The 454618-nt window shown below is 66.0% G+C and carries 408 protein-coding genes, 3 tRNA genes, 2 pseudogenes and 1 riboswitch (2 of these 414 only partly in view); of the genes and pseudogenes, 194 read left to right on the forward strand and 219 right to left on the reverse strand.

Annotation, left to right across the window (positions count from 1 at the left end):
- The 7 genes from DNK89_RS09775 to DNK89_RS09805 form a co-directional block, all read left to right on the forward strand.
- A protein-coding gene (locus tag DNK89_RS09775) for a DUF6622 family protein (RefSeq protein ID WP_060985379.1) crosses the window boundary here: on the forward strand, positions 1-365 show its 3' portion. Its footprint begins 205 nt before the window's first position; only the last 365 of its 570 coding nucleotides appear in the window; its start codon lies beyond the left edge, outside the window; the stop codon is at positions 363-365.
- A 35-nt stretch (positions 366-400) separates the two neighbouring features.
- Positions 401-694: a 2TM domain-containing protein gene (locus DNK89_RS09780; RefSeq protein WP_110959940.1), complete on the forward strand. Its 294-nt coding sequence runs from the start codon at positions 401-403 to the stop codon at positions 692-694.
- 37 nt (positions 695-731) lie between these two features.
- On the forward strand, positions 732-1820 hold the full coding sequence (locus DNK89_RS09785; protein ID WP_370220894.1) for an alpha/beta hydrolase family protein: 1089 nt from the start codon (positions 732-734) through the stop codon (positions 1818-1820).
- A 109-nt stretch (positions 1821-1929) separates the two neighbouring features.
- Positions 1930-2892: an alpha/beta hydrolase gene (locus DNK89_RS09790; protein WP_238990759.1), complete on the forward strand. Its 963-nt coding sequence runs from the start codon at positions 1930-1932 to the stop codon at positions 2890-2892.
- An 83-nt stretch (positions 2893-2975) separates the two neighbouring features.
- Positions 2976-3272, forward strand: a complete 297-nt coding sequence (locus tag DNK89_RS09795) for a 2TM domain-containing protein (RefSeq protein WP_110959943.1) — start codon at positions 2976-2978, stop codon at positions 3270-3272.
- The gene (locus DNK89_RS09800; protein WP_110959944.1) at positions 3269-4357 is read left to right on the forward strand and encodes a sensor histidine kinase; all 1089 of its coding nucleotides are present in this window, start codon (positions 3269-3271) and stop codon (positions 4355-4357) included. Before DNK89_RS09795 ends, DNK89_RS09800 begins: the two co-directional genes overlap by 4 nt.
- On the forward strand, positions 4354-5229 hold the full coding sequence (locus DNK89_RS09805; RefSeq protein WP_110959945.1) for a LytTR family DNA-binding domain-containing protein: 876 nt from the start codon (positions 4354-4356) through the stop codon (positions 5227-5229). The genes DNK89_RS09800 and DNK89_RS09805 overlap by 4 nt, the downstream gene beginning before the upstream one ends.
- A 13-nt stretch (positions 5230-5242) precedes the next feature.
- On the opposite strand, the gene DNK89_RS09810 is transcribed toward DNK89_RS09805, so the two are convergent.
- The 11 genes from DNK89_RS09810 to DNK89_RS09870 form a co-directional block, all read right to left on the reverse strand.
- Positions 5243-6706, reverse strand: a complete 1464-nt coding sequence (locus DNK89_RS09810; RefSeq protein WP_238990761.1) for an efflux transporter outer membrane subunit — start codon at positions 6704-6706, stop codon at positions 5243-5245.
- Complete coding sequence (locus tag DNK89_RS09815) at positions 6703-9876, reverse strand: efflux RND transporter permease subunit (protein WP_110959946.1); 3174 nt, start codon at positions 9874-9876, stop codon at positions 6703-6705. Before DNK89_RS09815 ends, DNK89_RS09810 begins: the two co-directional genes overlap by 4 nt.
- 828 nt (positions 9877-10704) lie before the next feature.
- Positions 10705-13818, reverse strand: coding sequence for an MdtB/MuxB family multidrug efflux RND transporter permease subunit (locus tag DNK89_RS09825; RefSeq protein WP_110959948.1), 3114 nt, complete (start codon positions 13816-13818; stop codon positions 10705-10707).
- Positions 13819-13872: 54 nt separating this feature from the next.
- Positions 13873-15657 (reverse strand): efflux RND transporter periplasmic adaptor subunit, encoded by a 1785-nt coding sequence (locus DNK89_RS09830; protein WP_110959949.1) that lies wholly within the window; start codon positions 15655-15657, stop codon positions 13873-13875.
- A gap of 150 nt (positions 15658-15807) precedes the next feature.
- Positions 15808-16449 (reverse strand): LysE family translocator, encoded by a 642-nt coding sequence (locus DNK89_RS09835; protein ID WP_110959950.1) that lies wholly within the window; start codon positions 16447-16449, stop codon positions 15808-15810.
- A 129-nt stretch (positions 16450-16578) separates the two neighbouring features.
- Positions 16579-17139 carry an ATP-binding cassette domain-containing protein gene (locus tag DNK89_RS09840; protein WP_238990767.1) on the reverse strand — a complete coding sequence of 187 codons (561 nt, stop codon included), beginning with the start codon at positions 17137-17139 and terminating at the stop codon, positions 16579-16581.
- Between the two features lie 90 nt (positions 17140-17229).
- Entirely contained in the window at positions 17230-18147 is a 918-nt protein-coding gene (locus DNK89_RS09845) for an EamA family transporter (RefSeq protein WP_110959952.1), read from the reverse strand.
- The gene (locus tag DNK89_RS09850) at positions 18144-19154 is read right to left on the reverse strand and encodes an SDR family oxidoreductase (protein ID WP_110959953.1); all 1011 of its coding nucleotides are present in this window, start codon (positions 19152-19154) and stop codon (positions 18144-18146) included. The genes DNK89_RS09845 and DNK89_RS09850 overlap by 4 nt, the downstream gene beginning before the upstream one ends.
- Positions 19151-20086: a bile acid:sodium symporter family protein gene (locus tag DNK89_RS09855; RefSeq protein ID WP_110959954.1), complete on the reverse strand. Its 936-nt coding sequence runs from the start codon at positions 20084-20086 to the stop codon at positions 19151-19153. Before DNK89_RS09855 ends, DNK89_RS09850 begins: the two co-directional genes overlap by 4 nt.
- A 181-nt stretch (positions 20087-20267) precedes the next feature.
- On the reverse strand, positions 20268-21626 hold the full coding sequence (locus DNK89_RS09865; RefSeq protein ID WP_238990769.1) for an NAD(P)/FAD-dependent oxidoreductase: 1359 nt from the start codon (positions 21624-21626) through the stop codon (positions 20268-20270).
- Between the two features lie 15 nt (positions 21627-21641).
- The gene (locus tag DNK89_RS09870; RefSeq protein ID WP_110959957.1) at positions 21642-22472 is read right to left on the reverse strand and encodes an SDR family oxidoreductase; all 831 of its coding nucleotides are present in this window, start codon (positions 22470-22472) and stop codon (positions 21642-21644) included.
- Positions 22473-22561: 89 nt separating this feature from the next.
- Here DNK89_RS09870 and DNK89_RS09875 point away from each other — a divergent pair, with 89 nt between their 5' ends.
- From DNK89_RS09875 to DNK89_RS24560, 5 genes are all read left to right on the forward strand, one after another.
- Positions 22562-23314 carry an IclR family transcriptional regulator gene (locus DNK89_RS09875; protein ID WP_110959958.1) on the forward strand — a complete coding sequence of 251 codons (753 nt, stop codon included), beginning with the start codon at positions 22562-22564 and terminating at the stop codon, positions 23312-23314.
- A 46-nt stretch (positions 23315-23360) separates the two neighbouring features.
- Positions 23361-23729, forward strand: a complete 369-nt coding sequence (locus tag DNK89_RS09880) for a hypothetical protein (RefSeq protein ID WP_110959959.1) — start codon at positions 23361-23363, stop codon at positions 23727-23729.
- Between the two features lie 330 nt (positions 23730-24059).
- Complete coding sequence (locus DNK89_RS09885) at positions 24060-25028, forward strand: MBL fold metallo-hydrolase (RefSeq protein WP_110959960.1); 969 nt, start codon at positions 24060-24062, stop codon at positions 25026-25028.
- Positions 25000-25728, forward strand: a complete 729-nt coding sequence (locus tag DNK89_RS09890; protein WP_370220895.1) for a histidine phosphatase family protein — start codon at positions 25000-25002, stop codon at positions 25726-25728. Before DNK89_RS09885 ends, DNK89_RS09890 begins: the two co-directional genes overlap by 29 nt.
- 104 nt (positions 25729-25832) lie before the next feature.
- Positions 25833-26003: a hypothetical protein gene (locus DNK89_RS24560; protein ID WP_015015224.1), complete on the forward strand. Its 171-nt coding sequence runs from the start codon at positions 25833-25835 to the stop codon at positions 26001-26003.
- Positions 26004-26100: 97 nt separating this feature from the next.
- Here DNK89_RS24560 and DNK89_RS09895 read toward each other — a convergent pair whose 3' ends face one another.
- The 4 genes from DNK89_RS09895 to DNK89_RS09910 all read right to left on the reverse strand — a co-directional run bounded on the left by DNK89_RS09895 (position 26101) and on the right by DNK89_RS09910 (position 30664).
- Positions 26101-28638 (reverse strand): ATP-binding protein, encoded by a 2538-nt coding sequence (locus DNK89_RS09895; RefSeq protein WP_110959962.1) that lies wholly within the window; start codon positions 28636-28638, stop codon positions 26101-26103.
- Position 28639: 1 nt separating this feature from the next.
- Positions 28640-29452 (reverse strand): ABC transporter substrate-binding protein, encoded by an 813-nt coding sequence (locus DNK89_RS09900; protein ID WP_110959963.1) that lies wholly within the window; start codon positions 29450-29452, stop codon positions 28640-28642.
- A 67-nt stretch (positions 29453-29519) separates the two neighbouring features.
- Entirely contained in the window at positions 29520-30215 is a 696-nt protein-coding gene (locus tag DNK89_RS09905; protein WP_238990800.1) for an HD-GYP domain-containing protein, read from the reverse strand.
- A 77-nt stretch (positions 30216-30292) separates the two neighbouring features.
- The gene (locus tag DNK89_RS09910) at positions 30293-30664 is read right to left on the reverse strand and encodes a response regulator transcription factor (RefSeq protein WP_015015228.1); all 372 of its coding nucleotides are present in this window, start codon (positions 30662-30664) and stop codon (positions 30293-30295) included.
- 182 nt (positions 30665-30846) lie between these two features.
- On the opposite strand from DNK89_RS09910, the gene DNK89_RS09915 reads away from it, so the two are divergent.
- From DNK89_RS09915 to DNK89_RS09935, 5 genes are all read left to right on the forward strand, one after another.
- On the forward strand, positions 30847-31488 hold the full coding sequence (locus tag DNK89_RS09915) for a helix-turn-helix domain-containing protein (protein ID WP_110959964.1): 642 nt from the start codon (positions 30847-30849) through the stop codon (positions 31486-31488).
- Positions 31485-32219 carry a response regulator gene (locus DNK89_RS09920; protein ID WP_110959965.1) on the forward strand — a complete coding sequence of 245 codons (735 nt, stop codon included), beginning with the start codon at positions 31485-31487 and terminating at the stop codon, positions 32217-32219. Before DNK89_RS09915 ends, DNK89_RS09920 begins: the two co-directional genes overlap by 4 nt.
- Positions 32220-32462: 243 nt before the next feature.
- A complete protein-coding gene (locus DNK89_RS09925; RefSeq protein ID WP_110959966.1) occupies positions 32463-33230 on the forward strand; it encodes an MHYT domain-containing protein in 768 nt (255 codons plus the stop codon).
- Between the two features lie 83 nt (positions 33231-33313).
- Complete coding sequence (locus DNK89_RS09930) at positions 33314-34003, forward strand: glutathione S-transferase family protein (protein WP_203422243.1); 690 nt, start codon at positions 33314-33316, stop codon at positions 34001-34003.
- Positions 34004-34021: 18 nt separating this feature from the next.
- Positions 34022-34525, forward strand: a complete 504-nt coding sequence (locus DNK89_RS09935) for a low molecular weight protein-tyrosine-phosphatase (protein WP_110959968.1) — start codon at positions 34022-34024, stop codon at positions 34523-34525.
- 18 nt (positions 34526-34543) lie between these two features.
- Here the strand turns inward: DNK89_RS09935 and DNK89_RS09940 are convergent, their stop codons facing one another.
- The 7 genes from DNK89_RS09940 to DNK89_RS09970 form a co-directional block, all read right to left on the reverse strand.
- Complete coding sequence (locus tag DNK89_RS09940; RefSeq protein ID WP_110959969.1) at positions 34544-35617, reverse strand: XdhC family protein; 1074 nt, start codon at positions 35615-35617, stop codon at positions 34544-34546.
- Between the two features lie 29 nt (positions 35618-35646).
- Entirely contained in the window at positions 35647-36279 is a 633-nt protein-coding gene (locus DNK89_RS09945) for a CoxG family protein (protein WP_110959970.1), read from the reverse strand.
- Between the two features lie 96 nt (positions 36280-36375).
- Complete coding sequence (locus DNK89_RS09950) at positions 36376-37590, reverse strand: VWA domain-containing protein (protein ID WP_110959971.1); 1215 nt, start codon at positions 37588-37590, stop codon at positions 36376-36378.
- 10 nt (positions 37591-37600) lie between these two features.
- Positions 37601-38527 (reverse strand): MoxR family ATPase, encoded by a 927-nt coding sequence (locus DNK89_RS09955; RefSeq protein ID WP_110959972.1) that lies wholly within the window; start codon positions 38525-38527, stop codon positions 37601-37603.
- Positions 38528-38636: 109 nt separating this feature from the next.
- Positions 38637-39428, reverse strand: a complete 792-nt coding sequence (locus DNK89_RS09960) for a xanthine dehydrogenase family protein subunit M (RefSeq protein WP_110959973.1) — start codon at positions 39426-39428, stop codon at positions 38637-38639.
- 11 nt (positions 39429-39439) lie between these two features.
- The gene (locus DNK89_RS09965) at positions 39440-41827 is read right to left on the reverse strand and encodes a xanthine dehydrogenase family protein molybdopterin-binding subunit (protein ID WP_110959974.1); all 2388 of its coding nucleotides are present in this window, start codon (positions 41825-41827) and stop codon (positions 39440-39442) included.
- 46 nt (positions 41828-41873) lie between these two features.
- Positions 41874-42344: a (2Fe-2S)-binding protein gene (locus DNK89_RS09970; RefSeq protein ID WP_110959975.1), complete on the reverse strand. Its 471-nt coding sequence runs from the start codon at positions 42342-42344 to the stop codon at positions 41874-41876.
- A 490-nt stretch (positions 42345-42834) separates the two neighbouring features.
- On the opposite strand from DNK89_RS09970, the gene DNK89_RS09975 reads away from it, so the two are divergent.
- Complete coding sequence (locus DNK89_RS09975; protein ID WP_110960363.1) at positions 42835-43983, forward strand: helix-turn-helix domain-containing protein; 1149 nt, start codon at positions 42835-42837, stop codon at positions 43981-43983.
- A gap of 150 nt (positions 43984-44133) precedes the next feature.
- Here DNK89_RS09975 and DNK89_RS09980 read toward each other — a convergent pair whose 3' ends face one another.
- Positions 44134-44580 (reverse strand): helix-turn-helix domain-containing protein, encoded by a 447-nt coding sequence (locus tag DNK89_RS09980; protein ID WP_110959976.1) that lies wholly within the window; start codon positions 44578-44580, stop codon positions 44134-44136.
- An 83-nt stretch (positions 44581-44663) separates the two neighbouring features.
- Here DNK89_RS09980 and DNK89_RS09985 point away from each other — a divergent pair, with 83 nt between their 5' ends.
- From DNK89_RS09985 to DNK89_RS09995, 3 genes are read left to right on the forward strand one after another with little or no spacing between them, the layout of a single operon-like run.
- Entirely contained in the window at positions 44664-45161 is a 498-nt protein-coding gene (locus DNK89_RS09985; protein WP_203422244.1) for a DUF2938 domain-containing protein, read from the forward strand.
- Positions 45162-45215: 54 nt separating this feature from the next.
- Positions 45216-45824 (forward strand): flavodoxin family protein, encoded by a 609-nt coding sequence (locus DNK89_RS09990; protein WP_110959977.1) that lies wholly within the window; start codon positions 45216-45218, stop codon positions 45822-45824.
- Positions 45821-46048: a DUF2798 domain-containing protein gene (locus DNK89_RS09995; RefSeq protein WP_110959978.1), complete on the forward strand. Its 228-nt coding sequence runs from the start codon at positions 45821-45823 to the stop codon at positions 46046-46048. Before DNK89_RS09990 ends, DNK89_RS09995 begins: the two co-directional genes overlap by 4 nt.
- A gap of 27 nt (positions 46049-46075) precedes the next feature.
- Here the strand turns inward: DNK89_RS09995 and arsB are convergent, their stop codons facing one another.
- The 4 genes from arsB to DNK89_RS10015 are packed head-to-tail and all read right to left on the reverse strand — an operon-like array spanning position 46076 to position 48523.
- Positions 46076-47140, reverse strand: coding sequence for an ACR3 family arsenite efflux transporter (arsB, locus tag DNK89_RS10000; RefSeq protein ID WP_110959979.1), 1065 nt, complete (start codon positions 47138-47140; stop codon positions 46076-46078).
- Positions 47137-47643 (reverse strand): arsenate reductase ArsC, encoded by a 507-nt coding sequence (locus DNK89_RS10005; RefSeq protein ID WP_110959980.1) that lies wholly within the window; start codon positions 47641-47643, stop codon positions 47137-47139. The genes arsB and DNK89_RS10005 overlap by 4 nt, the downstream gene beginning before the upstream one ends.
- Before the next feature lie 9 nt (positions 47644-47652).
- Complete coding sequence (locus tag DNK89_RS10010) at positions 47653-48153, reverse strand: ArsI/CadI family heavy metal resistance metalloenzyme (protein WP_110959981.1); 501 nt, start codon at positions 48151-48153, stop codon at positions 47653-47655.
- Positions 48154-48196: 43 nt separating this feature from the next.
- A complete protein-coding gene (locus DNK89_RS10015; protein ID WP_108499698.1) occupies positions 48197-48523 on the reverse strand; it encodes a helix-turn-helix transcriptional regulator in 327 nt (108 codons plus the stop codon).
- A 189-nt stretch (positions 48524-48712) separates the two neighbouring features.
- On the opposite strand from DNK89_RS10015, the gene DNK89_RS10020 reads away from it, so the two are divergent.
- The 6 genes from DNK89_RS10020 to DNK89_RS10045 are packed head-to-tail and all read left to right on the forward strand — an operon-like array spanning position 48713 to position 54668.
- Positions 48713-50410, forward strand: coding sequence for an EAL domain-containing protein (locus tag DNK89_RS10020; RefSeq protein ID WP_238990771.1), 1698 nt, complete (start codon positions 48713-48715; stop codon positions 50408-50410).
- A 5-nt stretch (positions 50411-50415) separates the two neighbouring features.
- A complete protein-coding gene (locus tag DNK89_RS10025) occupies positions 50416-51540 on the forward strand; it encodes a saccharopine dehydrogenase family protein (RefSeq protein ID WP_110959983.1) in 1125 nt (374 codons plus the stop codon).
- Positions 51541-51544: 4 nt separating this feature from the next.
- The gene (locus DNK89_RS10030) at positions 51545-52069 is read left to right on the forward strand and encodes a hypothetical protein (protein WP_110959984.1); all 525 of its coding nucleotides are present in this window, start codon (positions 51545-51547) and stop codon (positions 52067-52069) included.
- Entirely contained in the window at positions 52066-52464 is a 399-nt protein-coding gene (locus DNK89_RS10035) for a DoxX-like family protein (RefSeq protein ID WP_110959985.1), read from the forward strand. The genes DNK89_RS10030 and DNK89_RS10035 overlap by 4 nt, the downstream gene beginning before the upstream one ends.
- Entirely contained in the window at positions 52461-52955 is a 495-nt protein-coding gene (locus DNK89_RS10040; RefSeq protein ID WP_110959986.1) for a DUF2269 domain-containing protein, read from the forward strand. Before DNK89_RS10035 ends, DNK89_RS10040 begins: the two co-directional genes overlap by 4 nt.
- A gap of 15 nt (positions 52956-52970) precedes the next feature.
- Positions 52971-54668 (forward strand): AarF/ABC1/UbiB kinase family protein, encoded by a 1698-nt coding sequence (locus tag DNK89_RS10045; RefSeq protein WP_110959987.1) that lies wholly within the window; start codon positions 52971-52973, stop codon positions 54666-54668.
- A 376-nt stretch (positions 54669-55044) separates the two neighbouring features.
- Here the strand turns inward: DNK89_RS10045 and DNK89_RS10055 are convergent, their stop codons facing one another.
- From DNK89_RS10055 to DNK89_RS10070, 4 genes are read right to left on the reverse strand one after another with little or no spacing between them, the layout of a single operon-like run.
- Positions 55045-55878: a molybdate ABC transporter substrate-binding protein gene (locus DNK89_RS10055; protein WP_110959988.1), complete on the reverse strand. Its 834-nt coding sequence runs from the start codon at positions 55876-55878 to the stop codon at positions 55045-55047.
- A 9-nt stretch (positions 55879-55887) separates the two neighbouring features.
- Positions 55888-56715 carry an extracellular solute-binding protein gene (locus DNK89_RS10060; protein ID WP_110959989.1) on the reverse strand — a complete coding sequence of 276 codons (828 nt, stop codon included), beginning with the start codon at positions 56713-56715 and terminating at the stop codon, positions 55888-55890.
- A complete protein-coding gene (locus DNK89_RS10065) occupies positions 56712-57440 on the reverse strand; it encodes a phosphate ABC transporter ATP-binding protein (RefSeq protein ID WP_110959990.1) in 729 nt (242 codons plus the stop codon). Before DNK89_RS10065 ends, DNK89_RS10060 begins: the two co-directional genes overlap by 4 nt.
- Positions 57437-58174: an ABC transporter permease gene (locus DNK89_RS10070; protein ID WP_110959991.1), complete on the reverse strand. Its 738-nt coding sequence runs from the start codon at positions 58172-58174 to the stop codon at positions 57437-57439. Before DNK89_RS10070 ends, DNK89_RS10065 begins: the two co-directional genes overlap by 4 nt.
- A gap of 63 nt (positions 58175-58237) precedes the next feature.
- On the opposite strand from DNK89_RS10070, the gene DNK89_RS10075 reads away from it, so the two are divergent.
- The 3 genes from DNK89_RS10075 to DNK89_RS10085 all read left to right on the forward strand — a co-directional run bounded on the left by DNK89_RS10075 (position 58238) and on the right by DNK89_RS10085 (position 61970).
- Positions 58238-59365 carry a substrate-binding domain-containing protein gene (locus DNK89_RS10075; RefSeq protein ID WP_110959992.1) on the forward strand — a complete coding sequence of 376 codons (1128 nt, stop codon included), beginning with the start codon at positions 58238-58240 and terminating at the stop codon, positions 59363-59365.
- A gap of 182 nt (positions 59366-59547) precedes the next feature.
- Positions 59548-60168 (forward strand): TRAP transporter small permease subunit, encoded by a 621-nt coding sequence (locus DNK89_RS10080; RefSeq protein WP_110959993.1) that lies wholly within the window; start codon positions 59548-59550, stop codon positions 60166-60168.
- 14 nt (positions 60169-60182) lie between these two features.
- Entirely contained in the window at positions 60183-61970 is a 1788-nt protein-coding gene (locus DNK89_RS10085; protein ID WP_110959994.1) for a TRAP transporter large permease subunit, read from the forward strand.
- A 471-nt stretch (positions 61971-62441) separates the two neighbouring features.
- Here DNK89_RS10085 and DNK89_RS10090 read toward each other — a convergent pair whose 3' ends face one another.
- The 4 genes from DNK89_RS10090 to xseB form a co-directional block, all read right to left on the reverse strand.
- Positions 62442-63524: a TRAP transporter substrate-binding protein gene (locus DNK89_RS10090; protein WP_015015263.1), complete on the reverse strand. Its 1083-nt coding sequence runs from the start codon at positions 63522-63524 to the stop codon at positions 62442-62444.
- Between the two features lie 244 nt (positions 63525-63768).
- Positions 63769-65664: a 1-deoxy-D-xylulose-5-phosphate synthase gene (gene dxs, locus DNK89_RS10095; protein WP_110959995.1), complete on the reverse strand. Its 1896-nt coding sequence runs from the start codon at positions 65662-65664 to the stop codon at positions 63769-63771.
- Between the two features lie 91 nt (positions 65665-65755).
- On the reverse strand, positions 65756-66730 hold the full coding sequence (locus DNK89_RS10100) for a polyprenyl synthetase family protein (RefSeq protein WP_110959996.1): 975 nt from the start codon (positions 66728-66730) through the stop codon (positions 65756-65758).
- Positions 66727-66969 (reverse strand): exodeoxyribonuclease VII small subunit, encoded by a 243-nt coding sequence (gene xseB, locus DNK89_RS10105; RefSeq protein ID WP_015015266.1) that lies wholly within the window; start codon positions 66967-66969, stop codon positions 66727-66729. Before xseB ends, DNK89_RS10100 begins: the two co-directional genes overlap by 4 nt.
- A gap of 276 nt (positions 66970-67245) precedes the next feature.
- Here xseB and DNK89_RS10110 point away from each other — a divergent pair, with 276 nt between their 5' ends.
- From DNK89_RS10110 to flhC, 5 genes are all read left to right on the forward strand, one after another.
- Positions 67246-68400 (forward strand): aromatic ring-hydroxylating dioxygenase subunit alpha, encoded by a 1155-nt coding sequence (locus DNK89_RS10110; protein WP_110959997.1) that lies wholly within the window; start codon positions 67246-67248, stop codon positions 68398-68400.
- Between the two features lie 140 nt (positions 68401-68540).
- Entirely contained in the window at positions 68541-69452 is a 912-nt protein-coding gene (locus DNK89_RS10115; protein WP_015015268.1) for a DMT family transporter, read from the forward strand.
- Between the two features lie 101 nt (positions 69453-69553).
- On the forward strand, positions 69554-70459 hold the full coding sequence (locus DNK89_RS10120) for a sulfurtransferase (protein WP_015015269.1): 906 nt from the start codon (positions 69554-69556) through the stop codon (positions 70457-70459).
- Positions 70460-70785: 326 nt separating this feature from the next.
- Entirely contained in the window at positions 70786-71112 is a 327-nt protein-coding gene (gene flhD, locus DNK89_RS10125; protein ID WP_015015270.1) for a flagellar transcriptional regulator FlhD, read from the forward strand.
- 47 nt (positions 71113-71159) lie between these two features.
- The gene (flhC, locus tag DNK89_RS10130; RefSeq protein WP_110959998.1) at positions 71160-71720 is read left to right on the forward strand and encodes a flagellar transcriptional regulator FlhC; all 561 of its coding nucleotides are present in this window, start codon (positions 71160-71162) and stop codon (positions 71718-71720) included.
- A 166-nt stretch (positions 71721-71886) separates the two neighbouring features.
- Here flhC and DNK89_RS10135 read toward each other — a convergent pair whose 3' ends face one another.
- Positions 71887-72468: a FlgO family outer membrane protein gene (locus tag DNK89_RS10135; RefSeq protein WP_153064277.1), complete on the reverse strand. Its 582-nt coding sequence runs from the start codon at positions 72466-72468 to the stop codon at positions 71887-71889.
- Positions 72465-73199, reverse strand: coding sequence for a hypothetical protein (locus tag DNK89_RS10140; RefSeq protein ID WP_043565609.1), 735 nt, complete (start codon positions 73197-73199; stop codon positions 72465-72467). The genes DNK89_RS10135 and DNK89_RS10140 overlap by 4 nt, the downstream gene beginning before the upstream one ends.
- 374 nt (positions 73200-73573) lie before the next feature.
- Between DNK89_RS10140 and DNK89_RS10150 the strand changes: the two genes are divergently transcribed.
- Positions 73574-74671, forward strand: coding sequence for an AI-2E family transporter (locus DNK89_RS10150; RefSeq protein WP_110960001.1), 1098 nt, complete (start codon positions 73574-73576; stop codon positions 74669-74671).
- 351 nt (positions 74672-75022) lie between these two features.
- Complete coding sequence (locus DNK89_RS10155; protein WP_110960002.1) at positions 75023-75316, forward strand: DUF4148 domain-containing protein; 294 nt, start codon at positions 75023-75025, stop codon at positions 75314-75316.
- A gap of 223 nt (positions 75317-75539) precedes the next feature.
- On the opposite strand, the gene ppc is transcribed toward DNK89_RS10155, so the two are convergent.
- Positions 75540-78329 carry a phosphoenolpyruvate carboxylase gene (gene ppc, locus DNK89_RS10160; protein WP_015015327.1) on the reverse strand — a complete coding sequence of 930 codons (2790 nt, stop codon included), beginning with the start codon at positions 78327-78329 and terminating at the stop codon, positions 75540-75542.
- 128 nt (positions 78330-78457) lie between these two features.
- Between ppc and hemC the strand changes: the two genes are divergently transcribed.
- From hemC to DNK89_RS10195, 7 genes are all read left to right on the forward strand, one after another.
- Positions 78458-79390, forward strand: a complete 933-nt coding sequence (hemC, locus tag DNK89_RS10165; protein ID WP_110960003.1) for a hydroxymethylbilane synthase — start codon at positions 78458-78460, stop codon at positions 79388-79390.
- A 1-nt stretch (position 79391) separates the two neighbouring features.
- Positions 79392-80219, forward strand: a complete 828-nt coding sequence (locus DNK89_RS10170; RefSeq protein WP_110960365.1) for a uroporphyrinogen-III synthase — start codon at positions 79392-79394, stop codon at positions 80217-80219.
- On the forward strand, positions 80216-81346 hold the full coding sequence (locus DNK89_RS10175; protein WP_110960004.1) for a uroporphyrinogen-III C-methyltransferase: 1131 nt from the start codon (positions 80216-80218) through the stop codon (positions 81344-81346). Before DNK89_RS10170 ends, DNK89_RS10175 begins: the two co-directional genes overlap by 4 nt.
- A 4-nt stretch (positions 81347-81350) precedes the next feature.
- On the forward strand, positions 81351-82628 hold the full coding sequence (locus tag DNK89_RS10180) for a heme biosynthesis protein HemY (RefSeq protein ID WP_110960005.1): 1278 nt from the start codon (positions 81351-81353) through the stop codon (positions 82626-82628).
- A gap of 403 nt (positions 82629-83031) precedes the next feature.
- Positions 83032-83604 carry a cytochrome b gene (locus DNK89_RS10185; RefSeq protein ID WP_110960366.1) on the forward strand — a complete coding sequence of 191 codons (573 nt, stop codon included), beginning with the start codon at positions 83032-83034 and terminating at the stop codon, positions 83602-83604.
- A 125-nt stretch (positions 83605-83729) separates the two neighbouring features.
- Positions 83730-84305: a YceI family protein gene (locus DNK89_RS10190; protein ID WP_015015333.1), complete on the forward strand. Its 576-nt coding sequence runs from the start codon at positions 83730-83732 to the stop codon at positions 84303-84305.
- 87 nt (positions 84306-84392) lie between these two features.
- On the forward strand, positions 84393-84968 hold the full coding sequence (locus DNK89_RS10195; RefSeq protein ID WP_015015334.1) for a YceI family protein: 576 nt from the start codon (positions 84393-84395) through the stop codon (positions 84966-84968).
- A 93-nt stretch (positions 84969-85061) separates the two neighbouring features.
- On the opposite strand, the gene DNK89_RS10200 is transcribed toward DNK89_RS10195, so the two are convergent.
- Positions 85062-86729, reverse strand: coding sequence for an ABC-F family ATP-binding cassette domain-containing protein (locus DNK89_RS10200; protein ID WP_238990773.1), 1668 nt, complete (start codon positions 86727-86729; stop codon positions 85062-85064).
- A 310-nt stretch (positions 86730-87039) separates the two neighbouring features.
- Here DNK89_RS10200 and DNK89_RS10205 point away from each other — a divergent pair, with 310 nt between their 5' ends.
- Positions 87040-87663, forward strand: a complete 624-nt coding sequence (locus tag DNK89_RS10205) for a VOC family protein (RefSeq protein WP_110960007.1) — start codon at positions 87040-87042, stop codon at positions 87661-87663.
- Between the two features lie 366 nt (positions 87664-88029).
- On the opposite strand, the gene DNK89_RS10210 is transcribed toward DNK89_RS10205, so the two are convergent.
- A complete protein-coding gene (locus DNK89_RS10210) occupies positions 88030-89889 on the reverse strand; it encodes a M48 family metallopeptidase (RefSeq protein WP_110960008.1) in 1860 nt (619 codons plus the stop codon).
- Between the two features lie 635 nt (positions 89890-90524).
- Between DNK89_RS10210 and DNK89_RS10220 the strand changes: the two genes are divergently transcribed.
- Both DNK89_RS10220 and galU read left to right on the forward strand, forming a co-directional pair.
- Positions 90525-93422 carry a valine--tRNA ligase gene (locus DNK89_RS10220; RefSeq protein WP_110960009.1) on the forward strand — a complete coding sequence of 966 codons (2898 nt, stop codon included), beginning with the start codon at positions 90525-90527 and terminating at the stop codon, positions 93420-93422.
- A gap of 127 nt (positions 93423-93549) precedes the next feature.
- A complete protein-coding gene (galU, locus tag DNK89_RS10225; protein ID WP_110960010.1) occupies positions 93550-94437 on the forward strand; it encodes a UTP--glucose-1-phosphate uridylyltransferase GalU in 888 nt (295 codons plus the stop codon).
- A gap of 84 nt (positions 94438-94521) precedes the next feature.
- Here the strand turns inward: galU and DNK89_RS10230 are convergent, their stop codons facing one another.
- The 3 genes from DNK89_RS10230 to cysM all read right to left on the reverse strand — a co-directional run bounded on the left by DNK89_RS10230 (position 94522) and on the right by cysM (position 96366).
- Entirely contained in the window at positions 94522-94749 is a 228-nt protein-coding gene (locus tag DNK89_RS10230) for a sulfurtransferase TusA family protein (RefSeq protein WP_015015339.1), read from the reverse strand.
- A 5-nt stretch (positions 94750-94754) separates the two neighbouring features.
- A complete protein-coding gene (locus tag DNK89_RS10235; RefSeq protein WP_015015340.1) occupies positions 94755-95339 on the reverse strand; it encodes an NUDIX domain-containing protein in 585 nt (194 codons plus the stop codon).
- 124 nt (positions 95340-95463) lie between these two features.
- Positions 95464-96366: a cysteine synthase CysM gene (gene cysM, locus DNK89_RS10240; protein WP_110960011.1), complete on the reverse strand. Its 903-nt coding sequence runs from the start codon at positions 96364-96366 to the stop codon at positions 95464-95466.
- Positions 96367-96405: 39 nt separating this feature from the next.
- Between cysM and DNK89_RS10245 the strand changes: the two genes are divergently transcribed.
- Positions 96406-96490, forward strand: a tRNA-Leu gene (locus DNK89_RS10245).
- 280 nt (positions 96491-96770) lie between these two features.
- On the opposite strand, the gene DNK89_RS10250 is transcribed toward DNK89_RS10245, so the two are convergent.
- The 3 genes from DNK89_RS10250 to DNK89_RS10260 all read right to left on the reverse strand — a co-directional run bounded on the left by DNK89_RS10250 (position 96771) and on the right by DNK89_RS10260 (position 99079).
- On the reverse strand, positions 96771-97649 hold the full coding sequence (locus tag DNK89_RS10250; RefSeq protein ID WP_110960012.1) for a DUF6279 family lipoprotein: 879 nt from the start codon (positions 97647-97649) through the stop codon (positions 96771-96773).
- A 182-nt stretch (positions 97650-97831) separates the two neighbouring features.
- On the reverse strand, positions 97832-98047 hold the full coding sequence (locus DNK89_RS10255) for a hypothetical protein (protein ID WP_110960013.1): 216 nt from the start codon (positions 98045-98047) through the stop codon (positions 97832-97834).
- Between the two features lie 87 nt (positions 98048-98134).
- On the reverse strand, positions 98135-99079 hold the full coding sequence (locus tag DNK89_RS10260; protein ID WP_110960014.1) for a LysR family transcriptional regulator: 945 nt from the start codon (positions 99077-99079) through the stop codon (positions 98135-98137).
- A gap of 176 nt (positions 99080-99255) precedes the next feature.
- Here DNK89_RS10260 and DNK89_RS10265 point away from each other — a divergent pair, with 176 nt between their 5' ends.
- From DNK89_RS10265 to DNK89_RS10275, 3 genes are all read left to right on the forward strand, one after another.
- On the forward strand, positions 99256-100452 hold the full coding sequence (locus DNK89_RS10265; protein ID WP_015015345.1) for an acyl-CoA dehydrogenase: 1197 nt from the start codon (positions 99256-99258) through the stop codon (positions 100450-100452).
- 108 nt (positions 100453-100560) lie between these two features.
- Complete coding sequence (locus DNK89_RS10270) at positions 100561-101835, forward strand: CaiB/BaiF CoA-transferase family protein (RefSeq protein ID WP_110960015.1); 1275 nt, start codon at positions 100561-100563, stop codon at positions 101833-101835.
- 280 nt (positions 101836-102115) lie between these two features.
- Positions 102116-103717 (forward strand): methyl-accepting chemotaxis protein, encoded by a 1602-nt coding sequence (locus DNK89_RS10275; RefSeq protein WP_238990774.1) that lies wholly within the window; start codon positions 102116-102118, stop codon positions 103715-103717.
- Positions 103718-103806: 89 nt separating this feature from the next.
- On the opposite strand, the gene DNK89_RS10280 is transcribed toward DNK89_RS10275, so the two are convergent.
- From DNK89_RS10280 to DNK89_RS10290, 3 genes are all read right to left on the reverse strand, one after another.
- Entirely contained in the window at positions 103807-104358 is a 552-nt protein-coding gene (locus tag DNK89_RS10280; RefSeq protein WP_043565627.1) for a 6,7-dimethyl-8-ribityllumazine synthase, read from the reverse strand.
- A 150-nt stretch (positions 104359-104508) separates the two neighbouring features.
- Positions 104509-104679, reverse strand: a riboswitch (FMN riboswitch).
- A 137-nt stretch (positions 104680-104816) separates the two neighbouring features.
- Complete coding sequence (locus tag DNK89_RS10285) at positions 104817-105302, reverse strand: hypothetical protein (protein WP_110960367.1); 486 nt, start codon at positions 105300-105302, stop codon at positions 104817-104819.
- A 114-nt stretch (positions 105303-105416) separates the two neighbouring features.
- Positions 105417-106391 carry a LysR family transcriptional regulator gene (locus tag DNK89_RS10290; protein ID WP_110960016.1) on the reverse strand — a complete coding sequence of 325 codons (975 nt, stop codon included), beginning with the start codon at positions 106389-106391 and terminating at the stop codon, positions 105417-105419.
- A 155-nt stretch (positions 106392-106546) separates the two neighbouring features.
- Between DNK89_RS10290 and DNK89_RS10295 the strand changes: the two genes are divergently transcribed.
- The 6 genes from DNK89_RS10295 (at position 106547) to DNK89_RS24255 (ending at position 113484) form a co-directional block, all read left to right on the forward strand.
- Complete coding sequence (locus tag DNK89_RS10295) at positions 106547-107566, forward strand: TRAP transporter substrate-binding protein (protein WP_110960017.1); 1020 nt, start codon at positions 106547-106549, stop codon at positions 107564-107566.
- Between the two features lie 66 nt (positions 107567-107632).
- Positions 107633-109414 carry an IlvD/Edd family dehydratase gene (locus DNK89_RS10300; protein ID WP_110960018.1) on the forward strand — a complete coding sequence of 594 codons (1782 nt, stop codon included), beginning with the start codon at positions 107633-107635 and terminating at the stop codon, positions 109412-109414.
- A gap of 53 nt (positions 109415-109467) precedes the next feature.
- On the forward strand, positions 109468-110697 hold the full coding sequence (locus DNK89_RS10305) for a fumarylacetoacetate hydrolase family protein (protein WP_203422245.1): 1230 nt from the start codon (positions 109468-109470) through the stop codon (positions 110695-110697).
- Between the two features lie 25 nt (positions 110698-110722).
- Positions 110723-111292 carry a TRAP transporter small permease gene (locus tag DNK89_RS10310; RefSeq protein ID WP_110960019.1) on the forward strand — a complete coding sequence of 190 codons (570 nt, stop codon included), beginning with the start codon at positions 110723-110725 and terminating at the stop codon, positions 111290-111292.
- 33 nt (positions 111293-111325) lie between these two features.
- A complete protein-coding gene (locus DNK89_RS10315; RefSeq protein ID WP_110960020.1) occupies positions 111326-112606 on the forward strand; it encodes a TRAP transporter large permease subunit in 1281 nt (426 codons plus the stop codon).
- A 185-nt stretch (positions 112607-112791) separates the two neighbouring features.
- On the forward strand, positions 112792-113484 hold the full coding sequence (locus DNK89_RS24255) for a type II CAAX prenyl endopeptidase Rce1 family protein (RefSeq protein WP_153064278.1): 693 nt from the start codon (positions 112792-112794) through the stop codon (positions 113482-113484).
- A 60-nt stretch (positions 113485-113544) separates the two neighbouring features.
- Here the strand turns inward: DNK89_RS24255 and DNK89_RS10325 are convergent, their stop codons facing one another.
- The gene (locus DNK89_RS10325; RefSeq protein ID WP_110960022.1) at positions 113545-114186 is read right to left on the reverse strand and encodes an NAD(P)-dependent oxidoreductase; all 642 of its coding nucleotides are present in this window, start codon (positions 114184-114186) and stop codon (positions 113545-113547) included.
- 132 nt (positions 114187-114318) lie between these two features.
- Here DNK89_RS10325 and DNK89_RS10330 point away from each other — a divergent pair, with 132 nt between their 5' ends.
- The 5 genes from DNK89_RS10330 to DNK89_RS10350 all read left to right on the forward strand — a co-directional run bounded on the left by DNK89_RS10330 (position 114319) and on the right by DNK89_RS10350 (position 118473).
- A complete protein-coding gene (locus tag DNK89_RS10330) occupies positions 114319-115221 on the forward strand; it encodes a LysR family transcriptional regulator (RefSeq protein ID WP_110960023.1) in 903 nt (300 codons plus the stop codon).
- A gap of 121 nt (positions 115222-115342) precedes the next feature.
- A complete protein-coding gene (locus tag DNK89_RS10335) occupies positions 115343-115666 on the forward strand; it encodes an antibiotic biosynthesis monooxygenase (RefSeq protein WP_110960024.1) in 324 nt (107 codons plus the stop codon).
- 254 nt (positions 115667-115920) lie between these two features.
- On the forward strand, positions 115921-116880 hold the full coding sequence (locus tag DNK89_RS10340) for a chemotaxis protein (protein ID WP_015015359.1): 960 nt from the start codon (positions 115921-115923) through the stop codon (positions 116878-116880).
- Positions 116881-117218: 338 nt separating this feature from the next.
- Positions 117219-117764 carry a hypothetical protein gene (locus DNK89_RS10345; protein ID WP_015015360.1) on the forward strand — a complete coding sequence of 182 codons (546 nt, stop codon included), beginning with the start codon at positions 117219-117221 and terminating at the stop codon, positions 117762-117764.
- 46 nt (positions 117765-117810) lie between these two features.
- Entirely contained in the window at positions 117811-118473 is a 663-nt protein-coding gene (locus tag DNK89_RS10350) for a DUF4124 domain-containing protein (protein WP_110960025.1), read from the forward strand.
- 54 nt (positions 118474-118527) lie between these two features.
- Here the strand turns inward: DNK89_RS10350 and DNK89_RS10355 are convergent, their stop codons facing one another.
- Complete coding sequence (locus tag DNK89_RS10355; RefSeq protein WP_110960026.1) at positions 118528-119472, reverse strand: SDR family oxidoreductase; 945 nt, start codon at positions 119470-119472, stop codon at positions 118528-118530.
- A gap of 48 nt (positions 119473-119520) precedes the next feature.
- On the opposite strand from DNK89_RS10355, the gene DNK89_RS10360 reads away from it, so the two are divergent.
- From DNK89_RS10360 to DNK89_RS10375, 4 genes are all read left to right on the forward strand, one after another.
- Entirely contained in the window at positions 119521-120573 is a 1053-nt protein-coding gene (locus tag DNK89_RS10360; protein WP_110960027.1) for a CDP-6-deoxy-delta-3,4-glucoseen reductase, read from the forward strand.
- Positions 120574-120609: 36 nt separating this feature from the next.
- Positions 120610-122802, forward strand: coding sequence for an ATP-binding protein (locus tag DNK89_RS10365; protein WP_238990775.1), 2193 nt, complete (start codon positions 120610-120612; stop codon positions 122800-122802).
- A 15-nt stretch (positions 122803-122817) separates the two neighbouring features.
- Complete coding sequence (locus DNK89_RS10370; protein WP_110960028.1) at positions 122818-123504, forward strand: response regulator transcription factor; 687 nt, start codon at positions 122818-122820, stop codon at positions 123502-123504.
- 72 nt (positions 123505-123576) lie between these two features.
- Entirely contained in the window at positions 123577-124557 is a 981-nt protein-coding gene (locus DNK89_RS10375) for a tripartite tricarboxylate transporter substrate binding protein (protein ID WP_110960029.1), read from the forward strand.
- 191 nt (positions 124558-124748) lie between these two features.
- Here DNK89_RS10375 and folK read toward each other — a convergent pair whose 3' ends face one another.
- The 4 genes from folK to hda all read right to left on the reverse strand — a co-directional run bounded on the left by folK (position 124749) and on the right by hda (position 128514).
- Positions 124749-125276, reverse strand: coding sequence for a 2-amino-4-hydroxy-6-hydroxymethyldihydropteridine diphosphokinase (gene folK / locus DNK89_RS10380; RefSeq protein WP_110960030.1), 528 nt, complete (start codon positions 125274-125276; stop codon positions 124749-124751).
- Positions 125277-125284: 8 nt separating this feature from the next.
- The gene (pcnB, locus tag DNK89_RS10385) at positions 125285-126883 is read right to left on the reverse strand and encodes a polynucleotide adenylyltransferase PcnB (RefSeq protein ID WP_110960031.1); all 1599 of its coding nucleotides are present in this window, start codon (positions 126881-126883) and stop codon (positions 125285-125287) included.
- Positions 126884-126919: 36 nt separating this feature from the next.
- Complete coding sequence (locus DNK89_RS10390; protein WP_238990776.1) at positions 126920-127636, reverse strand: HAD family phosphatase; 717 nt, start codon at positions 127634-127636, stop codon at positions 126920-126922.
- Positions 127637-127815: 179 nt separating this feature from the next.
- Positions 127816-128514, reverse strand: coding sequence for a DnaA regulatory inactivator Hda (hda, locus tag DNK89_RS10395; RefSeq protein ID WP_015015370.1), 699 nt, complete (start codon positions 128512-128514; stop codon positions 127816-127818).
- A gap of 268 nt (positions 128515-128782) precedes the next feature.
- Between hda and DNK89_RS10400 the strand changes: the two genes are divergently transcribed.
- From DNK89_RS10400 to DNK89_RS10410, 3 genes are all read left to right on the forward strand, one after another.
- A complete protein-coding gene (locus DNK89_RS10400; RefSeq protein ID WP_110960033.1) occupies positions 128783-130000 on the forward strand; it encodes an MFS transporter in 1218 nt (405 codons plus the stop codon).
- Positions 130001-130077: 77 nt separating this feature from the next.
- Positions 130078-131127, forward strand: coding sequence for a phosphoribosylformylglycinamidine cyclo-ligase (gene purM, locus DNK89_RS10405; protein WP_110960034.1), 1050 nt, complete (start codon positions 130078-130080; stop codon positions 131125-131127).
- Positions 131128-131160: 33 nt separating this feature from the next.
- Positions 131161-132267 carry an AI-2E family transporter gene (locus DNK89_RS10410; RefSeq protein WP_238990777.1) on the forward strand — a complete coding sequence of 369 codons (1107 nt, stop codon included), beginning with the start codon at positions 131161-131163 and terminating at the stop codon, positions 132265-132267.
- Between the two features lie 105 nt (positions 132268-132372).
- Here the strand turns inward: DNK89_RS10410 and DNK89_RS10415 are convergent, their stop codons facing one another.
- Complete coding sequence (locus tag DNK89_RS10415; RefSeq protein ID WP_110960035.1) at positions 132373-133482, reverse strand: PHB depolymerase family esterase; 1110 nt, start codon at positions 133480-133482, stop codon at positions 132373-132375.
- Positions 133483-133804: 322 nt separating this feature from the next.
- Here DNK89_RS10415 and DNK89_RS10420 point away from each other — a divergent pair, with 322 nt between their 5' ends.
- From DNK89_RS10420 to DNK89_RS10440, 5 genes are all read left to right on the forward strand, one after another.
- Positions 133805-134365, forward strand: a complete 561-nt coding sequence (locus DNK89_RS10420) for an isochorismatase family protein (RefSeq protein WP_110960036.1) — start codon at positions 133805-133807, stop codon at positions 134363-134365.
- A complete protein-coding gene (locus DNK89_RS10425; RefSeq protein WP_110960037.1) occupies positions 134362-134976 on the forward strand; it encodes a DJ-1/PfpI family protein in 615 nt (204 codons plus the stop codon). The genes DNK89_RS10420 and DNK89_RS10425 overlap by 4 nt, the downstream gene beginning before the upstream one ends.
- Positions 134977-135003: 27 nt before the next feature.
- Complete coding sequence (locus tag DNK89_RS10430) at positions 135004-135999, forward strand: GlxA family transcriptional regulator (protein ID WP_110960038.1); 996 nt, start codon at positions 135004-135006, stop codon at positions 135997-135999.
- Between the two features lie 92 nt (positions 136000-136091).
- Positions 136092-136598: a GAF domain-containing protein gene (locus tag DNK89_RS10435; protein ID WP_110960039.1), complete on the forward strand. Its 507-nt coding sequence runs from the start codon at positions 136092-136094 to the stop codon at positions 136596-136598.
- Positions 136595-136984 (forward strand): histidine kinase, encoded by a 390-nt coding sequence (locus DNK89_RS10440; protein WP_110960040.1) that lies wholly within the window; start codon positions 136595-136597, stop codon positions 136982-136984. The genes DNK89_RS10435 and DNK89_RS10440 overlap by 4 nt, the downstream gene beginning before the upstream one ends.
- 38 nt (positions 136985-137022) lie before the next feature.
- On the opposite strand, the gene ppk2 is transcribed toward DNK89_RS10440, so the two are convergent.
- Complete coding sequence (gene ppk2 / locus DNK89_RS10445; RefSeq protein WP_110960372.1) at positions 137023-137937, reverse strand: polyphosphate kinase 2; 915 nt, start codon at positions 137935-137937, stop codon at positions 137023-137025.
- 149 nt (positions 137938-138086) lie between these two features.
- On the opposite strand from ppk2, the gene DNK89_RS10450 reads away from it, so the two are divergent.
- A complete protein-coding gene (locus DNK89_RS10450; protein WP_110960041.1) occupies positions 138087-139127 on the forward strand; it encodes a transporter in 1041 nt (346 codons plus the stop codon).
- A gap of 102 nt (positions 139128-139229) precedes the next feature.
- Positions 139230-140078: a plasmid replication/partition related protein gene (locus DNK89_RS10455; RefSeq protein ID WP_110960373.1), complete on the forward strand. Its 849-nt coding sequence runs from the start codon at positions 139230-139232 to the stop codon at positions 140076-140078.
- Positions 140079-140106: 28 nt separating this feature from the next.
- Here the strand turns inward: DNK89_RS10455 and DNK89_RS10460 are convergent, their stop codons facing one another.
- Entirely contained in the window at positions 140107-140958 is an 852-nt protein-coding gene (locus DNK89_RS10460; RefSeq protein WP_015015383.1) for a SirB1 family protein, read from the reverse strand.
- Between the two features lie 91 nt (positions 140959-141049).
- Positions 141050-142615 (reverse strand): murein biosynthesis integral membrane protein MurJ, encoded by a 1566-nt coding sequence (gene murJ / locus DNK89_RS10465; RefSeq protein ID WP_110960374.1) that lies wholly within the window; start codon positions 142613-142615, stop codon positions 141050-141052.
- Positions 142616-142858: 243 nt separating this feature from the next.
- On the opposite strand from murJ, the gene rpsT reads away from it, so the two are divergent.
- Positions 142859-143161 carry a 30S ribosomal protein S20 gene (gene rpsT / locus DNK89_RS10470; RefSeq protein ID WP_015015385.1) on the forward strand — a complete coding sequence of 101 codons (303 nt, stop codon included), beginning with the start codon at positions 142859-142861 and terminating at the stop codon, positions 143159-143161.
- Positions 143162-143341: 180 nt separating this feature from the next.
- Positions 143342-143878 carry a hypothetical protein gene (locus DNK89_RS10475; protein WP_110960042.1) on the forward strand — a complete coding sequence of 179 codons (537 nt, stop codon included), beginning with the start codon at positions 143342-143344 and terminating at the stop codon, positions 143876-143878.
- Between the two features lie 50 nt (positions 143879-143928).
- Here DNK89_RS10475 and DNK89_RS10480 read toward each other — a convergent pair whose 3' ends face one another.
- Positions 143929-144255 (reverse strand): DUF3579 domain-containing protein, encoded by a 327-nt coding sequence (locus tag DNK89_RS10480; RefSeq protein WP_110960043.1) that lies wholly within the window; start codon positions 144253-144255, stop codon positions 143929-143931.
- A gap of 241 nt (positions 144256-144496) precedes the next feature.
- Between DNK89_RS10480 and DNK89_RS10485 the strand changes: the two genes are divergently transcribed.
- Genes DNK89_RS10485 through DNK89_RS10495 form a run of 3 tightly spaced genes read left to right on the forward strand, consistent with a single transcriptional unit; the run spans position 144497 to position 147358 of the window.
- Positions 144497-145693 carry an aspartate aminotransferase family protein gene (locus DNK89_RS10485; protein WP_110960044.1) on the forward strand — a complete coding sequence of 399 codons (1197 nt, stop codon included), beginning with the start codon at positions 144497-144499 and terminating at the stop codon, positions 145691-145693.
- 17 nt (positions 145694-145710) lie between these two features.
- Positions 145711-146670: an ornithine carbamoyltransferase gene (gene argF / locus DNK89_RS10490; protein WP_110960045.1), complete on the forward strand. Its 960-nt coding sequence runs from the start codon at positions 145711-145713 to the stop codon at positions 146668-146670.
- Between the two features lie 7 nt (positions 146671-146677).
- A complete protein-coding gene (locus DNK89_RS10495) occupies positions 146678-147358 on the forward strand; it encodes a hypothetical protein (protein WP_110960046.1) in 681 nt (226 codons plus the stop codon).
- A 68-nt stretch (positions 147359-147426) separates the two neighbouring features.
- Here DNK89_RS10495 and DNK89_RS24500 read toward each other — a convergent pair whose 3' ends face one another.
- The 6 genes from DNK89_RS24500 to DNK89_RS10525 form a co-directional block, all read right to left on the reverse strand.
- Positions 147427-147669: a hypothetical protein gene (locus DNK89_RS24500; protein ID WP_110960047.1), complete on the reverse strand. Its 243-nt coding sequence runs from the start codon at positions 147667-147669 to the stop codon at positions 147427-147429.
- A 14-nt stretch (positions 147670-147683) separates the two neighbouring features.
- The gene (locus DNK89_RS10505) at positions 147684-149609 is read right to left on the reverse strand and encodes a ferrous iron transporter B (RefSeq protein ID WP_110960048.1); all 1926 of its coding nucleotides are present in this window, start codon (positions 149607-149609) and stop codon (positions 147684-147686) included.
- Positions 149606-149935, reverse strand: a complete 330-nt coding sequence (locus tag DNK89_RS10510) for a FeoA family protein (RefSeq protein ID WP_110960375.1) — start codon at positions 149933-149935, stop codon at positions 149606-149608. The genes DNK89_RS10505 and DNK89_RS10510 overlap by 4 nt, the downstream gene beginning before the upstream one ends.
- Before the next feature lie 137 nt (positions 149936-150072).
- Complete coding sequence (locus DNK89_RS10515; protein ID WP_238990778.1) at positions 150073-150471, reverse strand: copper-binding protein; 399 nt, start codon at positions 150469-150471, stop codon at positions 150073-150075.
- Positions 150472-150491: 20 nt separating this feature from the next.
- Complete coding sequence (locus DNK89_RS10520; protein ID WP_161958934.1) at positions 150492-152336, reverse strand: S9 family peptidase; 1845 nt, start codon at positions 152334-152336, stop codon at positions 150492-150494.
- A 240-nt stretch (positions 152337-152576) separates the two neighbouring features.
- A complete protein-coding gene (locus DNK89_RS10525) occupies positions 152577-153452 on the reverse strand; it encodes an NAD(P)-dependent oxidoreductase (RefSeq protein ID WP_110960051.1) in 876 nt (291 codons plus the stop codon).
- Between the two features lie 188 nt (positions 153453-153640).
- On the opposite strand from DNK89_RS10525, the gene DNK89_RS10530 reads away from it, so the two are divergent.
- The 6 genes from DNK89_RS10530 (at position 153641) to kynA (ending at position 159222) form a co-directional block, all read left to right on the forward strand.
- Positions 153641-154306, forward strand: coding sequence for a response regulator transcription factor (locus DNK89_RS10530; protein WP_015015397.1), 666 nt, complete (start codon positions 153641-153643; stop codon positions 154304-154306).
- The gene (locus tag DNK89_RS10535; RefSeq protein WP_238990779.1) at positions 154303-155727 is read left to right on the forward strand and encodes a HAMP domain-containing sensor histidine kinase; all 1425 of its coding nucleotides are present in this window, start codon (positions 154303-154305) and stop codon (positions 155725-155727) included. Before DNK89_RS10530 ends, DNK89_RS10535 begins: the two co-directional genes overlap by 4 nt.
- Positions 155728-155769: 42 nt before the next feature.
- On the forward strand, positions 155770-156120 hold the full coding sequence (locus DNK89_RS10540) for a YkgJ family cysteine cluster protein (protein ID WP_110960053.1): 351 nt from the start codon (positions 155770-155772) through the stop codon (positions 156118-156120).
- Positions 156121-156245: 125 nt separating this feature from the next.
- On the forward strand, positions 156246-156902 hold the full coding sequence (kynB, locus tag DNK89_RS10545) for an arylformamidase (RefSeq protein WP_110960054.1): 657 nt from the start codon (positions 156246-156248) through the stop codon (positions 156900-156902).
- A gap of 97 nt (positions 156903-156999) precedes the next feature.
- A complete protein-coding gene (gene kynU, locus DNK89_RS10550; RefSeq protein ID WP_110960376.1) occupies positions 157000-158310 on the forward strand; it encodes a kynureninase in 1311 nt (436 codons plus the stop codon).
- Between the two features lie 21 nt (positions 158311-158331).
- Positions 158332-159222: a tryptophan 2,3-dioxygenase gene (gene kynA, locus DNK89_RS10555; protein ID WP_110960055.1), complete on the forward strand. Its 891-nt coding sequence runs from the start codon at positions 158332-158334 to the stop codon at positions 159220-159222.
- A gap of 138 nt (positions 159223-159360) precedes the next feature.
- On the opposite strand, the gene DNK89_RS10560 is transcribed toward kynA, so the two are convergent.
- On the reverse strand, positions 159361-161394 hold the full coding sequence (locus DNK89_RS10560; protein WP_110960056.1) for a beta-propeller domain-containing protein: 2034 nt from the start codon (positions 161392-161394) through the stop codon (positions 159361-159363).
- A 162-nt stretch (positions 161395-161556) separates the two neighbouring features.
- Between DNK89_RS10560 and DNK89_RS10565 the strand changes: the two genes are divergently transcribed.
- Both DNK89_RS10565 and DNK89_RS10570 read left to right on the forward strand, forming a co-directional pair.
- Complete coding sequence (locus DNK89_RS10565) at positions 161557-162384, forward strand: DUF6502 family protein (RefSeq protein WP_110960057.1); 828 nt, start codon at positions 161557-161559, stop codon at positions 162382-162384.
- Positions 162368-162889: a hypothetical protein gene (locus DNK89_RS10570; RefSeq protein ID WP_153064279.1), complete on the forward strand. Its 522-nt coding sequence runs from the start codon at positions 162368-162370 to the stop codon at positions 162887-162889. The genes DNK89_RS10565 and DNK89_RS10570 overlap by 17 nt, the downstream gene beginning before the upstream one ends.
- A gap of 94 nt (positions 162890-162983) precedes the next feature.
- Here the strand turns inward: DNK89_RS10570 and DNK89_RS10575 are convergent, their stop codons facing one another.
- Positions 162984-163346: an MliC family protein gene (locus DNK89_RS10575; RefSeq protein WP_015015403.1), complete on the reverse strand. Its 363-nt coding sequence runs from the start codon at positions 163344-163346 to the stop codon at positions 162984-162986.
- A 660-nt stretch (positions 163347-164006) separates the two neighbouring features.
- On the opposite strand from DNK89_RS10575, the gene DNK89_RS10580 reads away from it, so the two are divergent.
- Positions 164007-165185, forward strand: coding sequence for a nitrate/nitrite transporter (locus tag DNK89_RS10580; RefSeq protein WP_110960059.1), 1179 nt, complete (start codon positions 164007-164009; stop codon positions 165183-165185).
- Here the strand turns inward: DNK89_RS10580 and DNK89_RS10585 are convergent.
- Positions 165157-165639 (reverse strand): hypothetical protein, encoded by a 483-nt coding sequence (locus tag DNK89_RS10585; protein WP_110960060.1) that lies wholly within the window; start codon positions 165637-165639, stop codon positions 165157-165159. The genes DNK89_RS10580 and DNK89_RS10585 overlap by 29 nt on opposite strands.
- Before the next feature lie 91 nt (positions 165640-165730).
- On the opposite strand from DNK89_RS10585, the gene DNK89_RS10590 reads away from it, so the two are divergent.
- Positions 165731-166117 carry a MerR family transcriptional regulator gene (locus DNK89_RS10590; protein WP_110960061.1) on the forward strand — a complete coding sequence of 129 codons (387 nt, stop codon included), beginning with the start codon at positions 165731-165733 and terminating at the stop codon, positions 166115-166117.
- Between the two features lie 98 nt (positions 166118-166215).
- Here the strand turns inward: DNK89_RS10590 and DNK89_RS10595 are convergent, their stop codons facing one another.
- The 11 genes from DNK89_RS10595 to DNK89_RS10645 form a co-directional block, all read right to left on the reverse strand.
- Entirely contained in the window at positions 166216-167847 is a 1632-nt protein-coding gene (locus tag DNK89_RS10595) for a SpoVR family protein (protein ID WP_110960062.1), read from the reverse strand.
- Positions 167844-169112 (reverse strand): YeaH/YhbH family protein, encoded by a 1269-nt coding sequence (locus DNK89_RS10600; RefSeq protein ID WP_110960063.1) that lies wholly within the window; start codon positions 169110-169112, stop codon positions 167844-167846. The genes DNK89_RS10595 and DNK89_RS10600 overlap by 4 nt, the downstream gene beginning before the upstream one ends.
- Before the next feature lie 47 nt (positions 169113-169159).
- Complete coding sequence (locus DNK89_RS10605) at positions 169160-171082, reverse strand: PrkA family serine protein kinase (protein WP_060984991.1); 1923 nt, start codon at positions 171080-171082, stop codon at positions 169160-169162.
- Positions 171083-171399: 317 nt separating this feature from the next.
- Positions 171400-172611 (reverse strand): FAD-dependent monooxygenase, encoded by a 1212-nt coding sequence (locus DNK89_RS10610; RefSeq protein ID WP_110960064.1) that lies wholly within the window; start codon positions 172609-172611, stop codon positions 171400-171402.
- A gap of 49 nt (positions 172612-172660) precedes the next feature.
- Positions 172661-175174 carry a bifunctional diguanylate cyclase/phosphodiesterase gene (locus tag DNK89_RS10615; protein ID WP_110960065.1) on the reverse strand — a complete coding sequence of 838 codons (2514 nt, stop codon included), beginning with the start codon at positions 175172-175174 and terminating at the stop codon, positions 172661-172663.
- Positions 175171-178503, reverse strand: coding sequence for an EAL domain-containing protein (locus tag DNK89_RS10620; RefSeq protein WP_238990780.1), 3333 nt, complete (start codon positions 178501-178503; stop codon positions 175171-175173). Before DNK89_RS10620 ends, DNK89_RS10615 begins: the two co-directional genes overlap by 4 nt.
- A gap of 157 nt (positions 178504-178660) precedes the next feature.
- Positions 178661-185641 carry a DUF4347 domain-containing protein gene (locus DNK89_RS10625; RefSeq protein ID WP_110960067.1) on the reverse strand — a complete coding sequence of 2327 codons (6981 nt, stop codon included), beginning with the start codon at positions 185639-185641 and terminating at the stop codon, positions 178661-178663.
- A complete protein-coding gene (locus tag DNK89_RS10630; protein WP_110960068.1) occupies positions 185638-186504 on the reverse strand; it encodes a sulfotransferase in 867 nt (288 codons plus the stop codon). The genes DNK89_RS10625 and DNK89_RS10630 overlap by 4 nt, the downstream gene beginning before the upstream one ends.
- Positions 186501-187043 (reverse strand): adenylyl-sulfate kinase, encoded by a 543-nt coding sequence (gene cysC, locus DNK89_RS10635; RefSeq protein ID WP_110960069.1) that lies wholly within the window; start codon positions 187041-187043, stop codon positions 186501-186503. Before cysC ends, DNK89_RS10630 begins: the two co-directional genes overlap by 4 nt.
- 365 nt (positions 187044-187408) lie before the next feature.
- Positions 187409-190324, reverse strand: coding sequence for an aconitate hydratase (locus DNK89_RS10640; RefSeq protein ID WP_110960070.1), 2916 nt, complete (start codon positions 190322-190324; stop codon positions 187409-187411).
- 200 nt (positions 190325-190524) lie between these two features.
- Positions 190525-190932, reverse strand: coding sequence for a hypothetical protein (locus DNK89_RS10645; RefSeq protein ID WP_110960071.1), 408 nt, complete (start codon positions 190930-190932; stop codon positions 190525-190527).
- A 111-nt stretch (positions 190933-191043) separates the two neighbouring features.
- Here DNK89_RS10645 and DNK89_RS10650 point away from each other — a divergent pair, with 111 nt between their 5' ends.
- A complete protein-coding gene (locus DNK89_RS10650; RefSeq protein ID WP_110960377.1) occupies positions 191044-191919 on the forward strand; it encodes a helix-turn-helix domain-containing protein in 876 nt (291 codons plus the stop codon).
- 249 nt (positions 191920-192168) lie between these two features.
- Here the strand turns inward: DNK89_RS10650 and DNK89_RS10655 are convergent, their stop codons facing one another.
- Positions 192169-192471, reverse strand: coding sequence for an H-NS histone family protein (locus DNK89_RS10655; protein ID WP_015015416.1), 303 nt, complete (start codon positions 192469-192471; stop codon positions 192169-192171).
- 521 nt (positions 192472-192992) lie between these two features.
- Between DNK89_RS10655 and DNK89_RS10660 the strand changes: the two genes are divergently transcribed.
- A complete protein-coding gene (locus tag DNK89_RS10660) occupies positions 192993-193835 on the forward strand; it encodes a symmetrical bis(5'-nucleosyl)-tetraphosphatase (RefSeq protein ID WP_110960072.1) in 843 nt (280 codons plus the stop codon).
- Between the two features lie 91 nt (positions 193836-193926).
- Here DNK89_RS10660 and DNK89_RS10665 read toward each other — a convergent pair whose 3' ends face one another.
- From DNK89_RS10665 to DNK89_RS10675, 3 genes are all read right to left on the reverse strand, one after another.
- Positions 193927-195399, reverse strand: coding sequence for a DEAD/DEAH box helicase (locus DNK89_RS10665; RefSeq protein WP_060986511.1), 1473 nt, complete (start codon positions 195397-195399; stop codon positions 193927-193929).
- 351 nt (positions 195400-195750) lie between these two features.
- Complete coding sequence (locus tag DNK89_RS10670; RefSeq protein WP_110960073.1) at positions 195751-198270, reverse strand: ABC transporter permease; 2520 nt, start codon at positions 198268-198270, stop codon at positions 195751-195753.
- 70 nt (positions 198271-198340) lie between these two features.
- Positions 198341-200041 (reverse strand): C13 family peptidase, encoded by a 1701-nt coding sequence (locus tag DNK89_RS10675; protein ID WP_110960074.1) that lies wholly within the window; start codon positions 200039-200041, stop codon positions 198341-198343.
- A gap of 399 nt (positions 200042-200440) precedes the next feature.
- Between DNK89_RS10675 and DNK89_RS10680 the strand changes: the two genes are divergently transcribed.
- A complete protein-coding gene (locus DNK89_RS10680; RefSeq protein WP_203422246.1) occupies positions 200441-200680 on the forward strand; it encodes a hypothetical protein in 240 nt (79 codons plus the stop codon).
- 135 nt (positions 200681-200815) lie between these two features.
- Complete coding sequence (locus tag DNK89_RS10685) at positions 200816-201166, forward strand: RNA-binding protein (RefSeq protein ID WP_110960076.1); 351 nt, start codon at positions 200816-200818, stop codon at positions 201164-201166.
- 94 nt (positions 201167-201260) lie between these two features.
- Here DNK89_RS10685 and DNK89_RS10690 read toward each other — a convergent pair whose 3' ends face one another.
- The 15 genes from DNK89_RS10690 to apbC form a co-directional block, all read right to left on the reverse strand.
- Positions 201261-202202 carry a formate dehydrogenase accessory sulfurtransferase FdhD gene (locus DNK89_RS10690; RefSeq protein WP_110960077.1) on the reverse strand — a complete coding sequence of 314 codons (942 nt, stop codon included), beginning with the start codon at positions 202200-202202 and terminating at the stop codon, positions 201261-201263.
- 177 nt (positions 202203-202379) lie between these two features.
- A complete protein-coding gene (locus DNK89_RS10695) occupies positions 202380-202769 on the reverse strand; it encodes a hypothetical protein (protein WP_203422256.1) in 390 nt (129 codons plus the stop codon).
- 17 nt (positions 202770-202786) lie between these two features.
- The gene (locus DNK89_RS10700; RefSeq protein WP_110960078.1) at positions 202787-203995 is read right to left on the reverse strand and encodes a formate dehydrogenase subunit gamma; all 1209 of its coding nucleotides are present in this window, start codon (positions 203993-203995) and stop codon (positions 202787-202789) included.
- An 8-nt stretch (positions 203996-204003) separates the two neighbouring features.
- Positions 204004-204246: a hypothetical protein gene (locus tag DNK89_RS10705; RefSeq protein WP_015015426.1), complete on the reverse strand. Its 243-nt coding sequence runs from the start codon at positions 204244-204246 to the stop codon at positions 204004-204006.
- Positions 204243-204860, reverse strand: a complete 618-nt coding sequence (fdh3B, locus tag DNK89_RS10710) for a formate dehydrogenase FDH3 subunit beta (protein WP_015015427.1) — start codon at positions 204858-204860, stop codon at positions 204243-204245. The genes DNK89_RS10705 and fdh3B overlap by 4 nt, the downstream gene beginning before the upstream one ends.
- 23 nt (positions 204861-204883) lie before the next feature.
- Positions 204884-207850 (reverse strand): formate dehydrogenase subunit alpha, encoded by a 2967-nt coding sequence (locus tag DNK89_RS10715; protein WP_110960079.1) that lies wholly within the window; start codon positions 207848-207850, stop codon positions 204884-204886.
- Between the two features lie 14 nt (positions 207851-207864).
- Positions 207865-208074 (reverse strand): hypothetical protein, encoded by a 210-nt coding sequence (locus DNK89_RS10720; RefSeq protein WP_015015429.1) that lies wholly within the window; start codon positions 208072-208074, stop codon positions 207865-207867.
- 148 nt (positions 208075-208222) lie between these two features.
- A complete protein-coding gene (locus DNK89_RS10725) occupies positions 208223-208855 on the reverse strand; it encodes a molecular chaperone (protein ID WP_110960080.1) in 633 nt (210 codons plus the stop codon).
- On the reverse strand, positions 208852-210921 hold the full coding sequence (locus tag DNK89_RS10730) for a 4Fe-4S binding protein (RefSeq protein ID WP_110960081.1): 2070 nt from the start codon (positions 210919-210921) through the stop codon (positions 208852-208854). The genes DNK89_RS10725 and DNK89_RS10730 overlap by 4 nt, the downstream gene beginning before the upstream one ends.
- On the reverse strand, positions 210881-211618 hold the full coding sequence (locus DNK89_RS10735) for a DUF3306 domain-containing protein (protein WP_110960379.1): 738 nt from the start codon (positions 211616-211618) through the stop codon (positions 210881-210883). Before DNK89_RS10735 ends, DNK89_RS10730 begins: the two co-directional genes overlap by 41 nt.
- Positions 211611-212168, reverse strand: a complete 558-nt coding sequence (locus tag DNK89_RS10740) for a DUF3305 domain-containing protein (protein WP_110960082.1) — start codon at positions 212166-212168, stop codon at positions 211611-211613. Before DNK89_RS10740 ends, DNK89_RS10735 begins: the two co-directional genes overlap by 8 nt.
- Positions 212169-212235: 67 nt before the next feature.
- Positions 212236-215133: a formate dehydrogenase subunit alpha gene (gene fdhF, locus DNK89_RS10745; protein ID WP_110960083.1), complete on the reverse strand. Its 2898-nt coding sequence runs from the start codon at positions 215131-215133 to the stop codon at positions 212236-212238.
- On the reverse strand, positions 215130-217028 hold the full coding sequence (locus DNK89_RS10750) for an NAD(P)H-dependent oxidoreductase subunit E (RefSeq protein ID WP_110960084.1): 1899 nt from the start codon (positions 217026-217028) through the stop codon (positions 215130-215132). Before DNK89_RS10750 ends, fdhF begins: the two co-directional genes overlap by 4 nt.
- Positions 217029-217221: 193 nt before the next feature.
- Complete coding sequence (locus DNK89_RS10755; RefSeq protein WP_110960085.1) at positions 217222-218178, reverse strand: LysR family transcriptional regulator; 957 nt, start codon at positions 218176-218178, stop codon at positions 217222-217224.
- A 34-nt stretch (positions 218179-218212) separates the two neighbouring features.
- The gene (apbC, locus tag DNK89_RS10760) at positions 218213-219304 is read right to left on the reverse strand and encodes an iron-sulfur cluster carrier protein ApbC (protein ID WP_015015437.1); all 1092 of its coding nucleotides are present in this window, start codon (positions 219302-219304) and stop codon (positions 218213-218215) included.
- A 122-nt stretch (positions 219305-219426) separates the two neighbouring features.
- Here apbC and DNK89_RS10765 point away from each other — a divergent pair, with 122 nt between their 5' ends.
- Entirely contained in the window at positions 219427-219999 is a 573-nt protein-coding gene (locus tag DNK89_RS10765) for a restriction endonuclease (RefSeq protein WP_110960380.1), read from the forward strand.
- A 220-nt stretch (positions 220000-220219) separates the two neighbouring features.
- Positions 220220-221491 carry a patatin-like phospholipase family protein gene (locus tag DNK89_RS10770; RefSeq protein ID WP_110960086.1) on the forward strand — a complete coding sequence of 424 codons (1272 nt, stop codon included), beginning with the start codon at positions 220220-220222 and terminating at the stop codon, positions 221489-221491.
- Positions 221492-221511: 20 nt separating this feature from the next.
- Here the strand turns inward: DNK89_RS10770 and DNK89_RS10775 are convergent, their stop codons facing one another.
- A complete protein-coding gene (locus DNK89_RS10775; protein ID WP_203422247.1) occupies positions 221512-222630 on the reverse strand; it encodes an SMP-30/gluconolactonase/LRE family protein in 1119 nt (372 codons plus the stop codon).
- Positions 222631-222804: 174 nt separating this feature from the next.
- Between DNK89_RS10775 and metG the strand changes: the two genes are divergently transcribed.
- Entirely contained in the window at positions 222805-224895 is a 2091-nt protein-coding gene (metG, locus tag DNK89_RS10780) for a methionine--tRNA ligase (protein WP_110960087.1), read from the forward strand.
- A gap of 113 nt (positions 224896-225008) precedes the next feature.
- Here the strand turns inward: metG and DNK89_RS10785 are convergent, their stop codons facing one another.
- The 3 genes from DNK89_RS10785 to DNK89_RS10795 all read right to left on the reverse strand — a co-directional run bounded on the left by DNK89_RS10785 (position 225009) and on the right by DNK89_RS10795 (position 228911).
- Positions 225009-227342: an integrin gene (locus tag DNK89_RS10785; RefSeq protein ID WP_110960088.1), complete on the reverse strand. Its 2334-nt coding sequence runs from the start codon at positions 227340-227342 to the stop codon at positions 225009-225011.
- Between the two features lie 250 nt (positions 227343-227592).
- The gene (locus DNK89_RS10790) at positions 227593-228234 is read right to left on the reverse strand and encodes a YitT family protein (protein ID WP_110960089.1); all 642 of its coding nucleotides are present in this window, start codon (positions 228232-228234) and stop codon (positions 227593-227595) included.
- Between the two features lie 164 nt (positions 228235-228398).
- On the reverse strand, positions 228399-228911 hold the full coding sequence (locus DNK89_RS10795) for an outer membrane protein assembly factor BamE (protein ID WP_110960090.1): 513 nt from the start codon (positions 228909-228911) through the stop codon (positions 228399-228401).
- 76 nt (positions 228912-228987) lie between these two features.
- On the opposite strand from DNK89_RS10795, the gene DNK89_RS10800 reads away from it, so the two are divergent.
- The 10 genes from DNK89_RS10800 (at position 228988) to DNK89_RS10845 (ending at position 237010) form a co-directional block, all read left to right on the forward strand.
- On the forward strand, positions 228988-229194 hold the full coding sequence (locus DNK89_RS10800; protein ID WP_015015445.1) for a DUF3460 family protein: 207 nt from the start codon (positions 228988-228990) through the stop codon (positions 229192-229194).
- Between the two features lie 64 nt (positions 229195-229258).
- Positions 229259-230122, forward strand: coding sequence for a ScpA family protein (locus DNK89_RS10805; protein WP_015015446.1), 864 nt, complete (start codon positions 229259-229261; stop codon positions 230120-230122).
- Positions 230123-230185: 63 nt separating this feature from the next.
- On the forward strand, positions 230186-231775 hold the full coding sequence (nadB, locus tag DNK89_RS10810) for an L-aspartate oxidase (RefSeq protein ID WP_110960091.1): 1590 nt from the start codon (positions 230186-230188) through the stop codon (positions 231773-231775).
- Positions 231772-232407 (forward strand): 7-carboxy-7-deazaguanine synthase, encoded by a 636-nt coding sequence (gene queE / locus DNK89_RS10815; protein WP_110960092.1) that lies wholly within the window; start codon positions 231772-231774, stop codon positions 232405-232407. The genes nadB and queE overlap by 4 nt, the downstream gene beginning before the upstream one ends.
- A 133-nt stretch (positions 232408-232540) precedes the next feature.
- Positions 232541-232915, forward strand: coding sequence for a 6-carboxytetrahydropterin synthase (locus tag DNK89_RS10820; RefSeq protein ID WP_015015449.1), 375 nt, complete (start codon positions 232541-232543; stop codon positions 232913-232915).
- Between the two features lie 62 nt (positions 232916-232977).
- Positions 232978-233358: an aspartate 1-decarboxylase gene (panD, locus tag DNK89_RS10825; RefSeq protein WP_110960093.1), complete on the forward strand. Its 381-nt coding sequence runs from the start codon at positions 232978-232980 to the stop codon at positions 233356-233358.
- A 2-nt stretch (positions 233359-233360) separates the two neighbouring features.
- Entirely contained in the window at positions 233361-234686 is a 1326-nt protein-coding gene (bioA, locus tag DNK89_RS10830) for an adenosylmethionine--8-amino-7-oxononanoate transaminase (protein ID WP_110960094.1), read from the forward strand.
- Positions 234686-235357: a dethiobiotin synthase gene (gene bioD, locus DNK89_RS10835; protein WP_110960095.1), complete on the forward strand. Its 672-nt coding sequence runs from the start codon at positions 234686-234688 to the stop codon at positions 235355-235357. The genes bioA and bioD overlap by 1 nt, the downstream gene beginning before the upstream one ends.
- Positions 235354-236574 carry an 8-amino-7-oxononanoate synthase gene (bioF, locus tag DNK89_RS10840; protein ID WP_110960096.1) on the forward strand — a complete coding sequence of 407 codons (1221 nt, stop codon included), beginning with the start codon at positions 235354-235356 and terminating at the stop codon, positions 236572-236574. The genes bioD and bioF overlap by 4 nt, the downstream gene beginning before the upstream one ends.
- Positions 236575-236650: 76 nt before the next feature.
- Entirely contained in the window at positions 236651-237010 is a 360-nt protein-coding gene (locus tag DNK89_RS10845) for a 5-carboxymethyl-2-hydroxymuconate Delta-isomerase (protein ID WP_110960097.1), read from the forward strand.
- A 21-nt stretch (positions 237011-237031) separates the two neighbouring features.
- On the opposite strand, the pseudogene DNK89_RS10850 reads toward DNK89_RS10845, so the two are convergent.
- From DNK89_RS10850 to nadC, 6 genes and pseudogenes are all read right to left on the reverse strand, one after another.
- A pseudogene (locus tag DNK89_RS10850) lies at positions 237032-237317 on the reverse strand (SDR family oxidoreductase); the annotation flags it as partial.
- Positions 237318-237511: 194 nt separating this feature from the next.
- Positions 237512-238261 carry a hypothetical protein gene (locus DNK89_RS10855; protein ID WP_110960098.1) on the reverse strand — a complete coding sequence of 250 codons (750 nt, stop codon included), beginning with the start codon at positions 238259-238261 and terminating at the stop codon, positions 237512-237514.
- Positions 238262-238357: 96 nt separating this feature from the next.
- Positions 238358-238558: a hypothetical protein gene (locus tag DNK89_RS10860; protein ID WP_110960099.1), complete on the reverse strand. Its 201-nt coding sequence runs from the start codon at positions 238556-238558 to the stop codon at positions 238358-238360.
- Positions 238559-238997: 439 nt separating this feature from the next.
- Positions 238998-240836, reverse strand: coding sequence for a chorismate-binding protein (locus DNK89_RS10865; protein ID WP_110960100.1), 1839 nt, complete (start codon positions 240834-240836; stop codon positions 238998-239000).
- A 75-nt stretch (positions 240837-240911) separates the two neighbouring features.
- A complete protein-coding gene (nadA, locus tag DNK89_RS10870; RefSeq protein WP_110960101.1) occupies positions 240912-242042 on the reverse strand; it encodes a quinolinate synthase NadA in 1131 nt (376 codons plus the stop codon).
- Positions 242039-242887, reverse strand: a complete 849-nt coding sequence (nadC, locus tag DNK89_RS10875; RefSeq protein ID WP_203422248.1) for a carboxylating nicotinate-nucleotide diphosphorylase — start codon at positions 242885-242887, stop codon at positions 242039-242041. The genes nadA and nadC overlap by 4 nt, the downstream gene beginning before the upstream one ends.
- Before the next feature lie 166 nt (positions 242888-243053).
- On the opposite strand from nadC, the gene panB reads away from it, so the two are divergent.
- Positions 243054-243935, forward strand: coding sequence for a 3-methyl-2-oxobutanoate hydroxymethyltransferase (gene panB, locus DNK89_RS10880; RefSeq protein ID WP_110960103.1), 882 nt, complete (start codon positions 243054-243056; stop codon positions 243933-243935).
- A gap of 49 nt (positions 243936-243984) precedes the next feature.
- Positions 243985-244824 carry a pantoate--beta-alanine ligase gene (panC, locus tag DNK89_RS10885; RefSeq protein WP_110960104.1) on the forward strand — a complete coding sequence of 280 codons (840 nt, stop codon included), beginning with the start codon at positions 243985-243987 and terminating at the stop codon, positions 244822-244824.
- Between the two features lie 61 nt (positions 244825-244885).
- Here the strand turns inward: panC and DNK89_RS10890 are convergent, their stop codons facing one another.
- Positions 244886-245617: an alpha/beta fold hydrolase gene (locus tag DNK89_RS10890; protein WP_110960105.1), complete on the reverse strand. Its 732-nt coding sequence runs from the start codon at positions 245615-245617 to the stop codon at positions 244886-244888.
- Positions 245618-245776: 159 nt separating this feature from the next.
- Between DNK89_RS10890 and DNK89_RS10895 the strand changes: the two genes are divergently transcribed.
- The 3 genes from DNK89_RS10895 to DNK89_RS10905 all read left to right on the forward strand — a co-directional run bounded on the left by DNK89_RS10895 (position 245777) and on the right by DNK89_RS10905 (position 253071).
- Positions 245777-249274 (forward strand): DUF2126 domain-containing protein, encoded by a 3498-nt coding sequence (locus DNK89_RS10895; RefSeq protein ID WP_110960106.1) that lies wholly within the window; start codon positions 245777-245779, stop codon positions 249272-249274.
- Between the two features lie 162 nt (positions 249275-249436).
- Positions 249437-252082, forward strand: coding sequence for a circularly permuted type 2 ATP-grasp protein (locus tag DNK89_RS10900; protein ID WP_110960107.1), 2646 nt, complete (start codon positions 249437-249439; stop codon positions 252080-252082).
- Between the two features lie 2 nt (positions 252083-252084).
- The gene (locus tag DNK89_RS10905; RefSeq protein ID WP_110960108.1) at positions 252085-253071 is read left to right on the forward strand and encodes a transglutaminase family protein; all 987 of its coding nucleotides are present in this window, start codon (positions 252085-252087) and stop codon (positions 253069-253071) included.
- Here the strand turns inward: DNK89_RS10905 and DNK89_RS10910 are convergent.
- The 8 genes from DNK89_RS10910 to DNK89_RS10945 all read right to left on the reverse strand — a co-directional run bounded on the left by DNK89_RS10910 (position 253037) and on the right by DNK89_RS10945 (position 259965).
- On the reverse strand, positions 253037-253996 hold the full coding sequence (locus tag DNK89_RS10910; RefSeq protein ID WP_110960109.1) for an alpha-E domain-containing protein: 960 nt from the start codon (positions 253994-253996) through the stop codon (positions 253037-253039). The genes DNK89_RS10905 and DNK89_RS10910 overlap by 35 nt on opposite strands.
- Complete coding sequence (locus DNK89_RS25020) at positions 253990-254151, reverse strand: alpha-E domain-containing protein (RefSeq protein ID WP_370220907.1); 162 nt, start codon at positions 254149-254151, stop codon at positions 253990-253992. Before DNK89_RS25020 ends, DNK89_RS10910 begins: the two co-directional genes overlap by 7 nt.
- The gene (locus DNK89_RS10920; RefSeq protein WP_110960110.1) at positions 254148-255680 is read right to left on the reverse strand and encodes a circularly permuted type 2 ATP-grasp protein; all 1533 of its coding nucleotides are present in this window, start codon (positions 255678-255680) and stop codon (positions 254148-254150) included. Before DNK89_RS10920 ends, DNK89_RS25020 begins: the two co-directional genes overlap by 4 nt.
- Before the next feature lie 93 nt (positions 255681-255773).
- Positions 255774-256955, reverse strand: a complete 1182-nt coding sequence (locus DNK89_RS10925) for a putative zinc-binding metallopeptidase (protein ID WP_110960111.1) — start codon at positions 256953-256955, stop codon at positions 255774-255776.
- A 185-nt stretch (positions 256956-257140) separates the two neighbouring features.
- Complete coding sequence (locus DNK89_RS10930; RefSeq protein WP_015015472.1) at positions 257141-257458, reverse strand: BON domain-containing protein; 318 nt, start codon at positions 257456-257458, stop codon at positions 257141-257143.
- A 165-nt stretch (positions 257459-257623) separates the two neighbouring features.
- Positions 257624-258016, reverse strand: a complete 393-nt coding sequence (locus DNK89_RS10935; RefSeq protein WP_110960112.1) for a hypothetical protein — start codon at positions 258014-258016, stop codon at positions 257624-257626.
- A 74-nt stretch (positions 258017-258090) separates the two neighbouring features.
- Positions 258091-258255, reverse strand: coding sequence for a DUF1328 domain-containing protein (locus DNK89_RS10940; protein ID WP_110960113.1), 165 nt, complete (start codon positions 258253-258255; stop codon positions 258091-258093).
- 303 nt (positions 258256-258558) lie between these two features.
- Positions 258559-259965, reverse strand: a complete 1407-nt coding sequence (locus DNK89_RS10945; protein WP_110960114.1) for a CHASE3 domain-containing protein — start codon at positions 259963-259965, stop codon at positions 258559-258561.
- 122 nt (positions 259966-260087) lie between these two features.
- Between DNK89_RS10945 and DNK89_RS10950 the strand changes: the two genes are divergently transcribed.
- Positions 260088-260720, forward strand: a complete 633-nt coding sequence (locus DNK89_RS10950) for a response regulator transcription factor (protein WP_015015475.1) — start codon at positions 260088-260090, stop codon at positions 260718-260720.
- 131 nt (positions 260721-260851) lie between these two features.
- On the opposite strand, the gene DNK89_RS10955 is transcribed toward DNK89_RS10950, so the two are convergent.
- The 4 genes from DNK89_RS10955 to gpmA all read right to left on the reverse strand — a co-directional run bounded on the left by DNK89_RS10955 (position 260852) and on the right by gpmA (position 264559).
- On the reverse strand, positions 260852-261289 hold the full coding sequence (locus tag DNK89_RS10955) for a response regulator (RefSeq protein ID WP_110960383.1): 438 nt from the start codon (positions 261287-261289) through the stop codon (positions 260852-260854).
- Positions 261290-261401: 112 nt separating this feature from the next.
- Positions 261402-262151 carry a HesA/MoeB/ThiF family protein gene (locus DNK89_RS10960; protein ID WP_056066553.1) on the reverse strand — a complete coding sequence of 250 codons (750 nt, stop codon included), beginning with the start codon at positions 262149-262151 and terminating at the stop codon, positions 261402-261404.
- Positions 262152-262256: 105 nt separating this feature from the next.
- Positions 262257-263693: a S41 family peptidase gene (locus DNK89_RS10965; protein WP_056065928.1), complete on the reverse strand. Its 1437-nt coding sequence runs from the start codon at positions 263691-263693 to the stop codon at positions 262257-262259.
- Positions 263694-263815: 122 nt separating this feature from the next.
- A complete protein-coding gene (gene gpmA, locus DNK89_RS10970; protein ID WP_110960115.1) occupies positions 263816-264559 on the reverse strand; it encodes a 2,3-diphosphoglycerate-dependent phosphoglycerate mutase in 744 nt (247 codons plus the stop codon).
- A gap of 87 nt (positions 264560-264646) precedes the next feature.
- Between gpmA and DNK89_RS10975 the strand changes: the two genes are divergently transcribed.
- From DNK89_RS10975 to DNK89_RS10990, 4 genes are all read left to right on the forward strand, one after another.
- Positions 264647-265054: a rhodanese-like domain-containing protein gene (locus DNK89_RS10975; protein WP_110960116.1), complete on the forward strand. Its 408-nt coding sequence runs from the start codon at positions 264647-264649 to the stop codon at positions 265052-265054.
- 78 nt (positions 265055-265132) lie between these two features.
- Positions 265133-265390, forward strand: a complete 258-nt coding sequence (gene grxC / locus DNK89_RS10980) for a glutaredoxin 3 (RefSeq protein ID WP_015015481.1) — start codon at positions 265133-265135, stop codon at positions 265388-265390.
- Positions 265391-265498: 108 nt separating this feature from the next.
- Positions 265499-265957, forward strand: a complete 459-nt coding sequence (secB, locus tag DNK89_RS10985; protein ID WP_060985051.1) for a protein-export chaperone SecB — start codon at positions 265499-265501, stop codon at positions 265955-265957.
- A 52-nt stretch (positions 265958-266009) separates the two neighbouring features.
- Positions 266010-267026, forward strand: coding sequence for an NAD(P)H-dependent glycerol-3-phosphate dehydrogenase (locus DNK89_RS10990; protein WP_110960117.1), 1017 nt, complete (start codon positions 266010-266012; stop codon positions 267024-267026).
- A gap of 331 nt (positions 267027-267357) precedes the next feature.
- Here DNK89_RS10990 and lysA read toward each other — a convergent pair whose 3' ends face one another.
- The gene (gene lysA, locus DNK89_RS10995; protein ID WP_110960118.1) at positions 267358-268602 is read right to left on the reverse strand and encodes a diaminopimelate decarboxylase; all 1245 of its coding nucleotides are present in this window, start codon (positions 268600-268602) and stop codon (positions 267358-267360) included.
- Positions 268603-268838: 236 nt separating this feature from the next.
- Here lysA and DNK89_RS11000 point away from each other — a divergent pair, with 236 nt between their 5' ends.
- On the forward strand, positions 268839-269777 hold the full coding sequence (locus DNK89_RS11000) for a LysR family transcriptional regulator (RefSeq protein WP_238990781.1): 939 nt from the start codon (positions 268839-268841) through the stop codon (positions 269775-269777).
- Between the two features lie 112 nt (positions 269778-269889).
- Here the strand turns inward: DNK89_RS11000 and coaD are convergent, their stop codons facing one another.
- Positions 269890-270396: a pantetheine-phosphate adenylyltransferase gene (gene coaD / locus DNK89_RS11005; RefSeq protein WP_110960120.1), complete on the reverse strand. Its 507-nt coding sequence runs from the start codon at positions 270394-270396 to the stop codon at positions 269890-269892.
- Positions 270397-270614: 218 nt separating this feature from the next.
- Here coaD and DNK89_RS11010 point away from each other — a divergent pair, with 218 nt between their 5' ends.
- The 6 genes from DNK89_RS11010 (at position 270615) to DNK89_RS11035 (ending at position 275883) form a co-directional block, all read left to right on the forward strand.
- Positions 270615-271415, forward strand: coding sequence for a DUF3667 domain-containing protein (locus tag DNK89_RS11010; protein ID WP_110960121.1), 801 nt, complete (start codon positions 270615-270617; stop codon positions 271413-271415).
- 74 nt (positions 271416-271489) lie between these two features.
- Positions 271490-272755, forward strand: a complete 1266-nt coding sequence (locus DNK89_RS11015) for a helix-turn-helix transcriptional regulator (RefSeq protein WP_110960122.1) — start codon at positions 271490-271492, stop codon at positions 272753-272755.
- A 71-nt stretch (positions 272756-272826) separates the two neighbouring features.
- Positions 272827-274557 carry a YgcG family protein gene (locus tag DNK89_RS11020; RefSeq protein WP_110960123.1) on the forward strand — a complete coding sequence of 577 codons (1731 nt, stop codon included), beginning with the start codon at positions 272827-272829 and terminating at the stop codon, positions 274555-274557.
- 15 nt (positions 274558-274572) lie between these two features.
- Positions 274573-274893: a hypothetical protein gene (locus DNK89_RS11025; protein WP_110960124.1), complete on the forward strand. Its 321-nt coding sequence runs from the start codon at positions 274573-274575 to the stop codon at positions 274891-274893.
- A 73-nt stretch (positions 274894-274966) separates the two neighbouring features.
- Positions 274967-275446 carry a lysozyme inhibitor LprI family protein gene (locus DNK89_RS11030; RefSeq protein WP_110960125.1) on the forward strand — a complete coding sequence of 160 codons (480 nt, stop codon included), beginning with the start codon at positions 274967-274969 and terminating at the stop codon, positions 275444-275446.
- Positions 275443-275883, forward strand: coding sequence for a hypothetical protein (locus DNK89_RS11035; protein ID WP_110960126.1), 441 nt, complete (start codon positions 275443-275445; stop codon positions 275881-275883). Before DNK89_RS11030 ends, DNK89_RS11035 begins: the two co-directional genes overlap by 4 nt.
- A gap of 112 nt (positions 275884-275995) precedes the next feature.
- Here the strand turns inward: DNK89_RS11035 and rsmD are convergent, their stop codons facing one another.
- From rsmD to DNK89_RS11050, 3 genes are read right to left on the reverse strand one after another with little or no spacing between them, the layout of a single operon-like run.
- Positions 275996-276688: a 16S rRNA (guanine(966)-N(2))-methyltransferase RsmD gene (gene rsmD / locus DNK89_RS11040; protein ID WP_110960127.1), complete on the reverse strand. Its 693-nt coding sequence runs from the start codon at positions 276686-276688 to the stop codon at positions 275996-275998.
- A complete protein-coding gene (locus tag DNK89_RS11045; RefSeq protein WP_110960128.1) occupies positions 276685-278043 on the reverse strand; it encodes a pitrilysin family protein in 1359 nt (452 codons plus the stop codon). Before DNK89_RS11045 ends, rsmD begins: the two co-directional genes overlap by 4 nt.
- A gap of 22 nt (positions 278044-278065) precedes the next feature.
- Positions 278066-279499: a pitrilysin family protein gene (locus DNK89_RS11050; protein ID WP_110960129.1), complete on the reverse strand. Its 1434-nt coding sequence runs from the start codon at positions 279497-279499 to the stop codon at positions 278066-278068.
- Between the two features lie 28 nt (positions 279500-279527).
- On the opposite strand from DNK89_RS11050, the gene ftsY reads away from it, so the two are divergent.
- The 4 genes from ftsY to DNK89_RS11070 all read left to right on the forward strand — a co-directional run bounded on the left by ftsY (position 279528) and on the right by DNK89_RS11070 (position 285999).
- Positions 279528-280910, forward strand: a complete 1383-nt coding sequence (gene ftsY, locus DNK89_RS11055; protein WP_110960130.1) for a signal recognition particle-docking protein FtsY — start codon at positions 279528-279530, stop codon at positions 280908-280910.
- A 118-nt stretch (positions 280911-281028) separates the two neighbouring features.
- Entirely contained in the window at positions 281029-283677 is a 2649-nt protein-coding gene (locus tag DNK89_RS11060) for an EAL domain-containing protein (protein WP_110960131.1), read from the forward strand.
- Between the two features lie 230 nt (positions 283678-283907).
- Positions 283908-284849, forward strand: coding sequence for an RNA polymerase sigma factor RpoH (gene rpoH, locus DNK89_RS11065; protein WP_110960132.1), 942 nt, complete (start codon positions 283908-283910; stop codon positions 284847-284849).
- Between the two features lie 115 nt (positions 284850-284964).
- Complete coding sequence (locus DNK89_RS11070) at positions 284965-285999, forward strand: tripartite tricarboxylate transporter substrate binding protein (RefSeq protein ID WP_110960133.1); 1035 nt, start codon at positions 284965-284967, stop codon at positions 285997-285999.
- Positions 286000-286088: 89 nt separating this feature from the next.
- On the opposite strand, the gene DNK89_RS11075 is transcribed toward DNK89_RS11070, so the two are convergent.
- From DNK89_RS11075 to DNK89_RS11095, 5 genes are read right to left on the reverse strand one after another with little or no spacing between them, the layout of a single operon-like run.
- Entirely contained in the window at positions 286089-286703 is a 615-nt protein-coding gene (locus DNK89_RS11075) for an SCO family protein (RefSeq protein WP_110960384.1), read from the reverse strand.
- An 8-nt stretch (positions 286704-286711) separates the two neighbouring features.
- The gene (gene cyoE, locus DNK89_RS11080; protein WP_110960134.1) at positions 286712-287614 is read right to left on the reverse strand and encodes a heme o synthase; all 903 of its coding nucleotides are present in this window, start codon (positions 287612-287614) and stop codon (positions 286712-286714) included.
- On the reverse strand, positions 287611-288795 hold the full coding sequence (locus tag DNK89_RS11085) for a heme A synthase (RefSeq protein ID WP_110960135.1): 1185 nt from the start codon (positions 288793-288795) through the stop codon (positions 287611-287613). The genes cyoE and DNK89_RS11085 overlap by 4 nt, the downstream gene beginning before the upstream one ends.
- Entirely contained in the window at positions 288792-289535 is a 744-nt protein-coding gene (locus DNK89_RS11090; RefSeq protein WP_110960136.1) for a hypothetical protein, read from the reverse strand. Before DNK89_RS11090 ends, DNK89_RS11085 begins: the two co-directional genes overlap by 4 nt.
- Positions 289477-290265: an SURF1 family protein gene (locus DNK89_RS11095; RefSeq protein WP_110960137.1), complete on the reverse strand. Its 789-nt coding sequence runs from the start codon at positions 290263-290265 to the stop codon at positions 289477-289479. The genes DNK89_RS11090 and DNK89_RS11095 overlap by 59 nt, the downstream gene beginning before the upstream one ends.
- A 15-nt stretch (positions 290266-290280) precedes the next feature.
- Here DNK89_RS11095 and DNK89_RS11100 point away from each other — a divergent pair, with 15 nt between their 5' ends.
- Positions 290281-290502, forward strand: a complete 222-nt coding sequence (locus tag DNK89_RS11100; protein WP_015015500.1) for a twin transmembrane helix small protein — start codon at positions 290281-290283, stop codon at positions 290500-290502.
- A gap of 126 nt (positions 290503-290628) precedes the next feature.
- Here DNK89_RS11100 and DNK89_RS11105 read toward each other — a convergent pair whose 3' ends face one another.
- The 8 genes from DNK89_RS11105 to DNK89_RS11135 form a co-directional block, all read right to left on the reverse strand.
- A complete protein-coding gene (locus DNK89_RS11105; RefSeq protein ID WP_015015501.1) occupies positions 290629-291510 on the reverse strand; it encodes a cytochrome c oxidase subunit 3 in 882 nt (293 codons plus the stop codon).
- A gap of 65 nt (positions 291511-291575) precedes the next feature.
- Entirely contained in the window at positions 291576-291803 is a 228-nt protein-coding gene (locus DNK89_RS11110) for a DUF2970 domain-containing protein (RefSeq protein ID WP_110960138.1), read from the reverse strand.
- Entirely contained in the window at positions 291800-292435 is a 636-nt protein-coding gene (locus DNK89_RS11115; protein WP_110960139.1) for a cytochrome c oxidase assembly protein, read from the reverse strand. The genes DNK89_RS11110 and DNK89_RS11115 overlap by 4 nt, the downstream gene beginning before the upstream one ends.
- 16 nt (positions 292436-292451) lie before the next feature.
- Complete coding sequence (locus tag DNK89_RS24740; RefSeq protein ID WP_209819187.1) at positions 292452-292562, reverse strand: cytochrome oxidase small assembly protein; 111 nt, start codon at positions 292560-292562, stop codon at positions 292452-292454.
- A gap of 11 nt (positions 292563-292573) precedes the next feature.
- Positions 292574-294205 carry a cytochrome c oxidase subunit I gene (ctaD, locus tag DNK89_RS11120; RefSeq protein WP_015015505.1) on the reverse strand — a complete coding sequence of 544 codons (1632 nt, stop codon included), beginning with the start codon at positions 294203-294205 and terminating at the stop codon, positions 292574-292576.
- A gap of 30 nt (positions 294206-294235) precedes the next feature.
- Complete coding sequence (gene coxB / locus DNK89_RS11125) at positions 294236-295405, reverse strand: cytochrome c oxidase subunit II (RefSeq protein WP_015015506.1); 1170 nt, start codon at positions 295403-295405, stop codon at positions 294236-294238.
- Between the two features lie 59 nt (positions 295406-295464).
- Positions 295465-295941, reverse strand: coding sequence for a DUF2244 domain-containing protein (locus DNK89_RS11130; protein WP_056066007.1), 477 nt, complete (start codon positions 295939-295941; stop codon positions 295465-295467).
- 152 nt (positions 295942-296093) lie between these two features.
- On the reverse strand, positions 296094-296996 hold the full coding sequence (locus tag DNK89_RS11135; RefSeq protein WP_110960140.1) for a methyltransferase domain-containing protein: 903 nt from the start codon (positions 296994-296996) through the stop codon (positions 296094-296096).
- A 35-nt stretch (positions 296997-297031) separates the two neighbouring features.
- Between DNK89_RS11135 and DNK89_RS11140 the strand changes: the two genes are divergently transcribed.
- Together DNK89_RS11140 and DNK89_RS11145 are read left to right on the forward strand one after the other, a co-directional pair.
- Positions 297032-297754, forward strand: a complete 723-nt coding sequence (locus DNK89_RS11140) for a ComF family protein (RefSeq protein ID WP_110960141.1) — start codon at positions 297032-297034, stop codon at positions 297752-297754.
- Between the two features lie 116 nt (positions 297755-297870).
- Entirely contained in the window at positions 297871-298398 is a 528-nt protein-coding gene (locus DNK89_RS11145; protein ID WP_015015510.1) for a tRNA (cytidine(34)-2'-O)-methyltransferase, read from the forward strand.
- On the opposite strand, the gene DNK89_RS11150 is transcribed toward DNK89_RS11145, so the two are convergent.
- From DNK89_RS11150 to DNK89_RS11165, 4 genes are all read right to left on the reverse strand, one after another.
- Positions 298391-299332: a LysR family transcriptional regulator gene (locus DNK89_RS11150; protein WP_110960142.1), complete on the reverse strand. Its 942-nt coding sequence runs from the start codon at positions 299330-299332 to the stop codon at positions 298391-298393. The two genes, DNK89_RS11145 and DNK89_RS11150, sit on opposite strands and share 8 nt — an antisense overlap.
- Before the next feature lie 32 nt (positions 299333-299364).
- A complete protein-coding gene (locus tag DNK89_RS11155) occupies positions 299365-299829 on the reverse strand; it encodes a MaoC family dehydratase (RefSeq protein ID WP_056637130.1) in 465 nt (154 codons plus the stop codon).
- A 96-nt stretch (positions 299830-299925) separates the two neighbouring features.
- Positions 299926-300543: a ParA family protein gene (locus tag DNK89_RS11160; protein WP_015015513.1), complete on the reverse strand. Its 618-nt coding sequence runs from the start codon at positions 300541-300543 to the stop codon at positions 299926-299928.
- Positions 300544-300672: 129 nt separating this feature from the next.
- Positions 300673-301311: a LysE family translocator gene (locus tag DNK89_RS11165; protein WP_110960143.1), complete on the reverse strand. Its 639-nt coding sequence runs from the start codon at positions 301309-301311 to the stop codon at positions 300673-300675.
- Positions 301312-301571: 260 nt separating this feature from the next.
- Between DNK89_RS11165 and kefC the strand changes: the two genes are divergently transcribed.
- Positions 301572-303482 (forward strand): glutathione-regulated potassium-efflux system protein KefC, encoded by a 1911-nt coding sequence (gene kefC / locus DNK89_RS11170; protein ID WP_110960144.1) that lies wholly within the window; start codon positions 301572-301574, stop codon positions 303480-303482.
- 129 nt (positions 303483-303611) lie between these two features.
- On the opposite strand, the gene DNK89_RS11175 is transcribed toward kefC, so the two are convergent.
- Positions 303612-304037: a hypothetical protein gene (locus DNK89_RS11175; RefSeq protein ID WP_110960145.1), complete on the reverse strand. Its 426-nt coding sequence runs from the start codon at positions 304035-304037 to the stop codon at positions 303612-303614.
- Positions 304038-304267: 230 nt separating this feature from the next.
- On the opposite strand from DNK89_RS11175, the gene DNK89_RS11180 reads away from it, so the two are divergent.
- The 7 genes from DNK89_RS11180 (at position 304268) to DNK89_RS11210 (ending at position 310972) form a co-directional block, all read left to right on the forward strand.
- Complete coding sequence (locus tag DNK89_RS11180) at positions 304268-306466, forward strand: TonB-dependent siderophore receptor (RefSeq protein ID WP_110960146.1); 2199 nt, start codon at positions 304268-304270, stop codon at positions 306464-306466.
- A 31-nt stretch (positions 306467-306497) separates the two neighbouring features.
- Positions 306498-307643: a PepSY domain-containing protein gene (locus DNK89_RS11185; RefSeq protein WP_110960147.1), complete on the forward strand. Its 1146-nt coding sequence runs from the start codon at positions 306498-306500 to the stop codon at positions 307641-307643.
- Between the two features lie 39 nt (positions 307644-307682).
- Positions 307683-308519: a hypothetical protein gene (locus DNK89_RS11190; protein WP_110960148.1), complete on the forward strand. Its 837-nt coding sequence runs from the start codon at positions 307683-307685 to the stop codon at positions 308517-308519.
- Complete coding sequence (locus DNK89_RS11195; protein ID WP_110960149.1) at positions 308516-308884, forward strand: hypothetical protein; 369 nt, start codon at positions 308516-308518, stop codon at positions 308882-308884. Before DNK89_RS11190 ends, DNK89_RS11195 begins: the two co-directional genes overlap by 4 nt.
- Positions 308885-309065: 181 nt before the next feature.
- Positions 309066-309713, forward strand: coding sequence for a trimeric intracellular cation channel family protein (locus DNK89_RS11200; RefSeq protein WP_056746822.1), 648 nt, complete (start codon positions 309066-309068; stop codon positions 309711-309713).
- 105 nt (positions 309714-309818) lie between these two features.
- Positions 309819-310511 (forward strand): transglutaminase family protein, encoded by a 693-nt coding sequence (locus DNK89_RS11205; protein ID WP_110960150.1) that lies wholly within the window; start codon positions 309819-309821, stop codon positions 310509-310511.
- Positions 310511-310972 carry a PaaI family thioesterase gene (locus tag DNK89_RS11210; RefSeq protein ID WP_110960151.1) on the forward strand — a complete coding sequence of 154 codons (462 nt, stop codon included), beginning with the start codon at positions 310511-310513 and terminating at the stop codon, positions 310970-310972. Before DNK89_RS11205 ends, DNK89_RS11210 begins: the two co-directional genes overlap by 1 nt.
- Before the next feature lie 75 nt (positions 310973-311047).
- On the opposite strand, the gene DNK89_RS11215 is transcribed toward DNK89_RS11210, so the two are convergent.
- A complete protein-coding gene (locus DNK89_RS11215; RefSeq protein WP_110960152.1) occupies positions 311048-311935 on the reverse strand; it encodes a LysR family transcriptional regulator in 888 nt (295 codons plus the stop codon).
- A gap of 132 nt (positions 311936-312067) precedes the next feature.
- Between DNK89_RS11215 and DNK89_RS11220 the strand changes: the two genes are divergently transcribed.
- The gene (locus DNK89_RS11220; RefSeq protein ID WP_110960385.1) at positions 312068-312670 is read left to right on the forward strand and encodes a short chain dehydrogenase; all 603 of its coding nucleotides are present in this window, start codon (positions 312068-312070) and stop codon (positions 312668-312670) included.
- A gap of 99 nt (positions 312671-312769) precedes the next feature.
- Here DNK89_RS11220 and DNK89_RS11225 read toward each other — a convergent pair whose 3' ends face one another.
- The 5 genes from DNK89_RS11225 to DNK89_RS11245 all read right to left on the reverse strand — a co-directional run bounded on the left by DNK89_RS11225 (position 312770) and on the right by DNK89_RS11245 (position 317306).
- Positions 312770-313774, reverse strand: coding sequence for a tripartite tricarboxylate transporter substrate binding protein (locus tag DNK89_RS11225; RefSeq protein ID WP_110960153.1), 1005 nt, complete (start codon positions 313772-313774; stop codon positions 312770-312772).
- Positions 313775-313936: 162 nt separating this feature from the next.
- A complete protein-coding gene (locus DNK89_RS11230; RefSeq protein ID WP_110960154.1) occupies positions 313937-314680 on the reverse strand; it encodes an SDR family NAD(P)-dependent oxidoreductase in 744 nt (247 codons plus the stop codon).
- On the reverse strand, positions 314677-315888 hold the full coding sequence (pcaF, locus tag DNK89_RS11235) for a 3-oxoadipyl-CoA thiolase (protein ID WP_110960155.1): 1212 nt from the start codon (positions 315886-315888) through the stop codon (positions 314677-314679). The genes DNK89_RS11230 and pcaF overlap by 4 nt, the downstream gene beginning before the upstream one ends.
- A gap of 36 nt (positions 315889-315924) precedes the next feature.
- Positions 315925-316575, reverse strand: a complete 651-nt coding sequence (locus DNK89_RS11240; RefSeq protein WP_110960156.1) for a 3-oxoacid CoA-transferase subunit B — start codon at positions 316573-316575, stop codon at positions 315925-315927.
- Between the two features lie 29 nt (positions 316576-316604).
- Positions 316605-317306 carry a 3-oxoacid CoA-transferase subunit A gene (locus DNK89_RS11245; protein WP_060985023.1) on the reverse strand — a complete coding sequence of 234 codons (702 nt, stop codon included), beginning with the start codon at positions 317304-317306 and terminating at the stop codon, positions 316605-316607.
- Positions 317307-317397: 91 nt separating this feature from the next.
- Here DNK89_RS11245 and DNK89_RS11250 point away from each other — a divergent pair, with 91 nt between their 5' ends.
- Positions 317398-318198, forward strand: a complete 801-nt coding sequence (locus DNK89_RS11250; protein WP_110960157.1) for an IclR family transcriptional regulator C-terminal domain-containing protein — start codon at positions 317398-317400, stop codon at positions 318196-318198.
- Between the two features lie 139 nt (positions 318199-318337).
- Here DNK89_RS11250 and DNK89_RS11255 read toward each other — a convergent pair whose 3' ends face one another.
- Positions 318338-318559, reverse strand: a complete 222-nt coding sequence (locus DNK89_RS11255) for a hypothetical protein (protein ID WP_199170782.1) — start codon at positions 318557-318559, stop codon at positions 318338-318340.
- Between the two features lie 207 nt (positions 318560-318766).
- Here DNK89_RS11255 and DNK89_RS11260 point away from each other — a divergent pair, with 207 nt between their 5' ends.
- Positions 318767-319201 (forward strand): DUF1841 family protein, encoded by a 435-nt coding sequence (locus tag DNK89_RS11260; protein ID WP_110960158.1) that lies wholly within the window; start codon positions 318767-318769, stop codon positions 319199-319201.
- A gap of 86 nt (positions 319202-319287) precedes the next feature.
- Here the strand turns inward: DNK89_RS11260 and DNK89_RS11265 are convergent, their stop codons facing one another.
- From DNK89_RS11265 to DNK89_RS11300, 8 genes are all read right to left on the reverse strand, one after another.
- Positions 319288-320163, reverse strand: a complete 876-nt coding sequence (locus tag DNK89_RS11265; RefSeq protein ID WP_110960159.1) for an oxaloacetate decarboxylase — start codon at positions 320161-320163, stop codon at positions 319288-319290.
- 11 nt (positions 320164-320174) lie between these two features.
- Positions 320175-321383 carry an ABC transporter substrate-binding protein gene (locus DNK89_RS11270; protein WP_110960160.1) on the reverse strand — a complete coding sequence of 403 codons (1209 nt, stop codon included), beginning with the start codon at positions 321381-321383 and terminating at the stop codon, positions 320175-320177.
- A gap of 69 nt (positions 321384-321452) precedes the next feature.
- On the reverse strand, positions 321453-322193 hold the full coding sequence (locus DNK89_RS11275) for an ABC transporter ATP-binding protein (protein ID WP_056746833.1): 741 nt from the start codon (positions 322191-322193) through the stop codon (positions 321453-321455).
- Positions 322177-323025: an ABC transporter ATP-binding protein gene (locus tag DNK89_RS11280; protein ID WP_110960161.1), complete on the reverse strand. Its 849-nt coding sequence runs from the start codon at positions 323023-323025 to the stop codon at positions 322177-322179. The genes DNK89_RS11275 and DNK89_RS11280 overlap by 17 nt, the downstream gene beginning before the upstream one ends.
- Positions 323026-323030: 5 nt before the next feature.
- Positions 323031-324002, reverse strand: a complete 972-nt coding sequence (locus tag DNK89_RS11285; protein WP_110960162.1) for a branched-chain amino acid ABC transporter permease — start codon at positions 324000-324002, stop codon at positions 323031-323033.
- 9 nt (positions 324003-324011) lie between these two features.
- Complete coding sequence (locus DNK89_RS11290; RefSeq protein ID WP_238990802.1) at positions 324012-324866, reverse strand: branched-chain amino acid ABC transporter permease; 855 nt, start codon at positions 324864-324866, stop codon at positions 324012-324014.
- 25 nt (positions 324867-324891) lie between these two features.
- Positions 324892-325425 carry a 3-isopropylmalate dehydratase gene (locus DNK89_RS11295; protein WP_110960163.1) on the reverse strand — a complete coding sequence of 178 codons (534 nt, stop codon included), beginning with the start codon at positions 325423-325425 and terminating at the stop codon, positions 324892-324894.
- Positions 325422-326702, reverse strand: a complete 1281-nt coding sequence (locus DNK89_RS11300; protein WP_110960164.1) for an aconitase family protein — start codon at positions 326700-326702, stop codon at positions 325422-325424. The genes DNK89_RS11295 and DNK89_RS11300 overlap by 4 nt, the downstream gene beginning before the upstream one ends.
- A gap of 135 nt (positions 326703-326837) precedes the next feature.
- Between DNK89_RS11300 and DNK89_RS24910 the strand changes: the two are divergent.
- Together DNK89_RS24910 and DNK89_RS11305 are read left to right on the forward strand one after the other, a co-directional pair.
- A pseudogene (locus tag DNK89_RS24910) lies at positions 326838-327059 on the forward strand (helix-turn-helix domain-containing protein); the annotation flags it as partial.
- A gap of 12 nt (positions 327060-327071) precedes the next feature.
- Entirely contained in the window at positions 327072-327671 is a 600-nt protein-coding gene (locus tag DNK89_RS11305) for an IclR family transcriptional regulator (RefSeq protein WP_238544127.1), read from the forward strand.
- An 11-nt stretch (positions 327672-327682) separates the two neighbouring features.
- Here DNK89_RS11305 and DNK89_RS11310 read toward each other — a convergent pair whose 3' ends face one another.
- A complete protein-coding gene (locus DNK89_RS11310; RefSeq protein ID WP_238990782.1) occupies positions 327683-328945 on the reverse strand; it encodes a putative Na+/H+ antiporter in 1263 nt (420 codons plus the stop codon).
- 221 nt (positions 328946-329166) lie between these two features.
- On the opposite strand from DNK89_RS11310, the gene DNK89_RS11315 reads away from it, so the two are divergent.
- Positions 329167-329655 (forward strand): DUF3429 domain-containing protein, encoded by a 489-nt coding sequence (locus DNK89_RS11315; protein WP_110960388.1) that lies wholly within the window; start codon positions 329167-329169, stop codon positions 329653-329655.
- Positions 329656-329721: 66 nt separating this feature from the next.
- Here the strand turns inward: DNK89_RS11315 and DNK89_RS11320 are convergent, their stop codons facing one another.
- Complete coding sequence (locus DNK89_RS11320) at positions 329722-330384, reverse strand: cytochrome c (protein ID WP_110960166.1); 663 nt, start codon at positions 330382-330384, stop codon at positions 329722-329724.
- A 106-nt stretch (positions 330385-330490) separates the two neighbouring features.
- On the opposite strand from DNK89_RS11320, the gene DNK89_RS11325 reads away from it, so the two are divergent.
- The 7 genes from DNK89_RS11325 (at position 330491) to DNK89_RS11355 (ending at position 340049) form a co-directional block, all read left to right on the forward strand.
- Positions 330491-331345, forward strand: a complete 855-nt coding sequence (locus tag DNK89_RS11325; RefSeq protein ID WP_015015541.1) for a MoxR family ATPase — start codon at positions 330491-330493, stop codon at positions 331343-331345.
- Positions 331346-331597 carry a hypothetical protein gene (locus DNK89_RS11330; protein ID WP_110960167.1) on the forward strand — a complete coding sequence of 84 codons (252 nt, stop codon included), beginning with the start codon at positions 331346-331348 and terminating at the stop codon, positions 331595-331597.
- Positions 331598-331617: 20 nt separating this feature from the next.
- Positions 331618-332214: a GNAT family N-acetyltransferase gene (locus tag DNK89_RS11335; RefSeq protein WP_110960168.1), complete on the forward strand. Its 597-nt coding sequence runs from the start codon at positions 331618-331620 to the stop codon at positions 332212-332214.
- A gap of 24 nt (positions 332215-332238) precedes the next feature.
- Positions 332239-333426 carry a VWA domain-containing protein gene (locus DNK89_RS11340; protein WP_015015544.1) on the forward strand — a complete coding sequence of 396 codons (1188 nt, stop codon included), beginning with the start codon at positions 332239-332241 and terminating at the stop codon, positions 333424-333426.
- A gap of 140 nt (positions 333427-333566) precedes the next feature.
- Complete coding sequence (locus DNK89_RS11345; RefSeq protein ID WP_238990783.1) at positions 333567-335504, forward strand: autotransporter assembly complex family protein; 1938 nt, start codon at positions 333567-333569, stop codon at positions 335502-335504.
- Positions 335504-339919, forward strand: a complete 4416-nt coding sequence (locus tag DNK89_RS11350; protein ID WP_110960170.1) for a translocation/assembly module TamB domain-containing protein — start codon at positions 335504-335506, stop codon at positions 339917-339919. The genes DNK89_RS11345 and DNK89_RS11350 overlap by 1 nt, the downstream gene beginning before the upstream one ends.
- Before the next feature lie 55 nt (positions 339920-339974).
- Positions 339975-340049: transfer RNA gene (locus tag DNK89_RS11355), tRNA-Arg, on the forward strand.
- Between the two features lie 119 nt (positions 340050-340168).
- Here DNK89_RS11355 and DNK89_RS11360 read toward each other — a convergent pair.
- Positions 340169-340564, reverse strand: a complete 396-nt coding sequence (locus tag DNK89_RS11360; protein ID WP_110960171.1) for a hypothetical protein — start codon at positions 340562-340564, stop codon at positions 340169-340171.
- A gap of 170 nt (positions 340565-340734) precedes the next feature.
- Positions 340735-341637, reverse strand: a complete 903-nt coding sequence (locus DNK89_RS11365) for an EamA family transporter (protein WP_110960172.1) — start codon at positions 341635-341637, stop codon at positions 340735-340737.
- Between the two features lie 100 nt (positions 341638-341737).
- Here DNK89_RS11365 and DNK89_RS11370 point away from each other — a divergent pair, with 100 nt between their 5' ends.
- Positions 341738-342229 carry an Lrp/AsnC family transcriptional regulator gene (locus tag DNK89_RS11370; protein ID WP_099729357.1) on the forward strand — a complete coding sequence of 164 codons (492 nt, stop codon included), beginning with the start codon at positions 341738-341740 and terminating at the stop codon, positions 342227-342229.
- A 40-nt stretch (positions 342230-342269) separates the two neighbouring features.
- Here DNK89_RS11370 and DNK89_RS11375 read toward each other — a convergent pair whose 3' ends face one another.
- The 3 genes from DNK89_RS11375 to DNK89_RS11385 all read right to left on the reverse strand — a co-directional run bounded on the left by DNK89_RS11375 (position 342270) and on the right by DNK89_RS11385 (position 345500).
- A complete protein-coding gene (locus DNK89_RS11375) occupies positions 342270-343262 on the reverse strand; it encodes a 2-dehydropantoate 2-reductase (protein WP_110960173.1) in 993 nt (330 codons plus the stop codon).
- A 228-nt stretch (positions 343263-343490) separates the two neighbouring features.
- Positions 343491-344840, reverse strand: coding sequence for an ATP-binding protein (locus DNK89_RS11380; RefSeq protein WP_110960174.1), 1350 nt, complete (start codon positions 344838-344840; stop codon positions 343491-343493).
- Positions 344841-345500, reverse strand: coding sequence for a response regulator transcription factor (locus DNK89_RS11385; protein ID WP_110960389.1), 660 nt, complete (start codon positions 345498-345500; stop codon positions 344841-344843).
- Between the two features lie 203 nt (positions 345501-345703).
- On the opposite strand from DNK89_RS11385, the gene DNK89_RS11390 reads away from it, so the two are divergent.
- Positions 345704-346735, forward strand: coding sequence for an ABC transporter substrate-binding protein (locus tag DNK89_RS11390; protein WP_110960175.1), 1032 nt, complete (start codon positions 345704-345706; stop codon positions 346733-346735).
- A gap of 51 nt (positions 346736-346786) precedes the next feature.
- On the opposite strand, the gene DNK89_RS11395 is transcribed toward DNK89_RS11390, so the two are convergent.
- From DNK89_RS11395 to DNK89_RS11440, 10 genes are all read right to left on the reverse strand, one after another.
- Positions 346787-348310 carry a DegQ family serine endoprotease gene (locus DNK89_RS11395; RefSeq protein WP_110960176.1) on the reverse strand — a complete coding sequence of 508 codons (1524 nt, stop codon included), beginning with the start codon at positions 348308-348310 and terminating at the stop codon, positions 346787-346789.
- Positions 348311-348462: 152 nt separating this feature from the next.
- A complete protein-coding gene (locus DNK89_RS11400; protein ID WP_238990784.1) occupies positions 348463-349446 on the reverse strand; it encodes a catalase in 984 nt (327 codons plus the stop codon).
- A gap of 79 nt (positions 349447-349525) precedes the next feature.
- Positions 349526-350638, reverse strand: coding sequence for an aldose epimerase family protein (locus tag DNK89_RS11405; protein ID WP_110960178.1), 1113 nt, complete (start codon positions 350636-350638; stop codon positions 349526-349528).
- Between the two features lie 9 nt (positions 350639-350647).
- On the reverse strand, positions 350648-351577 hold the full coding sequence (locus tag DNK89_RS11410; RefSeq protein ID WP_110960179.1) for a DMT family transporter: 930 nt from the start codon (positions 351575-351577) through the stop codon (positions 350648-350650).
- 83 nt (positions 351578-351660) lie between these two features.
- Positions 351661-353235, reverse strand: a complete 1575-nt coding sequence (gene garD, locus DNK89_RS11415; protein WP_110960180.1) for a galactarate dehydratase — start codon at positions 353233-353235, stop codon at positions 351661-351663.
- Positions 353236-353304: 69 nt separating this feature from the next.
- Positions 353305-354597, reverse strand: coding sequence for a TRAP transporter large permease (locus tag DNK89_RS11420; protein ID WP_056066169.1), 1293 nt, complete (start codon positions 354595-354597; stop codon positions 353305-353307).
- Between the two features lie 204 nt (positions 354598-354801).
- The gene (locus DNK89_RS11425; RefSeq protein ID WP_015015560.1) at positions 354802-355290 is read right to left on the reverse strand and encodes a TRAP transporter small permease; all 489 of its coding nucleotides are present in this window, start codon (positions 355288-355290) and stop codon (positions 354802-354804) included.
- 73 nt (positions 355291-355363) lie between these two features.
- Complete coding sequence (locus DNK89_RS11430) at positions 355364-356341, reverse strand: TRAP transporter substrate-binding protein (RefSeq protein ID WP_015015561.1); 978 nt, start codon at positions 356339-356341, stop codon at positions 355364-355366.
- Positions 356342-356383: 42 nt separating this feature from the next.
- Entirely contained in the window at positions 356384-357265 is an 882-nt protein-coding gene (locus DNK89_RS11435) for an SMP-30/gluconolactonase/LRE family protein (protein ID WP_110960181.1), read from the reverse strand.
- Positions 357266-357273: 8 nt separating this feature from the next.
- Positions 357274-358092, reverse strand: a complete 819-nt coding sequence (locus DNK89_RS11440) for an NAD(P)-dependent oxidoreductase (RefSeq protein WP_056637251.1) — start codon at positions 358090-358092, stop codon at positions 357274-357276.
- A gap of 122 nt (positions 358093-358214) precedes the next feature.
- On the opposite strand from DNK89_RS11440, the gene DNK89_RS11445 reads away from it, so the two are divergent.
- The 7 genes from DNK89_RS11445 to DNK89_RS24260 all read left to right on the forward strand — a co-directional run bounded on the left by DNK89_RS11445 (position 358215) and on the right by DNK89_RS24260 (position 367865).
- Positions 358215-358943: a FadR/GntR family transcriptional regulator gene (locus DNK89_RS11445; RefSeq protein WP_015015564.1), complete on the forward strand. Its 729-nt coding sequence runs from the start codon at positions 358215-358217 to the stop codon at positions 358941-358943.
- Between the two features lie 309 nt (positions 358944-359252).
- The gene (locus DNK89_RS11450; protein WP_110960182.1) at positions 359253-360692 is read left to right on the forward strand and encodes an aldehyde dehydrogenase family protein; all 1440 of its coding nucleotides are present in this window, start codon (positions 359253-359255) and stop codon (positions 360690-360692) included.
- Positions 360693-360857: 165 nt separating this feature from the next.
- A complete protein-coding gene (locus DNK89_RS11455; RefSeq protein ID WP_110960183.1) occupies positions 360858-361220 on the forward strand; it encodes a DUF2946 family protein in 363 nt (120 codons plus the stop codon).
- A 135-nt stretch (positions 361221-361355) separates the two neighbouring features.
- Positions 361356-363566 carry a TonB-dependent siderophore receptor gene (locus DNK89_RS11460; protein ID WP_238990785.1) on the forward strand — a complete coding sequence of 737 codons (2211 nt, stop codon included), beginning with the start codon at positions 361356-361358 and terminating at the stop codon, positions 363564-363566.
- 19 nt (positions 363567-363585) lie between these two features.
- Positions 363586-365127, forward strand: coding sequence for a PepSY-associated TM helix domain-containing protein (locus tag DNK89_RS11465; RefSeq protein WP_110960185.1), 1542 nt, complete (start codon positions 363586-363588; stop codon positions 365125-365127).
- A gap of 73 nt (positions 365128-365200) precedes the next feature.
- Positions 365201-366991, forward strand: coding sequence for an ATP-binding protein (locus tag DNK89_RS11470; protein ID WP_238990786.1), 1791 nt, complete (start codon positions 365201-365203; stop codon positions 366989-366991).
- 163 nt (positions 366992-367154) lie between these two features.
- Positions 367155-367865 carry a hypothetical protein gene (locus DNK89_RS24260; RefSeq protein ID WP_153064280.1) on the forward strand — a complete coding sequence of 237 codons (711 nt, stop codon included), beginning with the start codon at positions 367155-367157 and terminating at the stop codon, positions 367863-367865.
- A gap of 106 nt (positions 367866-367971) precedes the next feature.
- On the opposite strand, the gene DNK89_RS11480 is transcribed toward DNK89_RS24260, so the two are convergent.
- Positions 367972-369609, reverse strand: coding sequence for an iron ABC transporter permease (locus tag DNK89_RS11480; RefSeq protein WP_110960391.1), 1638 nt, complete (start codon positions 369607-369609; stop codon positions 367972-367974).
- 284 nt (positions 369610-369893) lie between these two features.
- Here DNK89_RS11480 and DNK89_RS11485 point away from each other — a divergent pair, with 284 nt between their 5' ends.
- On the forward strand, positions 369894-370958 hold the full coding sequence (locus DNK89_RS11485) for an ABC transporter ATP-binding protein (RefSeq protein WP_110960187.1): 1065 nt from the start codon (positions 369894-369896) through the stop codon (positions 370956-370958).
- Positions 370959-371042: 84 nt separating this feature from the next.
- Here DNK89_RS11485 and DNK89_RS11490 read toward each other — a convergent pair whose 3' ends face one another.
- The 7 genes from DNK89_RS11490 to DNK89_RS11520 form a co-directional block, all read right to left on the reverse strand.
- Entirely contained in the window at positions 371043-372275 is a 1233-nt protein-coding gene (locus DNK89_RS11490) for a Yip1 family protein (protein ID WP_110960188.1), read from the reverse strand.
- A 196-nt stretch (positions 372276-372471) separates the two neighbouring features.
- Positions 372472-373209: a 1-acyl-sn-glycerol-3-phosphate acyltransferase gene (locus DNK89_RS11495; RefSeq protein WP_110960189.1), complete on the reverse strand. Its 738-nt coding sequence runs from the start codon at positions 373207-373209 to the stop codon at positions 372472-372474.
- 27 nt (positions 373210-373236) lie between these two features.
- Positions 373237-374532, reverse strand: coding sequence for a dihydroorotase (locus tag DNK89_RS11500; protein ID WP_015015579.1), 1296 nt, complete (start codon positions 374530-374532; stop codon positions 373237-373239).
- 79 nt (positions 374533-374611) lie between these two features.
- Positions 374612-375574: an aspartate carbamoyltransferase catalytic subunit gene (locus tag DNK89_RS11505; RefSeq protein WP_015015580.1), complete on the reverse strand. Its 963-nt coding sequence runs from the start codon at positions 375572-375574 to the stop codon at positions 374612-374614.
- Between the two features lie 12 nt (positions 375575-375586).
- A complete protein-coding gene (gene pyrR, locus DNK89_RS11510) occupies positions 375587-376111 on the reverse strand; it encodes a bifunctional pyr operon transcriptional regulator/uracil phosphoribosyltransferase PyrR (RefSeq protein WP_110960190.1) in 525 nt (174 codons plus the stop codon).
- The gene (gene ruvX / locus DNK89_RS11515; RefSeq protein WP_110960191.1) at positions 376108-376539 is read right to left on the reverse strand and encodes a Holliday junction resolvase RuvX; all 432 of its coding nucleotides are present in this window, start codon (positions 376537-376539) and stop codon (positions 376108-376110) included. The genes pyrR and ruvX overlap by 4 nt, the downstream gene beginning before the upstream one ends.
- A complete protein-coding gene (locus tag DNK89_RS11520; protein ID WP_015015583.1) occupies positions 376536-377135 on the reverse strand; it encodes a YqgE/AlgH family protein in 600 nt (199 codons plus the stop codon). The genes ruvX and DNK89_RS11520 overlap by 4 nt, the downstream gene beginning before the upstream one ends.
- A gap of 21 nt (positions 377136-377156) precedes the next feature.
- On the opposite strand from DNK89_RS11520, the gene DNK89_RS11525 reads away from it, so the two are divergent.
- On the forward strand, positions 377157-378641 hold the full coding sequence (locus tag DNK89_RS11525) for a deoxyribodipyrimidine photo-lyase (RefSeq protein WP_203422249.1): 1485 nt from the start codon (positions 377157-377159) through the stop codon (positions 378639-378641).
- 35 nt (positions 378642-378676) lie between these two features.
- Here DNK89_RS11525 and DNK89_RS11530 read toward each other — a convergent pair whose 3' ends face one another.
- The 7 genes from DNK89_RS11530 to DNK89_RS11560 all read right to left on the reverse strand — a co-directional run bounded on the left by DNK89_RS11530 (position 378677) and on the right by DNK89_RS11560 (position 390128).
- The gene (locus DNK89_RS11530) at positions 378677-379849 is read right to left on the reverse strand and encodes a PilT/PilU family type 4a pilus ATPase (protein WP_110960193.1); all 1173 of its coding nucleotides are present in this window, start codon (positions 379847-379849) and stop codon (positions 378677-378679) included.
- 108 nt (positions 379850-379957) lie between these two features.
- The gene (locus DNK89_RS11535) at positions 379958-386227 is read right to left on the reverse strand and encodes an Hpt domain-containing protein (protein ID WP_110960194.1); all 6270 of its coding nucleotides are present in this window, start codon (positions 386225-386227) and stop codon (positions 379958-379960) included.
- A 51-nt stretch (positions 386228-386278) separates the two neighbouring features.
- The gene (locus tag DNK89_RS11540; protein WP_056746880.1) at positions 386279-388567 is read right to left on the reverse strand and encodes a methyl-accepting chemotaxis protein; all 2289 of its coding nucleotides are present in this window, start codon (positions 388565-388567) and stop codon (positions 386279-386281) included.
- Positions 388568-388588: 21 nt separating this feature from the next.
- A complete protein-coding gene (locus tag DNK89_RS11545) occupies positions 388589-389116 on the reverse strand; it encodes a chemotaxis protein CheW (protein WP_110960195.1) in 528 nt (175 codons plus the stop codon).
- 15 nt (positions 389117-389131) lie between these two features.
- Positions 389132-389497: a PleD family two-component system response regulator gene (locus DNK89_RS11550; protein WP_005796104.1), complete on the reverse strand. Its 366-nt coding sequence runs from the start codon at positions 389495-389497 to the stop codon at positions 389132-389134.
- Positions 389497-389895, reverse strand: coding sequence for a PleD family two-component system response regulator (locus DNK89_RS11555; RefSeq protein WP_060984016.1), 399 nt, complete (start codon positions 389893-389895; stop codon positions 389497-389499). The genes DNK89_RS11550 and DNK89_RS11555 overlap by 1 nt, the downstream gene beginning before the upstream one ends.
- 59 nt (positions 389896-389954) lie before the next feature.
- Positions 389955-390128: a rubredoxin gene (locus tag DNK89_RS11560; protein ID WP_082753119.1), complete on the reverse strand. Its 174-nt coding sequence runs from the start codon at positions 390126-390128 to the stop codon at positions 389955-389957.
- 94 nt (positions 390129-390222) lie between these two features.
- On the opposite strand from DNK89_RS11560, the gene DNK89_RS11565 reads away from it, so the two are divergent.
- Positions 390223-391182 carry a bifunctional hydroxymethylpyrimidine kinase/phosphomethylpyrimidine kinase gene (locus DNK89_RS11565; protein WP_110960196.1) on the forward strand — a complete coding sequence of 320 codons (960 nt, stop codon included), beginning with the start codon at positions 390223-390225 and terminating at the stop codon, positions 391180-391182.
- Complete coding sequence (gene hemL, locus DNK89_RS11570; protein ID WP_110960197.1) at positions 391166-392476, forward strand: glutamate-1-semialdehyde 2,1-aminomutase; 1311 nt, start codon at positions 391166-391168, stop codon at positions 392474-392476. Before DNK89_RS11565 ends, hemL begins: the two co-directional genes overlap by 17 nt.
- A 103-nt stretch (positions 392477-392579) precedes the next feature.
- Here the strand turns inward: hemL and DNK89_RS11575 are convergent, their stop codons facing one another.
- A complete protein-coding gene (locus tag DNK89_RS11575) occupies positions 392580-393359 on the reverse strand; it encodes an IclR family transcriptional regulator C-terminal domain-containing protein (protein WP_110960198.1) in 780 nt (259 codons plus the stop codon).
- A 261-nt stretch (positions 393360-393620) separates the two neighbouring features.
- Here DNK89_RS11575 and pobA point away from each other — a divergent pair, with 261 nt between their 5' ends.
- Complete coding sequence (pobA, locus tag DNK89_RS11580; RefSeq protein WP_056746883.1) at positions 393621-394805, forward strand: 4-hydroxybenzoate 3-monooxygenase; 1185 nt, start codon at positions 393621-393623, stop codon at positions 394803-394805.
- A 19-nt stretch (positions 394806-394824) separates the two neighbouring features.
- On the opposite strand, the gene DNK89_RS11585 is transcribed toward pobA, so the two are convergent.
- The 5 genes from DNK89_RS11585 to DNK89_RS11605 all read right to left on the reverse strand — a co-directional run bounded on the left by DNK89_RS11585 (position 394825) and on the right by DNK89_RS11605 (position 399264).
- Positions 394825-395304 (reverse strand): c-type cytochrome, encoded by a 480-nt coding sequence (locus DNK89_RS11585; protein WP_110960199.1) that lies wholly within the window; start codon positions 395302-395304, stop codon positions 394825-394827.
- A 41-nt stretch (positions 395305-395345) separates the two neighbouring features.
- On the reverse strand, positions 395346-396947 hold the full coding sequence (gene purH / locus DNK89_RS11590; protein ID WP_110960200.1) for a bifunctional phosphoribosylaminoimidazolecarboxamide formyltransferase/IMP cyclohydrolase: 1602 nt from the start codon (positions 396945-396947) through the stop codon (positions 395346-395348).
- A gap of 260 nt (positions 396948-397207) precedes the next feature.
- Positions 397208-397441: a Fis family transcriptional regulator gene (locus DNK89_RS11595; RefSeq protein WP_015015597.1), complete on the reverse strand. Its 234-nt coding sequence runs from the start codon at positions 397439-397441 to the stop codon at positions 397208-397210.
- A complete protein-coding gene (dusB, locus tag DNK89_RS11600) occupies positions 397438-398484 on the reverse strand; it encodes a tRNA dihydrouridine synthase DusB (protein WP_110960201.1) in 1047 nt (348 codons plus the stop codon). Before dusB ends, DNK89_RS11595 begins: the two co-directional genes overlap by 4 nt.
- Positions 398485-398679: 195 nt before the next feature.
- Positions 398680-399264, reverse strand: a complete 585-nt coding sequence (locus DNK89_RS11605) for a M15 family metallopeptidase (RefSeq protein WP_110960202.1) — start codon at positions 399262-399264, stop codon at positions 398680-398682.
- 151 nt (positions 399265-399415) lie between these two features.
- Between DNK89_RS11605 and DNK89_RS11610 the strand changes: the two genes are divergently transcribed.
- Positions 399416-399898 (forward strand): YqaA family protein, encoded by a 483-nt coding sequence (locus DNK89_RS11610; protein WP_043565663.1) that lies wholly within the window; start codon positions 399416-399418, stop codon positions 399896-399898.
- 110 nt (positions 399899-400008) lie between these two features.
- Here the strand turns inward: DNK89_RS11610 and DNK89_RS11615 are convergent, their stop codons facing one another.
- The 4 genes from DNK89_RS11615 to DNK89_RS11630 all read right to left on the reverse strand — a co-directional run bounded on the left by DNK89_RS11615 (position 400009) and on the right by DNK89_RS11630 (position 404477).
- Entirely contained in the window at positions 400009-401250 is a 1242-nt protein-coding gene (locus tag DNK89_RS11615) for a diguanylate cyclase (RefSeq protein ID WP_110960203.1), read from the reverse strand.
- 157 nt (positions 401251-401407) lie between these two features.
- Entirely contained in the window at positions 401408-402286 is an 879-nt protein-coding gene (gene rarD / locus DNK89_RS11620) for an EamA family transporter RarD (protein ID WP_015015602.1), read from the reverse strand.
- A 138-nt stretch (positions 402287-402424) separates the two neighbouring features.
- The gene (ychF, locus tag DNK89_RS11625; RefSeq protein ID WP_015015603.1) at positions 402425-403519 is read right to left on the reverse strand and encodes a redox-regulated ATPase YchF; all 1095 of its coding nucleotides are present in this window, start codon (positions 403517-403519) and stop codon (positions 402425-402427) included.
- Between the two features lie 85 nt (positions 403520-403604).
- Entirely contained in the window at positions 403605-404477 is an 873-nt protein-coding gene (locus DNK89_RS11630; RefSeq protein WP_110960204.1) for an MOSC domain-containing protein, read from the reverse strand.
- A gap of 83 nt (positions 404478-404560) precedes the next feature.
- On the opposite strand from DNK89_RS11630, the gene DNK89_RS11635 reads away from it, so the two are divergent.
- The 12 genes from DNK89_RS11635 (at position 404561) to mdoH (ending at position 418765) form a co-directional block, all read left to right on the forward strand.
- Complete coding sequence (locus DNK89_RS11635) at positions 404561-405700, forward strand: FAD-dependent monooxygenase (protein ID WP_110960205.1); 1140 nt, start codon at positions 404561-404563, stop codon at positions 405698-405700.
- Between the two features lie 28 nt (positions 405701-405728).
- Positions 405729-406457 (forward strand): DsbC family protein, encoded by a 729-nt coding sequence (locus DNK89_RS11640; protein WP_110960206.1) that lies wholly within the window; start codon positions 405729-405731, stop codon positions 406455-406457.
- Positions 406458-406514: 57 nt separating this feature from the next.
- Positions 406515-408326 carry a M61 family metallopeptidase gene (locus DNK89_RS11645; RefSeq protein WP_110960207.1) on the forward strand — a complete coding sequence of 604 codons (1812 nt, stop codon included), beginning with the start codon at positions 406515-406517 and terminating at the stop codon, positions 408324-408326.
- Positions 408327-408399: 73 nt separating this feature from the next.
- Complete coding sequence (locus DNK89_RS11650; protein WP_110960208.1) at positions 408400-409179, forward strand: enoyl-CoA hydratase; 780 nt, start codon at positions 408400-408402, stop codon at positions 409177-409179.
- Positions 409180-409204: 25 nt separating this feature from the next.
- Positions 409205-409281 (forward strand) — tRNA-Met (locus DNK89_RS11655).
- 252 nt (positions 409282-409533) lie between these two features.
- Positions 409534-409905, forward strand: coding sequence for a hypothetical protein (locus DNK89_RS11660; protein ID WP_110960392.1), 372 nt, complete (start codon positions 409534-409536; stop codon positions 409903-409905).
- 100 nt (positions 409906-410005) lie between these two features.
- Positions 410006-411352 carry a tRNA (N6-isopentenyl adenosine(37)-C2)-methylthiotransferase MiaB gene (gene miaB, locus DNK89_RS11665; protein ID WP_110960209.1) on the forward strand — a complete coding sequence of 449 codons (1347 nt, stop codon included), beginning with the start codon at positions 410006-410008 and terminating at the stop codon, positions 411350-411352.
- Positions 411353-411398: 46 nt separating this feature from the next.
- Entirely contained in the window at positions 411399-412862 is a 1464-nt protein-coding gene (locus DNK89_RS11670) for an ATP-binding protein (protein ID WP_110960210.1), read from the forward strand.
- Positions 412852-413523: a hypothetical protein gene (locus tag DNK89_RS11675; RefSeq protein WP_238990788.1), complete on the forward strand. Its 672-nt coding sequence runs from the start codon at positions 412852-412854 to the stop codon at positions 413521-413523. Before DNK89_RS11670 ends, DNK89_RS11675 begins: the two co-directional genes overlap by 11 nt.
- A 15-nt stretch (positions 413524-413538) precedes the next feature.
- Positions 413539-414951 (forward strand): sigma 54-interacting transcriptional regulator, encoded by a 1413-nt coding sequence (locus tag DNK89_RS11680; RefSeq protein ID WP_110960211.1) that lies wholly within the window; start codon positions 413539-413541, stop codon positions 414949-414951.
- Positions 414952-415190: 239 nt separating this feature from the next.
- Positions 415191-416705 carry a glucan biosynthesis protein G gene (locus DNK89_RS11685; RefSeq protein ID WP_110960212.1) on the forward strand — a complete coding sequence of 505 codons (1515 nt, stop codon included), beginning with the start codon at positions 415191-415193 and terminating at the stop codon, positions 416703-416705.
- A complete protein-coding gene (gene mdoH / locus DNK89_RS11690; protein WP_238990789.1) occupies positions 416678-418765 on the forward strand; it encodes a glucans biosynthesis glucosyltransferase MdoH in 2088 nt (695 codons plus the stop codon). The genes DNK89_RS11685 and mdoH overlap by 28 nt, the downstream gene beginning before the upstream one ends.
- Positions 418766-418905: 140 nt before the next feature.
- Here mdoH and ffh read toward each other — a convergent pair whose 3' ends face one another.
- Complete coding sequence (gene ffh, locus DNK89_RS11695) at positions 418906-420285, reverse strand: signal recognition particle protein (protein ID WP_015015616.1); 1380 nt, start codon at positions 420283-420285, stop codon at positions 418906-418908.
- Positions 420286-420383: 98 nt separating this feature from the next.
- On the opposite strand from ffh, the gene DNK89_RS11700 reads away from it, so the two are divergent.
- From DNK89_RS11700 to DNK89_RS11735, 8 genes are all read left to right on the forward strand, one after another.
- A complete protein-coding gene (locus tag DNK89_RS11700) occupies positions 420384-421181 on the forward strand; it encodes an inner membrane protein YpjD (RefSeq protein ID WP_110960214.1) in 798 nt (265 codons plus the stop codon).
- Complete coding sequence (locus tag DNK89_RS11705; RefSeq protein ID WP_056066315.1) at positions 421178-421405, forward strand: PP0621 family protein; 228 nt, start codon at positions 421178-421180, stop codon at positions 421403-421405. Before DNK89_RS11700 ends, DNK89_RS11705 begins: the two co-directional genes overlap by 4 nt.
- Positions 421406-421427: 22 nt before the next feature.
- Complete coding sequence (locus tag DNK89_RS11710) at positions 421428-423131, forward strand: nitrogen regulation protein NR(II) (protein WP_110960215.1); 1704 nt, start codon at positions 421428-421430, stop codon at positions 423129-423131.
- A gap of 11 nt (positions 423132-423142) precedes the next feature.
- Positions 423143-424681 (forward strand): sigma-54 dependent transcriptional regulator, encoded by a 1539-nt coding sequence (locus DNK89_RS11715; RefSeq protein WP_110960216.1) that lies wholly within the window; start codon positions 423143-423145, stop codon positions 424679-424681.
- The gene (gene ampD, locus DNK89_RS11720; protein WP_110960217.1) at positions 424665-425294 is read left to right on the forward strand and encodes a 1,6-anhydro-N-acetylmuramyl-L-alanine amidase AmpD; all 630 of its coding nucleotides are present in this window, start codon (positions 424665-424667) and stop codon (positions 425292-425294) included. Before DNK89_RS11715 ends, ampD begins: the two co-directional genes overlap by 17 nt.
- 376 nt (positions 425295-425670) lie before the next feature.
- Entirely contained in the window at positions 425671-428610 is a 2940-nt protein-coding gene (locus DNK89_RS11725; RefSeq protein WP_110960218.1) for a ribonucleoside-diphosphate reductase subunit alpha, read from the forward strand.
- 135 nt (positions 428611-428745) lie between these two features.
- Positions 428746-429942, forward strand: coding sequence for a ribonucleotide-diphosphate reductase subunit beta (locus DNK89_RS11730; RefSeq protein ID WP_060985124.1), 1197 nt, complete (start codon positions 428746-428748; stop codon positions 429940-429942).
- A gap of 184 nt (positions 429943-430126) precedes the next feature.
- A complete protein-coding gene (locus tag DNK89_RS11735; protein ID WP_370220908.1) occupies positions 430127-430591 on the forward strand; it encodes a histone in 465 nt (154 codons plus the stop codon).
- 159 nt (positions 430592-430750) lie between these two features.
- Here DNK89_RS11735 and DNK89_RS11740 read toward each other — a convergent pair whose 3' ends face one another.
- The 7 genes from DNK89_RS11740 to DNK89_RS11770 form a co-directional block, all read right to left on the reverse strand.
- Positions 430751-431650 (reverse strand): carbohydrate kinase family protein, encoded by a 900-nt coding sequence (locus DNK89_RS11740; protein WP_110960220.1) that lies wholly within the window; start codon positions 431648-431650, stop codon positions 430751-430753.
- A gap of 33 nt (positions 431651-431683) precedes the next feature.
- Positions 431684-433351 carry a zinc-ribbon and DUF3426 domain-containing protein gene (locus tag DNK89_RS11745; protein WP_110960221.1) on the reverse strand — a complete coding sequence of 556 codons (1668 nt, stop codon included), beginning with the start codon at positions 433349-433351 and terminating at the stop codon, positions 431684-431686.
- Positions 433352-433406: 55 nt separating this feature from the next.
- Positions 433407-434309 carry a 50S ribosomal protein L11 methyltransferase gene (gene prmA, locus DNK89_RS11750; RefSeq protein WP_110960222.1) on the reverse strand — a complete coding sequence of 301 codons (903 nt, stop codon included), beginning with the start codon at positions 434307-434309 and terminating at the stop codon, positions 433407-433409.
- A 76-nt stretch (positions 434310-434385) separates the two neighbouring features.
- Positions 434386-435735 (reverse strand): acetyl-CoA carboxylase biotin carboxylase subunit, encoded by a 1350-nt coding sequence (gene accC / locus DNK89_RS11755; RefSeq protein ID WP_056637364.1) that lies wholly within the window; start codon positions 435733-435735, stop codon positions 434386-434388.
- Between the two features lie 7 nt (positions 435736-435742).
- Complete coding sequence (accB, locus tag DNK89_RS11760) at positions 435743-436195, reverse strand: acetyl-CoA carboxylase biotin carboxyl carrier protein (RefSeq protein ID WP_060985129.1); 453 nt, start codon at positions 436193-436195, stop codon at positions 435743-435745.
- A gap of 170 nt (positions 436196-436365) precedes the next feature.
- Positions 436366-436944 carry a TlpA disulfide reductase family protein gene (locus DNK89_RS11765; RefSeq protein ID WP_110960223.1) on the reverse strand — a complete coding sequence of 193 codons (579 nt, stop codon included), beginning with the start codon at positions 436942-436944 and terminating at the stop codon, positions 436366-436368.
- Positions 436941-437540 carry a hypothetical protein gene (locus tag DNK89_RS11770; RefSeq protein WP_110960224.1) on the reverse strand — a complete coding sequence of 200 codons (600 nt, stop codon included), beginning with the start codon at positions 437538-437540 and terminating at the stop codon, positions 436941-436943. Before DNK89_RS11770 ends, DNK89_RS11765 begins: the two co-directional genes overlap by 4 nt.
- Before the next feature lie 205 nt (positions 437541-437745).
- On the opposite strand from DNK89_RS11770, the gene mpl reads away from it, so the two are divergent.
- Positions 437746-439167 carry a UDP-N-acetylmuramate:L-alanyl-gamma-D-glutamyl-meso-diaminopimelate ligase gene (gene mpl / locus DNK89_RS11775; protein WP_110960225.1) on the forward strand — a complete coding sequence of 474 codons (1422 nt, stop codon included), beginning with the start codon at positions 437746-437748 and terminating at the stop codon, positions 439165-439167.
- A 55-nt stretch (positions 439168-439222) separates the two neighbouring features.
- Here mpl and DNK89_RS11780 read toward each other — a convergent pair whose 3' ends face one another.
- From DNK89_RS11780 to DNK89_RS11810, 7 genes are all read right to left on the reverse strand, one after another.
- Positions 439223-439534 (reverse strand): hypothetical protein, encoded by a 312-nt coding sequence (locus tag DNK89_RS11780; RefSeq protein ID WP_015015633.1) that lies wholly within the window; start codon positions 439532-439534, stop codon positions 439223-439225.
- Positions 439535-439638: 104 nt separating this feature from the next.
- Complete coding sequence (locus DNK89_RS11785) at positions 439639-440760, reverse strand: 3-deoxy-7-phosphoheptulonate synthase (protein WP_110960226.1); 1122 nt, start codon at positions 440758-440760, stop codon at positions 439639-439641.
- Positions 440761-441041: 281 nt separating this feature from the next.
- A complete protein-coding gene (locus tag DNK89_RS11790) occupies positions 441042-441581 on the reverse strand; it encodes a hypothetical protein (RefSeq protein WP_110960394.1) in 540 nt (179 codons plus the stop codon).
- A 113-nt stretch (positions 441582-441694) separates the two neighbouring features.
- On the reverse strand, positions 441695-443179 hold the full coding sequence (tldD, locus tag DNK89_RS11795) for a metalloprotease TldD (protein ID WP_110960227.1): 1485 nt from the start codon (positions 443177-443179) through the stop codon (positions 441695-441697).
- A 92-nt stretch (positions 443180-443271) separates the two neighbouring features.
- Positions 443272-443610, reverse strand: a complete 339-nt coding sequence (locus tag DNK89_RS11800; RefSeq protein WP_110960228.1) for a YegP family protein — start codon at positions 443608-443610, stop codon at positions 443272-443274.
- Between the two features lie 93 nt (positions 443611-443703).
- Positions 443704-444879 carry a rod shape-determining protein RodA gene (gene rodA / locus DNK89_RS11805; protein ID WP_110960229.1) on the reverse strand — a complete coding sequence of 392 codons (1176 nt, stop codon included), beginning with the start codon at positions 444877-444879 and terminating at the stop codon, positions 443704-443706.
- Between the two features lie 72 nt (positions 444880-444951).
- Complete coding sequence (locus tag DNK89_RS11810) at positions 444952-447390, reverse strand: serine/threonine protein kinase (RefSeq protein WP_110960230.1); 2439 nt, start codon at positions 447388-447390, stop codon at positions 444952-444954.
- A gap of 114 nt (positions 447391-447504) precedes the next feature.
- On the opposite strand from DNK89_RS11810, the gene DNK89_RS11815 reads away from it, so the two are divergent.
- The gene (locus tag DNK89_RS11815) at positions 447505-448089 is read left to right on the forward strand and encodes a YqiA/YcfP family alpha/beta fold hydrolase (protein WP_110960231.1); all 585 of its coding nucleotides are present in this window, start codon (positions 447505-447507) and stop codon (positions 448087-448089) included.
- A gap of 35 nt (positions 448090-448124) precedes the next feature.
- On the opposite strand, the gene DNK89_RS11820 is transcribed toward DNK89_RS11815, so the two are convergent.
- Positions 448125-449720, reverse strand: a complete 1596-nt coding sequence (locus tag DNK89_RS11820; protein ID WP_110960232.1) for a Wzy polymerase domain-containing protein — start codon at positions 449718-449720, stop codon at positions 448125-448127.
- Positions 449721-449808: 88 nt separating this feature from the next.
- On the opposite strand from DNK89_RS11820, the gene DNK89_RS11825 reads away from it, so the two are divergent.
- The 4 genes from DNK89_RS11825 to mtgA all read left to right on the forward strand — a co-directional run bounded on the left by DNK89_RS11825 (position 449809) and on the right by mtgA (position 454504).
- On the forward strand, positions 449809-451884 hold the full coding sequence (locus DNK89_RS11825; RefSeq protein ID WP_110960233.1) for a ribonuclease catalytic domain-containing protein: 2076 nt from the start codon (positions 449809-449811) through the stop codon (positions 451882-451884).
- Positions 451885-451916: 32 nt separating this feature from the next.
- The gene (locus DNK89_RS11830; RefSeq protein WP_110960234.1) at positions 451917-452777 is read left to right on the forward strand and encodes an energy transducer TonB; all 861 of its coding nucleotides are present in this window, start codon (positions 451917-451919) and stop codon (positions 452775-452777) included.
- A gap of 120 nt (positions 452778-452897) precedes the next feature.
- A complete protein-coding gene (aroE, locus tag DNK89_RS11835) occupies positions 452898-453752 on the forward strand; it encodes a shikimate dehydrogenase (RefSeq protein ID WP_110960235.1) in 855 nt (284 codons plus the stop codon).
- A 17-nt stretch (positions 453753-453769) separates the two neighbouring features.
- A complete protein-coding gene (gene mtgA / locus DNK89_RS11840) occupies positions 453770-454504 on the forward strand; it encodes a monofunctional biosynthetic peptidoglycan transglycosylase (RefSeq protein WP_060986032.1) in 735 nt (244 codons plus the stop codon).
- A 27-nt stretch (positions 454505-454531) separates the two neighbouring features.
- Here the strand turns inward: mtgA and DNK89_RS11845 are convergent, their stop codons facing one another.
- Positions 454532-454618, reverse strand: the final stretch of a protein-coding gene (locus DNK89_RS11845) for a cytochrome P450 (protein ID WP_238990790.1). The gene runs 1365 nt beyond the window's last position; only the last 87 of its 1452 coding nucleotides appear in the window; its start codon lies beyond the right edge, outside the window — the gene reads right to left on this strand; its stop codon occupies positions 454532-454534.

The following is a 454618-nucleotide window of genomic DNA, read 5'->3' on the forward strand; positions in this document are numbered from 1 at the left end:
GCGCCGCAGGCCAGGCCCTGCTGCCGGTGGGCGCCTGGCTGGCCGCCGCCGTGCTGATTGCCGGCGTGGCGCTCTGGCTGCAACCTGCAGCGCCCCAGGGCACGCTGTACGAAAGCAAGTCACGTTGCTTCTACATTCCAGGCAGCGCCATGCCGCTGGCCCTGATCCTGGGCATCTTCCTCACCAAATATCTCGTGGGGGTGGAACTGGCACTGCAACCCGCGCTGGCCCGTGACAGCGGCTTTGCGCTGCAGATCGCCGCGCTGTATGGCGTGTTCAATGGCTTGTTTGCGGCCCGCGCGCTGCGGCTGTGGAAGCTGGTGCAACGCAGCGCCCCCCTGGCCACGTCACCCGCCACCGCCTGAGCCCCCATAACTATCCTTCTGCACAGGAGCATCCCATGCGCAACCACACACTCACGACCGACCCCATCGAACGCCTGGCCCGCCGCCGTGCCGGGGCCAAAATGGGCTGGTACATCCATGCCAGCGTGTATCTGCTCGTCAACCTGCTGCTGGTTGCCCTGTCGGTGGGCAGTGGGCGGCACTGGGCGGTGTTCCCTGCGCTGGGCTGGGGCATTGGCCTGGCCATTCACGGCGTGGTGGTGTTCTTTCTGGCAGGCGGCAGCGACCTGCACGAGCGCATGGTGCAGGCCGAACGCGATCGCCTGGCTGCTGCGCAAAACCCCCGCTGATCGGCCGGTGATGACTCCTAACTACAAAAACACGGCCATGACAAAAACCTGGATGGCCTGGTGCCTGGCCTTGCTGGCCGCAGCCGTCATCACGTCCAACCCAGCCCACGCAGGCGTGGGCCTCGCAGAGTTGCCCGGGCAGCAAGGCGACGGCCCCGTTACGGTGTTCTACCCCGCACAAGAGGCCGACCAGCCCGTGCAGCGCGGCCCCTTTGCGCTGCAGCTGGCCTGGCAGGGCACTCCCGTGCCTGGCAACGGCCGGCTGGTGGTGGTGTCGCACGGCTCGGGCGGCAACCCCTGGGTACACACCGATCTGGCCCGTGCGCTGGTGCAGGCCGGGTTTGTGGTGGCCTTGCCCGAGCATGCGGGCGACAACTACAAAGACCACTCCACCCCGGGCCCGGAGAGCTGGAAGCGCCGCCCCGCCGAAGTCTCCCGCGCCGTGGACGCCGTGGCGCAGGATGCGCGCCTGGCACCGCTGCTGGCGCTGGACAAGGTGGGCGTTTTCGGCGGTTCGGCCGGGGGCCACACCGCCCTGGTGTTTGCCGGGGGGCAATGGTCGCCCGCCCGCTTCAAGCAGCACTGCGAGGCCCATCTGGCGGAGGATTTTTCGTCCTGCGTCGGCTTCACCACCCGCCTGCACGGCAACTGGCTGGACGGCATCAAGAAGGCCGTGGCCATCACCATCATCCGCCACCGGTTTGGCGACGAGACGCTGTATGCACACACCGACCCGCGCGTGGCGGCCACGGTGGCCGTGGTGCCGTTTGCAGCCGACTTCGACATGGGCAGTCTGGCCACCCCCCGCATCGCGCTAGGGCTCATCACCGCAGGCAAGGACGTGAACCAGATCCCACACTTTCACAGCAGCGCCGTGCTGGCCGCGTGCCAGGACCGCTGCACCCACATTGCCGACCTGCAGGACGGCAGCCACGGCATCATGCTGTCGCCCATGCCGCCGCTAGACCGCATGAACGACCTGACCCGTGAGCTGCTGGGCGACCCGCCCGGCTTTGACCGCAGCGTGCTGCCGCAGGTGGATGCACGGATCGTTGCCTTTTTTATGCAGCACCAGCAACCGCAGCCAACACAGCATGCGCCGCAACTGGTGCCTGCAGCACCTTGAACCATGCCTTCGGGCAGGCATTCGCAAGCAGCTCATCTCCACCACTTCACCCAGACTGCCCGGCACAATGGTTCAGCCCGCTACCCTGCGACGTCGCCGCATCACACCCATGTTCCTGACCATCTTCCTGACCCTGCTCGTCGGCACTGCTGCTCTGGCCGCCGCCATTGCATGGGGCGGCCCACCGCACGTTTCACCGCTGGCCAGCATCAACGACCCTTTCAAGGGCGTGGACTCCCGCGACGTACCTCCCGCACAGCACTACACGGCGCGCGATGGCACTTCGCTGGCCTGGCACAGCTACCGCCCCGCCGGGACAGTGCTCGATGCCCCTCAGCGCCGGGTGGTGCTGGTGCATGGGTCGTCCGCGCGCGGGCAGTCGAACCATACGCTGGCGCAGGCTCTGGCCGCAGAAGGCTATGCCGTGGCCTCCCTGGACATGCGGGGGCACGGAGCCTCCGGCACCCGGGGCCAGGCCGCCTATATCGGGCAGATGGAAGACGACGTCGAGGACTTTTTGCGCGCTGTGCCCCACGCCGGTCCGCAAACGCTGATGGGCTTCTCCGCTGGCGGCGGGTTTGCGCTGCGTTTCGCGGGCAGCGCGCGACAGGGCCTGTTTGACCGCTATGTACTGCTAGCGCCCTTCCTGCACCACAACGCCCCCACATCACGACCGGACAGCGGCCGCTGGGCTTCGGTGGGACTGCCCCGCATCATTGCACTCACCCTGCTCAACCAGTTCGGCATCACCCGCTGGAACCACATGCCCGTGCTGCGCTTCGCGCTGAACGATGTGGCCCGTGAGATGCTCACGCCCCTCTACTCCTATACCGTGGCCACCAACTTCCGCCCTCACGACGACTACCAGGCCGACATCCGCAATGCCCGGGGCGCGGTCTGCATCGTGGCCGGGCAGGACGACGAGCTTTTCTATGCCGACCGCTTTGCCGACCTGTTTGCCAAGGCAGGCAAGCCCGTGCCTGTCACCCTGGTGCCGGGGGTGAACCACATCGGGCTGACGCTGGATGCGCAGGCCGTGGCCACCGTGGCCCGGCTGGCCTGCCCGGCATGACAAGCATGTCAGCCCACTAGCGCACCGCCCCTAGAATCTTGACGCTATCCGCCCTTCTCCCGCACCAACCACCACGCCGCCCCATGTCCACCCCTTTGAGCCCTGAAGAACTGGATGCGCTGGCCCGCCGCCGCGCCAACGCCAAACTGGGCTGGTACGTGCATGCACTGGCCTTCGTGCTGGTCAACGCCCTCATCTTTGCCATGTCGCGCTATGCGTTTGGCACGCGCCCGTGGTCGGTGTACCCGCTGCTGGGCTGGGGGCTGGGGCTGGTGCTGCATGGGGTGTCGGTGTTTTTGCTGGGCACTGGCAGCGGCCTGCGCGAGCGCATGGTGCAGCGCGAGCGCGAGGCCCTGCAGCGCCGCCAAGACCGGCCATGAAGCTGCACCGCGAGTTCAACGGGGTCAGCAAGCTGCGGCACTACCTGCAGGTGGTGGCCTTCACCCTGGTGGTGGCCACCATCCAGTGCACATTCATGCCCGACAAACCCTACGGGCCGCCGGTGGTGTATTCGGTGCTGATCGGCACCTTCACCTGGGCCATCATCGACCTGGGGCGCGAGCTGATACCGTCCGCCGCCGAAACCGGCTGGCCGCACGGCTGGCAGGGCATTGCGCTGGTCCTGGTAGGCATCGTCGTGGGCTACCTGGCCGGCACCTTGCTGGCGGACATGCTGTGCGTGTACTACTTTCACTTCTACCCGGCGGGCTCCTTGATCTCGGGCGCTGACCAACGCACGTCCATCCTGATCACGGCCATTGCCGGGCTGGTGGGCACGTTCTACTTCTACGCGGTCAACAAGTCGGCGTACCTGGAAGGCAAGATGGCCGAGGCGCGCATGCACGCCAGCGAGTCGCGCCTGAAGCTGCTGGAGACACAGCTGGAACCCCACATGCTGTTCAACACCCTGGCCAACCTGCGCGTGCTCATCGGCACCGACCCGGCCCGGGCGCAGCACATGCTGGACCGCATGATTGCCTACCTGCGCGCCACGCTCAGCGCATCGCGCAGCACCCAGCATCCGCTGGCCTTGGAGTTTGAGCGCCTGCGCGACTACCTGGAGCTGATGGCCGTGCGCATGGGGCCACGCATGGCCTACACCCTGGACCTGCCTGATGCCCTGCGCGATGTGCCGGTGCCGCCCCTGCTGCTGCAGCCGCTGGTGGAGAACGCCATCCGCCACGGGCTGGAGCCCCAGGTGGAAGGCGGCCACATCACCGTGCGTGCCACCACCCAGGAGAGCCCCCACGGCCCATTGCTGGTCATCGAGGTGCAAGACACCGGGGCGGGCCTGCCCGCCACCCTGCCCGCCCCAGGCCCCGGCCAGAGCTTTGGCCTGGCCCAGGTGCGCGAACGCCTGGCCACGCTGCACGGCGCCGCAGGCGCTCTTGAATTGATAGCTATTCAGCCAAACGGTACCAGCGCTACCGTCACTTTTCCCTTGAAATCTGCCGTCACACCATGACAGAGCCCGTCCCACGCGCCCTGATTGCCGAAGATGAACCGCTGCTGGCCGCCGCCCTGCAGCAGGACCTGGCCCGCGCGTGGCCGGAGCTGCAAGTGGTGGCCGTGGTGGGTGATGGCCGCTCGGCCGCGCAGCAGGCGCTGGCCTTGCGGCCGGACGTGCTGTTCTTCGACATCCGCATGCCCGGCCAGAGCGGCATCGAGGCGGCTGCAGAACTGGCCGACGCATGGCCGGATGACCAGCCCTTTCCAGCATTGGTGTTTGCTACGGCCTACGACCAGTACGCCGTGCAGGCGTTTGAAGCCCAAGCGGTGGACTACCTGCTCAAGCCCATCCAGGCCGACCGGCTGGCACGCACCGTGGCCAAGGTGCAGGGCCTGCTGGCCCAGCGTGTCTCAGCCGTTGCAGCAACCGGTGCACCGCCCGCTGCACCTTCGGCGGCGTTGCCCTCGCCCGAACTCGAAGCCACCATGGCCCAGCTGCGCGCGCTGCTGGGCGCGCCCGGCGTGGGCACTGCACCCGCCGCCGCGCCTCCCACCGCCGCAACGCGGCTGAACGTGATCCAGGCCAGCCACGGCACGCAGATCCACATGGTGCCGGTGGCGGACGTTGTGTACTTCGAGGCGGCCGACAAGTACGTGCGCGTGCTCACGGCCGAGCGTGAATACCTGATCCGCACTGCGCTCAAGGAGCTGATCGAGCAGCTCGACCCGCAGGAGTTCTGGCAGGTGCACCGCAGCACCCTGGTGCGCGCCACGGCCATTGCCACCGTCACGCGCGACGAGGCGGGCAAGCAGCACATCAGCCTGCGCGGGCGGCCCGAGCGGCTGCCGGTGAGCCGCCTCTACGCGCACCTGTTCAAGGCGATGTAGCTGCGCCCTCAGTTCAAGCGGGCGGCAGCGCCTCCCAGCGCCCCGCCACATTCTTCAGCAGCGCATTCACCGCCGTCAGGCGGCGGCTCTTCACGTCGATCAGGCTGCGCTGTGACGACAGCACGGTGGTCTGGGCCGCCAGCACATTCAGGTAACCCACGGTGCCCGCACGGTACTGGTTCTCCACCACGTCCAGCGCACGCTGCGCAGCGGCGGTGGCCTCGCGCTGCAGCTGCTCCTCCTGCGCCAGCGCAGCGGCGGCCGTGAGGTTGTCCTCCACCTCCTGCAGCGCGGTCAGCACCGTCTGGCGGTAGGCAGCCGTGACCTGCGCGTGGTTGGCGCGAGCGGTCTCTACCGCAGCACTGCGCGCGCCGCCATCAAAAATCGACGCCGCCAGCGCAGGCCCCAGCGACCAGAACAGGTTGGGCGCACTGAACAGGTCGGCCAGGGGCGATCCCCGGAAGCCCCCCGCTGCCGACAGCGTGAGCGTGGGGAAATACGCCGCGCGCGCTACGCCAATCTGCGCGTTGGCCGCGGCCACGCGGCGTTCTGCAGCGGCAATATCGGGGCGGCGCTGCAGCAGGTCGGACGGCAAGGCCTGGGGCACGTCAGCCGGTGCGGGCAACGTGGCGGTGGGCTCCAGCGCAAAGGCGGCAGGCGCCTGCCCCAGCAGCGCCGCCAGCGCGTGCTCCAGCTGGCTGCGCGTGGTTTGGGCCTCCAGCAGCTGGACCTGGGTGGACTTGTACTGCGCCTCGGCCTGCGCCACATCGGCGCTGGACGCCACACCGGCCGCCTGGCGGTTGCGCGTCAGCTCCCAGCTGCGGTCGTAGGCCTTGAGCGTCTCGCCCAGCAGCGCCGCCTGGGCCTCGGCCGCGCGCAATGAAAAATACGTCTGCGCCACGGCCGCCTGCAGCGACAGCCGCGCAGCGGCCAGGTCGTCGGCGCTGGCCTGTGCGCTGGCCTGCGCCGCACTCACGCCAGCGGAGACGCGCCCCCACAGGTCCAGCTCCCAGCTGGCGGTGAGGCCGAGCGAATGGCTGGTGCTGATGCGTGCGGTGCTGCTACCGTCGCCCTGGCTGGACAGCTGTGTGCCGCTGCGCGCACGGCTGCTGCTGGCATTGGCCCCTACGGTGGGCAAGGCCGCTGCGCCACTGCTGGTCACTGCCGCCTGGGCCGCGCGCAGGCGGGCGGCGCTTTGCGCCAGGGTGGGGCTATTGGCCTCGGCCTGCTGCTGCAGGCGGTCCAGCACGGCGTCGCCGTACACGGTCCACCAGGTCTCGGGCAAGGCGGTGGAGGCCTGCGGCTGCGCGGGCTTCCAGATGCCCTGGGCCTGGGCGGCGGCTTGCTCTTTGTAGGCGGCCGGAATGTCCATGGTGGGCCGCTCGTACGGCGGCGTCTGCGCGCAGCCCGCCAGCCACAGGCCGCTGGCCAGCAACGCGGGCCAGGCAGCTTGGCGTGAAAAAATGAAAGAGGTCATCCGTCGTTTCCTTGCAATACCACCGGGCCTGCAGGTACGGCGCCTGCTGGCTTGCGGCGCCGCTGCACGGCACGCAGCGCGCGCGCACGCAGCCGGTCGAGCGCCACATAGACCACCGGCGTGGTGTAGAGCGTGAGCCACTGGCTTACCAGCAGGCCGCCCACAATCGCAATGCCCAGCGGCTGGCGCAGCTCGGCACCATCGCCCCGCCCCAGTGCCAGTGGCAGGGCCCCAAAGATGGCGGCCACGGTGGTCATCAGAATGGGGCGCAGCCGCAGGTTGCATGCTCGGTAGATGGCCTGCGCTGCGGTGACGGGCGCCCGGCCCGGCTCGCCCTGCTGGCGTTGCCGCGTGAGGGCAAAGTCGATCATCATGATCGCGTTCTTCTTCACGATGCCGATCAGCAGGATCACGCCAATGAGCGCGATGAGCGAGAACTCCGTCTTGAACAGCATGAGCGCCAGCAACGCGCCCACACCCGCAGACGGCAGCGTGGACAGGATGGTGATGGGGTGCACCAGGCTCTCGTACAACATGCCCAGTACCAGGTAGATGGTGATGATGGCCGCCAGGATCAGCAGCGGCTGGCCCGCCAGCGCGTCCTGAAACGCCCCCGCCGTGCCGCTGAACGAACCGCGCACCGACACCGGCACGCCCAGCTCGGCCACCGCGTTGTTCACCGCCTCGGTGGCCTGCGACAGCGACACCCCCGGCGCCAGGCTGAAGCTGATGCTGCTGGCGGGCGTGCCCCGGTCGTGGTTGACCGACAGCGGCGTGTTGGTGGTGGTGATGCGCGCAAACGCCGTGAGCGGAATCTGCTGCCCCTGGCTGTTGACGAAGAAGAAGCCCCGCAGCGTCTCGGGGTTCTGCAGGTAGCGCGGCGCGGCCTCCATCACCACGCGGTACTGGTTGAGCGGGTTGTAGATCACTCCCACCTGGCGCTGGCCGAAGGCGTTGTTCAGCGTGGCGTCGATCTGTGCCATGGTCAGGCCCAGGCGCGTGACCGCATCCCGGTCGATGACCAGCGAGGTCTGCAGGCCAAAGTCCTGCACGTCGCTGTTCACGTCCTCCAGCTCGGGCAACTGGCTCAGCACCTGGCGGATGCGCGGCTCCCAGGTGCGCAGGTCCCCAATGTCGTCGGCCTGCAGGGTGTAGTCGAAGGATGCACCGCTCTGCCGCCCACCAATGCGGATGTCGCGCTGCGGCACCAGGAACAGGCGCGCGCCCGGCTCGTTCTTGAGCTGCTCGCGCAGCCGCGTTATCACGGTCTCCGAGCTCTCCTGCCCCGGCCCGCGCTTGAGGGTCATGAACATCTGCGCCGCATTGCGCTGCCAGCCCCCCGTGAAGCCGGTCACATGCTCCACGGCCGGGTCGGCCTGCACGATGGACAGGAAACGCTGCAGCCGCTGCTCCATGGCCTGGTAGGACGTGGCCTGGTCGGCGCGGATGAAGCCCGAGATGCGCCCGGTGTCCTGCTCGGGCATGAAGCCCTTGTCGATGGCGGTGTAGAGGTACACGTTGAGCCCCACCACACACACCAGCGCCAGCAAGGCCACGGGCTGGTGGCGCAGGCACCAGGCCAGGCTGCGGCGGTACAGGCGCATGCCCCGCACCTGGAGACGGTCCACCCAGCGACCGATCCGATGGCTGAGGGACGCCACCCAGCCCCTGCGCCGCGCCGGGGCCGGGATGTGGGGCTTGAGCAGCGCTGCACACATCATGGGCGTGGTGGTGAGCGACACCACCATCGACACCAGGATGGCCGAGGACATGACGATGGCGAACTCGCGGAAAAACCGCCCCACAATGCCGCCCATGAACAAGATGGGCACGAACACCGCAATCAGCGAGATGCTCATCGACACCACGGTGAAGCCGATCTCGCGCGCTCCGTCGAGAGACGCCCTCAGCGCGGTCTTGCCCCGTTCCATGTGGCGCATGATGTTCTCCAGCACCACGATGGCGTCGTCCACCACAAAGCCCGTGGCCACGGTGAGCGCCATGAGCGAGAGGTTGTCGAGCGTATAACCCGCCAGGTACATCACGCCAAACGTGCCGGCCAGCGACACCGGCACCGCCACGCTGGGGATGAGCGTGGCACGCCCGTTGCGCAAGAACAGGAACACCACCAGCACCACCAGCGCCACGGCAATCAGCAGTGCACGCTCCACCTCTTTGACCGAAGCGCGCAGCGTGGGCGTGCGGTCGGACACCACCTCGATGTCGATGGCCGCCGGGATGGAGGCCTGCAGCGCGGGCAGCAGCGAGCGCACGCGCTCCACGGCCTCCAGAATGTTGGCGCCAGGCTGCTTGTACACCTGCAGCAGCACCGCCGGCTTGCCGTTGGCCACACCGAAGTTGCGCACGTCCTGCACCGAGTCCACCACATCGGCCACGTCCTGCAGGCGCACGGCCTGCCCGTTCTTCCAGCGCAGCACCAGCGGGGCATAGTCGGCCGCCACGCGGGCCTGGTCGTTGGTGGCCACCTGCCAGTAGTGGTCTTCCCGCTCCACCGCGCCCAGGGGCCGGTTGGCGTTGGTGCTGACGATGGCGCTGCGCACCTGCTCCAGCGAGATGCCATTGGACGCGAGCCGCACCGGGTCCAGCTCGACCCGCACGGCGGGCAGCGCGCCGCCGCTCACCGTGGCCTGGCCCACGCCCTCGACCTGCGAGAGCTTTTGCGCGAGCACGGTAGAGGCCGCGTCGTACATCTGCCCGCGTGTGAGCAGGTCCGACGTGAGCGCCAGGATCATGATGGGCGAGTCGGCCGGGTTGACCTTGCGGTAGGTCGGGTTGCTGGGCATGCCTGTGGGCAGTAGCGTGCGTGCGGCGTTGATGGCGGCCTGCACATCGCGCGCGGCGCTGTCCACGTTGCGGTCCAGGTCGAACTGCAGCGTGATGGAGGTGCTGCCTAGGATGGAGCGCGAGGTGATCTCGGTGACGCCCGCAATCGCGCCCAGCGAGCGCTCCAACGGCGTGGCGACGGTGGCGGCCATGGTGTCGGGGCTGGCCCCGGGCAGGCTGGCGCTGACCGAGATGGTGGGGTAGTCCACCTGCGGCAGCGGGGCCACGGGCAGCAGGAAGAACGACACGGCACCCGCCAGGGCCAGGCCCAGGGTGAGGAGCATGGTGCCGATGGGGCGGTGGATGAAGGGGGTGGAGAGGCTCATGGGTGGGCTCTCCGGGTGGTTTGTGGGTGTTTTTGGCTGGATGCGCTAGTGGGATATGCGCTGGTAGCTATTGTTTTTGTAGTGTTGGTTTTTGTGCGTTGATTTGGCCGCGTGCTGGTTTCGAGGGCGGAGGCCGGGAGTCGCCCGGCATGCGAGGTACTTTTCTTTGCTTCGCCAAAGAAAAGTACCCAAAAGAAAGGCGACCCCACTGTCTGCGTCCCCTGCGCTTCGCTCCGGGGCAACCTGTGGTGCTCGCGGGCGGTGTGCGCTGCGGAACTCGCTGCGCGCTGGCGCGCTCCGCTCAAACAGCCGCAGCGAGTCAGTCCACGAAGCGCGTGTGTCCTGCGGCACACGCGCCACCCCGCCCGCTGCGCTCCTCGGCGCATCCAGAGGGGAGTGGGGAACCAAACATCCCCACGGGCCTTTGCTTCGCTCGGCCAAGCTTGCGCCCGCGAGACGAGGCCGAGCGCAGCAATGGCCCGAATGGATGTTGGCTGTTCGGCTGTTCGGATGTCCCACCCCTGCTGGCTGCGCCTGCGGCGGGGCGGTTGGGGGGTGGCATGGGCGTCGCAGCGCCCATGCTTCGTGCTCTGACTCGCCGTGGATGTCTGAACGAAGCTGCTACGCAGCGCAGTGAGTTCCACGGCGCACCACGCAACCGACACGACGCAGGTTTGCCCCTTCGCACCGCGAAGGGGTCGCAGACTGGGGGTCGCCTTTCTTTTGGGTACTTTTCTTTGGCGAAGCAAAGAAAAGTACCTCGCCCGCCGGGGCGACAACCCGGCTCCCGCGCTCAAACCAAGCACGCTATTCATAAGGGCCAACGCTTCAGGCATTCACGACCTCGGAACGCCCACGCCACCGCTGCGCCCACCCCTCAAACGTGAGGTAAATCACAGGCGTCGTGAACAGCGTGAGCAACTGACTCAGGATCAGCCCCCCCACCATCGTCACCCCCAACGGATGCCGCAGCTCACTGCCCACCCCCGTCCCCAACATCATCGGCAACGCCCCCAGCAAAGCCGCCAACGTCGTCATCAGGATGGGGCGAAACCGCAGCAAACACGCCTGATAAATCGCATCACGCGCGCTCAGACCCTCATCCCGCTGCGCCTCCAGCGCAAAGTCGATCATCATGATCGCGTTCTTCTTCACGATGCCGATCAGCAGCACGATGCCGATGATGGCAATGATGTCCAGGTCCAGCCGCGCCGCCATCAGCGCCAGCAACGCGCCCACCCCAGCCGAGGGCAGCGTGGACAAGATCGTGACCGGGTGCACCGTGCTCTCGTACAGCACGCCCAGTACGATGTACATGGTGACCACCGCCGCCAGGATCAGCAGCAGCGTGTTCGACAACGACGCCTGGAACGCCAGCGCCGCGCCCTGAAAGCTCGTCTCCACCGACAGCGGCAACTGCCCCTCGGCCTGCACGGCCACCTTCTCGCGCTCGATGGCCGCTACCGCATTGCCCAGCGACACGCCCGGAGCGGTGTTGAAGGAAATCGTGGCGGCGGGCAACTGGCCCACGTGGTTGACCACCAGCGGCATGTTGCGCTCCTCGATGCGCGCCACCGACGACAGCGGCACCGGCGCCCCCACGCTGGAGGGCACATAGATGCTCTGCAGCGCCTCGGGCCCCACCTTGAACTGCGGCGCCACCTCCAGCACCACGCGGTACTGGTTGGACTGGGTGAAGATGGTCGAGATCAGCCGCTGGCCAAAGGCGTTGTACAGCGCCGCGTCAATGCCCGCCACCGTCACACCCAGGCGGCTGGCCTGGGCGCGGTCGATCTGCACATAGGCCTGGCGGCCCTGGTCCTGCAGGTCGCTGGCCACATCGGTCAGCTCGGGCAAGGCGCGCAAGCGGCGCAGCAGCTCGGTGGTGCTGGTGGTCAGCTGCTGCATGTCGGGCGACGACAGCAGCCACTGGTACTGCGTACGCGCCACCCGGTCTTCAATGGTCAGGTCCTGCACGGGCTGGATGAACAGGCGGATGCCCGGCAGGTTCTGCACACGCTGGGCCAGGCGCTGCTGCACCACACCGGCCTTGTCGCGGTCTGCATGGGGTTGCAGGTCGATCAACAGACGGCCGGTGTTGAGCGTGGTGTTGGCGCCATCGACACCAATGAACGACGACACGCTGCGCACCGCCGGGTCTTGCAGCAGCCGCTCGGCCACAGCCTGCTGGCGCTCTGCCATGCCGGCAAACGAGATCGACTGGTCGGCCTCGGTGGTGGCCTGCAGCGTGCCGGTGTCCTGCACCGGAAAGAAGCCCTTGGGGATGAACAGGTACAGCACCACGGTGAGCGCCAGCGTGGCCGCAAACACCAGCCAGGTGGTGCCCCGGTGGTTCAGCACCCAGCCCAGCATGCGGCCATAGCCTGCAATGGTGCGGTCAAAGAAGTGGCCTGTGGCGCGGTACAGGCGGCCGTGGCTCTCCTCCGGCGTGTGGCGCAGCAGGCGCGCGCACAGCATGGGGGTGAGCGTGAGCGACACCACGGCCGAGATCAGGATGGACACGGCCAGCGTGATGGCGAACTCGTGGAACAACCGCCCCACCACATCGCCCATGAACAGCAGTGGGATCAGCACCGCGATCAGCGAGATGGTGAGCGAGATGATGGTGAAGCCGATCTGCTGCGAGCCCTTGAGCGCAGCCGCGAGCGGTGCCTCGCCCTCTTCCACATAGCGGGCAATGTTCTCGATCATCACGATGGCATCGTCCACCACAAAACCTGTGGAGATGGTCAGCGCCATCAGCGTGAGGTTGTTGATGGAGAACCCCGCGAGGTACATCACCCCACAGGTGCCGATGAGCGACAGCGGCACGGCCACGCTCGGGATCAGCGTGGCCGAGGGGCTGCGCAGGAAGACGAAGATCACCGCCACCACCAGCAGCACGGCCAGGCCCAGCTCCACCTGCATGTCGCGCACCGAGGCGCGCACCGTTACTGTGCGGTCGGTCAGCACCTGCACATCCAGCGACGCTGGCAAGGTGCTTTGCAGTTGCGGCAGCAGGGCCTTGATGCGGTCCACCGTGTCGATCACATTGGCACCGGGCTGGCGGCGGATGTTGAGAATCACGCCGGGCTTGGCGCCCGTGTCAGCCGTGCCCGCCCAGGCGGCGAGGCGGGTGTTCTCGGCGTCGTCCACCGTTTCGGCCACGTCCTTCAGGCGCACGGGGGCGCCATTCTTGAAGGCGATGATGAGGTCGCGGTATTCAGCCGCCGACTGCAGCTGGTCGTTGGCATCGATGGTGGATGCACGGGCCGGGCCGTCAAAGCCGCCCTTGGCCTGCTTGACGTTGGCCGCCGCGATGGAGGTGCGCACGTCTTCCAGCGTGAGGCCCAGCTGCGCCAGCGCCGTGGGGTTGGCCTGGATGCGCACGGCCGGGCGGCGCCCGCCCGCAATCGCCACCAGACCCACGCCCTGCACCTGCGACAGCTTGGGTGCCAGGCGGTTTTCCACCAGGTCGTTCACGCGGATCACGGGCAGCGAGGGCGAGGTGATGGCCAGTGTGAGGATGGGCGCATCGGCCGGGTTGACCTTGCTGTACAGCGGCGGCATGGGCAGGTCGCTGGGCAGCAGGTTGCTGCCTGCGTTAATGGCCGCCTGTACCTGTTGCTCGGCTACATCCAGCGCCATGTCGAGCGCAAAACGCAGTGTGATCACCGAAGCCCCGCCCGAGCTGGTGGACGACATTTGCGACAGCCCCGGCATCTGGCCGAACTGCCGCTCCAGCGGGGCCGTGACGTTGGAGGTCATCACGTCCGGGCTCGCGCCCGGGTACAGCGTGGTGACCTGGATGGTGGGGTAGTCCACCTCGGGCAGGGCCGAGGTGGACAGCAGCCGGTAGGCCATCAGCCCTGCGATCAGGATCGCCACCATCAGCAGCGCGGTGGCGATGGGGCGCAGGATGAAAAGGCGCGACAGGTTCATGGCGACGGGTGCGCTGGCAAAACAGGCAGGGGAGAAACCGGGGTACCGCTGCGCTCAGCGCGCCGGGCTGGCCACGCCACCGGGGGACGGCGGCTGCTGCTGCAACCGCTCGCGGATATAGGCACGACGCTCCTCCTGCGGCATTGCCATCACGCGGGCGCGCTCGTCGGCGGGCATCTGGTCCAGCAGCGCCTTCACCTGCGGAGGGATGCCCCGTGGAGGTTCCGCGGCGCGATCAGCAGGCGCTGGGGGGGCAGCAGACGGTGCAGGCGGCGCTGCGCCTGGGGATGCTTGCGGTGCGGCGGCGCGGGCTGTGGCTTCACTGCGCTGCGGTTGTGGTGCTGCAGAGGCCTGCGGGCCGGACGCCGGGGTAGCGGCGGGAGCACCCCCACCCGACGCCGAAGAGGCAGCAGCAGAGGCCGCCGACGCTGGAGCGGCTGCGCCGCCCGCACCCATCTGCGCGCGCCGCTCGCGCAGGAAGGCGCGGCGCTCTTCGGGGCTCATCTTCTGCAGCTTTTCACGCACATCGGGCGGCAGCGATGCAATGAAGGCACGGCGCTGCGCGGCCTGGTCCTGCGCCGCCTGGTCGGCGCGGGTGACGGCACCGGCATCGATCACAGCGACCTTGGCGCCTTCGCGCAGGCGGTCGATGCCGTCCGTGACCACCTGCTCGCCCTCGCGCAGCTCGCCTTCGACGCTCACCCGGTCGCCATCGGTCACGCCCACGCGGATGCGGCGCTGGGTCACGGTGCTGTCTTCCTGCACCAGGTAGACATAGTTGTTCTGCACGGCCGTGGCCGGCACGGTCAGCACGCCCTGGAGCAGGTTGACCTGCAGGCGTACGTTGACGAACTGGTTGGGGTACAGGGCGCCGTCTTCATTGGCAAAAGCGGCCTTGACCTTGATGGTGCCGGTGGTGCTGTCGATGGCGTTGTCCAGCGCCACCACACGGCCCTTGGCCAGCTGGCGGCGGCTGTCGCGGTCCCACAGCTCCACGGGCAGTTCCTCGCCAGCGGCCATGCGGCGGCGCATCTGGGGCAGGTGCGCCTCGGGCACGGAGAACGCGGCATCGATGGGCCGCACCTGGTTGATGGTGACGATGCCGTTGGCATCGCTCGGCCCCACCACGTTGCCTTTGTCGGCCTGGCGCAGGCCCAGCCGGCCGGCAAAGGGTGCGGTGACCTGGGTGTAGCTCAGTTGCAGGCGCGCGGCATCGACCTGCGCCTGGTCCGAGGCCACGGTGCCCTCCAGCTGACGTACCAGTGCGGCCTGGGTGTCCACCTGCTGGCTGGCGATGGAGTCGCGCGCCAGCAGGTCCTGATACCGCTTGAGGTCGAGCTGCGCATTCTTGAGCAGCGCCTGGTCGCGCTGCAGCGTGCCCTGGGCCTGCGACAGCGCAGCCTGGTAGCTGCGTGCATCGATCTCGGCCAGCACCTGGCCTGCACGCACCTCGTCGCCTTCCTTGAAGCGCACCGACGTCAGCTCACCGCTCACCTTGGCGCGCACCACGGCCGTGGCGCGGGCGCTCATGGTGCCGATGGCACTCACCACCACCCGTACATCGCCCCGCTGCACGGTGCCCACCGACACGGGCTGCACGTTGCCGCCGCCAAAGCGCCCGGGGCCACCGCCCGGCCTGCGCGCCGCGTTCGGGCCCGTGACGGCACCGCCAGCGGTGGCTGCAGCCGCTGCATCCTGGCGCTGCTTCCACCACCAGGCACCACCTCCCACCGCCGCCAGCGCAATGGCGGCCATCAACAACGCGGAGGTCCAACGCAGCTTGCCGGACTGCAATCTTGCGGGCCTCTGTGGACGGGCAAACGAACGGTTCAGGGGCATGGTGGGGCGCAACCAGGAATGAGCAAAGGGGTATGGTAGCCAGCGCATCCCCCGGGGCTGCCGTCCGGCAGGCCCCCTTTACCGGGGATTTACGCGCGCTTTGGGCGGGGTTTACCGATGTATCGGCTCAGCCCCGCCAGGGGGTCGAAATCAGCGGTTGGTGGCCAGCAGAAGGCCGCCAGCCCCCATGAAAAAACCGCCCGTGGCTTTGTTGAGTCGGGCCACGCCCCGCGAGGTGCGGATGAAGCGGCGAATCTGGCGTCCGAAGCTGGCGTACACGGCGGTCGACACGAATTCGCTGCCCAGATAGATGGAGCCCAGCACCAGAAACTGGCGCGCTGCAGGCTGCGCGGGGTCGATGAACTGCGGAAAGATCGCCGCGAACAGGATGATGGCTTTGGGGTTGGTGATGCCCAGCAGAAACTCCTGGGTGATGAGCGCACGCAGAGAGAACTGCGCTGGCTGGCCCGATGCCAGGGCACCGCCGGGCGCATCATCCAGTGCCAGGCCGCTGAACTCACGGCTGTGCCACGCCTTCCAGCCCAGCCAGAACAGGTAGGCGGCGCCCACCCATTTCACCGCCGTGAATGCGGCCTCGGACGCCAGCAGCATCGCGCCCAGCCCCACCGCAGACACCGTCAGAAAAATGGCAAACGCCGCTGCGCGGCCCACCGTGGCGATCAGCGCGGGGCCCACGCCTGCGCGAATGCCGTTGTTGAGGCCACAGAAGTTGTTGGGCCCGGGGGTGAGCGAAATGGCGATGGCAACTGGAACAAATAGCAGCGCATCCATGGGGCGGTCCTTGCAGGGTAAGGCGTGTGTGAGAAGAAACGGTCAGCACTGCAGTCTAAGGCAGACCTTGCCGACACAACCACCCCTAGGACACATGCCCCCAAGGCGCCGTCTACCACCTCTCAACCGCTACAGATCCAGCACCGAGCCCCAGGGCACCTCAGGCAATGCTTCGTAGTGCGCCACCACGGTCAGACGGTCTGATCGGGCCGCCTGGGACGCCAGTGCCTGCACGAGGTAGCGGGCGGAAGGTTTGTCCAGCCCACCCACCGGCTCGTCGATCAGGATCAGCGGTGCATTTGACGCCAAGGCCCCTGCCATGAGCACCTTGCGCTTGCTGCCGGTAGACAGGGCATAAAAAGGCTTGTCCAGATGCTCGTGCAGGCTGAACCCGTCGATGTGCTCCACCAGGGCTGCCGCATCCCACTGGGGGTAACGCGCAGGCAGGCTGTCGAGCCAACCCCGGGCCGTGAGCGGTTCCCACTCGCTGGATCGCGGGTCCGCCCAGAAGACGAGTGGTGCCGAGGCCTTGGCGGCTTGGTTCAAATCCACCCCTTGCAGCGTGATGCTGCCAGCCTGCGCTATCAGCTCACCAGCGAGCACGCGCAGCAGCGTGGTTTTGCCGGTGCTTTCATCACCACGCACCAAAGCCAGACCCGGCGGCCAGGCCAGCGACAGGTTGTCCAGCACCGCACACTCCGGGTACGCAAACCGCAACCCTTTCACCCACAAAAACGCGCTCTCAGCCACCCTGCCTCCTCGATGCGGAAAGCGGCCATTCTAGGAAGCTGCGGCACGGCGGGCCCACCACAAGCCCCCCACCTGGTTCACCACCAGCCCACAGAGCACTGCTACCGCGCCCACCCACTGCAGGGGCGCAGGGGTTTCACCAAGAAAGGCATAGGCCGCCCACAGCCCCACCACTGGCACCAACAGCGAAAACGGCGTGACCCGCCCAGCTGCATGGCGTTGCAGCAGCTGCGTCCATAGCGTATAGGCCAGCAGTGTGGCCAGAAAGGCCAGGTAGGCCACGGCCAGCAACCCCGTGCCATTCAAAGACTGCAGCTGTCCCCAGACGACGGCGGAGCCATCGCTCCACAACGCCAGCGCAAAAAACGGCCCAATGGGCACCACACTGCTCCACACGATGAACGGAAACGGCGCATACGCCCCGGCCTGCGCCGCGCGGCGTGCCACCAGGTTGGACACCGCCCACATAAATGCGGCGCCGAGGGTGAGCACAAACCCCGCCAGCGTCATCTGGCCCGGCCCCTCGCCATGCGCGAGGCCGATGGTCATCAAGCCGCCGAACGCCAGCAACAAGCCCCCCCACTGCCAGGGCTTGGCGCGCTCCCCCAGCAACGGCGCAGCCAGCAACAACGTGAAGAACGCCTGGGTCTGCATCACCACCGACGCCATGCCCGCCGTCATGCCCAGCTGCAGGCCCAGAAACAGAAAGCCGAACTGCCCCAGCCCCTGCGCCAGCCCGTAGCCCACCACAAAGCGCCAAGGCAAAGCCGGGCGCGGTACGAAGAGCAAAAAAGGCAGCGATGCCGCCGTAAAACGCAGCGCGCCCAGCAGCATGGGGCTCAGGCCCTGCAGGCCGAGCTTCATCACCACAAAGTTCAGCCCCCAGATGACCACCACCGCCAGGGCGCGCAACAGGTCGCCACGGCTCAAGGCCGCTGGCGCACTCATGCGGCCGCCACCGCAGCGCCCGCAGCCACCGGACGGCCCTGCCGCGCCCGGGCAGCCACAAAGGCGTCGAACGCCTGGGCGCTGGTTTTGCCCGGCACATAGCCCAGCACCTCCTTGAGGGCTGTGTTCAGCAGCACGGGCCGGTAGCGCAAAAAGTCGAGCTGCTCGGGGCCGTAGCGGCTCACGCCCAGCGCGGAGCCCACGGCCAGCGCGGTGCGCAGCAGCCCGGCGGGCAGCTCCAGCACGGGCTTGCCCAGGCGCCGGGCGATCTCGCGCAAGGGCAAGGCACCATCGCCCGCCAGGTTGAAGCAGCCCACCCGCTGCGTGCGCAGCGCATGCACGATGGCGCCGGTCACGTCTTCGTCCCAGATAAAGACAAACGGGCTCTCGCTGCCCCGGATGGCGAGCAGGCGCGGCTTTTCAAACAAGGCGGTGATCTGGTTGTCCACCCGCTCACCCAGGATGGTGCCGATGCGCAGCACCGTCTGCGCCAGCGCCGGGTGCTGCGTGCGGTATTGGGCCAGCATCTCCTCCACCAGCCGCTTGTGGTGTGAATAGGCAAACACCTCGTTGCCCCGCAGCGCATCCGTCTCGCGCAGCCACGCGGGGTTGTCGGCGTGGTAGCCGTACGCCGCGCCGCTGGAGCTGACGACCAGCTGCTTCACGCCGGTGGTTACACAGGCATCCAGCACGTTCTGGCTGCCCAGCACGTCCACCGAATATTCAAACTCGCGACTGGAGCCCTTGCCGGGCGTGACGATGGACGCCAGGTGCACCACGCTGTCGATGGCGTGGTCCGCCAGCGTCTGCGCCAATGCAGGGTCGCGCACGTCCTGCACCCGGTAGGTCACACCGGGCAGGCGACGCTCGGCAGGCACCTCACGCACATCGGCCGCCACGATGGTCCCTACCCCTTCACGCGCCAGTGCAGCTACCACGCTGCGGCCCAGAAAGCCGTCTGCGCCGGTGACCAGAATGCGGCGGCTTTCCCACCCCAGGCCGGTCATGTGCGCTGCTCCCCAAGCGCGTCGACCGGCGGTAGCTGCGCAGGCCTGCGCCCCCACCAGCCCGCCAGAGTCAGCCCCGCGATGATGTCCCAGAAGCCCCACACGCCCGCCACCACGGCCATGCCGCCCAGCCCGCCAAAGAAGCTGAAGATCAGCACCAGGCCCAGGCCTGCATTGCGAATGCCCACCTCAATGCTCACCGCACGCCGGTCGTAGTCGGGCAAGCCACTGAGCCGCGCGCAGGCGTAGCCGGTGCCGAAGGCCAGCGCATCGTGCAGTGCCACAGCCAGCAGCACCAGGCCCACGTAGTCGAGGAAGTAGCGCCAGTTGCCCGCCACCGCGCCCACGATGAAGCCAATGAGGCACAGAAAGCTGAGGATGCGCACGGGCTTGTTCACGCGCTGTGTGAGGCGCGGCAACTTTTCGGCACACAGGATGCCCAGCACAAAGGGCAGCCCAATGATCACCACGATGTGCCCTGCCATTTCCAGCGGGTCGAGCGCAATGCTGCGCAGCAGCGGCGCCGCCGTGGGGTGCATGCCACCCCAGAACGCAAAGTTGAGCGGCATGAGCACGATGGCCAGCGCGTTGGAGATGGCCGTCATCGACACCGACAGCGCCACATTGCCCCCCGCGCGGTGGGTGAGGATGTTGCTCACATTGCCGGGCGGACAGCAGGCGACCAGGATCATGCCCAGCGCAATGCTGGGCCCAGGCTTGAGCAGCAGCGTGAGCACAAAGGTCACGGCAGGCAGCACGATGAACTGCGCGGCAATGCCCACCGCCATGGCACCGGGCATGCGCAGCACGCGCTTGAAGTCCGCCACACGCGTATCCAGCGCAATGCCGAACATGAGAAAACCCAGCACCCCATTGAGCACCACCAGCGACGCGGGGTTGAAGTTGAGGCGTATTTCGTCCACAGGCAGCATAGATAACCTTTGAGTTCAGTTCTTCACCGCGTATTGCGAAACGCGCAACGCACGAAACTGTCGCAGCGACAGCGCGGGACGCCGAGCAAGGGCCGCCCCGCAGCGAGGGCGTCGTCCCCTTGCCCGCAGTGCGCAGCGCTGCGAGAGCGGGGGGAAGGCGCGCAGCGCCTCAGGGGGGCTTTCATTCCAGGGCTGCGGCGGCCGCGCGCACCGCGTTGCGATAGGTGTCCTTGTGCACGTAGTACGCCATGCGTTCGAGCTGGAGGTACTTGAAGCCACCCGACAGATCGGGCGGCGGCCCGGCCTTGGCCTGGCGCAGGGCCTCGGCGCGCGGCGAGCCCTCGGCCTGTGCCTTGAAGAAGCGCGCCACCAGCTCGGCCTGCTCATAGCGGCCCTGCCAGCCGATGCCGCTGGCTTCGATCATGCCCATCACGGCCAGGTTGTCGAACCGGGGTGACAGGATGTTGAGGTACAGCTTCGGCGCCATGCCCTGCCAGTTGAGCAGGCTGTGGTCAATGAAGGGGTAATGCAGCTTGTACCCGGTGGCGCAGAGCACCAGGTCGTAGTCCTGCGCGCTACCGTCCTTGAAGTGCACCGTGTGGCCTTCGAAACGCGCGATGTCGGGTTTGACGTGGATGTCGCCATGGCCCAGATGGTGAAGCACCAGCGAGTTGACCACCGGGTGCGACTCGTACATCTTGTAGTCGGGCTTGGGCAAGCCAAAGCGCGCAGGGTCGCCGGTGAACCATTGCAGCACCACGCTGTCCACCTTCTGCTTGAGCCAGGGCGGCATCTTGAACTTGCCGCCCAGCGTGTCTGCAGGCTTGCCGAACACATACTTGGGCACAAAGTAATAGCCGCGCCGCACCGAGATGTCCACGCTGCGCGCGTAGTGCACCGCGTCCACGGCAATGTCGCAGCCCGAGTTGCCCGCGCCCACCACCAGCACGCGCTTGCCCTTGAACAACTCGGCACTTTTGTAGGCGCTGGTGTGCAGCAGCTCCCCGTCAAAGTGCCCCTCAAAGCGGGGCATGCTGGGTTCGGCCAGCGTGCCGTTGGCAATCACCACGCCCTTGAACTCTGCGGTTTGCGCGGGGCCGCCGTGCTGCGTCCACATCACGCGCCACAGCGGTGCAGCGCCCTCGCCCACCGGCTCGACCCGGAGCACGCGCGTGCCAAACCAGTAGTGCTGGCGCAGGCCAAAGTGCTCTGCAAAGTCGAAGAAATACTGGCGCATGTCCCGGTGGCTTGGGTAGTCGGCCACCTCGGGGCGCATGGGGAACTCGGTGAACTCCGTGGTGTGTTTGCTGGAGATCAGGTGCGCCGATTCGTAGACCGTGCTGCGCGGGTTGTCGATGTTCCACAGCCCTCCCACATCGGTGTGCGCTTCAAAGCCCTGAAAAGGCACACCCAGCTTCTGCAGGTTGCGCGCCGCGGCCAGCCCGCTGGGGCCGGCGCCGATGAGGGCGATGTGGCCGCGCAGGTCCTGTGCGGCGGGCGTTGCAGGGCTTGTCTCCGGCATCGTTGTTGTTGTCGTCATTCGCTTTTTTCTCTCTCAGGTGTCGATGTTCTTGTCGGTGCGCACGGGCAGCCCCGGAATGGCGGTGGCCCCCGCCTCGCCCACGCGCGGCTTGCGTGGCTGGCCCAGCAGCAGCCGGTCGTGCAGGGCGTCGGGCAACAGGTTCAACAGGCGCGCCAGCCAGCCGATGCGCGCGGGCAGCACGATGTGGGTGCGCCCCCGGGCCACAGCGGCCAGCAAGGCTCGCGCCGCGTCCTCGGGCTCCAACAGGCCGGGCATGGCAAAACGGTTGCCTGCGGTGAGCGCGGTGCGCAGATAGCCGGGGCTGACCGTGCTCACCACGATGGAATCGCTGCGCAGCTCGGCACGCAGACTCTCCAGGTAACGGATCAGCCCACCCTTGCTGGCGCAGTACGCACCGTTGCCCGGCATGCCCCGCCAGCCCGCAATGCTGGCCACACCCACCAGCGCGCCGCGCCGCTGCGCCCGCATCGCCACCACAAACGGCTGGAAGGTGGTGGCAGCGCCCAGCAGGTTGATCTCCAGCATGCGCCGCATCACCGCCAGGTCGTCGGCCTGGGCGGAGTCAAAACCCCCGGCCACCCCGGCATTGGCGATGACGAGGTCCGGCGTCCCACGCCGGCCCATCCAGTCGGCGGCCATGGCCTGCATCGCGGTAGTGTCGGCCACATCGGGCGTATAGACGGTGCAGCGCTCTGGCGCCAGCGCGGCCAGGGTCTCCAGCACGGGCCGGTTCAGGCCCACCAGCGCCAGGGCAGCGCCCTGGCCGATCAGCTCGCGCGCCAGCGCCTGGCCCAGCCCGCCACAGGCGCCAGTGAGCACTACGTTCTGGAAAGAGGCGGTCATGAAGCTCCCGGTGAATTGGGTTTGCAGCTTAGCCACAATGCTGAATAATCCCGAAATGTTTTATGAATTCGTCTCGAATTCCGAGATTTATGACCAACACGCCGCCCAGTCTGCGCCTGTTTGAACTGCTGGAAACGATGTGCGCGCACGGCCAGCCCTTCAGCCTGGGCGATGCCATCGAGGCCACCGGCTGGCCCAAGCCCAGCGTGCATCGCATGCTGGGCCAGCTGGAATCAGGCGGCCTGCTGGCACGCGAGCCCGACGGGCGGCGCTACACCCCCGCGCCACGCCTGCTGCGCCTGGCCGAAAGCACGCTGAGCGCGGGCACCCAGCATGGGGTGCGCCACGCCGTGCTGCGGCAACTGGTGGCCGACATTGGCGAAAGCTGCAACCTCACGGCGTTGAGTGGCGCTGAAGTGATCTACCTAGACCGGGTGGAGTCAGCCTTTCCGCTGCGCATGGAATTGCGGCCCGGCACCCGCGTGCCCATCCACTGCTCGGCCAGCGGCAAGCTGTTTCTGGCGCACCTGTCGCCCGCACGCCGGGCCGCCATCCTCGACGGTCTGCCCCTCACCCGCCACACCGCCACCACCCTGACCGACCGCGCCGCACTGGAGTCCGAGCTGGAGCAGATCCTGCGGCAAGGCTATGCCACCGATGCCGAGGAGTTTGTGGACGGCCTCGTTTGTGTAGCTGTGCCCGTGATGGCGGGCGGGCGGCGGCAGGTGCGCAGCGCCGTGGCACTGCAGGCACCCTCTGCCCGCATGCCGCTGGGGCGGGCGCTGCAACTGGTACCTCGGCTGGGAGAAGCCGCACAGGCGCTGGGCCGGACCTGGGCTTGAGCCATCACGCAGCAACTCCCTGACGCATTCACCACCTGCTCTCACCATGCCACTGAACTACCTCGACTTTGACTACAGCGAAGACGCTGATGGCAACGGCACCCTGGATGCCATGGCCAGCGTCTTGCCCGCCCAACTGCCTGCTTTGCAGAGCGAGATCGCCGCCGTGCTGGCCTGGGCGCATGCACACTGGCCTGGTGCCTGCGCACCGCTGGAAGACGGCGGCGCCTGGCACTACGACCTGCATGGTGTGCAAGAGGTGCAGAGCCCACTGACTTTGTCCTTTGACGAAGCAACTGGGCAACTGCACACGGTCACAGGCAGTGCCGCGCCACCACGCACCACGCTGACCCTGACACTCAGCGGCAGCAGCGACTTCTGCACCGCGTTGCGCGAAGCCTTCGAGATGGAATGAGCCGCTTCTTCACGACCCGTCTCCCCAAGCCAGACCAAAGGGTTAAGGATGTCCTGCATCACCCTCGCGAGTCGGTGGTAGTGCGGATCGGGACAGGCCGCAAGGCGTCTTTTTGCAGCCAATAGCCGAGCTATTGGCAAAAAAAGCAACGCAGCGGATGACCCGAGGCCGCGCTATCACCGACCGCAGGGAGTGATGCAGGACATCCTTATCCCCAATTAGCGACAAAAAGCCCCACGTTGCAAACAGGTTAGCGCTCCAAGCCCCGCCTTTCTGATGTCCGGCGTTACAGTTGCGACTCATTAGTTCAACCCGAGACTGGAGAGTTTCATGCTGTCACGCCGTCATTTCCTGGGCGCAAGCCTGGCCACCACCGTTTACGCTGCAGGCTCGTTCGTGCCCGTCTGGGCTCAGAACGCCCCCAACTTTGGTATGCCCACCCTGCCCAGCCCGGGTTTCAGGCGCATGAAGGTGGGCGATGTGGAAGTGATTGCACTGAACGACGGCATCACGCGCCGCCCCCTGGGCGAAGAGTTCGTGAAGAACGCGCCGCTGGCCGAAGTGCGCGCGCTGCTCGCATCTCAGAATCTGCCCACCGACTACATCGATGTGCCCTACACCCCGTTCCTGGTGGTGGCAGGGGCGCGCAAGATACTCATCGACACCGGGCTTGGCGAGTTTGGCGGCCCCACCACCGGCAAGCTGCTGGACAGCCTGCGCGCTGCTGGCATGCAGGCCTCCGACATCGATACCGTGCTCGTCAGCCACTACCACGGCGACCACATCAATGGAATCCGCAACAAGGCGGGTGAGCTGGTGTTCCCGAAGGCCAAGGTGATGGTGCCTGCAGCCGAACATGCCTTCTGGATGGACGACGCGCGCATGGCCGCCGCCCCCGCAGGCATGAAGGGTGCGTTTGACAATGTGCGTCGCACCTTTGCCACCATGCCGGCCGATACGCTGGTGCGGTTTGAAGCGGGCACCGAGGTTGCGCCGGGCATCCAGTCGGTGGCCGCCTATGGTCACACGCCGGGCCACACGCTTTTTGAGCTGAAGTCGGCAGGCCAGAACTTCTTCTATGTGGCAGACCTGACCAACGTGCCCGCGCTGTTCGCGCGCAACCCCGACTGGGCCGTGACCTTTGACATGGATGCCGAGGCAGCCCGCAAGGTACGGCGCGAAGTGTTTGCCCGCATCACCGCCAGCAACGCAATGCTGGGTGGTTTCCACTTCCCGTTCCCCGCGTTTGGCCGCATGGCGGCATCGGGCAATGGCTATGCCTTCCAGCCTGCGGCCTGATACAGACACCGACGCTGCCGGGGGTACGGCGGGTACGGCGGGTACGGCGGGTACGGCGGGTACGGCGGGTACGGCGGGTACGGCGGGTACGGAAGGCACACGCCTCACGCGGCGCACCTTGCTAGGCAGGGGCGCGGCGGGCACTGTGGGTGGAGCCCTGGGTGTAGCAGCCTTGCAGAGCTGGGCCGCCCAGGAGGCGGGAGCAGAAGCCTTGCTGCGCCAGGGCGGCGTGGTCGCGCTGTTCCGCCATGCGCTGGCCCCTGGCACGTTCGATCCGCCGGGCTTCCGTCTGGGTGACTGCGGCACCCAGCGCAACCTGAACGACGAAGGCCGGGCCCAGGCAAGGCGCATTGGCGAATGGTTTCAGGCGCGGCAGTTGCAGCCAGCCAAGGTGTTATCCAGTCCCTGGTGCCGGTGCATCGATACGGCCACGCTGGCCTTTGGCGCACCCCAGGTCTGGGCGCCGCTGGGCTCGCCCCGGGGCTATCCCGAGACGACCGGAGCGGCGCATCTGCGCGCTCTGCGCGACGCGCTGGCCGCAGCCTCCGCACGCAGCGGCCAGTTTGAAGTGTGGGTGAGCCACATGTTTGTGCAGGCCGACCTCACACAAGACAGCACGAGCTCGGGCGAGGCACTTATCCTGCGCCAACAGGGTGGCACTGCCCCGCAGGTTCTGGCGCGATGGGCCCTGCCCAGCTGAACCTTCGCGCCTTTCCTTGCAGGGCGTGGTGCCACCCCTTTTAGGGCCCGCGCTGCACCTGTGGCCTAATATGGCCCTTTTCTCCACTTTCTCAGAGACCAATCATGGGCAACAAGATCGTCACCGAAGCAGACCGCAAGCGCACCCCCCAACCCAAGCCACTGCCCGGCGTGACGCTGAACACCCCCGGCCGCGGCCAGCGGGTGAGCCTGGAGCGTGGTGTCGCCACGCGCAGCAAGAAGAACCCTGGCAAGCGTTCGCGCAAGGGCGGCTGATCGGCCACCCGGGGCGCTACGGCGTCCCGCCAGCATCTACAAAAACGCCCTCCTCTGAGGGCTTTTTTGTGGGCGTTGCACTGCCTATTCCCCCTGCTTATTCCAGCGGTGCGGGCATGGTTTCCGCCTGGCCTCTGGCGGGGAGAATGATGTGGAACGCGGCGCCGCTGGCGGGAACGTTCTCGGCGAAGATCCGCCCACCCATGGCCTCGACGATCTTTCGGCAAATGGCCAGACCCAGGCCCGTGCCGCCCGAGCCATCCTTGGTTTTGCTCGACTGTACGAAGGCCTCAAAAATGCTTTGCAACTCTGACGGGGGAATGCCCGGGCCTTCGTCGCGCACCACCAGATGCGTCTGGCCCTGGGGGTCTGCGTAGCCTTCCAGCGTGATGGTGCTTCCAGGCGGGGAAAACTTGATGGCGTTGGCCACCACATTGCGGATCACCTGCTGAAAGCGCAGCGGGTCGGCCTTGGCCACCAGCGGAAGGTCGGGCATGCGCAAGTCCATCATCAGATGGCTGCGCTCCAGCAAGGGCTCCAGTTCACGGATCACGGGGCGCACCACACCGCGCAAGTCGATGCGCTCCATGTGAAAGGTCCCCACCGTGCTTTCCAGCTTGGAGACCTCCAGCAGGTCGTTCACCAAGGTGAGCATGCGCTGACCTGCAGAATGGATGTCTTCAAACATGCCCGCCAGCTTGGGCTGCGTGCGGCCACGCAACATGCCCAGCTCGGCAAAGCCCAGAATGGACTGTAGCGGCGTGCGCAGCTCATGGCTCATGTTGGCCACGAACTCCGACTTGGCGCGCGACGCCTCTTCGGCCGCGTCACGGGCCTCTTGAGTGGCGCGCTCAGCCTCACGGAACTCGCTCACATCCATCAGGATGGTGAGCACGCCGGTGACCTTGCCATGCTCGTCGGCAATCGCCGCCTTGGCCAGGCGCGTGTCGCGGCGCGATCCGTCCCCATGGCGCACTTGCGTTTCCACCAGCGTCCGTCCGCCCCAGCGCAACAACTGCTTGTTGGCCGACTCGTGCACCTTGACTTCGTCGGGAGGCAAGCGCTCGGCCAAGGCCATACCCAGCACGGTTGAGCGCTCACGACCCTTGTATTCCTCCCAGGCCTTGTTCACACGGACGATGCGGTTATCTGCATCGGTCACCGAGATGGGGAGCGGATTCGTCTCGAGCAGCAGGTCCTGGAATGCAATCTGAGCCTGCAGTTGCTGCTGGGCCATCCATCGCTCGGTCTCATCCACCGCGCTACCCGCGAAACCAATCACACGTCCAGCAGACACCAGGGGAACAACGGCCACTTGGACAATCATGTCCTTGCCTTCTGGAGAACGAGACAAAACTTGGCATGCTCGCACTCCATCAGGCGAGCGCGGGTCGATTGCGCGCTCCACGTCCATGCGGCTTTGCGGCTCCACGAGATCGTGAATGCGTTTGCCGATAGCGCGGTCGGGAGGCGTTCCCGTCATGACGGTCCAGTGTGCATTCACATAGGTGATTACTCCCTGGGCGTCGGTGCGAAAAATCAGCTCCTGCACGCTGCGCATGAGCACCGAAAGATCTCGCTCGTTGCGAGCGATGCGGGCCTGCGCCGCATCAATCGCCACCCGCGCACGCTCACGGGTGCGCAGGCCTCGCCACACCGCGAAGGTCAGGCCGAGCACCAAAGCGACCAGCGCCACACCAATGCCGATCAGAGCCCTGGCGTCTGCCAACCAGCTATGCACGGCCGCCCGGTACGAGGTTTCGACCACGACTACAAGCGGCAAAGCGGAGGAAGCTCTAAAACTGACGATCTGTCGCTCTCCCAGCACACCTGCCCCAAGGTAAGTGGCATGTTCCTGCCGAGGCAGATACTGGCTGAACACGGGGATGTGATTCACCCGGGTGCCAGCCAAGGCTGACGCTGCGCCCGATGTCGCCAGCACCTGCCCTTCGTACGAAGTCACCACCGAGTCAAAAATCTCGGACTCCAACGTCAGATGCTGAAAGTTGGACAGTGAGTCAGGGTTGACCAAAGCTACCAACACCAGCTTTTGCCTGGCCTCGTTTTGGTAGCCGTAGAGCACGGGTATGAAAGCCACACCGACGGGGACCGTCTGAGCTGCGGCCCCCAGGCGCACGCTTTGCAAGCTGCGGCCCGGGATGAGCCCCCCCTGTACAGTCCGCCCCACTTCCACCGGAGGCCCCAGCTTGGACAAGTCCACAAAACTCTCGGCATCTCCTTGAGACGTGCTGGCGATCACCCGACCGCCCGCATCCACAACGGCCAGCCCTCGGAGAAATGACAGCGCTGCCAGGGCTTGGCCCAGGGCTTCCTGCATGCGCCGAGGCTCAGATGTCACCGCCGTAAGAGCGGGGGAGGTGGCTAGTGACTCCATGGAAAGCTCGGCCGTCTGCATGGTGCGTGTCGCCTGATCCTCCAACACCCGGGCCAGCATGGCAGCATGGTTCTGGTGGCTGATGTGTTCTGAGCGAAAGTCGTTGACGGCCAGTGCACTGACAGCGACCAGTGCCGCGAGTGCGGAGAGCCCCCCGGTGATCAGAACGAGATGGCTGGTCTGCGACATCCAAGCGCGCAGTCTGGCCCAGGGGGACTGGCGCAGCTGACGGTCCGCCATGTCAGCGCACCACGATGGCGCTCAGGCCATTCTGGGATGCAGCGCGCTGCAGGCGACCATCCGACTTGATGCGTGCCACAAAGGCCTCAACCGTGGCCAGCCATGCAGCATCACCGCGCTTGACCGCATAACCGTAGGGCAGCACCGAAAAAGGTTCGGGCGACTCGATGAGCCGGGCCCAGTCGGCGTTGTCCATCAGGCGCCGGCTGTAGGGGTAGTCGGTCATGAACACGTCAATGCGCCCGGCCGTCAGCTCGCGCTCGCGAGTTGCGGGCAGCTGAATACGCACCAGCGTGGCGTGCTTAAGGCGCTGGGCCATGATGGGCTCCATGAACGTGCCCGCCTGCACCCCCACCAGCACGCCCGGCTTGTCGATGTCGGCCCACTGCTTGATGACCGTATTGGTCTTGGTCGTGATGCCGTAAATGTCACTGCGCATATAGGGCTGGGTGAAAGCCAGCTTCTCCATGCGCTGGGGCAGCATGCCGATGGCAAACATGGCCACGTCACAACGGTCCTGGTTCAGGTCATCAATGAGGGAGGGAAAGGAAGAGTCCACGTATTCAACCCGGGCCTTGAGATCGCGCGCCAGCTCGCCCGACAGGTCAATGTCGATGCCCGCGAGCTGCTGCGTGCGCGGGTGGCGATAGGTCACGCCGTAGTAGTCCGGCCAGACACACACTCGCAGCACCGACTGGCTCTGGACCCGATCGGCCACAGGCCCTGCCAGCGCGCTGGAGGCACACGCCGCCAGCAGCAGGCAGGTGATGGCACGTGCCCCCGGTTTCAGCCACTGCATCATCGTCATCATCATTAGAAATCCTTGGATCAATCCAACCACCGTACCCCCAGCGGTCTGCCGCTGATCGGCAAAAAAAGGGTCAGGGCGCGTCGATCAGTGCATCAAAAGAAGGGCATTCCTGCGTGATCTTGCGCCGCAGTGCGTCAATAGCCTCAGCATGCGCCAAAAACGTGTCCACGATCACCGGGTCAAACGCGCGCCCACGCTCGGCCGCAAGCATTTCCAGCGCCACCGGCACGGTGAAGGCGGGGCGATACACCCGGTCCATCGTCAGTGCGTCAAAAAAGTCCACCACCGCCGTGATCCGGCCTGACAGCGGAATGGCCTCGCCCGATAAGCCTGCAGGGTAGCCCTGACCGTCGTAGCGCTCATGGTGCGTGAGGGCCACCTCGGCCGCCATGCGAAAGACTGGAATCTGCGAACGCCCCAGGATCTCGGCGCCCATGGCGGCATGGCAGTTCATGGTCTGGCGCTCTTCCGGGGTGAGCTTACCGGGCTTCTTGAGCACGCTGTCGGGAGTGCCGATCTTGCCGATGTCATGCATGGGCGCCGCCTTGCGCAGCATGCGGGCGTAGCCCACCGTCTGTCCCAGCGCGAGGGCCATGGCCTCGGCCAGATAGCCGATGCGCACGATGTGCACGCCGGTGTCATCGTCTTTGAGGTCTGCGGCGGCCGACAGGTGCAGCAGTGCCGCGTGGTGTGCGCGGGTGACCTCGCGCAGGGCTTCGTTGCGCTCCCGGTACATGCGACCGAAGTCGCGCACAAAGCGCTCCATCTGCGCCGCTGCGGCCTCGTCAAAGCACCGCGTATCTGGCGGCGCCTGGAAGGCTGGCTCGAGCGCTGGCAGCAGGGTCACTGCGCCGCCTCCATGCGGTAGATGGTCTCCAGCACCTGCAGCGTGCTGAAGGGCTTCATCAGGTAGTCATCGGCGCCTGCCGCAAAACCTGCCGCCCTGTCGTCCGACTGCACGCGGGCCGTCAACATGATCACCTTGGTATGGCGCATGCCCGGGGCCGATTTGATGCGGCGGCACACATCCAGGCCGTTAAGGGTGCCCGGCATCATCACGTCAAGCAGCACGATGTCCGGCTGCAACTCCTGGGCCAGCACCCAGCCCGCATCGCCAGTGGCGGCTTCGTGGATCTCGAAGTCATCAAACTCCAGCGTCATCTTGAGCAGCTTGCGGATATCGATGTGGTCTTCGACGATGAGGATCTTTTTCATGGCGGTAGCCTTTAAAGGGCATGGGGTCGGCTTAGAAGTACAAAAAAACACAAATCGATGTGATTTTCTGCCGCTGAGTTAATCATATCAATCATTTTTATCAAATGCAAGCGGGGGAAAAGTAGAAATTGGGGGAAAATGCGCGATCTATGCAATCTGACAATTCCCTCGCGGAGCGCGCCATGGCAGACCACTACACAACGCTTGAAGTCGCCAAGATGCTAGGCATGGCCGTACGGTCGGTTCAACTGATGGTGGACCGCAACGAGCTGGAGGCCTGGAAAACGCCGGGCGGACATCGCCGTATCTCCCGCGCATCGGTGGAACGCTGGATGACCGCCCACGGCGCTGGGGGCGCTGCCCAGGCACCCGCAGCCGGCACGCCGGTGGCCAGCCGCCCCCCTCTGGCACCGCCCGTGGCCCCCGCCAAAGGGCGCGCGCCGCAGATCCTGCTGATTGAAGACTCGATCCATTTCCAGAACCTGGTTGGCCTCATCGTGCAGCAACACTTTCCGGGTGTGCAGTTGCAGGTGGCAAACGATGGCATCACCGGTCTGGCGCTGTATGGGCAGATACAGCCCGAGGTGCTGATCGTGGACATCCTGCTGCCGGGCATTGACGGCGCCACCCTGATCACCACGCTGCGTTCGCACCCTCAGTTTGCGCGCAGCCACCTTATCGTGGTCACCTCGCTCGACGAGCAGCAGCGCGAGCCCTACGCGTTCGCCCTGCAGAGCGTGAAGGTCATTCACAAACCCCGACTGGTGGCCGAGCTGCCGAGCGCACTGGCAACGTGCATTCCACAGGCCCAGGTGCCCGCATGAGCACGCCCAAGGTCCTGCTGGTGGAGGACGACACCTCCATCGCACGCTTTGTGCAGATGGCGCTGGAGGAGCTTCCGATCGAGCTGGTGACCTGCGCCAATGTGCCGGACGCCATGCAGGCGTTGCACGCCGGGGGTGTGGAACTCATCATCACCGACCTCATGCTGCCCGGCGAGTCCGGCATTGACCTCGTACAGCGGCTGCTACAAGAACCCGTGCAGGGCCGCCGGATTCCAGTCGCGGTGTTCAGCGCAGGCCTGACACCACCCGTGCGCGAGCAACTGCAGGCCATGAAGGTGTGGCGCATGGTGTCCAAACCCGCGTCGGTGGCAGAGCTGGAGGCCTGCGTGACCGATGCGCTGGCGCTGGTGGCCGATCCCCCTGCCAACGCGCCAGCCTCAACCACCACGCCTGCCGATGAAGCGGCCGACGATGAGGCGCGGGCCATTGCCACCCATTTTGCGGGCGACGAGTTTTTGTTCAAGGCCTACCGCGCCAGCTGCCTGCAACAGTTCCCGGCCGACATACGGCAAGGCGACGCCGCCTGCACGGCGCAAGACTGGCCCGCGCTGCGGCGCCTGGCACACAGCCTCGCCACCGTGCTGCTCACCCTCGGCCACCCGTCCCAGAGCGTGCGCGCGCGCCAGCTGGAAAACGCGGCCGCCCAGCCTGCCCCGGAGACATGCCTGGAACATTGGCGCCTGCTGCGGGCGTTCCTCCTGCAGCTCTGACCCGGCGCCAGCGGCGCTGCGGGTCCACCGCGTGGCCTTGCAGAGGTCCGGCAGTGGGCGATCTACCACCCAGCCACCCCACCTGAGAACACCTCCCCATCGGGCGATGGGCACCACTTTCTTCCAGCAATAACCATTCAGAGCAAAAAATAACCAATTGGTCTAATATGAAAACAATTAGTTTCAACTGCTCCGTGAGCGGTGTGAAACGCCCCCTTTTTCACCCCTCACAGGCAGCTCTCCATGGACTCCACCGTTGTCTCCGAATACCGCCCCCACCTCGTCGCCGCCTCGTTCGCACTGGCGTTCATCGGTTCACTGATCGCGCTGATGGTCACGCGGCGCATCCGCTACCAGGACGGCTCGCTCAACCGCGCAGCCGCAGTCACGGCAGGTGTGGCCCTGGGCGGGATCGGCGTGTGGTCCATGCACTTTGTGGGCATGGTGGCGCTGCGGCTGGATGTGGCCAGCAGCTACGGCATCGTCGAAAGCGCGGTGTCCCTGGTGGCTGCCGTGGCCTGCACCTCGGGCGCACTCGTCGTCGTGTCCAAGGCGCCTCGGGACCTGGCACGCATTGTGGGCGCCGGGTTGTTGCTGGGCCTGGGTGTGGCGGGCATGCACTACCTGGGCATGTACGGCATGAAGATCGGTGGCTACATCACCTGGGACCTGCGCACCGTGGCGCTTTCAGTGCTCATCGCGGTGGCAGCAGGCACAGCCGCCCTGTGGCTGGCCTTCAACACCCGCAGCATGGCCAGCCGCGCAGGGGCCGCCCTGCTCATGGCCGCCGCCGTGTGTGCCATGCACTACACCGGCATGGGCGCGGCCGAGTTCATCTGCACCACCCCCAACCGCTTTGCCACCGTGCAGGGCACCGGGCTGGTCAGCTCGCTGGGCCTGGGGCCCACCGTGGCCGCTTGCGCGTTTGCAATGGCTGTGCTGCTTTCTGTGGACCTGTACGTGCAGTGGATGCAGCGCTCCATCGGGCAGCAGCGGCGCCGCACCGCCTGAACCCACCAGATCAGCCAAAGCTCGCGCAAAAACAAGGGCCGAGGCAGGGTGGATTCGGCCCACTCTTCAATAAGATGGCGGCCATGATCACCCTGCACCACCTCGAAACCTCGCGCTCGCAGCGCATTCTCTGGCTGTTGGAAGAGCTGGGCGTGCCCTACGAGCTCAAGATCTACGCACGCGACAAGGCCACCAAGCTGGCCCCACCTGCGCTCAAGGCCATTCACCCCCTGGGCAAGTCACCGGTCATCACGGATGGCGACGAAGTGATTGCCGAATCGGGTGCGATCATCGAGTACCTGGTGGAAACCTATGGCCAGCAAGCCCGGGGCGACTTGGCCCACCTGCAGCCCCAGCCACGCACCGCCGAACACCGCCAGTGCCGCTTCTGGATGCACTATGCCGAGGGCTCTCTGATGAACTGGCTGGTGATGAAGCTGGTGTTCAAGACCATCCCCACCCAGCCCATGCCGTTCTTTGTGAAGCCCATTGCGCGCGCCCTGTGCGGCACGGTGCAGCAAAAGCTCATCGACCCCAACGTGGACACGGCGCTGGCATTCATTGAAGAGCACCTGGGCACCCACCGCTGGTTTGCCGGGGAGCACCTGACCATGGCGGATTTTCAGATGAGCTTTGCGGTGGAGGCGCTGATGTCCCGCGCCAACGACGCAAGCCGCTGCCCGCACCTGCAGGCCTACCTGGAGCGCATGCATGCCCGCCCGGCCTACCAGCGCGGCATTGCCAAGGGCGGCCCGGTGGTGATCGAGGCCTGAACGTACGCGACCATCACTATGTCCCGCTACGCCATCCTGTTCGTGTGCATGGGCAACATCTGCCGCAGCCCCACAGCCCACGGTGTGTTTCGCCACAAGATCACCCACAGCGGCCTGGCGCACAGTGTGGTGGTGGACTCGGCGGGCACGCACAACTACCACCCCGGCGAGCCGCCCGACACCCGCACCCAGCGCCACGCGGCGCAGCGCGGCTATGACCTGTCGGACCTGCGGGCCCGGCAGATCACGGATGCGGACTTTGCGCGTTACGACCTGATCCTGGCCATGGACTGGGACAATCTCGCCCTGGCACAGGACCTGTGCCCACCCGCACACGCGCACAAGCTGCGGCGCATGACGGAGTTCTGCCTGCAGTTCGACAGCCCGGTGGTGCCCGACCCGTACTACGGCGGCAGCCAAGGGTTTGAAGAGGTGCTGGACCTGGTGGAAGACGCCTGCGAAGGTCTGCTAAGGCATGTACAGCGGCAGCTGCTGGCGCAGGTGCCACCGGCGCAGCACTGACCACCAGGGCGGCCCGCGCTACCGCACGCCGCACACCAGGGCGCCCGGGTCGTTGTGCGCCAGCTCCCGGTCGTTCTTGGCCTGGGCCACTTCCATGTCGCGCGGCAAGGTCACGCCGTTCTTCACGGCCAAAATCTCGGCCATCACACTCACCGCAATCTCGGGCGGTGTCTTGCTGCCGATGTAGATGCCAATGGGCCCGCGCAGCCGCTGCAGGCTGGCTTCGGTCTGGTCAAAGTGCTCGATCATGCGGGCCCGCCGCGCCTCGTTGTTGCGGCGCGAGCCAATACCGCCCACGTAGAACGCCTCGGTGTTCAGCGCCTCCAGCAGCGCCAAGTCGTCCAGCTTGGGGTCGTGCGTGAGGGCCACCACGCAGGTGCGGCGGTCGGGCTTGAAGGCCAGCACCACATCGTCGGGCATGTCGCTCACCACCGTAGCGCCGGGCACGCTCCAGCTGCCCCGGTACTCCTCGCGCGGGTCGCACACCGTCACGGCAAAGCCGTTGAACAAGGCCATGGTGGCCAGGTACTCGGTGAGCTGCCCTGCGCCGATGAGCAGCATGCGGTACTCAGGGCCGAAGGTGTTGGTGAGCTGCTGTGCATCCACCTTGAGATCCTCGGGCGCCTGAGTGGGCGCGAGGGTCACGGCCCCGTCAGACAAGCGCACGGTGCGCTGCACCAGGCGCCCGGCGGCCAGCTGGGCAATGAGGTCCGCCAGCAGCGCGGGATCGGGGTCGTACTCCAGCAGCAGCTCCAGCGTGCCGCCGCAGGGCAGGCCAAAGCGGTGGGCCTCGTCAGCGCTGATGCCGTATTTGACAAACGATGGCGGCCCGCTGGGGATGCGGTGGGCGGTACCGTCTGCCGCCGCACCCGCCTGCGCATAGGCGCGGGTGTGGCGGTCGATCAAATCGTCTTCAATGCACCCACCCGACACTGACCCCACCACCGCGCCGTCTTCGCACAGCGCCATGATCGAACCCACCGGCCGGGGCGACGAGCCCCATGTACGCACCACCGTGGCCAGCAGCGCGCGGCGCCCTGCGGCGCGCCAGCCCTGCAGCGTGCGCAAGACGACGACGTCCAAATTTTCCATGACTGACTTCCTTCCGCTGCCCCGAGCAATCAGCCCCGATTGAACCACCAGGCCAGCAATACGAGGGCCGCCACGCCAACACCCCACACCCACGCAGGGATACCCGCACCCTGGGCAGCGCTGCCCCCGTCCACTGTGCCTGGCTCGGTGATGGCATCGGCACCGGCCGCTGCATCTGCTGGGGCAGCTTCAGCGCGCGGAAAGCGGCGCTGCATCTCCTCGTCAAACCGCTTGAAGAAGTCTTCGGCCATGCTCTTGGCAGCGCCGTCGATGAGGCGCTGGCCCAGCTGCGCGATCTTGCCGCCCACCGAGGCGTGCACGGTGTAGTGCAGCTCGCAGCTGGCCTGCCCGGCCGCATCGGCGGGCAGCGGCACCAGCTTGACTTGGGCGTTGCCCTTGCCAAAGCCCGCCACGCCGCCGGAGCCGTCAAAGGCGATGTTGTAGCTCTCGGGCGGCACGATCTCGGACAGCGTGATCTTGCCCGCGAACTTGGCGGACACGGGCCCGATCTTAAGCGCCATGGCCACCGAATACTGGTTCTCGCCCGTGGGCTCGACCTTGTCGCAGCCGGGAATGCACAGCTTGAGCACCTCGGGGTCGTTGAGTGCCTCCCAGGCCTGTTGCTGGCTGACGGCAAGGGTTCGGCTGGCTTGCATTTCCATGGTGGGTCCTCTCGGTCTCTAATGTGTGTGGATGTGGTGGGAATTCAATCGGTCCGATGCATGGCTGGACTCAGTGCGGCGTGGGGCACGGCGCCGTCATTGCCGCAGCACGCTCGCCAGGCTGGCAGCCAGGTCCTTCAGGTGGCTCAGGTTGTGCACGGCCACCATGCCGTGGGCCTGGCGGTGCAGAGCCGACGCACCGCGCGCCGTGGGGGCATACCCCTCGTAGCGCAGCAGGGGGTTAAGCCACAGCAGGCGACCGCAGTGGCGCCGCAGCCAGGCCAGCTCGCGCTCCAGCACCTCGGGCGTGCCCGTGTCCAGCCCATCGCTGATCAGCAGCACCAGCGTGCGCCGCCCCACCATGCGCCGCGCGTGCTGCAGGCGCAACTGGCCCAGGCTGTCGCCCATGCGGGTGCCGCCGGCAAAGTCGGTGATGGCGTGACTGGCCGTCTCCAGCATCGCATCGGTGTCGGCCAGGCGGAAGGCGGGCGTGAGGTCGGTCAAGCCGGTGCCAAACGCAAACACGTCACGGCGCACGGCGGCGCCGGTATGGCGCGGTGCAGTGGCCGCGTGCAAAAAGGCCAGCAGCAAACGCGCATAGCGCTCCATAGATCCAGACACATCCACCAGCACCAGCAGTGGCAGCGGTTGCTGGCGCCGCTGCAGCAAGGGGATGTGCAGCACCTCGCCCCCACTGCGTGCCGCATGGTGCATGGCGCCGGGCCAGTGCGGGCGGCTGCCGCGTGCGCCCGGCCGGGTGCGGCGGGCGGCGTAGTGCGGCAAGGGCAAAGGCACGTCACGCGCCAGGCGCTCCACCAGGATGTATTCGCTGGCCGAGAGCTGGTTGAAATCGGCCTGCCGCAGGCGCTGCAGATCGCTGGCCGTCATGGCGGCGTCGAACTCGATCTTGTCTTCTTCGCGTGCAGGCGGCGCATTGCGTGCAGCGCGTACGGGCGCCAGTGCCTCGCTTACACGCGGGCGGCGTTTGATGGGTTCGGCCTTGGACTCGGCGCTGGGCAGCATCTGTGCCAGCAGCTTCTGTGCGACGTTGGGATTGCGAAAGTAGGCGTCAAACAGCTCGCGGAACACCATGCGGTCTTGCTCGCGGCTGACCAGCACGGCCTCCAGTGCGGCGCTGAAGTCCTCGCGCTGCAGGCCCACCAGCATCACCGCCTGCTGGGCCAGAGCCATGCGGGCAGCGTCCACCCGTACGCCCGCGCGGCGCAGCGTGCGGCCAAAGCCGCTCAGATTGTCGGCCAGCTTGCCGGTGCGGGCATCGCCGAGTTGAGAGAACATCGCGCCCTCAGCCATGGGACGGCTCTCATGCATCGGCATCGGCGGGTTGCAGCAACTGCACCGCCATGTCGCGGGTGAGCGCCGCGACATCCTCGCGCTGCTTGAACAGGATGCCTGCGGTATCGGACACCACCTCGGGGTCCACCACGAGGGTGTCGAGGGCCACCAGCGCCTTGGCCCATTCCACGCTCTCGGCAATGCCCGGTGCGCGCTGAAAGGCGTTGGCAAACGGCTGGCTGCGCAGTCGCCCCACAAAGTCTGCCACCTGCAGGGCCAACGCCTCACTCGCACCCGGCACCTGGGCGCGCACTATGGCCAGCTCGCGCTCGCGCTCGGGGTAGTCCAGCCAGTGGTAAAGGCAGCGCCGCTTGACGGCGTCGTGCAGGTCGCGCGTACGGTTGCTGGTGAGGATGGTGACCGGCGCGGCCGTGGCGCGCACAGTGCCGATCTCGGGAATGCTCACCTGGTACTCGCCCAGGTACTCCAGCAAGAAGGCCTCGAACGGTTCGTCGGCGCGGTCCACCTCGTCGATCAGCAGCACGGCGCCGGGCGCTGGCGCCTGCAGCGCCTGCAGCAAAGGGCGGCGGATGAGGTAGCGGTCCTGGTACACCTCGCGCTCCACCTGCGCCATGTCGGCACCGCCCTGCCCCTCGGCCGCGCGCATGTGCAGCAACTGAGCGGCGTAGTTCCACTCGTACAGCGCCTCGCGCTGCTCCAGGCCGTCGTAGCACTGCAGGCGGATCAGGCTGCGCGACAGCACTTCCGAGAGGGCCTTGGCCAGCGCCGTCTTGCCCACGCCGGGCTCGCCCTCCAGCAGCAAAGGCCGCTGCAGCTTGAGCGCCAGAAACACCGCCGTGGCCAGGCGACGGTCGGCAAAATAGCCCACGCTCTGCAGGGCCTGCACCAGGGCGTCGATGGAAGCCGGAACCGGCGCGGCGTTCAACGAGTTCATTGCTATCCAATTCATAGCTGCTAGCGCATATTCTTCTAGCGCTAGCGGCCAATTTCACACAAAAACCCGCCACCGGGTGCCGCATCACGGTAGCGGGGTTGCCCTCATGTCATCCCAGCATCTGCTGCACAGCACGCTGCGTTTGCACGCTGATGAGGTTGGCGCGGTAGGCAGCGCTGGCGTGGATATCGGCGTTCAGGTCGCTCGCGTCGATCTTGACGCTGGCAGCCGACTGCGGCGTGAAGCTCTGGTTGAGCGCTGCCTCCAGCCCCGCATGGCGGAACACGCTGCTGGCCGCACCGGTGACGGCCACGCGCACGCCGCTGTCGGTCTGCGCCACAAACACCCCCACCAGCGAAAAGCGCGATGCGGCCTGCTTGAACTTCATGTACGCGGCGCGCTTAGGAGTCGGGAAGCGGATGGCAGTAATGATCTCGCCCTCCTCCAGCGCCGTGGTGTACATGCCCACGAAGAAGTCGTCGGCTTGGATCTCGCGGCGGTTGGTGATGACCGTGGCGCCCAGGCCCAGCACCGCGCTGGGGTAGCAGGCAGCAGGGTCGTTGTTGGCCACCGAGCCGCCCAGCGTGCCCCGTGCGCGCACCTGGCGGTCGCCGATGTGGGCGGCCAGGTCGGCCAGTGCCGGGATGGCCGACTTGACCTCGCTGCTGGCCGCCACGTCCATGTGGCGCGTCATGGCACCGATGACCAGCGCGTTGCCTTCGCGGCGGATGCCCGCCAGTTCGGCAACGCCGTTCAGGTCCACGATCTTTTCGGGGTTGGCCAGGCGCAGCCGCATGGACGGCAGCAGGCTCTGCCCGCCCGCAAGCAGCTTGCCGCCTTGGGCGATGAGCTGCGCGGCAGCGGCGGTGGAGGAAGGAGCCTCAAAGGTGAATGCGTACATGGTTGGTCTCCTTATGCCTTGGCGGACTGAATGGCTTCCCACACGCGGTGCGGCGACGCGGGCATGTCGAAGTCCTTCACGCCCAAAGGCCGCAGCGCATCGAGCACGGCGTTGATGACCGCCGGTGGCGAGCCGATGGCCCCGGCCTCGCCGCAGCCCTTGGTGCCCAGCGGGTTGTGGGTGCAGGGTGTGCACACATGGCCCAGCTTGAACTCGGGAAAGTCGTCAGCGCGTGGCATGGCGTAGTCCATGAAGCTGCCGGTGAGCAGCTGGCCGGTTTCGCGGTCGTACACGCAGTTCTCCAGCAGCGCCTGGCCAATGCCCTGCACCAGGCCGCCATGCACCTGGCCTTCCACGATCATGGGGTTGATGATGGTGCCGAAGTCGTCCACCGCCGTGAACTTGTCCACGCGCGTCACGCCGGTCTGCGGGTCGATCTCCACCTCGCAGATGTAGGTGCCTGCGGGGAAGGTGAAGTTGGTAGGGTCGTAGAACGCGGTTTCGTTCAGGCCAGGCTCCAGCACATCCAGCGGGTAGTTGTGGGGCACATAGGCCGCCAGCGACACCTGACCGAACGGGATCTTCTTGTCGGTGCCCCGCACGGTGAATTCGCCGCCGCTGAAGTCGATGTCGGCGTCACTGGCCTCCATCAAATGCGCGGCAATCTTCTTGGCCTTGGCCTCAATCTTGTCCAGCGCCTTCATGATGGCCGCCCCGCCCACGCTGATGGAACGCGAGCCATAGGTGCCCATGCCGAACGGCACACGGCCCGTGTCGCCGTGCACGATGTCCACGTTCTCCACCGGAATGCCCAGGCGCGCGGCCACCACCTGAGCAAAGGTGGTCTCATGCCCTTGGCCGTGGCTGTGCGAGCCGGTGAACACCGTCACGCTGCCGGTGGGGTGCACGCGGACCTCGCCGCATTCAAAAAGGCCTGCGCGTGCGCCCAAAGCACCTGCGATGTTGGACGGCGCAATGCCGCAGGCTTCGATGTAACTGCTGTAGCCGATACCGCGCTTGAGCCCCTTGGCCTCGCTGGCGGCCTTGCGCGCGGCAAAGCCCGCCACGTCTGCCAGTTGCTGGGCTTGCGTCATGCACGCGTGGTAGTCGCCCACGTCGTACTGCAGTGCCACCGGCGTCTGGTAGGGCCAGCTGGTGATGAAGTTGCGCTTACGGATCTCGTCCTGGCCCAGGCCCATTTCCCAGCCGCAGCGGGTCACCAGCCGCTCCAGCAGGTAGGTGGCCTCGGGCCGGCCCGCGCCCCGGTAGGCATCCACGGGCGCGGTGTTGGTGAACCACGAATCCACCTCCACATACACCTGCGGCGTGGTGTACTGGCCTGCGAGCAGCGTGGCGTACAGGATGGTGGGCACGGCGCTGGCAAAGGTGCTCAGATACGCGCCCAGGTTGGCGTGGGTGTGCACCCGCATGGCCAGGAACTTGCCGTCCTTGTCCATCGCCATTTCGGCGTGGCTCACGTGATCGCGGCCGTGCGCGTCGGAGAGGAACGCCTCGCTGCGGTCCGCCACCCACTTGATGTTGCGGTTGAGCTTTTTGGCGGCCCAGGTCAGGCACACGTCCTCAGCGTACAGATAGATCTTGGAGCCGAAGCCACCGCCCACATCGGGCGCAATCACACGCACCTTGTGCTCGGGCAGGCCCATCACAAACGCCGTCATCAGCAGGCGCTCGACGTGCGGGTTCTGGTTGCTGACGTACAGCGTGTATTCGTCGCTCGCGCGGTTATAGCTGCCGATGGCCGCACGCGGCTCCATGGCGTTGGGAATCAGCCGGTTGTTGATCAGGTCGAGCTTGGTGACGTGCGCCGCGTTGGCAAATGCGGCATCCACAGCGCCCTTGTCGCCAATGGCCCACTTGAAGCAGTGGTTGTCGGGCGCAATGTCGTGCAGCGCCGCACCGGCCACGGCGCCCGATGCGGCGTCGGCCACGTTCACCACGGCAGGCAGCACGTCGTAGTCCACCTCCACCAGCTCGGCCGCATCGCGCGCCTGCTGCTGGGTCAGCGCCACCACCATGGCCACGTGGTCGCCCACATAGCGCACCTTGCCCTGGGCCAGGATGGGGTGCGGCGGCTCCTTCATGGGCTCGCCGTTGGTGCTGGTGATGAGCCAGCCGCAGGGCAGGCCGTTGATGTTGTCGGCGGCCACATCGGCGCCGGTGAACACGCCCAGCACGCCGGGCGAGGCCTTGGCGGCGTCGATGTTGATGCTGTTGATCTTGGCGTGGGCGTGCGGCGAGCGCACGAACACAGCATGGCTCTGCGCAGCGAGCACCACGTCGTCGGTGTACTGGCCTGCACCGGTCAGGAAGCGGTAGTCTTCCTTGCGCTTGAGCGATTCGCCGATGTGCGGCAGCTTGGAAAAGTCGGATGCACCCATGGTCTTGTCTCCTTGGATTGTTCTGGCGTGGGAACGGCGGGCGCGCTCAGGCGCCGGCCATGGCCTTCTGGCCGACCTGCACTGCGCGCACGATGTTCTGGTAGCCGGTGCAGCGGCAGATGTTGCCTTCGAGCAGCTCGCGGATCTCGCCTTCGCTGGCGTTGGGATGGTTCTTGCACAGGTCCACCGCACTCATCACCATGCCGGGCGTGCAGAAGCCGCACTGCAGGCCATGGCACTCCTTGAACGCCGCCTGCATGGGGTGCATGGTGCCGTCAGCAGTCGCCATGCCTTCGATGGTCGTCACCTCGGCCCCCTGCGCCTGCACCGCCAGCATGGCGCAGGATTTGACGGCCCGGCCGTTCACATGCACCGTACACGCCCCGCACTGGCTGGTGTCGCAACCCACATGGGTGCCGGTGAGCATCAGGTGCTCTCGCAGCGCATGGACAAGCAGGGTATTGGGAGGGACGTCAACACTGGCAGCGCGCCCGTTGACCGTGAACTGGACTTGCATCTGGCTGTCTCCTGGAGTGGTTTTGGCTGGATAGGAGCGCGCTCACGATCTCGCGGAGGGGATCGGGATCACGCTCATCGCTCGCGCATCTTCTGCCGCGCCCCACGCCCCATCCCTAGGGACAACCCTAGATTTCCGGCGGCCCTGGCTGGATATTCTCAAAATGAAACATGCTGCAATGCACACTAGTCCACTGAATCCGGGAAATCGGGGGTGCGCCAGGGCTGCGGCGGGATGCACGGCAAGGCGCCTGGCGCTGCCAAGGCTGGCTGCCTTGGCAAGTCAGGCAACGCCGCCGGGTACCCGCCGCAGCCCTGGCCCGCAGGGTGAGGGTCTGGCAAGGCCGCACTCGTTGTTGCCGTGCTCGCCGGGTGTACAACACGGCTGCGCCCGGCGCCTAGATTGCGGCCTTGCCAGACCCTCAAGCCCCCCCGATTTCCCGGATTCAGTGGACTACCGCATCATGCGGACCTCCAGGAGCCTGTTCACCATGCTGATCTCTGCGCCCCACCCCGCTGCTGACCGCCACGCGCTGATCGCGCAGGCGCGCCAGAGCCTGCTGTCCGACGGTGCAGCGCCCGTGCGCGCCGAGGTGGAGCCGTGGATTGCACGGTCCTGGCAACGCTGCCTGGCGCGGGGCCTCGAGCCCACACGGCGCGTGGCGTTTGACGCCGTCAGCGCCACGGCGCTGCGCCACAGCCAGGAGCAGAACCACCACCTGCTGCGCGCGGCGCGGCCGGTGCTGGAGCAGCTGACCCGGGCCATTGCGGGCATGCGCTACTTCGCCATGCTCACCGACGCGCGCGGCATCGTGGTCGATGTGCAGGGCCATTGCGACCGGAGCGACCCGCGCGCCAGCGCCATTGGCCGCGTGGGCATTGACCTGTCGGAAGCCGCCGTGGGCACCACCGCCATCGGCGCCGCGCTGGAAGAGCTGCAGCCCGTGTGGTTGCACCGGGGCGAGCATTTTTTTGACGACAACGCCAGCTACAGCTGCGCCGGGGCCCCGCTGTTCGACCCCCAGGGCCGCTGCATGGGCATGCTGGACCTGACGGGTGTGGATGTGCCCGAACGGCCCGAGCTGCGCCACCTGGTGGCCCGGTCGGCCCGCGCCATGGAAGACGCACTGCTGCTGCAACTGCCCCATGCCCTGCTGCTGCGTGTGAACTGGCCAGGCTGCCCGCTGGGCGGCGAAGGCGACGGCCTGCTGACGCTGGACGCCGACGGCTGCGTGGTGGGTGCCAACAGCATGGCCCGCCAGCTGGTGCCGCAGCCCCTGCGCGCCCCCGGCCTGCCCGGTGCCCGCACCCACTGCAGCGACCTGCTGGCCATGCCCTGGACCATGCTGTTCGACGCGGCCCGCCAAAAGCGTAGGGAGCCGCTGGATTTGCCGCTGTGGTCGGGCCTGCGGCTGCACGCGCTGGCGCAGTTGCCTGCGCACGCCCGCACCGTGGGCGACACCCACACAGCGGCGGTGCCAGGCATTGCATCCGCGCCCGCCCCGCTGCGCGAGGCCGAAGTGGCCATGATCCGCCGCGCGGTGCAGGAAGCGCGCGGCAACGTGGCCGAGGCGGCGCGTGCGCTGGGCATCAGCCGCGCCACGGTGTACCGCAAGCTGGGCGCCCCCAAAGGCGGGTGACGGGCCCGCGCTGCGGCCCACACCGCTGTGCAAGCTTCCGGCGCCTCCACTTCAAGCCTTTTGGGCCGATAGCGCTAGTGCAATATGCCTGAACAGCTATTAAATAGATAGCAACTCAATCACCCCATCAACCGAGGCGCCTCGGGCCGCTCAGGCACGCGGCCTGCGCAGGCCCACCACGGGCTGCGCGCTGCGCCGCTGCTGGCGCTCCAGCGCTCCGTCAGCGGCGGCTTTCAGCAGCCGCTGGAAGGACGGGCACTGGGCATGGCTCTCGGCCGGGCAGGCGGCCGCGTGCCGCAGGCCGTTGCTCATGGCCTTGAGGCGCTTGACCATGGTGTCGAGTTCGTCCGCCTTGGCCGATAGCAGCTGCCGGTCGATGTTGGGTTCACCACCGGGCAAAAACATCGACCGGATGTCGTCCAGCGAGAACCCGGCCGATTGCCCCAGCGCAATCAGCGCCAGCTGGTCCATCACGCCGGGCGCAAACCGGCGGCGCTCACCCGGTTGCCCCACCGACTGGATCAGCCCCTTCTCCTCGTAATACCGCAGCGTGGACGCCCGCAGCCCGGAGCGTTTGGCGACTTCGGCAATGTCCATGAAAAAACCTCTTGACCTCAAGTTGACTTGAACTTCTATATTCCCTTCAAAACCTTCTTTCGTCAACTTTTCGAGGTGTTTTCATGACTCTCTCACTGCAAGACATTCCCCTCGCCGTGCTCCTGGGCATCGGCGCCACCGCCGTCATGGATGCGTGGCTGTTGCTGCTCAAAAGGCTGGGCGTGCCCACGCTCAACTTCGCTTTTATCGGCCGCTGGGTGGGCCACCTGCTGCGCGGGCAGGTCGCCCACGCGGCCATCGCCAAGGCAGCTCCGGTGCGCGGCGAGCTGGCCTGGGGCTGGCTCACGCACTACGCCGTTGGCGTGGCCTTTGCCGGGGTACTGCTGTCTTTGCAGGGCGCTGCGTGGGTTCACAGCCCCACCCTGCTGCCCGCGCTGGCCGTGGGCATGGGTACCGTGGCGGCGCCGCTCTTGGTCATGCAGCCTGCCATGGGCTCGGGCTTTGCGGCATCGCGCACGCCCACTCCGCTCAAGAACTGCCTGCGCAGCCTCGCCAACCACACCGTGTTTGGCCTGGGCCTGTATCTCTCCGCGCTGGTCATCGCATTGATTTCACGCTGACCTGTACCACGCCTTCTCCCCCCCCCCCGAAATCACACTCAAGGAAACCACACCATGCAACACATCGCCATCGTTTATCACAGCGCCCACGGCCACACCGCGCACATTGCCCACCACGTGCTGGACGGCGCCCGCGCCGTGCCGGGCGTCCTCGCTGAACTGGTCCGGGCCGAAGACCTGGCGCAGGCGCCCGACCGCCTGCTGCGCTACGACGGCGTCATCCTGGGCTCGCCCACCTACCTGGGCGGGGTCTCCGGTCCGTTCAAAACCTTCATGGATTCCACAGGCCGCCTGTGGAAGACACATCAGCTCAAGAACAAGCTGGCGGCGGGCTTTACCGTGTCGTCACTGCCAGCGGGCGACAAGCAGTCCACGCTGATGTCGATGTGGGTGTTCGCCATGCAGCACGGCATGGTGTGGGTGGGCAACCCCATCCTGCCCGAGCAGCATGCCGGGGTGCCGTACGACGAGGCGGCCAACCGGCTCGGCTCCTGGTCGGGCCTGATGGCGCAGGCGGGCCATGGGGCGGCGGCCGATGCGTTTGTGCCCGGTGACACCAAAACCGCCCGCATGTTCGGCCAGCACTTTGCCGAGACGCTGCAACGCCTGGGCAGTGTGGGCGGTGCAGCCGCACGCCAGACTGGCGAAGAGGTGGCGGCATGATCCCCGCCCACTATGGCCCGGTGCTGTTCAGCCTGATCTTGTCGGGCGTGATGTCGCTGCTGGTGTCGGGCATCTCCACCTTTCGCGCGCTGCAGCCGCAGCAGGACTTTGTGAGCCTCTGGGCGGGCGCATGGCTGACCGGGTGGCTGTTCGCCTTCCCGGCGGTGATGCTGGCAGCGCCACTGGCCCGCAAGGCGGTGGCGTTGCTCACGGCGAGGGGCTGAGCGTGCGGGCGGGCTGCGCCGCGCTACTCACGCCCGCTCGTACCACCGCTTGCTGCGGTTGACGATGTGCACTACCAGCAGCATCACCGGCACCTCGATCAACACGCCCACCACGGTGGCCAGCGCGGCGCCCGAGTGAAAGCCGAACAGGCTGATGGCGGCGGCCACCGCCAGCTCGAAAAAGTTGGAGGCACCGATCAGTGCCGACGGGCAGGCCACGCTGTGCTTCTCCCCCACCGCGCGGTTGAGCCAGTAGGCCAGCCCCGCGTTGAAGAACACCTGGATCAGGATGGGCACGGCCAGCAGCGCAATCACCAGCGGCTGCTGCAGGATGGCCTGGCCCTGGAACGCAAACAGCAGCACCAGCGTGGCCAGCAGCGCAGCAATGGACCAGGGCCCCATGCGCGCCATGACGGCATCGAACACCGCCTGCCCCCGGGCCAGCAACGACCGGCGCAGCCACTGGGCCAGCATCACCGGGATCACGATGTAGAGCACCACCGAGGTCAGCAGGGTGTCCCACGGCACGGTGATGGCCGAGATGCCCAGCAAGAACGCCACCAGCGGCGCAAACGCGACCACCATGATGCTGTCGTTCAGCGCCACCTGCGACAGCGTGAACAGCGGGTCGCCGCCAGTGAGGCGGCTCCACACGAACACCATGGCCGTGCAGGGGGCAGCTGCCAGCAGGATGAGGCCCGCGATGTAGCTGTCCAGCTGGTCGGCAGGCAGGTAGGGCGCAAACCAGTGGCGGATGAACAGCCAGCCCAACAGCGCCATCGAAAACGGCTTGACCAGCCAGTTCACCACCAGCGTGACGCCAATGCCCCGGGCATGCTTGCGCACTTCGCCCAACGCGCTGAAGTCCACCTTCACCAGCATGGGGATCACCATCACCCAGATCAGCAGGCCCACGGGCAGGTTGACCTTGGCGATCTCCATGCGGCCGACGGCCTGGAACATCGACGGCAAGAACTGCCCGAGCGCAATGCCCACCACGATACACAGCGACACCCACACCGTGAGGTAGCGCTCAAACACGCTCATGGGGGCCGGCACGGGCGCGCCGGCCGGTTCGCACCGCGCCGTCATGGCGTGGCAGCGGCACGCGACAGTTCGCGTGCGGTGTGCTGCAGCAGGGTCTTTTCGAGCTTGTCGGCGGGCAGGTTGATGAGCAGCTCAAGCCGCTGGTGGATAGCGTGCAAGGTCTTGCGGAAAGCCTCGCGCTTTTCATCGTCCGAGCCCTCCCCTGCGGACGGGTCGGCGTAGCCCCAGTGCGCAGTGGCCGGGTGGCCCGGCCAGATGGGGCAGACCTCGCCCGCAGCGTCGTCGCAGACGGTGATGATGAGGTCCATCACCGGCGCGCCCGGGGCGGCAAACTCGTCCCAGCTTTTGCTGCGCAGGCCTGCGGTCGAGATGCCTGCGGCGCGCAGCACCTCCAGGCCCAGAGGGTTCGGCTGCTGGTTGTCGCGCGGGCTGCTGCCCGCCGAGTACGCGTGGAACCGGCCCGGTGCCATGTCGTTGAGCAAGGCCTCGGCCAGGATGCTGCGGGCCGAGTTGTGGGTGCAGAGGAAGAGAACGTTCAAGGCGGTCATGCGGCACTCTCAGCAGCAGCTGGTTTTGGAGTTTGCGGCCGTGGCCGGGCCGCAGCACGCCGCCCGAGGCGCCGCAGGCGCAGGGGCTGCCGCCGAAGGCGTGCAGCAGGCCCCCGCTGCCGAGGACAGAGCCGCCTCGTTGAAAACAGGGATGTCCCCCAGCGTATGGAAGTGCTCCCACGCAATGCCCTGCGGGTCTGTCACCCAGTGCTTTTCGCTGCGGGCGTAGCAACAGGTGGTGTTGCCCTCGTCGAGCAAGGCCATGTCGGCGGCCTCGGCACGGGCCTTCAGTTCGGCCAGCTCCGCAGCGTCGTCGGTCTGCATGCCAAAGTGGTCCAGGCCTAGCGTGGCGCCCCGCGTGGAGATGGCGAAGTTGATGCGCGGGTCCTCCAGCATCCACTTGGCGTAGTCCGCCTCCACCCGCGTGGGCGCCGCAGCAAACAGCTTGGAATAGAAGGCGATGCTCTGGGCCAGGTCATCGACATGCACATGGGCGTGGAAGCGTTTCATGGGGTTCTCCTCGGGGGTAGTGGACAGAGACGGTCAGCAACGGTCAGCAATGGCAGGACGCAGCCGCATCGGCAGGCGCGCAGCCCTGGCCTTCGCAGCAGTTTTCGGTGAGGTAGGCCAGCAGTGCGTTCATGGTGTCGAACGCGGCGCGGTAGATCAGGTTGCGGCCCTGTCGCTCCTGGCTGATGAGCCCGGCATGCGACAGCTCCTTGAGATGAAAAGACAAGGTGTTGGGCGCCACCTCCAACTGGGCGGCCAGGTCGCTGGGCGTCAACCCTGCAGGGCCCGCCACCACCAGCGCACGAAAGACCCGCAGGCGGACCTCCTGGGCCAAGGCGGCGAGGGCTCGGACAACATCGGTTTCTTGCATGAATCGATAATACAACGATTGTTGAATTATTGAAAGCGGCTTCCAAACACGTATTGGAAAACCACTCTCGCCACAGATGGTCGCCAAGTGCCCAAGAGCGCGTACCCGCCACAGGCCGTTACGCTTTGGCCCCGCCCCACAGTCGTATGATGACCCGCGTATAAAAAAGGGCGGGAGCACGTGGACGATATGGTTTCAATCTGGCAAGGCGCCATGCAGGTGTTTGTGGTGGGGTTTCCGCCACTGCTGCAGAGCCTGCTGTTCTGGGTGTTTGCAGCACTGGTCGTGCACGTGTGCCAGCAGTTGGTGGAGCACACCGCGTATTCGGTGGACCCGTCCAGCCGCCGCATCAGCGCATCCCACGCATCGCTGTGCATTGGCTCCATCGTATGGGCGCTGGATGTGGTCGGCCTGTTCCTGTACAACGAGCTGTCGCACCACGTGCTGGAGCTGGTGCCCGCGCTCAGCGGCCTGGTCATCATGGTGGTGAGTGCGCGGCTCACCATCCCCACCCTCAGCACCGGCGCCAGCAAACGCCGCATTGCACTGGCCAGCCTGTGGCTGGCGGTGGGCACGCTGGCCGGGCACTTCACTATCACCAGCAGCCATGTGCAGAGTTTCGGGCAGATCAACCTGCTGGCCACCGTGCTGTCGCTGGGCATTGCCACCGGCATTTCGTGCTACTGCGCCATCCGCCATCGCGCCGCCAAGCTCAGTGTGCTCACCCCCCGCTACCGCGCCCAGAACTGGGCAGACAAACTGCTGTGCGGCGGCGCGATCCTGGTGCTGCACTGGCTGTTGGTCAACACCTTTCCCATGCAGCAGGGCAATCACGATGCGGCGTCCGATGGCGCCGCCTTGCTCGTAGTGATGCTGGTGTTTGCGCTGGCGGTGGCCATGGAACATCTGAGCAACCTGCGCTCGGACGCGGGGCGACAGCAGCTGCTGCGGCGCGGGTTGTCGATGATGCGCACCTTGGCACTGGCCCACAACGCCCACAGCGACATTCAGCAGTCGCTGATTGCCGACCACCTGGACCGCCTGCTGCACCCCGACAACCTGGCCCTGCATTTCCAGCCCATCATCCACACCCAGCGCAGCGGCGTACAGCTGGAGGCGCTGCTGCGCCTGACCGACACCACCCTGGGCCGCATAAACCCCGAAACCTTCTTGCTGGTGTGCGAGCTGCAGGGCAAGACGGCGGAGGTGGACCGCATGATTGTGTGCAACGCGCTGGACCATCTCTGCAACTGGCGGGCGCAGGGGCTGGATGCAGTGGCCATCAGCGTCAATGTGGCACCGGTCACGCTGATGCACGAGAGCTTTGCGCCCTGGCTGGGCCTGCAGCTGGCCCAGCGCGGCCTGCCCCCGCGCACCCTGAAGCTCGAAATGACCGAGCATGCCGTCATTGCGCTGGGCCCCCAGATGGTGGCGGCCATCAGCGCGCTGAGCGCCCTGGGCGTGGCCGTGCTGATGGACGACTTTGGCGCCGGGTATTCGTCGCTGGGCATGCTGGCGGAGCTCCCCATTGCGGGCATCAAGTGCGACCGCCTGTTCGTGCGCCAATTGCCGCAAGACCGCCGCCGTCAGAAACTGCTGCGGCACATCTGCGCGCTGGCGCGGGATCTGGGCCTGTCGGTGGTGGTCGAGGGGGTAGAGACGCCGGAGGAGCTGCGGGCCCTGGCCGCCGCCGGGCTGCACCACATCCAGGGCTACCTGTTCAGCCGCCCCATTGCAGCGCCTGACGTACCCACCTGGCACCGCACGCAACTGCAGTCGCAGCGTGCCGCCCTCCAGGCCTTGCTGCACACGCCGGGCAGTGGCAGGGGCAGCGATACCTCCTTTGTGCCCACGCAGCCCAGCATGCCGTGGGCCTCGGGGGCATGACCCCCATGGCTGCATTCAAAACCCTGGTCCTGGGCGGCTACGGCAACTTTGGGGCGCGCATCTGCCGCGCGCTGGTGAGCGATGAGGCCACACGCCACCACATGGCCCTGCTGGTGGCGGGCCGAGATTCATCGCAAGCGAAGGCCCTGGCGGACGCGCTGGGCCACGGCGCCCAGGGCGTGGCGCTGGACCACCAGGCGCCCGGCCTGGCCGCCACCTTGCGCGAGTGGGGTGTGGGTCTGGTCATCCATACGGCGGGCCCTTTTCAGGCACAGGCCTACAACGTGGCCCAGGCGGCGGCCGAGGCGGGGGCGCACTACATCGACCTGGCCGACGGCCGCCGGTTTGTGTGCGACTTTCCCGCCGCCATGCAGGCTGCCTTCACTGCCGCCGGGCGCACAGCCATCGCGGGTGCCAGCACGGTGCCCGCGCTGTCCTCCGCCGTCATCGACCACCTGTGCGCAGGCTGGCAGCGCATTGACAGCATCGACATCTGCATTGCCCCTGCGCAACGGGCACCCCGGGGCCAGGCCACGCTGGCGGCGGTGCTGAGCTACTGCGGTCTGCCCATTGACGTGTGGGACGGTGGCCGGTGGCAGCCGCACAGCGGCTGGGCGCGGCCCCGCCCCGTCCAGTTTCAGCGACTGCGCCCTCGCCTGGGGGCGGTCTGCGACATCCCGGACCTGGTGATCTTTCCCGCCCACTATCGGGCCCGCGACCGCGTCACCTTCCGCGCGGCCCTGGAGGTCGGCCTGGCGCAAAGAGCCTTCGCCACCCTGGCAACGCTGCGCCGCTGGGGCGTACTGCCCCACCCTGAAAAGCTGGCCTGGCTGATGCACCACGCGGGCGGCGCGCTGGACTTTCTGGGCACGCCGCTGGGCGGCATGGTGGTGCGTGTGGCGGGTGCCGACGCACAAGGCCAGCCCCGGCGCCGCGCATGGCACATTGCGGCAGATAACGACCACGGCCCCGAGATCCCCTGCATGGCCGCCATCCTGCTGGCCCGCCAGCTCGCAGCCGGGCAGCCGCTGCCCACCGGGGCGCACACCAGCACCAGCCTGCTGCCCCTGGAGGCTTTTGCTCCCGAGTTTGCGAAGTGGGGCATGGTGACGGACGTGGTGGAGGAATGAGCCCATGGCCCACCGGAAATTGACCTTCCCCATGCCAGCGCGGGCCGACGTTGTGTTCGATGCCTTTCACTACCACGAGTGGCGGTGCCCGTGGGATTCGCTGGTGAGCCGCACCAGCGTGGAAAGCGGTGCGCCCTGCCCCAGTGTGGGCGCCACCACCGAGAACCTGGGCGCCGGTGCATTGCGGGCGCTGTCCATGCGCACGCAGTTCGTCAGCTATGACCGCCCTGTGGTCGCGGCTGCGGCCATGGTGGGCCAGTCGTTTCCCTTCACCCAGTGGGCCGCCTCCATGCGCCACCAAGAGCAAGGCGCCCACCAGTCCCTGCTGATCTACACCTACACCTTTCAAGTCGGCCCAGCAGCCTTGCGGACGGTGATGGAGCCTGTGGTGGACTGGGTCTTTGTCCGCAAGACGCGGCAGCGGTTCCAGCGTCTGGCGCAGTTCCTGGCGGTCCGTGCTGCCGACATTGCAGACTGGCAACAGACGCAGGGTGTCGCGAAAGCCGCAGCACAGAAGGTCACCCCATGAACCGCGCGTCGGCTCAGCTGCTGCGCGCCAGCCTCGTGGTCGTCTGGCTGGCCACTGCCGTGGTCAGCGTGTGGGAGCTGCACGGCCAAAGCCGCGAGTTGCTGGCAGGCCTGCCCACAGCCTGGGCCGGGGGCCATGCCCCGTGGCTACCCACTGCCATCATCCTGGCCGGGGCGGCGGCCGATGCGGTGCTGGGGCTGTGGCTGGCGCTCCGCCCGGGCCCCAAAGCGTATGGCGCTGCTTTGCTGATGATGCTGGCCATGACACTGCTGGCCACGGCCATACAACCCGCCTGGTGGCTGCACCCCTTCGGGCCGCTGACCAAAAACCTGCCGATTGCCGCCATCCTGTGGGTGCTGCTGCAAGACGAGGCCACTTCTCCGCAAAAGCCATGAGCCTCTACCTCACCCTCAAATGGCTGCACATCATCTCCAGCGTGCTGCTGGTGGGCACCGGGCTGGGCTCGGCGTTCTACATGTTCTTTACCAACCGCAGCGGCAATGTGCAGGCGCAGGCGGTGGTCACACGCCTGGTGGTGCGGGCGGACTGGTGGTTCACCACGCCCACGGTGTTCATCCAGCCCGCCACGGGGCTGGCCATGGCAGCCATGGCGGGCCTGCCGTGGAGCACGCCGTGGCTCGCGGTGTCGATGGCGCTGTACCTGGTGGCGGGTGCCTGCTGGCTGCCCGTGGTGTGGCTGCAGCTGCGCATGCGCGATATGGCGATAGAGGCGGCAGAGGCGGCGCAGTCCGCACAGGGTGACGGCGTGCTGCCCCCGCTGTACTGGCGCTATGCCCGCTGGTGGGAGGCCCTGGGCTACCCGGCCTTTGTGGCCATGGCCGTGGTGTTCTACCTGATGGTGAACAAACCCGCCCTGACCTTCTGAACCTATCATCGCCCCATGCTGATCGAGACCCTGGACACTGCCCGCGACCTGGGGCGCCTGAAGGAAATCCTGGGGGTGATGGTGCGCCACGGGTTCGGCGACACCGTGCGCCGCCTGGGCCTGACCGACCGCCTGGAGCGTGCGGGCCAGGCACTGAACTGGACCCACGCCGCCGACCTGGCCCGCGTGGAGCCGCCGGTGCAGGTGCGCCTGGCACTCGAAGAGCTGGGCCCCGCGTTCGTCAAGTTTGGCCAGATCCTCGCGGGGCGGGCCGACCTGTTTGGCCCGGAATGGATTGCCGAGTTCGAGAAGCTGCACAGCAATGTGCCCGCTTTGCCCATCGACGCCTTGCGCCCGCAACTGCGCGAAGACCTGGGTGCCGAGCCCGAAGCCGTGTTTGCCTGGTTCGACACCACGCCGCTGGCCGCCGCATCGATTGCGCAAGTGCACCGTGCCCGTCTGCAGGACGGCAGCGAGGTCATCGTCAAGATCCGCCGCCCCGGCATTGCCGACACCATCCAGGCCGACCTGCGCCTGCTGCAGCGCCTGGCCGCTCTGGCCGAGGCCGAGCTGCCCGCGCTCAAGCCCTACCGACCGCAGCAACTGGTGCGCGAGTTCGCCCGCTCGCTGCGGCGCGAGCTGGACCTGGCGGGCGAATGCCGCCAGGCCGAGCGCATCGCCACCAACATGGCCGGGCTGCCTCACATCGTGATCCCGCGCGTGCACTGGGCCTACACCCGCGAACGCATCAACGTGCAGGACTTCATCGATGGCACGCCCGGCGGCGCCCTGGCCGCGCTGACGCCCGAGGCGGGCTTTGACCGCACGGTGCTGGCGCAGCGCGGCGCGCAGGCGGTGCTGCAGATGATCGTCAAGGACGGCGTCTTCCACGCCGACCCGCACCCGGGCAATGTGTTTTACCTGCCCGGCAACCGCATTGCCTTCATTGACTTCGGCATGGTGGGCCGCCTGTCGCAGCGCCGGCGCGACGAGCTGCTGCAGCTGCTGTTGGGCCTGGTCGAGCACCAGCCCCAGGCCGTGGCCGACGTGCTGCTGGACTGGACGGGCGACGCGCAGGGCCTGAACCTGGGCCAGCTGGAGACCGAGATCGAGGCCTTTGTGGACCAGTACCACGGCGTGCCCCTGGCGCAGCTGAGCCTGGGGCAGATGCTGGCCGACGTGACGGCCATCCTGCGTGAACACCACCTGGGGCTGCCGTCCGACCTCGCGCTGCTGATCAAGGCCTTCATCTCGCTCGAAGGCATGGGCCGCAACCTGGACCCAGACTTTCACATGGCGACCGAAGCCCTGCCGCTGCTCAAGCAGGTGGTGCGCGCGCGCTATGAGCCCAAGGTGCTGGCCGGGCGCGCCTGGAGCACCTTGCGGCGCGCGTTGGCCACGGTGGAGCAGTTGCCGGACGACATCGGGCGGCTGCTGCGCAATGCGCGGCGCGGGCACCTGCAGGTGGGCATCGAGCTGGCGCACCTCAAGCGTGTGGGCGACCAGATCGACCGGTCGGCCAACCGGCTGGCAATGGCGCTGGTGATCGCCGCGCTGATCATCGGCTCGTCCATCGTGATGACCGTGAAGGGCGGGCCCACGCTGTTTGGCCTGCCCGCGTTTGGCTTCCTGGGGTTCTTCGGTGCGGTGGTGTGTGGCCTGTGGCTAGTGCGCGCCATCTGGCGCAGCAGCCATCACCGCGATGACGACTGAGCGCAGCAGACAGCAGGTCTAAGAGCCTGTTCAAGGTCTTTTTGGAGATCGCATTGGAGTGCAATCGGGATGAGTGGATGCTTCGGATGCGCCGCATGGGCTCGTGCCCATGCAAGCAGCCGGGGCGTCCAATCACCCGATTTCACTCCAACCCTTCGGGCAAGTGCCTTGCCGGGCGGTCTGCGGCGTTGCGGCGCTTGCCAATAGCACGGGCTATTGGCCGCGCACCGCGCCTTGCGTCCCATCCCGGCAAGGGACTTGTGCGACTCTAAAAAAACCTTGAACAGGCTCTAAACAACACACGCCGCGCCACCCCACCAGGCAGACAGACGCGGCGTGTGCACACACTCACTCGCAGCCAGACGGCAACCCGCGTTCAGGGCCGCCCAAACCCCAACCGTTGCAATACCGCCTGGGCAGGCGGTTGGCGCAGTGCACTGGCAAATACCTGGGCCGCAGCGGGCGCATCGGCACGCACCGTCAGACCATAGGCTGCGCCCACCTGCAGGGCCGCAGGCAGTTGCACCACGCGCAGGCGCGGCACCTCGGCCTGGGCGGCCACGGCGTTGGTGCAGTAGGTCAGAAACACGTCGGCCTGGCGCTGGTCCATCACCCAGGCATAGGTGCCCCGGCCCGCAGGCGGCTTGGGCGAGTCCGCGCCGCCCGTGAGCTTCAGGGCCTTGGCGTCCAGCTGGGCGTAGGCACCGGGCTGAATCTTGTCGGCCTGGCGGAACAGCGCCCAGGCGTAGTCGCCCGACGGGTCGGCCTTGGGCGTGGACGTGCCCACGCGCACGTCACTGCGCAGCATGGTGGCCAGCAAGGTGTCGGGGGTGGCGCTGATCTGCTCGCTGGTCAGCGCACACAGCGCATTGCGCGTAAACACCACGGGCGCCTGCCAGCCACCCCGGGCCGCCAGGCGCTGCGGGTGGTCGGTGTCGGCCGAGGCAAAGACCTGTGCGGGCTCACCCTTTTCGATGCGCTCGCGCAGCAGGCCCGAGGCGCCGAAGGTCAGCACCACCTTCTGGCCCGTGCGGGCCTCGTGGTCGCGCGCGATCTCGGTGAACGCCTCCCGCAGGCTGCCAGCGGCATACACCAGCACGGGGGCCGCATCAGCCATGGGCACCTTGGCAGGGCCCGGCGAACAACCAGCCAGGGCCCAGGTCAGACCAGCGGCTACAGCGGCGAGTGCCGCCTGTGAACGCGTTGCCATGCAGACCGCTCACTGCGTAGCGTTGGGGAAGAACAGTTGTTCGCCGCCGATCTTGTAGCCCGCAATGGCTTGCTGGCCGGCGGGCGACACCACCCAGTCCACAAACTTCTGCGCGTCCTGCACCTTCACATGCGGGTGCTTGGCGGGGTTCACGACCATCACGCCGTACTGGTTGAAGAGCTTGGTGTCGCCCTCGACCAGCACGGCCAGGTCCGCGCGGTTCTTGAAGTTGAGCCAGGTGCCACGGTCGGCCAGCACGTAGGCGCCGCTCGATGCTGCGATGTTCAGCGCGGGCCCCATGCCGCAGCCACATTCCTTGTAGCCGCTGCCCTTGGTGGCCTCGGCACCAGCCAGCTTCCAGTAGCGCAGCTCGGCCGCGTGGGTGCCGCTCTTGTCACCGCGCGAGATGAAGTTGCCGTTGGTGGCGGCCAGCTTCTGCAGGGCCTGCACGATGTCCTTGCCTTTGGTGCCGGCCGGGTCGTTCTTGGGGCCGATAAGGATGAAGTCGTTGTACATCACGGGGTAGCGCTTCACGCCCCAGCCATCGGCCACAAACTTTTCTTCGGCCACCTGGTCGTGCACAAACAGCACGTCGGCGTCACCCCGGCGCGCCATGTCGAGCGCCTGGCCGGTGCCCAGCGCCACCACCTTGATGTCGAGGCCACTGGCCTTCTTGAACTCGGGCAGCAGATAGCCAAACAGGCCCGACTGCTCGGTGGAGGTGGTGGACGCCATGGTGATGCTCTGCGCAAACGCTGAACCAGACGCTACTAAAACGATAGCTGCCACCGCTTTGGACACTAGCGCTACTACGCGAAAAGACCTAAAACTCGTCATACCAGCTCTCCTTTGACAAACAAACGGGCGGCCTCCGGCAAAGGGCCATTGAAAAAATCGTGCACCGGCAAGTCCGCCACCAGGCGGCCGTGCTCCATGTAGATCACGCGGCTGGCCAGGCGTTTGACCTGGCCCAGGTTGTGGCTGCTGAACACCATGGTCACGGGGTGCGCCGGACCGGCAGCGCCATGGCTGGCCGCAAAGTCGGCCATCAGGGCCTCGACCTCGCGCTTGGCATGGGGGTCGAGGCTGGCGGTGGGCTCGTCCAGCAGCAACACGTCAGACCGCAGGGCCCACGCGCGGGCCAGCGCCACCCGCTGCTGCTGGCCGCCCGACAGGGTGCGCGCGTTCTGCGCCGCGATGCCCTGCAGGCCCACCCGCTGCAAGGCCGTCAGGGCCAGCGGCCGCGCATCCCGCCAGCGGGTACCGCGCAGCCACAGGGCCAGCGCCACGTTGTTCTGGGCGCTGGTGCGCAGCATGTGCGGGCGCTGGAACAGCATGGCCTGGCGCAGCGATGCATCGCACTGCAGACCGCCCCCATGCGTGTCGGCCAGGCCATGCAGCACACGCAGCAGGGTGCTCTTGCCACTGCCGTTGGCGCCCACCAAGGCCACACGCTCGCCGGGCGCGATGCGCAGCGTGACCTGGTCCAGCGCCTGCACACGGCCGTAGCGCACGGTCACGTGGCGCAGATCCACCCAGGGGTTCGGCACAGGCCCGCTCATGCGGCCACTCCCACCGGCGTACTGGAGGCCGAGCCATCCACCCGCTCGCGCCAGCGCCGCAGCAACGCAATCAGCACATTCAGCGCCAGCACCACGGCCAGCAGGATCATGCCCAGCGCCAGCGCCAGCGGCAGGTCGCCCTTGCTGGTCTCCAGCGCGATCGCGGTGGTCATCACCCGCGTGAAGCCGTCGATGTTGCCGCCCACAATCATCACCGCGCCCACCTCGGAGATGGCGCGGCCAAACGATGCCAGCAGCACGGTAAGCAGCGCATAGCGCTCATCCCACGCCAGCAGCAGGCTGCGCAGCAGCGGGCCCGCGCCCATGGAGCGCAGTTGCTCGCCATGCGCGCGCTCGGCGTCTTCCACCGTCTGGCGCGTGAGCGCAGTGACCACCGGCAGCACCAGAATGGCCTGCGCCAGCACCATGGCCTTGAAGCTGAACAACCAGCCCAGCGAGCCCAGCGGCCCACTGCGCGACAGCACCAGATACACCACCAGTCCCACCACCACCGAAGGCACGGCCAGCAAGGTGTTGAGCACAGCCAGCACGGCGCCACGGCCTGCGAAGCGGGCAACGCCCAGCCATGCGCCCAGCACCAGGCCCACCCCGCAGGCCATCAGGCAGGCGGTGGCGCTGACGGACAAGGAGCGGCCCACGATGGTCCAGAGGACGGGGTCGGACGAGAGAGTGAGTTCAAGCGCTGTGGTCGCGCTTTCGGAGAGGGTGGACATGGGCCAGGGGATCGGTTTGGGCTATCGTAGGCACCCATCCAATATCCAGCGATATGAACTCCCGTGCATAGGGTCCAACTTCATTACACACTCAGCCGGGACGCGGGCACTGCGCTCATCCGCAACCCGCTGCCCGAGCTGCTGCAGGCTGTGGCCGAGCGCGGCTCCATCTCAGGCGCCGCGCGCGCACTGGACCTGTCCTACCGCCATGTCTGGGGTGCCCTCAAGCGTTGGGAAGACCAGCTGGGCGGCGAATTGATCATCTGGGGCAAGGGCCAGTCGGCACAGCTCAGCGAGTTCGGCAGCAAGCTGCTGTGGGCCGAGCGCCAGGCCCAGGCGCGCCTGGCGCCGCAGATTGCCGCGCTGCACGCCGACCTGGAGCGCGCATTCGCCGTGGCCTTCGACCCCAATGCCCATGTGCTCACCCTGTATGCCAGCCACGACGACGCACTGGCTGCGCTGCGCGCCCATGCCGCCGCGCAGACCGATGTGGGCGCACTGCACCTCGACATCCGGTTCACTGGCAGCGTGGACGCCATCCGCGCGCTGAACGAGGGGCGCTGCACCCTTGCGGGTTTTCACACCGTGGCCGACGCGGCCGCGCAGTCGCTCACAGCGCGCACCTACCAGCCGCTGCTGCAGCCCGGGCTGCACAAGATCATCGGCTTTGCGCAGCGCACCCAGGGGCTCATGGTGGCGCCCGGCAACCCGTTGGGCCTGCACAGCCTGGCCGATGTGGCCCGTACCGGCGCCCGCTTCATCAACCGGCCCCTGGGCTCTGGCACGCGGGTGCTGCTGGACGACCTGCTGGCCCAGGCCGGCATGGACCCGGAGAGCATCGTGGGCTACGCGCTCAACGAACCCTCCCACACCGCCATTGCCCAGGCCGTGGCCGCAGGGGCGGCCGACGTGGGCATGGGCATCGAGCTGGCAGCCCGTGCGCGGGGGCTGGACTTTGTCCCCCTGGTGCATGAGCGCTACCACCTGGCGTGCCTGAAAGACAGCCTGGACCAGCCTGCCACGCTGGCACTGCGCAACCTGCTGCAAACCCCCGAGTGGCTGGCGCACATGGCAACGCTGCCGGGCTACAGCGCCTGGCACTGCGGCGAGGTGCTGGCCATGAGCACCGTGCTGCCGTGGTGGCAATTTGCGCGGAAAAAGCGCGCATCAGCACCTAGGAAGAAACCCTAATTGCTGCAGTTTTGATAGCTAAAGAATAAGCAGCCGCTGCGGGATAACACCGTCACGCTGCTGTCAGACTCCGCCTACAGTGCTCCGTAGAATCGCGCCGTCGTCACAGCATGCCCAGCCCCAGCGTCCACCCGCGCGGGGGCCGGGCATCTCGCACACACAGCCTTTTTATTGGAGACACCATGCAGGCTCTATTGAAGTTATCAAGAGGGATCGACTGGCTTAACACCCAGGTCGGCAAGTACGTGGTCTGGCTGATCCTGGCCTCCACGGTCATCAGCGGCGTGAACGCCGTGGTGCGCAAGGCGTTCAACATCAGCTCCAACGCCTTCCTGGAAGTGCAGTGGTACCTGTTTGCTGCGTCGTTCCTGCTGGCAGCAGGCTACACGCTGCTGCAGGGCGAGCATGTGAAGGTGGACGTGATCTCGAGCCGCTTTTCCAAGCGCACACAGATCTGGATCGACGTGTTCGGCTACATCGTCTTCCTCACGCCCATGTGCCTGGCCGTGCTGTGGTACGGGGTTCCGTTCTTCACGCGCGCTCTCGCGTCGGGCGAAATGTCCAACAACGCAGGCGGCCTGATCCGCTGGCCCGTGTACCTGATGATGCCCCTGGGCTTCACGCTGCTGTGGCTGCAAGGCATCTCTGAACTCATCAAGCGCCTGGGCTTCCTGAAAGGCCTGATCGAAGACCCGACGGTCAAGAAGGTCGAAAAGACGGCCGAGGAAGAACTGGCTGAATCCATCCGCAACCTGGCCGAAGCTGCCAAGGGCAATGGCAAGAACAAGGCCGAGGCCCACTGAGCGGAGCACACACCATGGAATTTATTGCCCACAACCTCGCCCCGATCATGTTCGCGGGGCTCATCTGCTTCTTGCTGGTCGGCTTCCCCGTCGCATTCAGCCTGGGCGCCTGCGGACTGTTCTTCGCCTTCATCGGCATCGAACTCAACGTGCTGCCCGAAGCCCTGCTGCAAGCCGTGCCGCTGCGCATCTTCGGCATCATGCAGAACGACACCCTGCTAGCCATTCCATTCTTCACGCTCATGGGGCTCATATTGGAGCGAAGCGGGATGGCGGAAGACCTGCTGGACACCATTGGCCAGCTGTTTGGCCCCATCCGCGGTGGCCTGGCACTGGCCGTGATCTTTGTGGGCGCGCTGCTGGCAGCCACCACGGGCGTGGTGGCTGCATCGGTGATCTCGATGGGCCTGATCTCGCTGCCCATCATGCTGCGCTATGGCTATGACCGCCGGCTGGCTGCGGGCGTGATTGCTGCGTCCGGGACGCTGGCGCAGATCATTCCGCCGTCGCTGGTGCTGATCATCATCGCCGACCAGATGGGCCGCAGCGTGGGCGACATGTACAAGGGCGCCTTCCTGCCCGGCCTGATGCTCACCGGTTTCTACGCAGGCTACGTCATTCTGCTGGCGATCTTCAAGCCCCAATGGGTGCCTGCCATCCCGCCCGAAGCCCGTACGCTACGTGACGAAAACGGCAAGAGCGGTGTGACCTCCCTGCTGGTGCTGACCGGCATCTGCGTGGCCGCCTCGATGTATGTGGCCAAGAACATGGCTGCCCTGCACACCTGGTGGTCGGGCGAGGCGGTGGAACGCGTGGCGCTGGACGAAACCATTGTCGTGGCCATGTGCTTTGGCGTGGCCCTGGCCTTCGTGGTCGCCAGCGTCAACAAGATCACCCGCCTGGGCCTGCTGTCCAAGGCGGCGGAACGCGTGACGTTCGTGCTGATTCCCCCGCTGCTGCTGATCTTCCTGGTGCTGGGCACCATCTTCCTGGGCGTTGCCACCCCCACCGAAGGCGGCGCCATGGGCGCACTGGGCGCGGGCATCATGGCCATCATCCGTGGTCGCCTGAGCTTCTCGCTGCTCAAGCAGGCCGTCACCACCACCACCAAGCTGTCGTGTTTTGTGGTGTTCATCCTGGTGGGTGCAACCATGTTCGGCCTGACCTTCCAGGGCGTGGACGGCCCGCTGTGGGTGGAACACCTGCTGACCGGCCTGCCCGGTGGCCAGCTGGGCTTCCTGATCGTCGTGAACATCATGGTGTTCTTCCTGGCGTTCTTCCTGGACTTCTTTGAGTTGTCCTTCATCGTGGTGCCCCTGCTGGCCCCGGTGGCCAACAAGCTGGGCATCGACCTGATCTGGTTCGGTGTGCTGCTGGCCGTGAACATGCAGACCTCGTTCATGCACCCACCGTTCGGCTTCGCGCTGTTCTACCTGCGCAGCGTGGCCCCGGCGAAGGAGTACCTGGACAAGGTCACCAAGAAGATGATCGCGCCGGTGACGACACCGCAGATCTACTGGGGTGCGATTCCGTTCCTGGTCATCCAGCTGATGATGGTGGGCCTGATCATCGCCTTCCCTGGCATCGTCTCCAGCGGCCTGGACAAGGCCGAGGTCTACGACCTGGACAAGGTCCGCATGGAAATGGAAGCCACCATGCCCGACGCGGCCGGCGCCCCCGAGGCCACCGACCCCACCGCAGGCATGGAAGGTGCCAGCGCGGCCCCTGGCGACGCTGCAGCCCCTGCTGCAGACGACCCGCTCAAGGCCCTGCAAGACTCGATGGCCAACGAGAAGAAGTGATCGGATGAACCCTCAGGGCTGTTGACCAGCCCTTGAGGCAAAAGAAGCCCCGGCAGATAGCGTCTGCCGGGGCTTTTTTCATGGGCTTGTCTCGCGCAGCGCGTGGCCCAAGACAGGGCCACTAACAGAAGGCTCGGCACCCAACCCAACCAAGGTGCGCAACCAACATGATCGACCTGGTCCCACAGCCCACAGGCCGCTGCGCCCTGAGGTGTTTCCTTCTGCGGACCACTGAACCCGCTGGCAAGCGTCTACCGAGGGATCGCGCAGACGTGCAGATCACAGCAACAGGGGCGACACCTTGAGCCCCAGTCGGCCGAGTTCGCCGTGCGACCCAGCAGCGTCTTCTGCCCCGCAGCACCTCGGGACCGAGTATCCAACCCCATACCACCAGACGCAAAAAAACCCGCCAGGCGAACCGGGCGGGTTTTCTGATCGACATGCCCTGCGGCTTGCGCCGCAGCGGGGCCATTAGATCTTCTGTGCGGACATGAAGGTGTCGTAGCGGGCTTCGGCAAAGCGGAACCAGAGGATCTGGTCGCGCTGGAAGGCACGCATGTCGGCGTAGATCTTCTTCCACTCGGGGCTCTTGGCGTCGTTCTCGGCGAACACTTCCATCGATGCCTTGAACGAAGCGTCCATCACGGCTTGCGAGAAAGGCAGCACCTTGGTCTTGGCAGCCACGAGCTGCTTCAGGGCCGTGGGGTTCAGCGCGTCGTACTTGGCCAGCATGTCCACGTGGGCCACGTTGGTAGCAGCTTCGATGATGGCCTTGTTCTCAGCCGACAGGCCGTCAAAAGCCTTCTGGTTGACGAAGAAGTCCACTTCAGGACCACCTTCCCACCAGCCGGGGTAGTAGTAGAACGGAGCGACCTTGTTGAAGCCCAGCTTCTGGTCGTCGTAAGGACCCACCCACTCGGCAGCGTCCAGCGTGCCCTTTTCGAGGGCTTGGTAGATTTCGCCGCCAGGGATGCTCTGGGGCACTGCACCCAGCTTCTGCATCACTTCACCGATCAGACCGCCGCCCAGGCGCATCTTCATGCCCTTGAAGTCGGCAGGCGACTTGATTTCCTTGCGGAACCAGCCACCCATCTGCGTGCCGGTGTTACCACCTGCAAAGCTGATCATGTTGAAGCCGCCGTAAAACTCGTTCATGAGCTTGCGGCCATTGCCATGCAGCATCCAGGCGTTCATCTGGCGGGCATTGAAGCCGAAAGGCACTGCAGAGCCCAGCGCGAAAGCGGGGTTCTTGCCGTAGAAGTAGTAAGGCACGGTGTGTGCCATTTCCACGGTGCCTTGCTGCACGCCGTCCACCACGCCGAAGGGAGGCATCAGCTCGCCACCAGCGTGCACGGAGATTTCAAACTTGCCACCCGACATGGCCTTGACGGCCTTGGAGAACACATCAGCGCCGCCATAGATGGTGTCCAGCGACTTGGGGAAGCTGGAGGCCAGACGCCAGCGAATGGCAGCCTGGGCGTGGACGGCGGGCGCAGCGCCTGCAGCCAGCACACCGGCGATGCCAGCGTGCTTGATGATTGAACGACGATCCATGAGGTTCTCTCCGATATATTGATTGCAAAACTTGGTGCGCACGCGTTGTGCACGGCCCACCAAGGACATGTTTCAGCCTGGACCATTGTAGGAACATGACCCCAAGGACTTTTGCGGGTTTTCCCGCGAAATTCCGGCCTCAACACACACCTTCAGGGTTCTGCAAGCATCTGCGCGACAGCAGTGCGAAAGTCCTCACGGCACCCACGGCCAGCGCGGGGCGCTGCCCGCAGCCCGCCTCCGTTCAGCCCGCGTTGCCAGGCAAAAACCGGGCGGCAATCGATGCACGGATGCCCGCCGCATCCAGCCCTTGCAACGCCAGCAACTTGGCCGGGTCGCCATGTTCGATGAAGACATCGGGCAGCCCCAGCTGCAGCACGGGGCGCACGATGCCCATGGCGTTGAGCGCCTCGGTCACTGCACTGCCCGCACCACCCATGATGGCGCCCTCTTCCACCGTCACAAGCGCATCGTGGCGCTCCGCCACCTCGCGCAGCAAGGCTTCGTCGATGGGCTTGGCCCAGCGCATGTTGACCACGGTGGCATCCAACGCCTCGCCCACTTCGAGCGCGGGGTACAGCAAGGTGCCAAATGCCAGGATGGCAATGCGGGGCGCCTTGCCGTCGGCCTCGCCCTTGCGCTCACGGCGGATCTCGCCCTTGCCGAACGGCAGGCCGTCGAGCGCTGCGAGCGGCGCCACACCTGCGCCGCTGCCGCGCGGGTAGCGCACGGCCACGGGGTGGTCCTGCTCAAACGCACTACTCAGCAACTGTCGGCACTCGCGCTCGTCGGCGGGACAGGCCATGCTCATGTTCGGAATGCAGCGCACGAACGGGATGTCGTAAGCGCCTGCATGCGTGGCACCGTCAGCGCCCACCAGGCCCGCGCGGTCCAGCGCAAACACCACGGGCAGGTTCTGCAGGGCCACGTCGTGGATCAACTGGTCGTAACCCCGTTGCAAGAAGGTGGAGTAGATGGCCACCACAGGCTTCACGCCTTCGCAGGCCATGCCTGCGGCAAATGTGACGGCATGCTGCTCGGCGATGCCCACGTCGTAGTAGCGGTCCGGAAAGCGCTTTTCAAACTCGACCATGCCCGAGCCCTCGCGCATGGCCGGGGTGATGCCCACCAGGCGTGGGTCTTGCGCCGCCATGTCGCACAACCACTGGCCGAACACCTGGGTGAACGTCTGCTTGGGGGGCGTGGCTGGCTTGGTCAGGCCCACGCTGGGGTCGAACTTGCCGGGGCCGTGGTAGGCCACGGGGTCGGCCTCGGCCAGCTTGTAGCCCTGCCCCTTCTTGGTGACCACGTGCAGGAACTGCGGGCCCTTCAGGCTCTTGATGTTCTCCAGCGTAGGGATCAGCGAGTCGAGGTCGTGCCCGTCGATGGGGCCGATGTAGTTAAAGCCGAATTTCTCGAACAGAGTGGCGGGCACCACCATGCCCTTGGCCTGCTGCTCGAAGCGCTTGGCAAATTCGAGCAGGGGCGGCACCGGGCGCAGCACGGTCTTGCCCACGTTCTTGGCGGCGGCATAGAACTGTCCACTCATCAGCTGCGCAAGGTAGCGGTTGAGAGCGCCCACAGGAGGGCTGATGCTCATGTCGTTGTCGTTCAGCACCACCAGCAGGTTGCAGTCGGCCACGCCCGCGTTGTTGAGCGCCTCAAACGCCATGCCGGCGCTCATCGCGCCATCACCAATGATGGCCACCGCATGGCGGTTGTCGCCCTTGCGCTTGGCGGCCAGTGCCATGCCCAAGGCTGCCGAGATGCTGGTGCTGGAATGCGCCGTGCCAAAGGTGTCGTAGACGCTCTCGGCGCGCTGCGGAAAGCCCGAGATGCCGCCCAGCTGGCGCAGCGTGTGCATGCGGTCGCGGCGGCCGGTCAGGATCTTGTGCGGATAGGTCTGGTGGCCCACGTCCCACACCAGGCGGTCTTCCGGGGTGTTGAAGACATGGTGCAAGGCCACGGTCAGCTCCACCGTGCCCAGGTTGGAGCTGAGGTGGCCACCGGTCTGCGACACGCTCTGCAGCACGAACTCGCGCAACTCGGTCGCCAGCACCTTGAGGTCAGCGCGCGAGAGCCGACGCAGGTCTGCCGGGTCATTGATGGTCTGCAGCAAGGGAAAGGGTGTCGTGGACATTGACTATTCTTTTGATAGCTACCAGCGCAAGAGATTCAAGCACTAGCAGGCATTTGGACATTCATGGAGTCGCCAGGAACCAAGGCCGGGCTCAGTGCGAGCGGCGCACGACCATGTCCGCCAGGGCTGCCAGGGCACGGGTGTCGGGCAGGCCACTGCGCCCCAGCGCTGCATGGGCCTCGGCCAGCAGCTCCTGCGCGTAAGCCTGCGCACGTTCCAGACCGAGCAACGAGACGTAAGTGGGTTTGTCTGCGGCCGCGTCCTTGCCAGCCGTTTTCCCCAGGGTGGCAGAGTCCGCCACCACATCCAGGATGTCGTCCACCACCTGGAACGCCAGCCCCATGGCAGCGCCGTAGTCAGACAGTGCCTGGTAGGCAGCGGGCGCCGCATGGCCGCACAGGGCGCCCATGAGCACGCTGCCCTGGAGCAAGGCGCCCGTCTTGAGGCGGTGCATCTGGCGCAGTTGCGCCTCGGTCAGCGCCACGCCCACACTGGCCAGGTCAATCGCCTGGCCGCCCGCCATGCCGGCCGAGCCCGCAGCCCGCGCGAGCAGCCGGCACAGGGCCGCCTGCGTGGCGGCGGGGATCAACGTGTTGTCGGGGGTCAGCAGTTCAAACGCGAAGGCCTGCAGTGCGTCGCCCGCCAGCAGGGCCTGGGCTTCGCCAAACTGCACATGCACAGTGGGCTTGCCACGGCGCAGCACATCGTTGTCCATGCAGGGCATGTCGTCGTGGACCAGCGAATAGGCGTGGATCAGCTCCACCGCGCACGCGGCCCGCAGGGCGGCTTCGTCCAGGGCTGCCTGCACCGCCCCGCCCTCAGGTGCGGTGGAATCCGAAGAACCGCTGCGTGCCCCCTCGTACGCGGCCAACACCAGCAGGGGCCGCAGGCGCTTGCCGCCATCCAGCACGGCGTAACGCATGGCGTCGCCCAGCCCTGCCGGGGCGCCTTCGCCCACCCACAAGGACAGAGCCTGCTCCACACGGGCGAGGTGATTCTGGCTCCAGAGATTCGTGTCCAGGGGCGGGTTCAACGCCGTCGAGGAGGTCATCGGCAATGCGCTCATTCCTGGTTCCATGGTTGCAACTGGCCGTCGTCCAGCACCTTGATCTGGTCCTGCACGGCGTCGAGCCGGTGGCGGCAAAACGCCAGCAAGGTGGCGCCGCGCTGGTAGCCCGCCAGCATCTGGTCCAGCGGCAGCTGGCCCGATTCGATGCGGGCCACGAGTTGCTCCAGCTCCTCCAGGGCCGCCTCGTAGCTGGCAGGTTCGGCGGGAGGAGCAGGGGTTGCAGGGGCCTTGGGCATGGAGGGGGCGGCAGTGCGCGGGTGAAAAACCGGTGATTTTAGGCGCAGCGCTGTGACGCCCGTGTCAGACAGCGGCCGATCCGTGGGAGGCCTCTATTTTTGATGGAACCGGTGTTTTCTATTCACGTAGCGGGGGTGCGGGAATAACCCCACCGCCTATAATCCCATTCCCGTCGAGCCGGCTACCCACCCTAGCCGGTTTTCTTTTTCCAGATGCGCCTTCACCGGCGCACCTCCCGCACTCTCTCTGTGGGGAGTCTTTAGGTCAGGTCACCCATGTCTGATTTAAGTCTTCAACTGCAGCAGGCCGCAAGCCAACTACCAGTTTCGAGCTACTTTGACGATGCGCTGTTCCAGCGCGAGCTGGAGACCATCTTCCAGCGCGGGCCCCGCTACGTGGGGCATCAATTGGCTGTGCCCCACGCGGGCGACTACTACGCACTGCCCCAGGAGGGCGAGGGCCGCGCCCTGGTGCGCAACGCCCAGGGCGGCATCGAGCTGATCTCCAATGTGTGCCGCCATCGGCAAGCGGTCATGCTCAAGGGCAAGGGATCGCTGAACACCCAGCAAAAGGGCAGCGCGGGCGGCAACATCGTGTGCCCTTTGCACCGCTGGACGTACAACCCCAAAGGCGAATTGCTGGGTGCGCCGCACTTCGCGCACGACCCATGCTTGAACCTCAACAACTACAAGCTGCGCGAATGGAACGGTCTTCTGTTTGCAGACAACGGCTATGACGTGGCCGCCGACCTGGCCCAGATGGGACCACGCGCCGACTTGGACTTTGACGGCTACGTGCTCGACCACGTGGAGCTGCACGAGTGCAACTACAACTGGAAGACCTTCATCGAGGTCTATCTGGAGGATTACCACGTCGGCCCGTTCCATCCGGGCTTGGGGCAATTCGTCACCTGCGACGACCTGCGCTGGGAGTTTGGCAAGAACTATTCGGTGCAGACCGTGGGCGTTGCCAACCGCCTGGGCAAGGCGGGCAGCCCGGTGTACGAGCGCTGGCACAAGGCGCTGCTGGACTACCGCGAAGGCAAGCCGCCGAAGTACGGCGCCATCTGGCTCACGCTGTACCCACACATCATGATCGAGTGGTACCCGCATGTGCTCACGGTGTCCACGCTGCACCCCATCAGCCCGACCAAGACGCTGAACATGGTGGAGTTCTACTACCCCGAGGAAATCGCCGCTTTTGAGCGCGAATTCGTCGAGGCGCAGAAAGCTGCCTATATGGAGACCTGCATCGAGGACGACGAAATCGGCGAGCGCATGGACGCCGGCCGCAAGGCTTTGCTGGCCCGTGGCGACAACGAGGTGGGCCCTTACCAGAGCCCCATGGAAGATGGCATGCAGCACTTCCACGAGTGGTACCGCGAGGCCATGGGGAGCGGCACCATCGACCCGGCTGCGGCAAAACGCTGAATACAGAGGCAAAACCCCGCCAATCTGCAGGCCCGCCGGGGCTTGCTCTCATTACAATAGCTACCAGTGCTTAAAAAATAAGCGCTGGCAGCTATTTTCATTTGTGCGCTCCACGGCGCCCCTCAAGAGATCACAACCCGATGCAAGCCCTTTGGATGGTGTTGGCCGCGTTCCTGTTTGCCAGCATGGGCGTGTGCGTCAAGATCGCCTCGGACTTCTTCAACTCGGCGGAGCTGGTGTGTTACCGGGGGCTGATCGGCATGTTCATCCTGTGGCTGCTGTCACGCTCACAAAACGTGACGCTCGCCACACGGTACCCCGGCATGCACGCCTGGCGTAGCCTCGTGGGGGTGGCGTCGCTGGGTGCGTGGTTCTACGCCATTGCGCACCTGCCGCTGGCCACCGCCATGACGTTGAACTACATGAGCAGCGTGTGGATCGCTGCCTTCCTGGTCGGCGGCACGCTGCTGGCCTGGCGGCCCTCTGCCGCCACGCCCCGGCCCGCCCTGCAAGGCCCGCTGGTGCTGACGGTGCTCACCGGGTTCGTCGGCGTGGTGCTGATGCTGCGCCCCAGCCTGGACCAGAACCAGGCCTTTGCCGGGATGATCGGCCTGATGTCCGGCCTGTCGGCCGCATTTGCTTACATGCAGGTGGTGGCGCTGTCGCGCCTGGGCGAGCCCGAATCGCGCACCGTCTTCTACTTTGCGGTGGGCTCTGCAGTCGCGGGCGGCGTGGCCATGTTGTTCACCGGCATGTCGGACTGGCCGGGCTGGCAAGCGCTGTGGCTGCTGCCCATCGGCGTGCTGGCTGCGGGCGGGCAGCTGTGCATGACGCGCGCCTATGCCAGCGCCAAGACCCAGCGCGGCACGCTGGTGGTGGCCAACCTGCAGTATTCAGGCATCGTGTTTGCGGGCATCTACAGCGTGGCTCTTTTTGGCGACAAGATTCCGCCCATCGGCTGGATCGGCATGGTCCTCATCGTGGGCAGCGGCATTGTGGCCACCATCTTGCGGGCCCGGGCCGCACCCGGCGCACCGGCCGAAGAACACTGACCGATACAAAAACTCATGCGCGCTGGCGAGGACACAGCCTATCGGGATGGCCACAATGGAGGCCTCCCTGTCCTACCGGTTGCTTTGCACCTGACCTGCCGATGACCACCTACACCACGCTCATCTCCGCCCCCGATTTGCAAGCCCTCATCGCCAGCGGTGCGCCGCTGATGGTGTTTGACTGCAGCTTCGAACTCATGCAACCGACCGCCGGCGCACAGCAATATGCGCAGGCCCATATCCCCGGCGCCGTGTATGCCAACCTGGACAACGACCTGAGCGCCAAGCACGGCGCACCCGGCGCCACCGGCACTGTGACGGCGCAGGAGGCCGACCAGCCTGCATCCGGCGGCCGCCACCCGCTGCCCAGCCGCGAACGGTTTGCCATGTGGCTGTCCAGCGTGGGTTTTGCCAACAACATGCAGGCCGTGGTCTACGACCGCCAGGGCGCCAACTATTGCGGCCGCCTGTGGTGGATGCTCAAGTGGGCGGGCCATGACGCCGTGGCCGTGCTCGACGGCGGGCTGCAGGCCTGGCAGGCCGCAGGGGGCGCAGTCAACAGCGGCGAAGAGCCCTCGCACTTCCAGTCCCACTTTGCACTGAACGAGCCCTTGCGCCAGCTGGCCACGGCCAGCGATGTCCTGGCCCGCCTGCAGAGCCCCGCAGACCAGACTGTGATCGACGCCCGCGCCGGTGCCCGCTACCGGGGCGAGGTGGAGCCGCTGGACCCGGTGGCCGGCCACATTCCGGGAGCACTCAACCGACCGTTTGCCGAAAACATCGGAGCCGATGGCCGCTTCAAACCCGCAGCCACACTGCGCGCAGAGTTCGACGCCTTGTTGGCAGGCCGCAATCCTGCAACCGTGGTGCACCAGTGCGGCAGCGGCGTGAGCGCGGTGCCCAATCTGCTGGCCATGGAGATTGCCGGCCTGGGGCACACCGCACTGTTCGCGGGCAGCTGGAGCGAATGGTGTTCAGACCCCACGCGCCCGGTCGAAAAGGGTTGAAACGCCCCAGTTGCGGCGTCTAACGGGCGCCGCGGGTTGCAAAAGCGCAAAAAAGATGGTTTTGCAGGCGCTATCAAAACCATGAGCAGAATTCGGGAGCGGTGCCTGCCAATGCAGCAGATGCACCCCTCTTGAAAGCCAGCCAACGCCTGATCTGCGTGTAGGGCAAATTCCTACACAGCCCACCGCGAAACCAGACACGCGGCACAGCCAAACCCCGACTTAATTTCTGATTGGGGCGGTTTCACAATCCATTTCAACGGATCACGCAAAACCTGCAGTCAGCAGGCAACGCAAGACCCGGTACTGGAAAAAAGGAAGCCGCCATGACCAACGAACAAATCCTCGCTGAAATCCGCGAAGCCAACCTCACCTACCTGATGCTGGCCCAAACCCTGATCCGTCAGGACAAGGCCGAAGCAGTTTTCCGTCTGGGCATGAACGAAGAGTCTGCCGATATTCTCGCTTCGCTGTCGGCAGCGCAAGTGATGAAACTGGCCTCCCGCAACACGCTACTTTGCAGCTTCCGTGTGGACGACAACCTGGTGTGGAGCTTGCTGACCAACCACTCGGCCAAGAAGGTGGGCAATGACGCCACCAACACCCTGCACGCCAACATCCTGATGGCCAGCCGCGTGTCGGAAGTGCTCTGAAGCAGTTGCCCGCAGCGTAGTTGCCCCGTTCTCACCGAAAGCCCGCCATGTCCTCCACCACCAACGCCGCCAAAGCCCCTGCCAAGAGTGTTCTGAACGAATCCAAGCAGATCGAACGCGCCGCCATGCTGATCCAGATGGGCGCCCGCATGCAGGTGCTGGAGTCCGAGACCACGCTGTCGTATGAACGCCTGATCCGCCTGTACAAGGAGATCGCTGGCAAGTCGCCCTCCAAAGGCCAGCTGCCCTTCTCCACCGACTGGTTCCTGACCTGGCAGGAGAACATCCACAGCTCGCTGTTCCTGAACATCTACGAATACCTGTCCAAGGGCGTGGACCTGGACTCGGTGGAACTGCTGACCAAAGCTTATCGTCTGTACAACGAACAAGTCGCCACGGCCGAGATCGAGCCCCTGCTGTCCTTCACACGCGCATGGCGTCTGGTGAAATTTGTGGACGCCGGCATGCTGACCCGCACCAAGTGCAGCCAGTGCAGCGGCCAGTTCGTGACCGAGCTGTACGAGAACCGCCACTTCACCTGCGGCCTGTGCAACCCACCCGCCCGTGCAGGCAAGAGCAAGACCGCCGGCGCACTGATGCTGCATTGACACCTTGGCGTGATTTTTGAGCCAAAAGTGCCCGATGCGCTAGTACCTATTGCCGCGATAGCTATTGATTAGATAGCAAACAAGGCCCTGCTCGGGGCCTTTGTGCTTTCTGCTGTCTGCGGATGGAATGTGGTGCAAGGCAGAGCACCAAACCGTTACCCATCCATCAACGCCCGGCCAGCAAGGTCCGCACGTTCTCGTCCGCAGGCACCGCGTAGTTGTGTGCAGCAATCACCTGGTTGCCCACCGGGTTCACCAGCTTGAGGCTGATGTACACCACCGAGGCCGACACTGCGTACGTGCCCACCACCACGGCCTGTGCGTTCTGCGCCTGGCTGACCTCCCGCACCTCGCGCGACAGCAGCAACTCGCCCTGCTCGCGGTGCAGCACCAGGTTGTCACGCAGCTTCACCTCCGTCACGCGCAGGCCGCGCTGCACCATGCGCCCCGCAATCTGCTCCGAAAAGATGCGCCCCAGCCGCGACGACTCGTTGAGCCGGTCCACATTCACCAATGTGGCCACCAGCACCGGCTGGCTCGCGTCCAGCGGCGCGCTGAGCAGCAAGGCATCTGTCGCCCGTTCGTTGACCTCAATCAGGTCCGTGCGCGCCATGCCGCCTGCACTGTTGCCGTAGTAATAGCTGTGGACCGGGTTGGTCGAGCAGCCCTGCAGCGCCAGGGCCGACACGGCGACCATGCCCAGGCACCACATGGACTTGAGCTTGCCGGGTTGGAAACGGCGCATCATGGTGCAACCACCCGCCAGGTTTTTACGGGGGTGGGTGGGGGAGGCGGTGGTGGTGGAGGCGGTGGCAACTGCGTCTTGTACAGCGGCGAATCATCGGGTTCGACGTAGTACACATCTGCCGTGCTCGCGAGGTAGCGGTCGCCACTTTCGAGGGATGTCGTGATGAGCACCTCTGTGCGCGTCGGCCCGCCTGCGGCAGATCCGTCGATGGCGTATTGCGTGAGGTCCGTCACCGCGCCAAGGGCTGCAACACCCGCCAGCATGGAGCCAGCGCCCTGGCGGAACAGATACCAGTCTCGCGCCACGCCCACGCCCAGCGCCAGACGTGTCCACGGCATGGGTCCCCAGGTTTGCACGCGGGCGTTGTGCTGGACCACCTGGGTTTCGAATGTGAGCGTGACTGCCGTCGGTTGCGTGGACAGCACTACGCCGCGATCCAGCAGACGCGTGATCAGCAGCTTGCGAAAGCCGTTGTTGAAACTGGTGTCGCCAGGGCTCGGAGCCAGATAGATGGGGTACTCGCCGGCTGGCCAGGCACTGATCTTGCCCGCGATGCGGCCCGCCACGTCGTCGGCCAACACATCCCAGTGGTGCACGGCGCGCGCTTTCTTCTGGTCGGTGGCCGGATAGTTGTCGGCACGCGGAACATCCAGCGACGAGCATCCGCCCAGCAACACCGCCAGTGCTGCCGTCGCGAACACGCGCCCACGAAGGGAGTGTTGAGGATTCATGCGCACACGCCCCTTGTCATGTTGTGATGCCGTCCAATTGCATCGCATCATCCTAATGGCCTTGGCAAAGCACCATCGCGGGAACAAAGCCCGTTTTCCGTCGCACTTTGCCAACGCCGCTGGCGATGGGATGGCCACCTACAAAGCCGGCGTCTGGCCTGCCGCACAATCCGCGCATGACCGCGCCCTCTGCCGCTCCTTCCGCACCCACCAGCCCAACAACAGCCGGCGTTGACGATGGCAGCTCCGACCCAGCGGTGACCAGCCAGGTCGCAGCAGATGCCAGCCACACGCCAGCCGGCGACGCACACGCAGCCGCCCCCACAGTCCCTGCGCCTCCGGTCTCGGCGCCAGCGCCCCACGCAGCGCCCCTCATGCTCCACATGCCCGTGGACGTGCGCAACCTCTCCCTCGCCCTGCTGGCACTGTTCGCCAGCGTGGCGCTGCTGCACTGGGCCAGTGCGGTGTTCATCCCGATCATGCTGAGCCTGCTGCTGACCATTGCACTGCGGCCCGCCGTGGAGATGATGGCCCGGTGGCATGTGCCGCGGGCGCTGGGGGCGGGGGTGTTGCTGGTGGCCATCGTTGCCGGGCTGGCCAGCACGGCCTGGTCGCTCAGCGACGGGGCGGCGCAACTGGTGGACTCGGTGCCCGTCGCCGCCAAAAAGGTGCGTGACAACCTCAAGGCGCGCGCGGGTGGCAGCAGCCCGCTGGACACCGTGCAGAAGGCGGCCACCCAGATTGAGCAGGCCGCCAACGAAAACAGCACCGCCACCACGGCGCCCCGCCGGGGCGTGCAGCGGGTGATCGTGGAGCGCCCGCCTTTCAACATCCGCGACTACCTGTGGAGCGGCACCATGGGCCTGATGTCGGCCCTGGGGCAGCTGACGGTAGTGGTGTTTCTGACCTACTTTGCCCTCGCCTCGGGCAACCTGTTTCGCGACAAGCTGCTACGCATTGCGGGTACCAGCCTGGAGCGGCGCAAGGTCACCATCCATGTGCTGCAGGACATCACACAGCAGATACAGCGTTATCTGCTGCTACAGGTGTTCACCAGCGTGCTGGTCGGGCTGGCCACCGGCGCGGCCTATTGGGCACTGGGGCTGGAAAACGCGGCCGTGTGGGGCGTGGTGGCCGCGGTGCTCAACCTTGCGCCGTACATCGGCTCGGCGCTGGTCACAGGGGCCTCGGCCCTGGTGGCGTTCTTGCAGTTCGGCACGCTCGACATGGCCATGGCCATTGGCGGTGCCTCGCTGGTCATCCACACGCTGATCGGCAACCTGCTCACGCCGTGGCTGACCAGCCGCACCAGCAGCATGAGCCCCGTGGCCGTGTTCATCAGCGTGCTGGCCTGGGGCTGGCTGTGGGGCCTGTGGGGCCTGCTGCTGGGCATCCCGGTGATGATGGCCGTGAAGGCCGTGTGCGACCGGGTGGAAGACCTAAAGGCCGTGGGCGAGTTGCTGGGCGACTGAGCGACTTGGCCACCGAGCGACGCAGCGTCTGCCACTGACGCCGTCACTGCGGCTCGGGCCGTCCGTATCTCTGCACCTGTTCCACACGTGGACTCTGGCTTCGCACCAGAGATGCAGCTCCCCGAATTACCGAACACCTGGGCGCAACTGCGCCACCCAACTGTCGTTGAAGATTGTTTCCAATACTGGAACAGTTAGTTCGCGACTGGGTGGTTTTTCCCTGAACACCATCGGCGTACAGTTCATCCCATCGATGAGCCGAACCCGCAAGGCGACTCACCGAACCCGGTTCAGAAATGGTTTTTGATCCGGCTTTTTTGAGACGCTTTTTAACTTTCAAGGATTTTCATCATGAACAAGACCGCTCGTTTCCTCTCCGTCGCCGCTGTTGCCGCTTTCACCGCCTTTGGCGCCCATGCTGACGAAGCCGATGGCTCGCAATTTGCCCTGAAGTTCGACACGAACCGCACCCGCGCTGAAGTGGCTGCTGAAGCCGCTACCGTGGCCCAAACCCGCAGCATCGAGCCTGCTGGCTCGCGTGTGGTGACCTATAAATCCACCGCTGACCGCGCTGCCGTGCGTGCCCAGGCTGCCGAAGCAGTGCGCACCGGCCAGATCCCTTCGGGCGAATTCAGCGCCATGTAATTGGGCAGACCAACTGCTTGAGTTGGATTGAAGCAGTTGCGGGACTTCCCATGGTGGTGGCACTTCGCGCGGTGCGGGTGCTGCTGCCATGGGAGGTGTTTTCAACACACGCTCCCACACTGGCCAAACAAACGGGGCTCCCATTCGGAGCCCTTTTTGTTATGGGTGCGCGCCGCGTAGGCAGCGGTCAGGGTGCGAAGGATCGAACAGCTTTGTGAGCCGCTCAGCCCGTATTGCGCAGCCCCGCCGCAATCCCGTTGATGGAGATGTGAATCCCGGTCTGCACCCGCTCGTCGCCCTGCCCTGCACGCCAGCGGCGCACCAGCTCGACCTGCAAGTGGTGCAGCGGGTCGATGTAGGGAAAGCGGTGCTTGATGGACCGCGCCAGCGCCGTGTTGTGCGTCAGGCGCTGCTTGTCGCCCGTGATGCGGGTGAGCGCATCGGCCGTGCGGTGCCACTCGGCCTCGATGCTGGTGAACACCTTTTTGCGCAACCGGGCGTCGGTGACAAGTTCGCTGTAGCGCGAGGCCAGGGCCAGGTCGCTCTTGGCCAGCACCATGTCCATGTTGGACAGCAGGGTGCGGAAGAACGGCCACTGGCGGTACATCTTCTGAAGCAGCGCCAGCTGGGCCTTGGGGTCCTTGCCTTCGGTGTTGATGAAAGCCTCTACCGCCGAGCCAAAGCCAAACCAGCCGGGCAGCGTGAGGCGGCACTGGCCCCAGCTGAAGCCCCAGGGGATGGCGCGCAGGTCTTCGATCTTCTGGCTGGCCTTGCGCGATGCAGGGCGCGAGCCGATGTTGAGTTCGGCGATCTCGCGGATGGGCGTGGAGTTGAAGAAGTAGTCGGTGAAGCCGGGCGTTTCGTACACCAGCGCGCGGTAGCTGCCCATGCTGGCCAGCGAGAGCTGCGCGGCGGCGTCCAGGAAGGCCTTGGTCGCAGGCTTGGTGGGCTGCAGCAGGGTGGCTTCGAGCGTGGCGGCGACCAATGTTTCGAGGTTGCGCCGGCCGATTTCGGGGTTGGCGTATTTCGACGCAATGACCTCGCCCTGCTCCGTCAGGCGGATCTGCCCGCGCACGGTACCGGGGGGCTGGGCCAGGATGGCCTGGTAGCTGGGACCACCGCCCCGGCCCACGGTGCCGCCCCGGCCATGGAACATGCGCAGCTGGATACCGTGGCTGGTGGCGAGTTCGTCGAAGAGTTCGACGAGGGCGATCTCGGCGCGGTACAGCTCCCAGTTGCTGGTGAAGATGCCGCCGTCCTTGTTGCTGTCGCTGTAGCCCAGCATGATGTCCTGCTCACCACCGCTGCGCTGCACCAGGGCTGCCACGCCGGGCAGCGCATAGAACTCGCGCATGATGGGCGCGGCATTGCGCAGATCTTCGATGGTTTCGAACAGCGGCACCACGATGAGGTGGTTCTTGGACTCGGTGTCCAAGGTCCCGCTCATCAGCCCCACTTCCTTTTGCAGCAGCAGCACCTCCAGCAGGTCGCTCACCGTCTCGGTGTGGCTGATGATGTAGTGGCGAATCGCCTCATGCCCAAAGCGCTCGCGCATCACGCGGGCGGTTTCAAAGATGGCCAGCTCTCCCTGGGCGTGCGCGGAATACTCGGCGCCTACCACGCGCAGCGGGCGCGCGTCGTTCAGCAGCTTGATCAACAGGGCGCGCTTGGCGGCTTCTTGCAGGCTGGCGTAGTTGGGTTCGATGCGCGCCTTGGCCAGCAGCTCGGCCACCACTTCTTCGTGTTTGTCGGAGCTTTGGCGCAAATCCACCGTGGCCAGATGAAAGCCAAACACCTGCACGGCGCGGATCAGCGGGTGCAGGCGCTCTGCGGCCAGCGCTTCGCCGTGGTGGGACTTCAGTGACGCTTCGATCACGCGCAGGTCGGCCAGGAACTCTTCGGCGCTGGCGTAGGCGTTTTGTGGCGCCACGGCATGGCGCGCGGCTTCGCCACCGGTCAGGTCTTTCAGCGATGCGGCCAGACGCGCATAGATCCCAGTGAGTGCACGGCGGTAGGGCTCGTCCACGCGGTGCTCGTTGGTGTCGGGCGAGCGCTGGGCCAGGGCCTCCATCTCGGCCGACACCTGCACCAGGCGGGCCGACAGCGACAGCTCGCCGCCCAGGTAGTGCACCTCGGTCAGGTAGTGGCGCAGGGCCACTTCGGCCTGGCGGCTCAGGGCGTATTGCAGGGTTTGCGCCGTCACATTGGGGTTGCCATCACGGTCACCACCAATCCACTGGCCCATGCGCAAGAAGCTGTGCACCGGATACTGGCCCAGCTCGTTTTCCAGGTCCGCATAGATCTTGGGGATCTCGCGCAGGAAGGTGGCTTCGTAATACGAGAGCGCGTTCTCGATCTCGTCGGCCACGGTGAGCTTGCTGTAGCGCAGCAAGCGCGTTTGCCACAGCTGGGCCACGCGGGCACGCAGCAGGGCTTCGTTGGCGGCCAGCTCGCGCGGGGTGAGCGCATCCTTGGCACTGTTGTAGAGCTGGGCGCGCACCTGGATGTCGTCGCGCGTGGCGAGCAACTGGGCGATGTCGCGCTCGGCGTCCAGAATGCTCTTGCGCTGCACTTCGGTAGGGTGGGCGGTCAGCACGGGCGCCACGTAGCTACCGGCCAGCGTTTGCGAAATGGTCTTGGGCGCGATGCCAGCCCAGCGCAGGCGCGAGAGGGCGACCTCGATGCTGCCCTCCTGCGTGTCGCCCGCACGCTCGTGCACGGCGCGGCGGCGGATATGGTGGCGGTCTTCGGCCAGGTTGGCCAGGTGGCTGAAGTAGGTGAAGGCGCGGATCACGCTCACCGTCTGGTCGCCCGACAGGGACTTGAGCAGCTTCTTGAGCGCTCGGTCGGCCTCCTGGTCGGCGTCGCGGCGGAAGGCCACCGAGAGCTTGCGCACCTGCTCGACCAGCTCGTAGGCCTCCACCCCCTCCTGTTCACGGATCACGTCGCCCAGAATGCGGCCCAGCAGGCGGATGTCGTCAATCAGGGGCTGGTCCTTGTCGGATCGTTTCATGCGGGAGTCTCCGGGATGGGTGGGATGGCCTGGCGCGTGGAGCCCGCATGGCCGCAGGCCGCACCAGCCCCAGTGCGGGCGCATGCTAGCATCCTGCGCCGCCGAATAATTACAAACAGGTTACGAACTTGAGCCCCTCGCCAACGCCCCCCATCGTCATCGCCACGCGCGAAAGTCGCCTTGCACTGTGGCAGGCCGAGCATGTCAAAGCGCTGCTCGAAGCCCGGGGCCACAGCGTGCAATTGCTGGGCATGACCACCAAGGGCGACCAGATTCTGGACAAGTCCCTCAGCAAGGTGGGCGGCAAGGGCCTGTTTGTGAAAGAGCTGGAAGTGGCGCTGGAAGAAGGCCGCGCCCACATTGCCGTGCACTCGCTCAAGGACGTGCCCATGGAGCTGCCCGAGGGCTTTGCCCTGGCCTGCGTGATGGAGCGCGAAGACCCGCGCGATGCCTTTGTCTCCCCCCGCTACGAGAACCTGGACGCGCTGCCGCAGGGTGCCGTGGTGGGCACATCGAGCCTGCGCCGTCAGGTGCTGCTGCAGGCCCTGCGGCCTGACCTGAAGATCGAGCCCCTGCGCGGCAACCTCGACACCCGCCTGCGCAAGCTGGACGAAGGCCAGTACGACGCCATCGTGCTGGCGGCCGCAGGCCTCAAGCGCCTGGGGCTGGAAGCCCGGATACGCACCACCTTCGAACCCAATGCGATGCTGCCCGCGGCAGGCCAGGGCGCGCTGGGCATCGAGGTGCGCAGCGACCGGCAAGACCTGATCGACGCGCTGGCGCCGCTGGCGCACCAGACCACCTGGCTGACCGTGGCCGCCGAGCGCGCCGTCAGCCGCGCCATGGGCGGCAGCTGCTCGATGCCCCTGGCAGCGCACGGCACCTTCACCCAGGGCGTGCTGCAGCTGGACGCCGCCTGGGGCGACCCCGAGGACAAAGCCCCGCTGGTGCGCGCCCAGGCCTCCGCCGCGGTCACCACGCTGGCGCAGGCAGAAGCCCTGGGCGACGCGATTGCGCAACGCCTGCGTGCTGGGGGTGCGCGCGGCATCACCCCGGCCTGAGATGGGCACCTCAGCGCCCCGGGTCATCGTCACACGCCCCGCCCGCGAAGCGGCGCACTGGGTCACGCAACTGGGCGCACACGGCATACAGGCTGTGGCGCTGCCCCTGATTGCGATTGGTCCCTGCACGGACACCGCCATGCAGCAGGCGCTGGACACGGCCCGCGCCAACGTCGACACCTACCGCGCCCTGATGTTTGTGAGCGGCAATGCCGTGGTGCACTTTTTTGAGCAAAACCGCCCTGTAGTGCTAGATGTTCATGCCCTGGCAGCTACAAAAACAAGAGCATGGGCACCCGGCCCGGGGACAGCCCGCGCGCTGGAGCAGGCGGGCGTGCCGCGCAGCGCCATCGACGGACCTGCGCCCGACGCGCCCCAGTTCGACTCGGAGGCACTGTGGCAGCAGGTGGCCCCCCAGGTGCAGCCCGGCGACCGCGTGCTGATCGTGCGCGGCCGATCCGCCACACCCCAGAGCGCACACGAATCGCCCCAAGGCAACGGCCGCGAGTGGCTGGCCCAGCAGATCGAGGCGCGGGGTGGTCAGGTGGAGTTTGTGGTGGCCTACCAACGCGGCGCCCCCCGCTTCACGGCGCAAGAGGTGGCGCTGGCGCAACAGGCGGCGCGCGATGGCTCCGTCTGGCTGCTAAGCAGTTCGGAGGCGGTGGCCCACCTGGCCGAGGCCCTGCCGGGCCAGCACTGGGGCGCTGCCCATGCGCTGGCCACCCACCCGCGCATCGCCGAAGCGGCCCGCGCAGCGGGCTTTGGCACCGTGCGGGAATGCCGTCCGGCGCTGGAAGACGTGGTGGCCTCGATAGAATCGGCCGCATGAGTTCTGCGCCCCCTGACGATCTGCCCTCGACGCCCCCTCCAGCCCCTGTGGCTGCCGCCGTGGGCGCGCCGGCAGTGAGCCTGGCCCCCTCGGCCGCAGCCCCCGCCGCTGCCGGCCGGAGCGGCGCCATGACTTTGCTGCTAGGCACCGTGGCGGTGGCGGCACTGGTCAGCAGCGGCCTGCTGTGGCAAAAGCTCAGCGCCATCCAGGAACAACTGGCCCGGCAGTCCGCCGACTCGGGCGCCCAGGCCATCGAGGCCCGCACCATGGCCCGCCAGGCCGAAGAACTGGTGCGCGACACGGCCGCACGCCTTTCGGTGGCAGAGGCCCGCGTGAGCGAAGTCGCCCTGCAGCGCAGCCAGCTCGAAGAACTCATGCAAAGCCTGTCGCGCTCGCGCGATGAAAACCTGGTGGTGGACATTGAGTCGGCCATCCGTCTGGCGCAACAGCAGGCCCAGCTGACCGGCAGCCTGGAGCCCCTGGTGGCCGCCCTCAAAAGCGCCAACCAGCGCATCGAGCGTTCTGCCCAACCCCGCCTGGCCCCTGTGCAACGCGCCATTGGCCGCGACCTGGACCGCCTGACCCGCGCCACCGTGACCGACACCGCCGGCCTGCTCGCCCGCCTGGACGAGCTGGTGCGCCAGGTGGACGATTTGCCCGTGCTCAATGCCGTGGCCCAGGCGGCCTCGACAAAACGCCTGTCCACCGGCCCCGCAATGCCCGGCAGCGCCCCCGCACCCACTGAGGGCCTGGCGTGGTGGCAGGCGGCCCTGCAGCGCAGCTGGGAGGTGGTGCGCGACGAGGCCCGCAGCCTGGTGCGCGTGAGCCGCATCGACCAGCCCGAGGCCATCTTGCTGGCCCCCGAACAGACCTTCTTCCTGCGCGAAAACCTCAAGTTCAAGCTGCTCAACGCGCGCCTGGGCATCCTGGCCCGGCAGTTCGAGTCCGCCCGTTCGGACCTGGCGGCGGCCACCGCAGCGCTCAACAAATATTTCGACCCCGCATCGCGCCGCACGCAGAACGTGGCTTCGACCCTGCAGCAGGCCCAGGCCAGCATGAAGGCGGCCGAGCTGCCGCGTCTGGACGAAACCCTGTCTGCCCTGGCCACCGCCGCTGCCGGACGTTGACACCATGCGCGCAGCACTTTGGCTTCTGGGCTTGTTCGGGGTGGCGGTGGCGGCCGCGCTGTTTGCAGGCAACAATCAGGGGACGGTCACCCTGTACTGGCCGCCCTACCGCATCGATCTGTCGCTCAACATGGTGGTGTTGCTGCTGGTCGGCGGCTTCGTCACCGTGTACGCGGCGCTGCGGGCCCTGGCGGCACTGCTGGAACTGCCGCACCAGGCACGCCGCTGGCGCGTGCAACAAAAAGAGCGTGCCATGCATGGCGCGCTGCTTGATGCGTTGACCCACATGCTGGGCGGCCGGTTCATCCGCTCGCGCAAGTCCGCTGTGGCGGCACTGTCGCAAGAACACGCCCTGGAGGCCAGCGGCGAGGCCGTGCCCCACGGCAAGCAGCTGCGCGCGCTGGCCCACATGATTGCGGCAGAAGCGTCTCACGCGCTGCAAGACCGCGCCACGCGCGAAAGCCACTTGCAGGACGCACTGCAGGAAGCCCCCATGCGCGGCTCCGTCAACGAGCAGGAAATGCACGAAGGCGCCCAGATGCGCGCCGCCCGCTGGTCGCTGGACGACCGCGATGCCCCTGCAGCGCTCGACCGCCTGGCTGCCCTGCCCCAGGGCGCAGCCCGCCGCACGCTGGCGCTGCGCATCAAGCTCAAGGCCACCCGGCTGGCACGCCAGACACAAGAGGCGCTGGACACCGCACGCCTGCTGGGCAAACACCGTGCGTTCTCGCCCAATGCGGCGCAGAGCATCGTGCGCGGACTGGCCACCGAACTCATCAACAGTGCGCACGACACGGCCCAGCTGCAGCAGATCTGGCTGTCGCTGGAAACCAGCGAGCGCAACATGCCCGAACTGGCCATCCACGCCGCCCAGCGGCTGGCGGCCCTGGGCGGTGATGCCACGCAGGTGCGGGCCTGGCTGCTGCCCGTGTGGGACCGCATGGTCGAGCTGCCCGATGCCCTGGCCGAGCAACACGCCCTCAAGCTGGTGCGCGCACTGGAGGCGGGGCTGGACGCGCTCGACGCCCCCTGGCTGGCCCGCATCGAATCGGCCCAGCAGGCCAACCCGCGCGACGCGCGCCTGCAGTACCTGGCGGGCATGGCGTGCCTCAAGCGGCAGCTGTGGGGCAAGGCCCAGCAGTTGCTGACGCAGGCAACCCAGCAGCTCAGCGACCCCCAGTTGCGTGCCAGCGCCTGGCGCCACCTGGCCGAGCTGGCCGAGCAGCGCGGCGACGACACCGCCGCTGCCAGCGCCTGGAAGCAGGCTGCGCTGGCCCGATAAGCCGACAAGCCCCTTACCGAGGCACTACCCAGGCAGGCACCGCCGGGGCGCTGTAGCGCCTTCCGCACCTGCACAGCGGCCTTCACCGCTGTGCTTTTTCAACCGCCGCCCCTTGCATTCACTGGCCGCGCGCGTGCACCAGCGTGTGCGCTGCAGGCTCCACGCCGGTGCAGTGCCAACGTGCCCTATGGCTGCGCTACAAAATTTCCACAGCATTGGGGAACTTTGAGCGCTCAAGGCCTATCGGTTCAATAAATTTGAACTAAAGCGTCAATCTGCCTGAAGCAGATCGTCGCCAGCGCTTCCTACACTGCCCCATCGCCGCACTATGGCGGTACCCCACGGGATGGCCTTCGCAGCCCGCGCTCCCTCTCTTTTTCACACGCACTTTTTTGATTCGCTGATGACAGCCACTGCCACCACGACCCTCGACACCCCCCGCCGCTACACGCGCACGGCCATGCTGTTGCACTGGGTGCTGGGCCTGGCGCTGATCGCGCTGTTTGGCGTCGGCGTCTACATGGCCGACCTGCCTTTTTCGCCCCAGCGGCTCAAGCTCTACAACTGGCACAAATGGGCCGGCGTGACGATCCTGGTGCTGTCGGCGCTGCGCCTGCTGTGGCGCATCACGCACCGCCCCCCGGCGCTGCCCAAGGTGGTTGAGATGACCATGCCCGGCTGGCAGAAGCTGGCGCACCACGGCACCCACCATCTGCTGTACGTGCTGTTCTTTGCCGTGCCCCTGATTGGCTGGGCCTACAGCTCGGCAGCGGGGTTCCCCATCGTGTTCCTGGGCCTGTGGCAGCTGCCCGACTTTGTGCCGGTGAGCAAGGACCTGGCCGAGGCCATCAAGCCCTGGCACCAGTACACCGCGTTTGCACTGGCTGCACTGGCCGTGCTGCACATCGCCGCCGCGCTCAAGCACCATCTGGTAGACCGGGACGGCCTGCTGCACCGCATGCTGCCGGGGAAATAACCCGCTTCCGCCCTTCAGGCGCCGCCGCCCCGCAAGGCCGGCGCCTGGCCAGCCCAAAGGCCACGCACCCATCCGCGCCCCGGCCGCCGCTTTCACCTTTTTTGAGATTTGAACGGAGTTTCTGCATGCAACTGTCCACTACCCTGTCCCGCATCGTGATCGGCGCTGCGCTCGCCGCTGGCGCGCAGGCCGCCCTGGCCCAGCAACAACTGGTGCCCGCACAAAGCGAGGTGCAGTTCACCGCCCGCCAGATGGGTGTGCCGCTCGAAGGCCAGTTCAAGAAGTTCAGCGCACAGGTCGCGTTTGACCCCGCCAAGCTGGCCACCAGCAAGATCGCGTTCACAGTGGACACCGGCAGCGCCACGCTGGGCTCGCGCGAGACCGATGCGGAGCTGCCCAAGCCCGCTTGGTTCAACGTGCCCAAGTTCCCGCAAGCCCAGTTCGTGTCGTCCAGCATCAAGGCCTTGGGCGGCGGCAAGTTTGAAGTGGCGGGTGCGCTCACCATCAAGGGCAACAGCCAGAACGTGGTGGTGCCCGTGACGCTGACCCAGAACGGCACCACCACCACCGCCACAGGCGCGCTGCCCATCAAGCGGCTGGCCTTCAAGATCGGCGAGAACGAGTGGGCCGACACCTCCATGGTGGCCGACGACGTACAGGTCAAGTTCAAGCTCGCGCTGACCGGCATCGGCAAGCTCTGAGCGCTGCGCCCCTTTGCATTTGGCCGCCGCTGCTAGCGGCCTCCCCTTTCCCTTTGTCCTTTCCTTATTGACCCATCAGGAGTTTCCATGCGCAAGTCCCTCTTCGCCCTGGCCGCCGCTGCCACCCTGTTCGCCGGTGCTGCCCAAGCCCAATCGGCCAACTACGCCATCGACCCGACGCACACCTTCGCCTCGTTCGAAATCAGCCACTTTGGCGCTGCCGTGAACCGTGGCCGCTTCGACAAGAAGGAAGGCACTGTCCAGTTCGACAAGGCCGGCAAGTCGGGCAAGGCAGAGATCACGTTCGACGTGACCTCGGTGAACACGGGCACCCCTGCGTTTGACAAGCACCTGCAAAGCGCCGACCTGTTCGACGCGGCCAAGCACCCCACGATGAAGTTTGTCTCTAGCAAGTTCGTCTTCAACGGTGACAAGGTCGCCAGCGTGGAAGGCCAGCTCACGCTGCTGGGCAAGACCGCCCCCCTGACCCTGAAGGCCAACCAGTTCAACTGCTACGACAGCCCCATGCTCAAGCGCGAAGTGTGCGGCGGCGACTTTGAAGCCACCATCGACCGCACCCAGTGGGGCATGAACTACGGCGTGGAATGGGGCTTCCCCAAGAACGTGCGCCTGGTGGTGCAGATCGAAGCCGTGAAGCAGTAAACAACACGCAGCAACACAGCGGCCGCCCCACGGCGGCATGGCGCTGCACAGCCGCCCCTGCCATGGCGCAGCGGGCGGCTTTTTTATGCGCGCTCAGACATCGCCGAGCGATCCGTCCAGATCCCAGCCGGTAGGACGCCAGGCCCACACCCTGTCAGGGCGCACGGCCTGCAGGAACGCCAAGTCGTGTGACACCACAATCACCGCGCCAGTAAAGGCCAACAACGCGGACTGCAACGCCTGCGTGGCCTCCACATCCAGATGGTTGGTGGGCTCGTCGAGCAGCAGCATCTGCGCGGGCTCGCCCGACCACAGCGCGCAGGCCAGCGCAGCCTTCATGCGCTCACCGCCACTGAGCGCGCAGGCGGGACGCAGCACCCGGTCGGCCCCCAGCCCCAGCTGCGCCAGATGCGTGCGCAACACGGCCTCGGGCAGCGGCGTGTGGAGCGATTGCAGGTGGTGCAGCACCCCGTGCTGCGAAGACCGCAGCGCCGCATGGTGCTGGTCGAGCCAGGCCGCACGCACGGGGCGACGAACGCGGCCAGCCGCCGGTTCATCGGGCGAAGCGATCAACCGCAGCAGGCTGCTTTTGCCGCAACCGTTGGGCCCTGTGACGGCAATGCGCAGGGGGCCGCTCCAGGTGCCGTCCAGCCGTGGCTGGCCCGGTGGCGCGTGGGGCACCTGCACGTCCTCGAACGCGAGCACCAGCTTGCCCGCTGGCACCCTGCTCTGTGGCAACACCAGCGTGGGCAAGTCCTGCGGCGGCACGCGGGCGGCCGCTTCGCGTACCGCGTCGTTTAACCGCTGGCGCTCCTGTTGCTGGCGTTCATGTTCGCGGCCCGCATGGGCTTGGGCATTGTTCTTCTTTCGGTCCAGCAGCACAGACGCCTGGTTGGCAGTGCGCCCCTCCTCGCGCCCCCGGGCCGCGCGGCGCGACTGGGCGTCGTGCTCACGCTGCAGCGACCGCAAACCCCAGCTGCGCTCGGTGCGGGCGTGCTCCAGTGCAGCGCGGGCCGCTGCGGCTTCGGCCGCGCGCTGGTCCTGGTACAGGGCCCAGTTTCCGCCGTAGCGATGCAGCCCCGCGGGTGACAGCGCCAGGATGCTGCCCACGCCGGCCAGCAGTTCCCGGTCGTGGCTGGCCACCAATGCGCCGCCGCCCCACTGAGCAAGGGCGTCCAGGAGCCATCGCCGGGCCGGGCGATCGAGATGGTTGGTGGGCTCGTCCAGCAGCAGCAAGTCGGCGCCGGACAAAAAGGCCCCGGCCAGCGCCACGCGCATGCGCTCGCCGCCACTGAGCTGGTTCGCCGCATGCCCTGGCGACAAGCCCGCCAGGCCCAGGGCCGACAACGCCCGCGCCCAGCGCACCGGCAAGTCCCAACGGCCTTCGGCAAGCACCAGGTCGTCCGCAGTGCCTTGCCCCGTATCCAGCCGCGCCAGTGCCTGCAACACCGGTCCCAGGCCTGCGAGATCGGCCACGGTCGAGCCGGGGTCTGCCGGGACATCCTGCGCCACGGCAAAGATTGCGTCGCAACGCCAAACGCTCCCGCCATGGGGTTGGCAGAGCCCCATCGCCAACCGCAGAAAAACACTTTTGCCGCTGCCATTGGCGCCCACCACACCGGTCAGGCCAGGGCCCACGGCCACGTTCAGCGGGCGGTCCCACAGCGCCTGCCCATCTGGCAGATGCCAGCGGACATCCTGAAACCTCAGATGCAGCGGTCCCGTGGGGGAGCCTGCCGCATCGGTATGCGCAGGTGCCACGGACGAAGAAGAAAACGATGGAGAAGGAAACGAATCGGCAACACGGCGGTTGCCAGGGGCCCCAGCCCCTCGCTTGGATGTCGGCATAACCTGCGCTCCGTACAAGACATACAACCCCCCGCCCGGTGCGGGCGATCAGGGGGAAACTGCTTGGAAGGGGCTTACAGGCGCATGGGAGTCGGGCCTCCGCGACGGCGGAAATAACCAAAGGGACGCGCAGTGTAATCCACCGGCGAACAGACGAAAATTAACTTAACGTAAATCAATTACGAATAGTAGAATTGCGTTCACCGATTTGAGGAGACTCTGCATGAACGCCGTTCTGAACCCGACCGACCTGGCCAGCCTGCCGGCCCCCGCCGCCATCCAGCAGTTGCACCACTACGCCTACAAGGCCCGCGACGCCGAGGAAACGCGCCAGTTCTATGAAGACATCCTGGGCCTGCCGCTGTACCACATCATCCAGAGCGACTATGTGCCCAGCACCGGCGAGTACTGCCCCTACACCCATTTCTTCTTTCGCCTGCAGGACGGCTCGTTCATCGCCTTTTTCGACCTGGGCGACGACGTAAAGGCGGAGCCCTCGCCCAACACACCCTTGTGGGTCAACCACATTGCGTTCCGCGTGAACACCGTGCAGGAGCTGGAGAACACCAAGCGCCGCCTGGAAGCACACGGCGTGGAAGTGCTGGGCGTGACGGACCACCACATCTTCAAGAGCATCTATTTCTTCGACCCCAACGGCATCCGCCTGGAGCTGTCGGCCCAGCTGGCCAACGACGAGCAAATGGAAAAAGACAGCACTGTGGCCCACGCCCGCCTGCGCGAGTGGACGGCGCGCAAGGAGCAATGGCGCAAGGAACGCGCCGAAGGCAAGGTGGATGCGCCGCTCAAGCCCCAGCAGAACGACCGGCCGGAGTTTGTGCGCAAGTAAGCCAACCTGACCCCAGGCCTCCACGGTCCACGGGGCCGGCTGCACTGGCTGTGGTGCGCAGCCCCGTCCAACGGCCCTCCCACCGCTTTGCGATGGGGTTTTGGGCCTTAGAACCTGTTCCAGATCTTTTCGGGGTCGCACAAGTACCTTGCCGGGATGGGATGCAAAGCGCGGGGCGCAGTGGATAGCCCGGCTATCCGCAAGCGCCGCAACGCCGCAGACCGCCCGGCAAGGCACTTGCCCGCAGGGTTGGAGTGAAATCGGGCGATTGCACTCCAATGCGATCCCCTAAAAGATCTTGAACAGGTTCTTATAGCGCTGAAGCGCTACATCCCATTGCCCGAGCAGCTATACAAAATATAGCAATCATGCCGCTGCCTGTTGCTGCGCCCGCATGATCTGGTGGCGCTGCCAGTAGTGGCTGACCACGGCGTTGAACTGGTCCTTGTCCTTCTTGAGGCCGGGCAGCTTGATCTTGCTGGTCTTGGCGCCCAGGCCCAGGGCGTTCTTCTCGGGGTGGGTCACGATGAGCGCGTTGCCAAAGCTGCTTTCCTTGAATTCCAGACCCTTGATGGCGTCCCAGAACACCGTGGTCTCATCGGCCGAGGTGCGGATGCCGTCGATGCTCACCTCCACCGTCGCATCGCCCTTGAGGGCAAACACCACGGGCGGAAAGTACTGCAACACCAGGGCCCGCTCCTGCTCGTTGGCGGGCTCGTAACGGTAGGCCAGGCTCCGCTCGTGGTCTTGCGCAAACTGCTGCTCGTAAGCGCTCCACAGCCGTTGTTCGATGGCGTCGGCGGTCAATATCTCCTGCACCCAGGTGGTGGCGGGCGCACGCACGGCAATCGCGCCGTAGTCACGCTCTTTGAGGGCCATGCCGACGTTGCGCAGGCGCTCGGGCATGGCGGGGTGTGAGTCGAAGGGGTGCGGCACATTGGCCGTCTTCATCGCATCCACAAAGTCGGGCGATGCCGCGTACGGCGCCAAGCCCTGGGCCACAAAACTGGCAATGCCCAGCGTGCTGTTGTCGTGCCGCTCGTTGCGGCCGAACAGTTCGTCCTCGATGCGGTAGCGGTACTGGGCGTAGGCGGCAATCTTGACCAGCGACTGTGCAATCGCCGCCGGGCTCACCAGCTTGGCCGCCAGACGGTCGGCCTTGAACTCGCGCTCGCGGCTGTCGCTGGCCAGGGCGATCTCGAAGATGGTGCGGTACAGGTCCAGCAGCGGCGACGCCATGGCCGACAGCCCGCCGGTGCGGATGGCGTGGCGGTAGTGGTCAAACTGCACCAGCTTGGGCCCCAGCTGCGCGCTGCGACGCGTGTCGCCCCCGCGCAGGTGGGCCAGTTCATGGCCCAGCACGGCGTCGGCCTCGGTCTGGTCCAGGATGCGCAGCAGCGGCAGGCTCACAAACAGCGTGCGGCCCGTGAGGGTTTGCTGGCCCACGGTGATCGGGGCCTCGGTCACAAAGAAGTTGGCATCGATGCCAGCCACGATATGCCGGGGTGGCTCGGTCTTCAGGCGTTGCGCCAGGTGGCGAATGCGCTGCCACAGCAGCGGCGCATCGGCCTCGGCCACCAGCTCGCCCACCACCTGGTTGCTGGACTGCACGCGCTTGAAGATGCCCGCCACGGCCACCAGCACCCCGGCCCCCACGGCAAAGCCTACAAACAGCACCAGCTTGGGCGAGTACTTGTGGAAGAAAAACGCAGTGACCCAGAACGACAGCCACACCGCCATCGTCCCTTGCACCACCAGCGCCGTGGCGCTGGCCCAGGACGTCAGGCGCCAGCCCGCCACAAAGCTCGCGTACTGCAGCTTGCGGTCGGCAAACGCCAGCGCCCCCAGCCCCAGCACCGCCAGCAGCAGCGCCGCGCTGGCCACCAGCGTCCACAGCGACAGCTTGCGCGCCATGTGGAACTGCCAGACATCCGAGAAGGTGTCGCACAGCGCCTCGCGGTATTCGCGGGCGTCGGGGTCTGCATTGCTGCAGATGGTGGACGGCGGGTTGCTGCGGTAATAGTCCTTGCGCGCTTGCTTCTCGTCGGCGGGCAGGCCCTTTTCGGCATCGATGCGCTGGCTGATGCCGGCCACAAAACGGGCGTCCTGGTCGGTCTGGGCATGGCGGGTGAACACGTAGGTCACCGCAGGCACCAGGAACAGCGCAAGCAGCGCATAGGCAAAGACCTTGACCAGGCCCAGGCGCCAGGCAGATTGAAACGTCATAGGTTCGGATGGTTGTGACGGCCCGGCTCCGTGGCGCCAGAGGGCTGAACGCCCCCGCAAGCCACTGCACCAGTCCTTGTTGTAGATCGTGATCCGTAGAACCTGCTCAAGGTCGTTTCGGGGTCGCACAAGTACCTTGCCGGGATGGGATGCAAGGCGCGGTGCGCAGCCAATAGCCCGTGCTTTTGGCAAGCGCCGCAACGCCGCAGACCGCCCGGCAAGGCACTTGCCCGAAGGGTTGGAGTGAAATCGGGCGATTGGACGCCTCGGCTGCTTGCATGGGCATGAGCCCATGCGGCGCACCCGAAGCATCCACTCATCCCGATTGCACTCCAATGCGATCCCCGAAAAGACCTTGAGCAGGTTCTTAGAGCCTTGTTCGCGTTGCCGCGCCCTCCTCGCTCTATCGGCCGGGATTATCAGGACGCATTCACCCGCGCACCCAGCCACAAGGTAACCATTGGAAAGAATCGGCCGACAGACGGCGCGCCGCCCCCGAACAGAGGAAGGCCCTGCGGGGCCAGCGATGGGGTGGCGGTCCCTTAAAATGTGCGGTTCACCCTCTTGTTCGTCGGAGCGCTCCCTGCGGCCGCTCCGCCCCACGGCCCCCACTGCCACACCCCACTGCCAGACCCATGAGCACGCCCCAACCACAACCCGGCCTCGAAAGCCTGTCCAAGTCGTTTGAACCCGCTGCACTGGAAGCCCACTGGGGCCCCGAATGGGAAAAGCGCGGGTATGGCACCGCAGGCCACCGTGGCACGGGCCAGCCCCAGGCGGGCGAGCCCGCCTTCTCCATCCAGCTGCCCCCGCCCAACGTGACGGGCACGCTGCACATGGGCCATGCGTTCAACCAGACGATCATGGACAGCCTCACGCGCTACCACCGCATGAAGGGCTTCAATACCGTCTGGGTGCCCGGCACCGACCACGCAGGCATCGCCACGCAGATCGTGGTGGAGCGCCAGCTGCAAGAGCAAGGCATCAGCCGCTACGACATGGGCCCCACCCCGCCCGAGGCGCGCAAGAACTTTGTGAGCAAGGTGTGGGAGTGGAAGGAAAAGTCCGGCAACACCATCACCACGCAGATGCGTCGCATGGGCGACAGCGTGGACTGGAGCCGCGAATACTTCACCATGGACGACAAGCTCAGCGCCGTGGTGACCGACACTTTCGTGAAGCTGTACGAACAAGGCCTGATCTACCGCGGCAAGCGCCTGGTGAACTGGGACCCCAAGCTGCAGTCCGCCGTGTCCGACCTGGAAGTCGAGAGCGAAGAAAAAGACGGCTCGCTGTGGCACATCGCCTACCCGCTGGCCGATGGATCGGGCAGCCTGACGGTGGCCACCACCCGCCCCGAGACCATGCTGGGCGACGTGGCACTGATGGTGCACCCCGAGGATGCACGCTACACGCACCTGATCGGCAAGATGGTCAACCTGCCGCTGTGCGACCGCCAGATCCCGGTGATCGCCGACGAGTACGTGGATAAGGAGTTCGGCACGGGCGTGGTGAAGGTGACGCCCGCGCACGACCAGAACGACTACGCCGTGGGCCAGCGCCACAAGCTGCCCATGATCGTGGTGCTGACGCTGCAGGCCACCATCAACGAGAACGCGCCCGCCAAGTACCAGGGCATGGACCGCTTCGTGGCCCGCAAGGCCGTGGTGGCCGACCTGGAAGCCATCGGCGCGCTGGTCGAGGTGAAGAAGCACAAGCTCATGGTGCCCATCTGCACCCGCACCGGCCAGGTGATCGAGCCCATGCTGACCGACCAGTGGTTTGTCGCCATGAGCAAGGTGTCCGACCAGGACCTCACCGGCAAGAGCATTGCGCAAAAAGCCATTGATGCCGTAGCCAGCGGCGAAGTGACCTTTGTGCCCGAGAACTGGGTGAACACCTACAACCAGTGGATGAACAACATCCAGGACTGGTGCATCAGCCGCCAGCTGTGGTGGGGCCACCAGATCCCGGCCTGGTACGACGAAGACGGCAACGTGATCGTCGCCCGTACCGAAGCCGAGGCACAGGCCAAGGCACCGGGCAAGCAGCTGCGCCGCGACGAAGACGTGCTGGACACCTGGTACTCGTCCGCGCTCGTTCCTTTCAGCACCATGGGCTGGCCGAACCAGGGCGACAGCGCCACCGACGACTTCAACCTGTACCTGCCCAGCACCGTGCTGGTCACGGGCTACGACATCATCTTCTTCTGGGTAGCCCGGATGATCATGATGACCACGCACTTCACGGGCCGCGTGCCGTTCAAGCACGTGTACATCCACGGCCTGGTGCGCGACGCGCAGGGCAAGAAGATGTCCAAGTCCGAAGGCAACGTGCTCGACCCAGTGGATCTGATCGACGGCATCGCGCTGGAGCCGCTGCTCGACAAGCGCACCACCGGCCTGCGCAAGCCCGAGACGGCACCCACCGTGCGCAAGAACACGCAAAAGGAATTCCCCGAGGGCATTCCGGCCTATGGCGCCGATGCGCTGCGCTTTACCTTCGCGGCGCTCGCATCTCTGGGCCGCAGCATCAACTTCGACAGCAAGCGCTGCGAGGGCTATCGCAACTTCTGCAACAAGCTCTGGAACGCCAGCCGCTTCGTGCTGATGAACTGCGAAGGCCAAGATTGCGGCCTGAAAGAGCACACCAAGGAAGAATGCCAGCCCGGCGGCAGCGCCCACGGCTACATGGAGTTCAGCCAGGCCGACCGCTGGATCGCCTCGCTGCTGCAAAAGACCGAGGCCGAAGTCGCCAAGGGCTTTGAGGAATACCGCCTCGACAACGTGGCCAACACGATCTATGACTTCGTCTGGAACGAGTACTGCGACTGGTATCTGGAGATCGCCAAGGTACAGATCCAGAACGGCACCGAAGCACAACAACGCGCCACGCGCCGCACGCTGATCCGCACGCTCGAAGCCATCCTGCGCCTGGCCCACCCCATCATCCCGTTCATCACCGAAGCCCTGTGGCAGGTGGTCGCGCCCGTGGCCGGCATCCCTGGCGAGTCGGTCAGTATCGCGCGCTATCCCGAAGCCCAACCGGCCAAGATCGACGAAGCTGCGATTGCCCACATGGGCCGCGTGAAGGGTCTGGTGGACGCGTGCCGCGCGCTGCGGGGCGAGATGAACGTGTCTCCCTCCACCCGCCTGCCCCTGTACGTGGTGGGCGACACTGAGTTCATGCGTGGCGTAGGCCCGGTGCTGCAGGCGCTCGCCAAGCTCAGCGAGGTCAAGGTGTTTGACGACGAAGCCGCCTGGGCCGCCGCCGCCCAGGCTGCGCCCGTGGCCGTGGTGGGCGACGCCCGCATGTGCCTGTACATGGAGATTGACGTGGCGGCCGAGAAGGCCCGCCTGTCCAAGGAAATCGCCCGCATCGACGGCGAGATCACCAAGGCCAACAACAAGCTGTCCAACGAAGCCTTCGTGGCCAAGGCGCCTGCGGCGGTGATCGAGCAGGAGAAAAAGCGTATTGCCGACTTCGGCGCCACGCTGGGCAGATTGCGCGATCAGCTGACACGGCTGGGCTGAAACCCGGGCCATACTGCGCCATGGCGGCCCGCCCTGCGCGGGCCGATTGCCTTGTTTTCATGTTCTGCCGGTGTGCGTGCGGCTGCCTTGCAGCCCACACACCGCCCCATCCGTCCAGAGGAGCCCCATGACTGTTGCCACCACCGTTCGCAAAGCCGTTTTCCCCGTTGCCGGACTGGGCACACGCTTTCTGCCCGCCACCAAGGCCAGCCCCAAGGAGATGCTGCCCGTGGTGGACAAGCCGCTGATCCAGTACGCCGTCGAAGAGGCCTACGCCGCGGGCATCCGCCACATGATCTTCGTGACGGGCCGCAGCAAGCGCGCCATTGAAGACCACTTCGACACCGCCTACGAACTGGAGGCCGAGCTGGAAGCGGCCGGCAAGAAGGAGTTGCTGGAGCTGGTGCGCTCCATCCAGCCCAGCGACATGGACTGCGCCTTTGTGCGCCAGCCCCGTTCCCTGGGCCTGGGCCACGCCGTGCTGTGCGCCGAGCCGCTGGTGGGCAAGGAGCCGTTTGCCGTGCTGCTGGCCGACGATTTGATGGTCGGCCCGCAAGGCGGTCAGCCGGTGCTGGCGCAGATGGCAACCGCCTTCCGCCAGCAAGGCCGCTCGGTGATCGCCGTGCAAGAGGTGCCTGAGGACCAGGTGCACAAGTACGGCATCGTGGCGGGCGAGCCCGCCGGTGGCCCGCTGATCCGCATCCAGCGCATTGTCGAAAAGCCCAAGGCCGCCGAGGCCCCTTCGCGCATGGGCGTGGCGGGCCGCTACATCCTCACGCCCGGTGTGTTTGACGAGATCCGCAACCAGCCACGGGGCGTGGGCGGCGAGATCCAGCTCACCGACGGCATTGCGCGCCTGATGAATAACGAGGCCGTGTACGCCTTCCAGTACGAAGGCAAGCGCTACGACTGCGGCAGCAAGGAAGGATTTCTGGAAGCGACGGTGGAACTGGCCCTGCAACACCCGCAGGTGGGGGCGCACTTCCGGGACTACCTGAAGAACCTGGCGCTGTAAACGCAGCCGTCCAAGCTCTCGATTGAGATCAAAATTGATAGCTGCCAGCGCTGATGCAACAAGCGCTAGCAGCTATTTTTGCATTCAACGACGGCGCAGGACGTGGATGTACTCTTCGCCCACCGTCTGCTGCTCCACCAGCTCGTTGCCGGTCTGCTTGGCAAACGCCTGAAAGTCGCGCAGCGATCCGTTGTCGGTGGCCACCACCTTCAGTAGCTGGCCGCTCGCCATGTCCGACAGCGCCTTCTTGGCCTTGAGGATGGGCAGGGGGCAGTTCAGGCCCCGGGTGTCGATTTCTTTGTGAATGTCCATGGTCATCAATCCTTAGGCGGCGTCGCGGCAGGGGCTTGTTCGTCCAGCCCCCGGCGGCGCTCTGCATTTTCTTCAGCCGTGAAAAACACGGGCTCATGGCCGCGCGTGCGCAGCCAGTCGGCCAGCGCGTAGCCCGTGCCCGCAGGCCAGCATTTGAGGTCAGGCAGATCGTACAGCCGGTAGTCCACCAGCTCGGGCGACAGTTTGACCTGCCCCGTGGCCACCACGTGGTAGGCAATGATGACCTGGTTCATGCGCAAGAACTCGTAGGCGCCCACCAGGGTGGTGGACTGCACATCGAGGTTGGTCTCTTCCTTGACCTCGCGTGCAATGCCTTCCTGGGGCGACTCGCCTGCCTCCATGAAGCCGGTGATCAGCGCAAACATCTTGCCCGGCCACGCCGCGTTGCGCGCCAGCAGCACCTTGCCGTCGATCTCCACAATGGCGGCCAGCACGGGCGTGGGGTTGTTCCAGTGTGTCCAGCCGCAGGCGGGGCAGCGCAACCGCTCCTTGTCGCCGCCATCTTCGGCCAGCGTGATGGGCTGCAGCTCGGTCGCGCAGTGGGGGCAAAAACGGACTTCGTAGTGCATATGCTATCTTTTATGTAGCTACTGAGGCATATTCAACTAGCGCTAGCAGCCATTTTGATTCAAAACCCCGCGCAGAGGTACCGGGCGGTGGCCATGGAGACCATCCCGCACCCCGCATCACCGGTCACGCAGGAAACACCCCGGTCGACAAATACCGGTCGCCCCGGTCGCACACGATGAAGACGATGGTGGCATTGCTGTCGCGCGCGGCAATCTGCTGCGCCACCCAGCAGGCCCCGGCGGCAGAGATGCCCGCAAAGATGCCCTCTTCGCGCGCCAGGCGGCGGCACATGTCTTCGGCGTTGTCCTGGCTCACGTACACCAGCTCATCCACGGTACTGGCGTCGTAAATCTTGGGCAGGTACTCCTGCGGCCACTTGCGGATGCCCGGGATGCGCGAGCCCTCTTCGGGCTGCGCGCCGATGATCTGGATGGCGGGGTTCTTCTCCTTGAGGAACCGCGACACACCCGTGATGGTGCCCGTGGTGCCCATGGCGCTCACAAAGTGGGTGATGCGCCCGCCCGTCTGCTCCCAGATCTCGGGGCCCGTGGTTTCGTAGTGGATGCGCGGGTTGTCGGGGTTGCCAAACTGGTCCAGCACCTTGCCTTCGCCCCGCTTTTGCATGGCCTCGGCCAGGTCGCGGGCGTGCTCCATGCCGCCGCTCTTGGGGGTCAGCACCAGCTCGGCGCCAAAGGCCTTCATGGTCTGCGCGCGCTCGATGGACAAGTCCTCCGGCATCACCAGCACCATGCGGTAGCCTTTGATGGCTGCGGCCATCGCCAGCGCGATGCCGGTGTTGCCCGACGTGGCCTCGATCAGCGTGTCGCCGGGGCGGATGTCGCCCCGCTCCTCGGCGCGGCGGATCATCGACAGTGCAGGCCGGTCCTTGACGGACCCTGCGGGGTTGTTGCCTTCGAGCTTGCCCAGCACCACATTGCCACGCGCCGCGTTGTCCTGGGCCCCAATGCGCTGCAGCGCCACCAGCGGCGTGTTGCCTACCGCGTCTTCAATCGTCGGATATTTCATACGCCCTACTGTGCCATAATTCAGGGCTTCACATATTCCGCCCGGGTGGTGAAATTGGTAGACGCAGGGGACTCAAAATCCCCCGCCGCAAGGCGTGCCGGTTCGATTCCGGCCCCGGGCACCACAGTCAACAAGGCCGGTAGCTTCCACGAGCTATCGGCCTTTTTGCTGGGCCAGCCGCTGTGGCGGCGGCATGTGATTTCCGCCCACACCCAGCCCCGTACACCCAGCCACCGCCATGACCGCCCAGGATCTGATCGCGCACGCCACCGTGCTGGCCTACCGGCTGGCGGGTTATGCCCTGCAGAACATGGCCGAGGATGCGGCCCTGCTGGCGATGATGTTCTGCTGACCTTCACGCCCCTGCGGCAGCAACGCTTGCGCACTACCGATGGCATGGCACCTCAGCGCGCAGCCAGCAACAGGAAGTCCTGCTCATAGCCTTTGAGCGATTGCGCCGCACGCAGCCGGTGGGCTGGCGTCATGGCGTTGTGCAGGCGCGCAAACCCTTCGCAGCCCTCGGCCACCAGCGCTTGCGCGTAGCGCTGGTAGGCGCCATCCGGCGACGTCACCACGCGGTCCAGAAAGCCCAGCATCAGCGTGCGGGCCTGGGCGGTGTTGCTGCGATCGGCCTGGATGCTGCGCAGCACCTGCACCAGGTCCTTTTGCCGGCGCACGCGCTCGGCATAGGTGCGCTGCGGGTCGAAGACCGACTGGGCTACGAAGGCGCGCAGCACGGCCTTCTGCGGCTCGTCCAGCGGGCCATAAAAGGTTTCGAGCCGCGATGAGAGGTCCTTGAAGCGGCGCTCGCGCAGCTTGTCGGGCGGCGGGTCCAGCCATTCGGATTTCCAGTCGGCATTGCTGTCGGCCTGCTTGCGCTCCAGGTTGCGGATCTGCGCCTCGGTCAGCTGCGAGGCCAGCCACACCACCTTGGGCTCGGCCTGGGCCAGTACCTTGTCCAGCTGGGCGCGGGCCTCTTCGTAGATGCGGCAGGCCTGCTCGGCAGTGATGGTGGCGGGCAACTGCTGCTGCACCCTTTGCAGCAGCTCGGCATGCTGGGGCAGCATGGTGTCGCGGTGCCAGCGGTGCAGCTCGCCCAGGTCGCCCCGCACGCGCTCTGTCTGCGCGTCCGACAAGTCAAGGTAACGGTTCAGCTGCCAGTACGCCAGGTGGGGTACCTGGTTGTAGGCCAGCCGCACCGTGCTGCAGCCCGCCAGCAACGCACCGGCCAGGGCCAGGGCGGCAATGCACAGGGTGGTGCGCAGGCGGGACACAGCAGGCACGGCAGCTCCAGAACAACGGGACAGCGCAGGATAGGCCCAATGCCCGCTACGGCGGCCACAGGGCACCGATACCCCGGCCCGCAGACCAGGATTTCGCCCGGATACGCCCCTGCCCGAACCCAGCCAGCCCAGCCAGTACAGCCCTGTGAGGGCTGCGAACCAAAGACTGGGTGAGCGCGGAGTCAGTTGTCCTGTCGCCGGATCAACTGGCGGCCACTGACGGTGATGGCCAGCTCGCCGCCCGTCCCCTTGGTGATGAAGCCCCATTCGAGCAGTCGCCCGGACACATGGTCTTTGAGCGCATGGGGCAGCGTGATGACTTCGCCCATTTCAAGCTGCTTCAGGGTTTCGATCTCATCCACCGTGGGATCGAAATGCGGAGCGTGGTAAGTGGTCATGGGGGTCGCTCTCCAACAAGGTTGCTGAATGAAAGACAGACTTCCGCGCAACCAGATTAGTTCACCGCCCGGGTGGACGCAAGCGCATCAACCCGCCACCGGGGCGCCCGCTGCCTCGGCCATCTGCTGCAGCCAGCGCGCAAACGTGGCCAGCACCGGCGGCTGTGCCTGTGTGGGGCTGATGAGGTAGTACGCCCGCTCGCCGCGCAGCGGGCGGTTGCAGGCCACCACCAGCTCGCCGCTGGCAAGCTCTGCCTCGATGAGCAGCGGAGGGATCAGCGCCACGCCCATGCCGTGCGTGGCGGCCACGGCCAGCATGGAGAACAGCTCGTAGCGCGGGCCATCCAGCGCGTGCGGCGCATCCACCCCCATCGCGTCGAACCACTGGCGCCAGCCATACGGGCGCGTGCTTTGCTGCAGCAGCGGCAGGTCGGCCAGCGCCTCAGCCGCCACGGGCTGGTGGGCGCGGCCCCGGCCCCGGGGCGCGGCAGATTCAAGCAGGCGCGGGCTGCACACGGGCACCACGTCTTCGTGCATCAGCAGTTGCGCCTGCACGCCGGGCCAGTTGGCGACCTGCTCGGGCGTGCCTGCGTACAGCGCGGCATCGAAGGTGGTGTCGGCAAACAAAAAGGGCCGCGTCTGCGTGTCGATGTGCACCACGATGTCGGGGTGCGCCTGTGCCAACTGCGGCAGGCGGGGGATGAGCCAGCGCGTGGCAAAGGTGGGCACCGCAGCCAGCGTAAGGGTGCCGCCCTCGCCCTGGTGGGCCATCACATCGAGCGTGTCGCGCTCCAGCCCCTGCAGCCAGCGCGCCACCTGGCGGCCATAGTGCGCGCCCGCAGGCGTCAGCACCACGCCGTGGCGCGTGCGGCGGAACAGCGCCACGCCCAAAAATTCCTCCAGCGCCTGGATCTGGCGCGACACCGCGCTTTGGGTGAGCGACAGCTCCTGCGCGGCGCGGGTGTAGCTCTCGTGGCGGGCGGCCACTTCAAAACAGGCCAGGGCCTGGGTCGATGGAATGTTGCGGCGCATGATGAAGAGGAATTTTTAAGTGACCAGCCACGCCTTGGCTTAGCTAGCCGCCAGTATTCCATACATTCCATAAACGCATGTCTGGATGAAAAGAACTCGCTTGCGGGCCACCGCCCCCAGGCCTACGATGCGCCCCAGATTCGTTTTTTCTTCCCTTTCCTGACCTGGAGACACACATGGCCCACGCCGCTTTTCAATGGGATGACCCGTTCCTTCTGAGCCAGCAACTGACCGACGACGAGCGCGCCATCCGCGACGCCGCCGCCGCCTATTGCCAAGACAAGCTGGCCCCGCGTGTGCTGGACGCCTTCCGCCACGAAAAGATGGACGTGAGCATCTTCCGCGAAATGGGCGAAGTGGGCCTGCTGGGCCCCACCATCCCCGAGCAGTACGGCGGCCCCGGCCTGTCGTATGTGGCCTACGGCCTGATCGCCCGCGAAGTGGAGCGTGTGGACTCGGGCTACCGCTCGATGGCCAGCGTGCAGTCGTCGCTGGTGATGGTGCCCATTTATGAATTCGGCAGCGAAGCCCAGCGCCAGAAGTACCTGCCCAAGCTCGCCAGCGGCGAGTGGATTGGCTGCTTTGGCCTGACCGAGCCCGACCACGGCTCCGACCCTGGCAGCATGGCCACGCGCGCCTACAAGGTCGATGGCGGCTACAAGCTCAAGGGCAGCAAGATGTGGATCACCAACAGCCCCGTGGCCGACGTGTTCGTGGTCTGGGCCAAGGAAGTGTCCGAAGGCGGCGCCGTGGGCCCCATCCGCGGCTTCGTGCTGGAAAAGGGCATGAAGGGCCTGACAGCCCCCGCTATCCACGGCAAGGTGGGCCTGCGCGCCTCCATCACCGGCGAGATCGTGATGGACGACGTGTTCGTGCCCGAAGAAAACGCCTTTCCTGAAGTGCAAGGCCTGAAGGGCCCGTTCACCTGCCTGAACAGCGCCCGCTACGGCATCGCCTGGGGCGCGCTGGGTGCGGCCGAATTCTGCTGGCACACCGCGCGCCAGTACACGCTGGACCGCAAGCAGTTTGGTCGCCCCCTGGCTGCCAACCAGCTCATCCAGAAAAAGCTGGCCGACATGCAGACCGAAATCGCCATCGGCCTGCAGGCCTGCCTGCAGTTCGGCCGCATGAAGGACGCGGGCACGGCCAGCGTGGAAGGCACCTCCATCATCAAGCGCAACAGCTGCGGCAAGGCGCTGGACATTGCCCGCCTGGCGCGCGACATGATGGGCGGCAACGGCATCAGCGACGAGTTTGGCGTGGCCCGCCACCTGGTGAACCTGGAAGTGGTGAACACCTACGAAGGCACGCACGACGTGCACGCCCTCATTCTGGGCCGCGCCCAGACAGGCATCGCCGCGTTCGCCAACTGATCGGCCTGCGCCCCGAGAACCGGCAAAAACACCGCCTTTGCGGTGTTTTTGCCTTGTAGCGCTAGTCCATCATGCGCTGACAGCTACCAATTTCATAGTAAACACACCATGACCACCTCTTCTACCGCCCCAGGCGCCCTTGCAGGCATCAAGGTGCTCGACCTCTCCCGCGTGCTGGCCGGGCCGTGGTGCACGCAGATCCTGGCCGACCTGGGCGCGGATGTGGTCAAGGTGGAGCGCCCCGGCGTGGGCGACGACACCCGCCAGTGGGGCCCGCCCTTTTTGAAGGACGCGGACGGCAACGACACCAACCAGGCCAGCTACTACACCGCGTGCAACCGCAACAAGCGCTCGGTCACCATCGACATGGCTTCGCCCGACGGCCAGGCGCTCATCAAGCAGATGGCGCTGGAGGCGGACATCGTGGTGGAGAACTTCAAGGTCGGCGGCCTCAAGCAGTACGGCCTGGACCATGAAAGCCTGCGCGCGCTCAACCCGCGCCTAATCTACTGCTCGGTCACCGGCTTTGGGCAAGACGGCCCGTATGCCGAGCGCGCAGGCTACGACCTGATGGTGCAGGCCATGACGGGTCTGATGAGCATCACCGGCCAGGCCGACAACCAGCCCGGCGGTGGCCCGATGCGCGTGGGCGTGGCCGTCATCGACCTGTTCACCGGCCTGTACGCCAGCAACGCCATCCTGGCCGCGCTGCATGTGCGCGACAACGCCACCAATGGCACCGGCCAGGGCCAGCACATCGACATGGCCCTGCTCGACGTGGGTATGGCCGTGCTGGCCAACCAGGCCTCGGGCTTTCTGGCCACGGGCAAGGCACCCGGCCGCATGGGCAACAGCCACCCCAGCCTGGCGCCGTACCAAGACTTCCCCACACAGGACGGCAACATGCTGCTGGCCATTGGCAACGACGGGCAGTTCCAGCGCTTTTGTGCAGCGGCCAACCAGCCGCAATGGGCCACGGACCCTCGCTTTGCCACCAACACGCTGCGCGTGCAAAACCGTGCCGCACTGATCCCCGCCATGGAGGCCGTGACCCGCACGCGCACCACCGTCGACTGGATCGCGCTGCTGGAAGACAAGGCCGTGCCCTGCGGCCCCATCAACACCATTGCCCAGGCGTTTGACGACGCGCAGGTGCAGGCCCGTGGCCTGGCGGTGACGCTGCCGCGCTGGAAGGACGGCGAGGCCGCCAGCGACGGCGTGAAGCAGATCACCGGCGTGGCCAGCCCGCTGCGCCTGTCGGCCACCCCACCCGTGCTGCGCAATGCTCCACCGGCACTGGGGCAGCACACCGACCAGGTGCTGCGCGAGATGGGGCTGGATGCGGCGCGCATTGCAGCGCTGCGAGCCAGCGGGGTTGTTTAGGCAGCCCCTCGCGGCATCGGTCTGCGCGATGCCCTGACCACTGCACGGCCTTGCCCTCACCGGCAAGGCCGTTTTGTTTGGGCCGGCTGCATTCGATAAGTCACCGGCCCTATTCCGCGCACGCCTGCCCCACGGCAAAAAAGACATGTACAAAAATTTACATCCGTCTCCATAATCCTGAAGACACCCTGCCCGCGGCCCTGCCCACCACGCGCCGCTGAACCAGGATGGAGGGCCACTGGCCCCACTGCGACGTTTCTGGACCCTCAAGGAGTTCCTCATGAAGCTCAGCCTCAAGCTCCCCCTGGCCTTCACCGTGTCGCTGCTCTTGCTGTTTGCAGCGGCCCTGTTTGGCATCAGCCGTCTGAATCAGGCGCTCGACACCTACCAGACCACCGTGGCCCAGAGCTTTGAGCACGAGCGCATGGCGGCGGGCATGCTCAACAACTTCAAGGTGCAGGTGCAGGAGTGGAAAAACGTGCTGCTGCGCGGCAAGGACCCGGCCCAGCTCACGCGCTACTGGGCCGCGTTTGAAAAGCAGGAACAGGCCATCAAGGACGAGGCGCAAAAGCTCGTCGCCGCCCTGCCCCCGGGCGAAGGCCGCGAGCGCGTGTTGCAGTTTGCCCAGGCCCACGAACGCATGGGCACTGCCTACCGCAAGGGGTTGGAAGCCTTCAAGGCCGCCGACCACGACCCGCAGGCGGGCGACAAGGCCGTGGCGGGCATGGACCGCGAACCCTCGCAGCTGCTGGACCAGGCGGGCGACCTGATTGCAAAGGCCAGCAGCACCGTGGCCGAACGTGCCGCAGCCACCGCTCAGCGCGCCACCACCATCAGCCTGGTGGTGATGCTGGTGGTGTGCGCCCTGGGCATTGCCGGCGCCATTGCCTTCAGCCGCACGGTAGTGAACCCGCTGGACAACGCGGTGCGCGTGTCGCAGGCCGTGGCCAGCGGCGACCTGACGGTGGCGCGGCATGTGCAGGGCAAGGACGAGATCGCACTGCTGCTGAACGCGCTGCACGACATGCAGAACAGCCTGTCGCAGGTGGTGAGCAACGTGCGCAACAACGCTGACAGCGTGGCCGCCGCCAGCACCGAGATCACGCTGGGCAACAACGACCTGAGCGCGCGCACCGAGCAGCAGGCAAGCGCGCTGGAGGAAACGTCGGCATCGATGGAAGAGCTGAGTTCCACCGTGCAGGCCAATGCCGAAAACGCTCGCACCGCCAACCAGCTGGCCGTGAGCGCCAGCACCGTGGCCGTGCAAGGCGGCGACGTGGTGGCCGAGGTGGTGACCACCATGAAGGGCATCAACGACAGCAGCAAGAAGATCGCCGACATCATCTCGGTCATCGATGGCATCGCCTTCCAGACCAACATCCTGGCGCTGAACGCGGCTGTGGAAGCAGCCCGCGCCGGCGAACAGGGCCGGGGCTTTGCGGTAGTGGCCGGTGAGGTGCGCAGCCTCGCGCAGCGCAGTGCCGAGGCCGCCAAGGAGATCAAGACCCTGATCCACGCCAGCGTGGAGCGCGTGGAACTGGGCACCACACTGGTGGACAAGGCGGGAGCCACGATGAACCAGGTGGTGAGCGCCATCCGCCGCGTGACCGACATCGTGGGCGAGATCAGCGCCGCGAGCAGCGAGCAAAGCGCAGGTGTGGCCCAGGTAGGGGACGCCATCACCGAAATGGACCAGGCCACGCAGCAGAACGCCGCGCTGGTCGAACAGAGCGCCGCCGCCGCCGACAGCCTCAAGGTGCAGGCGCAGCAGCTGGTGCAGGCAGTGGCGGTGTTCCGGCTGGCAGACACCGACGCCAACACCCCCAGACAGGCCAGCATGCCCGCACCGGGCCACCACCGGCCCCGGTTGGCCGCAGGCTGAAGCGGCGCAGCCATTTCAAGCCTAATCGGCTTGAAGCGCTAGTGCATCATGTATCAACAGCTACATAAATAGTAGCAAATGGCGCCTTCTCAGGCTTCAGCCAGCGCAGGGGTTGCCTGCTGCACGGTGGCCAGCGTGGGTGAGGCCAGCTTGCGCAGGTAGGCCATGGTCTGCAGGCAGGCCTGGGCGACCTCGGTGCCCTTCTTCACAAAATGCTCGCGGAAGAAGCGCACATGGTCCTCGTGGTCGTGGAAGTCGCGCGGCGTGAGCACGGCCGACATCACCGGCACCTCGGTGTCGAGCTGCACGCGCATCAGGCCATCGATGACGGCGGTGGTCACAAACTCGTGGCGATAGATGCCGCCGTTGACCACCAGCGCGCAGGCCACGATGGCGTCGTAGCGCCCGCTGCGCGCGAGCTTGCGGGCGAGCAGCGGAATCTCGAACGCGCCTGGCACGTCGAACAGCGCCACCTGCGCGGGCGGCAGGCCATGGCGGTCGAACTCGGCCAGGGCCGCGTCGCGCGCCTGGTGCACGATGTCCTGGTGCCAGCTGGCACTGATGATGGCCACGCGGGCGCCACGGTGGGCGGCGACGGGGGCCAGGGGAGAGACGGAAGAAGTAGCAGAAGACTGATTCATGGGTTCCTCAAAACAGGTCGTACCAGAATCAGGGCGCGCGCGAGCACGGCACCTGCACAGGGCGGCGCAGGCCTCAGGCGATGACCAGCGGGCAAAAAGCACGCAAGCAAACGCCAAAGGCCCAGCCACCCATGGCGGGCGCTGTGGGTTTCGCGATCTCTTTCATCCGGACTGTGACCGTCGGCTCTGGTTTCGCACCAGATCTGCTGACCCTGCAGGCCTGTTCCGAAAAACGGCACCGCAGGCGCTCGCGGGCTCTTGCGGGCTTTTCAACCCACAAATACCGCCGGTGGGGAATTCCGCCCCGCCCTGAGAACGCTGTCGGCCCCGAAGGTCATTCGGGGCCGACAGTTGGGATTTTAGGCGGCGGGCACGCAGTACGCCGTCGCGCAGGCGATTGCCTGCACTGGCAGTGCCGGTTTCTGCGGCTGTGGGCTGTATTGAATGCCGAAGTCTGCTCAGCGCACGCGCTGAAACCCGCCTTCGGCCCAGGCCGCTGCGCTGGCGGGCGTGAGCTTGAAAGTGGGCGGCGCAGACGCACGGGCAACCTCTTCACCCAGCTCATCCTGCGCGCTCAGCGTGGCTGTGGCGCCCTCCTCGTCGGGCACGATGGCCAACGCCACGCGCAAGCGCTGGCCGTCGGCGGTGTTGATGTGCACGCTTTTGTTCAGCTGCGCGTGCAGTTGCTGCTCATGGCGGCGCACCACCTCGCTAGCGGTCTTGACCAGGGTGTGAAAAGCCGACACATCCAGCGGCTTGGGGTTTTTCTTGTCGCGGCCCATGGTCCAGGGGCCCACCAGCGCGGGCTCGGCCTCGCCCTTCAAGGTCATGGCCACGGCCCAGCCATCGTCGTCCTCGTTCTTGATGACCTGCGCCGTCCAGCGCCCGTCGCTCCAGCAGCGGGGTTCCTGGATGGTGTCGGGCGTGTCGGGTGCGTCGGTCATGGAAAAAAAGCCTGGATTGCGGGAAAGGGCGCAGAGCATAACGGCAGGGCCTGGCGGCCCCAATTTTCAATAACCGTTGGTTATCGAAAGAGGCCAGGCATAGCGCAGGCCTGGTCACTCCCCCAAAACGTCGGGCACCACACCCGCCGTATCGCGCAGCACGTCGATAAAGGCCTGGGCCGAGGGCGTGGGCGGCTCGCCCAGGCGGGTGATCAGGCCGTAGCTGGGCATGCGGTCGGGCAGCTCGACGGGGATGCGCGAGAGCAGGCCCCGGTCCACGTATTTCTGGATCAGCGCGGCAGGCTGCAGCGACATCATGTGCGTGGTGTTCATCAGCTCCAGCGCAAACAAAAAGGACGGCGTCTCCACCACCCCCGCCGTGAGCGCCAGGCCCGCGCCGCCGAACAAGTCGTCCGACACCTTGCGCACCGCCGTGGAGGCGGGGTACAGAATCCACGGCCAGTGCGCCAGCTCGGTGAGCGACAGGTCGGTGGCGCCGCGCAGCGGGTGGTGCTGCCCGCCCACCACGTGCAGCGGCTCGGCGGACAGGTGCTCGTAGTGGAACTGGCTGCGCTGGTCCTCGGTGGTGAAGCGGCCGATCATCAGATCGATCTTGCGTTCGGCCAACCAGGCGATGAGCTGGTCGCTGCTCTGCTCCAGAATCTTGATGACCAAGAGAGGCCGCAGGCGCTGGATCTCCACCACCGACGCCACCAGCACATGCGCGGCCGAGCCCGTGATGGCGCCCACCGTCACATGGCCGTGGCCGCCCTGCTTGAGGGCGTTGAACTCATCCACAAACTTGCGCTGCCCATCCAGCGCCGCGCTGGCATAGCGCAGCGTAAAAAGCCCCAGCTCGTTGGGCCGCATGCCACGCGATAGGCGGTCGAACAAACGCGCCTCCAGGATCTCTTCGATGTCCATCAGGATCTTGGTAGCCGCAGGCTGCGTCACATGCATCTGCTCGGCCGTGAGCCGCAGGTTGCGCGTGCGGCCCAGGATGTCCAGAAACTGCAAATGCCGAAAGCGCAGCCGCGCACAGGCCTGCGCCAAAGACAAGGGTTTACCCGGAAATTCGTCTGGACTCATAAGCGTTTGGAATGGATTGTCGCAAAACATTCAGTGGACCCGCCGGGGCGTGAAACCTAACCTTCGCCTTGCGTTCATGACGGCTGGCCCCCAAAAGCCGCAGGCGCCAAAGGCCTCGCAAACGGGGTCAGCCATTCCAACGGAGACAAGACACCATGCAATTCACTTCCCTCGCCAAATCCTTGGCACTCGGCGCCACGCTGCTGGCCGCCCTCGCAGCCCCCGTCGCCGCGCAAGTCAAGGAACACACCTTCAAGGTCGGCATCGGCCTGAGCGACGACCACCCGCAGGCCCAGGCCGTGCGCCACTTTGCCGAGCGACTGCAGGCCAAGAGCGGCGGCAAGATGAACGCCAAGCTGTTTGCCAGCGGCGCGCTGGGCAATGACGTGAGCATGACCTCGGCCCTGCGCGGCGGCACGCTGGAGATGACGATCCCGGATTCGTCCACGCTGATGTCGCTGATCAAGCCCTTTGGCGTGCTGAACCTGCCGCTCACCTTCAACAACGAGGCAGAAGCCGATGCGGTGCTGGACGGCCCCTTCGGCCAGAAGTTGCTGGCCATGCTGCCCGAAAAGGGCTTGATCGGCCTGGGCTTCTGGGAGAACGGCTTTCGCCACGTGACCAACTCGCGCCGCCCCATCAACACGGCCGACGACTTGGCGGGCCTGAAGCTGCGCGTGATCCAGAGCCCCTTGTTCCTCGACACATTCAACGCGCTGGGCACCAACGCCACGCCCATGCCCTTCACCGAGCTGTACACCGCCATGGAACAAAAGGCCGTGGACGGCCAGGAGAACCCGCCCGCCACCATCTTGGCCAGCAAGTTCTATGAGGTGCAAAAGCACCTGGTGCTATCGCGCCACATGTACAGCGCCTGGGTGCTGCTCATCTCCAAGAAGACCTGGGACAGCCTCTCGGCCGACGAGAAGAAGATCGTGCAGGAGGCCGCGCGCGAGGCCACGGTGTTCGAGCGCAAGACCATCCGCGCCTTCAGCGAAACCGCCCTGGGCGAGCTGAAGAAGGCCGGCATGCAGATCACCGAGCTGCCCGCCGCCGAGCAGGCCAAGCTGCGCACCAAGCTGCAGCCCGTGCTGGCCAAGTACGGCAAGGAGTTTGGCGAAGAGACCACCAGCGAGCTGATGGGCGAGCTGGCCAAGGCGCGGGGCGGCAAGTAACTTGCACGATTCCCGGGGCGCAGCGTACCGCTGCGCCCAGCCCTTCTTTTGCGACGCCCCGACCCCATGACAAAAACACCCCGCCGCCCCTTCCGCTCCCGCGAATGGTTTGCCGCGCCCGAGCGCTCGGACATGACCGCGCTGTACCTGGAGCGGTTCATGAACTACGGGCTGACGCCCGAAGAGTTGCGCTCGGGCCGGCCCATCATCGGCATCGCGCAGACGGGCAGTGACCTTTCGCCCTGCAACCGCATCCACCTGGACCTGGCGCGCCGCGTGCGCGACGGCATCCGCGATGCGGGCGGCATCCCGATGGAGTTCCCCGTCCACCCCATCTTTGAAAACTGCCGCCGCCCCACGGCTGCGCTGGACCGCAACCTGGCCTACCTGGGCCTTGTGGAGATCCTTTACGGCTACCCCATCGACGCCGTGGTGCTGACCACGGGCTGCGACAAGACCACGCCCGCGGGCGTCATGGCCGCGTCCACGGTGGACATCCCGGCCATCGTGCTCTCGGGTGGGCCGATGCTGGACGGCTGGCATGAAGGCCAACTCGTAGGCTCGGGCACCGTGATCTGGCGCAGCCGCCGCCAGCTGGCTGCGGGCGAGATCGACGAGGAAGAATTCTTGCAGCGCGCCTGCAACAGCGCCCCCTCCGCCGGGCACTGCAACACCATGGGCACGGCCTCGACCATGAACGCGGTGGCCGAGGCGCTGGGCCTGTCATTGCCCGGCTGCGCGGCCATTCCCGCGCCCTACCGCGAGCGTGGGCAGATGGCGTACGAAACCGGGCGGCGCATTGTGGAGATGGCGTACGAAGACCTGCGCCCCTCGCGCATCCTGACGCGCGAGAGTTTTTTGAACGCGCTTTCCGTGGTCAGCGTGGCGGGCGGCAGCAGCAACGCGCAGGTGCACATCATGGCCATGGCGCGGCATGCTGGCGTGCAGCTGGACGCGCAGGACTGGACCGACCATGCCTACGACCTGCCCCTGCTGCTGAACATGCAGCCTGCGGGCCAGTTTTTAGGTGAGCGCTTCTTCCGCGCCGGCGGCGTGCCCGCACTGATGTGGGAGCTGCAGCAGGCCGGCAAGCTGCACGCCGACTGCGCCAGCGTGACGGGCAAGACAGTAGGCGAGAACCTGCAAGGCCGCGAGACCCATGACCGCGAGGTGATCCGCCCCTTCAGCAACCCGCTGATGGAAAAGGCCGGCTTCATGGTGCTCAGCGGCAACCTGTTCGACTTCGGGATCATGAAGACCTCGGTCATCTCCGAGGCCTTCCGCCAGCGCTACCTGAGCCGCCCGGGGCAGGAGGGCATCTTCGAAGCCCGCGCCGTGGTGTTCGAGGGGGCGGACGACTACCACGCGCGCATCAACGACCCGGCGCTCGACATCGACGAAGGTTGCATCCTGGTCATGCGCGGCGCAGGCCCCATCGGCTGGCCCGGCTCGGCCGAAGTGGTGAACATGCAGCCGCCCGATGCACTGATCAAGCGCGGCATCAACACGCTGCCCACGCTGGGCGACGGACGCCAGTCGGGCACGGCAGACAGCCCGTCCATCCTCAACGCATCGCCCGAAAGCGCCGTGGGCGGAGGGCTGAGTTGGCTGCAAAGCGGTGACACGATCCGCATCGATCTGAACACCGGGCGCTGCGATGCGCTGGTGGCCCCCGAAGAGATCTCGCGCCGCAAGCGTGACCTGCCCACCCCACCCGTGCCCGCGAGCCAGTCGCCGTGGGAGGCGCTGTACCGCGAGAAAACGGGGCAGCTGGCCGATGGCGCCACGCTGGACTTTGCGCTGGGTTTTCAGCGCATTGCCGAAAAAACGCCACGCCACAACCACTGACAACGAACGGGCGGGCCACCGGTACCCACCCAGACTTTTTCGAAGGACTCTCCATGAACAACATGACGGCAGCAGCAGTTGCCGAACGGGCCCGTGCGCCCCACGCCGCATTGCAAGTGCTCCCCGACGACGGCCTGCAAGGCACGCTGGTCGGCCGTGTGTGGGCGCCCAGTGGTGCCGTTCCCGGCCCGGCCGTGGTGGCACTGCGACCCGAAGGTGTGTTTGACCTCAGCGCGCACTACCCCACCATGAGCACGCTGCTGGACACCCTGGCACCGGCAGAGGCTGCGCGCTTCGCCACGGGCCAGTACCTGTGCAGCGTGGACCACCTGCTGGGCAACAGCCAACCCGGCGCGCGCGATGCCACACGTCCCTGGCTGCTGGCCCCGTGCGACCTGCAGGTGGTGAAAGCTGCGGGCGTGACCTTTGCCGCCAGCCTCATCGAGCGCGTGATTGAAGAGCAGGCGCGCGGCGACGCCACCCGCGCGCAGGGCCTGCGCAGCCAGGTCATCGGCCTCATCGGCCAGAACCTGGCCGACATCCGCCCCGGCTCGCCCGAGGCCATGCGCCTGAAGGCGTTGCTGCAGGACAAAGGCCTGTGGTCGCAGTACCTGGAGGTGGGCATCGGCCCCGACGCCGAGGTGTTCACCAAGGCACCGGTGCTGGCCTCGGTGGGCTGCGGCGACGACATCGGCATCCGCTCCGATTCGGCCTGGAACAACCCCGAGCCCGAGGTGGTGCTGGCCGTGAACAGCCGGGGCCAGATCGTGGGCGCCACGCTGGGCAACGACGTGAACCTGCGCGACATCGAGGGCCGCAGCGCACTGCTGCTGGGCAAGGCCAAGGACAACAACGCATCGTGCGCGCTGGGCCCGTTCATCCGTCTGTTCGACGCCAGCTTCGGGCTGGAACAGGTGCGCAATGAGACGGTGCACCTGCGCGTGGCGGGCGCGGACGGCTTTGAGCTGCGCGGCATCAACACCATGGCCAGCATCAGCCGCGACCCTGCGGACCTGGTGGCGCAGACGCTCGCCGCGCACCAGTACCCGGACGGGTTCATGCTGTTCATGGGCACGCTGTTCGCCCCCATTGAAGACCGCGACCAGCCGGGTGGCGGCTTCACCCACCACCTGGGCGACCTGGTGTCCATCCAGAGCGCCTGGCTGGGCGGCCTGCACAACCGCGTGGCACACAGCGAGGCCGCGCCGCCCTGGCGCTTTGGCCTGCGCGCCTTCATGGCCAACCTGGCGCAGCGTGGGCTGCTGCAGGGCGCCGCACTCTGAGTGAAGAAGAAAAAAGGAGACACCGATGCTCAATGCCTTCATCGACCGCTGCTGCCGCTGGATCAACCTGCTCATTGCCCTGGCGCTGGCGGTGATGGTGGTGACGGTGTTTGGCAACGTGGTGCTGCGCTACGCGTTCAACTCCGGCATCGCCATCAGCGAGGAGGTCTCGCGCTGGCTGTTCGTGTGGATCACCTTTTTGGGCGCCATCGTGGCGGTGCGCGAGCGGGGCCACCTGGGTACCGACTTTCTGCTGGCGCGCCTGCCGCCGCTGGGCCAGCGCATCTGCCTGGCCCTGAGCTACGCGCTGATGATCTGGTGCACCTGGCTGCTGTTCAGCGGCGCGCTGGCGCAGGCGCGCATCAACTGGGATGTGGATGCTCCGGTCACGGGGGCATCCATGGCCATCTTCTATGCGTCGGGCGTAGTGTTTGCCGTGGCGGCGGGCTTGCTGCTGGCGCTGGACCTGTGGCGCATCGTGTCAGGGCAGATGCCGGACAGCGAGCTGGTGCAGATATCCGAGTCCGAAGAACTGGCCGCCGTGGGCAGCCAGCTGCCACACGCAGCCCCCGCGCCCACGGCCTCGCGCCAGTGAGCCCCACACCGCAATGACCTGGAGCGCTCTTCCATGACCGTTTTCATCTTCCTCGGCTCCCTGCTGGCCGCCATGGCCATCGGCGTGCCGATTGCCTATGCTCTGTTGGTGTCCGGCGTCGCGCTGATGTGGCACCTGGACCTGTTTGACGCACAGATCCTGGCGCAAAACGTGATCAACGGCGCCGACAGCTTTCCGCTGCTGGCGGTGCCCTTCTTCATGTTGGCGGGCGAAATCATGAACGTGGGTGGGCTGTCGCAGCGCATCGTCAAGCTCGCGCTCACGCTGGTGGGGCACAAGCGCGGCGGGCTGGGCTTTGTGGCCATCCTCGCGGCCTGCATGCTGGCGGCGCTGTCGGGCTCTGCCGTGGCCGACACGGCAGCGCTGGCAGCCCTGCTGCTGCCCATGATGGTGAAGGCGGGGCACGACAAGGCGCGCGCGGGCGGGCTGATTGCCTCGGCCGGCATCATCGCGCCGGTCATTCCGCCTTCCATCGGCTTCGTGGTGTTTGGCGTGGCGGCCAACGTGTCGATCAGCAAGCTGTTTCTGGCGGGCATCGTCCCGGGGCTGCTGATGGGGCTGGCGATTGCGGTCACCTGGTACTGGGTGTCGCAGCGCGAGAACGTCACGCCGCCACCCAAGGCCTCCACGACCGAGAAGCTGCAGGCGCTCAAGGAATCGACCTGGGCGCTTTTCCTGCCCGTCATCGTGATTGTGGGCTTGAAGATGGGCGTGTTCACGCCCACCGAGGCGGCGGCGGTGGCTGCGGTTTACGCCCTGTTCGTGGCCACGCTGGTCTACCGCGAGCTGCACTGGCGCCAGCTGACCGATGTGTTCATCAGCGCCGCCAAGACCACGGCCGTGATCATGTTCCTGGTGGCCGCCGCCATGGTCAGCGCCTGGCTCATCACCGTGGCAGACATCCCGCGCCAACTGGTGGGCCTGCTCAAGCCGCTGATGGAACACCCCACGCTGCTGCTCATCGCCATCATGGTGCTGGTGATGGCCGTGGGCACCGCGATGGACATGACGCCCACCATCCTGATCCTGACCCCAGTGCTGATGCCGGTGGTGAAGGCTGCGGGCATCGACCCGGTCTACTTCGGCGTGCTGTTCATCATCAACAACGCCATCGGGCTCATCACCCCGCCGGTCGGCACCGTGCTGAACGTGGTGGCGGGCGTGGGCAAGATGCGCATGGACGACGTCACGCGGGGCGTCATCCCGTTCATGGTGGCGCAGTTTGCGGTGATGTTCTTGATGGTGCTGTTCCCGTCCCTCGTGCTGGTGCCGATGCGGTGGTTTATCGGGTGAAAGGCACTGGACCAGTGCGTCTCCCGGCTGGATCCAGGAAGCGTGCTGCGGACTATTTCACGCCAAAGAGTGTGGCGCTGCGACTGAGTCCGTCATTCAGGGGGAGGATGAACCTTTCCCGCTACGGTCATGTTTTCTATGACGCCTGAACGGGATCACCACCAAACCTGATCCCGGAGAGGCGCTTGACCACCACATTCAAACGGCCAATTGCGATAGACACCCGTCAGCGGGCGCTCGTTGCCTGGGCCCTGGTCCCGGTCCTTGTAGTCTGGCAACTCAACGGACTCTATCTGCCAGCCCTAGGGCACATGGGGATGTCGCTCTTTTGGGTGGCCGATGGGTTTCAGTGGCTTGTACTTCCCACCACCTTGCTTGGACTGCTGGCCCACCGAGCAGCGCTGCGCCCCCAACACTACGGACTTGCCCTAACGAGAAAGAGCCCTTGGCCCCTCGCAGCGCGGGGGCTGGCGGTGTTCATCACCGCTGGGCTGGTTTTTCTGGTGGCGCGGAACCTGTCTTGGCGGGTGCTGGGCCCATCGCTCGGCAGCTTCGAATGGGCGCAGTTTTTCCCCCAGGGCCTGCCCGGTACGGCGGTGCAAATCTACGCAGCGGTGAGCGCCGGGCTGGTGGAGAGCATCTTCTTCATCGGGCTGCCATGGCTCTGGTACATGAATGCGCGCCAACACCCATCAGAACGGCACTTCACACTTGCTGTATCGGCCATCTTTGCGCTGGCGCACTGGGAACACGGCAGGCACATCGTGATTGCTGCCTTCTTTTCCCACTTGGTGATGTGCAGATGGTTCCTGCTCTGGAGAACGCTGTGGCCTGTGGTGCTGGGCCACACGATGATCGATCTGGCGGCCTTTTTCTGATCCACAAACAAAAAGGCAGCGCCTACCGGACGCTGCCTTTTTGCTGTCTATCGGAAGCAATCAGTTCGCCACCGTGAACCGTTTCTGCACATGGCGCGGCGTTTCCAGCTCGTCCACCATCGCCACGGCCAGGTCGGCCACGCTGATGCTGCCGGGCTGGTCGCCGTTCATCAGCGGGGCCTCGTCGCCCAGGCGGTAGTGACCGGTGCGCTCGCCGGGCTGCAGCAGGATGGGGGGCGAGAGGAAGGTCCAGTCCAGCGTGTTTTCAGTGCGGATCCAGTTCAGCGCCTCGCGCGCGGCCAGGGCGCCCTGTTTCCATTCCGCAGGGAACTGAGGGGTGTCCACCAGCTGCACGCCGGGCGCCACAAACAGGCTGCCTGCGCCGCCCACCATCAGAAAGCGACGCACACCGGCGGCCTTGGTGCCGTCGATGATGGCGCGCGTGCCCTTGAGGAACTGGTCGTGGATGTCTAGCACCGTCCAGCCAGGGTTGTAGGCGCTGACCACGGCGTCGTGGCCAGCGACCGCCTTGGCCACCTGGGTGGCGTCCTGCGCGTCGGCGGCGACCACCGTGAGGCCTTCGCGGGCCGTGAGCTTGGCCGGGTTGCGGGCCAGCACGGTCACGCGGTGACCGCGTTGCAGCAGTTCGTTCAGCACGGCCGAGCCGACAAAGCCGGTGGCGCCAATCAGGGCGATGTTCATACGGTGTCCTTGGGGTCAAAGTTGCGATGCAGTGAGAATAGGAGCTTGTCAAAGCACGCGGTAGAGGGCTAAAACAGCCTTTTCTTTGAAGCCCTGCTTCACAATCAACTCCACACACACCCGCCGCCCCTGATGGAAGACCTCAAACGCATGGCCGTGTTTACCGCTGTGGTGCAACACGGCTCGATGAGCGGCGCCGCGCGCGCCCTGGGCATGAGCACTTCGGCCGTGAGCCAGCAGGTGCGCAAGCTCGAAAGCGATGGCGGCGTGACGCTGCTGCACCGCTCCACACGCAAGCTGGCGCTGACCGAGGCGGGCCAGCGTTACCACGCGCGCTGCGCAGCCATGTGGGCGGCGGCGGAGCAGGCGCGGGCCGAACTGGCGGCCTCGCGCGATGCGCCGAGCGGCGAGTTGCGGATGTCGGCCACCGTAGGTTTTGCGCGGCACATTGCGCCCGCCCTGGGAGAACTGCTGGCCGCGCACCCGGCGCTGCGCCTGCGGCTGCTGGTGGACGACTCCACCATCGACCTCATCAACGCCCGCATCGATCTGGCGGTGCGCTACGGGCGCCTGGCAGATTCGACCTGGGCCGCGCGGCGCCTGGGGGGCATGCACTGGTACCTGTGCGCGTCGCCCGACTGGGTGGCCGCACATGGCATGCCCCAGCACCCGGACGCGCTGCTGTCCCACAGCTGGCTGGGCTTTGCGCGGGAGGGGGGTGGGCTGCTCATCGACCTGCGCAGCCCCACCGGCGAGCCCCGCGCGCTGCGCGTGGAGCCGCGCATTGCCAGCAACAACCAGCTCTCGATCCAGCAGATGTGCGAAGCCGGGCTGGGGCTGGCGCTGCTGGGCAGCATGGATTCGCACGATGCGCTGCAGTCCGGCCGGCTGGTGCGGCTGCTACCGGAGTGGTCGTTTGGCACGCTGGATATCTGGGCCGTCACGCCCCAGCGCGATGCCCAGCCCGCCAAAGTGCGACAGGCGATTGCAGCGCTGGAGATCTACTTGCGCCGGCTGCCAGGAATCTCACAATAAGGCTGCGCTGACCAAGCCGCAGCAATGGCGCGCGCCCTGGTTTACACCGCAGTTGCATGAAGCTTGCCCGGGAATACCGGGCACTGGGGTAAAAAGGGGTATAGCCATCCATCCCCACACCATGATCCTGGAAATCGCTCATCTGACCGTCCGTACGGGGCAAAACGCAGCCTTTGAACAGGCGTTTGCCCAAGCGCAGACCATCATTGCCTCCATGCCCGGCTATCTGGCTCACGAGCTCGCTCACTGCGTGGAACGCCCGCAGGACTACGTGTTGCTGGTGCGTTGGGCCACCCTCGAAGACCATGAGGTGGGCTTTCGCCAGTCGCCCCAGTACCAGGAGTGGAAGCGTCTTTTGCACCACTTCTACGACCCGTTCCCCACCGTGCTCCACTTCGGTGCCCCTGCGAACCCGGTGGCGCTCAGGTCGACTTCACTGCTCTGAGCCCGCCTCAGAGGAAAAGTCACATCAAAATATTGATTATTTTGATAAATATGATAAATTGCCAGACAATTGTCAGCGGCTCCGAACAGCACGGTGCGCGCAAGCAACGATGAGCGCGACGCGAAGCCTATGCAAACCCTAATGGGGCACGCCCTACCAAGGGAATGTTCACAGCGGGTGCAAAAATTGCGGACAGTCGCAACGTCTACTTCTAGAATTTGTAAACACGCGTATCTTTGCGCGAAGGATCGAAAATGAAAGCCATCCAGCAGGACATCGACGAGCGGACCAACCTCACCAGCACCAACAAGTTCGAGCTGTTGCTGTTCCGCCTGGGCATCGACAGCGCCTTGGGCAAGTCCGAGCTGTTCGGCATCAACGTCTTCAAGATCCGCGAGATCGTGGCCATGCCCAGCATCACGCCGATTGCGGGCACCACGGCCCATTCGCTGGGGGTGGTCAACTTGCGCGGACAGGTGATTCCGGTGCTGGACCTGCCCTCCATCGTCGGCTGCAAGCCCCAAACGGGCCTGAACATCATGCTGGTAACAGAGTACGCGCGCACCACCCAGGCGTTTGCGGTGGAGTCGGTGGAAGACATCGTGCGCCTGGACTGGAAGCAGGTACTCTCGGCAGAGACCAGCGGCGCAGCTGGCAAGTTGGTGACCAGCATCGCCCGCCTGGATGGCAACACCGACGAGTCCCGCCTGGCGCAGGTGCTGGACGTGGAGGCGATCCTGCAGATGATCTCGCCTTCTGACGGTCATGAGGTCACTGAGGAAAAGGTGGGTGCCAAGCTCAAACTCAAGCCCGGCTGCATCATCCTGGCGGCCGATGACTCGTTTGTCGCCCGCTCGCTCATCGAGCAAGAACTCAAGGTGCTCAACGCACCCTATGAAATGGTCAAGTCCGGCAAAGAGGCCTGGGACCGGCTCAACGCCATCGCCAAAAGTGCCGAGGCCGAAGGCAAGACCGTGCTGGACCGCGTGGCCATGGTGCTGACCGACCTGGAAATGCCCGAGATGGATGGCTTCACGCTGACGCGCAACATCAAGCAGGACGCCCGCTTTCACGGCCTGCCGGTGGTCATCCACTCCTCGCTGTCGGGCTCGGCCAACGAAGACCATGTGCGCAGCGTCGGGGCTGATGGCTACGTGGCCAAGTTCGTGGCGGAAGACCTGGCAGAAACCATCCGCCGCGTGCTCCCCAAGTAAACCGGCGGCCCATCCCGCCATCACGACGGCCCTGCGGGGCCGTCGTGTTTTGAAGGATGCCACACCGCGTCCAGTTAGCTCGTAGCGCCGATTGAATATGCCTCGGTAGCTATCATTTTTGTTGGTACCTATTGGCAGGGCGCGCCTGCCTTCACGGGTTGTTACAGCCTTTCTCTGCACCTGTGCTTACGGCGGGTCAACCAAACGCCCGCCCCACGCGCTAAAGTGGTTGGCACCCCTGTGCCAGGCTCCTGAAATTTGTAACGTTCCACCGGAGCGCTTTTCATGGGCTTTACGGACGGGGCGGAACGCGCCATTCCGGCCGGAGTCTGAACACCATGACCTACACCATCACACGCATCCTTTCGGCCACGGTTCTGGGGGCCCTGGTGACAGGGTGCGCCACCGTGCCCGGCGACCCGTACTACGACGCTCCACGCTACCCTGTGTACGAGCAGCCCGGCTATATCTACAGCGCGCCGCAGCCGGTGTACCAGGCTCCGCCCGTGTACCGCGCGCCCGGCGTGATCTATTCGGCCCCACCGCCCGCTGTGTACTACGGCGGACGTGACCGCGACGACAACCGCTGGGACAACGACCGCAACCGCGGTGACTGGCGCGAAAGGGAACGTGAGCGGGATCGCGCCGAACGCGACCGGGCCGCCCGCGAACGTGAGCGGCGCGACCAGCAAGCGCGCGAAGCCGACCGCCGCGCCCGTGAGCAAGACCAAGCCCGCCGCGAGCAGGCCGAACGGGACCGCCGCGCCGCCGAAGACCGCCGTAACCGCGAGAATCGCCCCGGCCGTCTGGCGCCTGACAGCTATACCCCGAGCCCGTACGACTGGCGCTCGCGCCAGCAGTCCAACAGCCAGGAAAAGCCTTGACGGCCTGTCGCTGACCCCGCTGTCTCAGTCACCTTTTTTCATCACCATGAAGCCACGCAAACACATCCTCGTCACCGGTCTGTGCGCGGTCTTCATGGGTGCTTGGGCTCCCTTGGGAGCCCAGGCGCAAGTGATACGCTGCACCGATGCCGCCACGGGCAAGGTCACCTACACCGACGGCAAGTGCGCCAGCGGCGCCACCGAGCGCGAGGTGGAGGCCCGCAAGACCCCACAAGAGATCCAGCAGGAGCGCGAAGAAGCAGCCGAAGCGCTGGCCCGCAAACAGCAGCGGCTGCAGGCCGAAGCAACGGCTGCGGACGCCGAATCACGGCGTAACGCACCGCGTGACCACGCGGCCCCGGCCAAGACGATCGACTATGCGCGCTCTCCGGAATGCGCTCGCTCGCGGCGGAACCTGGATGTGGTACTGAGCAGCGCCACGGGTGGCGGCTATGAACAAAACCTGCGGGTGGAGGCGGCACAGCGCCAGGTCGACCTGGACTGCCTGGGCCCCCAGGGCTATGCAGAGGTGGAGAAATCCCGCCCCCGGTCCAACACCACGGCACCCGTGGTGGTCGTTCCCCCACCGTACTACCCGGTGCGGCCAACGCCCGTGCAGCCACCGCCGCCCACACCAGCCCCCAAAAAATTCACGCAGTGCAACGTGTTCCGCTGCTACGACGCTCAGGGCAACAGCTACCCCCGCTGATTGGGCGCCCGTTGCAGGCGGATTAAGCAACCTTCGAAGTTATTGCGCGGCTGCTCAGGCCCGTAGCCCTTCGGCCACGCTGGGGTAACGCAACCGCAGCCCCAACTCGCGCAGCATGCGCTGGTTGTCCAGCCGGCGCGATTCGCTCATGAAGCTCAACAGCATCAGCGACAGTTGCTCCTGCGCCGTGCTGCGTGGCACACGCGGGGGGCGCGGCAGACCATACAGGTCCGCTGCCAGGTCAAAGTAGTCGCCCATCTTCATGTGGGTGGAGTCACTCACGTTGTAGGCGCGCTGCGGCCGTCCCTTCCACACCGCCGCCATGCAGGCGCGGGCCAGATCATCGGCGTGGATGTGGTTGGTGAACACATCGTCCTCGGCCACCAGCACGGGCGTGCCCCGGCGCAAGCGCGCCTCCGGGGTGCCCCCCTCCCGGTCAGGCGCATAGATGCCCGGAATGCGCAGCACCGTGGCCCGCACGCCGGCACGGCCCAGGTGGCGCACGGCGCGCTCGGCATTCACTCGGCGCTGGGCGCGCGGTGTGCCAGGGGCCACGGTCCGCGTCTCCGGCACCAGGGTGCCCTGGCAGTCGCCATACACGCCGCTGGTGGACGCATACGTCAATGACGCTGGCAGGCTGCGCAGCCGCAGCGCGCGGGTCAGCGCCACGGTGCGCGGGTCGCGCCACCAGACATCACCCCCTGCGCCCTCCCCCGGCGGCGGCGCCAGATGCAGTACACGGGTGGCCAGGCCCGACAACCTGCGCAACGTCGCCGCATCGTCCAGATTGCCCACCAGCGGCCGGGCGCCCTGTGCGCGCAGTCCCGCCACCCGCCCTGCGCTGGAGGTCAGTGCCAGCACCTGCATGCGGCCAGCACCGGGGCCGGTCTGCAAATTGCGCAGCACCCGTTGACCTACATCACCACACCCCACGATCAGCAGGCGTTCGCGGCGAAAGCGGGCTGGCAGGGCGCCGAGGGGGTTTTGGTTTGAAGGCAAAATCGGGACCGTCCGTTGACTACAAGAGCCCCTGAGGATACCCACTCCATGACCAGTGCTGAGTCCGTTTTCCAGATCACCGTGCAGCCCAGCGGCCGCGCTTTCAGTGCCAATGCGGGCGAAGCCATCCTGGCCGCCGCCATCCGCAGCGGCGTGGGCCTGCCCTATGGCTGCAAGGACGGCGCCTGCGGCTCGTGCAAATGCAAAAAAATCAGCGGCACCGTGCAGCACGGCGCCCACCAGTCCAAGGCCCTCTCGGCCGACGAAGAAGCCGCAGGCCTGGTGCTGACCTGCTGCGCGCAGCCGCTGTCCGACGTGGTGCTCGAATCACGCCAGGTCACCGACGAAAGTGCCTACCCCATCAAAAAGATGCCCGTGCGTGTGGCCTCGCTCGAAAAGAAGTCGCACGACGTGATGCAGGTGCGCCTGCAGTTGCCTGCGGCAGACACCTTCCGCTACCACGCGGGCCAGTACATTGAATTCATCCTGCGCGACGGTGCGCGCAGGGCCTACTCGATGGCCAACGCGCCGCACACCCAGGCCGAAGCGCCGGGCGTGGAACTGCACATCCGCCACATGCCGGGCGGCAAGTTCACCGACCATGTATTCGGCGCGATGAAAGAGAAGGAAATCCTGCGTGTCGAGGGCCCGTTCGGCAGCTTCTTCCTGCGCGAAGACTCAGACAAGCCCATCGTGTTGCTGGCGTCCGGCACAGGCTTTGCCCCCATCAAGGCACTGATCGAGCACCTGCAGTTCAAGGGCATCAGCCGCCCCACCGTGTTGTACTGGGGCGGCCGTCGCCCGGGCGACCTGTATCTGGACGACTGGGTGCAGGCCCGAGTGGCAGAGCTACCGTGGCTGCGCTACGTTCCGGTCATTTCCGATGCGCTGCCCGAGGACGGCTGGAGGGGCCGCACCGGCTTTGTGCACCAGGCGGTGCTGGATGATTTTGCAGACCTCTCGGGCCACCAGGTCTATGCCTGCGGGGCCCCCATCGTGGTCGAATCCGCCCGCGATGCCTATAGCGCCCAGCGCGGCCTGCCGCCCGAGGAATTCTTTGCCGACGCCTTCACCTCGGAAGCCGACAAGCACGGCGGCTGACCTAACCACCCCACGGCACCAGCCACCCCACTGACCGTGCGCCCAGCGCCCGCCCAGCCCACCCCGCAGGGCGCGCCGCAGCGCTGGCCCCAGGCCCGGCGCGCGGGCTTTATTGCCACGCTGCTGTGCCTGGCGGCGCTGCTGGTGTGGGGCGCAGGCGAATGGGCCGAGCAAAGCGAACGCGATGCCCAGTGGGACAACCTGCGCCGCTTGGGCGAGGTACAAGCCCTGGCGCTGCGCGGCGTGGCCACGCGGTACAACTACCTGCCCTTCACGGCCGCGCAGCACCCGCTGGTGCGGCAGCTACTGCAGCGGCCCGCATCACAGGCCGTGCGGGACGCTGCCAACGCCTACCTGCAAGCGGTGAACCAGCACGCGGGCTCCGACATGCTGTACGTGATGGACCCGCAGGGCCTCACGCTCGCGTCCAGCAACTGGGACACCCCCAACAGCTTCGTCCACCAGAACTACGGCAACCGCCCATACTTTCGCGATGCCCTCGCGGGCCAGACAGGCCGCTTTTATGGCGTGGGCAAAACCACGGGCGAGCCCGGCCTGTTTGTCTCCGCCCCTGTGGTCGAAGCGGGCCGGGTGATTGGCGTGGTAGCGGTCAAGGTGCGCATGGAGCCCATCTCCGACCCCTGGGCCCAGCTGCGTGACCCGGTGTTCGTGACGGACGAGCAGGGTATTGTGTTTCTGGGCTCCGTGCCCGGCTGGCTCTACCGCACCAGCCGCCCCCTGCCCGCGCCGCTGGTACAGCAGCTGCAGCACAACGAACAGTACGGCACGGGCTGGGCCCCGCGCGCCGTGCCCTGGACCCTGCGCCCCCAGGACGACTCGCCCGGTGCCGAATTGCGCCTGGATGGCCCTAGTGGCAAGCGGTATCTGGCCTTTGAGGAAAAGCTGCCCGATCTGGGTTGGACCCTCACCGTCACCGCCGACAGCCGCGTGGTGGCCCTGGCACGGCAGCAAGCCTGGGCGCTGGCCACGCTGGCTTCGGGCCTGCTGGTGCTGGGCGCGCTCTACTGGCAACTGCGCGAGCGGCGGCTGGCAGAGACCCGACTGGCTCGCATCGAACTGGAGCAGCGCGTGCAGGAACGCACCCACGCACTACAGCAAGCCCAGGCGTTTCGCCAGTCGATGGAAGACTCGCTGCTGGTGGGCATGCGCGCGCGCGACCTCGAAGGCCGCATCGTCTACGTCAACGCCGCCATGTGCGACATGGTGGGCTACCGGGCTGACGAACTCATAGGCCAGCTGCCGCCCTACCCCTACTGGCACCCCGACGACCTCGACCGGCACTGGAACGACAGCGACACCGTCCTGGCTGGCAACGCGTTTCCCCAGGGGCGGGAGAACCGCCTGCGGCACCGCGACGGGTCGGACGTTTACACCATGTTCTACACCACGCGCCTCATCGACGGCAGCGGCCAGCACATCGGCTGGATGAGCTCGGTGGTCAACATCACCGCGCAAAAGCGGGCCGAGGAACAGCAGCAGCAGCGCGAAACCCAGCTGCAGCGGGTGCAGCGCGTGATCACGGTGGGCGAGATGGCCTCCACCCTGGCGCACGAACTGAACCAGCCGCTCGCGGCCCTGGTCAACTACGCGGCGGCTGCACGCGCGCTGGCCGCCCAGGGCAAGACCGGGCCACTGAACGACAGCCTCGAAGCCCTGTCGGCCCAGGCGCTCCGGGCAGCCGACATCGTGGGCCGCATCCGCCGCTGGGTGCGCCAGCACCCTGAAAGCCGCGAGCCCTGCGACCTGTCGGCCATCGTGGAGCAGTCGCTGGAGCTGCTGCTGCGCGCCGAGGCCCGGCGCCAGGGGATTGCGGTGCGCGTCGAGCAGGCCGCAGCCCCTTTGCAGGTGCATGCCGACCGCGTGCTGCTCGAACAGGTGGTGATCAACCTGGGCCTGAACGCCCTGCAGGCCATGCAGACGCACGAGCCCCCGCCCGAAGGGCACGAACTGCGGCTGCGTTTGGCCGCAGACCCGGGCCACGCGCTGGTGCAGGTGCTCGACCGGGGCCCGGGCCTGCCGCCCGGCATCGCAGAGCGCCTGTTCGAGCCTTTTTTCACCACCCGTTCCGACGGTCTCGGCCTGGGCCTCAACATCTGCCGCTCCATCATCGAAAGCATGGGCGGCCAGCTGCAGGCCCGCAACCGCGAGGGCGGTGGCGCCATTTTCGAAATCCGCCTGCCGCTCGCCAACGTCTCTGAGAACACATGAGAATGCCGACGCACCATGACCCACGACACCCTCCCCACCGCCGCCGAGTCGTCCGATGACACCGTGGTCTACATCGTGGACGACGACGAAGGCGTGCGCCAATCGCTGGCGGCCCTGCTGCTGGCGCGCGGGCACACGGTGCGCACTTTTGGCGGCGGCGAGTCCTTCCTGGCAGAGGCCGCGCTGGACCACCCCGGCTGCGTGCTGCTGGACCTGCGCATGGAGGGCCTGAGCGGGCTGCAGGTGTTCCACGAACTCGGCCTGCGCCACAGCGCGCTCAAGACCGTGTTCCTCTCGGCCCATGGCGAGCTGTCCTCCGCCGTCGCAGCCGTCAAGCAAGGGGCGGTGGACTGGCTCGAAAAGCCCTGCAACGAAGCCACCTTGCTGGCCGCCGTCGAAAAAGCCTCCGCGCTATCGCAAGCGGAGGCACGGCAGACGCAACGGCAGCAGCAACTGCGCGAGCGCTGGAACGCCCTGAGCCCGCGCCAGCAAGAGGTGGCCCAACTGCTGGGCACCGGCCTCAGCAGCAAGGAAGTGGCCCGCGCACTGGCGCAGCGTGACCCGGAGCGCCCCATTGACCCACGCACCGTGGACACGCACCGGTCCGCCATCTTCCTGAAGCTGGACATCCGTTCGTCGCACGAGCTGGGCATGCTGGTGGAAGACTTGGGCGTGGCCCTCAGCGCGCCTCGTACGGCATAAGCGTCACCGCCTGACCATCACCCCCTCAGGGCTTCATAAGCTTTCTTACGAATTTTTTGCACAATGGCACCCATGAACCGCAGAAACATCCTCCTCGCCAGCGCCGTTGCCGCCGCAACGGTGTTTTCTCCCACCATCGCTTCGGCGCAGGACACGGGCCAGCCCATCCGCCTGATCGTGCCCTACGCTCCCGGCGGCCCCATTGACGTGACGGCCCGTGCGCTGGCCGAGCGCGTGCGCGATTCGCTGGGCACGGTGATCATCGACAACAAGGGCGGCGCAGGCGGCAACATCGGCGCCGACGCCATTGCCAAGGCCGCACCTGACGGGCTGACCATCGGCATCGCCGCCACCGCCACCCATGCGGTCAACCCCTGGCTCTATGCGCGCATGCCGTATGACGCGGGCAAGGACTTTGCAGGCATCACGCAGATGGTGCGTGTGCCCAACGTGCTGGTCATGAACGCCGCCAAGGCCGAGCAACTCAAGATCCACACCGTGGCCGACCTGATCGCCTACGCCAAGGCCAACCCCGCCAAGCTCAACTACGGCAGCGGCGGCAACGGCAGCGCGGGCCACCTGGCGGGCGAAATGTTCAAACAGCGCGCGGGCATCTATGCCCTGCACATCCCCTACCGAGGCGCCAACCCGGCCCAGCTCGCGCTGCTGGCGGGCGAAGTGGACTTCAACATCGATAACCTGGCCGCCGCTGCACCCAATATCCGTGCGGGCAAGCTCAAGGCCCTGGCCGTGACCTCGCTCGACGCCTCGGCCTCGCTGCCGGGCGTGCCGCCGCTGTCTGCAACTTTCAAGGGCTTTTCCATCGACACCTGGTGGGGCCTGGTGGCACCCGCCGCCACGCCCAAGCCCATCATCGACAAGCTGAACAAGGCCTTCGTGGCAGCGCTGAATGCGCCCGAGACCAAGACCCGTTTTGCCGCCCTGCTGGCCGAACCCGTTGCCACCACGCCGCAGCAGTTCGACAGCTTCATGGCCAGCGAACGCGCCAAGTACCAGCAGGTGGTGAAGGCGTCGGGCGCGAAGGTGGATTGACCCCCTGAGCCGCTGCGCGTCTTCCAACCGGGGAGACGCCACCCGTGGCCCGGCGGAGCCGGCTCCACGGTGGCGCTGGTGTGGGGCATCACCCGCATCACCCGGTATGGGTAAGCCCGGCGCAGGGCAAGCAGGTTTTTAAGCTTTTTTGGCCTCTTGCGCCCGTCCATCAAGCGCAAGCAGCTCCTGATTCAGGAGCAATTACCACCCACCACACCCTCGGCCCAGCGCCCGTCGGCCAGCGGGTAGATGCTCTGCGTGGTCACCGCCTGCAGGGCTTCTGCGGCCACGCGCTCAGGCACCAGGTCGGCCAGGGGGCGCAGCACAAATGCGCGTTCGGCCATGCGGGGGTGGGGCACGGTGAGGGTGGGGGTGTCGATCACCTGGTCGCCAAACCACAGGATGTCCAGGTCCAGCGTGCGGGGTGCATTGCGGTAGGGGCGCTCGCGCCCGGCGGACTGTTCGATGGCCTGCAGCGCCTGCAGCAGGGCCTCGGGGGTGAGGGTGGTGGCCACTTCGGCCACGGCGTTCAGGTAGTCGGGCCCACCGGCATCCACGGGAGCGCTGCCATAGAGTGGCGACACCCGCAGCACGCGGGTGCCGGGGTATTGGCCCAGGGTGGCCAGGGCCTTGCGCAGGGCGGCTTCGCGCTCGCCCAGGTTGGCGCCCAGGCCTACGTAGACCAGGGTGGGCTGTGCACCCGCATCCCGCAGACTCACTGAATCACTCACTCGCCTGCAGTGGCAGGCGCAGCGCCTTCACCACCACCCGCACCACCACCGGGTTTACGGCGGCGGCGGCGGCGCTTTCTGGGGGCGCTGCCTTCGGTGGCAAATTCCGCGCCCTCTTCCGACACCTCCGCATCCCCCGCAGGGCCCGCAGCACGCGGGGCCGCCACGGGTGCATTGCGAGGCACGCGCTTGACGACTGGCTGCTGCGCCTTCTGGCGGGCCCGCTGTTCTTCCTTGGCCTGGTCCATCAGGTCGTCGCGGCGCTCGTCGTCGGCCGCCTGGAAGTCCTGCCACCACTCGGCCAATGCTTCTTCGACCTCGCCCACATCGGCGCGCAGGCGCATGAAGTCGAACCCGGCACGGAAACGTGGCTGCATGACCATGCCGAACGGCGTGTTGCCCACGCGCTTTTCAAAGCGCGGCTGCATGACCCAGATCTCGCGCATGTCGGCGGCCAGCTTGCCCCGGCCCGACACGTCGCCGATGCGCTTGTCGAACACTTCGTCGATGGCCTCTTGCAATGCGGGCAACGGGTGCTGGCGCTGGTTCAGGCGCTCCTGCCAACCGTTGCGCACGTCTTCCCACAGCACGCAGGCCAGCAAGAAGCTGGGGGCCACGGGCTTGCCTTCGTTCACGCGGCGGTCGGTGTCCACCAGGGCGGCTTTCACAAACGGTGTGTCAGCGCGCTCCACGGCCACGTCCAGCAGCGGGTAGATGCCCTTGGCCATGCCCAGCTTCTTGAGCTGCTCGATGGTGGCGATGGCGTGGCCGGTTTGCAGCAGCTTGAGCATTTCGTCAAACATGCGGCTTTGGGGCACCTCGGCCAACAGGGACTGCGACTGCACCAGGGGGGCGGCCGACTTGGCGTCGATGGTGAAGCCCAGCGGGCTGAGCTTGGCGGCAAAACGCACGGCGCGGATGATGCGCACCGGGTCTTCGCGGTAGCGCGTGGCGGGGTCGCCAATCATGCGCAGCATCTTCTTCTTCGCGTCCTGGATGCCCTTGTGGTAGTCCACCACGATCTGGCTCACCGGGTCGTAGTACATGGCGTTGACGGTGAAGTCGCGGCGCGTGGCGTCCTCGTCCTGCGGGCCCCAGACGTTGTCGCGCAGCACGCGGCCGCTGGCGTCCACGGCGTGCTGCATGCCCGCCAGTTGCGCTTTGGAGGTCTTTTCGTTGCCGCTGACCTGGCCTGCGGCGCTGTTGTCGAGGTAGGCGCGGAAGGTGGAGACCTCGATCACCTCGTGCTCGCGGCCCCGGCCATGCACCACGTGCACGATTCGAAAGCGCTTGCCGATGATGAAGGCGCGGCGGAACAGTCCCTTGACCTGCTCGGGTGTGGCATTGGTGGCCACATCAAAGTCCTTGGGGCGCAGGCCCAGCAGCAGGTCGCGCACGGCACCGCCCACGATGTAGGCCTCGAAGCCCGCGTCCTTGAGCGTCTGCACCACCTCGGCCGCGCGGCGGTCCACCAGTTCGGGGTTGATGCCATGCACGCTGGCAGGCACCTCTTCGCGCTTGCCGAAATGGGGCTTGCCGCCCGCGGTGCCGGGCGTCGATTTGCCCAGCAGTTTGTCGATGAACTTCTTGATCATGGGTAGGGAGGGTTCAGGAGGCTGCGCGCGCAGGGGTCAGGAGGCCGTCTGGCTGGCGGGCTCGGCGGAGGGTGCCGAGAACAGGTCCAGTATGCGCCAGCCGCGCTCCTGGGCCAGGGCGCGCAGGCGCGGGTCGGGGTTGGTGGCGACCGGGTGGTTCACCTTCTCCAGCAGGGGCACGTCGTTCATGGAGTCGCTGTAGAACGTGCTCTCCACGTCGGCCCAGCTGAGCTGCCGCTCGGCCAGCCATTGTTCCATGCGGCGCACCTTGCCTTCGCGCATGGTGGGGATGCCGTCGATCTCGCCGGTGTACCAGCCGCTGGCATCACGCACCAGTTGCACGGCCAGGAGCTGCGGCACGCCCAGGGCCTGGGCGATGGGGGTGGTCACGAACTCGTTGGTGGCGGTGACGATCAGCACCTCGTCACCCGCCGCTTGGTGCTGGCGGATCAGGTCGAGCGCCTGGGGCTTGATGGCGGGGGTGATGACCTCGCGCATGAACTGCTGGTGCGCCGCTGCTGCGGCCTCGGGCCCGCGCAGGCGCACGGCCTCGGTGGCAAAGCGCACGTAGTCGTGCACGTCGAGCGTGCCGGCCTGGTAGTGGGCATAGAACTCGTCGTTGCGGCGCGCGAACTCCACCGGGTCGTTCCAGCCGATGCGGATGGTGAACTCGCCCCACTCGTAATCGGAGTCGAGCGGCAGCAGCGTGTGGTCCAGGTCAAACAGCGCCAAGCGAAGGCGGCTTCTTTGCATTTCAATCATTCAATAAGTTGCGCTGCGCGAGCGGTTGCAAAAACTGTCGCTGCCCAAACCCAGCGGCCGCCGCGCAAGGGCCGCCCCGCCGCGCTGGCGGCGTCCTCCTTCCCGCGGTGCGCAGCACAGCGAGAGAAGGGGGAAGCGGCGCAGCCGCTCAGGGGGTTGTCCCTCATTTTTTATTCCGACTCGAGCATTGTCTTGAGCAGCGGAATCGTGATGGCGCGCTGGGTGCGCAGGGCAAACGCGTCGAGCTGGTCCAGCAACTGCATCAGGCTGCCCAGGTCGCGCGAAAAGCGGTTGAGCATGTAGTCCATGACTTCGTCGCCCAGGAACACGCCGCGCGCGTCGGCCTCCTGGCGCAGCACGGCGCGGCGCTCGGCCTCGCCCAGCAGTTGCAGCTGGAACACATGGCCCCAGCCCAGACGGCTGCGCAGGTCGTCGCGCAGCGGCAGGTCGGCGGGGGGCAGGTCGCCCGCCGCCAGCACCCAGCGCTGGCTGCCGCTGGCGGGGCTGATGGCGTTGACAAACCAGTTGAAGGCGGTGGCCTGCTGGGCGGTGTCGTACAGATGCACGTCGTCCATGACAACGGCGGCCCAGCGCTCGTCAAAGTCTGGCGGCTCGCCCACCGTGGGGTCCAGCCAGCCCACGCTGGAGCCCTGCTCGCGCAGGGCCTGGCGCACGGCCTGCAGCAAATGGGTCTTGCCGCTGCCCGGTTCGCCCCACAGGTAGGTGGGCACAGGCGACCGTGTGGTTTCGCTGCTGCCCGCCCCGGCGGCCAGGCGCAGGTGCTGCAGCGCGGCCTCGTTGGGCCCGGCAAAAAAACGCTCCAGAGTGGGCCCGGTGGCCAGGCCGATGTCCAGCGCCAGTTGCTTCATCGTCATGCGCGGCACCCGCACAGCGCAGGCTGAACCGTGGCAGAAGGTGCGGAAACGGCGGTCAGGAAGAGGGTCAGCAGCGGCATCACAAGTGGGTGGGAAGGCACCGGGCCGTCGATGACTCCGGCCAGGCGCGGCGACAAAGTGGCGTACGGCGCGTGGTCACCGACCGGCTCCCTGGCAGGGGCTGGGCGACAATGGCCGCGATTTTAGTCTGCTGCCAGCCCCCCGAGCCGCCGCTCGGCCCCACCCTCGCCTGCCTCGCACCATGACAGCTCCCGCCACCCCCGCCAAGCGCCTGCCCGCCAGCATCTGGGCACTGGGCTTCGTCAGCCTGCTGATGGACGTGTCATCCGAGATGATCCACAGCCTGCTGCCGGTGTTCCTGGTCACCTCGCTGGGGGTCAGCATGCTCGCCGTGGGCCTTATCGAGGGCGCGGCCGAGGCCACGGCGCTGGTTCTGAAAGTTTTCTCGGGTGTACTGAGCGACTGGTGGGGGCGGCGCAAGCCGCTGGCGGTGCTGGGCTACGGACTCGGTGCGCTGTCCAAACCGCTGTTTGCCATCGCACCCACGGTGGGCTGGGTGGTCACCGCGCGCCTCATCGACCGGGTGGGCAAGGGCATCCGCGGCGCGCCGCGCGATGCGCTGGTGGCCGACCTGGCGCCGCCCGGCATGCGGGGCGCGGCATTCGGGCTGCGGCAGTCGCTGGACACCGTGGGCGCCTTTCTGGGCCCCTTACTGGCCATGGGGCTGATGCTGCTGTGGGCCAATGACTTCCGCGCCGTGTTCTGGGTGGCGGTGATTCCGGCGGCCCTGTGTGTGGCCCTGCTGTTGGTGGGCGTTCAAGAGCCCGAGCGCGCCGCCAGCGCCATGCGCACCAACCCCATCCGCCGCGAGAACCTGCGCCGCCTGGGTGGCTCCTACTGGTGGGTGGTGGCGCTGGGCGCCGTGTTCACGCTGGCCCGCTTCAGCGAGGCGTTTCTGGTGCTGCGCGTGCAGCAGGGCGGCCTGCCGCTGGCCTGGACGCCCCTGGTGCTGGTGCTGATGAACGTGGTGTTTGCGCTGGGCGCCTACCCCCTGGGCAAGCTGGCAGACAGCACCCGCCACACCACGCTGCTGGCCTGGGGGCTGGTGGTGCTGATCGCGGCCGATGCGCTGCTGGCCTTCAGCGACCGGGGCGCCGCCGCCTGGCTGGGCATTGCGCTGTGGGGCCTGCACATGGCCATGACACAGGGGCTGCTGGCCACGATGGTGGCCGACACCGCACCGGCCGACCTGCGGGGCACGGCGTTTGGCATGTTCAACCTGGTCAGCGGCGTGGCGCTGTTGGTGGCCAGCGGCCTGGCGGGCCTACTGTGGGACCGGCTGGGCGCCAGCGCCACGTTTGGGGCCGGAATCCTGTTTGCCACGCTCGCGCTGGCCGGTGTGCTGGTGCAATCTACCCGGCATGGCCGCACGCCAAAGCCCCCTGCCACACAGGGCTGAGTGAGGGCGCCGAGGCGTGCCCCTTAAAATCCCCGGATTCCAGCCCGCCCGGCGGGCCTACCAGCACCACACCATCCATGAGCTCTTCTGCCCCCTCCACCCCCATCTCCTACAAAGACGCCGGCGTTGACATCGACGCGGGCGACGCCCTGGTCGAGCGCATCAAGCCGCTGGCCAAGAAGACCATGCGCGAAGGCGTGCTGGCGGGCATCGGCGGCTTTGGCGCACTGTTTGAAGTGCCCAAGCGGTACCAGGAGCCCGTGCTGGTCTCCGGCACCGATGGCGTGGGCACCAAGCTCAAGCTGGCGTTTGAATGGAACATGCACGACACCGTGGGCATCGACCTGGTGGCCATGAGCGTGAATGACGTGCTGGTGCAGGGCGCCGAGCCACTGTTCTTCCTGGACTACTTTGCCTGCGGCAAGCTGGACGTGGACACGGCCGCCGCCGTGGTCGGCGGCATTGCCAAGGGCTGCGAACTCTCCGGTTGCGCGCTGATCGGCGGCGAAACCGCTGAAATGCCCGGCATGTACCCTGCGGGCGAATACGACCTGGCCGGCTTTGCCGTAGGCGCGGTCGAAAAATCCAAGATCCTGACCGGCAAGGACGTGAAGCCCGGCGACGTGGTGCTGGGCCTGGCCTCGGCTGGCGTGCACTCCAATGGTTTTTCGCTGGTGCGCAAGTGCATTGACCGTGCCGAAGCCGCTGGCACCGTGCCCGCCACGCTGGACGGCAAGCCGTTCAAGCAGGCCATCATGGAACCCACCCGCCTGTATGTGAAGAACGTGCTGGCCGCGCTGGCCACCCACCCCATCAAGGCCCTGGCCCACATCACCGGCGGCGGCCTGCTCGAAAACATTCCCCGCGTGCTTCCCGACGGTACCGCCGCCCACCTGAAGAAGGGCAGCTGGCCCCAGACCGAGCTGTTCGCATGGCTGCAGGAGACGGCGGGCATCGACGACATCGAGATGAACCGCACCTTCAACAACGGCATCGGCATGGTGGTGGTGGTGGATGCGGCCCACGCCGAAGCCACGGCCGCCACGCTGCGTGCGGCCGGCGAGCTGGTCTACGCGATTGGCACGATTGCAGCGCGTGGCGAAGGCGCCGCCGTGGTGGTGGCCTGATACCCAGCCTGGAACACTGCCCCCTCACCGCGCATGGCGCAGCGCCCCGCTCCAGCCCCCGCCCCCTCAGCGCAGACTGAGCCCACGCCCACCACCCTGCCGCCGCGCGCCCTGAACCAGAGCATCGTGGTGGCCAGCTACCTGCTGGTGGCCGCTGTACTGCTGCTGGTGATGTGGCGTGGCCTGCTGCCCGGGCTGCTGTGCGTGTGCCTGGGCTTTTTGCTCACCCGCGCGCTCACGGGCTGGTTTGCCGCAGGGCTGGGCCGCGTTCAGCGCCAGGCCACACCGTCCGCCACCAGCCTGCGCGTGGCACAGGTCACCGCTGCAGGCCTGGTGATGCTTCTGCCGCTGGCCCTGCTGGCACTGGGCCTGACCCATTCGCGCGGCTACCTGGTCAGTGCACCGCAGCAGTACCAAGAACTGCTCACCTACATGGCCCGCACGGTGCTGGAGCTGCGCCTGAAGCTCCCCGCCGACATGGCCGCCCACCTGCCCGAGGGTGTGGCCGACATCCAGCGCATCATTGCCAGCTACCTGGGCGCCAAGGCCGGTGCGCTGGCCATGGCGGGGCGGGCCTGGCTGGCCGGTGTGCTGTTTGCCTATGTGGGCCTGCTCATTGGCGCGTTGGCTGCGGTGCGCCCACCCGTGCTGGCGCGCGGCCCGCTGGCCCAGCAGCTCAAGCTGCGCATCACGCTGTTCGGCGAGGCGTTCCGCCAGATCGTGGCGGCGCAGTTCTGGATCGCGGCGTTCAACACCCTCCTCACCGCCCTGTTCCTGCTGTTTGTGCTGCCCATCTGGGGGCTGCAGCTGCCCTACACGCCAGTGCTGATCACCTTCACCTTCGTGGCCGGGCTGGTGCCCATCGTGGGCAATCTGGTGTGCAACGTGGTGATCACCATCGTGGGGCTTTCGGTGTCGCCGCTCGCGGCCGCCGCCTGCCTGGGTTTTTTGATCCTGATCCACAAGGCTGAATATGTGATCAACGCCAAGGTGGTGGGCCGCCGCACCCAGATGGGGGTGTGGGAGCTTCTGAGTGTGATGTTCGTGGCCGAGGCCGTGTTTGGCCCTGCGGGGCTGGTGGCGGCGCCGCTGTTCTATGCCTACCTCAAGAAGGAACTGGTGGCCGCACGGCTGGTGTGACCCCGGGGTTGCGCCCCGTACCCAGGAGGCAGCCCTAGGCTGTATCAGTCATTTTTTGATAGCAGCCAGCGCAATACGCACTAGCGCTTGCGGCCATTTTCTTGCTTATTTTCCGAATTGTCGGGCCACAAAGGCCCAGATGAGCGCAGACGCATCTGGCCCGACCGGGTCGCTGTAGGGCCGCTGGGCAGCGCCGCCACTCCAGGCATGCGCCAGCCCGACCACCTCGCGCAGCGCCACCACGGTGCGGCCCCGGGCCTTGAACTCGGTCACCCGCATGGGGTAGCGCTGGCCCCGCTGCAAGGTACGCACAGCCCCCGCCCGCGCGCCTAGCGCACCGGCCCACAGCTGCGCGGTGGCTGCCGCGTTGCGCACCGACACCACGCCATCGGCATCGCCATGCACGATCAGCAGCGGAGGCAAGGCCGCAGGGGCGCCGACGGGCAGCGCCGGGGAGGCTGCAGCGTTAGACGCAGGAAGGTCGGGCAGATGGGCTTCGCGGCGGCCATGCATGGCCGCCAGGGCGGTGGCCGCCGATTCGGCCGTGCCGGGCGCCACGCCCGAATGCATGGCCACGGCGCAGAACCTGTCAGGGAACAGCGCCGCCATCAGCACCGCCATGCTGGCGCCCGCCGACAGCCCGGCCACCGCCACCCGCGCCAGGTCCACCGGCAGGCGGCGCGCCACCTTGTCCACGGCAGCCAGCAGCGTGGCGGCTTCGGCCTCGGCACGGCCATTGCGGCGCTCAAACCAGTTCCAGCAGCCCTGGGCGTTGGCCACGCGCTCCTGCTCGGGGTACAGCACCACAAACCGATGTCGCGCCGCCAGCCGGTTCATGCGCGAGACGGCGGCAATGTCCCGCCCCGTCTGGCCGCAGCCGTGCAGCATGACCAGCAGCGGCAGCTTTTCGTCCGGGCGCAGGGCCAGCCCGCTGGGCACGTAGGCATGGAACCGCCGCGCCCCTGCCGGGCCCGGGGCCACGCCAGAGATCCACTCGCCCCGCAGCGGCACCGGCTTGGTGGCCGCGCGCGGCGTACGGGCGATGGGCGGCACTGGGGCCACCGCATTTTTGCGCGGTGCAGCGCGCAGCTTTGACACCGCTTTGACCCGCACGGGCTTGCTGGCCGCCCCTGCCGCACGTGCAAAGGCCTTGAGATTGCGCTGGTAGGCCCGTGCCAGGGACGACAGGGAAAACAGGCGGGAGCGGCGGGGCATAGGCAGGAGAGCGTGCGGGCAATGTTCAAAACACAGGGAAAACCCTAGGCACCTTAACAGCTTCTTGCCATGCCTGGCGAATTGCTACTTTTTTTATAGCTATTAGGGCATGATTCACTAGCGCTTGAGGCTGTTTTTTTCTTAAAACACCCTCCAGCGGCAACCCAGGCCACCCCACCCGGCAAGCGGCGGCAGCCATCCCACTTCGCCAGCAAAATGCTAATGGCTGAAATTGATCGAATCCTGTCCTCGGCGGTTCGGACATCGGCTCGCTGCGCACGGAAGATAAACGCATCCCAACCACTGCCTCCGCGAGCCTTCCATGAAAACCTGTCTGATAGTGATTGATGTCCAGGAATCCTTCCGCCACCGCCCCTTCTTCACCGAACGCGACCTGCCCGCCTACCTGCAGGCGCAGAACGCGCTGATCGACGGTTGCGTCGCCCAGGGCATCCCGGTGCTGCGCGTGTTCCACAGCGACGGCCCCGAAGTGGCCGAGAACCCGTTCTCGCAGGCGTCCGGTCAGGTGCGTGCGCTCGATGGCCTGGCGCCTTTCGACGCGGCGGCCACCTTCACCAAGTCGCGCCACAGCGCGCTGGTGGGCACGGGGCTGGATGTGTGGCTCACGCGCCATGGCATTCAGCGCCTCATCATCAGCGGCATCCGCACCGAACAGTGCTGCGAAACCACCACGCGCCACGCATCCGACCTGGGCTGGGACGTGGACTACGTGACCGACGCCACCCTGACCTGGGACATGGTGCAGCCCGACGGCCAGGTGCTGGCAGCGGCCGACATCAAGACCCGCACCGCCACCGTGCTGCAGGGCCGCTTTGCCACGCTGTGCACCGTGCAGCAGGCGCTGGACCGGGCGGCCGCATGAGCGCTCAATCGTTGCAGGTCGCCATCCTGGTGTTCGATGACGTGGAGGCCCTGGACCTGGGCGGGCCCTATGAGGTCTTCACCACCGCCAGCCGCATGCACCAGCGGCAACACCCGGAGGCCGTCGCACCGTTCGTGGTGCAGTGTGTGGCCCGCAGCCTGGACCCGGTGCGCGCCCGCGCGGGCCTGCGCGTGTTGCCCGATGCGGACTTTGCCAGCGCCGCCGCACCCGATGTGCTGATCGTGCCCGGCGGCGTGGTGGATGCCGCTGCCGCCTGCCCCGCCATCCGCGCCTGGGTGGCCCAGGCGGCAGGGGCCGCGCAGATCACGGCCTCGGTGTGCACGGGGGCCTTCATCCTGGCCGCAGCCGGGGTGCTGACCGAAGGCCCGGCCACCACGCACTGGGAGGACATTGCCGACCTGCGCACGCAGTACCCCGCGCTCGACGTGTTGGAGAATCTGCGCTGGGTGGACCGGGGCGCGCTGGTCACATCCGCTGGCATCAGCGCGGGCATCGACATGAGCCTGCACCTGGTCACCCGGCTGCTGGGCGCGGCGCTGTCCGAGCGTACGGCCCGCCAGATGGACACGCCCTGGAACCCTCAGCCATGACACGCTTTTAGCCACTCAAAGCCATCGATGCAGAACCCGGTCCCTTCCCCCATCCACGTCTATTTCGCCCTACTGCCGGGCAGCCTGGTGCTGGACTGGGCCGGCCCGGCCGAGGCGCTGCGCATCGCCAACCAGACCCTGGCCAAGCAAGGCCAGCCTGAGCGGTTTGTGCAGCACTTTGTGAGCCCCTCGCCCGAGTCCGTCTCGTCGGTCGGCGCCGTGCTGACCCGGCTGGAGCCGCTGCCCGCCACCCTGCCCAGCCCCGCCTGGGTGGTGCTGGTGGGCCTGGCCGGGCAACACATCGCGGTGGACGGCGACGAGGCCCGCGCGCTGCTGCACTGGCTGCGCGGGCTGCGGCCCGTGGCGGGGCAGCTGGAGCTGATCACCGTGTGCGCGGGCTCGGTGCTGGCCGCCCACGCCGGCCTGCTGACGGGGCGCCGCGCCACCACGCACCACCAGCACCTGGACGAGCTGGCCGCCGTGGACCCGCGCTGCGACGTGGTGGCCAACCGCGTATTTGTGGCCGATGGCGCCGTGTACAGCAGCGCGGGCGTGACCACGGGCATCGACCTGCTCTTGCACCGCATCTCCGACACCTGCGGCCCCGCGCTGGCAGCCCAGGTGGCGCAGGCCATGGTGGTGGCGCTGCGCCGGGGGCCCAACGACCCGGAGTTTTCGCCCTTTCTGCACCACCGCAACCACCTGCACCCGGCCCTGCACCGCGTGCAGGACGCCGTGGGCCAGCAGCCCCAGGCCGACTGGAGCGTGCCGCAGATGGCCGAGGTGGCGCACACGTCGCCACGCCATCTGACACGGCTGTTTCTGGAGCATGCGGGCATCGCCCCGCTGCAGTACCTGCGCCGCATCCGCCTGGCCACCGCCGAGGCCGCGCTGCGCTCGGGCCAGAACGTGACGCAGGCGGCGCTGATGGCGGGCTTCAGCTCCGACACGCAGCTGCGCCGGGCCTGGCACCAGTTCGGGCGTGGCGGCACGCCATCGCAGGGCAGTGCGCGCAGCCACTAAAGGGCCCGTCCTGCGTGATGCCGCGCGATGCACGCGACCCAGCACCCGTCGATAATCAAGCCCTTTGCCGCACCACCCGCCGGGTCGCCACCATGCAAGAACCACCCCGCCCCGCCAACGAGCCTGACCGCCTGCAGGCCCTGCGCCAGCTGCTGATTCTGGACACGCCCCCCGAGGAGCGGTTTGACCGCCTGACGGCCTTCGCCGCGCAGGAGTTCGATGTGCCCACGGCGCTGCTCTCGCTGATCGATGACGACCGCCAGTGGTTCAAGTCGCGGGTGGGTATGGACCAGTGCGAGACCTCGCGAGGCATCTCGTTCTGCGGCCACGCCATCCTGCAAGACGACATCATGGTGGTGCCCGATGTGAACCAGGACGAGCGCTTCATCGACAACCCGCTGGTGACGGGCGAGCCCCACATCCAGTTCTATGCCGGTGCCCCGCTCAAGCTGCCCGGCGGGCAGAACGTGGGCACGCTGTGCCTGATCGACAACAAACCGCGCACCCTGGACGACATCGACCTGGCCATCCTCGGCTCGCTGCGCGATCTGGCGGTGGAAGAGCTGGTGCGGCGCGAACAGGGAGCACCCGCCCCATGAGCGACCGCGGCCCCCAGGACATCCTGCTGGTCGAACCCAGTTCGCTGACCGGCAGCATCATCGTGGCCACGGCCCGCCAGCTGAACCTGCCCGTGGTGCGGCAGGTGAACAGCGTGCGCATGGCCCAGCAGCGGCTGAGCCATGAGAGCTATGCGGGCGTGATCGTCTCGCTGGACGAGCAAGAGCAGGAGGCTGTCGCCCTGCTGGAGCAGGTGCGTAACGACGCCCTGGCCGTCAGCGCCGATGTGCCGGTGGCGGTGACCACCACACAGGTGGATGCGTCCACCGCCGTGAAGATGAAGGCCCTGCAGGTGCGGCGGGTGCTGATCAAGCCCTTCAAGGTGCGGGACGTGATCGCCACCATTGGCCTGCTGAAGGACAGATAACCGCGCCCCCACCGCGCAGCCCGCCGGGTGCCTCCATCTCAATAGATCTCTGGCACGTACATGCTGGCCGGCACGGGCTGGCGCAGGTATTCGGGGTTGCGCATGCGGTCGGGCAGCACCACGGGCGGGTGCGGCACCTCCTGGTAAGGCAGCTGCGACAGCAGGTGCGCAATGCAGTTCAGGCGCGCCTTTTTCTTGTCCACCGCCTGCACCACCCACCAGGGTGCTTCGGGGATGTGAGTGCGCTCCAGCATCGTCTCCTTGGCCTTGGTGTAGGCCTCCCAGCGCACGCGGCTTTCCAGGTCCATGGGGCTGAGCTTCCACTGCTTGAGTGGGTCATGAATGCGGCCCAGAAAGCGCAGGTGCTGCTCTTCGTCGGTGATGGAGAACCAGTATTTGACGAGCGTGATGCCCGAACGCACCAGCATCTTTTCAAACTCGGGCACGGTACGGAAGAACTCTTCGTATTCGTCGTCGGTGCAAAAGCCCATCACACGCTCGACGCCCGCGCGGTTGTACCAGCTGCGGTCAAACAGCACCATCTCGCCCGCTGCAGGCAGGTGCGCCACATAGCGCTGAAAGTACCACTGCGTGCGCTCGCGGTCGTTGGGTGCGGGCAGCGCGGCCACACGGGCCACGCGGGGGTTCAGGCGCTGCGTGATGCGCTTGATGACACCGCCCTTGCCTGCGGCATCGCGCCCCTCGAACAGGATCACCACCTTCTGGCGGCTGTGCTGCACCCAGTCCTGCAGCTTGACCAGCTCGCCCTGCAGGCGAAACAGGTCCTTGAAATATTGCTGGCGCGCCAGCTTGTCGCCGGGGCTGGGGGTGCCGATGTCATCGACCTCGCGGTCTTCGATCTCCAGCTCAATCTCTTCGTCGTAGCTGTCAATGAGGTCGTTGGCGATGCGTTGCATCAGCTCCTGTGTGTCGAGGGCGTTGTTGTGGAACATGGGCAACCATCCGGCGGTAATGCAAAACAGATGCGCGATGGTGAACCGGTGCAGTGACAGCGCCGTGACACTGGCGTGATCCGTCACAACGCTGTCACAACCACAGGCCAGCATGCGAGGCCGTGCCGCCCGCAGACCACTCCCCACCTTTGTCCAACCCTTTCCCCGCCAGTGCCAGCCAGAACTACGGCGCAGACGCCGCCGGGCTGATCTGCGGCTATCTGCTGGGCACCGATACCCCGCCCCAGGAGGTGGATTCGGCCCAGGCCGCGCAGTGGCTGGCGAGCCTGCAGGCCGGTGCTGCGCCAGCGGACCAGTTTCTGTGGCTGCACTTCAACCTGAGCCACGCGCAGGCGGTGCGCTGGATGGAGCGGCACGCCCATTTGCCGGAAGCTTTTTTTGATGCGCTCAAGGACCGCTCGGTGTCCACGCGCATCGAACGCGACGATGACACGCTGATCGCGGTGCTCAACGATGCCCACTTTGATTTTGCGTTCGAGCCCTCGGACATTGCCACGCTGTGGACCAGCGTGGCGCCCCACCTGATGGTGACGGGGCGCACACGTCCGCTGCGGTCGGTGGATGCCCTGCGCACCACGGTGCGCAGCGGCAACGCCCCGTGCTCCAGCGTCGCGCTGCTGGCCGAACTGATGCGCACGCAGGCATCAGGCCTCGTGGACATCGTGCGGGGTGTGACCCAGCGCATCGACGATGTGGAAGACGCGCTGCTGGCCGGCCGCCTGGACCACAAGCGCGCACGGCTGGGCGTGCTGCGGCGCCTGCTGGTGCGGCTGCAGCGGCTGCTGGCCCCCGAGCCTGCGGCGCTGTTCCGCCTGCTGCAGCACCCACCGGCCTGGATGGGCGCCGACGATGCGCAGGAGCTGCGCGATTCGACCGAAGAGTTCTCTGTGGTGCTGCGCGACATGCAGGGCCTGCAGGAGCGCATCAAGCTGCTGCAGGAAGAGATTGCCGCCAGTGTGCAGGAGGCCAACAGCCGCAGCCTGTTTGTGCTGACGGTGGTGACTGTGCTGGCCCTGCCCATCAACATCCTGGCCGGCCTGTTTGGCATGAATGTGGGCGGTGTGCCGCTGGCGGATAACAGCCACGGCTTCTGGATCATCGTGGCCGTGGTGGCGGCCTTCACGGCAGTGGCGGGCTGGCTGGCCCTGCGGGGCACGCGCGATCAGTAGGTGAGACTGTTCGGCAGTCGGCAGGTTGGATGCACGACAGGCCCGGTGGCTAGCCCCACTACAATGCCGCCCCTTGCCCAGCTCCCCGGACCGCCTGCCACCATGAACATCGTCGTCAACGAAGAACTCAAAGCCTACATCGAACCCCTGACCCCCGACGAACACGATGCGCTGGAACGCAGCATCCTCACCGAAGGCTGCCGCGACGCCCTGGTGCTGTGGGGCGATGTGCTGGTGGACGGGCACAACCGCTACGGCATCTGCCAAAAGCATGGCCTGCCCTTCCAGACCGTGCAGAACCCGCGCTTTCAGTCGATGGAGGACGTGCACCTGTGGATGATCGACCAGCACCTGGGCCGCCGCAGCGTGTCCGACTTCCAGCGCGGCGTGCTGGCCCTGCGCAAGCGCGAGATCATGGCCGAGCGCAAGGCGCGCGCAGCCACCGGCACGGAGACCGCCGAAGCCACCCCTGCGGCGGATGTTCTCGAGGCCGCAGCCGCCCTGCCCGCTCCCGACCCATTGAATAGCCGCGAGGCCATTGCCAAGGCCGCGCGGCTGAGCAGCAGCCAGGTGGTGATGATCGAAAAGATCCAGAAACAGGCGGCGCCCGAGTTGGTGGCCGCCGTCAAGTCCGGCACCATTTCCATCAACGCCGCAGCCGCCGTGGCCACCCTGCCCGCCGAGGAACAGGTGGCGGCCGCAGCGGCCGGCAAGGACGAACTCAAGCAAGCAGCCAAACGCGTGCGCGAGCTCAATAAGCGCAAGCCGCGCGACGAGGCGCCGTCAGACGACAAAGCCCATGCAGAGCCGGCCGCCGGTGCCGAAGGGAACACCGACGAGTTGCACGCCCTGCGCCTGCGTGTGGCAGAGCTGACGGCGGAGAACACCGAGCTGCGCCGCCAGGTAGCGCAGTTGCAGGCGGCGCTGCCTTCAGACAGCACGCCGTTCTAAAACTGATTGGAGGGTCAGCCGCTGGGGTTCACCCGTTGGCGTTGCGCAGCGCGCTCAGCCGGTCGGCGATGAGGTCCAGGTCAAGCCCGTCTTCACTGTGGGCCAGATAGGCCTCCAGGTCAGCCACGGCCTCGGCCGTGTTGCCGCGCTCGGCATGCGCGAGGCCCCGGTCGCGCCGCTCGCCCCAGGCCTCGGGCAACAACACGATCAGCCGGTCCAGCACGGCAATCAGCCGCTGCCAGTCCTGCTGGGTGCGGTGCACTTCCTTCAGGTTGCGCAGCATGCGCGCAATGATGTCGCGCGGCGTGGCGGCTTGCAGGTACAGGCCCAGCGGCACATCGTAGTCGTCCACCAGGCCGTTGCGGCGCTTGTAGGGCTCCAGCCGCTCGGCCAATTCCTCGCGGCTCAGGGACTGGCCCGAGATCGGGTCCAACACCACCTGGCCCTTGGGCAGCAGCACCTTGACCATGAAGTGCCCCGGGAACGCAATGCCCCGCGCATGCAGGCCCAACCCCTGGGCCAGCTCCATCCACAGCACGGCCAGGCTGATGGGAATGCCCCGGCGCGTGCGCAGCACGGCGTTCAGGTAGCTGTTCTCGGGGTCGTAGTAGTTGTTGATGTTGCCGCCGAAGCCCAGGTCGGCAAAAAAGAACTGGTTGAGCGTGCGCAGCCGCTGCAGCGCAGGGGCATCGGCAGGCAGGCGGCGCTTGATGCGGGCCTGCAGCTGGTCCACATCGCCCAGCAGTTGCTGCACGTCGAATTCGGGGTATTCATCCTGCGCAAGGCTGGCGGCCGCTTCGAGCAAGGGAAAGTGGTCGTCGCTTTGCACCAGCGATGCAAAGTACTCCAGCGAGGTGGGCACGGAAAGGCTCAGGGACATGACAGCTTTGTACGGGGCCGCTGCCATGGCGTCAAGCCACAGAAGCACGGGCTTTGCAGGGTATTTCGGGGGCCGGGCGGGCCGCTGCCGGTCAGCGGCGCAGCAGCTGGCGCAGCTTCAGGCCGGCGGCCCACAAGGCGCCAAAGTACAGCACCGCAGCGGCCACCATCATCGCGGCCAGCAGGCCGATGCGCTGCAGGCGCTGCGCCTTCATTTCCACCCAGTCGAAATGCTGCGCACCCCACGCCAGCAGCACGGCCAGCAAGGCGCTGGCCGCCACCACCTGCAGGGCAAACCGCCCCCAGCCTGGCAGCGGCCGGTAGCTGCCACGCCGCAGCAGCCCCACCAGCAGCCACGTGGCATTGATGACCGCCCCCACGCCGATGGACAGCGTCAGCGCGGCATGTTGCAAATAGGGCACCAGCACCAGGTTCATCATCTGCGTGAACACCAGCACCGCCACTGCAATCAGCATGGGGGTCCGCATGTCGTGCTTGGCAAAGTAGCCTGGCGCCAGCACCTTGATGGCCACAATGCCCACAATGCCCACACCGTAGCCCGCCAGCGCGAGCGTGGTCTGCTGCACATCCCGGTCGGCAAAGGCGCCGTAGTGGTACAGCACAGCCACCAGCGGCTTGGCAAACACCAGCAGCGCCACCATGCAGGGCACCGACAGCACCACCACCAGCCGAAGTCCCCAGTCGAGCATGGCCGAATAGCGTTCGTCGTCTTGCTTGGCGCGGGCGCTGGCCAGTTGCGGCATCAGCACCACGCCCAGCGCCACACCCAGCAGCGCGGTGGGCAGCTCCATCAGGCGGTCGGCATAGGTGATCCAGCTCACGCTGCCCGTGGCAAGGTGCGAGGCAATCTGCGTATTGATGAGCAGCGAGACCTGCGCCACGCTCACCCCCAGCAAGGCGGGCAGCATCAGGCGCGCCACCTTGCGGGTGGTGGGGTCGGCCCAGGCCGCACGGATGGCCGCCCAGCGCACCCCAATGCGCGGCAGCAACCCCAGGCGCAGCAGCGCAGGCACCTGAATGCCCAGTTGCAGCAGGCCGCCCAGCATCACGCCCGCTGCCTGGGCATAGATGGGCTCAATGCCGTGGCGTGCAAACAAGGGCGCGCCCAGCGTGATGGACAGGATAAGGGCGAGGTTGAGCAGCACCGGCGAGGCGGCGGGCACCGCAAACTTCTTCCAGGTATTGAGAATGCCCCCCGCCAGCGCCACCAGCGACATGAAGCCGATGTAGGGGAACATCCAGCGCGTCATCGTGACGGCGGCATCAAAACCCTGGGGGGACTGTTTCATGCCACTGGCCATGGCCCACACCATCCAGGGCGCGCCCAGCACACCGGCGATGCACAGCAGCACCAGCGTCCAGGCCAGCAAGGTGCCCACATGGTCGATCAGCGCCTTGGCGCCGTCGTCGCCCTCCTCGGCCCGGGTGGCAGCCAGCACCGGCACAAAAGCCTGGCTGAAGGCGCCCTCGCCCAGCACGCGGCGGAACAGGTTGGGAATGCGGAACGCCACATTGAAAGCGTCCGTCATGGCACTGACCCCGAAGACGGAGGCCATGAGCAACTCGCGCACCAGCCCCGTGATGCGGGAGACGAGGGTCAACAGGGAAACGGTGGAGGCGGCTTTGAACAGTGACACCGGCGGGAGTGTATGCGCTTGCAGGCGCGCACTGGCAGCGGGCCGGGTGGCCCCAGGAGGCAGCAGAAGCTTCAAGGGACGATCCTTCATGAGGGAGTGGATCACCCACGTGAACAGTGCGTGTGAGGCGTGCAGGAAGTGGGTGAGGTGAGCGGGAAGCGTTGTCGCAGTGGCGCAACGAAAGGCTCTGGGCTATAATCGCGGGCTTTGCTGGCATCATCCACAGACCCAAGGAACTAAACAATGGCATCCGCAAAACCCAAGAAGAAGAACCCGCGCCTGGCGTCGGGCCGCAAGCGCGTCCGTCAGGACGTCAAGATCAACGCTGCAAACACCTCGCTGCGTTCCAAATACCGTACCGCTGTCAAGAACGTCGAAAAGGCTGTTCTGGCTGGCGACAAGACCAAGGCGACCGAACTGTTCGCCAAGATGCAAGCCGTGGTGGACACCGTGGCTGACAAGGGCATCTTCCACAAGAACAAGGCTGCTCGCGACAAGAGCCGTCTGTCTGCCAAGGTGAAAGCCCTGGCACCCGCAGCCGCTTAATCAATAAACCGCCTGCCCCGGCAGGCAAACAGCCCGAACGGCACCGGCCGTTCGCCGTTTGTAACGGGTGCGCTGCCAGCAAAAAACGAACAAACCGCCTTCGGGCGGTTTTTTCGTTGTGGGCGTCCACATAGCAACCGGCTACATTGCCCGGCAACCCCCCCAACTCCACGAGGCCCCATGATCCTGCGTCAGAAATCAGCGTTGGATGGTTTTGTCTACGAGTTTTTGGATGACACCGAAAGCCTGGTGTTGGGCGGATTCCACTATGCGTGGTTTGCGCAGGCCAAAAATGCCCGGCTGCGCGTCTTCAGCGCCGAAGATGCCGCCAAGGGCGACATTCAGATGACCTTGCATGGCCAGGCCTGGAGGATGCGGCATTGCTACCTGAAGCGGGGGTACGTCAGCGATATCCGCTACACGCTCGAAACCGCCGATGAATCCATCCACGCCCAGGCAGACGTTCTGGGCCAAAGCGCTGGTCAGCGCCTGCCGCGCATCGTGATGACGCAGCCAGATGACATCGAGGTCGGAACGTCCGCCGGCTGGCTCACAAAGAACTTCCCCGTCACCCGCACGTCCACCGGACAACCGCTGGGGTGCATCCGGGAGAGGTCGGCCATCACCTTCAAACGGGAACTTGTGATCGACTTGCCCGGCATGGAACCAGCGGTGGCCGCGTTCCTTGGCATCGTTGCGCTCATCGTGCGCTATTGAGGGGTGCCAGGACCGCGCTAACTACCGTCGGCGCTCCGGTCCACACGCGCTCAGCGCTTCGGAAGCGGGGGAACGTCGGGCAGCAGGCAGGCCTCGGCCACCTGCAGGTTGTTGTCGCGGGCGAAATTGATCACGAAGTCCCAGGCCATGGGTTCGTGCCCCTGCAGGTCGCGGTGCACCACCACACATTTCACGCCATTGAGCGTGGTGGGAATGCACCAGGGCGAATAGCTCAAGTGGCTGCCCGGCCGGGCTCCACCGGGTCGAAAGCTGCTCATCACCCCGGCCAGCCGCTCGGCCCAGTCGCTGGGACGAAAGGTTTTCCCGTCGTGGGTGATGCCCTGGATGAAGACTTCTTTGGAGGAGGGGGAAACCATCGGGGATTGGAGTGGTAGTGAGGGTTCAGACGCAGGATCACTGCATGCTGCACCGCAGCGCGACATTCTAACTCTTATATAAGAGCTACCCCTCTAATCCCTATGCCAGGCTCCACCAAGCGGGCCAAAGTCGGCTAGCAAGGTGCATTGCAGTGATGCGCAATCGTCAACAGACCGTCGCCCTGCTCCCCCTAGAATCGTGACTCGTTTTTTCGCCACTGCACCGTCTGGAGATTTCCGCATGACCGCTTTCATTGAGGCAGCTTCGCCCCACGTGATGAACACCTATGGCCGCGTACCGATCGCGCTGGCCCGTGGACAAGGCAGCCGCGTGTGGGACGTGAACGGCAAGGAATACCTGGATGGCCTGGGCGGCATTGCCGTGAACACGCTGGGCCACAACCACGCCAAGCTGGTGCCCGCGCTGCAGGACCAGATCACCAAGCTGATCCACACCTCCAACTACTACCACTCGCCCCTGCAAGAGCAGCTGGCCACCAAGCTGGTGGAGCTGTCGGGCATGCAGAACGTCTTCTTCTGCAACTCGGGCCTGGAGGCCAATGAGGCAGCCCTGAAGATTGCACGCAAGTTCGGCGTGGACAAGGGCATCGCCAAGCCCGAGATCGTGGTCTACGAAAAGGCCTTCCATGGCCGCTCGATTGCCACCATGTCTGCCACCGGCAACCCCAAGATCTACAGCGGCTTCGGCCCGCTGGTCGAGGGCTTCATCCGCGTGCCGGTCAACGACATCGAGGCCATCAAGAAGGCCACCGAAGGCAACCCCAACGTGGTGGCCGTGTTCTTCGAGACCATCCAGGGCGAAGGCGGCATCAACCCCATGCGCGTGGAATACCTGCAGCAGCTGCGCAAGCTGTGCGATGAGCGCGGCTGGCTGATGATGATCGACGAAGTGCAGTGCGGCATGGGCCGCACCGGCAAGTGGTTTGCCCACCAGTGGGCCGGCATCGTGCCCGACGTGATGCCGCTGGCCAAGGGCCTGGGCTCGGGTGTACCGATTGGCGCGGTGGTGGCGGGCCCCAAGGCCGCCAACGTGCTGCAGCCCGGCAACCACGGCACCACCTTTGGCGGCAACCCGCTGGCCATGCGCGCCGGGGTCGAGACCATTCGCATCATGGAAGAAGACGGCCTGCTGCAAAATGCCACCACGGTGGGTGAGCACCTCAAGGCGGCACTGCAGCGCGAGCTGGGCAGCCTGCCCGGTGTGAAGGAGATCCGGGGACAGGGCCTGATGCTGGGCATCGAGCTGAACAAGCCCTGCGGCGCACTGATTGGCCGCGCGGCCGAGGCGGGCCTGCTGCTGTCGGTCACGGCCGACAGCGTGATCCGCCTGGTGCCCCCGCTGATCCTCACCACCGCCGAAGCCGACGAAATCGTCGCCAAGCTGACCCCGCTGGTCAAAGCCATCCTGGCTGAATGAAGAATAGTCCCACTGCCATGACGACGCTGAAACATTACCTGCAGTTCACCGACCTCACCGCCGACGAGTACGCCTACCTGTTCGAGCGCGCCGCGCTCATCAAGAAGAAGTTCAAGGCCTACGAAAAGCACCACCCACTGGTGGACCGCACGCTGGCCATGATCTTCGAGAAGGCCAGCACCCGCACGCGCGTGAGCTTTGAGGCGGGCATGTACCAGCTCGGCGGCAGTGTGGTGCACCTGACCACGGGCGACAGCCAGCTGGGCCGCGCCGAACCCATCGAGGACAGCGCCAAGGTCATCAGCCGCATGACTGACCTGGTGATGATCCGCACCTACGAGCAAAGCAAGATCGAGCGTTTTGCCGCCAACTCGCGCGTGCCCGTGATCAACGGCCTGACCAACGAGTACCACCCCTGCCAGATCCTGGCGGACATCTTCACCTTTATCGAGCACCGGGGCCCCAAGGACGGAACCGGCAATCTGACCGATTGCCTCAAGGGCAAGACGGTGGCCTGGGTGGGTGACGGCAACAACATGGCCAACACCTGGCTGCAGGCCGCGTCGCTGCTGGGCTTCAAGGTGCATGTGAGCACGCCGCGCGGCTACGAAGTGGACGAGAAATTGGCCGCTGGCGCCCATGGAATCAGCGTTGACAGCTATCAATTCTTTAGCAACCCCATGGAAGCCTGCCGGGGCGCCGACCTGGTCACCACCGATGTGTGGACCAGCATGGGCTACGAAGCCGAGAACGAAGCGCGCAAGAAGGCCTTTGCCGACTGGTGCGTGGACACCGAAATGATGGCCGCCGCCCAACCCGACGCCCTCTTCATGCACTGCCTGCCCGCACACCGGGGCGAAGAGGTCGAGGCCGACGTGATCGATGGGCCGCAGTCCGTGGTGTGGGACGAGGCAGAGAATCGCATGCATGTACAAAAAGCACTGATGGAATATCTGCTTTTGGGCGAACTGGCCTGACAGCCCCATGCCCTGGCGCCGCCAGCCCGCCCACAGCGCCGAATTGCTGGCGCACTGGCAGGCCCTGGGCCAAGCGCTGGGGCGCGACACGCCCGCTTGGCGTGCTGAAGGCCGGCGCCTGCTGCGCAGCTGGGCCCGCTGGCCCCGCGCCTACCACGACACCACCCACCTGCGGGCCTGCCTGCGGCACCTGCAGGCGGTGCAGGGCCACCAGCCCGGCGCGATCCAAAACCCCCATGCCGTGGCCCTCGCCCTGTGGTACCACGACGCCATCTACTGGCCGTGGAGTGCACACAACGAAGAGCGCAGCGCCGACTGGGCGCACCAGTTCCTGCTCAGCCAAGGGCTGCCCTCTACGCTGGCCGATACCGTGCACCAGCATGTGATGGACACCCGCCACACCCCGGGTCCGCTCACCGGCGATGCGTTGTGGGTGGTGGACATCGACTTGGCCATACTGGGCCAAAACGACGCGGTGTACCGCCAGTTCGAACGCAACGTGCGGCGCGAATACTTCTTTGTGCGCTGGCCGCGTTATGTGGCGGGGCGCAGCGCGGTGCTGCAGGAGTTTCTGGACCGTCCGCGCATCTACGGCACGGACTACTTTGCGCAGCGCTACGAGGCCCAGGCGCGCGTCAACCTGCAACAGGCGCTGAGCGCGCTGGGCCAGGGCCAGCTGTACCAGTAGGCAATTGGAGCGGAAACGGCCTGTAGCGCTAGTGAATCATGCGGCAGCAGCTATACAAAAGATAGCAATTATTCAGAAACAGACCCGCGACGAACGGGCATGGCCACGGGCTTTTCAGCACCTGCATCGGATGGTGCCGCACAACTGCCGCAGCTGCTGCACCCACCATCGCTCGCGCCACAGCCGGGCGACTGGACCAGCCCCGGGTGGACCTTGCCCAACCCCTGGCGCCAGCGCCCGGGCATGTAACGCCAGAGCACATAGAGCGCCGCAGCGAGCACGATCAGACCAACGATGAATTGCTGGGCCATCACAACGTTTCTCCTCAGCCCCCGCCCAGCGCCAGCGCCACGCGGTAGGTCACAAAGCTCGCGGCATACGCCATGGCAAACAGGTACCCCACCATGAGCAGCGGGTAGCGCCAGCCATTGGTCTCACGCCGCACGGCGGCGATGGTGGAGATGCATTGCGGCGCAAACACATACCAGGCCATCAGCGATAGCGCAGTGGCCAGCGACCACGAGCCCGCAATCAGCGACCCCAGCTGGCTGGCCACCTCGTCGCCCGTGGCAGACAGCGCGTACACCGTGCCCAGTGCGCTCACCGCCACCTCGCGCGCCGCCATGCCGGGCACCAGCGCAATCGCAATCTGCCAGTTGAAGCCAATCGGCGCCACGATGACCTCCAGCAGGCGACCCAACTGGCCGGCCAGGCTGTAAGTGATGGCGGGCTGCGTGGCGCCTTCTGGCGCGCCGGGGTAGGTGGACAGGAACCACAACAACACGGTGACGGCCAGGATGATGCCGCCCACCCGCTTGATGAAAATCACCGCCCGCTCGTACAGCCCATAAGCCAGGCCCCGCACGCTGGGCCAGCGGTACGCGGGCAGCTCCATCATCAGCGGCGTGGCGCGCGTGTCGCTGCGGGCCAGCTTGGCCACCGCCGCCACGGCCATGGCGCTGACGATGCCCGCCACATACAGCGCAAACAGCACCACGCCCTGCAGATTGAACACCCCCGCCACGGTGCGCTCGGGGATGAAGGCCGCAATCAGCAGCGCATACACCGGCAGGCGCGCCGAGCAGGTCATGAGCGGGGCGATCATGATGGTCACCAGCCGGTCGCGCCAGTGGGTGATGGAGCGTGTGGCCATCACGCCTGGCACGGCACACGCAAAGCTCGACAGCAGCGGAATGAACGAGCGGCCCGACAGGCCTACCGTGCCCATCACGCGGTCCAGCAAGAACGCCGCGCGCGGCAGGTAGCCCGAGTCCTCCAGCGCCAGGATGAACAGGAACAGAAACAGGATTTGCGGCAAAAACACCAGCACCCCGCCCGCGCCCGCCAGCACCCCGTCGGTCAGCAGGCTGCGCAAGGGGCCGTCCGCCATGTGGGCGTTGACCTGGGCTGCCAGCCAGCCCACGCCATCTTCGATCCACGACTTGGGCAGCTCGGCCCAACTGAACACCGCCTGGAACATCAGGAACAGCGTGGCCGCCAGGATCAACAGGCCCCACACCGGGTGCAGCACCACCGCATCGATGCGGTCGTCCGTTCGCAGGCTAACCACCGGCACGCGCACGGCCTGGTCCAGAATGCGCCGCACCTCCTGGTGGGTGCGAATGACATCGTTCTGCGCCTCCAGATCGCTCGCGTCCAGGCGCGCCGCCGCATCGGGCGCCACCACCGGGCGCTGCAGTTGCTGCAGGTTGGCACTGTCCAGCCACTGCACCAGCTCCTGGGCGCCGTTGCCGCGCACGCCCACGGTGGCCAGCACGGGCATGCCCAGCTCGCGCGACAGCGCCTCGCGGTCAATCGCAATGCCCTGGCGCTCGGCCACGTCCATCATGTTGAGCACCAGCACCATGGGCAGGCCCAGGGCGCGCGCCTCCAGCACCAGGCGCAGGTTCAGGCGCAGGTGGGTGGCATCGGTCACGCACACCAGCACATCGGGCACGGGCTCGCCGGCGCGGCGCCCGCGCACGATGTCGCGGGTGATGGCCTCGTCCACGCTGTGTGCGTGCAGGCTGTAGGCGCCCGGTAGGTCCAGCACGCGCACGCGGCGGCCGGCGGCGGTCTGCAGCAGGCCTTCCTTGCGCTCCACCGTCACGCCCGCGTAGTTGGCCACCTTCTGGCGCGCACCCGTGAGCAGGTTGAACAGCGCGGTCTTGCCGCAGTTGGGGTTGCCCAGCAGCGCCACGCGCAGGGGCGCATCGGCGGCGGTGGGCTGCACAGTAGCCTGGGCGTTCATGCCAGCTCCTTGGCAGACAGGCTGGTGTCATCCAGCGGCTGCACCTGCACCATCGAGGCCTCCTGGCGACGCAGCGCAAACGTAGCCTGCCCCACCCGCACCGCGATGGGGTCGCCCCCCCATCCGCCGCGTGCGACCACCTGCACGGTTTCACCGGGCAGGAAGCCAATCTCCAGCAAGCGCAGCAGCATGCTGTGCTCTTGCGCGTCCTGCGCGGGCAACAAGCCCGTGACCCGGCCCAAGGCGCGGCGCGGCAACTGGTCCAGCCGCGAGGACAGGTTCTGCTGCGTAGGAAGATGCAACCGCGCCGCAGCGCCATCGTCCATGGTTTTCATGGTGACTGGCCTCGATACAAATAATAGTGATTCTCATTCTACCAATATCTGTATCGCAGTGGTCGCCGTCGCAATCTCTCCTTGATGCAGCGCAAGCTGCAGTGGCCCTTGCCCTGCCGGGCAGTCAGTCAGTCACATGGCTCCAACCTCTTGCACTCCGCCGTAACGCGGATGGACGTGAGCGTGTTTTCGCCGTCGATGTGCCGGGCAGTGAACTGCACCCAGGACCCCTGCGAAATGCCGTGCAGCAACGCGGGGTTGGCCACCCGGAAGGTCTGTGTGGTGAATGGCAACTTGGCGCGGGGCAGCAGCTTGAGCCGCACAAGCGTGGCGTTGCCGCCCGCATCCATCTCCACAGACACCAGCCGCGCACGGGTGTAGACCGGAGCCGCAGGGGCTGCACCCTCTGCAGCAGCCGAGGCCGCGCCCGCCGGTGCAACGGGCTGGGCGCCTGCCGCACCCCACACGGCGGGCAAGGCCAGTGCGGTGGCAAGCGCGCAGCCGTGCCGCCCCCAGCGGGCAAGCAACCAAGTGACTGCCTGCCCCATCAGAACGCCCACGCGCCCAGCTGGTAGTAGTCAAAACCGCTGGTCCGCCCACCCAGGCATCGGGCGAGGAAGTCCTCGGTCTTGCGGTACATGGTGAGATTGTTGGGCCAGCGCTGGTTGCCGTGGCCGTCCCCTTTGAAGGTGACGTAGTCCACCTCTTTGCCCGCCTTGCGCAGGGCCGCCACCATCCATTCGGACTGCTCCAGCTTCACGCGCGGGTCGTTCACACCGTGCATGATGAGGATGGGCTTTTGCGCATGCTCCGCCCGGTACAGGGGCGACTTCGCATCCATGCGCGCACGGTCTTCCGGCACGGCCGGGTTGCCAACATAGCGGTGCCACCAGGGCAGGCCCAGCTCCCAATACGGCGGGGCAGCCTCCAGCAGGCGCGCGATGTCCGTCACGCCCACCACATCCACGGCACACGCAAAGACTTCGGGCGTGAAGGTGGCACCCACCAGGGCTGAATAGCCGCCGTAGCTCGCGCCATAGATCGCCACGCGCTGCGGGTCGGCCACGCCACGCTCCACCGCCCAGCGCACGCCGTCCACCAGATCGTCGTGCATGCGGCCCGCGAACTCGCCCCGGGCTTTTTCCATGTGGTTGCGGCCGTAGCCGCTGGAGCCCCGGTAGTTCACCTGCAGCACGGCATAGCCCCGGTTGGCCAAGAACTGCTGCATGGAGCGGCTGGTGAGGCCATCGCCCCACCGGTCACGCCGCCATGGGCCGCCATGCACCAGCAGCACGGTGGGCAGCCGCTCAGGCGCAACCCCCACGGGTAGCGTGAGGTAGCCGTGAATGGTCAGGCCGTCCCGCGCGGTGTACGTGATGGGCCGGGTGGGCGCCAGGTCCTTGGCAATCAGGCTCAGGCGGTTTTCGCCCAGAAAGCGAGGCTCGTGTCCGTCACGCAGCAGGTAGCTGCGCGTGCCCCGGTCCGTGGCGACAGCGACCGTGAGCACTTTGTCAGTCCGGTCCAGACTGGTCACAAGCACCTCTGCCGGTTGATCTCCTGCCAGCGCAGACAACTGTGCATCAAGCGCGGCGTCGAACACCTTGCGCGCCGGGTAGCCCGGCATGAAGTACGCCAGCAGGGGCTCGCGAGTGCGGCGACTGAGCGTAACTTCATCCAAGTCCACGTCGGGCGAGGCAAACCACTCTTCCTCGGCACCTGTCGTCAGATCGATCCGCACCAGCGCCAGTTTGTCGCGCCCCCGGTTGGACAGCGCCCAGGCCTTGCGGCCTTCGTCGTGCAAGCCAAAGATGTTCAGCGTGTCCCACCGGCTGCGCTCTGCCACCGTCACCCAGGTGCTTGGCTCGGTGCCGGGCCGCTCCAGCAGCACTTGCTCGCCCTGGATCTGTGCCCGGGCGCGCAGCTGACCCTTGGTGTCCACACCCCACCAGTTCACGTTGCCGGGGTTGGTGGCCAGCAGCACCGGCGCGCCGCCCGCAGGGTTCACGCGGTACAGGTCAAACACCTTCTTGTCGCGCTGGTTGGAGGTGACGATGAAGTCGGACGATGCATCCACCGCCTCCGCAAAATGCGCCACCGAACGCGGTGCGGGCATCAACTCGCGCAACTCTGTGCCTGGGCCCTCGACCGCGCCCGCATAGATGCGGGTGTTTTCATCGCCCGTGGGGTCGGCCGTGATGCCGAGCCAGCGGCTGTCGGCACTGAAGCGGATGGTGCGCGCACGGATGCGAAACGCCTTGGCGTCGCCCCCATCGATGGACTGCACCCAGATCGCAGGCACCACGCCGTCGGTGCCAAACCAGGCAATGCGCTTTCCATCGGGCGACACGCGGTAGCCGCCGGTGGACTGGCGGCTGGCGACGAAGTCGCGCACGGGGATCAATTCGGGCAGCTGGGCTCCTGCCAGTGTGGGATGCGTCGGGCCGCTGGCGCAGCCCGCCAACAAAACTCCCGACAACACCGCACACCACCCTATCCATCTTGACGCCACGGAACTCCTCCTCATCTCGTACAACATGGCGGCATTGTGGAATGCCCAACCTTTGCGCCAGCCAAAGGGCCGAGTCGGCACACCGGCACGCATATCGCAGCGTGCTGTGGGCGAAGTGCTCCGCTACAGCGCCTCGGTACGCGCCTCCAGCGCTCTGACCACCGCCACCATGTCCTCCTGCCCCAGGCCCATGTCGGCGGTCTGCGCGAACAGTGCGTGGCACGCATCCAGCAGCGGCGATGCCAGCCGTGCATTGCGTGCCGCCTGGGCCACGAGCTGGTTGTTCTTGAGCACATCGTGGATGGCGGCCTGCACCTCGAAGTCGCGCGCCACCAGCTTGGCCAGCTTCACCTGCGACACGCTGCTGGCCATGGGGCCCGCATCGAGCACCGAGCGGAACAGCTCCATGTCCAGACCATGGTGGTCGGCAAAGTGCGCGGCTTCGCACAGTCCAGTCACCATGGTGATGAGAAAAAGGTTCACCGACAGCTTCATCAGCAGTGCCGACGGCACCGCTCCGCACACAAAGGTGGTGTGGCACATGGGCGCCAGCAACGGCTGCACCGCCTGCACGCTGGCCGGGTCGCCCGCCAGCATGCCCACCAGCTTTCCAGACTCTGCTGGCTTGCGCGATCCCGAAACAGGCGCCTCCACATAGCGCCCGCCGGCAGCCAGGATGTCCTGCTCCAGCGCCTTGGAATACTCGGGTGACGTAGTGCCCATGTGCACGATGATCCGGTCCCGCACCTGCGTGGCAAAACCCGGCGTGCCGCGCCGTAGCGCTTCATCCATGGCTGGTTCGTTGGCCAGCATGAGGATGATGACCTGCGCCTGCGCGCAGACCTCGGCGGGTGTTGCGCCCACTTGCGCGCCAGCGGCGCGCAGAAGCTCGCATTTCTCGGGCGACCGGTTCCACACCCACAACGGGGTGCCGGCCCGCGCCAGGTTCAGTGCCATGGGAAGGCCCATGACGCCCAGTCCGATAAAGCCAATCTGCATAGGAATACCTTTCTTTCTGTCAGCGGAGGGTTGACTGCAGTGCAGCGCCCGTCCATGGCGCCCTGGTGGGGCGGCTGGGGCGTGCGCTGCGCCCACTCTACCCAAAGTGGCGCCCGCGGTGGCAGGGACTTCTGTGCCTGCCCTCTGCATTTGGCATGGCTTAAGCTGCCGCCCGCCACAATCGCCCCATGCACATCCTGCTCATCGAAGACGACCTGGACCTGGGCCGGGCGCTGCAGTCCGCGCTGAAGGTGGAGGGCCTGACCAGCGAGTGGCTGCGCCGCGCGGTGGATGCCCCGGCCACCGTAGATGCCACCACCATCGACTGCGTGCTGCTGGACCTGACGCTGCCCGACGGCAGTGGCTTCGATCTGCTGGCGCGCTGGCGTGCGCAGATGGGTGACGGCGGGCAGGTGCCCATCATCGTGATCACGGCCCGCTCGGCCGTGGAGGACCGGCTGGCGGGCCTGGACGGTGGGGCGGACGACTTTGTGATCAAGCCCTTTGCCACAGCCGAGCTGATGTCCCGCATCCGCGCCGTGCTGCGCCGCAGTGCGCGCCAGGCCAGCGAGCGCTGGGTGCTGGGCGAGCTGGTGATCGAGCCGCGCCGCCACGCGGTGCAGCGCAACGGTGCGGTGCTGGACGTGTCGCCGCGCGAGTTCCAGCTGCTGCTGGAGCTGGCACGCGAGCCCGGCGTGGTGGTGTCCAAAAGCGTGCTGTCGCAGCGGCTAGACCCGCTGGGCGAGCCGGTGGACTTTGCCGCCATTGAAGTGCATGTGTCCAACCTGCGCCGCAAGATCGGTGCGGAGCTGATCCGCACGGTGCGGGGCGTGGGCTATCTGCTGCAAGCATGACCACGACGATGAAACACGCGTTGCGCAGCACATGGGCCTGGCTGGCCGAGCCCACGCTGATGCGCCGCAGCGTGGCCTCGGTGCTGGTGGCGTTTGTGGTGGTGTGGGCGGTGCTGCTAGGCTACAACTTCGTCAACTACAAACACACCATCACCCGCGACCCAGGCCTGATGAAATACGGTGACGCGGTGCTGGACTCGCTGGCCTCCATCACCGACCCCGCGCACGCCGCCACGGCCGTGGCGGCCACCGACCACTGGACCAATATCCGCCGCCGCCAGATCGGACTGCTGCCCGGGGTGCAGATGCACGAGCTGCTGGACGCGGCATCGGGCCAGCGCGTGTTCGCATCGCCGGGGCTGCAGAACGTGGCCTTGCCACCCGCCACACCGCGCGCTGAGCCTTTCATTGAAGAAGCCGCCCTGCAGGGCCGGTCGTTCCGCATCTATACCGGCCACAATGCGCGCTGGGTACTGCGGGTGTTTGAGACCAAGCGCACCGACTCCAACTTTCTGCAGTACAACGGTCGCGCGCTGCTGCCCTACCTGCTGCTGGCGTCGCCCTTTGTGCTGCTGGCGGTGTGGCTGTCGGTACGCCATGGCCTGCGGCCGCTGCAGCAGCTGGCCAGCCGCATTGCGCAGCGCGGGCAGGACGACCTGCAATCGGTGGGCTTCAACGCCCGTCATCGCGAACTGAAGCCGCTGGAGCAATCGCTGGACCACCTCTTCGCCCAGCTGCGGCAAAAGGTGGACCGCGAGCGCGCCTTTGTGCAGGACGCCGCGCACGAGATCCGCACGCCGCTGGCCGTCATCACCGCCCAGGCCCATGTGATGGCCCGCTCGCCCAGCGAAGAGGAACGCACGCAGGCCCAGGCCCATCTGGAGCAAGCCATCGCCCGCACCTCGCACCTGGCGCAGCAACTGCTGGACCTGGCCGCGCTGGACGATGCGCAGCGCCCCGCACCGCGAGACCTGGACGTGGCGCAGTGGCTGCGTGGCGCGCTGGCACAGGCTGCGCCGCAGGCCATCGCGCGGCAGATCGAGCTGTCGCTGGACGCGCCCGACACTTTTTCCGCCCGGCTCGACCAGCCTGCGTTCGAGTCCATCGCCCACAACCTCATCGACAACGCGCTGCGCTACACGCCCCACGGCGGCAACGTGGCGGTGGCGCTGCGGCGCGAGGGCGCGGCACTGCAACTGTCGGTGCAGGACGACGGGCCGGGCATCCCGGCCACCGAACACCAGCGGGTGTTCGAACGCTTCTACCGAGGCGCGGGCCATGCCGCCAGCGGCTCGGGCTTGGGCCTGGCCATCGTGCGGCAGGCGGTGCTGCGCATGAGCGGGCAGGTGCAGATCGGCGTGGGTGTGAATGGCAAAGGCGTGGGCTTTTTCGTTAGCATTCCCCTCCCCCACAGCGCCTGACGGCCCCGCCGCAGGCCCTGCGCCCATCCCCGCCCGTCCAGCATGTCCGAAGCCACACCCACCGCCGATTCCGCCCACCCGTGCCTTAGCTGCGGCGCCTGCTGCGCCAGCTTTCGCGTGGACTTTGCCGTGTACGAGATGCAGGCCATGGGCGGCACGGTGCCCGACGGCCTGGCGCTGGATGTGAACGGCAGCACCTGCCGCATGCGAGGCACGGAGCAGGTGCCCATCCGCTGCGCCGCGCTGACCGGCCAGGTGGGCCAGCACGTGGCGTGCAGCATTTACGAACTGCGCCCCGCGCCCTGCCGCGAGTTCTCGGCGGGCGACTACGCCTGCCACAAGGCGCGGGCGCGGCACGGGCTGGCGCCGCTGGAGGAAGGCCTGATTCTGTGAAGGTGGCACCCTTCCAGCAGCCGGGCTACTGCCGCATCAAAATAGTTTAGGCCTCAACAAAAAATCGACGCGGTGTTGGAAATAACCGACACCACGGTTTTTTCGGGACATGCAAACTTTGTCCCATGTCAACGCCTTCCTCCCCCACCGCCCGCCGGCTTTGGGATATCTCGCCGCCCGTGCACGCGGGCAGCCCCGTGTTCCCCGGCGACACGGCCTACAGCCAGAAGTGGTGCGCAACCATCGGACCCGGCTGCCCGGTCAATGTGAGCGCGATCACGATGTCGCCCCATGTGGGCGCTCATGCCGATGCCCCGCTGCACTACGACGCACAGGGCGCCACCATTGGCGACGTGTCGCTCGACGCCTTTCTGGGCCCCTGCCGCGTGATCAACGCCATCGGCTGCGGGCCGCTCATTACCTGGGAACACATCGCCCACGCCGTGGACGCCACCCTGCCCCCGCGCGTGCTGGTGCGCACGTATGAGCACATGCCCGTGGACCGCTGGGACGGCCAGCTGGCCGCCTATGCACCCGACACCATCGAGCGCCTGGCCGACCTGGGCGTGCTGCTGGTGGGCATCGACACCGCCAGCATCGACCCGGCCGACAGCAAGACGCTGGACAGCCACCAGGTCATCCGCCGCCGGGGTCTGCGCGTGCTCGAAAACCTTGTGCTCGACGCCGTGCCCGAGGGCGACTACGAACTCATCGCCCTGCCGCTGAAGCTGACCACGGCCGATGCATCCCCCGTGCGGGCCGTGCTGCGGGCGCTGGACTAGCGCGACACACAGAATTTCAAGCATTTTTGGCTGGAAGCGCTAGTAAAACATGCGCCAACAGCTATCAATAACATAGCATTCACCTCTCCCAATGCCCATGTCCATCACCCTTCAAGACTGCCGCACCCGCGACGCCCAAGACCCACTGCGCGCCCTGCGCGACCACTTTGCCCTGCCGCCTGGCGTGATCTACCTCGACGGCAACTCGCTGGGCGTGGCCCCCAAGGCCGCTGCCGCGCGCGTGGCCGATGTGGTCACCCGCGAATGGGGCACCGACCTCATCAAATCGTGGAACACCGCCAGCTGGTTTGACCTGCCCCAGCGCCTGGGCAACCAGCTCGCCCCGCTGATCGGCGCAGGCAAGGATGAAGTGGTGTGCACCGACAGCACCTCCATCAACCTCTACAAGGTGCTGAGCGCGGCGCTCAACATCGCCCGCGAAGACAGCCCCGTCCGCAAGCGCATCGTGAGCGAGCGCAGCAACTTCCCCACCGACCTCTACATTGCCGAAGGCCTGTGCAAGGAACGCGGGCTGGAGCTGGTGCTGGTGGAGCCTGAAGAAATTGCCGCATCGCTGACCAGCGACGTGGCCGTGCTGATGCTCACGCACGTGAACTACCGCACCGGCGCCATGCACGACATGGCGGCCATTACCGCTGCGGCGCACGCCCAGGGCATTCTGTGCGTGTGGGACCTGGCACACAGCGCGGGCGCGGTGCCTGTGGACCTGAACGGCGCGGGCGCCGACTTCTCCATCGGCTGCGGCTACAAATATTTGAACGGCGGCCCTGGCGCACCGGCCTTTGTGTGGGTGCACCCACGCCATGCTGACCGCTTCTGGCAGCCGCTGTCCGGCTGGTGGGGCCATGCCGCACCGTTTGCCTTCACGCCCGACTACCAGCCCGCACCCGGCATCACGCGCTACCTGTGCGGCACGCAGCCCATCATCAGCCTGTCGGCCCTGCAATGCGGGCTGGATGTGTTCACCGCCGCACAAAGCCTGGGCGGTATGGCGGCGCTGCGCACCAAGTCGCTGGCACTGACTGACCTGTTCATCCAGCTGGTGGAAGAGCGCTGCGCAGGCCACGGCCTGGGCCTGGCCACCCCGCGTGAGCATACGCAGCGCGGCTCGCAGGTGTGCCTGACGCGCGATGAAGGGGCTGGCGTGAACGGCCAGGGCAGCGGTGCCTACGCCATCGTGCAGGCGCTGATTGCGCGCGGCGTGATCGGCGACTTCCGCAAGGGCGACGGCGGCACGGGCCGCCACAAGGACATCCTGCGCTTTGGCTTCACGCCGCTGTACCTGGGCTTTGAAGACGTGTGGAATGCCGTGGAGCACCTGCGCCAAGTGCTGGAGAGCGGCGAGTGGCAGAAGGCCGAGTTCAACCAGACGCACGCCGTCACCTGATCGGAAAGGCAAACCACCATCATGTGCCCTTTCTCGCAAACCCCTGCGGGTGACAACAGCAACGCGGCATCTGCCGCCCTGCCCGAATCCATCGTGCACGAAGAGCGCGCCCAGCTCGACTTCAGCCAATCCATGAGCTATGGCGACTACCTGCAGCTCGACGCCATCCTCACCGCACAAAAGCCGCTGTCCCCCGCGCACGACGAGATGCTGTTCATCGTGCAGCACCAGACCAGCGAGCTGTGGATGAAGCTCATGCTGCACGAGCTGCGCGCGGCCATCGGCCACATTGCGCGCGACGAGCTGCCGCCCGCGTTCAAGATGCTGGCGCGCGTGAGCAAGATCATGGAGCAGCTGGTGCACGCCTGGGACGTGCTGGCCACCATGACACCGCCCGAGTACAGCGCCATGCGGCCGTACCTGGGCCAGTCCAGCGGCTTCCAGAGTTACCAGTACCGCTGCATCGAGTTCTCGATGGGCAACAAGAACCGCGCCATGCTCAAGCCCCACGAGCACCGCGCCGACCTGCTAGCGCAGGTGCAGGCCGCCTACGAAGCCCCGTCGCTGTACGACGAAGCCCTGCGCCTGATGGCCCGGCGCGGCCTGGCTGTGCCCGCCAGCCACACCGAACGCGACTGGACGCAGCCGTATGTGGAAAACGACGCGGTGGAGCAGGCCTGGCTCACCGTGTACCGCAACCCCGAAAAGCACTGGGACCTTTACCAGCTGGGCGAGGAGCTGACCGACTTGGAAGACGCCTTCCGCCTCTGGCGCTTCCGCCACGTGACCACCGTGGAGCGCGTGATCGGTTTCAAGCGCGGCACGGGCGGCACGGGCGGGGTGAGCTACCTGCGCAAGATGCTGGATGTGGTGCTGTTCCCCGAGATCTGGAAACTGCGCACGGATCTGTAAGCACAACGGCGCGCCGAAAAAATAGGCCTGTTCACCACCCCGGTGAACAGGCCTTTTAACTGCTGCCCGCGCCCTACAGAAAAGCGCAAGCAGCTATCGTTTTTATAGTTCTCTCCCTGAGTCGCAACCGGCAGCGCTTCAGTCTCCGGCCCTGGTGAACACCTGCCCCCCCGAGAGCTGGTAGGCCACGTTGTCCACCTGCAGGCTGCGCTCGTTGGCGATGTCAAAGCGGCTGTAGAGCCCAGGCGTGTCGCCGTTCAGGATGGCGGTGGACACCACCATGGAGCGCTGGGCCAGCGCGCCGGTGGTCGTGTTCACCTCCAGCCGCAAGGCGCCCTGGTAGCCCCGCACGGGTGGTGGCGTGCCTACGCCCGTGGGTGCCTGGTAGACGCGGGCGGGGAAGGCGATGCGCACCTTGCCATCCATGGCTTGCAGGTTGAGCACCGGTCGGGTGCTGTCGAGCGTGGTGATGCTGCCCCGGCCGCCCGCCGCCTGCGTGGTCAAGCGCTTGCCCTGCGCGGCATTACGCACGTCGAACACCGCAAGCTGAATGCCGTCGGCCACACCGCCCAGGGCGCTGTCCTTGCCCACGCCCAGCAACAGGCCGTTCGGCAGCGGCACCAGGTGGTCGGCATGGCCGCCCGCCGGCAGCTCGCCTGCCACGGCGGGATTGGCGGGGTTGGCCAGGTCCAGCACCCACACGGGTTCGGTGGTGGCAAAGGGGGTGGCATAGGCCCGGGTGCCTGCAAAGAACAGGTTGTCAATCTGCTGGTCGCCCCGCGCTGTGCGCAGCCGGATGGTCAGCTTGGCCTGCGGGCCCAAATAGCTGTCGCGGCCGCTGTCGCGCAGCACGGTCAGCAGCGCGGGGGAGGCCTGCTGGGCCTGAATGGTCACCGGCGGCATGCCGCTCTGGCCCGTCTTGCCGGTGAAGGTCAGCACGCGCAGATCGTTCTGGTATTCGTTCAGGCGCGATGGCAGGCGGCGCAGGTCCCAGCCCAGGTGGCCGTCCACACTGCCCGATGCGTCGTAGTCCACCTGCGCGCCACGGAAGGTGAACTTGTGGATGTCCGTGCGGCTGTCGGCCGGGAACACGGCGTTGGCCACATCGCCGCCATAGCGGTACTGCCGCGAGCTGGCCACATACACGCTGCGCGCGCCCAGGTGTACCGCCTCGCTGCCGCCCGCAAAGCAACGACTGGTGCGCGCCAAGCTGGACGAGGTGAGGTCGATGGCCGTGATGGACGTGAGCTGCAGCGACAGCGACGCGTTGCCCGTCTGCACCAGGCAGTCGGCCTCGTTGACCAGCGGCTGCGGCTGGCCACCATCCACCCGCAGTGTGGGGATCAGCGCGGCGGTGTTCAGGTCCTTGAGTGCCGCGTCCACCGCCGATGCCGTGGCCCCTGCCGGTACGGTAAAGCGCGTGAGGTCGGGCGACCAGGTGGTGACCAGGTACAGCGTGTTGCCAATCAAGCGGCTGCCCACCAGCAGTCCATCGATGCGCATCTGCTTGATCTGTGCGGGCGCCATGTCCTTGTGGATGGCAAACAGGTCCAGCGACAGCGTGCGGCTGTACTCCGGCAACACGGTGATGCTGGCGTCGGCCGCAGCCACCACGGGCTGGCGGTCGGCATACGGGTCTTGCTGCGACAGCACAGCGGCGCGCGTGCCACCGCCCGCCACATAAAAGCCTTGGGGGATGAATTTGGCGTCCAGCACGGCGCTGCCCACGCTGGACAGGCTGCCATCGGCCGCGCGGGCCAGGGCGGCCAGGCGCGGCGGCTCGCGGCCGGTGTCGGTGGCATAGGCGCGGTGCAGGCCGTACACCATGTTGCCCTCGGCCTTGATGAGGCCGTCTTCCTCCACCGCTGTGCCTGCCAGTGGCGAGCCGGTGTGGGTGACCACGCTGCCCGCGCTGCTCAAGCCCCCCACGGTGGGCACGGTGATGGCCGTGCCCGGATAGCCCAGCGCCACCCGCTGCGCAATCTTGGCCTTGAAGTACGCCACCAGATCGCCGGATCGCGCCACCTGCAGCCGCGCCTCGTTGGGGGTCTGCGGGTTGCCGCCCTCCCCGCCACCGCAGCCCGCCACGAATGCGGCGGTGGCCACGGCCAGCCATGCGGGCGACGCATGGGACATGCCCGCCAATGTGTTCATCAACCCTCGGTTCTTCATGTGATTGTTCTCCCTGTGAATGCGGATACCCACGGCGCGGCGTCGGCTTGAGCTCCCACCGCATCGTAGATAAGTGGGATAATATCCCACACAATTTCCAACCGTCAACCAGATGACAATCACAGCCTGCACCTGACACTCTCCGCGTTTCGGCCCTTTTTCATGCCCTCCCGCTCCGCCATCGTTCTGGCCTCCGCCCTGCACGTGCTGCGCCCTCTGGCGCGCCTGCTGCTGCGCAATGGCGTGGCCTACCCCGCGTTTGCGGCGGCGATGAAGAAGGTGTTTCTGGACGCTGCGCACGACGAGCTGCAGCGCACGGGCAAGAAGACCACCGACAGCGCGGTGAGCCTCATGTCGGGCGTGCACCGGCGCGATGTGCGCAACCTGGGCCGCCTGGCCGAGCCCGCCGCTGAAGAAGAAGCCGGCGAAACCCCGCTGAACATGGCCAGCCAGGTGGCCGCACGCTGGCTGAGCCAGACGGATTGCCTGGACGACGAGGGCCAGCCCCGCCCCCTGCCCCGCAGCGGCGAGCCCCCGCACTTCGACGGCCTGGTGGCCAGCATCAGCAGCGATGTGCGGCCCCGCGCGGTGCTTGACGAGCTGGTGCGCCTGGGCATGGCCGAGGAAGGTGAGGACGGCCAGATCCGCCTGCTGGTCGCCGGTTTTGTACCGCGCCAGGGCTTTGCCGAGATGGCGCAGCTGATGCAGGACAACCTGCACGACCACCTGGCCGCCGCCAGCCTCAACCTGGAGGGCGAGCACAACTACCTGGAGCAGGCCGTGTTTGTGGACCAGCTCAGCGAGGAATCCGCCCGCCGCCTGCACGTGGTGGCCGCCAAGGCCTGGCGTCAGGCCTTCAAGACCGTGATGACCGAGGCCCAGGCGCGCTACGACCACGACCAGAAAAACACCCCGCCCAGTGAGCGCAACCGGCGCGCCCGCTTTGGCAGCTACTTCTATGCCGCAGACCAAGATGAACGTCCTTCCTGAACTCTGGGCCCGGGCGGCCCGGCTGCTGGCCACCGCCACGGCCCTGCTGGTGCTGGCCGCCTGCGGTCCCGGCACCGGTGGCACGGGCACCGGCCCGATCAACGGCGCGGTCTATTTCTCGGGCGCGGGTTTCACGGTGGGTGCCCCCTGCGCGCTGCATTGCGGTGGCGCAGAGCTGCAGCTGGAAAACGAGCGGGTGGAACTCAGCATCAGCTGCCAGCGCTTTGTGTTCACCGGCCCGTGGCAGATCGATGCGCAGGGCGTGGCGCTGCTGCAGGGCACGCTGGAAACCACGGAATTTGCCAACGGCGGCGAGCCCCAAACCCGCACCATGGCCGCCGAGATGCAACTGCACTTCAGCGACACCCGCGCCGACAGCAGCCGCGAGGTGGTCGTCACCGTGCGGGACGCACATGGCAACCTGCTGGTCGCCCCCCGCATGCTGGAGCAGCGCCCTGCGTCTGCCGCAGCCGCCCCCGGCGCCTGCACGCCCGAGGCGCGCTGAAACGACACAGGGCCTGTGCAGACAGCTGCACAGGCCCTGAAAAAAACGAGAACCCAACCAGCCCATTACAGGCTGGGGTCAAAGAGAAACCAGGTTACTGGACGCCCGCCACCATCATCCCGCGGTTGCTGCGGCACCAGATCGGTGCCAGGTGTCCAATCTGGATCGTCAGTTCGTTGCCCTTGCCCAGCACCGTGGTGGGGCCGTTGCTGTAGGCGTAGCCGCTGTCAGCCGGCTGCTTGGGCAGTTCCACCGTCCAGCCGCTGCGGCGCATCACGCTGCGGCCTTGCTCGGGGTAGAACTGCATCTCGACCTTTTCGCCATTGCCGCAGGCGTATTGCATGCTGCTGCCGTCGGCGGGGGCGCTGAACGCCTGCATGGCGGGGGGCTGGCTTGCGCAGCCCGACAACAACAGGGTAGCCAACGCACCCGAACCCAGCAAAACCATCGTCTTCATCGGTCACTCCTGACATCGCGGCGCAGCCTCGCAGCGCGCCCGACAACTTCCATCCAACGGCTTGTGGCCACCGGCCCACAGGGCCTTTTCAGCGCCCCTGGCTGCCACTAAGCACAAACCTTGCCATTCACCACTTGCACCATCCTGATTGCGAGAGACCGAAATCTGCGATTCCAGAACCGTGGCACACACCCGGTGCAGCGCATGGACACAAGAGTGCCCCACGCCCCCGGCACCGTCATTGGGGTCATCCCCACATCGAGAGCCTCCTCTAAAGTCTGCCAACGCCCTGTGGCGTCCTCATGACGGCGCCTGCGACCCGCAGACAAGGCCCGATTGGGTGCATTCAAAAGCCCAATCCACCGCGTAAACGTCCGATTGCTGGCACAAGCACCCCAAAACGGGCAACATCCGATGCGTTTGGTGGGGTATGCAGCGGGCAGACTGGGACATACCCTAAGAGCCTGCGAACCAGCCCACCTGCGGGCACCGCCCCGTCCGTCGGCGACAGCGGCAGTTCTGCTCTGCGGGTAACCTCGCCGGGCCTCATGGCCAAGGGAGAACCGCTCCCAAACGCCACCGCCATCTGCCCTGGAGACTGCCCCCGTGCCCCCTTCGCCGCCCTCCCCACCGCTTCTTGCCCCCCGCGCCGCATGGGCCATGCTGCTGGCGCTGGTGACAGGCTTTGCGCTGAGCCAGGCGTTTCGCACCATCACGGCCATCATGGCGACGGGCTTGCGGGCCGAGTTCGGGCTGTCGGCACAAGCGCTGGGGGTGTTTGCCGGGGCGTTTGCGTTTGCCTTTGGCACCATGCAGCTGTTCATGGGCATCGGCATCGACCTGTACGGCGTGCGGCGCACCCTGCTGGTGGCGTTTCCGCTCACCATTGCGGGCGCGGTGTTGTCGGCACTGGCGCCGGGCTATGGCACGGTGCTGCTGGGGCAGGTGCTGATCGGTGTGGGCTGCGCGCCCGCATTTTTGGTGTGCACCGTGTTCATCGCGCGCTACTTTCCCGCGTCGCGGTTTGCCATGGTGTCGGGCGTGGCCATGGGGGTGGGTGGGCTGGGCATGCTGTTTACCGGCACGCCCCTGGCCTGGCTGGTGCAGCAGTCGTCCTGGCGCATGGGGTTTGGCGTGCTGGCGGGCCTGGCGGCGCTGGCCTGGCTGCTGATCTTCTGGAAGGTGCATGAGCCCGCACAACCCATCGACGATGCAGCCCCGCGCGAATCGGTGCTGGAGGCAGTGCGTGGCTTTGGCGCGCTGTTCCTGCTGCCGCACACCGCCGGCATCATGCTGCTGGCGCTGATGACGTACGCCTCGTTCCTCACGCTGCGCGGGCTGTGGCTGGGGCCGCTGCTGATCGAGCGGCACGGCTATTCACTGGTAGCCAGCGGCAATGTGGCCATGCTGTCGTCGCTGGTGTCGCTGTTCAGCCCGGCCTTTTTTGGTCGGCTGGACCCCGGCCCCACAGGGCGCAGGCGCTGGCTGCTGGGCTTTACGGCCCTGCTGGCAGCGCTGTTTGCAGCCATGGGCTTTTTGCACGCCGAATGGCTGGACGTGGGCGGCTCCGTGGCCGTGGGCCTGCTGTCCGGCTACATGGTGCTGCAGTACTCCGACGTGCGCTCGGCTTACGCCCCCGCCGTCACGGGGCGTGCCATGGCGGTGTTCACCATGGCGCTGTTCTTGGGCGTAGCGCTGATGCAGTGGGTGACGGGCGTGGCCGCCTCCATTGCCGCCGCACAGGGCGCAGACCCGTATGTGGCGGTGATGTTGACCATTGCCACCATGCTGGGGATGGGCGCACTGGCCTTCAGGCTGCTGCCCGCGCCCGCCCATTGACCCGATCATTCCCCTTTGCGGGGCCGGGCGGGCACAGTGCCGTGCTGCTGCCCGCCACGCGCCACCACTGCAGTACGCCAAACAGCAACTCGAACGCGGTAAAACCCAGCACGATGGCATTGGCGCCGTGCGCCACGGCGTAGATCTGCCAGGCCGCAAACAGAAACCGCGCCACGCCGTCCAGCCGCCCCAGCAACACCGTGGGCGCCACAATGCGCGCCAGCGACCACACCACCACCACCGAGCCCAGCAGGTTGGCCAGCAGCATGTGCGTGGTGTCCAAAGGGTGCAAGGTGCCGGGCAGAGCGAGCGCCTGGGCCAGCAGATTCAGTTGGGCATAGAGCCAGGCAAAGGTCCAGGGCAAGGCAAACGGCCAGGTGACGAGCAGGTCGTACCAGCCGCTGGCGCGCACGATGCGCAGGTAACGGTCGGAAGCGAAGGCGGGGATGGGCATGACAGGAAGCCTCTGAATGAATCAATGAGGCCCCGAGCTTCCACCTTGAAGTACGCTTCAGGGTCAAGCACTTTGTGAGGGGAACAGGATCATGCTGATCGGCGAACTGGCCACGGCCTCGGGCCTGAGCCGCGAGGCGCTGCGTTTTTATGAACAGCAGGGCCTGATCCGCGCGCGGCGCCTGGACAACGGTTACCGCGACTACCCGCCCGAGGTGGTGACGCTGGTGCAGTACATCCGCACCGCACAGCAGCTGGGCTTTACCCTGGCGGAGATCGGAGACCGGCTGCCCGCCATCTGGGACGCCGCCGAGCCCGGCCCCGCCTTGGCGCAGGTGCTCGCCGCCAAGCTGCAGGAGATCGATGACCGCATTGCCGCGCTGCAGGCCTTGCGCCAGACCCTGGCCGAGCGTGTGGCCACCGACTGCCCGCTGCAGGCCCGTGCGCCACGGGCCAAGGCCTCTTCGCCTGCTTTTTAAGCCGAATCGGGCGGTAGCGCCAGTGCATCATGCGCCAGCAGCTATCAAAAACAGAGCAATCTTCCTTCACCCGCTGCACAGGTACCAACGCAGCTCGGTCAGGTGGCTGAGGCAGGCACCTGGTGCAGCAGCACCGGGTGGTTGCCATCGGCGTCCGCACTCTCGATCTGCACCCCAAAGCCCCACAACCGCGCCACGTGCTTGAGCACCTCGTGCGTGTCGTCGGCCAGCGGGCGGCCCTGGTACTGGGTGTGGCGCAGGGTCAGGCTGCGGTCGCCGCGCAGGTTCACGTTCCACACCTGGATGTTGGGCTCGCGCGTGCCCAGGTCGTACTGCTGTGACAGCAACTGGCGCAGGCTGCGGTAGCCGTTTTCGTCGTGGATCTCGCTGACCACCAGATCGCGCTCGCCAGCGTCGTCATGCAGCGCAAACAGGCGCATCTCGCGCATCAGGTGCGGACTGAGGTACTGGCCGATGAAGCTTTCGTCCTTGAAGTTGCGCATGGCATGGTCCAGCGCGGGCAGCCAGGGGGTGCCTGCAATGTCGGGGAACCAGTGCCGGTCTTCCGCTGTGGGGTTCTGGCAGATGCGCTGGATGTCGCGGTACATGGCAAACCCCAGCGCATAGGGGTTGATGCCGCTGTAGGCGCGGTGCCCCACGGGCGGCTGGTAGACCACGTTGGTGTGCGAGCCCAGCCATTCGATCATCACGCCATCACTCAGATACCCCTCTTCGTACAGCGTGTTGAGCAGCGTGTAGTGCCAGAAGGTGGCCCAGCCTTCGTTCATCACCTGGGTCTGGCGCTGCGGGTAAAAGTACTGCGCAATCTTGCGCACGATGCGCACGATCTCGCGCTGCCAGGGCTCCAGCAGGGGGGCGTGTTTTTCGATGAAGTACAGGATGTTCTCCTGCGGCTCCTGCGGAAAGCGGTTGTGCTCTTGCGCCGCATCCTCCTTGCCAGGGCGCATGGGCAACGTGCGCCACAGCTCGTTGACCTGCTGCTGGGCGTAAGCTTCGCGCTGCTCGCGCTCCAGGCGTTCGCGCGCCAGGTTCTTCTTGGAGGGGCGGCGGTAGCGGTCCACGCCAAAGTTGGCCAGGGCATGGCAGGAGTCCAGCAGGCGCTCCACTTCACCCGTACCGTAGCGCTCCTCGCACTGGGCCACGTAATCCTTGGCATACACCAGGTAGTCGATGATGCTGGACGCATCGGTCCACATGCGGAACAGGTAGTTGCCCTTGAAGAAGCTGTTATGCCCGTAGGCGGCGTGGGCAATGACCAGCGCCTGCATGGCGGTGGTGTTCTCCTCCATCAGGTAGCTGATGCACGGGTTGGAGTTGATGACGATCTCGTACGCCAGCCCCATGTGCCCGCGCCGGTAGCGCCGCTCGGTGGCCAGAAACTCCTTGCCGTAGCTCCAGTGCCGGTAATTCACCGGCATGCCCACGCTGGAGTAGGCGTCCATCATCTGCTCGGCGGTGATGATCTCCAGCTGATTGGGGTAGGTGTCCAGGCCAAAGCGCTCGGCCGTGGCGGCGATGGCCGCGTGGTAGCGCTCGATCAGCTCGAACGTCCAGTCGCTCGGGTCGGGCAACGGCTCCGCAGGCCGCGCACCCGCAGGCAGAGGCTGGCCGGGCACGGCGCGGTGGCGGCGCTCGCCCACGGCAGCGGCCTTCCAGGGGTTGTCGCTCTGGCGGCGCTCCAGCACGGGGTACTGCACCACGTTGTTCATGCGGCCACCCCCTCTTTCTTGAACAGATCTCGGAACACGGGGTAGATGTCACCGGGTGCGCCAACCTTGCGCATCGCAAAGTGCGAGTACAGCGGCGCCAGCTGGCTGTACTCGTCCCACAGGTTCTGTTCTTCCTCAGCCACTTGCACATAGGCAAAGTAGCGCACCAGCGGCAGGATCTTGTCCACCAGCAGGTTGCGGCAGATGCCGCTGTCGTTGGTGAAGTTGTCGCCATCGCTGGCCTGGGCCACGTAGATGTTCCAGTCGCCCTGCGGGTAGCGCGCGCGGATGATCTGGTCCAGCAGCACCAGCGCGCTGCTCACCACCGTGCCGCCGCTTTCGGTGGAGTGGAAAAACTGCTCCTCGCTCACCTCGGCCGCCTGGGTGTGGTGGCGGATGAACACGATGTCGATCGACTCGTAGTGCCGTGTGAGAAACAGGTACAGCAGGATGAAGAAGCGCTTGGCCAGGTCCTTGCGCGTCTCATCCATGGAGCCCGACACATCCATCACGCAGAACATCACCGCCTGGCTGCTGGGCACAGGCACCGGCGTGCGCGCGCGAAAGCGCAGGTCGATGGGGTCCAAGTATGGAATCTTGCCGATGCGCGCCGTGAGCACATCGATGCGGCGCTGCAGCTCGGCCACCGCCTCGCTGGTGCCGTCGTCCTGCGCCAGCAGCGCGTCCAGTTCGGCCTGCAGCGCCAGCAGCTCGCGATGCGCCGACTTGCCCAGCGCAATGCGCCGCCCCAAGGCACCACGCATGGTGCGCAGCACGGCCAAGTTGTTGGGGATGCCGTCCTGGCTGTAGCCTGCGCGGCGCGACTTCCATTGCGGGTTCTCGCCGATGTGGGTGCGCAGCAGGTGCGGCAGCGCCAAGTCTTCAAAAAAGAGTTGCATGAACTCTTCTTTGGTCAGCGTGAAGGTGAAGTCGTCCTCGCCCTCGCCGCTGTCGCTGGCCTGCGACCCACGCCCGCCCGCACCGCCCTGGGGCCGCTCGATGCGGTCGCCGCGCACATGCTCTGCATTGCCGGGGTGCACGGTGTCGCGGATGCCTCCCTGGCCGTGGTGGAACACAGGCTCGCTGATGTCCTTGCGCGGGATGGTGATGTTCTCGGCCTGCTCCATGTCGCGGATGCCACGTTGCGAGACGGCACGGCGCACCGCATCCGCGATCTGCTCCTTGTAGCGACGAACAAATCGCTCACGGTTGCCCACCGACTTGTTCTTGCCAGCGAGCCTGCGGTCGATGATTTGCAATGCCATCCGTTGCTCCCGTTCCCCATGCAGGGCCTGTGGCCCTGGCACCGACCCTAGCTACTCTTGCGCACCCGCAAGTACCACTCGCACAACAGCCGCACCTGCTTGGGCGTGTAGCCCTTATTGACCATGCGGGTGACAAAGTCCTCGTGCTTGCGGGCCTCTTCGGCGCTGGCCTTGGCGTTGAAGCTGATCACCGGCAGCAGCTCTTCGGTGTTGGAGAACATCTTCTTCTCGATCACCAGGCGCAGCTTTTCGTAGCTCGTCCAGCTGGGGTTCTTGCCCTGGTTGTTGGCGCGTGCCCGCAGCACGAAGTTGACGATCTCGTTGCGGAAGTCCTTGGGGTTGGCGATGCCGGCGGGCTTCTCGATCTTCTCCAGCTCGGCGTTGAGCGCGCTGCGGTCGAACACCTCGCCCGTGTCGGTGTCGCGGTATTCGTTGTCCTGAATCCAGTAGTCGGCGTAGGTGACGTAGCGGTCGAAGATGTTCTGGCCGTACTCGCTGTAGCTTTCCAGGTACGCCGTCTGGATCTCCTTGCCGATGAACTCGGCGTAGCGCGGCGACAGGAACTCCTTGATGTAGCCGGTGTACTTGGTCTCCAGCTCGGCAGGGAACTGCTCGCGCTCGATCTGCTGCTCCAGCACATACATCAGGTGCACCGGGTTGGCGGCCACCTCGGCGCTGTCGAAGTTGAACACCTTCGAGAGGATCTTGAACGCAAAACGCGTGGAGATGCCCGTCATGCCCTCGTCCACGCCCGCGTAGTCGCGGTACTCCTGATAGCTCTTGGCGCGCGGGTCGGTGTCCTTCAGGCTCTCACCGTCGTACACCTGCATCTTGCTGAAGATGCTGGAATTCTCGGGCTCCTTCAGCCGCGTCAGGATGGCGAACTGCGCCATCATCTTGAGCGTTCCGGGCGCGCACACGGCGTTGCCCAGCGACGATTCGCGGATGAGCTTTTCGTAGATGCGGATCTCCTCGCTCACGCGCAGGCAGTACGGCACCTTGACGATGTAGATGCGGTCGAGAAACGCCTCGTTGTTCTTGTTGTTGCGAAACGCCTTCCACTCGCTCTCGTTGCTGTGGGCCAGCACCACGCCGTCAAACGGAATCGCCCCAAAACCTTCGGTGCCCTTGTAGTTGCCCTCCTGCGTGGCCGTGAGCAGCGGGTGCAGCACCTTGATGGGCGCCTTGAACATTTCCACAAACTCCAGTAGGCCCTGGTTGGCCAGACACAGGCCGCCGCTGTAGCTGTAGGCGTCGGTATCGTCCTGCGCAAAGGTTTCGAGCTTGCGGATGTCCACCTTGCCCACCAGGCTGGAGATGTCCTGGTTGTTCTCGTCGCCCGGCTCGGTCTTGGCAATGCCCACCTGCTTGAGCACGCTGGGGTAGCGCTTGACCACCCGGAACTGGCGGATGTCGCCGCCGTACTCTTCCAGCCGCTTCACCGCCCAGGGCGACAGCACGCGCTGCAGGTAGCGGCGCGGAATGCCGAACTGCTCCTCCAGCACGGGGCCGTCTTCTGCGGCATCGAACAGGCCCAGCGGCGATTCATTGACCGGCGAGCCCTTGAGGGCATAGAACGGCACCTTCTGCATCAGCGCCTTGAGGCGCTCGGCAATGGAGCTTTTGCCACCACCCACCGGGCCCAGCAGATAAAGGATCTGCTTGCGCTCTTCCAGCCCCTGCGCGGCATGGCGGAAGAAGCTCACCACCTGTTCGATGGACTCCTCCATGCCGTAGAACTCGGTGAAGGCCGGATAGCGCTTGATGACCTTGTTGGCAAAGAGCCGCGACAGGCGCGGGTCGTTGCGCGTGTCCACCATCTCGGGCTCGCCAATGGCGGCCAGCATGCGCTGGGCCGATGTGGCGTAAGCCATGGGATCACGTTTGCACTCGGCGAGGTACTCGTCGATCGACATTTCCTCTTCGCGGCTACGGGCATAGCGCGCGGCGAAGTTGCTGATGGCATCCATACGACCTCCTGTGGCGGCACCCCTGGCGGGCTCAGGTGGTACCACGGTGTTGCATTGGCAATCGCTACCGGCTTGGTCCTTTGTAGCACCACGAACTGCGCTTGAACAGCCAATTCGCGGGCATGTGACTGGCCTTTTTGTGGCGTTGCACACACAGGGATAGAGCGTGGCACACTGCGCGAAGTTCACCCTGCAAAACGCGCTCGCGGGTTGCAACGGATAGGGAATGTCCTGACAACTGGAATGTCCGGTTGATACCGCAAACATGGGCCATGCGCCAAAGGCTTATCCGCAGTGCGCCTCCCGCACGCCAACCGTCACAACGAACTGGCGCTGGAGCCGTCGCCCCGGTACAACCAGGGCACATCCAGCAGGCGCTCGCCCAGCAGGCGCAGCGACAGGTCGCGCCCCCAGCGCACCGGCCCCGTGGCGTGGAAGATGCGGCCATTGCGTGTCGACCGGGCCTGCACCCGCGCGTTGCGCTGCCAGCGGTTGAGCGCATAGCGGCGCAGACGCAGCGGCACATCGAGGTCGTGCATGGCCAAAGCACGCTGCAACTCGGCCGCGTCTTCAATCGCCATGCCCGCGCCCTGGGCCAGGTACGGCCGCATGGGGTGCGCGGCATCGCCCAGCAGGCCCACGAGGCCTTGTGCCATCTCGTCGGCGCTGCGCACCGGCGGGCGGTCACACAAGGGCCACAGGCGCCAGCCCGCCCCACCCGCGGCACTCACGCTGCGCACCACGTCCTGCAGCGCGGTGCAGGTGCCTTGCAGTGCGTGCTCCAGGCCTGCGGCATTGGCGGCGTGGTCCCAGTTCTCCAGGTCTTGCGGTGCGGGCCCTTGCACAATGACCACCAGGTTTTGCAGCTCGCCCCGACGCACGGGGTACTGCACCGCGTGCAGGCGCGGGCCCAGCCAGGCGGTGACCTGCGCCGTGCGCAAGGCGTCGGGCAGCGCATGCTGCGGCACCAGCGCGCGGTAGGCCAGGTGCCCCGTCACGCGTGGCGGTACCGCGCCCAGAAGCTGGGTGCGCGTGCGGCTCCATAGGCCATCGGCACCAATCAGGGCATCGCCCTCAACCTGCTTGCCCCGGCTGGTGCGCACGGTGACCACGCCGTCGGCATCGGCAAAGCTGTCAATCGCATGCTCCAGATGCCATTGCGTGTCGGTGTACTTGGTCACGGCAGACAGCAACAGGCCATGCAGGTCCGCTCGGTGAATGGTGGCGTAGGCCGCGCCATAGCGCTCCACCGCCGTGGGACCCAGGGGCAACACGGCCAGTTCTTTGCCGCTGACGGCGTTGCGCACCTGCAACCGGCTGGGGAAGGCAGCCACCGCCTGCAGCGGCTGCTGCAGACCCCAGGCCTGCAAGCGGCGCACCACGTTGGGCCCGATCTGCACGCCCGCACCTACTTCGCTGAACGCGGCAGCGCGCTCGTACAGCCGCACCTCCCACCCGGCCCGGGATGCGCCCAACGCAGCAGCCAAGCCGCCAATGCCGCCACCGGCGACCAACACCTGTTTTTTCATGGCGCGATTGTGAACTGCGCGCGCCGGCGGACCTTTGCTTTAGCGCAGGTCATAGCGCAGGCCGTAGCGCACGCTCCAGCACTTCGGCGGGCATGGGCCGGCCAAACAGGTAGCCTTGGAAAGCCTTGCAGCCGTAGCGCTGCAAAAATTCGAGTTGGCCTGTGGTCTCTACGCCCTCGGCCACCACCGCCAGGTCCAGGCTGTCGGCCAGGGCCAGGATGGTGCGCACAATGGCGGCGTCGTTGGGATCGGTCTGCAGGTCGCGCACAAAGCCCTGGTCGATCTTGAGCTGGTCGAGCGGCAAGCGCTTGAGGTAGCTCAGGCTGGAATAGCCGGTGCCAAAGTCGTCCAGCGAGAAGCCTACGCCGTAGCGGCGCAGATGCTCCATGCGCGCAATCACATCTTCGACATCGGCCATCAAGAGGCTCTCGGTGAGTTCGAGCTTGAGGCGCTCCGGGTTGGCGCCCGTGGCATCGAGCACGCCCAGCACCTGCTCCACAAAGTCGGGCTGGCGGAACTGCCGCACGCTCACGTTCACCGACAGGAAGAACTGCCGGGTGAGCGAGCTGCGCGACCAGGCCACCAGCTGTGCGCACGCCGCTTCCAGCACCCATTGGCCCAGAGGCAGGATGAGCCCGGTCTGCTCGGCCAGCGGTATGAATTCGGCGGGTGAGACCATGCCCCGGCGCGGGTGGCGCCAGCGCACCAGGGCCTCGGCACCCTGCAAGCGGCCTTTGCCGTCCACCACCGGCTGGTAGTACAGCACCAGCTCCTTGTCTTGCAGGCCGCGGCGCAGGTCGGCCTCAAGGGCCGAGCGGTTGCTCACGGCCGCTTGCATGTCGGGGTCGAAGAAGCGCTGGGTGTTGCGCCCCGCCGCCTTGGCCTGGTACATGGCCAGGTCCGCATGTTTGAGCAGCTCATCCACGCTCACGGTCTGCTGGCCAAACAGCGCGATGCCTATGCTGGGTGTGCTGTGGTGGCTGGCATCGCCCAGCGCATAGGGCTTGCCCAGCGTGGTGAGGATGTGGCTGGCCACCAGCGCAGCCTCGGCGCTTGCGTGGGCGGGGTCGGGGCTGAGGCCCTCCACCAGCACCACGAACTCGTCGCCACCAAAACGGGCCACGGTGTCGGACTCCCGAACGCAGCCCTTCAGGCGCTGCGCCACCTGCAGCAGCAATTGGTCGCCGGTGTCATGGCCCAGCGTGTCGTTGAGGTCCTTGAAGTTGTCGAGGTCAATGAACAGCAGCGCGCCCTGGGTGTCAGAGCGCGCAACCGCCAGCGTGGCGTGTTGCAGCCGATCCACCAGCAAGCGGCGGTTGGGCAGACCGGTCAGCGAGTCATAGAACGCCAGGCGTTCGATCTGGCTCTCGACCTGCTTGCGTTCGGTGATGTCGCGACCCACGCCCCGGTAGCCACGCAGCGCGCCATTGGCGTCAAACACCGGCACGCCGCTGACAGAGATCCAGTGCATGCTGCCGTCCGCGCGCCGGCGTTGCAGCTCCAGGTCGCGGAACGGCTGGTGCGCGGCCAGCACCGCGCGGTGCGCAGCCCAGTCGGCATCAGTCATGTTCAGGGCGCCGATCTCCCAGCGCGTGCGCCCCATCACGTCCGACAGCGGAATGCCGTTCACGCTCAGGTCGCCCGCCAGTTGCACAAAGCGGCCCTCGGCATCGTGCTCCCAGTACCAGTCGGACGACAGGTCGCTCAGGGATCGGAAGCGCGCCTCGCTCTCGCGCAGCTCGTTCTCCACACGCACATAGTCGCTCACATCGGCAAACGTACGCACCAGGCTGCCATCGGCCAGCGTGGTGGTGCGGACCTCGAACGTACGGCCATCGCGTGTGGTGCGCCAGTACAGCGCCGGGGCAGCAGCGACAGCACCCTGTGCCACGTAGTCGTGTCCGCGACGGTCCACCAGGCTATAGCCCTCGCCAAAGTCACCGCGCTCGGCCTGCACGCGCGTCAGGTCAGCCAGCGTGGGGCGGGTGGCCATCAGCGACTCGGGCAAGTTCAGCAGCTCCAGCACGCGCTCGTTGTAGACGGTGATACGGCCATCGGGCCCGGTCTTGAAGATGCCCTGGCTCATGCTGGCCAGCGTGGCCTGCAGGGCCGAGCGCTGTTCCTGCAGCATGGTCAACGCCTCTTGCCAGATGCGGGCGTCCACCATGCGCACGGGCTGGCCCCGCCCCTGCGCGCCCTGCACCAGCGCCACCAGGCGGTTGAGCAGCTCGCTCAGGTGCGCAGCACCGTCGGCCTCGCGCAGCACATAGTCGCCCAGCCCGCAGCGGAACGCGCGCGCGGCCAGGGCCTCTTGCGCTGCATCGATGCACATCAGCACCGGGCGGCCGGCGCACAGCTCCAGCAGGCCGGGCAGTTCCTGGTCGCTGGGTTTGAGGCACAACACCACGGCGTCCCAGGCCTGGCTGGCGAGGGGGGCCTTGGCGGTTTCGGGCGTAGGGCTGTTGACCACCCGCCAATCCGGGTAACGCGCCGCGATCAACCGCCGCGCGGCCGCTGCGTGCTGGGTATCGATGTCCACCCACAGGATGCCCACGCCGTTCATGGCCGTTGCTCCTGCTGTGCGGGCTGCGAGGTAGCGAGCGAGGGCGCCGAATGGCCCGGCAAGTGCTCACGCTCGAACAGCTCGACAGGCCCGGGCCTTCCAAACAGATACCCCTGGAACCCCTCGCACCCATGCAGCCTCAGAAAACTCAGCTGCCCCGTCGTCTCCACCCCCTCGGCCACCACCTCCAGGTCCAGGCTCTTGGCCAGCGCCAGGATGGTCCGAACTATCGCCGCGTCGTTCGGGTCCGTCAGCACGTCCCGCACGAAGCTCTGGTCGATCTTGACCTGGTCCAGCGGCAGGCGCTTGAGGTAGCTCAGGCTGGAGTACCCGGTGCCGAAGTCGTCCAGCGCAAAGCCCACGCCTTCGCTTTTGAGTTGCACCATGCGTGCGATGGTGTCTTCGATGTCGCCCAGCAGCAGGCTTTCGGTGAGTTCGAGCTTGAGTTGCCGGGGGTCTGCGTTGTGGTTCTTCAAGGTTTGCAGCACTTCGGCCACGAATCCGGGTTGGCGGAATTGGCGGGCGCTGACGTTGACGGAGATGGACAGGTGGGCGGTGTCCGGGTGCTGGCTCCAGCGCTGCAGTTGTTCGCAGGCGGTCTGGAGCACGTATTGGCCCAGGGGGAGGATGAGGCCGGTCTGTTCTGCCAGGGGGATGAAGTCGGCCGGGCTGATCATGCCGCGCTGGGGGTGGCGCCAGCGCACGAGGGCTTCTGCGCCCAGGAGGCGGGCGTGGTGGTCGACCACGGGCTGGTAGTGCACGAGCAACTCGCCCCGGGCCAGGCCCTGGCGCAGGTCGGCTTCGAGGTTGGAGCGGGCGTTCACCGCTGCCTGCATGTCGGGGTCGAAGAATCTCTGGGTGTTGCGGCCTGCGGCTTTGGCCTGGTACATGGCCAGGTCGGCACGCTTCAAGAGTTCGTCCACGGTGAGGCGTTCGTCGCCAAAGAGGGTGATGCCGATGCTGGGGGTGCTGTAGTGCTGGGCGCCGTCCAGGTTGAAGGGCTGGTTCAGGCTGGCCAGGAGTTTTTCTGCGACGGTTTCTGCCTGGGTGGCGGCGTTTTGCAGGTCGGGGGCCAGGGCTTCGAGCATGACGACGAATTCGTCGCCGCCAAAGCGGGCGACGGTGTCGGCTTCGCGCACGCTGCCCACCAGGCGGGCGGCGACCTGGGCCAGGAGTTGGTCGCCCATGTCGTGGCCCAGGGTGTCGTTCAAGTCCTTGAAGTTGTCGAGGTCGATGAACAGCAGTGCGCCGAGATTGCGGGTGCGCTGGCAGGCGGCGATGGAGCGTTGCAGGCGGTCCAGGAGCAGGCGGCGGTTGGGCAGGCCCGTGAGCGCGTCGTAGAAGGCCAGGCGTTCGATTTCTTGCTCGGCACGTTTGCGATCGGTGATGTCGCGGCACACACCCAGGATGCCCGTCACGCGGCCGTGCAAGTCGCGGATGGGGGTCTTGATGGTCTCGAACTGGCCCTGGTAGCCGTCTTCCGCGAAGGTGAGCGTCTCCTCGTACACCAGCGGCTGCCAGGCCTGCATGGCGCGCTGGTCGTACTTGCGAAAGCGCTCGGCATCGGCCGGTGCCACCAGGTCAAAGTCGCTGCAGCCCACGACCTGGCTCTCCGGTCGGCCCGCAAAACGCTCAAACACCGGGTTGACCGACAGGTACACCCCGTTGGTGTCCTTCATGAACACCATATCCGGCATGGCGTTGACCACGCTGGCCAGGTGTGCCTTCTGCTGGGCCAGTTCCTGTTCGATGCGCTTGAGCGCCGTCAAGTCGTAAGCAAACAGCACCACGGCGGCCACCCCTTGCGCCGTCACGCTCTCGGGGGCGATGGTGGTGTGGCGGAACTGGGTGCCGTCGGGGCCATCAATGCGGTTCTCAAACACCGCTGTCTCGCCCGCAAAGGCTTTTTCAAGGTGCGGGTGGATGCGTGCGAACACTTCGGGCGGAATCACATCCTGCAGCAGCTGGCCTTCCAGCTCCTGGGGCGTGGTGTAGAGCCAGCGGGCCTGCTGCTCATTGACGTACAGCACGCGCAAGTCCCGGTCGATCCGCGACACACCGCCCGGTACATGGCGCAGCGTGTTGGCCATGAGCGCCTGCTGGGCGTGTGCGGCCTCTTCGGCCTGGTGGTGGGCGGTGATGTCGGTCTGCACGCCATCCCACAGCACCCGGCCATCCTGCAACCGGCGCGGCGACGAACTCAGGTGCATCCAGCGCACCTGGCCGTCGGTGCGGCGCACCCGAAACACCGCCTCCAGGCTGGTCATGGACAGGTAGGACTGGCGCTCCGCCTGGCGCAGGCGGTCGATGTCTTCCGTAAGGATCTGCCGGTACAGCACGCGCGGGTCCTGCAGCACGTCTTCGACCCGCACACCGTTCAGCCGCTCGATGGCGTCTCCCATGTGCACAAAATGCACCCGGCCATCGAGCTCGCGCACGATCTGGAACAACACGCTGTGCGGCAGGTTGCGCCCGAGCAGTGACAGACGCCCCTCGCTCTCGCGCAAGCGGCTTTCGGCCTCCTGGATGCGTGCAAACGGGCGGCGAATGCCTGCGTCAAACACCGCCTGGTACAGCAGCGCATACGCCACCACCCGAAAGCCATGGGACAAGACCCCACCCAGCGTCGAATGCCCGCCCAGCGAGCCCACGGTGACCTCACCACACACGAACGCTCCGGCAGCCCAGGCAAACAGGCGCTCGCGCGGCGCCTCTTCGTGGCGGCTGCGACGGAACAACAAGACCGCACTGGCGGCTAGTGCGAGAGCCAGCCCCACGGCCACCACCTGGCGCAAGGCCCCGTCTGCAGCATGGGCAAACCAGTGGGGCAACGGCCCCAGCGCCGACCCCGCAAGCACCAGCGTGACGCCCCCCGCTGCGGCCAGCCACGCGCGGGCCGGGCCGGGGGCCGACAGGCGCGTGGCGGTGAGCCCCAGGGTCAGCGCCTCGGCCACACGCGCCCAACTGCTCAGCCACAGCGACATGTCGGCGCTGCCCGGGGGCATGTGCACGGGGCCGGAATGCACCAGCACGCCGTGCAGAAAATTGCAGGCCGCCGCCACGCCAAAGCCCACTACCAGCACATTGGCGCGCGCCTGCTCCTGCGCCTCCAGGGCATGCAGCGATACGGACACCACCAGCAACCCCAGCAGCACCGCCACCAGCTCCAGCAACGGCTCTAGCCCGTGCTGCGCGCCTGCCCCATCGCCCAGCATCTGCGCCAGTGGCACTACCACCAGCGCCAGCAATGCCACCACCAACACCACGGTGATGGCGGGCGCATCCGACCAGGGCATGCGCGCGGTCGGAGAGCTGTTGGGAGGGGGCATGGGCAAAGGGGTGAAAGGCAGTGCCGGCGAAATGGCCGCACAACGTCACAAGTGTATCTACGCGTAAGGAAATAACCAGAGCGCTCGCCCCATGAAAAACGGGGCCGAAGCCCCGTGTTTGGTCCGGAAGAAATTTTTCCCTAGTGACCCGAGCGGTTCAGAAGGTGGGTAGTCCGACGATCACCAGTTCCTGCGGCGTCAAGGCCTGTACGTGCCCTGCCAGCGACTGGTATGCCCCCCCCTCCTGCAGACCCTGTACCTGCAACCGGTAGGCCTGTCCTCCAATCTGCACAAGCTCCACATCCCGCAGGATGTCCTGCTCGCCCGAGAGGGCATTACGCAGCACGACCTCTTGCTGGCCCGCCGCTGCGTCGCTGGCCGTGCTGGCACGCAGTTGCACGCTGAAGTTCTGCAAAGACCCCACAAACGCAGCCAAATCGGTGCCTTCGCCGCCGTCCATCACGTCGTTGCCGTTGCCTCCGATCAGCACGTCATTGCCTGCGCCTCCGAGCAGCACATCATGACCGCTGTCTCCGCCCCATCCGAGCTCACCCAGAACAGCTGTCTGTGTCAGCTGTAACTGCCCTTGATTGGTGATCTGACCACGCACGTTGGCATGTGCCACCAAATAACCCAGGCCCTCGCTCCAGCTTCCTCCATGGGCGAGATAGTCCAGCCCGACTTGAGTGTTCTGCGCCGTGGCATATTCTTGCCCCCAAGTCTGGCCGATCAGTGCCTTCATTTTGTCTTGTGCACTCGCGTTGGCAGGCAGCGTGCCCTCGTACCAGTTCCAGGCGGCTTGCAGCAGCTCGTTCCGATCCCAGTCCTGGGAGGCCAGGGTGTTCATCGCCTGCAAGGTGGGAAGCTCGTGCGTCAGCCCTTGGAACAGCAGACTGATGGTTTCCATTTGCGTGTAGTTCTTGTGCACCAGCGCAAGTCGCTCATCCAGTACGTTGCTGCCACTCCACTGCCCTACCAGCGACGCGCTGTGCGTGTCAGTCAGCAGGTTCTGGCTGGCGCTGTAGCTCACGTGCAAGTTCCCATCCGCGCTGAGGGCAAAGCTCCAGGCTCCCGCGTCGCTCTTGCCGCCTTGCAACACATCGTTGCCAGCACCGCCGTCCAAACGATCGTCACCCACACCGCCCACGATGATGTCGTTGCCATCGTCTCCATACAGACGGTCATTGCCGCCTTTGCTGGCCACCACGTCGTCACCACCACCGCCATGGATCACATCATCGTCGGCACCCAGTACGATCCACTGGGTATTGCTATCGCCGCTGGCGGCATTCTGGCCTGCACCTCCAACGATGCGCACTGCGCCCACAATGGCAATGAAGTCGACGTTGTCCACCTGAATCAGGGTGCCACTGGGCAGCGAGCTGGCATCCAAAATGACGGCCTGCATACCGTCGCTGGACACAGCGCTACCGCTGATCACAAAAGGCACATTCGGGTTAAAACCCGCGCCCGGTGTGGCAGTGATGGTCTGAACAGTTAACGGCACCGATGGGTCCAGCGTGGCAAGGAAGACCTGGCCGTTGTTGGTGAGTTCCGCATTACCCCCTGCGGCGCGCTCGATGCGCAGTCCCAGTTCTGCCATGGCTGCACTGCCGACGACCGGATAGGACAGTCCCTGTGCCTGCAGGCCTACGCCCACGGGCACGCTGACCTGTACGATGGGATGACCATCGGGTGCTGTAACGAGAGGGATATCGGCCAGATTGGCGTTGGGAGTGGCAGGATCCTCTGGGCGGGCGGGTTGCACTACAGGAATGGTGACGATGGTGGTTCCCCCCTCGCCAGGCGTAGTCGTGACAGGCACACCGTCCACCACGGGAGCCGGTGGCAACTGTGGCAAGGGAGGGGCTGCAGCTACAGCGATGTTGAAGGTGTCCGTCACTGTGCCGCCCTTGCCATCATTGGCAATGACATCAATGCTGATGGTCCCGATATCCAAAGCAGCTGGTGTGCCGCTGAAAGTGCGTGTGACACCATTAAAATTCAGCCATGCTGGCACTACGCCGCCACCAGCGAGTTGAGCGGTGTAGGTCAGCAGATCTCCCACATCGGCGTCGGCAAAGGTGTCAGCAGCAAACTGGAAGTTAAACACCGCGCCTTCCGTAGTGTTCTGGTCAGGCACAGCATGGGCGACAACGGGCGGCGTATTGTTGCCAGTGACCGTGACCGGGTTGCCAAACAGGTCTGCAATCACCACCGCCGCGGCCGCACCTGCGTTCCAGTCCTCCAGCATGCCCATGTTGTAGGTCGTGCCGTCGGTGGAGCTTGTGCCATCCTTGTTCAACCGCAGCGCCAATGCGGTCTTGTCATTGGCGCTCACGGTCATGGTGAAGTTGGTGTTGGACGTGATGTCCACATTGGCGGTATCGGTCAGCGTGTAGTTGAACGCCCCCTGGCCCAGAAAGCGAATGCGGTTGGCCGTGATGTCGTTGCTCGCCCCGGTCAGCGAGAGGAAGTTGTTGCCCGTGACCACCAGCACGCCGGTGGCTACGTTGTAGGTGGCCGACGTGACGGTGGGCGCCACCACATTGCTCACCGTGACGCCGTTGCCCGTCAGGTCGGCCACTACCGTAGCGGGGTCCGCTCCGGCGGCCCAGTCTTCTGCCGCAGTCAGATTGTAGGTATTGACACTGGTGGAACTGGTGCCGTTCTTGTTCATGATCAGGTTGGCACCCAGGCGGTCGGCAGCGCTCAAGGTCAGCGTGAAGCTGGTGCTGCTCGTGATCTCCACATTGCTGGTGGTGGTCAACGCGTAGCTGGCGCCGCCTTCGCCCTGCAGGCTCAGCTTGCTGGCCACGATGTCGTTGGTGGCACCAGTGAGGCTGGTCAATCCGGTGCCGGTGACCGTCAGCACGCCGGTGCTGGCGTTGTAGGTGGAGCTGGTGATGGTGGGCAACGGCACGTTCGATACCGTGATGGCATTGCCCGTAAGCTCGGCGATATCGCCGCCGGTGACCGGGCTGTTCCAGTCGTCGGCCGCAGCCAGGTTGTAGGTAGTGCCGCTGGTCGAGGCCGTGCCGTTCTTATTAAACAGCGCCTCCACGGCCGCCTGGTCTGCGCCGGCCAAGGTCACGGCAAAGCTGGTGGCTGAAATGACCTCCACATTGCCCGTGGTGCTCAGCGTGCGGGTGGCACCACCTTCGCCGGTGATGGTCAGGGTGCTGACCGTGACATCGTTCGTCGCGCCCAGGGTCTTGACCAGGTTGGTGCCTGTGACCGTGAGGACATGGGTGGTGACGTCGTAGGTGGCGCTGGTGATGGTGGGGGCCGAGACATTCGAGACCGTGACCGCATTGCCCGTGAAGTCTGCGACCGAGGTGGTAGATGCATCCCAGCTGGCCGCAGCGGCCAAGTTGAAGGCGGTGGCGTCTGCGGCAGTGGTGCCGTTCTTGTTCAGGAGGCCATTGACGGCCAGCTTGTCTGCAGCATTCAGCGTGACCGAGAACGCCGTAGCGCTAGCGGCCGTGACATTGGGCGAAGTCAGGTTGTAGCTGCCCCCGGCCTGGCCCACCACGGACAGTTTGGAGACATCGATGGTGTCACCGCCCACCATGTTGACTGCCGAGACCGAGAGCATGCCGGTGGCGGCATCGTAGGTGGACGACAGAATGCTGGGTGTGGCGTTGGAAACGGTGATGGCGTTGCCAGTGAGGTCGGCGATGTTGCCGCCGGTGACCACGCTGTTCCAGTCATCGGCCGCGGCGATGTTGTAGGTGGTGCCACTGCTGGCTGAGGACGTGCCGTTCTTGTTGAGCAGCGAGGACAAACCAGCGATGTCGGCGCCCGAGAGAGTGACGGAAAAGCTGGTGGCCGAGGTGACCTCCACATTGCCAGTGGTGGCCAGGGTGTAGGTCGCGCCGCCTTCGCCAGTGATGGTGAGTTTGCTGACAGTGATATCGTTGGTGGCGCCCACGGTCTTGACCAGACCCGTCCCGGTGACTGTCAGGGTGTTGGTGGCGCCGTCGAAAGCAGCGCTGGTGATGGTGGGGGCGGCCACGTTGGAGACGGTGACGGCATTACCTGTGAGGTCTGCGCCGGTGGTACGGGCAGCGTCCCAGCTGGCGGCGGCCGCCAGGTTGTAGGTGGTGGTGTCTACAGCCGACGTACCGTTCTTGCTCAGGATGCCGTTGATGTTGAGCTGGTCTACAGCGTTCAGCGTGACCGTGAAGCTGGTCGCACTGGCCGTGGTGACATTGGGGCTGGTGAGGGTGTAGCTGCCGCCCTGGCCTGTCAGGCTGAGCTTGCTCACGTCGATGGTGTCTCCGGTGACCATGTTGGCGCCGGTGACCACCAGGGTTCCTGTGCTCGCGTCGTAGGTGGAGCTGATGACGATGGGCGCGGCATTGGAGACGGTGATGCCGTTGCCGGTGAGGTCGGAGATGTTGCCGCCGGTGATCACGCTGTTCCAGTCGTCTGCCGCCGCAATGTTGTAGGTGGTGCTGCTGACCGAAGAGGTGCCGTTCTTGTTGAGCAGGTTGCTCACGCCGGCGATGTCTGCGCCCGACAGGGTGACGGAGAAATTGGTGGCCGAGGTGACTTCCACATTGCCTGATGTGGACAGGGTGTAGGTCGCGCCGCCCTCGCCGGTGATGGTGAGCTTGCTGACGGTGATGTCGTTGGTGGCGCCTACGGTCTTGACCAGGCCCGTGCCGGTGACTGTCAGGGTGTTGGTGGCGCCGTCGAAGGTGGCACTGGTAATGGCGGGGGCCGCCACGTTGCTGACCGTGACACCGTTGCCGGTCATATCCGCGGGGGCTGATGCGGTCACATCCCAGTTGGCGGCTGCCGCCAGGTTGAAGGTCGTGGTATCTACAGCCGACGTACCGTTCTTGCTCAGGATGCCGTTGATGTTAAGCTTGTCTACAGCGTTCAGCGTGACCGTGAAGCTGGTCGCGCTGGCTGCTGTGACATTGGGGCTGGTGAGGGTGTAGCTGCCGCCCTGGCCTGTCAGGCTGAGCTTGGTCACGTCGATGGTGTCGCCGCTGACCATGTTCAGGCCAGTAACCACCAGAATGCCTGTGCTTGCATCGTAGGTGGCGCTGGTGATTTCGGCGGGGATGGCAACGGACTTGAAGGTCCAGACAGACGCAGAGCCAATGCCGTTGTAGCTATTGCCTCCCCCATCCTGAAAGGCACCACTGTCAATCAGCACGTAGTAATCTGTGCCACCGCTGAACGTGGCCGTTGGGTTGATGACCACCTTGCTGTTGGCGCCACCGTTGCCGCTGGCGAAAGTGACCTTGCCCGAGTCGTTGGCCGCAATCACCTCCAGCAAAGCATTGTCGGATTGGCGATAAATGCTGATGTTCTTGGCAGCCACGGCCGTGACGGGCGTACCAAACTCAATGCTCAGGTTGTAACTGGCCGGAACGTCAATGGCCCCCGTATTGGGCGACACCACCCCGGTAAAGTCGAAAGTATTGTTGTCGCTGAACTCATAGGCACCAATATCCGTCGAAGCACCGCGCCCCAGACCACGCGCATCCGTGGTGGGAGCTCCTGCCGCGATTCCATTACCAATGGCATTGCTGCCCGCCGCAATGGAAATGGTTTTAACGGCCCCCCCGTTAAATGCTAGGGATCCCAAGGCACTGCCTAGGGTGGTCTGCGTGCTGGTGAGATTATTGACCGCGCTATAGTGCAAGCCAACGGTGGTGGTGATAAGGTTATTGCTCCCCGAGATGGAACCTGTGTGGGTAACAATTATATCATCGTCACTGAAATTCGAGTTGGCACTCGTGTTGTTGGCAATGATATTATTTGTGAGAACACTATTGCTACTCGTATTAAATAAGGATAGCCCACCGCCGCCGTTGTTGACAGAATTGCCGCCGACCCAGGCATTGTTGGCGATGGTTGAATTAATAATAGTGGCAGCGTTGTTAATACTCAATCCACCACCACCACCAGCGGCGACTCCTGCATTGCCTACCGAATTCCCTGCCACCGTAGTGTTGGTGATAACTATAGACGAGGACCCCGACAACGCCCCGCCGCCGCCATAAAATCCAGCATTTGTATTGTTGCTGATGGTTGAATTGGAAATGATGATGTTTTGGGCAAACGCACTAAGACCCCCGCCAGCGCCATTGGCACCAATGTCGGTAACTGAATTGCCATCAATCGTTGAATTATTGACAATCAAATCACCGGTAGCGTCGGAGAACATCAGCCCCCCACCAGGGCCAGCCGCAGTGCTGTTTTTAATGACAACATGGTCTAGGGTCAGTTTCCCAGAATAATAGGACTGCACTGCTCCCCCGCCGTAGGCACTGGTCGTCTTTCCATTGGTCAACGTCATCCCAGAAATAGACAATGCCGATGTATTGGCGACGGCGCCATTTGCCACAAAAATACGGGAATTGTTGGCCCCGCTGATGATGAGCAAATTTTCGCCCGGGCCCACAATGGTGAATGCATCCAGGTTCGATGTCCCGTGCACATCCAGTTCTCCGCTGGTCAGAGTCAACGTTGCCGCACCACTGGCGAACAGCGCTGGGTCAAAAACAATCGTGTCCGCAGCGTTGTTGCCCGTAGCGGCCGCGATGGCGTCACGCAGGGAGCCTGCGCCGCTGTCATTCAGGTTGGTGACCTTAATGGTGGCAAGGTCAAACTGGTAGTTGCTGGCCGACAAGGCTGGCTGCGTGACCTCGCCGCTGTGGTACTCCAATACCCAGTCGCCACCCGCACCGGTGTCGTTGGTCGATGCGGCCACGGCAGCCCCGGTATGGAGGGACAGCTGATTGACAAAGTCAATGCCTACCGGGCTTTGGGCCACGTCGCAGCCGTACAGGAAGATGTTTCCCCCTGGGGCAATGACTTTGCTGATCTGAGCCAACTTACCTTGGTAGTCGTCCAAATTTGAGGCCGACAACATGGTGTTACCCAGCAGCAGGTAGCCGTCTCCGCCGTGGGAGAGGACGTGCACGGAGCCCACAGCGGCCTTGTCTTTAAGGTAGTCGGCCATTTGCGCGACGCCGTTCTTGGAGGCATCGAGCACCACCACCTCGGCGTCCTGCGGCACGCCTTTGAGCAGGTCGCGCCACTCGGGCAGCGTCGAGTCGACAAACACCACGGTCTTGGCCGGCTCTGAGGTGATGAAAGTGGTGGTGTTCATGCTGAGACTCCAGTAGATTCAGGGGAAAACTTGGCAGTGATCACGTTGGCCCGGCTGCCTGCGGAGTCGATCCAGAAGGACAGCTGAGCGTATTGCTTGAACAAATCAGGCGGCAGGATGCTCTCGCGCCGCTGCAGCCCTACCTGCGGGCGCACTTGGTGCAAGCCGTGCAACCCCAGAGCTTCGTCAAACTCCGGTGCGTCGTACCTCACCTGCTCAAAGTTGTGCGTGTACTCGGGCTCGCCCAGGAACTGGTAGATCAGGGGCAGCACTTTCTGCGGCGCCTGCGCCAGCAGGTCGTAGTCCACCAAAAGCAGTGAGCTGGCGTGTTCACCATAGAAAGCTTCCTTGAGCGCTGTCCAGGGGTAGCCCACCATGCGGTTGCGCTGGGCCAGGGTCTCTACGCGGCTGTAGACGGTGTTGCGCTCGGTGTCGTCGTTGAACAGGCGGGTGATCTCGTAGGGGTTGGCGCGGTATCTGCGTTCTATGCTGTCCATCACCCAGGCCACGTTGCGCACGCAGGCAATCAGTTTGGCCCCGGGAAAGAGGTCCATGAGGGCAGGCATTTGCGCGCTCCACATGCGGTTGGTGTCAAAGATGACTTCTTTTTCGCCCACCTGGTCTGCGTAGTAGCTGTCAAACAGCCCCCGCGACAGCCGCCTGCGTTGCTCTTTGGTGACCACGGGGCCAAATTCGCTGCCCGCACCCAGTTGGTTGAGCATGTTGCGGAACAGTCCACCGACCGGGCTGGTCATGCCCGCGTGAAATCGAGGGTTCTGCAGCAGTAGCGCAGATAGCAAGGTGGAGCCCGACCGGGGCAGGCCTGTGATGAAGTGGTAGCGCAATGCTTGTGGTGTGTTCATGTGGATTGTTCTGCTGTCGCGCTCCAGCCATTGAGCATCTGCTGCACGGCCTGCTCCACATGGATCACGCTGGTGTCCAAGCAAAGCGCTGGTGCGACAGGCACCTCATAGGTCGCCTGTATACCGGTCATCTGTGTCAACTTGTTGGCCCGCGCCTTGGCATACAGCCCCTTGGGGTCTCGCTGCTCGCATACGGTCAGGGGCGTGCTCACATAGATTTCCTTGCAACGGTCTGCACCTATCGCGGCGTACGCCGCAGCACGTGCAGCCGAGGCAGGAGAAACCATGGCAACTATGGCGTGAATGGCATTGGCGTTGAGCATCTGCGCGAGGTGCGCTGCACGGCGCACGTTTTCTGCACGGCTGGCTTCGTCAAACCCCAAGTCTTTGCACAGCCCCAAGCGCAGTTCATCGCCATCAATCACACATACAGCCTCGCCACGCAACCGTAAGCTCTGCGCCAGAGCTTGGGCGAGGGTGGTCTTTCCAGCGCCCGGCAGGCCTGTGAGCCACCAGGTGGTCGCCGTTTTTGGTTTCATCGAAAAAATGTTGTGACCAGAACCGACCGCTGGCTTTATTCGCTAAGAGAGCCCTGCTGGGAAAGCGGGCAACCAGCTATTCCCGAACAAATGACGTAGTGACGACGTTTCTAACTAAAGTCTCTGATTTTGTCACTGTCTTTTATGCAGCCTCACGTGTGCCTCAGCAAGGCGTTGCCGATGTCCAGTGTTAAGGGGCTAGATGAAAAAGCTGCAGCTATCGCCCTCACCTCGGCATAGTCACGCAATCTATTGAGGATCGCAGATTCTTCACAAGTCGGCACGAGGTCATGCGCCGCCAGTCGTTACACACGCTCTTCAATGAGGGTATGACGCGGCGCAGCCAAGGCCGCACAGGTGTCCCCTCACCCCTCCAGCAGCTGGCGCAGCACAAACGGCAGGATGCCGCCCGCCCGGTAGTAGTCCACCTCGATGGGGGTGTCGATGCGCAGGGTCACCGTCACCTCCTGGCGCGTGCCATCGGCCCGGTGGATGACCAGGCGCGCATCGCTTTGCGGCGTGAGTGCAGCGTCGGGCACCACGTCGATCACCTCGTTGCCCGTCAGGCCCAGCGTTTCCCACGAATCGCCTGCCTTAAACTGCAGCGGCAGCACCCCCATGCCCACCAGATTGGAGCGGTGGATGCGCTCGAAGCTGCGCGCCACCACGGCCTTGATGCCAAGCAGCTGGGTGCCCTTGGCAGCCCAGTCGCGGCTGGAGCCAGTGCCGTACTCTTCCCCCGCAAAAATCACGGTGGGCGTGCCCTGCGCCATGTACTGCATGGCAGCGTCGAAGATGAACATCTTCTCGCCCTGCAGCGCGCCCTCGTTTTGGAACACCGTGACGCCACCCTCCTCGCGCGAGCCATCAGCGGTGGGCGGGATCATCAGGTTCTTGATGCGCACATTGGCGAAGGTGCCGCGCACCATCACGTCATGGTTACCACGGCGGGCGCCGTAGCTGTTGAAGTCTGCCTTTTGCACACCGTGCTGCAGCAGCCATTGGCCGGCGGGCGAACTCTCCTTGATGGAACCAGCGGGCGAGATGTGGTCGGTGGTGATGGAGTCGCCAAACAGCGCCATGATGCGCGCTCCGTGCACCGCCGACGCGGCCGCCGCGCCCTGGTCGAGCGCAAACTGGGCAAAAAACGGCGGCTCGGCAATGTAGGTGCTGGCGGGCCAGGTGTAGGCCGTGCCGCTCACGCCCTTGATCTTCTCCCACAGCTTGCCGGGGTCGGAGGCCACCTTGGAATAGTTCTCGCGGAAGGCCTTGCCGTTCATGGCGTACTTGAGCAGGGCATGGACCTCGTCGCTGCTGGGCCAGATATCGCCCAGGTAGATGTCCTTGCCCCCTTTGCCTTGGCCCACCGGCTCGGTCATCAGGTCCTTGAGCACGGTCCCGGCAATGGCGTAGGCCACCACCAGCGGCGGGCTGGCCAGGAAGTTGGCCTTGAGGTTGGGGTGGATGCGCGCCTCGAAGTTGCGGTTGCCCGAGAGCACGGCCGCGCACACCAGGTCGTTGCTGGTAATGACTTCGTTCAGCTCGGGCGTGAGGTCGCCCGCGTTGCCGATGCAAGTGGTGCAGCCATAGCCCGCCAGCGCAAAGCCCAGCTTTTCCAGATACGGCAGCAGCCCGGTCTGCGTGAGGTATTCGGTGACGATGCGCGAGCCGGGGGCCAGCGAGGTCTTGATGTGCGGCTGCACCTTGAGCCCCGCCTCCACCGCCTTCTTGGCCAAGAGGCCTGCGGCCAGCAGCACGCTGGGGTTGCTGGTGTTGGTGCAGCTGGTGATGGCGGCAATCAGCACATCGCCGTTGCCCACCGTGGGGTCGGCCCCCTTGCTGGGCAGCGTGGTGGCCTGGGCATGGTCGCGGGCCGTGGCCAGCGCGGGTTTGTTGGCCTCCATCTCCACCACCGAGCGTGGCGCACCGGCGGGCGTGGGCTTGCCGTCGGGGGTCACATCGCTCACCACGTCTGCAGCGCGATGGATGTGGAACCGCGTGTGCAACAGCTCCGCCGGGCGGTTGAAGCCGTTTTGTGCATTGGGCTTGCTGAACAGGTCGGCAAACTGGCTGCTGACCTTGCCCAGTTCGATGCGGTCTTGCGGGCGCTTGGGGCCTGCGAGGCTGGGCGTCACGCTACCGAGGTCCAGCGTCACGACCTGCGAGTAGTCCACCTCGCCGGCCAGGGGCACGCCAAACAGACCCTGGGCCTTGAAGTAGGCCTCAAAGGCTTCGATTTCACCCTTGGTGCGGCCCGTGCCCTTGAAGTAGTCGATGGTCTTTTCATCGACCGGGAAGAAGCCCATGGTAGCGCCGTATTCGGGCGCCATGTTGCCGATGGTGGCGCGGTCGGGCAACGCCAGGGTGCGCGTGCCTTCACCGAAAAATTCGACGAACTTGCCCACCACCTTGTGCTGGCGCAGCAGCTCGGTCACCGTGAGCACCAGGTCGGTGGCGGTCACGCCCTCGCGCAGCTGGCCCGTCATCTCAAAGCCCACCACATCGGGGGTGAGGAAGTACACGGGCTGGCCCAGCATGGCGGCCTCGGCCTCGATACCGCCCACGCCCCAGCCCACCACGCCAATGCCGTTGATCATGGTGGTGTGGCTGTCGGTGCCCACCAGGGTGTCGGGGTAGTAAACATGGTCCTTGCGCTTGTGCACGCCGCGCGCCAGGTATTCGAGGTTGACCTGGTGCACGATGCCGAAGCCCGGGGGCACCACACCAAAGGTGTCAAACGCCTGCATGCCCCATTTCATGAACTCATAGCGCTCGCGGTTGCGCTGGAATTCAAGCTTCATGTTCAGGTCGAGCGAATTCTTCTTGCCGTAGTGGTCCACCATGATGGAGTGGTCGACCACCAGGTCCACGGGCACCAGGGGTTCGATCTTCTTGGGGTTCTTGCCCAGCTTGGCGGCCACGCTGCGCATGGCGGCCAGGTCGGCCAGCAGCGGCACGCCGGTGAAATCCTGCAGCACGACGCGAGAGACAACGAAGGGGATTTCGTCCTTGCGCTCGGCATTCGGCGCCCAGCAGGCCAGTTGCTCCACATGCTCTGGGGTCACCTTGCGGCCATCACAGTTGCGCAGCACCGATTCGAGCACGATGCGAATCGACACCGGCAAGCGCTGGATCTGCGGGAACTGCTTTGCCAACGCGGGCAGGGAGTAGAACTTGCCCTCCTTGCCCGATGCGGTCTTGAAGCCCTTGAGCGTGTTGGCAAAGGCGTGGCGGGCGGGCCGGGACGATGGGGTGGCTGGCGGCTTGGGCGATGAGGCCATGGCGAACTCCTTGATGAAAAGGCGACAGCGCCTATTCTGGCAGTCCCCCATGACGGTGCAATCGCTGGGGGTATGTGCCCCGTGCCCACAGGCCCATCGGCAAGGCTCAGGCGACGCGTTACCCACCTTTTCAAGTGAAAAGTCGCTCAAGCGCTACATGAACATGCCCTGATAGCTATCAAATTTATAGCAATTGCCCACTAGGCTACCGCCCATGCGGGCAGGCGCCGCACCCCCATCCACTGCAGCTCGGCGATGAGTGCCACCGAGACCACATTCACCACGAGGTATGCCTGGCCCAGGAAGGTGGGTGCGACGGCGTTGCCCAGCAGCAATGCCAGGCTGGCCAGCGCCCACCCGAAATTGGCAACGATCAGCACCCACAGGCTGCCACGTGGCATGGAGTGCGCGCGGGCAATGTGGGTGGCCAGCGCGGCGTAGCCCAGCAGCAAGACGCCCGACACCACCAGCAGGCCGGGCGGTAGCCCCAGCCATTCGGCCAATGACGCCGTCAGCAGCAGATGCAAAGCGCCCAGCAGCAGCCCGGTGGACGCATCGAACCAGACCAGGGCACGCAAGAAGGCGGGGGAAGACAGCAGGTTGAACATTACAAGCTCCTTAGGGGGTTGAAGAAGGCTGCATCGTTGCCGCCAAGGCGCATGGCGTCGATAACGTGCCAGGTAATGGCCTATGCGCAGCTTGGGCCTAGGATGCTGGGCATGACGTCCACACCTTCCACACCCGCCCGCCGCACACCGCGCCATCCGCTGCCGCACCGCGCTGCAACACCTGGGCCCGCCAGTTTTGGAGACCACCTGCGCACTTGGCGCCAGCAGCGGCACCTGAGCCAGCTGGAGCTGGCCGACGAGGCGGACATCTCCACACGCCATGTGAGCTTCATGGAGACCGGCCGCACCAACCCCAGCCGCGACATGGTGCTGCGCCTGTGCGAGCGCCTGGCCATCCCGCTGCGCGAGCGCAACGCACTGCTGGTGGCGGCTGGCTACGCCCCCATGTACCGCGAGCGCGCGCTGGACGACCCGGCCCTGGCCGCCGCGCGCCAGGCGGTGGAATTGGTCCTCAAGGGCCACGAACCCTGCCCCGCCATCGCACTGGACCGCTGCTGGAACGTGGTGGCCGCCAACCGCGCGGCACAAGCCTTGCTGGCTGCACATGTCAGCCCCGAACTGCTCGCGCCCCCAGTCAACGTATTTCGCCTGAGCCTGCACCCCGACGGACTGGCCTCACGCATCGCCAATCTGGCCCAATGGCGCCACCACCTCTTCGAGCGCCTTCGTCAGCAGATTCATGCCACGGCCGACCCCGCGTTGCTGGCCCTGCAGGCAGAGCTGCTCGAATACCCTGCACCCGAGGAGTCGCCCCCACTCGTCATGGCCGGAGAAATGTTGGGGGTCGTGATGCCGTTTTGTTTTGAAAGCGTGCACGGCATGTTGTCCCTGATCAGCACCACGACCATATTCGGCACCCCGGTGGATGTGACCTTGCAGGAACTGGCCGTGGAATCGTTTTTCCCGGCCAATGCATTTACCGCGCAGGTACTGCGGGAGATGGCGCAGCAATATGCTGCGGATTGACCACCCAGGGCCCGAGTGCCGACAACAAGCCGACACTTGTTTGGCACGATGGTCGGCTTGAGGCCTGCGCGGTCTGCATCGCGATAACCCCAATAGGAGCAGCATGCGCATTTTGGCGGCGATGGGATGCACAGGTACTCCAGATGCCGGAAGGGACGCGATAGCCATGCCCCAAAACCTCCAACATGCCACCCCCAAAAAAATAGCCCGCAGTAGCGGGCTATTTTTGGGCACAGGGCATGCCGATTCTCAAATGGCGAACTTTTCGCGGTTTTCGTTCTGAATCCACTTGGGCGCCTTGCCACGGCCCGTCCATGTCTGGCCGGTGGCTGGGTCGCGGTACTTGGGAGCCACCTTGGTGCCTGCCGTGGAGCTGCGGCCGGTCTTGCCAGCGGCTTTGCCGGCTGGAAACACGTCCTGGGCAGTCAAACCATATTCGGCCACCAGAGAGCGAACTTGGGATACAGCATCCGCCAATTCCCGGCGACGGGCTTCGCTGATTTGCTGCTCAAGGGCTTCACGCTGCTTCAAAAGTTCTTTGTAGCTGGTCATGGTGTCTGAATAAGGAATTAGGGTTGAAGACTTGAAGATTATATGAATAACAGAAGGCATGCCACATGCCGAGGTAAAAATTTTGCATTAAGAAACCACAGAAATGGGCCTTGCATATTCGTCAGAAAGCTATCTCCTGGCGCAAAGCCCCGTAAAAACTTCAAAGAGCACTTCAGATCTGCACCAATACAGGTCAATGCGCTGGCCTACACCCCCAACGCTTGAAATATCCAGCCCATACACATCCTCTATTCGTCTACGGAAGATAAATGCACAGCTTCTGCCATCAAAATGCGGCTGCGATGTAATGGCGTGCACTATCTCCCTCGGGCAAGGGTCTGAATATGCTGGCACACCCTGGGTTAGCAGACACGCCTGCGCCCATCCAGGCAACCCACGCTCCCCAACACCCACTGCGCAGTGAGGTGCAGTGCTCCACGTGAAAAGCCTCGCGCGAAGCCCATTGCGCCTCAGCAGAAAATCAAGGCTTCACTCCACACCCTTTACGACCCCAGACCATCATGGCTATTTACTGTATCGGCGACATCCAGGGCTGCGACGGCGCTCTGGGGCGCCTGCTGGACACCATCGGCTTTTCTGCCAGCCGGGACACGGTGTACCTGCTCGGGGACCTCGTCAACCGCGGCCCCGACTCCGCTGCAGTGTTGCGCCGCTGCATGCAGCAGGGGGATGCCATCCGCTGCCTGCTGGGGAACCACGACCTGCACTTGCTCGCTGCTGCACATGGCGCACGCAAGCCGTCGCGCCGCGATACCTTGGCCTCGGTGCTCGACGCCCCGGACCGCAGCGCTTTGCTCGAATGGCTGCGTCATCAAGCCTTGGCGCGGTCCCACGAGCATTCCGGTCAGACCCTGCTGATGGTGCATGCGGGCGTGGTCCCTGCCTGGAGCACCGCTGACACGCTGGCACGCGCGCAGGAGGTGCAGGATGTGCTGCGCAGCCCGGATTTGCCCGCCTTTCTGCACGCCATGTACGGCAACACGCCCGATCACTGGGATGACGCACTCACCGGCACGGACCGGCTGCGTGTGATCGTCAACGCATTGACGCGCATGCGCTTTTGCTCATCGGGTGGGGTGATGGATTTTGAAAGCACCGAGAGCGCCAGCGCGGCCCCGGAGGGCCTGATGCCCTGGTTTGACGTGCCGGGCCGGCGCACTGCTGGCACCTTGATGGCCTTTGGCCACTGGTCCACGCTGGGCTGGCTCAACCGCAGCGACCTGCTGGGCCTGGACACCGGCTGTGTGTGGGGAGGCTGCCTGAGCGCCGTGCGTTTTGGCAAGACGCTGGCTGACCGCGAGCTGCTGCAGGTGCACTGCGAACAGGCGCAGCAGCCGGGCTAGAGAGAGCAGGCGCTAGGGAGATGAGAGGCCCGGGCGGAAAACAAACCCGGGACAGTCAACACGGCAGTCAGCGCAAAGAGAGCGCTTGCGCTTATTGCGTGGAGGTTTCCGGCTGCACAGCCTTGAACAAGGCGGCCACTTTGCGCTTGGGTTTGATATTGGCCGAAATGCTGCTGCGCGCGGGCGACTTGGCTGCGGCCTCCCAGGCGGGGGCGGTATCCGCATTGCTGGGTTCGTAAGGCTTTTCAAAGAAGGGGTCACGCGATGCGACCGCTGGGCGGAATCCCCGGTGGTGTTCACGCGGCTCGCGGCGCTCGTTGCGTTCGCGCACGGCGGCGGGAATCACGTCGCGCGGGTCTCCGGCCTCGCCCGATTCGCGCCAGGCGCGGCGGCCGTCATTGATGCGGCCGCGGGGGCGGTCTTCTTCGTACTCGATGGCTTCGAGATCGATCTTTTTCTTGATCAGCTTCTCGATGTCGGCCACCAGGCGGGCATCGCTGCCCGACACCAGCGTGACGGCCAAACCCGACGCGCCCGCACGGCCCGTGCGGCCGATGCGGTGCACATAGTCTTCGGCGTTGAACGGCACGTCGAAGTTGAACACCGCAGGCACGTCCTTGATGTCCAGGCCGCGCGCAGCCACATCGGTACACACCAGCAGATCGACTTCGCCCTTTTTGAAGGCTTCCAGCGCCTTCAGACGCTCGTCCTGGCTCTTGTCGCCGTGCAGCGCGGCGGTCTTGAGGCCCTCGCGCTCCAGGCTGCGCGCCAAACGGGCGCAACCGAGCTTGCTGTTCACGAAGATGAACGCCTGCTTGATGCCACGGGTCTTGAGCACTTGGTGAATGGCGCGGCGCTTGTCATCGTCGTTAGCGCTGTAGAAGCGCTGTTCCACGGTGGAGGCCGTTTCGTTCGGGCGGGCCACCTCGATGGTGATGGGGTTTTGCAGGTAGCTGCTGGCCAGGCGCTTGATCTCGGGCGAGAAGGTGGCGCTGAACAGCAGTGTGGTGCGCTGCTTGGGCAGATAGCTCAGGATACGCTGCAGATCCGGCAGGAAGCCGATGTCCAGCATGCGGTCCGCCTCGTCGAGCACCACGTACTCCACCTGGTTGAGCACCGCGTTCTTGGCTTCAATATGGTCCAGCAGGCGGCCGGGGGTGGCCACCAGCACCTCGACGCCCTTTTTCAGTTCGATGGTCTGGGGCTTCATGTCCATGCCGCCAAACACCACGGTGCTGCGCAGCTTGGTGTGCTTGGCGTACAGGGCGATCTGCTGGGCCACCTGGTCCGCCAGCTCGCGGGTGGGCAGCAGCACCAGGGCGCGCACGGGATGGCGCGCAGGGGATGTAGAGCTGTTCTCGTGCTTGAGCAGACGCTGCAGCAGGGGCAGCGAGAAGGCAGCCGTTTTGCCGGTGCCGGTCTGGGCGGCGCCCATCACGTCTTGGCCGGTGAGCACCACCGGGATGGCCTGCGCCTGGATGGGCGTCATGGACTCGTAGCCCATTTCGGCTACGGCGCGCGCCAGCGGCTCAGCCAGCGATAGATTGGAAAAGGAACTTGTCATTTAGCCCTCTATTGTCGCACCGGTGGCCCAAAAAGCGATTTTTTAGGCCCGGAGCGGCAAAAATGCGGTAAACGCAGTCAGCGCATTGGCACGCATTCGCTATTTATTTGATAGCTAACAGCGTATATTCAACCGGCGCTATTGCCCGTTTTGCGCAAATATCAGCCCTAGGGGGCAACGTTCCGCAACCCCTTGCTTCGCGTGCGGGCGTTGTGTGGTCGGCCAGGCATTGTCTGGACGGCGGGCCGGCTAAACATCCAAAGAACGTGCTCTGCCACCGAGGGCGGCAAAAGCCGCCCCATGAGACCCACCGCCTGTCCAGGCAGTGCACTGGACCTGTGTGCCAGCGCGTTATTCAGCGGCGCGCCTCAGCGTATCCACCACGGGGCGCAGCAGCACCTCACGCAGGCCCCACCAGCCCGCAGCCAGCGCCAGCACTGCGCCTGCCAGTGCCCCCGCCAGCGGCACCCAGGGAGCAGCCGTCCAGGTGAAGTCAAAAACGTAGCGGGCCAGTGCCCAGCCCACGCCCACGGCCACAGCACTGGCCAGAAAGCCCGCCAGCAGACCCACGCCCACCAGTTCGGCCCGCTGCACCTGGCGCAGCAGGCTGGCCCGGGCACCCACGGCCCGCATGATGGCGTACTCCCGTGCGCGCTCCTCGCGGGTGGCGGTGACGGCGGCAAACAGCACCACCAGCCCGGCCGCGAGCGTGAAGGCAAACAAAAACTCCACCGCCCGGATCACCTGCTCCAGCACCCGCTGCACCTGGGCAATGGTGGCGCCCATGTCCACGTTGGTGATGTTGGGAAACTGGCGCACCAGCGCATTGTCAAAACCGTGGGTTTCGGGGGCGCGGTAGGCGGCCAGGTAGGTCACCGGAACGCCCTTGACCTCTGCCACCGGGTACATCACAAAGAAATTGGCGCGCATGGAGCCCCAGTCCACCTTGCGCAGGCTGGTGATGCGGGCCTCGTCCTGTATACCGCCCATATCGAACTGCAAGCGGTCCCCCAACTGCAGGCCCAAAGTTTGGGCAATACCTTCTTCCACGCTGATGGCGCCCTCCTCACCCGGCGTCCAGCGTCCGGCCACCACCTGGTTGTGCGGCGGCGCCTCCACGGCGTTGGAGAGGTTGAATTCACGGTCCACCAGGCGCTTGGCGCGGTCGTCGGTGTAGTTGTCGGGGCCCACCGGCTTGCCGTTCACGGCCACCAGGCGCCCCCGGATCATGGGGTACCAGTCGTAGCGCGCCACGCCACTGTCTTTGAGCGTCTGCTGAAACGCCTCGGACTGGTCTGGCATCACGTTGATGACAAAGCGGTTGGGCGCGTCGGGCGGCGTCGCCTTGCGCCAGCTGCTGATGAGGTCGGTGCGCAGCAGCACCAGCAGCACCAGGGCCAGCAGGCCCACCGCCAGGCTGCTGACCTGCACCACGGCATAGGCCGGGCGTGCAGAGATCTGCCGCGTGGCCAGCACCAGCCAGCGCGGGGCCGTGGCCTCGTTCACACTCTTGCGCAACAGCTTGACTGCTACCCACGACAACCCCGCAAACAGCGCCACCGCACCCGCAAAGCCACCCACGGCAATCAGCCCCAGCTTGATGTCGCTGCTGACTGCCAGCAACAGCGCGGCAAAGCCCGCAATGCCGACACCCAGCACGGCCAGCGAGGCCGGCTTGAGCCCGCCCACATCGCGCCGGATCACCCGCAGCGGCGGCACCTGCGCCAGTTGCAGCACCGGCGGCAGGCCAAACGCCAACAACAGCGTGAGCCCCATGCCCAGGCCAAACACCACCGGCCACAGGCTGGGCGGCGGCAGGGCCGACTCCACCAGGCCCGCCAGCAGCAGCACAAAGGCGTAATGCACCACGTAGCCCAGCGCAACACCCAGCGAGCTGGCAAACAGGCCAATGAGCGCGAACTCCGTGGTGTAGGCCCCCGCAATGGTGCGCTGGCTCTGCCCCAGCACGCGCAACATGGCCGAGGCGTCAAGGTGCTCCGCCGCAAACCCGCGTGCGGCCAGCGCCACGGCCACGGCCGAGAGCAGCGCGGCCAGCAGCGCCACCAGGCTCAGGAATTTCTGGGCGCGGTCCAGCGTCTGGCGCATTTCGGGACGGCCGCTTTCCAGCGACTCCACGCGCACGCCATGCACTTCGGGCTTTTTGGCTTCGGTCACTGCCCACTCGTTGAACGCCTGGATCGCAGGTGCCGGGCCGATGACGGCAAAGCGATACGTCAGGCGGCTGGCGGGCTGCACCAGGCCCGTGGCGGGCAGGTCACGTTCGTTGACCATCACCCGCGGCGCAAAGCTCATGAAGCCCGCGCCCCGGTCCGGCTCGATGACGATGATGCGCGCAATGCGCAGCTGTGCATCGCCCAGCAACAGCTTGTCGCCCATGGCGAGGTTGAGCGATTCGAGCAGCGGCGCATCCACCCACACCTCGCCGGGCGCCGGGATGTCGCGCGTCGGCTGCTCCAGCGCGCCAGGGGCATCTGCCACCGTGAGGCTGCCGCGCAGCGGGTAGCCCGGCTGCACACTTTTGAGCGCCACCAGCTTGCTGGCGCCACCCTGCGCATCGCTCGCGCGGCCCATGGTCGGAAAGCCCAGCGTGGTCACCGACTGGAGCCCGAGCGCCTTGGCGCGCTCCACAAAAGCGGCTGGCGTCGGGTTGTCGCTGGCCACCACCGCATCGCCCCCCAGTAGCTGCAGGGCATCGCGCTGCAGACCGCCTTGCAGACGATCCGCAAAAAACCCCACCGACGTGAGCGCGGCCACGGCCAGGGTGACGGCCACGATCAGCAGGCGCAACTCGCCCGCACGCAGGTCCCGGGCCAGGGTGCGCCAGCCAAGGCGCAAAAAAGACAGGTTCATGATTGGACCTTAGCGCAAAGCCAACGGGCTGGCGGTCTGTGGGGTGTTAGCGCCGGATCAAGGCCAACCTTCAGGGCCGCGCAGCGGGGGTGGCAGCGGGCGGGGTCGCCGCAGCCGGCGACAGCGCCGGTTCTGCCGTGTCCGCTGCCACGGCGGGGATTTCGTTGGTGGCGTTGGTCGCCAGCGCCTGCAGCCGTTGCTCCATGGCGTGTAACACAGGGGTGATCTGCGGGCCCACGCGGATCTGCGGGTTCGAGAAGCCATCGGCTTTTCCGGCCTCGACCTCGCGCTGCTGGATCAGCGGGACCGCTCTGGCAAATGCCTCGGTAAAAGAATGGGTCTGGCGCAGTTGCTCATGGAACACCGCGCGGCCAAAAAAGGTCAGCTCCGACAACCTGCCGCAGCCATACGAGGTGTGGGTGGCATCGGCCGCTGTCATGATCAGGGTGCTGTCCGTAGCCAGCGGTTCGATCCAGCCCCCGGAAAAGCATGCAGACACCGCGATCACACGGTTGCGGATACCCGCCTGGTCCAGCGCCGCGCGCAGCATCTCGGGTGTCACCGGCGGCACCTCCAGCGGCCAATGCGACGCCGCCAGCTCATGGTTGCGCGCGCCGTGCGAGGTCATGTAGATCACCAGCACATCGTGCTCACGGTCCATGCGTGCAGCCAGGGCTGCAATGGCGCGCTGCAGGTTCTCGGGCGTTGCCCACGGGTGGGTCTGGGCAGTGTCTGCATGGTTGAGCAGGTGCAGCACCCGCCCCTGGGCGTCAAACCGCTCCTGCAGCAGCGTGCTGACCATGCTGCTTTCGCGGCGGAACACGTTTTCATCCGCATACGGGGCAAACACCAGCCCGTACACATCCGTCACCCCAGGGCGCTCGGGCGCCAAGGCCTCCACCTGCTGTTGCCACAGCAGCTGCTGGCCTTCAAACAGGCCCTGTGACAGTGCCAGGTGTGCAGGTTCGGCAGGCGAAGCACCGTCGGCCGACTGCGCAGAGACATCCGCCAGCGCCTGGGCGTCCTCGTCCCAGGGCTGGTCCTGAAACTGCCACATCCCCACGCCCACCACTGCGGCCATCGCCAGTCCAAACACCGCGGTTCGCACACGCGAGCGGATGAAGCGTGCACTCACAACCACCAGGGTGGCAAGCACCCAAACAGTGAGCACGCCATAGGCGACCCAGAAAACGATGCTGGCCACCGCGCCGCTCCACCAATCCGGCTGGTGAACCGCCATCCCCATCAACACGTACAGCACCAGCAAGGGCCCCAGAGGGGCCCACGCTGACAGCACATACCAGGCCGCCAATCCGCCGGAAGGGCTGGGCGCCCGAGGCTCGTCCGCCAGGGCCGGCGCTCGCTGTGCGGGCGCCATGGCCCACCATGCCAGCCACAGCAGCACCAAGCCGCTCCACATGGGTGCAAGCCAACCCCGCAGGCTGAACTGCGCAGGGCCCACCACCTGCCACCGTGCGGCCCCCACCAGCAACGCCGCGCTGATCAGCGACAGCACCAGCAACTGCCAGGGCGTGGGCGCTGCGGCGCCCGTGCGCGGCGCCAGGAACAAGGCCGCACGCAATCCCTCGCGCATCCAGCCCCACAGCGAAAGATGGCTTGGCGCAAGAGCCGCCCTGCCTGACAGCGGTGGCGGCGGATCCTGCGGAGACCGGCCCAAAGGAACTTCAATCTCCGTGTGGGCCAACTCGGGGCCCCATTGGCTGGGTAACGTGTCGGCCCAGGTGCTGCTGCTGGCGTTCAGGTCTTTCATGCGCGCATCATGCCATCGCAGGTTGACGTCTCGATGCGCATGATCGCAGCCGAAACTCGGAGGCTGCGCGCCACTCCGCGAGCCCCTGAGCTGAGCAATCCATAGCCTGCTCCATGGCGCCATTGCCCCGGCGCTCGTACCGCTGGCAAGGGCCTTCCCAGTGGCAAAATAAAACTAAAAATAATATTGATTTGATATTAAATAACTTATGGAGCATAATTCGACTTGTTGCAGTTACCGCTCACGACGCGAGCTGTCATCGCAACCCCTGCCTCCACGCGATTTCAACGTCCCAGGCGGGACGCCTTTAGCGACGCTTGTCGCCCAGTGGGTCTGAAGAGCTGCAGCCCACCGAGTCCATCGATGCTCACGCAAACCTGTGCAGGTCTGCGTTCCCGAATGCACCAGATTTCAAATAACGCCATCTCCATGGGCCAGTACGTCGTTTCGCCCGCGACACACCCCACCGACTGCGGCGGCTTTCGCGCCTCCTTCTCGGTCCAGCGCGCCGCAGGCAACGGCAGCTACTGCCGCGTGTTCCGTTTTGACAAAGCCTTTGCCTCGCGCGAGGCTGCGCGGCTCTTTGCAGTCACCCAGGGCTGGCTCCAGTCCTGCATGGCACACCCACCTGTGTGCTGATGGATGGATCTGCAAACGCCAGATCGTTCTCACCAGTCACCCATCCACCCCTTCAGTTGCCAGGCCAGCCGGCGCGCGCAACTGTCTCCCCACGGTACGCTTTTCGTGCGCACCACACCTCAGAAGGGCTCTTCCATGAGCAGCAAAATCTACGTGGGCAACCTGCCCTACTCCGTGACCGACGCCACCCTCGAAAGCAACTTCGCCGAGTTCGGCGGTGTGTCTTCCGCCAAGGTCATGATGGACCGCGAAACCGGCCGCTCCAAAGGCTTTGGATTCGTGGAAATGGCCAATGCCGAAGTGGCCCAGGCGGCCATCAGCGCACTGCACGGCATGTCCGTGGATGGACGCTCGATCGTGGTCAACCTCGCCCGACCGCGTGAAACCACCGGCGGCGCCGATGGCTACAGCGCATCGGGTTACAACACCAACAAGCGCTCGGACGTTGGCTATGGCAACGGCGGCTTTGGCGGCGGTCGCTACTGAGCCCTGACGACCCACAACGAAAAGCCGGCGCTCAGACGCCGGCTTTTTTTCGTCCTGCCCCCACCCGGCGGTGCACGCCGGGCACCACCGGGCCTCAGCGTGGGCCAGCGGTCTGCGCGGGTGGCACAACGGGTGCCTGCGCCAGCTCCGGCTGCAGAACCAGGCGGTGCGCACCGCTGTAGCAGACAAAGCGGCGATTGGTCGCGCGCCCGATGGCGCACAGGCCCAACTGCTGGGCCACGGCGTGGCCCATCTGGGTCATGCCGCTGCGGGACACCACGATGGGCACACCCATCTGTGCCGACTTGATGACCATCTCGCTAGTAAGACGGCCCGTGGTGTAGAACACCTTGTCCGCCCCCAACATGGGAGCGGGCGCAGAGCCTTCAGCGGGGCTGCCTGACGCAGGCGTGTCAGGGTTCATCCACATCCAGCCGGCAATGGTGTCGATGGCATTGTGGCGTCCGACATCCTCCACAAAGGTGAGCAGCTCTTCCCCCTGGAACAACGCACAGCCGTGGACCGAGCCGGATGACTTGTAGGTGGTCTCCTTGAGGCGAATTGCATTGACGATGCCGTAAAGCTGGCCCTGGGTCAGGCGGGCGGCGGGCAACTGGATGCGGTCCACTTCGTCCATGAGCCCGCCAAACACGCTGCCCTGCCCGCAGCCCGTGGTGACGACCTTGCTGGCCGTGCGCTCCTCAATGCGCGCGATGCCGTGGCGCGTGCGCACGGCAGCGGCATGCACCTCCCAATCGACCGTGATGGATTCAATGTCGAACACCGACTCGACGAGCCGCTGGTTGCGCAAATAGCCCAGCACCAGCAACTCCGGTTGCCCACCCAATGTCATCAGCGTGACGAGCTCGCGCTTGTCCACATAAATCGTCAGCGGACGCTCGGCCGGGATCTGCACCTGCTCGCGCTCGCCCAGCTCATTCACGATCTCCACCGCGTGGGTCAGCGGGGCATGGGCCCGCGTCAAGCGCGGCAGCGCGAGCATGGACGAGCCGGAAGGGGCAGACGAAGAACTCATGGGGCAAATATACGCAGTGCGAGACGCCAACGGTGGGCGAAAGGGAATAGGTTGCGAAGTGGTTGCGCCACAGTGCCCCGGCATGTGGGCCCCGCCAGGCACCCTTCGCACCACCGCCCACAAAAAAGCCGCGCCCCACCAGGGAACGCGGCTCGTAGCCTGAAGCGACAGCGTGCGTCAGGATTTGGAGGCAGGCGCAGCCGCTGCTGCCGGCACCTGCGTGCTGGGAGGGCTGCTGGCCGTGCCTGGTGGCGAATGGGCTCCTGCAGCCTCGGCAGGTTTGGCGGCTGGCGGTGTGTAGGCGAAGGGGCCGGGATCTGCGCAAGCAGCTCCACCCGCCACCGCTGGCTTGGCCGAGGGCGTTGTCTTGCGGTAGTGCGCAGCCACCTTGTCTTGCGACAGGCACAGCTTGTAGTTGTCCACCTTGCCGGCCCATGCAGCCTTGGCGGCAGCCTCGGCAGCCTTGGCAGCGGCCTCGGGGGATGGAGCCGGCAGCTTGGCGGATGCCAGCGTGCACAAGCCGGCGGCGCACAGCGCCACCACGGTTTTGGAGGTGAGGATTTGCATTGTTGTCATGGAGCGCCTCATGCCTGAACGGGCTTGCCTGCAGCGGCTTCCCCGGCGGGGGCGGTCGCGCTGCGCTGTTTGGGGATCTTGCCAGCCTGGATGTCGTCGTACCACAGCTCGTGGTGTTCCTTGGCCCAGGTCTCGTCAACGTAGCCCGTGCGCATGGCCTTGTAGGCGCCCTGCATGCCCACGGTGCCCATATAGATGTGGCCCATGAACATCACCATCATCACCACCGTCGCCACGGCATGCACCATGTGTGCGATCTGCATGGTGCCGCGCTCATAGATCAGGCCGGGGATCAGCTTGTCGAGCACCAGCCCCGAGGCGACCACGATGAAGCCCAGCCCCAGCACGCCGGCCCAGAAAACGACCTTTTCACCCGCGTTGAAGCGGTGCGAAGGGACTTCGTGACCTGACAGCAGACCACCGCCTTTCACGATCCAGGTGATGTCTTCCTTGGTGGGCAGGTTGTCCTTCACAAACGTGAAGAACACGATGGTCAGCGAGACCGCGAACAAGGGACCCGCAAAGTTGTGCACGTTCTTGAGCGCGTAGGTCAGCCAGCCAAACAGCGTGCTGCCCATCACCGGCAGCAGGAAGAACTTGCCAAACGCCATCACCAGGCCAGACAACGCCAGGGCCACGAAAGCAATGGCATTTGCCCAGTGCGCCGACCGCTCGAAGGGCGTGAAGCGCTCGATCTTGCGACCCGTCTCGGCACCGTGCAGCATGATCATGCCCTTGCGCCAGTAAAACAGCGCAATCGCACCCGCCACGATTAGTAGCAACGAACCACCGTAGGGAATGATCCAGTTGTTGCGCACCTGCCGCCAGGCTTCGCCCGCGTTGGTCACCCGCGAGCCGGGGTACTGCACAAAGCGCTGGATCAGGTTGCCCGCCTCGGGCGCCTGGGTCACCGGCAGGCTGCTGTAGCCCGTCACGCCCTGCCCGACCTGGCGCCACATGGGCGCGTTGTTACCGGGCTGCACCTTCATGCGTTCGCCGTTGCTCTGTTCCGCGTATTTGGGATCAGCGCTGGCGTCGGGTTTGACCTGAAAGATGTTCTGGCTTTGCACGCCGCCCACGGCAGCGGGCGCGGTGGCGGCTGCGGGGGCCGAGGGGGCCGCTGCCGCTGCGTCTGGCGCAGCTGGCTGCGCCTGTGCGCCAGCCAGCCCACAGGCCAGACTGGCCGCCAGGGCCATGGACCACACGATGTATTTCATGGTGGACCTCACTTCGCCTGGGTGCGGGTGTATTCGTTCTGGCCGTACTGCTGGCGCGCTTTCAACTGCGCTTCCCAGCTGGATTTGTCACCGGCTTTCCAGCCAGGCTGCGTGAAGTTGCTGCCAGTGCCCGCGTAAGGCGGAGCATCGCTGCGGATGCCCATGCCGGTCTGCGGTTTCTCGCCGCAGGCTGTGAGTGCCAGGGCGGCCACCGCAGCGGCCAGGGTCAGGTGTACGGTGCGCTGCATCATGACTTGCCTCCTGCAGGCTGGCCTGCCTGTTGAGAGCCGTAGGCCGTGCCCCAGCCCCACACCTCGGCACCCTTGCCGCGCTGCACCACGCGGTTGCGGAAGATGTCCGCCACCACATCGCCATCACCGGCCAACAGGGCCTTGGTCGAGCACATTTCGGCGCAGGCGGGCAGTTTGCCCTCGGCCAGTCGGTTGCGGCCGTATTTTTCAAACTCGGCCTGGCTGCCGTGGGTCTCAGGGCCACCGGCGCAGAAGGTGCATTTGTCCATCTTGCCGCGCACACCAAAAGTGCCGGATGCAGGGAACTGCGGTGCGCCAAAGGGGCAGGCATAGCTGCAGTAGCCGCAGCCGATGCACACATCCTTGTCGTGCAGCACCACACCCTCTTCGGTGCGGTAGAAGCAATTGACAGGGCAAACCGCCATGCAGGGTGCATCGCTGCAATGCATGCAGGCCACCGAGATGGACTTTTCGCCCGGCACACCGTCGTTCAGGGTGACCACGCGGCGGCGGTTCACACCCCAGGGTACTTCGTGTTCGTTCTTGCAGGCGGTCACGCAGCCGTTGCACTCGATGCAGCGCTCTGCGTCGCAGATGAATTTCATTCGTGCCATGTGTGTCTCCTTGCGTGGCGCGATCAGGCGCGTTCCACGTTGCAGATCGTGGTCTTGGTTTCTTGCATCATGGTCACACTGTCGTAGCCATAGGTGGTGGCCGTGTTCACGGCTTCACCGCGCACCACGGGTGCAGCGCCCTTGGGGTAATACGCCAGCATGTCCGCCCCCTGCCAGCGGCCCGAGAAGTGGAACGGCATCCACACCGTGTCGGGTGCCACACGCTCGGTGACCAGCGCCTGCACGTTGATGCGGGCGCCCGTGGGCGAACTGAGCCACACGCGCTCGCCGTTGCGAATGCCCCGGTCGGCAGCGGTTTTTGGGTTGATCTCGACGAACGACTCTTGCTGCAATTCGGCCAGCCAGGGGTTGGAGCGGGTTTCCTCACCGCCGCCTTCGTACTCGACCAGACGGCCCGAGCTCATGATCAGCGGGAACTTCTCGCTCACCTTGTCGGCAATGTTCTTTTCCTGCACGGTCTTGTAGAGCGTGGGCAAGCGCCAGAAGGCCTTCTTGTCGTCGTGGGTCGGGTACTTGGCCATGAGGTCCGGCCGCGTTCCATACAGGGGCTCGCGGTGCTGCGGAATGGCATCAGGGAAGTTCCACACCACGGCGCGCGCCTTGGCGTTGCCAAAAGGATGGCAACCATGCTTCAGGGCCACACGGATGATCGCGCCGGTGGGGTCGGTCTTCCAGTTCTTGCCTTCGGCCTTGGCCTTCTCGGCATCACTCAGGTCGTCCCACCAGCCCAGCTTTTTCAGCAGCACATGGTCGAACTCGGGGTAGCCCGTGGTGATCTCGCAGCCCAGCGAATGCGAGCCGTCTTCGGCCAGCAGGTTGACGCCGTCTTTTTCCACCCCGAAGTTCGCACGGAAGTTGCCGCCACCGTCAATCACATGCTTGGAGGTGTCGTACAGGTTGGGCGAGCCAGGGTGCTTGAGCTCGGGCGTGCCATAGCAGGGCCATGGCAGGCCAAAGTAGTCACCGCCAAAGTCGTAGCCGGTTTCCTTGTCCTTGCCGCCCTTGGCCTTGAGGGTCTTCACATCGAACAAGTGCATGTTCTTCATGTGGGCCTTCAGGCGTTCAGGGCTTTGGCCGGTGTAGCCAATGGTCCAGACCGACTTATTGATTTCGCGCAGGATGTCCTCGGGCACGGGCTCGTCCATGCCCTTGACCTTCTGCATCTTGTAGTTCTTGCACAACTCATCGGCAAAGCCGAGCTTTTGCGCGAACTGGTACATGATCATGTGGTCGGAGCGGCTCTCCCACAGCGGCTCGATCACCTTCTCGCGCCACTGTATGGAACGGTTCGAGGCCGTGCACGATCCGCTGGTCTCGAACTGCGTGGCCGCTGGCAGCAGGTACACCGCGCGGTTGGGGTTCAGGTCCTCGGCCTTGCCGGGCATGGCGGCCATGGCGGCGGTGGCCGATGGATAGGGGTCCACCACCACCAGCAGGTCCAGCTTGTCCATGGCGCGCTTCATTTCGAGGCCACGGGTTTGCGAGTTGGGCGCATGGCCCCAGAAGAACACGCCGCGCAGGTTGGAGTCCTGATCGATCAGCTCGTTGTTCTCCAGCACGCCGTCGATCCAGCGCGACACGGTGATGCCGTTCTTGGTCATCATCGCGGGCGATGCATACTGCTTCTTGATCCACTCGAAGTCCACACCCCACACGTTGGCGAAGTGCTTCCACGAACCCTCGGCCAGGCCGTAGTAGCCAGGCAGCGAGTCGGGGTTGGGGCCGACATCGGTCGCGCCCTGCACGTTGTCGTGGCCACGGAAAATGTTGGTGCCGCCACCGCTCTTGCCCACGTTGCCCAAAGCCAGTTGCAGGATGCACGACGCACGCACCATGGCGTTGCCGATGGTGTGCTGGGTCTGCCCCATGCACCAGACGATGGTGCCGGGGTTGTTGTCGTGCAGCATCTTGGCGACCTTGAACATCTGGTCTTCCTTGACGCCACATGCCTCTTCCACCTTGTCGGGGGTCCACTTGGCCAGTACTTCGTCGCGCACCTTGTCCATGCCATAGACACGGTCGTTGATGTACTTCTTGTCTTCCCAGCCGTTCTTGAAGATGTGGTACAGCAGACCGAACAGGAACGGAATATCGGTGCCCGAGCGGATGCGCACGTACTCGTCGGCCTTGGCTGCCGTGCGGGTGAAGCGGGGGTCCACCACGATCATCTTGCAGCCGGTTTCCTTGGCGTGCAGCATGTGCAGCATGGACACCGGATGGGCCTCGGCCGCGTTAGAGCCGATGTACAGAGCGACCTTGCTGTTCTGCATGTCGTTGTACGAATTGGTCATGGCGCCATAGCCCCAGGTATTCGCCACACCTGCCACCGTGGTCGAGTGGCAAATGCGCGCCTGGTGGTCGCAGTTGTTGGTGCCCCAGAAGCTCACGAACTTGCGCAGCAGGTAGGCCTGTTCGTTGTTGTGCTTGGACGAGCCCACGAAGTACACGCTGTCCGGGCCGCTGGCCTTGCGCAGCTCCTGCATCTTGGCGGTGATCTCGTTCAGTGCCGTGTCCCAGCTGATGCGCTCGTACTTGCCGTTGACGAGCTTCATGGGGTAACGCAGGCGGTACTCGCCGTGGCCGTGCTCGCGCAAGGCCGCGCCCTTGGCGCAGTGGGCGCCCAGGTTGATGGGCGAGTCGAACACCGCCTCCTGGCGCACCCACACACCGTTCTCAACCACCGCATCCACGGCGCAACCCACCGAGCAGTGGGTGCACACGGTGCGGCGCACTTCAATCTTGCTGTCGCCGATGCCAACCTTGGCACCTTCGGCCGCGTTGGATTTCTTGACCAGCGTGAGCTGCGACGCGGCGATGCCCACGCCCACCCCCAGGCCGGAGCGGCGCAGGAACGAGCGGCGATCCATGGTGGGCAGGGCCTGCGACAGGCCACGGCGCAGGCTGTGCACAAAAGGAGATGCAGAGCTGTTGCCCTGCACGGAATGGGAAGACTTCTTGGTTAGCAACATGGCGTGCCCCGATGTCAGAGTTGGGTGGTCTTGTAGTACTGCTTCACGCGGGCAGACAGGTGGTAACCACCGCCCTTTTCGGGTGCGACGCGCGCGGGCTCGGACACCACGGCATCGGACGGAGCCACTTGGGGAAGGGCCACCACGGCGGCTGCGGCAGCGCCTACGGTGGCAGCACCGGAGAAGAAGCTCCGGCGGGAGGAATTTGGCTGGCTGTTCTGCATGCTTGTCTCCAGAAAGGCTGGCAGCTATGAAACGGAATTCATACAGTCTATGTCAGTGTGTAAAAACCCGCCATCGGGCTTTACAACTCCCAGTAACACACTCATCTTTTGTAGCGGTCGAACTAGGGTTTACGAGCACTCCAAGGGATCAATCCAACATGTCGAAGCCCTGGGTCTCCACCGACACAAAGGCCCGCGTGAAGTGCGCCACAGCCGCATAAAACCGTGCTTGGGGCTGTGCAGCCAAGGCATCGCAGAGCTGCAAGACCCAGGGCTGCAGATGCGTTGAAAAGAATTCACGCTGGGATGTCAGGTTGCAGACAGCTACATCGTCTCCCGCGATCAAGTAGCGCATCACCTCCAGCAGGTAGGCCACATGGTCCTCGGTCTCGGGCATGGTCTCATCCCGCGCCAGGCCCAGTTGCTGCAGATCGGTGCGCAGGCGCGCCAGCGGCTTTTCATTGAGAAACCCGCTGAGGTAGTGCGAGCCGTACAGAAACACTTCAGGCTTGCCCACGCCGCCAAACAGCCGATCAAACTCCTGCGCAATCTCAGCGTCGCTGAGCGCACGCGACGCTGCGACGAGTTGCTGCCAGGGCTCCTGCAAAAAGCCCCCGTTGGCGGGCGCCTCGGTCACGGCCACGCGCAAGGCGGACAACAGCTCCGGGCTGGGCGCCGCGTAATACAGCTGCGACAACAAGCCGTACAGCTCGGCGCGGGCGGTTTCCTCATCGAGCGCAGAGCTGCCGCCCAGGGGAGTCAAGGTGGATGGGGCGCTCACAGGTCGGTCACTTTCGTCTCGTTTTGTGCGGAATACAGGTCGATCACACGGCAGTCGCTGCACATCTTCAGGCGCTCCAGCGCCTCGCCCTGGAACATGGGGTGGCCCGAGAGCTTGCCCAGCATGGCCTCGATGGCCTTCACCGTGCCAAAGGGCTTGCTGCAGCGCACGCAGGCCCAGGGCTTGGCCTCGTTGAGCACCCGCAGTTGCGCACGCTCGGGCGTGAGCAGCAAGCGCGGCTGCAGGGTGATGGCGTCTTCCGGGCAGGTGGTAGCGCACAGGCCACACTGCACGCAGTTCTTTTCGATGAAGCGCAGTTGCGGCAGCTGCGGGTTGTCCTGCAGCGCACTGGCGGGGCAGGCGCTCACGCAGCTCAGGCACAGGGTACAGCGGTCCTTGTTGACCTCGATGGTGCCCAGAGGGGAGCCCACCGCGGGCAGCGCAATAGCCACAGGCCGCTCGGCCACGGGCATGGGGGCTTGCTCCGTCAGATGGTCGAGCGCCATCTCCAGCGTGCTGCGTTTCTCTTGCGCCACCGCAAAGCGGGCCGCCACGGCCGGGGTCTTCTGGCGCGTCTGGCCCAAAGCCTGCAGTGCCGCGTCCAGCGCGGTGGGGTGGTTGGCGCGCAGCAACTGCACATGGGTGCCGGTGTAGCCCAGGCCCCGCAGGATGGCCTGCGCCACATCCATTTGCGCCTGCAGGCCATCGAGGTACTGCGGGGCTTCTTCGTCGGTGCTCAGCACCACCACTTGCGAGGCGCCGTAGGCGATGGCACTCAGCCACAGGTCCACGCCGGTGCTGGCTGTGTGCCACAGCGCCACCGGGATCACATTGGCAGGCACTCCGTGCGCCAGCTTCAGTTGGGCGGCACGGCCGAGTTCTTCGACCAGCGACTGGCCGCGCTCCTGGCTGTGCAGCAGCACCACCGCATCCTTGCCACCGGCAGCCGCGTAGGTGGACAGCAGCGTCTTGAGCTTGGTGCCCTGATCCGTTGCGCTGGGGTAGGCATAGGTCAGCGCGCCCGTGGGGCACACGGTGGTGCAGGCACCGCAGCCCACACACAGGTTGGGGTTCACCTTGATTTGCTGACGGCTCTTGTCGCTGGCGATGGCCTCGGCCGAGCAGATGTCCACGCACGCATTGCAGCCCACGGTTTCGTTGCGGCTGTGGGCGCATAGCTTTTGTTTGTAGGCAAAAAACTTGGGCTTCTCGAACTCACCCACCAGCTCGCGCAGCTTGAGCAGCGTGCCCAGGTCCCGCCCGTCCCAGCGCAGGTAACCCTGCGGCAGCGCATGCTGCAAAAAGGTGGGCGTGGCGGTGGGCGCACGCAGGTCCAGCACCAGGTCAAAACGCTCGGTCTGCGCCGTGGCATCGCGAGTGAAGTCGATAGCCCCAGCGACCTGACACACCTTCACGCAGGCGCGGTGAGACTGGCAGGCGGCCATGTCGATCTGGTAGTCAAGACCGATGGCATTTTCAGGACAAGCCGCCACGCAGGCATTGCAGCGCGTGCACAGGTCCAGGTCGATGGGGTTGTCGGCAGACCACTGCAGCTCAAACGCACCCAGCCAGCCTGTGAGCCCTGTGATGCGCCCACCCAGCACCGGGTAGCGCCGCGCCTGCGCGCCACCGGCGTTGCCGGGGCCCTGGGTGAACAGCGTCACATCGAGCACATCCGACACCAGGGCAGCGGCCTGCTCAGCCTGGTCGAGTTGGCCGATGATGAGCAAGCGGCCCGTGCTCTTGTAGGTGACCGTGGGCACGGGCGGCGGGTCGGGCAAACGCGCGGCCGCCAGCAGCGCGGCAATCTTGGGACTGGCCTTGGCGGCATCGCGGCTCCAGCCCCCGGTTTCGCGGATGTTCACAAACCGGATGGGCGACACCGCCCCTTCGGTCTGCTGGCCCAGGTCGCCAAACAGGCGCTGCTCCTGGGTGCAGGCCACCACCACGTCCTGCCCGGACTGGATGGCCTTTTGGAACGCCCCTGCGTCACGCCGGCAGAGGGTGGAGTGAAGGGTCAGGTCTTCATGCAGTGCCTCGCCCAACGCCTTGGCGTTGAGGGGCATCGTCTGGTTGCAGTCGCAAATGAGCGTCGTGGTCATTGTGGGTATGGCTGGCTGGCGTGACCACCGCATCCTGGGCAGGGCGCGGGGCCACCTCAGGCTCGCTGGAAAGAACGCTAGGAACAGCGTTGCATACCCGGGACTGTGCCACGTCTGCGGGGCCTTGCGCCTCCGCATCATCCCGAGGCTGACTGGCCGGCGGGGATATTGGGGCCACAGCAGCCGCATCCGGTGCCTGTTCGCCCGGCAGACCGGGTGCAGTGGCCGATGCCTTTTTCTCGTGGTCAAAAAATCCCAGCGCATGTGCGCTGGCCATCTTGCGCAGCATGCCTGCGGGCAGCGGGTCGGGCTGGGTGTAATCGCCGACGTAGATGTCCAGACCGTCCATCACATTGAAGTGCGGGTCGGCAAACAGCTTCTTCATGGCCAGGTTGCGCACCTCGGGCGACACCGCGCGGGACACGAATGGTTTGAAGTCCGATGCGGGGGTGAGCGCCTCGGCATCCGCCAGCGTGGGCGGTGGCGGCGCCTCGGGTGCCGGGGTGACGGGGGCAGCTGGTGCCGCCATCGCAGCCACTGGCGTTGGGGACGCTATCTGCGGTGCAGGGGTGCGTGCAGGCGGCGGAGGGTCCTGCACAGGCTTGCCCGCCTGCACATCCTGCTTGCGGCGCGACCAGCGTCCGAGGAATCCGTCAGCCATGGCCGCCCCCTCCGCCTCCACCACGGAGCTTCTCCGTGGACACCGAGGCCGGGTTGCCAAAGCGGTCCTGCAAGGTGCGGAAGCTGTCCGGACGCTTGCGGCGCTTGGGCTCGGGCTGGTAATGCTCGGCCACAAAGGCACGCAGCGCCTCCACCACCTCGTGGTCGGCAGGCACCTGCTCGACCGTTTCCTGCGCGTCCAGCCAGCGGCCAGCGTCGTGATAGCTCAGGCTCACCGCCACGGGGCGGGCCAGAGGGATAGCGCCGGTGCCCGTGTCTTCATCGCGGCGCCACATCACAAACCAGCAGGGGGCCGGGGAAGTGAGGTTGAGGTGGTAACCCTCGGCATCGTCGCGGAACAGTTCCACGCGAAAGCCGGGGAACAACCAGCGCTGCTCGCGCTCGTCCTGGATCAGCGGCCGGGGTTCGCTACCGAAGGTGGGTTCGTGGACCACCACCTCGGCCAGCGACCACCGCCAGGGCTGCCAGCGGTTATCGATGTGCTCGCACCGCATGATCACGGCAACGTCGGTGTAGGGGCGCTCAGTCATGGGCGCTGACTGTACCCCCGGAGCCGCGCCATCGGCGGCAATGCCCGTAAAGCCCCCTTGCGCACCGTCAGCTTGCAGCGACTTCCAGCCGCTCCACGGCCACGGCGCAGTATTTGAACTCAGGGATCTTGCCAAACGGGTCCAGCGCCGCATTGGTCAGCAGATTGGCCGCTGCCTCCACGTACGCAAACGGCATGAACACCGTGCCGCGCGGCGTGCCGTCGTCGCGGCGCACACGCACCTGCACCCTACCGCGCCGCGATCGGATGCCCACCAGCGCACCCGGCGCCACGCCCAACCGCGCCAGTTCGTCGCCATGCAGCGATGCCGTGGCCATGGGCTCGATCGCGTCCAGCACGGTGCTGCGTCGCGTCATGCTGCCCGTGTGCCAATGCTCCAGCTGGCGGCCAGTGATGAGCACGAGCGGAAAGTCGGCGTCGGGCATTTCGGCCGCCGGGATCACGCTGGCGGGCACCAGTTGCAGGCGACCCGTGGGCGTGGGGAACTTGTCGGTGAAGACGATGGGCTGGCCGGGGTCATCGGGCGTGAGGCAAGGGTAAGTCACGCTGGAGTCGCGCTCCAGCCGATCCCAGGTGATGCCCTCGATGCTGGCGTGCATGGCCTGGCGCATTTCGTCGTACACGGCGGCCACGCCGGATTCTTCGCCCTCGTAGTTCCAGCCCAGTCCCATGCGCTGCGCGATCTGCTGAATGATCCACAGGTCCGGGCGCGCGTCACCCGGCGGGTTCAGCGCGCGGCGGCCCATCTGCACCATGCGGTCGGTGTTGCTGGCAGTGCCGGTCTTTTCGGGCCAGGCGCTGGCGGGCAACACCACGTCGGCCAGCCACGCGGTTTCGGTCAAAAAGATGTCCTGCACCACCAGGTGCGAGAGGCTGGCCAGCGCATGGCGCGCGTGGTTCAGGTCGGGGTCGCTCATGGCGGGGTTCTCGCCCATGATGTACATGCCGCGCACCTTGTGCGGGTCGCTGTCGGGCGCCAGGGCCTTGTGCATGATTTCGACCACGGTGTAGCCTGGGGTCTCATCGAGTTGCGTGCCCCAGAAGTCTTCAAACCACGCATGCGCCCCGGCGTTGTCCACGCGCTGGTAGTTGGGGAACATCATGGGGATCAGCCCCGCGTCGCTCGCGCCCTGCACGTTGTTCTGGCCGCGCAGCGGGTGCAGACCCGAGCCGGGTTTGCCGATCTGGCCGGTGACAGCGCACAGCGCGATCAGGCAGCGCGCGTTGTCCGTGCCGTGCACGTGCTGGCTCACGCCCATTCCCCACAAGATCATCGACGACTTGGCCGTGGCAAACGCCCGCGCCACCTCGCGTAGCGTCTCGGCCGGGATGCCGCACACCGGCGCCATGGCCTCGGGGCTGCAGCCCATCACGTTGGCCTTGAGCGCCTCGAAGTTGTTGGCGCGATCTTTGATGAACGCCTCATCCACCAGCCCCTCATCGATCACTGTGTGGATCAATGCGTTGAGCATGGCCACGTCGGTGTCGGCCTTGAACTGCAGCGTGCGCCAGGCATGGCGGCCGATGTCCGTCACGCGCGGGTCGGCCAGCACGATTCTGGCCCCGCGCTGGGCGGCGTTCTTCATCCAGGTCGCGGCCACGGGGTGGTTGGCCGTGGGGTTGGAGCCAATCACAAAGATCAGCTCGGCATGTTCCACGTCGTTCACCGGGTTGCTCACTGCGCCCGAGCCCACGCCTTCGAGTAGCGCAGCCACGCTGGAGGCATGGCACAGCCGCGTGCAGTGGTCCACGTTGTTGCTGCCAAAGCCGGTGCGCACCAGCTTCTGGAACAGGTAGGCCTCTTCGTTGCTGCCCTTGGCCGAGCCAAAGCCCGCCAACGCCTTGGGGCCGTGGGTGTCGCGCAGGGTCTTGAGCTGGCCTGCGGCAAGGTCCAGCGCCTCGTCCCAGGTCGCTTCGCGGAAGGTATCGCGCCAGTCGGCACCGTAGGGGCGCACCTCCTTGGGCACACTGGGTTTGCGGATCAGCGGCACCCTGAGGCGGTCGGGGTGGTGGGCGTAGTCGAAACCGAAGCGCCCTTTCACGCACAGGCGGCCGTGGTTGGCCGGGCCGTCGCGGCCTTCGACGCTGATGATCTTTTCATCGCGCACGTTGTAGGTGATGAGGCAGCCCACGCCGCAGAACGGGCAGACCGAATCGACTTGGCGGTCCACCTTTTGCGAGCCGATGTGCGTCTTGGGGCTGAGCGCGCCCGTGGGGCAGGCCTGCACACATTCGCCGCAGGCCACGCAGGTGCTCTCGGCCATGGAGTCATCCAGGTCGAAGACGATCTTGCTGTCGGCCCCGCGCAGCGCGTAGCCGATCACATCGTTGACCTGTTCTTCGCGGCAGGCGCGCACGCAGCGGTTGCACTGGATGCAGGCGTCCAGGTTCACCGCCATGGCCGGGTGGCTCAGGTCAGGCGCGGGCTGCTCGCGGCGCAGGGCTTGGAGCGCGGGGCGCACGGTGACGCCCAGGCGGCTGGCCCAGCTGCTCAGCTCGCCGTGCTGGCCTACCGCTTGGGCAGTTTTTGAATCCAATGGGCCTGTAGCGCTAGATGAATATGCGCCAACAGCTATCAATTCAGGAGCATATTCAACCCCATCGTTCCATTGGTAGCCCACGTCCGGCATGTCGGACAGCAGCATCTCCACCACCATCTGCTGGCTCTTGCGCGCGCGGGGGCTGGCGGCCTGCACCTTCATGCCTTGCGTCGGTGCGCGACAGCAGCTGGGGGCCAGCGTGCGTTCGCCCGCGATCTCCACCACGCAGGCGCGGCAGTTGCCGTCGGGGCGCAGGCCGTCGGAGTAGCAGAGGTGCGGAATCTCCACGCCATGGCGCTGCGCAGCCTTCAGGATGGTTTCGCCAGGATGGGCGGTGACGGGCTGGCCGTCCAGCTCGAAAGCCACGCCGGGCTGAGCTGCGGCAGAAGTCAACACGGCGCTCATGGCTTCACCCCGGTAGGCAGTTGTTCGGTCAGCGGGCTGTTACGCGGCTTGGGCAAATCGCCCGGCCAGGGCCCCTCGCCCACTTCGTGCGCAAAGTATTTGTGGATGCAGCGGATGGGGTTGGGCGCAGCCTGGCCCAGGCCGCAGATGGAAGCGTCTGCCATTACCTGTGCCAGATCGTCGAGCAGTTCTTCATCCCACTTCGGCGCTTGCATCAGCGTGGCCGCCTTGGCCGTGCCCACACGGCAGGGCGTGCACTGGCCGCAGCTTTCGTGTTCAAAAAAGCGCATCACGTTCAGCGCCGCGTCGCGCGCGCGGTCGTGCTGGCTGAGCACGATGACGGCGGCCGAGCCGATAAAGCAGCCGTAGGGCTGCAACGTGTCGAAGTCCAGGGGAATCTGGTTCAGGCTGGCGGGCAGGATGCCGCCTGAGGCGCCGCCGGGCAGGTAGGCGTACAGCTCATGGCCATCCAGCATGCCGCCGCAGTATTCGTCGATGAGTTCCTGCACCGTGATGCCCGCAGGCGCGAGCTTGACGCCGGGGTGCTTCACCCGGCCGCTCACGCTGAAACTGCGCAGTCCCTTGCGGCCGTTGCGGCCAAAGCTGGCAAACCACTGCGGCCCACGCTCCACGATGTCACGCACCCAGTACAGCGTCTCGAAGTTGTGCTCCAGCGTGGGCCGGCCGAACAGACCCACCTGCGCGATGTAGGGCGGGCGCATGCGGGGCTCGCCACGCTTGCCTTCGATGCTCTCGATCATGGCTGACTCTTCGCCGCAGATGTAGGCACCCGCGCCGCGCCGCAGTTCGATGTGGGGCAGCGGGCATGGCGGATCGGCGCGCAGATCGTCCAAAGCCCGCTGCAGCAGCGCACGGCAGCCGTGGTATTCGTCGCGCAGGTAGATATAGATGGCCTCGGTGCCCACGACCTGGGCGGCGATGAGCACGCCTTCCAGAAAACGGTGCGGGTCACGTTCGAGGTAAGTGCGGTCCTTGAAGGTGCCGGGCTCGCCTTCGTCAATGTTGACAGCCATGAGGCGCGGCGCGGGCTGGTCCCGCACGATGCGCCACTTGCGACCGGCCGGGAAGCCTGCGCCGCCCAGCCCACGCAGGCCGGAATCTTCCATGGCGGCCAGCACCGCCTCGGCGTCCATCTCGCCGTTGACCAGCGCAGCGGCCGTCTGGTAGCCCCCATGGGCGCGGTAAGTGGCCAGGTCGGTGTACGCGGGGCTGACGCCCTCGGGCTGCGCAGGCACGCTCGCCTCCACACACTCAGCAATATCAAAATTGATAGCACCCTGGGCAGGAGGATGTAGCGCTACCGCCCGATTGGGCTTCAGATTGACAGCTTCCAGCACTCCATCGACTGTGGCATGAGGCACCGGGCACTGGTGCACCACCGCCACGGGCGCCTGCTCGCACCGGCCCACGCAGGGCACGGCCAACACCTGCACATCACTCTGCCCGGCCGCACGCAGGCGTTCGGGCAGCGCAGCCAGCAGCTCGCGCGCGCCCGCCATGCTGCAGGTCAGGCTGTCGCACACCCGCACCACAAGGCGGGGCACCTGGGCTTCCTCGCCGCGCACGATATCGAAGTGGTGATAGAAGCTCGCCACCTCATACACCTCGGCCATCGGCAGGTTCATCTGCTTGGCGAGCGCAACCAGGTGCCGGTCTTGCAGCACGCCAAAGTGGTCGTTCAGGCGGTGCAGGTATTCAATGAGCAGATCGCGCCGAAAGCCGGTGGCCGGGCGCGGGCCCAGCAGTTGTGCCACCTCGGCCATGGCCGCGTCTTCGGGCTGGCGGCCTTTGAGGCGGCTTTTGCGGCGGATGCGCTCGCGCATGTCGTTGACCGACACAGCGGCGACGGTGGGGGCTTCGGGGGCAAGATGCATGGACCGGGGGCGTGGGAGCGTTGATCTGGTTGTATGCAGGCACCTGCAGAGGGTGCCCGGGCCGCCGCAGTGTGGGCCAGGGGTGCTGGCGGCGTCAAATTGCCGATGCACATGGGGCGATCACAAAAACAAATGAAACAGCCGCGTTAACAGCGGTCTGTGAATCAAACACCGCAACCGGTGCGGTCATTGCTCAATTAGCGACCAGAAGCCCACTGTGCGCTGCAGCATGCTGCAGCCAGTCCGCGTCCTGCGCCAGGGCCAGCGCGGCATCGAGGGCGCGCGTGGGCTGCACCTGCCGGTGCGACATGAATCCGATGGGCGTGGTCAGCACCGGGCCCGTCAGCGGCAGCGCCTCCAGCCCGTCATGGCCGCGCACGGCATCGACCAGTGCGCCGGGCAGCACGCTGCACACGGAGCCCGCCACCACGCTCAGCGCCAGGGTCAGCACCGAATCGGTTTCCATGGCGGGCATGACCATGGCGCCTGCAGCGCGGAATGCGCCATCGACCAGGCTGCGGTTGTGCATCTCGGGGGTGAGCAGGCACAGCGGCAGCGCCGCCGCATCGGCCCAGGCCATGGGCGGGCCAATCTGCAGCCCGCGCGCTGCACCTTTGGGCGGCCGGGGCGCGCGGCGCAGCAGAAAGTAGTGCTCCACATACTGCGGCCAGGCCCGCAGCGGGCCGCCGCGTGCGGGCATGCGTTCGGTGTAGCCCAGCGCCAGGTCCAGCGAAATGTTTTCCAGCCCCGCCTCCAGCGCCTGCGAACTCATCGACAGCGCCACCGGCACGATGCCCGGGTGCCGCGCCTGCAGCTGCGCCGCAAACCGCGCGAGGATGGGCATGGCCGTGGGCACGGCGCCCAGACGCAGCGTGCCGCGCGGGTGGGCGGCGTCGCTGCTCAGGTCCTGCTGCAGCACCTGGTGCTCGTGCAGCATGCGCTGGGCGGTGGCCAGCACGCGCTCGCCCTCAGGGGTGAAGCCCTCGAAGCTGCGCCCCCGGCGCACCACCACCACGCCAAACTCCTTTTCCAGCGCGCGCAGCGCGTTGGAAAGCGCCGGCTGCGTGATGTGGCAGGCCTGCGCCGCCCGGCCAAAGTGCCGGTGCTCGTGCAGCGCCACCAGGTAGCGCAGGGACGCGAGCAGGTTCATGGCGCGTGGGGGCGGCGCAGGCGGCTCGGGAGGATCAGGTGTTCTTGCTGATCGAGATGGTGGGGAACTTGCTGGAGAAGTCCTTGGCCTGCTGGGCGATCTTCACCGCCACATCGCGCGCCACCTTCTTGTAGATGGCCGCGACTTCGCCGTCGGGGTCGGCCACCACGGTGGGCTTGCCGCTGTCGGCCTGCAGGCGGATGCTCATGTTCAACGGCAACGCGCCCAGGTAGTCCATGCCGTAGTCAGCGGCCATCTTCTTGCCGCCATCGGCGCCAAAGATGTGCTCCACATGGCCGCAGTTGCTGCACACGTGGGCGGCCATGTTCTCGACGATGCCGAGGATGGGCACGCCCACCTTCTCGAACATCTTGATGCCCTTCTTGGCGTCCAGCAGGGCGATGTCCTGCGGGGTCGTGACAATCACGGCGCCGGTCATGGGCACGCGCTGGCTCAGGGTGAGCTGGATGTCGCCGGTGCCGGGCGGCATGTCGATGATGAGGTAGTCCAGGTCTTTCCAGTTGGTCTGGCGCAGCAGTTGCTCCAGCGCCTGGGTGGCCATGGGGCCGCGCCAGATCATGGCTTCGTCCTGGTCCACCAGAAAACCGATGGACATGACCTGCACGCCGTAGTTCTCCAGCGGTTCCATGGTCTTGCCGTCGTCGCTTTCGGGGCGGCGGTTGATGCCCAGCATCATGGGCTGGCTGGGGCCGTAGATGTCGGCGTCCAGCACACCCACGCTGGCGCCCTCGGCGGCCAGGGCCAGGGCCAGGTTGGCGGCCGTGGTGCTCTTGCCCACGCCACCCTTGCCCGACGCCACGGCGATGATGTTCTTGACCTGGGGCAAGAGCTGCACGCCGCGCTGCACGGCGTGGGCGATGACCTTGGTGGTGATGTTGACCGACACGTTGTCCACCCCGGCCACGCCCTTGGCGGCGGCCACCAGCTGGCGGCGCAGCTCGGGCACCAGGCTCTTGGCGGGGTAGCCCAGTTCCACGTCAAACGCCACGTCGCCACCGGTGATCTGCAGGTTGCGCAGGGCGCGGGTGCTGACAAAATCCTTGCCCGTGTGGGGGTCCAGCACGCTGGAAAGTGCGGCCAAAAGGCCCTGTTCGGTGACTGACATTCAAATAACTCCTGTGGGGCCGGTAGTCTATTCCCAAGCTCCCGCCCCCTGCCGCTGAAGGACAATGCGCACCGCATTGCACCGTCGCACTCTTCCCCAAAAGGCCTCCCGTGAAATTCAAGATGTCCGAAAACTCCCTGTTTGCCGTCCTGCTGCGCTCGCCGTGGTGGATCAGCTTTGTGGTGGTGGGCCTCATCACGCTGGCGGCTGGGGCGTTGCTGCCCAAGGAATACTTTGTGGTGGGCGCGCTGGCGGGCTTCCCCATCTTTGTGGTGGGCTGCATGGCCGCCTGGCGGCAACTGCGCGCGCCCAACCCCGCCAAGGTCGTGGAAATGCTGGAGACCGTGGGCAGCATGCCCTGGCGCAGCTTTGCCGACACCCTGGCCACCGCCTGGGAGCGCGCGGGCTACAGCGTGGAACGCCTGACCGGCAACAACGCCTCCGGGGCCGACATGCGCCTGAGCCAGGGCGGCAAGACCACGCTGGTCAGCGCCAAACGCTGGAAGGCCGCCACCCACGGGGTGGAGCCGCTGCGGGAGCTGCACACAGCCATGACCGCCGCCGATGCTTCGGCGGGCGTGTATGTGGCCGCCCTGGGCCAGGTCAGCGAGAACGCACAGGCATTTGCCCGCGAGCACGGCATCGTGGTGCTGCAGGGCGACGCGGTGGCGCAGTTGCTGCTCAAGCAGCGTTAAGAGCGGCTAACAAAACTCTTCTGGCGTCGTTGCTGTGTCTTGTCGTACTGCTCGTACTGCCTGCAACACAGCGCCTAGCCAGAACCGCTTCGCTGAGTTTTGTTAGCCGCTCTGAGCCACCCCCAACCCCCTGTGGGGTGGCCCGCACATGCGGGTTTTCCCACATGAACCGCGCCGGGTCGCCCCTCCACACTGGGGGCCTCACACCGTCCGACCGTCCATGCCGTCCACAACCCCCACCGCAGCCCCTGGCACCGTGCCGTCTAAGCCCGCCACGGGCCTGCTGCTGACCGGCGGCGGTGCCCGTGCCGCCTACCAGGTGGGGGTGCTGGAGGCGATTGCCGACCTGCGCCAGGCCTGTGGCGAAGCGCACGGGCCCAACCCCTTTCCCATCATCACCGGCACCTCGGCGGGGGCCATCAACGCGGCCGCGCTCGCCTGCGGGGCGGACCACTTTGACCGCGCCGTGCGCCGCATTGCCCGCGTGTGGCGCCAGTTCCATGCCAGCCAGGTGTATGGCGCCGACTCGCTGAGCGTGATGCGCAGCGGCGCGCGCTGGCTCACGCTGGTGTCGCTGGGCTGGGCGCTGGCGCGCTGGCGGCGTATGCGCCCCAAATCGCTGCTGGACAACACGCCGCTAGAGAAGCTGCTGGTCAAGATGGTGCCGCTGGTGCGCCTGCCCCGGCTGATCCGCAAGGGGCATCTCACCGCGCTGGCCGTGACGGCGTCGAGCTACAGCTCGGGCGAGCACGTCACCTTTTTTGAAGCGGCCACGCCCGTCAAGCCCTGGGTGCGTTCGCAGCGCAAGGCCGCCAGCGACCGCATCACGCACGAGCATTTGCTGGCGTCCTCGGCCATTCCCTTCATCTTTCCGGCCAAGGGCATCGAGGTGGATGACCACATCGAATACTTTGGCGATGGCTCGATGCGCCAGTCGGCGCCTATCGCCCCGGCCATCCACCTGGGGGCCGAGCGAATCCTGGTGATCGGCGCAGGCCGCATGCACGAGCCCAAGGGCGACGCTGCCGCCAACCCCACACCCAACTACCCTACCCTGGCACAGATCGCGGGGCATGCGCTGTCCAACATCTTTCTGGACGCGCTGGCGGTGGACGTGGAGCGCGTGCAGCGCATCAACCAGACCCTGTCCCTCATCCCCGAAGAAAAGCGCCTGCACAGCGCGCTGCGCCCTATTGAGCTGCTGGTGATCGCCCCCTCCCAGCGCCTGGACGCAGTGGCGGCGCGCCATGTAGGCGACCTGCCCGGCCCTGTTCGCACCATGCTGGGCGCGCTTGGAGTCACCTCCAACATGGCCGATGTGCGTGGCGCGGCGCTGGCCAGCTACCTGCTGTTCGAGTCCGGCTACACGCAAGAGCTGATGGCCCTGGGCCGGGCCGACACTCTGGCCATGCGGGCCGAGGTGTGCCGGTTTTTTGGGTGGACGGATACCGGTGCCGAGGTGCAGACCAGACACCACGGGGAACCCGTCTGAGGCGTCCCAGGGCTTGAGCCCTAAGGCTTGTTGGGCAACCAGCCCAGCCCATGCGCATGCAGGCTTTGCACATACAGCCGGTCGGCCGTCTCGGTGACGGCCGTGGTCTCCGGGTAGGCGCCGCTCGGGTCCTGCAGGTCGGCCACCACCTTACCGTCGTCGGTGAAAGCAATCACATGGCCGTAGGGCTGGGGAATGGGCCAGAGCGCACGCGGCAGGCGCAGGGTGAGGCTGCGCAGCCAGGGCTTGCCCGCCATGTTGTCGATGGCCGCACCGCGCGGCTTGGCAAAACCCAGCCACACCTTGCCGCCCTGCCCACGCATCAGGTTGTCGGGGTAGCCGGGCAGGTTGTCCAGCAGCACGCGGGCCTGGGGACCAGGCTGGGCGATGTCGAGGTCCTTCGCGTCCACCGCAATCTTCCACACCCGGTACTTGCCGGTTTCGTTGACGAACAGGTGCTTTTCGTCCTGGCCCAGCGCCACGCCGTTGGCAAAGCTGATGCCCCGGGCCACCACGCGCGTGCTGCGTGTGGCAGGGTCGTATTCGATCACGCGGCCGGTGCTGGCCTGCTCCAGGATGTCGAGCACGCTGGCTTCAAACGTACCGCCCCAGTCCTTGGGGGCAAAGCGGGTGGAGGCATCGCTCAGGTACATCTTGCCGTTCTGGGCCACTACCACGGCGTCGGCATAGCGGATGGGGTCGTTGCCCACCTTGTCGGCCAGCACGGTGACCTTGCCATCCGGTGCGATGGACAGCAGGCCCTTGACCGCATCGGCCGCGATCAGATTGCCCGCCGCATCAAAGTCAAAGCCCAGCACCCGCCCACCGGTGTTGGCAAACATCTCCTGGCCCGAGCCATCGGGATTCATGCGCAGGATGTTGCCGCTGAGCACGGTGGTGTAGAGCTTGCCGTCCTTGCCCAAGGCGATATGCTCCGGGCCCACCTCGCCTTTGAGGTCGATGATGTTCAGCCGCGCCAGGCGCTGGTTGGGCGCATGCACGCCCTGGTAGCCGGGGGCCACAGGCGCGGTCCACGCCACCGGCTGAATGGGGACCGGCCACGCCGCCAGATAGGCGGCCACCGCCACCACGACGCCACCCGCGCCCCATCCCACCCGCTTTGCCCATGTGCTGGCCATGTGTTGTCCCCTGTTGTTTTTTGGAATGCGGGGCATTGTGGGGCCACCGGCGGGCTGAACGCACGCCCTGATTGGCACCTGCGCGACCCGGCCTTGGCAGATCAGAACCCACAGCCGCCCAAAGTGCTGTCGACCGCCTAAAATTGCGGGTTCCGCCTGAGAAAGCCGCTTTTCATGACGACCTCCGCCCGCAAACTCTTCGTTACCACCGCCCTGCCGTATGCCAACGGCAACTTCCACATCGGCCACATCATGGAATACATCCAGGCCGACATCTGGGTGCGGTTTCAGCGCATGCAGGGCAACGCGGTCAACTTTGTGGGCGCCGACGACACCCACGGCGCGCCCATCATGATTGCCGCCGAAAAGGCGGGCAAGACACCCCAGCAGTTCGTGGCCGACATCGCTGCGGGCCGCAAGCAGTACCTGGACGGCTTTCACATCAGCTTTGACAACTGGCACAGCACCGACGCGCCAGAAAACCACGACCTGGCCCGCCAGATCTACCGCGACCTGCGCGACCGCGCCGACGGCAGCCTGATTGAGGTGCGCACCATCGAACAGTTCTTCGACCCCGAGAAGAACATGTTCCTGCCCGACCGCTACATCAAGGGCGAATGCCCCAAGTGCCACGCCAAAGACCAGTACGGCGACAACTGCGAGGTGTGCGGCACGGTGTACGCGCCCACCGACCTGATCAACCCCTTCTCGGCCCTCTCCGGCGCCAAGCCCGAGCTCAAGCACTCCGAGCATTTCTTCTTCAAGCTCTCGGACCCGCGCTGCGTGGAGTTTCTGGAGAACTGGACGCAGGACGGCAAGCTGCAGCCCGAGGTGGCCAACAAGATCAAGGAATGGTTCACCGTCCGCACCAACCCCGACGGCACCACCAGCGAAGGCCTGGGCGACTGGGACATCAGCCGCGACGCCCCCTACTTCGGCATCGAGATCCCGGATGCGCCGGGCAAATACTTCTACGTGTGGCTGGACGCGCCCGTGGGCTACCTCGCGTCGCTGAAGAACCTGCTGGAAAAGCGCGGCGAAAGCTACGACGCCTACATGGCCGACCCAGCCATGGAGCAGTACCACTTCATCGGCAAGGACATCGTCACCTTCCACACCCTGTTCTGGCCCGCCATGCTGCACTTCAGCGGCCGCAAGACGCCTACCAACGTGTTCGTGCACGGCTTCCTCACGGTGAACAACGGCGAGAAGATGAGCAAAAGCCGTGGCACTGGCCTGGACCCGCTCAAGTACCTGAGCCTGGGCATGAACGCCGAGTGGCTGCGCTACTACCTGGCCGCCAAGCTGAGCGCGCGCAACGAAGACATCGACTTCAATGCCGAAGACTTCATGCTGCGCGTGAACAGCGACCTGATCGGCAAGTACGTGAACATCGCCAGCCGCGCAGCGGGCTTCTTGACCAAGCGCTTTGACGGCAAGCTCACCAGCAACTTTGGCACCACAGGCGCTGCCCTGCTGGCCGAGGTGCGCGGTGCCAGCGACGCCATCGCGCAGATGTACGAAACGCGCGAGTACAGCAAGGCCACGCGTGAGATCATGCTGCTGGCCGACAAGGTCAACGCCTACGTGGACCAGAACAAGCCCTGGGACCTGGCCAAGGACGCCGCCAACAACGAGGCGCTGCACCAGGTGTGCTCGGTGCTGGTCAACGCCTTTGCCACCCTCACCCGCTACCTGGCCCCCGTGCTGCCGGGCTTGGCCCAGGCGGTGCAAGGCTTTGTGGGCGTGAACATGCAGCAGTGGACCGTGCAGGGCGACGTGCAGGCCATCCAGCCCTACCAGCACCTGATGCAGCGCGTGACGCCCGAGCAACTGGAAGCATTGTTTGAGGCCCCAGCGCAAGCAGAGCAAGCACCAGCAGCTACAGAAACCGTAGCAGCCCCTGGTGGTGAAGAACTCGCCCCCACGATCACCATCGACGACTTCACCAAGATCGACCTGCGCATCGCGCTGATCGTGAACTGCGAGCCGGTGGAGGGTTCCACCAAGCTGCTGCGCCTGACGCTGGACGTGGGCGAAGGCCGCATGCGCAATGTCTTCTCCGGCATTGCCAGCGCCTACAAGCCCGAAGACCTGGTGGGCAAACACACCGTGATGGTGGCCAACTTGGCCCCACGCAAGATGAAGTTTGGCGTGAGCGAAGGCATGGTGCTGGCCGCCAGCCATGGCGATGAAAAGGCCAACCCCGGCATCTACGTGCTGAACCCCTGGCCAGGTGCAACGCCAGGCATGCGGGTGCGGTAAGGCACGCAGGGCTGGTAAATACAGCGACGGTCAAGGTTACCGGGGGGCGCTGAGCCCCCCGTGCGCCGACTGATAACGGGGCAGCCCGGTGACGACTGCTCTTTAGCAAGCGCTCAGTACAGATACACCGCGCCCGCGTTGGTGCTGCTTTCGTCGGCCTGGTTGCCCCCCATGCCAGTCGATCCACTGTCTTCGGTGGACGCCCCCACGGCCAGCGTAGTGCCGTCCCCCGATATCGCCACACGGCCACCAAACCGGTCACCGGTGCCGGTGTTGGGCGCCTTCAGGTAGGCCTGTTGCGCCCAAGTGCCCGCGCTGCGGCGAAACACCAGCACAGCGCCCGCATCTGCGGCCGCGGTGTTGGACTGGTCACCATTGAATCCGCGCGCATTGCTGTCGTCGCGGTATGACGGCACCACCAGCGTGTTTCCGTCGCTGGACATGGCCAGGTTGTTGCCGAAACGATGGGGCGTACGGGTGTTGGAGGCTTTCAAGTACGCCTGTGACTGCCAGACGCCACCTGCGCGAATAAACACAAACACCGCGCCAGAGTTGAGTGCCAGGGTGTTGCTGGGCGGCGGCACGACGAAGGTGCCGGTGTAGTTGCTGCTGTCTCCATCCATGCCAACCGCCAGCGTGTTGCCGTCGCCCGACAGGATGACCGACACACCGAAGCGGTCCTGCGCCTGGGGGCTGGGGGCCTTCAGATAGGCCTGCTGTGACCACGCCCCTGCATTGCGTTGGAACACGTAGGCCGCACCGGCGTTGGCTAGGGTGTCGTCCGCCGGATCACTCGCCAGCGCGCTGCGCTCGAAGAACGCACCCACCGCCAAGGTGTCTCCCGCGCCCGACAGGCTGAGGTAGATGCCGAAGAAATCTCCCGCACCCGCGTTGGACGCCTTGAGGTAGCTTTGCTGCGCCCAGCTGGTGCCCGTGCGGGTGAAGACGTAGGCCGCACCGGACGCAGCATAGGAGGCATTGCCGTGTGTTCCGGTCAGGTCGCCATCCTCGTTGTATGCCCCGACTGCCAGGGTGTTGCCGTCGTTCGAGAGGGCGACGAACGAGCCGAAAAGATCGTCGGCATCCGCGTTGTTCGCCTTGATGAAGGCCTGCTGCGACCAGACCGCACCAGCGCGCGAATACACATAGACAGCGCCTGAGCTGCTGGCCAGGTTGTTGGTGGCGGGCATGGTCGCAAACGTGCCCTTCTGGTCGCCGCTCTCGCCATCCGCGCCAATGGCCAGCGTGTTGCCGTCGGCCGACAGCGCCACGGCATTGCCAAAATAGTCGTTGGCCTCGCCGTTGGGAGCCGCGATGCGTGCCTGCTGCGACCACGTGGCGCCGCTCTTCGTGAAGACGTACACCGCGCCGGTGTTGCCCCCTTCTCCATACGCCCCCACAGCCAGGGTGGTGCCGTTGCTGGACAAGGCCACACGGTTGCCAAACCGGCCTTCCACCGTGGTCGCCGATGCCTTGAAGTACCCCACGGCGCGCACCATGTCGGCCGCCACAGAAGCTGACGGGGCACTGCAGCCCCCCGCATTGCAGGCCTGCACGGTATAGGTGGCATTCAGCCGCAGATGCAGCAGCACGGGTACGGCATAGGTCAGCCCCGTGGTGGTGGTGGATCCGATCTGCACGGGTGCCGACGGGCCTGCGCCATCCGGGTCCTCGTACACCGTGTAGCTGGTGGCACCCGGTGCCGAAGTCCACGAGAAAACCAGCGCCTTCGTTCCGTAGCCAATGCCCAGGCCACCCGGTGCCGGGGGGGCTGGCGGCGGTGGGGGCGGTGGCGGAGGCGGGGTATAGATCGTGCTGCAGAGCACCCTCACCTGGGTGACCGGCGCCACGGCGACTCCGGTGCCAGCTTCGACCGAGCAAGCCTGATCCCCAGGCTGCGCAACCACCGTGACCGCATAGGCGCTACCGTGAGAGACCAGAGATTCAAACCGGAAAGCGCCGTTCTCTGTCAGCAGCAGATCAGCAGCGCCGTTCAGCCGCAGCCTCAATGCACCCACCAGGCCCGTGACGGTCCCACCCACGGCATAGGTGTTGGTGGTGCAGGTCACCCGGATATTGGAGACAGGGCCCGTCACCACGCCCGTGCCGTTTTCCACCGCGCAGGTCTGGCCCACTGGCTGGGTGCGCACAACAACGTTGTAAGTCTGCCCCTGCGCAACGTTGGTGACGTAACTGCCGCTGGCCGTGATGGTCACTTCCGCACCTGTTCCGTTGGCGAGTACCAGCGTGCCCGTCAGCCCCGTCACCGTGCCACCCACCGGATGCTGCACCACGGAGGGTGGTGGGGGTGGAGGCGGTGGCTCGGCAGAGTCTCCGCCACCGCCACAAGCTGCCAGGGCGCCAGCCACGACCAGGGACAACGTCCGGACCGCACCGGCAAGCCTCGCACGCAGGGCCTCGGCCGTGGCGGAAAAATTTCGATACATCAGGGGTTCTCCGGGTCTGTGGACAGGGTGGACGCTTCACCCCTAGGGAGGCACAGACGGGTCCGGCTCCCTCGTGCGGATGCAGGCGGGGTGCCTGGAACTCTATGGCGGGAGGACGCGCAGGCGCACCCCACTGAAGCAGGGTTGACGCAGGGAATGGAATGGCCCGAAGGCGTTGGGCGGGGCCCAGAACCCCAGGGTCTCGTTCAGCGGACGAGGCGTTCAGCCACCGCGCGGGTGGCTCTCTTTCTCAATGGCCCACGTAGCGGCCCGGCCGGTGGCTGATCCACAGGAACCCGCTCATCACCAGCACTGCCAGCACCGAATACGCCACCCGCTCCACCGGCACCACGAACAGCGCGAGCAGCACCACGGTGCCGTCAATCATCATCTGCACCTTGCCCGCACGCATGCCGTAGCGGCCTTGCAGGTACAGCGACACCACCGTGGCCCCGCCCAGGCTGGATCGGTGGCGTGCCAGAAACAGGCAGCCCGTGCTCAGCAGCAGCCCACCCAGCAGCGAGGCGAACAGCGGGTTGAGATAGTCCACATGCATCACGTGCGGGAACAATTCGGTCAGCAGCGACAGCAGGCCCACGCAGACAAAAGTCTTGATCGTGAACTCGCGCCCCATGCGCGTCCAGGCGAACCAATAGAACGGCAGGTTGACCACAAAGAACAGCTTGCCAAACGAAATGCCGGTGACGTAATGCAGCAAGAACGCCACGCCCGCCGTGCCGCCCACCAGCAGCCCCGCCTGGTTGAACAGCATGAGCGCCATGGCCACAAACAAGGTGCCTGCGAACAGGGCCTGGGCATCTTCAAAGGCGCCATGGCGCAGGGCGGACAGCGGCGGGGCAGTGTCGTTGGCGGTGGGCGGGGTATCGGACATGGGCGTTCAGCGATGGGTGGCGTGGCAAAGGCGCGGAGGCTTTCCGCCGGTGGAGCACTAGGAACTTGGGGGCAGCCCGGCGCGCATCCAGCGGTCAGTCTGCAAGATGAGAAGCAAGCAACGCGCCAGTGCGGGCCAGAGCGGGCCAGTGCGCGAAGATGCCGCTACTTCCCGCCCTTGAACTCCGGCGCCTCCGTGTCGGCGCCCGTCTGCGTGCGCAGCACGAACTGGTCGGGTCCATAGACCACCGTGAAGACCTTGGACTGGTTGGGAGCCTCCAGGTAGCGCCAGTCTGCCCAGGTCTCCTTCTTCAAATCGTAGGGCGTGACCTTGGCGGGCTTGCCCAGCAGGCGGCGCACCTCGTCCATGCGCATGCCGGGCGACACGCGGGCAAAGGTTTCGGGTGTGAGCACCTGGCGCAGCGCGGTCATGCGGCCGTCGGGGCCGATGGTGATCATGTAGTTGACCTGGCCGGCAGGCTGGCGGTTGTATTCGAAGGTACGTGCACCACCGGGCTCGTCCCACACGTTCTCGGGGGCGCCGAAGCGGTCGCGCACGTCGGCTTCGGTCGAGACGCCCTCTTTGAGCTCGCTGATGCGTTGCGGGTCGCAGGCGGCAAGCACCAGCAGGGAAAAGGTGGCAGCCGCCAGGGCGGCCGAGCGATATATCAAGCGCATAAATTCGTCCCGGTAAAATCTTGGACCTTCGGTGCATCACTGTGCCTGACGCGTTCCAAGAAAGAGTTCACAGTCCATGTCTATTTTCCGCCGCCCCGACTACCAATCCGACGCCACCCAGTTCATCAACCAGCTCAAGGCAAGCCGTCCCGAGCTGGACCAGCAGCAGCAAGCCGGCCGTGCCCTGCTGTGGGACAAGCAAGTGGACCGCAAGATCTGGGGCGAGTACCGCGACGCCCAGGTGCCCCAGAAGCCCTACGTGTACCAGACCAACGCCGATTGAGCATGTTTTTAGCCACAAGCGCAGGTGTTTATTGCGCTGGCAGCTACTGATTCAATAGCAGATCATGACCACCGCGAACGCAGCCGAAGCGGCAGACTCGCCCGGCGCGCCCTCGCTGGATGGGGCCGGCATGCCCGATGTGGTCGATCAGGTGGCCCTGGCGCGCCTGTATGGCGAGCCGCTGTTTGCGCTGCCGCAGGACCTGTACATCCCGCCCGACGCGCTCGAAGTCTTCCTCGAAGCCTTTGAAGGCCCGCTGGACTTGCTGCTGTACCTGATCCGCAAGCAGAACTTCAACATCCTCGACATCCCCATGGTGGGGGTGACCAAGCAGTACCTGGCGTATGTGGACGAAATCCGCAGCCGCAACCTGGAGCTGGCGGCCGAGTATTTGCTGATGGCTGCCATGCTTATCGAGATCAAGTCGCGCATGCTGCTGCCGCCCAAGAAGCAGGAAGGCGGCGAGGAACCCGAAGACCCGCGTGCCGAGCTGGTGCGCCGCCTGCTCGAATACGAGCAGATGAAGATGGCCGCCATGCGCCTGGCCAACCTGCCGCAGTACGGCCGCGACTTTTTGAAGGCGCAGGTCTACATCGAACAAAGCCTGCAGCCACGCTTTCCCGATGTGCATGTGGTGGAGCTGCAGGAGGCGTGGCGCGACATCCTCAAGCGCGCCAAGCTTGTACAGCACCACAAGATCACGCGCGAAGAACTGAGCGTGCGCGAGTACATGAGCATGGTGCTCAAGACCCTGCAGGGCCGCCGCTTTGTGGAGTTTGAAGAACTCTTCGAGCCCGAAAAAGGCAGCACCGTGCTGGTGGTGACCTTCATCGCGCTGCTGGAGCTGGCCAAAGAGACGCTGATCGAGATCACGCAGGCCGAAGCTTTTGCGCCCATCTACGTGCGCCTGGCCTACACGCCGGCCTAGCGCCGCTTCCCACTGTTCACCGCCCTGGCCGGTGGCCGTGGCATTACTCCATACCCGCAAGCCATGGCATCCCACGACTTCGACGTTCTCATCGTAGGCAGCGGCCTCGCAGGCCTCTCCGCCGCGCTGCACCTGGCGCCCACCCACCGCGTGGCCGTGATCACCAAGCGCACGCTGCAGGATGGCTCCAGCGGCTGGGCCCAGGGCGGCATTGCCGCCGTGCTGGCCGACGACGACAGCTTTGCCGCGCACATCGAAGACACGCTGGTCGCAGGCGCAGGCCTGTGCGACCTGGCCACCACCCGCTTTGTGGTGGAGAACGCGCCCGAGTCCATCGCCTGGCTGCGCGGCCTGGGCGTGCCCTTCACGCTCGAAGGCGACCAGCTGCACCTGACGCGCGAAGGCGGCCACAGCGCCCGCCGCATTGCACACGTGACCGATGCCACCGGCGCCGCCGTGCAGCGCACGCTGATCGACGTGGTGCGCAGCACGCCCGGCATCACGCTGTTTGAGCAGCACACGCTGGTGGACCTGATCACCACCCGCAAGCTGGGTTTGCCGGGCCACCGTTGCCTGGGCCTGTATGCGCTGGACAGTGACACGGACGAGGTCGTCACCTTCCGTGCCCCCCAGACCATCCTGGCCACAGGCGGCGCTGGCAAGGTGTACCTGTACACCACCAACCCCGACACGGCCACGGGCGACGGCATTGCCGCCGCCTGGCGCGCGGGCTGCCGTGTGGCGAACATGGAATTCATCCAGTTCCACCCCACAGGGCTGTACCACCCGCACGAAAAGTCTTTCCTCATCAGCGAGGCGGTGCGTGGCGAAGGCGGGCAACTCAAGCTGCCCCCCTCGGCAGGCGGCACCCGCTTCATGCTCGACCACGACCCACGTGCCGAGCTGGCTCCCCGCGACGTGGTGGCCCGCGCCATCGACTTCGAGATGAAGAAGCATGGGCTGGACTGCGTGCACCTCGACATCTCGCACCAGAGCCCGGCGTTTCTGCAGGAGCACTTCCCCAACATCCTCGCGCACTGCGCATCGCTGGGCATCGACATCACCAAAGAGCCCATCCCCGTGGTGCCCACGGCCCACTTCACCTGCGGCGGCGTGCTGACCGACCTGGCGGGCCGCACCGACCTGCCCGGCCTGTATGCCGTGGGCGAGGTGGCCTGCACCGGCCTGCACGGCGCCAACCGCCTAGCCAGCAACTCTCTGCTGGAATGCATGGTGTTCGCACGCGCCGCCGCGCAGGCGATTGCAGCCGCCCCGGCCACCGAACTGCCCACAGTGCCCGCCTGGGACGACAGCCGCGTGACCGATGCCGACGAGTCCGTCGTCATCTCCCACAACTGGGACGAGCTGCGCCGCTTCATGTGGGACTACGTGGGCATCGTACGCACCAACAAGCGCCTGGAGCGCGCCGCGCACCGCATTGCGATGCTGCAGGGCGAGATCCAGGAGTTCTACGCGCACTTCCACGTCACGCGCGATTTGCTGGAGTTGCGCAACCTAGTGCAGGTGGCCGACCTGATCGTGAAAAGCGCCCAGCTGCGCCGCGAAAGCCGGGGCCTGCATTTCAGCCGCGACTACCCCGAAGTCGCCGCCCCAGCAGCGCCCACCATCCTCGTCCCCCCGGTGCCCCGATGACCTACAGCGTCAAAGAAATTTTCTACACCTTGCAAGGCGAAGGCTGCCAGGCGGGCACGCCCGCGGTGTTCTGCCGCTTTGCGGGCTGCAACCTCTGGACGGGCCGCGAGCAAGACCGCACCCAGGCCATCTGCCAGTTCTGCGACACCGACTTTGTAGGCACCGATGGCACGCTGGGCGGCAAGTTCGAGACGGCCACCGCACTGGCCGAATTGATCGCCGCCCAATGGCCTGCGGGCGCAGGCCACCGCCTGGTGGTGCTGACGGGTGGCGAGCCCCTGCTGCAGGTGGATCGCGAACTCATCGACGCGCTGCACGCGCAGCAATTCCGCATCGCGGTCGAAAGCAACGGCACTGTCGCCGCACCCGAAGGCATCGACTGGCTGTGCATCAGCCCCAAGGCCGGCGCGCCGTGGGTGCAGCGCAGCGGGCAGGAGCTGAAACTCGTCTGGCCCCAGCCCGGCTTTGACCTACAGGCGCTGGAGCAGGACACGCAGTTCACCCACCGCTTTCTGCAGCCCATGGATGGACTGCTGCAGCGGCAGAACACCGCCGCTTGCATTGACGCCTGCCTGGCCCACCCTGCATGGCGGTTGAGCCTGCAAACCCACAAGCTCACCGGCATCAGGTGAGAGAGGCCAACAAAACTCCCCTGGCGTCGTTGTCCCGCCTTGTCGTACTACTCGTACTGCCTGCGGCGGAACGCCTAGCCAGGGCCGCTTCGCTGAGCTTTGTTAGCCTCTCCAAGTCCTTCTAAATCACCGTATGTTGTTCACCATCTCCCAGAGCTTCTTCTTCGACGCCGCCCACACCCTGCGCCGCGAGATCGAGGCCGAAGGCAGCCGCCGCGTGCACGGCCACACCTACCATGCCGAAGTGTTCCTGACCGGCCCGCGCGACCCCGCCACCGGCATGGTGCTGGACCTGGGCCTGCTGCGCCAGGGCCTGGCCGTGGTGCGCGAGCAGCTGGACCACCACATGCTCGACGAGGTGCCCGGCCTGGGCACGCCGACGCTGGAAAACCTGTGCCTGTTCATCGCCCAGGCACTGCCCACCGACTTGCGCGCCAGCGTGAGCCGCGTGCGCGTGTGGCGCGAGGCACTGGGCGACAGCTGCGCGCTGGACTTTACGCAGCCCTGACCGGCCACGGCCCTGCCTCCGGCAGGCACTCCCCCATCCACAGACTTCATTCAAGGAAGCCGATGTTCCGCACTCTGCTCAAATCCAAGATCCACCGCGTGGCCGTGACCCAGTGCGAGCTGCACTACGAAGGCTCCTGCGCCATCGACGAAGACCTGCTGGACGCCGCCAACATCGCCGAGAACGAGCAGATCCACATCTGGAACATCAACAACGGCGAGCGCTTTGTCACCTACGCCATCAGGGGCCAGCGCGGCAGCGGCATGATCTCGGTCAACGGTTCGGCCGCACGCCGCGCGTCCACAGGCGATCTCATCATCATTGCGGCCTTTGCCCAGGTGCAAGAGGACCAGGTGGCCACACACCAGCCGCAACTGGTGTTTGTGGACGAGCACAACCGCCAGACGGAACTGCGCCACGCAGTGCCCACGCAGGCCCTGTAACGATGGCGCCGACCCATGACGCTCTGGTGGCCCGCAGCCTGGCTGCCGTCTGGCACCCGTGCACCCAGATGAAGCGGCACGAAACCCAGCCCCCCGTGGCGATTACCCGCGCGCAGGGCCCGTGGCTCTACGGCACCGATGGGAAGCGCTACCTGGACGGCATCAGCTCCTGGTGGGTCAACCTGTTCGGCCACAGCCACCCACACATCCAGGCCGCGCTGGTGGACCAACTGAGCCAGCTAGACCACGTGATGCTGGCGGGCTTCACCCATGCGCCCGTGGTGGAGCTGTCCGAGCGCCTGGCCGCCCTCACCGGCCTGGGCCATGCGTTCTACGGCAGCGACGGCGCAGCCGCCACCGAGATCGCCCTGAAGATGAGCGCGCACTACTGGCGCAACACCGGTCGCCCCGCCAAGAGCCGCTTTGTGGGTCTGGCCGGTGGCTACCACGGCGAAACCGTGGGCGCGCTGGCCGTGACCGACATTGCGATCTTTCGCGAAGCCTATGCCCCGCTGGTGCGCCTGGCCGACACCGTGCCCAGCCCTGACGCACGCGATGCTGCACCGGTGGAGACCGCACAGGACGTGGCCCGACGCGCAGCTGCCGCGCTGGAAGCATGGCTGCAGGAGCACCACACAACCACCGCCGCCTTCATCGTCGAGCCCCTGGTGCAATGCGCGGCCGGCATGGCGATGCACGACCCCGAATACCTGCGCCTGGCACGTGCGCTGTGCAGCCGCTACGAGGTGCACCTGGTGGTAGACGAAATCGCCGTGGGCTTTGGCCGCACGGGCACCATGTTCGCCCACCAGCAGGCCGGAATCCGGCCGGATTTCATTTGCCTGTCCAAAGGCCTCACGGGCGGCACACTGCCGCTGTCGGCCGTGCTCACCACCGATGCGGTGTACGCCGCGTTCTACGACGACGATGTGGCGCGGGGCTTTCTGCATTCGCACTCCTACACCGGCAACCCTCTGGCCTGCCGCGCGGCGCTGGCCACGCTGGAGTTGTTTGAACAGTTGGATGCGCTGAAAACCAACAAGGCACTGGCGCAGCGTATCGATGTGGCCTGTGCACCCCTCACACAGCACCCGCGTGTGCAGCATGCACGCCATCTTGGAATGATCTGGGCCTGGGATGTACACACTACCCTGCCCGACTTTGCGCGCCGTTACCACCAGCACGCCATGGCACGCGGATTGGTACTGCGCCCCATTGGCAAAACGCTGTACGCCATGCCGCCCTATGCGCTCGACGACGAGGCCGTGCAGAGCCTTGCCAGCGGCGCGCTCGATGCGCTGAGCGCCACCCTGCAGGAGGAAAGTTGATGATGGGATGTTTTGTGACCGGCACCGATACCGGTGTCGGCAAGACGCTGGTGTCCGCCGGGCTGCTACACGCTCTGGCGCGCCACCACCGCCGCGTGGTGGGCATGAAGCCCGTGGCGGCTGGCCTGGTGCCCTGGGGGGACGACTGGGCCAGTGAAGACGCGATTGCGCTGCGCTCGGCCTCTACCCTGGCCGTGCCGCCATCGCTGGACAACCCCGTGCTGCTGCCCGACCCGCTCTCGCCCCACATCGCCGCAGCGCGGGCGGGTGTGCAGATCGACGTCGCTGCCATCGTCGCCAGCTACCAAACGCTGGCCGCACAGGCCGACGCCGTGGTGGTGGAAGGAGCGGGCGGCTTTCATGTGCCGCTCACCGATACGCTGACTGGCGCAGACCTTGCCCAGGCCTTGGCCTTGCCGGTGGTGCTGGTGGTGGGTTTGCGGCTGGGCTGCCTGAACCATGCGTTGCTGACCGCCGAGGCCATCCGTGCGCGGGGCCTCACGCTGGCGGGCTGGGTGGCCAACCGGGTGGACCCCGACATGGATGCGGTGGAGGACAACATTGCCTACCTGCGTACCCGGCTGGGTGCACCGCTGCTGGCCGATGTGCCGCACCAGGAGCTACCCGAACCCGGCAGCCTGGTGTTTGATTTGCCCAAGGACTGGCGATGACAAGCGCCACGGCACCACAAACGTCGTGGCTCGACGAGATCCCCGCGCGCCTGGCCGACATCGAACGCGCTCACCTGCTGCGCCGCCGCCGTGTGGTGCAGCCCGCCGGCGGTGCACGCCTGCTGGTGGACGGCCGGTCCATGCTGGCCTTTTGCAGCAACGACTACCTGGGCCTGGCCGGCCACCCTGCGCTGGCCGAAGCCGCGCGCGAGGCCACACACCACTATGGCGTGGGCTCGGGCGGCTCGCCGCTGGTCAGCGGCCACAGCGCTGCCAACGATGCGCTGGAGCACGACCTGGCGGCCTATGTACAACTGCCCCGGGCCCTGTACTTCTACGCGGGCTATGCCACCAACACCGGCATCATCCCCGCGCTGGTGGGTGACGGCGATGCGCTGTTCTCCGACGCGCTCAACCACGCCTGCCTGATCGACGGTGCCCGCCTGTCGCGCGCCACCATCCACCGCTATCCCCACGCCGACCTGGCAGCGCTGGAAGCGCAGCTTGCCGCCAGCCCCGCAAGGCGCAAGCTGGTGATCAGCGATGCGGTGTTCAGCATGGACGGCGATCTCATCGACATCCCAGCCCTGCTCGCGCTGTGTGAGCGCTACGACGCACTGTTGTTGCTGGACGATGCCCACGGCTTTGGCGTGCTGGGCCCCCAAGGGCGCGGCAGCCTGGCACAGGCGGGGCTGACGGGCCCCCACGCCTCGCGCCGCGTGCTGTACATGGCCACGCTGGGCAAGGCAGCGGGCGTGGCGGGCGCCTTTGTGGCCGGCGATGCAGCCCTCATCGAATGGCTGCTGCAAAAAACGCGCACCTACATCTTTGCCACCGCCGCGCCACCGCTGCTGGCAAGCGCACTGCGCCAAAGCCTGCGGATCATGGAGGCGGCCGACGACCGGCGTGCACATCTGGACGGACTCATCGCGCAACTGCGCCAAGGACTGTCCACATTGCCTGCATCGCTGGGCTGGCACCTGCTGCCGTCGCACACCCCCGTGCAGGCCCTGATCATCGGCAGCAACGAAGCGGCGCTGGCGGTGATGGAAGGCCTGCGCGCCAAAGGACTGTGGGTGCCTGCCATCCGCCCGCCCACCGTGCCAGCGGGCACGGCGCGGCTGCGCATTGCGCTGTCCGCCGCGCACACCACCGACGATGTGGCGCAACTGCTGGCCGCGCTGCATGCGCTGGCGACACCGTTGGTGAGTCGTTGACAAGCCGCAGTACCATGCACAGCCCAGGCGCCCTGCCAATGCAGGCCCTCCCCTATCCTTCCAGCGAGACGATTCCATGCCCCACCTGACCATCGAATACTCGGCCAACCTGCCCCACTACCCCGAAGCCGAAACGTTGACGGCCCTGAACGCCGCCTTGTGCGCCCATCCCCAGGTGCAGGACGAGGCAGATCTGAAGACGCGCTTCATCGTGGCCGACAGCTTCGAGATCGGCATCGCACCCGCCAACCGCGCCTTTGTGCACGCACAGCTGCGCCTGCTGTCAGGCCGCACGCCCGAGGCCAAGAAGGAGCTGTCCGACCTCATTGCCGCGGTGCTGCGCGAGCGCACCCCCAAGCCCCAGGGCGTGATGGTGCAATTGAGCGTGGAGATCGTCGATATGGACCGGGGCTCGTACGCCAAAGAGCGGCTCTGACGCTGCACTCCTGCCCCCGCCTCAGGCCCCGTCGCCTGCGTTGCCGGTGATCGGCTGCACGATGCCCGTGATGTAGCTGGAACAACACGGGGCCGTCAGGAACACGCCGGCGGGCGAGATCTCCTCGGGTTGCGCCGGGCGGTCCAGACGCGTGGTGACGCTAACCTTTTCCAACTCTTCGGCCGGGCGGTCCGCCGGATCAGCGGTGTCCACACTGGCCCTGGCGCCACCGCTTTCCCGCGGATTCCCCGGTCGGCCGGTTGTGCGCCAGCACCTGGGTAAAGGCATGGATCGCGCCCTCGGTGGCCGGGAGCGAAGGGGTCGGAGGCGGTCACGGCGGCATGTCTTTCTGCCGACAGGGGCTTCAGGTCAACCGGAGCCAAAAAAGGGGCGCCTGGGCTTCCAGGCCAGTGCGCCCACGGTGGTACGGACGGCGAGTTCAACGACCGGGCCGGGGCAGTACATACTGCCCCGGCCCGGCCGCGTCAGTAACTGCAACGGTCAGCTGGCATCCTTGGACTTGCCAGTATTGCCCTGGTTGCCGCCAGACGCGGTGGTGGATGCGCTCTGGGAGCCCGCACCTTTCTGGTTCTGCTGACCGGGCTGCTGCTGGCCCGAACTGCCGCTGGTGCGGCTGGAGCGCCACTGGCTGAAGTCATCCGAGAACTTCTGGTAGCGCTCCTTGCGCCAGCTGTCGTAGTCGTCATCCAGCATGCGCAGTTGCTCATCGCGCCACTGCTGGTAGTCGGGATCGCGGTGGCCCCGGCTCTGCTGGGCGGGCGGTGCATTGCGGGTGAAGCCATAGGCGTTGCCGTAGCCACCCTGGCCGCGTTCATCATCGCGATAGGGCGAGGCAAAACGCCCTTCGTCATCGCGAAAGCCCTGGCTCTCGTACGGGACGCCCCAGGCCTGGTGCTGACGGCCGGGGCCGTTGTCGTAGTCCGAGCGGCCCTGAGGCCCATACGCGCCAAAGCTCTCACGCCCGGTGCGTGGGTAGCCCTGCGGTTCGCCACGGCTGCGGTTCAGGCCGTACTGGCCATAACGTTCGTGGCCATAGCGTTCTTGCTCATAACGGTCGCTACGATCATTGCGGTTCTCGAACTCCTGGCGGTAACCGCCAGGGCTGCTGCCGCGATGGTCTTCGCTGCCGTAGCCCTGGTGGTCACCGCGCTCGGTAAAGCGCATGTCGTCGGCATCGCGGCCCATGCCATGGCGGGAAAAGTTGCTGTCGTCGCTGTCTCTGTAGCCCATGGTGTTCTCCTTGCGGTCAATGGGAATATCAAAAGTTGAAAGTGAATAGGAATGGAAGGGTGCGGCTGGCCACATGCTGTTGTGGCCCGCCCGGTCTCAGGGCTGGCTCTTGTGCGAATCGCGGCTGCCTTGCTGCTTCTGGTCGCGGCCCTGCGCGTGTGTGTCGGCGTCGTTGCGGGCGCCCTGCTGGTGGTGGGTGTTGCCGCCCGTGCTCTGCTCGGCCTGCTGCTGCCCGGCGGGCGACTGGCGCTGAGACGAAGGGGTGTTGGGCTGGTTCTGCGGGTTGTTTTGAGACATGGTGGCTCCTGTCGAAGTGGTTGAACAAAGGTGGCACACAAAGCCTTCAAAGGCGTCTTGTGTGGGTTCATGTTCGAGGGGCACCGCAGCGCTTTTTGTAGGCCGTGTCCTATAGGCCTGTGGGCCAGGTGCGATGCGGAGTAAGCAAGCGCACAGCAGGTAGCAGGATGCAAAAGGGGGCATTCGCCAGACCGCAGCAACAGGCCTTGCCAGGCCGGCGCGGTCAGGCTGGGTGGGCGCCATGCACGCGCCTACAGCCCGGGCAAGCAGCGTCACATCCTGATGCACAGGATGCGCGTTGGAACGCTCGGCCCGCTGCCTGAACGACCAACGAAGGCAACACACCCACGGCCTGATCCATTGCGCTGAACGCCCCCTGCGGCGGCCGCCAAACACCTGGGGCGGCACGCCAACAGGGAGGTTGCGAGAAAAGGACTGGCTACGCGTCCAGCGTGGCGTCCAGCCAGCCGCGCAGGCTGTTGATGAACGCCCAGCCTTGCACGCGGGGGATGTCGGCCACGCGCAGCACTGCCTCCACCACGTGACCGTCCTGCAGCGCCACGGCGCGGCCCACGCCGGGCAGCAGGCCGCAGGACAGGGGCGGCGTCACCCAGCGCCCATCGACGAGCGCGGCGATGTTGCCGAAGGTGCCTTCTGTGATCTCGCCCGCCTCGTTCCACAGCACCGTGTCGAACACGCCGGGGGGGGTGGGTGCAAACGCCGCGTAGTGCGCGCGCCGCGTGGTCTTGTAGCGCACGAACTCGCTGTGTGCGGCCGCAAAGGGGCGCGGCGCCAGTTGCAGGCGCACAGGCACTGCCGTGGTCTGCAGCGCAAAGGCCTCAGCGCGTGCGCTGCCGTCCGCCGCCAGCAGCAGGCGCACCCGCCAGTCGCCATCGCGGTGTTGCAGGGCGGCAATCTGCAGCTCCTGGCGCACCGCGTGGGCGTTGAATGCAAAGCCAAAATGCGCAGCCGCCTCGCCCATGCGGCGCACATGCTGGTCAGCGTGCACGAACTTGCCGTGGTGCAAGCCCAGGGTTTCGAGCACCTCGAACGGAGCGCTCGCCCGCTCGACAAAGGCGCGCTTGTGGTGCCACTCGGCCCATTCGGCGCCCGCCTCGGCACCGGAGGTGATGCCGCTGCCGATGCCGCAGGTGGCCTCGGCCACGACGGGGGAGGCATCCGCACCCGAACCCGCACCAGTACCCACGCCACGCAGCACCACGGTGCGGATGGGCACGTTAAAGGTAGCCGCCACCGGGTGCAGGCCGTCCGGCCCCGCTGCGCCGCCCGGCCGCACCACGCCCACCGCGCCGCAATACACGCCGCGCGGCGCGGGCTCCAGCGCGCGGATCATCTGCATGGCGCGCACCTTGGGCGCTCCCGTGACGGAGCCACAAGGGAACAGCGCCGCAAAAACCTCCGTCAGCGTGGTGCCGGGCCGCGTGCGCGCCGTCACGTCCGAGGTCATCTGCCACACCGTGGGCAAGGCCTGCGTGGCAAACAGCGCAGGCACCTGCACGCTGTGCGGCAGCGCAATGCGCGACATGTCGTTGCGCAGCAGGTCCACGACCATCACGTTCTCGGCACGCTCCTTGGGCGCCGTGCGCAGGTGCTCGGCCTGCTGCGCGTCCTGCTCGGGGGTGGCGCCGCGCGGGGCCGTGCCCTTCATCGGGCGGGCCAGCAGGGTGCCGCCTTCAGGCGCGTCCAGCCAGTCAAAAAACAGCTCGGGCGACACCGACAGCACCTGCTCGTCACCCGCCTGCAGGTAAGCGGCATAGCCCCCGGGCTGCGCGCGCAAGAGTGCAGCAAACAGGGCCTGCGACGAGCCCTGAAGCGTGCCGCGAAAGGGCGCGGTGTAGTTGACCTGGTACAGCTCGCCCGCCGCGATGGCCTGCTGGATCTGCGCCAGTGCGGCGTCAAATTCCTCGCGCTCGGGGCTGTCGTCCCACACCACCTGCGCAGGGGTTGCTGCTGCCGCCGCATCCGCCGCGTCGTCGGTCCCGGGCTGGGGCGCGTCGTACACGGCGAACCAGGCCAGCGGGCCGTCGGCCGCATGGGTCTGCAATGCGGCATCGAAGGCCGGGGCGGCCTCGTAGCGCACATGGCCCACGCACCAGCGTCCTTGCTGTGCGGCGGCAAACACGGCGTCGAGCACACCGCGCACCTCGTGCAGTGCGTGGGCCACCAGCACCTCGCGCGGTGCCTCGAACCGATGGCGCAGGCGCGTGGCGCCCGCAGTCAGCGGCTGGGTGAAGTCAATGCGGCAACTATGGGTCAAAGCAGGCGGAGGCGCTAGTGGATCATGCGCCTATAGCTATCAAAAAATGAGCAATCGTCAACACGTTGTGCGCTCTCAGGCAGCGCCCAGATGGGGCACCAGTGCGCCGGTGGGCTGACCGTTCTTGAGCGCCGCCGTGAAGGCCAGCATGCGGTCAATCGGCTGGCGCGCACGCGGGATGAGCGCGGGGTCCACATGCGCGGCGTTGGCACCAGTCTCCAGCACCCGCGCCACATCGGCCAAGCCGTTCATCGCCATCCAGGGGCAGTGCGCGCAGCTCTTGCAGGTGGCGCTGTTGCCCGCCGTGGGCGCTTCGTAGAACGTTTTGCCGGGGTTGAGCGTGCGCAGCTTGTGCATCATGCCGTTGTCGGTGGCCACGATGAACTCGGTGGCATCCATCTCGCGCGCGGCCTTGAGGATGGCGCTGGTGGAGCCCACGGCATCGGCCAGGGCCACCACGTCGGCGGGGCTTTCGGGGTGGACCAGCACTTTGGCCTGTGGGTGCTGCTTTTTCAGCAGCTCCAGCTCCAGCGCCTTGAACTCGTCATGCACGATGCAGGCACCGTTCCAGAACACCATGTCGGCGCCTGTCTCGCGCTGGATGTATGCGCCCAGGTGGCGGTCCGGCGCCCACAAAATTTTCTGGCCTGCCGCCTTCAGGGCACCCACGATGTCGAGCGCACAGCTCGATGTCACCAGCCAGTCAGCACGCGCCTTCACCGCCGCGCTGGTGTTGGCGTAGACGACCACGGTGCGGTCGGGGTGCTGATCGCAGAACGCGCTGAATTCGTCGATGGGGCAACCCAGGTCCAGCGAGCAGGTGGCGTCCAGGTCGGGCATGAGCACGGTCTTTTCCGGGCTCAGGATCTTGGCCGTTTCGCCCATGAAGCGCACGCCGCTCACCACCAAGGTCTGCGCGACATGGTCACGGCCAAAGCGCGCCATTTCCAGCGAATCGCTAACCAGGCCTCCGGTTTCTTCAGCCAGGTCCTGCAGGTCCGGGTGCACGTAGTAATGCGACACCATGACCGCATTTTTTTCCTTGAGCAGGCGGCGAATCCTGTCTTTGAGCGCTGCACGCTCAGCCTGTGACGGCTCGGGCGGCACACGCGCCCAGGCGTGTTTGGTGGAGCAGACGGCGCCCGATGCTGCCTCGTCAGGCTGCTCGTATTCGACGTCGATACGGTTCAGGGTTGCGGTGCTCATGCCAGCTCCTGCAGACGCATCGAAAAGTCGGTGGCCTTCACGTCTTTGGTCAGCGTGCCGATGGAGATGCGGTCCACGCCGGTCTCGGCCAGTTCGCGCAAGCCTTCGAGCGTGACACCGCCCGAGATTTCCAGAATCGCGCGGCCTGCATTGATGCGCACCGCTTCGCGCAGCATGGGCAGCGGCATGTTGTCCAGCAGCACCATCTTGGCGCCCGCATTCAGCGCCTCGGTCAGCTGCTCCAGGGTTTCGACTTCGATCTCGATGAAGGTCGCCTGCGCGGCCACGGCCTGTGCGGCGCGCAGCACCGCCGTCACGCCACCGGCGGCAGCAATGTGGTTCTCTTTGATCAACACCGCATCGTGCAGGCCAATGCGGTGGTTGGTGCCGCCGCCCACGCGCACAGCGTACTTTTGCGCCAAGCGCAGGCCGGGAATGGTCTTGCGCGTGTCCACGATCTGCGCGCGCGTACCCGCCACCACATCCACATAGGTGCGGGTTTTGGTGGCGACGGTCGAGAGCAGCTGCAGAAAGTTGAGTGCGGTGCGCTCGGCGCTCAGCAGTGCGCGGGCCTGGCCTTCCAGCTCCAGCACCACCTGGTCGGGGGCGCAGCGCTGGCCTTCGGCCACATGCCAGGTGATCTGCACCGTGGGGTCGAGGGCGCGCAGCGCGGCTTCAGCCCAAGGGGCGCCGCAGATCACGGCGGCTTCGCGCGCCAGGATGCGCGCGCGGGCGCGGCGGGCGGGGTCGATCAGGCCGGCGGTAAGGTCGCCAGTGCCCACGTCTTCGGCCAGAGCGCGGGCCACGTCGGCCTGGGCCAGGGCCTTTACATCGTTGTCTCTCATAGTGCTTTTCGCGGGGGGTGTCGCTGCTGTCATGGGCCGCGAGCATACCGGGAACGCAAAGGCCACTGTGCCAGTGCAGGCCCGCCCTGCCCGTGCAGGAAACCAATAAGTACACCCAGTATTGGTCGCATAGACTCGCGGCAATTTTTTGGCTCCGCCGCGCAACATGAACGCCACCAGCCCTGTTTCCGCCACGCCCTACGGCACGCTGCCGCCTGCATCGCCCCTGCCCCAGCGCCGCCCTGTGAGCCTGCCGCGCCTGGCGCAGATGCGCGCAGCGGGCGAAAAAATCACCATGCTCACCGCCTACGACGCCACCTTTGCCGCCGTGGCCGATGCGGCGGGGGTGGAATGTATTTTGGTGGGCGACTCGCTGGGCATGGTGTGCCAGGGCCTGCCCAGCACCGTGGGTGTTCAGCTCGACACCATGGCCTACCACACGGCCAGCGTGGCGCGCGGCCTGCACCGCGTTCAGGGCACGGCCTGGCTGGTGGCCGACCTGCCCTATGGCACCTACACCGAAAGCCGCGAACAGGCTCTGCGCAGCGCCTGTGTGCTGATGCAGGCCGGGGCGCACATGGTCAAGCTCGAAGGTGGGGGCTGGACGGCGCCCACAGTGGAATTCCTGGTGCAGCGGGGCGTACCGGTGTGCGCCCACCTGGGCCTGACGCCACAGACGGTGCACGCGCTCGGCGGCTACCGCGTGCAGGGCAAGACCGACGACGCGGCCCGCACTCTGCGCAAAGAGGCGCATGAGCTGCAGGGCGCAGGCGCCGCCATGCTGGTGCTGGAGATGGTGCCCGCTGCGCTGGCCGCCGACCTGACGGCCGAGCTGCCGCACTGCCACACGGTCGGCATCGGCGCGGGCAACGGCACGGCCGGCCAAGTGCTGGTGTTGCACGACATGCTGGGCATGAACCTCGGAAAGATGCCGAAGTTCGTGCACAACTTCATGCAGGACGCAGGCAGCGTGCGCGGCGCCATGGAGGCGTATGTGCAGGCCGTAAAGCGTGGCAGTTTTCCCGACAACGCCCAGCACGCCTGGTAAGAGCCCCTCCGGCCTTCGCCGAATTTCTATCTTTGACCCTTCTTACCCCATGCTGATTGCCCGCTCGATTGCCGACCTGCGCCAGGCCCTGGCCCCCTACCGCCGCCCCGCCTTTGTGCCCACCATGGGCAACCTGCACGATGGGCACATTGCCCTGGTGCGCCAGGCCCAACCCCTGGGCGATGTGACCGTGGCCAGCATCTTTGTGAACCGGCTGCAGTTTCTGCCGCACGAGGACTTTGACAGCTACCCCCGCACCTGGGAGGCCGACTGCGCCCAGCTGCAGGCCGCCGGTTGCGATGTGCTGTTTGCGCCGCGCGAGGCGGACCTGTACCCCGAGCCCCAGACCTTCAAGGTGCACCCCGACCCGCAGCTCGCCGACATGCTCGAAGGCCACTTCCGCCCCGGCTTTTTTGTGGGCGTGAGCACGGTGGTGATGAAGCTGTTTGCCTGCGTGCTGGGCGCCACCGGTGGCGTTGCCGTGTTTGGCAAGAAGGACTACCAGCAGCTCATGGTGATCCGCCACATGGTGCGGCAGTTTGCGCTGCCCATTGACATCGTGGCGGGCGAGACCTGCCGCGCGGCCGACGGCCTGGCGCTGAGTTCGCGCAATGGCTACCTCAGCCTGGAAGAACGCCAGGAGGCCGTGGCCCTGTCGCAGGCCCTGAAGCGGCTGGCGCAGCAGTGGCTGGACGCCAGCGACCGCAGCGCGCTGGAGGCCCAGGCGCAAGACGCGCTGCGCGCGCGGGGCTGGGCGCCCGACTACCTCACGGTGCGCCGCCGCGCCGACCTGCTGCCCGCCTCGGCCGACGATGTTGCAGGCACGCTGGTAGCGCTGGGTGCGGCACGGCTGGGCAGCACGCGGTTGATTGACAACCTGGAGTTTTGATTAGCTACCATTTTTATAGCTGCTCAGGCAAATTTCACTAGCGCTTCCAGCCAAAAACGCTTCAACTCACTTCAATCCACCCGTTGCGGGCCAGCCACTGCACCACCAAGCGGGTCACCACCTCGGGCTGCTCCATAGTCAGCATGTGGCCGCTGCCCGGCAGCAGGTGTTGCTCGGCGCCAGGCACCAGCGCCGCAATCTCTGCCGAGCATTCCGGCGGCGTGAGCTGGTCGGCCGCACCACACACCACCAGCACGGGGCAAGCCACCTGCGGCAGGTGCACCCGCGCATCGGGCCGGTGGATGACGGCGCGGTTCTGGCGCACCAGGTGGTCAGCGCCCGCATCCAGCACAAAGTCCAGGTAGGCCTGCACTAGGTCCGTCTTGGCGGCGTTCACGGGGTGAAAGGCCAGGGCCACGTTGGGCTCGATGACCTCGCGCACACGGCCCTGTTCAAACAGTTCGATGGCGCCTTCGCGCAGGGCGCGCATGTCGGGTGTCTCGGGCCGGGCGGTGGTGCCCAGCAGCGCCAGCCCTGCGACCCGCTGGGGCGCTTGACGTGCAGCCTCCATGGCAATCATGCCGCCCATCGATGCGCCGGCCAGCACCAGCGGCCCCGCATGCTGTGCCAGCAGCCGGGCAGCAAAGTCCTCGATGCGATGCAGGTTGACATCCTGGTGGGCGGTGGCGACCTCGGGGCGCAGCGCGGCGGGCAGCAGCGGCAGAACGCCACGCCACATGCGTTCATCGGCGGCAAGGCCGGGCAGGAGCAGAAGTTGGGAGGAATGGGACATGGGTCAAAAGAGCGTCACCAAGATGGTGCGCGATCAGAAAAAACAGGCGGCCCCAGCAGCAGGGCAAGAGCCGCACATTGTGAACAGCCGATGACCACTTGTCATCGCCCCCGGAATAGTTGCCCGCGATGGCTCAGGACTTGCTAGCATGCCCCGTATATGCCCATTCACGCCGCGCTCCACCACGTCACGCACTACCAATACGACCGGCTGGTCGGCCTCGGGCCGCAGACCATCCGATTGCGGCCTGCGCCCCATTGCCGCAGCAATGTGATTTCGTATTCGCTCAAGGTCGAGCCCGCGCAGCACTTCATCAACTGGCAGCAAGACCCGTTTGCCAACTACCAGGCGCGGCTGGTCTTCCCCGAGAAGACGCGCGAGTTCAAGGTCACGGTGGACCTGGTGGTGGAGATGGCGGTGTACAACCCCTTCGACTTCTTCCTTGAGCCCGAGGCCGAGCACATCCCCTTCAAGTACAGCAGCGATGTGCAGCAGGAGCTGGCCCCCTACCTGGCCACCGAGCCGATGACGCCGCTGGTGCAGGCGTATCTGGACAAGATCGACCGCAGCAAGCAGCGCACCATCGACTTTCTGGTCAAACTCAACCAGCAGGTGTCGCAGGACATCCGCTACCTGATCCGCCTGGAGCCCGGCGTGCAGACGCCCGAAGAGACGCTGCAAAAAGCCAGCGGCTCGTGCCGCGACTCGGGCTGGCTGCTGGTGCAGCTGCTGCGCCACCTGGGGCTGGCGGCACGGTTTGTGTCGGGCTACCTGATCCAGTTGACCCCCGATGTGAAGGCGCTGGACGGCCCCAGCGGCACCGACCACGACTTCACCGACCTGCACGCCTGGTGCGAGGTCTACCTGCCCGGCGCGGGTTGGATTGGCCTGGATGCCACCAGCGGCCTGATGGCGGGCGAGGGCCACATCCCGCTGGCCTGCACACCGCAACCCTCCGGGGCCGCGCCGATTGAAGGCGGCGTGGACAAGGCCGAGGTGGACTTTAGCCACGAGATGCGCGTGACGCGCATCTACGAATCGCCCCGCGTGACCAAGCCCTACACCGAAGACCAGTGGCAGGCCGTGCTGGCGCTGGGCGAGCAGGTGGACACCGACCTGGTAGCAGGCGATGTGCGCCTGACCATGGGTGGCGAGCCCACCTTTGTGGCCGTGGGCGACCGCGATGCGCCCGAGTGGAACACCGATGCCCTGGGCCCCACCAAGCGCGGCTTTGCCACCGAACTCACGCACAAGCTGCGTGCCGAATACGGCCAGGGTGGCTTTCTGCACTTTGGCCAGGGCAAGTGGTACCCCGGCGAGCAGTTGCCGCGCTGGGCGCTGTCGATCTGCTGGCGCGCCGACGGCCAGCCCGCGTGGCAGAACCCTGCGTTGTTTGCCGACGAGCGTGACCCATCGCACTACACCAGCGCCGACGCTGAACGTTTTGTGCGCCACCTCACGCGCAAGCTGGGCATCACCGACCGCTACATCCAGCCGGGTTACGAAGACACCTTCTATTACCTTTGGCGCGAGCGGCGCCTGCCAATCAACGTGGACCCGTTCGACGCACGCCTGGACGACGAGCTGGAGCGCGCGCGCCTGCGCCGCGTGTTCGAGCAAAAGCTCGACAGCGTGGTGGGCTATGTGCTGCCGCTGCAGGCGGGCGTAGGCACCGGCACGCTAGCGGGCAGCCTGTGGAGCACCGGGCCGTGGTTCTTCCGCGACGACCGCATGCTGCTCATCCCCGGCGATTCGCCCATGGGCTACCGCCTGCCGCTGGACGCCCTGCCCTGGGTGAAGGTCTCCGACACCGAACACCTGATCCCGCAAGACCCGACCGCCCCACAAGGCCCGCTGGCTGCTGCCGCCACGCTGCGCGCGCGGTATTCCGTGCCATTCGGCCCGGTCACCGGCGACCGCGACCTGCGCTATCTGGCGGGCGCCACTGCGCCGGGCGAGGCACGGCGCGTGGCGCAGAGCACTGCGGGTGGTGATAACGCGCGCCTGGCCGGTCAGCCCGACCCGCATGCGGGCGTGCAGCCGCCGGGCAAGTTCCAGTCGGCCGCAGGCCTGTCGCGCACCGCCCTGTGCGTAGAGGTGCGAGACCCACGCCGCGCCAGCGGCCCCAAGGCCGAGAAGGTGGGCGAGAAATACGGCGTGCTGTACGTCTTCATGCCCCCGCTGGCGCGCCTGGAAGACTACCTGGACCTGCTGGCCGCCATCGAGGCCACGGCTGAAGAGCTGGGCATGAAGATCGTGCTCGAAGGCTACCCGCCGCCGCGCGACGCACGCCTCAAAGTGCTGGCCGTCACGCCCGACCCCGGCGTGATCGAGGTGAACATCCACCCCGCCAGCCACTGGAAAGAGCTGGTGCAGCACACCGAGTTTCTGTACCAGGCCGCGTGGGAGACGCGCCTGTCAGCCGAGAAGTTCATGACCGATGGCCGCCACACCGGCACCGGCGGCGGCAACCACTTTGTGATGGGCGGCGCCACCCCGGCCGACTCGCCGTTCTTGCGCAAGCCTGAGCTGCTGGCCAGCCTGCTGCTGTACTGGCACAACCACCCCAGCCTGAGCTATTTGTTCAGCGGCCTGTTCATCGGCCCCACCAGCCAGTCGCCCCGCGTGGACGAGGCGCGCAACGACCAGCTGTACGAACTGGAGATTGCCCTGCGCGAGATCGAGGCCAACCGCGCGATCTACGGCCAGGACATGCCGCCCTGGCTGGTGGACCGCACGCTGCGCAACATCCTGGTGGATGTGACGGGCAACACGCACCGCAGCGAGTTCAGCATCGACAAGATGTTCTCGCCCGACAGCAGCACGGGCCGCCTGGGCCTCTTGGAGCTGCGCGCGTTCGAGATGCCGCCCCACGCCCACATGAGCGTGGTGCAGCAGCTGCTGCTGCGCGCCTTGATCGCCCGCTTCTGGAAGGCGCCCTACCGCGCGCCCGCCGCCCGCTGGGGCACCGAGCTGCACGACCGCTGGATGCTGCCCACCTTCATCCAGCAGGACATGCACGATGTGGTGGCCGAGATGAACGCCGCAGGCTACGCGTTTGACCCCGCCTGGTTTGCGCCGCAGTTCGAGTTCCGCTTCCCCATGGTCGGTACCGTCCAATCGATGGGCGTGGAACTGACCCTGCGCAACGCGCTGGAGCCCTGGCACGTGATGGGCGAAGAAGGCTCTGCGGGCGGCACCGTGCGCTACGTGGACTCGTCGCTGGAGCGCATCGAGGTGCGCGTGACCGGCATGAACGAAAGCCGCCATGTGGTCACCGTCAACGGCCAACCGCTGCCGCTGCAGAGCACGGGCACGACCGGCGAATTTGTGGCAGGCGTGCGCTACAAGGCCTGGAACCCGCCTTCGGCCCTGCACCCGACCATTGGCGCGCATGCGCCGCTCACGTTCGACATCGTAGACACCTGGATGAACCGCTCGCTGGGCGGCTGCCAGTACCACGTGGCGCACCCGGGCGGGCGCAACTACGACACCTTCCCGGTCAACGCCTACGAGGCCGAAAGCCGCCGCCTGGCGCGCTTCTCGCGCATGGGCCACACGCCGGGGCGGCTGGCTGTGCCGCCTGCGACGATTGAGCTGCCGGGCAGCCGGGAGTTTCCGTTCACGCTGGATCTGCGGCGCAAGATGCGGCCGTAGGAAAGCCCCCCTGAGTCGCTGCGCGCCTTCCCCCAAGGGGGACGACGCCAGTGGCCTGGCAAAGCCAGTTCCACGGCGTCCACGGGTCGGGGCCGCGCTGGCTTTGCAGGCTGTGGGTAACCCGCAGAGTGCCGGAGACCAAATGCCCGAAAATCGAGCGCAGTGAACCATCTTAACGACAGCCTTCCCCCTCCCGACCCTTCCGACAGCGCGGCCCAATGGGCGGCTGCGCTGGCGCCTGCTGCGGCGGCCGGGCATTTTGACGAGTTGCGGGGTGCCCGTGTGCCGGATGCATCCAGCACGGCCACCGCAGCGTCAGCTCCTCAATCAATAGCAACCAACCCAAACATCACTAGCGCCTGGGCCCAATTTTTTGATCAATTGGGCCCCGAGGGCTTTCAGGACCTGGACCGGCGCATGCAGAGCCTGCAGCGCCAGGTGCGCGACAACGGCATCACCTACAACGTCTATGCCGACGCCGACGGCCCGCAGCGGCCCTGGTCGGTGGACCTGTTCCCGCTGATCCTCTCGCAGGGCGACTGGGCGCACATCGAGCGCGGCGTGTTGCAGCGCGCCCGCCTGCTCGACCGCGTGATGGCCGACGTGTATGGCCCGCAGGAGCTGCTGCGCAGCGGTCTGCTGCCCAGCGCCCTGGTGCAGGGGCACCCCGGCTACCTGCGCGCCATGCGCGGCGTGCAGCCCGTGGGCGGCACCCATCTGCACATCGCCGCATTCGACATGGCGCGCGATGCGCAGGGCGCCTGGTGGGTGGTCACGCAACGCACGCAGGCGCCCTCGGGCCTGGGGTATTTGCTGGAGAACCGGCTGCTCATCTCGCGCCTGTTCCCCGAGGCATTCAGCCAGATGCATGTGCAGCGCCTGGCCGCCACCTACCGCGCGCTGCTCGACGGGCTGCGGCAGATGAGCCCTGCGGGGGCGGATGCGCGCATCGTGCTGCTCACGCCCGGCCCGTACAACGAGACCTATTTTGAGCATGCCTACCTGGCGCGCTATCTGGGCCTGACGCTGGTGGAGGGCAACGACCTTACGGTGCGCGACGCGCGCCTGTACCTCAAGACCCTGCACGGCCTGCAGCCGGTGCACGGCATCCTGAAGCGCCTGGACGACGAGTTTCTAGACCCGCTGGAGCTGCGCAGCGACTCGCGCCTGGGCGTGCCCGGCTTGCTACAGGCCATCCGCGCGGGCAACGTGCTGGTGGCCAATGCGCCGGGCTCGGCGTTCCTCGAATCGTCGGCGCTGCTGGGCTTTATGCCCGCGCTGTCGCGCCACCTGCTGGGCGAAGAGCTGGCCCTGCCGTCGCTGCCCACCTGGTGGTGTGGCGAACGCTCGGCCATGCAGGCGGTGCTGCCGCAGCTCGCGCACAGCGTGATCCGCCCCACCTGGCCCATGGCGCAGCGCGTGCCCGTGCTGGGCGGCGCGCTGTCGGCGCAAGACCTGGCGCAGTGGTCCTCACGCATTGAAGCGCAGGGCGATGAATACACCGTTCAGGCCCACCTGCCGCTGTCGCAAATGCCCACCTGGCGCACCAAGGACACGGAGGGTGCCGCGTCAGATCGCAGCCCCATCGCCCCCCGCTCGGTGATGCTGCGCGTGTTTGCGGTGTGCGACGGCCCGGGCTCCTGGCGCGTGTTGCCGGGCGGGTTGGCCCGTCTGGCCCAAGGCGACAGCGGCATTACATCGATGCAGCGCGGTGGCAGCAGTGCCGACGTGTGGGTGCAGACCGATGGCCCCGTGGACACCACCACACTGCTGGCCCACAACCAGGCCGCGCCCGCCGTGGTGCACCGCAGCCGCCAGGTGACCAGCCGCGCGGCAGAAAACCTGTTCTGGCTGGGCCGCTACACCGAGCGCACCGAGAACGTCACGCGCCTGGCGCGCATCACGCTGCAATGCCTGAACGGCGAGGACCAGACCTCGCAACCGCTGCTGGCTTGGCTGAGCGCCATGGGCGTGAGCCAGGGGCTGGTGCTGCCCACGGTGCCGGCGGCGGGGCAGGCGCGGCGCGTGTTCGAGCGCTCGCTGATCGCCGGGCTGACGCAGCCCGCTCAGGTGACCAGCGTGGGCTTCAACCTGCGCGGCATTCTGGGCGCCGCATCGGCCGTGCGCGACCGCCTGTCGCAAGAGCACTGGAACCTCATCGTGCGGGCCGAGGCGGAGTTTTTTGCGCCCCGCACCGGGGCCGAAGACGACGGCGACTATTCGCCGCTGGATGCGCTGCGCCAGTTGGAAGTGCTGAGCGGCCACACCGCCGCCATGACCGGCCAGCAGACCGACCGCATGACCCGCGACGACGGCTGGCGCCTGCTCTCCATTGGCCGCCATCTGGAGCGCCTGGGCTTTCTGGCCTCGGCGCTGGAAAGCGGCCTGCAGACCGGCGCCGTGCAGGATGAAGGCGGCTTTGAGGCCATGGTGGCGCTGTTTGACAGCACCATCACCTTCCACGCGCAGTACCAGCAGCGGCGCGACATGCCCGCCCTGCTGGACCTGCTGGTGATCGACCGCGACAACCCCCGCTCGCTGGCCTGGGTGGCGCAGACGCTGCGCGGGCGCATCACCAAGATCGAAGCAGCTGCGGGCACGCCCGGCGAATCCGCCGCCACGGGCATCCCTGATGCGTCCGACCTGTTGCTGGCGGCCTTGTGCGCACAGGACGCCGAGGGCCGCCATGCCGCGCTGGAGGACTATCTGGGACGCTGTGTGCGGGGCGTGTTGGGCTTGTCGGATGTGCTGGCCACGCGCTACTTCACCCACTCCATCGACGCATTGCGGCACAGCGTAGGAGCTTGACCATGAGGCTGCGCGTCATCCACGAAACGGTGTACCACTACACCCCCACGGTGCAGAACGCCCAGCACATGGCCCATCTGCGCCCGCGCACCGGCATGGTGCAGCGCGTGCTGACCCACAGCCTGCAGGTGGACCCCGCCCCAACCCAGTGCAACATGGTGCAGGACGTGTTTGGCAACACCCGCACGTTCTTCAGCCTGCCCTTCACCCACGAGCAACTGCGGGTGCGCGCCGAAAGCCTGCTGGAGACCCTGCCCGTGCCCGCCGCGCCGCCCGGCGAGCCCTGGGATGCCGTGCGCGAGCGCCTGAGCTACCGGCGCGGCCAGCCCTACCACGCGGCCACCGAGTTCAGCTTTGCCTCGCCCTACATCCCCCGGCACGCCGACTTTGTGGCCTATGCCGCCGACAGCTTTGCGCCGGGCCGCCCGCTGATGCAGGCCGCCAGCCACCTGATGTCGCGCATCCATGCCGACTTTGCCTACACCGCCAATGCCACCGACGCGGGTACGCCCGCGCTCGAATCGCTGCGGCTGCGCCGGGGCGTGTGCCAGGACTTTGCCCACGTGATGATTGGCTGCCTGCGCAGCCTGGGCCTCGCGGCTCGGTATGTCAGCGGCTACCTGCTGACCGAGCCCCCACCCGGCCAGCCCCGGCTGGTGGGGGCCGATGCCTCGCACGCCTGGGTGTCGGTGTGGTCGCCTTCAGCGGATGACAGGGGCGGCGCGCTGGTCGAGAACGCCTGGTTTGACCTGGACCCCACCAACGACCGCCCGGCAGGCGAAGACTACGTGACCCTGGCCATCGGCCGCGATTTTTCGGATGTGTCGCCGCTGCGCGGTGTGATACACGGCGGCGACCACCATGTGCTGCAGGTGGGGGTGACGGTGGAGCCGGTACCCGAAGCCACGGCCGCTACTGCTGCGGCCGCTGCACTGACTGCGTCAGACGCCCCCCTCACACTGCCGCAGGCACCAGGAAGTCCCGGCTGATCCGCGCCCCCAGGTCGTTCACCCGCTCCAGGAACTGGGTGAGGTAGGCGTGCAGGCCATGGGTCAGGATCTCATCGATGCGCGCGAACTTGAGGTGTGCCAGCAGCCGCCCCGCGTGCCGCTGGGTCTCGGCCGACTGGCCGCTGGCCAGCATGTCGAGGTTGCCCAGCACCTCCTTCATGCAGGCGTGCAGCGAGCGGGGCATGTCGGCCCGCAGGATCAGCAGCTCGGCCACGCGCTCGGGGGTGATCACGTCGCGGTACACCTTGCGGTAGGTCTCGAAGCCCGACACGCTGAGCAAGATGGCGCTCCAGTGATAGAAGTCGTAGTCCTGATCCTGCGCCGCGGCCGCGCCCCTGAAGTCGCTTTGCACCGCGTGGAACTTCACGTCCAGCAGCCGCGCCGTGTTGTCGGCCCGCTCCAGAAACGTGCCCAGGCGCATGAAGTGCAGCGCCTCGTCCTGCAGCATGGTGCCCACCGTCACCCCGCGCGACAGGTGCGAGCGGAACTTCACCCATTCAAAGAACCGCGCCGGGTCCTGCTCCAACGCACCGCTCGCAATCAGGCGGTTCACTTCAAGCCAGGTCTGGTTCTGGATTTCCCAGGCCTCGGTGTTGAGCGCCCCACGCACCGCCCGCGCGTTCTCGCGCGCGGCCTGCAGGCAGGCCACGATGGACGAGGGGTTGCTCGGGTCCTTGACCATGAAGTCGAGCACCTTGGCAGGCGTCACCTCGCCATGCTGGGCGGTGTAGGCGGGCAGCAGCTCGCTGATGGACAGCAAGCCCTGCCAGCCGAGGGTGGCGACCTCGGTCGATTGGGGCAGCAACGCGCTCTGGTAGTTGACGTCCAGCATCCGGGCGGTGTTCTCTGCCCTTTCGGTGTAACGGGCCATCCAGAACAAATGATCGGCGGTGCGGCTTAGCATGTGATCTCCTTCTTGGACGAGGGCAGAGAACCCCGAGCGTGTTGCACACGCTTGCCGTATTTTTTCGAAAGCCCCGCTACGCAGGGCTTTTCTGCCCGCTCGGTGTAACGGGCCATCCAGAGCAAACGATCGGCAGTACGGCTCAGCATGGTCATTCCCTCCCTTGGCTTTGTGTTTGCATGGGCAAGGACGAGGCCTGCGCTGCCGCAGGCTGATCGCCCAGCACCCAGGTGTCCTTGGTGCCCCCGCCCTGCGACGAATTGACCACCAGCGATCCCTCCTTGAGGGCCACGCGCGTGAGGCCGCCCGCCACCATCTGCACCTTCTGGCCGCTGAGCACAAATGGCCGCAGGTCGATGTGGCGGGGTGCAATGCCGTTGTCCACATAGGTGGGGCAGCTGGAGAGGCTGAGCGTGGGCTGGGCGATGTAGCCGTCGGGCTTGGCGATGACTGCGGCGCGGAAAGCGTCGATCTCGGCCCGGGTGGCTGCAGGGCCAATCAGCATGCCGTAGCCGCCCGCGCCATGGACTTCCTTCACCACCAGTTCGTGCAGGTGGTCCAGCACGTACCGCAGGTCGTCCGGCTTGCGGCACATCCAGGTGGGGACGTTCTGCAGGATGGGCTCCTCCCCCAGGTAGAAGCGGATCATGTCCGGCACGTAGGGGTAGATGGACTTGTCGTCGGCCACGCCCGTGCCCACGGCGTTGCAGATGGCGACATTGCCCGCCCGGTAGGCGGCCATGAGCCCCGCACAGCCCAGGGTGGAGGTGGGGCGGAAAACGTCGGGGTCGAGGAAATCGTCATCCACCCGGCGGTAGATCACATCCACCCGCTGCAGGCCACGCGTGGTGCGCATGTACACAAACTGGTCCTTGACCACGAGGTCCTGCCCCTCGACCAGCTCCACGCCCATCTGCTGCGCAAGGAAGGCGTGCTCGAAGTAGGCGCTGTTGTACATGCCGGGCGTGAGCACCACCACGGTCGGGTCGGCTGCGCCAGCCGGGGCGCTGGCGCGCAGTGTGTCCAGCAACAGGTCCGGGTAGTGCGCCACCGGTGACACCTGGTGCTGTGCGAACAGTTCGGGGAACAGCCGCATCATCATCTTGCGGTCTTCGAGCATGTAGCTCACGCCGCTGGGCACGCGCAGGTTGTCTTCCAGCACGTAGTACACGCCCTCGCCCGAAGCGTTCGGCGCACGCACGATGTCGATGCCGCTGATGTGGGAGTAGATGTCGAGCGGCACATGAACGCTGACCATCTCGGGCCGGAACTGGGCGTTGCGCAGGATCTGCTCGGCCGGCACGATGCCTGCGCGCAGGATTTCCTGGCCGTGGTACACGTCGTGAATGAAGCGGTTGAGCGCCGTGACCCGCTGCACCAGGCCGCGCTGCATGTGCGCCCATTCCTGCTGCGGAATGATGCGCGGGATCAGGTCAAAGGGGATGAGCCGCTCGGTGCCCGCGCCGTCCTCGTCCTTGGCGCCGTATACGGCAAAGGTGATGCCCACGCGCCGGAAGATGACCTCGGCCTCGGCGCGGCGCGCCTGCATGGACTCGGCGCTCTGGCGCGCCAGCCATTGCGCAAACCGCGCATAGTGGGGCCGCACATCGCTGTCCGCCCAGCCTGCCGCACCGTCCAGGCTGGCCAGGGGCAGCCGGGTAACCATCTCGTCGAACTTCTGCATGAGAGCCAATCTCCTGCAAGCCCTCAAGCAAGTTCCAGGCCGTATTCAAGCCCTGCGGACGGCGTGGCCGCCAAATTTCAGCCAAACCGCCTGCTAGCGCTGGTCTTTATTGGCTGTTTTGCTATTTTTTTTGATACCTTGATGGGCAGCAGGTGGGGCTAGCGGAACGGGGGCCGGAGCGGCCACAGGGGCCGGCCGTGCGGCGGCCTCGCGCACCATGTCGTGCACAAAGCGCAGCTTGGCCAGCACCGCGCTCGCCAGCGCAAACGGGTAGGCGTCGGGCTGCCCCAGGCTGCGTGTGAGGCTGTTGAGCAGCAGCGTCAGCGGCACCAGGTGCTGCACCATGGACTGAAAGTCAGGCGCCGGACTGGCAAAGGGGTCGATGGCGCTGCTGCGCTGTGGGCCGTAGATGCCAGGGATCGTGACCTCGGTGGCATAACTGGCCGAGGTTTCCAGCAGGTCGATCATGTGCAGGTAGTGCGCCCAGGTTTCGGCCCAGTCTTCCCAGGGGTGGGCGGCGGCGTAGGCGCTCACATGGTGGTCGGCCCAGTCGTTACCGTCATTGCCCTTGGCATAGTGCGCCTCCAGGGCCGCTGCATAGTCCTGGCGCTCGTCACCAAACATCTGGCGAAAGTCATCCAGCCGCCCACCATCGCGCACCAACTGGTCCCAGTAGAAGTGGCCGGACTCATGGCGCAGGTGGCCAATCAGCGTACGGTAGGGCTCACCCAGCGCGATGCGGCGGCGCGCACGCTCATCGTCATCGGCCTCGGCCACGTTGAGGGTGATGGTACCGTTGTTGTGGCCCGTCAGCACGGGCGGGCCGCCCGGCACCTCGGCCAAAAACTCAAACACCGGGCTCGTGCCGCCGGGCGCAGGCTCCAGCCCCAGGCGGGCCAGGCTGTAGAACAGCCGCCGCTTGGCGGCTTCGATCTGCATCCAACGCCCCATGTTCGCAGGCTCGGACAGGTCGGGCATCACGCGGGTCTGGCGGCACGACACACACAGCTCGGTGAAATCGTGGACGGGTATCGCAAAGTTGCAGGCTTGGTGGTCCGTGTGGTTGCGGCACATGCGATACAGGCGCCCGCTGGAATGGGCATCGCCCTGCCTGCCCCGGCGGCGCCACAGTTCGGCACCATCTTGCGGTGCAGGGGTCAGCGCGGCGATGGTCAGCGCATCGGGCAAAAACGCCAGCGCGCTGCCGCAATGCAGACATTGCACGCTGTCAAAAAACACCAGATGACCGCAATGGTCGCAATTGAATACGCGCATGGTGTGGAGCTTATACCCCGTGGCCCGGAGCAAGGTGAATGAACAGTGCAGGCTCCACCCCATACAGCAACAGGGGGTGGCCCCATGAAAAAAAACAGGCCCCGGGACATGCCTGGAGCCTGCTTCAGGGGGTGCGCCATTGCGCAGGGCACTAAGCCCACGCATTAGGCACAAGCCCCTTACGGTCAGGGACGCACAACGATGCTGTTGCGCACTTCGCGCACATGCTTGGTGTTGCGGGCAATGTTTTCAGCCTGGTTCTTTTCGGTCTGCGACTTGGCAAAGCCCGACAGCTGCACCGTGCCGTTCAGCGTTTCCACGCTGATGGAGGTGGCGGACACGTTCTTGTCTTCGGCCATCTTGGCCTTCACGGCAGCGGTGATGCCGGCGTCATCCACATAAGAACCCACAGTCTGCTGTTCGCGAGCCACCGAGCAGCCCGTGGCCGTAACGATGGTGATGCCAGCGACTGCGGCGAAAGCGAGGGCACGTGCGTATTTCATGGTGTTTTCCTTGTTCAAGAATGGTTGGGAACGCGGGTGCTGGGACATATTCAATCCACCGGTCTGTTGCACCCTCCGCGACCGGCGGACTGTGGGAAAAGGGCTAAAAAATCAGAGCTGGCAGGGCACCGGCGGACGAACGCCGGCATCACCCACTTTCAACGCTCAGTATGCATCGCGGCGGCGCGACATCCACATCGCCACGGTGGCCAGCAGGGCACCCGATGCGGCGGCGATCAACAGCGACTTGCCGGGCTGCTCAGCCACGTACTTGCTGGTGGCTTCTGCGGCCTGCTGCATCTGGCGGCGTGCACGCGCGCTGGTCTCGGCGCAGTAGTCAATGCTGCGGGCAGCCAGGTCCTGGGCACGGGCGGCCAGGTCGTCAATGGCGGGATCGGCCTGGCGGCGCAGGGCACGCACACGTTCTTCGGCCTTGTCGAGCGACTGGTCTGCGGCAGCACGCGTGGTCTGCACAGCCTCTTGGGCGCTTTGCAGCACGTCATCGGTGAGGTTGCGAACGCCAGTCGTCACTTTGTCGGTTGCTGTCTGAAGGCTCATCAAAAAACTCCTTGGGATATGCAAAAGGGGAATGCGCGAGGGGCTGGGGCGAAGGCCGGGCCGTCAGGCCAGGCTTACCCCTTTTTGAGCAGACCCAGCACGAAGGTGATCACGGCCATGATCACGAACACAAAGAACAGAATCTTTGCGATGCCCACGGCGCCGGCAGCAATACCGCCAAAACCGAAGAGGGCTGCAATCAGCGCGATCACCAGAAAAACAACTGCGTAGTGCAACATTTCCATCTCCTTATGGGTGGCCGGCTTGCCGGCAGATCGGGTGGCGCCAAAACCTCAGCGCCTGGGGTCAACTGTAGGTATCGCCCGCAGCCCTGAATGCCGGTGTGCGGCGCGCCCCCGTGTCGGCGGCGCAGTGGGGGTGGTGTAGGACGGCACGCACGGGCAGATACCGACGGCTACGCCGCGCAGGGCGGTGCTACGGCCCAGGTGCAGCGCCCCGTGCCCGTGATGGCCGTACCCGGTTAGCCGTGCATCGCGGCGAGAGGGGAAGAAGGGGGATGGGAAAAGCCGTAGGCCTGGGCTTCAGGCGTCATGCGCAGCGGCGTCGCGGCGTGTATCTGAGGCAGTGCGCGGCAGTGGCAAAACGGCCGACAACAAAGTGCCATTGCCCGGCCGCGAGGTGAGCGTGAGGCGCCCGCCCGCCGCCTCAACCCGGTGGCGCATGCCGGCCAGGCCGTGCGAGGTGGGGCGCACGCTGCCGGGGTCAAAACCCACGCCATCGTCGCGCACCTGCACCGCCACATGCGTGGGGTAGCCGTGCACCGACACCAGCACCTTGCTGGCCTTGGCGTACTTGCCGATGTTGGTCAGTGCCTCCTGCACCATGCGGTACACCGTGAGCTGCGCTGCATCGGGCAATTGCACCGGCTCCAGGCTGGTCTCGACGTCGATGCCTGCGCGCTCGGCGTATTCGCGCGTCAGGATCTCCAGTGCGGCCGTGAGCCCCAGGTTCGACAGGGACGAAGGCCGCAGGTCTTCGATGATGCGGCGCTTGAGCGCAATGCCGCTGTTGAGCGTCTCCGTCAGGTGCTTGAGCCGCTCCGACACATCGGGGGCAGTGGCGTCGATCTTTGACTTGAGGCGCGCCACATCCAGCTTGGCGGCCGTCAGCAGCGCGCCGAGTTCGTCATGCAGCTCTCGCGCCAGATGGCCGCGCTCTTCTTCGCGTACCTGTTGCAAGTGGTTGGCCAGCTCAGACAACGTCGCGGTGCGATCGCGCACGAGGCCCTCCAGGCGGTCGCGCTCGCGCTCCAGCACCTCTTGCTCGCGCAGGTTCACCGTTTGCACGGCCTGCGTCTGGCGCAGGTACATGTAAAAGGCCAGCAGGCCGATGGCAGTGACTGTGGCAATGCCGATGCGCGACAGCATCAGCGACTGCTCGATCTGCTCGCGGCCTTGCTGCAGGCGCTTGTCGCTGCGGGCGATGAGCTCTTGCGCATGTTGGCGGATCGCCTCCATGTGTTCCTTGCCCACATCGGTGTTGAGGATGAACTTCCACGCGTCTTCGTTGCCCTGGCGGCGCAGGCGCAGGCTCAGTTCCATCTCGGCCAGCTTGCGCGATATCTGCCGCGACAACAGCGCAAACTCCTGCATGTCTTCCGGCGAGGCCATGAACTGCATGCGCAGGCTGTCGAGATTGGTCTGCACGGTGGCCACGGCCTTGTCGTAGGGCTCCAGGTAGGTTTCATTGCCCGTGAGCAGATAGCCGCGCTGACCGGTTTCTGCGTCTAGCATGCTCTGCAGCAGCTTGTTCACATCAGACCGTGTGGTGAGCCCCTGGGCCAATTGCTCCACCGCATCTTGCGAACGCATGTGCCCCGTTTCATTGATGCCCACCAGCACCATGGCCGCCAGCAGCGCCATGGGCAGGCTCAAAGCCATCTGTCGGACTTTTGGTAACCAACGCCGGGTGTTTTCTTGGAGATTCATACGCTTATTCTGGATAATGACCGACTACCGTTTTGACGCCCCTGCCGTGCCATGACACGATGGGGCATCTGGACTTCAACACACACCGGCAGTCTGTGGCTGCCGCCTCGAAAGAAGCATCAATGATCAAGATCGGCATTGTGGATGACCATGCGATTGTTCGTTCCGGGCTCAAGCAGTTCCTGTCCGAGCATGTGGACCTTCGGGTCGAGGGCGAAGCCGCCAACGGCCGCGAGGCCATCGACCTGGTGCGCAACAAGGAAATCGATGTATTGCTGATGGACCTGTCGATGCCCGGCCAAAGCGGGCTGGATGCCCTGGCCATGCTGCGCGCCAAGGCGCCCGACATGGGCATCCTGATCCTGAGCGGCTACCCCGAAGAACACTATGCGATCAACCTGATCCGCCAGGGCGCGAGCGGCTACCTGAACAAGGAGTGCGAGCCGTCGGAAATTGTGGAAGCCATCCGTACCATCGCGCTGGGCCGCCGCTACCTGACGCCTGCTGTTGCCGAGCTGCTCGCGCAGCAACTCAATCGCAAGGACGACGCACCGCCGCATGAGCAGCTGTCGGAGCGCGAGTTCCAGGTGTTTCTCAAGCTGGCCAAGGGAGAGACTGCGGGGGACATTGCCAAGTCGCTGTCGCTGAGCGTGAAGACAGTCAGCACCTACCGCACACGCTTGATGGAAAAGATGAGCCTGTCGTCCAACAGCGACCTGACCTACTACGCGCTCAAGAATCGCCTGATCGACTGACATCGCCTCGCCTGCCTGCGCCCTGCTGCCTCGTAGGGCCCAGGCATGGTGAGCTGCAGCGTTCGAAGAAAGGGAAGAAAAACCAACACCCCAACTACCGCATGCACTTACGCACGCGGCGGCGGGTTGTGTCACTGGACTGCGCCTGATGAGGCAGCTGGCGCTCCGCCGCTGCTGTTGGCGCCCATGGTGTGCGACAGGCTGCTGTGTTGCACACAGTAGTCGACCAGGGCATCGATCTCGTTGGACTTGTCAAACACCGCATCTACGCCCAGCTGCGCACAGCGCATGCGCACATCCGGCGTGGCGTAATTGCTCAGCACCACCATCTTCTGTCCCGGCCGGCGCGTACGGCACGCAGCCAGCACACCCAGCCCGCTGCCTTGCCGCAAGAACAGATCGACGATGGCCAAGTCCCATGCCTCGGGGTGGGCGGACAGCCAGTTGGTGCCTTCGTCTTCGGTTTCTGCCACGCCCACTGCTTCTACAGACGCCAACTCCTCCAGAGTCCCGATCAGGTTCTCGCGGATGGTCGCGTTGTCTTCAACAATGTAGGTGCGCAGTTTCACGGGCGGGTCCATGTGTACGGACAGTGCGGGTCACGCTGTCCTAGCCTTGAATTTAAGGCTTCCATGCGCCGGATTCTGCCAGCCACAACACGCTGGCCATGTAGGAAAAATCCTACCGCGCAACACACACCTTGCAATGGGCATGGCGCTGAACGCGCATGGTGCTCCACTCCATGGCCCGGCCATCGAGCATCAGCAGCCGCCCCGCCAGCGACTGACCCACGCCCGCTATGAGTTTGAGCGCCTCGGCTGCCTGCATCGCACCCACCACACCCACCAGCGGAGCAAATACACCCATCGTGGAGCAGCGGACTTCTTCAAACTCCGCATCCGGCGGGAAGATGCAGGCATAACAAGGCGACTGCGCATCGCGCGGGTCCACCACCGTGATCTGCCCATCGAACTGGATCACAGCCCCCGCCACCAAGGGTTTGTTGTGACGCACACACGCGGCATTGACCGCCTGGCGGGTCGCATAGTTGTCGCTGCAGTCGAGTACCACTGTGGCATCGCGCACCAGACTGTCGAGAGCCGCCGCATCCACCCGGGCCTGCAGTGCGGTGACCTGCACCTCGGGGTTGATGTCGGCCATGGCCTGCGCCGCCGACTGGACCTTGGGACTGCCCACGCGCGCGGTGGTGTGCGCAATCTGGCGCTGCAGGTTGGTCAGGTCCACCACGTCGTCATCGACGAGTGTGATGTGGCCCACACCGGCGGAAGCCAAGTACAGCGCAGCGGGCGACCCCAACCCGCCAGCGCCGATGATGAGAGCATGGGCTTCCAACACCCGCTCCTGCCCCTCGATGCCCACCTCGTCGAGCAGGATGTGGCGGGAATAGCGCAGGAGCTGGTCATCGGTCATGGGAAGGCGGGCCTGCAGCGGCCAAAAAATCAACGGTGAAACAGGCGGACATGAAAAAGGCTGGATTCCTCGCGAAATCCAGCCCGGGGTCAGAGCGCGAAAGGCTCAATTCTCTTTCTTTTCTTCCTTGCGCTCTGTCAGCGTCTTGCTGACCAGCACAGGGCGACCCTTGAGCTGATTGAGGGCCTGCACCAGCTGGAAGTCCTTGTCCGAACCGAATTCGGGCACCTTGCGGTCGGCCGCAGGCTTCTTGGCTTCTTCTTCCATGCGCTTGCGGGCTTCCTCACGGGCCTTTTCACGGGCTTCATCCTTCTTCTCTTCACCCTGGCCGCTGTTCAAGTGCTTGTCCAGATCTGCCTCGCGCATGCGCAAGGCGGCAAAGATGTTGCCCTCTTCCGACTCGTCAATCATCACGTCGGGCACGATACCCTTGGCCTGGATCGACTTACCACTCGGCGTGTAATAGCGTGCGGTGGTCAGCTTGATGCCCGTGTCAGGCCCCAGCGGACGCACGGTCTGCACCGAGCCCTTGCCGAAGGTCTGGCTGCCCATGATGGTGGCGCGCTTGTGGTCCTGCAGCGCGCCAGCCACGATCTCGCTGGCGGAGGCAGAGCCTTCGTTGACCAGCACCACCAGCGGCACCGCCTTGAGGGACGCGGGAAGGCGTTTGAGCGGATCACCGCCGCCCCGGCGCTGGTAGTAGTCAGGGGCAGCCTTGTAGGTGGCCTTGCTGTCGGCCAGCTGGCCATTGGTGGTGACCACCGTCACGTTCTCGGGCAGGAAAGCCGCAGAAATTGCCACGGCTGCATCCAGCAGGCCGCCCGGGTCGTTGCGCAGGTCCAGCACCAAGCCCTTGAGGTTGGGCTCCTGCTTGTAGACCTCTTCCACCTTGCGCACAAAGTCATCCACCGTGCGCTCCTGGAATTGCGACAGGCGGATCCAGGCGTAACCGGGCTCGATCACCTTGCCCTTGACGGACTGGGTCTTGATCTCTTCGCGCGTGATGGTGACGGGGAACGTGCGGTTCTCGTCCTTGCGGAAAATGGTGAGGGTGACCTTGGTGCTGGGCTCGCCGCGCATGCGCTTGACGGCGTCATTCAGCGCCAGGCCCTTGACGGCGGTTTCGTCAATTTTGGTGATCAGGTCGTTGGTCTTGAGGCCGGCGCGGAAGGCAGGCGAGCCTTCGATGGGCGACACGATCTTGATCAGGCCGTCTTCCTGCGTGATCTCGATGCCCACGCCCACGAAGCGGCCGGACGTGCCCTCGCGGAATTCCTTGAAGGACTTCTTGTCGAAATACTGGGAGTGCGGGTCCAGGCTGGACACCATGCCGGAGATGGCGTCGGTGATGAGCTTCTTGTCATCCACCGGCTCGACGTAATCGGTCTTGACCAGACCAAACACGGCGGAGAGTTGCTGGATTTCCTCAAGTGGTAGCGGTGTCATGGCGCCGCGCGCCACCGTTTGCAGTGACACCGTGGTGAGCGCACCCGCCACCACGCCTACCGATACCCATCCTGCAATCTTGAGTTTGTGGCCCATACAACACCTTTTACCGCTTCGAAACCAATATACACCTTGGAAGGGCCAAACCCGCCGCAGTTCCGCATGGATGCTCACTTTGGCGGGGATAAGCGGGGTTTTCCCCGCTCTTTACCTGCGATTTACGCTTTGCCCTGCGATGCCACGGCGGCTGCGGCCTTGGCCGCCGCTTCGGCATCGCCCAGATAGTAGTGACGGATGGGCTTGAGGTCGGCATCGAGCTCATATACCAGTGGAATCCCGTTGGGAATGTTCAGGCCCACGATGTCGGTCTCAGAGATGTTGTCCAGGTACTTCACCAGCGCACGGATGGAGTTGCCATGTGCAGCCACCACCACCCGCTTGCCGGACCGGATGGCAGGCGCCATGGCTTCGTTCCAGAAAGGCAGCACGCGGGCCACGGTGTCTTTCAGGCACTCGGTCAGGGGCACATTCTCGGCCGCCACCCCAGCGTAGCGGCGGTCACCGCGTTCGCTGCGCGGATCGGACGCTTCCAGGGCCGGCGGGGGCGTGTCATAGCTGCGGCGCCACACCAGCACCTGCTCGTCGCCGTACTGTTTGGCCATGTCAGCCTTGTTCAGGCCCTGCAGCGCACCATAGTGGCGCTCGTTCAGGCGCCAGTCCTTGACCACGGGCAGCCAGGTGCAGTCCATTTCGTCCAGCGTGTACCAAAGGGTGTGAATCGCGCGCTTGAGCACGCTGGTGAACGCCAGATCGAACTCGTAGCCCTCGGCCTTGAGCAGCTTGCCGGCCGACATGGCCTGGGAGACGCCGGTGGGTGTGAGGTCCACATCGGTCCAGCCGGTGAAGCGGTTTTCAAGGTTCCAGGTGGATTCGCCGTGGCGAATCAGAACGAGCTTGTACATGGTTTCCCCAGGAAAGGCAGGTCAAAAAAATGCGGGCCAAAACCCAGCATTCTAGAATTACGCTGTTCGCCAACCCAAGGAAGCTTCGTGAAATTCATTATTGATAACTGGTATCTGTTCCTCGTTGCACTGGCTTCGGGCAGCATGCTGCTGTGGCCGGTCCTGCAGAACGCCAGTGGCGGCTCGCTGACACCCGCACGCGCCGTGCAGCTCATCAACCGCGAAAAAGCGGTGGTCATCGACGTGTGCGAAGCCGAGGAATTCGCGGCCGGCCACGTGACCGGCGCCAAGAACGTGCCCGTGTCCCAGCTGGAAGAGCGCCTGCCCACTGTGGTCAAGAACAAGGCCCTGCCCGTGGTGCTGGTCTGTGCCAGCGGCGCCCGCGCCAATCGCGCTGTCGGCATTGCCAAAAAGCTGGGCTACGACAACGCCCAGGCCATGGCCGGCGGCATGAAGGCCTGGCGCGAAGCCAGCCTGCCTGTGGAAAAAGCCTGATCCGCCCCCAGTTATTCGGTCAGCGCTAGTCTTGCGACTGGTTTTTCAGCCCCACAGGAAGAAAGAGGAAGGTTCGCCATGCAACCCGTGAAGATGTACACCACCGCCGTCTGCCCCTACTGCATCCGGGCCAAGCAGATCCTCAAGTCCAAGGGCGTGGAGCAGATCGAGGAGATCCGCATCGACACCGACCCCGCCGCGCGCAGCCACATGATGGAAATTACCGGCCGCCGCACGGTGCCGCAGATCTACATCGGCGACACCCACGTGGGCGGCCACGATGACCTGGTGGCACTGGACAGCCGTGGCGAGCTGATGCCCCTGCTCGGCGCCTGACCGCCTCTGCGGGCGCTGCATAATGCAGCCCCATGTGCCCGCTGCGGGAGCTGCTCCCCGGCGGGTTTTGTTTTGCTAGCAATTTCGTAAGAGCAAAGAGACTTCACCATGGCCGACCAAGAAAACCCCGTGTTCCAGATCCAGCGCGTCTACCTCAAGGACATGTCGCTGGAGCAACCCAACTCCCCCGCCATCCTGCTCGAACAAGAGCAGCCCAGCGTGGACATCCAGCTCGGCGTGGAAGCCACCCCCGTGGCCGAAGGCATTTTTGAAGTGGCCGTCACGGCCACCGTGCAGACCAAGATCAAGGACAAGACCGTGTTCCTGGTCGAAGCCAAGCAAGCCGGTATCTTCGAAATCCGCAACGTGCCCGAAGACCAGATGGGCCCCATCATGGGCATCGCTTGCCCCCAGATCGTGTACCCCTATTTGCGAGGCAACGTGGCCGACCTGATCAACCGCGCTGGCTTCCCGCCCGTGCACCTGGCTGAAATCAACTTCCAGGCCATGTACGAGCAGCAGCAAGCCCAGGCTGCTGGCCAAGCTTCGCCCATCATCACGCAGTAAGCATTTGCAGGCATTTATGCCTGTAGTGCTTGATGAATAAGCGCATACAGCTATGAAAATCATAGTATTGGGCGCTGGAGCCTGGGGGACGGCGGTGGCCGTGAGTGCTGCCCAGCACCCCGCAGGCCATGCCGTCACCTTGTGGGCGCGTGATGCCGCCCAGGCGGCCCAGATGCAGACGCAGCGGTACAACGCGCGTTACCTGCCCGGCATCACCCTCCCCCACTCCCTCATGCTGGCCCATGGCGACTTTGCTGCGCTATGGACCGGCGCCGACCTCGTCATCGTGGCCACCCCCATGGCCGCTTTGCGCGGCATGCTGCAGGCCCTGCACGGCTGCGCCGCGCCCGTGGCCTGGCTGTGCAAGGGTTTTGAAGCCGTGCCTGCGGGGGGCGCCTCAGCATCTTTTGGGCTGCTGGCGCACGAGATACAAGCGCAGATAGCTCCTGATTTAATAGCAGGCGTATTCAGCGGCCCCAGCTTTGCGCAAGAAGTGGCGCTGGGCCAGCCCACCGCCCTGGTGGCAGCCAGCCCCCATGCGCAGGTGCGCGATGCGCTGGTCAACGCCTTCCACAGCCCCAGCGTGCGCGTGTATGCCAACGAAGACATCGTGGGCGTGGAGGTGGGTGGCGCGGTGAAAAACGTGCTGGCCATTGCCACCGGCCTGTGCGACGGGCTTGCGCTGGGTCTCAACGCCCGCGCCGCACTCATCACGCGCGGCCTGGCTGAGATGACGCGGCTGGGCCTGGCGCTGGGCGCGCGGCCCGACACCTTCATGGGCCTGTCCGGCCTGGGCGACCTGGTGCTGACCGCCACCGGCGACCTGTCGCGCAACCGGCGCGTGGGCATGCTGCTGGCCGAGGGCAAAACCCTGCCGCAGGCCGTCGAGTCGCTGGGCCATGTGGCCGAGGGCGTTTACAGCGCCCGCACCGTGGCGCAGCGGGCGGCCCAGCTGGGGGTGGACATGCCCATCACCCGCGCGGTGGTGGCGCTGCTGGATGGCCAGCTCACGCCGGCCGATGCGGTCGTCACGCTGATGGGACGCGGGCCGGCCTCCGAGCTGGTGTGACCCCATCCTGATCCCCCAAGACAAAAGGCCCCTGCGGAACTCCACAGGGGCCTTTTGTTTGGCGGCGTCAATGCCATGCGCGCCAGGATGCGGGTTCAGAACACCCCAAACAACATCAGCAACAGCACAACCGACAGCGGGACGCCAAGTAGCCAGGCAATGAGAGGCATGGGGATCTCCTTGAAAGGGTGAGAAGTTCAGGTGGTTTCACTGTATTTCTCACCCCGGCCGCCCCTTGTCCGGCTTTGCACCCCAAACTCGTAGGCCCTCACCTACCCGGGCCTGTGGCAGATCCACCCCACAGCGTAGGAGGCCAGCGCTGCGGCCGGGCTTACAGCCCCAGTTCCAGCACCAGCAGCTCGTCCACCGTCTGGCGGCGGCGGATCAGGCGGGCCTGGCCGCCGTCCACCAGCACCTCGGCAATCAGCGGACGGGTGTTGTAGTTGGAGGACATGCTGGCGCCATACGCGCCCGTGTCATGAATCACCAGCAAGTCACCCACTTGGGCGGCAGGCAGGTCGCGTGGCAGCACCACGCCGCCGTCGCCCTGGGTGAACACGTCGCCCGACTCGCACAGCGGGCCCGCCACCACCGTGGGCTGCTCGGCGGCCGTGGAGCCGTCGCGGCGCAGCACGCTCATGGCGTGGTAGCTGCCGTACATGGACGGGCGCATGAGTTCATTGAAGCCGGTATCGACCAGCACGAAGTGGTTGCTGCCCGCGTTCTTGGTGGCGCGCACTTGGCCCAGCAGCACGCCCGATTCGGCCACGAGGAAGCGGCCCGGTTCAATCTCCAGGCCGAGCTTGTGGCCCACGATGGCCTCGGCCTGCTGGCGTGCGGCGTCCCACAAGCCGTGGTAGTGCTGCGTGTCCACCACCGGGTCACCACTGCGATAGGGAATGGACAGGCCACCACCGGCCGAGATGGCGTGCAGGTCATGCCCCGCCGCATGCGCCGTGCGCACCAGGTTGACCATGGCGCCGCACACTTCCTGCAGGTGGCTGTAGTCCACGCCCGAGCCGATGTGCATGTGCAGGCCCACCAGCTTCAGGCCGTGCTGCTTGATCGCGGCCAGCGCCGCAGGCAAATCGGTGTGCCAGATGCCGTGCTTGCTGTGCTCGCCACCCGTGTTGGTCTTGTTGCTGTGGCCGTGGCCAAAGCCGGGGTTGATGCGCAGCCACACCGCGTGGCCCAGCGAGCGCGCGCCCAGCTGGTGCAGCATGTCGATGGAGCCCGCGTTGACGGGCACGCCGTGCTCGACCACACAGTCGAGCGTGGCGGCGTCGAACAGGTCGGCGGTGAAAACGATCTCTGACGGCTCACCCCCCGCCACATAGCCCGCCGCCAGCGCGCGCAGGATCTCGCCGCGCGAGACGGCATCCACCTTCACGCCCTGCTCGCGCATGAGCTTCAGGATATGGATGTTGGAGCAGGCCTTCTGCGCAAAGCGGATGGTCTCGAAGTTGGATACCTGCGCGATGCGCTGGCGGATGGTCGCCGCGTCATACACCCACAGCGGGGTACCAAACTGGTCGGCCAGGGCCCAGAGCTGGGCGGGGGAGAAAGGGTTGGACATGGGAGGCTCCAAGGGTACTAAGAGCGGCTAACAAAACTCAGCGAAGCGGTTCTGGCCAGGCGCTGTGTTGCAGGCAGTACGAGCAGTACGACAAGACACAGCAACGACGCCAGAAGAGTTTTGTTAGCCGCTCTAAGCGTGAACGATGCGCGGATGATGCCGCCATCCACGCATTCAGTCGAATGCTTTGATTTACGCCATCCATTCAATATGGATATGCTGTGCGCATGACTGGCATGACCGAGCCCCCCCTAGCCCATCGCATCACCCACCGCCACATCGAGGTCTTCCGCGCCGTGATGACTGCAGGCAGCGCCACCGGTGCGGCCGACCTGCTGCACAGCTCGCAACCCACCGTGAGCCGCGAGCTGGCGCGGCTCGAATCGCTGCTGGGTTATGCGCTGTTCGGGCGCGTGCAGGGCCGACTGCGCCCCAACGCCCGGGCGCTGGCGCTGTGGGACGAGGTACAGCGCTCGTGGCAGGGGCTGGAGCGTGTGGTGGACCGGGCCGTGGCCCTGGGCCGGTCGGGGGCCGTGCAACTGTCGGTGCTTTGCCTGCCCGCGCTGGCCCATGCACTGCTGCCGGGTGCGGCGGCGCGGCTGATGCAGGCGCACACCGAGGCACGCTTGTCCGTCACACCGCAGGAATCGCCCCTGCTCGAAGAATGGATGAGTGCCCAGCGGTTTGATCTGGGCCTGTGCGAACAGACCACCGCCCCGCCGGGCACACGGGCCGAGGTGCTGCTGACCCTGGACGAGGTGGCCGTGCTGCCCGCCCACCACGCTTTGGCACGCCAGCCGGTGCTGCAACTCGGCGACTTTGCCGGTGAATTCTTTGTAAGCCTCTCGGCCGACGACCCCTACCGCCGCCTGATCGACGCCCGGTTTGCCGAGGCGGGCGTGGAGCGCACGCTTCGCGTGGAGACCCACAGCGCCGCCGCAGTGTGCGCCATGGTCGAGCAGGGCCTGGGCATCGCCATCGTCAACCCGGTCACCGCCCTGGCCGCCGCCAGCGAGCGACTGGTGCTGCGGCGGCTGGCGTTTTCCATCCCGTTCAGCGTGACGGCGCTGCTGCCGCTGTACCGCCCACCGCTGCCCGAGGTCGTGCCCATGCTGGAGGCCCTGCGCGCGCAGGCACATGCCATTGCGGAGAGGCTACCGCCCGCCACGGACTGAGATCACAGATTCCAAAAACTACTATTTTGATAGCAGCCCAGGCATATTGCACTAGCGCTACCGGCACAAAAGAGCCACAACCGGGGCTCTTGGTGCGTTTCGGACAGTGTCCTCAGCCCTCCGGCGCTGCCAGGCTGCGCACCTTGACAGCCAGCCGCTCCTCGACCGAAGGCGACACGAACTTGGTCACCTCGCCGCCCAGCACCGCGATCTCGCGCACAAAGGTGCTGCTGATGAACTGGTACTTGTCGCTGGGGGTGAGGAACACGGTTTCAACCTGCGGCATCAGGCTGCGGTTCATGCCCGCGAGCTGGAACTCGTAGTCAAAGTCGGTCACGGCACGAAGGCCGCGCACCATGGCCTTGCCGCCGCGCGACACCACAAAGTCGCGCAGCAGGCCCGAGAAGGGCTCGACCTGCACCTGGGGATACATCTTCACGGCCTCGCGCACCATGTCGATGCGCTCTTCCAGCGAGAACAGGGTCTTTTTGTGGTGCCCCGCCGCCACGGCCACGATCACACGTTCAAACAACTGGGTGGCTCTGCGCACCACATCTTCATGGCCCAGGGTGATGGGGTCGAAGGTTCCGGGGTACACGGCGAGCACGTTCTGGGCCATGGCTGGTTGTCTCCTGTCTGGCGATTGACGTTGGCCCCGGCCCCCGGGGCGCTCCCCGCAGGGCCCGCCGGGCCGCGTGCGCGCATTATGCAGTGCAGTGCAACATGGGCCCGGACACCACATCCGCCCAACCGCCGCATCGTCCACCTGAACGATGCCAGGCGCAGGCTCGCGGCCTACCATGCCCAGCCCTTTCTGCCCCAAGGTAGGCCCCGCCTGTGACCTCCTCCCCCAACGCATCCCCCAGCACCCCCATCAACGACGCGCTGTTCGACACCACCGCCTGCCTCAACTGCGGCGCGGCGCTCACTGGCCCGTTCTGCGCACACTGTGGGCAGAAGAAAGCGGCGCGCATGGGCACCCGCATGATGCGCAAGGAGGCCTGGGAGCGGTTCCGGTGGTTTGAGTGGAGCACCATCCGCAATGCGCTGCGGGTGCTGCCGCAGCCGGGCACCATGGCGCGCGAGTATGTGCTGGGCCAGCGCAAGGACCACCCGCACCCGCTCACGCTGCTGTTCCTGTCCATCGGCTTTTTGCTGATCGTGCTGGGTCACACCGACTACCTGCGGCCCGAGCTGCCCAGCGAGGCCGCGCAGCGTATGTATGCGCTGGTGACCGGGTACTCGAAGTGGTCGTTTTCGCTGGGGGCGGTGGCGGCTTTTGCCAGCATGTGGCTGGTGTTCCGCCGGCGTGGCTACAACCTGGCCGAGCTGCTGGCGCTCGCGCTGTACTGCCAGGCGGTGTTCATTGCGCTGCAGATGGTGAACCAGCTGCCGCTGGTGCTGGCGCACTCGCCGGAGCTGCTCAAGTGGCACAAGCAGTGGTCGCCCTGGTACATGACGGCGCTGCAGACGCTGATGTTCATACTGGCGCTGCGGCAGTTCTTTCTGCTGGACCTGCGCCGCGACGCGGGCTGGCTGCTGCTGGCCGGGGCGCTGTTTGCGGGGCTCAAGTGGCAGGCCACGCAGCTCTATGCCCGGGGCGTGGTGGAGCTGGTGCTCTGGCAGATGGGGGGCTGAAAACAGCGGGGCCACTGAAAAATGTGAACCAGTTCACGATTGTGTGTCGGAGTGCCACCACATCCTTCACCTGAATGATGCCGCCCTGGCGGCAACGCACCTACGATCCGCCGCAGTTCAACACATACAGCGAAAAGGAGGCCGACTTGGCCGGTCAGGAGTGGGATATGCAGCGCATGGGGCCGCACCCAGGCATCCCGGGTTTCGAGGCCTTGATGGCCGAAAGCCTGGAGGCCCTGGGCGAGCCCGGCATGGTGGAGCGCCTGCTGCGCCGCCTGGGCGAGGCGCTGGGCAGCCACAAGGTGGTGCTGTTCTGCCCCCTGCCCGGCTCGGACGACCCGCTGGCCGCCTACCAGTGGGGCATGCCCGACGATTTTCTGGCGCGCTACGCCAACCTCATCCAGGGCTGCGACGCCTGGAGCGAGGCGCTGGAACGCCAGCAAGGACAGGCGCTGGCGCGCGGCGGCTCGCTGAGCCAGCAGCTGGTCAGCACCCCGGCGCTGCGGCGGGGTGCGTTTTATGCCGACTACCTGCGGCCCCTGGGCATTGATGCCATGGTCAACAGCATCGTCGAGGCCTCGCCCGAGGTGGGCATGCATGTGCTGGCGATGTACAACGACCTGGGCAAGAGCGAATTCACACCCGAACAATTCGCCCGCCTGCGCGCCGCCACGCCCTGGGTGCGCAGCCTCATGCGCGCCCAGCGGCGGCTGCAGCAAGCCCAGCGCCACACCAGCGCGCTGGAGCGCACGCTGGACCAGCTGCCCCTGGGCGTGATGCATGTGAACCGCCGGGGCGAACTGCGCTACCTGAACGAACACGCCCGCGCCTGGCTGGGCATTGAGGACGCCTGCCGCATCCTGCTGCGCGGCGCCACCGGCTGGCAGGCGCGCCAGCCACTGCAGCTGGCACAGATCCACCCCGCGCTGGTCCCACTGTTGGGCTCCAGCCTGAGCACGCAGACACCGGTCTCCGCCCGCCTGCAGCCCCAGCACGCGGGGGCCCCCGCCACGCTGGTGGCCCTTGCCGCCCCCCTGCGTGGCGGTACGGCCCCTGCCACTGGCGAGGCGCTGGCCCAGTTCATCCTGGTGCCCGAAACCCCGCCCCATGCAGGCGCCACCGTGTCGGTGTGCAGCGCGCTCTATGGCCTCACCCCCGCCGAAGCAGCCCTGCTACCGCTGCTGCTGCAAGGCATGACACCGCGCGAAATGGCCGACACCCGCCAAGTAAAGATGCCTACCGTGCGATCGCAGCTCGCCAGCCTGTATGCAAAGACCGGTACCCGGGGCCAGGCCGAACTGGCCCAGCGCGTGCTGCGCGTGGCGGCGCTGGTGGCCTGACTTCTTTCTCTCTGTTTTTGTCTCTTTTATTCCTAGCGCGGCGCCGAGCGTCGCATGAAAGGCCCCTGCCCATGACCTTGTCTCGCCACTCCCTGCCCCACCTGCGCCAACTGCGACCCGTCGCCCTGGCCTGCTGCGCCCTCGTCGGCCTGGCCGTAGGCGGCCTTGCCATGGCCCAAAAGAACGCCGCCGTGGCCAAGCCCAGCAAGGCGCAGCTGGTGGCCGACCTCGCCGCCACACTGCAGGCCTGCTCGTACGACGGCAGCCCACTGGCGTTTTCGCCGCCCGACCTGTCCAAGGGCGGCGGCACCGGCAAGCAGGTGGTGGCCGAGATCATGAAATACACCGGCCTGCCCGCCAACTTTGTGGTGGTGGAGGGCAAGGTGCCCAACGCGGCCGCCGTGATCATGCAAGGGCCCGACCAGGTGCCCCGCCGCGTGATTGCCTACAACCCGGCCTTCATGGGCCAGGTGATCGAGGCCACCAAGTCCAACAACTGGGCGCCCGTGAGCATCATGGCGCACGAGATCGGGCACCACCTCTCGGGCCACACCATCGTGCCCGGCGGCAGCCAGCCGCCCATCGAGCTGGAGTCCGACAAGTTCAGCGGCTTTGTGCTCTACAAGATGGGCGCGCCGCTGGCCGACGCCCAGCGCGCCATCGCCACGCTGATCCCCGAGAAGGACGGCGAAACCCACCCCGGCCGCAGAAAGCGCCTGGCTGCCATTGCCAACGGCTGGACAGAAGCCTGCGAGCTGCAAGGCGGTGGGCCGCAGTGCTCTGGCGGATTGCCGGTGCGCACCGCAGCGGCTGCCCCCGCTGCACCGGCACCGGCTGCCGCATCACCCGCCCCGGCACCGACTACCACGGTGGCCAAGGCCCCGGCGCCCACGGCAGCACCGGCGGTCCCCTCGGCCAAGACGCCCGCCCCAGCCCTTGCCGCCGCGGCCGAAACCCTGCCCAAGGTGGACGCGGCCGCCATCCCGTCCAAGGGCACGCAGTTCATCTACGACGAGTTCGGCATCCTGGACCCGGCCATCCGCGCCCAATTTGAAAAGCAGATGTACGAGCATGCGCAAAAGACGGGCGTGGAGATCGTCACCCTGCTGGTGAAGGACCTGGACGGCAAGAGCGCCGAGGACTACGCGCACGCCATGATGCGCCAGCTGCGCGTGGGCAAGCTCGACGTGGGCAACGGCGCCGTGCTGGTGGTGGCGCCCGAGCAGAACCAGGCCGCCGCCGTGCTGGGCGCGGGCGTGGCGCTGGAGATGGGCAGCCATGACAAGACCGAGCAGCTCAAGCGCTGGATGAACACCGCATGGGCGCTGTGCAAGAAAAAGAACGCCTGCGGCAACTGGACCGAGAACCTGATGCTCGCGGCCGACCACATCCGCCGCGACACCAGCCGCGCCGACTGGACCATCGCCTACCAGTCGCTGGGCGACATCCAGAAGGCAGACGCTGCCGAGAACGGCAAGGTCACCAACCCCAGCGACAGCAAGGTGTGGCGCAAGATCGTGCGCCTGTCAGGCACCGTGGAAAGCCTGAACCCTCCCTCTGGCAACAAGGCCGCCTGGGTCAACGACGCGAAGGTGCAAAGCGGCAAGCAGCCCGTGCTGCTGCGCAGTGCTGAAGGCCTGACCACCATGCTCTATGTGGACCCGCGCACCGCCGCACTGCAGCCCGGCGGCAAGCTGGAACAGGGCAAAACCTACACGGTCATCGCGCGCGCGGCCGCCCTGTCGTGGAACCCCAAGGACACGCAGTCGCTGGACGTGCTGAGCTACGCCGTCACCGAATAAGCCGCTGCCCCATCCATGTCATCCACCGCTGTCACCCTGCTCATTGCAGGCGCCGCCAACCTGCTGCCCGCGCTGTTCTTCATGTTCACGGCACTGCTGGGCAGCAACGGCATGAACTCCGCCCAGGGCGGACAGGTGCTGGGCACGCTGGCCATGCTGCTGGTGCTGGGCTGGCTCGCTGCGCTGTGGCTGGCCCGCCACCTGGCGCACTGGGGTCAGGCGCGCGGCTGGTCTACCGTGGCCAGCGTGGCGGCCGCCAGCGGCGGTGCGGTGGTCTCCTTCACCGTGCTGGCGCTGGTGTCCACCCTGGCGGCGCTGCTGTGGGTGGGGGCATGAGCGGACAACGCCGCAACGGATAGACCCAAGCGATCAAGCCAGCACAACAGCAGCCCCCGAGGGACACACCCACATGCACCACTACCATCACCACCGCCTCCGCAACCTCAATCGCACCGCACTTGCGCTGCTGACCACCTTCCTGCTGCTGGCCTCTGGCCCGCAGGCCGCCCAGGCCGCCGAACATTTCTGCGGCCAGCGCACCGCCCACCCCATCGACAAGGCCCTGGGCGCCGCCTCCGAGCGCAGCGGCGGTGTGACGGTGGACCTGATCGACGCCCAGAACGCAGCCTACGCCGCGTGGGACAAGGAGCTGAACCGCATCTACGCCCAGGTACTCAAGGCCGCTGGCCCCGGTCGGCGCGACACCCTGCGGGCCGCCCAGCGCGCCTGGCTCGCGTTTGACACCGCCCAGGGCCAGTGGGACAGCGCCATCTTTGCCGAACAGGGTAGCTCGGCCGCGCTGAACATTGGCGGTGCGGCGCTGGAGCGCCGACGCGCCCGCGTGTGCGCGCTCACCAACGACCTGGAGAGCCTGAAGGATTCACCATGATGCGCCGCACCTGGCTGCAGCGCCTGCCCCTGCTCGCAGCCGCCTTGGCGCCACTGCTGCGCCCCACCGCTACCCGCGCGCAAGGCAGCGCCCAGGTGTGGCTGCGCGTGCGCAACAGCAGCCAGGAAGCCTTCACCCATGTCTGGCAGGGCCTGCCGCAGCAGGGCACCGATGCGAACCTGGGCCCGCTGCTGCCCGGCGACACCAGCCGCTGGCACGCGCTGCCCGCCACGCTGGCGCACTACCGCAAGACCCGCATCCAGATCGGCCAGCGCCAGCTCACGCATGTCACCGACCAGTCCTTCCCCGGTGGCCAGGCCACGCTGGCACCGGGCCACTACACCTTCAGCTACACGCTCGAAGGCGGCGCGCTGCAGCTGTTGGTAATACCGGAGGCTGGCCCCGTCGACAGCAGCCAGCTGCTTCAAAAACAATAGCGACCAGCACATACAACACTACCGCTTGAGGCGATTTTTCCCAAAAATCAGCGCCCCAGCAGCCAGCGCAAACGCGGGGAACACCCGCCCTGGGTCTGCAGCGCCCAGGCGCTCAGCCGCGCTGCAGCAGGTGCGCATGCACCGCACCGGCCTTGAGGTGCCGGTACAGCACCAGGCCGTGCGCTGCCAGTTCCTCGTCCGCCCACAAGCGAGGCGCTTCAAGGTAGATGAAGCCCCCAGCCGCCACGGCCTGGGCAGCGGCCTGCAGGGCGGGCTCGAAAAACGGGCCATCAAATGGCGGGTCCAGCAGCACCAGGTCCAGGCTGGCGGGTGTGGCCTGCTTCAGTGCAGACACGCCATCACCCCGCTGCAGGCGCACGGCGCTGGCCTGCAGCTTGGCCTGCAGAACCTGCAGCTGGGCGACCAGGGCCGCATCGTTTTCCACCAGCAGCACCGATGCGGCGCCGCGCGAGGCGGCTTCGAGCCCCAGCGCGCCCGTGCCCGCAAACGCGTCCAGGCAGCGCCAGCCCGCCAGGTCCTGGCCCAGCCAGTTGAACAGGGTTTCGCGCACGCGGTCGGGTGTGGGGCGCAGGCCGGGGCGCTGGGCTACGGGCAGGCGGGTGCGCTTCCATTGCCCGCCGATGATGCGGATTTCGCCCGCGCCCTTGGGGGTGGCCGCCGCCGCAGCTTTGTCCTTGGCGTTTTTCTTGGCGGCCTTGGGGTCCACGGGCGCCGCAGCGGCCGCGGCCTGGGCCTTGCGGATTTCGGCGGTGATGGCGCTGCCGCGCAGGGTGGATCGGCTCATGGCTGCTTGCCTCCCACCACCACGGTCACCATGCGGTCGGGCTGCAGCTTTTGGGCCATGGCGGTGCGCACGTCGGCCACCGTGAGGGCCTCGACCTTTTTGGCCCACTGGTCCAGATAGTCCAGCGGCAGGTCGTTCCAGGCGATGTTGGCCACGTTGCCCAGCAGCTTCTTGTTGCTGTCGATGCGCAATGCGAAGCCGCCGATGAGGTTGTCCTTGGCAGCGCGCAGCTCGGCCTCGGTTGGGCCTTCGGCCACAAAGCGGGCGATCACGTCGCGCGAGACCTGCACGGCCTGGGCGGCTTGGTCCGGGCGCGTCTGCAGGCCCACGGTGAAGGCCCCGGCGTGAAGGCCGGGCGCAAAGTAGCTGTAGACGCTGTAGCTCAAGCCGCGCTTTTCGCGCACCTCGTGGGTCAGGCGCGAGACAAAACCGCCGCCGCCCAGGATGTGGTTACCCACCAGCAGCGCGAGGAAGTCCGGGTCGCGGCGCTGGAAGCCCGGCTGGCCGATCAGCACGTGGGCCTGGGCCGAGGCAAACGGAATGGCCTTCTCGGCAGGTGCCGTCAGCGCCGCGACTTCGCTCACGGGCGGCAGCGGTGCGCAGCCCGCACTGGCAGGCAGGCGCGACAGCAGCGTGGCCACCAGCGTCTGCGCCTGGGCGCGCGATACGGCGCCTACGATGCTGACCTTGGCGCGGCAGGCGGCCACGTACTGCGCGTGAAAGGCCTGCATGTCGGCCACGCCGATGCGCGCCAACGTCTCTTCGGTGGTGCGCACGCCATAGGGGTGGCTGCCATACACCGCAGCGGCGAACGCATGGTTGGCCACGGTGGCGGGGCGCGTGTTGGCTTCTTTCAGGCTGGCGCTCCAGCGGGCGCGGTCGCGTTGCCAAACGTCGTCAGTCGTCGTGGGCTCGGCAATCTGGCGGGCTGCCAGCCGCGCAGCGCGTTCCAGCAGCGGCGGGTCGGTCAGCGAGCGCAGCACGTAGTGCAGCGTGTCGTTGTCGGCATTGGCTTCAAAGCTGGCGCCCAGGTCGGCCCAGGCCTCGCCCAGGCCGTTTTCGTCCAGCGCGGGCTCGGCGCTGGCGTCGCGCCCGGCCTTCACGCCCTTGCTGGCCATGGCGGCGACGGCGTTGGCCAGGCCGGACTGGCCCGCCGGGTCGCGGCGCGTGCCAGCGTCAAAGTCGATTTGCACGTCGACCATGGGGATGACCGGGCTTTCGACCAGATAGACCTTGGCGCCGCCCGGCTCCGTCCAGTGCTGAATAGGCAGCAGCGCCCAGGCCGAATTGGAGGAAAAAAGGGCGATAGCGCTAGTGCACAAAGCACGGACAGCTATGTTTTTGATAGTAATCATGGGCAGTTTCCGCAGGGCGGGTTCAGCGGATGACAGCGCCGGCAGGCAACTGGGGGCGGGCGCGGGGGGCGTCCAGGGGCTGGGGCAGCAGCGTGGCCACGGTGAGCTGGTCGTCGCCAAAATACCTGGCAGCCACGGCCTGCACCTGCGCCGGGGTCACGGTGCGCAACAGGGCCAGCAGACGCTCATTAGCGTCCAGCGGAAAGCCCTGCACCCAGTTGCCGCCCAGCTCCTGCGCCTGGCTCATCACCGAGTCGCGCTCGTACACGGTGGAGGCGATCCATTGCGTCTTGACGCGGTTCAGCTCGGCCTCGCTCACCCCCTCCTTCGCCACCCGGGTCACCTCGGCGCGCAGCGCGTCTTCGACCTGCTGGGCGGTCTTGCCCGCAGCAGGCACGCCGCTGAGCATGAACAGGCTGGGGCCGCGCCCCGTCACCATGGCGGAGCTACTGGCGCTGTCGGCCACGCGGTTGGGCCCCTGGGTCAGCGCGCGGTCCAGCCGGGCCCCGTCGTAGCCGTTGAACACGGCCGACAGCACCATCAACGCGAGGGCGTCGCGGTCTTCGTCGGTGAGGTTGTCCACGCGGTCCAGGCTGGGCGCGCGGAAGGCCAGGGCCACGTAGGACTGCTCGGCCGGGGCTTTGACGGCGATGCGGCGTAAGCCCTTCTGCTCGGGCTCGGTACGCGGCTTGCGCGCGGGCAGCGCGTGCACGGGCAGGCTGCCGTAATACTTCTCGGCCAGCGCACGCACCTGGGCCACGTCCACGTCGCCCGCCACCACGACGGCGGCGTTGGTCGGGGTGTACCACTGGCGATGGAAGGCGCGCACATCGTCAGGCGTCATCGCGTCCAGGTCGCTCATCCAGCCTACGATAGGGCGACGGTAGGGCGACGCGTTGAAGGTGGCAGCAAACAACTGCTCGGCCAGCATGGCGCGGGGCTGGTCTTCGGTGCGCAGGCGGCGCTCTTCCTTGACGACCTCGATCTCTTTCTTGAACTCCTCGTCGGGCCAGTGGTTGTTGGCAAACCGGTCCGATTCGAGCTTCATCACGTCCTCCAGCCGGTTGGACGGGATCTGCTGGTAGTAGCCGGTGTAGTCACGGCTGGTGAATGCGTTCTCCCGCCCGCCCAGCGCCGCCACGCGGCGCGAGAACTCGCCTGGCGGCAGGGTCTTGGTGCCCTTGAACATCATGTGCTCCAGCGCATGGGCCACGCCCGAGGTGCCGTCCACCTCATCCATCGAGCCCACACGCACCCAGACCATGTGCACCGCCGTCGGGGCGCGGCGGTCGGGCTGCACGATGAGCTGCATGCCGTTTTTGAGCGTGAACTGCTGCGCGCCAGAGGCCGTGGCGGACGGCGTGGTGGAAGGTTGAGACACCGGGGTGGTTGCCGCAAAGGCAGCCCCGGACGAGAGGCAGGCCAGCAGGCCCAGTAGGGTGAAAGCGCGTTTCATAGAATGGGGTGATTCTAAGAACCCGCCAATGTTCAGTTTTTTCAAGAAAAAGCCCGCTCCTTCGCCCGCCCCCACCGATGTGCCCGCCCCGGCCCAGCCGGTAGGCACACCGGCGCCCGCCGTGGAGGCGCCCGTAGCGCCGCCCCCACCCGCCACGCCGCCCGTGGCGACTCCTACCGCCCCTGCGCCCGTCGCACCCGCGCCCGTGGCGGCGCCCGCCCCGGCCGGTTTTGGCTGGCTGCGCAACCCGTTTGGCAGCAAAGCCCCCGAGCCCGCTCCGGCGCCCGTGGCGATGCCACCGGTGGCGCCGATCGTCACACCGCCCCCTGCCGCGCCTGCAGTCACCATACCGGCCGCTGGTCCAGTCGCCGCAAGCCCAGCATTCCCCCCCGTCGCGCCCCCGGTTCCCGTTGCCGCACCCGCGCCGGTGACCCCGCCCGCGCACATCACGCCACCGCCTGCGCCCGTGGCCGCACCCGCCGTGTCGGCTGCGCCCCCTGCCCCGGCGCCTGAGCGCAAAGGCTGGCTGGATCGCCTCAAGGCGGGTCTGCGCAAGACCGGCAGCAGCATTGCCACGGTCTTCACCGGCACCCAGATTGACGACGCGCTGTATGAGGAGCTGGAAGAGGCCCTGCTGATGGCCGACACCGGTGTGAAGGCCACCACGCACCTGCTGACGGACCTCAAGCGCCGCGTGAAGGACAGCAAGACCACCGACCCTGCGGCCGTCAAGGGCCTGCTGGCCGATGCACTGGCCGACCTGCTGCGCCCGCTCGAAAAAGCCCTGGTGATTGGCGAGCACACCCCCACCGTGATCATGGTGGCCGGCGTGAACGGTGCGGGCAAGACCACCTCCATCGGCAAGCTCACCAAACATCTGGCAGACGAAGGTGCCGCCGTGCTGCTGGCCGCCGCCGACACCTTCCGTGCCGCTGCGCGCGAGCAGCTCGGTGTGTGGGCTGACCGCAACACGGTCGAGATCGTGAGCCAGGAAGGCGGTGACCCCGCGGCCGTGAGCTTTGATGCCGTGACCGCTGGCAAGGCGCGCGGCAAGGACGTGGTGCTGGTTGACACTGCCGGCCGCCTGCCCACACAGCTGCACCTGATGGAAGAGCTGAAGAAGATCCGCCGCGTGGTCACCAAGGCCGATGCCACGGCCCCGCACGAAGTGCTGCTGGTGATTGACGGCAACACCGGCCAGAACGCGCTGGCCCAGGTGCGCGCGTTTGACGACGCGCTGCAGCTCACCGGCCTGATCGTCACCAAGCTCGATGGCACGGCCAAGGGCGGCGTGCTGGCCGCCATCGCGCAGGAGCGCCCCATCCCCGTGTACTTCATCGGTGTGGGCGAAAAGCTCGAAGACCTGGAAACCTTCAACGCCCGCGAATTTGCCCAGGCCTTGCTGAGCTAACCCTCACGATCTGCGCTCAACTATTGTGAGAAATGGCCCCATCCGGGGCCATTTACACGTTTACGGATCGCAACGTTTCCTCCATCATGGGCTTTCCCCTTGGAAAGCACGGAGGCCCATGTTCATTGAGCTGGTCAAAGGCGTTGCGCTGCTGCTGGCGCTGTGCTTTCTGCACGGGTTCAACATCCGCGTCTGGCGCCAGCACCCGTGGGTGGGCCAGGTCTTTTCGGGACTGATCTTCGGCGGCATCTGCGTGGTGGGCATGCTCACCCCGGTGGTGCTGATGCCGGGCGTGATCTTTGACGCGCGCTCGGTGGTGCTGAGCATGGCCGGCCTGTTTGGCGGCCCGCTGGTGGCGGGCATTGCGGCGCTGATGGCGGCCACCGGCCGCCTGTGGCTGGGGGGCGCCGGGGCCGAGGTGGGGCTGATGGTGATCGGGCTGTGCACTGCCCTGGGGCTGGTGTACCGCGAGGGCCGCGCTCGGGGGCGGCTGGGGGTGGAGCCCGTCACCCTGGCACTGTTCGGGCTGCTGCTGCACACGGCGGTGATCGCGCTGTTTCAGCTGCTGCCCGCCGAGGCCGTGCAGCGCATCAACCAGACGCTGGCCCTGCCCTATCTGCTGACCTTCACCCCCGCCACCGTGGTGCTCGGCCTGTTGCTGCACGATGTGGAGCAGCGCATGGCCACCGAGCGGGCGCTGACGGGCACGGCCGCGCGCCTGCATGCCATCACACAGGCCATTCCTGATGTGCTGCTGGTGCTGGATGCCCAGGGCCGGTATGTCGAGGTGTTGTCCCCCAACGACTCCGCCCTGGTGGCCAGCGCCCCGGTGCTGGTGGGCCAGCGGCTGCACGACGTGCTGCCCGCCGAGCAGGCCGAACGGTTCATGGCGCTCATCCGGGACACGCTGCAGTCTGGCCAAACCCACAGCGTGGAATACGAAATGCAGACACTGTCAGGGCTGCGCCAGTTTGAGGGGCGCACCCAGCCCCTGGGCGTGCAGGTGGGCGGCCAGGCGGCTGTGGTGTTTCTGGCCCGCGACATCACGAAGCGCAAGCAGGCTGAAAGTGCGCTGCGCGAGTCCGAGCTGCGCTTTCGCTCGCTGCTGCGCAATATTCCGTCCATCTCGGTGCAAGGCTACCTGCAGGACGGCACCACCAGCTACTGGAACCAGGCGTCCGAGCAGCTGTACGGCTACACCGCCGAAGAAGCGCTGGGCGGCAACCTGCTAGACCTCATCATCCCGCCGCCCATGCGCGACGGCGTGCGGGCACACATGCAGCACATGTTCGCCACCGGCGAGGTGATCCCGGCGGGCGAGCTGCAACTGCAGCGCAAGGACGGCACGCCGGTGCATGTGTTCTCCAGCCATGCCTACATCCAGGTGCCGGGGCACCCGCCCGAGATGTTCTGCATCGACATCGACATCTCGGGCCGCAAGGCCGCCGAGGACGAGGCACGCTACCTGGCGTTCTACGACGCACTCACGCAACTGCCCAACCGCCGCCTGCTGGTGGACCGGCTGCAGCAGGTGCTGGTCAACGGCGCGCGCTCGGGCCTCACCACGGCCGTGCTGTTTGTGGACCTGGACAACTTCAAGACCCTGAACGACACCCGGGGCCACGAGGTGGGCGACCTGCTGCTCAAGGACGTTGCCCAGCGCCTGCGCAGCTGCGTGCGCGAGCAGGACACTGTGGCCCGCCTCGGAGGTGACGAGTTTGTGGTGGTGCTGCAGAACCTGAGCAGCGACGCCCCCGAGGCCGCCGCACAGGCGCGCACGCTTGGCGAGTTGGTCCTGGCGCAATTGCGCCAGCCGTACGAGCTGGCGGGACACGAACACCACTTCACGGCCAGCATTGGCGTGACGCTGCTCACCCACCAGCGCGACTCGGTGGACGAGGTGCTCAAGCAGGCCGACATGGCCATGTACCGCGCCAAGGACGCCGGGCGCAACACGCTGCGCTTTTTTGACCCCGACATGCAGCAGGCCGTGAACCGCCGCGCCTTGCTGGAGACCGAACTGCACAACGGCCTGCGGCGCTCCCAGTTCCTGCTGCTGTACCAGCCGCAGGTGGACAGCCAGGGGCGGGTGACCGGCGCGGAGGCCCTGGTGCGCTGGCAGCACCCGGTGCAGGGCATGGTGCCGCCGTCGGAGTTCATCCCGCTGGCCGAGGAGTCGGGCCTGATCCTGCCGCTGGGCCAATGGGTCATGGAAACCGCCCTGCGCCAGCAGGCCCGCTGGCAGCAAGACCCGCTGTTTGCGCACCTGAGCCTGGCCATCAACGTGAGCGCACGCCAGTTCCTGCAGGACGACTTTGTGGCCCAAGTGCTGGCCCTGGTGCAGCAGACCGGCGCCAACCCGGCACAGATCAAGCTGGAGCTGACCGAAAGCCTGCTGCTGGACAACGTGGACAGCGTGATCGCCACCATGCGCGCCCTGAAGGCCCACGGCCTGGGGTTTTCGCTGGACGACTTCGGCACGGGTTACTCGTCGCTCAGCTACCTCAAGCGCCTGCCGCTCGACCAGATCAAGATCGACCAGGGCTTTGTGCGCGACGTGCTGCTGGACGCCAGCGACGCTGCCATCGCCCGCTCCATCATCGGGCTGGCCGGCAGCTTGGGCCTGTCCGTGATTGCTGAAGGGGTGGAGACCACAGCCCACCACCAGTTTTTGCTGGCGCACGGCTGCCAGGCCTTTCAGGGTTACCTGTTTGGCCGCCCGCTCACGCTGGAAGACTTTGAAAACCGGGTGCGGCAGGGCGTGTAGAGGGGACAGAGGCACTCCATAACAGCTGGGACCGACCGTTCGAGGGCGATACGTTGACAGTTATTCACTATGTTTTTGATAGCTTCTCAGGCATGTTGCACTGGCGCTTGATACTGATTTGACTCTGAAGATGTCAAACGGTATCAATGAGCAACCCGACGGGAACTCCGGGCTTAGCACTCAATCAGAGAGAGTGCTAATATGATGGCTTAGAGGAAAGGATTCCCGGAATGAACATTCAATCTGGAACCGCGACGATGTCTCTGGCACCCGCCAATACCTGGGCGCTGGTGCCCCCCTTGGGCAACCTGGACGCCTATATTTCGGCTGTCAACCGCCTACCCCTGCTCACGCACGAAGAAGAGCAGACCTACGCACGCCAACTCAAGGACAACAACGATCTGGATGCCGCCGGCCGGCTGGTGATGTCGCACCTGCGTCTGGTGGTCTCGATTGCACGCCAGTATCTGGGGTACGGCCTGCCCCATGGCGACCTGATCCAGGAAGGCAATGTGGGCCTGATGAAGGCCGTCAAGCGCTTTGACCCCGACCAGGGTGTGCGCCTGGTGAGCTACGCCATGCACTGGATCAAGGCCGAGATCCACGAATACATCCTAAAGAACTGGCGCATGGTCAAGGTGGCCACCACCAAGGCGCAGCGCAAGCTGTTCTTCAATCTGCGCTCCATGAAGCAGGGTTTCAAGGCCGACGCCTCGGCCGCCGATGTTGCCACGCACCGTGACACCCTGTCAGACCATGAGATCGACGCCGTGGCTGCACAGCTCAACGTGAAGCGCGAAGAAGTCATCGAGATGGAAACCCGCATGGCGGGTGGTGATGTGCTGCTAGACCCGGCACCGACCGATGACGGCGAGCAGGCGTTTGGCCCCATTGCCTATCTGGCCGACGCATCGCACGAACCCACGGCGATGATCGAGTCGCGCCAGCGCGACGCCCTGGCCACCGACGGCATTGCCAACGCCCTGGCCAGCCTGGACGACCGCAGCCGCCGCATCGTGGAAGAGCGCTGGCTCAAGGTCAACGACGACGGCTCCGGCGGCATGACGCTGCATGACCTGGCCGCCGTGTACGGCGTGAGCGCCGAGCGCATTCGCCAGATCGAAGTGGCCGCCATGAAGAAGATGAAAAAGGCCCTGGCCGAATACGCCTGACCGGGCCGGGCAGCGGGGTTAATATCCCCGGCTGCAGAAGTTGCCTCGCGGGGCCCCAGTTCTGGGGCCCCGCATCGTTTGGGCCCCCGAATATTCTTCAAGGAGATTGCACCCCATGCCCTCACGTCCCGCCTTTACCGGCCGTGTTTCCCGCCGTGCTTCGCTGTTGATCGCCCTGGCTGCCGCATCCCCATGGGCGCTGGCGCAGAACTCCGGCAAGGCTACGGCGCCCGCGCCACTGGCTTGGCCCACCAAGCCGCTGAAGATCATTGTGGGCTTTCCGGCCGGTTCGTCACCTGACCTGACGGCGCGCACGTTCTCGGAGCCCCTGTCCAAGGCCCTGGGCCAGCCTGTGATCGTGGACAACAAGGTGGGTGCAGGCGGCAACATTGGCGCCGACGCAGTGGCCAAGGCCCGTGACGACCACACCATCGGGCTGATGATCAACGGCAACATGACGATTGCCAAGCTGCTGAACCCAGCCGTTCCGTATGACCCGATCAAGGACCTGGCACCGCTGAGCCTGATCGGCACCTCGCCGCTGATCCTCACGGCCCCCGTCAATCAGCCTGGCGTGGCTGCCAACGGCACTGCGCGGGACTTCTTCGTGGCCGCACGCAACGGGGGCGACAAGTGGAGCTATGGCACGCCCGGCGTGGGCACGGTGGGCCACATCGGCACCGAGCTGCTCAAGGCACGCAGCAACATCAACCCCGTGCATGTGCCCTACCCCGGCTATCCGCAGGTGGCCAACGCGATGCTGGGCGGCCAGCTGCAGATGGCGCTGCTACCCCCGGCGCTGGCGCAGGCCCAGGTGCGTGCAGGCAAGCTGCGCGCGATCGGCGTGACCTCGTCCGGACGCAGCCCGCTGGCCCCCGATGTGCCGAGCCTGGCCGAGGCTGGCATCAGCAACTTCAACCTGGAGATCTGGAACGCCTTCGCAGCGCCCTCCACCATGCCCAAACCGATCCAGGCCAAGCTGGCCGCGCTGCTCAGCGAGATCGCCCGCAGCGAGGATGTGCGCAGCAAGCTGTTCCAGCAAGGGTGGCAGACGGTGGGCTCGTCGCCCGAAGGCCTGGCCAACCGCATCAAAGCCGACACCAATCTGCTGGGCGGCGTGATTGCGATGCGCGGTATCAAGGCCGAATAAGGCCCTAGGGCGTCAGCTCATGCGGGGCCGCACAGCGGCCCGCGACACGGCGGCCTGGCACAGGCCCCGGGTCACTCAGAGGCTGGGGCTTAGCCCCCGGCCTCCGCCAGCAACACCTTCACATCGGCCGCCAGGGCCTGCGCGCCGCTGCCGTAGCGGTTGTAGACCCGCAGGCGGCCTGCGGGGTCGTACACATAGCTGCCCGCCGAGTGGTCCATGGTGTAGCTGGTGGGCGTCTTGCCATCGACCTTTTTGTAGTAAATCTTAAAGTCCTTGGCGACGGCAGCCAGTTGCTCGGGCGTGCCATAGAGCGCCAGGAAGCTCGGATCGAAATTGGCCATGTAGGCCTTGAGCACCTCGGGCGTGTCGCGCTCCGGGTCTACGGTCACAAAAATACCCTGCAGGCGGTCACCGTCCTTGCCCAGCATCTGTTTGACCTCGGCCAGTTCCTGCATCGACGTGGGGCACACGTCGGGGCACTGGGTGTAGCCAAAGAACACCACCACCACCTTGCCGGCAAAGTCCTTGATGTGGCGGGGTTGGCCGTTGTGGTCGGTCAGAGGAATGTCACGGGCGTATTCAGCGCCGGTGACGTCCACACCCCTGAACTCGGCCTTTTTCTCGGAACATGCGCCCAGGAGGCCTGTAGCGCAGACGGATAGTGCGCCAGCAGCTATTAAATGAAGAGCATTTCGTTTCTGCATGGAGGTCATCACAGCACGTAGTGGTCCACCAGCAGTGCCGCAAACAGCACGCTCAGGTGGATGAGGGAAAAGCGGAAGGTCTTGCGGGCCAGAGCGTCCGAATAGTTGCGCCACAGCGCGAACGCATACCCGCAGAAACCGAGGCTGAGCAGCACAGCGGCAGCCAGATAGATCCAGGAACTCATGCCATAGATGAACGGCATCATGCACCCGGCCAGAAGGATCAGCGTGTATAGAAACACCTGCAAACGCGTGAACTCATTGCCATGCGTGACGGGCAGCATGGGCAAGCCAGACTTGCGGTAGTCCTCCACCCGGTACAGGGCAAGCGCCCAAAAGTGCGGCGGTGTCCACAAAAAAATGATGAGGAAAAGGATGAGCGCCTCGGGCCCCACATCGTTGGTCATGGCTGCCCAGCCCAACACTGGTGGCATGGCCCCGGAGGCGCCGCCGATCACGATGTTCTGGGGCGTGAGGGGCTTGAGGATCACGGTGTAGACCACCGCGTAACCCACAAAGGTGGCGAAGGTGAGCCACATGGTCAGCGGGTTGATCCAGACGTACAGCAGCACGGAGCCTACCGCACAGAGTACAGCCGAGAACAGCAGCGTCTGCGCGTTGGACAGCTCGCCCTTGGCCGTCGGGCGCCAGGCGGTGCGCTTCATCTTGGCGTCGATACCCTGCTCGACGATGCAATTGAATGCGGCCGCAGCACCGGCCACCAGCCACACGCCCAGGCACGCCAGCGCCATGTGGGCCAGTTGCGCAGCGTTGGGCAGGCCGGGCACGGCCAGCACCATGCCAATCAGCGCACAAAAGACGATGAGCTGCACCACGCGGGGCTTGGTCAGCGCATAAAACTGCTGGAACCGCGAGGGCGGCGCAGCAACGGCGGAGGGGGCAACACTCATGCAGATACTCTCGATGCGCCCGTGGGCGCGGAAAACTCTTGGGGCGCAGGTGCCGCGCGGCTGGACACCAAGGACCAGGTCAGCACCACCACCAGGGCAGCGGCGCCGCCGGTATGCAACACCGCGGCCACCAGGGGCCAGTCCAGCACCACATTGGACAAACCCGTCACCAGCTGCAGCAAGGCCAGCCCGCCAATCCACCGGGCCTGCGTAGGCAACACGCCATTGCGATGGAAGCGCCAGGCCACCAGGCCCAGTGCCAACAGCACCACATAGGCCATCAGGCGGTGCACGTAATGAATGGCGGTAAGTGCAGCAAAGCTGATATGGCTACCATCTTGCAACATGCCCAGCTTGCGCCAGATCTGGAAGCCCTGGGCAAAGTCCATGGCGGGCCACCAGCTGCCCTGGCAGGTGGGGAAGGTGGTGCATGCCAGCACCGCATAGTTGGTGCTGACCCAGCCACCCAGCACGACTTGCAGGGCCAGCAGCAGGGCCGTTAGTACCAGCCCCCAGCGCAGCACGGGGGACAAGGCCACCGGTGAGCGCCCCTGGGCACTATGGGTATGGCGCACAGCCTGCACACACAGCAGGGCCACCAGCACCAGACCACCGATCAGGTGCAGGGTGACGATGGCAGGAAAGAGCTTCATGGTCACCGTGAGCGCGCCAAAGGCACCCTGCAGGCACACCCACAACAAGGTCACCGTGGGCCACCAGGGGCTCAGCGGCGGCGCCTGCTGCCCGCCATCACGCCGGGCACGCCGTTGCTGCACCCAGGACGACACAGTGATCACAATGATCAGCACCCCCACACCTGTGGCCAAGTAACGGTGGATCATCTCGATCCAGGCCTTGCCGTGCGTCACGGGGCCGGTCGGCATGGCTTCCTGGGCGGCCGCAATCTCGGCGCGGGCACCCACCGGGCTGGCGCTGCCATAACAGCCGGGCCAGTCGGGACAACCCAGGCCCGAATCGGTCAGGCGTGTGAAGGCGCCAAACAGCACCAGATCAAACGTGAGGAACAGCGTGAGCACCGTGAGCGCCTGCAGGCGCCGCATGGGCGTGCTGCCCCGGTTGCGCGCCCACACCCAGACCAGCGGCCCCAGCGCGATCACCAGGCCAAGCAGCATCAGCTCGAGCACCGGGGCCAGGTCGTACAGCGGTTGGGTATCGGTCATGGCTTGACCGGCCGCCCCGGCTCGTCCCACGAAGAAGAAGCACGCAGCAGGCGCTCCAGATCCCGCTTGGCCTTGGCGGCACCGCTGGTGTCCATTGCTGCCGGAAAACGCATCATCCAGTTGCCCATCGGGTCCACCACATAGAGGTGGTCTGCCAGTTGCTGGCCCGGGGCGGGCTCCAGCCAGGCCTTGAGGGCACTGGGCTCGACCCGCAAGACAGTGGCTTGCTGCAGGGCGGGCGTGAGAGCGGCGGGTGGCAGGGCGTTGTCGTTGATCAGCCAGACCCAGTCCACCCGGTCTTTTTCCTTGCCCAGGCTCTCGCGCAGCTGGCGCTGCAGGTACAGGTGTTTCTGGCAGGCCGGATCGCAGTCGCCCCCGGCCACACTGACCAGCAACCATTGGCCTTTGAGCGACTCCAGCCGCGTGGCTGCACCATCGAGCGTGGAGGCGGTGAGCGCAGGCACAGTGCGCTGGGGGTTGATCAGCTCGCCGTAAACGCGGCGCCCCTCCGGGCGGATCACGTAGTAGGTGAAGTACGAGGCGACCACTGGCGCGGCGCAGATCAGCAGCACGCCCAGCATCTTCCAGCGCCCATGGCGCGCACGCTGTGCGGTGGCGACCGCCTCCCCCGCCTCGGGCAAGGTGTGTACGGTCAACCCCAGCGGGTGCTCCGAACGCGCCTCAGGCGGCAGGCTGGCTGCGCGGGCGAATGAACCGTCGGACGATTTGGAACCAGACATAAAGGAGTGCTATCAGGCCGCAGAGCCCGAACCATTGAAATGCGTAACCGTAGTGTTTTTCGACACCCGCGCCGACCACAGGCCAGTCGCGCAGCAGGCCATCGCCCGCGTCGCCCACTGGGCCCGTCTGCAACACCGTGAAGGGGGCGAGCGCCAGACCGGTTTCGGTGCGGAACGCTGCCAAGTCCAGATTTTGCCGGATGCGGGAAGACCCCTGTGCACTATCGCCCCCCTGGAACTCATACAGCCGCGAGGGCGACAAGGCCACACGGCCTTGAACGCGTACCTCGGTATCCGTCGGCGTGGTCACGGAAGGCAGTTGGGCGCGGTCCTGGAAATTGCGCGCTGCCCATCCGCGCTGCACCAGCACCACCCCAGCGCCCCCACCAGAAAGCTGCAGTGGCGTGAGCACAAAAAACCCAGGGCGCCCCTGCATCTGCCGGTTGTCCAGATACACCGTGTGTTCGGGCAGCCAGCGCCCCTGCAGCACCACAGCACGGTGTACGAGGGCTTGTTGCGCCTCGGGAGACGCGCTAGCCGCGTCTGTCAGCGTACGCCCGTCTATGGCCGGCTGGCTGGCCCGCGCATCCAGCATCGCCTGCAGCGACTCTTTCTGGGCGGCTCGCGACAATTGCCAACGTCCCAAAGAGGCGGTGACCAGCATGCCCGCCACAGCAGCCAGGGTAATGAGCCAAAAACGCAGGCCCGCAGGACGGCGAAGAGGGGTCACAGGATAATGCGCTCCATGAAATACCTCGTAGTGCTGGCGTTCATCGCCATTTTGGCCAGCCTGGCATCCGCCCTGTTCTTCATGATGCGCAACGGACGCGACGACAAGAGCAAGGGCAACCACATGGCCAAGGCGCTGGCGGTGCGTGTGGGGCTGTCCATCGTGCTGTTCTTGTGCATTCTGGTGGCCTGGCAGCTGGGATACATCCAGCCCACCGGGCTGCCCGCCACCCGTTGATCCAGGGGCTTGACACACCAACCGGAGAACCTGCGCCTATCACAGGCCACTACTGACCCGCACCACCGAGCGGTAGAACAAAAAAAGCGCCGCGAGGCGCTTTTTTTGACGGCGTCCGGGCCTGGCTTACATCCAGTAGACCAGCACGTACAGGCCCAGCCACACCACGTCCACAAAGTGCCAGTACCAGGCAGCACCTTCAAAGCCAAAGTGCTTGTCGGCCGTGAAGTGGCCCTTTTGCAGGCGCAGCGTGATCACCAGCAGCATCAGCATGCCCAGGAACACGTGGAAGCCGTGGAACCCGGTGAGCATGAAAAACGTGGAACCAAACACACCCGAGCTGAGCTTGAGGTTCAGGTCGGTGTAGAGGTGGTAGTACTCGTAACCCTGCACCAGCAGGAACACGAAGCCCAGCAGCACCGTGGCCCACATGAAGCCGATGGTCTTGCCACGTTGGTTTTCACGCAGGGCGTGGTGGGCAATGGTCAGCGTCACGCCCGAGGTCAACAGCAGCGCGGTGTTGATCGTGGGCAGCCAGAAGGGGCCTACGGTCTGGAAGGGTTCGATGATGCCGGCGGGCGATGCCGTGACACCTGCAGCCATGCTGGGCCAGACGGCCTTGAAGTCAGGCCACAGCAGCGCGTTGTCCAGGCTGCCCAGCGCAGGCACCGAGTGCGAGCGCGCCCACCACAGGGCGGTGAAGAACGCTCCAAAGAACATCACCTCGGAGAAGATGAACCAGCTCATGCTCCAGCGATACGACAGGTCGATCTTGTGACCGTACAGGCCGCCTTCGCTCTCGCGCACTGCGTCGCCAAACCACTGGTACAGCGTGAACAGCCACCACACCAGCCCCACGGCCAGCGAATATTTGCCCCAGTCGTGACCATTGATCCACTGGCCAGCGCCGAGGATCACAAAGAACAGACCGGCCGCGGCCATCACCGGGTGGCGGGACTCGGCGGGCACATAGTAGTACGGGGTTCCGCCGTGGGTTGATGCACTCATTTCAGCTCCTGATTCTCAAAATCTTTGTTTTCAGTATTTGTTTGCACAAACCAGCCAACACACACTCACACGATCCAGTTCACCAGCCCGATCAGGCCCATCACCAGCAAAAAAACCGCCATCAACCCCACCACGATGATGTGGATCGGGTTGAGTTTTTCGACATCTTGCTGGTACTCGCTGCCTTTGCGCAAGCCAATCAGCGACCATGCCACCGCGCGCACCGTGCGCAGCAATGAGCCTTTGCGTTGCGACGGCTTCACGTCTGCCGATGGCCCGAGCGGTGCGCTCATGAGCCCGCTCCTTGCAAGGCCGGCGCATTGACACCCGGCACCACGGCGGCAGCCGTTGATTCGGGGGCTGCGGGTGTCTTGCCGCCCACTTCAAAGAAGGTGTACGACAGCGTGATCGTGGTAACGTCCTTGGACAATTTCGGATCAATCACGAACGCCACGGGCCAGGTTTTCTTTTCACCGGGCTCCAGGGTGTACTGATTGAAGCAAAAGCATTCCAGCTTGTTGAAGTGCGCAGCGGCCTGCCGGGGCGCGTAACTGGGAATGGCCTGGGCGGCCATGCGGCGGTTCTGCACGTTCTGGAACTCGTACATCACCGTCGTCAGCTCACCAGGGTGCACCTGCACGGAACGCTGCGCCGGCTTGAAGTCCCAGGGGCCGCGCGAGTTCGCGTCGAACTCCACCGTGATGGTGCGCGACTTGTCCACCTGGGTATTGGCGGGTACGCGCACATCCTTGCCGGCCACACCGTTGCCCGGCACCTGCCGCTCCGACAGCGACAGGATGTTGATGCCCGTCATCTCACAGATGTGCTTGTAGATGGGTATCAGCACGTAGCCGAAGGCGAACATGCCGGCCGCAATAACGACCAGCTTGCCGACCATCTTGGCGTTTTCGCGGTGCAGGCTCATGGGGTGGGCCGGAGGCTCAGCGGGACAGCAACACCACCTTGACCATGAACCCGACAAAGAACACCGCCGCCACCGACGCCAGGATCAGCGCCAGCCGCAGGTTGTTCTTCTTTTGCTCGGGGGTCATGGACATGGTGTTCAGCCAATCACGCGGGTTGCAGTGGCGTCCAGCTTGGGAGGATTCTCAAACGTGTGGAAAGGCGCGGGGGAAGGAACTTCCCACTCCAGACCCTCGGCACCGTCCCATGGCTTGGCAGGGGCCTTGGCGCCGTTGCCACGCATGGCTGGCAACACCACGGCCAGGAAGAAATACACCTGCATCAGACCGAAGCCAAACGCGCCCACCGAGGCAATCGCGTTGAAGTCAGCGAACTGCATGGGGTAGTCGGCATAACGACGGGGCATGCCAGCCAGACCCAGGAAGTGCATCGGGAAGAAGGTGATGTTGAACGTGATCAGCGAGCCCCAGAAGTGGATCTGGCCACGGGTTTCGGAATACATCACGCCGGTCCACTTGGGCAGCCAGTAGTACACACCAGCAAACATGGAGAACAGTGAACCGGCCACCAGCACGTAGTGGAAGTGGGCCACCACGTAATAGGTGTCTTGCAGCTGGATGTCGATGGGGGCCATGGCCAGGATCAGGCCGGTGAAACCACCCATGGTGAACACGAAGATGAAGCCCACGGCAAACAGCATGGGGGTTTCAAACGTCATCGAACCGCGCCACATGGTGGCGATCCAGTTGAAGATCTTCACGGCCGTGGGCACGGAGATCAGCATCGTGGCGTACATGAAGAACAGCTGGCCAGTCACAGGCATGCCGGTCGTGAACATGTGGTGGGCCCACACAATGAACGACAGGATGGCGATGGACGAGGTGGCGTACACCATGGAGGCATAGCCGAACAGCTTCTTGCGGCTGAATGCGGGCACGATCTGGCTGATGATGCCGAAGGCCGGCAAGATCATGATGTACACCTCGGGGTGACCAAAGAACCAGAAGATGTGCTGGTACATCACCGGGTCACCGCCACCGGCGGGGTTAAAGAAGCTGGTGCCGAAGTGACGGTCCGTCAGCGTCATGGTGATCGCGCCGGCCAGCACAGGCATCACGGCAATCAGCAGATAGGCGGTGATGAGCCAGGTCCAGGCGAACATGGGCATCTTCATCAGCGTCATGCCAGGGGCGCGCATGTTCAGGATGGTCACGATGATGTTGATCGAGCCCATGATGGACGAGGCACCCAGGATGTGCATCGCGAAGATGCCGGCATCCATGGAAGGACCCATTTGCAGCGTCAGCGGTGCGTACAGCGTCCAGCCGGCAGCGGGAGCGCCGCCGGGCATGAAGAACGAGCTGACCAGCATCAGTGCGGCAGGAATCATCAGCCAGAAGCTGAAGTTGTTCATACGCGCGAAGGCCATGTCGGAGGCGCCGATCTGCAGCGGAATCATCCAGTTCGCAAAGCCCACGAAGGCCGGCATGATCGCGCCGAACACCATGATCAGGCCGTGCATGGTGGTGAGCTGGTTGAACAGCTCCGGGTTCACCAGTTGCAGGCCGGGCTGGAACAGCTCGGCGCGGATCAGCAGCGCCAGGATGCCGCCGACCATCAGCATGGTGAACGAGAACAGCAGGTACAGCGTACCGATGTCTTTGTGGTTGGTGGCGAACACCCAGCGGCGCCAGCCGGTGGGGCCATGGTGGTCGTGGCCGTCGTGTGCGTGGTCGCCAGCGTGCCCGTGGTTGTCGAGTACTGCGCTCATGGTGAATTCCTCAATACGATGGGGCGATGATTACTTGCCACGCAGGGCCAGAACTTCAGCAGGCTGCACCAGCTGGCCGGTCTTGTTGGACCAGTTGTTCTTGGTGTAGGTGACCACGGCGGCGATGTCGGTGTCGCTCAGCTGCGCCCATGCAGGCATGGCGCCATTGTTCTGGCCCTTGAGCAAGACCTGGATCTGCTTGGCATGGTCGGCATCCAGCACCACGGCAGCGCCGTCGAGTGGCTTGATGGGGCCGGCGCCCTTGCCGTTGGCCTGGTGGCAGGCAGCGCAATTGGCCGCATACACCTTCTCGCCGCGCTTGAGGATGTCGTCCAGGGCCCACACCTTCGTGGGGTCGTCCAGCTTGGCTGCGGCCTTCTTCTTCTGTTCGGCCACCCAGGCGGTGTAGTCCTCGGCGGACACCACCTTCACGTGGATGGGCATGTAGGCGTGTTCCTTGCCGCACAGTTCTGCGCACTGCCCGTAGTAGTCGCCGATCTTCTCGGCGCGGAACCAGGTGTCACGCACAAAGCCAGGGATCGCGTCCTGCTTGATGCCGAAGGCAGGCACCATGAAGGCGTGGATCACGTCGTTGGCCGTGGTGATGATGCGGATCTTCTTGTTGACCGGCACCACCATGGGGTTGTCCACCTTGAGCAGGTAGTTGGCGGGGGCGTCCTTGACATTGCCGCTGTCAGACATCACACGGTGGCTGCTGTCCAGTGTGGAGATGAAGGCGAGGCCTTCGCCTTCGCCGGTGATGTAGTCATAGCCCCACTTCCACTGGTAACCCGTGGTCTTGATCGTGAGGTCGGCGTTGGTGGTGTCCTTCTGGGCGACCAGCACCTTGGTGGCGGGCAAGGCCATGAGGATCACGATGATGAACGGAACAATGGTCCACACCACTTCAACCGTCACCGACTCGTGGAAGTTGGCAGCCTTCGCGCCCTTGGAGCGGCGGTGCTTCCAGATCGAGTAGAACATCACGGAGAACACTGCAACAAAGATCACCGTGCAGATGATCAGCATCATCCAGTGCAGAAAATGCTGCTCTTCTGCAATCTTGGTGACGGGCGGCGCCAGGTTCAGCTGGTTGACTGCAGGGCCGCCAGGCAGGTCCTGAACGGCATGGGCTGCGGAGCCCACCCATGCACCGGCAATCAGCAGCAGAGAAGCCAGCTTGTTGGAAATGCTCTTCATAGTTCTCACTTACTTCTAAGCCTCAATTTAACCAATCCCTTTCGCGCGCCTGCGTGGGGTCAGGCAGCGCGCAAGGCCATGCGGATCTCCGATGCCAAGGCCGGCCGGAGCTCTGGGCGCACATAGCGCCCCACCTCCACCGAACGGCCCTGTGCAGACAGCGTGATCAGCGAATGGTCTCCCGTCTTGGGCTCTACGCGAACCCGGCTCCGGTCAAACTCCGCGCGCTCCAGCCTGCCTGCTGTCTCCAGCTCCACCACAAGGCGTGAGCCCTGCAATGAAATCCTCTCGCCATCCGCCGCATGGCGACCGTACATGGCGAATGCAATCCCTACTGCCACGATTTCGAGCCAGGCGAAGGGCATCACCAGGTGGGCGCCGAGCATCCAGAAGAATGTCGCGATCCCCAGGGACACCACACACAGCGACAGATACATCCAGCCCAATTGCGTCGGCGTGACCGAACAATTGCGAACCAGACGCCAGTCAATGCGCTGACCCGACACCGTGGCAAAACGAAAAACCAAGCCCGTCACCGTGAGTGCTCACAAGACTGCCGGCTGCAGCACACGTTGCGCCTTGGGCACAACAGGCACAGCCTGCCAAATTGCGCGGGAAGATGCCCGAAATCTCAATAACCAAGAATTGTAGCGTGCCTTGTTCCAAGTCATTGACACGCCGTTACAGGTTAGTTCTCAGTGCCGCCCTTGCGCAACATGGCGCGCATGTCCTGCAGCGACACCGCACTGCTGGAACTGACGCGCACCCGGGGTGCAGGCTTGAAGGCATGGCCATAGATGATTTCAAAAGTCAGTGCCAACTGACCTTTCTGGCCCGGATCGGCCAGACGCTCGGACAGCACTTGGTAGAGCTTGTCGCGCCAGCGCCGTCCGCGCAATGAGGGAAAGCGATCAGGATGCAAATTCGCACCCAGCTCGCGCAGCTCTTGAACCAGCCGCTCGGGCGTGGCAAAGGTAAGCGTGATGCGTTCCATATCCATCACCGGCTCTGCAAAACCGGCGTGCACCAGCATGTCTCCCCAGTCGTGCATGTCGGTGAAGGCATGGCCCGCAGGCGGCCACCCCATGGCGGCGTACACGCCGTGCAGCTCACGGAGGGTGTCCGGTCCGAGACACGAGAACATCAGATAGCCATCCACCGCCAGGGCGCGGTGCCAGCGGCCGATCAGGTCTTGCGGGTCGGCCGCCATGTGCAGCGCCATGTTGGACCACAACATCTGCACGCTGGCATCGGCCGGCGGCCCCATTTGGAAGGCCCCGGCACCCCAGCGGGCGGGGTTCCACCAGGGCTTGGCCAATGCCTGCCTTGCCACAGGTTCGCAATGCGCGCTGGTCTCGTACACTTGGCAACGCGCCTGCGAGTAGCGAGCACTCACCAAGGCATGCGCCTGCAGGCCCCCACGCACTGGGTCCCAATGGCACCAGGAGGCGGGCGACTGGCGAATCCACTGCAACCGGTCCTCCATGCGGCGCGCCACCTCTTCGTGCAGCCAGGGGGACGCGGCCGGGGCCGCACCATGCCAGCGGGCTGCGGCAACAGGATCAATGGTGGGGGGGCGCTCGGAGGACATGGGCGGGGCAGAAGGACGCGCGAGTATATTGATTCATGCTCTTTTTGGGTTTACCAGGGATTTCACGCCGCCTCCACGCCTGGGTGGACAAAGTGCCTAGCCAGTGCGCCGTGTGCCACTCCTGGCCGTCGCAGCGGGTCTGCAATGCGTGTGTGATGCGGTTTGCCCAGCCTGCCACGCGTTGCCAGCGCTGCGCGCTGCGGGTGCCCGCAGGGGTTGCCGTGTGCGGCGCCTGCCTGCAGAACCCGCCCAGCTTCGACGCCTGCATTGCCGCCGTGGACTACGCGTACCCCTGGGCCGACGCTCTGGCGCAGTTCAAATTCAGGGGCGATCCGGGATGGGCTCGGGCTTTGGCCACCCTGATGCGCAGCACGCCCTGGATGGAGCCAGCACTGGACGCGGCCGACCGGGTACTGGCAGTCCCCCTGTCCACCGAGCGCCTGCGCGAGCGGGGCTTCAACCAATCGGCCCTTCTGGCAAGGCAACTGGCTGGCACCAAGGCGGACTGCCATACGCTACTGCGCCTGCATGCTACCGAGGCCCAAAGCGGCCTGCCCCGGGCGCAGCGGCTGCGCAATCTGTGCGGCGCCTTCGCCGTGGAACCCGCCCGCGCAGCCAGCCTGCGTGGCCAGCGGGTGGTACTGATCGATGACGTGATGACCACGGGCGCCACCCTGCATGCGGCCACCTTGGCACTGCGCGAGGCTGGCGTCGCGCACGTCACGGCTGCGGTGCTGGCGCGCACGGGGCTGGACTGAAAAGCGCCAGACAGGCACCGAACCAGCACCGAACAGACACCGAACAGGTACTAAAGGGATACTTTTGATTACGAGCGGTTGCTCAACTCACAGGTCCAACGATGACAATGGCGGTCATGTTCCATATCGTCCTCGTCGAACCCGAGATTCCGCCCAACACCGGCAACGTGATTCGCCTGGCGGCCAACACCGGGTGCTCGCTGCACCTGATAGAGCCCCTGGGGTTTTCGATGGAAGACCGCCAGATGCGTCGGGCAGGGCTGGATTACCACGAATACGCCAGCGTGCAGGTCCATGCAGGCTGGACGGCCTTTCTGCGGGACACCCAGCCGGACCCGACCCGGATGTTTGCGATGACCACCCACGGCTCGCAACCCGTCCACTCCACCTGCTTTCTGCCCGGCGACTGGCTGGTGTTTGGCGCGGAAACGCGGGGGCTGCCCCCCGAGTTGCGCGAAAGCTTCCCGCCAGCGCAGCGCCTGCGCCTGCCCATGGTGCCCGGTCAGCGCAGCCTCAATTTGTCCAACGCCGTGGCGGTCACCGTGTTCGAGGCCTGGCGGCAGAACAGCTTTGCCATGCCTGACGGGCAGGTGATGGTCGAGCCCGAGGGCACGATCATCAGCGGCTTCGCGCAACTCAACTGAGCTGGCCGGACTTTTCCGCCATGGCGCGGGGCACGTGTTCGGTCAGGAAGTCCAGAAACACCCGCGTGCGCGCGGGCAGCATGCGGCCCGACGGCAGCGCCGCATAGACCGTGTAACGCGAAAAGATCCAGCCCGGCAAGATGTGCACCAGCTCGCCGCGGGCCAAGTGCTCCTCGGCCAGCAGGCGCGACGTAACAGCCACACCCGCCCCATCCACAGCGGCGCGCATCAGCAGCTCGGTACTGACGGACTGCAGCACCGCCGGTGCGTCCACCTCTTCGTCCGGCACGTCCGCCCGCAGCGACTGCAGGCGCAGCTTGCGGCCAGGCCCTGACTGCAGGCGCACGGGCGCGCTCGAGTCGCGCAGGTAGTCGTGGTGAATCAGGTCTTGCGGCTCACGCGGAATGCCCCGGCGCTCCAGGTAATCGGGGGACGCCACCACAATCGCCTCACCCTGCACCAAAGGACGCGCGACGATGTTGGCGTCAAAGTCCTCGCCCGCCACCATGATGGTCACGTCGAACTCATCCACACGGCTGGAGGCATAGGCGTCCATGCTGATGTCGAGCATGAGCTTGGGATAGTAGGCATGCCACACCGCCACCATGGGGGCCAAAAAGTTGGTGGCCAGCACCGGCGCCGCCACGATGCGGATGGTGCCGCGCAGATCGCGCGTGCTGGCAGCGGCAGCGGCCTCGGCATCATCGATCTCATGCAGGATGGCGCGCACCCGCTGCAGGTACGACTCGCCCGCGTCGGTCAGCGCCAGCTTGCGGGTAGTGCGCTGCAGCAGGCGTGTGCCCAGGTGCTGCTCCAGCTCGGCCACCATGCGGGTGACCACGGGGGGCGACATGTCCATGGCGCGGGCGGCGGCGGCAAAGCCGCCCTCTTCCACCACGCGTTCGAAGATTTTCATGGCTTGCAGGCGGTCCATGGTTCAGACCTCCTGCCCGATGGCGGCCCGGCTCAGGCCGGGGCGCCGAAGTTGCGCGCCAGCGACTCGGCCACGCACACCGGCTTGTCGCTGCCCTCGCGCTCCACGGTCACCAGCCAGGTCATCTGCATGCCATCGGGCGCCACGGGCTCGGCAGCCTGCAGCGTGAGGCGCGCGCGCAAGCGGCTGCCCACCGGCACCGGCGCCGTGAAGCGCACCTTGTTCAACCCGTAGTTCACGCCCATGCGTGCCCCCTCGATCGTGAGGCCCACTTCGAAGAACTTGGGAATCAGCGACAGCGTGAGAAACCCGTGCGCAATGGGCGCGCCAAATGGCCCGGCCTTGGCACGCTCGGGGTCCACGTGGATCCACTGGTGGTCGCCCGTGGCCTGGGCGAACAGGTTCACCTGTTCCTGCGTGATGGTGATCCAGTCGGTCACAGCGACCTCCTGACCCACGCAGGCGCTGACTTCGGAATAAGAGCGGAAGATTTTCATCGTTGCAATGTAGCCCTGCGCTCTGGCGCGCCTTGTCTGCCGGGTGACAGGTGTTTTCCCGGGGGGATGGATGTACGTCGTGCTTCACGCTGTCCTTCAAGAATTGAGCCACGTGCAGATCCCTTGCCACTGCTCCAGGTCGCGCGCCACGCGGCCGGGGGCCACGTCAAACAGCGTGAGGCCGTGCGCTGCCAGGTGGATGTAGTTTTGCGTGTCGCGCAGATAGCCCAGCACTGGGAACCCCAGGCTGTCCACAAAGTGATGCAGCTGCTCGGCCGCCTTGGTGCGCGCATCCACCCGCATGCCGACGATGCCCACGGGCACCCCGGCGGCGTGGCGGTGCTCGGCCAGCTGGTCCAGAAAGGCCCGCGTGGCAAAGATGTCGAACACGCTGGGCTGCAGCGGCACGATGACCTTGTCGGCCAGCTTGAGCACGTCGTTCAGGCGCCAGCCGTGCAGGCCGGCGGGCGTGTCCAGCACCGCGTGCGTCGTGCCCTTGGGCGGGCGGCTGATGACATCCGAGCTGGTGTCCCAGCTGCCGATGGGGCGCGCAGCGGGCGGGCGCAGGCCCAGCCACAGCCGGGCGGACTGCTGCCGGTCGGTGTCGCCCAGGATCACGGGATGCCCCTGGCTGGCAAAGTAGCCCGCGATGTTGGTGGACAGCGTGGACTTGCCCACGCCGCCCTTCGGGTTGGCGACAACAACTACTGGCATGACAAGCTCCTTGGAATCTGCAGGTCCATGAAAATACAAGCCAAATCAGCCTCAAGCGCAATATCTATATACGCTAGCAGCTATCAAATCAGAAGCACCCTCTGACACCCCAGCGGTGCCGCAGCCGCCTCAGGCGTGCTGACCGCCGCGCTTGACGAAGAACAGCCCCGCCCCCACCGCCATCAGCAAACCGCCGAACACGCGGTTCTGCGCCCGCACGGCCCGCGCACTGCGCATCAGACGGCGCAGGGCACTGGCCCCCGCAGCGTAGCCGTGCATGACCACCACGTCCACCGTCACGGTGGTGGCGGCCATCACCAGCAGCTGCGTCCACAGCGGACGCGTGTCGGTCATGAACTGGGGCAGCACGGCCACCATGAAGATGATGCCCTTGGGGTTGGTGGCGTTGGTCAGAAAGCCGGTGAGGCAGCGCTTTTGCCAAGTGCCCGCCGACTCGGTCTCATCCCCTTGCACCGGCGATTTTTCGCCGGCACGCCACTGGCAGAAGCCCACATAGATCAGGTAACACGCGCCCAGCACCTTGACGATGCTGAACGCCACCTCGGACGCCAGCAGCAGCGAGCCCACGCCCGCCCCGGCGATCAGCAAAATCAGCAGCAGCCCCAGCTGCAGGCCCAGGATGGTGGCGCCCGTCTTGCGCACGCCGAACGACAGACCATGGCTCATCGACAACACGGCCCCGGAGCCCGGCGACACCGCAATCAGGCAAGACGCCGCAAAAAAAGCCAGCCAAGTCTGCAAATCCATGGGTCACCGTGCCTGTGTGCGAAGAAGGGCCCGCATCTTAGCAACGCAGGCCCCACGGCACCATGATCTGCATAAAAACAGGCGCAGGCGCTGGATAATCATGCCCGAATAGCTATCAAATAAATAGCGCCACAGATCCAAACCACGGCAACCGCCCCGACGCCTTGCGGCGGTGCCAGAATCTGGCACACCCGCCCCGCTCGTCGGCGCGCGGTGTTCTGCCTTGCCTCCCCACGACGACCTCCAGCGCACTCTGCCCCATGGAACACGCCCCCACCTGGCTCACCTACGGTTTCCTATACCTCACCGCCGCTGTGCTGGCCGTGCCCATTGCCAAGGCGCTGGGCCTCGGCGCCATCATTGGCTACCTGGCAGCGGGCATCGCCATCGGGCCCTGGGGCCTGGGGCTGGTGAGCAACGTGCAGGACATCCTGCACTTTGCCGAGTTTGGCGTGGTGCTCATGCTGTTCCTGGTTGGGCTGGAGCTACAACCCAGCCGCCTGTGGGCGCTGCGCCGCCCCATTTTTGGCACCGGCACCGCCCAGGTGCTGGGTTGCGCGGCGGTGCTGTTCGCGCTGGGTGCGCTGGCCGGCCTGCCCTGGCGCGTGAGTCTGGTGGGCGCGCTGGGCCTGGCGCTGTCGTCCACCGCCATTGCGCTGCAATCGCTGGCCGAGCGCAACCTGATGCGCACACAAAGCGGCCAGGCCGGCTTCTCCATCCTGCTGTTCCAGGACGTGGCGGCCATCCCCATCCTGGCCCTGCTGCCCGTACTGGGCGCGGCCGCCGGTGAAGGCGCAGGCCACACCCCGGGCGAGATGGTGCTGGAAGTGCTGAAGATCGTCGGCGTGATCGCCGCCATCATCCTCGGCGGGCGCCTGCTGCTGCGCCCCGTGCTGCGCTGGATCGCCAAGAGCAACACCCCCGAGATCTTCACCGCCGCCGCGCTGCTGCTGGTCGTGGGCATTGCGTACCTGATGGTGCTGGTGGGCCTGTCGATGGCGCTGGGCGCCTTCCTCGCCGGCGTGCTGCTGGCCGACAGCGAATACCGCCGCGAGCTGGAGGCCGACATCGAGCCCTTCAAGGGCCTGTTGCTCGGGCTGTTCTTCATCGCCGTGGGCATGAGCATCGACTTCGGCGTGATCCTGCGCTCGCCCGGGCTCATGGCCGCCATCCTGGTCGGCTTTCTGGCGGCCAAGGCCGTGGTCATCTATGCCCTGGCCAAGGTGGTTGAGATTCCCTACCAGGAGCGCCCTGTCTTCACCCTGCTGCTGGCCCAGGGTGGCGAGTTTGCGTTTGTGGTGTTCCAGGCCGCCGCCGGCGCCAACGTGTTCCCGGCCGAGATTGCCTCGCTGCTGATTGGCGCCGTGGCGCTATCGATGCTGATCAGCCCGCTGCTGCTGGTGCTGCTGGACCGGGTGCTGCTGCGCCGCTATGCCCAGCTCAAGACCGCCACGCCCCAGGCCGAGGAAATCTCCGAGCCCCAAGAGGCGCCCATCATCATCGCGGGCTTCGGCCGCTATGGGCAGATCGTCTCGCGCGTGCTGCTGGCCCAAGGCATCCCCACCACCGTGCTGGACCACAGCGTGGACATGCTGGAAGTGGCGCGCACCTTCGGCTACCGCGTGTTCTATGGCGACGCCACGCGGCTCGACCTGCTGCGTATCGCCGGGGCAGAACACGCGCGCATCCTGGTGGTGGCCGTGGACGATGCCGAGCAGTCCCTGCAGATCGCCAAGCTGGCGCGCGAACACTTCCCGCACCTGCAGGTCGTGGCCCGCGCGCGCGATGTGACGCACTGGAACAAGCTGCGCGACCTGGGCGTGACGCTGGTGCAGCGCGAGCTGTTCGAGTCCAGCCTGCAAAGCGCCCACACCGTGCTGGAGCTGATGGGCCTGCCACCCACGCAAGCCACCGCCATCACCCAGCGTTTTCGCACCCACAACATCGCCCTGGCCGACCGCATGTACCCGCACCACAAGGACCGCGCCAAGTTCATCGCCGTGGCGCGAGAAGGCCGCAACCAGTTTGCGGAGCAGATGGCGCGGGAGCGGCAGGAGAGTGCGGCGCTGGGCGCGGCCGCTGGTGCATACCCGGGCTACGGCGCAACGGAGGATGGCCCTGGCGGGGACGCCCCCTTGAACACCAGTACCTCTGACAAAAACAAACCTTAGCGCTTATCTTTATTGCCCACATTGCTATTCATTCAATAGCATCCAACAGCACCCCAGGAAAGTAGCCAACGCTATCGACGCAGGGCTGCAGCCCCTTGTGGCCTCAGTGCTTGCCCTCAACGCAGCCCGCTACCGCCGGCACAGGGGGGCGGCCTCATGGACCCGGCTGTATCCGAACACAGGGCTCAATGAAATACAGCCCGCCCCGGCATCACCGCTCGGCACCCAGGCAACGATGTCGGAGCTGCCCGGCGCTTGCTTCACAAACTCGCGCATGCGGCCATGCTCGTAGGACGCGTTGGCAGGCGATTCACAAAAGAGCTTCGTGCTCGTGTGCCGCCGTCCTTCCAAGACATACGAAAACTGCACGTCTGGTACGCCCACCCGGTTGCCTCCTCGGGGGTGCTGCCGGGGCACCACGGAGGTGAAGGTCACGGGAACGGTGTAGAAGTTGCACGCAGGTGGAGGGCCGTCGTGGAACAGCATCATGGCCGTGACCCACAGCAAGGGGCCCAGGATAAGGGTCAGTCCCAGGACTGCAGCAAAGCGTCTCACCAGACGTCCTCTCAACGATCAGCAGCCCGGGAGTTTGCCCCAATTCGCCATCCCCAAGAAAGGCTGGCGGCCGGTCGCACGCGACCAAAGCCGGAGCAAAGGAATGCAGTACCATTGTCGCAAAAGATAATCATTCGCATTAAAATCCATCACCTTCAGCCAGCCAGCGTCCCGGGACATCACGCGAGCCAGTGCACTCCGCGTTTTGCCCACTCTCCAACGGGACACCCATGCCTTTCCAGCCCTCTCGCGCAGCCCTGGCGTCCAGCGCTGCCCGCACTTTGGCGCATGCCATTCCTTCGGTCTGCCAAGCCCGTCTGTTCGCCCTGACACCCCTTGCCCTCTGCCTGGCCCAGGCCGCAATGGCCCAGCAGGCTGACGCACCGGCAGCAGAGGCCGCGGCCTCTGCCCACAGCGCCACCGCGCCCCAGCTCCAAGAAGTCCGCATCAACGCCAGCACCGAAAAAGACATGGGCTTTGCACCCGTGGAGGCCCAAACCGCCAGCAAGGCGCCCATGCGGCGGCTCGAAACTCCGCAGTCCGTCAGCGTGGTCACGCGCGAGCAGATGGAATCGCGGCAGATCACCAATGTGCAGCAAGCGCTGCAGACCGTGGCGGGGGTCAGCCCTGTCAACTTTGGGCGCCGCGGGTTTGACGATCTGAATATCCGTGGCTTTCGCTCCACCGAGTCCATCCTGGTCGATGGCCTGGTGCAAAGCCCGGGCATGTGGGCCAAGCTGCAGCCTTATGGCTACGAGCGCTTCGAGGTGCTCAAGGGCTCGGCCTCGGTGCTCTACGGGCAGGTGCAGCCGGGCGGCATCGTCAATGCGGTGAGCAAACGGCCCAAGAAGGAGGCGATCAACGAAGTGGGCGCGGAAATGGGCAGCTTTGGCCAGCGCACGCTGCAGGCCGACATCAACCGGCCGCTGTCCGAATCCGGCAAGACGGCGCTTCGCATCAATGCGCAGGTGTCCAACGCCGACGACCCCACGCAGTTCGTCTACCGCAAGGACCGGTGGTTTGCGCCGTCGCTCTCCATCGACCTGGGCCCGCAGACCGATCTGGTGCTGTTTGCCACCTACAGCCAAAGCCAGTGGATGCGCCAGCAGGGCATCACGCCCTACGGCACGCTGCTGCCCAACCGCAACGGCACGCTGCCCGTCACGATATTCACGGGAGACCCAAGTTTTGGTGGGTATGACGTAGAGAGCAAAACCGTGGGCTACACGCTGGAGCACAAGATGTCGGAGGCCATAACCTTCCGCCAGAACGTGCGCTACGAGACCGAGAAGGGCACGGGCAACTTCGTCTCCAACCAGGCATTGCAGGCCAACCAGCGGCTGCAGAACCGCCAGGCCTCGCGCCAGTACATGGACTACGACCTGCTGGCCACCGACACCTCGCTGCTGTCACGTTTCGAGGCGCTGGGCGTAAAGCACCAGCTGGTGACGGGCCTGGATGTGCGCAGCGGCACCAGCCTGCTGGCCAGCCGCACCTGCCGCATCGGCGCGCTGGACTTGTTTGCGCCCGTGTACGGCATGCAGGCCACCTGCCCCGAGGCGCTGACCAGCGATGCGCCTTCCAAGCTCACCGTGGCGGGCCTGTATGCGCAGGACCAGATCAAGTTTGGCCAGGGCTGGACGGCCCTGGTAGGCCTGCGCCGCGATTGGTCCACCAACGACACCAACAACCGCGTGGCCAACACGCAGACGCGCCAGAAGGACAACGCCACCACGTTGTCGGCCGGCCTGGTGTACGAGTTCAAGCCGGGCTGGGCCGCGTATGGCAGCTATGGCGAGTCCTTCCTGCCCCAATCGGGCCTGACGTTTGGTGGATCGAACTTCGTACCCGAAACCGGCAAGCAGTGGGAGGCGGGCGTGAAGTACGAGGCCCCCGGCGGCCAGATCACCGGCGCGCTCGCCGTGTTCGACCTGGTGCGCCAGAACGTGACCACCGCCGACCCGGTGAACACGGGCTTCAGCGTGCAGACCGGCGAGCAGCGCGCGCGCGGGCTGGAGCTGGAGCTGGGCGCCGACCTGAAGAACGGCTGGAAGATCACCAGCGCCTACACCTACACACAAAGCAAGGTCACGCGCGATAACAACGCGGCGATTGTGGGCCTGCCGCTCAACCTCACGCCGCGCCACACGCTCACGGCCTGGGCCACCTACAAACTGCCGCAGTACCAGCGGGTGACGCTGGGCCTGGGCGGACGCTATGTGAGCGAGCAGATCGGCTCGTACCCCTTCACGCTGCCGTCGTACTTTGTGGCCGATGCGTCCGTCAGCTACATGGGCGAGAGCTACCGCGTGACGGCGGGCGTGAAGAACGTGTTCAACAAGGCGTACTACGACGGCGCGATCAACGCCAACGTGGTCTCGCCCGCATTGCCCCGCAGCTTCAGCCTGGGTGTGACGTACTTCTTCTGACGCAGCGCCCCCACCCTGCCGCCCACACGCCATGACCAGCCAGCGCACACTCAACCGCCTCTTCACCTTGCACTCCTGGGCCGGCATCGTCACGGGGCTGCTGCTGTTCATCGTGTGTTTCTCGGGCGCGGTGGTGGTGTTCAAGAACGAGATCGACCTCTGGGCCAGCCCTTCACTGGCCAAGCTGCCACGCTCTGAAAAACCGGCCTCGCTCGACGCGGTGCTCACGCAGCTGCAGACCCGCTACCCGGGCGCGACGGTGGAAACCATTGCGCTGCCCGATGCCGTCAACCCCAGCTACTTCGCGTTCGTGCGCGAGCGCGGCGCGCCTGCCAACACCCGCACCAAGGTGGCCTTGCGCTCCGACACCGGCACGGTGGTGGGCCCGGTGGACAGCCAGCTCGGCCAGTACCTGCGCATGCTGCATGTGTTTTTGTTCTTCGGGCCGCGCTGGATCGTGGGGTTCCTCGGCGCAGCCATGCTGGTGCTGATTGCCACCGGCATCGTCATCCACCGCAAGATCCTGGCCGAGCTGTTCACCCAGCGCTGGGGCCGCAGCTTTCGCGTGGTGATGTCGGACCTGCACAAGTCCGCTGGCATCTGGGGGCTGGGCTTTCACATCCTGATCGCCACCACCGGTGCGTGGATGGGCCTGGCGCCGCTGTTCGAGCAGGGCTACAAGTTCATCACCACCCCTGCCGCAATGGCGCCCTCTCAGCCCGTGCGCAAGGCCGAGGGCAGCGAGCCTGCGCCCATGCAGTCGCTGGATGCGATGTATGCCACCGCACAGCAGGCCGTGCCGGGGCTGGAGGCGCGCTATGTGTCGCTGCGCCGCTGGGGCACAAGCACCGCCGAGGCGGGTTTCACCGGCAACCTGAGCGGCCACCTGGCCAGCACCGCGCGGGTGGACATCCATGCCGTCACGGGCGTTCCCAAGAAGGTGCACGACCCACGCACGGCGGGCTTCTGGTCGCTGGTCAACAGCCTGATGGAGCCGCTGCACTTTGGCGACTTTGGCGGGCTGACGCTCAAGTGGCTGTATTTTTTTCTGGGCATGACCCCGGCGTTTTTGTCGATCTCGGGCACGCTGATCTGGCTGGATGCGCGCCAGCAGCGCAGGCGCGAGGCCGACGCGGCACATCCGGCGTCCGCAGGCAACGCCATCGCGGCGGGCTGACGGGCACCAGCCCCCCCTTCCACACCACACCCACCCACCATGCAACGTTTCTTTCTGGCCCTGCATGCCACCGTGCCCGCCGCGCTCCTCGTGGCGGTGTTCGTACACCTGTGGGGACCTGCGGGCTTGGCCCCGCTGGCGCAGCGGCCCGTGTGGACGGTGTGGGTGCTCATTGCCGTGTGGCTGCTGATGTCGACCCTGGCCGCGTGGGCGCTGCGCACGCTGGCGCTGTGGCGGGTGGCGCTGGGCAGCACCGGGGCACTGTTGGCCGTGGCGGCGCTCACCGGCCTGGCACTCGGTAGCGCCCGGGCACCTGCCATGGCCCTGGGCCTTGTGGCCACGGGTCTGGTATGCGCGGGCGTGGCTGCGTTCATGGGCCCGCAGCGGGTGCAGCAGGCTCATCGGCGCCGGGGGAGTCGCCCGTCCATTGCGATCATCCCGGCGGCACCACGGCATGTGGTGTCCCACACGGGCCGCCCCTGGCCATTGGCACCGCTGGCGCACCTGCCCTTCTGGCTTTGCGCGGCGCTGGCGGTGGAGTCATTCCGTCTGGCGCACATCGTGGCGGTTGAGCCCGCTCGATCGGCCGGCATGCTGGGCCTGCTGCTGTCCTTTTTTGTCGGGTTGCCTGCGGCCACGGTGCGCACCTGGGCGCCCCGCACCAGCGCCCTGCTGTGGCTGCTGGCAGGGCTGGCCTGTGCCGGCCTGGCAGCCAAGGCCGGGCTGCAGCAAGGCTGGGTGGCCGCCATGCTGTGCACGGCAGCAGCCTGCAGCAGCGTGCGGCCACTGCACCACCGGCTGGGGGCCCGGGGCCTGGGCCATCGCAGCCGCACCCGTCACACCCCGCGCCACCCACAGCCCTCGGAGACCGCATGAACGAACTGCTGGGCATTGCCGCCGCCTTGGCCTCGCTGGTGGCACTGGCCTGCTGGGCCCGCACAGTGCCCACCCGTGCGTGGGGCGATGACACACCCACGGGGGCGGCGCGATGGCGCGCCAAGGCGTTGGCGCTGGGCACCCTGCTGTTGCAGACCACCACCGCCAGCCTGGCTGCTGGCTGGGTCGCCGGTGTGGCCCTGGTGCTGGCCGCATGGATGGTGCTGGGCTGGTTGCTGGTGCTGGCCATGAACCTGTGGCCCCAGCCCAGCCAGCGCTGGGCACTGCGGTTGGGGTGGCTGGGCCTGGGCGGATGTGTGCTGGCGCTGGTGGCCTGCGCATTGGGCGAGGGCCTGCTGCGCTGAGTGGACGCAGGCGAGTGCTGCACCGGGACCTGACGGGGCCCACCGGGCATACACAACGCCCATCTGCATATTTTTTGCTCAAAATTCGCTCAAGCGCTACTGATTCATGCCTCATTAGCTATCAAATAGATAGCGATCAACCTCCCATGGAATCGCCAGCGGCCACGGCACAATCGTCGCCATGGATTCGCTGATCATCAACGCCCCCTGGGTGCACACCCTGCGCTTTGTGCTGGAAGTGGCCGCCACCGTGGCTTTCGCGCTGTCGGGCGTGATGGCCGCCGCGCGCAAGCGACTGGATGCCGTGGGCGTGTGTGTGGTGGCCTTCGTGGCCGCGTTTGGCGGGGGCACGCTGCGCGATTTGCTGCTGGACCAGCGGCCCTTTTTCTGGATTCGCCACACCGAGTTTGTGTGGGGCATTCTGGCGCTGTGCATTGGCGCCATGCTGTTCATGCGCCAGCGGCACTTTGAGCCCACCGAACGCGCCATGCTGCTGCCCGACGCCATCGGCCTGGGCCTCTTCGCCGCCGTGGGCGTGGACATTGCCACCGCCATTGGCATGCCACCCATCATCAGCGTGATGATGGGCGTGACCACCGGCGTGTTTGGCGGTGTGCTGCGCGACGTGCTGTGCAACGAGGTGCCCCAGGCCTTCAGCGACCACCGGCCCTATGCGCTGTGCGCGTTTGCGGGCGGCTGGGCCGACGTGGCCCTGCGCCAGATGCAGGCTCCCGACTGGGCGCCGCTGGTGGTCTGCGTGCTGCTCACCGCCGGGCTGCGCGGGCTGGCGGTGTGGCGCAACTGGGAGCTGCCCGCATGGCGGGTGTGACCAAGGCATCCAGCCCTGGCGCAGCAAGGCTGGCGCACCTGTGACAGCATCGGGTGCCCGAGGCCCGCACACTGGCCTCCGTCCGACTGCAGGAGACACACAACAATGACCACCGCACCCACGCCCACCCACCTGCGTGCCACGACCCTTATCGACAGCGACGCACCTTCGATCCAGGCCTTTGCCGCCGAACACGCGCGTGGCGCTACCGACCGCGAACGCGCGGTGGCCCTGTACCTGGCCGTGCGCGATGGTTTCCGCTACGACCCCTACCGCATCGACCTGTCGCCCCAGGGCATGACGGCCAGCACCGTGCTGGCCAACGGCTACGGCTGGTGCGTGCCCAAGGCCGCGCTGCTGACGGCCGTGTGCCGTGCGGCGGGCATCCCGGCGCGCATGGGGTTTGCCGATGTGCGCAACCACCTGAGCACCGAGCGCATGCGCGAGACCATGAAGACCGACCTCTTCATCTGGCATGGCTACACCGACATCTGGCTGGACGGCGCCTGGCGCAAGGCCACGCCCGCCTTCAACATCGAGCTGTGCGAGCGCTTTGGCCTGCTGCCGCTGGAGTTCGACGGCGAGAACGATTCCATCTACCACCCGTTCGACCAGTCGGGTGCACGCCATATGGAATACGTGCACCAGCGCGGCGCGTTTGACGACATGCCGCTCGCGCAGATCGTGGCCGACTTTCGCACTGTGTACGGCGGCTGGCTGCACGGTGACGCCACCCGCAGCAGCCTGCAGGACGCCAGTTTTGCCAACGACATTGAAAATGAAAAGGAAGCCCGCTGATGACGCACGCCCCCGAGAATGCCACCACCGCCCCCATCCCCGCAGGTTTTGCGCCGCTGGTGGCCGGGGGCCCTTACATCCAGCACAACGGCCCGCTGTATGTGCTGCACCAGGGCAACGTGGTGAAGTTCGGCTTTCGCGTGGAGCCGCGCCACACCAACCCCATGGGCAACCTGCACGGCGGCATGATGGCCACGTTCTGCGACATGCTGGTGCCGCTGTCGGTGCACCGCAAAAGCGACCAGGTGTCGGACCGCTTCTTGCCCACCATCAGCCTGCAGATCGACTACCTGGCCCCCGCCCCGCTGGGCGCCTGGGTGGAGGGCGAGGCCGAGCCGCTGCGCATCACACGCTCGCTGGTGTTTGCGCAAGGGCTGGTCACAGCTGATGGCGTGCCCTGCGCGCGGGTGAGCGGGGTGTTCAAGATCGGGCCCGTGGCGCCCCGCGACGCCGTGGAGTGAGCGACCCTGGGCATCACGCCCAAGGCCCCAGGTCTCCAGCTCCACGCCCCGGCGCACAAGCCTGACCCGCACCGCTCAGGCTGCGCCCAGCGCGCCCACCACATGCTCCACAAACCGCGCCAGCTTGGGCAGTTGCCGCCGGTCGGGCGCATACACCAGGTGCATCGGGCGCGGCACGGGCAGGCAGTGCTGCATCACCGGCACCAGCGCGCCACTGGCCAGGTCGTCAGCCAGTAGCACCTCGGGTTGCATGATCAGGCCCAGGCCGCGCAACGCCGCCTGGCGCAGGCCATCGCCCTGGTTGCACACAAAGCGCGCGTTCTCGGGCCAGAAGAAATCCTCGTTGCCGTCGCGCAAGGTCCATTCCACCCGGCGCTGCCACACCGAGTGGCTGAGGCACTGGTGGCGCGCCAGGTCGGCCGCGCGTTGGGGCGTGCCGTGGCGCTGCAGGTACGCGGGTGCTGCGGCAATCACCATGCGGTAGGGGCGCAGCGGGCGCGCCACCAGGCCCTCGTTCACCACCTGGCCAATGCGCACGGCCACGTCAAAGCCCTCGCCTGCCAGGTCCACCACGCTGTCGGTGAGCTGCAGGTCCACACGCACTTGGTCGTGGCGCTGCAGAAAGTCGGCCACCAGCGGCGCGATCACGTGGTTGCCCAGCGTGAAGGGCGCGCTCACCCGCAGCAGACCCTGCGGCACGGCGCGGCTGCGCTCCACGGCGGACTCGGCCCAGCGCACCTGCTCCAGCACACGTTTGCTGTCGTCGTAGAACGCGGCGCCCACCTCGGTCAGGCTGTTCTGGCGAGTGCTGCGCTGGAACAGGCGCGCGCCCAGGTGGGTCTCCAGCTGCTGGATGTGCTTGCCCACCATCACGGCGGAGATCTGCAGCTGGCGCGCGGCAGCGGCAAAGCTGCCGGCCTCCACCACGGCCACCATGACTTCCATATTGCGCAGCTTGTCCACGGCAATTCCCTCAATTCCTAATCAAAGGTTAGCACAAGCATAACTTGCAGGTACTTTATGTTCCGATTGATTAGCAAAAGAATCGGGCTGTCAGTTCCTCATCAACCCTTTTTGACACCCAAGGAAAACACCATGTCCAAGATTCTTCTCATCGGCGCCAGCGGCACCATCGGCCAGGCCGTGCTGGCCAACCTGGGCGCACGCCACGACGTGATCACCGTGGGCCGCAGCAGCGGCACGCACCGTGCGGACTTCTCGCAGCCAGGCGCGGTTGCCCAACTGTTCGAGGCGGTGGGCAAAGTCGATGCCATCGTGAGCACCGCAGGCAACCTGCACTTTGGCCCGCTGGCGGAAATGACGGCCGAGCAGTTCAACCTGGGCCTGCAGGACAAATTGCTGGGGCAGGTGCAACTGGCGCTGGTCGGCCAGAAGTATCTGAACGACGGCGGCTCCATCACGCTGACAGCGGGCATCCTGTCGATTGAGCCCATCCGCAACGGCGCCAGCGCCACGGCCGTGAACGCGGCCATCGAAGGTTTCGTGGCTGCCGCCGCCATCGAGCTGCCGCGCGGCCTGCGCATCAACGCCATCAGCCCCACAGTGCTGACCGAGTCGATGGGCAGCTACGGGCCGTTCTTCCCGGGGTTCGAGCCGGTGTCTGCCGCACGCGTGGCGCTGGCCTACCAGCGCAGCGTGGAAGGCGCGCAGACGGGGCGTGTGTACCGGGTGCAGTGATCCTGCCGACCCGAATGTGAAACAAAAATAGCTGCTACCGCCCGATGCATGAGCGGTAGCAGCTATCAATCTGGTAGCTACAAAAAATCTTGGTAGCGCTTAGTCCAGGCTCGCCCCAGACTCCTTCACGACCTTGCCCCACTTGACGGACTCGGCCTGGATGAAGGCAGCAAACTGTTCGGGCGTTTCGCTGTACGTCTCGGCGCCCTGCTCGTTGATCTTCTTCTTGACCTCAGCCTGGTTCAGCACCTTGACCAGCGCGGTGTTGAGCTTGGCCAGCACCGGCGCAGGCGTGCCGGCTGGCGCAAACATGCCAAACCACGAGGTGGCTTCATAGCCGGGCACGCCGGCTTCGGCGATGGTCGGCACATTGGGCAGCTCCGGCGAGCGCTTGGCCGTGGTCACGGCAATGGGCACCAGCTTGCCACTGCGCACATGCTGGATGGCCGAGGGCATGTTGTCGAACATGATGCCGATCTGGTTGCCCAGCAGGTCGGTCACAGCGGGTGCGCTGCCCTTGTAGGGCACATGCACCATGTCCACCTTGGCCAGGCTCTTGAACAGCTCGCCCGACAGGTGGATGGAGCTGCCGTTGCCCGAGGAGCCAAAGTTGACCTTGCCGGGGTTGGCCTTCGCGTAGGCGATCAGCTCCTTCACCGTCTTGTAGGGCTGTGCCGGGTTGGCCACCAGCAGGTTCGGCACGTTGGCCACGCGGGTCAGCGGTGCAAAGTCCTTGATGGGGTCGAACGGCATCTTCTTGTACAGGCTGGCGTTGATGGCGTGGGTGCCCACGGTGCCCATGAAGAGTGTGTAGCCATCTGCCGGGGCCTTGGCCGCCATGGCCCCGCCGATGTTGCCGCCCGCGCCCGCGCGGTTGTCCACGATGACCGACTGGCCCAGCTCCGTGGTCAGCGCCTGGCCAATGATGCGGGCCAGGATGTCGGTGGTGCCACCTGCTGCAAAGGGCACGACGATGGTGACGGGCTTGGTGGGATAAGCCTGGGCGAGCGCAGCACTGCTGCCCAGCAGGCCGATACCAGCGAGGGCGGTGACTGCAGCGGCCGACAGCACGAAGCGGCGGGTGGCGTGGATGGAACGGGTCATGGTTTGTCTCCTTCAAGAAGGTGGATGAATGAATGGGTCGGTGCCACCAGCGCCGCGTGGGCCCGCGTCTGGCCGCGCCGTGGCCTCAACCGGGCGCCGAGGCCTCCGGACGAGAACGGGGGGTGCCCCTTGCGGGGCGGCAAGGAAGATCAGTTCAGGTTGCTAGACAGGCGCCACTCCCAGCGTGGTGCCTCCGCACACGTACAACACCTGCCCGGTCACGAAACCGTTGTCGGGCGAGAGGAAAAACAGCGCTGCGCGCGCCACGTCATCGGGCGTGCCCATGCGGCCCACGGCAATGCTGTTCAGGATGCGCTGCGTTTGCGGCGCACCGTCGGGGTTGCTCTGGCGGAAGAGTTCGGTGGCGATGGGCCCCGGGCCGATGGCGTTGACGGTGATGCCGTCACGCCCCAGCTCCATGGCCAGCGTGCGTGTCATGCCGATCATTCCAGCCTTGGTGGCGGAGTAGACGATGCGCTCGCCCTTGCCCAGTGCGGCGCGCGACGACATGTTGACGATGCGGCCCTGCCCGCTGCCGCGCAGCGTGGGCAGAAAGGCTTGCACCAGCAGCATGGGTGCACGCAGGTGCAGCCCTACCACGTCATCCAGTTGGGCTGTGGTCGCCGTGTCGATGGTGCCAGGGCGCGTGGCGCCCGCGTTGTTCACCAGTGCGGTGACGTTGTGCTTGGCCGCAATCTCGGCCGCGCGTTCGCGGGTCGAGGCTTCGTCGGTCAGGTCGCCCTGGTACGAGGTGAGTTGCGGGTGGCTCCAGGTGGGCAGCACGTAGTCCAGGTTGACCACGGCGTGGCCCTGGGACAGAACGGCTTCGGCAATCGCGCGGCCGATGCCGTTGCTGGCACCCGTGATGACAGTGACCGGTGTCGGGTTGCGCTCAATCACGGTCACACGCGCTCCAGGATCACGGCAATGCCCTGGCCCACGCCTATGCACATGGTGCACAGCGCGTACTTCCCGGCGTGTTCGTGCAGGCGGTTGACGGCAGTGGTGACCAAGCGCGCGCCGCTGGCGCCCAGCGGGTGGCCCAGCGCGATGGCGCCGCCCCAGGCGTTCACGCGGGCATCGTCGTCCTTGAGGCCCAGCGCGCGCAGCACGGCCAGGCCTTGCGCGGCAAAGGCTTCGTTCAGTTCGATCACGTCCACGTGGTCGATGGTCAGGCCCGTCTGCGCCAGCACCTTCAGCGTGGCAGGCGTGGGGCCAAAGCCCATGATGCGTGGCGCCACACCGGCCACGGCCATGCCCACCACGCGGGCGCGGGGCTTGAGGCCATATTTGGCAGCGTTGGCTTCATCGGCCAGCAGCAGCGCGCAGGCGCCGTCGTTCACGCCCGAGGCATTGCCCGCCGTGACCGTGCCATCGGGCCGCACCACGCCCTTGAGCTTGGCCAGCGCTTCGATGCTGGTCTCACGCGGGTGTTCGTCCTGGCTGACGATGATGGCGTCGCCCTTCTTCTGCGGGATGTGCACGGGCACGATCTCGCGCGCCAGGTGGCCGGCCTTGATCGCCGCCACGGCGTTGAGCTGGCTGCGCAGGGCCATCTGGTCCTGGGCTTCGCGCTCAATCTTGAAGTCCGTCGCCACGTTCTCGGCGGTTTCGGGCATGGAGTCCACACCGTACTTTTCCTTCATCAGCTTGTTGACAAAGCGCCAGCCGATGGTCGTGTCGTACACCGCGTTGTTACGGCTGAAGGCCGACTCTGCCTTGGGCATAACGAAGGGGGCGCGGCTCATGCTCTCCACACCGCCCGCGATCATCAGACCTGCCTCGCCCGCTTTGATGGCGCGCGCTGCGGTGCCCACGGCATCGAGCCCCGAACCGCACAGGCGGTTGATGGTGGCGCCGGCCACGTCGATGGGCAGGCCCGCCAGCAGGCTGCTCATGTGGGCCACGTTGCGGTTGTCTTCACCGGCCTGGTTGGCGCAGCCGTAGAGCACGTCGGTCACGGCCGCCCAGTCCACGCCGGGGTTGCGCTCCATCAGCGCCTTGATGGGGATGGCGCCCAGGTCGTCGGTGCGCACGCTGGAGAGCGCGCCGCCGTAGCGGCCGAAGGGGGTGCGGATGGCGTCGCAGATGAAGGCTTGGCGTTGTGTGCTCATGGTTTTGTCTCCTCGTTGCTTGGGGGGTGGATTCGTTCAGGCGGCGGGGCGGATGGGCAGACCCACCAGTTGCTCCAGCTCAGCGTGCGACAGGCCGGGCACGGTGTCGATAAGCTGCAGCCCGGTGGGCGTGCAGGCCAGTGTGCACAGATCGGTGTAGATGCGCTTCACGCACGCGACACCGGTGAGCGGGTAGGTGCACTGCGTCACGATCTTGCTGGCGCCCTGCTTGGTCAGCAGGTCCATCATCACCCAGGTCTGCTTGGCGCCGATGGCCAGGTCCATGGCGCCGCCCACGGCGGGGATGGCGCCGGGCTCGCCCGTGCTCCAGTTGGCCAGGTCGCCCGTGGCGCTGACCTGGAAGGCGCCCAGCACGCAGATGTCGAGGTGTCCGCCGCGCATCATCGCGAAGCTGTCGGCGTGGTGGAAGTACGCGCCGCCGGGCAGCAGCGTGACGGGCTGCTTGCCCGCGTTGATCAGGTCATAGTCCTCCAGCCCCGCAGCGGGCGCAGGGCCCATGCCCAGGATGCCGTTTTCGCTTTGCAGGATGACTTCGCGGCCTGCCGGGATGTGGTTGGCGACCAGGGTCGGCTGGCCGATGCCCAGGTTGACGTAGGCGCCGTCGTGGATGTCTTGCGCCACGCGTTTCGCCAGCTCGTCTTTACTACGCTTTTGATAGCTGTTCATGCTTATTCTTTCTGCGCTTGGGGCCGATATCAGGCGGATTTCTTGAATCCGCCTGCCTGCGTGGCCGTGCGGTCGATCTTCACCACATGCGTCACATAAATGCCCGGGGTGACGATGGCTTCCGGGTCCAGCGCGCCCAGCTCCACCACCTCGTGCACGGTGGCAATCGTGGTCTTGGCAGCCGTGGCCATCACCGGGCCAAAGTTGCGCGCCGACATGCGGTAGGTGAGGTTGCCCCAGCGGTCGCCCTTCTCGGCCTTGACCAGGGCCACATCGCCGTGGATGGGGTGTTCGAGCACGTAGTGTTTGCCGTTGATCTCGCGCGTTTCCTTGCCTGCAGCCAGTTCGGTCCCATAGGCCGTGGGGCAGAAAAAGGCGCCGATGCCCGCGCCCGCAGCACGCAGGCGCTCGGCCAGATTGCCCTGGGGCACCAGTTCCAGCTCCAGCTTGCCGCTGCGGTACAGGTCATCGAACACATAGCTGTCCACCTGGCGCGGAAAGCTGCAGATGATCTTGCGCACCTGCCCGGCCTTGAGCAGCGCGGCCAGGCCCTGGTCCGCATTGCCTGCGTTGTTGTTGACCACCGTGAGGTCCCGCGCACCCTGGGCTATGAGGCCATCGATCAGCTCGCCCGGAATGCCGGCCGTGCCGAACCCACCTATCAACACCGTGGCACCATCCTTTACCCCCGCAAGGGCCTGGGCCACCGAGTCCGCCAGTTTGTTGATCATTGCAACGCTTTCTTGGTTTCTCTGTTGTCTCTTTGAAATTTGTTCGCCTGTAGAACAAATGTTCGCTTAAAGAATTATAGTTGGCATACGTATGAATTCCCAAACCTCTGAAGCCAAAGACCCCAAACCGAGCGACAGCTATGTGCAGTCGTTCGCGCGCGGGCTGGAGGTGATCCGCTCGTTCAGCGCGGCCACACCGCAGCAAACTTTGAGTGAAGTCGCCGCACAAACCGGCCTGACCCGCGCAGGCGCGCGCCGCATCCTGCTCACGCTGCAGACGCTGGGTTATGTGGAGACGGACGGCAAGCTGTTTCGCCTGAGCCCGCGCATTCTGGATTTGGGGTTTGCCTACCTCTCGTCGCTGCCCATCTGGAACCTAGCCGAGCCGGTGATGGAGGACCTGGTGGAAGAGGTGCGCGAGTCGTCATCGGCCGCCGTGCTCGACGGCCTGGACATCGTCTATGTGCTGCGCGTGCCCACCCACAAGATCATGCGCACCACGCTGGGCGTGGGCTCGCGCCTGCCCGCGTGCTGGACGTCCATGGGCCGCATGCTGCTGGCCGGGTTGCCGGACGACGAACTGCAGGCCCGGCTGCAAGGCCACCCCATGCAGCGTTTTACCGAACACACCACCACCGATGTGGATGCACTGCTGGCCCACATCCTCCAGGCGCGGCAGCAGGGCTGGTGCCTGGTGAACCAGGAGCTGGAAGAGGGTTTGATATCGATTGCTGCGCCGCTGACCAACCGCACGGGGCAGACGGTGGCGGCGCTCAACATCAGCGGTCAGGCCAATCGCACGAGTGCGGCGGTGATGCAGGAGAGCCTGCTGCCCGCACTGCTGAGTGCGGCCCGGACCATCTCACGCATGATGGGGGCGCCGAGGGGGTGACAGATAACGGCTGTCGGCAACCGGCACCAGAGATCACCCACCGCAACGAGCGGCCGGTGCTAAAGCTCCGATTACCGTCTTACGTGGATAGGGCGAGAACCGGAGCCGCAACACCCGTCACTCGCCACGGTGGATGAAATCAGTTCTTGCGAAAGCCGAGCACCAGCACCACGCCGCCGAGAACCATCGCGCCCAGGCTCAACCATTGGGGGATATTCACGGATTCCTTTTCTTTCACGGTCAACTCCAACGGACCGATCTTGGCCTGGGTGGTGTCCTTGGTAAAGCTGAACCCTCCGGTCAGAAACCCGGCAAGGCCCACCACCAACAACAGCACACCAACGATTCGCATTGCATTCATGACACTTCTCCCGATGCCGGGTTTGGAGGACTGCAGCAAAGTGGACCCGGCTCCCGACCCTTGCGCCAGCCCAATGTAGGTGCGCCGGCGCGCAGCCCGCGTAGGACGCCGCCCCGGCGCGATGTAGCGGCCGGGCGCAAACCGCATCACCTCCCCCGCCTCCCCTCTGACGCCAGGCCCTTGCCCTGCGTGCTACCCTCACGCCCCATGTTCAGCCCCTCCCAAGCCGATGTGCGCCGCTTTCTGTGTGGTGTGCACGCCAAGACCCAGAGCGGCGCCCCCATGGAAGCCATCGAGACGCTGGCCAGCCTGTGGATCGCCGAGCACCCCGAGTACCACGCCGACCTGTCCGACGCCGACGCGGCCGTGGCACGCAACTACGACGAAACGCCGGCGCAGACCAATCCCTTCCTGCACCTGTCGATGCACCTGTCGATCAGCGAGCAGTGCAGCATCGACCAGCCCCGTGGCATACGCCAGGCGGTGGAGCTGCTGACGGCGCGGCTCGACTCGCTGCACGACGCCCACCACGCTGCCATGGACTGCCTGGGCGAGATGCTATGGGAGAGCCAGCGCGCAGGCCGCCCGCCTGATGGCGACGCCTACATCGCCGCCGTACAACGCCGCGCCACGCGCGATTGATCCAGTAAGCGCCTGAAAAAGCGACAAAGGCCAGTGCCCATGGAGCACTGGCCTTTGTTTTTTGTGGTGAAAGCCTTCAGGGACGATCAAGCCGTTTCGTAGTGCGCCTGGCGCTCTTCCATCGCCTTCCAGCCGATCACTTCCTTGAAGTCGGCCATGCTGGTCTGTCCGCAGGGCAAGCCGTCCACATCGCCTGTGCGGCGGGCCGACAGCGTGGCGAGGTTCTTCTGCAAGGCGTGCACCGTGCTCATCAGCGTGACCACCGGGTAGGTGGCAAAAGCCGCCACCTCTTCGATCTGCGACCGCGTCAGGCGCGACATCCACAGCCCCTGCATGAGCTGCAGCGACAGGCGGCGGCCCGAGGCATTGCGCAGGCGCACCAGGTCTTCATAGCCCTTGAAAGTGCGCGAGATGGGCTGGATCAGGTCCGCCCCCGCCTCCGCAAAGCGCACGGCGCGCTCGATGGCCTCCTCGGGATCGGCCACATCGGTGCGTGCGACGATGAGAAAGTCCGGGTCCTGGCGGGCATCCACCGCCGCCTTGATGCGCGCCACGGCATCGGGGATGGACACCACGGGCGTCAACGCCGCCGCCGCCGGGCAGCGCTTGGGACTGATCTGGTCTTCGATCGAGATCGCGGCCACGCCCGCTTTCTCGAACTCGCGCACCGTGCGGGCCACGTTGATGACATTGCCGTAGCCGGTGTCGGCATCGGCAAAGACGGGCTTTTTCACCACGTTGACGATGTGGTGCACCACACCCACGTTTTCGCTGAGTGTGTAGACCTCCATGTCTGGCTGGCCCAGCAGCGATGCCGAGATGCCAAACCCCGTGGTGAAGATGCCGTCAAAGTCCGACTGGTCCACCAGCAGGGCCGAGAGGGCGTCCTGCGCACCGGCCATCCAGAAGGTAGGGCCCGACTGGATGCGCGCACGCAGCTGTTGTCGCAAGCTTGTTGTCATGGCGGGTGTCCTCAACGTTTCACGGGGTCGATGTAGCTGCCCATGGACACGAACTTCTGGTCCTTGAGCTCCATCAGCGCCACACCCGTCTGGCCGCGCCGCGCATAGCCACCGGCACTGACGGGCTGGAAGGTGATCTTGGGGCCGATCTTCTGGTCAAAGTCCTTCATGCCATCCAGCTCCGCCACCACCTTGGTGCGGCTCGGTTCGGCGCCAGTGCGCTTCAACGCCTCGACCGTCACAGCGGCCGACGAATAGCCCATCAGCGCCATCGAGGTGGGCGCCGACTTGGGATACAGCTTGGTGTAGCGCTGGAAGAACGACTGGATGGCTGGGTTGTTGCCGTCCACCGCGTCGTAGTACGAGGCCACATACAGCTTGGACTGCGTCTTGCCCAGCAGCTCGATGAACTTGGGGTCGTTGAGTCCACCCGCACCAAACACCGTGGGCTTCCAGCCCAGCTTTTCGGCACCGCGGAAGAACTGCACCGCCTCCTGACCCAGCGCGTAGACGATGACCACGTCCGGCTCAGCCTGCTTGAGTTTGAAGACCTGCGAGGTCAGGTCGGTCGCGAAGCGCTCAAAGGTCTGCGCCTCCACCAGCTTCATGCCGTGCTTTTCCATGCGCTGCACGGCAATGTCGTAGGCCGGTTTGCCCCAGCCGTCGTTCTGGTAGAGCATTGCGATCTTCTTGGCCTTGAGAACCTCCACCGCATGGTCGATGTAGGCCGCCGTCTCGGTGGACTGGGGCGACGGCAGCACGTACAGCAGGTCGCGTGGCGGGTTGGAGGTCAGGTCGGAGATGCTCAGCGCGCCAATGGTGGGCACCTTCTTGGTGGAGCTGTATTCGTAGGCGCTGATGTTGGTGGCGTGGCCGATGTTGCCCACCATGGCAAACACCTTGTCGCGCTCGACCAGGAGCTTGGCGTTGGCCACCGACTTGGCGGGCTTGAGTTCGTCGTCATAGGTGATGAGCTTGATCTTGCGGCCATTGACGCCGCCCTGCTCGTTGACCATGTCGAAGTAGGTGCGCATGCCTTCGTCCACGGCCTTGCCCATGTAGGCCAGTGTGCCAGACAACGGCTGTGATGAGCCCAGCACGATCTCCTGGGTCAGCACGCCCTCTTCCTTGTTTTCGAAAGCATGCGCGCCCAGGGTGGCGGTCATCAGACTGGCAGCTGCTGCGGCCAGCAGGGTGCGGCGGGGGGTGAGGTGGGTCATGGTTTGTCTCCTGTGTTTATCGGTGGGAAGGGAACATGGGGGAAGGAACTTGCAAAGCCGAGCCTGCGGTCAGCCGCCCAGGTAGGCACGGCGGATGTCTTCGTTGCCTGCCAGCTCGGCGGCCGGGCCTTGCATCACGACACGGCCGGTCTCGATGACATAACCTTCATCGGAGATGTCGAGCGCGATGTCTGCGTCCTGCTCCACGATCAGCAGCGTGAGGTTTTCGCGGTCGCGGATGTCGCGCAGCGTTTCGAAGATGGCGTCTTTCAGGATGGGTGCCACGCCCATGGAGGGCTCATCCAGCATCAGCAGGCGCGGCTTGGCTAGCAGGCCCCGGGCAATGGCCAGCATCTGCTGCTCGCCGCCCGACAGCGTGCCGGCGCGGGACGTGATGCGTTCCTTGAGCCGGGGGAAATAACCCAGCACCCGGTCGATGTCGTCGCGCACCTCGGCTGCTGGGCGGGTGTATCCACCCAGCACCAGGTTGTCGCGCACGGTGAGTTGCGCAAACACCATGCGGCCTTGCGGCACATGGGCAATGCCTCGCCGCACCAGCGCTTCGGCGGGCACGTTGGCGATGGACTGGCCGTCAAAAATGGCTTGCCCGTCACTGACGGGCAGCAGCCCCGAGAGTGCACGCATCAGCGTGGTCTTGCCCGCGCCGTTGGCGCCCAGCACACACACAATGCGGGCCTGCGGTACGCGCAGGCTCACGCCGTGCAGCGCGCGGATCTTGCCGTAGCCCGCACTCAGGTTGTCCACGCTCAGCAGTGCGGGCGCACTGGATGGTTCAACGCCGTTTGCCACTCTTGCCTCCTCCGAGATACGCCTCAACCACGGCGGGATGGTTTTCGATCTCCCTGGGGGAGCCCTGCGCCAGGAAGGCGCCGTTGTGCATCACGGTGATCGTGTCCGAGATGGACATCACCAGGGGCATGCTGTGCTCGATGAGCAGCAGGGTCGCTTGCGTGCTGGCCTGCAGCCGCTTGAGTGTTTCGCCCAGGGCATCGATCTCACGGTTGTTCATGCCCGCTGCAGGCTCGTCCAGCAGCATCAGGCGCGGCTCCAGCGCCATGGCACGGGCCAGCTCCACCAGCTTCTGCGTGCCATAGGGCAAGTCGCGCACCACCGCATGCGCGTGGGCTTGCAGGTTGAGCTTTTCAAGCACCGCTTCCACACGCTCTCGTTCTTCTCGCTCCTCTCGGCGCTGGCGTGGCAGGCTCAGCAGGGCCTCCCCCAGCGTGGCGCGCATCGCCATCGAACGTGCAATGAGCACGTTGTCAAACACCGTCAGCTCTGCAAACAGCTCCAGGTTCTGGAACGTGCGAGCAATCCCCAGGCGCGCCACCTGGTGGGCTTTGCAGCCCAGCAGCTCCACATCACCGGAAGCCGTGCGGTAGCGCATAGCGCCTTGCTGGGGCGTGTAGAAGCGGCTGATGCAATTGAGCATCGTCGTCTTGCCAGCGCCGTTGGGGCCAATGAGTGCGTGCACCGTGCCGGGCATCACGTCAAAGCTCACGTCCTGCACGGCTACGATGCCGCCGAAAGCCATGCGCACACCCTGGATGCTGAGCAACGGCGCTGGTCGGCCAGATGCTGCCGATACCGGCGCCTGCGACGGCAAGGTCTTGTCGTCCATCACTCTCATCGCACACCCCCGCTCTGCGCTGCATCCGCACCGGGCAAACGCTTGCGCTTGAAGAGGCTGGACAGCCCGTCGGGCAGGAACATCAACGCCAAGATCATGGCTACGCCATACAGCGCACGCTGGAACTGATCGAACCCCAGGTACGTGAGCAACTGCGGCGCGCCGATGACGAACACTGCACCCAGCACCGAGCCCAGGATGGAGCCCAGCCCGCCCACGATGACCATCGAGACGAAGCTGATCGACACCATGATGCTGAAAAGCGATGGGTCGATAAAGCGCACCAGTGGTGCATACAACGCACCCGACAAGCCGGTGTAGAAGGCACACACGCCAAACGCCACCAGCTTGAGCGCCGTGGTGTTCAGGCCCAGAGCGCGAGCGGCCGTCTCACTGCCCTTGATGGCCAGAAAGCCCCGCCCGAATCGGCTGCGTGCCAGGTTGCGTGCAACCCACAGCGCACCCGCCAGCACGAGGGCGGTGAACACGTGGTACGCGCGCTCGTCCAACGCCCAGCCAAACAGGGTGGGTCCAGGTGCGCCCATGCCGTTCTCGCCGCCCGACATGTCACCGCTGGACTTGGCAATCTCTACCGAGATCATCACAAACCCCAGCGTGGCAATCGCCAGGAACACCTCCTCCAGACGCAGCACGGGCAAGGCCAGCAGCAGCCCCACCACGGTGGCGATGCTGGCGGCAATGAACATAGACAGCACCAGCGGTACGCCAAAGTGCGTGGTCAGGATGGCCGATCCATAGGCACCGATGCCGAAGAACACGGCACCCGCCATGGAGATCAGGTTGGTGTAGCCCGTGAGGATGTTGGTGCCGAACGACGCCAACGTGTAGATGATGACGAGCGTGAAGATGTACAGCACGTAGCCACCGGGCACCAGTGGCGCCAGCACAAAGGCAAGCACGAACAGCACCGGGCCGAGCCAGGGATATGCATCAAAGACTTTGGTCATGGCGGCTCCTTAGACCTTCTTGATCTGGGCGCGGGCCAGCAAACCGTGGGGACGCAGGATCAGGATGACCAGCATCACGATGAAGGGCACGGCGTCCTTCCAGGCCGAGGACACATAGGCGCCAGTGAGGTTTGACGACACGCCGATGATCACGCCACCCAAGAGCGCGCCTGGCATGCTGCCAATGCCACCCAGCACGGCAGCAGCAAACGCGAAGTGAAGTGCGTGCTGCATCATCGAAAAGTGCACGAAAGTCAGCGGCGCAATCAGCAAGCCCGCCGTGGCTGCGATCACGTGCGACAGCGCCCAAGCCAACGCATAGATGCGCTTGATCGGAATGCCCATGAGGCGCGCAGCCGTTGGGTTCTCCATCGTCGCCTGCATGGCGATACCCAGCCGCGTAAAGCGGAAGAAAGCAAACAGCAGGGCGGCCAGCGTGGCGCACACGGCCACGATGCCCAGGTCGGTGCCCGAAACGATCACGCCCCCGATGTCGATGGGCGCGGCCGGGAAGATGCTGGGCAGCTCCTGCGTATCCTTGCCCCACACCCAGATGGCCAGGTCACCAAACACCAGGAACAGGCCCAGCGTGCAAATGGCCGACGACAGCAGCGCCTTGCCAATGAAGCGGCGGATGATGAACCGCTCGATCGCCATGCCCAGCGCTGCGCCAAAGAGCAACGTGAGCGGCACCACCGCCCACAGCGGCAGACCCAGCTTGAACAGGGTGTAGGCCACAAAGGCCGAGAGCATGGCCGCCTCACCATGCGCGAAGTTGAGGATGCCCGTCGCCTTGAACACCATCACGATGCCCAGGGCGATGAGCCCGTAGATGGCGCCCAGGGCGACGCCGCTCACGATCATTTGCAACATACTGAGCCCTTGCGCGTCACGCTGCGGCTGCAGCAGCACGCTCGCGTGCCAGCCGGGCCTTGAGATAAGGCGTGAACCCACCCGCCTCGATGGTGGCGCGTTCGGTGGACGACCAGGGCTCGAATGGCAGCGCCTGCCCGGTGCGCTGGTTAACCACCACGCCGCGCTCCCAATCCACCTGCAGGGTGTCCCACCGCTGCGTCGCCGCGCGGATGCCCGGGCAGGTGATCAGCGGGAACCCCATGCTGATCTCGCCCCGGAAGAAACCGGGAGAGAACGACTCGGCAATCACGCCTGCCACGCCCAGGTGGCGCATGGCGCGCATGGCCGGGTAATGCGGGTGGCCATAGCCAAAGTTCTGCCCGCCTACCAGCAGATCGCCTTTGTTGACGGACTGGGCAAAGTCGGGGTCGTAGCTGGTCATGGTGACCGCTGCCAGCTCGTTGATGTCGGTGATCTTGATGTTCTTGATGCCAACGATCAGGTCGATGTCGTAGTCGTCTTCGGTGAAGACCCAGGCCGCGCGGCCATGCAAGGTGGGCATAGTCATACTGCGCTCCCTTCGGTGCTGGAGAGGTAAGGCCGGGGGTCGGTGATGCAGCCCTCCAGGGCCGATGCAGCCACCACGGCGGCGTTGCAGATGAAGATTTCAGAATCGGCACTGCCCATGCGGCCGGGCGTGTTGAGCGTGCCGGTAGAGACAGCGCGCTGGCCATCCGTCATGGTGGCGATGCGGCCATAGCAGTAGTCGCAGCTGGACGAGCTGATGAACGCACCAGCGTCCACCAAAGTGGAGATCAGGCCTTCGCTGGCGGCCTGCGACATGATGGCCTGCGAGGTGGGCACCACATGCAGCTGGAAGCCCGGCTTGATCTTGCGGCCCTTGAGCACCTGCGCTGCAACGCGCAGATCCTCCAGCCGGCCGCTAGCGCAACTACCCAGATAGCCCATGTGCACTTCCAGGCCTGCGTACTCGGTCAGGTCCCTCGTGTTGGCGGGGCTGGGCGGCGCCACCACGATGGGGGCCAGATCGCTCACATCCACGGTCACGACACGGTCGTAGTGCGCGTCGGCATCAGGGTAAACCGGGTCCAGGGCGATCTTGGAGCGGCCCTTGGCATGTTCGAGCGTCTTGGCATCGGGCGCGATCAGCATCGTCGTCGCGCCCAGGAACATGGCCTGGCCGCAGATCGTCTGGCGGCCTTCGATGCTCATGGCGTCAATCACAGGGCCGCACAGCTCCACCACCTTGAAGCGGCAGGAAGAAGGCCCCATCACCCGCACCAGGTGGTGGAAGATATCCCGCGCCATCACGCCGGGCAGCACCGTGCCGGTGACTTCGATCTTGACGGTGCCGGGCACCACGAGCGCCATGCGCTCGGAGACAAAGGTCTCCAGCACGCTCTTGCGGGCGCCCATCGCCAGGGTGCCAAACGCGCCCAGCTGGCTCACATGCCCGTCAAAGTGCACAGCAAACGCCCCTGGCGTGGCGTAGCCCAGCTCGGCGGACACCTGGTGGCCAATGCCTTCGCGCTCATGCACAGGCACGCCCTGCTCCTTGCCCCAGGCGCGGGTGATCTTGTGGAGTTCTTCCTCCTTGGGGGCAGCCGCGGGGACCATGTGGTCGATGAACAGCACAAAGCGCTCAGGACTCGGCACCTTGTCTACACCGAACTCCTCCTTGGCCTCTTTGAAAAACACATCGGTGTAGCCCGGAAAGTCGTAGGCAATCACGAAATCCGGCCGCGCCAGGATCTCGTCGCCCGCCCGGACCGCAGGCACTCCTGCAACCCGGGCGAGGATCTTTTCAGTCATCGTGTAAGACATGCGGCTTTACCCAGTTATCCACTATGTGGAAGTTAAACAAATCGTTTGATGACTTATTAAAAAATCAAATGGTTCAGCAATTGCCTGGGTAAACCCTATATTGCCCACTATGTGGATACAAACTACAAAGACATCATGAATAAAAAAGCCATAGCAGTCCCCTTAGAGACAAAAGAACCGCCACATAGTGGAAACTCTAAAACGGGTACCCAAAGCATTGAACGGGTAGTACAGATGCTCCGCATCGTGGCGTCGCGCGGAAGAGGCGGGATGCGTATCGGCGAAATAGCCGCCACGAGCGGGCTGCCGCAATCGACCTGCTTTCGCATGCTTCATCGCTTGGAGGCAGAAGGTTTGTTGAACCGGGACATGCACACGCGCAAGTACTACCTGGGGCCGCTGCTGTATGAGCTGGGCTTGCTCGCACGCCCCCGCTACCGGCTGTCGGAACTGTGTGACGGCGCGCTGCAGAAGCTGGCCGAAGTGACGCAGGACACCATCTACCTGAGCGAACGCAGCGGATTGGAGGCGGTGTGCACCCACCGCGCGCTGGGCGACTATCCGATCAAGTCGCTGGCGCTGGACGTGGGCATTCGCCGCCCTCTGGGCGTGGGAGCGGGCGGTTTGGCCATCCTGTGCGCACTTCCACCGGATGAGGCCGAATCCATCATCGATGCCAACGCTCCCAAGTACGAGAAGTACGGGTTCGTCACAGCCCCCTACCTGCGCGAAGCGATCAAGGTGGGCCGCGACAAGGGGTACGCGTTTCTGGACAGCGTGGTCACCCCTGGCACGGCCGCCATTGGCATTGCGTTTCCGCCGGACAATCCCATCGCCGCCATCAGCGTGGCCGCCATTTCAGGAAGACTCGAATCGCACCGGCGTGATGAGGTGGCCCGGCTGATGCGCCCTCAGATCCGATCCATCTGCGAAGCCATGACCAACCAGGCGGTGCTGGCTGATCGCTGACCGCCCAGCAACTACAACACCCGAAATGCAATCACCGCCACCAGCGTAGGCGGCAAGGCCCCCAGCAGCAGCCCCAGCGGATTGATGACGCCGTCCGAGAATTTCTCCTTCAGGATGGACGCACCGGCCGGGTTGGGGGCATTGGCAATCACCGTCAGGCCGCCCCCCGTGACGGCGCCCGCCACCAGGGCCACCTTGAACTCGTCACTCAGGCCTTCGACCAGCGAGCCCAGGTAGGTCAGCGCAGCGTTGTCGGTGAACGCGGTGAGCGCTGCGGCGCCAAAAAATACGGCGTTGGCGTCCATCTTCATGAGCACCGGCTGCAGCCACCATTGCTGCAAGCCGCCCAGCACCACTAGGCCAGCCAGGAAGAACGCCACCAGCAGCGCTTCGCGCAAGATCAGCGGGCTTTGGTAGCGCTGGTACGCCGTGGTGAACCCCATGAAGAACAGGAACAGGCCCAGGAACACGGCGGGATGGTGGGCAAACACCACCACCAGCACCAGGAAGGCAAGGTGCACGCCCGTCACGGTCCACGGCATGGGGGACTCGGAGGCGGGCATCTTACGGCCCATGTGGCCCAACTGGTTGCGGAAGATCAGCATCGCGATGGCCGCATTGACGAGCACGGCCACCGCCGCCTTCCAGCCGAAGTTGGATAGCATGAACCAGATGTCCCAGTTCCACTTGGCAGCCACCATCAGCACGGGCGGCGCCGCAAAGGAAGTGAGCGTTCCACCAATCGATATGTTCACGAACAGCACGCCGATGGTCGAATACTTGAGTCGGCTGGAGATGGGGTGGGAGAACAGCGTGTCCCGCAGCATCAACGCGGCCAGCGTCATCGCCGCAGGTTCGGTGATGAACGACCCGAGCAGCGGCACGAACGCCAGCACCACAAAATACATGGCCATGCCGCGCTGTACCGGCAACAAAGCGGCAAGCGCCCGGACAAGAGCCCCAGACAGCTCCAGGATAGGCCGCGTGGCGGCGATCACCATGATCGCGAACACGAACAGTGGCTCGGTGAAATTGCGCGAATCCAAGTAGGCGGTGGCCTCCTGCTTGCCGCTGATGGAGAACATGAACAGCATGAGCACCATCGCCCAGAAGCCGAACACGACTTCTACCTCGCCCAGCAGATGCCAGATGCCCGCGTGCCGGGGCTGCGTGTGCGCAAGGTGCTCGAAATACTTGGTGGAGAAGGTGTGAAGAATGGCCAGACCGAAAAGGACGGCGCCAACCACCTGGATCAGGGTTGGGGAGGAGTTCATGGGTCGCAGAAAAACCGCGCGGCGGCCCGACCAGCGCATGAACCTGCCGGGCCACCATGGCGCCGACACCCAGCTAATATTTTAACTGGCGATACCGGGTTGCTTTGTAGGCGTAGGGCTTGAGGCACCCGCGCAAAGACGGCTGGCTGGTACACACAACCATGCATGGCACTCGGGAGTCTCACTTTCCAGACAATGCAGACACCTATCTGGAGGCTTTCATGTCGACGCATATCCACACGCCCACACCACCTTTGCCTTCGCCCTCCTCCGCCCCTATCCCGCCGGCAGTGGCCTGGCTGGGATACGGCGGCCTGCTGCCGTTCCTGGCGCTGGCGGCGGTGGGCCTGTGGGCGCCCAGCACACCGTGGTGGAGCGCAGCGCTGCTGGCCTACGGCGCGGTGATTCTGAGTTTTGTGGGCGCTCTGCACTGGGGCTTTGCCATGGCACAAAGCGGGCTGAGCGCCCCAGAGCGCACGCACTGCTTTGTATGGAGCGTGGTGCCATCGCTGATGGCCTGGCCTGCCACGCTATTGCCTGCCGCCGCAGGAGCCGTGCTGCTGATCGCAGGCTTTGCAGCGCACCTGGTGCAAGACCATCGGCTGGCTGCGCGTACCTCGCTTCCTGCGTGGTACTTGCCGCTGCGATGGCGCCTGACGGTCACGGCTTGCGTGTGTCTGGCTGTTGGCGCGTGGGCCGCCAGTCGTTGACGATTCAGTCGCCCAGCAAAAAGCCCGCCGAAGCGGGCTTTTTTTTGCGCTCAGCAAGACTGCTGATCAACGGAAGCGCGACTGGGGCACTGTGTGCAGGTCGCCGTCCAGGCTGCTCACGTAGTTGGCCAAAGCCTTCAGCTCGGCGTTGGTGAACTGCTTGGCCACACCGCCCATGATGGCGTTGCCACGGCCCACATTGGCGTTCTTCTCGACCTTGTAGGACTTGAGAGCGACAAACAGGTAGTCGGCGTGCTGGCCAGCGATCTTGGGGTAAGACGGGTCGATGGGCTTGGCGAAGTTGTCGCCGTGGCACGAAACGCAAGCGCCCTTCTTCAGCAGCTCGGCCACTTGCACGCTGGGTTCGCGCGATGGCTTGGCAGGCAGCTCGGCGCCAGTCTTGCCGTGTTGTTCGTAGTAGGCAGACACATCGGCGATGTCTTTTTCAGACAGCGACTCAGCGATGCCGCGCATGGTGGGGTGCTTGCGCTCACCCTTTTGGTAGGCGACCAGCGCTGCCGAAATGTACTTGGCGCTTTGGCCCGAGATCATGGGCACCTTGTGCACCTCGGGGAAGCTGGCTTGGTAGCCGACGATGCCGTGGCACCCAATGCACATGGCAATCTTTTGCTTGCCGGCTTCCACGTCGCCCTTGGCTTCCTGGGCGTGGGACAAGGCGGTCACGGAAGCGACAGCCAGGGCAAATAGCGTGGTCAACGTTTTGTTCATTTTGCGCGCACAATCTCGTGGAAGTTCAGCTCTGGGCTCTGATCAGCCGTTGATTATAGCCAGCGCCCTGTCAAGCCCATTCATCAACGATCCGGTGTTTTCCCCCATGAAATTCCAAGGCTCCCAGAACTACGTCGCCACCCAAGACCTGATGCTTGCCGTGAATGCAGCCATCACGCTGCAACGGCCGCTGCTGATCAAGGGCGAGCCCGGCACGGGCAAGACGATGCTGGCCGAGGAAGTGGCGCAGGCGCTGGACATGCCCCTGCTGCAGTGGCACATCAAGTCCACCACCAAGGCCCAGCAGGGCCTGTATGAATATGACGCGGTGAGTCGCTTGCGGGACAGCCAGCTCAACGATGGCGACAGCGCCGAGCGCGTGAAGAACATCCGCAACTACATCATCCAGGGCGTGCTGTGGCAGGCCTTCACGGCCGACCGCCCCGTAGCGCTGCTGATCGACGAGATCGACAAGGCCGACATCGAATTCCCGAACGACCTGCTGCGCGAAATCGACCGCATGGAGTTCTACTGCTACGAAACGCGCGAACTCATCAAGGCCAAGCACCGCCCGCTGGTGTTCATCACCTCGAACAACGAAAAAGAATTGCCCGACGCGTTTCTGCGCCGCTGCTTCTTCCACTTCATCAAATTCCCCGAAGCCGACACCATGCGGCAGATCATCAACGTGCACTTCCCCACGCTAAAGAGCGAACTGCTCACCGTGGCGATGAAGACGTTCTATGACGTGCGCAACCTGCCCGGCCTCAAAAAGAAGCCTTCGACCAGCGAGCTGATCGACTGGCTCAAGCTGCTGGTGGCCGAAGACATTCCGCTCACCGCCCTGCAAAGCGCCGACAACAAGGTGGCCGTGCCCCCGCTGGTGGGCGCGCTGCTCAAGAACGAACAGGACGTGAGCCTGTTTGAAAAGCTGGTGTTCATGAACCAGAGGAACCGCTGAGTGAGCCACAGCAACGGCCACGACAACACCCGCCAGCTGCTGGTCAACGGCGTTGCGGATGCCGTGGGCTTTGTGGGGGGTGCGCTGCTGGGCTTCTGGCTCGGCCAGCTGCTGGGGCTCGACATTTTCGCGCCTGGCTACGGCACCGGCAGCCTGGTGGGCATTGCCCTGGTGGGCCTCGGCGGCGGCCTGGGCCTGCATGGGGCCCGGCGCTGGCAGAACAGCCGCCGCAGCCAGCCGTCCAAAGACTGATGATCAAAGGGTAGAGACCCATGGCTTTTGTAGAACCTGTCACGCTGCGGGATCGCGGCGTCCGCCTGGAGCCGCTGGCGCTGGCCCACGAAGACGGCTTGCGGGCCGCTGCTGCCGATGGCGAGCTGTGGAAGCTGCGCATCACCTCGGTACCTGAGCCGCAGGACACCCGCGCGTACATCGAAGCCGCGCTCAAGATGCGCGAAGACGGCAACCGCTTTGCCTTTGCCGTGGTGGAAGATGCCACCGACAAAGTGCTCGGTTCCACCAGCTACCACGACATCGTGCCCGCCGTGAAGCGCGTGGAAATCGGCTGGACCTGGTACCGCCACAGCGTGCAGCGCACCCACGTCAACACCACCGCCAAGCTGCTGATGATGGGCCACGCGTTCGATACGCTGGGCTGCCATGTGGTGGGCTGGCGCACCGACAACTACAACTTTGCGTCGCAACGCGCCATCGAGCGCCTGGGCGCCAAGAAGGACGGCGTGCTGCGCGGCCACGCGCTGCGCCGTGACGGCACCATCCGCGATACGGTGATGTACAGCATGCGTGCTGGCGAATGGCCCGAGGCCAGGGCACAGTTGCTATATCTTTTAGAGCGTCACGCGCAATAAACACTGGCGCTAGAGGCCCAAATCATGCTCATCGACTTCTTCTACACCCTGCGCTCGGCCAAGCTGCCCGTGTCGGTCAAGGAATACCTCACCCTGCTCGAAGCGCTGCAGGCCGGTGTGGTGGGCCCCAAGTCAGATGACGCGTGGAGCCTGGACGATTTCTACAACCTCTCGCGCCTCACGCTGGTCAAGGACGAGAAGCACTACGACAAGTTCGACCGGGCCTTCGGCGCCTACTTCAAGGGCGTCGAAATGGTGGCCGACTTCACCAAGCAGATCCCGGCCGACTGGCTGCGCAAGATCCTGGAGAACGAACTCACGCCCGAGCAAAAGGCCGCCATCGAGAAGATGGGCTGGGACGAACTCATGGAGACGCTGAAGAAGCGCCTCGAAGAACAGAAAGAGCGCCACGAAGGCGGCAACAAGTGGATCGGCACTGGCGGCACCAGCCCGTTTGGCCACGGCGGCTACAACCCGCAGGGCGTGCGCATTGGCGGCGCGGGCAAAAACAAGAGCGCGGTGAAGGTGTGGGAGCAGCGCGCCTACAAGGACTACGACGATCAGCAGGAGCTGGGCACGCGCAACATCAAGGTGGCGCTGCGCCGCCTGCGCAAGTTTGCTCGCGAAGGGCATGAGCTGGAGCTGGACCTGCCCGACACCATCCGCAGCACGGCCGCCAATGCGGGCTACCTGGACATCAAGATGGTCCCCGAGCGGCACAACAACGTGAAGGTGCTGCTGCTGATGGACGTGGGCGGCACCATGGACGAACACGTTCAGCGCGTCGAGGAGCTGTTCAGCGCGGTCAAGAGCGAGTTCAAGCACCTGGAGTTCTATTACTTCCACAACTGCGTCTATGACTTCATGTGGAAGAACAACCGCCGCCGCTTTGCCGAGAAGTTCCCGACCTGGGACATCATCCGCAAGTACAACAAGGACTACAAGCTGATCTTTGTGGGCGACGCGACCATGAGCCCCTACGAAATCCTGCAGCCCGGCGGCAGCGTGGAATACAACAACGAGGAGCCGGGCGCGGAGTGGATCCAGCGCCTCACGCACGCCTTCCCCAAGTTTGCGTGGATCAACCCCGAACCCCAAGGCGTATGGCAATACCGCCAGAGCATCAGCATCATCCAGCAGCTGGTGGGCAACCGCATGTACCCGCTGTCGCTCAAGGGGCTGGAAGAGACAATGCGACTGCTGTCCAAATAGGCCCTGCAGCAGGGACGGATGCCTTGTGAGCATCTGTCCGACAGGGGGCGCTCCCGTTTCAGGGCATAGTCGGGGATGCATCGGGCGGACTGGCAGGCTTGCCATCCCCCATATGATCCCCTGACACATCCTCTCGCACCGTGCCCTTCCGCGTTTTGCGCCCCGCCACTGTTAGTACCCCAACGCCGGCCCTGTGGTCGGCGTTGCTGCTTTCCGGCGCGCTGTGCCTGAGCGGCTGCAGCCTGCTGCCGCGTGCCGATGAGCCCACGACCGGCGACACCCGCAGCGACCTGATCAGCCCCGAAGCCAGCAGTGGTGCCCCATCGTTTGACGTGGTGGTGCGCGCCCCCGACGCGGTGCGCGAGACACTGGAGCGCCACCTGGAGCTGCAGCGCTTTCGCCAGCTGCCCGACCTGCAGGCCAACGAGCTGCAGCGCCTCCTGGGCGCCACCGACGCCAACGCGCGCGAACTGCTGGGCACCCTGGGCTACTTTGCGCCCACCATCACCGTGGAGCTGACCGAGGCGCAAGAGACTGCGGGCACCCGCAAGGGCGCACCCCGCACCGTCACGGTCACCGTGGAGCCCGGCCCCCAAACTCGCATTGCGCGTGCCGACATCACGGTGGCAGGCACCGACGAGGCCGACAAAGACACCCTGGCGCGACGGCAGCAACGCCTACAGCGCAACTGGTCCCTCGCCCCCGGGCAGCCCTTCACCCAGTCGGCCTGGGACAGTGCCAAGACCGACGGGCTGCGCCAGCTGCAGGCCCGGCGCTATCCCACGGCCCACATCGCCAACAGCCGGGCCGAGATCGATGCCGACCGGCACCAAGCCCAGCTGGGCGTGAGCTACGACCCCGGCCCCGCCTACCGCTTCGGCCCCTTGCGCGTGCAGGGCAGCCAGCGCTACGACAGCGACGGTGCGCGGCGCCTTGCCCGCCTGCCCACGGGCGCCGTGTATGACGAGGCAGAGATGCTGGACGCCCAGCTGCGCCTGGCCAGCAGCGGCTACTACGACGCCGTGTTCCTCACGCTCGACACCGAAGGCACCGACCCGCAGGCCGCCCCCGTGGTGGCCCAGGTGCGCGAGGCCCCGATGCAAAAGCTGGTCTTTGGTCCGGGCTTCTCGACCGACAGCGGCGCACGCCTGTCCCTGGAACACATCCACAACCAGATGCCCGTGCTGGGCTGGCGCGCGGTGACCAAACTCGCGCTCGACCGCGAAACCAAGCTCGCCAACACCGAATGGACGGACCTGCCCAATGACAACGGCTGGCGCTGGTTTGCGGGCGGCCAGTTGCTGCGCGAGGCCACGGGCGACTACGACGTGAACAGCGGTCGCTTGCGCGCGGGTCGCAGCAAAAGCACCAAATCCATCGACCGCAACTACTTCCTGCAGTACGACTACGCCAACAGCCAGGGCCTGACCGACAACACGCGGTCGCCCTCCGACACCAGCACCGCCCTGAGCATCAACTACGGGTTGACCGGCCGCTACTTCAACAGCATGACCGCCCCCACGCGGGGCCATGGCGTGGCGGTGGAGCTGGGCCTGGGCACCACGCTGCGACCCGAGCGCGACCCGTTTGTGCGCACCCTGGTGCGGTGGCAGTCCTTCATCCCCGCAGGGCGCGTGCAGGACGACGCAGGCATCGGCCGCAATGCCCGTGTGGCCCTGCGGGCCGAGGCAGGCGCAGTGCTGGCGCGCGAGGGCGCGCAGATCCCCGTCACGCAGCTGTTTGTGACGGGCGGCGACACCACGGTGCGCGGCTACGGCTACCGCAGCATCGGCGCGCGCACCGACAACGGCCAGCTGTACGGGGGCCGCTACCTGGCCGTGGGCAGCGTGGAGTGGCAACGCCCCATCGTTTACAAGGGAGCGATGACCGACTGGGAAAGCACGCTGTTTGTGGATGCCGGTGCCGTCGCCGACAAGGTGGGCGACCTGAGCCCGCGCGTGGGAGTGGGCGCCGGTGTGCGCTGGCGCAGCCCCGTGGGCCCGCTGCAGGCCGACCTGGCCTATGGCCTCAAGACCAAAGAGGTGCGGCTGCACCTGCGGCTGGGGTTCAGCTTCTGATGGCGATGAGCGACGCCCCCCACACTCCCAAGCCGCGCGCCCGTGCGTCGGACTTCAGCGCCGGGTCCTCGTCGACACCCCGCCCTCAGCCCCCCCGCACGCCGCGCTGGCTGCGGGCGCTGGGCTGGCTGCTGGCAACGCTGCTGGCCTTGCTGCTAGCGGCCAGCGCGCTGCTGTGGTGGTGGGCGGGCAGCGGCACCTCACTGGCCACCACGCTGGCCCGTGCAGCGCAATACTTGCCCGCCAACCAGCAGCTGGAGAGCCGCGATGTCAGCGGCTCGCTGCGCAGCGGCGGGCGCATTGGCTGGCTGCGCTGGAGCAGCCCCACCCTGGCGGTGGAAGTGACCGACATCCGCCTGGGCTGGCAGCTGGCCCCCTTGCTGCAGCGCCGCCTGGAGCTGGGCGAGGTGCATGCCGCCCGCGTGGCGATCACCCCCCAGCCCAAAACCACTGACACGCCCGAGCCCCCCCCCACGCCCCCTACCAGCCTGGTGCTGCCGCTGCAGCTGGGCGTGCCGTTCCGGGTCGACCAGCTTGTGTGGGCCGGGTCACCCGCCGTGGAAGCCCAGGGCCTGGTGGGCGACTACCGGTTTGATGGCCGCCAGCACCGCCTGAACATCGGCGCGGTGGAGCTGGCCCAGGGCCAGTACAGCGCCCGCGCCACGCTGGACGCACAAGCCCCCATGGCGCTGGACGCCACCGTGGACGGCACTGTGCGCACCGCCGTGCCCGGGGGCGGCGCTGCGCTGCAGGTGGGCGCCCACGCCACGCTGCAGGGCACGCTGGCCACCGCCGCCGCCCAGCTGCAACTGCAGGCACGCCTGAAGCCCGAGCCGACCAGCGAAGCCGCCACACCACCCGCAGCCGCGCCCGCCAGCAAACCGGGCGCATCAAAACCTCCTACCCCACGCACAACCCCTACACCCGCTGCCGACCCCATGCAGGCTGATCTGGCCGCCACGCTGGCACCCTGGACGCAGCAACCCCTGCAGTCCGCCAACGCCACGTTACGCGCCGTCAACTTGGCGGCCCTGTGGCCGCAGGCACCGGTCACGCAGCTGCACGGCACGCTGCAAGCCGGGCCCACATCCGGCGGCGCAGGCACGTCAGGCACAGCAGGCTGGAGCCTGCAGGCCGCGCTGCGCAACGACCTGCCTGGCCCCTGGGACACCACCCGCCTGCCCCTGACCGCGCTGGACGCCAGCGCAAGCTACGACGGCACCCGCTGGACCGTGCCCAGCGCCACCCTGCAGGCGGGCAAGGGCAGCATCACCGCGCAGGGCCACTACACCCCTGCCACCCACGCGCTGGAGGGCCAGGCGACCCTGCGCGCGCTGCGCCCCGACGCCCTGCACACGCTGCTGGCTGCAGCCCCGCTCTCCGGCCGCGTCACCGCGCAAACGCAAGGAGAGGCCGTGCGCTTCAGTGCCGATGTGCGGGCAGACACCGGCACGGCCGCGCGAACGGCAACCGCAAAGCCCCCGGGTGCAGCGGGCGCACCGCTGCGCATCAATACCTTCAGCACACAAGGCACCTGGCAGGCCACCGACGGCGGCACGGTGCGGCTGGACCGCCTGCTGCTGGACGCATTGCAGGCCCGCGTGGAAGCCACCGGGCTGCAGGTCGCACTGGGCACGCAGTCTGCACAGGGCAAGGTCACCCTGGCAGTGCCCGGCGCCACCGCACAGGCACAAGGCACGCTGGCCCCGCGCAGCGGCGCGGGCGACCTGCAGGTGCAGTGGGCCGACGCCGCGCTCACGCAGCGCTGGCTGGCGGGCCTGCCGGTGGTGGGCACCGCCGTGCAGCGCGTTCTGCAAGGGGCCAGCGGCCAGGGCACGGCACAGATCACCGCGCGCTGGAAGGGCGGCTGGCAGACACTGACGGAGCAACTTCAGACTGCCACCGCCCACAGCGCAGCCGCCCGCAACCCCGACCGCTTTGATCTGCAAGCCACGCTGAACACCCCCCAGCTGGACCTGACACTCCCCGCCACCAGCAACGCCAGCGGCGGCACCTCTGCCGGGCAAGCCCTGCAACTGCGGGCCTTCAAGGCCGAACTGGGTGGCAACCTGGCACAGGCCTCTCTGGCGCTGACCGGCGAGGTCCGCACACCAGCGCCCCAGGCCGCGCAGGCGGCGGTACAGACCCGCCTTGCCAGCACAATGGTAGGCGCGGGGCAATGGCAGCTGCAAGTCAGTGAACTGCGCCTGCAAGCCCAGGCCGCGCAGCGCCCCGAGCCGTGGACGCTGCAACTGGCAGAGCCCCTGGGCCTGACCGTGCGCACCGGCACACCTACCTCCAGCGCCCCCCAGTCACGGGCCAGCGGGCGTACGGCACCATCACCCACCACCACCTCCCTCAGCCTGCAGGCATCGGCCGGTCAGGCCCGCATCACCGGCCCCTTACCGGGCACCGTCACCCTGCGCTGGTCGCCCGTGCAATGGTCAGCAGCGACGGCACCCAACGCCCTCTCGCGGTTGCAAACGCAGGGCACGCTGCAGGGCCTGCCCATGGCCTGGGTGGATGCGCTGGGCCTGGGCGAGACCCCTGCCGCCGCAGGCCGGCCCGCGCAGCCGCTGCTTGCGCGCATGGGCCTGGCCAGCAGCATCGTGCTCGATGGGCAATGGAGTGTGGACACCACGGGCGACGCCCTGCGCGCAAGCGCCAGCCTGCGCCGTGCCAGTGGCGACCTGCGCATCCTGGCGGGCGATACCACGGCCGTCACGGCGGTGCAAAGCAGCGGCCAGGGCACCGGTGCAGGCGCCACCACCGTGCTGGCCACTGCAGCCACACCGCCTGCAGGTGCATCAGGTGCAGCAAGCGCATCGAGCGCCCCAGGCACGCTCGCCGGTGTGCGCCAGGCAGAAATCACGGTCACCGCCGAAGGCGACACGCTGCGCGCGCGCCTGCTCTGGGCCAGCGACCGCGCGGGCGAGATCGACGCCACCGCCAGCACACGCCTGTCCGCTGCCAACACCGATGCCCCGATCACCTGGCCTGCCGACGCACCACTGGCCGGCACCTTGCGCGCCCGCCTGCCCGACGTGGGCGTGTGGTCTGCGCTGGCGCCGCCCGGCTGGCGTGTGCGCGGCACGCTGGATGCCAGCGCCACCTTGTCGGGCACGCGCGATGCGCCGCGCTGGGCGGGCACCCTGGGCGCCGACGACATGGCAGTGCGCTCGGTGGTGGACGGCGTGGACCTGCAAGGCGGCCGCCTGCGCGCCACGCTGCAGGGCAATCAGCTCAACATCACCGAGTTCCGCTTGCAAGGCGGGCGGGGCAGCAGCGCGCGCATCGCAGGCTTCAGCGGCAACCGCACGGCCGCAGCACAAGACGGCGGCACGCTGACCGCCACCGGCCGCGTGGCCTGGGGCGACAGCGCCACGGCAGCCACCGGCCTGTCGGGCATCACCATGTCCCTGCAGGCCGAGGCCAAGGCCCTGCAGGTGCTGGTGCGGGCCGACCGGCAGGTCAGCGTGTCGGGCCAGTTGCAGGCCCAGTTGCAGCAGGGCCAGATCAGCCTGCGCGGCAAGCTCATCACCGACCGCGCCACCATCATCCTGCCCGATGAATCAGCACCGCGCCTGGGCTCGGACGTGGTCGTGCGCTCCGCCGCCAAGGACCGCGAAGACCAGGCCAAGGCCCAGGCCGCCGCCAAGGCCAACCAGGTGGCCGCGCAGGCAGAGACCGCCAAGCCGCCCGACATCGCCATCACCCTCAACCTGGGGCGCGACTTTGCGCTGCAGGGGCAAGGCATCACCACCCGGCTGACGGGCGAGGTGGACATCCGCAGCAGCGCCGTGCCCGGCGCCCCGCCCCGCGTGACTGGCGAGGTGCGCACCGATCAGGGCCGCTACCGCGCCTGGGGCCAGATGCTGGACGTGGAGACGGGCCTTATCCGCTTCAACGGCCCGTACAACAACCCCTCGCTCGACATCCTGGCGCTGCGCCCCAACATCAGCGTGCGCGCCGGGGTGCAGGTCACGGGCAGCGCGCAGGCGCCGCGCGTCACGCTGTACTCCGACCCGGAACTGCCCGATGCCGAAAAACTGTCGTGGGTGGTGCTGGGCCGCAATGCCTCGGCCGGAGGCGCCGAAGCGGCCGTGCTGCAACAAGCCGCGCTGGCCCTGCTGGGCCGCAACGGCGGCCAAAGCCCCACGGCCAACGCCGCCAGTCGCCTGGGACTGGACGAAATCGGTTTTCGCGGCGCCACCACGGGCGAAGACGCCAGCGCCGCCGCCCTCACCTTCGGCAAGCGCCTGTCCAAAGACCTGTACGTGACCTATGAGCGCAGCCTGTCGGGCACGCTGGGCACGCTGTACATCTTCTACGACCTCTCCCGCCGCCTCACCCTGCGCGGGCAAACTGGCGAGAAAAGCGCGGTGGACATCATCTACACCGTGAAGTACGACTGAGGCGCAACCGGCCAGGGAGGCAGCCGCGCGCCACTACAATGCGCGGCGGCCTTGCCTCCTCGTAGTTCAATGGATAGAACGAGTGCCTCCTAAGCGCTAGATACAGGTTCGATTCCTGTCGAGGGGACCAGCTTCATAGCCAAAATGGCTGCAAGCGATAGTGCAATATGCGCTAGCAGCTATCAAATCTGAAGCATCCGCACGCAATACGCGCCCTGCCCCAATCGGCGCATGGCCGTCCTAGCTGCCTTACTTCGAGTCCGTCTTGCCTGCTCGCCCTCGCGCAGACTGCGCAAGGTGATCGCCTTCCACAGCATCGGGCAAAGGCTCGTCCGAGCTGACCATGGTGCCCGCAGCGGCACCTCCCAGCGCACCGGCAATGCCGCCCAAGGTGCTACCGACCACAACACCCACCGGGCCCGCGACGGCCACGCCCACGGCGGCACCGGCTGCGGCGCCGGCCATCATGCCGCCGCCCATCAAGGCGGAGTGGGCTTCGCGCTCTGCGTCTTCGGGCTCCAGCGCGGTCTGGGCGCCGGTTCGGGGGTCTTGCGAAGGGATGCCGTAGCCGGGGCGTGCTTGCTCGGCCAGGTCTTCGTCCACGGGTGCGGTGGCCGCAGTGGAAGGGGTGGTAGAGGGAATCATGATGGGCTCCTTGGACAGGGAACGACGGCGCCAAGGGGGTGCCGTCACAGTCCGTTTTTTAGCCCTGCAACCCAACCGATCAAGCCAGCCGGCAGACCGCACGCCTGTCAGGCAATGCGCCGTGCCATGGCACCACCCGCTTGGCAGCACCGCGCCGCCAGCACGCACCTTCAGGCCACTTGCGGCGCCGCGCGGTCGGCAGCAGCGGGCCGCGCAGCCGTCATGGCACTGCCCATCGACGCGGCCATGATGCAGCCAATGGCCAGCCACTGCACCCCGCTCAGGTGCTCGCCCAGCAGCGCCATGGCCACCAGCGCAGCCACGGCGGGCTCCATGCTGATCATGATGCCGAAGGCCTCCTTGGGCAGGCGTTTCAAAGCCATCATCTCCAGCGAGATAGGGATGGCGCTGGACACCGCCGCCACCGCCACGCCAATGAGCAGCACGGCGGGCGACAGCAGCGCCGCGCCCGCATGCACCACGCCCACGGGCACCACCACCAACGCGGCCACCAGCAGGCCCAGCGATACCGAATGCCCCGCGTGCAGGTGCCCGGCGCGCTTGCCGAACACGATGTACAGCCCCCAGAACACGGCCGCGCCCAGGGCGTAGAAGACGCCCACCGGGTCCAGGGTGCTGCCGTTGAGCCCCAGCGGCAGCAGCATGCCCAGGCCGGCGATGGCCAGCGCCACCCACACAAAATCCACCGCGCGACGCGACGACCAGATCGCCACGGCCAGCGGCCCGGCGAACTCGATGGCCACCGCCAGGCCAAACGGCAGGGTGCGCAGCGACATGTAGAACATGAGGTTCATGCCGCCCAGCGCCGCGCCGTAGAGCATGACCGCCCGCGCGTCGGCGCGTGACAGGTGCCAGCGCCAGGGCCGCCACAGCAGCAGCACCAGCAGCGCCGAAAAACCCACGCGCACGGCGGTGGTGCCCTGCGCCCCGACCACCGGAAACAGCCAGTGCTTGGCCCACGAGGTGCCAATGCCCAACGCGGTGACGGAACCCAGCACGGCCAGGAAGGGGAAGAACCGGTGCAGAAGAGAACGGAGGGGTGAAGCGCTCATGGGCTGAAAATATAGTGCGACCCCAGCGTGCTTTTGGCTCGAATTTCGGGGCTCGCGCGCAACTTTCGCTCACCCAGACAGCCTGTTCCAAGGAGCCCTCATGGCCACCCCAGCAGCACTTGACCGCTTTGACCTCGCCATCCTCGACATCCTGCAGGCCGACAACACCACGCCCCAGCGTGCGATTGCGCAGGCCGTCAACCTGTCGGCGCCTGCGGTGCAGCGGCGCATTCAGCGGCTCAAGGACAGCGGCGTGATCCGCGCCAATGTGGCCGTGCTGGACCCGGTGAAGGTGGGCAAGCCGCTGACCATCGTGCTGGAGGTGCACCTGGACAACGAGCGCCCCGACCGCACCGCCCCGCTGCGCGCGCGCATTGCGGCCGAAGACGCGGTGCAGCAGTGCTACAGCGTGACGGGCGAGGCGGACTACCTGCTGGTGGTGAACGTGGCGTCGATGGCGGACTACGAGGCGCTGACGCGGCGGCTGTTTGAGGGGGACGACAACATCAAGCGGTTTCGGACCTCGGTGGCGCTGGCCAGCCTCAAGACCGGGCTGCGCGTGCCGCTGGACAGCGCAGCACCCGCTGCCTGATCACCGGTCACAACCCCAGTCCCGAATCCCAAATCCCAACTCACAGACCCAGCATCTGGCGCATCTGCCTGCCCGTGAGGCGCTGGCGCGGGCCACCCAGCAGCTCGCACATGCGCGCATTGAGCGGTGCCGCCATGCCCTGTTGCGCCGCCAGCCGCACCACGGCGCCGCACAGCGCGTCGATCTCCGTCACGCGCCCGGCCTCCAGGTCGTCCCACATCGACGAGCGCGCCGTGGCGTCGATCTGCAGCATGCGCTTTGCCAGTCGTGTGAACAGCCAGTTGGGCAGGCGCAGCACATGGGGCAGCAGCGTGGGCGACACGGCGGTGACCTGGGCGGGGGTGATGCCCGCGCGCGCCATCACGCGCAGCGCCTCGGTCTGCAGCGCAGCAAAAACACGGCGGCAATCGCGGTCCAGCAGCTCTTGCCGCAGGGGCAGGTTGGACAGCGCATTGACCGGGTTGTTGAGGTTGAGCAGCAGCTTGCCCCACTGCACGGCGCGGATGTCGGCAGGCAACACGGTGGCAAGGCCAGCGACGTTGAACAAGGGCGCAATGCGCTCGGTGATCGCGTCGCGCTGCAGCTGCAAATGGCCTGCGGTGGCGCGGTGTACGTGCGCGCCGCGCAGCACCACGTTGTAGGGCACCATGCCCGCCAGCACGTTCAGGCCGGGCGCCAAGGCGGCGATGCGGGCCACGTTGTCCACGCCGTTTTGCAGCGAGATCACCGGGGTGCCGGGCGCACAGGCCGCCGCCAGCTCGCGCGCGGCAGACTCGGTGGCGCCGCTTTTGACGCACAGCAGGATGACGCTGTCGGCACCGGGCGCGGCGTCGGCCAGCGTGGCGGCCAGTTGCAACGCGGACGTGGGCACGGTGCGGTCAAAGCCGTCCAGGTCGGTGACCTTGAGGCCATGCTGCGCGATGGGCTCCAGCGCATGCGGGCGGCCCACCAGGCACACGGGCTGGCCGTGCGCGGCCAGGCGCCCACCCACATAACAACCAATGGCGCCTGCGCCCAAAACGATGAAGTTCATGCCGATGCGTGTGTACGGTGGTGGAAGTGGACGCAGGCGGACCAGGAACCGGCACAGCCTGCGCGCTACCCCCGCATTGTGCGGGGCAGGCCCCTTGCGGCGTGGCGCGCACGTGACGAGGCGCTCTGAAGCACTCTGCGGGTGCTTTTGAGGGCTTTTGAGCCGATAGCACTAGTGCAATATGCCTGAACAGCTATGCAATTAATAGCAAACAGGGCATCACACAGCTCAGGGCTTGGCAGCCGCAAACCGCACGGTCACCCGCAAGCCGCCCAGGCGCGCCGAGCTGTCCAGCGCCACGGTGGCGCCATGGCTTTGGGCGATGGCCTGCACGATGGCCAGACCCAGACCGCTGCCGGGCGCACCGTCGGCGGTGACGCGCACAAACCGCTGCATGGCCCGCTCGCGGTGCTCAGGGGCGATGCCGGGGCCGCTGTCTTCCACGGTGAGCACGGCGTGGTCGCCGTCGCGGCGCACCTGCAGGTCCACCTGGCCGCCGGGCGGGCTGTATTTGATGGCGTTGTCCAGCAGGTTGCGGGCCAGCATGCGCAGGGCCTCGGCATTGCCTGTGACGGTGGCGGCGTCCGATTCAAGCAGGCCCACATCCATGCCGCGCGCCTGGGCGGCGGGGGCCACGTCGGCCAGCGCCAGGTGCGCCGTGGCGCGCAGGTCCACCGGATCGTTGACAGCCGTGCTGACCTCCTGCCGGGCCAGGGTCAGCAGCTGCTCGACCAGACGCGTGGCGCGCTCGATGCCGGCCGACAGACGTTCAACGGCGGCCGCCCGCGCGGCATCGTCGCCCGCACGCTGCAGGCCCTGCAGTTGCAGGCGCAGTGCGGCCAAGGGGGAGCGTAGCTCGTGCGCAGCGTCGGCCACAAAGTGTTGTTGGGCCTCGAACGCGTGCTGCACACGCTCGAACAGCAGGTTGAGTTCGCTCACCAGCGGCTGCACCTCATCGGGCAGCTGCGCGTCGCTCACGGGCGAGAGGTCGTCGGCCTGGCGCTGTGCCAACTGACGGCGCACGCGCTCCACCGGGGCCAGTGACCGGCTCACGCCCCACCACACGGCCAGCACCAGCAGCGGCGCCATGATGGCCAGCGGCGCCAGCGTGCGCAGTGCCAGGCTGCGGGCCATGTCACGCCGCGCGGCCATGTTCTGCGCCACCTGGATGACCTGCGAGCGGGTCTGCATCGAGAACACCCGGTAGGTGCCGCCGCGCGCCTGCACGTTGGTGAAGCCCAGCACGGCAATCTGTGGCAGGGCGGCGCCTACAGCGGATTCAAAAATGCGCAGGCCTTCGTTGGTCCACACCTGCACGATGAATTCGTGGTTTTCGTCCTCGGGGTCCAGCCCCGGGCCCAGGCCTTGGGCATCCACCGGCAGGCCCGAGCGCAGGGCCAGCGCGGTTTGCTGCATGTGGTAGTCAAACAGCGCATCCGCTTCTTCCAGCGCGCCCCGGTAGGCCAGCGCGCCCTGCACCGCCCCGGCCAGCACGATGGCGGCGAGCAAGAACATCAGCAGCCGCATGCGCAGCGAGCGCGGGAGCAGGCCCTGCAGGCGGTGAAACAACTTGGCCATCTACATCTTCGGCACGAGGTAGCCCACCCCGCGCACATTCAGCACCAGCTCGGGCCCCAGCTTCTTGCGCAGGCCGTGGATGTAGACCTCCACCGCGTTGCTGCTCACCTCGTCGCCCCAGCCGTAGAGCTTGTCCTCCAGCTGCTGGCGCGACAGCACCATGCCGGGCCGCGCAATGAGCGGCTCCAGCACCGCCCATTCGCGCCCCGACAGCACCACGGGTGTGCCACGCACCGTCACCTCGCGCGTGGCGGGGTTGATGCACACGCCCTGGTGTTCGTACACCGGCTCGGCCCGGCCCGCAGCGCGGCGCAACAGGGCGCGGATGCGGGCCAGCAGCTCGTCCAGGTCATAGGGCTTGAGCACGTAGTCATCGGCCCCGGCATCCAGCCCCTCGATGCGCTGCGCCACGGCATCGCGGGCTGTGGCCACCAGCACGGGGGTGCGGTTCTTGCGGGCACGCAGCGCACGCAGCACGGCCAGGCCGTCGCGCTTGGGCAGGCCCAGGTCCAGCATGACCAGGTCATAGGCCTGCGTGCAAAGGGCGGTGTCGGCGGCATCGCCATCGCGCACCCAGTCCACCGCGTACTGCTCGGCACGCAGCAGGTCTTGCACGGCTTCGCCGATCATGGAATCGTCTTCAACAAGCAGCAGGCGCATGGCAAAGGGGTAGAAAGGCCGGTCGGTCAGGAGTGCAGGAAAAGGGCTGGCTGCCAAGGATAGCGGCGGCGCGAGCGCAGACGCAGTCTTGGGCTGCTAGAACGACTTAAATTTGACACATCACTGTCACAATGAAAGCACCACGCGCACACCGCCCGCCGCTCAGGCCGGGCCAATACGACAACACACAAGGAGCAAGACCGATGGCATTTCCCACTCTTCGCTGCATCTCTGCGGCCGTTGCGCTGGCCGCACTGTCTGCCACGGGCGCCCAGGCGCAGGGCGTGGTCAACGCGCTGTGCAGCACCGACGCGCCCTGGTGCGAAGCGGCCGCCAAGGAGTTCACCCGCAAGACCGGCATCAAGGTGAACCAGGCCCACAAGGGCACGGGCGAGATTGCCGCGCAGCTGCGCGCCGAGGCCAACAACCCCAAGACCGACATCTGGTGGGGCGGCACGGGCGACCCCTTCTTGCAGGCCGCCGAGCAGGGCCTGCTGGCCGAATACCGCCCCGCGTATCTGCATGACCTGCACAGCTGGAGCGTGCGCCAGTACGCCATGTCGGGCCACCAGGTGGGAGGCTTTTACAGCTCGGCCATCGGCTTTGGCTACAACACCGAAACGCTCAAGAAGAAAAAGCTGCCCGAGCCCCAGTGCTGGTCCGACGTGGTCAAGCCCGCCTACAAGGGCGAGGTCGAGATCTCGCACCCCGCCTCCAGCGGCACGGCCTACACAGTGATCGCAGGCCTGGTGCAGCTGATGGGCGAAGACAAAGCGTTCGAATACCTCAAGGCCCTGCACAAGAACACCACCACCTACACCCGCAGTGGCCAGGCACAGGCGCCCAACGTGGCCAAGGGTGAGGTGGGTGTGGGCATCACCTTCATGTTCAACTTTGAAAAATGGAAGGCCGACAAGTACCCGGTGAAAACCCAGGCGCCTTGTGAAGGCACCAGCTATGAGGTGGGCGGCATTGCGCTGGTCAAGGGCGCGCGCAACATGGACAACGCCAAAAAATACTACGACTGGCTGATGAGCCCTGAAGGCCAGGCCGTGGGCGCCCAGGTGGGCAGCTACCAGGTGCCCGCCAACAAGACCTTCAAGATGGACCCACGCATCCCGACGCTGGACAACGTGAAGCTCATCAAATACGACTTCGAGAAATACGGCAAGGCCGCCGAGCGCCGCCGCCTGATCGACCGCTGGACGAAGGAGGTGGAGCCCCTGCCGCGCTGATGCACAGCGCCCGCCGCAGGGCCCCAACCGACGGCGGGCGCAGGCCATGGATCAGCCCAGGCGCACGGGCACAAAGATCTTGTCGCCGTCGCGCTCAATCAGCAGCGCCACCGACTTGCCCGCCTTGGCCATGGCGGCGCGCACCTGCGTGATGTCCTTGATGGGCGCACCGTTGATGGCCAGCAGCACGTCGCCCGGCTGCACACCGGCCGCAGCAGCGGGGCCCCGTGCCTGCTCGATGATCAGGCCTTCATTCAAGCCCGCCGCGCGCCGCTCCTGCGGGTCCAGCGGGCGCAGCGACAGACCCAGTTGGCCCTTGCCCACGGCGTCATCGTTGCGCGCCTGCTTGACTGCCTTGTCGCTGGCGTCGCCCAGGGTGGCGGTCAGCTCCAGCGGCTTGCCCTGGCGCCACACCGACAACTTAGCCTGTTGGCCCGGCTGCGCCTGGCCCACCCAGGCGGGCAGGTCACCCGAAGCGACGATGGGCTGACCGTCCACCTGGCGGATCACGTCGCCCGCCTGCAGGCCGGCCTCCTCGGCCGGGCTGCCCTTGCTGACGCTGGCCACCAGTGCGCCTTCGGGCTTGTCGAGGTTGAACGACTCGGCGAACGCCTGGTTCACCTCTTGCACTGCCACGCCCAATTGCGCGTGGCGCACCTTCCCGGTGGCCACGATCTGGTCCTTGATCTTGGCGGCCAGCTCGATGGGGATGGAGAACGACACCCCCTGGTAGCCGCCCGAGCGGCTGTAGATCTGCGAGTTGATGCCCACCACCTCGCCACGGGCGTTGAACAGCGGACCACCGGAGTTGCCGGGGTTCACCGCCACGTCAGTCTGGATGAAGGGCACCAGGCTGTCGTCGGGCAGCGAGCGGCCCTTGGCACTGACCACACCGGCGGTCACGCTGTTTTCAAAGCCAAAGGGCGAGCCAATGGCCAGCACCCACTCGCCCACCTGCAGGTCGCGGGTGCTGCCCAGGCGCACGGTGGGCAGGTTCTTGGCGTCGATCTTGAGCACGGCCACGTCGGTCTTGGGGTCGGAGCCCAGCACCTTGGCGCGGAACTCGCGCCGGTCGGTGAGCTTGACGATGACCTCACTGGCGCCCTTGACCACATGGGCGTTGGTCAGCACCAGGCCGTCGGGGCTGACGATGAAGCCGGAGCCCTGGCCGTGCGTGGGTACGTTGGGCTGGGCCTGTGGCCCCATGCCGCCCGGAAAGCCAAACTGGCGGAAGAACTGGTAGAACGGATCGTTCGGGTCCATCTGCGGCGCCCGGCCCTGGCGCGCGGCGGGCTGGCCTTCGTCTTCGCCGTCGTCATCGGCCATCGCGGCCTTGGTGCTGCCCGTCACGCTGATGTTGACCACAGCCGGGCCGTTTTGCGCGGTGATCTGCGCGAAGCTGGGCAAGGCCCCGCCAGGGGCAGCTGGCGTCTGGGCCACGATGGCGGGGGGCGGTGTCAATGCGCGGGCTTGGTGCCCGGTGATGAGGCCTGCGCCCGTGGCACCCACCGCACCGGCGGCCACCAGGGCCAGGATGAGGCGGCGGGGGGTGGAGGTCAGCGTTGTCGTGTTCATGGTGTGGTGCCTTTCCAATCGGAGTTGCGATGGAGGGCAGTGTGGGCACCAACACTTAGACGAAACTTAGAAGCTGTTCAAAGTCCCTGTTTGCTTTTCTGAGTCATGTGAGAGCCTCCTCACGAAGCGCCCCGGTCGCAGCACCCCGCAGGTCACGCGGCGCCACGGCCCTTCTGGCTCTCGAAATAGACCACCTTGCGGGCCCGCATCACGTCGCCCAGGGGCCGGTGTGCAGCCAGCGCCTGCCAGGGGTCGAACACAGCGGCCTCCACCTCGGCGGCCAGGGCTGCATCGGCGGCAGGGTCCTGCCGTGGCAGGGTGAGCCGGGCCACGGTGGTGTAGGGCGTGGGCCAGTCCACGCTGGCATCTTCAATCGGGGTGGTGGCCTCGTCCACAAACGGCTGCAGTTGCAGGTCCCACTGCAGGTCTTGCTGGCGCAGGCGGTCGGAGAATTCGGCATCCCAGTCGTGCTGCACCTGCCTGACAGGCGCGCCGTTGGACGCATGGGGCACCAGCCGCACCCGCACGGCATAGGGCCCACACGCGATGGGCGCAGCGCTGAACATGGGATGCGATGCAAAGCCGCCAAAGGGCCGCCCGAAGGTCTTGACCGTCTTGGCGATCTGCCGGGCCGCCCCCAGCAAGCCGTGGCGCTGCACCAGAAACTTGATCAACGCACCGCCGCCGTGCGACGCAGCGACCACAAAATCCACAAACTCGGCGCTTTGGGGGAAGGCAAACTTTTCCTGGTTGATGAGCAGAAAGTCCTGGCTTTTGGCGGGCCCGTTGCCCAACGCGGAGTCGCCCTGCACGCCCCGCACACTAATCGCAAAGCCCCGGATGTCGGGCTTGTGGTCCGCCGCCTTGTCCATGCCGCCGTTGCTCAGTCGCACCCGCACGTCGTACTGCGCCGGCCGCGCGAACAAGCCCTGGGCGGCAAACGCGGGCAGATCGCCCAGCACCTCCAGGCGGCCATACGCGGCCGTGAGTTGCTTGCGGTGCAGGCCCCGTCCGTTGCCATATTTTTGCGACTTGCGTGCCTGCAGCTCGGCAAACTGGCGCGCGTAGCCCGCAAAGCGCTGGGCTTCATCGGGTGCCACCACTTCTTTCCACTGGGTGCTGGGGGCGTTGGACATGTGCATGAGCCACCTTGGTTAAAAGCCTGGCGGCATGGTAGCGCGGCACGGGCCTCCGATGCCACCCCACTCCTGGCCTTCAACCACTGACGAAGCGGTACACGATGGCGCCCCGCACCACCTCGCCCGGCTGCCACCAGCGCACCGGAAAGCCTGCGTGGTTGGGCGCATCGGGGTACTCCATGGGCTCCAGGCAGATACCGTCGCCCGGCTGCCACAGCCAGCCGCCCTGCCCCGCACCACGCCCCAGGTCCCGGGCGGGGTCGGCCTTGAGGCCGTGGCCTGCATACACCTGCACGCCAGGGGCGGTGCTCCACACCTCCACCGCACGGCGGCTCACTGGCTCGCTCAGCAGCGCGGCCAGGCGCAGGCCCGGTGGCGTGATGGATGACGACGGAGGGGCAAGGGGCGGAGCCTGTTCGTCCAGCACCAAGTAGTGGTCTAGCCCGCCCGCCACAGCCAGCTGCTCATGGGGTGTTGCGATGGCATCCGCCACACGGCGGGGCTGGCGGAAGTCGAACGGCGTGCCCTGCACTCCCGACAGCCCGCCGGTGGGGCACACATCAGCGGCCAATGGCACGTAGCGGCTGGCGGGCACCTGCAGGGTGTGGCCGTGGGTGCTGCCCTGGCCTGCCAGGTTAAAGAACGCATGCCCGGTGAGGTTGAGCAACGAGGGGGCATCCAGCACCTCGGCCGTCCAGGCCATGTGCAGCGCGTTGTCGGCCGTGACCTGCAGGTGGAGCCGCACGCGCACCGTGCCGAGCACGCCGTCGTCTTCGGTGCGGAAGGTGTGGCTCAGGGTCAGGGCATCGGCCTGTACCTGCTCCACCGCAAACACCTGAAAGCGGCTACCGCGCGGCCCGCCATGGTGGTGGTGTGGCCCGCTATTGGTGGGCAGTTGCCGGTGCGATCCGTCCGGCAAGGTCAGCATGCCCGCACGCAGCCGCCCCGCCCAGCGGCCAATGAGTGCGCCCATGGAGAGCTGGCCGTCCAGGTAGCCTTGCAGGCTGTCGTAGCCCAGCGCCACATCAGCCAGACCGCCCTGCCCGTCGGGCACCGCCACCTGCACCAGGCGGGCGCCGTAGTTGCTCACCGCCACCTGAAGGCCGCCGGGGCTGCGCAGGGTGAACAGGTCCGTGCGCTGGCCGTGCAGCTCTTGTTGAAACGCTTCGCGGGAAAGTGTGAAAGCCATGCGCCGAGTCTATTTGGTGGCACTGGCCATATCACGCGTGACGAGCCAGATGCCCACACACACTAGCACCAGGGCCAGCAGGTTTTTCCACTCCCACAGTGCCTCGCCCAAAAACAGCGCCGACAACGCCGCGCCGAAGATCGGCACCGTGAAGTTGAACACCGTGACCTGGCTCACGCGGTTGTGCTTGAGCAAAATGCTCCACAGCGAAAAAGCGGCCGACGACAGCAGCGCCAGATACACCAACAGCACGGTCGAGCCCGCGGTGAAACCCGTGAGCGAGCCCCCCAGTCCCCAGCCGATGGCCAGTAGCGCCACACCGCCCAGGCCCAGTTGCCAGCCCGTCATCACCACCGAGTCCATGCGCTGCGACACCTGCTTGCCGTAGATGCTAGCGGCCGCCAGCACGAACGCGGCGATCACCACAAAACCCTCGCCCAGCAGCGTGAAGTCCAGGTCCAGCGTGCCGCGCCCCAGGTTCACCACCATCACGCCCGCAAAACCCACCACGCAGCCCCAGAGCTTGGCGTGGCTCAGCCGGTCGTTGTGATACACCCAGTGCGCCAGCAGCACGCTGAAGAAGGTGCCCGTGGCGTTCATGATGGAGCCTTTGACGCCCGTGGTATGCGCCAGGCCCACGTAGAAGAACACGTACTGCAGCGTGGTCTGCGCCAGGCCCAGCACCACCAGCTGGCGCCCTGCCCCGGGCCCCAGGCCCCAGATGGCCTTGCGCGTGGCAACGGCCCAGGCCAGCAGAATCAGACCGGCCCCCAGAAACCGCCAGCCTGCGAATACGAGCTGTGTGGGGATGTCATTGCGGGCGATGCCAAACCAGGCATAGCCGGTCTTGATGGCGGGGTACGAGCTGCCCCAGAGCAGACAGCACAGCAGCGCCAGCGCCACGACGACCTTGCGGTCGGAAAATCGGGAATGCCCCATGAGATGCGGTCTTTCAAGGACAACAGCCCTTGCAGGCAAGGGCTGTTAAAGGGAGAACACAAGGGGCCATAGCCCCTAAAACTTCAGGTCACCGGCGCCGGGTTGAACAGCACCAACGCGTTGTGCAGCTGCCATTGCTCGGCCCAGGTCTTCTTGCGGCCGCTGGCCACGTCGAGCAGCAGGTGGAACATCTCCCAGCCTAGCTGTTCGATGGTGGCCTCGCCATCAGCGATCTTGCCGGCATTGATGTCCATCAGGTCGTGCCAGCGGCGCGCCAGGTCAGTGCGCGTGGCCACCTTGACCACCGGGCATTCAGCCAGGCCGTAGGGCGTGCCCCGGCCCGTGGTGAACACGTGCAAGTTCATGCCCGCAGCCAGTTGCAGCGTGCCGCAGATGAAGTCGCTCGCGGGCGTGGCGGCGTACACCAGGCCGCGCTGGTCGCGGCGCAACTTCTCGCCCGGCGCCAGCACATGCGCAATGGGCGCAGTGCCGCTCTTGATGATGGAGCCCATGGCCTTCTCGGCGATGTTGGACAGCCCGCCCGCCTTGTTGCCCGGCGTGGTGTTGGCCGCGCGGTCCACACGGCCCCGGTCCAGATAGCGGTCGTACCAGCCCAGCTCGCGCACGATAGCGTCAGCCACCTCGGGCGTGGCGGCGCGGCTGGTGAGCTGCTCCACGGCGTCGCGCACCTCGGTGTTCTCGCTGAACATCACCGTGGCGCCAGCGCGCACCAGCAGGTCGGCGCAGAAGCCCACAGCAGGGTTGGCAGTGACACCCGAGAACGCATCACTGCCACCGCACTGCACACCCAGCACCAGCTCGCTGGCGGGGATGGTCTCGCGGCGGCGGGCGTTCAGGCGCTCCAGGTGGGGCCGCGCGCTTTGCACGATGTGGTCGAGCATGGACATGAAGCCCACATGCTCGTCGGCCTGCAAGCACACCGTCTCGGGGCCCAGCGCCGCGTCGCGCTCGTCAGTGATGGGGAAGCTGCCCGGGGGCAGCAGGCGGTCGGGCTGCAGCTTTTCGCAGCCCAGGCTCACCACCATCACCTCGCCCCCGAAGTTGGGGTTGAGGCTGATGTTGCGCAGTGTGCGGATGGGGATGATGGCATCGGGCGCATCAATGGCCACGCCGCAGCCGTAGGTGTGCTCCAGGCCGATCACATCGTCCACATGGGGAAACAAAGGCAGTAGCTCGGCCTTGATGCGGCGCACGGCCTGCGCCACCACACCGGCCACGCACTGCACGGTGGTGGTGATGGCCAGGATGTTGCGCGTGCCCACCGAGCCATCGGCATTGCGATAACCCTCGAAGGTGTAGCCCGTGAGAGGTTCGAGCACCGGGGGCTTCACGGTGGCCATGGGCAGGCCTTCGAGCGCGCGGGCCGAGGGCATCTGCAGCAGGCGCTCGTGTACCCAGCTACCCGCCGCGATGTCTTTGAGCGCATAGCCGATGGGCACGTTGTAACGGCGCACCACGCCCCCTTCGGGGATGTCTGCCAGCGCCACCTTGTGGCCCTGCGGCACCTTGTCGCGCAGCGTGATGCCTGCACCCGGCACACCGGCTGGCAGCAGGGTGCCTGCAGGCAGGCCACCGTCGTTGGCGACGATGGCGACGTTGTCATCCGCGTGCATGCGGATGGTGAGAGCTTGTCGCATAAGTCCGTTCAATTCACAAGGTATGCCGGTTTCGCTCCACGCAGTGGCAGAGCCATCACTCCCGCTGGGTCAGCCGCCACCCTTGAGCACCAAGTCTGGCAGCCACATCGAAAACTGGGGCACATAGGTCACCAGCATCAGCGCCACGATGAGCGCACTGTAGAACGGCCAGATAGTCTTCATCACTTCACCCACCGACACGCCCCCGATGGTGCATCCGATGAACTGGGTGGTGCCCACGGGTGGCGTGTTCAGGCCCAGAGCGCAGTTGATGAGCATGACGATGCCGAACTGCTCGGTACTCATGCCGAACTGCTGGCAGATGGGCAAAAAGATGGGCGTGCAGATGAGGATGGTGGCCGCCATGTCGAGAAAGGTGCCCAACACAAACAGGATGATGTTCACCGACAGGAAGATCACCCAGGGCGAGGTGCTCATGGACTTGAGCGCATCACCGGTGAGCTCAGCCACGCCGTACAGGCCGATGAGGTAGCCGAACATGGACGAGATGCCGATGAGCAGCAGCACCGTGCCCGTGGTCTTGACGGCCTTGGACGCGGCCTTGAGGAACTGCTCGCGCGTGAGCTTTTTGTAGACGAACACCGAAAGGATCAACGCCCACAGCACCGCCACTGACGCCGACTCGGTGGCGGTGAACGCCCCCGACAAAATGCCCGCGATGATGATGACCACCACCGCCAGGCCGGGCACCGAGGCGCGGAACGAGATCCACACAATCTCCCAGCCCGGGAAGGTGCCGGCGGGGTAGCCGCGCTTGACGGCTACGAAATAGGCGGCTGCGAGATTGCAGATGGTCAGCAGCAGGGCCGGCACGATGCCCGCGAGGATCAGCGCCGCAATGCTCACCTTGCCCCCAGCAGCCAGCGTGAAGATGATCAGGTTGTGCGACGTGGGCATGAGCGCGCCCACCAGCGAGGCGTGGGTGGTCACGTTCACCGCATAGTCAGCGTGGTAGCCCTCTTTTTTCATCTGCGGAATGAGCACGGCGCCCATGGCGGACACGTCGGCCACCGGCGAGCCCGAGACACCGCCAAACAGCGTGCAAGCCAGCACATTGCTCATGCCCAGGCCGCCACGCACATGGCCCGCCACGCTCTTGGCAAAGTTGACGATGCGGTCGGCAATGCCGCCATACATCATGATCTCGCCCGCGAAGATGAAGAACGGGATCGCCAGGAACGAGAACGGGTTCATGCCCGAAATCATCTGCTGGAAGCCCACGGCCAGCGGCAGGCCTTCGTACAGGATGGTGGCCAGCGAGGACAGGCCGATCGAGAAGGCCACGGGCACGCCCAGCAGCAGCAGCAGCGTGAAGCTCACGCACAGGATGGTCAACGCCATGATGGTGATGGAATTTTTATGAAGACGTTTAAGGAGCGGGCTTAGAGGCTGGGAATTCCTTGGCCGTGCCCGAAAGGCGCGCCACAACGCTCCGGATCTAGGCGCAAAGCGCAGCCATAGCCAGCGCGATGGCGAGCATTTGCAAGGACGAGCCTGGGCGTTTTGGCGTGCAAGGCGGGCATGGACAAGGGATTCCCAGTCTCTTTAGTGCCAGGCAGGCTCGACTTCAACGCCACGCAGGATGGCGATGATGTGTTCCAGCGAGAACATGGCTACCAGCACGCCGGCCATGGCGGGCGGCACGTACTTGAAGGCTTCGGAGATGCCCAGCGTGGGGATCTTGTAAGGCGCCACGGATTCAGCCAGCACACCGCAGTTCCAGGCCATGACGATGCCGAACAGCAGCACCAGGGCGTGGATCAACAACTCGAGCTTGGTGCGCAGCCAGTCGGGCGCCAGCACCAGGAAGGATTCGAGGCCGATGTGGCCCGCATCACGCACGCCCACTGCCATGCCCAGCATGGTCACGTACAGCACCAGCAGCACGGCACCGCTCTCGGCCCAGGTGGGGGTGTCGTTGAAGATGTAGCGGCCGATGACCTGGTAGAGCACGGCGCACACCAGGAGGACAAGCCCCCCCACGCCGAGCTTCAGGCAGGTGCGCGCGATGAAGGCACAGAGTCGCGTGTACATAGAAGGAACATTCAGAAGACAAACAAAGAAACCTGCCGCCGGGCGTCGGGCCCTGCGGCAGGGATGGCCAGGGTCACTGGACCGCGTCGATGCGCTTGACCATGTCCTGGAGCTTGGGGTCCTTCAGGAACTTGTCGTACACCGGCTTCATGGCCGCCTTGAAGGGCGCCTTGTCCACTTCCACGATGTCAGCGCCACCGGCCTTGACGACGGCCAGCGACTTCTCCTCCCGCTCGTCCCAGAGCTTGCGCATGTACACCACCGACTCCTTCGCGGCTGCGCGGATCGCCTTTTGCTCGTCGGCGCTCAGCTTGTCCCAGACGCGCTTGCTGAACAGCAGGATCTCGGGCGCCATCGAGTGCTCGGTCTTGTTGAAGTACTTGGCCACTTCGAAATGGCGCGAGCTTTCGTAGCTGGGGTAGTTGTTCTCGGCGGCGTCCACCAGGCCCGTCTTCAGTGCGGTGTAGACCTCACCGAACGGCATGGGGGTGGCGTTGGCGCCCATGGCTTCGAGCAGCGAAACCCACAGGTCGCTCTGCTGCACGCGCACCTTCAGGCCCTTCACGTCGGCCAGGGTCTTGATGGGCTTCTTGACGGTGTAGATCGAGCGTGCGCCGGAGTCATAGAACGCCAGGCCCACAAAGCCCTGCGATTCGCAGTCCTTCAGGATCTCGTCGCCGATGGCGCCGTCCAGCACCTTGCGCATGTGCTCCTTGTCGCGGAACAGAAACGGCATGGTGGGCACCATGGTGGCGGGACAGATGTTGTTCATGGGCGCGACGTTCACACGCGTCATGGCGATGGCGCCCAGTTTGGTCTGCTCGATGGTGTCCTTCTCGATGCCGAGCGAGCCCTTGGCGTACACCTTGATGCTGTGCTTGCCGCCGGTGGCCTTGGACAGCGTCTCGCCCATGTGGCGCACGGCCAGCACGGTGGGATAGTCCTCGGGGTGGATGTCGGACGAGCGGAACTCGGTGGCCTGCGCGGCCAGGCTGCCGAGCAGGATGCCGGCGGCGATGGCCACGCGGCCAAAGAGGTGTGGAACGTTCATGGTGCTTTGTCTCCTGGGTTGAATGGGGTTGGCGCGCTGCGCTCACGCGCTCTGGTACGGGGCTTCTGCGAGCCCTTGGGCGCCCGGGCGGGTCACGAAGACCGCGCCGCCGTGGGCTGTATCGTTGCACTGCGGCTGGCCGGGGCGGATGGAGGTGATGAACAGCAGGTCCATGTCGGGCCCGCCAAAGCTGCACATCGAGGGCTTGCTGACCGGCACGGCCAGCGAGCGGTCCAGCACGCCCGATGGCGTGAAGCGATGCACCAGGCCTGCATCGTTGGCGCAGATCCAGTAGCAACCGTCGGTGTCGATGGCAGCGCCGTCGGGCCGGCCCGGCAGTTCGCGCATGTCCACGAACTCTCGGCGCGGCCCCAGGCTGCCGTCGTCGTGCAGGTCCAGCGACCAGATTTTCTGCACACTGGGGTGGCTGTCGCTGAGGTACATGGTGGCGCCATCCGGGCTGAAGGCCAGGCCGTTCTGGGTGACCAGGCCCTGCACTTGCGGCGCCGAGAGGCCGCGTGCATCCTGTCGGTACAAGCCGCCCGCAGGCTGGGCCAGCGACATGTCGCGCACCATGGTGCCAGCCCAGAAGCGCCCTTGGCGGTCACAGCGGCCGTCGTTGAAGCGCATGCCGGCTTGCGGGTGCTGCACGGCAGAGATAAGGGTGCAGACCAAAGTGCCGTCGTCGGCAGGCTGCAGGTGGAATGCGCCGGTGTCCATGCCGGCGATGAGCCCACCGCTCGCATGCAGCGCAATACAGGCCAGCCGCTCAGGTGTCGTCCAGCTCATCAGTTGCCGGTCGGCCCAGCGCAGGCGGCGCAGCGCGCGGCCTTCAATGTCCACCCAGTACAGCGCCTGCTCGGCAGGGCTCCACAGCGGGCTTTCGCCCACCTGGTCCTTGTGGTGAGGCAGCAAGAGTTCCATGGGTTCGCTCACTCGAACGGACCGGTGCGCACAAACGGCCCGCCCTGGTAGATCACGGCCGGGTCTGTCAGGTCGGGCTGCGGGTCTGCGGCCTCCACCTTGGCACGGAAGGGCTCGGAGCTGTCTTGCGGGCGGTAGCCAATGTGGCGGGCGAGTGTGTTGTCCCACCAGGTGGTGGTGTTGTCGCCCATGCCATAGATGATGCTGTGGCCCACCACCGGTGCCGTGAGGCTGGCCACCACCAGGCGCTCCAGGTCGTCGTAGCTCATCCAGGTGGCCAGCATGCGACGGTTGCGCGGCTCGGGGAAGGAGGAGCCGATGCGCAGGCACACGGTTTCGATGCCGTAGCGGTCAAAGTAGAAGCGTGAGAGGTCCTCGCCAAACGCCTTGGACAGGCCATACAGGCCATCGGGCCGTGCCGGGTCGCGCAGGCCCACCACTTCGTCCTGGCGGTAAAAGCCGGTCACATGGTTGGAGCTGGCAAACACCACGCGCTTGACGCCTTGCTTGCGAACGGCCTCATAGAGGTTGTACGCCCCCACGATGTTGGCTTGCAGGATGGGGTCCCAGGGCTGCTCGGTGGACACGCCCCCCAGGTGCACCACGGCGTCCACCCCTTCGAGCAGCGGCAACATGGCACTGGCGTCTTCCAGCCGCGCGGGGCGCAGTTCTTCGCCCGGCGCCTCGCTGCCCAGGTCGGCGATGTCGGACAGGCGCAAGGTGGTGCAGTACGCCTTCAGGCGCGTGCGCAATTCACGCCCCAGTCCGCCAGCGGCCCCGGTCAATAACAAGCGTTGAAAACGGATCGGTGTCGGGTGACAGGGCATGGCTTTTGCGGAGGTTCTTGGTACAGTGGCGTTACAAGTGGTTGAACGTCATCAGTTGTCATACAACGAGGAGGCAATGTACTCCTTTCAACCCGTCCAACACATAGGGATAACACCGAGACATGAGCACCGACATTGCCCCACGCCGCAAGCCCCGCACCCTGGCCCTGGAGCTGGTGGACTCCCTGGGTGACCGCATCCGCGACGGGCGCCTGGCACTGGGCGACAAGCTGCCCACCGAGGCCGCGATCATGGCCGAGTTCAACGTCAGCCGCACGGTGGTGCGCGAGGCCATTTCCAAGCTGCAGGCGTCCGGCCTGGTGGAGACGCGGCATGGCATCGGCACGTTTGTGCTGGGCCTCGGGCAGGCCCCTGGCTTCAAGATCACCCCCGACCAGTTCAGCACCCTGCGCGATGTGATTGCCGTGCTGGAGCTGCGCATCGGCGTAGAAACCGAGGCCGCCGCGCTGGCAGCGCAGCGCCGCACCCCCGCCAACCTCAAGACGATGCGCGAAGCGCTCGACGCCGTGGCAGCGGCCGTGGATGCCGGGCGCGACGCGGTGGCGGCGGACTTTCAGTTCCACCTGGAGATCGCACGCGCCACGCAGAACAGCCACTTTGCCGAGCTGATGGGCACGCTGGGCAGCATGATCATTCCGCGCGCCCGGCTGGACTCGGTGGAGGCCCCCAACGACGAACGCAGGCAGTACCTGCGCCGCGTGAATGGCGAGCACGAAAGCATCTACGACGCCATCGTGGGCCAGGACCCCGACGCCGCCCGCGCGGCCATGCGCACCCACCTGGCCAACAGCCGCGAACGGCGCCGGCGCGCGCAGGCCGAGGCCGGCTGAAGTCCGGGGGACCCGGCAATGCCGCCCACCCGGCGCGCTGACCTGTCGCCCTGCGGGTCCGATGAGCCAGATACGACCGCAGGGCCCTGGCGGCAGGGAGTGATCCCATGAGTAGTTACCCGAAGTACCCATAGATGCGCTTATGTTGTACGATGACATACAACAAATCTGCCATTGCCCCGCATTGGTACCCCAAGTGGCCTGGATGGGCGTCGCCCGTAGCGGACAGCGCTCTCGGCCACGCCATCCTGGCCTCAGTGCTTTGATCCGACTTTCTTCAACCACCCACCCTTTCACACCATCACCGCCATGCACGCAAACCTGATCGCCGGCAACTGGACCGAAGGCGTCCGCACGTACCAGAACACCAACCCTTCCGACACGCGTGACGTGATCGGCGACTACGCCGTGGCCAGCCGCGAGCAGGCACTGGAGGCTGTGGCCGCAGCGCACGCGGCCTTCCCGGCCTGGAGCCTGTCCACGCCCCAGCAGCGCTTTGACATTCTCGACGCGGTGGGCAACGAGATCATTGCCCGCAAGGCAGAGTTGGGCGACCTGCTGGCCCGCGAAGAAGGCAAGACCCTGCCCGAGGCCATTGGCGAAGTGGGCCGCGCGGCTGCCATCTTCAAGTTCTTTGCGGGCGAGGCGCTGCGCCCCGGCGGCGAGATGATCCCCTCCGTGCGCCCCGGCGTGGGCATCGAGATCACGCGCGAGCCGCTGGGCACCATCGGCATCATCACGCCGTGGAACTTCCCCATCGCCATCCCGGCCTGGAAGATCGCCCCGGCCCTGGCCTATGGCAACACCGTGGTGTTCAAGCCTGCCGAGGTGGTGCCAGGCTCTGCCTGGGCGCTGGCCGACATCCTGCACCGCGCGGGCCTGCCCGCCGGTGTGTTCAACCTGGTGATGGGTCGCGGGTCAGACGTGGGCGCCGTGCTGCTCGAAGACGAGCGCATTGCGGGCGTGAGCTTTACCGGCTCGGTCGGCACGGGCCAGCGCGTGGCCGCCGCCTGCGTGCCGCGCGGCGCCAAGGTGCAGTTGGAGATGGGCGGCAAGAACCCGTTTGTGGTGCTGGACGACGCCGACCTGAACGTGGCCGTGGGCGCGGCCATCAACAGCGGCTTCTTCTCCACTGGCCAGCGCTGCACCGCCAGCAGCCGCGTGATCGTGACCGAAGGCATCCACGACCGCTTCGTGGCCGCCATGGTCGAGAAGATGAAGACGTTGAAGGTGGATGACGCCCGCAAGGCCGGCACCGACATCGGCCCCGTGGTGGACGACCGCCAGCTCGCGCAGGACCTGGAATACATCGGCATCGGCCAGCAGGAAGGCGCCAAGCTCGCCTACGGCGGCGAAGCGCTGGAGAAGAACGCCGACGGCGCGCCAGGCTTCTACCTGCGCCCCGCCCTGTTCACCGAGACCACGCCCGGCATGCGCATCAACCGCGAAGAGATCTTTGGCCCCGTGGTGAGCGTGTTGCGCGTGAAGAACTACGACGAAGCGCTGGCCCTGGCCAACGACACGCCGTTTGGCCTGGCCAGTGGCATCGCCACCACCAGCCTCAAGCACGCCACGCACTTCAAGCGCCACGCGCAAGCCGGCATGGTGATGGTGAACCTGCCCACGGCGGGCGTGGACTACCACGTGCCCTTCGGTGGCCGCAAGGGCAGCAGCTACGGCCCGCGTGAGCAGGGGCGCTACGCGGCGGAGTTCTACACCACGGTCAAGACGGCCTACACCCAGGCCTGAACCTGGCGCCGCCGCCGACGCGGCGGCGCCAGCAGCCACGGTGCTTGCCCTGCGTCAAATTGCCACAAAATCCGGCCCTGGCGCCGATGCAGAAAGCGAGTAACGCTATAACATTTATAGCAAACTATCCCGCACCACTGTGTGGCCGCAGTATCATCGCGCCCCATGACCACCCTCCCACGAACAACCTTTGCTGCGCTGCGCCTGTGGGTGCTCGCATGGTTCGTGGCGTCAATGGGGGTGTCCATCGCATCTCCGCTGGTACACCCCCAGTCGATCGAGGTGATCTGCTCGGGCGCGGGCACCATCAAGCTGCTGGTGCAGACCGATGACGGCACGGTGGAGATGGGCGCCATGGGCATGGACTGCCCCTTGTGCGCCACTCCCAGCGCGCCGCCCCCCACCCCGGTAGCCGCCGTGCTGCCACCCCACCCCCTGGCCCATGCGCTGCAGCCCGTCGAGGCCGCCCGCATCGCGGCGGCCACTGCAGCCCCCCTGCCCGCACGCGGGCCCCCATCGCGCTCTTGATCTGAAGCCTGTTGGCAGTACCCCGTACCTGGTGGTCGGGCGCTGCCTTGTTCCCGCTGGTTTCCAGACCGCGCAGCCCTGCGTGCACTCCACGCGGGCCTGGTTGCGCTGTCGCCTCAAGACAAGAGCGTTTTCATGTCCCGTTCGTACTCCTCCTCCCGCCATGCTGCGGGCTCTCCGCGCCTGCCTCTTTCTCCTTCGTGCTGGGGCGTGTTCGCCACCTGCGCACTGGCCTCCCTCTCCGTCCCTGCCCAGACCACCACGCCCACGCTCAAGGCCGTGGACGTGGTGGACACCGCCGCATCCCCCAACGGCAAGCTGAACCTGGACACCCCCGTGGACACCGGCAGCCGCCTGGGCCTGACGGCGCGCGAGAACCCGGCCTCCGTCACCGTGGTGGATCGCGCCACCATCGACGCACGCGGCGCACAGGACACGCAGGAAATCCTGCGCGCCGTGCCGGGCGTGGTGGCGCACAACGCGCCGGGCTCCATGTCCGCGCACTACCGGGGCTTCACCAGCAACTCGGTTGCGCAGCTGTACAACGGCATCAACCCGCAGTACGGCAGCGCCACACGCGCGGTCGATAGCTGGATCTACGACCGGGTCGAGGCCATCGGCGGCGCGTCGAGTTTTCTGTACGGATCGGGCGGCGTGGGCGGCTCCATCAACTACATCACCAAGACGGCCGAGCGCAGCGACTTCACCGAGGGCCAGCTGCGCCTGGGCTCCTACGACCTGAAGGAAGTGTCGGTAGGCCTGAACCGCCGCATTGCAGGCAGCGATGGCACTGCAGGCCCTGCGCACTACGCGCGCATCGACCTCAACCACCGCAACGCAGGCAGTTGGATCGAGGGCACCAAAACGCAGTCCACCCAGCTGGCGACCTCGCTGCTGTCGGACCTTGGCGGTGGCTTCAGCCATACGCTGGCCTATGAATACCAGAAGGACCACGTGGACCGCCCGTACTGGGGCACGCCGGTGCTCAACCCCGCCGTGGGCGCGCTGGCCATCGACCCCGCCACGCGCTTCAAGAACTACAACAGCGCCGACGGGATGTACGAGCAGCGCGTGCAATGGCTGCGCTCGGTGGCGCAATGGCGTGTGTCGGATGCGCTGCAGCTCAAGAACACGCTCTACGTGTACGACGCCCTGCGCGACTACCGCAACGTGGAGACCTACACCTTCAATGCCACCAACACGGCCGTCACGCGCACGTCCCCGCTGTTGCAACGCCACGACCAACAGCTCGTGGGCGACCGGCTGGAGGGCACGTACCAAGGCCAGCTCGCAGGCCGAAAGAGCGACTGGGCCTTTGGCCTGGACGTGAGCGTGAACAAGCAGACGCGCTTCCCGTTCGGCCCCTCGGTCACCGTGAGCACGGTCAACCCGTACCACTTCTCCACCGAGAACTTCTTCGACATTCCCGGCATGTCACCCGTCCTGAACCCTGACAAGGACAACAAGATCGCCAACACGGCGCTGTACTTGGAAAACCGCACGGCCGTGGTGCCTGGCGTGAATCTGATCACCGCACTGCGGCACGAGCGCATAGAACTCGACCTGGTGAACCGCCGTGCCGTGACGGCCACAGCACCCGCCACCTTCAGCCGCAGCTACAGCCCCACCACTGGCCGCCTGGGTGTGGTGTGGGACATTGCACCCGGCGCCAACTTGTATGCACAGGCCTCCAACGCGGCCGACCCGCCATCGGGCTCGCTGGCCTCGGCCTCGTTTGCCGATGTGCGCAACAACAGCGAACTGACCACGGGCCGCCAGGTCGAGGTGGGCAGCAAGTTCGACTTCTGGGACGGCAAGGGCAGCGCCACGGTAGCGGCGTTTGACATCCGCCGCAAGAACATCGCATCGCAAGACCCATCCAACCCCAACCTCACAGTGCTGGTGGGCGAGCAGTCGTCCAAGGGCATCGAGCTGTCGGCTGGCATTCGGCCCACGCCGCAATGGCAGTTGCAGGGCAACCTGGCGCTGACCCGCGCACGGTACGAGAACTTTGTGCAGGGCGGTGTCTCACGCGCGGGCAATGCGCCCCAACTGGTTCCGCAGCAGGTGGCCAACCTGTGGGCCTCTTACGCGATCACGCCCACCGTCACGGCCAGCGTGGGCGTGCGCCATGTGGGCAAGGTGTACGGCAACGCAGCCAACACCAAGTTCTGGCCGTCGTACACGCTGCTGGACCTGGGCCTGGCCTGGAAGATCAACAAGACCACCACGCTCACCACCCGCGTGCGCAACGCCACCGACCGCATCTACGCTGCAGAGACGCGTGACCAGGTCTACCTGGGCGCACCGCGCACGCTGGACGTGACGCTGCACACCGCGTTCTGACGCAGGTAAGGAACCGGACATGCCACACGCCAAACGCTGGCTGTACCTCGTCCACCGCTGGCTGGGCGTGCTGCTGTGCGCCTTCTTCGCCATGTGGTTCCTCTCGGGCGTGGTGATGATGTACGTGGGCTACCCCAAGCTCACGCAGGCCGAGAGGCTGGCCCACCTGCCGCCGCTGCGCAGCGCCACGCTGGGCACAGAGCCTCTGCTGGAGCCCGCTGACGCCTTGGCGCGCGCAGGCCTGGCAGGGCCGCTGCAGGACCTGAGGCTCTCCGTGGCCAGCGGCGGGCGGGCGGTGTACCTGGTGGTTCCCGCCGCCCCTGCCGGAGACGCCGTACCACGCCCGCGCAGGGCGCCAGCGCCTGCGGTCATCGACGCCCTCACGGGCGAACGGTTGCAGCGCGTAGACGCCGAGCACGCCCTCGCTTCGGCTCGCGCCTTCGCGCAGGAGCCCGGCGCACGGATCGCACACCTGGGCACGATCGACGAGGACGCATTCACCCACTCGCGCGCGCTCGACGTGCACCGCCCGCTGCACCGCCTGCACCTGGGCGACAGCGCGGGCACCGTGGTGTATGTGTCGGGCACCACGGGCGAGGTGGTGCGCGATGCGCCGCTGCAGGAGCGCGCCTGGAACTACGCAGGCGCCTGGATCCACTGGCTCTACCCCTTCCGGGGCAATGTCTTCAACGGCTACTGGACGGACATCGTCAACTGGCTGTCCATTGCGGGCATCGTGCTCACGCTGACGGGCACCGTGGTGGGTGTGCTGCGCTGGCGCTTCCAGGGCCGGTACAAGACCGGTTCGCGCACGCCCTACAGGGGCTTCATGATGCGCTGGCACCATGTGTTCGGACTGGTGTTCGCCGCCATCACCTTCACCTGGATCTTCAGCGGCCTCATGTCGATGAACCCCTGGAAGATTTTTGACAGCGGCGCCGCGCCACTGCGCCAGCAGGCCATGAATGGCGGCCCGCTGCAAGTGCCCGCGCAGGCAGCAACGGTACAAGCCTTGCTCTCTGCGGCATCGCCCAACACCCGTGAGCTGCGGTGGGTGCGCCATGCGGGGCACACGCTGGTGCTGGCCCACAGCCCCACCGGCGCCCCGACGGTGCTGGACGCCACCACCGCCACCGTGCATGTGTGGGCCCCGGGTGCTGTGGCAGAAGCCGCCGCACGCCTGTTGCCCCACGCGGTGGTACGCACCGAAACGCTGACGGCCTACGACCTGCACTACTACGACCGCGCTGCCCACACCATGACTGGCGGCGTCGACAAACCCCTGCCCGCGCTGCGCGTGGTGTTTGACGACCCGCACGCCACCTGGGTGCACATTGACCCGCACACCGGTGCGGTGCTAAGCCGCACCGACAGCCACCGCCGCACCAGCCGCTGGCTGTTTGCCATGCTGCACAGCTGGGACTGGCTGCCCCTGCTGGAGCGCAGGCCGCTGTGGGATGGGCTGCTCATCCTGCTGAGCTTGGGCGGGGCGGTGATGAGCGTGACGGGGGTGGTAATAGGGTGGCGCAGACTCGGTACCAAACTGCAAGGACCGCAATAGCGCGACAGCTGCCAGTGACCTGGTCGCGGAGCGCGCCTATGATGGCTGTAGTTGCGCCTGGAAACATTTGCCCATGACGGCCCCTACACCGCCCTCCGCCATCGCCCCCGAGCTTTCAGCCACCAGCATTCCGGCACCGCCCCCCAAGCGGACATCCAGCCTGCCTTTGCGTTCCATGGTGGCATGGGGTACGGGCGTAGTCTTGCTTATGGCCTGGGGCACCGTGGCTCTGCTCATGGACGTGTCTCGGCGCGATGCAATGAATGCGCAGATTCGCCAGAACAGCAATCTCGCCCTCAGCCTGGGCGAGCAGACCGTGCGGGTGATGGCGGCCGTAGACCAAGCCACCCTGCGCATGCGGGACGCTGTCCAGGCCAACGACTTTGAAAAGGCAGACTTCACACGGTTCGCCAATGAGACAGGGCTCGCTCCGCAAATCCTGACGCAGCTCTCACTGGTCGGCCCTGACGGCCGGTTCATTGGAAGCAACATCGACACCAATGGCGAAAAAACGGGGCACGTAGACCTTTCTGAACGTGAGCACGTGCAGGTACACCTCCATCCCAAAGAGTCAGAGGCGGTCCGCCTGCAGCAGACGCCTAGCGGACTGTTTGTGGGTAAGCCCGTGATTGGGAAGGTGTCCGGCAAGGCCACCATCCAGTTGTCGCGCAAGATTCAGGACGCTGGCGGTGGCGTAGCCGGCGTGATTGTTGCCTCCGTGAACCCCGGTTACTTCGAGGACGTCTATCGCGGAGTTCAACTGGGGCGAACGGGTGTCGTGACACTGATCGGAAACGACCGCACCATCCGAGCGAGAGTGATGGGCGGACAGAGTGTAGGCATGGGAAGCGTGGTGCCGCGCAGTCAGGACAACAATGCCGAAGAACGCGGACCGAGCGGCCACTACGTACGCTCCAGCGGCATCGACGGTGTCGAGCGCATCTACGCTTACAGCCGTGTGGGCGACTATCCACTGCTGGTCGTAGTGGCAACAAGTACCGACGAGGCCTTGCAGGAGTGGCGCGCCAGCCGCAACATCGCATTGTTCACCATGGCCCTGTTCAGCGTTGCACTGGCGGGCGCAGCCGTGATCTTCGTGCGCAGCGTGCGCCAGCTGGAGAGCACCAACGCCGCCTTACGCATCAGCGAGGCCGAGGCCCGCTCGGCCAGCCAGGCCAAAAGCGAATTTCTGGCCGCTGTCTCGCACGAGTTGCGCACGCCCCTCACCAGCATCCGCGGCTTCGCAGAACTGATGGAACTACGGCTGGAGCAGCCCCGCTTCAAGGAACAGGCCAGCCTGATCCGCAAAGCAGCAGACCACCTGAACGCCCTGCTCACCGAGATCCTGGACCTGGCCAAGGTGGAAGCCGGCGCCATGCCCCATCTCCCCACCGAGCAAAACGTGGCGGAGATTGTTCAGTCCACCGCCGACTTCTTTGCTGTCACGGCCGCCAACAAGAACCTGGCGCTCCATGTGCGCATCGCGCCTGACGCCCCGCACACCCTGATGTGCGACGGACTGCGGCTCAAGCAGGTGCTCAACAACCTGCTGTCCAACGCCATGAAGTTCACCGACACAGGCTCGGTCGCCATCGAGGTGGACGCCAGCCCAGACGCCGTGCGCTTCCACGTGGTGGACACCGGCCCGGGCATCCCCGCGCACCTGCACGAAACCATCTTCGAGAAATTTCGCCAAGGCAACGACCAGGTGAGCTACCAGCACGGCGGCACAGGCCTCGGGCTGGCGTTGTCGCGGGCGTTGGCGGTGCTGATGGGGGGCACGCTCACACTGTCCTCTTCGGAGGGCCAGGGGTCGCGCTTCACGCTGACTTTGCCCCGTGAGCCGGGCATGGAGTCTCATTAAGCAGGCTCGTACGGATGCGACGCGCTAAGGTGTTGTGGGGTTGATGCTGGCTGCGCAGCGCCCGGCAAAAAATCACCGAAGCCAGTGAAGACAATGCTGCCTTGCCAGTGTGATGACGGTCGCCGCAATCAGGAGGCCGCAGCACGCTCTTGGAGGACATCAATTGAAGAAATTTGGTCTCGCCGCGGCGGCAATTCTCTGCGTCTCAGTGGCCGCATCACCAGCAGCGAGTCATTCAGCTCACAAAGCACTTACCCAGGTAAGCCCCCAGAACGCTGCTGTGGCAGCCGCACTGACGGACATGAAGGGAGCGCTTTTTGCGCCCAGGACGGCTTTGCCATTTGACAACAGAGGCGTGGCAAACAATTGCGCGCAGTATTCCCACCTTTTGTTTACCAGTGCTCCGGACGAATCCACACGCAGTGCGGAAATTCGCAGCGAATACCTGGTGTGCGATGCATTGCGAATGGTCGGCACCCAGCCTTTCATCGTGACCCAAGCCGCCTTGCCTCCCAACGCGGCCAAAGCGCTTTATGAACGCTTGGACCTGCACTCCTTCCCGTCCTCACTGCGCAACCGTGCAGACGGTCCTACCCACACGCTGAAGACTCTGTTGGCTCAGGGCAAAGTGACCATGACCCAAGATACGGTCGAGGTCGAAACAGCGACACAATTTTTAAGCTTCAAGATCGTCGGGGTGGTGAGCCGCCCGGCCACCGAAGGGGGGGGTGAACGCCTGCAGACAGAATGGATTGTGTGGGTTGGCGATGAGCTGAAAGACGGCAACTACAAGTCTTACCGCACGTTGATCGTGCGCCCGTCTCGTGACTCGCGCGGTGATAGGTACACAGGAACGCTCTACCCTGTGCAATGAGGACCGGACAACGACAGCAGCGCCTTGGATCTTGGCGATCTGTCGGAGAAGTGGCGAGACCGATTCACCATCGACGCCCCCCCTCGGCAGGCTTTGCAGTCTGGTGCTACGTCCGGCTGCGCAACGTACGGCTGAGCAAAATCACCGGCACCAGCCCCACGGCCACCAGCGCCAGTGACGGCAAGGCCGCTTCGCCCAGGCGCTCGTCGCGGGCCAGCTGGTAGGCCACCACGGCCAGGGTGTCGCTGTTAAAGGGGCGCAGCACCATGGTGGCGGGCAGCTCCTTCATCACATCCACAAACACCAGCAGCGCGGCTGCGGCGGTGGACCGCTTGAGCAGGGGCCAATGCACGCGCGCCAGCAGGCCTGCGCTGCCCATGCCCAGCATGCGGGCGGAGTCGTCCAGGCTGGGCGGAATGCGCGCGTAGCCGCTTTGCATGGATTGCAAGGCCACGGCACAGAACCGCACGAGGTAGGCCCACACAATGCCAAACGCCGTGGCGGTGACCAGCGCGCCCACGCCCCACTGCGGCATGGCCGCTTGCAGCCAGCCCACGGGCAACAGCAGCCCCACGACGATGACGGCGCCGGGCACGGCATACCCCACGCTGGCCAGTTGCACCACGCCACGCGTGATGGCGTCGGGCTGGCGGCGCACCGCAAAAGCCAGGGCGAGCGCGATAGCGACAGCCAGTGCGGCGGTGATACCGCCGAGGCGCACGCTGTGCCAGGCCCATTCCATGAACCGCTCCCACGGCAGCACCGACCAGTCGGCCGCCAGCGGCCGCAACATGAAGGCCACGGGCGCCACAAACCCCATGAGCACAGGCACGGTACAGACGGCCCAGGCCGCCCAGCGGCGCGCGCCCCGCAGCCGCAGCGGCTGCGCCTCGGCCGAGCCTGCGCGCCCGCCGCCGGTGGCAAAACGCATGCGCTTTTGCGCGCGGTGCTCCAGGTGCAGCAGCGCCATCACGACCACCAGCAGCATGGTGGCCAGCTGCGCGGCAGCCAAGCGGTTGTCCATCGACAGCCAGGCCTTGTAGATGCCGGTGGTGAAGGTCTGGATGCCGAAGTAGCTGGCCACGCCGAAGTCGGCCAGGGTTTCCATCAGCACCAGCGCCACGCCGGCCGCCACAGCCGGGCGCGCCAACGGCAAGGCCACGGCGCGGATGCGGCGGGGCAGCGGCGCGCCCAGCAGGCGAGCGGCCTCCATGAGGTGGGCGGCGCGCTCGCCCAGGGCCGTGCGCGCCAGCAGGTACACATAGGGGTAGAGCGAGAAGATGAACACCCACACTGCGCCGCCCAGGCTGCGTACCTCGGGCAGCAGGCGGCCTTCCAGGCCGAAGGTGTTGCGCAGGCCCACCTGCAGCGGGCCGCTGAACTGCAGAAAGTCGGTGTACGCATACGCCGTGACGTAGGCGGGCATGGCCAGGGGCAACAGCAGCAACCATTCAAAGGTGCGGCGGCCCGGAAAGTCGAACAGCGTCACGGCAGCTGCCGCCAGCGTGCCCACCACGGCGGCGCCCAGTGCCACCAGCACGCTGAGCCACAGCGTGGTCCACACGTAGCCGGGCAACACGGTGGAAGCCATTTCGCGCAGGATGGCGCCCGCCTGCGCATCGCCCTGCCCCGTGGCCGAGAACGGCAACCACGATGCCAGCACCGCCAGCACTGGCAAGGCCAGAAAGCCTGCAAACAGGATCAGCGGAATGCTGCGAAAGACAGAGAACGGGGTACGGCGCAAGGCGGTGGGCTCGGCAGAAGGAAGAAAGCGCACACCTGCCAAAGGGCATGGGCACCCTGGTGCAGTGTTGCACGCTATCTGGCACTTAAAAACCGCATCTTTTCGGCCAGGGCTGCGTTGCAAATCCTCGCGATACCTGCGGGTATCGCTGTGGTTTGTGCCTTGCCCTGACCAAAAATCCATCGGTTTTCAATGTGCCATCCAGCGCGCAACACTACACCAGCACCCAGGAATGCAAATGCGAATTTTAAGCATTCACTCCACGCCGCCTAAAATGCGTGGATATGTTTCTTGAGGTCTCCCAACTCGAAGTGCGCTACGCAGGCCGCGCACAGGCCGCCGTGCACGGCGTCACGCTCAGCCTGAAAGCGGGTGACATCGGCGTGCTGATTGGCCCCTCCGGCTGCGGCAAGACGACCCTGCTGCGCGCCGTGGCCGGGCTGGAGCCCGTGACGGGCGGCGAGATCCGCCTGACCAAAAGCGTGGTCAGCAGCGCCACCCTGAGCGTACCGCCCGAGCTGCGTCGCATCGGCATGGTGTTCCAGGACTACGCGCTGTTCCCGCACCTGTCGGTGGGCCGCAATGTAGCGTTTGGCATCCACCAGCTGCCCCGGGCCGAGCAGGCCGCGCGGGTGGCCGAGGTGCTGAAGCTTGTGGGGCTGGAAGGCAGCGAGCACCGCTACCCGCACGAACTCTCTGGCGGCCAGCAACAGCGTGTGGCACTGGCCCGCGCGCTGGCGCCGCGCCCGCAACTCATGCTGCTGGACGAGCCGTTCTCCAACCTCGACGTGGACCTGCGCGAGCGCCTGGCGCACGAGGTGCGCGGCATCCTGAAAGCCGCTGGTGCCACGGCCCTGTTCGTCACCCACGACCAGTTCGAGGCCTTTGCGATTGGCGATGTGATTGGCGTGATTAACGATGGCCACCTGCACCAATGGGACGACGCGTACACCCTGTACCACCGCCCCGCCACGCGGTTTGTGGCGGACTTCATCGGCCACGGCGTGTTTGCGCCGGCCACGCTGGTGCAGCGCGGCAACAACGTGGTGGCCCAAACCCCCTTGGGCGACCTGACCGACCTGGACGAGTGCCCTCTGCCCAGCAGCTACCCCGCTGGGGAATGTGATGTGCTGCTGCGCGCCGACGACATCGTGCACGACGACCATGCGCCCGTGCAGGCACAGATCGTGCGCAAGTCGTTCAGGGGCTCGGAGTTTCTGTACACCCTGCGCCTGGCCAGCGGCCACACAGTGCTGGCCCATGTGCCCAGCCACCACGACCACGCGCTGGGCGAGTGGATCGGCATCCGCGCCCAGGTGGACCACGTGGTGACGTTTCCGCGTGGCTGAGACCACTATGGGGTCAAAATCGGCCGGATGCGCTAGTCGAGCATGCCCGAGCAGCTATTAAATCGATAGCAAATACCCTTCAGCTCAGGACTTGCCCTTGCGCTGCAGTCCTTCCAGGCCGTTCAGGTCCACCTGCGACATCAGGCCCCGAAGCTCTTTCACGCCGATCTTGTCGCCTTCGATGCTGACCACCAGGCCGTTCTTCAGGATGGTCTTGAACTCGGCGTGGCTGCCGTCCTTGTCGTAGCGCTGGTGCAGCGTGCGACCACCTTCCTGCCAGGTCTTTTCGGCGCTGGTCTGGTCTTCCTTCTCGCCCTGCACCATGCCCATGGCCATCACCGCCATCTGCCCGAGGCCACCCACATCCACGATCTCCAGGCGCAGCTGCTTGTCGTCGTTGCCGTATTGCGCACTGGCCTGGCTGGTGGGCAAGCCCAGGGCGGCACCGTCCTGCACATCAAAACCCGTGCGGGGCAGGCCTGCCAGCTTCTCCGGCAGTGCCGCCTTGAGCGACTGGGCCGCGATGGCCTGCCCCCCACCCAGCACACCGGCCGCAGCCTTGGCGGCATCGCCCGTGGCGGCGGCGATGGCGGCCGGGTCCTGGCTCTTCTGGGCCTCTTCCATCTTGCGGGCGGCTTCTTCCATCTTCTTGCCTGCGGCTTCGAGACCTGCGGTGTCGATGGAGACCTTGCCGCCGGGCGTGTTCATGGTGATGGCAGGGGCGTCGGCGCCGCCAAACAGCGCACCGCTGCGCGGCATGAACAGCGCGCTGACGGCTCCGATGACCACACCCATCACGATGGCCGCAATGATGACCACCACTGTGTAGCCCACCGACTTTTCAGGCGCACTGCGCATGAGCACCGGCAGGCCGGTGTAGAGCAGGTAGATGGAATACGCCGCCGCCAACAGGCCCAGCATGGCCAGCGAGGGCAGCAGGCTGAAGATGCCGCCCAGCAGGGCAGCCGTGCTGGCGTACACCGCCACCTTCTGTGCCTGGATGGCGTTCTTTTGCCCGCCGAAGGTGGGCGCCAGCGCATCGATGATGAAACCGAGCACCAGCAGGCCCACCAGGCTCAGCCCATACGACACGACCATGTTCACCAACCCGGACACAAACGGCACGCGGATGGTGACGCCAAAGCCGCCAAAACCGATCAGCGACATGCCGATGAAACCGCAGACCGCCGGGATGGCGGCCAGGATCATGGCGTAGCTGGTGAACAGGGTGGCGGTGTCGGTAGCCTCCGTGTCGATGGTGGCCCAGGCCTCCTTGGGTTGCAGAAGAATGCTTTTGGCGCGTTCAATCAGGTTCATGGTGCCCTCCCGGCAGTGTGCAAAGGCCTGCGATGACCCGCAGGCAAACGGAAAGCGCGGACGATACGGGACATTGCACCGGGCAGACCACCCGCGCCATCGCCTGCACGACCCAAAGCGTGGAATATGCACGCTTTTGCCGCACAAAGACGGCTTTTTGGGAACCTAGCGCAGGACCCGAAGCCTGCGAGCGTTCTCAGGCTTTGCGCAGCTTGTCGACGGTGTCGTGCAGGTGCTGCGTCCAGGTGCGGCGGTCGCGCTCGCCCGCCAGCTCGGGCGTGCCGTAGTGCACCACGGCTTCGATGGGCGGGGCGCTGAGCGTGCGCCAGATCGAGCCCACGAGGGTTTCATCGCCGATGTAGCTGGGTGCGAAGCTGGTGGCGCCGGTGGCCTTGTCGGCAAAGCGTAGCCCCACGGGCTGCACCGGTGCCTGCGCGGCCACGGCGGCCTGCAACAGGTTGGCGTGGAAGGGCAGCATCTCGCGCCCGTCACCCGTGGTGCCCTCGGGGAACACGGCCAGCACTTCGCCACGCTCCAGCGCCTCTTGCATGGACCGAACCATGCGCAGCGCATCGCGGCGCGAGCTGCGCTCGATGTAGAGCGTGCCAGCGGCCGTGGCCAGGGTGCCGATCAGCGGCCAGGCCTGCACGTCGGATTTGGAGACAAAACGGCAGTGCCGTGAGGCGTGCATCACCGGGATGTCGAGCCACGAGATGTGGTTGGCCACCAGCATCACCGGGCCGGTGACCGGGGGCCGCCCGAGGATGCGCAGGCTGATGCCCGCATGGGCCAGCAGCTCCATCGACCACACCTGCACGCGGGCGTGTTGCTGTTCCGGCGACAGCGACGGAAACCGCAGCGCCACGATCCACAGGCCCTTGGCAATATGGCCCAGCAGCCGCAAGAGGCGCCAGCTGGCGCGCAGGAACTTCACGGCTGGGCCTTATCGCGTTGAGTCGTCTCAGCTGCGGTCGAAAGCGACCTGTCCGCCCACCAGGGTCATGCGCACACGGCCGGGCAGCTCGTAGCCCGAGAACGGCGTGTGTTTGCCCTGGCTGGCGAGCGCGTCGTCCTGCACCGTCCAGGCGGCCTGCGGGTCGAAGATGCAGAGGTCACCCACGCCGCCTTCCACGATCTGGCCCACGCTGGCCTGCAAGGTGCCCAGCGCGTTGCCCAGCACGCGTGCGGGCTCGGCGGTGACCACGGCCAGCGCGCGCTGCAAGGGCACGCCGCTGTCCTGCGACCACTTGAGTGCCAGCGACAGCAGCAGCTCCAGGCCCGTGGCGCCGGGTTCGGCCTCGGCGAACGGCAGGGTCTTGGCGTCTTCATCCACCGGGGTGTGGTCGGACACCAGCGCATCGATGGTGCCATCGAGCAGCGCCGCGCTCAGGGCGTCGCGGTCGCGCTGCTGGCGCAACGGCGGCGTCAGGCGCGCGCGGCTGTCAAAGAAGCCGATGTCGTTCTCGGTGAGGTGCAGCGAGTTCATGCTGACGTCGGCCGTGACTTTCAGGCCATCGGCCTTGGCGCGGCGCACCAGATCAACACCCGCAGCGCTGCTGAGGCGGCACAGGTGCACGCGCGCGCCGGTGGTCTTGAGCAGTTCAAAAATGGTGTGCAGCGCAATGGTCTCGGCGGCCACGGGCACGCCCGACAGGCCCAGCCGCGTGGCCAGCGCACCGCTGGCGGCCACGCCCTTGCCCAGGTGCATCTCTTGCGGGCGCAGCCACACCGTGTAGCCGAAGGTGGCGGCGTACTGCAGCGCGCGCTGCAGCACCTGGGTGCTGGCCAGCGGCACCTCGGCCTGGCCAAAGCCCACGCAGCCGGACTCGGTCAACTCGGCCATCTCGGTCAGCACCTCGCCGGCCAAACCGCGCGTGAGCGCGCCCAGCGGGAACAGGCGCGACTGGTGCAGCTTCTCGGCGCGGAACTTGAGCATCTCCACCAGGCCGGGTTCGTCGAGCACGGGGTCGGTGTCGGGCGGGCAGACCAGGCTGGTCACGCCACCGGCCACAGCGGCAGCCATTTCGGATTCGAGCATGCCTTCGTGCTCGTGGCCGGGCTCGCGCAGCCGCGCGGCCAGGTCCACCAGGCCGGGCAGCACGATGCAGCCTGCAGCGTTGATGGTGCGGTTGGGTGCAAAGTCAGGAGGCACCCGGTTGACGCCCACGATGCGGCCTGCCGCCAGCGCGATGTCGCAGGTCTGGTCAAGGCCCGAGGCGGGGTCGATCACACGGCCGTTCTGGATCAGTATCTTCATGATTTCAAGCCAAATAGGCCGATAGCGCCAGTGATATATGCGCTAGCAGCTATTAAAACAGGAGCATTCACCCGACGGGTCACGCTTCATTCCCTGCGACGATGGACATCACCGCCATGCGCACCGCGATGCCGAAGGTCACCTGCGGCAGGATCACGCTCTGCTTGCCATCGACCACGGCGGAGTCGATTTCCACGCCGCGGTTGATGGGGCCGGGGTGCATGACGATGGCATCGGGCTTGGCCAGTTGCAGCTTTTCCTGCGTGAGACCGAAGCTCTTGAAATACTCCTGGCTGGACGGCAGCAGCGCGCCGCTCATGCGCTCGTTCTGCAGGCGCAGCATGATGACCACGTCGGCATCCTTGATGCCCTCTTCGAGCGTGTGGCACACGCGCACGCCCATCTGCGCCATGTCAGATGGCACCAGCGTGCGCGGGCCCACCACACGCACTTCGGCGCAGCCCAAGGTGGTCAGGCCGTGGATGTCCGAGCGCGCCACGCGCGAGTGCAGCACGTCGCCCACGATGGCCACCGTGAGGTTGCTGAAGTCCTTCTTGTAGTGGCGGATGGTGTACATGTCCAGCAGCCCCTGCGTGGGGTGGGCATGGCGACCGTCGCCGGCATTGATCACGTGCACATGGGGCGCCACATGCTGGGCGATGAGGTAGGGCGCGCCCGACTCGCTGTGCCGCACCACGAACAGGTCGGCGGCCATCGCGCTCAGGTTGGCGATGGTGTCGAGCAGCGATTCGCCCTTGCTGGCCGAGCTGCGCGCGATGTCCAGGTTGATCACGTCGGCCGACAGGCGCTTGGCGGCGATCTCGAAGGTGGTGCGGGTGCGCGTGCTGTTCTCGAAGAACAGATTGAACACGCTCTTGCCGCGCAGCAGGGGCACCTTCTTGACTTCGCGGTCGTTCACGCTCACGAAGTTGGCGGCCGTGTCGAGGATGTGCGTGACGATGTCGCGCGGCAGGCCCTCGATGGACAGCAGGTGGATCAGCTCGCCGTTCTTGTTGAGTTGGGGGTTGCGCTTGTGCAGCACGGTCGGGCCTCTTTAGTCTTTGTCCTGGACTTGGAATTGGAAGGTGCCGCTGTCGCCCCGCGCCAGGGCCAGCGACTGGGCGGTTGGCAGAGCCACGCGTGCGGCGGCAAAGTCGGCCTGCACGGGCAGTTCGCGCCCACCCCGGTCCACCAGCACGGCCAGGCGCACGCTGGCGGGGCGGCCGTAGTCGAACAGCTCGTTGAGCACGGCGCGGATGGTGCGGCCGGTGTAGAGCACGTCGTCGAGCACCAGCACGTCGGCGCCGTTCACATCAAACGGCAGAGCGGTCTGTGCGCTGGCCGACAGGCCGCGCTGCGCAAAGTCATCGCGGTGCATCACCGACGAGAGCACGCCTGCGGGCCCTTCCAGGCCCAGGTCTTTTTGCAGGCGCTCGGCCAGCCAGGCACCGCCCGAGGCAATGCCCGCCAGGCGCGTGGTGGGGGTGAGCATGCTGCGCACGCCGCGCAGCAGCTCGCGGTACAGCGCCTCGGCGTCTAGCACCAGGCTGCCGGACATTCCGGGGGATGGGGTGGTCATGGAAGATTCCTCAAAAACTGTTCCAGGATGATGCAGGCCGAGGCCGCGTCGGCATCCTTGGCGCCACCGGCGATGGCTTCGGTGGTGCTGTAGCGCTCGTCCACCTCAAACACCTGCAGACCAAAGCGGCCACGCAACTGGCGCCCGAACTTGAGCGCACGTGCGGTGTTTTCGTGGGCTGCGCCGTCCGGGTGGTAAGGCACGCCGATCACCAAAGCGTCAGGCTGCCATTCCTTGATGCGCTCGGCCACCTGGGCAAAACGGGCGTCGCCCTCGGCCTGGATGGTGCGCTGGGGCGTGGCGCTCTTGAGCATGCGGTTGCCCGAGGCCACGCCCGTGCGCTTGAGGCCAAAGTCAAAAGCAAGAAAGGTCTGGAAATGCGCAGGAACGGCTGGCGGCTGGATCGACTGAACGGGCACGCCGGTCATGCGTGCCCCGCCTCGGGCGACAGCATCCAGGCCTGCAGGCCCAGAAGCGACAGGGCCCGGTCGTACCGCTCGGGCACGGGCGTGTCGAAGATCACCGACAGATCGGCGGCCACCGTGAGCCAGGCGTTCTCGGCAAGCTCAGACTCCAACTGACCCTCGCCCCAGGACGAATACCCCAGCGTGATGAGCACGCGGCGGGGACCTGCGCCAGTGGAAAGGGCTTCGAGCACGTCCTTGGAGGTGGTCATCTCCAGGCCACCGGGGATGGTCATGGTGGAGGCGTAGGCCGACTCGTCGGTTTCCCCCTTGTCCATGAGCATGGGTTCGTGCAACACAAAACCGCGCTCGGTCTGCACCGGGCCACCCTGGAAAACGGGCTCTTTGGTGAGGTCCTCACGGCGCAGAGACAGGTCCACCTTGTCGAACAGGCCCTTGAGGGTGATATCGGTGGGCTTGTTGATGATGAGGCCGAGCGCACCGCGCTCGCTGTGCTCGCACAGATAGACAACGCTGCGCGCAAAAGACTCATCTTCCAGGCCGGGCATCGCGATCAGGAAATGATGCGTCAGGTTGATGGGCGCAGAATCGAAAGACATCTCGCAATTTTAACGGTGAACATGCCCCCCTCCCCCGAGCCCCGCTACCCCCGCGGCCTGGTCTGGTTCCGCCGCGACCTGCGCGCCCACGACCAGGCCGCCCTGTACCACGCGCTGACGCGCTGCGAGCAGGTGTTTTGCGCCTTTGTCTTTGACAAGGACATCCTCGACGCCTTGCCCCGCGCAGACCGGCGGGTGGAGTTCATCCGCGAGTCGCTGGTGGAGCTGGATGACACGCTGCGCGCGCTTTCGGGGCAGGAAAGGGGCGGCCTCATCGTGTGGCACGCGGTGGCCAGCGACGCCATTCCGGCCCTGGCCAGCGCCCTGGACGTGCAGGCTGTCTTTGCCAACCACGACGATGAACCCCAGGCGCTGGACCGCGACCGCCTGGTACGCACGTGCCTGGCGGCCGCCGGCAAGGCCTTTCACACCTTCAAGGACCATACCCTGCTGGAACGCAGTGAGGTGCTGACGCAGACCGGCAACCCGTACAGCGTGTTCACGCCGTACAAAAATGCGTGGCTCAAGAAGATCGACGCGTTCCAGCTCAAGAGCTATCCGGTGGAGCGCCACGCCCACCATCTGGCAGCGCGCCCCGAGGCCCATTGCCAGCCCGTGCCCACCTTGCAGGACCTCGGGTTTGAGCCCACAGCGCTGTCCCAGCTGCGCCTGCCCACGGGCGCTCAGGGCGCACAGCAGCTGTTCGACGATTTTCTGGGCCGCATCGAGCGGTATGAGGACACGCGCAACTTTCCAGCGGTGAAAGGGCCCAGCTACCTGAGCGTGCACCTGCGTTTTGGCACCATCTCGCCGCGCTTGCTGGCACGCACGGCGCACCGCCTGATGCTGGAGGGCAACCCCGGCGCCACGACCTGGCTCAGCGAACTGGTCTGGCGGGACTTCTACTTCCAGATCCTGCACCACCACCCGCATGTGGTGGGCCAGAGCTTCAAGCCGGCCTACGACGCCATCGCCTGGGAGACCGGCCCCGAAGCCGATGCCCTGTTTGCCGCTTGGTGCGAGGGCCGCACCGGCTACCCGCTGGTGGATGCCGCCATGGCGCAGATCAACCAGACGGGCTACATGCACAACCGCCTGCGCATGGTGGTGGCCAGCTTTCTGGTGAAAGACCTGGGCATCGACTGGCGGCGCGGCGAGGCCTACTTTGCCACGCACCTCAATGACTTCGACCTGGCCGCCAACAACGGCGGCTGGCAGTGGGCCAGCTCCAGCGGGTGCGATGCCCAGCCCTATTTCCGCATCTTCAACCCGGTGAACCAGAGCGAGAAGTTCGACCCGGAGGGAAAGTTCATCCGCCGCTACCTGCCCCAGCTGGCAGCACTCCCCACCAAGGCGTTGCACGCCCCCTGGCTGGCGCGGCCGCTGGAGCTGCAGGAGGCGGGGGTACGCTTGGGTGACACCTACCCCCTGCCCGTGGTGGAGCACGATGCAGCGCGGCAGCGCACGCTGGAACGCTACGCCGTCGTCAAAACGGCCGGGGGGTAACGCCGCACGCCCTGTTGGCCAGGGCACACGTTGGGTCAGCGATGGACCGTGGGTGGCAGATCGTCTGGCGGGGGTTCCTCCGGCGCCATCTGCATGCCCTCGCCGCCCAGCGAGGCCCCCGCGGCCAGCCGCAGCCGCAAGCGGACATCGGTGCGGTTGTCCGCGTTGGCGATGGCTTCTTCGGGCGATATCGCGCCCGCCTCCACCATGCCCAGCAGCGACTGGTCAAAGCTCCACATGCCCTGCTCGCCGCTGCGGGTGATGGCGGTCTTGAGTTCGTCGATCTGCCCCTTCTGGATCAGCTCGGCCACATAGGGCGTCAGCAGCATGATCTCAGTAGCGGGTACCAGATGGCCCGCAAGCCCCTGGACCAGCCGCTGCGCAATCACGGCGCGCAGGTTGAGCGACAGGTCCATGAGCAGTTGGCGGTGCGCATCCTCGGGGAAGAAATTCACGATGCGCTGCACGGCCTGGTTGGCGTTGTTGGCGTGCAGGGTGGACACACACAGGTGGCCGGATTCGGCGTAGTGCAGCGCATGCTGCATGGTGGCCCGGTCGCGGATCTCGCCAATCATGATCACGTTGGGCGCCTCGCGCATGGCGCGGCGCAGTGCTTCGTCGTACGACAGGGTATCGAGCCCTACCTCGCGTTGCGTCACCAGGGATTTTTTGTGGCTGTGCAGGTATTCGATGGGGTCTTCCACCGTAAGGATGTGCCCGCCGGTGTGCGTGTTGCGATGGTCCAGCAGTGCAGCCAGCGTGGTGGTCTTGCCGGAGCCTGCCGAGCCCACCGTCAACACCAACCCCCCTTTGAGAAACGCCAGCCGCTGGAGCACGGGCGGCAACCCCAGTTCTTCCAGCGTGGGAATCCGCGCAATCACATGGCGAATCACCATGCCGACTTGCCCCCGCTGCATGTGCACATTCACCCGAAAGCGCTCGCCATCGGCGGTCTGCAGCGAGAGGTCACATTCCATCGTGGCCTCAAACTCCTTGCGCTGGGCCTCCCGCAGGATGGAATAGGCCATTTGCCGCACATCGTCGGCTGACAGGACTTGCTGCGCAATGGGGATGAAGGCGCCCTGCCGCTTGATGGTGGGCGCAGCACCGGCCATCAGAAACAGGTCCGAAGCGCGCTCGCGCGCCACCAGGGCCAGGCAAGCCAGCAGCCGGGGATCGGGGGATGGGGATGGTGCCAGCGGGTCCATCACGGAGACGCGGTCCGCCGTATTCATGCACGGGACACGAGCGATGGTGATGAATGAGCACTCCCGACCCAGGCTGACTCGCAGGGTCGGGAGTGGGCCGGCATGGTGTCAGGCCTCGGCCGCTGCGGCGATGCGGGCGTAGTGCTGAATCAGGCTCAGCAGCTCTTCGTCCGAATACGGCTTGCCCAGGTAGTGGTTCACGCCCAGCTCCATCGCATGCTCGCGGTGCTTTTCGGCAATGCGCGAGGTGATCATGATGATGGGCAGATCACGCAAGGCGCCGTCTGCACGGATGTTGCGCGCCAGATCGAAGCCGTCCATGCGCGGCATTTCGATATCGGACAGAACCACCGTCGGGCGCTCTTCCTGCAAGCGCTCCAGCGCCTGCAGGCCATCGGCCGCCAGGGCCACACGGTAGCCTTCGCGCTGCAGCAGGCGCTGCGTCACGCGGCGCACCGTGATGGAGTCGTCCACCACCAGCACCAAAGGCACCTGGCTGGGGCCGGACAACTGCTGGGACACCACGGCTTTGCCCGTGCCTCCGGCAGCGGGGGTGTCGGGTGCTGGCGCCATGTCGGCACTGGCCGCACGCACCTGGTCGCCGTACACCGTGGCCAAGGCCACCGGGTTGTAGATCAATACCACGGCACCCGAGGCCAGCACAGACATGCCCGCCAGACCTGGCAGACGGGACAACTGCGGCCCCAGGTTCTTCACCACGACTTCCTGGTTGCCCAGCACTTCGTCCACGTGCATGGCCACGCGCTGGGCAGCGCTTCGGAAGATCACCACCGGACGGGTCTTGCCCGCTGGCTCGGTGCTGCGGGGGGACGACTGCAGGAGGGCTCCCGACCAGAAGAACGGGATCTTCTCCATGCCGTCGTCAAACACACCGGTGCGATACGCCTCTGCAAGGTCGGGGGCCGAGGTGCGACGGACGATTTCGACCACGTTGGCCGGAACCCCGATCGCCAGATCGCCCGAGCGCAGCATCACCACCTGCGTCACCGCCGTGGTCAACGGCAGCACCATGCGGAACGCAGCGCCCTTACCGGCCTCCGTTGTGGTTTCAATGCGGCCGCCGAGCGCGTTGATTTCGGCACGCACCACGTCCATGCCGATGCCACGACCTGCCAGGCCCGTGACCTCCGAGGCCGTCGAGAAGCCCGGCATGAAGATCAGGTTGGCGGCATCGGCGTCGCTCAGCTCCACGCCGGGTTCCACGATGCCCTGGGACAGGGCCTTTTCGCGGATGCGCGGCAGGTTCAGGCCCGCACCGTCATCACGGAACTCGACCGACACGTCATTGCCTTCGTGGTGCAGGTCCACCGTGATGGTGCCCGACGCCGGCTTGCCAGCCGCCATGCGGACCTCCGGCTCTTCGATGCCGTGGGCCACGCAATTGCGCAGCAAGTGCTCGAAGGCGGGTGTCATGCGGTCCAGCACGCCACGGTCCATTTCAATGGAGCCGCCGGTGATGTCCAGCTTGATCTGTTTGCCGGTTTCCTTGGAGGCCTGGCGCACTACGGCGTACAGGCGTTCGGCAATGCCTTCGAACTCCACCATGCGGGTGCGCAGCAGATCGCGCTGCAGCTCACGCGCCTGGCGGCCCTGAGCGATCAGGTCGTCTTCGGCGCCTTCCATGGCGCGTTGCAGATTGCGCTGCACCGTGGCCACGTCGTTGACCGACTCGGCCATCATGCGGGTCAACTCCTGCACCCGGGTGAAGCGGTCGAACTCCAGCGGATCGAAGCCTGCCGCAGAGTCCTTGGACAGCGCCAGGCGCGACTGCATCTGCGACTCGGCTTGCACCTCGATGTCGCGCAATTGCTGGCGCAAGCGGTCCAGGTTGCCCGACAGATCGGTGAGCGAGCTGCGGAACTGGCCCAGGCGCGCGTCGAGGCGTGAACGGCTGATCATCACCTCGCCCGCCTGGTTGACCAGGCGGTCCAGCAGCTGTGCACGCACGCGCACCGACTGGTTGGCCGCCACGCGCAGGGGCGCCAGTTGCGAGGGTCCTGGCAGGCGCACGGCCGGGGCCGTCATCGCCACCGGCTTGGCAGACGGTGCGGCCACCGACGGGACGGAAGCCTCCGACACATCCTCCACGCTGGCGCGGGCGGCAGGCACGGCTTCCACCGGCAAAGCCACCACACCGTCCGAGGGAGCCTGACCAATGGCACGCAGTGCCTCGAAGTTGGCTTGCAGGCCGTCGAAACTACCTTGCAGCGGCTCGATCTGGTCGGCCGTGACGGTCTCTGCGTCCAGTTGTTCGATCGCAGATTCCAGCCGATGGGCCATTTCGCCCAGGCGCATCGCACCGGCCAGTCGTGAACTGCCCTTGAGCGTATGCAGGGCTCGCAACACTTCGCTGCGGGCGCTGAGGTTGTCGGGGCGCGAGGCCCACTGGCGCAGCGCACCACCCAGCTGGGGCAGCAACTCGGCCGCCTCTTCTTCGAAGATGGGGAACAGGTCAGGGTCGATGACGTCGATCGCATCGATGTCGTCGTCCGCGTCCGGGATCGAGGCAATGGCGTGCGCGATGGCATCGTCAATGTGCTGATCATGGTCGTGGATGACCGCAGACAGCGCGGGGGCCACATGGCCCACGGCAGGTGCGGACACGGGCTCGGGCACGGCAGGTGCAGCTGGCTCTGGCTCGGCATCCGCGACGGGCGCCTTCGCCACCGGCTCTGGTGCCAATTCGGCAGCGGCAGCTTCGGACGCTTCCTGCTCGGCGGCGTCGAGGTAGGCCTGCGCATCCTCTTCGGGCGGAGACTGGGTGCTGACCACCTCGGTTTCCAGAATCTGGCGCAGCTGGGCCAGCACTTCCGGGCTGGGCTCTTTGAGGAACCCGGCAGCAAACTGGTGCAGCAGGCGACGGATGTCTTCCGCCGCTGCCATGAAGGCGGCCGCCTGTTCCTCGGTGCCCCCCGACTGCAATTGCACATGCTGCAGCGTGTGCTCCAGCACGCGGGCCATTTCGGACAACGCGGTGAAGCCTACCGTGGCCGAACTGCCGGCCAGCGAGTGCGATAAGGCCACGGCCGTGTCAGGCAGCGGCTCGTGCAGCTCCAGCGCCCATTCCTGCAAGCAGGTCACCAGGCGACGAGACCATTCATCGGCCTCATTCAGGTACACGTTGTAGAGCGGGATGCCGATGCGCAGCGTGTCGATGACCTTGACGGCATCGTCGCTGCCGCCTTCTTCCTGCGGCAGGGCATCGAGCAGATTCGCCACGTCTTGCGCGGACTCTGCTTCAGCGAGGTCGTCTGGCAAGGCTTCGGGACTTGCCTCGGCAACGTCCTCGGGGGCAGGTGCCTGCAGTGCAGCAGCCTCGGCCGACTCGGCCTCCAGCAGCTTCTCCAGCTCGGCCACATCCAGCGCTTCCAACCCGTCCGAAGGAACGCTGGCCTCCGTGACCACCCCGGTTTCCGGTTCGGGCACGTCGAGCACCAGGTCTGCCGGTAGCAGGAAGTCGTCGCCCAGAGTGTCTGCGGGGACTTCCAGCGGCGCGTCGACGGGCTCTGCGTGAGCCATTGCTGGCGCCAGCGTCTCGGCCGACACAGGTTCCAGATCGGGCAGCTCCAGGTCGAGCACGAAGTCTGCGCTGGACGGATCCACCGCCGGTGCAGGTTCAGAAGCGGACTCGTTGAGTGCTGCGGTGAACACGGAGAAGTCGATCTCCTCGGCCACCTCTGGCGCAGCGCTGGCGACTTCCGCAGGTTGTTCGGGCACATGGTCCGAGATCTCGGTGGCCTGGAAGTCCGGTACCGCCAGTTCGTCTTCGAGCGTCTCGACAGGGAGGGCCAGCGCCGCCATGGTCGGCTCCGGTGCGGGCTCCTCTGCGACGTCTGCCACTGCCGAGTCCAGGACGGGCTTCAGGGCGGCAGCGCCACCCGAGGCCATGGCCAGCGGCACCAGTGTGCCGTCCAGACGCATGGCGTCGGCGGATCGGCGGAAAGACTCGGGGTCCCAGCCCGTCGCCCGGCCTGCAGCGATGTCATCGGCCCAGCTGCTGAAGGCATGCAGGGCGTCGGTCGACAGCTGCAGCAGGCTCGGCTGCATGGGCTTTTGTTCGGCGAGCCAGACGTTGAGCACCTGCTCCATCGACCAGGCGGATTCGCCAAAGTCGTTCAGCCCCACCATGCGCGAACTGCCCTTGAGCGTATGGAACGCACGGCGCAGTGTGGTCTGCTCGCTCAGGTCACCGGGTTCTCCCCGCAGCTGCTCGATGGCAGCCAGACCGTTCACCACCACTTCGCGCGCCTCTTCGAGGAACACGTCGAGCAGTTCGTCTTCCACATCGGGCACTGCGGCGGGCGCAGCGGCGGGCACCGGGGACGCCGCCTCGGCTGGCGCAGGGGCCACCACGGCAGGGGCCGACACGTCAAAAGAAATGTCCGGGGCCAGGCCGGCGGGCTCAGCCGCCACGCCAGCATCGGCCGCAGGGGCCGATTCAAAATCAGGGAACGGCGCAAAGTCCGTGGGCTCGCTAGCAGGCTCCTGCACAGGGAACCGTGGAATCACGTCAGGCACCACGGTGGCTGAGCGCTCTTCCAGCTTCGCAGGCGCTTCTTCCACCGCATCGGAGGCGCGCGCACGGGTCTTGCCCATGAGAATGCGCAGTTCACCCAGCTCTTCGTCGTACACGAAGAGCTTGCGCGCCATGGTGCGCTGGTAGCTCAGCATGTCGATCAGGAAGCCCAAGGCTCCCAGGCTGTTGCCCAGCTTTTCAAACGCTCCCTGGCGTTCTTCTTCGGGCACCTCGTTGATCAGCAGACGCTCCACCGTGTCGCGCATGCGAACCACGGCCAGCGACGCCTGGTCCAACCCCAGCACCGACAGCACGCCACGCATTTGCGCGAGATGTCCTGGCACGGTCGCCAGCACACCGGTGTCCTTGGGGTTTCGGAAAAACTGGTCCATGGCCTTTTCGGCCTCGCCCAGGGTCACGCGGAGTTCATCGACCACGCTGCCCATGGTCTGGTTGTCGCTGACCCGGCGGTACAGCTCTTCCATCCATTGTTCGAGCGGTTCGGGTTCGGCGCCCGCCGTGACCGCGTCCAGACGCTCTGCGAGACGGCTGGCGCGGGCTTCCATCTGCTCGTCCGCGGTGTCCAGCTCTTCAAAAGCCGCTTGCAAGTACAGCACCGAGGTAGCCACTTCCATCGCCAACGCGGGCGATGGAGGCTCACCCGATCGGGTGGTGGAATCGAGGGCACGCGTCAGCGCCTGCGCCAGGTTCTCGCTACCGGGATGGAGTTTGCGCAGCGAATCGCACACCAAACTGAACTGGTCTGCCGCTGGCTTGAGTTTGTTGCGGTCACCGCCCGCCAGGGCGGACCAGGTTTCCGTGGCCGAAGCAATGCGCTTGCGCGCCTGGGCCAACACCGCCGGGTCAAAACGGCCAAAGCGGGCGGTCTCGTAGTCCACCGGCTTGAAGCGGTCCAACGCAAAAGCCTGGCGAACCGCCCGCAGCGAGGGCGCAGCGTCATCCGGGAGATCTGCCACCCGCGCCTGCGAGCAGAAGAACAGCAGGTCCTGCACCAGCCGGTCGGCAATCGTTGGATCGCCCTTGGCCAGGGTGGCGTACTGCATGAGCACACGAGACGCCACGCGCTTGACGTACACATCCGGCGGCAACTGCCCTGAGCCAAAGGCGTCGAAGAAGCCCGCGCAGATTTTCCAGAACGCGCGCGCTTGCCGGTCCGTCTGGGCAGCCACAAAGCCCAGGCAGGTGTCGCGCAAGCTGAGGGCTGCCTTCAGGTCCCCCGACTTGACGATGCGCAGCACCGCGGCATCCAGCCGCGCACGCGCCTCGGGACCATAAGGCAATGGAGGCAGCGACACCGCGCCTTCAGGTTCTCGGAAACGGCGTTCCACCGGCCACAGATCCGCAGGGTGAACACGATCAGCACCCGCCAGGGCCTGCGCATCGCGGTATTGCGGAAACAGCGCCACGGGCGACACAGCTTTGCCGGCCAGCACGGTTTCCAGGTATTCGATCAGTGCAAAACTGGCACGCTCGATGACGGCGGCAGCGTCATCGCTGCAGGTCTCGGGGCGCTGAACAAATTTCTGCACCGCCGATTCCATGGACCGCAGCACCAGTGCGGGCGGGCCCATGCCCACCATTTCCAGCGCACCGCAGGCCTGGTGCAATTGCTGGCGCGCAATGCGAAGGGGGCCAGCGTCCAGCGCCGCCAGATCGGACTCGCGTGCTACCTCAGCATCACGCACAAAGCGCCGCATTGCCTTGACGGCGCCGTCCAGCGATTTGCGCAGCTCGTCAAGCACCCAAGCCAAAGGACCCAGGTCCTGATCTCCCTGGGTCCCGTCGGCGGCCGGTGCATTGTTGACATCAATAGATGACATGGATTCGTCCCCGGCTGCAATGAGCCAGCTGGTTGATGACTAACTGCTGCGTCAGGCGATCTTGAACCGTGCCACCGATTGGCGCAGTTCTTCGGCCATGTGCGAAAGCTCGCGCACCTGCTGCGCAGTCGTGCGGGTACCTTCACCCGTCTGTTCGGTCACCGCAAAAATGTGCTGGATGTTGTCGGCCACTTCGTTGGCCAGAACAGCTTCCCGGGAAGTCGAAGACGAAATCTGCTCAATCAGTTCAGCCAGACGGCGCGACACGCGGTCGATTTCGGTCAGTGCGGTACCGGCGCTGTCGGACAGCCGAGCCCCTTCCACCACACCCTGTGTGGAGCGCTCCATAGCGGCCACGGCGTCCTGGGTGTCGGTCTGAATGGCTTTCACCAGCGCCGAAATCTGGCGCGTAGCGTCTGCGGAGCGTTCAGCAAGGCGCTGCACTTCTTCCGCCACCACCGAGAAGCCGCGACCGGCTTCACCGGCAGACGCGGCCTGAATGGCGGCGTTCAGAGCCAGCACGTTCGTCTGCTCGGTAATGTCAGAAATCAGCTCGGTGATTTCACCGATCTCCTGCGACGATTCGCCCAGGCGCTTGATCCGCTTGGAAGTGTCCTGGATCTGGTCGCGGATGGAGTTCATACCGCCGATGGCGTTCTGCACGGCCTGCAGACCCGAGTCCGCAGCTTGCAGCGACTGACGGGCCACCGTAGCGGACTCTTGCGCCTGTGTGGACACCTCATTGATTCGGGTCGCCATGTCCAGAACGGAGCGGCCGGTTTCGCGAATTTCGCGCAGCTGCTCGGTCGATGCCGCCAGCAGTTCGGTCGAGGTGTTGTCCACCTGAGCGGTCGTCTGCGCCACGCGGGTCGCCGTGTTCTGCACGCTGCCCACCAGCTGGCGCAACTCTTCCACCGTGTAGTTCACCGAGTCGGCAATAGCGCCGGTGATGTCTTCCGTCACCGTGGCTTCTTGCGTCAAGTCACCTTCAGCAACCGACTGCAGTTCGTTCATCAAACGCAAAATGGCGGCCTGGTTGGCGTCGTTCACGCGCTTGGCTTCCTGCTCCTGGCGCTTGGCGTCGCGTTGCTGGTTTTCAGCAGCTGCCTGACGGCCACGGCTGTCCAGCAGCTGAACGCGCGAAATACCGATACCGCACAGCAGCACGAACAAGCCCGCCAGCGCCAGAGCAGCGAACTGGCCTGCGCCCAGACCGGTCTGGGCGGACAGCTTGCTCTGCAGGCCTTCCAGCTGGCGGCGCAGGGGTTCGCTGTCGGCAATGATGGCGGACTGCGCTTCACGGGCAGACACCAGACCTTGCAGGTTGCCCAGAATGGCGCTGGCCTGGGTACGGGTCTGTTCGTACAGTTTGATCAGCGCTTCCAATTGCTCGCGGGTCTGCGCGTCCTTGGTGGCCGACAGGCGCAACTCGGGGCTGCCTTCCAGCAGGCCTTGTGCAATTTCCTTGAAGGAGTTCAAGTCCTTGCCCAGCAGGAACACGGCCTCGGGGCTCACGCCTTCCATGGTCTGGAACTCGTTGGCAGACTTACCGATACGCTGGGTCAACATCACCAGCTGGCCTGCGGCAGAGATTTCGGCCGCAGGAGCGTTTTGCTGCAGCTTGAGCGAAGACACCGTTTCAGCGATTTCCAGCAGATCGGACGACTGGCGGTTGATGGTGCGCAGAGCGTCACCCACCTGCGTCAGAATCTTTTGCTGGCCCATCACCACGCTGGCATTGCGCTCTGCGCGCTCCATCAGGGGGTTGACGGCATCCAGATCGGGCTTGAAGGGTTCGCCCAGCGACTGCACACCCAGCTCGTTGTCACCCGCATTCAGGGCGCGCACGTTGCGGGCCAACACGCCCGAGCTTTCCACCACGTCCGGGAAGGCCTGCGGGCTACCCACCAGCGCCTGCGACACCGACTTGGCGAGACGTTGCGACTGCATCAGCGACTGGCCGGTAGCCGCCAGTTGCTGCGCGGAACGGTCGGCCTGCTGCAGCACCCAACCGGCGATCAGTGCCAGCACCACCACCCCTACGGCCAGCAAGGCCAGCAGTCGGCGCTGATGGCCCGCGGCAGTCGAGCGGCCTAGCAAGGGCAGGCTGATGAGGTCTTCTTCCGCTTCGGGCGCGGTCAGTTCGGGCGTGTAGCCGTCGGGATCGCCCTGGACGCTGTTCATGGCTTCGGCCTGGTAAGAGTCGCGCAGTTGCGAGCCATCCAGGGCTCCCGTGGCCAGGAGGTCCTGCCCATCGTCGGTCGCGCCGGTGGCTGCGCCGGTATCAGGCGTGGCGGGTTTCCGGTTGAACAGTTTTCCAAATTGATTGACGACGGACATGGTGCAGCCTTACAGAAAAACTCAAGCACTGATGCTCAGGAAAGCGGGATGTTGGGACAGGATCTGCAAGTTCAGCTCCTGCCAGCGTGTGCCACTGGAATCGGTATAGGTGGTGCCGAAGAAGCTGGGCGAATCCTCGGCCGGCGGTTCGGACGACACAAACGCATCCGTGCCGCGCAGCCCGGCCAAGCGGTCCACCAGCAGGGCGGCATTGACGTCGAGCGCGGCATTGAACGCGAGCAGGCTGGCCTCGGACAAGGCTTGCTCGGTGCGGGGTACGGTGGAACCGAGCAAACCCGCCAGGTCCACCACCCCCACCAGACCACCGCGCAGGTTGGCCACGCCCAGAAACCAGCTCTGGGTGTAAGGCACGGCCTGCACCGACACCCAGGGGAAGATCTCCCCGGACTGCCCCAAGGGCAGCAAATAGAAATTCCCGGCGGACTCTACAGCCAGCCAGGAGGACACGGATGTACCTTCGGACCTTGCAGCCTGCAAGCGGCTAGCAAGTCGGGTCTGGAGCTCCCGTAGGGCTTCGCGGTTTGCCATGAGCGCGCCGCTGCCTTAGTTCAGAGCGTCGATTTTGGCCTGCAGCTCTGCGGGGTCCACCGGCTTGGTGATGTAGCCGCGCGCACCTTGGCGCATGCCCCAGACACGGTCGGTTTCCTGGTTCTTGCTGGTGCACATGATGATGGGCACATCAGCGTAAAGGGGGTCGCGGGTAATGGCACGCGTGAGCTGGAATCCATTTTGGCCGGGCATCACCACATCCATCAGGATGAGATCGGGCTTTTCTTCGGCCAGACGGCGAAATGCCTCTTCGGCATTTTCTGCAGTACGGACTTGCATGCCTTTTTTCTGAAGCAGGTCCGTCAAAAACATCAACTCGGTCTTCGAGTCGTCGACGACCAATACTTTCTGAATGGGCATTAGAGGGCTCCTTGTTGGGAATTGCCAAACTGCTGCACGGCCTGCAACAGCTGGTCTTTGGTAAACGGCTTGGTGAGATATTCCTGGCAGCCGACCATACGCCCGCGCGCCTTGTCGAACACACCGTCCTTGGAGGACAGCATGACCACCGGGGTATCCGCAAAACGGGCATTGCGCTTGATGATGGCGCAAGTCTGGTACCCGTCGAGCTTGGGCATGAGGATGTCGCAGAAAATCAGCTGAGGCTGGTAATCGTTGACTTTGGCCAAAGCATCAAAGCCGTCGTCGGCCAACAAGACTTCGTGCCCCCCCTGCTTGAGAAAAATCTCGGCGCTTCGACGGATGGTGTTGCTGTCATCCACCACGAGCACTTTGAAAGATGCGCCTGTTGTAGTCAATTGTCACTGCTCCCGATGGAGAAAATAAACAACGCAGCAGCGAATGGTGCTGGAGCGCCTCAGATCTGGACCATCTCGAAATCTTCCTTGCGGGCGCCACATTCTGGGCAGGTCCAGTTCATCGGGACCTGATCCCAGGGCGTGCCGGGTGCAATGCCGTGCTCGGGAGACCCCGCCGCTTCGTCATAAATCCAGCCGCAAATCAAACACATCCAAGTTTTAAAGTCGGTCACAGCTTAAAGGGCCTTCACATAGAATGCAACGATTGTATCTAGCGATTTCCGCGGCCTGCAGCTTCCGTGCCACCCCTCCAGCAGGATCTGGTCCATGACCACAAAAGCCTCCCTCCCCCCCTCCGAAATCCCAGATATTGAAGACGATGACGCGGAGGAAGCGAGCCCGGCCTGTGTGCTGGTGTTCAACGCCAGCGACCCCAGCGGAGCGGGCGGACTGACCGCCGACATCACCACCATCGCCTCCGTCGGCGGACACCCGATCGCCGTGGTCACCGGGGCCTATGCCCGCGACACGGCTCAGATTTTTGACCACTTCAGCTTCGACGACGAGGCGGTGTCCGAGCAGGCGCGGGCCGTGCTGGAAGACCTGCCCGTGCAGGCGATCAAGGTCGGCTTTGTGGGCAGCCCCGAGAACATCAGCACCATTGCCGAGATCACGACCGACTACGACGAAGTCCCCGTGATCGCCTACATGCCCAACCTGTCCTGGTGGCGCGACGAGCTGATTGACGAGTACCTCGACGCCTTCCGCGAGCTGCTGCTGCCCCAGACCTCGGTGTTGGTTGGAAACCACAGCACCCTGTGGCGCTGGCTGCTGCCGGACTGGACGGGCGAGCGCAGCCCCACCGCCCGGGATATTGCCCGTGCCGCCTCCGAGATGGGCGTGCCTTACACATTGGTCACCGGCATCCCGCTGCCCGAGCAGTTTGTCGAGAACGTGCTGGCCTCGCCCCAGACCGTGCTGGGCAGCGGCAAGTTCGAGCTATTCGATGCCACCTTCTCCGGCGCGGGCGACACCCTGTCGGCAGCCCTCACAGCCCTGGTGGCCGCTGGCAACGATCTGGGCGAAGCCACCAGCGAAGCGCTGGGCTATCTGGACCGCAGCCTGGATGCAGGCTTTCGCCCCGGCATGGGGCATATCGTGCCCGACCGCATGTTCTGGGCGCAGCCCGAGGACGACGAAACCGGCGGCGACGAAGAACAACCCACGATTGACGAAACACAGGCCCTGGAGGGTTTTGTGATGCCACCCCATGACACCAAGCACTGATCTTAATATTCCCCTGTTCGAACGCGCCAAGGCGCTGATCCCCGGCGGCGTGAACTCGCCCGTGCGGGCTTTCAAGGCGGTGGGAGGCACACCCCGCTTCGTCAAGCGCGCACAAGGCGCCTACTTCTGGGATGCGAACGACCAGCGCTTCATTGATTACATCGGCTCCTGGGGCCCGATGATCCTCGGCCACGGCCACCCCGCCGTGCTCGACGCGGTGCAGAAGGCTGCGCTCGAAGGCTTCAGCTTTGGCGCCCCCACCGAGCGCGAAGTCGAGCTGGCCGAGGAGATCCTGAGCCTGGTGCCGTCCATGGAGATGATTCGTCTGGTCAGCTCGGGCACCGAAGCGGGCATGAGCGCCATCCGCCTGGCCCGTGGCGCCACGGGCCGCAGCAAGTTCATCAAGTTCGAAGGCTGCTACCACGGCCATGCCGACTCGCTGCTGGTCAAGGCCGGCTCGGGCCTGGCCACGTTTGGCAATGCCACCAGCGCGGGTGTGCCGCCCGAAGTGGTGCAGCACACCATCGTGCTCGAATACAACAACATCCCCCAGCTCGAAGAAGCCTTTGCCCTGCACGGCAAGGAGCTGGCCTGCGTGATGATCGAACCGATTGCGGGCAACATGAACCTGGTGCGCGCCAGCGTGCCGTTCATGAAACGATGCCGCGAGCTGTGCACCGAGTACGGTGCGCTGCTGGTGCTGGATGAAGTGATGACGGGCTTCCGCGTGGCCCTGGGCAGCGCGCAAAGCGTGTACGCCAAGAGCATCCCGGGCTTCCGACCCGACCTCACCGTGCTGGGCAAGGTGATCGGAGGCGGCATGCCGCTGGCGGCTTTTGGCGGGCCGCGCGCCATCATGGAACACCTCGCGCCACTGGGCGGCGTGTACCAAGCGGGCACGCTGTCGGGCAACCCGGTGGCCACGGCCTGCGGGCTGGCCACGCTGCGCGAGATCCAAAAGCCCGGCTTCTTCGATGCGCTGTCGGCCCGCACCCGCTCGCTGGTCGATGGGCTGCAAGCCGCCGCCACAGCAGAGGGGGTGCCGTTCTGCGGCGACTGCGAGGGTGGCATGTTCGGCTTTTTCCTGCTGCCCGAGCTGCCGCAAAACTACGCCCAGGTGCTCAAGACCGACAGCGCGCGCTTCAACCAGCTGTTCCACGGCCTGCTGGACCGAGGCATCTATATTGCACCGGCCCTGTACGAAGCCGGTTTTGTGAGCGCCGCCCACACTGCCGACGACGTGGCAGCCACGGTGGCTGCTGCGCGTGAAGTGTTCAAAACGCTCTCAAAATAATAGCTAGCAGCACATATTGCACTAGCGCTTCCTGCCAATTTGGCACTGAATGGCCCTCACGAGGGCCATTTTTCATGGCGGCGAGGCTTGTGGCGGAGGAGACTCACAGCAGTCCGCGCAACTCGCGGGCGGCGTCTTGCAGCAGGGGCAGCATGTCGCGCTGCAGGCTGCCCTCGTCCATCTGCTTGGGCGATGCCACCACGTTGAGCGCCGCCACGGTGTGACCCTGCAGGTTGCGCAGTGGCACGGCCAGCGCGTGCACGCCCAACTCGTGCTCCTCCACCGCCAGGCAATAGTCGTCGCGCCGCACCTTGGTGATCACCTGCCGCAGCGGGCCCACCTGTGTGATCGTTTGCGGCGTGAGGCGGTGCAGGGGCCGGTTCTTGAGCCAGGCCGTCAGCTCCGCCGGGGGCAGCGCCGCCAGCAAGACCCGCCCGGTGGACGTGGGGTGGGCCGGCAGCCGCGCGCCCAGGTGCAAGCCATAGGCCAGCACCCGCGCCGGCGCGCCATACACGCCGCTGCGCGCCACGATCACCACCTCATCCCCATCCAGCACCACCGCCGAGAACGACTGCTGGGTCTGCGCGGCCAGCCGGTTCAGCGTGGGCTGCAGCACGCGCGGCAGCCGTGCAGACGCAAGGTAGCTGCCCGAAAACCGCAGCACCTTGGGAGCCAGCCAGAAGTAGCTGCCATCCGTCTCCAGGTACCCCAGGTGCGCCAGCGTCAGCAGGTGCCGCCGCGCCGCCGCGCGCGTAAGGCCCGTGCGTTGTGCCGCCAGGGTGGCGTTCAGGCGCTGGCGCTCGGTATCAAAACTCTCCAGCACGGCCATGCCCTTGGCCATGCCTTCAATGAAATCTGCCTTGGCGATGGGGGTGGAGGCCATGAGAGGTGACGGGTTGGGGACCAGGGGGTTGAGCGGGGTTCGAACGCCAGGGCTACCGGGGCCCTGCAGCGACTCGGTGCACTCACCAACGGGCCTGACCACCCGCATCACCCCGGAGACTGCGCGATCATCGCACAAAGCATCGACTGATCGCACGCAATCGGCAGCGCCGGATATCGCTTTGATCTGGATCAACCTACGCTCAAGGCCACTGGTTTTCGGTATCCCCCATCTCCCCCACCCCATTCCCAGAGGTTTCCCATGCGCACCCAGGTTGCCATCGTTGGTGCCGGCCCCGCCGGCCTGCTGCTCGGTCAGTTGCTTCACAAGTCCGGCGTTGACGCCGTCATCATCGAGCAGCGCAGCCCCGACTACGTGCTCGGCCGCATCCGCGCCGGGGTGCTGGAGAAGGTCTGCATGGACCTGCTGGACCAGGCGGGCGTGAGTGCCCGCGCCCATGCCGAGGGCCTGCCCCACGACGGCATCGAGCTGCTGTTCAAGGGCCAGCGCCACCGCATCGATCTGCACGAGCTGACTGGCGGCAGTCGGGTGACGGTGTACGGCCAGACCGAAGTCACGCGTGACCTGATGGATGCGCGCGCAGCGGCCGGCCTCACCACCGTGTACGACGCACAAAACGTACAAGTGCACGACTTTGACGGCCAGCACCCACGCGTGACGTACGAAAAAGACGGCCAGACCCACGAGCTGGCCTGCGACTTCATCGCGGGCTGCGACGGCTACCACGGCGTGTGCCGCGCCAGCGCGCCGGCCGACCTGCTCAAGACCTACGAACGCGTGTACCCCTTTGGCTGGCTGGGTGTGCTGGCCGATGTGCCACCGGTGTCGCACGAACTCATCTATGCCAACACCGAACGCGGGTTTGCGCTGTGCAGCATGCGCAGCGCCACGCGCAGCCGCTACTACGTGCAGGTGCCTACGACTGACAAGGTCGAGAACTGGACCATCGACCAGTTCTGGACCGAGCTGGGCAACCGCCTGGACCCCGAGGCCCGCGCCAACCTGGTGACCGGCCCCGCTCTGGAGATGAGCATCGCCCCGCTGCGCAGCTTTGTGGCCGAACCCATGCGCTTTGGCCGCATGTTCCTGGCGGGTGATGCCGCCCACATCGTGCCGCCCACCGGCGCCAAGGGGCTGAACCTGGCTGCCAGCGACGTGGGTTATCTGTGGACCGCGCTTTCCGAGTTCTACAACGAGAAATCGTCCGTGGGCATCGACACCTACTCCGACCGCTGCCTGCGCCGCGTGTGGCGTGCCGAGCGCTTCTCCTGGTGGTTCACTTCGCTGATGCACCGCTTTCCGGAAACCGGCGAGTTCGGCCAGAAGATCCAGGAAGCAGAGCTGGACTACCTGGTGCACTCCCGTGCAGCCTCGGTGTCGCTGGCCGAGAACTATGTGGGCCTGCCGATGAACTTTGGGGCCTGAGCCCCGGCCACCATCGCTTTCAGCGTGGCGCCGATGCGGCCTCTGAGGCCGACGCGCCCGGTGCCGCAGCGGACAGCACCGGCAGCGACACCAGCCACTGCGCCATCTCACGCGCCTGAGCTTCCGTGACTTGCGGGTGGCGGGGCATTACGGTGCGCCCCCACGCGCCCACACTGCCGTTGCGGATCTTGCCGGCCAGGTAATCGACGGCGTCGGCGCGGTCACGGTACCGCGCTGCAATCTGCTGAAACGACGGACCGACGTAGTGGCGCTCCATGCCATGGCAGCGCAGGCAATCGAATGCTTCCACCAGGCGAAGTCCGGCCGATGCGGAGGGCGGTGAAGCAGCGCTGTCTTGCCCGCCAGCACCCGACACGGGCTGCAACATGCGCCAGCCCAGGTTGAGCATGCCCAACACCACCAGCGCCATGAACCCCATCAGGGCCCAACCCAGCCAGCGGGGCCGGGGTGGCGGGGTCTCATCGTCGCGGTGCATCATGCACGCGCACCGCTGCAGGCCCCGTCGCCATCCCTATCATCTCAGTGGCGGAAGTGGCGCACGCCGCTGAAGACCATGGCCACGCCGCGCTCGTTGGCAGCATCGATCACTTCGTTGTCGCGCATCGAGCCACCGGGCTGGATCACGCAGGTCGCACCCGCATCCACCACCACGTCCAAGCCGTCGCGGAAGGGGAAGAACGCATCGCTCGCCACCACGGTGCCTTGCAAGGTCAGGCCAGCATGCCCGGCCTTGATGCTGGCGATGCGGGCCGAGTCCAGGCGGCTCATCTGGCCGGCGCCCACGCCCATGGTCATGCCGCCCTTGCAGAACACGATGGCGTTGCTCTTGACGTACTTGGCGACCTTCCAGGCGAACAGCAGGTCTTCCATCTCTTCGAGCGTGGGCTGCTTCTTGGTCACGACCTTGAGGTCGATGAGAGACAGCTCGTGGTTGTCGGCCGTCTGCAGCAGCAGGCCCGAGCCGATGCGCTTGGCGTCCATGGCATTGCGGCCGCGCTCCCAGTCGGTCTTGCCACCGTGGGCGGGCAGCGCGATCTTGAGCAGGCGCACATTGGCCTTGGCCTTGAAGATTTCCAGCGCCTCGGCGGTGAAGTCGGGGGCCATCAGCACTTCGACAAACTGCTTGCTCACCTGCGCTGCAGCAGCGCCGTCCACCACGCGGTTGAACGCGATGATGCCGCCGAAAGCGCTGGTCGGGTCGGTCTGGAAGGCCTTGCTGTAGGCGCTCAGCGCGTCCAGGCCCACGGCCACGCCGCAGGGGTTGGCGTGCTTGACGATCACGCAGGCTGCTGCTTCAAAGCTCTTCACGCATTCCCATGCCGCATCGGCGTCGGCGATGTTGTTGTAGCTCAGCTCCTTGCCCTGCAGTTGCACGCCGGTGACCAGCGAGCCGGGTGCGGGGTGCAGGTCGCGGTACAGCGCAGCCTGCTGGTGGCTGTTTTCGCCGTAGCGCAGGTCCTGCACCTTGGTGAAGATGCCGTTGCTCTGGCCGGGGAACTGGGTGCGCGTGGGCACGTAGGTTTCCGACAGCTTGTCTTCTTCGAACGTGACGGACGAGAGGTAGTCGCTGATGGCGCCGTCGTACTGGGCGATGCGATTGAACGCGGCCACCGACAACGCAAAGCGCAGCTTGTCGCTGAGCTTGCCAACGGCCTTGAGTTCGGCCAGCACGGCGTCGTACTGGTCGGCCGAGGTGATCACGCCCACGTCCTTCCAGTTCTTGGCGGCGCTGCGCACCATGGCGGGGCCGCCGATGTCGATGTTCTCGATGGCGTCGGCCAGTGTGCAGCCAGCCTTGGCCACGGTGGCTTCAAAGGGGTAGAGGTTGACAACGAGCAGGTCGATGGTGTCGATACCGTGCTCCTTCAGCGCGGCCATGTGTTCGGGCAGCTCGCGGCGGGCCAGCAGGCCACCGTGCACCTTGGGGTGCAGCGTCTTCACCCGGCCGTCGAGCATTTCGGGGAATTGCGTGACCTCAGCCACTTCGGTCACGGGCAGGCCCTTGTCGGCCAGCAGCTTGGCGGTGCCGCCGGTGGACAGCAGCTTGATGCCCAGCGCGTGCAGCGCTTGCGCGAATTCGACGATGCCGGTCTTGTCAGAGACGGAGAGGAGTGCGTTCATGGTGGTGGTGCGGAGGTTTTGAATAAAAACGGGCTGTAGCGCTAGTGCATCATGCGCTGGCAGCTATTAATTTAGTAGTTGTATGTCTTGTAGAGCAGTCAGAGGCTGAGAGTTTTTTGGCCGAGCCCGAAAGGCGCGCGAAAACGCTTCGGATCTAGGCGCAAAGCACAGCCATAGCTCGGGCTATGGCGAGCATTTGGAACGACGAGCCGGAGTGTTTTGGCGTGCATGGCGGGTTCGGACAAGAGACTCTCAGTCTCTTAGAGCAGCTTGTGCTCGACCAGCTTCTTGCGCAGGGTGTTGCGGTTCAGGCCCAGCCATTCGGCGGCGCGCGACTGGTTGTTGTCGGCCTGCTGCATCACGACTTCCAGCAGCGGCCTTTCGACCACACGCACCAGCATGTCGTACATGCCATCGGGCGTCTCGCCGCCCAGGTCGCGAAAGTAGCCCTGCAGGCTCTCGCGCACGCATTCTTCTATGTGTTTCTTGCTCATGCAGCCAATCCCTCTTGTTCTTCTGTGTCGGCATCCACGTCGGTGGAGGCAGGCAGCCGGTCCATCTGCTGGCCCAGGGCGTCCAGGTAGTCGGCCACGGCCTGCCACTGCGTGGTGCAGTCTTCGATCGTATTGATGTGTGCCCGCAGGGCCTCGCCGCCGGGCAGCGCGCGCAGGTACCAGGCAATGTGCTTGCGCGCACTGCGCACCCCGGTCAGCTCGCCGTACAGGCTGTAGTGGTCGTGCAGGTGGTCCAGCAGCAGGCGGCGCACCTCGGCCACCAGCGGCGGTGCCAGGTGTTCGCCCGTGGCCAGAAAGTGGCCGATCTCGCGGAAGATCCACGGCCGGCCCTGGGCAGCGCGGCCGATCATGATCGCGTCGGCGCCGGTGGCGGCCAGCACGTCGCGCGCCTTTTCGGGCGAGGTGATGTCGCCGTTGGCGACCACGGGCACTTTCACCGCCGCCTTGACGGCTGCGATGGTGTCGTACTCGGCTTGACCTTTGTAGCCCTGCTCGCGTGTGCGGCCGTGCACCGTGAGCATCTGGATGCCCACGGCCTCGAACTGGCGCGCAAGCTGCACAGCGTTCTTGTGCTCCTGGCACCAGCCGGTGCGCATCTTCAGCGTGACGGGCACGTTGTAGGGAGCGCAGGCCTCGACCACGGCAGCGGCAATCTCCACCGCCAGGGCTTCGTTCTGCATCAGCGCAGAGCCCGCCCATTTGTTGCAGACCTTCTTGGCCGGACAGCCCATGTTGATGTCGATGATCTGCGCGCCGCGTTCCACGTTGTAGACCGCTGCTTCGGCCATCATCGGCGCATCGGTGCCGGCAATCTGCACGGCAATGGGCCCCGGCTCCCCTTCATGGTTGGCCCGGCGCGAGGTCTTGAGGCTGTTCCACAAGTCCTTGCGCGAGGTCACCATCTCACTCACCGCATAGCCTGCCCCCAGCGCCTTGCACAGCTGGCGGAACGGCCGGTCGGTGACGCCCGCCATCGGGGCGACGAACAACCGGTTCGCCAAAGGAATGTGGCCGATTTGCATGGGCGGGGTAGGAAGCGGGGAGGCAGCAAAAGATGCTGAAAAAGGAGGCGGGATTGTACCTGCTCAAAATTTCAGCAACTGAAATGGGGTGCACGCGCTTTCTATCTGCGGCCAAGGCTCCATTGACGGACCGCTATGGGCCTGCGCCCTCTAACCTCCCCCTGAGGTCAGGTGCCCCGGGGACAGAGCCTCACTTCACCGTGCGGCGAGATCGGTGTCTGCAGCCTGCGCGGGCGGCAGACCCCGCTGCGCGAAATGCCACCAGGCATCCGGCAGGTTGTCGAACTGGTGGCGCGCCATGAGCGCACGCAGCCACTGGCGGTTGTGCAACACATCGGGGGAAAAACCCGTGGCTCCCGCTGCGGCCTCAGACCGCGCAGCGCCCGCCGGGGTGCCCATGTCCACGGCCTGCCCGTCGGCCAGCGGCCCGCGCACCACCTTATGGGCCTTGGTGCCATCCACCACCTGCACCTGCACCACCCAGCCCCCGCTGGCGGCGTTGCAGGTGGCCTGCAATGCCATCCCTTGGGACTGCAGCTCACGGCCAATACGCTCCAGCGCGGGCCTTGCGGTGGGCTCCTTGTCGCAGGGCGAGGTGGTCGTCTGCTCCCACGGCATGACCCCGCTTTGCAGTCCCGGGGTGGGCACCGCGGCCTGGGGGCTGTGCGCACACGCCGACAGCAGCAAGGCCACGGCCACGGACGACCAGCGGGTCGCTGGCGGCATGGCAGCGGTGGGATTCAAGCGGCGGGGAGTGGGCGTGGTGGGCAATGCCAGCATGGGCGACCTCCTGGGTGTGTCATTCAGGGCCAATGTGTTTTCACGATACAAAAGCCCTTCCAGCCCGGCCATGCGCCGATGGCGCGCGCCGCTGTAGGACAGCGCCCCCAGGGGCGAACGAAGCCCCGGCAGCCCCCTACACTCAGCCGCTATGGAAATCTGGATGCACCAGCTGCTCGAATGGCTGGCCCTGCCGCAGTTCGGACTGAGCACGGTCTTTGTGGTGTCGTTTGTCTCGGCCACGCTGCTGCCACTGGGCTCCGAGCCGGCCGTGTTTGGCCTGATCAAGCTCAACCCGGACCTCTTCTGGCCTGCCATCCTGGTCGCCACCGTGGGCAACACCCTGGGCGGTGGCGTGAGCTGGTGGATGGGCCTGGGGGCGCACAAGGCCGTGGACAAGGCGCGAGGCAATGCGACCGAGGTGCAGGCGTTGAACTGGCTCAAGCGCTTTGGCGCGCGCGCATGCCTGCTGAGCTGGCTGCCGGTGGTGGGCGACCCGCTGTGCGCGGTGGCCGGCTGGCTCAAGCTGCCGTTCTGGCAATGCCTGGCCTACATGGCAGTGGGCAAGTTTCTGCGCTATCTGGCGATGACCAGCGTGCTGCTGTATTTCATGCCTGGTCATCTGGCGATTTAGGTTGCCGGCCAGAGCCCTGCTGCAATGGGCTTTGGCAATGAACTCATGGTGGGTCGATGCCTCCGATGCGCAGGGCGCCCGGGGGCTTGTGCGCCCATGCGGGCGAGTCCCTACAAGAACGCGTGGCTGCTGGGAATCGACAAGTCCGACATCTGCGAGTCGCCCTTGGCAATCGGCTCCTCGACCACCACCTGGTTGCGCCCGCCCTCCTTGGCCATGTACATGGCGGTGTCTGCCCGCGAGAAGAACTCCAGCACCGACTCGCCCAGCACATACTGCGTCACGCCGATGGAGACCGTCACGCGGCCCTTGAGCAGGCCCGTCCAGGCGTGCGACTCCACCTGGGCCCGGATGCGCTCGCAGGTGTTGAGCGAGGGCAGCAGCGAGGTGGCCGGGAAGATCAGCAAGAACTCTTCCCCCCCATACCGCCCAAACACATCACCGCCACGCACGCCCTGCTGCGCAATGCGGGCAAAGGTGCGCAACACCTCGTCGCCTCCGAGGTGGCCCAGCTCGTCGTTGATGCGTTTGAAGTGGTCAATGTCCAGCACAGCCAGGCACAGCGGAATCCCGCTTTCATCGGCCAGCTGCTTTTGTTCTTCGAGCGCCGCCAGGATGTAGCGGCGGTTGAAGCAGCCCAGCAAGGTGTCGCGCTGCGCGTCTTCCTGGATGTTCTTGATCTTGCGGCTGGCCTGGTACAGGCTGCGGTACAGCCGCTGCACGCGGCCCATGAGGACGATGAACGCCGGCACCGATACGGCCAGTGCCAGCAGGTGCATCAGCTCCAGCCGCAACAGGGCGTCGTTGCCCTGCTCTGCATAGTGCGCAGCAATCACCGCCGCATAGGCGCACAACACAGCGGCCGTCAGCACCAGCAACGTGCGCCGGGGCACAGTGAAGATGCCGTAGGCCACTGCCACGAACATGAACGGCGCCAGCAGAATCTGCGTGACCGGCTCCAGATAAAACACCACCAGCATGCCACCGATGGCCGTGGTAACAATACCCAGCTTGAGATGCCGCAGCCTGAGCTTGCGCTGCAAGCCCGACCGGAACACGGCACCGAACACGGCAAAGCCCGCAGCCGTGAGGCCAGCCAGTACCCACAGCACCTGGGTACCCACCACGCCCAGGGCGTAAAACCCCGCCAGGGCCACCGCATACAGGCCAATCAGCCCTGCCACGGCCCACCACTTGGACGAAGCGCTGCGTTCACCCCGGGGGCCGAAGCCGTCCAGCGCGCGCCGTCCAGGTCGGACGGCCACCGACGAAGAATCGTCGAACTCCAGCACGGCATCGGTCAACGGGAAGGCATCCGTCGCCGAAAACAGGTTTTTGCGTCCAAAAAGCATGTGGTGGCGGGCTCAGGCCTGGAAGAGGAAGTAAAGGTGGCGCAGCAACACACATGCGGCACCCGTCAGACAAATCGCAGGATCTTACGCGTGGCTGACAAAATCGATCTGCGCGTTTTCCAGTAGCCCAGGCGACAACCGCCCACCCGCAGGCGTGCTATGCGAGCACCGCCCGCTGGCGCGCCCACCAGCCCTCCACGCTGTACACCACCAGCGCCGCCCAGATCAGCACAAAGCCCACCAGACGCGCAGGCTGAAAGGCCTCGTTGTACACCCAGACGCCCAGTGCAAACTGCAGGCTGGGAGAGATGTATTGCAGGATGCCCAGGGTGGACATGGGAATGCGCCGGGCACCGGCGGCAAACAGCAACAAAGGAATGGCGGTCATGGGCCCAGCCAACAACAGCCACCCCACCGTGGACAGGTCGCCTTGCACCAGAGCGCCCTGCCCTTGCCAGCTCCACGAGGCCAGCACCACGGCCGCCACCGGCGCCAGCATCAAGGTTTCCAGCGTGAGCCCCTCCAGCGCGCCCAACACCGCGACCTTGCGCAACAGGCCATAGAACCCGAAAGTCAGGGCCAGCACCAGCGCGATCCAGGGCAGGCGCCCTGCCTGCACTGCCAGCCACAGCACACCAGCCGCAGCTACCGCCACGGCCAGCCATTGCCCAGGCCGGGGGCGCTCGCGCAGGAACACGAAGCCCAGCGCCACATTCACCAGCGGCAAGATGAAATACCCCAGGCTCGCATCGACCACGTGGTGGTTCTGTACGGCCCATACGTAGGTCAGCCAGTTGCCCGACAGCAGCACTGCCGACAGCGCAAAGGCCCCCAGCACACGCGGCTGGCGCACCACCGACGCCATCCACGCCCACTGCCTGCGCAACGCCAGCAGCCCCAGCACCACCACCAGCGACCACAGCGTGCGGTGCATCACCACCTCCAGCGAGGGCACGTCGGCCACCTGCTTGAAGTACAGCGGGAACAATCCCCAGGCGACATAGGCCAGGGCGGCGTAGAGGATTCCGGTATTCATGCGCAAAAAACCCAGAACGGGTGAATGGGTGGACAGCCGCGGGATCGAACGCGGCATCGCCAGAAAAAATCCCTGCCAGCCCAAGGGCAGACAGGGATGGCTGGGAGCACGGCAGACCCACACGGGTCTGGGGGGTGGTCAGACGTTGAACAGGAAGTTCAGCACATCACCGTCCTTGACCACGTACTCCTTGCCTTCGGCGCGCATCTTGCCGGCATCCTTGGCCCCCTGCTCGCCCTTGTAGGCAATGAAGTCCTCAAAGGCGATGGTCTGCGCGCGGATGAAGCCGCGCTCGAAGTCGCCGTGGATCACGCCCGCCGCCTGGGGGGCGGTGTCGCCGATGTGGATGGTCCAGGCGCGCACTTCCTTCACGCCAGCCGTGAAGTAGGTCTGCAGGCCCAGCAGTTTGAAGGCGCCACGGATCAGGCGCGCGAGGCCTGGTTCGGTCTGGCCCATCTCGGCCAGGAACATGTCGCGGTCTTCGTCGCTCATCTCGGCCATCTCGGCTTCCATCTTGGCGCAGATGGCCACCACAGGGGCGTTCTGGCTGGCCGCGTAGTCCTTGAGGCGGTCCAGGAACGGGTTGTTCTCAAAACCGTCTTCGCTCACGTTGCCCACGAACATTGCGGGCTTGGCCGTGATCAAGCACAGGGACTTGAGCAGGGGCTGCTCTTCCTTGGTGATCTCGACCGAGCGGGCAGGCTTGCCTTCGTTGAGGGCAGCCTGGATGCGCGTGAGCAGCGCCACGAGCTTGGCAGCATCCTTGTCGTTGCCCGACTTGGCGGCCTTGGTGTAGCGGTTCAGGGCCTTCTCGACCGTACCTAGGTCGGCCAAGCACAGCTCGGTCTGGATCACTTCGATGTCGGAAATGGGGTCCACACGGCCTGCCACGTGGATCACGTTGTCGTCTTCAAAGCAGCGCACCACGTTGACGATGGCATCGGTTTCACGGATGTGGGCCAGAAACTGGTTGCCCAGGCCTTCCCCCTGGCTGGCGCCCGCCACCAAACCGGCAATGTCTACAAACTCGACGATGGCAGGGACGATGCGCTCTGGGTGGATGATCTCGGCCAGTTGCTGGAGGCGGGGGTCCGGCACTTCCACCACGCCCACATTGGGCTCGATGGTGCAGAAGGGATAGTTTTCGGCGGCAATACCAGCCTTGGTCAGCGCGTTGAAAAGGGTGGACTTGCCGACGTTGGGCAGGCCCACGATGCCGCATTGGAGGCTCATGGCAGGGCTTTCTGGTGTTCTGGAGACAAACCGCCGATTTTACGGGCCCGCCCAGCACCCGCTGCCGAGGGCCTGCATCAGGCCTTCATTCAAACCGCAAATCGGCGGCCATGCGTTGCCCCACGCGCAGCCACTGCCCCGCACCGCTGCGCACGATGGCGTTCATGCCAAAGGTGATGGCGCCGTCCAGCCGCTTGTCCTGGCGGTAGGTGCGCAGGGTGTCACCCACCGACGGATGGCTCTCAGCTGTGGCCGGGTCGATGTCAGGAATAGGGCATCGCGCGCAGGGCTTTACCGGCTGCAGGTGGACGTCGGCGGTGCCATCGCCCTCCACGTGAATCATGTCCACACGGTCTTCGTCGTGGGCATCCACTCCGGCCAAGACCACATTGGGCCGGAACCGCTCCATGCCGACGGAGGGATGCCCCTCGGCGGCAAGCCGCACATTAAGGTCCTGCAAGGAGGCCTCACTGGTCACCAGCAGCGGAAACCCGTCGGCAAACTGGTTGGGGACCTCCACGCCCCCCGTCCACTCCAGGCTGGACAGGCGCCGATGCTCTGGGTCAAACCGCACCAGGCGGCAAGGCTGCCCCAGAAAATCGCTGAACCACTGCGCCGCCACAGGGCCCATGTCCCACGCAGGGACCGTGTCGCGCCAGACGGTCACCGTGGCCGGCGCTTCCACCGCATCGATCGCCACATGCAATGCCAGCATGCCCGGAGCCCGCAGCACCATTTCGTCGCTCTTGAGCTGGGGCCGGATCAGCGCCAGGCGGGGCAAGCTGCGCTGGGTGAGGAACATGCCCTGCGCATCCACCACCATCCAGGCGCGGTCCAGATCCAACCCGGTCTCGGTGAGCAGCGCCTGCTGCACCTCGATGCCCGCACAGGATTTGACGGGGTACACAAACAGCCGCGCAATGGTGCCGGACAGATCAGACTCGGAAGGGAAACTCACGCCGGGTGCTCCTGAAGAAGGGGGCCAGAAAGGCCAGACCGCAATTCTGCCCTCTCATCGCAGGGGGTAAGACCCCTCCTACAATGCCTCTCATGGCCCCAACCTTTGATATCTGTATTCGTGGCACCGGCATCGTGGGCCGAACCCTGGCCTTGTTGCTGGCACGGGAACGACTGAAGGTGGCCCTGGTGCCCGCCCCGGGCCCACAAAGCGCGGCGACCGCCGACGTACGGGCCTATGCCCTGAATGCAGCGTCCCGCAGCCTGCTCGAATCGCTGCGCAGTTGGCCCGATGCCGAACACGCCACCGCCGTCAAGCACATGCAGGTACAGGGTGATCAGGACGGCTGCGTGCATTTCGATGCCGCTCCCCAGGGGGTGGAAGCACTCGCCTGGATCGTGGATGTGCCGGCGCTGGAAGAGCGCTTGGCCCAGGCTGTGCGGTTTCAGCCCCTGGTGGAGGTGGTGGACAGCCCGGTGGCAGCGCCCCTGACCGTGGTGTGCGAAGGCCGCGCCAGCACCACCCGGGCCGAGTTTGGCGTGCGCTTTGACGTGACACCCTATGCCCAGCACGCGATTGCCACGCGGGTGCGCTGCGAACATCCGCATGGACAGGTGGCACGCCAGTGGCTTTCGCCACAAGGCATTCTGGCTTTTTTGCCGCTGGAGGGCGTCCAGGGGAACTCTGTGGCCGTGGTGTGGTCCGTCCCTGAGGACCGGGTCTCCGCGCTGATGGCCTTGCCTGCCGACGCTTTTGCGCAAGAGTTGCAGACGGCGAGCCAGCACACACTGGGCAACGTTCAACTCATTGCAGAGCGTGCCACGTGGCCGCTGCAACTGGCCAAGGCAGACCGCTGGTGCGGCGCTACCTCTACCGGAAATGCTGCACGAAGCTGGGTGCTCGCGGGCGATGCCGCCCACAACGTGCACCCGCTGGCAGGGCAAGGGCTGAATCTGGGGCTGGCTGATGTGGCAGCCCTGGCCGAGGTGCTGCGCACCCGCGACTACTGGCGCAGCGTGGCCGACTTGCGACTGCTGCGACGCTATGAGCGGCAACAAAAAGCTGCCCTGGCAGCGATGGGCTTGGCCACCGATGGATTGCAGCAACTGTTTGCGCGCCCGGAAGCCCCCTGGCAAGCCCTGCGCAATTGGGGCATGAAGGGCTTTGAACGCAGCGGCCTGCTGAAAGATTTTGTGGCCCGCCAGGCCATGGGAATGCGCTGAACGCGCGAGTTTGATAAACAGGAACACGATGAAACTGATCACTGCTTTGCTGACCGTTGCGGCAGCCACTCTGAGCCTGAGCGCCACGGCGCAAGAGGACGCCATCCGCAAGGCATTGGCCGAGCGCATTCCTCAAATGGACAAGATCGACGAAGTGCGCGCTACGCCCATGAAGGGGTTGTACGAGGTGCGCATCGGCACCGACCTGTTCTACACCGACGCCAAGGGCGACTATGTGATCCAGGGCGAACTCATCGACTCCAAGGCGCGCCGCAATCTGACCGAAGACCGTATCAACAAACTCACGGCCGTCAACTTCTCCGCCCTGCCCCTGAAAGATGCCGTGACCATTGTGCGCGGCGACGGCAAGCGCAAAGTGGCCGTGTTCGAGGACCCCAACTGTGGTTACTGCAAGCGCTTTGAGCGCGACCTTCAGCAGATCAACAACGTGACGGTGTACCTGTTCCTGTACCCCATCCTGAGCCCGGATTCGGCTGAAAAATCGCGCAACATCTGGTGTTCCAAGGACCAGGCGACGGCGTGGCAAGACCAGATGGTGCGTGACAAGCCCGCACCGGCCGCCAGCTGCGACACCAGCGCACTGCAACGCAACCTGGCCTTTGGCAAGAAGTACAAGATTACCGGCACCCCCACCCTGATTTTTGCCAACGGCACGCGCGTTCCCGGCGCCATCGGTGCGCAGGAGGTGGAAAAGCGCCTGGCCGAAGCCGCCAGCGACACACCCTCCGCCAATTAATTGCCGCTGAAAGCCCCCCGACCGACGACCCCGCGCGGCCCTTGCGCGGCACATGCCATGCCCCTCTCCCGCCCAGCCTCTGCCGCAGACATTCACTACCGCGTCGAACCCACAGACCTGAATGCGCATCTGTTCACCGTGACAGTGACGGTGCAGCGGCCAGCCGCATCGCAAGAGCTGTCTCTGCCGGTCTGGATCCCGGGCAGCTACCTGGTGCGGGAGTTCTCCAAGAATCTGCAAGCGCTGGCGGCTCGGCAAGGCCAACGCGCTTTGCAAACGGCCCAACTGGACAAGCACCGCTGGCAAGTTCAATGCGCAGAGGGCAAGCCCTTGGTGCTCACCTATCAGGTGTGCGCCTACGACAGCTCCGTACGCACTGCCTGGCTGGACGCCTCACGCGGCTTTTTCAACGGCACCAGTCTGTGCCTGCGCGTACATGGGCAGGAGACGCAGCCCCACACCCTGGAGCTGGCACGCACGGCTGCCACAGCGACCTGGGCTGCCGCCACCGGTCTGCGGCCCGTGGAGGCCGACAAGCACGGCTTTGGCCTGTACTCGGCGGCCGACTACGACGAGCTGGTGGATTGCCCGGTGGAGCTGGGCAACTTCTGGGTGGGGCGCTTTAAGGCCGGCGGCATTGCCCACCAGTTTGTGGTGGCGGGTGCGGCTCCATCGTTCGACGGCAAGCGGCTGCTGGCCGACACGCAGAAAATTTGCGAGACCGCCATCCGCTTCTGGCACCGCGAAGGCAAGGCGCCTTTCAAAAGCTACGTCTTCATGCTCAACGCCGTGGGAGATGGCTATGGCGGGCTGGAACACCGCAACTCCACAGCGCTGATTTGCGGACGGCGTGATCTGCCGCGTCAGGGCGAGGCGCGGGCCAGTGAGGGTTACACCACGCTGCTGGGCCTCATCAGCCACGAATACTTTCACACCTGGAACGTCAAGCGCTTGCGGCCCGCCGAGTTCGCCCGCTACGACTATGCGCAGGAGAACTACACCGAGTTGCTGTGGTTCTTCGAAGGTTTTACCAGTTACTACGACGACCTGCTGCTACGCCGCGCCGGGCTGCTGGACGACGCCACCTATCTCAAGCTCATCACCAAAACCATCAACCAGGTGCTACAAACACCCGGCCGGTCAGTACAAACCGTGGCCCAGGCCAGTTTTGACGCGTGGGTGAAGTACTACCGGCAGGACGAGAATACACCCAACACCACCGTCAGCTACTACACCAAAGGCTCTCTGGTGGCCCTGTGCCTGGACCTGGCCCTGCGGCGTGAGGGCAAAGCCACTTTGGACGATGTGATGCGTGCACTGTGGAAGCGCTGCGCGGGCGGGCCGATGACCGAAGCAGATCTGCGCGCCGTGCTCCACGACTTGGCCGGGCGACCATTCGACAAAGAGCTGGCGCACTGGGTGCATAGCACTGCCGATCTGCCCCTGGAAGAGCTGCTGGCCGCCCACGGCGTGGCGCTCAAGGCCGACCGGCCCCAACTGGCCCAGCGCCTGGGCCTGCGCGTAGCCGAGAACCACAGCGTGCAGATCAAGACCGTGCTGCGTGGCGGAGCCGCAGAGAAGGCAGGAATGTCTGCCGGCGACGAGTGGCTGGGCATAGAAGTGCAGGGCCAGGGCTGGCGCGTCAGCAAGCTCGACGACGTCACTTTCTACGCGGGAACCCACACCACCCTGCAGGCCCTGGTGGCACGCGACGGGCGGCTCCTTCGCCTGCCCTTGGAAATGCCGCCGGTCCAGTCGACTGGAGCCTCGGCCAAAGGCCGACGCAGCACCGCAGCCCCATCCATGACGCCAGACACCATCAGCCTGACGGTGACAGACGCCGCCGCGCTGGGACGCTGGCTGACCTGACGACAGCAAAGCCCCGCTGCCTTGGGTATATTGCTGCAGCTTTCATAACCAACCATAACCCCCAGGAGATTTCATGGCTTACGAAACCATCGAGGTGCGTGTTGAAGCGGACAAGGTCGGCATCATCACCCTCAACCGGCCCAAGCAGCTCAATGCGCTGAACGACCAACTCATGAATGAACTGGGCGCTGCCCTCAAGGCCTTCGATGCGGACCAAAAGATTGGCTGCATGATCGTCACCGGCAGCGAAAAGGCTTTTGCGGCGGGCGCGGACATTGGCGCTATGGCCAAGTACAGCTTTGCTGACACCTACAAGGGCGACTACATCACCCGCAATTGGGAGACCATCCGCTCCATTCGCAAACCCGTCATTGCAGCCGTCAGCGGCTTTGCACTGGGCGGCGGCTGCGAGCTGGCCATGATGTGCGACTTCATCATCGCTGCGGACAATGCCAAGTTCGGCCAGCCCGAGATCAAGCTGGGCGTGATCCCTGGTGCCGGTGGCACACAGCGCCTGCCCCGCGCCGTGGGCAAGTCCAAGGCCATGGACATGGCACTGACAGGCCGCATGATGGACGCGACCGAAGCCGAGCGCGCCGGGCTGGTCAGCCGCGTAGTGGCTTACGACAAGCTCATGGACGAAGCGCTGGGCGCTGCCATCATCATTGCCGGCTTCTCGCAGATCGCCGTCATGGCGGCCAAGGAATCGGTCAACCGCGCCTTCGAGGGAACGCTCGCCGACGGCGTGATGTTCGAGCGCCGCCTGTTCCACGCGCTGTTTGCCACCCAAGACCAGAAGGAAGGCATGGACGCGTTCATGAACAAACGCACGGCAAACTTCACACACCAATAATTTTTGTTCTATAATCTTGGTTTGCGGTCGTATAGCTCAGTTGGTTAGAGCGCAGCATTCATAATGCTGATGTCGGTGGTTCAAGTCCACCTACGACCACCAAATACAAAAACCCACAGTGAGGCAACCCACTGTGGGTTTTTTCTTTCAGGCAAGCCCAAGAACCCGCTCCAGTGACCATTGATGCACGGGCCGCTTGACTTGTCCGAGGGATGTGCCACGCTGGCAACCCCCTTCTAAAATTGTGCCTTCAGCCCCTGGATGTAAACCATGAACCGCTGCACCACACGCTCTTCCGGCCCAGCCCCCTCCCGCCGGGCACCTCGATTTTTCCACGCTGCATTGCTGGCAGTGATGGCCAGCACAGCCCTCTGCGCCGTGGCACCCGCCTCGGCCCAGACCCAGCCCGGCCTGGGCCTCTCACGCCCCTTCCCTGAAGCCGCGCTGCGTGGCACGTTGAGCATCAACACCGCGTCCGAAGCCACACTCAACGGCAAGGCCATCCGCATGGCCCCGGGCATGCGGCTGTTCAGCCCCCAGAACACTCTCGTCATGGCACACACCGTGATGGGCCAGACCTTCAAGGTCAACTACGTGCTGGAGAACAGCACCGGCATGCTGCACGCTGCCTGGATCCTGACCGAAGGCGAGGCCGCGCAGCCCCGCAAGGGCAGTGACGCCGTCATCACCAACATCACGACCAGCTCGGGCGCCGCGCTGAAGTAACCCCTCCGCCGCGCTACTGCCAGGCCGCTGCGCCGCTGCCCCTTCACAGTCTCCGCGCCACGCAGGGCGCGGTGTTTACTTGCCTTTTTGCGAAATTGCCATGGCCAAAAAAGTCTTCATCAAAACCTTCGGCTGCCAGATGAACGAGTACGACTCGGACAAGATGGCCGACGTGCTCCACGCCGCCCAGGGCTACGAGCCCACGCAGAACGTGGACGAAGCCGACCTCATCCTCTTCAACACCTGCTCGGTGCGCGAAAAGGCGCAAGAGAAAGTCTTCAGCGACCTGGGCCGCATCAAGCACCTGAAGGCACGCGGCGTGAAGATTGGCGTGGGTGGCTGCGTGGCCAGCCAGGAAGGCGCAGAGATCATCAAGCGCGCCCCCTATGTGGACGTGGTGTTTGGACCCCAAACCCTGCACCGTCTGCCCGAGATGCTGAACCAGCGCGAGCGCCTGGACAAGCCGCAAGTGGACATCAGCTTTCCTGAGATCGAGAAGTTCGACCACTTGCCGCCCGCGCGCGTCGAAGGTGCCTCGGCCTTTGTGTCGATCATGGAAGGCTGCAGCAAATACTGCAGCTACTGCGTGGTTCCCTACACCCGGGGCGAAGAGGTGAGCCGCCCGTTTGACGACGTGCTGGTGGAAGTGGCAGGGCTGGCCGACCAGGGCGTGAAGGAAATCACCCTTTTGGGCCAGAACGTGAACGCCTACCTGGGCAAGATGGGTGGCACGGCCGAGATTGCCGACTTTGCCCTGCTGCTCGAATACGTGTCCGACATCCCGGGCATCGAGCGCATCCGCTACACCACCAGCCACCCCAATGAGTTCACGCCCCGACTGATCGAGGCCTATGCCAAGCTGCCCAAGCTGGCCAGCCACTTGCACCTGCCTGTGCAGCACGGCAGCGACCGCATTTTGATGGCCATGAAGCGCGGCTACACCGCCATGGAATACAAGAGCACGGTGCGCAAGCTGCGCGCCATCCGCCCCGATCTGGCCATGAGCAGCGACTTCATCGTGGGCTTCCCCGGCGAGACGGAAGACGACTTCAACAAGATGATGAAGCTGATCGACGACATCCACTTCGACAACAGCTTCAGTTTCATCTTCAGCCCACGCCCTGGCACGCCTGCTGCGGGCCTGCACGACGACACGCCGCACGATGTGAAGCTGCGCCGCTTGCAGCACCTGCAGGGCGTTATCAACGCCAACATCAAGTCCATCAGCGAAAGCCGCGTGGGCACGGTGCAGCGCATTCTGGTGGAGGGCGCCTCCAAGCGCGATGCGGGCGAGCTGATGGGCCGCACCGAATGCAACCGCGTGGTCAACTTTGCCGGGCAGCCCCGCCTGGTGGGGCAGATGGTGGATGTGACCATCACCGAAGCCAAGGCCTACACCCTGCGGGGCGAGGTGCTGACGCACGAAACCGCCGCACTGGCCGGCTGACGCGCGGGTACCGACACCCCGCACGCCCCGCGCCCTTTTGGCTGCAATGCCCACCCCCAGCACACCGCCCAAGGCACCGCCACCCGCCGAAGGCCTGTTGCATGGCCTCTCCTTCCAGCAACTGTTGCTGCTGGCGTTCGTGCTGATTGCCGGCTTGCTGGGGGTCAGCTCGCTGCGGGCTTTGCACACGCTGGAGCAGCTCATGGTGCTCAGCCGCCACGGCACAGCCGAGGCCACTGCGCTGACTGCAGCCGCACAGGGCCTGAACCAGCGCGGCCAGGCCCTGGAGCGCGCAGCGCGGCAGTCCCTGGTGCTGCGGGATGCGCCCCTGCGCCGCAGCTTCGACGACATGGCGGTCGAGGCCCTCACGGTGCTCGACCATTTGCAGGCCGCAGGCCTGCCCGCTGCGCAGACCGGGGCGTGGCGCACCCACCTCGATGCCGTCAAAGCCCTGCTGGACGCACCGCCGGACCGCGCTCTGGACAACGAACGCCTGGTTGCCGAAGAGTTTGTGGCCCTGGAGACGTTGCACGGCACCATGGTGCAGACGGTGCAGGACCTCAACACCCAACGCAATAACGCGCTGCAGGACGAGGTGGAGCAAAGCCGCCGCAGCGTGACGCACCAGGTGGTGGGCGCGATTGTGCTGGCGCTGGTGCTGGCGTTGTCGCTGGGCATCTGGCTCGCGCGGCCGTTCAAGCGACTGGAGGGTGCGATCCGTCAGCTGGGCGAAAACCAGCTGGACGAGCCGGTGCTGATCTCCGGCCCGGACGACGTTCGCCGGCTGGGCCAGCAACTGGAATGGCTGAGGCTGCGGCTGCTGGAGCTGGATGCCGACAAGGCGCGTTTCCTGCGCCATGTGTCCCACGAACTCAAGACACCGCTGGCCGCGCTGCGCGAGGGCGTAGCACTGCTGCAGGACGGCGTGACGGGCGAACTCACCGCTGGCCAGCGCGAGGTCGCGCAAATCCTGCACCACAACACGCTGCAGCTGCAGGGTGAGATCGAGGCCCTGCTGCGCTTCAATGCCGCCGCTTTTGAGGCTCGCCAGCTGCAGCGCCGCGACACCGATCTGCTGGCCCTGCTGGAGGCGCAGGTCGAGGCCCAGCGGCTGCAGTGGCAGGCCAAGGGCCTGACTGTGCGGGTAGAGGGGCCGCCCGTGCGCATGCCCGTTGACGCCGACAAGATCACCTCCGCCGTCAGTAATCTGCTGTCCAACGCCATCCGCTTTTCACCGCCCCAGGGCATGGTGCGGCTGGTGCTCTCGCAACCTCCCGGTCATGTGCGTCTGGACGTCTTTGACCAAGGCCCCGGCGTGGACCGGGTGGATCGTGACCGCGTGTTTGAACCCTTTTACCGGGGTGTTCGCCAACCGGACGATGCCGTGCGCGGCACCGGCATCGGTCTGTCCATCGTGCAGGAATATGTGCAGGCCCATGGCGGCAGCGTGCGCCTGGTGGACGAAGGCGCACACTCCTTCTTTCGCATCGAACTTCCCCATGCCGCCTAGCAGTCCCACCCTTTCCTCCCACGCCCTGAGATGGCCGCTGCTTGCGCTGGGCGCCGTGCTGGCGGGCTGTGCCACCACCACGCCCCCACCCGCCCCCGCCCAGACGCCACCGGTCGCGATGATCATTGCCGTGCCCGTGGCCCCGACGGTGGAAGTGGGCCCTGCCGAAGCACGGGGCACCGACGCGGACACCAACCACACCCCCGTCGCGCTGCTGCTGACCCAGACGGACCGTGTGCTCAAGCTGCCCCCTGTCGAACTCGCCAAGGAGATAGCCCGGCTGGGCGAAGCGGAGGATGCCACCCCCGACACGCCGCTGCTTCTGGCCACGGCCCTGGCGCAAACCCGCCAGGCCGTGGATACCGCCCGCGCGCTGGGCCTGGTGCAGCGCGTGTTGGGCAACACCAGCCCCGCAGCGCAGCCGCTGCATCCCCTGGCCCGGCTGCTGGAGGCCCGACTGCTGCAACAACGCCGGCTGGAGGACCAGCTCGACCGTCAGGCGCAGCAACTGCGCGACACCCAACGCCGCAACGACCAACTCAGCGAACGCCTGGAAGCCGTGCGCGCCATCGAACGCAGCCTGAGCACCCGCCCAGCGCCCGCCGCATCTCCGTCCGCACCAGCGGTGGGCAACGGCTCCGCGCCACGGCCCGCCCCCTGACCATCTCCCCCCGCCATGGACTCCTCTGCCCCCCACCGTGCCGCCCCTCCCGCCCGCATCCTGGTGGTGGACGACGACGCCGACATGCTGCGGCTGCTGTCGCTGCGCCTGAAAGCCGCCGGGCACGACGTGGTGGCCGTGGGCTCTGCCGAAGCGGCACTAGCGCAGCTGGACATTGCGCGCCCGCAGCTGGTGCTCAGCGATGTGCGTCTGCCCGGGCGCGACGGCCTGGCCCTGTTTGACGAAGTGCGCGCCCGCCACCCCTCTCTGCCCGTGATCCTGCTGACCGCACACGGCACCATTCCCGATGCCGTCGAGGCCACGTCGCGCGGGGTGTTCACCTACCTGACCAAGCCCTACGACGGCAAGGAGCTGCTGGAAAAGATCGCACAGGCGCTGGCGCTCAGCGCCCCTGCCGTAGCGCAGCCGCATGCCAACGAGGACTGGCGGGCCGAGATCGTGAGCCGGTCGCACCGCATGACAGACCTGTTGTCCGAGGCGTACATGGTTGCCCAGTCGGACGCCAGCGTGCTGCTGCGTGGCGACAGCGGCTCGGGCAAGGAGCTGCTGGCGCGTGCCATCCACCGCGCCAGTCCGCGTGCGGCCCGCCCGTTTGTGGCCGTCAATTGCGGCGCTATCCCCGAGGCGCTGCTGGAGTCCGAGCTGTTCGGCCACGTCAAAGGCGCCTTCACCGATGCGGTGAGCAACCACAAGGGGCTTTTCCAGGCTGCGGACGGCGGCACCCTGCTGCTGGACGAGATTGGCGACATGCCCCCGGCCCTGCAGGTCAAGCTGCTGCGGGTGTTGCAGGAGCGCGCTGTGCGCCCCGTGGGTGCCAGCCAGGCCACGCCCATCGACGTGCGCATCATCTCGGCCACGCACCGGGACCTGGAAGCCGCCATGGCCAGCGCGCAGTTCCGCGAGGACCTGTATTACCGGCTGAATGTGGTGTCGCTGGTGCTGCCCACCCTGGCCGAGCGGCGCGAAGACATCGCGCTGCTGGCCAATCACTTTCTGGACCGGCTGTCCCGCAAATACGACAAGCGCCTGTCAGGCTTTGCGCCCGAGGCGCTCAAGGCATTGACCACCGCCGCCTGGCCGGGCAACGTGCGCCAGCTCTACAACGTGGTCGAGCAGGTGTGCGCCCTGTCCACCACTCCCCTGGTGCCCTTGACGCTGGTGCAGCGCGCACTCCGCACCCCGTCCACCCAGGTGCTCAGCTTTGCGGAGGCCCGCCAGCGTTTCGAGCGCGAGTACCTGGTGGGCCTGCTCAAGATGACCGATGGCAATGTGGCCGATGCGGCGCGGCTGGCGCAACGCAACCGCACCGAGTTCTACCGCCTGCTGCAAAAGCACGCGCTGACGCCGGGGCAGTTCAAGCAGGATGCAGGCGATGCGGACGATGTCGTGGATGAGCGACACGAATAAGTCATTGATTTACCGGGTGTTTTGATCCAACCACCCACCCCTTGTCGCCATCTGGCGACAAAAAGCAGGGGCTGATCGGCGCCCACAGGCCATTGCACAACTGCTTACACGCAAAAGCCCCTCCAACCCATTGATTTCACGGCGTTTTTTTCAGCTGGCACAGGGTTTGCCCTATGCCTGGCATGCACGCAGTTTTTCCCTCCTTTTTCCGCCACATCGGACGGCACGCAGGGCCCGCAATGGCCCTGGCCACCGCGCTGCTGGCCGGCGGCGCGCACGCACAGGGCTTTGACTTCGAGAGCGTGACCCGCCTCGCCCGCGAACGCGCCAGCCAACCCTACCGGCCCGTGAGCGACAAGCTCCCGGCCGACCTCGCAAAGCTCAACTACGACCAGGTGCGCGACATCCGCTGGCGCCCTGATCGCGCTTTGTGGCGGGCCGAGAAGTTGCCTTACGAGGCCATGTTCTTCCATCTGGGGCTCTACCAGAAGGAGCCTGTGCTGATCAACGAGGTGACGCCCCAGGGCGTGCGCCACATCCCCTACAGCCGCGCGGACTTTGACTACGGCAAGAACCAGCTGCGGCCCGAGGCCTGGGGCGACCTGGGCTTTGCAGGCTTTCGTCTGCACAACCACCTGAACTCCAGCGCCTACAAGGACGAATTGGTGGTCTTCCAGGGTGCGAGCTACTTCCGCGCGCTGGGCCAAGGCCAGCAGTACGGCCTGTCGGCGCGCGGGCTGGCCATCGACACCGTGGGCGGCCGGGCCGAGGAATTCCCCCGCTTCACCGAGTTCTGGCTGGTGCGGCCCGACCCGCTGTCCACCCAGGTCACGGTGTACGCACTGCTCGATTCGCCACGCGCAACGGGCGCCTACCGCTTCGACATCCAGCCCGGCGCGCAGACCACCACCACGGTGCGCAGCCGCATTTTTGTGCGCGCCGCCTCGGGCACCCCACCCATCGCCACGCTGGGCGTTGCGCCGCTGACCAGCATGTTCTTCTTCGGCGAGAACCAGCCACGGAAGGAGGACTTCCGCCCCGAAGTGCATGACTCCGACGGACTCATGGTGGCCACGGGCGAAGGCGAGTGGCTGTGGCGCCCGCTGCAGAACCCCCGGCAAACACTGGTCACCTCGTTCGCCACCAAAAACCCCAAGGGCTTTGGCCTGATGCAGCGCGACCGCCAGTGGACCAGCTACGAGGACGTGGAAGCCCGCTACGAGCGCCGCCCCAGCGCCTGGGTCCGTCCCCTGCACGACTGGGGCGCGGGCCGTGTGGAGCTGGTGCAGCTGAATACGCCCGACGAGACGCACGACAACATCGTGGCGTACTGGGTGCCCGCCCAGATGCCGGCCCCCGGCCAGCCGCTGGAATTTGCCTATGAGCTGAGCTGGCAGGGCGACGAACAGCAGCGCCCGCCCGGCGCCTGGGCCACCCAGTCGCGCCGCGGCATGGGCTACACCAAGCTGTCGGCCCAGGCCCTGCGCCAGCAGGTGCAGTACGTGGTCGATTTCGAGGGCCAAGCCCTCAAGGCCTTGCCTGCGGAGGCCTCCCTCAAGGCCGTAGTGACCAGCGATGCCAACGGCAAGGTGCTGGAAAACATTGCCTACCGCAACCCCGCCACCGGCGGGTGGCGCATGACCGTTCGCATCCAGCGCCTGCAGGCTGACCGGCCCATCGAGCTGCGCGCTTTTCTCCAACACGACAACCACGCTGTGAGTGAAACATGGACGCACATCAGTCTTCCCGAGTAAGCCCTCATGACCCCCACGGCACCCACGCATCCACCGGCCCTGCCGTGGTCGCGCGGCGCGGTGTGGCCTACCCCCGGCCAACCCCCAGCCGACGCAGCACCCTGCGCGAGGAGCGCCACCCCAATGCGGTGACGGCACCGCCCCTGCACCGCGGCTCCATGGTGCCCCTGCCCTGGCGCGGTTTCTGGAACAGCGTGGGCACTGCCGTGCTGCTGCGCCTCACGGGCCGTACATCCCCACAACCCGCACCGGCCACGGCGGCACAAGCCCCCGCTGAATCCACCGCCGCCTGGCAAGGCGCAGCGCAGCGCCGCCGCTGGACGTTTGCGCTGCTCACCGTGCTGACGACCGCCCTGGCCAGCAACCTGTTTGCCAGCGTGCAGCCCGACTACGAAAACGCGTGGCTGAGCTACGGCCAGATCGCGCTGTTTGCCCTGCTGTCCGCCTGGGTGGTGACCGGCTTTCTGACCGGGCTGATGGGCTTTTGGGTGATGCTGCGCGGCGACCGGCATGCACTGTCGGCGCGCAGCGTGGCTGGGCACACGCTGGCGCCCGACGCCCGCACCGCCATCATCATGCCGATCTGCAACGAAGACGTGGCCACCGTGTTTGCCGGGCTGCGGGCCACTTGCGAGTCGGTGGCTGCCACCGGCCATGGCACCACGTTCGACGTGTTTGTGCTCTCCGACAGCAACGACCCCGCCATTGCCCGCGCCGAGCGCGCTGCCTGGGAAGATCTGCGCAACGCCCTGGCACAGCACAGCCAGCAGCCCCAGGTGCAGGTGTACTACCGCCTGCGCACGCGCCGCACGCACCGCAAGGCAGGCAACGTGGCCGACTTCTGCCGTCGCTGGGGCAAGGACTACCGCTACATGGTGGTGCTGGACGCCGACAGCGTGATGAGCGGCGACTGCATCGTCTCGATGGCCAAGCTGATGGAAGCCCACCCCACGGCCGGCATCATCCAGACCGCCACGCAGGCCATCGGCCATGTCACGCTGCATGCCCGCGCGCAGCAGTTTGCGTCGCGCGTCACCGGCCGCCTGTTCACGCTGGGCATGCAGTACTGGCAACTGGGCGAATCGCACTACTGGGGCCACAACGCCATCATCCGCGTGGCGCCCTTCATGCAGCACTGCGCGCTGGCGCCCATCCAGGGCACGGGTGGTCTGTCTGGCGGCATCATGTCGCACGACTTTGTGGAGGCCGCACTGATGCGCCGCGCGGGCTACCACGTGTGGCTGGTGGCCGACCTGATCGGCAGCTACGAGCAGCAGCCGCCCGACCTGCTGGCCGAACTGCAGCGCGACCGCCGCTGGTGCCAGGGCAACCTGCAGAACGCACGCCTGATGGCCGAACCCGGCATCCACCCCGTGCACCGCTCCATGTTCATCACCGGCGCCATGGCTTATCTGTCTGCGCCGCTGTGGCTGGCCTTCCTCACGCTGGGCACGGCCCTGTGGCTGTCGGGCGCCAAGCTGGTGGCCGACTGGCACATCCTGCCCGCCGAGCTGCTGGCGCTGTGGGCCTGGACCCTGTGCCTGCTGTTCCTGCCCCGCATCCTGGGCGTGACGGCGGTGTTCATGCGCCGGGAACAGAAGCAGTACGGCGGCGCTTTCAGCCTGCTCAAGAGCGCCGTACTGGAAAGCGTCATGGCCATCCTGCAGGCGCCCGTGCGCATGCTGGCGCACTCGCTGTTTGTGCTGATCGCATTGACTGGACTGAAGCTGGAATGGAAGTCGCCCCCGCGCGAAGCCCATGCCGTGCCCTGGCGCCACGCCGTGCGCCAGCTGGCCCCCATGAGCGCCGTGATCGCCCTGCTGGCAGCGGGCGTGGCGCTGATCGACAGCAGCGCGCTGTTGTGGCTGATGCCTGTGGGCTTGCCGCTGGCACTGGCCATTCCGCTGGCGGTGTGGACCAGCCAGATTGCGCTGGGCCGTGCGCTGCGTGCCCAGCGACTGCTGTTGATTCCTGAGGAGTCGTGGTCGCCCCCGGTGCTGCGCCGCGCCTGGCTGCACGCCGGGCGCATGGGACGGCCCATGGCATTGCAAAACGCCTGAGGTGCCAGACCGCACCACCGCTCCCAGCCGGGCGGGCCATAAAAAAGCCGACACATGTCGGCTTTTTTGTTCACTCATATTTTCATAGCAGCTCAGGCATATGGTTGTAGCGCCTGGAGCCAAAAAGGCTTGAAAACCTTTCAGAAAGGCATCTTGGGCATGCCTCCGCCGCCCATGCCCTTCATGCCGCCCATGCGCTTCATCATCTTCATCAGGCCGCCGCCCTTCATCTTCTTCATCATGCCCTGCATCTGCTCAAACTCCTTGAGCAGGCGGTTGACCTCCTGCACATGCACGCCCGCGCCGTTGGCGATGCGCTTCTTGCGTGTGGCCTTGATGAGTTCGGGCTTGCGGCGCTCCAGGGGCGTCATGCTCTGGATGATGCCTTCCTTGCGCTTGATGTCTTTTTCGGCCTTGTCCATGTCCAGCGAACCGGCCTTGGCGGTGAGCTGAGAGGGCAGCTTGTCCATCAGGCTCGAAAGCCCGCCCATCTGCTTCATCTGCTGGATCTGCGAGAGAAAGTCGTTCAGGTCGAACCCGTCACCGCTCTTGACCTTGGCCGCCAACTTTTGTGCGGCCTCCATGTCCACCCCGGCGGTGACCTGCTCCACCAGCGCCACGATGTCGCCCATGCCCAGGATGCGGCCCGCATGGCGTTCGGCATCGAACACTTCCAGCCCGTCGATCTTCTCCGAGACACCCGCAAACTTGATGGGCGCCCCGGTGATCTGGCGCACGGACAGCGCGGCACCACCACGCGAGTCGCCGTCCAGCTTGGTGAGCACGATGCCGGTGAGGGGCAGCGCCTCCTTGAAGGCCTTGGCCGTGTTGATGGCGTCCTGGCCCTGCATGGCATCCACCACGAACAGGGTTTCGACAGGGTTGATCGCAGCGTGCAGGTCCTTGATTTCCTTCATCAAGGCTTCGTCAATCGCCAGGCGGCCGGCCGTATCGACCAGCAGCACGTCAAAGTAGTGCTTCTTGGCGTAATCCAAGGCGGCGCGGGCGATGTCGAGCGGCTTCTGGTCGGGCGTGCTCGGGAACCATTCGGCACCGGCCTGCTTGGTCACGGTCTTGAGCTGCTCGATGGCGGCCGGGCGGTACACGTCGCCCGATACGGTCAGCACCTTCTTCTTGCGCTTTTCGATCAGGTGCTTGGCCAGCTTGGCCGTGGTGGTGGTCTTGCCCGCACCTTGCAGGCCGGCCATCAGGATCACGGCGGGCGGCTGGGCGGCCAGGTTGATGTCGGCCACGCCCTCGCCCATGGTGGCGGCCAGCTCGCGGTTGACGATGCTGACCAGCGTCTGCCCGGGCTTGAGCGAGCCCAGCACCTCCTGGCCCAGGGCCTTTTCCTTGACGCGAGCGATGAAGTCGCGCACCACGGGCAGGGCCACGTCGGCTTCGAGCAGCGCCATGCGCACTTCGCGCAGCATGTCCTGCACGTTGGATTCGGTGATGCGGGCCTGGCCACGCATCTCCTTGACGAGGCGCGTGAGTTTGTCGGTAAGGGCGGAGGCCATAGGGGTGTTTCCGGTATTGGCTGCGCGCCGTCAACAAGGGCGTTGCGTGCGCAGCCCCGCCAGGGCGCTGGCGGTGGGCGAAAGGCTAAACTGTGCCCATGATTTTAACGAGTAGCTCCCCCGTCAGTTGGGTGCTGGCCCTGGCCGCTGCCGTGGCCTATGCCGTGCCGGCTGCCGCGGCCTCCCGCCTGGGGGCTGCAGCAGCGCGCAATGCACTGCTGGTGGCGTGGTTGCTGCATGGCGCCGTGCTGGTGTGGGGCCTGTGGGGCGAAGCGCCCCGGTTCGGTTTTGCGCCCGCGCTGTCGATGACTGCATGGCTGGTGCTCACGGTGTATGCCGTGGAGCGGCAGTTGTTTCCGCAAATGCAGTCGCGCTGGGTGCTGGCAGGCCTGGGCGCGGCAGCCATTGTGCTGGCCATGCTGTTCCCGGGGCAGCCCCTGCACGTGGCTGCATCGGCTTGGCTGCCCTTGCACCTGGCCTTGGGCATTGCGTGTTATGGGCTGTTTGCAGCCGCCGTCGTGCATGCCTGGCTCATGACACGCGCTGAACGCCACATCCGACAGGCCGAAGACCCGCACAGCGGCATCCCGCTGCTCACCCTGGAGCGGCTGACCTTCCGGTTCGTGACGGCAGGGTTTGTCCTGCTCACCGCCACCTTGATGGCCGGGTGGCTGTTTGGCGAGACGCTGTATGGCCGGGCCTGGCGGTGGGACCACAAGGCCGTGTTCTCGATGCTCTCGTGGCTGACCTTTGCCACGCTGCTGCTGGGCCGTGCCCGCTTTGGCTGGCGGGGCCGCAATGCGGTGCGTGTGTTGTATGCAGGCTCGGCCCTGCTGCTGCTGGCCTATGTGGGTTCGCGTTTTGTATTGGAAGTTGTTCTGGGCCGCAGCGCATGAAGTACCTGGTCTTGTTGGTCGTCATCGCGGTGGCGGTGGGTATCTGGCGCAGCCGCCGCGCCCCTGATGCGGCGGCGCCCAAAGCGCCCCCTACACCGCCAGCCCTGCCGCAGGACATGCTGGCCTGCGCGCACTGCGGCGTGCACATCCCGCAGGCCGAGGCACTGATGCTGGGCAATCAGGCCTATTGCAGCGCCGAGCACCGGCGCATGGGCCCGGCCTGAGCGACGCCCTCCCGCTGTGACCATGCAAGCAGCACCCGCAGGCCCACTGCCGCCTTCCGCAGAAGCCCCCTTCGCACGGCTGTGGCTCGGTTTTCTGACGGGCCGCGTGATGGTAGCCCTGGCACTTTTGGTGCTGCAGGGGGCCGGGCAGCTGATCAATCAAGCGGCGGCGCCTTCTGTGCTCGCGGTCTGCGTGGCCTACCTCGTAGCCACCGTGGTACTGCGGGTGCTGTCGCGCAAAGCTCCCCCGTCGCCCAGCGCCGGCCCGCAATGGCTGCCTTCCATTGGCGTGGACCTGGCGGCGATCACTGCGCTGCAGTTGCTGCATGCGGGCACCATGAACTACACGCCCCTGTTCGGGCTGCCCATCCTGATCGCAGCGGTCATGGGCACGCTGACCCTGGCCCTGGGCACCACGGCCGCCGTCACGCTGCTGCTGCTGGGCTGGGCCTGGTGGGTGGGACAGTACAGCACGGGAGACGAAGGGCAGCGCTACCTGCAAAGCGCACTGACCGGCACGGGCTACTTCATTGTGAGCTATCTGGTGCACCAGCTGGCCACCCGCCTGGCGCGCGAACAGGAAGTGGCACAACAAAGCCAGATCGCAGCGCGCGTGCAAACGCAGGTCAGTGCACTGGTCATCCAGAACCTGACCGACGGGGTGCTGGTGGTAGACGAGACCGATGTGGTGCGCATTGCCAACCCCGCAGGGCTGCAGCTGCTGGGCGGCATGGCGCTGACCGAGTTGCCGTTTGCCCTCACATCCACGGCTCCGTGGCACCCCTTGGTGATCCTGGCGCGGCGCACCTTCCGGCACGAACAACCCCAGACAGCTGACGTCGATCTCCTACACGAAGGCCAGAGCCCCACCGGTCTGCATGTGCGCACCTGGCTCACATCCACTCGCAACGCGGCCTTGCAAACGCGCTCCGAGCGGCTGTGCGTGATGTTCCTGCACGACCTGCGGGAAATGGAAGCGCGGCTGCGCACCGAAAAACTCGCGGCCATGGGCCGCATGTCCGCCGCAGTGGCCCATGAGATCCGCAACCCGCTGGCGGCCATCGTGCAGGCCAATGCCCTGCTGGAAGAAGACCTGCACGACCCCGCACAAAAACGGCTGGCGCACATGGTGCAGCAAAACGCCGACCGCCTGGCCCGCATCGCCGAAGAGGTGCTGGACATTGCCCGCGTACAGCACCAGATCAGCCATGCCCCTGCCTCGACCGTGGCGCTGGACGAGACAGTCGCCCAGATCTGGAACGACTGGCAGGCCCAGGACCCCGCCCGGCGGCGCGCCCTGGTGTCGCTGGACACGGGCGCCACCCAGGTGGAGTTTGACGCCGAGCACCTGCGTCGGGTGCTCGTCAACCTGCTGGACAACGCCCTGCGCTACATGGGCCCGGAGCCCGACTCACTGTCAGTGACCACGCGCAACACGCCCGCTGGCCAGGTCAGCCTGCAGGTGTGGAGCGACGGAGCGCCCATGGACAAATCCGTGGAGCGGCATCTGTTCGAGCCCTTCTTCTCGTCGGAGAGCCGCTCCAGCGGCTTGGGTCTCTATATTTGCCGGGAGCTGTGCCAGCGCCATGGCGCCTCCATCAGCTACCAGCGCCTGAACCGCCCCACCGCACGCGGTGACATCGGGGGCAACGCCTTTACTGTGGGCTTCCGCCGCACGACCCGCCCCGCCGACAATGCCACCTTGTTTGACACCATCGTGGTCTGACTGCCGCCTCCATGAACGCCCCTGCCGCCTCCATCCTTGTCGTTGACGACGAACCCGATCTGCGCACCCTGTACGAGCTGACCCTGCTGCGCGAGGGGTACCGGGTCGAGACCGCGTCGAGCGTCCAGGAGGCGCGTGATCAGCTCAAGGCCCACCGCTTTGACGCCGTGATTACCGATATGCGGCTGCCCGACGGGTTTGGCATGGAGCTGCTGCAGGACCTGCGCGACCAGCAACGGCGCGAACGCTGCGTGGTCATGACCGCCTACGGCTCGGCAGAAAACGCGGTCGAGGCGCTGCGCGCCGGGGCCTTCGACTACCTCACCAAACCCGTGGATCTCAAGCAGTTCCGCTCGGTGGTGGCATCGGCCATCCAGGGTACCGGCGGCGTTCCGCCTCCGCGTGCAGCGCGCACCAGTGGGTCGAGCCGCTCGGCCAACGCGGCGGTAGGTAACGAATTCGGTGGCGCCAACGCCGCCCTGGACCGCCTGGTGGGCGAGTCTGATGCCATCCGCAACGTCAAGCAGCGCGTGGCCAAGGTATCGCGTGGCATGGCGCCGGTGCTGATCCATGGCGAGTCGGGCACGGGCAAGGAGCTGGTGGCCCAAGCCCTGCACGCCAGCAGCCAGCGTGCTGACGGGCCCCTGGTCGCCGTGAACTGCGGGGCCATCCCCGAGAACCTGCTGGAAGCTGAATTTTTTGGCGCCCGCAAGGGCTCCTACACCGGCGCGTCGCAAGACCGTGACGGCTACTTCCAGGCCGCACGCGGGGGCACATTGTTCCTCGACGAAATCGGCGACCTGCCGCTGGCCATGCAGTCCAAGCTGCTGCGCGCCATCCAGGAGCGCAGCGTGCGGCCACTCGGCTCCACCCAGGAAGAGACGGTGGATGTGCGCATTGTGAGCGCCACCCACCGCGATCTGGCGGCCGATGTGCAGGCCGGCCGGTTCCGCCAGGACCTGTACTACCGGCTTAATGTGATCGAGATCGTCATCCCGCCGCTGCGCGAGCGCCGCGAGGACCTGCCCGCACTGTGCGCAGCGCTGCTCACCCGCATTGCCCACGAGTCGGGCATGCCGGTGCCCCAACTCACCGACCGGGCACTGAACGCCATTGCCGCCCACCCGCTGACCGGAAATGTCCGCGAGCTGGAAAACCTGCTGCACCGCGCAGTGGCATTGAGCGACGGGGACGAGTTGCAGGTGGATGCGCCCAGCGGCGCGGCAGAGGTGCAGATGGCGCGCCCTACGCCGTCCGCGTTGGCCACTGCGGCAGAGGGTTCGGCCGGCGGCACCTCCGTCCCGTCCGATGCCGCTCCAACCCAGCAGCCCTTGGCCAGCGGATGCACCGTGCCCCTCCCCAGCGACCTGCAGGCCTGGCTGGATCAGCAGGAGCGCGAGATCCTGATCCGCGCGCTCAAAGAATCCGGATTCAACCGCACGGCCACGGCGGCACGCCTGGGCATCAGCCTGCGCCAGATTCGCTACCGCATTGCCCGCCTGAACATCGCGGTACCCAACGACCAGGACCCGCATGACGACCAGGGCTGACGGAGCCCCGGCAGCAGCCCCCACGCACTGGGACGGCGGATGGCACTTGGCAGCCCAGCGGCTGGCATCGCCGAACTTCGGACCACGCCCCGTACAGGCCTCGTGGGTGGACCTGATCGTGGTGCACTCCATCAGCCTGCCCCCGGGTGAATACGGCGGCGGCGCCGTGCAACAGCTGTTCACCAACACTTTGGACTGGGACGCGCACCCTTACTACCAGGGCATTCGCGGACTGCAGGTGTCCGCCCATTTTTTCATCGAGCGCACCGGTGCACTGTGGCAGTTTGTGGATTGCGACCAGCGAGCCTGGCATGCGGGGCAATCGTTCTACCGAGGCAGGAGCCAGTGCAACGACGATTCCATCGGCATTGAACTGGAGGGCCTGGAGGGCCTCACCTTCGAGTCCGCCCAATACGAGACACTGGCCTGGGTCTGCCAGGACATTGCGCTGCGTTACCCCATCGAGCATATCGCGGGGCATGAACACATCGCCCCGGGGCGTAAGCTTGACCCCGGCCCGGGCTTTGACTGGTCCAGGCTGCAACAGGCCCTGGGCTGGCCAGCGCAGCGATTCCCGCAAGGCACACAGACGGGCCCGCAGCAGCTTCGCTGACGCCGCGCTTTCACTGTCGCACGGGCGCATCAAGGCAATTTTTTCTTTGTGCGTTCGCACATATTTTTGCAGCCAAGCACTGCGCGGCCTGGCGCAGGAAATCCGCCGCCAAGGTACGCCACTGCAAGGTTTTGCATCGCCCACATCGCGTTTACAAGGGTTCGCCGCAGGTGCCGATTGCCAAGGCAACGGGGTTGGGAACATGCTGTTTCGGTTTTGGGGACTCATTCCAGCGGTACACTACCGGTAGTGTCTTGAACCGCCTCGACACACCATATATAGTGTGCGCCAGACTGAAGTCCGGTGCAGCACCCACACACTGCGGCGGCGCTCCAGGCCGCACGCCACCCCAGACAGCCCACAGAAGAGGACACCCATGCAAGCTGCTTTGAACACGCCTTCCCCATCGCCCACCGCCTCTGCGGATACCGCCACACACGCTGCAGCGGCCGCAGCTTCCGGGCACCCGCTCACGCATTACCAGATCATTCGCCGCAACGGCGCGGTGGTGCCGTTCGAGCCCCAGAAAATTGCAGTGGCGATGATGAAGGCGTTTCTGGCAGTGCACGGCACGCAGGGCGCCGCCTCTGCCAGCGTGCGTGAGGTGGTAGATACGCTCACCCAGAACGTGGTCCGCGCCCTGATGCGCTCGCGCCCGGGCGGCGGCACCTTCCATATTGAAGATGTGCAGGACCAGGTCGAGCTGGGCCTGATGCGCGGCGAGCACCACGAAGTCGCCCGCGCCTACGTGCTGTACCGCGAGCGCCGCACGCAGGAGCGCGCCCACCACCAGGAACAGCTCGCTCCCGCCACCCCGGTGATGCACGTGATCGACAACGGCCAACGTGTGCAGCTGGACATCCTGCGCCTGCACGCATTGATCGAGTCGGCCTGCGCCAACCTGGGCGCTGACATCAAGGCCGCTCCCATCGTCGCCGAGACCATGCGCAACCTGTATGACGGCGTTCCCATGGACGAGGTCTACAAGGCATCCATTCTGGCCGCCCGCACCCTGATCGAAAAAGATCCCGACTACACCTACGCCACGGCCCGCTTGCTGCTGCATACCATCGTGCGTGAGGTGCTAGGGCGTGACGTGACCCAAAGCGACATGGGCCAGGCCTACAAGGACTATTTCCCCTCCTTCATCCAGAAGGGGGTGGACAACGAGCTGCTGGATGAGCGCCTGCTAAAGCAATACGATCTGAACCGCCTGGGCGCTGCGCTCAAGGCCGAGCGCGACCTGCAGTTCGATTACCTCGGCCTGCAGACGCTGTACGACCGCTACTTCCTGCACGTCAAGAAGACCCGCATCGAGCTGCCCCAGGCCTTCTTCATGCGCGTGGCCATGGGCCTGGCACTGAACGAAACCGACCGCGAGGCACGGGCCATCGAGTTCTACGAAGTGCTGTCCAGCTTCGACTTCATGTCCAGCACGCCCACGCTGTTCAACAGCGGTACGCTGCGCTCACAGCTGTCGAGTTGCTACCTGACCACGGTGCCGGACGACCTGGACGGCATCTACGAGTCCATCAAGGAAAACGCCCTGCTGTCCAAGTTCGCGGGCGGCTTGGGCAACGACTGGACGCGCGTGCGCGCACTGGGCAGCCACATCAAAGGCACCAACGGCGAATCGCAAGGCGTGGTGCCGTTCCTGAAGGTGGTGAACGACACGGCCGTGGCGGTGAATCAGGGCGGCAAGCGCAAGGGCGCCGTCTGTACGTACCTGGAAACCTGGCACCTGGACATCGAAGAGTTCCTGGAACTGCGCAAGAACACCGGCGACGACCGCCGCCGCACGCACGACATGAACACGGCGAACTGGATTCCCGACCTGTTCATGCGCCGCGTGATGGAAAAGGGCACCTGGACCCTGTTCTCGCCCTCCAACGTGCCGGATCTGCACGATCTGTTCGGCGCCGACTTTGAAAAGGCCTATGTGGCCTACGAAGAAAAAGCCGCACGCGGCGAGATCAAGCCCGCCAAGACCGTGCAGGCCACCGACCTCTGGCGCAAGATTCTGACCATGCTGTTTGAAACCGGCCATCCCTGGATCACGTTCAAGGATGCCTGCAACGTGCGCTCGCCCCAGCAGCACGCTGGCGTGGTGCACTCGTCCAACCTGTGCACCGAGATCACACTGAACACCAGCGACACCGAAACCGCCGTTTGCAACCTTGGCTCGGTTAACCTGCTGCAGCACATCAAAGACGGCCAGATCGATCACGAGAAGCTCAAGAAGACCATCACCGTGGCCATGCGCATGCTGGACAACGTGATCGACATCAACTACTACGCCGTGAACAAGGCCCGCGACTCCAACCTGCGCCACCGCCCCGTGGGCCTGGGCGTGATGGCCTTCCAGGACAGCCTGTATGCGCTGCGCATTCCTTATGCCTCGCAGGAAGCGGTGGAATTCGCCGACAAGTCGATGGAAGCCATCTGCTACTACGCTTATTGGGCGTCCACCGAGCTCGCCAAGGAACGCGGCCAGTACTCCAGCTACAAGGGTTCGCTGTGGGACCGCGGCATCCTGCCGTTTGATACGCTGGACATGCTTGCCAAGGCCCGTGGCGGTTATGTGGAAGTGGACCGCTCGTCCACGATGGACTGGGACGCGCTGCGCAAGAAGATTGCGCAGGACGGCATGCGCAACTCCAACTGCGTGGCCATTGCGCCCACCGCCACCATCTCCAACATCATCGGCGTGGATGCCTCGATCGAGCCCTCGTTTGGCAACCTGTCGGTCAAGTCCAACCTGTCGGGCGAGTTCACCGTGATCAACAGCGGGCTGGTGCGCGATCTCAAACGCCTGGGCCTGTGGGACGACGTGATGATCATGGACCTCAAGCACTTCAAGGGTTCGCTGCACCCCATCGACCGCGTGCCGCAGGACATCAAGGCGCTGTACTCCACAGCTTTTGAAGTCGAGCCTCAGTGGCTGGTGGAGGCCGCATCGCGCCGCCAGAAATGGATCGATCAGGCACAGAGCCTGAACATCTACATGGCTGGCGCATCGGGCAAGAAGCTCGACGACACCTACAAGCTGGCATGGGTCCGTGGCCTCAAGACCACCTACTACCTGCGCACGCAAAGCGCCACACACGTTGAGATGAGCACCGTGAACACGCGCCAGCTCAATGCCGTGTCGTCGGGTGGAGACAGCGGCGCGTCCGCAGCTTCGGCCACGGCGCAAGCGCAGCCCAGCCCGCTGGAAGCAGCAGCAACTGCTGCTGCTCAACAGGCCGCGGCGGTGCCAGCGACGGACGTGAAGTTCTGCGCCATCGACGATCCTGGCTGCGAGGCCTGCCAGTAAGCACTTTGCGAGCAACGCTTCGGAATCGCCCGGGGCGTTGCTTCGGTGCTGTGAAGCAACAAAACCTTGCTGCACAACGCTTCAGTGCTTTTCTTTTCGCAGCACTGCTTTCATAATCCGAACACTGGAAAATCTATGTTGACCTGGGACGAAGAAGTCAAGCCCTCATCGCAAAATCAACTGGACGGCGGTCTGCCCAACAACCGCCAGGTGGGACAACCGCCTCTCGCTTTCCAGACACCTTCGCTGCAACCCGTGGGCGCCACATCCCCCGCAGCACATACCTCCACGACACCCGTCACCGCTGCAGCGCATCGCCGCGTCAATGCAGCCGACAAACGCATCATCAACGGCCAGACCGACGTCAACCAGCTGGTGCCCTTCAAGTACAAGTGGGCGTGGGAAAAATACCTGGCCACCTGCGCCAACCACTGGATGCCCCAAGAGGTGAACATGACGCGCGATATCGCGTTGTGGAAGGACCCCAACGGCCTGACCGACGACGAGCGCCGCATCATCAAGCGCAACCTCGGCTTCTTCGTCACCGCCGACTCGCTGGCCGCCAACAACATCGTGCTGGGCACCTACCGCCACATCACTGCCCCTGAGTGCCGCCAGTTCCTGTTGCGCCAGGCCTTCGAAGAAGCGATCCACACCCACGCCTACCAGTACATCGTCGAGTCGCTGGGCCTGGATGAGAGCGAGATCTTCAACGCCTACAACGAAGTCCAGTCGATCCGCGACAAGGACGAGTTCCTGATCCCCTTCATCGAAGCGATCATGGACCCATCCTTCAAAACCGGTACCCCCGAAACCGACCAGACCCTGCTCAAGTCGCTGATCGTTTTTGCCTGCCTGATGGAAGGCCTGTTCTTCTACGTGGGCTTCACGCAAATTCTGGCGCTGGGCCGGCAGAACAAGATGACGGGTGCCGCCGAGCAGTATCAGTACATCCTGCGCGACGAGTCGATGCACTGCAACTTCGGCATCGATCTGATCAACCAGCTCAAGCTGGAAAACCCGCACCTGTGGACGGCGGAATTCAAGGCCGAGATCAAGGCGCTGTTCCTCAAGGCCGTCGAGCTGGAGTACCGCTACGCCGAAGACACCATGCCCCGTGGCGTGCTGGGCATGAACGCCTCCATGTTCAAGGGCTACCTGCGCTACATCGCCAACCGCCGCGCCACGCAGATCGGGCTGGAGACACTGTTCCCCAACGAAGAAAACCCGTTCCCGTGGATGAGCGAGATGATCGACCTCAAGAAGGAACGCAACTTCTTCGAGACCCGGGTTATTGAATACCAGTCCGGTGGTGCGCTGTCCTGGGACTAGCGCTTTTTTTTGCAGGCCACACCACATGGATTTTTACACCACGCCCAGCACCGACAGCGCCGCAGAGTGCTGCCCTGCGAGGCGTTCCCGTGTTCATGGAGATGGAGTTTTGATCCATCTCCATGGATCGCTTTCTGTCCACTGCAGACAGGAAGTGCTCTTTGCAAATTGACCCAAGGAGAACATGATGGCAACTGCGAAAAAACCGGCCGCTAAAAAGGCTGCTCCCGCGAAGAAGGCTGCAACGGCCAAACCCGTAGCCGCAAAGAAGGCTGCACCTGCCAAGAAGGCAGCAGCACCGGCAAAGAAAGCCGCTCCCGCCAAGAAGGCCGTAACTGCGAAGAAGGCTGCACCTGCCAAGAAGGCAGCAGCACCGGCAAAGAAAGCCGCTCCCGCCAAGAAGGCCGTAGCTGCGAAGAAGGCTGCACCCGCCAAGAAGGCAGCAGCACCGGCAAAGAAAGCCGCTCCCGCCAAGAAGGCCGCAGTAGCCAAGAAGGCCGCAGCACCTGCCAAGGCAGCCCCCGCAAAGAAAGCTGCCCCGGCCAAGAAGGCCCCCAAGGCGCCTGCCCCTGCGGCCGCTGCCCCTGCAGCACAAACCACGCTGAACCCTCAGGCAGCCTGGCCTTTCCCTACGGGCAACAAGCCCTGATCCCGGCGCGCCACGCGCTCAACCCGGTGCAAACGCACCGGGTTTTTTTTCGTCTGCATCTTGGTATGGGTTCTCCCGAGGGTCGCCCGGGGAGCAAGTTGCGCTGTATCGCCCGACGTAACGCAACGCGGGCAACATTGGCTGAGTGGCCTGAGTGGCTTATGCCAGCGGATCGAAATCCAGCGTGTAGTTCTGTGGGCCACGCTGCGCGATCTTGAGGGCGCCCACCCGGTTGCCCAATTTGGCACAACGTACGAGTGGCCAGCCCTTTTCCAGACCAAACAGCAGCGCGCCGCGCCAGGCGTCGCCACAGCCCGTAGGGTCCACCACGGCGGCAGGTTTCACGGGGGGGACATGGGTCTTGTCACCATTCACCCAGACCTCGCAGCCCTCAGCGCCCAATGTCACCACCAGCCCCTGCACCTTGCGGGAGATATCGGCCAGCGACCAGCCGGTGCGGTCGCACAGCATCTTCCCCTCGTAGTCATTGACGGTGACCCAAGTGGCCTGTTCAATGAACTGGGTCAATTCCTGCCCGTTGAACATGGGCAGGCCCTGGCCCGGATCGAACACAAACGGGATGTCTGCCGCGACGAACTGGGCTGCATGCTCCAGCATGGCATCGCGCCCATCCGGCGCGATGATTCCTACGCCGACACGGCTGTCGGCACCAATGCGGTTGGCATGGGCTTGCATCATGGCACCGGGGTGGAAGGCCGTGATCTGGTTGTTGTCACGGTCCGTCATGATCATCGCCTGTGCGGTGTAGGTGTCCTGCACCTGCCCAACGTGGCGAGCACTGATACCCAGCGACTCCAGCCGCTCCAAGTAGTCGGCACCGTCGCTGCCCAGCATGGCCATGGGCAGCGGCTCACCACCCAGCAGCTTGAGGCTGTAAGCGATATTGCCCGCACACCCCCCGAAGTCGCGGCGCAGCGACGGAACCAGGAAGGACACATTCAGAATGTGCAGCTGATCCGGCAGGATCTGCTCAGCAAAACGCCCCTCGAAAGTCATGATGGTGTCGAACGCCAGGGAACCACAAATGAGGGCAGCCATAGATAGTGAAACTCGGTAAGTTGTTGGGAGAAATCAGGGATAGAACGCCAGCAGCCGGTAGCCCGCCACACGTGCACCGCCCGTGGTCACGAGCACCGACACCGAGGTGCCCCACTCCCCCTTCGCGGGCAACTCCGCCGGCGCGGCCATGTCGGTGGGCAACAAGACCCGCCGCAACACGGGCTGGTCCTGGGCATCGGTCAAGGTCAATTCCACCGCAGGCATGGCCAAGGGGATGGTGGCGGTGCTCTTCATCGTCAGCGCCAGCTGGTAGCTGTCGCCGCGCGCCTTGTTGAAGGAAGAGCTGTCGATGACCACATCGGCAATCTGGCGCACGGGAGCAAGCTCGCAGCGCAAGGGCTCGCACAGTTTCACCAGCCAGGGGCGGGTGCGAGCGTCCAGCGCGGCAATGCGGTCGCGTTCCTGCACGGCAATCTGCAAGGCCAAGCCCAGCAGGGAAATAAAGAACACCAGCCCCAACGCCATCCGCACGACAGGTTTGCGCCAGAACGCCTTACGGCGCGCAGCAAGCACAAAACTGACCTCGGGGTCGGACTCCCGGCCCTCGGTCTCATCGTCGTCGTCCGCAGCCCGCCGAGGTCGTGCCCGCAGGATGGCCGCGTGCGACTCGTCCTTCACCAGCTCCATGGCCGGCGTCTCCGGAGCATCCGCCTTGGGCACAAAGTCGACGGAAGGCAGCGGAGGTGCCAGAGCAACGGACTCCGCGACCGGCACTGGCGCGAGCTTCCGCACTTCGTCCAGAAGCGCGGCACTGGGGTCGGACGGCTGCGGCGCCAAAGCCTCCGATGCCCCCGTTGAATGGATAGGATCGCCCGACAGGTCGACGGGGCCAGCGGCATCCGCATCCAAGGACGCATCCAGTGTCACTTCGGAATCGCGAAGTTCTGCAAAAGGCAGTTCGTAGCCAGCAGGGCTGGGGGGCTCGGTCACCGGCGGCAAAGCCCCACCGACCAAGCTGCTGGCATCTTCGCTGACAACGGGTGTCACCGAGCCCGAGGGCGCCGCCGCAGCATCCCCGCGTCCATGTACAGACCCGTTCGCATCCAATACGGAATCACCGGCGCGTGGAGCCGTGGTGGGTTCCACTATCGGCCCCGGAATCTCCGCAGGCACTGGGGCCGATAGCGTTGCCCCGGCATCCACCGCAGTCGGAGCCCGTGGCGCGCTGTGGGCCCTCCATGCAAAGGGGGCGAGGAGGTCATCCCCCAGAACTTCAGGAGAGGTTTCCTTGCGAGCGCCTGCCGTGAGAAACGCGGGCACCGCCGGGCTGGGGATATCCAGCACAGGGGCTGCAGGTACATCATCCACCACGCAGAACAGCGGGGCGTCAACCGTGTTGGTCGCCGCTGCCCGGGTAACGGACTCCGAAACGCTTCCCGTGACAGGCGTGGTCGCCTTGGCTGCATTCGCAGCAGCGGGCAGAGCGGCGCCAGTTGATTTGCCGCCGCCCCACGCACCCAGCGCATCGGGCTTTCGGACGACCGGGGCTGTGGGCGCCCGCAGGTCCGTGAGGGACACATCGGGCAGCAGGGCCTCAGGCGCCACCGGCAGCAAATGGGCAGAGGCATCGAATACCTCTTTGCATTGGCCGCAACGCACCCATCCCTCCGAGATGCGCAATTGGTCCGCCACGACCTTGAAGGTGGTGGCGCAGGACGGGCAGCGGGTGATCTGGCTCATCAGCGGTGGATTGTAGAGGCCATGCCGCGGCCGCCAGAACAGCGCTCGCGCACGTTCAACGGCGTGCGGTCATCAGAATCCAGCCATCCTCGGTGTCCGCCACTTCCAGCGGCAGCCAGGGCGCGTAGGCCTCCTTGAGTTCATCCGCCTGGCGCTCCAGAATGCCCGCCAACACCAGATGGCCGCCCGCAGCCACATAGCTGCACAGCAGCGGGGCCAACACCCGCAACGGCGTCGCCAGGATATTGGCCAGCACCGTCTGGTATTCACCTTGTGCATTGTCTGGCAGACCTGCTTTGAGCGTGACCTGATTGGCCTCGGCGTTTTGTACGGTGGACTCCACAGCCGCAGGGTCGATATCGACTGCATCAATGTCCGTGGCGCCGAACTTGGCCGCACCAATGGCCAGAATGCCCGACCCGCATCCGTAGTCCAGCACCCGTCCCAGGGGGTTGCCCTGACCGGGCTGCGTAGCGCCGTTGCGCGCAATCCAGCGCAGGCACATGCGTGTGGTGGGGTGTGTGCCGGTGCCAAACGCGAGGCCGGGGTCGAGTCGTATGCTGCGTACCGCCTGGGCAGGCAGTTCATGCCAGGTAGGCACGATCCAGAAATCGGGTGTGATGTCCACCGGGGCAAACTGCGACTGGGTCAGCCGCACCCAGTCCTGCTCGAGCACCTGGGCCACACCCAGCACCTGGCAGCCCACAAAAAAGTCCTGCACCACCAGCAACTGCTGCGCTTCGCGGGCCACCACCTCGGAGGGGAACAAGGCGACCACACGGCTACGCTGCCAGCCATCCTTGGGCGGAGGCATACCTGGCTCGCCAAACAGCGCCTGTTCAGCGTCGGTCTGCGCATCGGCGTCTTCCACCGATACGGACAGCGCATCCAGCGCGTCCAGCGCATCGCTGACCGCTTCAATCCGGTCCTCGGGGCACATCAGACTCAGCTCAAACATAGGCGTCTCTCAAAAAAAGTGAAATGCTGGCACCCGTCGCCAGGAGCCAGCATGTGAATGACTGCGCAATACGATGTCAGCGCTTGTGCTGCGACAGCCACTCTTCCAGGTAGTGGATGTTGGTGCCACCCGCCATGAACTTCGCATCCACCATCAGCTCGCGGTGCAGCGGCACATTGGTGTTGATACCCTCGATCACGGTTTCGGACAAAGCCGTGCGCATGCGGGCCAGGGCCTGCTCACGCGTGTCGCCGTGCACGATGATCTTGCCAATCATCGAGTCGTAGTTGGGCGGCACAAAGTAGTTGGTGTAGGCATGCGAGTCCACGCGCACACCAGGGCCGCCTGGTGGATGCCACGTGGTGATGCGCCCCGGCGACGGGATGAACTTGTAAGGATCTTCCGCATTCACCCGGCACTCGATGGCATGGCCACGGATTTCGATCTGGCGCTGGGTGAAGGGCAGCTTCTCGCCCGCCGCCACCATGATCTGCGTCTTCACGATGTCCACGCCCGTGATCCATTCGGTCACGGGGTGCTCCACCTGCACACGGGTGTTCATCTCGATGAAATAGAACTCGCCGTTTTCGTACAGAAACTCGAACGTGCCCGCACCACGGTAGCCAATCTTCTTGCAGGCGGCCACGCAGCGCTCGCCGATCTTCTCGATCAGCTTGCGGGGGATGCCTGGCGCTGGCGCCTCTTCGATCACCTTCTGGTGGCGGCGCTGCATGGAGCAGTCGCGCTCGCCCAGGTACACCGCGTTGCGGTGCTTGTCGGCCAGGATCTGGATCTCGATGTGGCGAGGGTTCTGGAGGAACTTCTCCATGTACACCGCAGGATTGCCGAACGCTGCGCCCGCTTCGGCCTTGGTCATCTGCACGGCATTGACCAGGGCAGCCTCGGTATGCACCACACGCATGCCACGACCACCGCCGCCGCCTGCGGCCTTGATGATCACGGGATAGCCCACGGCCTTGGCGATGCGGCGGATCTGCACCGGGTCGTCGGGCAATTCGCCCTCGGAACCTGGCACGCAGGGCACGCCCGCGCGGATCATGGCCTGCTTGGCCGACACCTTGTCGCCCATGATGCGGATCGACTCGGGCGTGGGGCCGATGAACTGGAAGCCGCTCTTTTCGACGCGCTCGGCAAAGTCGGCGTTCTCGGACAGGAAACCGTAGCCTGGGTGGATGGCTTCGGCATCGGTCACCTCGGCCGCCGAGATGATGGCCGGCATGTTGAGGTACGACAGAGGCGAGGGCGCGGGGCCAATGCAGACGGCCTCTTCGGCCAGCTTGACGTATTTGGCGTCGCGGTCGGCCTCGGAGTAGACCATCACGGCCTTGATCCCGAGTTCACTGCAGGCGCGCTGGATGCGAAGGGCGATTTCCCCTCGGTTTGCGACCAGGATTTTCTTGAACATGCGCGCCTTATTCGATGACGAACAAAGGTTGTCCGTATTCCACGGCCTGGCCGTTTTCGCCCAGGATGCGGGTCACAGTGCCCGACTTGTCGGCCTCGATCTCGTTGAGGATCTTCATTGCCTCGATGATGCAGATGGTCTCGCCTTCCTTGACCTGGCTGCCCACCTCGACGAAAGGCTTGGCGCCGGGGCTGGACGAGCGGTAGAAAGTGCCCACCATGGGGGACTTCACGATGTGACCGGTAGGGGCTGCTGCGGCCGGTGGGGCAGGCAGTTCAGCCACAGGCGCGGCTGCTGGCGCTGCGGCAGGGGCTGCCACCGGGGCCGCCACATACTGCTGGACCACAGCACCACCGCTCTTGACGATGCGGACTTTGCCCTCGGCTTCCGTGATTTCGAGTTCAGAGACGTTCGACTCGGACACGAGATCGATGAGGGTTTTGAGTTTTCGCAGATCCATGGAAGCTCCAACGGCTATAAAACTGAATAGGGCGCGAATTTACTCCAATTTCACCCTATCGCAGTCTTCCACCCGTATTTTTCATGAACTTCGGCATGGGAAAGTGCCGTTTCATCGAGAGAAGACACGTCGAGAACCCCTATACAGCCCGTGTATATGGGCGCGCATCCTCAGCGCAGACCTGCCCAAAGCTGCAAGTCCTGGGCGGTCACTTGCCCCATTTTACGATGCAGCACTTTCCCCTCCCCGCCCAGGACCACCGTGAAGGGCAGGCCTCCTGTCAGGTTGCCCAGCGACCGCCCCAGGTCTGTGCCGCCCAAGCCAGCCAGCCCCACCGGAAAATCGAGCGGAATGCGCGTCAGAAACTTGCGCACCGCCGAAGGCTGATCAATCGCCAAACCCAGCACTTGCCAGCCTTTGGCAGATTGTTCGCGATAGAAGGCGTTGAGCATGGGCAGCTCTTCCACGCAAGGTGGGCACCACGTGGCCCAGAAATTGAGCAGCAGCGGCTTGCCAGCCAGGGACTTCATTGCCACGGTGCTACCAGCGGGCGTTTCAAACTCCAGCCCCCAGAGCGCCTGAACGGCCCCCGGCTCCACGGCATGGGGCTGAAACTTCCACCATGCAAAGCCCGCGCCACCCAGAGCCGCAGCCCCAGCCACCCCCGCATACAACAGGCGCCTGCGCGCTGCCGAGGGGGCAGAGACATCGGGAGTCACCGGGGCGAGAGATTCAGCAGGCTGTGTCATGGGGTCGTGGTTTCCTGAAGCAAGCGGCGCACGGCCGTGATGTCACCGCGCGGTGTCCGGCCCTTGGAGTCGGGTTTGAGCGCACCCCGCAGGTCGTCCAGGTCATAGATGAGCAGGTGCACACCGATCATTTCATTGAGCTCGGGCGATTTGCTGCCCAGGCTCAGCGCCTCCACCGATTCGCCATGAAAGCCGGTGACCGTGCGGGGTTCGTAGTCCACATGATGATCGATCAGCGCGATCTCTGCCGATTTGGGGTCATCACAGAACAATTGCAGGTAAATGTCTGACAGGCGCGTGGCCGTGCCATGCCACACCGCCCCCGCCAGATGCGGCCGAAAGGCCGCCATGCGGTCCATCCACACCAGGGCCAGTTGGCGTAACGCCCGCAGCTCGCGCGGCTGGGTATCGGCACAGAAGAGCTGGATGTACTCCCGCACCGCCTCTTCCACCAGATCATTGTCCGGCAGCGGGGTGCGGGCCGGCAGGCCCATCTGCCGCAGCGCCCGGCGCTTGGCGGGGCCCCATTCCAGCCCCTCCTCCACCACCAGGCGGGCGGTCGTTTGGGCGATTTCTTCGCTCAGGGGTGTGTGCATGGCAGCGGTGGGGAACTAAAGAACCTCCATTGTGGCGCGAAGCCGTGACACGACGGCCGATGACCCCAGGCGGCACTGGCGACCCAGACAACCGGCGCGCAGGGGAACTACTATTTTGAGAGCACCTCAGGCAGACAGAGTCGGCACCTGCAGTCCTTTTTGCCTTGAAGGAGGCACCCACCCCCCGGCCTTAGAATCTGCGCCCATGCATATACACATACTGGGCATCTGCGGCACGTTCATGGGAGGCCTCGCGGCCCTGGCGCGCGAGGCAGGGCACAAGGTAACGGGCTGCGACGCCGGGGTCTACCCACCCATGAGCGACCAGCTCCGCGCGCTGGGCATCGACCTGATCGAAGGCTTCAGCGCCGACCAGCTCGCGCTCCAGCCCGACATGTTTGTGGTGGGCAATGTGGTCAGCCGCGCCCGGTTGGCTGACGGCTCCCCCAAGTTTCCGTTGATGGAAGCCATTCTGGACGCAGGCCTGCCGTACACCAGCGGCCCCCAATGGCTGGCCGAGCATGTGCTGCAGGGCCGCCATGTGCTGACCGTGGCTGGCACGCACGGTAAGACCACCACCACCTCGATGCTGGCGTGGATTCTGGAATCGGCCGGGCAGCAACCGGGCTTTCTGATCGGCGGGGTGCCGCTGAACTTTGGCGTGTCCGCGCGCCTGGGCGCTGCGCAGCGCCCCGCGCCAGCCGCCACGCCGCTCGGCGCCGCACCGCTGTTCGTGATCGAGGCCGACGAATACGACACCGCCTTTTTCGACAAGCGCAGTAAGTTCGTGCACTACCGGCCCCGCACCGCCGTGCTGAACAATCTGGAGTTCGACCACGCAGACATCTTTGACGACCTGGCGGCCATCGAGCGCCAGTTCCACCACCTGGTGCGCACGGTTCCGCCGTCGGGACGCGTGGTGGTCAATGGACTGGAAGAAAGCCTGGCCCGCGTGCTGCACACCGGCTGCTGGAGCGAGGTGACCAGCTTTGGCGCCGCCGTCAGCGACTTTCACGCCGTGGGTGACCCGCAGGCTTTTGACGTGGTGCACCAAGGGCAAACCGTAGCGCGCGTGGAATGGTCGCTGACCGGCGTGCACAACCAGCTCAATGCGCTGGCGGCCATCGCAGCGGCCCACCACGTGGGCGTGGCGCCCGCACAGGCCGCAGCCGCTCTGGGCAGTTTTCAGAACGTCAAGCGGCGCATGGAGTTGCGTGGCACGGTGGGCGGTGTGGCCGTCTACGACGACTTTGCCCACCACCCTACCGCCTTGCGCACCACGCTGGACGGCCTGCGCCGCACTCTAGGCACCGGCGCACGCATCCTGGCGGTGTTCGAGCCCCGCAGCAACACCATGAAACTGGGCGCGATGAAAAGCCAGCTGCCCTGGGCCCTGGAGCCCGCCGACCTGGCCTTTTGCCACACGGCGGGGCTGGACTGGGACGCCGCACAGGCGCTGGCACCGCTGGGCGTCGGCCCCGGCCAGCGCGCGCAGACGGCGCCGGACATCGATACGCTGGTGACCCAGGTCACCCAGGCCGCACGCCCGGGCGACCACGTGGTGTGCATGAGCAATGGTGGCTTTGGCGGCATCCACGCCAAGCTGCTGCAGACACTACAAAAATAGTAGCTGCTAGCGCATATTCCACTGGCGCTAGCAGCCTATTTCTATCAAATGGCGTTCAGAACGTGACCGCCATGCCCGGCACATCCACCCGCACGATGGGCTTGGCGAGTGCGGCGCTAGCGGCACGCGCAAAGTCGCGGGACCAGGTGGGGTCTTGCATCAGCGCCACACCGGCCGCGCGGGCCACGGTCAGCACCTTGTCGGCCAGCAGCACCTTGCCGCTGGCGCGCAGAGGCTCGCAGTCCAGCGCGATGAACTGATCGTCGAGCCAGCGCCGCCCGGCCTCGTGGGCCATGGGCTCGGCGCCCTCCAGATCAAAACGGTATTCCTGGTTTGCGGCCAGCTTGACCGACACTTCGCTGTGCATGATGGATCGCCTTTCTGTGTTGTTGCGGTGACTGGTGACCGCTGCTGCACGCAGAGTGCGCGCAGCAAGCGCCCCCAGTTTAGACCTTGCAATGAAGCCAGCGATCAGCGGGCACGGCGTGCCTTGACGGCGTCCGACAGCTCGGCCAGCGCCTGCAGCGAGGCGTCCCAGCCCAGGCAGGCGTCGGTGATGCTCTTGCCGTATTCGAGTGCCGAAGGATCGTCCTTGCCAGGCGTGAACTTCTGGGCGCCTGCCGTCAGGTGGCTTTCGATCATCAGGCCGAACACGCTGCGCGAACCACCCGCCACCTGGGCCGCCACGTCGCGGGCCACGTCCAGCTGCTTTTCGTGCTGCTTGCTGCTGTTGGCATGGCTGCAGTCCACCATCAATGTGGCTGGCAGCTTGGCAGCTTCGAGGTCCTTGCAGGCGGCGGCCACACTGGCGGCGTCGTAGTTGGGCGTCTTGCCGCCGCGCAAAATCACGTGGCAGTCCTTGTTGCCCTTGGTGTTCACGATGGCAACCTGGCCGTTCTTGTGCACCGACAGGAAGTGGTGGCCCCGGCTCGCCGACTGGATGGCGTCTGTGGCGATGCGGATGTTGCCGTCCGTGCCGTTCTTGAAGCCGATGGGCGCCGAGATGCCGGAGGCCAGCTCGCGGTGCACCTGGCTTTCGGTGGTGCGCGCGCCAATCGCGCCCCAGCTGATGAGGTCGCCGATGTACTGGGGCGAAATCACGTCCAGGAACTCGCTGCCCGCAGGCATGCCCAGGCGGTTGATCTCGATGAGCAGTTGGCGGGCAATGCGCAGGCCTTCATCGATGCGGTAGCTTTCGTCAAGGTAGGGGTCGTTGATGAGTCCCTTCCAGCCCACGGTGGTGCGTGGCTTTTCGAAGTACACGCGCATGACGATTTCGAGCGTGTCGGCGTACTGGGTGCGCACGGCCATCAGGCGGCGGGCGTACTCGACAGCAGCGGCAGGGTCGTGGATGGAGCAAGGGCCAATGACCACCAGCAGGCGGTCATCCTTGCCGGCCATGATGTTGTGGATGTTCTTGCGGGTCTGGGTGATCAGCGACTCGACCGGCGTGCCGCCGATCGGGAAGAAGCGGATCAGATGCTCGGGAGGAGGCAACACGGTAATGTCCTTGATACGTTCGTCGTCGGTCTGGCTGGTTTTCTCGACGCTGCGGTACCAGGCATCGCTGGTGGGGTTGGTAGTGGCCGTCATGGTTGCTTCCTCGTGGAGTCGGTTGGAGTGGATGGAAAAACGGGAGGGCTGAAAAACAAAAACCGCCGGGCTTTGCAGCGTCGGCGGTTGGTATGGGGAGGTTGTGTGTGCTTGCGCGTTTTCCTCTCATCCGCCGGGGACCGAGATAAAAAACCAAAAATAAAACGCGCTGCGAACTTGCATGGCAGCCAATGTAGCACAGGAGTGCGCCGGTTCGGCCCCCTCGGCCTGTTGCGAATGCACGACACGCGCCCGCTTCCAACACGTGGCGCTCCGGCCATTCACCGCCGGCCGCCCCGAAACCATGCCCGCAAGCGCTGCAGTGCCGAGGGCTTGCGCGGCGGCGGCATGTCCTGCAAATCACTTGCCGGATTGCTCTGGTGCTCGTACATGTCGATGAGCAGCAACGCCTCGCCCAGCGTGCGCCAGGCCAGCAGCTCAAACTGGTCGAAACTGGCGCTTTCTTTGGTACTGCGCTGCTCCAGCATCGACTGCCAGTCGGCAATGGCGTTGCGCAGCTCTCTCAGTGCGCGCTGGTAGGCGCCAAACTCGTACAGCGCGTGCCACGCAGAGCCCAGGCCCGTCAAAAACAGCTGATGTTCACGCGCGCTGTGGGACAAGGCCACCACGCGGCGCGTGATTTCGGTGGTGTCGGTGCTGGTGCGGCGGGTGCGCACCGCCTCGTCGATCTGCGTGGACAACACGCCCAGGCTGTCGCGGAGCTGGCGTGAATCTTCGTCCGCCACGCCTTCGCGCAAGAAGCGGCTGATGTCTCCAAACGACTGGAGCGTCAGCAGTTGACTGGGGCGCGTGGCGGGCATGGTGTCACCCATTGTGCGCCGGCCAATGCGCAGTACAAGCCCCGAAAAGCAGGTGAAAACGCGAAGTCACGCACCACCACCCAAGGTCTGCCGGCAGGCTGCCAACGCAACCCTCAGGCCGTACCGCCCACCGTGAGGCCTTCGATGCGCAGCGTGGGTTGCCCCACGCCCACGGGCACGCTCTGGCCTTCCTTGCCGCAGGTGCCCACGCCGCTGTCCAGGCGCATGTCGTTGCCGATCATGGTCACTTTCTTGAGCGATTCCGGGCCGCTGCCGATGATGGTGGCGCCCTTGACGGGGTACTGGATCTTGCCGTTTTCCACCCAGTACGCCTCGCTGGCCGAGAACACGAACTTGCCCGAGGTGATGTCCACCTGCCCGCCGCCGAAGTTGCTGGCGTACAGGCCCTTCTTGATGCTGGCGATGATTTCTTGCGGGTCCTTGTCACCGCCCAGCATGTAGGTGTTGGTCATACGCGGCATGGGGATGTGGGCATAGCTTTCGCGCCGGCCGTTGCCCGTAGGCGCCACGCCCATCAGACGTGCGTTCAGCGAGTCCTGGATGTAGCCCTTCAGGATGCCGTCCTCGATCAGAACGTTACGCTGACTGGCGTGGCCTTCGTCGTCCACATTCAGCGAACCTCGGCGGTCGGCAATGGTGCCGTCGTCCAGCACCGTGACGCCCTTGGCAGCCACACGCTGGCCAATGCGGCCGCTGAACGCGCTGGAGCCCTTGCGGTTGAAGTCGCCTTCCAGCCCATGGCCAATGGCCTCGTGCAGCAGGATGCCGGGCCAGCCTGAGCCCAGCACCACAGTCATCTCGCCCGCCGGGGCGGGGCGGGACTCCAGGTTGCCCAGGGCCGCATTCACGGCCTCGTCCACGTATTTACCCATCTGCTCGTCGTCGAAATAGGCCAGGCCAAAACGACCGCCGCCGCCTGCAGAGCCCATCTCGCGGCGACCGTTCTGCTCGGCAATCACGGTGACGGACAGCCGCACCAGCGGGCGCACGTCCGCTGCCAGCGTGCCGTCGGCGCGCGCTACCAGCACCACGTCGTATTCGCTAGCCAGCCCGGCCATCACCTGCGCCACGCGCGGGTCCTTGGCGCGGGCGCGCTGCTCCAGCCGCTCCAGCAATGCCACCTTGGCCGTGCTGTCCAGCGAGGCTATGGGGTCCACGCCCGGGTACAGGCTGCGGCTGGCCGCTACCTTTTTGGGAGCTACTCGCGCTTTGCCTGCCTGCGCTGCAGACGAAATAGACCGCACGGTGCGGGCCGCATCCAGCAAAGACGCCTCGGAAATGTCGTCCGAATACGCAAAGGCTGTCTTCTCGCCACTGACGGCACGCACTCCCACGCCCTGATCGATGCTGAAGGAGCCGGTCTTGACGATGCCTTCCTCCAGGCTCCAGCCTTCGCTGCGGGTGTACTGGAAGTACAGGTCCGCATCGTCCACCTGGTGGGCGCGGATTTCGGCCAAAGCGCGGGCAAGGTGGCCTTCGTCCAGGCCAAAAGGGGTCAGCAGCAGTTCACGGGCAACATCGATGCGCTGGCTGGTGGCCGCACGCTGGGGCGCGGCAGTGGTGGAGCGGAAAGTCATCAAAGCATTTTAGGCGCCCGACCAGCCCTTGCCCGGTTGGGGGCCACATGCCCCTATGTGCACCCGGCGCACCTTCAGCGCCGCCCACCGCGTCAGGTGGCCGTCTGGTCGTCAAGCACGGCCTCGGCCGCATGGGCCTGCACCGACTCAATGCCCTCGTCCCGGGCCTTGGCACCGGAATACATCTGGCTTTGGCCAATCACCTGGCCGTTGGCGGCTTTCAAGGTGAAATACGGCGCACCGTTCTTGGCGCTGAGCCGACCAAAACGACCATCGTTCGGGGCATTTTTGCGCACCGCTTCGATGCCGTTCAGCGCGCTGGCGCGGGACTCGTACATCTCGCTGGTCAGGATGACCTGGCCGTTGGCGGCCAGCAGGTTGAAAACAAACTTGTCGTTTTTCGACTTCTTGAGCTCAAACTTCGCCGCCATAGGAAACCCTCCGAATGCTGAGCGACCAAAACACAGTTGGCCAGCCGGTTTGTACCCCGAGGGCGTGCTGCGGGCAACCGCCTGCACAAGGCCCTACAGCGCGGCAGGGAGAGGGTCCTTGGTTTCCTGCTTCTGGGACCGCGCCACCGACATCAGGATGCCCAGTGCCAGCCCCAAGGTGACCATGGCCGTGCCGCCATAGCTGATGAAGGGCAAGGGCACGCCCACCACCGGCAGGATGCCGCTGACCATGCCCATGTTCACAAAGGCATAGGTGAAAAAGATCATCGACACTGCGCCCCCCATGAGACGGCCGAACAAGGTGCTGGCGCCCGCCGCGATGGCCAGCCCCCGCCAGACCAGCAGCAGAAAGCACACCAGCAGGAACAGGTTGCCTGCCAGGCCAAATTCTTCGGAATAGGCGGCAAAGATGAAGTCGGTGGTGCGTTCGGGGATGAACTCCAGGTGGGTCTGCGTACCCGCCATGAATCCCTTGCCCGACAGCCCTCCAGAGCCAATGGCGATCATGCCCTGGATGATGTGAAAGCCCTTGCCCAGCGGGTCGCGGGTGGGGTCCAGCAAGGTGCAGATGCGCTGCTGCTGATAGTCGTGCAGTACCACCCAGCGCACGCCGTCTGCGCACAGCTGGTCACCCAGCAGCACCAGGGTAGCGATGCCCACACCGCCGATCAGCACCGGCGGCAGGATCAGCTTCCAGGACAGGCCCGCAAAGAAGATCACCGACAGCCCAGCCGCCAGCACCAGCAGCGAGGTGCCCAGGTCAGGCTGCTTCATGACCAGGCCCACCGGGACGGCGAGCAGCAGGCCTGCCGCGGCAAAGTCCAGCGGGCGCAGCGTGCCCTCGCGCTTCTGGAACCACCAGGCCAGCATCAGCGGCATGGCGATCTTGAGGATCTCACTGGGCTGGATGACGATGCCCACGTTGATCCAGCGCGTCGCCCCTTTTTTGGTGATGCCAAACAGCGCCACCGCCACCAGCAGGGCCACGCCGGTGAGGTACAGCGGCACGGCACAGGCCATGATTTTCTGGGGGGGTACCTGGGCCACCATGAACAGGATGGCCCCGGCGATGAGCATGTTGCGCCCATGGTCCACAAACCGCGTGCCGTGGTCATAGCCCGACGAATACATGGCCAGCAACCCGGCGCTGGCCAGCATCAGAACCAGCAACAGGAGGGGGAGGTCAAAGCCCCGGAACAGGGGCGCCAGACGCTGGACGAGCGTGGGCTTTTCAAAAACGACGGCCATCCCCCGATTATCGGGCGGATGCCGCACACCAGAGCAGCCCACGCCCCTGCAGGGACATCGCGAGCCGCAGCCCTACCCCGCCTGCCGGAAGGCCATCACCGCCTGGTTGCGCAGGGTGCGCAGCAGGCCCAAGGCCTTGTCGTCCACCACAATGCCGCCCGGCGTGGCCTGGTCGGCATAGATGAGGGCAAAGGGCTGCCCCTTGATCTGCAGCGGCAGCAACAGAAACGACGGCGCATTGACGCCCTTGCGGTACCACTCGGGCAGCCGCGCCTGCATGCGGGGCTCGGTAGCGTCGTTGATCAGGGTGTCGGCGCCGCGCAGGCACACGGCGGCAAACAGGTCGCCCTGGGCCTTGAGCGGCACCTTGAGGGCCCGGACCGCCCCCTCGCTGCCCTCCCCCAGGCCAAAGCGGCCGGTCAGCATGTCGGTGCGGGCCTCGCGCAGGCAAAACACCATGCGCCGAAAACCCAGGGCGCGGAACATGGTCTCCAGGATCATTCGCAGCACATCGTTGAGCTGAAAACTCTCGACCATCGCGTTGGTGATGTCCTGGATGCCTGCCGCCAGCACTTCATTGACCTGCGCTACCGACACTGCGCCACCCGCCTGGGATTCGAGCACGGCGGGCAGGGGCTGCGTTTCCGTCACCCGCAACTCGTGGGCGCCGAGGGCATCGTCGGGTGCGGCTTGCGTACCAGCGGCTGAGGGCAGCTTGAGCAGGCGGGCCGCCGGCGTGTCGGGGTCCACGCGCAGGTCCAGCGCCTCGGCCAGCGCCACCAGCTTGTGCCGCGCGCGCAGCGTGGCGTCGGCAATGGCCTCGGCCGACAGCGCCAGCGTGCGGGCGTAGCGTGTGCCCACCTGTCCCAGTTGTCCCTCTATCTGGGCGGGGTCGCTGAACAGCAGGGCACCGGCGACCTCGTTGGCCGCCATGGCGGCCCAACGCAGGCGTTCCACGCCCTGCTCGGGCGCACGCTGCATGGGCGAGCCCAGGGGCTTGCGCATGCAGCGCTGCAGGCTGTCGGGCAGGCCCCAGACGCGCGCCACGCCCACACCCAGGTCTTCAAACCCCAGGCCCAGCACCTGGACGGACGCGGCCTCTTCGCCCCCTTCCAGCCGCCCAGACGCCACCAAGCTGCGCACCTGCCGTGCCTCTTCGGGAAAGTAGAACTCGCACAGCATGCGCCCCAGGTTCTGGAACATTGCGCCGATGAAGGCCTCTTCGGCCGCCTGGCTCGTGCTGCACAGTTCGGCCGCGACCGAGCCCGCCATCATGGCGCGCAAAAATTCCTCGCGCATCTGGCTGGCATGGGCCTTGTCCTGCATGTGGTCCAGCAACACCAGGCTCAGCGCCATGTTGCGCACCGCATTGAAGCCCACCAGACTCACTGCGCGCGACACGGTGCTGATGGTGCCCCGGCTGGCGTGGGCGTAATGCACGCTGTTGACCAGGCGCAGCAGCTTGTTGGTGAGCGCCACGTCTTTCAGGATTTCGTGGGTCAGGTCACTGATGCTGTCGTCTTCCGAGTTGGCCACCCGCTGGATGCGCGCCACCGAGTCCGACAAGGCCGGAAAGTCGCTCTTGTGGCGCATGCGCCGCAGCAAGAAGTCCAGCGTGGCATTGCTGGCGGCCGATGGCGCACTGGCCGGCGCCGCCCAGGCGCGCAACGCATCCCGAAAGTCCGCCGCCGTGGCATAGCGCTGCGCCGGGTCGCGCGCCATCGCCCGCTGCAAGATGGCGCGCAGGCCATCGTCCACGCCGGGGCCCAGGTCGGCGGGCAGGGCCAGGTTTTCGTTGGCAATGCGGTACAGCGCCTGCCAGGTGTCCTTTTGGTGGACGAGGGGGCGCCCGGTCAGCATCTCGATGAGCACCAAGCCAGCGGAATACACGTCCATCGCGGGGGTGGGCGCGGCGCCCGCCGCAGCCTCCGGCGCCATGTAGGCGGGCGTGCCGCTCGCCAGTTGCGCATCCGGTGCGGCCTGCACAGGGGCCGCCATGCCAAAGTCCATCACCCGGGCGTGCCGGTGCGCGTCGATCATGATGTTGGACGGCTTGAGATCGCGGTGCACGATGCCCGCCTGGTGGGCGGCGTGCAAGCCATCAAGCACATCCACCATGAGCGCCACGGCATCGTGGGGCGTGCAGCGCCCCTGCTGGGCCAGGTGCTCGGCCAGCGTGCTTCCGGGCACGTACTCGAACACGATGTAGGGCTGCGCGCCCTGCACATCGGCCTCGAACACCGGCACGATGTAGGGATGGGCCAGACGCCCCACGTGGCGGGCCTCGCGCAGCCACTGCTCCAGCACGGAGGGGTCCTGGTCCTGCATGGGGCGCATCAGCTTGATGGCCACCTCGCGCTGCAGGCGCGGGTCCAGCGCCAGCCACACGGTGGCCTGGGCGCCCCTGCCCAGTTGCTTCTTGAGTTCAAACCGCCCCAGCGACGCAGGCGGCTTGTCGCCTGATCCGAGCGCCCATCGTCTGGCAGTGGAAAGCGGGGCAAAATCGGTCATGGTGCGGGTAGCAAAACCAAGCGCCGCACGGTGTGGCGCCCTGGTGTGCACATCTTATGCCTGCGCCAGCCCGGTTAAAGCAGTGATTCCCCTGCCCCGATCACTTTCTGTCTCATGACCACCACCCACCTGCTGTACCTGCACGGTTTTCGCTCGTCTCCCTCGTCGGCCAAGGCGCGCCAGACAGCGGCCCACGTGGCGGCCCACCACCCCTCCGTGACCTTATGGTGCCCGCAGCTGCCACCATCGCCCCGGGCCGCCATGGCGCTGGTGGCGCAGGGCATTGCCAGCTGGCCCCGGCATTCGATGGCCGTGATTGGCTCGTCGCTGGGCGGCTTCTATGCCAGCTGGGTGGCGCAGCACGCGGGTTGCCCCAGCGTGATGCTCAACCCCGCTGTGGACCCGGCACGCGACCTCGCCCGCTACATCGGCGAGCAGACCAGCTGGCACGACCCGAGCGAGCGCTTTTATTTTTTGCCGGAGTACATCGAAGAGTTGCAGGCCCTGGACATGCGGGCCCGCCCCGCTGCCGCCCGCGAACTGGCCCTCATTGCCAAGGGCGATGAAGTGCTGGACTGGCGTGAGATGGTGGGGCGCTACCCGCAAGCTGAGCAGGTGGTGCTGGAGGGGGGCGACCACGCGCTGGGCAACTATGGGGACTACCTGCCGCTGGTGAGCCAGTTCCTGCAACTGGCCTGAACTGAACGCGCGGCAGCCATCCGCAGCGCACACGGTCAGGGCTTCAGGTGGGACGAAATCCGCCGCCCCTGCTCGCGCCAGCGCTCATAGTCCGCCGGGTACGCAGCACGGTATCGCTTGAGGTGAAACGCCGCCTCGTCGTCCAGCCCCAGCATCGTGGCGCTTTCGATCAGCGGCTCGATCACCCGGGGCTCCGGCGAGAAGTGCAGCAGCTTGTTGGCCACCCCAAAGACCTGGCCCGCATTGCTGGGTGAAAGCTCGATGGTAGTCAGCAGCGCAAAATCGACCTGATCGGTGAAGAAAGGGGTGTTGCCCACCTTGCGAACGGTGTCCTGTCGCAGGGAGGGTGGGCGGTCGGCCAGCGGCCGGTACAGCTGGCTGACGCGGTAAAAGTCCCAGCCCACATAGGCCCCCAGTGCCAGCGCGCACACGATGACGGTGGCCGCCCCCCGGCGCGCGCCCAGCGAGCTTGCCCAGCGGGGCAGCTGCCAGCGCCACAGCAACGCGACGGCCAGCACCGTGACCAGCTGGAACGGCCCGTACCACAGCGGAAACTCCAGCAGACTGTGCAGCCCCACCAGTGCCAGCACGCCCCAGGCCAGTTGCCGCGCCGGATCGGTCTCGCGCCAGGGCTTTTCGCGCAGCACCCACACCACCACAGCAACACAAAAGATCAGCGCCACCGGCACGCCCAGCTCCACCGCCAGGTGCAGGGGCAGGTTGTGGGCGTTGTCCAGCAGCACACAAAACCGCTCCCCCGGGAACACGGTGACGTAGTGCGCGTAATCCAACTCCCCCCAGCCCCAGCCCGCCCAGGGCTTTTGCGCGATCAGGTGCAGCACATTGGCCCACAGCACACGGCGGCTGGTGCAGCCCGGCTCTTCGTCGAGGATGCGCACAAACAGTCCATCCGATGCAAACCCGGTCCAATCCAGCAGCAAGCGAGGCAGCAGCCAGGCCGCTGCGCCATACAAGATCAAACCCACCAGTCCTAGCCCCAGGACCAGGCGCCCCCACGACAAGCGCCAGCACAACACCAACCCCAGCATCAACAGCCACTGCACGGCCCCGGTGCGTGAGGCCGTGGCCGCGCTCGACATCGCCAGCAACGCCAGCCCCCAGGCCACCAGCAAGCCCGTCAACCACCCGGGCCAGGCCTTTCCTCCCTGCACAGGGGCGGCGATGCCGGGGTGGTCCAGACGTGCCTGCATCTGGGCCAAGCCCCACAGCAGCGCCCAGACGCCCAGGCTCAGCAACGTTGCCTGCTGGTTGCGCTGGCGCAGGTTGCCGATGGCCTGCCCCAGGGTAGAGGGCTGCACGCCGGGCAGGCCGGGATCCCCCACAAAATACTGCAGCAACCCGACGGCCGCACTGGCCAGCGCTGCGACCAGCAGGCCTGCGGCCAGCATCCGGCTCGACACCAGGGCGGGCGCCCCCCCGGTCTCCCCCTCCTGATCCCGCCCCGGCGTACTGCCGCAGCGAGCCAGGGCCAACAACACCAGCACCGCGCCGCAGCCCCAGGACACAAGCAGGGGCCAGAAGTTGTTGATGGGGGCCTGCGTGAAGCAGAACAGGAACGGCAGCGCCAGTGCCAGCAGTGTCAGCGGCGTGGCCATGGTGGCAAAGGGCATGGGATGGCAGGTAGGGGCAAAAAGGCGCGCCGTGGATCATATGCGCCGCCGCCCGGGCGCCCGCTGCGCCCATGGGACAATCGCCGCCATGCACGCATTGTTTGAAGAAGCCGGCAAATTTCTCGCCGGCCGTATCCTGTCCGAAGCCGATACCTCCGCCCAAGTGGAGCTGGACTCGGGCAAACGGGTCAAGGTCAAGGCCGCCCACATCCTCCTGAAGTTCGAAAAACCCGCCCCGGCAGAACTCATCGCCCAGGCCCAGGCCGTGGCGGAGACCATTGAACTGGACCTGGCCTGGGAATTCGCGCCCGAAGACGAATTCGGCTTTGCCGACCTGGCGCGGGACTATTTCTCCGAGAACGCCACCCTGGCCCAGCAAGCCGGTGCGCTGTTCCGCCTGTACGACGCACCGCACTACTTTCGCCGTGCGGGCAAGGGCCGCTTCAAGAAGGCCTCGGCCGAGATCCTGCAGCAGGCGCTGGCCGCCATCGAAAAGAAGAAGGCCATCCTCGCGCAGATCGACGAGTGGGCAGCGCAACTGGGCCGCGGCGAATGCCCGCAGCCCATCCGCGACCAGCTCTACAAGATTCTGTTCAAGCCCGACAAGAACGCGCCCGAGTACAAGGCCGTGGTCGACGCCAGCCGCGCCACGCACACCGCGCCGCTCGACCTGCTGCAAAAGGCGGGCGCCATCGACTCGGCCTACCAGTTCCACTGGAAGCGCTTTTTGTTCGAGAACTTCCCCAAGGGCACGGGCTTTCCGGCAGTCACTGCACCGGTCATTGCGGACGAGCTGCCGCTGTCGCCCGCGCAGGCCTACTCCATCGACGATTCGCAGACCACCGAAATCGACGATGCGCTGTCCGTACAGGGCCTGGGCACCGGCACCGTGGTGCTGGGCATCCACATCGCCGCGCCGGGCCTGGCCATCCAGCCGGGCAGCGCCATTGACCAGCTGGGCCGCGCCCGCTTGTCCACCGTGTACATGCCGGGCTACAAGATCACCATGCTGCCCGACGATGTAGTGCAGGCCTACACGCTGGACGAAGGCCGCGCCAACCCGGCCGTCTCGCTGTACGTGACCATCGACGAGGCCACGCTGGAGTTCAAGAGCTCCGAAACCAAGCTGGAGCGCGTGCACGTGGCCGCCAACCTGCGCCACGACCAGCTCGACGCGGTGGTGACGGAAGAATGGCTCACCAACCCGGCGTTTGAGCACCAAAACGACCCGCAGCGCTTGTCCGAATTGCGCCCGCAGCTATCGTTTTTGCACCGCCTCGCCAAGGACCTCAAAGCCCGCCGCGAAGTCGTGCGCGGCAAGCCCGAGAACTTCAACCGGCCGGACTACAACTTCCGCCTGGTCGGCAACGACGGCGCCGAGCCCACGGGCGACGAGCAGGTGCAGATCAGCGTGCGCCAGCGCGGCGCGCCGCTCGATCTGATCGTGGCCGAGGCCATGATCGTGGCCAACAGCACCTGGGGCAGCTGGATGGCGGAGCTGGGCGTGCCCGGCATCTACCGCAGCCAGGCCAGCATGGCGCCGGGCGTGAAGGTGCGCATGGGCACCAAGGCGCTGCCGCACGCGGGCATCGGCGTCAAAGCCTATTCGTGGGCCACGTCGCCCCTGCGCCGCTACACCGACCTGGTGAACCAGTGGCAGATCATTGCCTGCGCGCGCCACGGCAAGACCGCTGCGCTGGCCGCGCCCTTCAAGCCCAAGGACGCCGACCTGTTCTCCATCATCAGCAGCTTTGACGCGGCCTACAGCGCCTACAACGGCTACCAGGCGGGCATGGAACGCTTCTGGACGCTCAAGTATGTGGAGCAGAACGGCATCACCGAGCTGAACGCCACCGTCTTCAAGGAAGGCCCGGGCGGCAGCTTCCTCGTCCGCGCGGACGACATTCCGCTGGTCTTCCCCGTGCTGGGCGCGCAGAACCTGCCGCGCGGCGCGCGCCTCAAGGTCAAGCTGGGCGAGGTGGACGAAATCACGCTGGATATCCACGGCACCGTGATCGAGCGCCTGGACGACCCCGCAGACACCAGCGACGATGGCCCCGTGGATGATGCCGAGGACGACGACACCGTGGCCGGCCCGATTGCGATTGCGGTGGATGTGAACGAGGCCCCCGTCGACGCCGCTGCAGCGGCCCCCACCGCTTGAAGCCCCGGACAGCCCCCTGATAATTGCCGGCGATGAAACTCCCTGCCTTCCTCCGCACCTTCAGCACGCTGCAGCTGGCGCTGGGCGTCTCCATCGCCGTGCATGCTGCGCTCATCTCGGTGCGCTTCATCGACCCCGAGGGCTTCAACCGCGTGTTCCAGGACACGCCACTCGAAGTCATCCTGGTCAATGCCAAGTCCAACGAGCGCCCCGACAAGGCCCAGGCGATTGCCCAGGCCAACCTGGCGGGCGGTGGCGATGCAGAGAAGGGCCGGGCCACCAGCCCCCTGCCGTACACCGCGCTCACCACAGTGGGTGACGACTACGAAGAAGCCCAGCGCAAGATGGACGCGATGCAGGAGCAGCAGGCCCAGTTGCTGGCCCAGCTGCGCAAGCAGCTGGCCACCATGCCCGTACCCGATCCGCGCCAGGCCAGCCAGAGCGCCGAACAGGCCAGCGAGCAGGAAAAGCGCCGCCAGCTCGTCAAGCTGCTGGCCGAGATCGAAAAGCGCATCAACGAAGAAAACTCGCGCCCCAAGAAGCGCTACATCAGCCCCGCCACCCGCGAAGAGGCCTATGCCATCTATTACGACGCGCTGCGCCGCAAGGTGGAAGACAAGGGCACCGAGAACTTCCCCGAACAGGCCGGCCGCAAGCTCTACGGCGAGCTGACGATGATCGTCACCGTCAACCATGACGGCCGTGTGCTGGGCACCGAGATCGTGCAAGGCTCAGGCAACAGCACCCTGGACCGCCGCGCCGAAGCCATTGCCCGCGCCGCAGGCCCGTTTGGCGCCTTCGATGCCGAGATGCGCAAGAAGGCCGACCAGATCGCCATGGTGGCGCGCTTCAAGTTCACCCGCGACCAGACCCTGGAAACCGTTGTGAAGTAACTGCCCGGCGGGGGGTAGCAACGGCGTCCGCCGAGCCGACCTCCAAGCCCACCCACCCGCCCCACAAAACGCACCGCACGGCCGCCCGTACCGCCAGCCCCACGCAGCCCTCGCCACCCCATGACATCCCCCGCCTCCCCTGCCGACCTGTACTGCGTGATGGGCAACCCCGTGGCCCACAGCCGCTCGCCCGCCATCCACGCCCGTTTTGCCGAGCTGACCGACGAACACATTGCCTACGAACGCCGCCTGGTGCCCATGGACGGTTTTGCCCAGGGCGTGCGGGCGTTTGCCGCTGAGGGCGGGCGCGGCTGCAATGTCACTGTGCCCTTCAAGACCGAAGCGCCGGGCCTGGCCACCGAATGCAGCGAGCGCGTGCAACTGGCGGGCGCCGCCAACACGCTCACCTTTCGCGCCGACGGCAGCATCTACGCCGACAACACCGACGGCCTGGGCCTGGTGGCCGACATCACGCGCAACGCGGGCGTGTCGCTGGCCGGGCGCGATGTGCTGCTGGTGGGCGCCGGGGGCGCCGCCGCAGGTGTGTTGGGCCCGCTGTTGCTGGCGGGGGCCCGCCACATCACTGTGGCCAACCGCACCCTGGCCAAGGCGCAGGCGCTGGTGCAGTCGCACAGCGCCTTGGCTGCGCTACAAAAAGCAGAGCTGTCAGCGCAAGAACCACTAGCGCTATCGGCCCATTTCGATGTAATCATCAACGCCACGGCCAGCAGCCTTTCTGGCGGCGGCATCCCGGTGCCCGCCAGCGTGCTGCGCCCCGGTGCCCTGGCCTACGACATGATGTACGGCCCCGCAGCACAGGGCTTCCTCGACTGGGCCCGGCAGCACGGCGCCGTGCCCCGTGACGGCCTGGGCATGCTGGTGGAGCAAGCCGCCGAGGCTTTCTTGCTGTGGCGCGGCGTGCGCCCGCCCTCGGCCCAGGTGCTGCGCGAAATGCAGCAATCTGCCACCGCCTGACCCCCGGGGACGCCACGATGAAAGCCGTGCTGCGCTGGCTGGGACTGCTGGTGATCGCCTTCGTGGCGCTGCAGCTGTTCTTTGTGCTGCGCATTGCCGCCATGGCAGCCATCAACCCCGAGTCCACCACCTTTCAGCGGTCCGAAGCCTGGACGCTGCTGGCCAGCAAAGGCCATGTGCCCTGGCGCCAGCAATGGGTTCCGTACGCCGACATCTCTGACCACCTCAAGCGCGCGGTGATCGCCTCGGAAGACGATGGTTTTGTGAACCACGACGGCGTGGACTGGAACGCCATCGAAAAAGCCTGGGAGCGCAACGCCAAGGCCGAAGCCCAGGCCAGCAAGGCGCAGGCCCGCGCCCCCGAGCGCCCGGTGCGTGCCCCCAAGATCCGGGGCGGCTCCACCATCACCCAGCAGCTGGCCAAGAACCTGCTGCTGTCGGGCGAACGCACACTGCTGCGCAAGGGGCAGGAGTTCGTGCTCACGCTGGCGCTGGAGCAGTTGCTCTCCAAGCAGCGCATCCTGGAGATCTACCTCAACAACGTGGAATGGGGCGAAGGCGTGTTCGGCGCCGAGGCTGCTGCGCAGCACTACTTCCGCAAGAGCGCCAGCCGCCTGAGCACAGCCGAGGCCGCACGCCTGGCCGTGATGCTGCCCGCGCCCAAGCGGTTTGAGAAAACGCCTGGCTCGGCGTATCTGGCAGGACGGACACGCACGATCCTGGGGCGCATGGGCGGCGCGGAGTTGCCCTGAACGTCACCCACCGGTAAGCAGCGCGCCTTATTGCCCCTGCGGCGCATCGCGCCGCCGCTGCAGCCACAGCGCAGACTCCCCCTCCGGCCGCAACGTCACCTGTAACCGGGGCGC

The sequence above is a fragment of the Acidovorax sp. ST3 genome, from assembly GCF_003231145.1.
In the GTDB taxonomy this organism is placed as follows: domain Bacteria; phylum Pseudomonadota; class Gammaproteobacteria; order Burkholderiales; family Burkholderiaceae_C; genus Acidovorax.

Bases quoted from the DNA above. Each gene is read 5' to 3' on its own strand.
- xseB (WP_015015266.1), bottom strand. From the start codon at position 66,969: ATGCCCAAGGCCCCTGCAACCCCTGCTCCTCCCGCCGAACCTGCCAGC.
- purH (WP_110960200.1), bottom strand. From the start codon at position 396,947: ATGAACGCACTCCTCTCCGTCTCTGACAAGACCGGCATCGTCGAATTC.
- DNK89_RS10310 (WP_110960019.1), top strand. From the start codon at position 110,723: ATGCTCAATGCCTTCATCGACCGCTGCTGCCGCTGGATCAACCTGCTC.
- tldD (WP_110960227.1), bottom strand. From the start codon at position 443,179: ATGACTTTCCGCTCCACCACTGCCGCGCCCCAGCGTGCGGCCACCAGC.
- cyoE (WP_110960134.1), bottom strand. From the start codon at position 287,614: ATGAGTGTTGCCCCCTCCGCCGTTGCTGCGCCGCCCTCGCGGTTCCAG.
- pcnB (WP_110960031.1), bottom strand. From the start codon at position 126,883: ATGATCAAGAAGTTCATCGACAAACTGCTGGGCAAATCGACGCCCGGC.
- DNK89_RS10625 (WP_110960067.1), bottom strand. From the start codon at position 185,641: ATGAACACCACCACTTTCATCACCTCAGAGCCGGCCAAGACCGTGGTG.
- DNK89_RS10360 (WP_110960027.1), top strand. From the start codon at position 119,521: ATGACCAGTGCTGAGTCCGTTTTCCAGATCACCGTGCAGCCCAGCGGC.
- kynU (WP_110960376.1), top strand. From the start codon at position 157,000: ATGTCCATCACCCTTCAAGACTGCCGCACCCGCGACGCCCAAGACCCA.
- DNK89_RS11315 (WP_110960388.1), top strand. From the start codon at position 329,167: ATGTCGACGCATATCCACACGCCCACACCACCTTTGCCTTCGCCCTCC.
- DNK89_RS10820 (WP_015015449.1), top strand. From the start codon at position 232,541: ATGTTGTTCACCATCTCCCAGAGCTTCTTCTTCGACGCCGCCCACACC.
- DNK89_RS11050 (WP_110960129.1), bottom strand. From the start codon at position 279,499: ATGAAACGCGCTTTCACCCTACTGGGCCTGCTGGCCTGCCTCTCGTCC.
- DNK89_RS10085 (WP_110959994.1), top strand. From the start codon at position 60,183: ATGGAATTTATTGCCCACAACCTCGCCCCGATCATGTTCGCGGGGCTC.
- DNK89_RS11595 (WP_015015597.1), bottom strand. From the start codon at position 397,441: ATGAGCAAGAAACACATAGAAGAATGCGTGCGCGAGAGCCTGCAGGGC.
- DNK89_RS09850 (WP_110959953.1), bottom strand. From the start codon at position 19,154: ATGACCGGCCTGGGGTGGGAAAGCCGCCGCATTCTGGTCACCGGCGCA.
- DNK89_RS10375 (WP_110960029.1), top strand. From the start codon at position 123,577: ATGAACCGCAGAAACATCCTCCTCGCCAGCGCCGTTGCCGCCGCAACG.
- DNK89_RS11675 (WP_238990788.1), top strand. From the start codon at position 412,852: ATGCCGCCTAGCAGTCCCACCCTTTCCTCCCACGCCCTGAGATGGCCG.
- DNK89_RS10045 (WP_110959987.1), top strand. From the start codon at position 52,971: ATGCTGATCGAGACCCTGGACACTGCCCGCGACCTGGGGCGCCTGAAG.
- metG (WP_110960087.1), top strand. From the start codon at position 222,805: ATGACGACCTCCGCCCGCAAACTCTTCGTTACCACCGCCCTGCCGTAT.
- DNK89_RS10940 (WP_110960113.1), bottom strand. From the start codon at position 258,255: ATGTTGCACTACGCAGTTGTTTTTCTGGTGATCGCGCTGATTGCAGCC.
- DNK89_RS10410 (WP_238990777.1), top strand. From the start codon at position 131,161: ATGGCGCAGCGCCCCGCTCCAGCCCCCGCCCCCTCAGCGCAGACTGAG.
- arsB (WP_110959979.1), bottom strand. From the start codon at position 47,140: ATGACGGCGCGGTGCGAACCGGCCGGCGCGCCCGTGCCGGCCCCCATG.
- DNK89_RS10260 (WP_110960014.1), bottom strand. From the start codon at position 99,079: ATGCGCCGCAACATTCCATCGACCCAGGCCCTGGCCTGTTTTGAAGTG.
- DNK89_RS11765 (WP_110960223.1), bottom strand. From the start codon at position 436,944: ATGACACAGCCTGCTGAATCTCTCGCCCCGGTGACTCCCGATGTCTCT.
- DNK89_RS09800 (WP_110959944.1), top strand. From the start codon at position 3,269: ATGAAGCTGCACCGCGAGTTCAACGGGGTCAGCAAGCTGCGGCACTAC.
- DNK89_RS09990 (WP_110959977.1), top strand. From the start codon at position 45,216: ATGCAACACATCGCCATCGTTTATCACAGCGCCCACGGCCACACCGCG.
- DNK89_RS10390 (WP_238990776.1), bottom strand. From the start codon at position 127,636: ATGCAAAGAAGCCGCCTTCGCTTGGCGCTGTTTGACCTGGACCACACG.
- DNK89_RS11370 (WP_099729357.1), top strand. From the start codon at position 341,738: ATGGCCACCCCAGCAGCACTTGACCGCTTTGACCTCGCCATCCTCGAC.
- DNK89_RS10430 (WP_110960038.1), top strand. From the start codon at position 135,004: ATGCAGAACCCGGTCCCTTCCCCCATCCACGTCTATTTCGCCCTACTG.
- DNK89_RS11145 (WP_015015510.1), top strand. From the start codon at position 297,871: ATGTTCCATATCGTCCTCGTCGAACCCGAGATTCCGCCCAACACCGGC.
- DNK89_RS10455 (WP_110960373.1), top strand. From the start codon at position 139,230: ATGAACATCGTCGTCAACGAAGAACTCAAAGCCTACATCGAACCCCTG.
- DNK89_RS09865 (WP_238990769.1), bottom strand. From the start codon at position 21,626: ATGACGACAACAACAACGATGCCGGAGACAAGCCCTGCAACGCCCGCC.
- DNK89_RS11320 (WP_110960166.1), bottom strand. From the start codon at position 330,384: ATGAACAAAACGTTGACCACGCTATTTGCCCTGGCTGTCGCTTCCGTG.
- DNK89_RS11700 (WP_110960214.1), top strand. From the start codon at position 420,384: ATGATTTTAACGAGTAGCTCCCCCGTCAGTTGGGTGCTGGCCCTGGCC.
- DNK89_RS10910 (WP_110960109.1), bottom strand. From the start codon at position 253,996: ATGCTAAGCCGCACCGCCGATCATTTGTTCTGGATGGCCCGTTACACC.
- DNK89_RS10775 (WP_203422247.1), bottom strand. From the start codon at position 222,630: ATGGCCAGCACATGGGCAAAGCGGGTGGGATGGGGCGCGGGTGGCGTC.
- DNK89_RS11075 (WP_110960384.1), bottom strand. From the start codon at position 286,703: ATGCAGAAACGAAATGCTCTTCATTTAATAGCTGCTGGCGCACTATCC.
- DNK89_RS11525 (WP_203422249.1), top strand. From the start codon at position 377,157: ATGCCCCCCTCCCCCGAGCCCCGCTACCCCCGCGGCCTGGTCTGGTTC.
- DNK89_RS11210 (WP_110960151.1), top strand. From the start codon at position 310,511: ATGACGCACGCCCCCGAGAATGCCACCACCGCCCCCATCCCCGCAGGT.
- DNK89_RS11780 (WP_015015633.1), bottom strand. From the start codon at position 439,534: ATGCACAGCGAAGTGTCGGTCAAGCTGGCCGCAAACCAGGAATACCGT.
- DNK89_RS10660 (WP_110960072.1), top strand. From the start codon at position 192,993: ATGGCTATTTACTGTATCGGCGACATCCAGGGCTGCGACGGCGCTCTG.
- DNK89_RS10715 (WP_110960079.1), bottom strand. From the start codon at position 207,850: ATGTTGCTAACCAAGAAGTCTTCCCATTCCGTGCAGGGCAACAGCTCT.
- DNK89_RS10255 (WP_110960013.1), bottom strand. From the start codon at position 98,047: ATGACCACTTACCACGCTCCGCATTTCGATCCCACGGTGGATGAGATC.
- DNK89_RS09975 (WP_110960363.1), top strand. From the start codon at position 42,835: ATGCTGATCTCTGCGCCCCACCCCGCTGCTGACCGCCACGCGCTGATC.
- panC (WP_110960104.1), top strand. From the start codon at position 243,985: ATGCTGATTGCCCGCTCGATTGCCGACCTGCGCCAGGCCCTGGCCCCC.
- DNK89_RS10305 (WP_203422245.1), top strand. From the start codon at position 109,468: ATGAACAACATGACGGCAGCAGCAGTTGCCGAACGGGCCCGTGCGCCC.
- DNK89_RS10675 (WP_110960074.1), bottom strand. From the start codon at position 200,041: ATGAAAGACCTGAACGCCAGCAGCAGCACCTGGGCCGACACGTTACCC.
- gpmA (WP_110960115.1), bottom strand. From the start codon at position 264,559: ATGTACAAGCTCGTTCTGATTCGCCACGGCGAATCCACCTGGAACCTT.
- DNK89_RS11335 (WP_110960168.1), top strand. From the start codon at position 331,618: ATGGCTTTTGTAGAACCTGTCACGCTGCGGGATCGCGGCGTCCGCCTG.
- fdhF (WP_110960083.1), bottom strand. From the start codon at position 215,133: ATGAGCGCCGTGTTGACTTCTGCCGCAGCTCAGCCCGGCGTGGCTTTC.
- DNK89_RS11445 (WP_015015564.1), top strand. From the start codon at position 358,215: ATGAGCACCGACATTGCCCCACGCCGCAAGCCCCGCACCCTGGCCCTG.
- DNK89_RS11420 (WP_056066169.1), bottom strand. From the start codon at position 354,597: ATGGCGTTGACCATCCTGTGCGTGAGCTTCACGCTGCTGCTGCTGCTG.
- DNK89_RS11290 (WP_238990802.1), bottom strand. From the start codon at position 324,866: ATGATCGTGAGCGGCGTCGCCCTGGGCGCCATCTACGGGCTCATCGCC.
- DNK89_RS10230 (WP_015015339.1), bottom strand. From the start codon at position 94,749: ATGGACATTCACAAAGAAATCGACACCCGGGGCCTGAACTGCCCCCTG.
- mtgA (WP_060986032.1), top strand. From the start codon at position 453,770: ATGAAAGCCGTGCTGCGCTGGCTGGGACTGCTGGTGATCGCCTTCGTG.
- DNK89_RS09995 (WP_110959978.1), top strand. From the start codon at position 45,821: ATGATCCCCGCCCACTATGGCCCGGTGCTGTTCAGCCTGATCTTGTCG.
- DNK89_RS11605 (WP_110960202.1), bottom strand. From the start codon at position 399,264: ATGCTGGCATTGCCCACCACGCCCACTCCCCGCCGCTTGAATCCCACC.
- DNK89_RS09845 (WP_110959952.1), bottom strand. From the start codon at position 18,147: ATGAGTGCGCCAGCGGCCTTGAGCCGTGGCGACCTGTTGCGCGCCCTG.
- DNK89_RS10905 (WP_110960108.1), top strand. From the start codon at position 252,085: ATGAGGCTGCGCGTCATCCACGAAACGGTGTACCACTACACCCCCACG.
- DNK89_RS10785 (WP_110960088.1), bottom strand. From the start codon at position 227,342: ATGTATCGAAATTTTTCCGCCACGGCCGAGGCCCTGCGTGCGAGGCTT.
- ampD (WP_110960217.1), top strand. From the start codon at position 424,665: ATGACGACCAGGGCTGACGGAGCCCCGGCAGCAGCCCCCACGCACTGG.
- DNK89_RS10065 (WP_110959990.1), bottom strand. From the start codon at position 57,440: ATGAGCGGGCCTGTGCCGAACCCCTGGGTGGATCTGCGCCACGTGACC.
- DNK89_RS11635 (WP_110960205.1), top strand. From the start codon at position 404,561: ATGCCTCTCATGGCCCCAACCTTTGATATCTGTATTCGTGGCACCGGC.
- DNK89_RS11465 (WP_110960185.1), top strand. From the start codon at position 363,586: ATGCCACACGCCAAACGCTGGCTGTACCTCGTCCACCGCTGGCTGGGC.
- DNK89_RS10685 (WP_110960076.1), top strand. From the start codon at position 200,816: ATGAGCAGCAAAATCTACGTGGGCAACCTGCCCTACTCCGTGACCGAC.
- fdh3B (WP_015015427.1), bottom strand. From the start codon at position 204,860: ATGGCACGAATGAAATTCATCTGCGACGCAGAGCGCTGCATCGAGTGC.
- cysC (WP_110960069.1), bottom strand. From the start codon at position 187,043: ATGAAACCAAAAACGGCGACCACCTGGTGGCTCACAGGCCTGCCGGGC.
- DNK89_RS10845 (WP_110960097.1), top strand. From the start codon at position 236,651: ATGCCCCACCTGACCATCGAATACTCGGCCAACCTGCCCCACTACCCC.
- DNK89_RS10425 (WP_110960037.1), top strand. From the start codon at position 134,362: ATGAGCGCTCAATCGTTGCAGGTCGCCATCCTGGTGTTCGATGACGTG.
- nadB (WP_110960091.1), top strand. From the start codon at position 230,186: ATGGCATCCCACGACTTCGACGTTCTCATCGTAGGCAGCGGCCTCGCA.
- DNK89_RS10120 (WP_015015269.1), top strand. From the start codon at position 69,554: ATGACCACCTACACCACGCTCATCTCCGCCCCCGATTTGCAAGCCCTC.
- cysM (WP_110960011.1), bottom strand. From the start codon at position 96,366: ATGAAATATCCGACGATTGAAGACGCGGTAGGCAACACGCCGCTGGTG.
- DNK89_RS10505 (WP_110960048.1), bottom strand. From the start codon at position 149,609: ATGAACGCCCAGGCTACTGTGCAGCCCACCGCCGCCGATGCGCCCCTG.
- DNK89_RS11205 (WP_110960150.1), top strand. From the start codon at position 309,819: ATGACCACCGCACCCACGCCCACCCACCTGCGTGCCACGACCCTTATC.
- rpoH (WP_110960132.1), top strand. From the start codon at position 283,908: ATGAACATTCAATCTGGAACCGCGACGATGTCTCTGGCACCCGCCAAT.
- DNK89_RS10325 (WP_110960022.1), bottom strand. From the start codon at position 114,186: ATGAACATCGCCCTGATTGGCGCCACCGGCTTTGTCGGCTCGGCCGTG.
- bioD (WP_110960095.1), top strand. From the start codon at position 234,686: ATGATGGGATGTTTTGTGACCGGCACCGATACCGGTGTCGGCAAGACG.
- mdoH (WP_238990789.1), top strand. From the start codon at position 416,678: ATGGACGCACATCAGTCTTCCCGAGTAAGCCCTCATGACCCCCACGGC.
- DNK89_RS10590 (WP_110960061.1), top strand. From the start codon at position 165,731: ATGCTGATCGGCGAACTGGCCACGGCCTCGGGCCTGAGCCGCGAGGCG.
- DNK89_RS10560 (WP_110960056.1), bottom strand. From the start codon at position 161,394: ATGAAGAACCGAGGGTTGATGAACACATTGGCGGGCATGTCCCATGCG.
- hda (WP_015015370.1), bottom strand. From the start codon at position 128,514: ATGAAGCAACTGGCGCTGGACATCGGCCTGGCCACCGGGCCCACTCTG.
- coaD (WP_110960120.1), bottom strand. From the start codon at position 270,396: ATGGCCCAGAACGTGCTCGCCGTGTACCCCGGAACCTTCGACCCCATC.
- DNK89_RS09880 (WP_110959959.1), top strand. From the start codon at position 23,361: ATGCCACTGAACTACCTCGACTTTGACTACAGCGAAGACGCTGATGGC.
- DNK89_RS09940 (WP_110959969.1), bottom strand. From the start codon at position 35,617: ATGGAAAATTTGGACGTCGTCGTCTTGCGCACGCTGCAGGGCTGGCGC.
- DNK89_RS11585 (WP_110960199.1), bottom strand. From the start codon at position 395,304: ATGATGCACCGCGACGATGAGACCCCGCCACCCCGGCCCCGCTGGCTG.
- DNK89_RS11300 (WP_110960164.1), bottom strand. From the start codon at position 326,702: ATGTCTTACACGATGACTGAAAAGATCCTCGCCCGGGTTGCAGGAGTG.
- DNK89_RS11425 (WP_015015560.1), bottom strand. From the start codon at position 355,290: ATGTACACGCGACTCTGTGCCTTCATCGCGCGCACCTGCCTGAAGCTC.
- galU (WP_110960010.1), top strand. From the start codon at position 93,550: ATGACTGTTGCCACCACCGTTCGCAAAGCCGTTTTCCCCGTTGCCGGA.
- DNK89_RS11025 (WP_110960124.1), top strand. From the start codon at position 274,573: ATGTCATCCACCGCTGTCACCCTGCTCATTGCAGGCGCCGCCAACCTG.
- DNK89_RS10895 (WP_110960106.1), top strand. From the start codon at position 245,777: ATGCCCATTCACGCCGCGCTCCACCACGTCACGCACTACCAATACGAC.
- kynA (WP_110960055.1), top strand. From the start codon at position 158,332: ATGTGCCCTTTCTCGCAAACCCCTGCGGGTGACAACAGCAACGCGGCA.
- DNK89_RS10180 (WP_110960005.1), top strand. From the start codon at position 81,351: ATGCGCGCAGCACTTTGGCTTCTGGGCTTGTTCGGGGTGGCGGTGGCG.
- DNK89_RS11740 (WP_110960220.1), bottom strand. From the start codon at position 431,650: ATGGCTGCCCTCATTTGTGGTTCCCTGGCGTTCGACACCATCATGACT.
- DNK89_RS11060 (WP_110960131.1), top strand. From the start codon at position 281,029: ATGTTCATTGAGCTGGTCAAAGGCGTTGCGCTGCTGCTGGCGCTGTGC.
- DNK89_RS11490 (WP_110960188.1), bottom strand. From the start codon at position 372,275: ATGAACCTGATTGAACGCGCCAAAAGCATTCTTCTGCAACCCAAGGAG.
- DNK89_RS11270 (WP_110960160.1), bottom strand. From the start codon at position 321,383: ATGACCCACCTCACCCCCCGCCGCACCCTGCTGGCCGCAGCAGCTGCC.
- DNK89_RS11150 (WP_110960142.1), bottom strand. From the start codon at position 299,332: ATGGACCGCCTGCAAGCCATGAAAATCTTCGAACGCGTGGTGGAAGAG.
- DNK89_RS09885 (WP_110959960.1), top strand. From the start codon at position 24,060: ATGCTGTCACGCCGTCATTTCCTGGGCGCAAGCCTGGCCACCACCGTT.
- DNK89_RS09900 (WP_110959963.1), bottom strand. From the start codon at position 29,452: ATGATGATGACGATGATGCAGTGGCTGAAACCGGGGGCACGTGCCATC.
- pcaF (WP_110960155.1), bottom strand. From the start codon at position 315,888: ATGAGCACACAACGCCAAGCCTTCATCTGCGACGCCATCCGCACCCCC.
- DNK89_RS11815 (WP_110960231.1), top strand. From the start codon at position 447,505: ATGACCACCACCCACCTGCTGTACCTGCACGGTTTTCGCTCGTCTCCC.
- DNK89_RS10930 (WP_015015472.1), bottom strand. From the start codon at position 257,458: ATGAAATACGCACGTGCCCTCGCTTTCGCCGCAGTCGCTGGCATCACC.
- DNK89_RS09915 (WP_110959964.1), top strand. From the start codon at position 30,847: ATGGCAGACCACTACACAACGCTTGAAGTCGCCAAGATGCTAGGCATG.
- DNK89_RS10600 (WP_110960063.1), bottom strand. From the start codon at position 169,112: ATGGCATTGCAAATCATCGACCGCAGGCTCGCTGGCAAGAACAAGTCG.
- DNK89_RS24500 (WP_110960047.1), bottom strand. From the start codon at position 147,669: ATGGCCCAGCAATTCATCGTTGGTCTGATCGTGCTCGCTGCGGCGCTC.
- DNK89_RS09910 (WP_015015228.1), bottom strand. From the start codon at position 30,664: ATGAAAAAGATCCTCATCGTCGAAGACCACATCGATATCCGCAAGCTG.
- DNK89_RS10605 (WP_060984991.1), bottom strand. From the start codon at position 171,082: ATGGATGCCATCAGCAACTTCGCCGCGCGCTATGCCCGTAGCCGCGAA.
- garD (WP_110960180.1), bottom strand. From the start codon at position 353,235: ATGCGACAAGCTCTCACCATCCGCATGCACGCGGATGACAACGTCGCC.
- DNK89_RS09780 (WP_110959940.1), top strand. From the start codon at position 401: ATGCGCAACCACACACTCACGACCGACCCCATCGAACGCCTGGCCCGC.
- DNK89_RS11685 (WP_110960212.1), top strand. From the start codon at position 415,191: ATGGCCCTGGCCACCGCGCTGCTGGCCGGCGGCGCGCACGCACAGGGC.
- rsmD (WP_110960127.1), bottom strand. From the start codon at position 276,688: ATGAGCCGATCCACCCTGCGCGGCAGCGCCATCACCGCCGAAATCCGC.
- DNK89_RS11670 (WP_110960210.1), top strand. From the start codon at position 411,399: ATGCCCACCCCCAGCACACCGCCCAAGGCACCGCCACCCGCCGAAGGC.
- hemL (WP_110960197.1), top strand. From the start codon at position 391,166: ATGACACCAAGCACTGATCTTAATATTCCCCTGTTCGAACGCGCCAAG.
- DNK89_RS11115 (WP_110960139.1), bottom strand. From the start codon at position 292,435: ATGAGCCTGCACCGCGAAAACGCCAAGATGGTCGGCAAGCTGGTCGTT.
- DNK89_RS11810 (WP_110960230.1), bottom strand. From the start codon at position 447,390: ATGACCGATTTTGCCCCGCTTTCCACTGCCAGACGATGGGCGCTCGGA.
- DNK89_RS11440 (WP_056637251.1), bottom strand. From the start codon at position 358,092: ATGCCCTGTCACCCGACACCGATCCGTTTTCAACGCTTGTTATTGACC.
- DNK89_RS11015 (WP_110960122.1), top strand. From the start codon at position 271,490: ATGATGCCGCCCTGGCGGCAACGCACCTACGATCCGCCGCAGTTCAAC.
- DNK89_RS10155 (WP_110960002.1), top strand. From the start codon at position 75,023: ATGAACAAGACCGCTCGTTTCCTCTCCGTCGCCGCTGTTGCCGCTTTC.
- DNK89_RS09930 (WP_203422243.1), top strand. From the start codon at position 33,314: ATGATCACCCTGCACCACCTCGAAACCTCGCGCTCGCAGCGCATTCTC.
- DNK89_RS11470 (WP_238990786.1), top strand. From the start codon at position 365,201: ATGACGGCCCCTACACCGCCCTCCGCCATCGCCCCCGAGCTTTCAGCC.
- DNK89_RS11800 (WP_110960228.1), bottom strand. From the start codon at position 443,610: ATGGCGGCGAAGTTTGAGCTCAAGAAGTCGAAAAACGACAAGTTTGTT.
- ppk2 (WP_110960372.1), bottom strand. From the start codon at position 137,937: ATGTTCCACAACAACGCCCTCGACACACAGGAGCTGATGCAACGCATC.
- DNK89_RS10680 (WP_203422246.1), top strand. From the start codon at position 200,441: ATGCACCAGATTTCAAATAACGCCATCTCCATGGGCCAGTACGTCGTT.
- dusB (WP_110960201.1), bottom strand. From the start codon at position 398,484: ATGCAAATCGGCCACATTCCTTTGGCGAACCGGTTGTTCGTCGCCCCG.
- DNK89_RS10265 (WP_015015345.1), top strand. From the start codon at position 99,256: ATGGCCCACGCCGCTTTTCAATGGGATGACCCGTTCCTTCTGAGCCAG.
- DNK89_RS11410 (WP_110960179.1), bottom strand. From the start codon at position 351,577: ATGGGGCATTCCCGATTTTCCGACCGCAAGGTCGTCGTGGCGCTGGCG.
- DNK89_RS11650 (WP_110960208.1), top strand. From the start codon at position 408,400: ATGGCTTACGAAACCATCGAGGTGCGTGTTGAAGCGGACAAGGTCGGC.
- prmA (WP_110960222.1), bottom strand. From the start codon at position 434,309: ATGTTTGAGCTGAGTCTGATGTGCCCCGAGGACCGGATTGAAGCGGTC.
- DNK89_RS11070 (WP_110960133.1), top strand. From the start codon at position 284,965: ATGCCCTCACGTCCCGCCTTTACCGGCCGTGTTTCCCGCCGTGCTTCG.
- DNK89_RS10735 (WP_110960379.1), bottom strand. From the start codon at position 211,618: ATGGCTGACGGATTCCTCGGACGCTGGTCGCGCCGCAAGCAGGATGTG.
- DNK89_RS09925 (WP_110959966.1), top strand. From the start codon at position 32,463: ATGGACTCCACCGTTGTCTCCGAATACCGCCCCCACCTCGTCGCCGCC.
- DNK89_RS09890 (WP_370220895.1), top strand. From the start codon at position 25,000: ATGGCTATGCCTTCCAGCCTGCGGCCTGATACAGACACCGACGCTGCC.
- DNK89_RS10530 (WP_015015397.1), top strand. From the start codon at position 153,641: ATGCACATCCTGCTCATCGAAGACGACCTGGACCTGGGCCGGGCGCTG.
- DNK89_RS10650 (WP_110960377.1), top strand. From the start codon at position 191,044: ATGACGTCCACACCTTCCACACCCGCCCGCCGCACACCGCGCCATCCG.
- DNK89_RS11200 (WP_056746822.1), top strand. From the start codon at position 309,066: ATGGATTCGCTGATCATCAACGCCCCCTGGGTGCACACCCTGCGCTTT.
- DNK89_RS11485 (WP_110960187.1), top strand. From the start codon at position 369,894: ATGTTTCTTGAGGTCTCCCAACTCGAAGTGCGCTACGCAGGCCGCGCA.
- DNK89_RS11285 (WP_110960162.1), bottom strand. From the start codon at position 324,002: ATGACCAAAGTCTTTGATGCATATCCCTGGCTCGGCCCGGTGCTGTTC.
- DNK89_RS11185 (WP_110960147.1), top strand. From the start codon at position 306,498: ATGACCAGCCAGCGCACACTCAACCGCCTCTTCACCTTGCACTCCTGG.
- DNK89_RS10645 (WP_110960071.1), bottom strand. From the start codon at position 190,932: ATGTTCAACCTGCTGTCTTCCCCCGCCTTCTTGCGTGCCCTGGTCTGG.
- DNK89_RS10235 (WP_015015340.1), bottom strand. From the start codon at position 95,339: ATGCACTACGAAGTCCGTTTTTGCCCCCACTGCGCGACCGAGCTGCAG.
- DNK89_RS11530 (WP_110960193.1), bottom strand. From the start codon at position 379,849: ATGGACCCGCTGGCACCATCCCCATCCCCCGATCCCCGGCTGCTGGCT.
- DNK89_RS10795 (WP_110960090.1), bottom strand. From the start codon at position 228,911: ATGCGCTTGATATATCGCTCGGCCGCCCTGGCGGCTGCCACCTTTTCC.
- DNK89_RS11785 (WP_110960226.1), bottom strand. From the start codon at position 440,760: ATGACGGCCACTACCAACCCCACCAGCGATGCCTGGTACCGCAGCGTC.
- DNK89_RS10765 (WP_110960380.1), top strand. From the start codon at position 219,427: ATGTCCGAAAACTCCCTGTTTGCCGTCCTGCTGCGCTCGCCGTGGTGG.
- DNK89_RS11250 (WP_110960157.1), top strand. From the start codon at position 317,398: ATGAATTCCCAAACCTCTGAAGCCAAAGACCCCAAACCGAGCGACAGC.
- DNK89_RS09785 (WP_370220894.1), top strand. From the start codon at position 732: ATGACAAAAACCTGGATGGCCTGGTGCCTGGCCTTGCTGGCCGCAGCC.
- DNK89_RS10700 (WP_110960078.1), bottom strand. From the start codon at position 203,995: ATGAAATACATCGTGTGGTCCATGGCCCTGGCGGCCAGTCTGGCCTGT.
- DNK89_RS11220 (WP_110960385.1), top strand. From the start codon at position 312,068: ATGTCCAAGATTCTTCTCATCGGCGCCAGCGGCACCATCGGCCAGGCC.
- DNK89_RS11310 (WP_238990782.1), bottom strand. From the start codon at position 328,945: ATGAACTCCTCCCCAACCCTGATCCAGGTGGTTGGCGCCGTCCTTTTC.
- dxs (WP_110959995.1), bottom strand. From the start codon at position 65,664: ATGTCCACGACACCCTTTCCCTTGCTGCAGACCATCAATGACCCGGCA.
- DNK89_RS10295 (WP_110960017.1), top strand. From the start codon at position 106,547: ATGCAATTCACTTCCCTCGCCAAATCCTTGGCACTCGGCGCCACGCTG.
- DNK89_RS10770 (WP_110960086.1), top strand. From the start codon at position 220,220: ATGCCGTCCACAACCCCCACCGCAGCCCCTGGCACCGTGCCGTCTAAG.
- DNK89_RS11225 (WP_110960153.1), bottom strand. From the start codon at position 313,774: ATGACCCGTTCCATCCACGCCACCCGCCGCTTCGTGCTGTCGGCCGCT.
- DNK89_RS11535 (WP_110960194.1), bottom strand. From the start codon at position 386,227: ATGTCATCTATTGATGTCAACAATGCACCGGCCGCCGACGGGACCCAG.
- accB (WP_060985129.1), bottom strand. From the start codon at position 436,195: ATGGATCTGCGAAAACTCAAAACCCTCATCGATCTCGTGTCCGAGTCG.
- DNK89_RS10480 (WP_110960043.1), bottom strand. From the start codon at position 144,255: ATGGTTTCCCCCTCCTCCAAAGAAGTCTTCATCCAGGGCATCACCCAC.
- grxC (WP_015015481.1), top strand. From the start codon at position 265,133: ATGCAACCCGTGAAGATGTACACCACCGCCGTCTGCCCCTACTGCATC.
- lysA (WP_110960118.1), bottom strand. From the start codon at position 268,602: ATGTCCAACCCTTTCTCCCCCGCCCAGCTCTGGGCCCTGGCCGACCAG.
- DNK89_RS11360 (WP_110960171.1), bottom strand. From the start codon at position 340,564: ATGATTCCCTCTACCACCCCTTCCACTGCGGCCACCGCACCCGTGGAC.
- DNK89_RS10290 (WP_110960016.1), bottom strand. From the start codon at position 106,391: ATGAGTCCAGACGAATTTCCGGGTAAACCCTTGTCTTTGGCGCAGGCC.
- DNK89_RS11255 (WP_199170782.1), bottom strand. From the start codon at position 318,559: ATGAATGCAATGCGAATCGTTGGTGTGCTGTTGTTGGTGGTGGGCCTT.
- DNK89_RS10485 (WP_110960044.1), top strand. From the start codon at position 144,497: ATGACCGCTTTCATTGAGGCAGCTTCGCCCCACGTGATGAACACCTAT.
- DNK89_RS09945 (WP_110959970.1), bottom strand. From the start codon at position 36,279: ATGGAAATGCAAGCCAGCCGAACCCTTGCCGTCAGCCAGCAACAGGCC.
- DNK89_RS11825 (WP_110960233.1), top strand. From the start codon at position 449,809: ATGCACGCATTGTTTGAAGAAGCCGGCAAATTTCTCGCCGGCCGTATC.
- DNK89_RS10805 (WP_015015446.1), top strand. From the start codon at position 229,259: ATGACCACCGCGAACGCAGCCGAAGCGGCAGACTCGCCCGGCGCGCCC.
- DNK89_RS10595 (WP_110960062.1), bottom strand. From the start codon at position 167,847: ATGAACAACGTGGTGCAGTACCCCGTGCTGGAGCGCCGCCAGAGCGAC.
- DNK89_RS11190 (WP_110960148.1), top strand. From the start codon at position 307,683: ATGCAACGTTTCTTTCTGGCCCTGCATGCCACCGTGCCCGCCGCGCTC.
- kefC (WP_110960144.1), top strand. From the start codon at position 301,572: ATGGAACACGCCCCCACCTGGCTCACCTACGGTTTCCTATACCTCACC.
- DNK89_RS11390 (WP_110960175.1), top strand. From the start codon at position 345,704: ATGGCATTTCCCACTCTTCGCTGCATCTCTGCGGCCGTTGCGCTGGCC.
- DNK89_RS11030 (WP_110960125.1), top strand. From the start codon at position 274,967: ATGCACCACTACCATCACCACCGCCTCCGCAACCTCAATCGCACCGCA.
- DNK89_RS09970 (WP_110959975.1), bottom strand. From the start codon at position 42,344: ATGCAAGTCCAGTTCACGGTCAACGGGCGCGCTGCCAGTGTTGACGTC.
- DNK89_RS10945 (WP_110960114.1), bottom strand. From the start codon at position 259,965: ATGAATCTCCAAGAAAACACCCGGCGTTGGTTACCAAAAGTCCGACAG.
- DNK89_RS10440 (WP_110960040.1), top strand. From the start codon at position 136,595: ATGAGCGACCGCGGCCCCCAGGACATCCTGCTGGTCGAACCCAGTTCG.
- DNK89_RS10855 (WP_110960098.1), bottom strand. From the start codon at position 238,261: ATGGGCTACAGAGACAGCGACGACAGCAACTTTTCCCGCCATGGCATG.
- DNK89_RS10705 (WP_015015426.1), bottom strand. From the start codon at position 204,246: ATGATGCAGCGCACCGTACACCTGACCCTGGCCGCTGCGGTGGCCGCC.
- DNK89_RS11385 (WP_110960389.1), bottom strand. From the start codon at position 345,500: ATGCGCCTGCTGCTTGTTGAAGACGATTCCATGATCGGCGAAGCCGTG.
- DNK89_RS10750 (WP_110960084.1), bottom strand. From the start codon at position 217,028: ATGCATCTTGCCCCCGAAGCCCCCACCGTCGCCGCTGTGTCGGTCAAC.
- DNK89_RS11790 (WP_110960394.1), bottom strand. From the start codon at position 441,581: ATGCCCGCCACGCGCCCCAGTCAACTGCTGACGCTCCAGTCGTTTGGA.
- DNK89_RS10720 (WP_015015429.1), bottom strand. From the start codon at position 208,074: ATGCAGAACAGCCAGCCAAATTCCTCCCGCCGGAGCTTCTTCTCCGGT.
- ftsY (WP_110960130.1), top strand. From the start codon at position 279,528: ATGTTCAGTTTTTTCAAGAAAAAGCCCGCTCCTTCGCCCGCCCCCACC.
- apbC (WP_015015437.1), bottom strand. From the start codon at position 219,304: ATGTCAGTCACCGAACAGGGCCTTTTGGCCGCACTTTCCAGCGTGCTG.
- DNK89_RS10400 (WP_110960033.1), top strand. From the start codon at position 128,783: ATGACAGCTCCCGCCACCCCCGCCAAGCGCCTGCCCGCCAGCATCTGG.
- DNK89_RS10195 (WP_015015334.1), top strand. From the start codon at position 84,393: ATGCGCAAGTCCCTCTTCGCCCTGGCCGCCGCTGCCACCCTGTTCGCC.
- DNK89_RS10350 (WP_110960025.1), top strand. From the start codon at position 117,811: ATGAAGCCACGCAAACACATCCTCGTCACCGGTCTGTGCGCGGTCTTC.
- DNK89_RS10950 (WP_015015475.1), top strand. From the start codon at position 260,088: ATGATCAAGATCGGCATTGTGGATGACCATGCGATTGTTCGTTCCGGG.
- DNK89_RS09805 (WP_110959945.1), top strand. From the start codon at position 4,354: ATGACAGAGCCCGTCCCACGCGCCCTGATTGCCGAAGATGAACCGCTG.
- DNK89_RS11640 (WP_110960206.1), top strand. From the start codon at position 405,729: ATGAAACTGATCACTGCTTTGCTGACCGTTGCGGCAGCCACTCTGAGC.
- pobA (WP_056746883.1), top strand. From the start codon at position 393,621: ATGCGCACCCAGGTTGCCATCGTTGGTGCCGGCCCCGCCGGCCTGCTG.
- DNK89_RS11140 (WP_110960141.1), top strand. From the start codon at position 297,032: ATGCTCTTTTTGGGTTTACCAGGGATTTCACGCCGCCTCCACGCCTGG.
- DNK89_RS11045 (WP_110960128.1), bottom strand. From the start codon at position 278,043: ATGATTACTATCAAAAACATAGCTGTCCGTGCTTTGTGCACTAGCGCT.
- bioA (WP_110960094.1), top strand. From the start codon at position 233,361: ATGGCGCCGACCCATGACGCTCTGGTGGCCCGCAGCCTGGCTGCCGTC.
- DNK89_RS10115 (WP_015015268.1), top strand. From the start codon at position 68,541: ATGCAAGCCCTTTGGATGGTGTTGGCCGCGTTCCTGTTTGCCAGCATG.
- accC (WP_056637364.1), bottom strand. From the start codon at position 435,735: ATGTTCAAGAAAATCCTGGTCGCAAACCGAGGGGAAATCGCCCTTCGC.
- DNK89_RS10030 (WP_110959984.1), top strand. From the start codon at position 51,545: ATGGCCCACCGGAAATTGACCTTCCCCATGCCAGCGCGGGCCGACGTT.
- DNK89_RS10640 (WP_110960070.1), bottom strand. From the start codon at position 190,324: ATGGCCTCATCGCCCAAGCCGCCAGCCACCCCATCGTCCCGGCCCGCC.
- DNK89_RS11725 (WP_110960218.1), top strand. From the start codon at position 425,671: ATGCAAGCTGCTTTGAACACGCCTTCCCCATCGCCCACCGCCTCTGCG.
- DNK89_RS11110 (WP_110960138.1), bottom strand. From the start codon at position 291,803: ATGAGCGCACCGCTCGGGCCATCGGCAGACGTGAAGCCGTCGCAACGC.
- DNK89_RS11180 (WP_110960146.1), top strand. From the start codon at position 304,268: ATGCCTTTCCAGCCCTCTCGCGCAGCCCTGGCGTCCAGCGCTGCCCGC.
- DNK89_RS11245 (WP_060985023.1), bottom strand. From the start codon at position 317,306: ATGATCAACAAACTGGCGGACTCGGTGGCCCAGGCCCTTGCGGGGGTA.
- DNK89_RS11090 (WP_110960136.1), bottom strand. From the start codon at position 289,535: ATGTCTGGTTCCAAATCGTCCGACGGTTCATTCGCCCGCGCAGCCAGC.
- kynB (WP_110960054.1), top strand. From the start codon at position 156,246: ATGTCAACGCCTTCCTCCCCCACCGCCCGCCGGCTTTGGGATATCTCG.
- DNK89_RS11260 (WP_110960158.1), top strand. From the start codon at position 318,767: ATGTTCAGCCCCTCCCAAGCCGATGTGCGCCGCTTTCTGTGTGGTGTG.
- DNK89_RS10935 (WP_110960112.1), bottom strand. From the start codon at position 258,016: ATGAGCCTTCAGACAGCAACCGACAAAGTGACGACTGGCGTTCGCAAC.
- DNK89_RS10090 (WP_015015263.1), bottom strand. From the start codon at position 63,524: ATGGATCGTCGTTCAATCATCAAGCACGCTGGCATCGCCGGTGTGCTG.
- panB (WP_110960103.1), top strand. From the start codon at position 243,054: ATGAACGCCACCAGCCCTGTTTCCGCCACGCCCTACGGCACGCTGCCG.
- DNK89_RS11715 (WP_110960216.1), top strand. From the start codon at position 423,143: ATGAACGCCCCTGCCGCCTCCATCCTTGTCGTTGACGACGAACCCGAT.
- DNK89_RS10620 (WP_238990780.1), bottom strand. From the start codon at position 178,503: ATGCCCCCTCCCAACAGCTCTCCGACCGCGCGCATGCCCTGGTCGGAT.
- panD (WP_110960093.1), top strand. From the start codon at position 232,978: ATGTTCCGCACTCTGCTCAAATCCAAGATCCACCGCGTGGCCGTGACC.
- DNK89_RS09790 (WP_238990759.1), top strand. From the start codon at position 1,930: ATGTTCCTGACCATCTTCCTGACCCTGCTCGTCGGCACTGCTGCTCTG.
- DNK89_RS11325 (WP_015015541.1), top strand. From the start codon at position 330,491: ATGAAATTCCAAGGCTCCCAGAACTACGTCGCCACCCAAGACCTGATG.
- DNK89_RS10540 (WP_110960053.1), top strand. From the start codon at position 155,770: ATGTCCGAAGCCACACCCACCGCCGATTCCGCCCACCCGTGCCTTAGC.
- DNK89_RS10150 (WP_110960001.1), top strand. From the start codon at position 73,574: ATGCTCCACATGCCCGTGGACGTGCGCAACCTCTCCCTCGCCCTGCTG.
- DNK89_RS10025 (WP_110959983.1), top strand. From the start codon at position 50,416: ATGGCTGCATTCAAAACCCTGGTCCTGGGCGGCTACGGCAACTTTGGG.
- DNK89_RS10570 (WP_153064279.1), top strand. From the start codon at position 162,368: ATGAACGTCCTTCCTGAACTCTGGGCCCGGGCGGCCCGGCTGCTGGCC.
- DNK89_RS10270 (WP_110960015.1), top strand. From the start codon at position 100,561: ATGACCACCTCTTCTACCGCCCCAGGCGCCCTTGCAGGCATCAAGGTG.
- DNK89_RS11000 (WP_238990781.1), top strand. From the start codon at position 268,839: ATGACCGAGCCCCCCCTAGCCCATCGCATCACCCACCGCCACATCGAG.
- DNK89_RS11610 (WP_043565663.1), top strand. From the start codon at position 399,416: ATGGAAATCTGGATGCACCAGCTGCTCGAATGGCTGGCCCTGCCGCAG.
- DNK89_RS24560 (WP_015015224.1), top strand. From the start codon at position 25,833: ATGGGCAACAAGATCGTCACCGAAGCAGACCGCAAGCGCACCCCCCAA.
- DNK89_RS11545 (WP_110960195.1), bottom strand. From the start codon at position 389,116: ATGGCAAACCGCGAAGCCCTACGGGAGCTCCAGACCCGACTTGCTAGC.
- DNK89_RS11460 (WP_238990785.1), top strand. From the start codon at position 361,356: ATGTCCCGTTCGTACTCCTCCTCCCGCCATGCTGCGGGCTCTCCGCGC.
- DNK89_RS09920 (WP_110959965.1), top strand. From the start codon at position 31,485: ATGAGCACGCCCAAGGTCCTGCTGGTGGAGGACGACACCTCCATCGCA.
- DNK89_RS11645 (WP_110960207.1), top strand. From the start codon at position 406,515: ATGCCCCTCTCCCGCCCAGCCTCTGCCGCAGACATTCACTACCGCGTC.
- ruvX (WP_110960191.1), bottom strand. From the start codon at position 376,539: ATGACCGGCGTGCCCGTTCAGTCGATCCAGCCGCCAGCCGTTCCTGCG.
- DNK89_RS10630 (WP_110960068.1), bottom strand. From the start codon at position 186,504: ATGAACACACCACAAGCATTGCGCTACCACTTCATCACAGGCCTGCCC.
- DNK89_RS10020 (WP_238990771.1), top strand. From the start codon at position 48,713: ATGGTTTCAATCTGGCAAGGCGCCATGCAGGTGTTTGTGGTGGGGTTT.
- DNK89_RS10415 (WP_110960035.1), bottom strand. From the start codon at position 133,482: ATGCCCCGCCGCTCCCGCCTGTTTTCCCTGTCGTCCCTGGCACGGGCC.
- DNK89_RS11770 (WP_110960224.1), bottom strand. From the start codon at position 437,540: ATGCACACACCCCTGAGCGAAGAAATCGCCCAAACGACCGCCCGCCTG.
- DNK89_RS10580 (WP_110960059.1), top strand. From the start codon at position 164,007: ATGCTGCTGGCGCTGGTGACAGGCTTTGCGCTGAGCCAGGCGTTTCGC.
- DNK89_RS10860 (WP_110960099.1), bottom strand. From the start codon at position 238,558: ATGTCTCAAAACAACCCGCAGAACCAGCCCAACACCCCTTCGTCTCAG.
- DNK89_RS25020 (WP_370220907.1), bottom strand. From the start codon at position 254,151: ATGACCATGCTGAGCCGTACTGCCGATCGTTTGCTCTGGATGGCCCGT.
- DNK89_RS10655 (WP_015015416.1), bottom strand. From the start codon at position 192,471: ATGACCAGCTACAAAGAACTTTTGAAGCAGCGTGAAGCCCTTGAGCAG.
- purM (WP_110960034.1), top strand. From the start codon at position 130,078: ATGAGCTCTTCTGCCCCCTCCACCCCCATCTCCTACAAAGACGCCGGC.
- DNK89_RS10280 (WP_043565627.1), bottom strand. From the start codon at position 104,358: ATGAATCAGTCTTCTGCTACTTCTTCCGTCTCTCCCCTGGCCCCCGTC.
- pyrR (WP_110960190.1), bottom strand. From the start codon at position 376,111: ATGACCACCCCATCCCCCGGAATGTCCGGCAGCCTGGTGCTAGACGCC.
- DNK89_RS11820 (WP_110960232.1), bottom strand. From the start codon at position 449,720: ATGCCCTTTGCCACCATGGCCACGCCGCTGACACTGCTGGCACTGGCG.
- DNK89_RS10460 (WP_015015383.1), bottom strand. From the start codon at position 140,958: ATGTCCCTGAGCCTTTCCGTGCCCACCTCGCTGGAGTACTTTGCATCG.
- DNK89_RS09935 (WP_110959968.1), top strand. From the start codon at position 34,022: ATGTCCCGCTACGCCATCCTGTTCGTGTGCATGGGCAACATCTGCCGC.
- ppc (WP_015015327.1), bottom strand. From the start codon at position 78,329: ATGAAACGATCCGACAAGGACCAGCCCCTGATTGACGACATCCGCCTG.
- miaB (WP_110960209.1), top strand. From the start codon at position 410,006: ATGGCCAAAAAAGTCTTCATCAAAACCTTCGGCTGCCAGATGAACGAG.
- argF (WP_110960045.1), top strand. From the start codon at position 145,711: ATGACGACGCTGAAACATTACCTGCAGTTCACCGACCTCACCGCCGAC.
- rpsT (WP_015015385.1), top strand. From the start codon at position 142,859: ATGGCATCCGCAAAACCCAAGAAGAAGAACCCGCGCCTGGCGTCGGGC.
- DNK89_RS09905 (WP_238990800.1), bottom strand. From the start codon at position 30,215: ATGGAGCGCTTTGTGCGCGACTTCGGTCGCATGTACCGGGAGCGCAAC.
- ffh (WP_015015616.1), bottom strand. From the start codon at position 420,285: ATGGCCTCCGCCCTTACCGACAAACTCACGCGCCTCGTCAAGGAGATG.
- DNK89_RS10330 (WP_110960023.1), top strand. From the start codon at position 114,319: ATGGAAGACCTCAAACGCATGGCCGTGTTTACCGCTGTGGTGCAACAC.
- DNK89_RS11745 (WP_110960221.1), bottom strand. From the start codon at position 433,351: ATGAGCCAGATCACCCGCTGCCCGTCCTGCGCCACCACCTTCAAGGTC.
- DNK89_RS10300 (WP_110960018.1), top strand. From the start codon at position 107,633: ATGACAAAAACACCCCGCCGCCCCTTCCGCTCCCGCGAATGGTTTGCC.
- DNK89_RS10510 (WP_110960375.1), bottom strand. From the start codon at position 149,935: ATGGACGATGGCGCTGCGGCGCGGTTGCATCTTCCTACGCAGCAGAAC.
- DNK89_RS11540 (WP_056746880.1), bottom strand. From the start codon at position 388,567: ATGTCCGTCGTCAATCAATTTGGAAAACTGTTCAACCGGAAACCCGCC.
- DNK89_RS11550 (WP_005796104.1), bottom strand. From the start codon at position 389,497: ATGCCCATTCAGAAAGTATTGGTCGTCGACGACTCGAAGACCGAGTTG.
- DNK89_RS10615 (WP_110960065.1), bottom strand. From the start codon at position 175,174: ATGAACGGCGTGGGCATCCTGTGGGTGGACATCGATACCCAGCACGCA.
- DNK89_RS11100 (WP_015015500.1), top strand. From the start codon at position 290,281: ATGAAATACCTCGTAGTGCTGGCGTTCATCGCCATTTTGGCCAGCCTG.
- DNK89_RS11615 (WP_110960203.1), bottom strand. From the start codon at position 401,250: ATGCTTTTTGGACGCAAAAACCTGTTTTCGGCGACGGATGCCTTCCCG.
- DNK89_RS09835 (WP_110959950.1), bottom strand. From the start codon at position 16,449: ATGGATGCGCTGCTATTTGTTCCAGTTGCCATCGCCATTTCGCTCACC.
- DNK89_RS10175 (WP_110960004.1), top strand. From the start codon at position 80,216: ATGAGTTCTGCGCCCCCTGACGATCTGCCCTCGACGCCCCCTCCAGCC.
- DNK89_RS11365 (WP_110960172.1), bottom strand. From the start codon at position 341,637: ATGAGCGCTTCACCCCTCCGTTCTCTTCTGCACCGGTTCTTCCCCTTC.
- nadC (WP_203422248.1), bottom strand. From the start codon at position 242,887: ATGAGAGACAACGATGTAAAGGCCCTGGCCCAGGCCGACGTGGCCCGC.
- rodA (WP_110960229.1), bottom strand. From the start codon at position 444,879: ATGGCCGTCGTTTTTGAAAAGCCCACGCTCGTCCAGCGTCTGGCGCCC.
- DNK89_RS11500 (WP_015015579.1), bottom strand. From the start codon at position 374,532: ATGAAGATACTGATCCAGAACGGCCGTGTGATCGACCCCGCCTCGGGC.
- DNK89_RS09855 (WP_110959954.1), bottom strand. From the start codon at position 20,086: ATGCTGCCTGTGGACGAAATACGCCTCAACTTCAACCCCGCGTCGCTG.
- ctaD (WP_015015505.1), bottom strand. From the start codon at position 294,205: ATGAGCGCAGTACTCGACAACCACGGGCACGCTGGCGACCACGCACAC.
- DNK89_RS11020 (WP_110960123.1), top strand. From the start codon at position 272,827: ATGACCTTGTCTCGCCACTCCCTGCCCCACCTGCGCCAACTGCGACCC.
- ychF (WP_015015603.1), bottom strand. From the start codon at position 403,519: ATGAGCCTCCAATGCGGCATCGTGGGCCTGCCCAACGTCGGCAAGTCC.
- DNK89_RS10565 (WP_110960057.1), top strand. From the start codon at position 161,557: ATGCCCTCCCGCTCCGCCATCGTTCTGGCCTCCGCCCTGCACGTGCTG.
- DNK89_RS24740 (WP_209819187.1), bottom strand. From the start codon at position 292,562: ATGACCCCCGAGCAAAAGAAGAACAACCTGCGGCTGGCGCTGATCCTG.
- DNK89_RS10435 (WP_110960039.1), top strand. From the start codon at position 136,092: ATGCAAGAACCACCCCGCCCCGCCAACGAGCCTGACCGCCTGCAGGCC.
- DNK89_RS09815 (WP_110959946.1), bottom strand. From the start codon at position 9,876: ATGAGCCTCTCCACCCCCTTCATCCACCGCCCCATCGGCACCATGCTC.
- DNK89_RS10345 (WP_015015360.1), top strand. From the start codon at position 117,219: ATGACCTACACCATCACACGCATCCTTTCGGCCACGGTTCTGGGGGCC.
- DNK89_RS10210 (WP_110960008.1), bottom strand. From the start codon at position 89,889: ATGACGTTTCAATCTGCCTGGCGCCTGGGCCTGGTCAAGGTCTTTGCC.
- DNK89_RS10005 (WP_110959980.1), bottom strand. From the start codon at position 47,643: ATGACCGCCTTGAACGTTCTCTTCCTCTGCACCCACAACTCGGCCCGC.
- bioF (WP_110960096.1), top strand. From the start codon at position 235,354: ATGACAAGCGCCACGGCACCACAAACGTCGTGGCTCGACGAGATCCCC.
- DNK89_RS10315 (WP_110960020.1), top strand. From the start codon at position 111,326: ATGACCGTTTTCATCTTCCTCGGCTCCCTGCTGGCCGCCATGGCCATC.
- DNK89_RS11680 (WP_110960211.1), top strand. From the start codon at position 413,539: ATGGACTCCTCTGCCCCCCACCGTGCCGCCCCTCCCGCCCGCATCCTG.
- DNK89_RS11735 (WP_370220908.1), top strand. From the start codon at position 430,127: ATGATGGCAACTGCGAAAAAACCGGCCGCTAAAAAGGCTGCTCCCGCG.
- coxB (WP_015015506.1), bottom strand. From the start codon at position 295,405: ATGAAGAGCATTTCCAACAAGCTGGCTTCTCTGCTGCTGATTGCCGGT.
- DNK89_RS10035 (WP_110959985.1), top strand. From the start codon at position 52,066: ATGAACCGCGCGTCGGCTCAGCTGCTGCGCGCCAGCCTCGTGGTCGTC.
- DNK89_RS09960 (WP_110959973.1), bottom strand. From the start codon at position 39,428: ATGTACGCATTCACCTTTGAGGCTCCTTCCTCCACCGCCGCTGCCGCG.
- DNK89_RS11135 (WP_110960140.1), bottom strand. From the start codon at position 296,996: ATGTCCTCCGAGCGCCCCCCCACCATTGATCCTGTTGCCGCAGCCCGC.
- DNK89_RS10800 (WP_015015445.1), top strand. From the start codon at position 228,988: ATGTCTATTTTCCGCCGCCCCGACTACCAATCCGACGCCACCCAGTTC.
- DNK89_RS11730 (WP_060985124.1), top strand. From the start codon at position 428,746: ATGTTGACCTGGGACGAAGAAGTCAAGCCCTCATCGCAAAATCAACTG.
- DNK89_RS10525 (WP_110960051.1), bottom strand. From the start codon at position 153,452: ATGCAGATTGGCTTTATCGGACTGGGCGTCATGGGCCTTCCCATGGCA.
- DNK89_RS10695 (WP_203422256.1), bottom strand. From the start codon at position 202,769: ATGCAAATCCTCACCTCCAAAACCGTGGTGGCGCTGTGCGCCGCCGGC.
- DNK89_RS10535 (WP_238990779.1), top strand. From the start codon at position 154,303: ATGACCACGACGATGAAACACGCGTTGCGCAGCACATGGGCCTGGCTG.
- DNK89_RS10730 (WP_110960081.1), bottom strand. From the start codon at position 210,921: ATGCCCCTCAACGCCAAGGCGTTGGGCGAGGCACTGCATGAAGACCTG.
- DNK89_RS10420 (WP_110960036.1), top strand. From the start codon at position 133,805: ATGAAAACCTGTCTGATAGTGATTGATGTCCAGGAATCCTTCCGCCAC.
- DNK89_RS10665 (WP_060986511.1), bottom strand. From the start codon at position 195,399: ATGACAAGTTCCTTTTCCAATCTATCGCTGGCTGAGCCGCTGGCGCGC.
- aroE (WP_110960235.1), top strand. From the start codon at position 452,898: ATGACATCCCCCGCCTCCCCTGCCGACCTGTACTGCGTGATGGGCAAC.
- DNK89_RS10100 (WP_110959996.1), bottom strand. From the start codon at position 66,730: ATGAGCGCATTGCCGATGACCTCCTCGACGGCGTTGAACCCGCCCCTG.
- DNK89_RS10060 (WP_110959989.1), bottom strand. From the start codon at position 56,715: ATGACGAGTTTTAGGTCTTTTCGCGTAGTAGCGCTAGTGTCCAAAGCG.
- DNK89_RS09825 (WP_110959948.1), bottom strand. From the start codon at position 13,818: ATGAACCTGTCGCGCCTTTTCATCCTGCGCCCCATCGCCACCGCGCTG.
- DNK89_RS10110 (WP_110959997.1), top strand. From the start codon at position 67,246: ATGTCTGATTTAAGTCTTCAACTGCAGCAGGCCGCAAGCCAACTACCA.
- DNK89_RS11340 (WP_015015544.1), top strand. From the start codon at position 332,239: ATGCTCATCGACTTCTTCTACACCCTGCGCTCGGCCAAGCTGCCCGTG.
- DNK89_RS11165 (WP_110960143.1), bottom strand. From the start codon at position 301,311: ATGGATTTGCAGACTTGGCTGGCTTTTTTTGCGGCGTCTTGCCTGATT.
- DNK89_RS09870 (WP_110959957.1), bottom strand. From the start codon at position 22,472: ATGACCGCCTCTTTCCAGAACGTAGTGCTCACTGGCGCCTGTGGCGGG.
- flhD (WP_015015270.1), top strand. From the start codon at position 70,786: ATGACCAACGAACAAATCCTCGCTGAAATCCGCGAAGCCAACCTCACC.
- DNK89_RS10670 (WP_110960073.1), bottom strand. From the start codon at position 198,270: ATGAACCTGTCTTTTTTGCGCCTTGGCTGGCGCACCCTGGCCCGGGAC.
- DNK89_RS10575 (WP_015015403.1), bottom strand. From the start codon at position 163,346: ATGAAGACGATGGTTTTGCTGGGTTCGGGTGCGTTGGCTACCCTGTTG.
- DNK89_RS11520 (WP_015015583.1), bottom strand. From the start codon at position 377,135: ATGTCTTTCGATTCTGCGCCCATCAACCTGACGCATCATTTCCTGATC.
- DNK89_RS10185 (WP_110960366.1), top strand. From the start codon at position 83,032: ATGACAGCCACTGCCACCACGACCCTCGACACCCCCCGCCGCTACACG.
- DNK89_RS10010 (WP_110959981.1), bottom strand. From the start codon at position 48,153: ATGAAACGCTTCCACGCCCATGTGCATGTCGATGACCTGGCCCAGAGC.
- DNK89_RS10755 (WP_110960085.1), bottom strand. From the start codon at position 218,178: ATGAACCTGCTCGCGTCCCTGCGCTACCTGGTGGCGCTGCACGAGCAC.
- DNK89_RS09955 (WP_110959972.1), bottom strand. From the start codon at position 38,527: ATGAACTCGTTGAACGCCGCGCCGGTTCCGGCTTCCATCGACGCCCTG.
- DNK89_RS10690 (WP_110960077.1), bottom strand. From the start codon at position 202,202: ATGAGTTCTTCGTCTGCCCCTTCCGGCTCGTCCATGCTCGCGCTGCCG.
- DNK89_RS10170 (WP_110960365.1), top strand. From the start codon at position 79,392: ATGGGCACCTCAGCGCCCCGGGTCATCGTCACACGCCCCGCCCGCGAA.
- rarD (WP_015015602.1), bottom strand. From the start codon at position 402,286: ATGAATACCGGAATCCTCTACGCCGCCCTGGCCTATGTCGCCTGGGGA.
- secB (WP_060985051.1), top strand. From the start codon at position 265,499: ATGGCCGACCAAGAAAACCCCGTGTTCCAGATCCAGCGCGTCTACCTC.
- DNK89_RS10040 (WP_110959986.1), top strand. From the start codon at position 52,461: ATGAGCCTCTACCTCACCCTCAAATGGCTGCACATCATCTCCAGCGTG.
- DNK89_RS10205 (WP_110960007.1), top strand. From the start codon at position 87,040: ATGAACGCCGTTCTGAACCCGACCGACCTGGCCAGCCTGCCGGCCCCC.
- DNK89_RS10140 (WP_043565609.1), bottom strand. From the start codon at position 73,199: ATGAATCCTCAACACTCCCTTCGTGGGCGCGTGTTCGCGACGGCAGCA.
- DNK89_RS10610 (WP_110960064.1), bottom strand. From the start codon at position 172,611: ATGAAAAAACAGGTGTTGGTCGCCGGTGGCGGCATTGGCGGCTTGGCT.
- DNK89_RS11240 (WP_110960156.1), bottom strand. From the start codon at position 316,575: ATGAACAGCTATCAAAAGCGTAGTAAAGACGAGCTGGCGAAACGCGTG.
- DNK89_RS10055 (WP_110959988.1), bottom strand. From the start codon at position 55,878: ATGGCAACGCGTTCACAGGCGGCACTCGCCGCTGTAGCCGCTGGTCTG.
- DNK89_RS11380 (WP_110960174.1), bottom strand. From the start codon at position 344,840: ATGGCCAAGTTGTTTCACCGCCTGCAGGGCCTGCTCCCGCGCTCGCTG.
- DNK89_RS11085 (WP_110960135.1), bottom strand. From the start codon at position 288,795: ATGACCGATACCCAACCGCTGTACGACCTGGCCCCGGTGCTCGAGCTG.
- DNK89_RS10585 (WP_110960060.1), bottom strand. From the start codon at position 165,639: ATGCCCATCCCCGCCTTCGCTTCCGACCGTTACCTGCGCATCGTGCGC.
- DNK89_RS10015 (WP_108499698.1), bottom strand. From the start codon at position 48,523: ATGCAAGAAACCGATGTTGTCCGAGCCCTCGCCGCCTTGGCCCAGGAG.
- DNK89_RS11575 (WP_110960198.1), bottom strand. From the start codon at position 393,359: ATGGCCTCCACCCCCATCGCCAAGGCAGATTTCATTGAAGGCATGGCC.
- DNK89_RS10370 (WP_110960028.1), top strand. From the start codon at position 122,818: ATGACCCACGACACCCTCCCCACCGCCGCCGAGTCGTCCGATGACACC.
- DNK89_RS09795 (WP_110959943.1), top strand. From the start codon at position 2,976: ATGTCCACCCCTTTGAGCCCTGAAGAACTGGATGCGCTGGCCCGCCGC.
- DNK89_RS10495 (WP_110960046.1), top strand. From the start codon at position 146,678: ATGCCCTGGCGCCGCCAGCCCGCCCACAGCGCCGAATTGCTGGCGCAC.
- DNK89_RS11705 (WP_056066315.1), top strand. From the start codon at position 421,178: ATGAAGTACCTGGTCTTGTTGGTCGTCATCGCGGTGGCGGTGGGTATC.
- DNK89_RS09985 (WP_203422244.1), top strand. From the start codon at position 44,664: ATGACTCTCTCACTGCAAGACATTCCCCTCGCCGTGCTCCTGGGCATC.
- DNK89_RS11295 (WP_110960163.1), bottom strand. From the start codon at position 325,425: ATGACTATGCCCACCTTGCATGGCCGCGCGGCCTGGGTCTTCACCGAA.
- DNK89_RS11350 (WP_110960170.1), top strand. From the start codon at position 335,504: ATGGCGATGAGCGACGCCCCCCACACTCCCAAGCCGCGCGCCCGTGCG.
- DNK89_RS10275 (WP_238990774.1), top strand. From the start codon at position 102,116: ATGAAGCTCAGCCTCAAGCTCCCCCTGGCCTTCACCGTGTCGCTGCTC.
- DNK89_RS10890 (WP_110960105.1), bottom strand. From the start codon at position 245,617: ATGTCCCATTCCTCCCAACTTCTGCTCCTGCCCGGCCTTGCCGCCGAT.
- DNK89_RS09830 (WP_110959949.1), bottom strand. From the start codon at position 15,657: ATGCCCCTGAACCGTTCGTTTGCCCGTCCACAGAGGCCCGCAAGATTG.
- DNK89_RS09875 (WP_110959958.1), top strand. From the start codon at position 22,562: ATGACCAACACGCCGCCCAGTCTGCGCCTGTTTGAACTGCTGGAAACG.
- DNK89_RS11305 (WP_238544127.1), top strand. From the start codon at position 327,072: ATGCACACGCGCAAGTACTACCTGGGGCCGCTGCTGTATGAGCTGGGC.
- DNK89_RS09965 (WP_110959974.1), bottom strand. From the start codon at position 41,827: ATGGGTGCATCCGACTTTTCCAAGCTGCCGCACATCGGCGAATCGCTC.
- DNK89_RS09810 (WP_238990761.1), bottom strand. From the start codon at position 6,706: ATGACCTCTTTCATTTTTTCACGCCAAGCTGCCTGGCCCGCGTTGCTG.
- DNK89_RS11035 (WP_110960126.1), top strand. From the start codon at position 275,443: ATGATGCGCCGCACCTGGCTGCAGCGCCTGCCCCTGCTCGCAGCCGCC.
- DNK89_RS10220 (WP_110960009.1), top strand. From the start codon at position 90,525: ATGAGCACGCCCCAACCACAACCCGGCCTCGAAAGCCTGTCCAAGTCG.
- DNK89_RS10740 (WP_110960082.1), bottom strand. From the start codon at position 212,168: ATGACTGAGCGCCCCTACACCGACGTTGCCGTGATCATGCGGTGCGAG.
- DNK89_RS10965 (WP_056065928.1), bottom strand. From the start codon at position 263,693: ATGGGCCACAAACTCAAGATTGCAGGATGGGTATCGGTAGGCGTGGTG.
- DNK89_RS10135 (WP_153064277.1), bottom strand. From the start codon at position 72,468: ATGATGCGCCGTTTCCAACCCGGCAAGCTCAAGTCCATGTGGTGCCTG.
- DNK89_RS10190 (WP_015015333.1), top strand. From the start codon at position 83,730: ATGCAACTGTCCACTACCCTGTCCCGCATCGTGATCGGCGCTGCGCTC.
- DNK89_RS11660 (WP_110960392.1), top strand. From the start codon at position 409,534: ATGGCCAGCACAGCCCTCTGCGCCGTGGCACCCGCCTCGGCCCAGACC.
- DNK89_RS10340 (WP_015015359.1), top strand. From the start codon at position 115,921: ATGAAAGCCATCCAGCAGGACATCGACGAGCGGACCAACCTCACCAGC.
- DNK89_RS09980 (WP_110959976.1), bottom strand. From the start codon at position 44,580: ATGGACATTGCCGAAGTCGCCAAACGCTCCGGGCTGCGGGCGTCCACG.
- queE (WP_110960092.1), top strand. From the start codon at position 231,772: ATGACCTACAGCGTCAAAGAAATTTTCTACACCTTGCAAGGCGAAGGC.
- DNK89_RS09895 (WP_110959962.1), bottom strand. From the start codon at position 28,638: ATGGCGGACCGTCAGCTGCGCCAGTCCCCCTGGGCCAGACTGCGCGCT.
- DNK89_RS11450 (WP_110960182.1), top strand. From the start codon at position 359,253: ATGCACGCAAACCTGATCGCCGGCAACTGGACCGAAGGCGTCCGCACG.
- DNK89_RS11435 (WP_110960181.1), bottom strand. From the start codon at position 357,265: ATGGAACTCTTGCTGCCTCACCACAAGGACCAGGTGGGCGAAAGCCCG.
- DNK89_RS10070 (WP_110959991.1), bottom strand. From the start codon at position 58,174: ATGTCCACCCTCTCCGAAAGCGCGACCACAGCGCTTGAACTCACTCTC.
- mpl (WP_110960225.1), top strand. From the start codon at position 437,746: ATGCATATACACATACTGGGCATCTGCGGCACGTTCATGGGAGGCCTC.
- DNK89_RS11395 (WP_110960176.1), bottom strand. From the start codon at position 348,310: ATGAACACGACAACGCTGACCTCCACCCCCCGCCGCCTCATCCTGGCC.
- DNK89_RS11405 (WP_110960178.1), bottom strand. From the start codon at position 350,638: ATGGCTTTCACACTTTCCCGCGAAGCGTTTCAACAAGAGCTGCACGGC.
- DNK89_RS10960 (WP_056066553.1), bottom strand. From the start codon at position 262,151: ATGACCGATGACCAGCTCCTGCGCTATTCCCGCCACATCCTGCTCGAC.
- flhC (WP_110959998.1), top strand. From the start codon at position 71,160: ATGTCCTCCACCACCAACGCCGCCAAAGCCCCTGCCAAGAGTGTTCTG.
- DNK89_RS11280 (WP_110960161.1), bottom strand. From the start codon at position 323,025: ATGGACGACAAGACCTTGCCGTCGCAGGCGCCGGTATCGGCAGCATCT.
- DNK89_RS10790 (WP_110960089.1), bottom strand. From the start codon at position 228,234: ATGTCCGATACCCCGCCCACCGCCAACGACACTGCCCCGCCGCTGTCC.
- DNK89_RS11430 (WP_015015561.1), bottom strand. From the start codon at position 356,341: ATGAACGTTCCACACCTCTTTGGCCGCGTGGCCATCGCCGCCGGCATC.
- DNK89_RS10475 (WP_110960042.1), top strand. From the start codon at position 143,342: ATGATCCTGCGTCAGAAATCAGCGTTGGATGGTTTTGTCTACGAGTTT.
- DNK89_RS10285 (WP_110960367.1), bottom strand. From the start codon at position 105,302: ATGACCGACGCACCCGACACGCCCGACACCATCCAGGAACCCCGCTGC.
- DNK89_RS11710 (WP_110960215.1), top strand. From the start codon at position 421,428: ATGCAAGCAGCACCCGCAGGCCCACTGCCGCCTTCCGCAGAAGCCCCC.
- DNK89_RS10080 (WP_110959993.1), top strand. From the start codon at position 59,548: ATGCAGGCTCTATTGAAGTTATCAAGAGGGATCGACTGGCTTAACACC.
- DNK89_RS11195 (WP_110960149.1), top strand. From the start codon at position 308,516: ATGAACGAACTGCTGGGCATTGCCGCCGCCTTGGCCTCGCTGGTGGCA.
- DNK89_RS11400 (WP_238990784.1), bottom strand. From the start codon at position 349,446: ATGTCCAACGCCCCCAGCACCCAGTGGAAAGAAGTGGTGGCACCCGAT.
- DNK89_RS10335 (WP_110960024.1), top strand. From the start codon at position 115,343: ATGATCCTGGAAATCGCTCATCTGACCGTCCGTACGGGGCAAAACGCA.
- DNK89_RS11160 (WP_015015513.1), bottom strand. From the start codon at position 300,543: ATGCCAGTAGTTGTTGTCGCCAACCCGAAGGGCGGCGTGGGCAAGTCC.
- nadA (WP_110960101.1), bottom strand. From the start codon at position 242,042: ATGAGCACCGCAACCCTGAACCGTATCGACGTCGAATACGAGCAGCCT.
- DNK89_RS11375 (WP_110960173.1), bottom strand. From the start codon at position 343,262: ATGAACTTCATCGTTTTGGGCGCAGGCGCCATTGGTTGTTATGTGGGT.
- DNK89_RS10920 (WP_110960110.1), bottom strand. From the start codon at position 255,680: ATGCAGAAGTTCGACGAGATGGTTACCCGGCTGCCCCTGGCCAGCCTG.
- DNK89_RS11565 (WP_110960196.1), top strand. From the start codon at position 390,223: ATGACCACAAAAGCCTCCCTCCCCCCCTCCGAAATCCCAGATATTGAA.
- DNK89_RS11155 (WP_056637130.1), bottom strand. From the start codon at position 299,829: ATGAAAATCTTCCGCTCTTATTCCGAAGTCAGCGCCTGCGTGGGTCAG.
- DNK89_RS11265 (WP_110960159.1), bottom strand. From the start codon at position 320,163: ATGACAACAAGCTTGCGACAACAGCTGCGTGCGCGCATCCAGTCGGGC.
- DNK89_RS10925 (WP_110960111.1), bottom strand. From the start codon at position 256,955: ATGCGCGTATTCAATTGCGACCATTGCGGTCATCTGGTGTTTTTTGAC.
- DNK89_RS09950 (WP_110959971.1), bottom strand. From the start codon at position 37,590: ATGGCTGAGGGCGCGATGTTCTCTCAACTCGGCGATGCCCGCACCGGC.
- DNK89_RS11105 (WP_015015501.1), bottom strand. From the start codon at position 291,510: ATGAGTGCATCAACCCACGGCGGAACCCCGTACTACTATGTGCCCGCC.
- DNK89_RS11455 (WP_110960183.1), top strand. From the start codon at position 360,858: ATGACCACCCTCCCACGAACAACCTTTGCTGCGCTGCGCCTGTGGGTG.
- DNK89_RS10990 (WP_110960117.1), top strand. From the start codon at position 266,010: ATGAAAATCATAGTATTGGGCGCTGGAGCCTGGGGGACGGCGGTGGCC.
- DNK89_RS11830 (WP_110960234.1), top strand. From the start codon at position 451,917: ATGAAACTCCCTGCCTTCCTCCGCACCTTCAGCACGCTGCAGCTGGCG.